Source organism: Acidovorax sacchari (assembly GCF_042847045.1).
Taxonomy (GTDB): domain Bacteria; phylum Pseudomonadota; class Gammaproteobacteria; order Burkholderiales; family Burkholderiaceae_C; genus Paracidovorax; species Paracidovorax sacchari.
On sequence record NZ_AP035783.1, the window covers coordinates 5,157,210 to 5,583,543 of the forward strand.

Consider the following 426,334-nt stretch of genomic DNA (forward strand, 5'->3'; position numbering starts at 1 on the left):
AACTGGAAGAGCAGTTGGCCGCCTTGCTGCGCAACGTGATCACGCCGGAGCGCCGCGCCGCGCGCGTGGCCCGCATCGACGCCGACACCACGAAAGCCAAGGGCGCGCTGGAAGAGCAGCTCGCCCAGGTGCATGCAGGCGAGGTGGACGTGCTGGTGGGCACGCAGATGGTCGCCAAGGGGCATGATTTCCGGCGCATCACGCTGGTGGCGGCAGTGCAGCCGGACGGCGCGCTGTTCTCCAGCGATTTCCGGGCGCCCGAGCGGCTGTTCGCGCTGCTCATGCAGGCGGCGGGCCGCGCCGGCCGGGACGCGGGCTACGTCGCCGCCCAGGGCGGCGCCTGCGAGATGTGGGTGCAGACCTACCACCCCGACCATGCCGTGTACGCGGCGCTGCGCCGGCACGACTACCCGGCCTTCGCCGCGCGGCAGCTCGCCGAGCGCGCCGAGGCCGCCATGCCGCCCTTCGCGTTCCAGGCGCTGGTGCGTGCCGACGCGCGCACGCAGGAGGTGGCGCAGGCCTTCCTGGCCGGATGCGCCGAGGCAGCCCGGCAGGCGGGCCTTCCGGGGCTGGAGCAGGTGACGGTGTTCCCGCCCGTGCCCCTGGCGATCCAGCGCGTGGCCAACGTGGAGCGCGCGCAGATGCTGCTGGAGAGCCCGAGCCGCGCGGCGCTGCAGCGCTTCCTGGCGGCCTGGCAGCCGCTGCTGCACGCCTGCCGCGCGGACCCGGCGCACCGGGGGCTGGTGCGCTGGCTGGTGGACGTGGATCCGCTGGCGATCTGAGCGGGCCGGGCCCAGGGTCAGTCGGCGTGCGGCCGGGGCCCTTCACGCCAGGCGATGAGCGCCTCGCGCTGCTCCAGGTGGCGCACCACGCGCTCCAGGCGGGCCTGCACGTCCAGCAGCCGGGCGCGGTCCACGCCGTGCAGGTGCAGGATGTCGTCGCCGTGCGCGCTGGTCAGCTGGCGCAGGCTGTCCGCGGCCGATGCCACGGCGCCATGCGCGATGATGCCCTGCGGGCTCGCCCGCATCAGGTCCGCCAGGCTCGCCAGCGCCTGCGCCACGTGGTCGCGCACGGCGCCCCCCCCGGTCGCGGGCACCGGGGCGCGGCCCTCCTCTGCACGGCGCAGCGCGGCATCGGAGGACTCCGCGGTGGGCTGGCGTGCGGGCGGCACGAAGGAACGCATCGACGCGCTCAGCAGGGACCCTAGCACCGGGTCCAGCGCGCGCATCTCGCCACGGGCCTCGCGCCAGAGGCGCTCCTGCGTCTGGTCGCGCCGGCGGTCCAGGCGCGACGTCAGCTCGCCGCTGATGTCGCCCATCAGCGCCTTCCAGCCGCTCCAGCCCAGTTCGCTGAAAAAGCTCTGCCCGGCCTGCTGCATCACCCCGCCCAGGGAATTGGGCGGCTCGTCGCCGTCGGGCACGCCATAGCGGCCCCGGACGATCGAGGCGAACTGCAGGCCGGCCGCGGAGGCCACCGCGCCGATCACCACGTTGCCGCCCACGCTGCGCACGAAGAAGTCGCGCGCGGCATGGAACGCGCCGGCGCTCGTGCGGAAAGCCTCGCCCAGCAGCGGCACGGATTCCTGCGCCACGTTCCAGGCAAAGCCGGGCAGGCGCCGGGCATCGCGCCATTGCAGCGGCGCCTGGGTATCGTCGGGCAGCGCCAGCCGGAAGAGGTTGACGCGCTGCGTGCCGCCCACCAGGTCGGACACCGCCACCTGCCCGGTGCGCGGCAGGGCCTTGGTCGTTTCCAGCAGCGCCTTGTTCACCGCCGACGCGGTGCCCGAAGCCACCGCGCCGAAGCCCAGGGCACGCAGGGGCGACGCCAGCGTCTCCTCGCTGCTCAGGCTGCGGCGCGTGGCGTTGGCGCTGGCCGTGAGCACCGGCTTGAGCAGCGCGGCCTCGGCCTTGCCGTCCATGAGCTTCTGGCGCGTCTCCACGAGCTTGCGGTGGTCGAACGCGACGCCGCGCAGGGCATTGCGGGTGGGACGGACCACATCTTCCGTGGTGGACGTGCGGCCCACCTCCGAATCCCGCGCGGGTCGCCAGAAGCGCTTGGCGCCGCCGGCAGTCACTTCCAGCTGCACGGGCGCCGGGTCGGGAACCAGCACCTTCGGGTCCACCGCCTTGAAGCCCGGCATGTTCGCCACGCGCGAACGGCGGTCCATGGCCGGCACCACGATGGACTCGGTGAGGTAGTTCACCATGCCCGCCACCATGCCGCCGTACACGGCCGGCCAGATCTTGGAGGCGGTGTCCCCGTCCTCGTTGTCTCGCAGCGTCGAGATGGCGCCGCCCGACGGCGTGCGCGTGGCCGAGGTCATGAAGCCCTTGAGGCTTTCGTAGGCGATGGCCACGGAGGCACGCTGCCACCCCACGGGCGGCATGTGTTCTCGGAAGTGGTAGCCCCCGGTGGCGCCATAGGCCTTGTGGCGCTCCAGCAGGCGGTCCGCGGCCCACTGGACGTACTCCGCCTCCATCTGGGCCTGCAACTCCGCGCGGTCCTGCACGTCCTCGGCCAGCGGCATGGCGCCGAGGTGGGCCATGACCTGCATGCGCAGGCGGGCAACGGCCGCATCCGTTGCGTCGCCTTCGTCGCCGCTGGCCTCCTGGGCCGCGGCCTCGCGGTCCACGCCGCGCCGCTCCACCGTGTCGATGTCCAGGGACGACCTCGAGTTGCTGCGGGAGAACTCCTCGACGTTCGGCCGCTCGCGCTGCGAGCCCCGCAAATCCACCAGATCCAGGTCCAGGCGCGCGGAATAGAAGCGCGAGCTGCCGCCGGGCTCCGACGGCAGGGTCGTCCGCCGATGGGAGGCCGAGCCGTCGAGGCCGGCCGCGCGGGCCTGTCTTGCGGCGCCGAGTACCGCCAGCTCCCGGGGCGGCACCAGGCTGCGGGACGACGGCACGGTCTCCCGCCCCTGCGCGGGCGCCGAGGATTCCCCGGCATCCTGGAACCGGTCGGACCGGCTTTGCGTGCCGCGCAGCAGCGCCTGCTCGGAACCGCGGATCACGGCGCGGCCCCCTCGGCTGGCGCTGCGGCGGGCCCGGCTCCGGACGGTGCGGAGTCTCCGGGCGGCACCAGGGCATCCAGGGCGGCCCGCGCCAGCAGGTGGCCGCGGTCCATGTCGGCCGCCACGCGGGCGGCGTCGTGGCGCGCCTGCAGCGGCCGCAGGCCCAGAAGCCCCCCGTCTTCCATGAGGCCCAGCAGCCAGCCCTCGCCACCGAGCAGTTGCTCCTGCACGCCCAGCAGCCGCGGCACGTCCATCCCGCCGAGTTCGGCAGCGGCCAGCGGCAGCAGGACTTCCGGATAGGCGGCCCAGCGGTCTTCGTCCCGGCGGACGTGGATGCGGCACAGCAGGCCCGAAGGCCCCACGAAAGGCTCGCCGGACTGCAACGACCCGAGGATGCCGGGCGGCATGCCCAGGTGGGTGCCTATCTGCGAAAGATACGTCCGTGTGGCCACGGAGTCGGGCTGCGCCGGGGCAGCGGAAGGGGTGGTCATGGTGGAGCTCCTGATTCACGAAGGCGCCGCACGGGGCGCCTGCAACGCAGCCAATGTCGTGAAATCACGTAACGTCCCGATGACCGGGCCGAAGCCGGCCACAGGAATGCGAAGCGGTCAGGTCCAGAGGGCGACCGCGGCCGAAAAGCTCAGGAAAGCCAGCACCGTGGAGACCAGGATCACCCGGGCGATGCGCCCCGTGTGCGCGCCGAAGCGCTCCGCCAGCAGCGAGACGTTGCTGGCGCTCGGCAGCGCCGCCGCGAGCACCAGCGCCGTATGCGCCGGGGCGGACAGCGGCGCGCCCGCGGCGATCGCCGCATGGCCCGCACCCCAGACGAGCAGCGGATGCACCACCAGCTTGGCCAGCGCTGCGCCCAGGCCGTCCCAGGGACGCAGGACCTCGCCCGGATGCGCGGCCATGCCCGCTCGCGCGAGCACCGCGCCGATGGTGAACAGGGCCACGGGCGCCGCGGCATCCGCCAGCAGGCCCACGGTGCGGTCCACGGGCCCCGGCAGGACCACCTGCAGCCCCGAGGCCAGCGCGCCCAGCGCGATCGACCAGGGCATGGGGTTGGACGCCATGCCCCGCAGGGCGCGCCCCAGCGCCGCCCGCGCGCCCTCGGCGCCCGGCGCCCCCCCTCCGCCCAGGCGCGACAGGCCGACGCAGACCGCCGTGGTCACCACCATGTCCAGCAGCATCGTGAGAATCACGGGCCCTGCGGCCGCCGGGCCGAGCAGCGCCACCAGCAGCGGCACGCCCATGAAGCCGGTGTTGGGAAAGACCGTCGCCAGGGCGCCGAAGGCCGCGTCGTTCCAGCCCAGCCGGCGGCGCGTGAGCGTGATGGCCGCGGCCACCAGCGCCAGGCCGCAGGCCAGGTACACGCCCGCGGCCGCCGGATCCAGCAGCTCGGCAATGGGCGTGCGCGCGCCGAAGCGGAACAGCATGCACGGCAGCGCGAAGAACAGGACGAAGGCATTCAGCCCGGGGATCGCCGCCAGCGGCAGCCGCCCGGCGCGCGTGGCCAGGTACCCGCACAGCACGAGCGCGAAGAAGGGAAAGGTGACGGCCAGCACGGAGAGCACGCGGCATTCTCGCAGTGCGCGCGTCCTGTAGGACGCCGCCGCATCGGCCCGGCCCGCATTCCCCCGCACAACCCGGCGGCGGACCGCCCCGTTATCATCTGCACCCGCCTGCCGGCCCGGCTGTCCATGCACGGTCCGGCGGCAGCCCTCGCCCCGCTTTCCAGCCCTCCTCCCGTTTCCGCTCGCCGCATGTCCGCCGGTCTCAATCTCGCCCAGCTCCAGGCCGTCCACTACACGGAAGGGCCCTGCCTCGTGCTGGCCGGCGCCGGCTCGGGCAAGACGCGCGTGATCACGATGAAGATCGGCCGCCTCATCGAGACCGGGCTGGAGCCGCGCCGCATCGCGGCCATCACCTTCACGAACAAGGCCGCCGCCGAAATGCGGGAGCGCGCGCAGCACCTGATCGGCCGCGCGGCCAGGGACGTGCTGGTCTGCACCTTCCACGCCCTGGGCGTGCGCATGGTGCGCGAGGACGGGCACGTGCTCGGCCTCAAGCCCCAGTTCAGCATCCTCGACGCCGACGATGTGACCGGCATCATCAAGGACGCGGCCGGCGGCACCACCGACATCGCCACCGCGCGGCAGTGGCAATGGACCATCAGCGCCTGGAAGAACGCCGGCCTGGACAGCGCCGCCGCGCTCGCCCAGGCGAAGGACGACAACGAGCGCAGCATCGCCGTCATCATGCAGCGCTACGAGGAGCGCCTGACGGCCTACCAGAGCGTGGATTTCGACGACCTGATCGGCATGCCGCTGCGCCTGTTGCGCGATTTTCCCGAGGTGCGCGCCAAGTGGCAGCAGTCGCTGGGCCACGTGCTGGTCGATGAATACCAGGACACCAACGCCACGCAGTACGAACTGCTCAAGCTGCTGGTGGGCGAGCGCGGCCGGTTCACCGCGGTGGGCGACGACGACCAGTCGATCTACGGCTGGCGCGGCGCCACGCTGGACAACCTCAAGAAGCTGCCGGTGGACTACCCGCAGCTCAAGGTCATCAAGCTGGAGCAGAACTACCGCTCCACCAGCGCCATCCTGCGCGCGGCCAACAACGTCATCCAGCCCAATCCCAAGCTTTTTCCGAAGACGCTGTTCTCGGAGCTGGGCGAGGGCGAGCCGGTGCGCGTGGTGGACGCCGACAACGAGGAGCACGAGGCCGAGCGCGCCGTGGCCCGCATCCAGAGCCTGCGCGCCACGCTGAACCCGCAGCCGGCCTGGAAGAGCTTCGCCATCCTCTACCGCGCCAACCACCAGGCCAAGCCGTTCGAGAAGGCGCTGCGCAAGGCCAACGTGCCCTACAAGGTCTCGGGCGGCACCAGCTTCTTCGACCGCGCGGAAATCAAGGACCTGTGCGCCTGGTTCCGCCTGTGGATCAACAACGACGACGACCCGGCCTTCCTGCGCGCCATCACCACGCCCAAGCGCGGCATCGGCCACACCACGCTGGCCAAGCTCGGCGAGTTCTCGACGCAGCACAAGGTGAGCATGTTCGGCGCGCTCTTCAACCACATGCTCGAAGCCGTGCTGCCGCGCAAGGCGCACGAGAGCGTGATGGAGTTCGGCCGCTACATCAACTACCTGGAATACAAGGCGCGCCACACCCATGGCGCCGAAGATGCGCGCACCTTCATGACCGATTGGCTGAAGGAGATCGGCTACGAGCAGTACCTCTACGACAGCGAGGACAGCGAGACCGTGGCCGGTGCGCGCTGGACCAACGTGCTCGAGTTCTGCGACTGGATGAGCCAGCGCGCGGGCGGGCAGATCGAGGACACCGCCGGCGCCGTGGTGGCGAAAGAGACCAAGAGCCTGCTGGAGGTGGCGCAGACCATCGCCCTGCTGTCCACCATCAGCGAGCGCGAGAAGGACGAGGACCTCGTCACCCTTTCCACCCTGCACGCCTCCAAGGGCCTGGAGTGGCCGCACGTGATGCTGGTGGGCGTGACCGAGGGCATGCTGCCCTTCAAGCTCGACGACGACGAGGGCCGCCAGCAGAAGGTGAGCGAAGACACGCTGCAGCGCCTGCAGGAAGAGCGCCGCCTGATGTACGTGGGCATCACCCGCGCGCAGCGCAGCCTGGCCGTGAGCTGGACGAAGCGGCGCAAGAAGGGCCGCGAGATGGTCGCCGCCCAGCCCAGCCGCTTCATCGCCGAGATGGGCCTGGACAAGAACACCGCCCGCGAAGACCCGCGCGAGAAGCTGCGCGCCCTGCGCGCCGAGTTCGCGGCGCGCAAGTCCCCCGCCCAGACGTCGCCATGAACCCGCCGGACGCGCCATCCACCCCGGGCCGGCCCCGGGCATGCGGCGGGCGGCAGGCACCAGACCCTCATCATCATCCACGCCACCCGGATGGGCCGGTTGGCGTACGGCAGTTGCGGCAAGGAGATCCGCGGACCATGGACCAACGCATACGACAACCGAAGCCTTCCGTTCGCGCCGCACAGGCAGGCCGGCCCTCCGCTGCCCGCCCGGTGCGGCTGGGCGCCCTGGCGCTCGCGCTCTGCGCACCCGCCGGGGCAGCCCTGGCGCAACAGCCGCCCGCGCCCTCCGGCGCCGCGGGCGAGGCCTGGCGCCGCTGCACGGCCATGGGCAGCGGCGAGGCGCGGCTGGCCTGCTTCGACCAGTGGGCCGGGCAGCAGGCCTGGCAGCAGGCGCCGGCCGTCGCCGCCGCGCCGTCCACGGGCGCGGGCAAATCCGCCGCGGCCCCGGCCGGGGACAATGCGCCGCCCACGCCGGTGGACACCACGCTGCCGGCCACGCGCGTCATCGACGTGGCCCAGGTGGAGGGCTGCCGCGACGAGCAATACAGCACGCTCTCGCGCTTCTGGGAGCTGGAATCGGGCAGCGACTGCGGCACCTTCCGCTTCCGCGGCTACCGGCCGATCTCTGTCTCGGTGGTGGCGTCCGACACCGTGAACCGCCGGCCCACCTCGCCCGCCGCGGACCACACCGCGACTTCGGAGGTCGATTACCGCACCACCGAAACCCGCATCCAGCTCTCGGTGCGCACCAAGATAGCGCAGGGCCTGCTCACGCAGGGCCACCCGACGCTCAAGGATTCGCTCTGGGTCGGCTACACGCAGCAGTCGTACTGGCAGCTCTTCAGCCCTGACATCTCGCGGCCGTTCCGCGCCACCGACCACGAGCCGGAGGTAATGTACGTCTATCCCACCGACGCGAAGCTGCCCTTCGGCTGGCGCTGGCGCTACAGCGGCATCGGGCTGGTGCACCAGTCCAACGGACAGAACCTGCCGCTGTCGCGCAGCTGGAACCGCGTGTACCTGATGACCGGCATGGAACTGGACAACCGCTGGACCGTGAGCGCGCGCGTCTGGAAGCGCCTGAAGGAAAGCGCCGCGGACGACGACAACCCGGACATCATCGACTACATGGGCCGCGGCGAGGTGCAGCTCGGCTGGAACTACGACCGCGACAACACCCTGTCGCTGATGGCGCGCAGCGCCTTCGGCTCCACCGGCCGCGGCGCCGTGCGGCTGGAATGGATGCGCGCGGTGGGCACGGACCTGGGCGGCATCAAGAGCAACCTGCGGTTCCACACCGCGCTCTTCAGCGGCTACGGCGACACCATCACCGACTACAACCGCCGGCGCACCGTCTTCAGCGTGGGCCTGAGCCTCGTGGACTTCTGAGGCAGGGCGCGCGGCCCGGCGGCCCGGCGGCCGCGCGCCTCACAACCCGTTACCCTTTGCCATGGCCAGCGGGTTGAAGCCGCCGGAGCGTGCCGACACAATGGCACGCGCGGCGCACGGCATTCCCAGGCCTTTCGTGTCCCCTCTCCGCCGCAGCCCGAGCCCCCGCGCCGAAGGCCAGTCCGGCCCTCTTCCGCGGCGCGGATAAGAACGGTTTTCCGGCCCTTTTCCGCGCGATTGCCTGTCCGGGGCCGCTCGACAATGCCCGCTCGGAGGTCGTCACCATGGACATGCAATACCAACTCAAGGCCGGCGCGTACTACCTGTACGACATGCGCGAGGCACCCAGCGCCGTCACCGGCGAGCGCCGCTTCAAGCTCAGGACCGATACCGTGGCCATCGCGTTCGACCAGCACACCGGCCAGGTGCACCAGCACGGCACGCCCTCGCGCATCACCTCCTGGGCGAACAACACCCGCCGCCGCCTGCGCGCCGCGGGTGCGCTGCAGGCCGCCAACGACATCGTCGTCGTCTCGGGCCCGCTGCCCGTGGACGAACTCAACAAATGCCTCTGGATCTCCGGCTACTGCCGCCGCATGTTCTCCCGCCTGGCGAGCCTGCCGCACGGCAAGCTGCAGCGCGGTGGCAGCGCGCATTCGGATGGGTTCCGCAAAGCGGCTTGACGGCGGTGCCAGGCGCTCTGCGCCTAGGCACATCCCCAGCAAGCCGTTATTCCTTCTTATTAAGCGCGTCAGGCAAGCCCTTGGCCTGATGAATCCGGGGGTGGCACGATGGCTCCGTCGCTGCCTTTCTTGACCGGTTGCGGACACACCGACCGCAGCCCATCGATATGCTCGTTCAAACCGGGGTGCACGCTACGCCACATCGGGTCCAGCACAAAGTCGATACCTTCCCGCCGCGCCAGCTTGGCGGCTGGAACGAAATCCGCGTCGCCAGCCATCAGAACGATCTGATCCACTTGGCGCTTGAAGGCCAGTGAGGCGATGTCTATGCCGATCCGCATGTCCACACCCTTTTGCCGGATGTTGGGTTGCACGTCCTCACCCGTCAAATCTGCGAATTGACGCTTGCCCTTCAGCAAATCCTCAATGGTCGAAGCAGGAAGCGTCCAGGGAGTGTCACCGGCCAGATGCCCCATGCGCAGCGCCACTTTGCGCTTGCAGCGCAACCTTGCATGCAGTTCGTGACGAAATATGGCTTCCTGCGATTTTGCGAAATCAACCGATTTCTTCGTCAGGGGGTTGTGCAGCTTCTTTTCCAGAGGCGGGCAGTCGTAGAAAAAGATGCGGTAGAGCTCATGCCGCATTGAACCGCCTTTCCCTTCGCGCATATGGGCGAGCGCCCATCGAAAGGCCAGATCTGCAGCCCGCTGTGCGTTGTAGAGATTGTGCGGCTCGATGGCGCGGAAACGCTTCACGAAAAAACCGCCGTCGATCAGCACTGCCGTAGGCACGGTTTCGTCTCCCCCAATGGAAAACGCCCCAGGTTTCGGCTCTTCCAAGATGATCGGAGGCTTACTACCAGGGGCGGGATAGCTATGGATTCTACTCCATCACACCGCGTCGGGCTCGCCACCGTCGCCGGGCAGGTCCGCCGGCTGCGTGGCAACGGTCGTGTCGGGGTGCTTGACAATGGTGACGGGCACGGGGCTCGCGTGCACCAGGGCCTGCGAGACGGAGCCCAGCAGGGCGCTGGCGATGGCACCCTGGCCGCGGGCGCCGATCACGATGAGGTCGCACTGGGTGCGCTCCGCGATGTCTGCCAGCGTGGGGGCGACATCGCCCACGCCCACTTCGGATTCGCAGGGCACGCCGGCCGCATCGACCAGGGCGCGCGCCGGGGCCATCAGGTGCAGTCCGGCCTCCAGGCTCGCGGCGGCGATGAGGTCGGGATCGCGCGAGACCACCATCTCGTAGAGGGTGGCGGGCTCCTGCACGTGCGCGAGCACGACGGAGGCCGCGAGGCCCTGGCGCGTGAGCGCGAGCGTGTGGCGCACGGCATCGAGCGAGAGTTCGGAGCCATCGACGGCGACGAGGATCTTGAGCATGTTCGGGAATGTCCTTTCTTCTGGGGGCCGGCCGGGGGACCGCGGAACGCGGCGCCGCTGCGGACCAGTGTAGTGCCGGCGCGCAGGCGGCCGTCTGGGACAATCGCCCGATCATGCTTCAATTCGAACTTCTCGCGACCGATCCCGCCAGCCACGCGCGGCGCGGCGCGCTCACGCTCAACCACGGGGTGGTGCAGACCCCCATCTTCATGCCGGTGGGCACCTACGGCACCGTCAAGGGCGTGATGCCGCGCAGCCTGCACGAGATGGGCGCGCAGATCATCCTGGGCAACACCTTCCACCTCTGGATGCGGCCGGGCCTGGACGTGATGCAGGGCTTCGGCGGCCTGCACGGCTTCGAGCAGTGGAACAAGCCCATCCTCACCGACTCGGGCGGCTTCCAGGTCTGGTCGCTGGGCGCCATGCGCAAGATCACCGAGGAAGGCGTGCATTTCGCGAGCCCGGTGAACGGCGACAAGCTCTTCATGTCGCCCGAGGTGAGCATGCAGATCCAGACCACGCTCAACTCCGACATCGTCATGCAGCTCGACGAATGCACGCCGTACGAGACCAAGGGCCACAAGACCACGGAGGCCGAGGCGCGCAAGTCGATGGAGATGAGCCTGCGCTGGGCGCGCCGCAGCCAGGACGAATTCCACCGCCTGGGCAACCCCAACGCGCTCTTCGGCATCGTGCAGGGCGGCATGTACAAGAACCTGCGCCAGGAATCGCTGGAGCGGCTGGTGGAGATGGATTTCCCCGGCTACGCCGTGGGCGGCGTGAGCGTGGGCGAGCCCAAGGACGAGATGCTGGACATCATGGCCCACACGCCGCACCGCCTGCCGGCCCACAAGCCGCGCTACCTGATGGGCGTTGGCACCCCCGAAGACCTCGTGCAGGGCGTGGCCGACGGCGTGGACATGTTCGACTGCGTGATGCCCACGCGCAATGCACGCAACGGCACCATCTTCACGCGCCACGGCGACCTGAAGATCCGCAATGCGCGCCACAAGGCAGACCACCAGCCGCTGGACCCGACCTGCGCCTGCCACGCCTGCGCGGGCACCGAGGGCGTGGCCTGGGCCGATGGCGGGCGCGGCGGTTTCAGCCGCGCTTACCTGCACCACCTCGACCGCTGCGGCGAGATGCTGGGCCCCATGCTCACCACCGTGCACAACCTGCACTACTACCTGAACCTCATGCGGGAGATACGCGAATCGCTCGACGCGGGCCGCTTCGGCGAGTTCCGCGCCCGCTTCGCGGCCGACCGCGCGCGGGGCGTTTAGGGCAGCCGGGAAACCGGCCGCGAACCACCGACCGCTGGATCGACCACGGCCTACGCCCTGCGCCACCGGGACGGCCTTACCATGCGCCCATGCTGACCGTCCACCACCTCGAAACCTCCCGCTCCCAGCGCGTGCTCTGGCTTCTGGAAGAGCTGGGCGTGGCCTACGACCTGCGCCGCTACCAGCGCGACCCGCGCACCCGCCTGGCGCCGCCGGAGCTCAAGCGTATCCACCCGCTGGGCAAATCCCCCGTGATCGACGACGGCGGCGAGGTCATCGCCGAGTCGGGCGCGATCATCGAGCACATCGCCGAGCGCTACGGCGCGCAGGCCACGGGCGAGCTGGCGCACCTCGTGCCCCGGCCGGGCACGCCGGAACACCGGCAGTGCCGGTTCTGGATGCACTACGCCGAAGGCTCGCTCATGAACTGGCTCGTGATGAAGCTCGTCTTCAAGACCCTGCCCCTGCAGCCCATGCCGTTCTTCATGCGGCCCGTGGCGCACGCGATCTGCGGCAAGGCGCAGAAGAAGCTGGTGGACCCGAACCTCGCCACGGCGCTCGCCTTCATGGAGGACCACCTCACGCGCAATGCGTGGTTCGCGGGCGATGCGATCAGCATCGCCGACTTCCAGATGAGCTTCGCGGTGGAGGCCGCGATCACGCGCGCCAGCGGCGCGGTCGAATTCAGCGCCGTGAAGGCGTACCGCGACCGCATCAACGCACGCCCGGCGTACCAGCGCGCGATCGCGCAGGGCGGTCCGGTGGTGATGGGGGCCTGATCCCGCAGGCGCCGCCCGGCCGGCGCCGCATCCTGCATGCGGGGTCGGCTCAGGTCGCGAAGGCGCCCAGCTGCAGCGCTATCCGCGACTCGAAACGCGCATGGATGCTTTCGATCTCCGCCTCCAGGGCCGCCAGGAACAGCCCGACGGCCGAGGGCGCGGAATACCCTGAACGCTGGTAGATGCCGCCCTGCAGCCGCGCGCCCGCATCCTCCAGGCCGTTCCAGACGAGCGTTCCCTGCGCCACGTCTTCGGCCACGTTGTCGGGCACCAGGAAGGCCACGGCATCGCTGCCTGCCACCAGCCGCCGCACCATGGCCACCGAAGAGGTTTCCACCCGCGGACGGCCGAGGCGCGCCAGGCGCGGATCGATGCGATCGAGCAGGCTGCGCAGTTCCATGTCCGGCGACACCATGGCGAGCGGGTAGCCCAGGCAGTCACGCAGGCGCAGCCGCTGCGCGGGAGTGCCGAGCGGATGGCCAGGGGCGGTGACCACGCCCAGTTGCTGGGAGAAGCTGCGGATTTCCTCCACCCCCTGCGGTGGCGTGCGCCGCAGGCAGCAGGCGATGTCGATCTCGCCTTGCGCCACCCAGTGCAGCAGGGACTCGCCATTGCCGGTGCGCACGCCGAAAGTGATGCCGGGATGGCTGCGCTGCAGCGCCAGGATGACCTGCGGCAGCACGTACTCGGCGGTGGCGTTCGATACGCCCACGTTCACGTGTCCGCGCCGCAGCGCGCGCAGATCCTCGACCTGGCTCAGCGCGTTGTCGAAGTCGCGCTGGCTGCGCCGCACCGCGGCCAGCATGATCTCCCCGGCCAGATTGAGCCGCATGCCCCGCGGCAGCCGGTCGAACAGCGGTATGCCGACCTGCGCCTCGAAGTTCAGCACCTGCTGGTTGACCGCGGCCGCCGTGAGATGCAGGGTCTCGGCTGCCTTGCGGACAGACCCTCGCCGCGCCACTTCGTCGAAGCAGCGGAAAGCTTGCGAGATGGAGGACATGGCCGGCGAGTGTAAAGAGATTTCTGACACCCCTGCAGAAACTTTCAGCTATTCCTGACGGTGGCACGTGCATAGAGTCGCGTTCGGTACCTGAACGAAAGAGGATTCCCGATGGCCACCACCGTTGACCAGATCACCCAGCGCCGCCGCGGCGTGGGGCTGATCGCCCATGACCCGCATCTCTCCGCCGGGGGCTACACGCTCATCGCCCCGCAGACCGCCGGCGGCCGGGTCTATCTCATCGACATCGGCGGAGCCGTGATCCACGAATGGCAGATGCCCGTGCGCCCGGGGCGCCACGCGGTCATCCTGCCCAACGGCAACCTCGGCTACAACGGAAGCCACGCGCATTCGCCCGACCGCTACCCGCCCTGGTCCATGTGGCATGGCGGCGACTTCTACGAGGTGACTCCGGCCGGCGAGGTGGTATGGCGCTACGAGGACCCGGCCCACCACCACGACGCGCAATGGCTGCCCAACGGCCATCTGCTCTATGCCGCCTGCGAACCGGTCCCCGAGGGCTTCGCGGAACAGGTGCCCGGCGGCACCGCCCACGGCCCGCAGGAGACCATGTACGGCGACGTGATCCGCGAGGTCAACCGTGCAGGCGAACGGGTGTGGGAGTGGAAGGCCTGGGAACACCTCGACCCGGCGGCCTTTCCCATCCACCCCGGTTTCGGCCGCTACCACTGGCCCCTGGTGAACGGCCTGGGCGTGGCGGCCGACGGCACCGTGCTGATGAGCCTGCGCACCACGGCGGGCATCATCGGCGTGGACAAGGCCAGCGGGGCCGTGCGGCTGCACCTGCCGCCGTCGCTGGTGTCGCACCAGCACGCCCCCGTGCCGCTGCCGGGCGGCCACATCCTGGCGTTCGACAACGGCAACTTCCGCGAAGGCGCGCACGTCGCCTTCTCGCGCGTGGTGGAGATCGACCCCGCCGACCAGCGCGTCGTCTGGAGCTACCAGGACGAGATGGTCAACGCCTTCTACACGGCCTTCATGGGCAACGCCCAGCGCCTGTGGAACGGCAATACCCACATCACCGAATCCGCCACGGGCCGCCTCTTCGAGGTGACGCCGGCCGGCGAGGTGGTGTGGGAATACATCCTGCCGTGGTTCGCCGAATACCCGGATGCCGCGGCACGCAAGACCGGCCCCGGACGGCTCAACAGCGTCTTCCAGACCTTCCGCTACCCGGCGGCGTCCCTGCCCTGGCTGGGACTCTGACCGCCCGGCCAGGGCTCTACCCCTTGCACCCCGTCCACCTCCTGCTTCGCGGAGTCCGTCCCATGATCTGCATCCGCCGCCTGAAGACCACCGCGACGACGCTCGCCCTGTCCGCGCTGGCCGCATGCGTACCGCCGGCCCGCGCCGAGAGCCCCTCCGCCTGGCCCGCCCAGCCCATCGTGGCGGTCGTGCCGTTCTCGGCCGGCGGCAGCGTGGATGTCGCCGCGCGGCTGCTGATGCCCAGGCTGGCCGAGCGGCTGAATCAGCCCGTGGTCGTCGAGAACACGGTGGGGGCTTCGGGCACTATCGCCGTCCAGCGGGTGATCAGGGCCAGGCCCGACGGCTACACCCTGCTCTTCGGGGTGGCCAGCCCGGTCACGGTCGCGCCGCTGGTGTCGCCAACGCGCTTTGCCTACGACGGACTCAAGGAACTGCAGCCGGTGGTGCCGGTGGCGTCCTCGGCTTTCGTGCTGATCGGCAGGCCCCACCTGGCGGCGGACACGGCAGAACTGATCCGCCTCGTGCGCAGCCAGCCGGGCCGGATCAACTTCGGCACGGACGGCGTCGGCACCAGCCTGCACATCGCCGCCGAGATGATCAGGCAGCAGGCAGGGCTCGACATCGTCCACATTCCCTACAAATCGGGCCCGCAGGTGCTGACCGAACTGGCCGGGGGCCAGATCGACCTGGCAGTACTGCCCGTGGCGCTGGCCCAGAGCTTCATCCGCGAGGGCAAGGTGCAGGCCTATGGCGTGACGTCCCGGCGGCGCGTCGCCACGCTGCCCCAGGTGCCCAGCCTGTCCGAGACACCGGAATTCCGTTCGCTGGACATCGAGGCCTGGCAGGGCCTGCTGCTGCCCGCCGGCACGCCGCCGGCGATCGCCCGGCGCATCGCGGAGGAGATGCACGCCGTGCTGTCCGACCCGGAGGTGGTCCGCCGGCTGTCCGACGCGGGTTTCCAGCCCATGGAGATGACGCAGGCCCGGTTCGCGGACTATCTGGCCAGGGAGCGGAAGGAACTCGCTGCCGTGGTCCGCGCCGCGGGGATCAGGGTGGATTGAAGCGCGGCGGAACGCTCCGCAGGCTGGGGGAGTTGCCAGCCCTAGAGGATAGGCACGCCGCCCGTCACGGCCACCGTCGCACCCGAGATGAAGCTCGCCTGGTCGGATGCCAGCATCACGTAGGCCGGCGCCACCTCGGCAGGCTGGCCGGGGCGCTGCAGCGGCACCTGCTTGCCGAACTCACGGGCGCGCTCGATCGGCAGGGTGGAGGGAATGAGCGGCGTCCAGATCGGGCCGGGTGCCACGCAGTTCACGCGGATGCCCTTGTCGGCCAGCAGCTGGGCGAGCCCGCCCGTGAAGTTCTGCAGCGCGCCCTTGGTGGAGGCATAGGCCAGCAGCGTCTTGTTGGGCTTGTCCGCGTTCACCGAGACGGTGTTGATGATGGCGCTGCCCGGCGGCATGTGGCGGGCCGCCGCCTTGCTCAGGTAGAACGTGGCATAGACGTTGGTGCGGAAGGTGCGGTCGAATTCCTCGGCCGAGATCTCGTCGATGCTTTCGTGCGCCATCTGGTAGGCGGCGTTGTTGACGAGGATGTCGATGCCGCCCAGTTCCTTCACCGCGCGGTCGATGATGGCGTTGCAGTGCGCCTCCTCGCGGATGTCGCCGGGCACGCCGACCGCGCGGCGGCCTTCGGCGGTGACGAGGTCGAGGGTCTTGCGCGCATCGGCCTCCTCCTCGGGCAGGTGGGCGATGAGCACGTCGGCACCTTCGCGCGCGAAGGCCAGCGCCACCGCACGGCCGATGCCGCTGTCGCCCCCCGTGATGACGGCGCGGCGCCCCTGGAGCCTGCCCGAGCCCTTGTACGACGTGGCCCCGTAGTCGGGCTGCGGATGCATGTCGGTTTCGGCGCCGGGCGGCGTGAGTGGTTGCTGGTCCTTGAAGGGCGGCCGGGGGCCGGCGGTGCGGGGGTCGAGCGGCATGGGTTCTCCTGCGATGCGAACGGTGGGTCCATCGGTGCCCGCCACATGGAGCGGGCTTCGGACCCCAGTCTGAAAAGCATGCAGGCCGCCCGGGTGTAGGAGAAGGCGCCTCCCGCCCCGGCCTGGGTTACAGGGAGAAAACGCTAAGGACCATCGTGGAACGACTGCGCCACGAGCCCCCGCAGCCCCACCTTCCGGCAGGTCAGGGCATCGGCGCCTTTGCCCACGGTCAGCATGCGCCCCAGGCCGCTGCCCCCGCGCCGCGTGGCCCCCGCAAGCGCAGGCGCCTCGTGGCCGATCTCCGCGGTGGCATCGGCCGAGACCAGGGACACCAGGCTGTCCACCAGGAAGCCGCGCAGCCGCTCGCCCTGCCGCACCACCAGCACCCGCGACTGCGCCGTGGGCTCCGCCGCTGCGCTGCCCAGCAGGGTGCGCAGCGAGAAGACCTCCAGCGGCCGGCCCCTGCGCTCCACCAGGCCGCACATGCCGCCGCCGGTGGCATCCAGCCGCACGGCCGGCGTCGCGTAGTCGAGTATTTCCTCCACCTCGGAGAGCGGCGTGGCGCAGTCTCCCCCGGCCCGGTAGACGAGGAACGTGGTGCGCGCGCCGGCACCGCCACGGGCCACGTCCGGCCCGGCCTGCGCGCCCGCGGCGGCGGCTGGCCGGCTGTTCAGGAACGCGGCGACGACCGGATGGTCCAGCAGCCCGTCCACCCGCAGCACGGCGGCGATGCCGTGCGCCGAGGTGCGCATGGCACCGGCATAGCATCCGGGGTTCAGGCTGGCGCCGGCGCCCAGAGGCACCGTGGCGTCGGGCGCCGCTGTCTCCATGCCCAGCACGGCGTCCGTCTGCACACCGATGCGCCGGTCCCCGCGCTGCAGCACCATGAGCAGGGGCTTGGACGCGCCCGGGAGCGGGGCTGGGGCTCCGTCCGGGGCACCGCCCTCCATGCCGAGCAGCCGCTGCAGATCGACCACCGGCACATCGCAGCCGCGCCATGACACGAGTCCGCGCAGCGGGCCGCCCGCGGCGAAGAAAGCGCGCATGGGCGGCATCGGCAGGATGTCGGGCACATCGGCGAAGTCGAAGGCCAGCACCTGGCCCTGCAGGGACGCGAGCGTATGCCGGCGCGTTGCCGCGGCGGCCTGCGCCGGGGACGCGGCGGGCGCTCCGGCGGGCGGATCCACCGCAGGCAGCACGCCCGGCGTGCGCTCCAGCAGGGCCGGCACCTGCAGCACCGGCAAGGCGCGGCTCTCGGGCTCCTGCGTGACCACCCAGTGGCCGAACAGGCTCCCCTCCGCCCCACCCAGGGGGGTGACGGCCGAAGGCGGCACGCGCAGCACGCCGGAGATGGTGTCCACGCCGATGCCCAGGCGCCGGCCGCCGTGCGCGACCACCGCCACCTGCCGCTTCCGGCTTGCCGCAGCGGCGGGACCTGCCTCCGTTCCGTCGCCTGGCGCAGGGGTGGGTGAGCCGGCAGGCGCCATCAGCCGCTGCAGGTCCAGCACCGGCACCAGGCGCCCGCGCAGCAGGAACGTACCGGCCATCAGCGGGGAAGGCTCGGGCAGCGGAAGGAGCCGCTGCGGCATGTCCACCGCCTCGACCAGTTCGCTGGAAGCGATGGCGATGTCCTGCCCCGCAGCGTGGACGATGCCGAAATGCAGCACCGCCGGGCCGGCGGTCATGCGCCCACCCGCGCGGCAGGCTCGGCGCCGCCGGCCGGATCCACGCGGGTGCGCATCGACACCCGGGTCAACTCTTCCAGCAACTGGGCGACGCTGCGCGTGGCGGCGGTCTGCGCCTCGGTCGCGGTGTGGATGCCCGCGATCGACGCGGTCGTCTGGTCCACGCCCTGCACGATGCGCTCGAAGTTCTCCGCCGCCTGCGATGAGATGTCGCCGCCCTGGCGCACGCGCCCCACCGATTCGGCGATCAGCTTGGTGATCTCGCGCGTCGCCTGCGAAGACTTTTCGGCCAGCTTGCGCACTTCGTCGGCCACGACCGAGAAGCCCAGTCCGTGTTCGCCCGCCCGCGCAGCCTCGATGGCCGCGTTGAAGGCCAGCAGGTTGGTCTGGTTGGCGATGTCGCCGATCACCTGCACGATGGCGTTGATGTCGTCCGACGATTCCTGGATGGCCTTGGTGGCTTCCAGCGAACGCTGCAGCGTCTGGCTGCCGCGCCGCGCCTCGGCCTGCGTCACGGCTGCCAGTTCGGTGGAGTGGCGGGTGGTGCGCGCGATCTCGCCGATGGTCTCCGTCAGCTGCTGGATCGAGCGGCCCATCTCGCCCACCCGGCTTTGCACCAGCTGCTCGCGCTCGACCTGGCCGCTCACGTCGATGGCGTACTTGATGATCTTCACGGGATTGCCGTCGGGCCCGATGATGGGGTTGTAGGTCGCCTGGATCCACACCGGGTAGCCGTGCTTGCTGATACGCTTGTACAGGCCCGAATAGAACTCGCCGCGGCTGAGCCTGGCCCAGAAATCGCGGTACTCCGACGAACGCACGAAATCGGGCTCGCAGAACATCTTGTGGTGCTGCCCCACGATCTCCCGCAGGGTGTAGCCCATCGCGTCGAGAAAGTTGGCATTGGCATGCAGCACATTGCCCTCCAGGTCGAACTCGATCACGGCCTGCGCCCGCGCCATGGCATTGACCTTGCCCTCGTACTCGGCGTTGCGCATCTTCTCCGCGGTGACGTCGGTGGCGTACTTGACGACCTTCACCTGCCGGCCCTCGCCGTCGAAGATGGGGTTGTACGATGCCTGCAGCCACACCTCGCGCCCGTCCCTGGCCACGCGGCGGTACACGCCGGCCTCGAACTCGCCGTCGCCCAGCTTGCGCCAGAAATCCCGATAGGCCGGGCTCGCCGCGTGTTCGGGCTGGCAGAAGTTGCGGTGGTGCCGGCCCAGCACCTCCTCCAGCGTGTAGCCCATCGTTTCGAGAAACAGCGGATTGGCCGCCAGCACCGTGCCGTCGAGCGCGAACTCGGCCACTGCCATGGACCGGCCGATGGCTTCCACGCGGCCGGCGTTCTCGGTATTGCGCTGCTTGGCCTCGGTGACGTCGGTGGCGTACTTGACCACCTTCACCGGGCGGCCGTCCTCGTCGAAGATGGGGTTGTAGGACGCCTGGATCCACACGTCCTGCCCGTTCTTGCGGATGCGGCGGTACTCGTTGCTCTGGAATTCGCCGGCGGCCAGGCGCTCCCAGAATTCGCGGTATTCGAGGCTGCGCACATGCTCGGCGTCGCAGAAGATGCGGTGGTGCACTCCCTCGATCTCCTCGGCGCTGTAGCCGAAGGTGTCCAGGAAATTCCGGTTGGCCCTGAGGACGTGGCCCTTCAGGTCGAACTCGATGATGGCCATGGAGCGGTCGATGGCGTTCATGTGGCCCTCGTACTCTCGCAGGGCGGCGCGCTGGTCCGACACATCTTCCAGCAGCAGCACGACCTGCCGCACCGCGGCGTCCTCGCCCCGCAGCACGAAGGCCTGCGTGCGCGTCACGCAGTTCCGCTTCCAGCTACCGAAATGGCGGCCGGTGGCGGTGCGCACCGGCTCGGAGGCATCCGGGGCGAAACAGGCGTCCAGCCACTCCGCCGCACGGGGAAAACAGCTGCGGTAGTGGTGGCCGACCACATCGCCCTCGGCATGCTGGCTCATCTCGAGGAACCCGGGATGGACCGCCGCCACATGGCCCCGTGCGTCCAGTTCGATGGAGGGCTGCGACGCCCGGATGGCTTGGGCGAAGGCGACGAGCATGTCGCTGGAAGGGGAGGCGGGCAGGGGGGCCATGGAAAATCCTGGATGGAACGCAAAAATGATGCAACCGTACACAAATTATTCAAGAAAACATCAATTCCCGCTGAGCACCCTCTTTGAATTCCCCTATTTCAATGTTTATTTTTATCATTTAAGCCAAACACCGTCGCAGAATGCCGCTCCCGTCCTACAGACGTCCGGGCACCTGCCCTGCAGCCTGCGCGCTGCCGGTTCCGCACGCATGGCAGAACCGCGCGAAGGCGCTCTTGCGCGTTCGGCAGTTGCCGCAGCGGTCGAACAGTCCGATGCCGCAGTGCGGACAGAAGTCGATGGTCTCGTTCTTCAGATCGACCGGCCGCTCGCACCCCGGGCACACGCCCTTGCCCAGGCGGGCCAGCGCGACGTCGTAGCTCAGTTCCTCGCGCCGCTGCGCGTCGGGCAGCGCCTCCGCCTGCCGCTGGCGCTCGAGGTAGCGGTTCAGGGCCAGGATGGCGTAGCGCCCCACCAGCACGGTCACCACGATGCCCACGGCATAGCGCACGTATCCGCCGTAGCTGGGCAGGTAGGGAACGAGCTCGACGAAGAACGCGAACAGCGCGAAGAAGATGAAGCCCCAGACGAACGGCCACCACGTGCTCTGCCGCTTCTTCGCGAACAGCCAGCCCGCGATCAGCAGCAGCGGCAGCGTGAGCGCGAGCCGGTAGAGGAACACCCGCAGCTCCACCTTGCGCTGGGCCACGCGCATCCGTTCGTAGCCGGCCGCCTCCATCTGCTCCAGGCGCTGGCGCGCGGCCGCCGCGGCCTGCCGGGCATCCAGCGCGGCCTGCTGCTGCGCCTCCACCGCCCGTTGCGCCTGCCGTTCGCGGACCTTCAGGGCATCCAGCGCCTGCGTGCGCTGCACCACCTCCGGGTTGTGCTCCGACTGCTGCGTGGCGCTGCGCGTGGCGATCCAGTTGTTGAAGCTCTCGTGCGCCGACTGGCTTTCGCTGCGCGCCTTGCTGCGCTGCAGCTGGGCCTGCTCCAGCGCGGCCTGTGCCTGCCGCTCGGCCCCGTCGGACGCGCGCACTTCGTTGCGCAGCGCTTCCGCGGCGGGCCGGTCCAGGAAATCATCGAGCTGCAGCGGCGCTTCCACGCGCGGCAGGTCGCCCACCAGCGTGCCGCCCAGCCCGATGAGGAAGCTGGCGAACACCAGCGACACCAGCCACAGGCCGCGGCGGAACCACTTTTCGGACAGGCGCAGGGATTTGCCCATGTCGGACTCCTTTGTGTTGATCCATACGTTCGAACAGTGCACCGATCATGCGGTGCTCAGGGAGAGCGGTCCAGCGAGAGCGTGGACACCTCCGATCCGAGTCCGGCCCGCGGCATCCACGCCAGCACGGAATCGACGGTGACCGTCGCGATGCGGTCCGCGAAGCGATCCCGGGGCGGGTGGTCGTCGAACGCCACGTTGGCCGCGGTGACGCGCCCGCCCAGCCGCGTGAGCGGCCCGATGCGCAGCACGGCGGGCTCGTACCCCCGGGCGCGCAGCCAGGCCTGCGCCTGGGCACGCGTGCGGACGGCCTCGGGATCCATGGCCAGCGCCAGCATCTCCAGTGCCCACTGGTTCGATTGCTGGTAGCGCGTGCCCCAGGCGTAACTCACCATGCTGTAGGCCGGCTGCTGCATCGCGAGCGTGCGGGGGCGCTCGGCCAGCACCGCGGCCAGCCGCGCCTGCACGTCGGGTGCGGGCACCAGCCACACGGCCTCGTGCCGCCACAGGTCGTCCAGGAAGAATTCGCCCAGGCCCTGGCGGTAGAGGGAGCCCACGGCGGTACCGCATTCATTGAGCTTGTGCGCCACGCGCCACGGCCCCTCGGGCGTGCGGTAGGCCCAGCCCATGTGCGAGTAGTGCACGCCGTATTTCGACAGGTCCTGCCCGGCGCGGGCCAGCAGCACGACGCGCGCGCCGGAGCGCTGGTGCTCCGCATCGAGCGCCCGCGCCGTGCGCTCGGCCAGCAGCATGCCGCGTTCGATGGCCTGCGGCGTGGGCTTGCGCGCCTCGCAGGAGCGGCCGGCGTGCGCGGTGGAACCCATCGCCAGCGCTGCGGCCAGCAGGAGCCCGGCGGCACCCGCGGCGGCAGGGCGCAGGACGGTGCGGGAACGGACCATGGCCGGCACGCTCACAACCGCTCGTTGTGCAGCAGCGCCCGGCCCAGCGCATTCGGCACGAAGGCCAGCACCTCGCCCGCCGCCGACAGCACCACGCCCGTGCCGATGACGCTGCAGGTGACGACGGTGCCCACGCCCGCCGCGATGCCCGAGGCGGTGCGGCCCGCCACCTCCACGCTCACGCGGGCGCCGTCGGAAGCACGTTCCAGCACATAGACCGTGCCGGCTGCCGACGCCTCCACCACGCGCACCGTGAGCACAGCTCCAGCCACCGATAACGCTACAGGCACGGTGGCCACCGCGCCGACTGCCGCGGACCCGACGGACGCGGTCCCCACGACCGACGCCACGGGCAGCATCGACAGCGCGGCGGAAACCTCGCTCTGCGCCCGCACTGGCGGCGCCGATGCGATGGCGGCGCTGGCGAGAACAACCCCCGCCAGCCAGCGCCCGCTCCCCCACCCACGCGGGGAAGTTGTGACCTGAAGTAGCAAGGGCCGGTATGAAAAACGTGACATGGCAGTGGCTCCCGGGTCAGTTCATGGCACGGTCAGGGCGCACTTCGCCAGCGGGAGCCTCCTGCAGGGGAGAAGCCGCGGCCGGCGCCTGCATCGCTTCGCGGCGGCCCTGCAGCCGCGCTTCGGCCAGGTCGGCCTCGTGGCGGTCGCGCAGCATCTTGGCCAGCGTGAATGCCGTCGTCAGCAGGTAGAGCCAGCTCACGCCCAGGAAGGCCTTGTAGGTGGGCGAGATGTCCATGTCCAGCAGGCCCCATCCCGTCAGCCCCACCGCCACGGCGAAGCCGCCCCAGACCACCAGCTTGAAGAGCGGCGTATCGCCCGCTCCGCGCCGCGTGGCGGCCTGGTTGTCGCGCACGAACTTGGCGAGCATGAACACCGCGGAGAGGCAGAAGACATAGCCCATCACCATGAAGATCTGCTCCAGCCGCTCGCCCGGCAGCCAGGCCAGGCCCACGGCGCAGCAGAGCGCGGCGATGCCGAACGACACCCAGACCTGCAACTGCCAGGCGGCCGTATCGCGCTGGACCAGGGAGGTGGAAGACGGCGAAGGGGAGGAGGCGGAAGGACGCGGCATGGAAGCGGGGGCTTGCGGCCCGTGGTGGAACATGGGCGGCATCATGGACAGCGCGCCGGCAGGCGGTCTTCATGAAGCAGTGCAGTGGCGGTGCCTCGGACGGCTGGTATCGCCAGGCGATACTTTTTTTACGGAATCTCCCATCCGCATCCCGTTTGGCACGGGCGCCTGGACCTTGAAGAAGCTGCAGGAGTTAAAGGTGCGGCCGGCGGCCGGGGGCCCGGCCGGCATGGTCAAGCCCGATCCCATCGGTTAGGCTGCAGCCTTCCCACAGGACAAGACCCAAGGAGGAGCCCATGCCCGCACCGAACTTCGCCCGCGCCGCGGGCGTTCTATTGCTCTGCGGCTGCGGATTCGCCGCGCCCGCCCTGGCCGGCGTGGTGGCCGGCACCGGCAGCGCACCGTCGCGCTCCCAGCTGGGCGCGACGGATGCGGTCGCCCTGCAGCCCGCCACCAACCAGCTCGGCCATGTGCTGCTGGTGCCCTACTTCACCGCGCAGCAGGGCCAGATGACCGTGCTGCACCTGGCGAACACGGATCTGTCCAACGGCAAGGCCGTCAAGCTGCGCGTGCGCGGCGCCGCCAACGGCGACAGCCTGCTCACCATGACGCTGCTGCTCTCGCCCGGCGACATGTGGACCGGGGCCATCACGGCCGGGGCCGATGGCCGCGCGCAGATCACCACCGCGGACGGCTCCTGCACGTCGCCGCAGCTCGCGGCCGGGGTGGCCCAGCCGTTCGCCACCGACCGGCTCGACCCTGCCCTGGGCGCGGCCGACCGCGCCAGCCACACGCGCGAGGGCTCCATCGAAGCCATCGTCGCCGCCGACATCCCCTCGGCGTTGGCGTACGGCACGAGCGGCCAGGAGCGCTCGGCGCTCTTCACGGCGATCCGCCAGGTATCGGAAGTGGCGCCATGCACGGGCTCGGCCATCGATGCCGCCCTGCAGCAGGACGCCGGCGACGAGGCCACCGCCGCCGCCCGCGGCTTCGCCACTCCATCGGGCGGCGTGGGGGGCACCTGGTACATCATCGATGTGCCCGGCGCGACCACGTTCTCCTCCCCGATGACCACGCTGCAGGCCGTGAACGCGGCCGGACAGCCGGGTCGCGGCAACTACGTGCTCTTCCCGCCCACCGACCAGGCGATCGCCCAGCCCGAGCGCTTCACGGCAGACCCGCTGCTGGTGTCGGCCGGCTTTGCATCGCGGCAGAAGGACATCGACGGCACATCTACCGTGCCGACCCTGGGCGCGGTGATCCAGGCGCGCGCCTACGACCTGCCCGACCTGTCCACGCCCTACCACCTGCCCGCCTCGGAGGCCAATGCCCGCAGGACGGCCGCCGAGGTCTCGGAGCTGCTCAACGCGCGCGAGGTGCGCAACCAGTACGCGCTCGAATCCTCGATCACCGCGCAGACGGACTGGGTGTTCGCCATGCCCACCAAGCGCTACAGCGTGGCCATGGACTATGCGGCCGGCGCGCGCACGTTCTCGGTGGTGCCGCCGGCCGGCACGGGCGACCAGTTCTTCCACTCCGACAACACCACGGTGTCCGGCAACCAGGTGTGCAGCGCCAACGGCAACTGGTCGTTCCTGGTGTTCTCGCGCGAGGCCACGGTGTCCACCAACGGCGCGGCCATCCCCTCCACGCTGCCCCTGGTGCCGCGCCTGTGCGGCACCGTGTCGGTGGCGGCGTTCAACAACGTCTCGCCGCTGTCCAGCACCGTCGCCCGCGCCCCGCTGCGCAACGGCCTCCAGTCCGGCTGGGCCGCGCTGCAGATCCCCGATCCAGCAGGCCTGCCGGTGACCGGTGCCGCGTTCATCAAGCTCACCAATCCCGGCGTCGCGGCGGGCCTGGCGGGCCGCTACGGCCTGATCTACCCGCACATGGTCCGCCAGCCCTGAGCCGTTCTGGCGGCCCGCGGCCGGCCGCGTCAGATGGCCAGCGGCAGCTCCGTGGTGGACACCACGTTGCGCAGCGCCATGAACGAGCGCACCTGCCGCACGCCCGGCAGGTAGAGCAACTGCTCCGCGTGCAGGCGGTTGAAGCTGTCGCTGTCGCGCGTGCGCACCAGCATGAAGTAGTCGAACTCGCCCGTCACGAGGTGGCATTCCATGCAGCCCGAGATCTGCGCGGCGGCCTTCTCGAACGCCGCGAAGGACTCGGGCGTGGAGCGGTCCAGCACCACGCCGATCATCACCAGCATGCCCGCGCCCACCGCGCGCGGATGCAGCAGCGCGACCGTGCGGTCGATCAGGCCCAGGCGCTTCAGGCGCTCCACGCGGCGCAGGCAGGCCGGCGGGCTCAGGTGCACCTTGGCGGCCAGTGCCACGTTCGACACGGACGCGTCGCGCTGCAGCGCGCGCAGGATGGCGCGGTCCGTGCGGTCGATCTCCGCGGGCGGCGGCGCGGGGGGAGCGGGCGGCGGCTCGGCAGTGCCACTCTGCCTGCGTAATTTTGTTGCGCACATGATTTATTTCCTGGAATTAAAGAAGGCAATCTGCAGCCATCCATGCATTCAACGAATGCTTTTTCCTCTGCATTTGCAACCCTGTTTCCAGCGCATTTTCCTACGATGCAGTCAACGGCGCACGGCCTCGCAGGCCCCGCGCCGGACCTGGGCCCCCGCCCTCCCGCCTTTCCTTTCCGCCCCTGGCACCGCATCCATGAACCTGCAGAAATTCCCCCGCCACGCCCTCACCTTCGGCCCCACGCCCATCCAGCCCCTCAAGCGCCTGTCCGCGCACCTGGGCGGCAAGGTGGAGCTCTACGCCAAGCGCGAGGACTGCAATTCCGGCCTCGCCTTCGGCGGCAACAAGACCCGCAAGCTCGAATACCTGATCCCCGAGGCGATCGAAGGTGGCTACGACACGCTGGTGTCCATCGGCGGCATCCAGTCCAACCAGACGCGGCAGGTGGCCGCGGTGGCGGCCCACCTGGGCATGAAGTGCGTGCTGGTGCAGGAGAACTGGGTGAACTACTCCGACGCGGTGTACGACCGCGTGGGCAACATCGAGATGTCGCGCATCATGGGCGCCGACGTGCGCCTGGACGCCGCGGGCTTCGACATCGGCATCCGCCCGAGCTGGGAGCAGGCCATGGAAGACGTGCGCCGCGCCGGCGGCAAGCCCTTCCCCATCCCCGCGGGCTGCTCCGAGCATCCGCGCGGCGGCCTGGGCTTCGTGGCCTTCGCCGAGGAAGTGCGCCAGCAGGAGAAGGAACTGGGCTTCCAGTTCGACTACATCGTCGTGTGCTCGGTCACCGGCAGCACGCAGGCCGGCATGGTGGTGGGCTTCGCGGCCGACGGCCGCGCGGACCGCGTGATCGGCATCGACGCCTCCGCCAAGCCGGAGCAGACCCGCGAGCAGGTCCTGCGCATCGCGCGCAACACGGCGGAACTCGTGGAACTGGGCCGCGAGATCACCGACGCGGACGTCGTGCTCGACACGCGCTACGGCGGTCCCGAGTACGGACTGCCCAACGAGGGCACGCTGGAAGCGATCCGCCTGTGCGCGCGGCAGGAAGGCATGCTCACCGATCCGGTGTACGAGGGCAAATCCATGCACGGGATGATCGACATGGTGCGCAACGGCGAATTCCCGGAAGGCTCGCGCGTGCTCTACGCCCACCTGGGCGGCGTGCCGGCGCTCAACGCCTACAGCTTCCTGTTCCGCAACGGCTGAAGTCCGACGCGGCCCCGCGCCTGTCCCACCGTTCCCCGCCGGAAGGAGTCCCGATATGACGAAGTACCTGCCGGCGCTGCGGCGCACCGGTGCCGCGCTCCTCATGGCCATCGCGGCATCGGGCCCGGTGCCCGCCGCGCACGCCGAGGGCTACCCTGCCAGGCCCGTCCAGCTCGTGGTGCCCTTCCCTCCCGGCGGGGCCGTGGACATCGTGGGCCGGCTGATCGGCAAGCCGCTGGGCGACGGCCTGGGCCAGCCGGTGGTGGTCGAGAACAAGGCCGGCGCGGGGACGATCGTGGGAGCAGCCTTCGTCGCCAATGCGCCGGCCGACGGCTACACGCTGCTGATCAGTTCGGGGTCGACATTCACCGGCAACCCCGCGCTCAACCCCAAGCTGCCGTACGACCCGGTGCGCAGCTACGAACCCATCGGCATGGTGGCGCGCGTGCCGCTGGTGCTGCTGGCCCACCGCGACGTGCCGGCCCGCAACCTGGCGGAGGTGATCGCCGCGGTGAAGCGCACGCCCGACAGGTTTTCCTATGGGTCGTTCGGCAACGGCACCACGGGCCACTTCGCGGGCGAACTGCTCTGGGCCGCCACCGGCATCCGCCCGATGCACGTGCCCTACCGGGGCAGCGCGCCGGCCATGGCGGACCTGATGGGCGGGCAGATTCCCTTCACCGTCGATACGGTAGCCGCTGCACTGCCGCAGCTGAAGGCGGGCAAGATCAAGGCCATCGCCGTCATGGGCGCCACGCGCGCGACGCAACTGCCCGATGTGCCCACCGTGGCGGAAAGCGGCTTTCCGGGGTTCGCCGCGGATTCCTGGCTGGCCGTCGTCGCGCCGCGCGGACTGCCGGCCGATGCCAGGGCCCGGCTGCAGAAAGCCCTGGGCGAAGCGATGGCGGCGCCCGAAGTCCGCAGCAAGCTCATCGCCAGCGGGCTGGAGCCCGCCTACGAACCCGCCGATGCGGTGGTGTCGCGCATCGAGGATGAACTGCCGCGCATGCGCGCCATCGCACAGCGCGCGAACATCCGCGCTGAATGAACCCTGGCCGAAGGACGGGCACGACACCTTCGCGGCAATGCTGTAAGCAAAATTCGCCTATCTCGCATTTTTCGTCTGGAAATAACACCATTTTCAGCAATTTAATCCCAACTGCATAACAATCCGTTACTCCTCGGCGCCGGATTCCCGGCTCCGCTGCCAACGACCCGCCAGGAAGTAACACCATGACCCTCTTTCGCAACATGAAGCTCGGCACCATGCTCGGCGCCGGCTTCTCCGTCCTGATCCTCCTGGGCCTGGCCCTCGCGTCCTTCGGCAGATTGCAGCTGGGCGACGTGTCCGAAGACGTGGAACTGCTGACGTCCGACCGCGTCGGCAAGATGCTCCAGCTCCAGGAGCTCAAGGACAACGTCAACATCGTGGCCCGCGGCGTGCGCAATCTGGCCCTGCTGGAAGATGCGCAGCAGATGGCGGTGGAAAAGCAGCGGATCGACAAGGCCACGGCACGCAATTCGGAGATCATCGATCAGCTGGGCCGTTCCATCCAGTCCCCGCGGGGCCGCGAACTGCTGCAGAAACTCCTGCAGGCACGCCCCCCCTACACCGCAGCGGTGAACAAGGCCGCCGAGCTGGGGCTGAAAAATGACGCAGCGGCTGCGCGGGATATGCTCCTGAACGAAGTCCGTCCCCTGCAGCGCACCTATTTCCAGGCCATGGAAGACCTGAGTGCCTACCAGCAGCAGCTGATGACCGACAGCGGTACGGAAACCCGGGACCAGGCCGCCAGCGCCGGCCGGCTGATGCTGGTCCTGGCCGCCGTCTCGGCAGCGCTCGGCGGCCTGCTCGCCTGGTCGATCACCCGCAAGGTGAAGAGCCAGCTCGGCGGCGAACCCGCCTACGCCGCGCAGATCGCCCAGGAAGTCGCCCGCGGCAACCTCGCCGTCCACGTCGACCTGCGCCCCGGCGACTCCTCCTCCGTCCTCGCCGCCATGGGCGCCATGCGCTCCAACCTCGCTCAGGTAGTCTCCGAAGTCCGCCACAGCAGCGAATCCATCGCCACCGGCGCCTCCCAGATCGCCACCGGCAACGCCGACCTCAGCCAGCGCACCGAGGAGCAGGCCTCCAACCTCCAGCAAACCGCCGCCTCCATGGAGCAGATGAACTCCACCGTCAAGCAGAACGCCGACACCGTCCGCACCGCCTCCCAGCTCGCATCCTCGGCCTCCGCCACCGCCGCGCGCGGTGGCGAGGTCGTGGGCAACGTCGTGCGCACCATGCAGGACATCACCGACTCCTCCCGCAAAATCGGCGACATCATCGGCGTCATCGACTCCATCGCCTTCCAGACCAACATCCTCGCCCTCAACGCCGCCGTCGAGGCCGCCCGCGCCGGCGAGCAGGGCCGCGGCTTCGCCGTCGTCGCCTCCGAAGTGCGCACCCTCGCTCAACGCTCCGCCCAGGCCGCCAAGGAGATCAAGGCCCTCATCGGCGAGAGCGTCTCCAAGGTCGAGACCGGCTCGCAACTCGTGGGCGAGGCCGGCTCCACCATGGGGGAGATCGTCGAGCAGGCCCGCCGCGTCGCCGACCTCATCGCCGAGATCGGGGCCGCCACCCACGAGCAGGAGCAGGGCATCTCCCAGGTGAGCGACGCCGTCAACCAGCTCGACCAGGTGACCCAGCAGAACGCCGCCCTCGTGGAGGAATCCGCAGCCGCCGCCGACAGCCTCAACTCCCAGGCCGCACGCCTCGTGCAGCTCGTCAGCGTCTTCCAGGTCGATGCCAACGCCTCCCAGGCCGTCATCGCCCAGGCGCAATCCCGCAGCCGCGACACCGCACGCGCCGCATCCGCCGCGCTGCAGCATGCCAAGGCGCCTGCCGCGGCACAGCGCCCCGCGCCCAGCCTCGCGGCCGCCCCGAAGACGCCTGCACCGGCGCAGGCATCGGACGCTACGCGGCCAGCCCTCGCCCCCGCACAGCCGGCCGCCCCGGCCTCCGCCAGGACCAGGCCCGCCAGCTCCAGCAACGACGACTGGGAAACCTTCTGACGCGCGTCCCGGCTCAGGGGCGCAGCCAGACCTGCATGCGCGGATAGGGCTCGCCGCCGAGCGCGGCGGCCTGCACGGGCGACAGCGCCATGCCCGACGCGGCGAGCCCCGCGAGGCCGAGGTACACGCCCATGCCGAAGGTCAGGCGCAGGCTCTGCGCCTGACCGTGGTAGCCGCCATCGTGGAACAGCACGGCGGCATCCAGCCCGAGATGGCACGAGGCAGCCCAGGCCCAGGCCGTGGCCTCGATCTCGCCGCCATGCTCCACGGCCGGCAGGTCCTGCAGTGCATCGTCCATGCCCGCGCGCAGCGCGGCGGGCACCACCGCCAGGTGCCCGGCCTCGTGCAACAGGTCGCCCGGCCACGTCAGCCGCGCACGGTCCACGCAGAGGCCGCCGCGCTCGATGCGCACGCCGGGCAGGAAGGAGCCGTCCGGCAGCGGCGCCTCGCGCACCGGCAGGCCGATGCCGCGCAGGAAGTCCAGGATGCGCTGCGCGAGCACGGCGCTGTCTTCGTACCGCATCACCGGTCCAGCAATTGCGCCACGCGCGCCTGCAGCAGCTCGGGCTGCACCGCCTCCGCCGGCACGGGCGCGCCCACGTTCAGCCCCACGCGGTTGAACAGGCCGCGGCGGAACGGGCGCGCCATGGCATGGCCATCCACCCGGCTGAAGAACGAGCCCCAGAGGTTGGTGAGCGCCATCGGCACCACCGGAGGCCGCACGCCCTCGGCCGCCGCGCGCTCCAGGATCTTCATGATGCCGCCCTTGAACGGCTGCAGCTGACCGTCGCGGGTGATGCCGCCTTCCGGGAAGATGGCCAGCAGGTCGCCTTCGCGCAGCACCTGCGCCGCGCGCTCGAAGGCGGACTCGTAAATGGCGACATCCTCCTTCTGGGGCGCGATGGGGATCGCCTTGGCGAGCCGGAACAGCCAGCCCAGCACGGGCACGCGGAAGATGCGGTGGTCCATCACGAAATAGATCGGGCGGGGGCTCGCGGCCATCAGCAGCACGGCATCGACGAAGCTCACGTGGTTGCAGACCAGCACCGCCGCGCCCTGGGCCGGGATGTGCGCATCGCCCCGCGCGCGGAAGCGGTACACCAGCCGCGACAGCACCCAGGCCACGAAGCGCAGCAGGTATTCGGGCACCATCAGGAAGATGTAGCCGGCCACCAGGGCATTGGCGATGCCGGTGAACAGGAACACCTGCGGCACGCTCCAGCCGGCCGACAGCAGCGCGCCCGCGATGACCGAGCTGCCGATCATGAAGAGCGCGTTCAGGATGTTGTTGGCCGCGATGATGCGCGCGCGGTGCGTGGGCTGGCTGCGCATCTGGATGAGCGCGTACATCGGCACGCTGTAGAGGCCGGCGAACAGCGACAGCAGCAGCAGGTCCGCCATCACGCGCCAGTGCGCGGGCTGCGCCAGGAAGGTGCCCAGGCCCATGGCGGGGGCGGGCGGCAGGCCGCGCGAGGCGAAGTACAGGTCGATGGCGAACACGCTCATGCCGATGGCGCCCAGAGGCACGAGGCCGACCTCCACCTGCCGGCGCGAGAGCACCTCGCACAGCAGCGAACCGATGCCGATGCCCACGGAGAACACGACCAGCAGCAGCGAGGCCACGTGCTCGTCGCCGTGCAGCACCTCCTTGGCGAAGCTGGGGAACTGCGAGAGGAACACGGCCCCGAAGAACCACATCCAGCTGATGCCCAGCAGCGAGCGGAACACCACCGGGTTGCCGTGCGCCAGCTTCAGGTTGCGCCAGGTTTCGCTGACCGGGTTCCAGTTGATGACCAGGCCCGGATCGGTGGCCGGCGCGCTCGGGATGAACTGCGCCACCGCCCGCCCCGCGAGCGCGACGAGCACGCAGGCGGCCGCCACCCAGGCATGGCCCACGCCGGGCACGGCCACCAGCAGCCCGCCGGCGACCTGCCCCAGCAGGATGGCGACGAAGGTGCCCATCTCCACCATGCCGTTGCCCCCCGTGAGCTCGCGCTCGGACAGCACCTGCGGCAGGTAGGCGAACTTCACCGGGCCGAACAGCGTGGAGTGCAGCCCCATGAGGAAGGTGCAGCCCAGCAGCACCACCGGGCTGGCCGCCAGGAAGCCCCAGGCCGCCACCAGCATGATGGCGATCTCCAGGTTCTTCACGACGCGGATCATGCGCGTCTTGTCGATCTTGTCCGTGAGCTGGCCCGACGTGGCGGAAAACAGCAGGAACGGCAGGATGAAGAGCGCGCCGATCACCAGCCCCGCCATGGACGGCGGCATCCACGACACGCTGAGCTGGTAGGTCACCATCACGGTGAACGCGAACTTGAAGAGGTTGTCGTTCGCCGCCCCCGCGAACTGCGTCCAGAAGAACGGCGCGAACCGCCGCTGGCGCAGCAGCGCGAACTGGTTGGGATGGCTCTCGTGCGCGCCACCCGAAGGGGAGGCGGCCTCCGTCGCCGCCATGCGGATCTGTTCCTGGCTCATGCCCTGCTCCTGGGGAGTGTGTGGAAATCGCGTCATTTCACCTTCGCGCCGGCGGGCATTGTGCCTTCGCGGCGCCCGCGCCAGGGCGTGCCGCGCTCGCAGCGCGCGAAATACCGGCCCGGGGCCAGTGCCGCCAGCAGCGGCCAGGCCGCCATCGCCGCGGCCAGGTGCTTGAGGCTGTGGCCGGACACCATCTGCCCCGTGGCGGCGAACACGGCCGCATCGCCGGCCTCCAGCAGCTTCGCCAGGCCGTACCAGCCGATCACCGCGGCCAGGGAGACGCCCAGCCGCCCCGGCAGCGGCACGCGGCCGGCCCGCCGGCACCGCCAGGCATCGGCCGCCAGTGCCAGCAGGAGCAGCATGCCGCCGCCCTGCAGCACGGCCCAGGGCCAGAGGTCGCCGGTGATGCCCCAGGTGCGCAGCGCGGCCGCGCCGCCGGCCAGCACCGTGGCGCCCGCGAGGGCAGCGGCCCGCGCGCCGATGCGCTCGTCCACCGCAAGCGCCAGCATGCCGGCGAACGCCACGAGCATGCCGGCCCGGTCCGCCAGCAGCGTGATGCCATGGGGCTGCCAGTGGTAGAGCGCCGAGCCCCCGGCGGTCAGCAGCAGGCCCGCGAAAAACAGGCCCGCCGCCGCGGCGCCGGCCGCCCGCAGCGCACCTTCCCGCACCCGGGCCGCCAGCCGCGCCAGCCCGAAAAGCCCCAGCAGCGCGAACGGGAGGTTGGTGAGCACGTCCATGGCATGGGGCAGGCCCCAGAGCGTGCGCTGGTCGGCATAGGCATACGCCTGCGGCCCGGGCGGAATGGCAGGGCCTGCCAGGGCCAGCGCCACGCCGGCCAGCAGGGCGGCGCAGAGCACGCCTTCGCGGCGGGACAGCGGCAGGGGCGCGGTGCGGGAGGAGGATGCGAGAGGGTGCATGGAAGGCGCGTGCAGTGGATGTGCCGGGCAGTTTCGTGCCGTGCCCCGGTCTCCAGCATCGCCCAGCGCCACCAGCACTTCCGCCAGCCACCGGCAGTATCCATAATCGATACCCATGAGCACCACTGCCGACCTCGTCGCCGCCCTCAAGAAGGAACTCAAGGCCGCGCACATGACGTATGCCGACCTCGCGCAGGCCCTCGGCATGGCCGAATCCAGCGTCAAGCGCATGCTGGCCCGTGGCGACATGCCGCTGTCGCGCATCGACGCCATCTGCCGCGCACTGCGCCTGGACTTCGCCGACCTGGCGCGCCGCGTGGCCGACAGCCAGCCCCTGCTCGACCAGCTCTCGCTGGAACAGGAGCGCGCCGTGGTGGCGGACAAGAAGCTGCTGCTCATGGCCATCTGCGTGCTGAGCCAGTGGACGCTGGAGCAGATCCTGGGCACCTACCGGCTCTCGGACGCCGAAGGCGTCAAATACCTCGCGCAGCTCGACCGCATCGGCATCATCGAGCTGCGCCCGCTCAACCGCTACCGGCTCAAGCTCGCCAAGACCTTCCGCTGGCGAGCGCACGGCCCGGTGATGCACTACTTCCGCGACCATGCCCTGCTCGATTACTTCTCGGGCGGCTTCGACGGCCCGGGCGAAGGCGTGCTCATGGTGCACGGCGCCATCGGCCGCAGCCTCGCGCCCGCCTTCCAGGAGCGCCTGCAGCGCGTGGCGCACGATTTCGCGCAGCAGCACCTCGCCGACCAGCGCCTGCCCGAGCGCGACCGCGAGGGCTACACCGTGCTGCTGGCGATGCGGCGCTGGGAGTTCGAGGCCTTCACCGCGATGCGGCGCTGAGCGTCAGCGCCGGAATATCTGTCGCAGCGCGCTGCAGATGCAGGCGGCGAGCTCCTCCTGCTGCTCGATGCCCAGCTGCACGGAGCGGTCGAAGTTGCGCGCCCAGGTGATGCGGCGCAGCGAGGAGTCCACCAGCCGTATCGACGCCCGGATGCGTTCCGCGTCGATGCGGACGCTGCCTTCGATCGAATGGCGCGCCACCAGGCGCTGCGCACAGCGCGGCGCCGGCCCTGCCGCAGCCACGGGTGCCAGCGGCGGCCCCGACGCCATGAGCACGTCGCCGAACGACTTGTAGAGCTGCTCCAGCAATTCCTCGTGCAGGCCGTAGGCGAACGCCTGCCCGTCCACCCGCTCCGCGATGCAGTGCAGCGGCTGGAGCATCAGCAGGTGCGCGAACCCGGCATCACGCAGCGCCGCGCCGCGGCGCCGGACCACCGGCATGTAGGTGCCGACGGGAATATGGATCTCGATGCCGTGCGGCGGATCGTTGCCCGCGTAGTACGCGTCGAGCCGCTGCCGCAGGCGCCCCACCTGCACGCGCACGATCGGGTCCTCCGACGGCAGGAAGCTGGCCGGGTCCCGGCCGAATACCTCGATGCCGATGGCGTACTCGCTGGTGTTGCGGCTGTCGCCCGCGATCGCCTGCGTCACGAGAAAGCGCAGCAGCCGCTGCATCCGGTGCGCCTTCGCGAAAGACTCGCTCCGCACGATCGCATCGCATGCGGCGCGGACGTCCTCCTCCCTGATGTCCTCGTTCCCGTCTTTCACAGTCAAGTCCCTCATTCGTCTGTTCGTTCTTGTGCCCCGCGAAAAGCTTCGCACGAATCGAGGGATGGCGGGATGGGCGCGGCCGGCGCCCGTGGCAGCGCTGATACGCGCGGTGCTACGTGGGCGGCGCGCGGCGCCCTGTCCGGTGCCGCTGCGCCGCTCCGGCACGGTTACGGTAACGCGGCGGCGGGTTTAACCGTAACGATACTTCCGGGCCGCTGCACCCAAAAATAAGATGCCATCCAACACGCGGCCACACCGCGGCACACACCACACCACCGGAGGGCTCCATGTCAGATTCGCTTCCATCCGATGTCATACAGGCCATCGCGATATCGAACGCGAAGTCCATCGGCGAACAGCCGGCGATCCTGGCCAACCTCGCGCTGGCGCAGCAGATCTTCAACCAGAACATGCAGCAGCAGATCGCGCTGAGCCAGCAGCAGGCGATGAACCAGGTGCAGATGGCCGCCACCGCCAAGAGCATCGCCATGATCGACAACTGCAAGAACCAGGACACGATCGACCAGCTGACCCGGGACATCGAGAAGCTGATCCGGGACATGGACATGATGCAAAGCCGCCGGGACCCTGCCGGCTGACCGGCCGCGGGGCCCGGACAACGCATGCGTTCGCGCACGGCCCCGGCCGGGCGCAAGCCATCCTCCCCATTCCGGGGCGGCGGTAGGCAAGCCGCCATGTCACATCTCAACAACCTGACCAACGAGGAGAAGAAACCATGGCTTTGAACGAAGAAGTAGTGAGCGCCGTCGCCATCGGCAACCTGAAGGCCATCTCGGAGCAGCCCGCAATGCTGTCCAACCTGGCCTACTCGAACACGGTGGCCAACACCAACCTGTCGCAGCAGAACGCGGTCGCCAACCAGCAGGCCATGAACGAACTGGGCATCTCCATCGTGGCCAAGGCCTCCAACACGGTGAGCAACCTCGGCCCGCTGGAAGCCCGCTCCGCGGTGGACATCCTCACCAACGACGAACTGGCGCAGACCATCGCCGACATGAAGGCCACGCTGCAGGCCTTCAAGGGCTGACGCCCTGCGCCGCAGGGCCTGAAACGGAGGGCAGAACATGCTTGACGAACAAGTGGTGAGCGCGGTGGCGATCGGCAATCTGAAAGCGATTTCGGAGCAGCCGGCGATGCTGTCGAACCTCGCCTATTCCAACGTGGTGAGCACCAGCAACCTGGGGCAGCAGAACGCGGTGTCGAACCAGCGCGCGGTCGGCGAACTCGGGCTGCCGCTGGTGGCCAAGGCCACCAACACCATCGCGAACATCGGCCCCCTGGAGGCACGCTCCGCGGTGGATGTCCTGACGAGCAACGAGCTCGCGCAGACCATCGCCGACCTCAAGAGCGTGCTGCAGGCCTTCACGGGCTCCCCCGGCGGAATCCCGCCCAAGGGCCTGCTGAAGGACCTCAAGGCGATGGTGGACCTGGGCCTGCGCGTGCAGGACGGCATGCTCGTCGTGCCGCCCGGGGCCACGCCGATCCTGATCCCGGGCAACATCGCCAAGGAAGACATCCAGATCGGCATCGAGAAGCCGGGAGTGGTCATCCAGGTGACCCGCATCCGCCGGTAAACCCGGCAGCGCAGGCGGGGCGGCCCCCGGGCCGTCCCGCATTTCCGCGACGAGGGAGGAAACATGGGACGCATTGAAATCAGGGAGATCACCCGCGGCGAAGGCCTGCCCTCCGAGGTGATCGAGGCCGTGGCCCTCTCGGGCATGGCCACCGCCCAGCAGCCGTCGGCGCTGTCGAACCAGGCCTACGCGAACCAGGTCGCGAGCAACCAGCTGAGCGCGCAGAACCAGGTGGCCCGGCAGGACGCCATGAACCGGCTGCACCTTGCCATCCTGGCGCAGGCGGTGAACCAGGTGCAGGACCTGCAGCCCGCCGCCGCACGATCCGGCACGGAGGTGCTCACCGGCGGCGAGGCCGCGCAGGCGCTGGCCGGCCTCCAGGCCGTGCCCGGCGCACGCACCACCCGTTGAGGAGCGTGGAATGGACGAATCCCTTTCCCGGACCCTGGCGCCGATGGAACAGCACAACCGGCTGCTCATGCAGCAGATCGAGGGCCGGCTGCGCAGCGGCTTCAGCGCCGCGCTGGACAGCGGAGACTGCTACGTGATCCGCAACCAGGGCACGGGCGTGCTCTCGGTACTCGCATCCAGCACGATCGAAGACGACCACGAGGTCGTGCACGGCCCGGGCAGCTTCGCGCAATGCATCGGGTTCGTGAATTCCTCCGTGGTCACGCGGATGGCCGAATCCGACGGCTGGAGGCCGGCCCCCGCGCCGGCCGCGGCCGCTCATCCCCAGAACAAGGAACAGACAGCATGAAACCGCAGGAATCCATCGAGGAACTGGGCAAGGCCGTGGAGGACATCGCCGAGTCGATGACCAAGGTGGCCACCAACATCGCCTTGCTGGGCGTGGAGGGTAATGCCGACGAGCAGATGCGCGTCATCACCGAAGAGAACAACAAGGTGCTGGACCGCATCCGCAAGCTCTACAACCTTCCGGCCGCACCGGGCGCCTGACATGGCAGCCACCGGCTCGATCGTCGATGCACCGCTGGCCGCGGCCGCCGCCCGGAACGCCACCGCGCTGCCGGAGGCCGAAGCGGGCTATGCGCTCATGGCGCAGGCCCTGCGGAGCGAGCAGCCCTCGCCGGTGATTTTCGGATCGCTCGCCGTCAGCGCCGCCGCGATCGTCCAGGGCCTGGCGCTCTACGAAGCGACCATGGCGCGGGGCCGCGCCGGCTGACCCGCAACCGAGCTGCCCATGGCGCGCGCAGAACCCGCATGGCGCCCGCTGCCGGAGCAGGTGGTGGTGGTCGCCTTTCCCACGGCATGCTGGCAGGCGGCCGGGCCTGGCACCGGCAGTCCCGCGGGCTTCTTCATCGTGCAGGCCCCGGCCCCGGACATCGACCTGCCGCGCAGCGATTTCGGATGGCTGCAACTGTCCGCGCCCGAGGCCATCTCGCCGGGCTGGAGCCGCGTCGCCTACCAGGCCGAGGACAACACCCTGGGCACGCGCAGCATCCCGGTGCCCGTGGTCGTGCGACGGCGCCGCTATGCCGTCGATTTCCTGCAGCAGCCCGGCCTGCTCGTGCAGACGGAGATGGTGCGCGTGCTGAATTCGCCGCTGAACATCGATGCCCTGATGGCCGTGATGTTCATCGCCAGCCTGATCCGCAAGATCCCCCTGCCGCCCGTCAAGCTGCTCGTCACGGTGCTCGCGCTGCTGGCGCTCGTGGCCCTGGGCATGGCCGTCTCGCTGCTGCGCCACGCCTTCGCCGGGGTGCCCGAGCCCCGCCCGCTGTCCACCGACACGAACGGCGTGCCCATCGAGGTCTTTCCGGGCCTGTCGGTGTCCCGGGGCCTGCCGCTGCCGCAGGTGCCCGCCGAGGACCAGACCATCGCCCTGCAGACCGTCAAGGAAATCTACTGGCTGCTCAAGCAGGCCGCATGAAGCGGCGCAGAGCACGCCGCTCCGGTTTTTCCACCCCCCCAGAGAGAGAGGTTTCACGTGCCCATCACCATCGAAGACATCCTGCCGACCGGCGGCTACACCTCGGTACTGCCGCTGAGCTACATGGTGCCGACGTTCTACCCCACGCCGCCCGGCAGCGTGGACTCCCGCTCGGGTGCCCCGCGCGTCCGGCTGGACGATCCGGACCTGCAGGCGCGCGCCCAGCGCCTCGTCAACGTGCTGTTCTGGACGGCCACCACCTTGCAGAACGTGGAGGGCATGCAGGACGCCCGCACGCTGAAGGTGTTCATCGCTCCGGAGTTCTATTTCCGCAAGGCGTCCCGGGAGGAATCCGCCGGCGACCGCTTCCTGCGGGACACCAGTTTCGGCTCCTATCCCGAAGACGCACGCTATGCGCTGGCCGAGGTGCTCTACGCCGTGATCCAGGGCTCGACGCTGTTCCGCGACTGGGTCGTCGTCGCCGGCACGGTCTGCTCGGTGCTGCCGATGCAGGAAGACCACCGCATGAACCTGCTCAACACCGCGATCATGCTGCGCGGCAGCCGCGCCCGCCTCGATGCCAGCGTGCCCTACATCCTCATGGAGAAGCACTACATCTCCCACATCGACGGTCCGCCCCAGGACTGGCATGCCAACCTCGACCCCACCACCACCTACAGCTTCCAGCTCAATCCGGACCAGAACCTGGACAACCTGGTTTTCTGGGACGAGATGGCTGTGGGCCTGGAGGTCTGCCTGGACCATGCCAAGCAGGTGGTGGCGAACGCCATGAACACGGTGGCGCAGACGCTGGGGCCGCAAGCCAGGGCCCTGGACCTGCAACTGGTCACCTCCTGCGGCATGGCCATCGTCCCGCAGGCCGTGGCGGTGGCCGACGGCGCCCTCGTCATGCTCACCGACGGCATGTCGCACCTCCAGCACCTGCAGGAGCCGATCTTCCAGATCGGCCGCTACGACGCCGCGGCGAACACGACCCGGCTCATGGACCTCGCCGACTTCCAGTTCTCGGAGCTTCCGGCACACGAGGATTACCAGGTGGACTACCTGCGGGGCCTCTACACGAAAAAGCAGTTGCGCCAGGGTGTGTGGACGGCCAGGACCGCCCTGCCGCTGCGCAGCGTCTCCAGCTGACGAGCTGACGGCCCGGCGCCCCGCTGCGGCGGGGCCGCCGCACGCGGTTCACAGCGTCTCGCTGTGCACGTGCACCACCCGCCCGACGAGCCGCGCCGAGGGCGCGGTCAGCTGCTTGCGCGGAAACCGCAGCGCGTTCTCCGCCGCCAGCCACCAGGCGCCGCTGTCGCGCACCACCCGCCGCACCAGGCAGGCGCCCTCGTAGTCCACCACGAACACCTGTCCGTCGGCCGGCGACGGCTCACGGGTATCCACGGCCAACACGTCCCCGGGGTGCAATGAAGGCTGCATGCTGTCGTCGCCCACCGCGACCGCGATCAGGTCGCGTGCCCGCAGGCTGCGACGCTCCAGCCATTCATGGGTGAGCGCGACGGTGCGCATGCCGCCGTCCCCGGTGCAGGCGGGTTCGGCACCCTGCCGCCCGCCGCCCAGGTCCTGCTGGCGCCGCACCTCCAGCACCAGCACGGCGTCCCCCTCCGCACCGGCCTCCGCGTCCGGATAGGCCGGATCGCGCTCGCCCGCCTGCAGGGGCGGCTCCCCGTCCGCCTGAAACCACGCGCGCATGCCGCGCAGCGTCTCGATCGCCCGCACCGTCTTGTCCGACACGGCGCGCGATCCCGACAGCATCTGCCGCACGAAAGCCCCGTCGCGGTACCCCAGCAGGCGCCCGAACGCGGTGACGTTGCCCGCCGTGAGATGGGCAATCGCCTCATCCAGGCGCTGGCGCCGATACAGTTGCAACGCGGTTTCGTCCATGGTGCGGAAAGTAGCACACGCTACGGTTGCTTTTGCTACTTTGCAAAAATAGAATCCAGAGCAATTGCTACTTTCCACGGGGCGGGACATGACGTTGCACGAATACCTCCAACAGCACGGCGCCCTGAGCGTCCGCCAGCTCCGGCTGCGCATGGCGCAATACGGCTCGCCGATCAAGAGCGACGCGCAGATCCGGCAGTGGCAGCACGGCTACGCCCGGCGCATCCCCTCCCCGCTGAACTGCGTGGCCATCGAGCAGGCCACGGGCGGCCAGGTCACGCGCAAGGACCTGCGCCCCCACGACTGGGCCGCCATCTGGCCGGAGCTGGGCGCGGCGCGCTGACACCCCGTGCGGGCGGGGGCGGGAAACACCTGCACACACCGCTTCGCACGGCGGCGACACCGGTGCGACACGGCGTTGACGCGCGGCGGCGAGCATGGGTCCATGGATGACCGGGACCACCGGGGCCGACCGGGCCCGGCACCGGGATTCCGAGCCTTTCAGGAGACTTCCATGAACCACCACCGCCAGGCCCTCTCCCTCTCCGCCGCCTCGCTCGCGCTGGCCGCCGCCATGGGTACGGTGACCATCTCCGCGCAGGCCGCCACCAGCGCCACCGTCATCGTGCAATCCGGCCCGCAGTACGTCGCGCCCGCGCCCGTGGTGCTGGAGCGCTGGTCCGCCCCGCCCCCGCCCCGCCATGAACGGGTGCCTCCGCCGCGCCGCGGCATGGTCTGGGAGCAGGGCCACTGGGAATGGCGCGGCCACGGGCACGTCTGGGTTCCGGGCCACTGGCTGCGCGCGCGGCCGGGCTATGTGTACCGCCAGCCGGGCTGGGTGCAGCAGGGCGGCCGCTGGGAGATGCGCCGCGGCGGCTGGGACCGGGACGGCGACGGCGTGCCCAACCGCTACGACCGCCGGCCCGACGATCCCTACCGGCGCTGATCCCCCGCCGCCCGGCCCGTACCGGAGACCATAACCATATGGGCGGGCAGGCATGAAGCCTTGCCCACAATGGCGCATTCCTTGCTTCCCACCGGACCGCCCCACCCGGGCGGCCCTGTCCGGGCAGGGATCCTGTTCTTTCCTGGGACCCTTCGCATGCGCCGTCTTTCCGATTCCTTCTCCTGGCTGGGTGCCGCCGCGCTCGCCGCCGCGGCCTGGACCGCCTCCTCCCCCGCCCTCGCGGCCGATCCGCACGGCGCCGCCGACTGGCCGCGCCAGCCCGTCACGCTCATCATGGGCTTCCCGGCCGGCTCCGGCGTGGACGTGGTGGCCCGCTCCGTGCAGGAGCCGCTCAGCCAGAAGCTCGGCCAGCCGGTCATCATCGATTACAAGTCCGGCGCCGCAGGCAACATCGCCAGCGAGTACGTCGCCCGCGCGAAGCCGGACGGCTACACGCTGGCCTTCGGCACCGCGGCCACGCACGGCAGCAATGCCGCGCTCTACAAGAAGCTGCCCTTCGACGTGGAGGCCGACTTCGTGCCCGTGGGCACGCTCATCGACGTGTCGAACGTGCTCACCGTGAACCCGAACGTGATCGACGCGAAGACGCTGCAGGAATTCGTCGAGATCGTGAAGGCGAACCCCGGCAAGTACAACTACGCCTCCACCGGCAACGGCGCCGGCACCCACATGGCGTTCGCCGAATTCAACGCGCGCCTGGGCCTGAACATGGTGCATGTGCCCTACAAGGGCGGCCCGGAGGCCATCACGTCCGTGGTGCGCGGCGAGACCTGCTGCATCATGAACCAGGTGCAGACCGTGCTGCCGCACTACAAGGCCGGCAAGGTGCGCCTGCTGGGCGTGACCACCGCGAAGCCCGTGGGCGCGGTGAAGGAAGTGCCCACCATCGCATCGAGCGGGCTGCCCGGCACCCAGGGCTTCGACAGCTCCATCTGGTTCGGCATCTTCGCGCCCAAGGGCACGGACCCGGCCATCGTGCGCAAGCTCAACACCGCGCTGCGCGAAGTGCTGGAGCAGCCCGAGGTGCGCCAGCGCTTCGAATCGCAGGGCAACACGGTGCGCATCGAAACGCCGGAGCAGTTCGCCCAGACCGTGCACAAGGACCGGGCCAAGTGGGCCCAGGTGGTGAAGGACGCGAAAATCAGCGTGGACTAGAGGACAACCCCCTGAGCGGCTTGCGCCGCTCCCCCCTTCTCTCGTGGCGCTGCGCGCCTCGGGAAGGGGGGCACCCCCAGCGGCCTGGCAGAGCCAGTTCCGCGGGGGTCGCTGGCTTTGGGCCGCGCCGGTTTCAGGCGCCGTCACGAAGCCGTCCCGGCATTGCCATCGCGTCCCGTCGCACTACCCGCTCTGCTACTGCATCGATCTTTTCCATGGCTCTTTCTTCTTCTCTGGGCGCGGCCGGGCTGGCCGCGCTGGAACAGCGGCTGCAGCACGACCTGCTGACCCTCAACTGGCGCGCGAAGGCCTGGCTGCCGCAGCGCATGCACGCGGGCCGGCCGGTCATCGACGTGCTCATCATCGGCGCCGGCCAGGCGGGCCTGGCGGCCAGCATGGCGCTCGCGCAGCAGGGCATCCCTGCGGTGCTGCTGGACCGCGCGCCGGAGGACCACGAAGGGCCCTGGGCCACCACGGCGCGCATGGAAACGCTGCGCTCGCCCAAGGAGCTGACGGGCCCGGCGCTGGGCGTGCCTTCGCTCACCTTCCGCGCGTGGTTCGAAGCCCAGTGGGGCGAAGACGCCTGGGCCGCGCTCGACAAGATCCCGCGGCTGCAGTGGATGGACTACCTGCGCTGGTACCGGCGCGTCACCCGGGCCGACGTGCGCAACGGCCATGCGGTCACCGCCGTGCGGCCGCGTGGCGACGGACTGGTGGAGGTGGACGTGCAGGCGCAGGGCCACGCCACGACCTGGTTCGCGCGGCGCGTGGTGCTGGCCACGGGCCGCGACGGCCTGGGCGGTCCGCAGATCCCGGCCTTCATGCAGGGGGTCGGCCGCGGCCGCTGGGCGCATTCGTCCGATGTGCTGGACTACGCCACGCTGCGCGGCCTGCGCGTGGGCGTGGTGGGCGCCGGCTCGTCGGCCATGGACAGCGCCGCCACGGCGCTGGAATGCGGCGCCGCCAGCGTGGACCTGCTGGTGCGCCGCCCCGACCTGCCCCGCATCAACAAGTCCAAGGGCTCGGGCGTGCCCGGCCTCACGCACGGCCACCACGACCTGCCGGATGCCTGGAAATGGCGCATCCGCCACTACATCAACACCACGCAGGTGCCCCCGCCGCACGGCAGCACGCTGCGCGTCTCGCGCCACCCCAATGCCTTCTTCCACCTGGGCTGCCCGGTGCAGGGCGTGCGCGAGAACCCGGCCGACGGCGCGCTGCACGTCGCCACGCCGCATGGCACGTTCGCCTTCGACTTCCTGATCGTCTCGACCGGCTTCGCCATCGACTGGGCGCAGAAGCCCGAGTTCGCGGCCATCGCGCCCCACGTGCGCACCTGGGGCGCACGCTACACGCCGCCGCCGGGCGACGAAGACCAGGAACTGGCCGATTCGCCCGACCTGGGACCCGTGTTCGAGTTCCGCGAGAAGCTGCCCGGCGACTGCCCCGGCCTGGAGCGCGTGCACTGCTTCTGCTACCCCGCGGCCCTCTCGCACGGCACGGTCTCGGGCGACATCCCCGCCATCAGCGACGGCGCGCGCCGGCTGGCCACCGGCCTCGCCAGCCTGTTCTACCGCGAGGACGTGGACCACCACTTCGGCGTGCTGCAGGCCTATGCCGAGCCCGAACTGCTGGGCGACGAATGGACGCCCGCGGACACCGCCCGGCGCGTCCTGCCCGGCTGACCTGCCGCCCCGCCCTCTCTTCCTGCCCACCGCAACGGATTGCCCATGACCGATACCGCCACCATTGCCCCTGCATCCCGCGACACCATCGACCACATCGCCGGCCTCGCGCCCGGGAGCGCGGCCCACGCCGTGCGCCACCAGCGCGACAAGGTCGCCACGGCCACGCAGGGCTGCGAGGACGCCCTCTTCGGCCCCGGCCTGCCCGGCGGCCTCACGCAGGCCGAGCGCCTGGCCGTGGCGCACGACATCGCCCGCGTGAGCGGCCTGCCCGCGCTGGCGGCGCACTACCGCGCGGCCCTCGAGCCCCTGCATCCCCCGCCGGCCGTGCAGGCGCTCGTCGATGCGACCGGCGCCGCGATCCCGGATGCACGCCTGCGGGCCATCGTGCATTTCGCGCGCACGCTCGCCACGCACCCCGCCGAAAGCGACCAGGCCGCCCTGCAGGCGCTGCCCGCCGCGGGCCTCTCGGTGCCGGGCACGGTGCTGCTCGCGCAGCTGATCGGCTTCGTCACCTACCAGCTGCGCGTGGTGGCCGGCGTGGCCGCGCTGGCGCAACTGGGCGAGGCCGGTGCGGCACCTGCCGCTGCGGCAGCGCAGCCGGCGGACGCCGCCCCCTTCGTCCATCCCGCCAATCTGCCCGCGCCCGGCGAGCCGCTGCGCGTGAACGGCTACACCAGCGAGACGCTGGACTGGAAGGCCTGGCTGCCCGTGCTCGATCCCGCCTCGGCCACTCCCGAGCAGAACGCGGTGCTCGACCTCAGCCACCCCAAGGCCCGCACGTCGGACTTCTACCTGCTGCTGGCGCACCAGCCCCGCGTGCTCTCCGAGCGCTCGCAGGCCTTCAACGCCATCATGTACGCCCCGGGCGGCCTCGCCCGCGCCGAGCGCGAAGTCGCCAGCACCGTGGTCTCGCGCGTGAACGGCTGCGTGTACTGCGCTTCCGTGCACGCCCAGCGCTTCGAGCAACTGGCCAAGCGCAACGACGTGATGGCGCAGATCTTCCAGGAGCCCGACACCGCCGGCACCAATGCGCGCGAACGCGCCATCGTGCAGGCCAGTGCCGCGCTCACGCGCACGCCCGGCGCGTTCGGCGCGCAGCACCTGCAGCCGCTGCGCGACGCCGGCCTGTCCGACCTGGAAATCCTGGACGCGCTGCACGCCGCCGCGCTGTTCGCCTGGGCCAACCGGCTCATGCTGAACCTGGGCGAAGCCGTCTTCCCGCAGGCCGGCTGAACCCGCAGCCGCGCCGGGCGCTTTGCGCGGCGCGGTTTCGCTGCTACGATCCGCCCCGCAGGAGAGCGAACGCCAGCGGCACCGCTGGCGTTCCACCGAAGGCGCAAACTCCCATACACGCTCAGGTACCGTACTGCACACCATCGAATGCCGTCTGGAGAGCCGCCACAGCCTGTGGTGCACCGAAGGAGCAAGCCCCGCGCCGTGTTGGCCTCGGGGTGAATCTCTCAGGTACCAAGGACAGGGGGAGCGGCAGCCGGGCCACGCGCCTGCTGCACGCTATTGAATCCATAGCTGCCTGCACGCGCACGCCCGGCGCTTCACCCTCGAAAGGTTTGAAGATGCGCGTGATCGTCCTCGGCGCCGGCTTGCTCGGCACCACCTCGGCCTATTTCCTCCAGCAGCTCGGCCACGAAGTGACCGTGATCGACCGCCAGGCCACGCCCGGCGCGGAAACCAGCTTCGCCAACGGCGGCCAGATCTCGGTGAGCCACGCCGAGCCCTGGGCCAACCCGAGCGCTCCGCTCAAGGTGCTGCAATGGCTGGGCCGGGAAGACGCGCCGCTGCTCTTCCGCCTGCGCGCCGACATGCGCCAGTGGCTCTGGGGCCTGCAGTTCCTGCGCGAATGCACGCCGGCGCGCACGCGCCACAACATCGAGCAGATCGTGCGCCTGGGCACCTACAGCCGCGAAACGCTGCAGCAGCTGCGCCGCGACACCGGCATCCAGTACGACCAGCGCACGCAGGGCATCCTGCACTTCTACACCAGCCGCAAGGAATTCGACGGCGCGCTCGCGCCGGCCGAGCAGATGCGCCAGCTCGGCTGCGAGCGCCGCGTGGTGAGCGCCGACGAGGCCGTGCGCATCGAACCGGCCCTGGCCTCCATCCGCTCCCAGCTGGCGGGCGCCACCTACACCGACGCCGACGAATCCGGAGACGCCAACGCCTTCACGCGCGCGCTGGCGCAACGGGCCGAACAGGCCGGCGTGCGGTTCCGCATGGGCTGCCACATCACGGCGCTGCGCACCGCGGCCGGGGCCATCGACCATGTGGAGATCACCGACGCGGAAGGCCGCTTCGAGCGCGTGCGCGGCGATGCCTACGTGCTGGCCATGGGCTCGTTCAGCCCGCTGCTGGCCGAGCCACTGGGCCTGCGGCTGCCCATCTATCCGGCCAAGGGCTATTCGGTGACGCTGCCCGTGCGCGATGCCTCCGCCGCGTACGAGGTCAGCCTGACGGACGACGAGTACAAGCTGGTCTTCTCGCGATACACCCGCCCGGCCCGGGACGGCCAGCCGGCGCGCGACGTGATGCGCATCGCCGGCACCGCCGAACTCAACGGCTATGGCCGCGACCTCAACCCGGTGCGCTGCGAAGCCATCGTGAAGCGCGTGGAGCAATTGTTCCCGGGCGCGGGCGACACCTCGCAGGCGCAGTTCTGGTCGGGCCTGCGTCCGGCCACGCCGAGCAACGTGCCGCTCATCGGCCGCACGAAGCTGCCCAACCTGTTCCTCAACACCGGCCACGGCACGCTGGGCTGGACGCACGCCTGCGGCTCGGGCCGCGCCATCGCCAGCATCGTGAGCGGGCTCGTGCCCGAGGTGGATTTCGCCTTCGCGGGCATGCCGCGCGGCCGCGCCGCCGTGCCGGCGCTGGCCTGAGAGCGGCTGACACGACCCAGCGAAGCGGTTCTGGCGAGGCGCCGCATCGCAGGCAGTACCGTAGTACGACAAGATGCGGCAACGACGCCAGAAGGGTCGTGTCGGCCGCTCTACGCCTCGCCCGGACCGGCGCAGGTGAACACGGTCAGCACGCCGGTGTAGCCGTAGAGCCGGTGGTGGGCGATCTCCCCGCCCGCGAAGAACCCCACCAGCGGCACGTCGCCCAGGGCGTGCCGCACGATCTGCATCTCGGCGCCGGGCCCGCCGAAGTGCGGCCCGCCCCGGCCCGAACAGCTCACGTAGATGGCCCCCATGATCGTGCGCTCGGGCATGCCCTCGGTGGCATGGTCCAGTGCCCGCATCAGCGCCGCGCGTTCGCCGGCGTGCGACGGCGGCGGGGCGGCCGCGGGCTCCTGCGGCTCCGGCGCCAGTTCCTCGCGGATCTCGGCGCAGATGCGCATCAGGTCGGCGCGCGCCGCCGCCACGTTGCGCTGGCAGAACGCGAGCCGCATGCCCTCCTCCACCTTGTCGGCCAGGGCCACGCCATGCCGCATCGGGTCGAGCCCCACGAGATGCCGCACGCGTACGTCCGTGCCGAAATGGCCCGTGCGCCCCATGGGCTGCGAGCCCTCGTCCACCAGGCCCGCCAGCGTCGCGCGCAGGGCACGCAGCGCGGGCTGCGGATCGCCCTCCAGGGTGATGCCCAGGGTGCCCAGCAGCACGTCCAGCGCGGGCTCGCCATCGAGCGCGAGCACCACGTTGTCCTGCGCCCGCGTGATCTGTGCGAACGGGCCGACCGGCTGGCATCCCTGGGTCACGCGCGAGAGCATGCCCACGCCCCTGCCGAACGCCACGCCCGACAGCCCGCCGCCGAACACGCCCCGCGCCGCGCCCTGGCCCGCGATGTTGCCGTTGCCGCCCACCGCGAACTGCACGCTGCGCCCGCGGCTCGCCGCGATGCCGCCGAACAGGTAGCCCGACTCGGTGCGGTCCGACATCTCCGCGATCAGCTCGGCGAGGTCCGGCGTGTCGCCATCGGCATGCACCAGCGCCGTGTGCGGCACGAAGCCGCCCGCGGAAGCGCCTCCGCGCGACAGCGGCGCCACGCCCGAGAACACGCGGTACTGGTCCTGCGGCAGGTCCAGCAGCATCACCGACAGGGCCGGCTCGTCGAAATACTCGGCATTGTTCGCCGCCACGCCCACCCCCACCGTGCCGCTCCAGTCGGTCACCTCCGGGAGTTCGGCCGCGAGCACGTCGAGCAGGGCCTCCGCGTCTTCTGCGTAGTGGTCCGTGATGTAGAGCACGCCGAGCGTGGGCGCGCTCGCGTAGTGCGGCAGGGCCATCTGCGCGCGCAGCTGCGCCAGCACCAGCGCGGCGGCCATGCGCCATTGCGGGTGGGTGGCATGGCCATTGGGAAAGAGTTTCATGGTCGGAAAAATCGGTGGACCGCGATCGCAGGCGAAGGCTGCGCCCGTCAGGAACGGCCCTTCGGCCCGGGCTTGGGGCTGGCGGCGCGGCGTGCGCCCGCAGGCGGCGCCCCTGCCGGGGCCTTCGCGGAAGAAGCCTTCGTGGAAGTCGCCTTGGCGGCAGCGGCGCGCTGCGCAGGGGCCGCCGCGGAAGGCGGGCGCTTCGCACCGCGCGCCGCCCCGCCGCCGTCCTTGCCCGTGGCGCGCGCGCCCCCGGTGCCGGCCTCCGCGGCCTGGCGCGCGGCGTCCTGCACGCCTTGCATGCCCTGCGCGGCGAGCTGCGTCGCCATGTCGGTGGCCGTCTTGAGCGCCTCCGCCGCCATGCCGCGCGTGGCATCCATCGCAGGCAGCTTCGAGACGTCGCTCATCGCATTGGCCGCGATCTGCTGGAACTGGCCCGTGAGCGCGGACCACCATTGCATCGGGTCCACCACGCCCGGCGCGGCGGCCGGCGGCTCGGTGCCGGTGTCGCCGGCCGCCTCGTGCCCTGATGCCGCCGGGGCCTGCGCGGCCGGCTCCGGAGCGGGTGCCGGCTCGGCCGGCGCGGCACGGGGTGGCCGCGCGAAGGGATCGGGACGCGGCGCGGCCGGCGCGGGCGCGGACTGCGCCGCCTGCGGCGTGAACGCCTTCGCGATGTCGCCCATCGCCACGTTCATGCCCTGCAGCGTGGACAGCGTCATCTTCTGCACTTCCAGCGCCTGCACGGTCGCCGTGAGCGCGCGGGAATTCTGGTCCAGCCAGAACTGCACCGCCTTCAGTTCGCTGATGCGCTTTTCCAGCTCTTCCACGCTGATCGTGGGCGCCACCCAGCCCGAAAGCGGCGGCATCTGCGGCATGCCCGCCGCAGCGCCCTTGGCGAGGTTCTGCAGGAAATCGAAGCCCGGCACGAACCGGCCGAAACCGAAGGGGGATGTATCGCTGCCGGCGGAATTGCTGTCGTTGCTGCTCATGGCCTGGGCTCCTTGCGTGGGGCGGAACATACCGCTGCGTTGCGCCGGGGCACCGGCCCCGTGGATGGCAGCTTAACGCGATTGCGCGGCTCCACCAACGCGGCCAGCCCCTGCATCCACGCAACCATTACAGGCTTTTCGCACCGCTTCGCGCACGCTCCGGAGGCCGCGGATGCGAGGCTGCGCGCACCTTGCAGCCCTAAAAGCGCGTGCAACCCGCGCCACAGGCGGGCAAACGCCATAGAATCCGCCGACCAGCCCGTCTGGAATCCTCAATACGTCAACACGAGAAAACCAACCATGGCAACTGCAAAGAAAGCCGCATCCGCCCCGGCAAAGAAGGCGGCCGCTCCCGCGGTGAAGAAGGCCGCGGCACCTGCGAAGAAGGCTGCTCCCGCGAAGAAGGCCGCTGCTCCCAAGGCAGCACCTGCAGCGAAGGCCGCGCCCGCAGCGCTCAAGCCCCTGAAGGCCACGTTCACCAAGACCTCGCTGATCGCGCACCTGGCCGAGCAGGCCGGCGTGGAGCCGAAGGCCGCCAAGGCCGTGATGGCCGCGCTGGAAGCCACGATCCTGGGCTCGGTGCACAAGAAGGGCTCCGGCGAATTCACGCTGCCCGGCCTGATGAAGATCGGCCTGCAGCAAGTGCCCGCCAAGAAGAAGCGCTTCGGCAAGGACCCGTTCACGGGCGAAGAGCGCTGGTTCCCCGCCAAGCCCGCATCGGTCAAGATCAAGACCCGCGCGCTGAAGAAGCTCAAGGACGCCACGGTCTGAGACCGGGCTCCCCGGGCATGAAGAAAGCCGGCGCATGCCGGCTTTTTTCATGGGGCCGCCGCCGCGCTCAACCGCCCGCCGGGTCCAGGTACATCTGCGCCAGCCGCGCCCGCTCCGCGGGCCCGACGCCCAGGCGCGCTGCCAGGTAACGGTCGAGCCCGCCATGGTCCCGGTCCACCGCGTCCAGCGCGGCATGCAGGAACTCCTCCTGCACGCGCCAGAGCACATTCATCACCTCCGTCGGCGCGGTGCCCGTGAAATGCGCCGGTGGCTGGTAGAGACTGTTGGTGAGCAGGTAATCCTGCATCACCACGTCGCGCGACACGCCCAGCGCGAGCAGGATCAGCGCCGCGGCGAAGCCCGTCCGGTCCTTGCCCGCGGTGCAGTGGAAGACCAGCGGCGCGTCGCTCTGCAGCAGGTGCCCGAACAGCGCGGCGAACTGCGCCGCGTTGTCGGACACGAAGGCGCGGTACGTGTCCTGCATCAGCTCGACGGCGATGGCCGGCGTGATCTGCCGGTTGGCCAGCGCCATGTCCTTGGCGCGCTGCACCACGGTCGGCTCGATCGGCAGCGGATGGTAGGCCACGCCGGGCAGGGCATAGGCCAGCGCCGCGCTTTCCGCCTCGCCGCGGAAGTCGATCGCACGCGCCAGGCCCAGCGGCGCCAGCGTGTCGGCGTCCTGCGCGGTGAGCCATGCCAGGTGGTCGGAGCGGAACATGCGGCGCCAGCGGACCGTGCGCCCGTCCTGGCCGGCATAGCCGCCCAGGTCCCGGAAATTGGTGGCGCCCGCCAGGGGCAGTGATCGCGAGAAAGAAGCCATGCCGGCACTGTAGCGAAAGCGCCCGCGACTTCAAATCACCTGGGCGTCCCCCGCGCGGCGCCCTGCAGCGCCGCCATGTCGCTGCCGCACAGGTCGACCCTGTCGGCGCGCTCCAGCGCGTAGGCCGACAGGCGCTCACTCGGCTCGCGCAGCGCGGGGTGCAGCGCCCCCACCGAATGCAGCGCACGCTGCAGCGCCACGCCCACCTCCACCGACGCCGCCGCGTAGCGCGCCAGCGGCTCGAACACATCCTCCACCATGCCGGCCTCCCGCAGCGCGGGCGCGCTCACGCGATCGCAGGCAGGCACAGGCTCTCCAGCGGCCCCGGCCTCGCGGTCGGCCGCCCGCTGGCCGTGCGCCCAGTGGGCCAGCGTGCGCACGCCCGCGCCCATCACGTCCAGCGCGGTGCCGGGGTCGTTGATGGATGCCGACATGGCCCGCGCCGCCACCTCGCCCATCACCACGAAGCCGTAGCGCGGGTCGTGGTCGAAGCTGCGGCCGGGGCCGATCAGCACCGCTTTCAGGATGGCGTCGCGCGCGGCATCGTCGAGGGGCCTGTCGCTGGTGGCCAGCACGGTGTCGGGCGCGACGAAGGCACCGGGCAGCACGTGCAGGTGGAGCATGCCCTCCAGTGCCTCCGCGCGGGCCTGCAGCAGGTCCATGGCCACGTGCTGCACGAAGCCGGTGGCATCGCTGCGCACGGCATGGGCACCGCGCTCGCCCGGCCGCTGCCGGCGCCCACCCAGGAAGGGCTTCGCCAGGCGCTGGTCGATGGCCTTGCACGTGGCGGCCTCCAGGCGGCGGATGGTCTCGCCCAGCCGCCCCAGCACCGACAGGTAGTCGATCCAGCGCAACAGCACCACGACCACGCCCAGCAGGATCAGCAGCGTGAATCCGAACAGCACCAGCCGTCCGCCGTCGCCATAGAAGTGGACGTGCAGCCCCACCAGCGCGACCACCCCGTAGAGAAAGGCCCCGATGAACACCGCCAGCGTGTTCTGCACGGTGGAGTCCTCGATCAGCAGCTGCGATGCGCGCGGCGTGGCGCTGTTGGCCACGGCCGAGAACGCGGCCACCATGGTGCTGGCCGAGAAGATCGACACCGTGAGCATGCTGGAGGCCAGGATGTTCAGCAGGCTGTCGAGCGCGTCGGAGCCCAGCTTCAGCGCCACGCCGTCGGGAATGTACGGCCCCAGCCAGGCGGCCAGCATCACGGCGGCGAAGGCCGCCAGGGCGAAGAGCGCGCAGCGCAGCCAGGTCTTGCGCACCAGCCTCTGCAGGAAAAAGAGCAGTTTCTCGGACATGGCCCGACTATCCGCAAACCGCGCCCCGGAAGCACGGCGCATCCTGTAGGCCGGCGCCGCATTTGGAGCCTCTTTCAGCGCACGGTCACTTCATCACCAGCCCGCCATCGACGAACAGCACCTGCCCGGTCATGAAGCCGCTCCACTCCGAGGCCAGGAACAGCACCGGCCCCGCCACGTCCTCGGGCCGGGCGATGCGCCGCAGCGGCGTGGCGGCGGTGATCGCATCGCGCAGCGCCTCGGGCGTCGATTGGCTCGCCTGCGTGGGATAGACCAGCCCCGGCGCCACGCAGTTGACGCGGATGCCCACGGGCCCCAGTTCGGCCGCCAGGTTGCGGCTGAAGGCCACCAGCGCGGCCTTGGCCGTGGTGTAGTCGTGGTAGGGCACCACGGGGTGCTCCACCAGGTTGGTGGCGATGTTCACGATGCTGCCCCGCGCGCGCTGGCGCAGGTGCGGCAGCACCGCCTGGCAGACGTTGAAAGCCCCGCCCACGGCGCCGTCGAACTGGGCCTGGTAGTCGCTCCACTCCAGGCCGTCGAACAGCGTGCGGCGGCGTGCATCGAAGGCATAGGGCCGGAAAGCGTTGTTGACCACCACGTCGATGCGGCCGGCCTCCAGCACCACCGCGTCCACCATCGCGCGCACCGCATCGGCATCGCCCACGTCGGCGCGCGCAGCCCAGGCATCGCCGCCGGCGGCGCGGCAGGCTGCCACCGTCTCGGCAGCCGCCGCGTCGTTGGACAAATGGTTCACCACCACCGTGGCGCCCTCCTGCGCGAAAGCCCGCGCGATGGCCGCGCCGATGCCGCGGCTCGCGCCCGTCACCAGCACGACCTGGCCCTTGAACTTCATGGGGTGCTCCTCGCTCCTCAAGTCCGGCGGGTTCACGCGGCGGGCAGCAGGCTGGCGTCCACCACGTCGGCCACGCGGATGCCGTTCTGCACCAGGCCCAGCGCGCGGTAGGCATCGGCCGCCTTCTGCAGCGACGCGAGGTTGAACGCGCCCAGCGGCTGCCCCGGCACCGAAGGCTGCGCGGAGGCGTTGCGCAGGCGGATCACCTCCAGATTGGCGTCCTGCTGCGTGCCGTCGATCGCGACCTTCACGGCCAGCGCGGCGGCTTCCTCGGGCCTGGCCATCATCCATGCGGCGCTATCGCGGTAGCCCTGCAGGAAGGCCCACAGCAGCGCCTTCTTCTGCAGCAGCACCTCGCTGCGCACCACGAAAAGGTCGCTGGAGACATTGAGGTAGTCGCGCACCTGCATCACGTTCACGGCGCCCAGGCCCTTGCGGCGGCCCACCGCCAGGCCCGTGTCGGTGGCTGCCGTGGCATCGACCTGGCCCTGCAGCAGCGGCGCGAAATTGAGCAGGCCGGTGACCACGATGGTCACGTCCGATTCCTTCAGCCCCGCCTGGTGCAGCAGCACCAGCAGGTTCTGCCGCGTGCCGCTGGAGAGGCTGTACACGCCGATGCGCTTGCCCTTCAGGTCGGCCGGCGTGCGGATGCCCGAGGACTGCAGCGACACCACGTTGAACACGTTCTGCGGGTAGATGTCGTAGATGGCGGCGAGCTTCTCGCCCTTGTCCAGCGCCATGAAGAACGAGCCCGGATCGGTGAAGGCCACGTCGCCCTGGCCGCTCAGGATATTGCGCAGCGCATCGCCGCCGCCCGCGCCGGGCAGGTAGCCCAGCTCCACGCCGCGCGCCCTGAAAAAGCCCTTCTCGGGCTCGGCCAGCAGGTTGGTGATCTCGCTGATAGGCTTGCTCCAGCCCGCGACGGTGATCTTGCCCGGGGCCGCCGCGGGCGGCGTGGCGGCACCCGCCCAGCGCGTGGCCGCCAGCCCGGCGGAAGCCGCCAGCAGCGTGCGGCGCGAGAGGAATTCAGGTCGTTGCATGGGGTCGAGAGAGGAAAGGGAAAGAAGGGTCAGGAACGATCGGCATAGGGCCGCAGCAGCCAGCGCTCCAGCCACAGCGTGGCCTGGTAGAGCAGCAGCCCGATGGCCGCGATGAGCACCAGCGCCGCGAACATGAGGGACGTGTCCATCATCCCCTGCGCGGCGATCACCACCGCGCCCAGGCCCCGGCTGGCGCCGATGAACTCGCCCACCACGGCCCCCACCAGCGCCAGCACCACGGCCATGCGCAGTCCTGCCAGAACGGCCGGCAGCGCCAGCGGCAGCTTCAGGCGCAGCAGCGTCTGCCAGCGCGTGGCGCCCAGCATGCGAAAGAGCTGCAGGCGCTGCGCATCGGTCTGCCGCAGCCCGGTGAAGGTGTTCTCCATCAACGGAAAGAAACAGATCAGACCGGTGATGAGCGCGGTGGACGGAATGCCGAAACCGAACCACAGCACGAACAGCGGCGCCAGCGCCAGCTTGGGCACCACCTGGCTGACCACCACGTAGGGCCGCAGCACGCGCTCCAGCAGCGGCGATTCGGCCAGCGCGATACCGATCGCCAGGCCCGCCAGCCCCCCGCCCGCCAGCCCCAGCAGCAGCGCCGCCAGCGTGGCCTGCACATGGGGCACGAAATAACCCGTGCACAGCCCCTGCCAGAGCGATGCCGCGATGGCCGAGGGCGCGGGCAGCACGAGCGCCGAGAGCCCCGAATGCCGGGCCACCCATTCCCACGCGCCCAGCAGCGCCAGCAGCAGCGCGGCGCCCAGGGCGCGGTAAGGCCAGGCAGACGAAGGCACGGCCTGCTCGCGGGATGCACTCATGCGCCCACCCCGTCCAGGCCGGCGCGCACGCGTGCGCACAGGCGGTTGAAGGGCGCGTCGTGCCGCATGGCCTGGGTGCGCGGCGCGGGCAGGTCGATGCGGATGTCGTCCGCCACGCGGCCCGCCTGCAGCACCGCGATGCGGTCGCCCAGGTACACGGCCTCGGTGATGTCGTGCGTCACGAAAAGCACCGTGGTGCCCCGCTGCCGGCAGGTATGCAGCAGGTCGTCCTGCAGCTCGGCGCGGGTGATGGCGTCCAGCGCCGCGAAAGGCTCGTCGAGCAGCAGCAGCGCGGGCTCCAGGACCAGCGCGCGCGCCAGCGCCACGCGGCTTTGCTGGCCGCCCGAAAGCTGGCGCGGATGGTGCCGCGCATGGGCGCCCAGCCCCAGCTGGTCCAGCAGCGCCTGAGCGCGCTCCACGTCGGCCGCCTGCGGCCGGCGCTGCAGCGATACCGGCAGCAGCACGTTGTCGATGGCGCTGCGCCATTCGAGCAGCGTGGGCGCCTGGAACATGAAGCCCAGTTGCGGGCCCGGCGCCACAACGTCCCGGCTCTGCATGCGCACATGGCCCGACTGCGGGCGCAGCAGGCCCGCGGCCAGCTGCAGCAGCGTGGTCTTGCCGCAGCCGCTGCGGCCCACCAGGCAATGCACCTCGCCCGCGCCGATGCGCCAGTTCACGCCATCCACCACCGGGGCGCGACCCGGGTAGGCGAACACGGCCTGCTCGATGTCGAGAAAGGCATCGCCGGGCACCTGCCCGGCGCAGTCCACTGGCGCGGTCTCAGTCGGCATAGGGCGCGAACATCTCTGCGGCGCTTTCGGCGGATTGCTCGATCTCCACCATGCGCACCAGGTCCAGCAGGTTGAAACGGCCGTCGTGGTGCCAGCCGGCCTCGGGCACGCTCATCGCACCGATGGCGCTGATGCGGGTCACGCCCGCCGCCCCCAGCAACGCGGCCAGGTACCGCAGTTCTTCCGGCGTGGCCGCGACGCCCGCGGTCTGCAGCAAGGGCCCGTGGCCGGCGATGGCGTGCGGCACCTCGCCCAGCGCATCCACGGCCACCACCTGCACGCTGCGCTGCAGCGCCGTGGGCGCGAGCGGCTGCAGGGCGTCGCAGTACGCCACGCTCCACGGGTCATCGGGCGTGCCGATGAGTTCGTCGGCAGCGGCGCCGCCGGCCGCCGAGAGGCCCTGCCATTCGAGCGCCTGCCGCCAGCTGGCCACGGCGGCGGATTCCTCCATGTCCAGCGCCCGGCGCGGAAACCGCCGGTGCAACTGCGCCAGCTCGCCCGCCAGGTAGCCCGCGAAGGCGCGCGGCGACACGGCGCCGCCGCGCTGCACGTAGAACACATGCGGCGAGTAGCAGCCCTGCTGGTCGTAGCGCATGACGTCCCACGCGGCCCGGCGCGCCACGGCCGGCGCATCGAGCGCATCCAGCGCGGCGGCCGAAACGATGCCGAAGCCCAGCTTGTGCCCGTGCGGCAGGAAGCGCGTGGTCACGGGCAGGCGGCGCTGGATGGCATGCAGCGCATCGTTGCCGCCATAGGCCAGCACCGTGTCGGCCCGGGCATAGAGCGCCGCGGCATCGTCGCCGTCCGCGCCCTTCCACCACACCACGGCGAAGCAGCCGGCCAGCGGCGGGTGCACCTCGGCCAGCAGCTGCGCGAACCAGCCCGCGAACAGCGGCTCGGCACTGGGCAGCTTGCCGATGCTGCCGGCCTTGACCAGCAGGCCGCACACGAAGCTCCAGAGCGCCAGCGCCGGCACATTGCCCGCCCAGCTGTGCACCAGCAGGCCCGGCCCGAAGGCGCGTACCGCGCCGCCCTTCGGCGCAGGCTGGAAGCCGTCGAGCACCAGCGGATTGGCAAAGTCCTCCGCCACGAAGCGGCGCAGCTGCGGCGCGCGGAAGGTCTTGAAAAAACCCGTGAGTCCCAGCCGCACCATCTCGGCGTCGTAGCCGCTCACGATGGGCAGCAGCGCCTCGGCCTGCTGCCGCGCCGGATCGCTGCGGTCCAGCAGGCGGGCGATGGCACGGTCGATCACATCGATGACCTGCTCCACCGCCATGGGCTGCAGATGGCGGGCGGCCGCCTCGCGCACGCGGCACGCCAGGGCGTCCATCTGCGCGGGCGTGAGCACGGGCACCTCCACTTCCAGCCGGGCGGCGCCCTGGGCGAAGGGCAGCACCTGCCAGGCCACGTCCTGCGCCTCGATGCCGGGCAGATAGCCCGCCCGCACCCGCTGCACCGCGGTGGCCGCCTGGGATGTCATTTCCCGGTGGCCCGCATGAAGTCCTGCACCGCCAGCGAACAGCCCTTGGCCTGCGCGCCTTCGGCCCGGCCCAGCAGCAGGAAGCCGCCCTCGGCCCATTCGCCCACGTCCTCGGTCAGGATGGTGGTCACGGAGTTGTAGTTGGCCAGGTCGCAATGCACGAGGATGCCTCGCTCGCCGGGCGGTACGTCACGTCCCGTGGCCGGGTCCACCAGCCGCGACCGGATCCAGTGCGGCCCGGACTTGACCGAGGGCACCACGGCATTGCCGTCGTCGTAGAACTGCGTGCTCAGCTCCGTCATGCCGTACATGTTGATGCACAGCTCGCGCGGCACGCCCAGCGTGTAAGAGAGCCCGGCGTAGAAATCCTCCGGCGGCACCTCGCGCGACTGGCCCTTGTAGCCGCCCGTGTCCAGCACGCGGCTGCCCGGCGGCAGCTGGAAGCGGCGGCCCTTCTCGTGCAGTGCCTCCATCAAATGGACGAAGCTGTAGCTCGCGCCCAGCAGCGCGTACGGCGTGCCGGTGCGCTCCGCGGCCTCCAGCGCCGCGCACAGGCTCACCACGTGCATGCCGTGCGCGCCCACGAAATGCCGGCTGACCGGGCTGCCGAACACGGACCGCGCCAGCGCCAGGTAGTGCGCCAGCGACGAATTCGGCATCAGGTGCTCGTCGGGGAACAGGATGCCCATCGGCATGGGCCCGGCCCCGCGCATGAAGCGCCGCTGGAAATTGCGCGCCATCGACAGGTCGTACACATCGAGCCGCGGGTGGAAATGCCGCCCCCGCGCCTCTGCGCCCCGGGTCGTGCCGCTGGTCATGAACACGCGCTCGTCCGGCCGCGGCGGCTCGCTGCGCAGCTCCGTCGCCTTGAAGGCGTCGATCGGCACCGCGGGGATGTCGCTCCAGCGCTCCACGCTGCGCAGCGTCGCGCCGCGGCGCTGGCAGAAGGTGCGGTAGGCGGGGTTGGCGGAATACTGGTGGGCGAACAGCCGCAAAGCCAGCGTGTCGAACTGTGCGTCGGTGCAGCCGCCTTCTTCCTCCATCGCGATGAATGCGAGGATGTCCGCGACCAGCGCAGCGACCTTGTCCATGGAGCTTCTTCCTTCGTGACCTGTGAACGATGCTCCGAAGGTCACGCCCGGCCATGCCGTGCACGCCACGCGGCGCGCCTGCGGAGGCTGGAGGATGGTGGTGACAGCTCTTCTTCCGCCGGAATGACCCGGTTCAAGTTCTCGGGTGTGGATCTCAGCACACGCGTGCACCCCGGAGCGTTGCGGGCATCTTAACCCGCCGTCCAAACGCCCTGCTTCCGCTGCGGCTTACGGGCCGCCTATATTCCCGGGCATGGAATCACCGGCGCCCGCCACGACGACACCCGCCCGGCCGGTGCGCGCGATCGTGCTCGTGCTGGGCGACCAGCTCGATCCGGACGCAGCGGCCTTCGACGGCTTCGACCCGCAGCAGGACATGGCGTGGATGGCGGAAGTGGAAGAGGAATCCACGCACGCCTGGTCCTCCCGGCCGCGCATCGCCCTCTTTCTCGCGGCCATGCGGCATTTTGCGCAGGCGCTGCGGGCGCTGGGCCGCCCCCTGGACTACCGGCGCCTGGACGACGACCGCGAGCCCCCCTGCCGCACGCTGGCCGATGCGCTGCGCGCGGCGATCCGCACGCACCGTCCGCAGCGCCTCGTGATGACCGCGCCCGGGGACTGGCGCGTCTGGAAGGCGTTGTCCGCCGTTGCGGCCGGCGCCGGGCTGCCGCTGGAAACCCGGCCCGACCGCCACTTCTTCGCCACCGTGCGCGAATTCGCCGACTTCCGGCGCCAGCTGGCCGGACGGCCGCTGCGCCTGGAAACCTTCTACCGCGCCATGCGCCGCCGCCACAGCATCCTGATGGACGGCCGCCAGCCCGAGGGCGGTGCCTGGAACTACGACAAGGACAACCGGCGCCCCTTCGGTCCGCAGGGGCCGGGCATGGTACCCGGGCGCTGCCGCTTCGAGCCCGACGCCATCACCCGCGAGGTGCTGGAAATGGTCGCCCGGCGCTTCGGCGACCATCCGGGGTCGCTGGAGAGCTTCGCCTGGCCGGTCACCCGCGCACAGGCCCTGCATGCGCTCGCAGACTTCGTGGACCACCGGCTGCCGGCGTTCGGCCCCTTCCAGGACGCCATGTGGCCGGACGAGCCCTGGCTCTACCACTCGCACCTGTCCGCGGCGCTCAACCTTAAGCTGATCCATCCGCGCGAGGTGGTCGCTGCCACCCAGGCCGCCTACCGGAGCGGCCGTGTCCCGCTGCCCAGCGCCGAGGGTTTCATCCGCCAGATCCTGGGCTGGCGCGAATACGTGCGCGGCATCTACTGGACCGAAATGCCGTCCTACCAGGACCGCAACGCGCTCGGTGCCGATGCGCCCCTGCCCGCCTGGTACTGGACCGGAGAAACCCCCTTCGCATGCCTGCGCCAGGCCATCCGGCAGACACTGGACCACGGCTACGCCCACCACATCCAGCGCCTCATGGTGACGGGCCTCTTCGCCCTGCTGCTGGGCGTGCGGCCACAGGCCGTGCATGCGTGGTACCTCGCCGTCTATGTCGATGCCGTCGAATGGGTGGAACTGCCCAACACCCTCGGCATGTCCCAGTACGCCGACGGCGGCCTGATGGCCAGCAAGCCCTACATCGCCACGGGCAAGTACATCCAGCGCATGGGCGGCCCCTGCGCCACCTGCCGCCACGACCCGGATGCCTTCCTGGGCGACACGGCCTGCCCTTTCACCACGCTCTACTGGGACTTCCTGCTGCGGCACCGGGAACTGCTGGCAGGCGTGCCCCGCATGGCCGCACAGCTGGCGCGGCTGGAGACGATGGGGCCGGAAGAGAGGGAGGGAATACGCCGAAGGGCGGAGGAACTGCGGAGGGAGCACGGCGGGGCCGCCTTGCCTGATGGAAGATTCCCGGTGGGGCGCCACTGATGCGCAGCGCGCAATATTGGAAATAGCCAATGCAAGACGGCCAGGCAGCCCCCCCGGGCAAAACCCCGCCCATTGACGACGCGTCGCCATCCGGCCGGAGCGTCACCGTCCGACCCGGGAAGGGCTCATGGTGATGGTGGCGCTCAACGCGCGAACAGGTCGCGGCAGCGCTCCGCGCCGTGCCCGATGACCCGGTCGCGCGGCACACCAAAGCAACTCGGCCCTTCCGTATTTCCCTGGCCGTAGCCCGGAAAAACCACCTTCGTGCAGGTCAACGGCCAGTGGTGCAGTCCCGTCGGCGCCACCTCGGGCACCTACATCTTCCAGCTCCCGCTCGGCGTGATCGCCAACCCCACCCAGGTGGACATGTTCGACTCTGTCGAAAACGAATGGCTGCGCGCACAGATCACCCAGGCGCTGGCCCCGACCTTGCATTTGAAGTACGAAAGCGATGGCGGGCCGTCCGGCGCGACTGGCCTCACGCTGCTAAAACCTGCCGGGCCGGCATCCCGTCGGCCAGACACCCTGGGCATGGTCTCTAAAGTTCGTCATCCGTCCGGGGCGGAGCCGGGTGAGCCATCGGTTTCCGGTGTTCCTCAAAAAAAGATCCACCGGCTGTAACCCGCGACGCTCCTGTCACGAACTTCCATCGCAAACCGGATCGTCCGGTGCGCCGCGCCAGGAGTTCCCATGACAGTCCATGCAACATCGAGACAGATCCATCCACTGTGGACGCGCATCAGCCACTGGCTGAATGCGTTCGCGGTATTGATCCTGATCGCCAGCGGATGGCGCATCTACAACGCCGCGCCCTTCTTCGACTTCATTATCCCGACCGGCCTCACTCTCGGTGGCTGGCTCGGAGGCGCCTTGCAGTGGCACTTCGCCGCGATGTGGCTGCTGGTCGGCAATGGCGTCTTCTATCTCGCGATGAACGTTTTCACCGGCCGCCTGCGCCGCAAGTTCTTCCCACTGTCGTCACGTGCGGTCCTGCATGACGCACTGGCCGCCTTGCGAGGACGCCTGTCGCATGCGGATCCCCGCCACTACAACAGCGTGCAGCGGCTGGCATACCTGTTCGTGATGGTCGACATCCTGGTGATCGTGCTGTCGGGGCTGGTGCTGTGGAAGTCGGTGCAGTTCCACCTGCTGCGAGACCTTCTTGGCGGCTACGAGCTGGCAAGGCGCATCCACTTCGTCGGCATGGCACTGCTGGTCGGTTTTATCGCGGTGCATATGGTCATGGTGGCCCTGGTGCCGCGCACCCTGCTGACCATGCTCAGCGCCCGTGGCGAGGAGGCGGCAGCATGAACATCTTCAAACGCCGGACTCTGCCCCATGTCGACGCCGACGCGGCGCTGGCCGAGGCCCGCCGAATACTCGAGAAACGCATGGCGCCGACAGCCCGCCGCAACTTCCTGCGCGGTTCGCTCACGCTGGGTGGCCTTTCATTGCTGACCGGATGCAGCATCAGCGACAACGATGACGTCGAGGCCGTGCTCAACCGAATCTCCCGCTTCAACGACCAGGCGCAGGGCTGGCTGTTCGATCCGAACCGCCTGGCCCCGACCTATTCCGAGGCCATGATCACCCGGCCCTTTCCCTTCAACGCCTACTACGGCGAAGACGAGGTGCGGGTAGTGAAGGAAGAAGGCTGGAGCCTGGAGGTCACCGGCATGGTCGCCGACAGGCACCGCTGGACCCTGGATGAACTCCGTGCCATGCCGCAGCAGGACCAGATCACGCGCCACATCTGCGTGGAAGGCTGGAGCGCCATCGGTCGCTGGGGCGGCGTGTCCTTCCGCGATTTCCTGCACCGCATCGGCGCCGACACCAGCGCGAAATACATCGGCTTCAAGTGTGCCGACGACTACTACACCAGCATCGACATGGCGACCGCGCTCCACCCGCAGACGCTGCTGACGCTGAGCTACGACGGCGCCCCGCTGCCGCCCAAGTACGGCTTCCCCATGAAGCTGCGCATGCCCACCAAGCTGGGCTACAAGAACCCGAAAAACATCATGGCGATGTTTGTCACCAATACCTACCAGGGCGGCTACTGGGAAGACCAGGGCTACAACTGGTTCGGCGGAAGTTGAGCGCACCCGCACTCGACGCCGCAGACAACGCGACCGTGTCCATTTCGGGCGACGGCGCACTTTTCACCATCCACACCGAAGGACTTTCACCATGAACAAGCTCAACACCGCACTGCTCGCAGCCTGCCTGGCCGCCGCTTCTGTTTCGGCCATGGCTTCCGACGACATGATGAAGAAGGACTCGATGTCCAAGGACGCCATGCACAAGGACGCCATGCACAAGGACACGATGGGCAAAGATGCCATGACGAAAGATGGAATGAAGAAAGATGCCATGGCCAAGGACGGCATGTCCAAGGACACGATGGGCAAGGACACCATGAAAAAAGACGAAATGAAGAAGTAATCGACAGGACTACCGCGGCACGCGGGCAGGGCCCGCGTGTACCCTGCTGCTTCCATGGAACGAATTCCGTCCGCTGCCGATGCGACGCACACCCAGACCGAACAGACGCTGCGCAGCCTGATGCTCGCCGGCCTGGACGGCGATGCGGCGTCGTACCGCCGTTTTCTTCAGCAACTCGGCACACGTCTGCGATCCTTCTATCGCCGGCGCCTGTCGGGCTGGCCCGACGACGTGGAGGACCTCGTGCAAGACACCCTGCTAGCCATTCACAACCAGCGGCACACGTACCGGCGCGACCAGCCGGTGACCGCCTGGGTTCATGCCATCGCCCGCTACAAGGCCATCGACCTGCTGCGTGCCCGCCAGGAGCGCGAAGCCCGCCACGACATGCTGGACGATGACGATACGGCCCTGTTCGACACCACCGGAAGCGACGCAGCCGAAGCGCGGCGCGACCTCTGGCAACTGCTCGCCACCCTGCCCGACCGGCAGCGCCTGCCCATCGAGCAGGTCAAGCTGGAAGGCCGCTCGGTGGCCGAAGTGGCGGTAGAGACCGGCATGTCCGAATCCGCCGTCAAGATCGGCATCCACCGGGGGTTGAAGGCACTGGCTGCCCGTATCGCTTCCACGTCCCGTTCCCTGGCGAAAGCCCCCTCATGAAGACCGACGAACTGATCCATCTGCTTGCCGCCGACACCCTGCCGGTGCAGCGGCATGTCGCGGCCCGCCGGCTCGGCCTGGGCATGCTGGCCGCCTTGCCGGTTTCAATGCTGATGATGCTGGCCGTGCTGGGCCTCAACCCCGCACTGGGCCGCTATGCCACCCTGCCGATGTTCTGGGTGAAGTTCGGTGTCCCGTGCCTGATGGCGCTGGTCGCCTTGCCGCTGGTCGCCCGCCTGGGCCAGCCAGGTGCCGACACCCGCATCGCCTGGACTGCGTGGGCGCTGCCAATCGGGTTCCTGTGGGCGCTTGGGCTGGTGGTGCTGGTGCAGGCCCCGGCGAACGAAGCCGGCACGCTGATTCTGAGCAGTACCTGGCGGGTCTGCGCGGAAAACATCGCTGTGCTTTCGTTGCCGATGTTTCTGGCGGCGATCTGGGCGCTGAAATCGCTGGCGCCGGTGCGACCCGCGCTGGCCGGTGCCGGCGCCGGTGCTCTGGGCGGCGCGTCCGGAGCAGCGGTCTATGCGCTGCACTGCCCCGAACTGGCCGCACCCTTCATTGCCATCTGGTACGTGCTGGGCATGGCGCTGCCGGTGGCGGCCGGTGCACTTGTGGGGCCGAGGCTGCTGCGCTGGTAGACGCCGGGTGTCCTGTCAGATCGGCAGGTCATACCCGATGGTCCCGGAAAAACGCCGGCTGTGTGGGAGCGTTTGCCGGAATCAGGGCCTGAGATGCTCCAAAAAGCTGGAACGCAGCAACACATTCTCGCGATGGAATTCGAGGAATCGCTTCTGCCCGCTTGAAAAGGCACCGACATTCCAAGGCTGCCGGGGATCAAGCCCCATGCGGACCAGCGAATCCTGGTCCGCCACAGGAGAAAAAATCACCTGCCCATCGTCGTCGAACGCAATGAACCCGCGGTCGAACAGATGATCCATGCTTGGGGTAAGCAGCAGACCATTTTCACCATCGAGCCGCTCTTCGTTCGTGGCATCTCGCCAGGGTTTGCAGTGACTGGCGCGGAGGTGCTCTTCCCTTGTCACACCCGTTATCCGGCAGGCTCTCTCTATGGCCATCACGCGCCCCTTGAAGAGGCCTTGGCCTCTACGCGCCAGCACCAAGGCCTGGCGGTCTGTTTCGGGCAAGCTGGCGTCGGTCTGGACCCGTTGAAGCTCGTGCTCTTCCCATTGAACAAGTCCCACCGCAGAGCCGACCATTTCGGATCTGTCTGCGACTCGGAAGCCTTTCACCAAGTCATGGGCTTCAGCACCCAGCAGATCGATCAAGGCCGCCGCCAGACGTTCAGGAAGGCGCGTCAGGTACACGCTCTGCAGTCCCATTCCGTTAGGCCGCAAAGGGGCGTATCGCTCTGGTAGCAGTGGTGCCAGCACCGCCATGTGGGAGGCGGGCCGCACAGGCGCCCGAAGGGGATGGAAATGCACATCCAAGCGCCACCCGATCTGATCCCAGTAGGCACCGGTCTGCCCAAACTCCAACGGCTTTGGGGCCTCGTACGCATGCGATTGTGCGATGCCGATGGCTCGGATCACGGTGTCCGCGAATGAGAAGACCACATCGCCAGGAGCCACCTCGCGCATGAAGTCGTAAAACGGGTTCTTTGCTTGGTTGGCCTTGCGCTTGGGCGACCAAAGATACCCGCCCCGCACCTCATGACGGTATGTTTGGTTTTGATTGACCCACCAGTAACGCATGACAGCCTCCTATCCTCGGTGGTGCCGAGTCACCCAACCCCGCCTCGCACCCCCTCTTCGCTTATTTCGGCAGCCCGTCAGGCCCGGCGTAGGTATAGCCCTCGACCTTCTCTCCCTTGCACAGCGACTGCATGTCCCGCGCCAGAAAAGGCAGCATGTTGTTCAGGCCATAGTTGAGCGTCGTCACGTACTCGCCTTGCGCCCCCCACATATTGGTCTTGTCGCCATGGGCGCGGTAATACTTCTGCTGTAGCACACCGTTGCGATCCGCGAATTCGGCCTTCACTGCCACCATGCTGAAAATCTTCATGCCGACATGCCAGGTGTATGCCCGCGTCAAGGTTGTCCGCACAGTCAGGCCATCTGCTGCAGGAGCGCCGTCCGGCGGAGTGCTCCCGATGGTGTAACCGAAGGATTTGAGTTGCTTGAGTCCCTCGGTCATCCATGGGCTGACGCCTTCCGCCAGAAGCGGGCCGCTGAACGACTGTCCTATGGTTTCCTTGTTTTGCCGGGCATCTGAAGCAGGTGCGATGTGCAGGACACAAGGGCTGGCCTGAAAGGACGACATGGTGCCCGCCTCGCTCTCGCTCGGGTCGTATGTCATTTTCACGGTGAATGCCGCGTCCTTGTCAGGTACCGCAGGCTGCGCCGCAGCGGCCGTGCTGAGCAGAAGAGCGGCCAGGCCGGTGATCCGTTTGGTTCTTTGATGCATGTCGGCTTCCGGAATCATTGCTGCGCTGTCGTCGCGAGGCTGCCGCCGTGCGGCAAGGAATAGAGCTTCATGTCGGAGCCCAGCAGGATGACCCGGCCGTTGCCCGTCTTCAGTACCTGGCCCTTGATCTCCCCTTTACCCATCCCCTGGTTGAACGGGAAAGTCTGGAGATCCTTTTCCTCGGGCGGCTTGGCGGCCACATCGATGTCCAGCATCACCATCCGGACGGTTTCTGCAATGGACTCGCGCATGGCATTGCGGAAAGGAGCCGCCCCCTGCGCCGCCCACAGCGTGAGCGATTCCCTGCCGCCAGGCCCCACGGGCGCCGATTGGTAGCGAATTTGCCCGCGCTGGCTCGGCATCTGGGAATCCGATTCGCCGGGCCGCAGCCAGATGCCGACCATCGACTCCACATCGAACGTGCGGAAGTCCATGCTCAGCGTGTATCTGGGAAGGATGACCAGCAGCGCCTGCCCCGGCTGGAGATCGGAGCGCAACCGGGCGAGTTCGTCCTTCGACACGGCGCGCGACGTCGTCGTAAACCGGCCGATCTTGATCGGATAACCGGAAAGCTCCTGCCGGATCGACTCATTGAATTCCTTGCGGTAATCCACATCCTCGATGGCGGCATAGAAAGGGCCGAGGGCGCTTTGAGACTCCTTCACCCGGTTGTTCGTGATGTGGCTGTCGATCATGGCGCCGATCAGGCCATGGGCCGCTCCGCCCGTGGAGGGTTGCACAGCGGCAATCACTTCGTCCTGCACCACCACCACATGGGCAGTGAGTTCGGTGACCTTGCTGCGTTGCTCGGGGGTCAGGCTCGTCCGCAGGGGCGACGCGCAAGCGCCGAGGAGCAGCGCGATGGAAAGCATCGCGATGAGTCGTAATCGGTACATGAAAACTTTCAACGGTGATGGGAGGGCTCTTATTGGCGCGTCGCTCTACCGCAGCTGCGCCGATTTCCTGCTTCAGAGGGCAATCAGTCATGCCTCACTGATGAGTAATTATATTTTTCAAAAAGTTACGCCAGACAAATAAAGACACAAGCCTCCGCACCAACTCGGCCAGCGACGCAGGTGCGGGCGTGGCAGTCCTACGTGATGTGGCCCGACACGCCTCGATAGTGGGCAGTCCGCAACCGCCGACATATCTTGTTCAGGAGACGCCCCCATGGTCACCGATCCCGCACACCACCCCTTGCACCAGGTCCCCGATGAGTTGCCGCGTCCGCCCGGAGACCTCCCTCCCGCGCCACCCCCTTCACAGCCACCGGCACCACCAACCAGCCCTGCCGCGCTGAAGCCTGCCGGGCGAAAGCCTGATTACAAGTAAATGCGTAACGGGCTTGCCGCGCGCGACGCAGAGCCGCAATTTTCTGTAGAGCACCTGCCGAGCTCGGCATGGCCTCCTACGCCGCCGCCACGGTCCGGCTGACGCATGCGGCCGGACCGCCACGCGCACAGTGGAGCACCGCTTCACCCCGCCGTGGCCCGCATGCGCTTCCATCACGCCCTCTCCCGTTCCGCACGCCGCCTGGCGGCCATTGCCCCGGCCGGGGAGGCGCGATGAACTCCCGTGCCACGCCCCCTGTAGAACCCATCCCGCCCTACCCGCATGCCGCCGGCGGCTGGGGTTCGATGAAAGCCGTGGCCGTCAGCGTCCTCAAGGAGGGCGCACCGCTCACCACGCTCAACGCCCTGCGGCACCAGAACAAGGCCGACGGTTTCGCCTGCACGGGATGCGCCTGGGGCAAGCCGGCCAGGCCGCGTGCTGCGGAGTTCTGCGACAACGGCGCCAAGGCCACCGCATGGGAGCTCACGGACAAGCGCGCGGGCCCGGATTTCTTCGCGCGCCACACGCTGTCCGAACTGCGGCAATGGTCCGGTCTCGACCTTGAAAGCGCGGGCCGCCTGACCGAGCCCCTGCGCTACGACGCCGCGCAGGACCGGTATGTGGCCGTCACCTGGGACGAAGCCTTCGCCGGCATCGGCCATGTGCTGAAGGAACTGCGCGCCGAAGACCCTCAAACTGCCATCTTCTACGCCTCCGGCCGCGCCTCGCTCGAAACCAGCTACATGTACCAGCTGCTGGCCCGGCTGTACGGCAACAACAACCTGCCCGACAGCTCGAACATGTGCCACGAGAGCACGTCGGTCGCGCTGCCGGAAACCATCGGCGTGCCGGTGGGCACCGTGCGGCTGGAAGACTTCGAGCACGCCGAGGCCATCTTCTTCTTCGGCCAGAACGTCGGCACCAACAGCCCGCGCATGCTCCACCCGCTGCAGGAGGCGCGCGAACGCGGCGTGCCCGTGGTGACCTTCAACCCGATCAAGGAGCCGGGGCTCCTGCACTTCGCCAACCCGCAGTCGCCCGTGGACATGCTCACGCCGAAGGACACGGCGATCAGCACCCAGTACCTGCAGGTGCGCAACGGGGGCGACCTCGCCGCCCTCACGGGCCTGTGCAAATGGCTCATCGAGGCCGACGACGAGGCGCAGGCCCACGGTGCCCTCCGGGTGCTGGATGCGGACTTCATCGCGCAGCACACGCAGGGCATCGACGCGTTCGCGGCCGCGATGCGCGCGAGCTGCTGGGACGACATCGAGCGGGACAGCGGCCTTTCGCGCGCCGCGCTCTCGCAGGCCGCGCAGACCTATGCGCAGGCCGGCACGGTGATCGCCGTCTACGGCATGGGCCTGACCCAGCACCGCCACGGCGTCGCCAACGTGCAGATGGTGAGCAACCTGCTGCTGCTGCGCGGCAACATCGGCAAGCCGGGCGCGGGCATCTGCCCGGTGCGCGGCCACTCCAACGTGCAGGGCCAGCGCACCGTGGGCATCACGGAAAAGCCCGAACTCGCCCCGTTGGACCGCCTCGCCGGGCTCTACCGCTTCGAGCCCCCGCGCCACAAGGGCCGCGACACCGTCGCGACCTGCGAGGGCATCATCGACGGATCGGTACGCGCCTTCATCGGCCTGGGCGGCAACTTCGTGCGCGCCGCGCCCGACACACGCCGGCTGGAAGCGGGCTGGAGCCGCCTGCGGCTCGCCGTGCACGTGGCCACGCGCCTCAACCACACCCACGTCCTGCCCGCGCACGACACCTACCTGCTGCCCTGCCTCGGCCGCATCGAGGTGGACACGCAGGCCTCCGGCCCGCAGACCGTGTCGATCGAAGACTCCATGGGCGTGATCCACCCGTCGCACGGCGTCGCCGAACCTGCCGCGCCCACGCTGCGCTCCGAGGCCGCGATCGTCGCGGGCATCGCCCGGGCCACGCTGCCGGAGAACCCGCACGTTCCCTGGGACGCCTGGACGGGCGACTACACGCTCGTGCGCACCGCCATCGAAGCCACCTGGCCGGACGTCTTCCGCGACTTCCACCACCGGCTGCGCGAGCCCGGCGGCCTGCCCAAGCCCAACGCCGCCCGGGAGCGGCACTGGAAGACACCCAGCGGCAAGGCCTGCTTCGTGGTGCCCCCGGCCGGTGCCGGCACGGTGCAGGACGCCGAGGTACTGCACCTCATGACCCTGCGCAGCGAGGACCAGTTCAACACCACCGTCTACAGCCTGGACGACCGCTTCCGCAACATCCACGGCACGCGCAACGTCCTGCTGATGCACCCCGGCGACATGGCCCGCCGCGGCCTCGCGCAGGGCGACGCCGTGCGCGTGACCACCGCCGTCCAGGATGGCCACCAGCGTCAGCTGGAGGGCCTGCAGGCGGTGCCCTTCGACCTGCCTGCCGGCACGGCGGCCGGCTACTTCCCTGAATGCAACCCGCTCGTGCCGCTGGGCCACCACGCGGACAAGAGCCACGTTCCCGCATCCAAATGCATTCCGGTCCGCGTCGAGCGGGCTACGGCAAACGCCCCGGCCTCGCCGGCCCGCGCCTGAGCACTCGGCTCCTTTCCCACACCATCCCGCACTGCCCCATGTCCCACTCCATCCCCACGCCGCCGCTCCAGCCCCTGCCCTACCGCGCGGATTACGAGGTCCCCGAAGAGGACGAGGAACAGACCAACGCGGAACTGCTGGCAGCCATGCGCCGCATCAGCGAGACCGTTGCCAAGGACGAAGGCCGTGCCTACCGCAGCGTGCACGCCAAGTCCCACGGCATCCTGCACGGCACCCTGGAGGTGCTGCCCCTGCTGCCGCCGCTCGCGCAGGGCCTGTTCGCACGGCCCGGCACGCACGACGTCGTGATGCGGCTCTCCAGCACGCCGGGCGACCTGCTGGACGACAGCGTCTCCACGCCCCGGGGCCTGGCGCTCAAGGTGCTGGGCGCGGACGGCCCCCGGCTGGACCCGGCCGACGGCCTCGCCGAGCAGGACTTCCTCATGGTGAACGGGCCCGTCTTCACCGCGGCCACGGCGAAGCAGTTCCTGCGCAGCCTCAAGCTCCTGGCCGCCACCACCGACAAGGCCCCGCAGGCCAAGAAAATCCTCTCGGCCGCGCTGCGCGGGCTCGAGAGCCTCGTCGAGAAAGCCGGCGGCGAGAGCGCGACCCTCAAGGCCATGGGCGGGCACCCGGCCACCCATCCGCTGGGGGAAATGTATTTCACGCAGGTCCCGCTGCTGTTCGGCCCCTACATGGCCAAGTTCTGCCTGGCCCCCGTCTCGCCGGAAATCGCGGCCCTGAAGGAAGCGCCCGTGGACCTCTCCGCCAGCCCCCAGGCCCTGCGCGATGCGGTGTCGGACGCCCTGCGCACCCACGGCGGCACCTGGGAGCTGCGCGTGCAGCTGTGCGTGGACATCGAGAAGATGCCGCTGGAGGACGCCTCCGTGGAATGGCCGCAGGACCTGTCACCCTACGTCGCCCTCGCGCGCATCCATGTGCCCGCCCAGGCCACCTGGGACCCGGAGCACAGCCCCCGGGAAGACGACCGCCTGTCCTTCAGCCCCTGGCGCGGCCTGGCCGCCCACCGCCCCCTGGGCTCGATCATGCGCGTGCGCCGCGCGGCCTATCCGGCAGCGGCACGGTACCGGCAGGCGTTCAACGCGGGGGAGATCCGGGGTGACGAGGAAGGCAAGTCCGCTGCGAAGTGACTGGACAGCCCCTCCACCGGCGTGCCTCTGGAACGGATGGCTCACAGTCCAAAGGTTGTAAAACCGATTTACTGCTTATATTGCGTAAATTCGATGTACAGCCTGAGGTTTATACGGGCGGATTCACGGCACACGGCAGATCAGCTGCCCGTGTGCCTGCACATGTCCACGGCGTGACCGCCCACCGGGCGCGGATTCGCTAGGCTCTGGCCTTTGCTGCCAGCCTGCAGACTTCGCGCAAGCCGGCGAGAATCCCGCCCAAGGAAGCCGGCCCGCTTCCGCCGCCGTTCGCCCAGCCCCCTTCGCCGTGCCCGCCCCCTCCACCCGTTCTGCAGAGCCCGCGGCAGACCCCGCCCCGCCCTCCCGCGCCCTGTGGGCCATGTTCCTGTGCCTGCTGTCGGGCTTCGCTCTGAGCCAGGCCTTCCGCACGGTCACGAGCATCATCGCCACGGGCCTGCAGGCCGACTTCGGCATCTCGCCCGATTCGCTCGGTGCGTTCGCCGGTCTGTTCGGCCTGTCGTTCGGCGTGGCCCAGCTGCTCATGGGCATCGGCATGGACCTGTACGGCCTGCGCCGCACGGTGCTGACGGCGTTTCCGCTGGCGGTGATCGGCGCGGCGGTCTCCGCCGCTGCGCCGGGCTACGGCTGGTTGATGCTGGGGCAGTTGCTGATCGGCGTGGGCTGCTCGCCGGCGTTCCTGGCCTGCACCGTCTTCATTTCCCGGCACTTTCCGGCCCAGCGTTTCGCGTTCTTCTCGGGCGTGGGCATGGGCGTGGGCGGCCTGGGCCTGATCTTCACGGGCACGCCCCTGGCCTGGCTCGTGCAGCATGGCGGCTGGCGCCTGGGCTTCGGGGTGCTGGCGGCGCTCTCGCTGCTGTCGTGGCTGCTGATCTACCTGCGCGTGCATGAACCGGAACTGCCGCAATCCAGCGACAACGGTCGGCCCAGGGAATCCTGGGGGCAGGCGGCCAGCCGTTTCGCAGACCTGTTCCGCATGCCGCACACCTGGGGCATCGTGATCCTCGGCATGTGCTGCTACGCCGCCTTCCTGACGCTGCGCGGCCTGTGGCTGGGGCCGCTGCTGATGGGCCGGTTCGGTTTCTCGCTGGTCGAGAGCGGCAACGTGGCACTGGTGCTGTCGCTGATCGCCCTCTTCGTTCCGGCACTCTTCGGCCGCCTGGACCCGGGGGCGCAGCGCCGCCGCTGGTGGATCACCTTTTTCTCGCTGCTCATGGGCGGCCTGTTCCTGCTGATGGCCTTCCTGCACCATGCCGCGGCCACGGTCGTGCTGATCTTCGCGATGGGCCTGCTGTCGGGCTACAGCGTGCTGCAGTACGCCGACGTGCGCTCGTCCTACCCGGCCGGGATGACGGGCCGTGCGCTCTCGCTCTACACCATGTCGATGTTCCTCGGGGTGGCGCTGATGCAGTGGCTGACCGGGCTGCTGGCCGCCTGGGCGCAGCACCACGGCCATGACCCCTACCGGGCGGTGATGCTCTGCATCGCCGGCATGCTGGCGGTGGCGTCCACGGCATTCAGGCTGTTGCCGCGGTCGCCATTGCTGCCGTAACGTGGCGTTCACGAGAGGTTGAGATGAAGTAGTCTTAGATCTCGCACAAGCGCGAGCGGATAAGACGCGCGACTTCGCGCACCTTGACACTGAGCTCGGCTAGAAAGGGCCTGATAGCTTGATAAGCAAAGACAAGGCATTTCAAAAGGCTCATCCGGCCAAAGCCATCGACTACAGCCGGCGATGGATTGCACTCTGCTCAAAAAAAAGGGCCCCAGAACCGGGGCCCCTCCGTATCACGCTTTAAGCGGGATACGAACGGCAGTGCTCACACACGTTTTCCAAACGTCCGCGGCGAAAGCGGACGTAGGGACGCACATGCACTGCCTTCGGGAACGTGCACGTTTTCATGCGCTACTCCAAAGGTAGGGTTTTTCCTATCCAGGAGTGCACTCGTCTCTCTACCGAGATATGATCCAAGGCTTCCACACCACTGATCTTTCTCGTCGCGATCCGAGTCCCCTGGGATGAAGTGAGCTTCGGTCGATCTTTCAAAGGGCTCCAGTCGAAAGGCTGGGGCCTTTTGTCATTTCCACCGGTGCGAGCCTTGTTATGACTCTCGGCCAGCTCAGCCGATTTCCTCCGTGTGATGAGCGATTCTAGCCCATTTCGGGCGTTTTTTGGCCTGGGCACCAAAAACCCTTGTCTCTCAATTTTTCGGCACTCCTGCGGCCCAAAAACGGCCTTCCTGCCGATCTTTGAACGTACGCAATTCTCAAATTTTGAGCCAGGGTCTGGCGATCGACGCCTCCCATTGACACGCGCCACAAATTTGTGGACAAGTAAGTTATCCACAAAAAAAGTGCCATTTTTGACCCAGAATAGTTCGATGACATCTGAACAAGATTTGGAAGCACTTAAGACGTGGCCGGATGAAAAAATTGCCCTCCTTGTGGCGGATCGCACGCGTCTTCTCAGACAGGAGGCAGGACTAACACAAGAAGCTCTTGCTGCACTTGCTAACGTGCCACTAAGAACTTACAAGCGCTTCGAAGCTGGGGGGCGTGCGAACTTGGAAACGTTCATTCGGATCCTGCGAGCACTGAATCGAGCTCAATACCTTCTTCTGCTGCTGCCCGCCCCCGTGCCACCTGTCGGCTCGTCCTACGAGGAAAAAATCTCCAAAGCGCGCGCACGATGGCAATTTCCCAAGGTTCGGTAGCGGTCAAACGCTGCGATCAGCACCTGAGCAACCGTCTCTCTCGCCAAGTCACCCAATGGAGCATCCAGTCCAAGATGCTGAGTGTGGACCACAGCGGCTTCAACGATTAAGCAACATCGAGCATCAAGTGTCCGCGCGTAGGAGCAACATAGTGCTCAACTGCGAGGTAGCGGCCCAAAGGGTCTGAGAAGGCTAGGGGCTGCCAAGCGAGCCGGTGCACTAGATGCGCATCAAGCTGTCGTGCGTCGCTTCGGCGCAGCAGAGGCAGTGCCGGCGAAATTGGAGTTCCTCAGCGATAACAGCAGACCTACATCGCCCCCGAGACGAGGACGCTGGCACACGCGTTGGGCCTGAAGCCCATCCATGCGCCCGTCGGCAACCCCCAGAGCAATCGCATCGAGATGGTAGTGAACGAATTCAAACGTGACTACTCAGCCCGCATGGATCCGCGTGATGCCCAAAGGTGCTCGCACAGCCACCAGCAGCCTTCGAGCACTCAACGAGGTACATCCGCACTCTTCACTGGAAATGCGCTCGCCTCGGAAGTTGAGGCAGCAGCAGGCCGCCCGGGTGTGACTGGAGCCATCGGTAGACCAGCCGCTTCATTGCGATTGCGACGGCTCAGACTTGCGAAAGAAATCTCTCCTCAAGCAAAAAGCCCCTGACCTCGTGAAAGATCAGGGGCTTTGCGTTCTGGTGGCCTGGGACGGAATCGAACCATCGACACGCGGATTTTCAATCCGCTGCTCTACCAACTGAGCTACCGGGCCTGAGCCTTGAATTATAGCCAGAAAAAACGCCCCTGGAACCCAGGCCGCGAATTTTCTGAAAAATCGTCGCCCGCGCGCCCTGCGTCACTGGCTGCGCTTGCTCCGCCCCAGGTCCACGCCCAGCTGCCGCAGCTTGCGGTACAGGTGGGTGCGCTCCAGCCCGGTCTTCTCGGCCACGCGCGTCATGGAGCCGCCTTCGCGGGCCAGGTGGAACTCGAAGTACGCTTTCTCGAAGCCGTCGCGCGCCTCGCGCAGCGGGCGGTCGAGGTCGAAACCCTGGTGGGAGCTGGGGCCGCTGGCGGCGAGCCCCGGCCCGCCCACGTTGGCCGATGCGGGCGCCTGGGGTCCGTCGGATGCAGGTGCGGCGGCGGCCGAGGCCGGCGTGGCGGAAAGCGCAGGCACCGCGGCGGGTGCAGCCGCCGCAGGCGCGGGCACCGTGCGGGCCAGGCCCTGCTCCACGGCCTTGAGCAGCTTCTGCAGCGTGATGGGCTTCTCGAGGAACGAGAACGCCCCGATGCGCGTGGCCTCCACGGCGGTGTCGATGGTGGCGTGCCCGCTCATCATGATGACGGGCATGGTCAGCGCCCCGGCGGTCGCCCATTCCTTGAGCAGGGAAACGCCGTCGGTATCGGGCATCCAGATATCGAGCAGGACCAGGTCGTAGGTGTTCGCCGACCGGGCGGCCCGGGCCTGGGTGGCGTTCTCGGCCAGGTCCACGCTGTGCCCTTCGTCGTTCAGGATTTCGGACAGCAAGTCGCGGATACCGAGTTCGTCGTCAACCACCAATATGTTTGCCATGGGTACGGATGCTGCTGCGGGGCTGCGTGTAACGTGTTGTTAATAAACCACGGGGGTTTCAGGCGCGAATGATAGCGACACTTGAGCCCCCCGGATCACACCGTCTTCCACGCGATTGGAAAGATCGATGCGCGCCCCATGTTCGTCGGCGATTTTTTTCACGACGGCCAGGCCCAGGCCGGTGCCGCGGGGCTTGGTCGTGACGTAGGGCTCGAAGGCCCTTTGCAGGATGTGTGCCGGAAAACCCGTGCCCGCGTCGCTCACCGTCAGTCGCACCCGGCGCGAGGTCTCGCTCCAGCGCGTGGCGATGCGCACCGGGGCGGGCGCCACGCCCTCTTCACGGGCACGCTGCTCGCTCGCATCCTGTGCGTTCTGCAGCAGGTTGTGGATCACCTGCCGCAGTTGCTGGGCGTCGCCGGCGATCGCCGGGCACCGCGGGTCGAGTTCGGACTCCACCGGCACCGTGGCGGTCTCCGCGCCATACAGGTGCAGGATGTCGCCCACCAGCGCGTTCAGGTCCAGGCGCTGCAGTTCGGCCGCCGGCAGCCGCGCATAGTCGCGGAACTCGTTGACCAGGCGCTTCATGGCATCCACCTGGTCCACGATGGTCTTGACCGATTTGGCCAGCACCGCCTCCTCCGCGGCGCCCAGCTTGCCGGTCAGCTTCATCTCCAGCCGCTCGGCCGACAGTTGGATCGGCGTGAGCGGGTTCTTGATCTCGTGCGCCAGCCGGCGCGCGACCTCGCCCCACGCCTGGGCCCGCTGGGCCGAGACGATCTCGGAGATGTCGTCGAACACCAGCAGCCGCAGCGCGTCGGGCAGTTCCGCCCCCCGGGCCACCAGGCTCGTTCCATTGCCGGCCGGCCCTGCATGGGTGGGGTCCCCTCCCCCCACGTGCAGGTCGAACGGATGCTGCCAGTGGTCCAGCCCGTGCTGCTGCTCGCGGTCGCCCAGGAAGGCGTCGAAATGCGCCTGCACGGCCGCCGCGAACGCAGCCAGCCCCGGCACCTCCGCCAGCGGCCGGCCCTCGAACGCCGCCATGGGTGCGCGCAGGATGCGGGTCGCGCCCGGGTTGGTGGACTGGATGCGGCCCTGCGCGTCCAGCACGATCACGCCGGCCGTCAGGTTGTCCAGGATGGTCTGCAGGCGCGCGCGCGCGGCATCCACCTCGCCCATGCTGTGCTCCACCGCGGAGCGCGCATCGGCCAATTGCTGCGTCATGACCGCGAAGGAACGGGTCAGCCCACCCAGTTCGTCGCCCGTCTGCAGCACCGCCTTGGGGCTCAGGTTGCCCGAAGCCACCTCGCGCACGCCCTCGGCGAGGACCAGCAGCGGCCTTGCCAGCTGCCGGCCCAGCAGAACGGCCAGCAGCACGGCGCCAAACACCGCCAGGAACAGGCTGAGCGTGAGCGTGCCGATGTACATGCGCCGCAGCCCGCCGCGGGCCAGCGCGCGCTCCTGGTATTCACGGTTCGCCTCCTGCACGGCCAGGGCGTTGGCCACCACCACCTGCGGCAGGCGCATCGTGGCCTGCAGGTAGCGCGGCTCCTCCAGCAGGCCCACGCTCGTGGTGCCCACCATCACCAGCGTCTTCACCCGCGCGTTCTGCACGGCCTGCGGGTCGGCGGCTTCGTCCAGCCCCTCGATCTGGAAGGCCGAGCGCTGCTGCCGGGCATTGCGCAGCAGCTGCGGCGCCGGCCGCTCGGGATTGAGATCGAAGCGGGACTGGCCGGCGCTCGCCACCGGCTGCCCCGCCGAATTGAAAAGCACCACATCCGTCGCGCCCAGCTGGTCGCGGATGCGCTCCAGCACCAGCCCCGCGGCGGCATCCGGCACCGGCGCCAGCTGGATGCTGGCCGTGCGCGTCTGCGCGGCCATATCGCTGGCCAGCGTGTCCAGCGTGGCCCGGGCCAGGCTCACGCCGGCCGACAGGGCGCCCTCCACCTTCACATCGAACCAGCTCTCGATGGACCGCGACACGAACTGGTAGGACACCACGTAGATCAGCAGCCCGGGCACCAGCCCCACCAGCCCGAAGATGCCCGCCAGCTTCACCAGCAGCCGGCTGCCGAAGCGGCCCTTGCGCAGCCGCACCACCAGGCGCCCGGCCACCCAGGCCAGCACCGCGAAGAGCAGCAGTGCCACCAGCACGTTCAGCCCGAAGAGCCACGCGTAGTTGCGCTCGTACATCGCCCGGTTGTTCGTCGAGACGGTGAGCAGGAACAGCAGCACCAGGCCGATGGCGCTCATCACGGCGACGGACACGCCCAGCGCCCAGCGCGCGGCGCGGGCCTGCCGGCCGCTGCGGACGGTCACGGGCTCCCGGGGCGGTGCGGGATCGGAAGGGGTGGGGCTCATGGCTGCGGCTCGATGGCCAGGCGTTCGGTGCGCGAAATCGCGAGATCCCAACCGGAGCGCCCCATGGCGCCGATCTGGAAGGGCCTGGGCAGCTGCGACATGTCGAGCCGGAAGCGCAGGTGCACCAGGTGCGCTGCCTGGCGGTCGATGTCGTCGATATCGGCGATCCTCCAGCGCGCGATGCGCTGCATCGCCACCAGTGCCTCCTCCAGCTCGTCATAGCTCTGGCCCAGCGCCACACCCAGCCCGCTCGCCTGGAACGGCGTCGTGGACTGGTTGAGCCGCCAGCGGCGCGTGAGGGGCTGGTAGCTCAGCCGCAGATACCGCGTGGCGCGCGCGACGGTCTTGTCGGACCAGTACCAGCGCTCCCGCAGCACCTCGGCCTCCTCCACGAAATAGAGGGTGATGCCCTTGAGCAGCGCATCCTCCGCCAGGTCCGGCAACTCGAAATGCAGGGCTGCCGACAGGTACAGCCCGGTGTCCGCGGCCTCCAGCTTCAGGTCGGTGATCTCGCCGCTGCCGGCCTGCGCGGCAGCCGGACCGGGCAGGGACAGCCACAGCCCCAGGCACAGCAGCAGCGCCCAGCAGGCGCGGCGTCGGGCCGCGCCCCATGCGGACTGCAGGCGCGCGCGCCAGCCGGGCGCCGCAGCGGCCTCAGGCGGGCTCCCGGCCCAGGAGTGCGTAGAAGAAACCGTCATGTTCACGGGAGGGATTCTCGCGGACGCCGCCGCCATCGCCGGGATCCCGGGGCAGCAAATGTCCGGGCGAAGGCAGCAAACGGGCATCATTGTTGTTCGCAAGAAACGACCGGACCATGTCATCGCCCTCCGCGCGGAACACGGAACAGGTGCAATACAGCATGCGCCCGCCCGGCCTCAGCAGTGGCCAGAGCGTGGCCAGCAGCCGCGCCTGCTGGGCGGCCAGCTGGGCGATGTCCCCGGGGCGCCTGAGCCAGCGCACGTCCGGATGGCGCCGCACGATGCCCGATGCCGTGCAGGGCGCGTCCAGCAGGATGGCATCGAACGGTTCTCCGGCGCAGGCCTGCTGCCACCAGTCCTCCGGGCGTCCGGCATCGGCCACCAGCACCTGCGCCTGCAGGCCCAGCCGCTGGAGCGTCTCGCCGATGCGCGCGCTGCGCAGCGGGTCGATCTCCAGCGCGGTCACGTGGACCGGTGACCCGGCTCCGGCATATTCGAGCAGGTGGGCGGTCTTGCCGCCCGGCGCCGCGCAGGCATCCAGCACCCGCAGCGGCCGGCCCAGGTCCAGGCCGGACAGCAGCAGGGGCGCGGCCTGCTGGGCCGCGAGATCCTGCACCGAAACCCAGCCTTCGGCGAACCCGGGAAGCCGCTGCACGGGCTGTGGAGACTCCAGGACCAGCCCGGTGTCGCTCGCCGGCCAGGCCTTCATGCCTACCGCCTCCAGCGCGGCCAGGTAGCCTGCCATGTCCACCTTGCCCCGGTGGATGCGTAAGGCCATCGGGGCCTGCGCGTTGTTGGCCCGCAGGATCTGCTCCCAATGGCCGGGATGGTCCTTGCGCAGGCGCTCGATCCACCACGCGGGATGGTTCCACCGGGCAACGGGGTCCGTGTCCGTGGCGGCCACCAGCGCATCCCGCTCGCGCAGGAAGCGGCGCAGGCAGGCATTCACGAAGGCGGCCTGCCCGCGCGTGGCCGCATGGCGCTTGGCCGCCTCCACCGCCTGGTTCACGAGCGTGAACGGCTCATAGGGGGCGGCACCGGCCTGCCAGCCCAGGGCCAGGGTGGAACACAGCAGCGCATCCACACGCGGCTTGGGCCGCCGCGGGGCCAGTTGCGCCCGCAGCGCCTCCGCACGGCCCAGCTGGCGCAGCACCGCGAAGAACAGCGCCTGCACCCCGGCGCGCAGCATCGGGTCCACCGCCGCCAGGGCCGCGGTCCCCGACTGGCCGCCGCGCACCGCCATCACGGCATCCACGACCGCGTCGAGTTGCCGCCACAGCGGAATCGCCCCTGCGGGCGAATCCGGGCGGGAAGTGGAAGGATGCGCGGGGGATGCAGGCATGGATGGGAGGGCCCGGAAAAACAAGGGAAGATCGCAAGGCGCCGTCAGAGCGACTGCGCTGCATGGAAGCCGAAAAGCCAGGCCAGCAGCCGGGCGGGGAACTGCCGGATGGCCCCGTTGTAGGAGCCTACGGCATCATTGAACTGCCCGGTGGCCAGGGCCGCCTGGGCCCAGAGCTCCTGCCACCGTGTTTCCCACAGCGCCAGGGCATCCTCGCCCGGGGCCGCCACGGTCGGCGGGAGCGAGCCCGGCCCGCTCGCCTCACCATCGCCGGCCGCGGCAGCGCTCTCGTGCGGTTCACGCGGTTCTCGTGGTTCACGCGCCGCCCGCACCATCGCGGCCCAGGCCGTGCGCAGCACCTCGCGGGCGGCAGCCAGCGCCGCCGCGGCCCCGCCATCGAGCGGACGCGCGCGCGCCACGGCCAGGCAGGCACCGAACTGGGTGGTCGCCGCCCACAGGGCCGTGCGCACCTCCGACTGCGCGGGCAGCGCCGGACTCTGCGCTGCCTCGTACTCGCCGAGCATGCCCGTGATACGCACGAAATGCACGTCCAGGCCGCCGAACGCCTGAATGGCGGCGGAGCGCAACCGGACCAGCCGGTTGTAGGCCCCCACCGCCCAGAATAGCAGCACCGCCAGAAAAATCCAGGTCGTCAGCATCGCAGCAATGGCAAGCGCCCCGCGGACCACCGCGAAGACGCGAAATCAAAAAGAAAGGAAAAAGGGCACGGCCCCCTCAGCCACCGCACCTGAAAAAACGCTCCCGGCCTGCCACGGTCGGCAGAGCGGGAGCGTTGCGGCAGGCCGGTCGGCTTGCAGGCGGGGCCGTGGGTTACTCGGCCGCGCCGCTTTCCACGCCGGAGCCTTCGACTTCCGGAGCTTCGTCAGGGGCCGTGGTGGCCATCTCGGCGGCCTCGGCCTCGGCGATGGCGCGGCGCTCGGCGTCGTCCATGGCTTCCTTGGCCTTGCGTGCCTGGTGGTAGGCCAGGCCGGTACCCGCCGGGATCAGACGGCCCACGATCACGTTCTCCTTCAGGCCGCGCAGCTCGTCGCGCTTGCCCATGATGGCAGCCTCGGTGAGCACGCGGGTCGTTTCCTGGAAGGAAGCGGCCGAGATGAACGAATCGGTGGACAGCGAAGCCTTCGTGATACCCAGCAGCACGTTGCTGTAGGTCGCGGGGATCTTGTCCTCGGACTGCAGCTGTTCGTTGGTGTTGAGGATCTCCGAACGCTCGACCTGCTCGCCGGCGATGTAGCCGGACTCGCCCGGGTTTTCGACCACGACGCGGCGCAGCATCTGGCGAACGATCACCTCGATGTGCTTGTCGTTGATCTTCACACCCTGCAGGCGATAGACGTCCTGCACTTCATCGACGATGTAGCGCGACAGCTCCTCGATGCCCAGCAGGCGCAGGATGTCCTGCGGATCGGCCGGGCCATCGACGATCAGCTCGCCCTTGTTCACCACCTGGCCTTCGTGGACCAGCACGTTCTTTTCCTTGGGCACCAGCTCGTCCCAGACCTTGCCGTCCGGATCGGTGATCTGCAGGCGCACCTTGCCCTTGGTTTCCTTGCCGAAGGACACCGTGCCGGTGATCTCGGCCAGCATGCCCTTGTCCTTGGGCGAACGGGCTTCGAACAGCTCGGCCACGCGCGGCAGACCCCCGGTAATGTCGCGGGTCTTCTGGCCTTCGACCGGAATACGCGCCAGCACCTCGCCGGGGCCCACGTCCTGGCCGTCGCGCACCTGGATCAGCGCGCCCACCTGGAAGCCGATCGTCACCGAGTGGTCGGTGCCGGGGATTTTCACCTCGGCGCCGTTCGCATCGACCAGCTTCACCTGCGGGCGCACCACCTTGGCGGAGCCGCGGCGCTTCGGATCGATCACGACCAGCGTGGACAGGCCGGTCACATCGTCCACCTGCTTGGCGACGGTGAGGCCTTCCTCGATGTTCTCGAACTTCACCTGGCCGGCGAATTCCGTGATGATCGGTCGCGTCAGCGGATCCCAGTTGGCCAGGATCGTGCCGGCCTTGACCTGCTGGTCGGCCTTCACCGTCAGCGTCGCGCCGTACGGCACCTTGTGGCGCTCGCGCTCGCGGCCGTGCTCGTCCTGGATGATGACCTCGCCCGAACGCGCGATCACCACCAGCTCGCCCTTGCTGTTGGTCACGTAGCGCATCGTGGCATTGAAGCCGATCACGCCGTTGGACTTGGCTTCCACGCTCGATGCGATGGCGGCACGCGAAGCGGCACCACCGATGTGGAACGTACGCATCGTCAGCTGCGTGCCGGGTTCGCCGATGGACTGGGCAGCGATCACGCCCACGGCTTCGCCGAGGTTGATCAGGCCGCCACGGCCCAGGTCGCGGCCATAGCACTTGGCGCAGAGGCCGTAGCGCGTCTCGCAGGTCAGCGCGGTGCGCACCTTCACTTCGTCCACGCCGGCGGCTTCCAGCTCCTCGAGGGTGTCCTCGTCCAGCATCTGGCCGGCCGGCACCAGCACGGCGCGGGTTTCGGGGTGCAGCACCTCTTCGGCCGTGGAGCGGCCGAGCACGCGCTCGCGCAGCGACTCGATCACTTCACCGCCTTCGACGATGGCGCGCATCACCGAGCCGTTGCTCGTGCCGCAGTCCTCTTCGGTCACCACGAGATCCTGCGTCACGTCCACCAGGCGGCGGGTGAGGTAGCCGGAGTTCGCGGTCTTCAGCGCCGTATCCGCCAGGCCCTTCCGGGCACCGTGGGTGGAGATGAAGTACTGCAGCACGTTCAGGCCTTCACGGAAGTTCGCCGTGATGGGGGTCTCGATGATGGAGCCGTCCGGCTTGGCCATCAGGCCGCGCATGCCGGCCAGCTGGCGGATCTGCGCGGCGGAACCGCGGGCGCCCGAGTCGGCCATCATGTAGATGGCGTTGAAGGACTCCTGGTTCACTTCCTTGCCGTGGCGGTCGGTGGTCTTCTCGACCTTGAGCTGGTCCATCATCACCTTGGACACGTCGTCGCCGGCCTTGCCCCAGATGTCCACCACCTTGTTGTAGCGCTCGCCGGCGGTCACGAGACCGGAGACGTACTGCTGCTCGATCTCCTTCACCTCGGCTTCGGCGCGGGCGAGGATCTCCGTCTTCTGCGGCGGCACGAGCATGTCGTCGATCGCCACGGAGAAGCCGGCGCGCGTGGCCAGGCGGAAGCCGTTCTGCAGCAGCTTGTCCGCGAACACCACGGTTTCCTTCAGGCCGCACTTGCGGAAGCTCACGTTGATGAGCTTGGAGATTTCCTTCTTCTTCAGCGCCTTGTTGATGTTGCTGAAGGGCAGGCCCTTGGGCAGGATCTCCGACAGCAGCGCGCGGCCCACGGTCGTGTCGACCAGCGAGGTCGAGGGCACGAACTCACCCGTCGCCTTGTCCTTGGTCCACTCGGTCAGGCGCACGCTGATCCTGGCATGCAGCTCGACCTGGCTGGCGTCCAGCGCACGCTGGACTTCGCCCGTGTCGGCGAACACCAGGCCTTCGCCCTTGCCGTTGATCTTGTCGCGGGTCGCGTGGTAGAGACCCAGCACCACGTCCTGCGAAGGCACGATGGAGGGCTCGCCGGAAGCGGGGAACAGCACGTTGTTGGAGGCCAGCATCAGCGTGCGGGCTTCCATCTGCGCTTCCACCGACAGCGGCACGTGGACGGCCATCTGGTCACCGTCGAAGTCGGCGTTGAAGGCCGCGCAGACGAGCGGGTGCAGCTGGATGGCCTTGCCTTCGATCAGGATCGGCTCGAAGGCCTGGATGCCCAGGCGGTGCAGCGTCGGAGCACGGTTCAGCATGACCGGGTGCTCCTTGATGACCTCTTCCAGGATGTCCCAGACCACCGGCGTGCCGGATTCGACTTCCTTCTTCGCGGCCTTGATGGTCGTGGCGATGCCCATCTGCTCGAGGCGCGAGAAGATGAAGGGCTTGAACAGCTCCAGGGCCATCAGCTTCGGCAGGCCGCACTGGTGCAGCTTGAGCGTCGGACCCACGGTGATCACGGAACGGCCGGAGTAGTCCACCCGCTTGCCCAGCAGGTTCTGGCGGAACCGGCCGGACTTGCCCTTGATCATGTCGGCCAGCGACTTCAGCGCGCGCTTGTTCGCGCCCGTCATCGCCTTGCCGCGGCGGCCGTTGTCCAGCAGCGAATCGACGGCTTCCTGCAGCATCCGCTTCTCGTTGCGCGCGATGATCTCCGGAGCCTTCAGCTCCAGCAGGCGGCGCAGGCGCGAGTTGCGGTTGATGACGCGGCGGTACAGGTCGTTCAGGTCGGAGGTCGCGAAGCGGCCGCCGTCCAGCGGCACCAGCGGACGCAGGTCCGGCGGCAGCACGGGCAGCACGTCCAGCACCATCCACTCGGGCTTGATGCCCGACTTCTTGAACGCTTCCAGCACCTTCAGGCGCTTGGCGTTCTTCTTGACCTTGACTTCGGAGCCGGTCAGGTCGCCACGCAGCTTCTCGATCTCCAGATCGATGTCGATGCCTTCGAGCAGGTCCTTGATGCCTTCCGCGCCCATCTTGGCGATGAACTCGTCGCCGTATTCCTTGCGCTTCGCGTCATGGTCGTCCTCGGACATGATGCCGAACTTCTTCAGCGGGGTCATGCCGGGGTCGGTCACCACGTAGGCTTCGAAATACAGCACGCGCTCGATGTCGCGCAGCGTCATGTCGAGCACCAGGCCCAGGCGCGACGGCAGCGACTTCAGGAACCAGATGTGCGCGCAGGGTGCGGCCAGGTCGATGTGGCCCATGCGCTCGCGGCGCACCTTGGTCTGCGTCACTTCCACGCCGCACTTCTCGCAGATCACGCCGCGGTGCTTCAGGCGCTTGTACTTGCCGCACAGGCACTCGTAGTCCTTGATCGGGCCGAAGATCTTGGCGCAGAACAGGCCGTCGCGCTCGGGCTTGAACGTGCGGTAGTTGATCGTCTCGGGCTTCTTCACCTCGCCGAAGGACCAGGAACGGATCTTCTCCGGCGACGCCATGCCGATGCGGATGGCATCGAAATGCTCGTCCGGCGTGAATTGCTTGAACAGGTCGAGTAGAGACTTCATAAACCCTATCTCCTAGTACTTCTTAAGAACGTTCCAGTTCGATGTCCAGGCCCAGGGAACGGATTTCCTTGACCAGCACATTGAACGACTCGGGCATGCCTGCCTCGATCGCGTGTTCGCCCTTGACGATGGACTCGTACACCTTGGTACGGCCCTGCACGTCGTCGGACTTCACGGTGAGCATTTCCTGCAGCACGTAAGAAGCGCCATAGGCTTCCAGCGCCCACACTTCCATCTCCCCGAAACGCTGGCCGCCGAACTGGGCCTTGCCGCCCAGCGGCTGCTGCGTCACGAGCGAGTACGGACCGGTGGAACGGGCGTGCATCTTGTCGTCCACCAGGTGGTGCAGCTTCAGGTAGTGCATGTAGCCGATGGTCGTCGGACGCTCGAAGCGCTCGCCCGTGCGGCCGTCGTACAGGTAGGCCTGCGTGCGGCTGTCGGTCAGGCCCTTGCGCTCCTTGATGTCGTCCGGATAGGCCAGCTTCAGCATGTCCTTGATCTCGGCTTCCGACGCGCCGTCGAACACCGGCGTCGCATACGGAACGCCGTTGGTCAGGTTGCCGGCCATGGCCATCACCTCGTCGTCGCTCAGCATCGACAGGTCTTCCTTGCGGCCGCGCGAGTTGTAGACCTCTTCGAGGAACTTGCGCATCTCGGCCGCCTTGGCCTGGTCGCGCAGCATGTCCCCGATGCGCTGGCCGATGCCCTTGCCGGCCCAGCCCAGGTGGACTTCCAGCACCTGCCCGATGTTCATCCGCGAAGGCACGCCCAGCGGGTTGAGCACGATGTCGGCAGGCGTGCCGTCGGCCATGTAGGGCATGTCCTCGACCGGAACGATCTTGGACACCACACCCTTGTTGCCGTGGCGGCCGGCCATCTTGTCGCCGGGCTGCAGGCGGCGCTTGACGGCCAGGTACACCTTCACCATCTTCAGCACGCCGGCCGGCAGCTCGTCGCCCTGCGTGAGCTTCTTGCGCTTCTCTTCGAAAGCCAGGTCGAAGCTGTGGCGCGTCTGCTCCAGCGCGTTCTTGATGGACTCGAGCTGCGTCGCCACTTCGTCTTCCGCCGGGCGGATGTCGAACCAGTGGAACTTCTCGACGGAAGCCAGGTAGGCCTTGTCGATCTTCGTGCCCTTGGCCAGCTTCTGCGGGCCGCCGTTGGCCACGCGGCCGTTCAGCAGCTTCTCGATACGGTCGAACGCGTCGGCCTCCACGATGCGCAGCTGGTCGTTCAGGTCCAGGCGGAAGCGCTTGAGTTCATCGTCGATGATCTGCTGGGCGCGCTTGTCGCGCTGGATGCCTTCGCGCGTGAACACCTGCACGTCGATCACGGTGCCCGAAGAGCCCTGGTCCACGCGCAGCGAGGTGTCCTTCACGTCGGAGGCCTTCTCGCCAAAGATGGCGCGCAGCAGCTTCTCTTCCGGCGTCAGCGTGGTCTCGCCCTTCGGCGTGACCTTGCCCACCAGCGTGTCGCCGGGCTGCACTTCCGCACCCACGTAGATGATGCCGGACTCGTCCAGGCGGTTCAGCTGCTGTTCCGACAGGTTCGGGATGTCGCGCGTGATTTCCTCGGCGCCCAGCTTCGTGTCGCGGGCCATCACCACCAGTTCCTCGATGTGGATCGAGGTGTAGCGGTCTTCGGCCACCACGCGTTCGGAGATCAGGATCGAATCTTCGAAGTTGTAGCCGTTCCAGGGCATGAACGCGATCAGCATGTTCTGGCCGATGGCGATCTCGCCCAGGTCGGTGGAGGCACCGTCGGCGATCACGTCACCCTTGGCCAGCACGTCGCCCTTCTTCACGATGGGGCGCTGGTGGATGTTCGTGTTCTGGTTGGAACGCTGGTACTTGATCAGGTTGTAGATGTCCACGCCGACTTCACCGGCCACGGCTTCGTCGTCGTTCACGCGCACCACGATGCGGGTGGCATCCACGTAGTCCACGATACCGCCGCGGTTGGCCGTCACCACCGTGCCGGAGTCCACTGCCGCCACGCGCTCGATGCCCGTGCCCACCATGGGCTTTTCCGGACGCAGCACGGGCACGGCCTGGCGCGACATGTTGGCGCCCATCAGTGCGCGGTTCGCATCATCGTGCTCCAGGAAGGGCACCAGCGATGCGGCCACCGACACGATCTGCGCGGGCGACACGTCCATGTACTGCACGCGCTCGGCGGACAGCAGCGTGGATTCCCCCTTCTCGCGGGCCGACACCAGGTCGCCGGTCAGGCGGCCTTCGGCATCCAGCGTGGCGTTGGCCTGGGCGATGACGTACTTGCCTTCCTCGATGGCCGACAGGTAGTCGATCTGGTCGGTCACCTTGCCGTCCACCACGCGGCGGTACGGCGTCTCGATGAAGCCGTACTCGTTCAGGCGGGCGTACAGGGCCAGCGAGTTGATCAGGCCGATGTTCGGGCCTTCAGGCGTTTCGATAGGGCAGACGCGGCCATAGTGCGTGACGTGCACGTCGCGCACTTCGAAGCCGGCACGCTCGCGCGTCAGACCGCCCGGGCCCAGGGCCGAGACGCGGCGCTTGTGCGTGATTTCCGCCAGCGGGTTGGTCTGGTCCATGAACTGCGACAGCTGCGACGCACCGAAGAACTCCTTCAGGGCAGCCGAGATCGGCTTGCTGTTGATCAGGTCGTGCGGCATCAGCGGCTCTTGCTCCGCCTGGCCCAGACGCTCCTTCACAGCCTTCTCGATACGCGCCAGGCCCGTGCGGTACTGGTTCTCGGCCAGCTCGCCCACGCAGCGCACGCGGCGGTTGCCCAGGTGGTCGATGTCATCGACTTCGCCCTTGCCGTTGCGCAGGTCCACCAGGATCTTCACCACGGCCAGGATGTCGTCGTTGGACAGCACCATCGGGCCGGTGGATTCGTCGCGGCCGATCTTGGCGTTGAACTTCATGCGGCCCACGCGCGACAGGTCGTACGTGTCCGGGTTGTAGAACAGGCGCTGGAACAGGGCCTGCACGGCGTCTTCCGTCGGCGGCTCGCCGGGGCGCATCATGCGGTAGATGGCCACGCGGGCGGCGAACTCGTCCACCGTCTCGTCGATGCGCAGCGTCTGCGAGATGTACGCGCCCTGGTCCAGTTCGTTCGTGTAGATGACCTGCAGGTCCTGCACGCCGGCCGAACGCAGCTTCTTCAGCAGCGCTTCCGTGAGCTCCTCGTTGGCCTTGGCCACGATCTCGCCGGTGTCGCCGTCCACGATGTTGCGCGCGACCACGCGGCCGATCAGGAAATCTTCCGGCACGCTGATGTGGGTCGTGCCGGACTGCTCCAGTTCACGGGTGTGGCGGGCAGTGATCCGCTTGTCCTTGGCCACGACGACCTTGCCGGACTTGTCGGTGATGTCGAAGCGCGCCACTTCGCCCTTCAGGCGGTCGGCCACGAACTCCATCTGCGCGCCGCTGTCCATCAGGCGGAAGTTGTCGTTGACGAAGAAGTTCGCCAGGATCGATTCCGGATTCAGGCCGATGGCCTTCAGCAGGATCGTGACCGGCATCTTGCGGCGACGGTCCACGCGGAAGTACAGGATGTCCTTCGGGTCGAATTCGAAGTCCAGCCAGGAACCGCGGTAGGGGATGATGCGGGCGGAGAACAGCAGCTTGCCGGAGCTGTGCGTCTTGCCCTTGTCGTGCTCGAAGAACACGCCGGGCGAACGGTGCAGCTGCGACACGATCACGCGCTCGGTGCCGTTGATGATGAACGAGCCCTTGTCGGTCATCAGGGGCACCTCGCCCATGTAGACCTCCTGCTCCTTCACTTCCTTCACGACCTTGGACTGCGACGTCGAGGACTCGCGGTCGTAGATGATGAGCTGCACCTTGGCACGCACGGCCGAGGCGAAGGTCAGGCCGCGGGTCTGGCACTCGCGCACGTCGAACGCGGGCTTGGCCAGGTTGTATTCCACGAACTTCATCTCGACGAAGCCGTTGTGCGAGACGATCGGGAACGCTGCGTTGAATGCGGCCTGCAGGCCTTCGTTGGTGCGTTTCTGCGGTGCCATGTCCGCTTGGAGGAAAGCGGTGTACGCGTCCTTCTGCATCTGCAGCAGGTACGGCACTTTGAGCACGCTGTCGCGGCTACCGAAACTCTTGCGGATGCGCTTGCGTTCGGTATAGCTGTACGTGGATGTTGGGGCCATGAGATCTCCGGGCAAAGACATGGATGGGGGTCTTCGACGACTACTGCCCCACAAGGAGCGCGGCCTTGCGGGCTTGGCGGTTGGCCACTACCAACCATGGCGGACGGCGATGCGTTGCACATCGCCCGAACCAAGGCGTCTTCTGTTGTCGGGTTGTCAGAAGACACTAGGAAGCAGGAGGTGGATGCCGGGGCCGGCGCCCGCTTCCTGCTTTCTGGTGTGCTCTGCACATGCGCTTCTCAGAAGCGCGGAAAGGCTGGAGGCCCTTTGCGGAGCCTCCAGCCTTGCCAAAGCAGCCGAATTACTTGAGTTCGGCCTTGGCGCCGGCTTCCACCAGCTTCTTGACAGCGGCTTCTGCGTCGGCCTTGGCGATGCCTTCCTTGACGTTCTTGGGAGCGCCGTCCACCAGGTCCTTGGCTTCCTTGAGGCCCAGGCCGGTGATTTCGCGCACGGCCTTGATGACCGCGACCTTGTTGGAACCGGCTTCGGCCAGCACCACGTTGAACTCGGTCTTCTCTTCGGCAGCAGCGCCGCCGGCAGCAGCGCCGCCGCCAGCTGCGGGAGCGGCCATGGCGGCAGCGCTCACGCCGAACTTCTCTTCAATGGCCTTCACCAGGTCATTGAGTTCCATCACGGACATGCTGTCCAGGGCGGTCAAGAATGCGTCTTTATCGAATGCCATAATTTTTCCTAACAATTGGTTTAAAGAGGGAACGACTGCAGCAAAGCCTCAAGCGGCTGCTGCTTCGCCTTCGCCTTTCTTTGCGGCCAGAGCACCCAGCACCACGGCGGTGCGGGAGATCGGCGACATCAGCAAGCCACACAGCTGGGCCAGCAGCACTTCCTTGGAAGGGATGTTGGCCAGTTGCTTCACGCCGTTCACGTCCAGGGCCTTGCCCGCGAAGGCGCCGCCGCGAATCACCAGCTTGTCGTTGGTTTTCGCGAAATCGGCCACCACCTTGGCGGCGGCCACAGCGTCTTCGGAGAAGCCATAGATCAGAGGACCGGTCATCTGGTCGGCCACCACGTCGAACTGGCTGCCAGCCACAGCACGGCGGGCCAGGGTGTTCTTCAGAACACTCAGGCTCACACCCTTGCTGCGGGCGTCAACGCGCAGTTTCGTCATGTCGGCCACCGTGATGCCACGGTATTCCGCGATCACGAGCGTTTGAGCTTTAGCGGCGAGGCTGGTCACTTCATTGATGACCGCTTCTTTCTCACTGCGATTAAGACTCAAGGTCTACTCCTTCATATGCACACTCGGGGAACCCCTCGTGCGCGCTCTTGTTGCAGCGACCAACTGTTTCGGAATCGAATTCCATCTGCAGCGGGATCGCCATCTGCGCTGGCTCCGTGGATTTAAATGCAGCCGGGGCTGCACACCAGCGGTCTTGGATGGCCCGGCGCATCGCTGCGCCGGCCCACCACCGAGGCGCCTTGCGGCACCTCAAGATTTCTTGGCTATCAGGCCGAGATGGATTGCGTATCGACGCGCACGCCGACACCCATGGTCGAGGACACAGCCACCTTGCGCAGGTACAGACCCTTGCTGGTTGCCGGCTTCGCCTTGTTCAGCGCCTCGATCAGCGCCACCAGGTTGCCCTGGAGCTTGTCGTTGTCGAACGAGCGGCGGCCGATCGTGCTGTGGATGATCCCGGCCTTGTCGACACGGAACTGCACCTGGCCGGCCTTGGCGTTCTTCACGGCCGTGGCGACGTCGGGCGTCACCGTACCGACCTTGGGGTTCGGCATCAGGCCGCGCGGGCCGAGGATCTGGCCCAGCGTACCGACGACACGCATGGCATCGGGAGCAGCGATCACCACGTCGAAGGGCATGTCACCGGCCTTCACCTGTGCAGCCAGATCGTCCATGCCCACCACGTCCGCGCCAGCAGCCTTGGCTTCTTCAGCCTTGGCGCCCTGGGCGAACACGGCGACGCGGGTCGTCTTGCCGGTGCCGTTCGGCAGCACCACGGCGCCACGCACCACCTGGTCCGACTTCTTGGCGTCGATGCCCAGCTGCACGGCCACATCGATGGATTCATCGAACTTGGCGGTTGCGGCTTCCTTCACCAGCACCACGGCGTCGGCGAACGCATACAGCTTCGTGCTGTCGACCTTGCCTTGCAGGGCCTTTTGCTTCTTGGTCAGCTTAGCCATTTACAGGCCCTCCACCGTAACGCCCATGGAACGGGCGGAGCCAGCCAGCGTGCGGACGGCAGCGTCCACGTTGGCAGCGTTCATGTCCTTCAGCTTGGTCTTGGCGATCTCTTCGAGCTGTGCGCGGGTGATCTTGCCGACCTTCGTGCTCAGGGCGTTCGCGGAACCCTTTTCCAGCTTGATCGCCTTCTTGATCAGGGTCGTCGCTGGAGGCGTCTTGATGATGAACGTGAAGCTCTTGTCCGCGAAAGCCGTGATGACCACGGGCAGCGGCAGACCCGGCTCGACGCCCTGGGTCTGGGCATTGAACGCCTTGCAGAACTCCATGATGTTCAGGCCACGCTGACCCAGCGCGGGACCGATCGGAGGAGAGGGGTTAGCCTTTCCTGCCGGCACTTGCAGCTTGATAAAGCCGACGATTTTCTTCGCCATTGCGACTCCTTGCGGGTGATAACGCCTTCGCTGAAGGCTCCCCGGGGTTGGTTGACTCCATTTATGTGCGCCGAGTCAGAAAGCGCATGCAATCAGGGAGCCGTCAGGTCTTCTCGACCTGCCCGAACTCCAGTTCCACCGGAGTGGAGCGGCCGAAGATCATCACGGAGACGCGCACACGGCTCTTCTCGTAGTTGACTTCCTCGACCGAGCCGTTGAAGTCCGCGAACGGACCTTCCTTGACCCGCACCAGCTCGCCCACCATGAATTCGATCTTGTGGCGAGGCTTGTCGGTGCCTTCCTGGATCTGGTTGACGATCTTCTGGACTTCGTCCTCCGAGATCGGAGCAGGACGGTTCTTGGCCCCGCCCACGAAACCCGTCACCTTGCTGGTGTGTTTCACCAGGTGCCAGGTGTCGTCGTCCATGACCATTTCGACGAAGACGTAGCCAGGAAAGAGGCGCCGCTCGGTCGTCTTGCGCTGGCCGTTCTTCATTTCCACGACCTCTTCCGTCGGGACGAGAATCCGGCCGAACTTGTCCTGCATGCCCGCACGGTTGATGCGCTCCGTGATATTGCGCTCTACCGCCTTCTCCATCCCGGAGTAGGCATGCACGATGTACCAGCGCAGATCCGGATTGGCAGACGATGCAGGGACCTGGGCAGGCGAGAGGTTTTGATCGACAGCGTCATTCATGTTATTTCCTCCAGCCCAGAATCAGATCGTAGAGCACCCATTCCAGCGTCTTGTCCGTGAACCAGAGGAACAGTGCCATCACCAGAACGAAGGCAAACACGTAGGCCGTCATCTGCAAGGTCTCCTTGCGGGTGGGCCACACGACCTTCTTGACCTCTTTCCAGGCATCCTTGGCGAAACCCGTGAAGCGCCGACCCGACTCGGACACCGCAAAAACAGCTGCGGCTGCGATGATCGCGACGATCAGGACCGCCCACTGGACCACGGCGCCCTGCTTGGACAGAAGGTAGAAACCGGCAATACCCGCAATCAGCAACGCGACGACAGCGGCCAGCTTGGCCTTGTCGGCGCCTGTACTTACGGTTTCAATTTGCTGAGACGCTGCCATTCTTCATTCCGGTTGCAAAAATTGCGCTTTCACAAGACACCGAAGCCCGCCAGGTGTCTGGCGGGCTTTTTATGCCAGGTGACTGGCAGGGGCAGTAGGAATCGAACCTACAACCTTCGGTTTTGGAGACCGACGCTCTGCCAATTGAGCTATACCCCTATGACTCCTGATCAGGCAATGATCTTGGCCACGACGCCGGCGCCGACCGTACGGCCGCCTTCGCGGATGGCGAAGCGCAGGCCTTCTTCCATGGCGATGGGGTTGATCAGCTTGACGGTGATCGACACGTTGTCGCCGGGCATGACCATTTCCTTGTCGGCCGGCAGCTCGATGGCGCCGGTCACGTCGGTCGTGCGGAAGTAGAACTGCGGACGGTAGTTGTTGAAGAAGGGCGTGTGGCGGCCGCCTTCGTCCTTCGACAGCACGTACACCTCAGCCGTGAAGTGGGTGTGCGGCTTGATGGAGCCGGGCTTGCACAGCACCTGGCCGCGCTCGACGTCTTCGCGCTTCGTGCCGCGCAGCAGCAGACCGACGTTGTCGCCGGCCTGGCCCTGGTCCAGCAGCTTGCGGAACATTTCCACGCCCGTGCAGGTGGTCTTCTGCGTGTCGCGGATGCCCACGATTTCGATTTCTTCGCCGACCTTGATGATGCCGCGCTCGACACGACCCGTCACCACGGTACCGCGACCGGAGATGGAGAACACGTCTTCCACGGGCATCAGGAAGGCACCGTCCACGGCGCGCTCGGGCGTCGGGATGTAGGTGTCCAGGGCTTCGGCCAGCTTGTCGATGGCTTGCTCGCCCAGCGGGCCCTTGTCGCCTTCGAGGGCCAGCTTGGCCGAGCCGCGCACGATGGGGGTGTCGTCGCCGGGGAAGTCGTACTTGTCGAGGAGTTCGCGCACTTCCATTTCGACGAGCTCGAGCAACTCTTCGTCATCCACCATGTCGCACTTGTTCAGGAACACGATGATGTAGGGCACGCCCACCTGGCGGGCCAGCAGGATGTGCTCGCGCGTCTGGGGCATCGGGCCGTCGGCGGCCGAGCACACCAGGATGGCGCCGTCCATCTGGGCGGCACCGGTGATCATGTTCTTGACGTAGTCGGCGTGGCCGGGGCAGTCCACGTGGGCGTAGTGGCGGTTGGCCGTCTCGTATTCCACGTGTGCGGTGTTGATGGTGATGCCGCGGGCCTTTTCTTCGGGCGCTGCGTCGATTTCGTCGTACTTCTTGGCTTCGCCGCCGAACTTGGCGGACAGCACCGTGGCGATCGCTGCCGTCAGCGTCGTCTTGCCATGGTCCACGTGGCCGATCGTGCCCACGTTCACGTGGGGCTTGGTACGTTCGAACTTACCTTTTGCCATTTCCTACTCCGGAAAAATCTATACAACACGTCTAGACATTGGCGCAACCCATCGGACGCACCTTGAAACTATGGTGCCCATGGCGGGAATCGGACCCGCGACCTCTCCCTTACCAAGGGAGTGCTCTACCACTGAGCCACATGGGCATGTCGATCTCTCGACAAAAATCTTCAATCAGACATGGAGCGGGAGACGGGAATCGAACCCGCGTCATTAGCTTGGAAGGCTAGGGTTCTACCATTGAACTACTCCCGCATCGACTCGACGTCTTTGCGCGACACCTTCATCACTCACATCTGGTGGAGGGGACTGGATTCGAACCAGTGTAGGCGTAAGCCAACAGATTTACAGTCTGCCCCCTTTAGCCACTCGGGCACCCCTCCGAAGAATTCAGAATTCTACCATACTTTCTTGGCAAAAAGTCAACTTCCCGCATGCACCTGCACCCAACACAACCGTCCTCCAAGCAAAACGCCCTCAGATCTGAGTGGATCTGAGGGCGGTTTGGGCTGTAGGAGCCTGACGATGACCTACTTTCACACGGGAACCCGCACTATCATCGGCGCAAAGTCGTTTCACTGTCCTGTTCGGGATGGGAAGGAGTGGGACCAACTTGCTATGGTCATCAGGCATAAAGGGTTGCTGTCGTGCCTTTGTGGCATGACGGCGAATTCATAGAGTGAATCAGTTTGTGTTTGATTGCGTCACTTGGCATAACAACCTTGACGGTGTTGTCAAAGTTATAGGGTCAAGCCGCACGAGCAATTAGTACTGGTTAGCTTAAGCGCTTGCACGCCTTCCACACCCAGCCTATCAACGTCCTGGTCTTGAACGACTCTTCAGGGGGCTCAAGGCCCCGGCAGATCTCATCTTGAAACGAGTTTCCCGCTTAGATGCTTTCAGCGGTTATCTCTTCCACACTTAGCTACTCGGCAATGCCACTGGCGTGACAACCGATACACCAGAGGTGTGTCCACTCCGGTCCTCTCGTACTAGGAGCAGGCTTCCTCAAATCTGCAGCGCCCACGGAAGATAGGGACCAAACTGTCTCACGACGTTTTAAACCCAGCTCACGTACCTCTTTAAATGGCGAACAGCCATACCCTTGGGACCGGCTACAGCCCCAGGATGAGATGAGCCGACATCGAGGTGCCAAACACCGCCGTCGATATGAACTCTTGGGCGGTATCAGCCTGTTATCCCCAGAGTACCTTTTATCCGTTGAGCGATGGCCCTTCCATACAGAACCACCGGATCACTATGTCCTGCTTTCGCATCTGCTCGACTTGTCAGTCTCGCAGTTAAGCACGCTTATGCCATTGCACTATTAGCACGATGTCCGACCGTACCTAGCGTACCTTCGAACTCCTCCGTTACGCTTTGGGAGGAGACCGCCCCAGTCAAACTGCCTACCATGCACTGTCCCCGATCCCGATAAGGGACCTAGGTTAGAACCTCAAACGCACCAGGGTGGTATTTCAACGTTGGCTCCATGAGAACTAGCGTCCTCACTTCAAAGCCTCCCACCTATCCTACACAGATCCGTTCAAAGTCCAATACAAAGCTACAGTAAAGGTTCATGGGGTCTTTCCGTCTTTCCGCGGGGAGATTGCATCATCACAAACATTTCAACTTCGCTGAGTCTCAGGAGGAGACAGTGTGGCCATCGTTACGCCATTCGTGCAGGTCGGAACTTACCCGACAAGGAATTTCGCTACCTTAGGACCGTTATAGTTACGGCCGCCGTTTACTGGGACTTCAATCAAGAGCTTGCACCCCATCATTTAATCTTCCAGCACCGGGCAGGCGTCACACCCTATACGTCCACTTTCGTGTTTGCAGAGTGCTGTGTTTTTATTAAACAGTCGCAGCCACCGATTTTTTGCAACCGCTTTGGGCTCCCTTTGTACAAGTTCACCTACTTGCGGCATACCTTCTCCCGAAGTTACGGTATCAATTTGCCGAGTTCCTTCTCCTGAGTTCTCTCAAGCGCCTTAGAATACTCATCTCGCGCACCAGTGTCGGTTTGCGGTACGGTCGTGTGTAGCTGAAGCTTAGTGGCTTTTCCTGGAAGCAGGGTATCACTCACTTCGTCTGCAAGCAGACTCGTTATCACCCCTCATCTAAGCCCGGCGGATTTGCCTACCGGGCACGACTACAGGCTTGAACCAACATATCCAACAGTTGGCTGAGCTAACCTTCTCCGTCCCCACATCGCACTACACATCGGTACAGGAATATTGACCTGTTTCCCATCAACTACGCATCTCTGCCTCGCCTTAGGGGCCGACTCACTCTACGCCGATGAACGTTGCGTAGAAAACCTTGCGCTTACGGCGAGGGGGCTTTTCACCCCCTTTAACGCTACTCATGTCAGCATTCGCACTTCTGATACCTCCAGCATCCGTTACCAGACACCTTCACAGGCTTACAGAACGCTCTCCTACCACGCACAGTAAACTGTGCATCCGCAGCTTCGGTAACTGGCTTAGCCCCGTTACATCTTCCGCGCAGGACGACTCGATCAGTGAGCTATTACGCTTTCTTTAAATGATGGCTGCTTCTAAGCCAACATCCTGACTGTTTTAGCCTTCCCACTTCGTTTCCCACTTAGCCAATTTTAGGGACCTTAGCTGGCGGTCTGGGTTGTTTCCCTCTTGAGTCCGGACGTTAGCACCCGGTGCTCTGTCTCCCAAGCTCTACTCTTCGGTATTCGGAGTTTGCCTTGGTTTGGTAAGTCGCCATGACCCCCTAGCCAAAACAGTGCTCTACCCCCGAAGGTAATACTTGAGGCACTACCTAAATAGTTTTCGGAGAGAACCAGCTATTTCCAAGTTTGTTTAGCCTTTCACCCCTATCCACAGCTCATCCGCTAGTTTTGCAACACTAGTCGGTTCGGACCTCCAGTACCTGTTACGGCACCTTCATCCTGGCCATGGATAGATCACTTGGTTTCGGGTCTACACCCAGCGACTGGACGCCCTATTCGGACTCGATTTCTCTACGGCTTCCCTATTCGGTTAACCTTGCCACTGAATGTAAGTCGCTGACCCATTATACAAAAGGTACGCCGTCACCCTTGCGGGCTCCGACTTTTTGTAAGCATGCGGTTTCAGGATCTATTTCACTCCCCTCCCGGGGTTCTTTTCGCCTTTCCCTCACGGTACTTGTTCACTATCGGTCGATGATGAGTATTTAGCCTTGGAGGATGGTCCCCCCATATTCAGACAGGGTTTCTCGTGCCCCGCCCTACTTTTCTCTAGCTCAGTACCACACGTCTGCTTTCACATACAGGGCTATCACCTACTATGGCCGGACTTTCCATTCCGTTTTGTTAACAGTCGTGCTATCACTAGAAGGCTCCTCCGATTTCGCTCGCCACTACTTTCGGAATCTCGGTTGATGTCTTTTCCTCGAGCTACTGAGATGTTTCAGTTCACCCGGTTCGCCTCGCATGACTATGTATTCATCATGCGATACCTCTTGCGAGGTGGGTTTCCCCATTCAGAAATCTCCGGATCAAAGCTTATTTGCCAGCTCCCCGAAGCTTATCGCAGGCTATCACGTCTTTCGTCGCCTATCATCGCCAAGGCATCCACCACATGCTCTTAGTCACTTGACCCTATAACTTTGACATCTCTTGCGAGACATCTCCGCTTTCTTTCAAGGACTTGCGAGGTCTTTCACCTCGCGCGTTATGCCGTAATGTGAATTCTTCTTCGGTATTGCTACCTAGAGAACAATTCGTCATTACTGAATTTCAACAAGCTTTCGCTCAATTGAACATTCGTTTTGACGCAATCAAATTTTTGTCACCGGCGGCACGGTGCAGTTTCCTGCTTTCCGCCGGCAACGCTGATTCGACTCTATGAATTTTTAAAGAACAGCCGATTGACCCGGTCTATACCGGACCAACAACAAAGAGGCCTCTCGCGAAGCCGCTTTGGTGTTAGTTTCTTCACCCTACCGCAGGGCGTATTGGTTGGTGGAGGATGACGGGATCGAACCGACGACCCCCTGCTTGCAAAGCAGGTGCTCTCCCAGCTGAGCTAATCCCCCACTGATCCTCGCATCTTATGTTCGGAAGATTTGGTGGGTCTAGTTGGGCTCGAACCAACGACCCCCGCCTTATCAAGACGGTGCTCTAACCAGCTGAGCTACAGACCCATGTCGGTTAGCACCGACTTCTTCCAACAACCGATAAGTGTGGGCGTTCAATATTGAATGCTGTTTTCCAGAAAGGAGGTGATCCAGCCGCACCTTCCGATACGGCTACCTTGTTACGACTTCACCCCAGTCACGAACCCTGCCGTGGTAAGCGCCCTCCTTACGGTTAGGCTACCTACTTCTGGCAGAACCCGCTCCCATGGTGTGACGGGCGGTGTGTACAAGACCCGGGAACGTATTCACCGCGACATTCTGATCCGCGATTACTAGCGATTCCGACTTCACGCAGTCGAGTTGCAGACTGCGATCCGGACTACGACTGGCTTTATGGGATTAGCTCCCCCTCGCGGGTTGGCAACCCTCTGTACCAGCCATTGTATGACGTGTGTAGCCCCACCTATAAGGGCCATGAGGACTTGACGTCATCCCCACCTTCCTCCGGTTTGTCACCGGCAGTCCCATTAGAGTGCCCTTTCGTAGCAACTAATGGCAAGGGTTGCGCTCGTTGCGGGACTTAACCCAACATCTCACGACACGAGCTGACGACAGCCATGCAGCACCTGTGTTACGGTTCTCTTTCGAGCACTCCTCTATCTCTAAAGGATTCCGTACATGTCAAAGGTGGGTAAGGTTTTTCGCGTTGCATCGAATTAAACCACATCATCCACCGCTTGTGCGGGTCCCCGTCAATTCCTTTGAGTTTCAACCTTGCGGCCGTACTCCCCAGGCGGTCAACTTCACGCGTTAGCTTCGTTACTGAGTCAGTGAAGACCCAACAACCAGTTGACATCGTTTAGGGCGTGGACTACCAGGGTATCTAATCCTGTTTGCTCCCCACGCTTTCGTGCATGAGCGTCAGTACAGGCCCAGGGGATTGCCTTCGCCATCGGTGTTCCTCCGCATATCTACGCATTTCACTGCTACACGCGGAATTCCATCCCCCTCTGCCGTACTCCAGCGATGCAGTCACAAATGCAGTTCCCAGGTTGAGCCCGGGGATTTCACATCTGTCTTACATCACCGCCTGCGCACGCTTTACGCCCAGTAATTCCGATTAACGCTTGCACCCTACGTATTACCGCGGCTGCTGGCACGTAGTTAGCCGGTGCTTATTCTTACGGTACCGTCATGACCTCCCTTTATTAGAAGAAGGCTTTTCGTTCCGTACAAAAGCAGTTTACAACCCGAAGGCCTTCATCCTGCACGCGGCATGGCTGGATCAGGCTTGCGCCCATTGTCCAAAATTCCCCACTGCTGCCTCCCGTAGGAGTCTGGGCCGTGTCTCAGTCCCAGTGTGGCTGGTCGTCCTCTCAGACCAGCTACAGATCGTAGGCTTGGTAAGCCTTTACCCCACCAACTACCTAATCTGCCATCGGCCGCTCCGTTCGCGCAAGGCCTTGCGGTCCCCTGCTTTCATCCATAGATCTTATGCGGTATTAGCAAAGCTTTCGCCTCGTTATCCCCCACGATCGGGCACGTTCCGATGTATTACTCACCCGTTCGCCACTCGTCAGCATCCGAAGACCTGTTACCGTTCGACTTGCATGTGTAAGGCATGCCGCCAGCGTTCAATCTGAGCCAGGATCAAACTCTACAGTTCGATCTTGAAATTTAAAGTCTTTCGACTTCACTCATAAAAACGGAATTGAAGTGAACTTCACTTCTATTCTCATGAGCGTTTGTAGTGCTAAGCACTAGTTCCGAAGAACTTGGCACTCGCCATCAAACGCCCACGCTTATCGGCTGTATATTTTTAAGGAACCAGAAGATCAGATTTCTCTTTTCTTCTTGACTCGCTGCAATCAGCGGAGCCTCGAATTCTAACAGGTTTTTAAAGTCCTGTCAAACTTTGTGGTTATTCGTCTTTCAACTTCCAACCACCCGCCAACCTCAACCACCGCAATCTCTTGCAGCACCTCAGATCAGCGAAGCCTTGAATTCTACACCAGTTTTTTCTACCAGCGCAACTCTCAGCAAAACTTTTCTTCTACCGCCCTCGCCACCTGCTTCCACCACAACCCCATCAGGAATCGCAGCAATCTCAGTAGCGAAGCCCGCTAGTATAGCAACAAAAATCGCCGTCAGCCCAAGTTCAATTGCTTTTCCAGCGCATCGAGGAACAGTGCCGGGACGTCGCACCCCGTCTGGTCGAAGATTTCCTGGAAACAGGTAGGGCTCGTCACATTGATTTCGGTGACGCAGTCGCCGATGACGTCCACTCCTGCCAGCAGCATGCCCCGCTCCAGCAGTACCGGACCGAGCCGGCAACCGATCTCGACATCGCGGGCGGTGAGCGGGCGCGCCACGCCCTTGCCGCCGGCTGCGAGATTGCCACGGACTTCCGATCCCTGGGGAATGCGTGCGAGGCAATAAGGCACAGGCTCGCCGCCGATGATGAGTACCCGCTTGTCTCCCTCGGAGATCTCGGGAAGGAACTTCTGCACCATGACGGTCTGCGCGCCGTCGTGGTTGAGGGTTTCGATGATGCTGCCCAGATTGAGTCCGTCCGCCTTGACCCGGAAGATGCCCATGCCGCCCATCCCGTCCAGCGGCTTGAGAATGATGTCTCCATGTTCCGCGTGGAAGCGCCGGATGTCGCCCGCATTCCGCGTGACGAGCGTGGGTCCGATGAGGTCGGGAAACTCCATGATGGCCAGCTTCTCTGGATGGTCGCGCAGCGCGCGGGGCTTGTTAAAGACCCTCGCCCCTTCCCGCTCCGCCTGCTCGAGGAGATGGGTGGCATAGAAGTACTCGCTATCGAACGGAGGGTCCTTGCGCATGAGCACGGCGCCGAATCCGGAGAGCTCGACCTCTCTCTCTCCTGCCACGGTGAACCAGGCTTGCGCGTCACCCGTCAGGTGGAGGTCTCGTACACGCGCCGTCACCTTGCTTCCCTGCTCCCAGCGGATGTGGGCCGGCTCGCACACGCTCACCAAATGCCCCCGGCGCTGTGCCTCCCGCATCATCGAGAACGTGGTGTCCTTGTAGATCTTGAAGTGTTCGGCCGGATCGGCAACGAAAAGAATGTTCATGATTTCGTCTGGGCTGGGAAGGTGAAGTCAGGCGCCGCGGGGGCGGCGTCCGTACTGTTGCACAAATAGCGTGAGCACGCCGGCGACTACGCCCCAGAAGGCTGAGCCGACACCGGCGATCACGACACCGCTCAAAGTGACAAGGAAGGTGATGAGCGCAGCTTCACGGTGTGCATCGTCGCGCAGCGCGGTGAACAGGCCGGAGCCGATGGTCCCGAGCAGTGCCAGGCCGGCGATGGCAACCACCAGCTCGCGCGGAAATGCGGTCAGCAGCCCGGTCACCACCGCGCCGAACAGACCGATGACGACGTACAGCGCACCGCAGGCCACGGCAGCGGTATAGCGGCGCGACCGGTCCTCGTGCGCCTCCGGCCCCATGCACATGGCGGCGGTGATCGCGCTGAAGTTCAGCGCATAGGCACCGAAAGGCGCCAGCGCCAGAGTGGCCAGCCCGGTCATGGTGAGGAGACGGGACACCGGCAGCGGATAGCCGGAGGCCCGGATGACAGCCACCCCCGGAAGATTCTGCGATGCCATGGTGACCACGAAAAGCGGCAGCGCCAGGCCGATGACCGCAGGCGCGGTGAACTCTGGCACCGTGAAGACCGGGACGGCCCAGGCGAGATGGACGGCGTCCAGGGATATCCGGCCTTGGGCGGCCGTGAACGCTATCGCGGCTGCCAGCGTGAGCACGATGGCATAGCGCGGCAGCAGCCGCCGCGCCAGGAGGTAGCTGAAGAGCATCAGCAGGACGAGCGGCAGTGCGGTCTGGGCTGCCGCGAAGGCCTGCATGCCGAACCGGGCCAGCACACCGGCCAGCAGTGCGGAGGCGATCTCCGCCGGGATACGGTGCATCGCGCGTTCGAACCAGCCGGTAGCCCCCGCGAGCGTGATGAGGACGGCGCACAGCATGAAGGCGCCGACGGCCTCGCCCATGGAAGAACCACCCGCCAGGCCGGCCGACGCCAGCACGGCGGCGCCGGGCGTGGACCAGGCCACCATCACGGGCTGGCGCAGGAGCAGCGAAGGGACCAGGGAGCACAGTCCCATGCCGAGCCCGAGGGCCCACATCCACGACGTGATCTGGGCCGGCGTGGCGCCGAAGGCCTGGGCCGCCTGAAAGACCAGGGTGACCGAACTGGTGAATCCCACCAGGACTGCGACGAATCCCGCAGCGGCGGCGGAGAGGCTGATATCTCTGAGGAAGGAGCGCATGAGGGGCAGGATTCTGTCACCCTGCACAGACGGCCATCCCGCTCCACCAGGATGGCCCGGGCCGTCCGGGGCTGCCTCGTACTTTCAGATCTCGATCTTGGAGCCCAGCTCCACCACGGAATTGCTGGGGAGGTTGAGGAAGCCTGCAGCACCGCTCGCGTTGTGGTGCATCTGTGCGAAGAGCTTTTCCCGCCAGGGAGCCATGCCGCTGCCGATCGTCGGGGTGACCACGTCCCGGGAGAGAAAGTAGCTGGTCGTCATCGATTCCAGTTCACACCCGCGCCCGCGCATGAGTGCCAACGCACCCGGAAGGTCGGGGTCGTTCTTGAAGCCGTAGTGCACCATGACCTGCCAGCAGTCGCCGCCGAGCGCCTCGACCTGCAGGCGCTTGTCGAGACCGATCCAGGGAACTTCATGGTTGCGGACGGTGACGAACAGGTTCTGCTGGTGCAGGACCTTGTTGTGCTTGAGGTTGTGGAGCAGCGCGTTCGGCACCGCGCCCGGCTCAGCCGTCAGGAAGACGGCCGTGCCGTCCACGCGCGTCGGCGGGCTGACGAATACGGCCGTGAGGAAATCCCTCAGGTCGATGGCGTCGGCGCGCAGCTTTTCGTTCAGGAGTTCGCGGCCGCGCTTCCAGGTCATCATGAGCATGAAGACGATGGAGCCGATCATCAGCGGGAACCAGCCGCCCTGCAGCAGCTTGAGCAGGTTGGAGCTGAAGAAGGCCAGATCCACGAGGAAGAAGAAGCCCGTGGCCCCGATGCACAGCGCCAGCGGATATTTCCAGCCATAGCGGATGACGAAGAAGGTGAGCACGGTGGTGATCAACATGTCCAGCGTGACAGCGATGCCGTAGGCGGCCGCGAGGTTGCTGCTGGAGCGGAACATGACCACGGCCAGGACGATGGCGAGGAACAGTGCCCAGTTGACGAACGGGATATAGATCTGGCCGGTATCGCGCACGCTGGTGTGCAGGATGTTCAGCCGCGGCAGATAGCCCAGCTGGATCACCTGCTTGGTCACGCTGAACGCTCCGGTGATCAGGGCCTGGGAGGCGATGACGGTGGCCATGGTGGCCATGATCACGAGCGGGATGAGGGCCCAGTCGGGGGCCATCATGTAGAAGGGGTTCTTGACGGCCTCCGGCTCGGCGAGCAGAAGGGCACCCTGCCCGAAATAGTTGATGGTGAGGGCGGGCATGGCCACGCTGAACCATGCCAGGCGGATCGGCTTCTTCCCGAAGTGTCCGAGATCGGCATAGAGGGCTTCGGCGCCCGTCACGCAGAGGACCACGGCGCCGAGGATGATGAAGCTCGTTCCCGGATTGCGCCAGATGAAGCCGAGCGCGTGGTGCGGGCTCAGGGCCCCCAGGATTTCCGGGTGCCCCATGATGTGTGGCACGCCGAGGGCCGCGATGGAGGTGAACCACACCAGCGTGACCGGCCCGAAATAGCGCCCGATGCCACCGGTGCCGCGCTTTTGCACGGCGAACAGGCAGAAGAGCACGATGAGCGTCAGGGGGATGACCGCCTTGCCGAAGTGCGGGGATACGACCTCCAGGCCTTCCACCGCCGAGAGGACGGAGATCGCGGGCGTGATGACCCCGTCGCCGTAGAACAGGGAGGTTCCGAAGACGCCGATGCCCAGCAGTGCGGAGCGCAGCTTCGGTTTGTCCTTCACGGCCTGGGAGGCCAGTGCCAGCATGGCGATGAGCCCGCCCTCGCCATTGTTGTCCGCCCGCAGGACGAGCACGACGTACTTCAGCGAGACGATGGTGGTGAGCGTCCAGAAGAGGATGGAGAGAACGCCATAGACGTTCTGGGGCGTGAAGGCCACGTGGCCGGAGCCAAAGACTTCCTTGACGGCATACAGCACGCTGGTGCCGATGTCGCCATACACGACGCCGATGGCGCCGAGGGTGAGCGCCGCAAGCGAGGATTTGGAGCGTTGCACTGCAGGGCCCCTCCGGCACCGTGCCGGATGGGGTTCCGGTATTGGGGGACCGCTATTGTGACAAGGAGCGGGGAAAGCACCCCGGCGGGCCGCTCCATGTTGCAGAGCAGCAACTAAGCGCCAGGCGGGGCGGCTGAGGCGCCGCGGAGAGGCTTATTCGTAGATTTCGGCCTCGGGGTTGGTCGCCTCGAGCTCGTAGCTGGCCGCCAGCATGGCCAGCCGGGCGATCACGCCATACATGTAGAAGCGGTTCGGCGCGCTGGCGCCGGGCCGGGCGCCGGGCTGGGGCAGATGGGTGCTTTGCTCGAAGGCGAGCGGCACGAAGCTCGCCCCGGGCGCGTTGAGGTTCTCGTCCACGCCCCGCTCCGCATGCATGCGGTAGAAGCCTCCGACCACGTAGCGGTCCATCATGTACACGACAGGCTCGGCCACGGCCTCGTGCACGCGCTCGCGGGTCAGCACGCCTTCCTGGATGATGACGTCGGTGACCGGCTGGCCGTCCTTGACGATGGCCATCTTGTTGCGTGTCTTGCGGTTGAGCGCGTCGAGATCCTTGGCGTCCCGCACGGTCATGACGCCCATGCCGTAGGTGCCGTTGTCGGCCTTGACGATGACGAACGGCTTTTCGTTGATGCCGTATTCCTTGTACTTGCGCCGGACCTTGGTCAGTTGCGCGTCCACGGCGGAGCGCAGGGCCTCGACGCCGGCGTTTTCGCTGAAATCCAGCCCTTCGCAGTGGCTGAAGAGCGGATGGATGAGCCAGGGATCGATGCCCAGGAGCTTGCCGAAGCGCTTGGACACCTCCTCGTAGCTCTGGAAATGGCGGCTCTTGCGGCGCACGGTCCATCCGGCATGCAGGGGCGGCAGCAGGTACTGCTCGTGCAGCTCCTCCAGGATGCCCGGAGGACCGGCGGACAGGTCGTTGTTGAGCAGGATCGTGCAGGGATCGAAGTTCTTGAGCCCGAGGCGGCCCTTGTCGCGCACCACCGGCTCCAGCGTGACCGAATCGCCGTTGGGCAGCGTGACGGTGGTCGGCTTCTTGATCTCGGGGCTGATGGAACCCACGCGCACATTGAGCCCGGCCATGTTGAAGATGCGCTGCAGCTGGATCACGTTCGCGAGATAGAACGTGTTGCGGCTGTGGTTTTCCGGGACGATGAGGAGGTTGCGCGCCTCGGGGCAGATTTTCTCGATCGCGGCCATGGCCGCCTGCACGGCCAGCGGAAGCATCTCGGCCGTGAGGTTGTTCCAGCCCCCGGGAAAGAGGTTGGTATCCACGGGCGCGAGCTTGAAGCCGGCGTTGCGGATGTCCACCGACGTGTAGAAGGGCGGGGTGTGCTCCATCCACTCGAGCCGGAACCAGCGCTCGATCGCGGGCATGGCATCGAGGATGCGCTGTTCTAGCTCGTTGATCGGCCCCGTGAGGGCGGTGATGAGATGCGGAACCATGGGTACCCTCGGAAATCAGGGAAGACGGCATTGCGCCGAAAGTGGAGTCGATTGTAGGGATTTGGGGGCGCGGGCCGGGTTCGCAAGTTTTTTCCACGGCGAAGTGCCGCGGGATCAGCGCCGCCAGAAAGCGGGCGTGAGCAACGCCATGAAGCTGAGGATCTCCAGCCGGCCGAGCAGCATGGCAAGCGTGCAGACCCAGAGCTGGAAGTCGGTGAGAACGGCGTAATTGGCAGCGGGACCGATCAGACCCAGGCCCGGTCCGGTGCAGTGGACGCTGGCGATCACCGCGCTGAAGGCGGTGACGACGTCCAGGTCGGTGAGCAGCAGGACCATGCTGAGCACGGTGATGGTGGCGCCATAGACCAGCATGTAGGCCAGCACGGCGAAGATCATCCGGTTCTCGACCACGGCGGACCCCAGGCGCACGGGCTGCACCGCGCGCGGATGCACGAGCCGCGTCATCTCGCGGCGCGCCTGCTGCAGAAGGATGAGCACACGGACCATCTTGATGCCCCCGCCCGTGGAGCCGGCGCTGGTCGCCACGCCGGACAGCATGAGCAGGAAGACCGGGGCGAACACCGGCCATCCGAGGTAGTCCGTGGTGGCGAAGCCGGTGGTGGTGGCTACGGACACGGTGTGGAACATGCCGTGCCGCAGCGCATCCAGGGGCCCGTAGATGCCCTTGAACCAGAGCAGCAGGGCCACGAAAAGGCCGCTGCCGAGCAGGGTGCATACGGTGGCGCGCAATTCGGGATCGCGCCAGCAGGTGCGCCAGTGCCCTTTGCGCAGGGCGACGAAGTACAGCGCGAAGTTGCAGCTGGCCAGCACCATGAAGACGATGGCAATCGCTTCCAGCAGGGGCGAGTGGAAGTGGCCGAAGCTGGCATCGTAGGGTGACAGCCCTCCGAGGCTCACCGTGGCGAACATGTGCATCAGCGCATCCGGAACCGCCATGCCACCAGCCCAGAACGCGAGCGCGCAGGCCAGGGAGAACACGACGTACACGCCCCAGAGGCCCTTGGCCGTCTGGGTCATGCGGGGGGTGAGCTTGGTGTCCTTGACGGGGCCCGCGGCTTCGGCCTTGAAAAGCTGGCTGCCGCCCACGCCAAGGAGCGGCAGTACGGCGACGGCGAGGATCAGGATGCCCATGCCGCCGATCCATTGCATGAAGGTGCGCCAGATGTTGACCGAGAGGGGCAGCTTGTCGAGCCCGGACAGCACGGTCGCACCGGTGGTGGTGAGTCCTGAAACGGCCTCGAAGTAGGCGTGGGTGAAACCGATGGGGCGGCCGATGGCATGAAGGGCAGCCAGGAGCGGCAGGGATGCGAACAGCGGCAGCACCAGCCAGACCAGCGACACGAGCATGACCCCGTGGCGGGGCTGCAGCTCCCGCGCATGGCGGCGAAGCCCGAACCACAGCACGGCGCCGCACGCGAGGGAGAAACCCAGGCTGGCGGCATAAACCGGCCACAGGCCCTCCACTGCCCACAAGGATGCACCCAGGGGAACGGCAAGGGCCCAGGAGAACATCGCGAGCAGCGCGCCGAACACGCGCAGCACCGGCAGCAGGTCCGGCAGGGCCTCGGAGAGCGCGGAAGGCACCGGCATCGCGATCAGAAAAACGTCGCGCTCACGCGGAAGGCCTTTTCCACCTCGCGCACCAGCCGCTTGTGCGGCAGGAAGAAAACCACATGGTCGCCGCTTTCGATGACCGTGTGGCTCTGCGGGATGATGACTTCCGGCTCGCCGGCGGGGACGGACATGCCCTCGCCCGCATCGGCCGTGGCGTGCTCGGCAAGGCCGCGCACGATGAGCCCCATGTGTACGTCGTGCGGCAAGTGGATTTCGCCGACGCGGCGGCCTACCACGCGCGAGCTCTTGCGGTCGCCACGGGCGACGATTTCCAGCGCCTCGGCCACGCCGCGGCGCAGGCTGTGGACCGCCTGGACATCGCCGCGGCGCACGTAGGCGAGCAGTTCGCCCAGCATGGCCTGTGCGGGCGAGAGCGCGATGTCGATCTGCGTGCCGTGCATGAGGTCGGCGTAGGAGCGGCGGTTGATGAGCGCGAGCACGCGGCTCGCACCCATGCGCTTGGCGAGCAGGCAGGCCATGATGTTGTCCTCGTCGTCGTCGGTGATGGCGAGGAACAGGTCCACCTCTTCGATGCATTCGTCGCCGAGCAGGTCTTCATCGGTGGCATCCCCGTGCAGCACGAGGACCTCCGCGGGCAGCACCGAGGCCAGTTCCGTGCAGCGATCGGCATTCGATTCCAGGATCTTGATGTGGAAGCCCCCCTGCGCCGCCAACTGGCGCGCGAGCCGCAGCCCCACCCGGCCGCCGCCCGCGATCATGATGCGGCGCACGGGCCGCGGCGGCACGCCGCCGCGCTGGTGCAGCGCCGCGAGCACCCGCGGGACCTGCTCACGGGCAGCGAGCACGAAGACTTCGTCACCGGCCTCGATGCGGGTGGTGCCGTCGCAGGCCACGAAACGGTCGGGCTCCTCCGGAAAGCGGCGGTAGATCGCGACCACGCGCATGGCGACATCGGGAGCACTGGCACGCATGTCGGCGATGCGCATGCCCACGACCGGCGCGCCGGCCCGCGCCCGGACGGAGGCCAGGCAGGCACGGCCGCCCGCGAATTCACGCACCTGCAGGGCCTCGGGGTACTGCACGAGCTTGCCGATGTAGCGCGTGAGGGACTCTTCCGGGCAGATGATGCGGTCCACCGCCAGGCCCTCCTTGCCGAGCAGCGCGCGGCCCCGCTCGTCGCCGGTGCCGAAGCCCGAGGAGCGGACGCGCGCGATGCGCGTGGGCACGTTGAAGAGCAGCTGGGCGATCTTGCAGCAGACCAGGTTGGTCTCGTCGAGCGCGGCGCAGGCGATGAGGAGGTCGGTATCCGCGGCGCCGGCCTCGGCCAGCACTTCAGGGTCGATGCCGCTGCCGACGACCCCGCGCAGGTCGAAGCGCGACTCCAGGTCGCGCAGGCGCCGGGCATCGGTATCGATGACGGTGATGTCGTTCTTCTCGGACACCAGGCTGTCGGCCACGCTCTCGCCCACGCGGCCCGCGCCCAGGATGATGATCTTCATGCGGCAGGAACGGAGGAAGGGAGAGGGAGTCCGCCAGCGGCGGACCGCTCATGCGCGGATGTCGCCCTCGCCGAGGACCACCCACTTGAGCGAGGTGAGGCCCTCGATGCCCACCGGGCCGCGCGCGTGGAACTTGTCGGTGCTGATGCCGATCTCGGCGCCCAGGCCGTACTCGAAGCCGTCGGCGAAGCGGGTACTGGCGTTCACCATCACGCTGGCCGAATCCACTTCGCGCAGGAAGCGCTGGGCATGCATGTGGTCCCGCGTGAGGATGGCGTCGGTGTGGTGGCTGCCGTAGCGGTTGATGTGGGCGATCGCCTCGTCCAGGCCGTCCACCACCTTGATGCTGATGATGGGCGCAAGGTATTCCTCGGACCAGTCCTGTTCGGTGGCTGGCACGAGCACGGCGCCCGGCACGCCGGCCAGCAGGGCCAGGGCCTCCGGGCAGCCGCGCATTTCCACGCCCTTGGCCGCATAGACGGCGCCGATCCGCGGCAGGAATTCAGCGGCCACGCCACGCGCGACGAGCAGCCCTTCGCTGGCATTGCAGGGACTGTACTTCTGCGTCTTGGCGTTGTCGGCCACCTTCACGGCCATGGCGACATCGCAGGGGTCGTCCACGTAGGTGTGGCAGTTGCCGTCCAGGTGCTTGATGACGGGCACCTTGGCATCGCGGCTGATGCGCTCGATCAGGCCCTTGCCGCCGCGCGGAATGATGACGTCCACATATTGCGGCATGGCGATGAGGTGGCCCACGGCCTCGCGGTCGGTGGTCTGCACGAGCTGCACGGCATCGCCGGGCAGGCCGGCTTCCTCGAGCGCCTCCTGCACGAGGCGCGCGAGGGCGCGGTTGGAATCGATGGCCTCGGAACCTCCCCGCAGGATGCAGGCGTTGCCGCTCTTGATGCTCAGCGAGGCCGCCTCGATGGTCACGTTGGGGCGGCTTTCGTAGATCATGCCGAAGACGCCGATCGGCACGCGCATCTGGCCCACGCGGATGCCGCTGGGCTGCTGGCGCATGCCGGAGATCTCGCCGATCACATCGCCCATGGCGGCGAGCTGTTCGCAGCCCAGGGCGCAGGTCTCCAGGACCTTGGGTGTGAGCTTGAGCCGGTCCACCATGGGCTCGGCGAGGCCGGCAGCCCGGGCACGCTCGAGATCGCGGGCGTTGTCCGCCTGCAGGGCGGTGGCGTTGTCGCGCAGGCGTCGGGCCAGCGCCAGCAGCGCACGGTTCTTGACGGCCGATGGCGCCTGGGCCATCAGCGCGGAGGCGGCCTTGGCCTGGGATCCGAGGGCGTGGAGGGTTTCGGCGATGTGCTGCGCGTTCATGGACGTGATTTTGACGCATCGCTGCGCTACCCGCCCGGCGCGGGTTTCCCCGCCGGGCGGTACGTTCCGGTTTTGCTACCCTCGCGCGCCATGACGACCACCCCGACCACACCGTTGCCAGCCGCCCAGCTCACCACCTTCGCCACGGCCCTGGGGGATCTCCGCGCCGCGCGCATGGCGCCGCACGCCTTCAGCGAGGCGGCACGCGCGCAGACGGCGCTGCTGGCAGCACTGCCACCGCGCTACGCCCAGGTGCTGGCGGATCTGCTGGACCGGCTCGAATCCTCGGCGCTGTTCTCGGAGGAAAGCTGCTCGTTCAGCCAGGGCGGCCTGATCGACAGCCTGCAGGCCTGGGTGGACAAGGCACGGGCCCAAATCGGGAGCATGCACTGACATGCTTCACCCGTCCAATGGCCGCGGAGCAGGCCACGCCAGCAGACGCCGCAGAGCCGGCTTCGCCGGGCTGCTGGCGTCGTCCACCTTGAGGGGGAAGGCGCCGCAGGCGATTCAGGGGGTGTTCACTTCACTGCCTTGCACAGCTGCAGCGCGAGGCGGTGCAATGCCTGCCAGCCATCGGCAGGCCAGTCGGGCACCTTGAGGCCCTTGACGATGCCGTCCACGATGTGGGCGGATTGCAGCAGGCGCGAAGCGGCGGCATCGGAAAAACGGGGAACGATGCGCTCGAAGAGCCGCTCTTTCGTCCCCCAGACGCGGTTTTCGCGCAGTGCCATGGGCAGCGGCTTGCCGGCATTCACCGCATCCTTCACACGCTTCAGGGAGCGGATGTCCTCGGCGAGGGTCCAGTGGACCAGTACCTCGGCCTCGCCTTCGGCCTGCAGGCCGTCGAGCATGCGCTGCATGCGCGCCACCTGGCCGGACAGCACGGCCTCCGAGAGCTTGAAGACGTCGTAGCGTGCCACATTGAGCACGGCGGCCTCGACCTGGCCCCAGGAGAGTTCCCCGGGCGGGTGCAGCAGGGCGAGCTTCTGGATTTCCTGGTGGGCGGCCAGCAGGTTGCCCTCCACCCGGTCGGCGAAGAATTGCAGCGTGCGCTGGCCCTCCTCCCCTGCGGCCACGCGCTGGCTCTGCGCCGCCAGGCGCTGCGCGATCCATTGTGGCAGGACACCGCGCTCCACCGGGTCGATCTGCACGCTCACGCCCTCGCGGTCCAGGGCCGAGAACCAAGCACCGGTGCGCGTGGCCTTGTCCAGCCGCGGCAGCATGACGAGCGTCAGGGTGCCCTCGTTGCCTGCGGCGGCAGCGGCGATCTGCTGCAGGGCCGCACCGCCATCCTTCCCCGGCTTGCCCGAGGGAATGCGGATCTCCACCACCTGCTTGTCCGCAAAAAGCGATAGCGAACCGCCCGCCGCCAGTACCGCGCTCCAGTCGAAGTGCGCGCCCGCCACGGTGTGGCTGCTGCGCTCGGTGTAGCCCTGCTCGCGCGCGGCGGCACGGATGGCATCCGCGGCCTCCTGCTGCAGAAGCGGCTCATCGCCGTGGATCACGTAGAGCGGCCGCACCCCCTTCTGGAGATGTGCGGACAGCTGGTTCAGCGCGATCTGCATGGCAATGCACCACCGGCCCCGGGAAGTGGCCAGCCCGCCCTCATTGCGGACGCGCCGCGGCCAGACGCCGCAGCAACTGCTGCACGAGATCGGTCTGCATGTTGCGGTAGAGCAGCGCCTCTTCGGCCTCCTTGGCGAGGGCGATGCTCTCGTTGTAGCTCACGTCGCGCTGCTGCACGAGTTCCGTCGGAGCAATGAGCTCCGTGCCCTGCTGGTTGCGCAGCCGGAAGCGGATGCGCAGGCGCAGCTGCAGTTCGCGCACCTGGCCGGACGCGTTGTAGCCCACCACCACGCGCTCGCGCTGTTCGGACAGCAGCTCGAACACCGCGTCGGCCTTGGGCAGGTCGGCGGGATCGCGCAGCACCGTGAGGTCGCCGCCCGAGCCCTTGAGGGTGCGCTCGAGTTCACGGCCCAGGGCCGAGCCGGCACCTGCCTGGATATAGAGGGTGCGGAACTGGAACTCCGGCGCGCGGCGCAGGTGGAAGCCGCAGGCAGTGAGGCCGGCGGCCAGCGGCGCTGCGGCCAGCAAGGTCAGGAACGAGCGTTTGCGCTGCAGCATGGTGCGGGCTCTCGGGTGCAATGGGTTCAAAACGGGCGGCGAAACGATCAGACGACCACGTTCACCAGCCGGCCCGGCACGACCACGACCTTCTTGGGTGCGGCGCCGGCAGCGTGCTTGTGGAAATCCTCGCTCGCGAGGGCGATGCGCTCGATCTCCGCCTTGTCGGCGCCGGCCGGCACACGGATCGCGCCGCGCAGCTTGCCGTTGATCTGCAGCACCAGTTCGATCTCGTCCTGCACCAGCGCACCGGCGTCCACCTGGGGCCAGGGCGCGTCCAGCAGGTCGCCCAGGGTGCCCGCGTAGCCCAGCGAACTCCAGAGGCCGTGGGCGATGTGGGGCGTGGCGGGATAGAGCACGCGCAGCAGGATGCCGAAGCCTTCGATGAGCGCGACCAGGCCGCCGGGCGCGTCCGTGGACTTGAAGTCCTCCAGCGCGTTGAGCATCTTCATCGCACCGGAGACCACGGTGTTGTACTGCATGCGCTGGTAGTCGTAGTCCACCTGCTTGAGCACGGTGTGGATCTCCAGGCGCAGCGCCTTGGCTTCCTTGCCGAACTGCACATCCTGCAGGCTGTGGGCGCCCTGGATGGCAGCCTCGGTGGCTGCGGCATCGATGCCCGTGAGCTTCACGCCGAAATTCCACACTCGGCGCAGGAAGCGGTAGCTGCCCTCGACGGCGGCATCGTTCCACTCCAGCGTGGCCTCCGGGGGCGCGGTGAACATGGTGTAGAGGCGCGCCGTATCGGCGCCGTACTTCTCGATCAGCTCCTGCGGATCGACGCCATTGTTCTTGGACTTGGACATGGTGCCCACGCCCTCGTAGTCGATGGACGTGCCGGCCGGCAGGCCGCCCACCGCATTTTTCAGGCGGGCGCCGGTGATCTTGCCGGCCTCGTCCAGGACGTGCTCCACATCGTGCGGCCAGAAGTATTCCTTGCCGCCCTTCTCGTTGCGGCGCGAATAGATGTGGTTGAGCACCATGCCTTGCGTGAGCAGCTTGGTGAAGGGTTCGTCCACCTTCACCAGGCCCAGGTCGCGCATGACCTTGGTCCAGAAGCGCGCGTAGAGCAGGTGCAGGATCGCGTGTTCGATGCCGCCGATGTACTGGTCCATGGGCATCCAGTAGTCGGCGCCGCCGGCCACCATGGCATCGGCGTTCTTCGGATCGCAGTAGCGCATGAAGTACCACGACGAATCCACGAACGTGTCCATGGTGTCGGTCTCGCGACGCGCGGCCTTGCCGCAGACGGGGCATTTCACGCCGGCGTGGAAGCCCTCATGCTTGTGCAGCGGATTGCCGGAGCCGTCCGGGATGCAGTCCTGCGGCAGCACCACGGGCAGGTCCTTCTCGGGCACCGGCACCGCGCCATGCTCGTCGCAATGGATGATCGGGATCGGCGTGCCCCAGTAGCGCTGGCGGGAAACACCCCAGTCGCGCAGGCGCCAAGTGGTCTTCTTCTCGCCCAGGCCCTTTTCCTGCAGCGCATGCGCCACCGCGGATACAGCCTCGGGGTACGACAGGCCGCTGAAACTGTCGGAGTTGATGGTGACGCCGTTCTGCTTGTCGGCGTACCAGTCCTGCCAGCGGTGGTAGTCGAAGGTCTCGCCATCGACGAGCACGACCTGCTTGATCTCGATGCCGTACTTGAGCGCAAAGGCGAAGTCGCGCTCGTCGTGCGCGGGCACGCCCATGACGGCGCCGTCGCCGTAGCCCATGAGCACGTAGTTGCCCACCCAGACCTCGACAGGCTCTTCCGTGAGCGGGTGCGTGACGGTCAGGCCCGTGCGCACACCCTTCTTCTCCTGCGTGGCCAGTTCGGCCTCGGTGGTGCCGCCGGTCTTGCATTCCTCGATGAACGCGGCCACTTCGGGCCTGGAGCGCGCGGCATGGGAGGCCAGCGGATGCTCGGGCGCCACGGCGCAGAAAGTGACGCCCATGATGGTGTCGGCACGCGTGGTGAACACGTACATGCGGCCACCGCCGATGGGCTGGCCGTCATCCCCGCGGATGTCGTGCGTGAAGGCGAAGCGCACGCCCTCGCTCTTGCCGATCCAGTTCTCCTGCATCAGCCGCACCTTGTCGGGCCAGCCGGTGAGCGTGGCATTCGGGTTGCCCACCTGCACGTGGTCGAGCAGCTCCTGCGCGTAGTCGGTGATCTTCAGGTAGTAGCCGGGGATCTCGCGCTTTTCCACGGGCGCACCGGTACGCCAGCCCCGGCCGTCGATGACCTGCTCGTTGGCGAGCACGGTCTGGTCCACCGGATCCCAGTTCACGACCTGGGTCTTGCGGTAGGCGATGCCCTTCTCCAGCATCTTGAGGAACAGCCACTGGTTCCACTTGTAGTAATCCGGGTCGCAGGTGGCGACCTCGCGCGACCAGTCGATGGCCAGCCCCATCGCCTGCATCTGCTTCTTCATGTAGGCGATGTTGTCGTAGGTCCACTGCGCGGGCGGCACGCCGTTCTTGAGCGCCGCGTTCTCGGCCGGCAGGCCGAAGGCATCCCAGCCCATGGGCATCAGCACGTTGTGGCCGTTCATGCGCAGGTAGCGCGTGAGCATGTCGTTGATCGTGTAGTTGCGCACGTGCCCCATGTGCAGCTTGCCGCTGGGATAGGGCAGCATGGAGCAGGCATAGAACTTCTTCTTGCCGGCGTCTTCGGTCACGCGGTAGGCATCGCGGGCGGTCCAGTGGCTGTGCGCGGCGCGCTCGACCTCGGCGGGGGTGTATTTGTCTTGCATTGGAAAAAGGGGACCGGGCCGCGCTGGCGGCCGCCGGCGTTTTCGCAGGAGGAGGGGTTCGCCGGATTTTAGGCGCGATGCGGACACTCCCGTCCGGACGCCGCGGCCGGAGGACCGCAGGCGGCTTCAGATGGACTCGCTCTGCTTGAACACCAGGCGGCCGATGGGAATGCAATCCGGCTCGGCCCAGGCCTTGCGCGGATAGCGGGCCTGGTCGGGGTTGTCGCACGAGAGCCACCAGCGCCCGCCATCGCGCTGGACGCGTCGCAGCAGCACTTCGCCGAAGCCGTTGATGGCGAAGACCTGCCCGTCGCGCAGCGTGGTGTCCGACGTGTTCACGACCACGATGTCGCCCGCCTGGATGGAAGGCTCCATGCCGCTGCCGCGCGCGCGGATGGCCAGCAGGCACTGGGGAATGTAGCCACGCCGCTCCAGCCAGTGGCGGTGGAAGGTGATGGGGGCATCCTCGTCGGTCTCGTCGGGCCAGATCGCGTAATCCGCGATGCCGGGCCGCAAATGCAGGGAGACCGGGAAGAGCTCGTACATCTCAGGCCCTGCGTCGAAGTCGTATGCGACGGAGGATTCCCGGATGCCGGCCGGCGCGGGCGGCTGCGAGAACCAAGCATGCATGCCGCGCAGGGACTCGATGTGGCGCACCGTCTTGTCCGACACGGCACGGTTGCCGCAGAGCATCTGGCGCACGAAGGCGCCGCCACGGTAGCCCAGCAGGCGACCGAAAGCTGCCACATTGCCCTCCGACAGACGGCGCACGGCATCGGCGAGTCGTGCCCGCCGCTGCTCCTGAATCCGACGCTCGTCCATCAATCCAAGTTAGCATGCCGGATGGAACCATTTGCTATGATGATTTCATACCAATTGCTGACAATAGTAGCCGATCCGCACGCACGACGGCACGACTCTCGTGGGAGGCGAGCGCAGCATGGAAGACATCGCAAAAATGGAATCTGCTGCCGTGCCAGCGGCACGGCCCCCCGGGAGCGAGGCCCGGCCCCCGCCGTGCCCTGACGCGCCCTGGCCGGCGCTGCTGTGCGGCATGGTCCACGGCGGCTGCGCAGTCTTCGCCCTGGACGCCCGGGGCCGCTTCACCTGCGCCAGCGAGGGGACGGGCCAGTTGCTGGGGCGGCCGGCCGCATCCCTGCCCGGGCAACGCATGGCGGACCTCCTGGCCCGCCCGCCTTCCGACCCCCATCTGCACCGCCTGCTGCTCGGAGGCGCCCTGCCCGTAGCGGCCTCCGGTTACCGCTGTGAAACGCTGCTGCACCCCGCGGGCGGCACGCCGCTGTGGGTCCAGGCGGAGCTTCAGCCGGCGGCCGGGCTGCTCACCGGCATGCTGACCGACATCACGGCCACGAAGGTGCGCGAACGGCTGCAGCACCGGGTGCTCGACGCGATGGCGCGCGACCTGCCCCTGTCCGACATCGCCGCCGGCCTGTGCGAGGACGTCGAAGCCATGCTCCCAGGTGTCGCCGTGTCGATACTCGAGCTGGACAGCCAGCACCGCCTGAGGTGCCTGGCGGCCCCCGCGCTGGAAGACGTGCTGGCCGTGCACGTCGAAGGCCAGCCCGCCGCACGGGAAGGGGATGCCCGCAGCGCGGCCGTCTGGCGTTCAGCCCCTGCCGCCTGTACGGACGTCGCCGCGGACCCGCGCTGGGCCCCGTGGCGGGAGCCGCTGGCGGCGCGGGGCTTCACGGCCTGCTGGTCCGCCCCGATCCTGGATCGCGACGGCCGGCTGCTGGGCTGCTTCACGCTGCATGGCCGGAGCGCACTGGGCTGCGACGGACTGCCCCTGCACGCGCTGGAGGGTGGAGCCCGGATGTGCGCACTGCTGCTGGAGCGGGAGCACACCCAGCAAAGCTTCCGCCGGCTGGCCTACCAGGATGCCGTCACCGGGCTGCCCAACCGGGCGTTCCTGCTGGAAGCCACGGAACGCCTGATCCGCGAGGCGCGCCGGGAAGGCCACTCTCTGGCGATCGCCTTCATCGATCTGGACCGGTTCAAGCAGGTGAACGACCAGCTGGGCCACCGGGCCGGCGACGACCTGCTGCGCGAAGTGGCGCAGCGGCTGCAGGGCGCCTCGCGACGGGCCGACATCGTGGCCCGCATCGGGGGCGACGAATTCGCCGCGGTACTGCCCCATTGCGGCAGCCGCGAGGCAGCCGCGGCCGCGCGCAGGCTGCTGGCGGCCGCGGTGCGCCCGGTGATGCTCCACGGCAGGTGCTGGAGCCTGGGCGCCAGCATCGGCATCGCACAGTACCCCCGCGACGGCACGAACGCCGCCACGCTGCTGCACCATGCGGACCTGGCCATGTATGCCGCCAAGCGGGCAGGCGGCCAGCGCCTGAGCGTCTTCCGGGGCAAGACACCAGGCGCCCCGATGGTGCGAGAGGCCCAGGACGGGTGAACGGCCCCACCGCCGGCGAGGAGCGCCACGGCAGGTGACTCAGCGGCGCGCAGCGGCGGCCGCGTCCGGCGGGGAAGCCCCGGGCTCGGCCACGAATCCGATGCGGTGCAGGCCCGCGGCGTGGGCGGCGCCCATCACCTCGACCACCCGGCCATACGGCACGCCGGCGTCGGCACGCAACTGCACCTCGGCTTGAGGATGCGCCCGTGCCACGCCACGCAGCCGTTCGGCCAGGGCGGCGCCATCCACGGGCACTCCGCCGACGAAGACCTGGCCCGCGGCATCGATCGCGACTTCGACCGAGTCACCGGCGGCACCCTGTGTGGTGCCCTCCGCACGCGGCAGGTCGAGCCGGATGGCACTGGCCAGCAGCGGCGCGGCCAGGATGAAGATGACTACGAGCACCAGCATGACGTCCACCAGGGGCGTCATGTTGATGTCGCTCATCGGCCTGGGGGCGGATGTGCGTTCGAGGCGGCCGAATGCCATGGGTCGCAGCCGGGCTGGAGGCGGCGGATCAGCCGCCGCGGGACGAGGATTCGTCCAGGAGCAGTTCGCGCAGGTCGAGGGCGAAGCCTTCGAGGTCGGCTTCCACGCGGCCGACCCACCGCCCGAACAGGTTGTAGGCCAGCACGGCGGGAATGGCCACGGCCAGGCCCGCCGCCGTCATCACCAGCGCCTCGCCGACCGGACCGGCGACGCGATCGATCGATACCGCCCCGCCACCGGCCAGGGCCGTGAGCGCATGGTAGATGCCCCAGACCGTGCCGAGCAGGCCGACGAACGGCGCCGTGGATCCCACGGTGGCCAGCAGCACCTGCCCGAACTGCAGGCGTGCCAGGACCCGGTGCAGTGCATCGCGCAGGACACGCGTGAGCTGCTGGGAGCGCTGGCCGCTCGCAGCCAGCGAGCCGGCCTGGGCGTTGTCCGCGACACCGGCGGCGGCGTCCACCAGGGGCCTTACCAGGCCGTCCGGATCGGCCGGCACCAGACGCTGGCGCGCCGACTCCAGCGTGGGCGAGCGCCAGAACTCCGCGGTGCTCCGCTCCACACCGGCCACGGCGCGCCGCAGCAGGCGCGCCTTCCAGAGGATGACCACCCAGCTTGCAATGGACATGGCCAGCAGCAGCAGTGCCGAGATGCGGGTGACCATGTCCCCCTGATGCCACCAGTGCCACGCGTTCATGGATATGCCACCAAGAGAAAGGAGAAAGGCTGGGAAAGCGGGCGGACGGACCTGCCGTTACCGGGCCGCGCCGGAAGGCGATCAGCCGTGCAGGCCGAGCACGTCGAACATGTCGAACAGGCCCGTGCGGTGCGCCGCCAGGAAGCGGGCCGCGCGCAGGCTGCCCTGGGCATAACCCGAGCGGCTGGAGGACTTGTGGGAGATCTCGATGCGCTCGCCCGTGCCGGCGAACAGCACCGTATGGTCTCCCACGATGTCGCCACCGCGCACCGCGGCGAAGCCGATGGTGGACGGGTCGCGCTCGCCGGTCAGGCCTTCGCGGCCGTACACGGCGCAGTCCTTGAGGTCGCGGCCCAGCGCCTGGGCGATGACTTCGCCCATCTTGAGCGCCGTGCCGGAAGGGGCGTCCACCTTGTGGCGATGGTGGGCCTCGATGATCTCGATGTCGTAGCCCGTGGACAGCGCCCGGGCTGCCATCTCCAGCAGCTTAAAGGTGACGTTCACGCCCACGCTCATGTTGGGCGCCATGACGATGGCGGTGCGCTGCGCGAAGGCTTCGATCTCGGCCTTCTGGGCGTCGGTGAAGCCGGTGGTGCCGATCACGGCCTTGACGCCGCGTTCCGCGCATGCCGCCAGATGGGCCAGCGTGCCCTCCGGACGGGTGAAATCGATCAGCACGTCACAGCCGGCCAGGCCCTCGTGCAGGTCGGCCGTGATGGCCACGCCGCTGGCATGGCCCAGGAAGGCCGAGGCGTCGGTCCCCAGGGACGGGCTGCCCGGCACGTCCAGCGCGCCCGCGAGGACCAGGTCGGTGCCGCTACCGCGCAGCGCCTCGATCAGCATGCGGCCCATGCGGCCGGATGCACCCGCGATCGCGACACGGATCGGCGCCGGAGTACCGTGGGAAGATGGGGTCGAAGCAGCGGAAACGGTCATTGCGCGCGAGGGAAAGGTTCGAAGGAGGCGGCTTGCGCCGGCCGCTCAGCGGGTGGTGGATTCGAGCGGCGGGTAGCTCGACGGCGGAGGAGGCACCGCGGAGTCGGCCGGCTCCGGCAGCGTGGCGGTGGAGGCCTTGGGGTACTTGGCGAGCTGCTCGGGCGTGGCCTCGAGCTGCGGCACCTTGGGCTTGGCCTTGCGCGACGTGCCGAGCGTGGCGACGAATTCCGCCTCGGTGGGCATCTCGTCGCCCTCGACGCGCTCGAACGCGTCGTTCTTGAAGAACACTGTCAGCTTGCGGGACTGGGCCTCGACGCCGGGGCGCTTGAGGGTGAAGACATATTCCCAGCGGTCGGCATGGAACAGGCTGGTCACCAGGGGCGTGCCGAGGATTTCCTTCACCTGCTGGCGCGACATGCCGGGCTGCAGTGCCTCGACCTGCTCGCGGGAGACGAAATTGCCCTGCACCACCTCGACCTTGTAAGGCGTGATCATGCTCGCGATGCGGTTGCTGGCGCTATCGAAGCTGCCGCAGGCCGAAAGGCCCGTGCCGAGCAACAGGATCAGGCCCATGCGGGCGCTGCGATGGGCGTGGACGGACATGGAAATAGGCATAGACGATATGATCGGACCATTGTAGCGGCTGGTCTTCCAGGCCTTGGCGCGCGCCCCTGGCACACCGAAGGACCCTGTCATGACGAACATCGACGAACTCAAGAGCACCGGGCTCAAGGCCACCCTGCCCCGCCTGAAGATCCTCGAGATCTTCCAGAAGGGCGCCCAGCGCCATATGACGGCCGAGGACGTGTTCCGCGTCCTGCTCGACGAGCGCTCCGACATCGGCCTGGCCACCGTCTACCGCGTGCTCACCCAATTCGAGCAGGCGGGCATCCTGATCCGCAGCAACTTCGAGAGCGGCAAGGCGGTGTACGAGCTGAACGAAGGCCAGCACCACGACCACTTCATCTGCATGGTCTGCGGCAAGGTCGAGGAATTCTTCGACCCCGAGATCGAGAAGCGCCAGCAGCTCGTGGCCAAGGCCAAGGGCTGGGTGGTGCAGGACCACTCCATGGCGCTCTACGGCCAGTGCGCCACCTGCGCGGCGAAGGCCTCGTCCGGCTCCGGCCGCTGACCACACGGCATCGGCCGCCACTGCGCTTCGCCCCGGCCGGGCGGGCGGCCTCCTCAGGATCCGTCCCGCTGCTCCATGGCGCGCCGGTGGCGCTCGACGAATTCCTGGTAGGTATCGATGCCGCGCAGGTTGAGGATGGTGTTGCGCACCGCCGCCTCCACCAGCACCGCTATGTTGCGCCCCGCCACGACCTGGATCACCACCTTGAGCACGGGCACGCCCAGCACGTCCTGGGTGAGGGGTTCGTAGGGCAGGCGTTCGTATTCGCGCTCCAGCGTTTCCTTGCGCACGAGATGCACGATCAGGCGCAGCCGCATCTTCCGGCGCACCGCCGTCTCGCCGAAGATGGCCCGGATGTCCAGCAGGCCGATGCCGCGCACTTCCAGCAGGTTCTGCAGCAGGTCGGGGCACTTGCCCTCGATGGTGGTCTGGTTGATGCGGAAGAAGTCCACCGCGTCGTCCGCGACCAGCCCGTTGCCGCGCGAGATGAGTTCCAGCCCGAGTTCGCTCTTGCCCAGGCCCGACTCGCCCGTGATGAGCACGCCCAGCCCCAGGATGTCCATGAACACGCCGTGCATGGTGATCCGGTCGGCGAAATGCTTGGACAGGTAGGCGCGCAGCACATCGATGACGAAGGCCGACGATTCGTGCGTGGCGAACATCGGGATCTGCGCGCGCTCGCACATGGACAGCAGCGCATCGGGCGCCATCTGGCTGTCGGCCAGCACGAGCACCGGCGGCTCCAGCGTCACGATGCGCGCGATGCGGCGTTTGCAGTCCTCGGGCGTGGCGTTGACGAGGTAGGCGATCTCGCGCTCGCCGAGGATCTGCACCCGGTAGGGGTGGATGTAGTTCAGGTAGCCGACCAGATCCGCACCCGAGCGGGCGGACCGTACGGCGACTTCGTCGAACCGGCGCTCTGAGGCTCCGAGGCCCGCTACCCATTCCCACTTCAATGCGGAGCGGAACGCCTCGAAGAGAACATCGGCGCTGACGACGTTGGGTTTCACGTATTGCGAACCGTTGCAGCGGGGAAGGAACGCATCACGCGGTGGCCTGGGCGGATTGCCAGCCGGCGATGAGCCCGTGGAGTTCGACTGCGTCGGTGGAGGCCTTGATGCGCTCGCGCAGCGGACCGTCGCTCAGCAGCTCCGCGATCTCCGAGAGAATTTCCAGGTGCTTCTGCGTGGCTGCCTCCGGCACGAGCAGGAAGATGAGCAGGCCCACGGGCTGCTCGTCGGGGGCGTCGAAGCCGATGGGATGCGCCAGCTGGAAAACAGCCGCCATGGGCGCCTTCAGTCCCTTGATGCGTCCATGGGGAATCGCGACGCCGTGGCCCAGCCCGGTCGAACCCAGGCGCTCCCGGGCAAAGAGACTGTCGGTGATCAGCGCGCGCGAGAGGCCGTGCTGGCTCTCGAACAACAGCCCCGCCTCCTCGAAAGCACGCTTTTTGCTGGTGGCATCGACGCTCACGAGCACTTGAGCGGCCGGCAATATGGAAGCTAGACGGTTCATGGTGAAGGGTTGCGATTATGCACCCCTTAGCATAAACCCTGAGCCCCCGGAAAGGGGTATGAAAAAGCCGCCTTTCTGGCGGCTTTGCGGGCGATGCCGGGGTGGAAGCCGGTCAATCCCGCTGAGTGGAATCCTTGACGTTCACTTCGGGTTCACGGTCACGCTGGCTGCGCCCGCTTGATGGCGCAGTGGTGGTCCTGCAGGCGGTCCTTGTGGCGCACGACCTGCCGGTCGAGCTTGTCCACCAGCTCGTCCACCGCCGCGTAGAGGTCGGAATGCGAACTCTCCGCGAACAGGTCATTGCCCTTGACATGCACATTGCATTCAGCGCGCTGGCGCTTCTCCTTCTCCTTCTGCTTTTCGACGGTGAGAAGCACCTTCACGTCAACCACCTGGTCGAAGTGCCGGCTGATCCGGTCCAGCTTGCCCGTCACATAGCTGCGCAGAGCGGGGGTGACCTCGAGGTGGTGGCCGCTGATCGTCAGATTCATAAACAAGTCTCCTTGGCACGTTGAAGTAAACGCCGTCGCCTCGGCGACCGAGGCGACGGCCCGACGGATGGGAGCTCATGCATGCGCTGTCGAATCCACTATGCGCGCCACTGCCGGGAAATGCAATCCTGACCGCGGCACGGCCGGGGATACTGCTGTTACAGGTGACCGGGCTGCGGGACGGGCGCACAATGCACAGGCTGTACTGCAGGGCGCGCCCTAGAATCCGGGCAGTCCCGGCGCGCTTCTCGGCACGGGGCCGGATTACCGCTTGCAACCCTTTTCACACCATGACCCTGCCCAGCCCTTCCGCCCTGCACACCTCGTCCCTGGCTTCGCTGCCGCTGCTCGCACGCGGCAAGGTGCGCGACAACTACGCCGTGGGTGACGACCGCATCCTCATGGTGGCGAGCGACCGGATCTCGGCCTTCGACGTCATCATGGGCGAGCCGATCCCGGGCAAGGGCGAGTTGCTGACGAAGATGGCGCTGTTCTGGTTCGACAAGCTCGGCCACCTCTGCCCCAACCACCTGACGGGCGATGCGCCGGAAAGCGTGGTGTCGCCCGAGGAAGCCGCACAGGTGCGCGGCCGCTCCATGCTCGTGCAGCGGCTGCGCCCGATCCCCGTGGAGGCCGTGGTGCGCGGCTATCTCGCGGGCAGCGGCTGGAAGGAGTACCAGGCCACGCGCTCGGTCTGCGGCGTGCAGCTGCCCGAAGGGCTGACGAATGCGTCGCGCCTGCCGCAGCCCATCTACACGCCGGCCGCCAAGGCCGCCGTGGGCGAGCACGACGAGAACATCACGTTCGAGCGCACCGTGGAAATGGTGGGCATCGACCTGGCCACGAAGATCCGCGACACGAGCATCGCGCTGTACGAGGCCGCGGCCGCCATCGCGCTGGAAAAGGGCATGATCATTGCCGACACCAAGTTCGAGTTCGGCCTGGCTCCCGACGGCACCCTGGTGCTGATGGACGAGGTGCTCACCCCCGACAGCTCGCGCTACTGGCCCGTGGAAGGCTACGAGGCGGCCCTGGCCGCCGGAGAGAATCCGCCCAGCTACGACAAGCAGTTCGTGCGCGACTGGCTGGAGCAGGCCCAGGTGAACGGCGCCCCATGGAACAAGTCCGCACCGGCACCGCGCCTGCCCCGCGAAGTCATTGAGAAGACGGCAGCGAAGTACCGCGAAGCCCTGGAGCGCCTCACCGGCGGCCAGTGACCGGTAACCGGGCCGGGGCCCTGCTCCGTCACTTCAGGCGCAGCTCGGGGGCCTCGAAGCGCAGCAGGATCTTTTCCCTGCCCGGCCCATCGGCCCGGGCCAGTACAAGCTGGCGACCCTCGATGCGGTAATGCTCCGCGGCGCGCAGCGCCTCGAGGAACAGCCCTTCGGCCAGCCCGGTATCGAAGCACAGCCGCAACCCCGCGTCGATGGAACCGATGCGCAGGTCGCCCCCGGACATTTCGTAGGTGGCGATGAAGGGATTGCAGCCACCGGATCCCGTGATCCGCCCTTCCTGGGGCTGCACGGCCAGGTGCGCCTGCGGCCGCCCGGCCGGGGCGGGCGGGACCACCATTCCATCCACTTCCGTGAGCTTCCAGTAGGTTTGCGCGAGCGGTACCGCGGCCTGTTCAGTGGCTGCATTGCGCGGCAGCGGCTGCAGCAGCACATCCACATGGCGGTACGCGGGGTCGCGCTGCAGCGGATTCACCCCTTCGCTCGCCATCCAGGCGATGCCGTTCACCGACACCATGGCGCGGACGACGTACCGCCGGTCGGGCACCACCTGCGCAGAGCGGTAAGGGATGCGCAGCGCCACCGGAAGCCGCTCGAACTCTTCCAGGGTCTGGCGTCCGACGATGACAGGCGGCGCATCCGCATCGGTCACGTCCAGGACGACCACCTCGAACGCTCCACCCGACGGGATGAAGAAGCGCTGCCGGGAATAGGCCACGCCCGTCACCACGGCATCGGGTGGCGGGGGCAGGATGCCGCAGCCCGTGGCGCACGTCGCCAGCACGGCCACCGCGAGCCAGCGCACGCGGCGGGAATGCCACCACATTCCGTCGCGGCTGCCCTGTAATGCGCGCGCGGTGCGCGCCATGCCTGTCACATCAACTCAGCACCACGCTGGAGAGGCGGCGCCGGTAGGTGGCCACGACCGGATCTTCCGGGGGGATCTGCCCTTCGGCGACCTTCACGCGGGGGGGCTCGATGATCTCGAGGACGGCAACGTAGGTCTTGCGCGCGGCTTCGTCGTTCCAGGCCTTGTCGCGCATGAGGATTTCGAGCAGCTCGTCCATGGCGTCCGTCCAGCGCTGCCGGGCGATGAGCCGGCGGGCACGCTCGAAGCGCGCATCGAAGTCCCGCTTGTTGGCGCCGATCTTCTGCGCGAAGGCGGCCTCCGCGGCGGCATCGTCCCGGGCGTCCTCGGTGGCGTCGATCGCGTCCATCCACACCTTCAGCGCGCCGAGCCGGCGCGAGCCGGCGGCCTTGGCGATGACGGGCGCGAAGGCGACCTTGGCATCGTCCACGCGTCCGAGCTGCAGCAGCAGCTTCACGTAGTCGAAGCGCGCGTCGTCGTTTGCCGGATCGGTGGCGACGGCATGCTGGAGCTTCTCGAGGGCGGTGTCGGTATCGCCATCCTCCAGCGCCTCCTGGGCAGCCTCCTCCTCGGCCTCGGCCAGCAACTCATCGGCGCTGGGCACGTGCTTGTCGAGGAAGGCGCGGACCTGCCCCTCGGGCTGCGCGCCCATGAAGCCGTCCACGGGCTGGCCGTTCACCATCAGCACGCAGGTGGGAATGCTGCGGATGCCGAACATGCCGGCGATCTGCTGCTCCTGGTCGGAATCGATCTTCACGAGCTTGAAGCGGCCCGCGTACTCGGTTTCCAGCTTCTCGAGGATGGGGCCGAGCGACTTGCAGGGGCCGCACCAGGGGGCCCAGAAGTCCACCAGGACGGGCACTTCCATCGAGGCGGCGATGACCTCGGCTTCGAAATTCTCTACGGTGACGTCGATCATTGTGTGCAGCAGGCGGGGCGCGCCAAAAGTAAAATCCCGGGTTCCACTCAGGCGGGTGCGCGCGGCGCGCAGCCCCATTCCACATGAAACCCATCCAGATCGGCGTGGTCATGGGCTCCAGCAGCGACTGGGAGACCATGCAGCACGCAGTGCAGATTCTCCAGCAATTCGACATCGCCCACGAAGCACGCGTGGTCTCGGCGCACCGGATGCCCGACGACATGTTCGCCTATGCCGAGTCGGCGGCGCAGCGTGGCCTGAAGGCGATCATCGCCGGAGCGGGGGGCGCGGCCCACCTGCCGGGCATGCTGGCGGCCAAGACCACCGTGCCCGTGCTGGGCGTGCCGGTGGCCAGCCGGCACCTGCAGGGCGTCGATTCGCTGCACAGCATCGTGCAGATGCCCAAGGGCATCCCCGTGGCCACCTTCGCGATCGGCACTGCCGGCGCAGCCAATGCGGCCCTGTTCGCCGTCGCCCTGCTGGCGAACGAGAACCCGGCACTTCGCGAACGGCTGGAGGCATTCCGCCGGGAGCAGACCGCGGCGGCCCGCGCGATGGCGCTTCCGGTCGAAGCGGCATGACGATGCCCGGCTCCACGCAGCACCCCATCCTTCCCGGCGCCACCCTCGGTGTGCTGGGCGGCGGCCAGCTGGGCCGCATGTTCGCGCATGCCGCCCAGGCCATGGGCTACTTCACGGCGGTCCTGGACCCCGACGCCGAAAGCCCTGCCGGCCGCATCAGCCACCACCACATCCGGACGGCCTATGAAGATCCGGACGGACTGGCACGCCTGGCAGCCCTGTCGGACGCCGTCACCACGGAGTTCGAGAACGTGCCCGCGCAGGCGCTGCGCATGCTCGGCGCCGAGCGCCCCGTGGCGCCCGCGGCCGACGCCGTGGCGATCGCCCAGGACCGCGCGCGGGAGAAGGCGCATTTCGCGCAGTGCGGCGTGCCGTGCGCGCCCTACGCCGTGATCGAGACGCCGGGGCAGCTGGAGGGCGTGCCGGCCGCGCTGCTGCCGGGCATCCTCAAGACCGCCCGCCTCGGGTATGACGGCAAGGGACAGGCCCGGGTGGCCACCCGCGAGGAACTCGCATCCGCGTGGGAGGCGATGGGCCGCGTGCCCTGCGTGCTGGAAAAACGCCTGCCGCTGGCTTTCGAGTGCTCGGTGATCGTGGCGCGCGGCCATGACGGCGCGTGCGTCCACCTGCCGGTGCAGCGCAACCTGCACCGCGACGGCATCCTGGCGGTGACCGAAGTGCATGCGGACAACGTGCCGGAGCCGGTCGCACGGCAGGCGGTCGCCGCGGCCCGGTCCGTCGCGGAGGGGCTGGGCTACACGGGCGTGCTGTGCGTGGAATTCTTCGTCCTCGAAGACGGCTCCCTGGTGGTCAACGAGATCGCCCCCCGGCCCCACAACAGCGGCCACTACAGCCAGAACGCCTGCGATGTATCGCAGTTCGAACTGCAGGTGCGTGCCATGGCCCGGCTGCCACTGGTGCAGCCGCGCCAGCACAGCGCCGCCGTGATGCTGAACCTGCTGGGCGATCTCTGGTTCGCCCGCGGAGCAGCGGCCAGCACGCCCGACTGGGCCGCCGTGCTGGCCCTGCCAGGCACCCACCTGCACCTGTACGGCAAGGCCGAGGCCAAGCCGGGCCGCAAGATGGGCCACCTGAACGTCACCGCGCCCACCGCGGAGGCCGCGCGCGCCACGGCGCTGCAGGCGGCCGCGCTGCTGGGCATCGCTGCCTTCTGAGGCCCGCCGACATGATCCTCGACGGCCGGCTCCCCTCCTCCATCGATGCGGCAGCCCGGGCGCTGCGGGCCGGCCAACTGCTGGGCCTGCCCACGGAAACCGTGTACGGGCTTGCGGCGGATGCCGCCAGCGACGCCGCCGTGGCGCAGATTTTCGAGGCCAAGGGCCGCCCGAGCGACCACCCGCTGATCGTGCACGTGGCGGGGCCCGAAGGCATACCGCACTTCGCCGCGTCCGTTCCCCCCTTCGCCGAGGTCCTGGTACGGACCTTCTGGCCCGGGCCCCTGACATTGATCCTCCCGCGCCTGCCGGACAGGGCTGCCGCGGCGGCCGGCGGCCAGGACAGCGTGGGCCTGCGCTGCCCGGCGCACCCGGTGGCGCAGGCCGTGCTCAAGGCCTGCGCATCGGATGATCCGGCGCTGGGCGGCCAGCCGGTGCATGGCGTGGCGGCGCCCAGCGCCAACCGCTTCGGCCGGGTGAGCCCCACCACCGCGCAGCATGTGCAGGACGAGTTCGGGGAGGACCTGCTGGTCCTCGACGGAGGGCCGTGCGCGGTGGGCATCGAATCGACCATCATCGACTGCACGCGCGGCGTGCCGGTGCTGCTGCGCCCGGGGGCCATCACCCGCGCCGAGATCGCCGCGGCCTGCGGACTGTCCCCCCTGTCGAAGGAGGAACTGCCGTCACATACGCCTCGGGCATCCGGCACGCTGGAAGCGCACTACGCGCCCAGTGCCAAGGTACGGCTCATGGACGCCAAGGCACTGCGCGCCGGGCTGGAACTGCTGGGCGCCGACGCGCGCCATCTGGCGGTGTACGCGCGCGCCCCTCTTCGTTCGCCCTCGTCCGGCGTGGTGCTGCGCCGCATGCCGGAAGACGCCGCGGCCGCGGCCCAGGAACTTTTCGCGGCCCTGCGGGACTTCGATGACGTCGGTGTGAAACTCATCTGGGTGGAAACACCGCCGGACACACCGGACTGGGAAGGCGTGAGGGACCGCCTGCAACGGGCAGCCGCCGCCTGAACCGCATTCACCGCGACGCCTCGGCGACACGCCCGGTTGCAAAGCCTTACAGCGCCAGTCGTTACACTCTTGCTCAATTTTTCTGGAGAACAACATATGGCAGCAAATTGGATGCGCCGCTCCTTCCTGATCGCCGCCTGTGCATCGGCGGCGCTCGTGGCAGCCTGCGGTTCCAGCACCACGGAGTCGGCGCTTTCGCCCGATCGCATCATCACCTTCGGCGATGCCTTCACCGACGTTGGCCAGAACGGTGCCCTCTATACCGTGAATGACAGCTCCACCAACAACTGGACGCTGCAGATCGCCAACAATTACGGGGGCACGCTCAGGCCCTCCTCGGCGGGCGGCACGGCCTACGCCCAGGGCAATGCCCGGGTGACGGCATCCACCGATGCCGCGGGTGGCTCGGCGCCTTCCATCACCCAGCAGATCACCACGTTCCTGGCATCCAATAAGCTGGGCGACAGCAACCTCGTGCTCATGAACGGCGGCATCAGCGACCTCATCGCCGGCATGTCGGCCGTGACTGCCGGCACGATGACGAACGACCAGTTCCTCTCGGCAGCGGCTACCGCCGGCAGCGATCTCGCCGCCCAGGTGCGCCGCCTGTCGAACGCGGGCGCCAAGCACGTCGTGGTGATCGGTACCTACGACCTCGGCAAGAGCCCCTGGGCCGTGGCGCTGGGCCAGCAGAGCCTGCTGAGCACCGCGAGCACGCGGTTCAACCAGTCCCTGCTCGTGAACATCGAGGACCTGGGCAAGACCGTGCTCTACGTGGACCTGGAGTACTACGGCAACCTGTTCACGGGCTCCCCGAGCGGATACAACTTCACCAACACGGACACCCCCGTGTGCACGTCGGTCGCCTCGGGCAACGACATCGGCATCGGCACGGGCCAGGTGAGCTCCCTGCGCTGCAGTGGGTCCACCCTGGTGAGCGGCGCGGACCAGAACCGCTACGTGTTCGCCGACAGCATCTACATGACGCCTTCCGCCCACCGCCAGTTCGGCACCTACGCCTACGACCGCCTGCGCGCCCGCTGGTGATCGGGGCGCCAAAGAAAAAGCCGACCCGAGGGTCGGCTTTTTCATGCGCCATCGCTTCGCGGTTCAGAACCGGTAGCCGATGCCCACGGCGAAGACGTTGGGGTTCAGGCGGATGTCGATGGTCTGCCCACTGGACAGATGCGTCTTGGTCTTCAGGAAGCTCTTGTAGTAGGACGCATCGACGAACCACTTCTCGTCGATGTTCCAGACGAAGCCGATCTGCGGCGTGATGCCCCACTTGTCATCGATGGAAGCCGTGGTGGGATTGGCAAGCGTGCCGCCCGTCAGGCCGTTCAGCGTGGCGGTGGTCCGCTCCTTGAAGAACTTGGCATAGGTCACGCCCAGCCCCACGTAGGGCCGGAAAGCGGACTTGGCTTCGCCGAAGCGGTACTGCGCGAACACGGTGGCGGGAAGCACCTTGGTCTCGCCGACCTTGCCTACGCCGCCAATCGCCCCGGCGCCCTGGAATTCATGCTTGAACGGCATGCCGAACGGCACGTCCACCGCCCAGTTGTCGGTCACCATGTAATTGATGCCGCCCGTGAATGCGGTATCCGAGCCCACGTCCACCTGGGTGTTGGGGAAGGCCGGAGCGGACAGGTTGCCGCTCTTGACCTGGGGCGAGATGTGCGTGGCACCCAGGCGCACGCTCCAGGTGCCTGCGACCTGCGCCGAGGCACCGGAGCAGGCGAGCAGCGCCAGTGCGCCGGCGGCCAGCGCGGCGGAGGAAGGAAGGGATGAGAGAAATCGAGCCATGGCGAATACTCCTGTCCGCTTCAGAGCCAGCCCGCCTGGGCGAGCGAACGTGCCACCAGCTGACCGATCAGCTGATGACCGTAGGGGGTGGGATGGAAGCTGTCGGCGAAGCCGTAGCTCTTCCACCAGTCGGCACCGCCGGTGGCGCCCGCAGGCGGGGTGGTGGCCGAGAGGGCGGCCGCGGTGCAGGTGGGGAAGTTGTAGGTAGGCAGGCCGTCGCTGTCCGTGCCCGCGACGGGGCAGGCCGGGGTGGTGACATTGGTCAGCTGGTACTGGGCGGGGTTGACGGCCTGGTCCTTGAAGTTGCTGTAGAAGTCCACCACCGCCACGCGGCTGTCCCCGCTCAGCGAGGCGCCGAGCTTGGCGTTGAAGGCCTGCACCCAGCCGTCGAACACGGCCGCAGCCTGGGTGGCCGCGGCGGAGCCATTGGCGGCGGAGATGCCGGCCAGCACGAAGCGGAAGCGCGGCGTGAGCGTCACGCCCGGCGCGTTGAGCACGGCGACCCGCTTGGCGCCCTTGTCCAGGACGTTGGCGCGGACGGTGGCAGCGAACTGCGTGGCCACCGCCTGCATGTACAGGCCGCCCACCTGGGCGAGCCCGGTGGCGCCGCCAGCGAAGGCACTGGAAACGGTGGCCGCATCGAGCTGCGTGAGCAGCAGCGTGCGGTAGGCGGCGCCACCGTCGCGGGACACGCGCAGGTAGGCGCCAATGATGTCCGCGGCATCATTGCCGCCGCCGTCGATCAGGACGAGATCGCCGTCTGAGAACCCGGCCGAGCCGGCATCCTTGATCTGCTGCAGGATCGAAGTGGGCGCATTCGGGCCCGTGGGGTTGTTGATGCGGCTGCCGGCCACCGCATAGTTGGTGCAGCTGGAACTGGCGTTGAAGGAGGTGCCGTTGAAGAGGTAGTGGGCGCACAGCGTCTGTCCGTAGTTGGACGCGACGCGTTCGGGCCAGATCTGCGTGGAACCCGCGCCCGTGGCTGCCGTGCCCTGCACGGTGAACTTGAAGCCGAAGGTGCCGCTGTCGGCCAGGCTGTCGCCCATGACCTTCACGGACGTCACCCGCGCGGCCGGCGTGGTGTCGGAACCGCCGCCGCCGCAGGCCGCGAGCATGCAGGCGGCGGCCACCACGGACCAGGACGCTCTGTTGTAGATGGTTTTAGAGATCACGTTTGCTCCGTATGGAATGAAAAAAGCACGATCGTGCGCTTTACCGGAACCCATCGTAATCCCGCAGACATTCCACGCAGGGCAGGGGAATCACCGATACCCTCCCCGCCGGGTCTGCAAGATAAGTCGTGCGCCCCACTCAACCATTGGGATGCTACCCCGCCTGGTGTCCTGCGTGTTGCGCCCCGGCCTCAGCGCTCCGACGCGGCCCAGTCCACCAGCGCCTCCATGGCCGGGCGGGCCGCCGCGGCGTTGGGGTGGTTGGCCAGCGCCACGACCACGTAGCGGCGCCCCCCCGCCCCGTGCACGATGCCGGCGAGCGCGGAAACGTCGCGCAGCGTGCCGGTCTTGAGGTGCGCGGCACGGGTGGCGCGGCCCATCGCGGAGCGGCGCAGGGTGCCGTCCGTCCCGGCGATGGGCAGGGAGGAAAGCAGTTCCGGCATGACCGGCGAGGCCCAGGCGGTCTGCAGCATGCGCGCGAGCGATGCGGCGCTCACGCGCGCTTCGCGGCTCAGGCCCGCGCCGTTGTCCAGCACGGGCGGCTCGGTCCCCGGCATGCGCTGGCGCCACCACTGCGCCACGGCGTTGCGTGCACCGTCGAAGGTGGCCGTGCCGTTCTTCTGCAGCGCGATGGTCAGGAAGACCTGCTGCGTCATCACGTTGTTGCTGTATTTGTTGATGGCACGCACCGCTTCGGCCAGGGGCGGGGAGGCGACGGTGAACGACGGAGCGAGCCCCGCGGGCACCCGCCCCTCCCGCACGCTGCCGGTGAGCTTGCCGCCCAGTTCGCGCCACATGCCTTCCACCGCGCGGGCCGCGAAGCCCTGCGGGTCGGGCGGCGCCACGGACCAGACGCGCTCGCCACAGGACGCCGGAAACACGCCCTGGAAGGCGACGCTGCCCGCGGCATCGCCTGCCGCGGTCTCGGGCCGCAGCGCCGCGCGCCAGTCGCCGCATTCCGTGCCCGGCGCCGCGAGCGGCACCGTGGACGGCCATGGCGCCCCGGCCATCGGCGGCTCGGCCACCACGCGCGCCAGGCCGGCCGCCACGTCGGGCACGAAGGTCAGCGTGACCGATTTGAAATTGACCAGCAGCGCGTCCGGCGCGGCGTTGTAGGGACGCAGGGGCTCGCCGTCGAACAGCCCGGCGTCATGGGACGGCAGGTCGAAGGCGGAGCGATCGAGCACGATGTCGCCGACGATGACCTGCACGCCCTGTGCCTGCAGGCGCCGCAGCATCAGCCAGAGCCGCTCCATCACCAGCTGCGGGTCGCCCACGCCTTTGATGTACACATTGCCGCGCAGGCTGCCGCCTTGCGGCCTGGCGTCCAGATACACCGGGGTGTCCCAGGTGTAGGCCGGCCCCAGCAGTTCCAGCGCGGCGTAGGTGGTGACGAGCTTCATCACCGATGCCGGGTTCATCGGCTCCTGCGCGCGCCAGGACAGGCGCGGCGGCTGGCGGCCGTCGGCATCGGCCACCACGAAGGCGACGGCATCGGAGGGCACCCTGGCGCGCTGCAGGGCCGCCTCCACCGCGGCCGGCAGGGCGGTGTCGGCAGTACGCACCGCCATTGCGGGGCGCCCGGCGGCGGCCGGAGCGGCTTTCTGCGGCTGGGCGGGCGCCGGGGGCGCGTACAGGACTCCGCAGGCCATGCAGGCCCCCAGGGCCAGCAGATGCCCACGGAGAGCAGCGAAAGGACGACGGGACGGAAGAAGGGTCTTTGCGGGCATGGCCCGGGAGTCTAGCGATGCCCCCGGAGCAACCTGCCCGGGGCGCAGCGCGGATAATCCGTCCTCTCACACCTCTGCCCGCCCGGCACCGCGGCCGCGGGCCCGCCGCCCCCATCGCACCATGCACCTGCTCGCCTTCGACACCAGCACCGACACCCTGTCCATCGCCGTCCAGCGGCCGATGGCGGATGGCGGGCCGGCGCGCCTCTGGCAGCGCAGCGCCCCCGGCGGGGCCCATGCGTCGGCCGGACTGCTGCCGGCGATCCGGGAGCTGCTGTCGGAGGCCGGGCTGTCGTTCGATACGCTGGACGCCATCGTCTTCGGCCGCGGGCCCGGCTCCTTCACCGGCTTGCGCACGGCCTGCGCCGTGGCCCAGGGCCTGGCATTCGGTGCCCGCGGCGGCGCAGGCGTTCCCGTGCTGCCGGTGGACACCCTGCTCGCGGTGGCCGAAGAGGCCCGGGCCGCCCATGGCTGCACGCAGGTGGTGGCAGTGCTCGACGCGCGGATGGACGAGGTCTATGCGGCACGCTACGCATGGCACGCGGAAGGAGGATGGAGGGGCACCAGCGGCGACGATTTCGGCCTCTGCGCCCCGGAAGCCGTCGAGGTGCCGCAAGGCCATGTCGTCGCCGGCAATGCCCGCGCCGCCTACGGAGAACGCCTCGCGCCCGGGGCACCCGCCGCAGCGCACGTGGCGGCATTGCCCACGGCCGCAGCCCTGCTGCGCCTCGCGCCTGCGCTGCTGGCCGCCGGCCAGGCGGTGCCGGCGTCGGGAGCGCTGCCGCGCTACGTCCGCGACAAGGTGGCGCAGACCACGGCCGAACGGGCCGCGGCCCGCGAGGCGGCATCCATTGCCGGCAACCCATCCGGCGCCACGGGCGCTGGCGCATCCCCGCAGCCATGAGTGCCCAGCGCCCCGACCCGGACGAAGTCCGCTTCGAACCGCTCACGCCCGGACGCCTGGACGCATTGCTGGAGATCGAGCGGCAGGCCTATTCGCACCCCTGGACGCGCGGCAATTTCACGGACGCGCTGGCTGCAGGCTACGAAGCGCCGCTGCTGGTGGCCGGCAACGGGGAGCTGATCGGCTATTTCGTGGCCATGCGCGGCGTGGACGAAGTCCACCTGCTCAACCTTACCGTCGCACCCACCCACCAGCGCCAGGGCTGGGCGCGCGTGCTGCTCGACGCGCTCGTGCTCTGGGCGCGTGGCCAGCGGGCGCAGTGGCTCTGGCTGGAAGTGCGCGTGAGCAACCAGCGCGCCCGCGACATTTACCTGGCCCACGGTTTCCGCACCGTGGGGGAACGCAAGCGCTACTACCCCGCGGCCGACGGGGGCCGCGAAGACGCCATCGTGATGAGCCGACCCCTATGAGCCTCGACCTCGACGCCCGCCAGCGCGCCATGCTGGCCGAAATGGGCATCACCGTATGGGCGCCCTCCCCCGTGCCCCCGGCCGCGGCACAGGCGGCCCCGGTACCGCCCGCGCCGCCGGCCGTGCCCGCCCCCGTGCGTGCCTCCACAATCCAGGCCCCGCCGCCTGGAGCCGCAGGCGTGCCGCAGGCGACCACGCCGGCCGCGCCACGGTCCGCCGCTCCCGTGCAGCCCCCTCCGGCAGCGCCCGCCGCCGGGGTACGCACGCCGGAAACCAACGGGCCGGTTCTGCGGCTCCATGCGCCGCAGCCCCTCTATCCGCAGGCCGACCCCGCCGCCACGCCCACCGAGCTCGGCAGCGGCTGGCTAGTGGTCGGCGAAAGCCTGTCGCCGGACGCTCCTTTGTCCGGGGACGCCGGCAAGCTGCTCGACAACATGCTGCGCGCGATGCGGCTGCATCGCCATCCGCGTACGCATTTCTCCGCCGTGGAACGGGCTGCCCCCGGGACGACAGAAGGTCCGGAGGACGCTGCCGGGTCACTGCAGACCGCGATTGCCACGCTGCGGCCGGCGATGGTGCTGGTGCTGGGCCTGCCGGCCGCCCGTGCCGTGCTGGGCAGCCGCGAGCCGCTCGGCCGGCTGCGCGCCACGGCACACCAGTTGCCGGACGGCACGCCCGCCGTCGTCACCTACGACCCGGCCTATCTGCTGCGCGCGCCCGAAGCCAAGGCTGCCGCCTGGGCCGACCTGTGCCGGGCGCTCGCGCACGTGCGGGCGGCATCGGCACCGGGGTCTCCGGCCACCGGGCACTGAGGGCCCGGGGCCGCCGCAGTGCCCGCACGGGCGGCCCGCCCTGACACGCGGCCGTCACATGGCCGCTCTTGCGCAATGCGATAATTCGCAGCTTGCTTTTTGGAGAAAGCTCCGTGGAAACCTACCCCAGTCGGTAGCTTTCAACTCCCGGCATGCCCAGGGCCTTCGGGGGGTTGAAAGCACCTCCCTTATCCCCTTCGCCAACGGCGCTGCGGCGCCAACCCACCGGGAACGAGCCCATGCTCAACATCTTCACGCTCGCCAACGGCCGCCTCGTCCAGGAAGAGATCGAATCCCTGGAAGAACTGGCCCGCTTCCAGCCGATCTGGGTGGACCTGGAATCGCCCACGCTCGAGGAAAAGCGCTGGATCAAGCAGCATTACGGCCTGCAGATCCCCGCGGACGCGATGGACGAGGACATCGAGGAATCCGCCCGCTTCTACGAGGAAGACAACGGCGAGCTGCATATCCGCAGCGACTTCCTGATCGACGACGAGGACAACCCCCGCTCGGTGCGCGTGGCCTTCATCCTCAACCTGGTCAACGACACGCTCAAGAGCAAGGGCGTGCTGTTTTCCATCCACGACGAGGACCTGCCCGTCTTCCGGCTGCTGCGCATGCGCGCGCGCCGGGCGCCGGGCCTGATCGAGGATGCCAAGGAAGTGCTGCTCAAGCTCTTCGACCTGGATGCGGAGTATTCCGCCGACACGCTCGAGGGCATCTACGACGAGCTCAAGGAAGTGAGCACCCAGGTGCTGGCGGGCGACGTGACGGATGCGCGCGCCGGCGAGGTGCTGGCCGCCATCGCGCGCCAGGAGGACCTGAACGGCCGCATCCGCCGCAACGTGATGGACACGCGCCGCGCCGTGAGCTTCATGATGCGCAGCAAGATGCTGAACGCCGAGCAGTTCGAGGACGCGCGGCAGATCCTGCGCGACATCGAGTCGCTGGACAACCACACGGCGTTCCTGTTCGACAAGATCAACTTCCTGATGGACGCCACGGTCGGCTTCATCAACATCAACCAGAACAAGATCATCAAGATCTTCTCGGTGGCGAGCGTCGCGCTACTGCCGCCCACGCTGATCGCGAGCGTGTACGGGATGAACTTCCAGTTCATGCCGGAGCTGCAGTGGAGCTACGGCTACGCCTACGGCATCGCGCTGATGGTGGCGAGCGCGGTCGGGCCGATGTGGTACTTCCGCAAGCGCGGCTGGTTGAAATGAATCCCCCCTGAGCGCTTCGCGCCTTCCCCCCAGGGGAACGATGCCAGTGGCCCGGCGGAGCCGGTTCCACGGCGTCTGCTGGCCTGGGCCGCGCCTTCTGCATGATGCGGGGAAGCATCGAAGGCTGTCGCATCACGCTGTGGGTTGGCAGTCCTCTTGTTTAAAGCATTTGCAGGAAGCGGCGGATGATGCCGTCCGCGTAGCGCGCGGCCACGGTCTCCACGAAGCGGGCGAAGTCCACGTGCGCCGTGTCGTCGGCGCGGTCGGAGATGGTGCGCACGGCGCCGAAAGGGATGCCATAGTCCGCGCAGACCTGGGCGACCGCGGCGCCTTCCATCTCGACGGCCAGCACGTCGTGGTCCGCGGCGCGCAGTGCGTCGCACAGCGCCTTTGCACCGGCCGCGGTGGAGACGAACAGGTCGCCGCTGGCGACGAGGCCGGTGTGGCGGCGGGGGGCACGCGCCGGGCCCTCCGCGCCGCCGGCCGGCGCTCCAGGGTCCAGGTCCTGCAGGCAACCGTCCACCGCCGCAGAGAGCAGGCCGGCCAGATGCGGATCGCACGCCAGCCGGGCGCGGCCGTAGCCGGGCAGTTCCCATCGGGGGAACAGGGGCGATGCGTCCATGTCGTGCTGCAGGTAGTCGTGCGCGACCACCACGTCGCCCACCTGCACGCCGTCCCCCAGGCCACCCGCCACGCCCGTGAACACGATGCGCGTGGCGCCGAAGCGCTCGATGAGTGCCGAGGCGGTGGTGGCCGCCGCCACCTTGCCGATGCCGGAGAGGGCCAGCACCACGTCCTGCCCGTCCAGCGTGCCGCAGAAGAACGTCCTGCCGGCGTGCACGATGCGCTCGCCCGCCTGCAGGGCGGAGGACAGGCCGGCCTGCTCTTCGGGCAGGGCGCTGAGGATGGCTGTTCGGAGCATGGGGTAAAAAAAGCCGGCGGCACTGCGCCGCCGGCCGCTGGGCCAAAGCCCCGGTCAGGCCTTCTTGCTGTCGCGCAGTTCGCGGCGCAGGATCTTGCCCACGGGCGTCTTGGGCAGCGATTCGCGGAACTCGATCAGGCGCGGCTGCTTGTAGCCGGTGAGATTGGACTTGCAGAACTCGCGCACCTGGGCTTCGGTCAGCTCCGGGCTCTTCCTGACGATGACCAGCTTCACGGCTTCGCCGGTCTTCTCGTCGGGCACGCCCACCACCGCGCACTCCATCACGCCCGGCAGCGCTGCCACCACGTCTTCCACTTCATTCGGATAGACGTTGAAGCCGCTGACCAGCACCATGTCCTTCTTGCGGTCCACGATCTTGAAGAAGCCGCGCTCGTCCATGGTGCCGATGTCGCCGGTCTTGAAGTAGCCGTCCTCGGTCATGACCTTGGCCGTCTCGTCGGGGCGTTGCCAGTAGCCGGCCATGACCTGGGGGCCGTGAATGACGATCTCGCCGGCGCGGCCGGGTTCGGTCACCGTGCGGCCCTCGTCGTCGATCAGCTTCATGCGCGTACTGGGCAGGGGCACGCCGATGGTGCCGGTGTATTCCTTCGTGGTGACGGGATTGCAGCTCGCCGAGGGGCTGGTCTCCGACAGGCCGTAGCCCTCGCAGATGGGGCAGCCGGTCTTTTCGAGCCACAGGCGCGCCACCGCGCTCTGCACGGCCATGCCGCCGCCGACGGACACCTTCAGGTTCTTCCAGTCCACCGTGTTGAAGTCCGGATGGTTGGCCAGCCCGTTGAAGAGCGTGTTCACGGCCGGGAAGCTGTGGAAGGTGTGCTTGGAGAGTTCCTTGAGCACCGCGGCGAGGTCGCGCGGGTTGGGGATCAGGATGGTCTTGGCGCCGGTGCGCATGGCCAGCATCATGTTCGCGGTGAACGCGAAGATATGGTAGAGCGGCAGCGCGCAGACGCTCGCGGGCTGCACGCCCGCCGGGATCTTGCGCATCGCGGGCTCGTTCCAGGCCTCCGACTGCAGCACGTTGGCGATCAGGTTGCGGTGCAGCAGCACGGCGCCCTTCGACACCCCGGTGGTGCCGCCCGTGTACTGCAGCAGCGCGACGTCGTCGGGCCGCAGGTCGGGCTTCTGCAGGGTGCCCCGCGCGCCCTTCGCGACCGCATCGTTGAAGCGCACGGCACCCGGCAGCGAGAAGGCCGGCACCATCTTCTTGACCTTGCGCACCACGTAGTTCACGAGCAGGCCCTTGAGCAGGCCCAGCTGGTCGCCCATGGCGCACAGCACCACGTGCTGGACCTGCGTCGCACCGATGCAGGCCTGCAGCGTCGCGGCGAAGTTCTCGATGATGATGATCGCCCGGGCGCCCGAATCCTTGAGCTGGTGCTCGAGCTCGCGCGGCGTGTAGAGCGGGTTCACGTTGACCGCCACCAGGCCCGCGCGCAGGATGGCCGCGATGGCGACCGGGTACTGGGGCACGTTGGGCATCATGACCGCCACGCGGTCGCCGCGGGCGAGGCCCAGGCCCTGCAGGTACGCGGCCAGGTGGCGGCTCTGCACTTCGGTGTCGGCGAAGCTGATGTCCTTGCCCATGAAACTGTAGGCCGTGCGGTCCGCGTGCTGCTGGAAGGCCTCCTCCATCAGGGCGACGAGCGACGGGTACTGCGTCGGGTCGATGTCGGCCGGCACCCCTTCGGGGTACGCGGCAAGCCACGGACGGTCGTTCATGCTGTATGTCTCCAGAACCTGCTGTTACAAAGAAACCCGCATTCTCGGGGTACCGGCCCCGGGCGCGTGTCTGGGCTTACCCTAGCGCCCGGCCTGCTCGGACGGGGCCCAGGACCGCCTGGCCGTCATTGCGCGGGGGGAATGGCGGGAGGAATCGCGGGGGGAATGGGGAACGGCGGAAAGACCATCCGCCCGTCCATCATCGAGACGCTCAGGCGCGCCGCGTCGGCGAGCTTCTCGCTCCAGCGGAACGCGGGCCGCCCGGCCACGAGGAATTCGTCGTTGGAGTGGGTGACGGGCCGCAGCAGGCTCTGGGCCGCGACCACGTCCACCGAGATGAATCCGCCACCATTGTTGGCGTAGCGATACATCACGTGCGAGTAGGGCCCGCCGGGCGCAAGGCGCTGCTCCGCCATCCACCGGGACACCCCGGGGCGGCTGAGCGCGAGGTAGTTGCCCGTATCGGCGCGGCGGCGGTAGCGCAGGCAGTCGGCCCGGGCCGGGCTGCCGCGGGTGCGGTCCTCGACGAACACGCCGTCCTGCTGCGGGCAGGGCAGCGTCCACAGGGTGGTGTCGCGCGGGTAGTTGGTGGCGTTGGTCTGCACGAAGACCAGGGCCAGGAGCGGACGGTCCTTGCCGGGGCCGCGCAGGCCCATGACGGAGGTCTCCATCGGCAGGTCGTCGGCCGTGTCGTCGGGCAGCACGTCCACGACTGTCTGCTTGCCGCGCTGCAGCACCTCCCAGTCGCCCGGGGGCAGTTCGACCTGGGCCCGGCCGACGTGCGGCAGCGACGGCTGCACCGGAGCGCACGCCGCGAGGGTCAGCAGGACGGCCCCGGCGAGGGGAAGGCACAGGCCCGCGCGCGCGGACAGAAACGACAGGGGCGGCTTTTTCACGGAACTGGGCGCCTCGAAAGGAATGCGGAAGAACCCCGCGGACATCCGGACGGGCAGCGGCAGAGGACGCGAGCGGGCCGGAAGGCGGAGTCCGAGCTTAACCCGAACCCGCCGCCCCGCTCCCTGGAGCGTCAGTTCACCACCTGCGCCAGCGCGCCGGAGGCGTACAGCCCGGCCATCTCCTGCAGCGTGCGGCCCTTGATCTTGGGGCCCTGGCCCTCGCAGCCGAACTCGATGTAGCGCTGCTTGCAGATCTGCTTGGCGGCTTCGCGGGCAGGCTTGAGCCACTCGCGGGCGTCGAACTTGTCGGGGTTCTCGGCCAGGAACTTGCGCACGGCACCGGTCATCGCCAGGCGGATGTCGGTGTCGATGTTGATCTTGCGCACGCCGTACTTGATGGCTTCCTGGATTTCCTTCACGGGCACGCCGTAGGTTTCCTTCATCTTGCCGCCGTACTGGTTGATGATGGCCAGCAGTTCCTGCGGCACGGAGGACGAGCCGTGCATCACGAGGTGGGTGTTGGGGATGCGGGCGTGGATTTCCTTGACGCGGCTGATGGCCAGGATGTCCCCCGTGGGCGGGCGGCTGAACTTGTAGGCGCCGTGGCTGGTGCCGATCGCGATGGCCAGCGCGTCGAGCTGGGTGGCCTTCACGAACTGCGCGGCCTCTTCGGGGTCGGTCAGCATCTGGCTGTGGTCCAGCTTGCCCTCGGCGCCGATGCCGTCTTCCTCGCCGGCATCGCCGGTTTCCAGGTTGCCCAGGCAGCCCAGTTCGCCTTCCACCGTCGCGCCGACCTTGTGGGCCATGGCCACGACCTTCTGCGTGACGTCGACGTTGTAGTCGAACGAGGACGGCGTCTTGCCGTCGGACATCAGGGAGCCGTCCATCATCACCGAGCCGAAGCCCAGGTTCAGGGCCCCTTGGCACACCTCCGGGCTGGTGCCGTGGTCCTGGTGCATCACCAGGGGGATGTGGGGGTACATCTCGGCGGCGGCCTGGATGAGGTGCTTGATGAAGGGTTCGCCGGCGTACTTGCGGGCACCGGCGCTGGCCTGGAGGATCACCGGAGCGCCGACCTCGTCGGCCGCCGACATCACCGCCTGCACCTGCTCCAGGTTGTTGACGTTGAAGGCAGGGATGCCGTAGAGGTTTTCAGCGGCATGGTCGAGCATTTCGCGCATCGAGACGAGTGGCATGGGGTGGTTCCATTCAAGGGTGGGGATGGAGCGCCCGGACCGTGCGCGGAGCACGGGCGGGGACGGTGCATTGTCGGCGGCGCCCAGCGGCGGTAACCGCTTCGTAACCGCAACATTTTAGCCGGGGGCCCCCGCCCCCGGGGCCGTCCTCAGTTCCACCCGGTAACACGTGGTGAAAGGCGCGGGCGCACGCTCCTCGCCGAACCGCCCTCCGTGCGCCTCGGCCACCCGGGCGATGATTTCGTGCCCGAGGTGCAGGCTGTCCACCGGCGCCCGCGCGGCCGGCCCCTCCGGCCCGCCCGCCAGCGCGCGCCGGCCGTCATCGCACACCTGCAGCCACGCTCCGCCGCCGCCCGTGGAGCCGGCCTGGATCTCCACCCGCGTCCCGGCGGGGGTGTGGCGCAGCGCGTTCTCCACGAGGTTGCGCAGCGCCATTTCCAGCAGCACGGCATTGCCGCGCACCGCCACGGGGCCATCCGCTGCCACGCCCAGGGCGGATCCGTGCTGCCAGGCCGCCTGGGCGTAATCCGCGGCCACGCTGCGCGCCAGCTCCGCCAGATCGACCTCGGCCTCCAGCTCATGCAGCCGGGTGCGGCTGGCCCGCGCCAGGGCCAGCAGCTGGTTGAGCACGTGGCCTGCGCGCAGCGCATCCTGGCCGATGCGGGCCAGCGCCTCGGCCTGGGCAGGGCCGTCCAGGCCGCCGTCCAGCGCACGGGCCTGCAGCACGATGGACGACAGGGGCGTACGCAACTCGTGCGCCACCTCGTTGGCCAGGCGGCGCTCCCGCACGAGCGCGGCCTGCTGGCGGTCGAGCAGCGTGTTGATGGAGGCCACGACGGATTCGAATTCGCGCAGCGTGCCCCCGGTGGGCAGGCGCCCGGCGCCGGCCACGTCCAGCGCCGCCACGTCCTCCGACAGGGAGTAGAGCGGCCGCAGGCCGCGCCGCACCGCGAAACCCAGCACGAGCATCACCACGGGCAGCAGCCACAGGCCGGGCTGCACCATCTGCGCGGCGATGTCTTCGGCAAGGTCGTCGCGCTCCTCCAGGTCGAGCAGTACGGCCACCTTGCGCGAGCGCGTGCCGTCCCACTGGGAAAAGCTGCGCCACGGAGTGGATTGCCTGCCCAGGTGCAGGGTGGCGAACCCCTCGGGGACGTCGAAAGGCGGCAGCGGGGCATCGCCGCTGTGCGAGAGCAGATTGCCGGAGGCGTCCCACTGCACGACGTTGAGCGACTGCTGGTAGTCATGCGCCCGCAGCCACGGCGTGGGCGCGCGCCGCGTGGCCTCTTCGGGGGTGACCGTCTCGCCGGGCCGCAGGTTGAGCAGCAGGGCCGCCACGCTGGCCAGGTGGCCGTCGGTCAGTTCGTCGGCTTCCTCGATGCCCGTGAGATAGGCCATGCCGACGAAGGTGGCCCACACCACCAGGAGCACGCCCAGCGTCCAGAGCAGCAGGCGCCGGGTGAGCGAGGGAATATGGGCGAAAGCCAGTGTCGCGGCAGCCATGGATGTCGTCACTCCCAGGGTACGAAATAGCCGACGCCGCGCATGGTCTGGATGCGCTCGCTGCCGAGCTTCTTGCGCAGGTGGTGGATGTGGACCTCGATGGCATTGCTTTCCACCCCGCTCTGCCAGTTGTAGAGGCGCTCTTCGATCTGCTGGCGCGACAGCACGCGTCCGCGGGCGTCGAGCAGCACGAGCAGTACGGAGAACTCGCGGGGCGACATCTCCACCGGCTGGCCGGCGCGCCGCACGGTGCGTGCCGCCGGATCCAGTTCGATGTCGTGCACGCGGATCACCGGGGAGGCCCGGCCGGCAGCGCGGCGCAGCAGGGCCCGCAGGCGGGCTTCCAGCTCATCCACGTCGAAGGGCTTGGCCAGGTAGTCGTCCGCGCCCTGGTCCAGGCCCGCGATGCGCTGGTGGACCTGGTCGCGCGCCGTGAGGATCAGCACCGGGGTGGCCGGGTCCGGCAACCGCAGCGGCTGAACGCCCGCCGGCGCTTCGGGAGCGCCCCGCAGGCGGGTGAGCAGTTCCACGCCGTCGCCGTCAGGCAGTCCCAGGTCCAGCAGCACGGCGTCGAACCGCTCTGACCGCAACGCGCTCCAGGCCGCTGCCACGCTGCCGCAGATGTCCACGGCATAGCCCCGCTGCTGCAGATTGTTCCGCAGGCCGGCAGCGATGCCGGCATCGTCTTCGACTACGAGGATTCTCATGCCGCCATTGTGGCGCGCCCGGCATGCCGCGGCCGACCGAAACGCGGGGTTATTAAGACGGCGTTAATGGGCGCCTCCTAACGTCGCGGCCCATGCATCCAACGACTTCTGCCGACTCCCTGCCGGCCATGGCCCCGCAGACCGGCTTCGCCCCGGGCCGGCTCGCGGCCACGCCCCTCTTCTGGACATTCGCCACCCTGTGCCTGCTGGCCGCATGGGACACCACGTCCTTCGACATGGTGCTGGCGCACGTCTTCGGCAATGCCGGAGGATTTCCCCTGCGCGACGACTGGGTCTTCGTCTCGGTCATGCACGAGGGCGCGCGGCGCGCGGGCTGGGTGATCATGGTGCTGCTGGCCGCGACGGTGTGGTGGCCCGTGGGCTGGCTCCGCCGGGTGCCAACCGCCGGCCGGCTGCAGATGGCGGCCAGCGCGCTGCTCGCCCTGGCCGTGATCGCCGTCTTCAAGCGGGCCAGCGCCACCAGCTGCCCCTGGGACCTGGCCGAATTCGGCGGCGTGGCGCGGTATGTCTCGCACTGGTCGCACGGACTCTTCGACGGCGGCAGCGGCCATTGCTTTCCCGCGGGCCATGCCGCGGCCGGCTTTGCCTTCCTGGGCGGTTATTTCGTGCTGCGCCGCCATCTTCCGCGCGCCGCGCGGTGGTGGCTGGCCGCATCGCTCGCCGCGGGCTTCGTGCTGGGTTTCGCGCAGCAGGCGCGAGGCGCGCACTTCATGAGCCACACGCTGTGGACCGGCTGGCTCTGCTGGACCACGGGATGGGCCTGCGATCTGGCCATGGCGGCGCTGCGCCGCATCCATCCGCAGCCCGACAGCCTCCTGCCCACGGAAAGCGATGCGCCCCATGCCCATCTTTGACGTCCCCCTGTTCTTCGCGCTGAATGCGAACGCCGCGACGCCCGAGGCCGTCATTGCCACCGCCCGCTGGCTGTCGCAGGACCTGCCAGTGTTCGCGGGACTGATGCTGCTGCTCGAACTTGCGCGGGGGCTGCCTTCCACGCGGCGGGCTGTCGTGCTGGCATTGCTCTCGATGCTGATCGCCTGGTGCACGGTGCGCGGCTTCCGGGCCCTGGTACCGATTCCCCGCCCTGCCGAACTGGGTCTGGGCATGCAGTGGATCGAGCAGGGCGCGCGCCCGGGCTTTCCCAGCATGCATGCGGCGGCAGCCTTCGCCCTGGCGCGCGGGCTGATGACGGGCCTGGGGCGCGGAACACCCGCTGCCTGGCGGTGGCTGGCCTACGGCGTGGCCGCCGCGGTGGCCTGGAGCCGCATCTGCCTGGGCGTGCACATGCCCTCGGACGTGGTCGCGGGCGCCCTGGCGGGCCTGGCCAGCGCGTGGCTGGCCCGCCAGGTGCTGCGGACCTGGATCAGCCGGCGCGGCAGATCTTCAGCATATTGGTTCCGCCGGGTGCGCCCATCGGCTCTCCGCAGGTGATCACGTAGAGGTCGCCCTGCTGCACGATGTTGCGGCTCTTGAGGTGGCTCTCGGCCTGCTCCAGCGCCGTGTCGCGGTCCACGCTGGTGTCCATGAGCAGGGGCCGCACGTTGCGGTACATGGCCATCTTGCGCTGGGTGGCCACCTTGGGCGTGAGCGCGTAGATCGGGATGTGGATGCGGTGGCGGCTCATCCAGAGCGCCGTGGAGCCGCTGTCCGTCAGCGCCACGAGGGCCTTGGCACCCAGGTGGTGGGCGGTGAAGAGCGCGCCCATGGCGATGGACTGGTCGATGCGGCCCAGCGTCTGGCCCGTGAAATCCGAATCGCGCTCCGGGTCCTCGGCGGCCTCGGCGGCAGCGCAGATCTTGGCCATCTCCTCCACCGTCTCCAGCGGATAACGGCCGGCGGCCGTCTCGGCGCTGAGCATCACGGCATCGGTACCGTCGAGCACCGCGTTGGCCACGTCGCTCACCTCGGCACGCGTGGGCACCGGGTTGGTGATCATGCTCTCCATCATCTGCGTGGCGGTGATGACGACCTTGTCCATGTCGCGTGCCATGCGGATCATCTTCTTCTGCAGCGCAGGCACGGCGGCATTGCCCACTTCCACGGCCAGGTCGCCGCGCGCGACCATGATGCCGTCGGACACGCGCAGGATCTCTTCCAGGCGCGGCACGGCCTCGGCGCGCTCGATCTTCGCGATCAGGCCCGGCTTGTGGCGGAATTCGGCGGCGGCCACGTTGCAGAGCTGGCGCGCCATTTCCATGTCGGTCGCATTCTTGGGGAAGCTGACGGCCACGTAGTCGGCCTGGAAGCTCATGGCGGTCTTGATGTCCTCCATGTCCTTGGCCGTGAGCGCCGGCGCCGTGAGGCCCCCGCCCTGCTTGTTGATGCCCTTGTTGTTCGACAGCTCCCCGCCCACGCGCACGGTGGTGTGGACCTGCTCGCCACGCACCGCGTTCACGTTGAGCACGATGAGCCCGTCGTTGAGCAGCAGGATGTCGCCGGGCTTCACGTCGCGCGGCAGTTCCTTGTAGTCCAGGCCCACGCCGGCCACGTCGCCGGGCTCGGTGCGCGATGCATCGAGCACGAAGGCCGCGCCGGGCTCCAGCCACACCTTGCCCTCGGCGAACTTGCCCACGCGGATCTTGGGACCCTGCAGGTCCGCCATGATCGCGACTTCGCGGCCGGCGCGCTGGGCCGCGGCCCGCACCTTCTCTGCCCGGTCGATATGGTCCTGCGCCGTGCCGTGGCTGAAGTTGAGCCGCACCACGTTCACGCCCATGGCGATCATCCGCTCCAGCAGGACCGGATCGCTCGACGCGGGCCCCAGGGTGGCGACGATCTTGGTGGCTCGGCGGATGCGCATGGGGGTGGTCTCCTGTAGGGATTGGCGAATGGAATGTAATCGGGTTTCAATTTTGCATGAAAACCGGTTACAGCGCGTTGGTGGAGACCCCGTGCCGGGGCCTGATCCATTGCGGCCCGCCCCAGCCAGCAGCCGCCTGCCACGGATGTCCCGATCTTTTGTCGACGTATTGTTGATAATTATTCTCATTCTCATCAAAATCGACGGGTGAGCCAGAGAACCACCCGGCATGGCGCTGCCGCCCGGGGCGACGCGCCGTCGCAGTGCAGGGGTATCCAGCAGACAACCCTTTCGACACGCCCATGGTTCACCGTCTGCATCCTCCGCCCGCCGCACCGGCGGCCACCGCCCCGTCCTCCCGCCCACGGCCCCTGCGGCCCGCCGCGTGGGCCGCCTGCCTCGCCGTGCTGGGCACCTCCTCGTGGGCCCAGGCACCCGCTGCCGGGCAAGCCGCCGAGGCACAGGTCGCGCAGTTGCCGCAGGTGGATGTCGTGGGAGAGGCCGAACACCAGTCCGGCACCGTCACCACGATCGGCAGCGATGCGCTGGAGCGTGCGAACGGCATGAAGGACGTCGTGCGCAACCAGCCCCTGGTCGCCGCGCCCGGCACGGTGGCCGGCACCAGCCGCAACCGCAGCAGCTTCGACCGTTCCGGCACCACGGGCTACAACATCCGCGGCATCGAGGGCAACCGCGTCGGCCTGGATGTGGACGGCGTCGAAATGCCCGACGCCACCACCCGCCCCTATGTGAGCCGCGCGGGCGTCAACACCTTCGGCGCCGGGCGCGACTTCATCGACCCCGAGATGTTCTCGTCCGCCCAGATCCTGTCCGGCACCACGCCGGCACGGCGCACGGCCGGCGGGATCGGCGGCGCGGTGAGCTTCCGCACCAAGGCGGCCAGCGACTACCTGCGGGATGGCAAGCCCTCGTACCTGGGCGCCAGGATGGGCTACGACTCGACCGACCGGTCATGGAACGAGAGCGTCACCGGTGCGTTGCGCCGCGGCGATGCCGACGGGCTCGTCGCCTACTCCCGCCGCGACGGCCACGCCAGCCGCAACAACAGTCCCACGGTGGACAGCTATCCCAACGACTGGCACTCCGATGCGCTGCTGCTCAAGGGCGGGCTGCGCGTGGACGGCAGCAACCGCCTGGAGCTGTCCGCCGACCTGTACCGCCGCAAGAATGACACCTTCTTCCACGGCTGGAACAGCGCCGGAACGGCGCTCACCGAGGCATCCCGCCAGGCCAGCGACACTGAACGCAACACGCTGCAGCTCACGCACCAGTGGGCGCCGCGAGACGCCTGGATCGACCAGGCGGAGACGCGCCTGTTCCACCAGGACACGGCCACCCGGGATGTGACCGACACCACCACGCTGGCCACCGGGGCCACCGGACGCAACCTGTCCGAGAACCGGACGCGCACCTGGGGTTTGTCCACGACGGCCGGCAAGCGCATCGGGCGCCACGAGCTGAGCTTCGGCGCCAACGTTTCCACGCAGGACGTGGACCGCCCATGGAGCGTCACCTATCCGCAGGATTACATGAAGCCCCAGCCCGACACCACCACCGGCCGCTGGGGCGCCTTCGTGCAGGACGAGATCGTCGCCGACGCGGGCGGCAGGCGGCTGGCCGTGATCCCCGCCCTGCGCGTGGACCGCGTGAAGATCAGGACGCGCGATTTGTCCAACTTCGTCGGCGGCGTGCTCACCGAGCAGGATGTCCAGCGGCTCTACGGCAGCCCGCCGGCCACCACCATCGTCAGTCCCAGCCTGGCCGTGACCTACGACCTCGCGCCACGCCTGCGCAGCTATGCGCAGTACAAGCGCGGGGGACGGGCGCCGTCGCCCGGCGAGATCTTTGGCTCCTGGAACATGGCGAGCAACTACGCGACGGGCAACCAGTACGCCCTCGTGGGCAACCGCGACCTGAAGGAAGAGTCGAGCAACGCCTTCGAAGTCGGCGTGACCGGCCAACCCACCCCGGGCGTGGCGCTCCACAGCGCGCTGTTCTACACCCGCTATAGCGACTTCATCGCCTACACGCGCTACACGCGCGCCAGCGCGCCTGGCCTGTTCGCCAACGTGCCGGCCCACATCGGCACCATCTACCGGGCCGACAACCGAGACGAGGCCACGATATACGGCTTCGAGCTGAGCGCCCGGCTGGAACACGGCCAGTGGAACCCCGCCGTCCAGGGCCTGTACACGACCTGGGCGCTGGGACTGAGCCGGGGCACCTCCCGGTCGAACTATGCGGGCGACCGCAAGGTCGGCCTCGACTCCGTGCTGCCGCGCAAGGCCATCCTCGGCGTGGGCTACGACGCGCCCATGCGCCGCTGGGGCGTGAACCTCACAGGCACCTTCGTCGCCGGCAAGCAGGCCGAGGCCACCAACCGCGACAGCTTCACCAACAACCCGGGCGCGACGCTGGCGGACGCCACCACCGCACTCTTCCGCGTGCCCGGCTACGCCACGTTCGACCTGGGCGGCTACTGGCAGGTCAACCCGAGCGTGCGCCTGCAGGCCGGCATCTACAACCTGGGCGACAAGCGCTACTGGGACTACGCCAGCGCCCGCAGCCTGCAGCCCGCGCTGGCCCGCGACCGACGCGACATCGAACTGCTGACGAGCGCCGGCCGCACCGTGGCAGTGTCGATGTCCGTCGCTTTCTGATGCCCTGCGCCGCCGCTTCGCCCCTTCCTTTCCACCCCACCTCGACCGCAAGGACACCTTCCATGCCCCATCCCCACCCCCTGCCTGTCCGCCTGGCACGACTGGCCGCCGCTGCGGGAACTGCCGCACTGCTCGCTGCCTGCGCCGCCTCCTCGCCCGAACGCACGGGCCCGTCACGCCCTGCAGGCGGTCACGGCAACGCCGCCTTCATCGGCGGATACGACGCCGACAACGACGCCCGGGTGACCCGCGCCGAATACGACGCGGTGCGCAAGCAGCGCTATGCGGCGGCCGATACCAATGGCGACGGCTGGCTGAGCGAAGCAGAGTACGTGGCCGAGTTCCAGGGCCGTCTCCAGCGGCAGTACGCCGATGGCAAGCGCCAGCCCGACGACGCCTACGCCAACGCCATCAAGCAGGCGCACGTGCGCTTCGGCATCCTGGACAGGAACAAGGACGGCCGTCTGACCGTGGACGAAGAGCAGGCCATCGCCGACCGCACCTTCAGGAACGCGGACACCAATGGCGACGGCGTGGTGGACGCGGCGGACGCGAAGAAACCTTGAGCCTGCCCTCCCTCGCGCCTGGCGTGCATGCGGGGCCCGGGCGCCCCATGGCCTTCAGCCGCGCATCAGCGCCTCGATCTCGCCCGCCTCCACCGGCACGTCGCGCGTGATCAGCTCGCAGCCGTCCTCGGTCACGATCGCGTCGTCCTCGATGCGAATGCCGATGTGGTGGAACGCCTCGGGCACGCCGGGCGCCGGCCGGATGTAGAGGCCTGGCTCGATGGTCAGCACCATGCCCGGGCGCAGGATGCGGCTGGGGCGGTTGGTGATGGTCTCGCCAGACAGCGGATCCTTGCGCTCGCTGCTGTCGCCCACCTCCGACGGTTCCACGTAGCTGCCGCAGTCGTGCACGTCCATGCCCAGCCAGTGGCCCGTGCGATGCATGTAGAACGGGAAATACGCGCGCTGCTCGATCACGTCCTGCGCGGAGCCGTATTTGCTCTTGTCGAGCAGGCCCAGGTCCAGCAGGCCCTGCGACAGCACGGCCACGGTGGCGTCGTGCGGGTCGTTGAAGCGCGCTCCCGCCTTCGTGGCCGCCACGGCCGCGTGCTGGCTCGCGAGCACGAGGTCGTACACGTCGCGCTGCGGCCCGGTGAAGCGGCCGTCGGCCGGGAAGGTGCGCGTGATGTCGCTGGCATAGCCGTCGAGTTCGCAGCCCGCATCGATCAGCACCAGCTCGCCCGCGCGTACCGGCGCAGCATCGGCGCGGTAGTGCAGCACGCAGGCATTGGCGCCGGCCGCGACGATGGAGTTGTATGCCACGGCCTGCGAGCCATGGCGGCGGAATTCGTGCAGCAATTCGGCATCGAGGTGGTATTCGCGCACGTCCTCGCCGGCGCGCAGCATGCGCGCGCTGCACTGCATGGCACGGATGTGGGCGCCTGCGCTGATGCGGGCAGCCCGGCGCATCACGTCCTGCTCGTGCGCATCCTTCACGAGCCGCATCTCGTCGAGCAGGGTGCAGAGGTCTCCCTGCTGTCCCGGGCACAGCGCGCCGAAACGCACACGGGCGCGCACCTTCTGCAGCCAGCCGTCCACCCGCGCCGCCAGGCCCTCGTGCGTGGCGAACGGGAACCATACCCGCTCGCGGTTCTCCAGCAGGCGCGGCAGCAGCGACTCCAGTTGCGTGGTCGGATGGGCGGCGTCCACGCCCAGCGCCGCCACGGCCGCGTCAGGGCCCAGCCGATAGCCGTCCCAGATCTCGCGCTCCAGATCCTTGGGCTGGCAAAAGAGCGTGGAGCGCCCTTCCGCGGTAAGCACCAGCCAGGCCTGGGGCTCGGTGAATCCGGTCAGGTAGTAGAAGTAGCTGTCGTGACGGTAGAGGTAATCGGTATCCCGGTTGCGCAGATGCTCGGGCGCCGTGGGGACGATGGCGATGCCGCCCTCGCCCAGCAGGGAGGCGAGGTGGGCGCGGCGGCGGGCATGGAGGGAGGAAAGGGCGGTCATCGTTCGGTCTGCCTGGTTCTGGAATGCGGATCGGGAAATGCCGGCGGATGGGGGGCGGCGCCCCGCATGGCCTTCGCACAGATCAGGGTTCTACCACCGACGCGGCCGCCCACACCGCGGCGGGGCCATGCATAGCGCATGCCAGGCGCGCGTCCGGCACTCCGCACAGCGCGCGGTCGTCAGCGGTTCAATGCCGCCAGCCGCTCCGGCGTCCCCACGTCGGTCCACTGCCCGGTATACAGCGACGCCGTGACGCGCCCCTGTGCCATCGCCCGGCGCAGCAGCGGTGCGAGCGGTGCGGCGACGCCGCCGGGATTGCCCGCGGGGATGTCGCACCAGGGCCCGGCGAACAGTTCCGCCCGCAGCAGCGCGAGCGTGCTGTAGGTGTAGCGCGGGACAGGATCGTGCACCGGCAGGTCCAGCGCGCGGCCATCGGGAGAAAGGCCGAAATCGCCGCGCGGATGGTGCGGTGGATTGGGCACGAGCCACAGGTGGGCCAGCGCATCGCCGGCCGTGAAGGCCGCCGCATCCTCTGCCGCGAACCGGAAATCGGGCGCGAACACGTCGCCCGCCGCCAGCCAGAAGACCTCCCCGAGCTGCGGCAGGGCCCGTGCGATGCCGCCGGCCGTCTCGAGCGCGCCGCCGAAGTCGCGGCCCTCGTGCGAATAGGCGACCGCCACGGCCGCGGCGCCACCGGAGCCGTCCGCCGCAGCGAACCGGTCCCCGAACCGCTCGCCGATCTGCGCTCCGAGCCAGGCCGTGTTGACCACGGCCGAGCGCACGCCGGCCGCGGCCAGGGCCTCCAGGTGCCACTGCAGCAGCGGGCGTCCACGCACGGAGAGCAGCGGCTTCGGGGTGGTGTCGGTCAGCGGGCGCATGCGCTCGCCCCGGCCTGCAGCCAGCAGCATGGCGGGGGGCTGCGCAGCCGTGGAGGAGAGGGACGGGGCCGGAGATGGGGTCGATGGGGTCGTCATGCGAAAAAAGGGATCGTCAGGCAGGCGTGCCCTGGCCGCCATCGCCGGCCGCCGCAGGCTCTCCGCGGTGCAGCGCGTGCCGTTGCACGGAGGCAGGCTCGAAAAGCGCCAGCAGCGCATCCATCAGGGCATGCGCCCGCGCGGAATGGTCGCCGCCGAAGTTGCACACGTACACGTCGAGCGTGACCGCCTGGCGTTCCGGCCAGGTATGCAGGCACAGGTGCGACTCCGCCAGCAGCACCGTGGCGGTGACGCCGCCCGGCCCGTGCCGCGTGGCGGGAAAGGCATGGAACAGCCGGCCCACGGCCTGCAGCCCGGCGGCGCGCACCGCATCCAGGCAGGCTTCCCCCAGCGCATCGGCATCGAGCAGCCAGCACGGCGCGCAGCGGCAGCCATGGAGATCGGCGGTGAGGTGCAGGCCTTGCATGGCCCGCACTGTAGTGCAGGGCTCGGACTTCCCGTGGGCAAAGCCGGGGGTGGCCCGGTAAAATGCGCGGTTTTCCCCTCCCCAGCCCCTTCCGGAGCCGCCCCTGATGGCCAATTCTCAACAGATGGCGAATGCGATCCGCGCACTCGCAATGGATGCAGTTCAACAGGCCAATTCCGGCCATCCCGGCGCCCCGATGGGCATGGCCGACATGGCCGTCGCGCTGTGGTCCCGCCACCTGCGGCACAACCCCGCCAACCCGCAGTGGGCCGACCGCGACCGCTTCGTGCTCTCCAACGGCCACGGCTCCATGCTGCTGTACGCGCTGCTGCACCTCACGGGCTACGACCTGCCGATCGAAGAGCTGAAGAACTTCCGCCAGTTGCACAGCAAGACGGCCGGCCACCCCGAATACGGCATCACCCCCGGCGTGGAAACCACCACCGGCCCGCTGGGCCAGGGCATCACCAACGCCGTGGGCTTCGCGCTGGCCGAGAAGCTGCTGGCCCGCGAATTCAACCGCAAGAACGGAGACGTGGACCACACCATCGTGGACCACCACACCTACGTGTTCCTCGGCGACGGCTGCCTCATGGAAGGCATCAGCCAGGAAGCGATCTCGCTGGCCGGCGCCTGGAAGCTGGGCAAGCTGATCGCGCTCTACGACGACAACGGCATCTCGATCGACGGCCAGGTCGCGCCCTGGTTCGTGGACGACACGCCGGGCCGCTTCCGCGCGAGCGGCTGGAACGTGATCGGCCCGGTGGACGGCCATGACGTGGAGGCCGTGGCCGCCGCGGTGCAGAGCGCCAAGACCAGCACCGACAAGCCCACGCTGATCGTCTGCAAGACCGCCATCGGCAAGGGCTCGCCCAACCGCGCCGGCACCTCCAAGGCCCACGGCGAACCGCTGGGGGCCGACGAGATCACCCTGACGCGCAACGCCATCGGCTGGAGCCACGTGCCCTTCGAGATCCCGGCCGAGGTCTATGCCGACTGGAACGCCAAGGAAGCCGGCGCACAGGCGGAGTCCGACTGGCAGCAGCGCTTCGACGCCTACGCCGCGGCCTACCCCGAGCTGGCCGCCGAATTCCAGCGCCGCATGGCGGGCGACCTGCCGAAGCACTTCGCCCAGACCGCCGTGGACACCGTGGTGAACGCCCACACCAAGGCCGAGACCGTGGCGAGCCGCAAGGCCAGCCAGCTCGCGCTGGAAGCCTTCACGGCCGCGCTGCCCGAACTGCTCGGCGGCAGCGCCGACCTGACGGGCTCCAATCTCACCAACACCAAGAGCACGCCCGCGCTGCGCTTCGACGAGCACGGCGACGTGGTGCAGGTGGAAGTGAACACCGGCGGCGCGGAAACCGCCAAGCTGGGTGGCCGCCACATCAACTACGGCGTGCGCGAGTTCGGCATGGCCGCGATCATGAACGGCATCGCGCTGCACGGCGGCTTCATCCCCTACGGCGGCACCTTCCTCACGTTCAGCGACTACAGCCGCAACGCCATCCGTATGGCCGCGCTCATGAAGCTGCGCGTGGTGCACGTGTTCACGCACGACTCCATCGGCCTGGGCGAGGACGGCCCCACCCACCAGTCGATCGAGCACGCCGCCAGCCTGCGACTGATCCCGGGCCTGGATGTCTGGCGCCCCGCCGACACGGCCGAGACCGCCGTGGCCTGGAGCGTGGCCCTGTCCAACCGCAACCGGCCCACCGCCCTGCTGCTGTCGCGCCAGAACCTGGCCTACGCGGCCAAGCGCGACCTGGGCGACATCTCGCGCGGTGCCTACGTGCTCTCCGAGCCGGCCGACGCGGGCATCAAGAAAAAGGCCCAGGCGGTCATCATCGCCACCGGTTCCGAAGTGCAGCTGGCCCTGGCAGCGCAGAAACTGCTGGCCGAGAAGAAGATCGCCGTGCGCGTGGTCTCCATGCCCAGCACCACCACCTTCGACCGCGAGGATGCGAAGTACAAGGCCAGCGTGCTGCCCGCCGGCGTGCCGCGCATTGCCGTGGAAATGGGCGTGACCGACTTCTGGTGGAAGTACGGCTGCGCCGCCGTGGTCGGCATCGACACCTTCGGCGAATCGGCCCCGGCCCCGGTGCTGTTCAAGCATTTCGGCTTCACGCCGGAGAACGTGGCCGACTCCGTGATGGTGGCGATCGGCGCTGCGCGGCTGAAGAAGCAGCCCGCTGCCAAGACGGCCCACTGAAACCCTCTCGCCCGCCGCGCCTGCCCGCAGCGGGCGTGGCGTGGCAGTCCCCAGTTTTCGACTTTGCAACCTTGGAGAGACAAACCATGACCATCAAGATCGGTATCAACGGCTTCGGCCGCATCGGCCGCAACGTGCTGCGCTCGGCCGTGCAGAACTTCAGCGACATCGAAGTCGTGGGCATCAACGACCTGCTGGAGCCCGACTACCTGGCCTACATGCTGCAGTACGACTCGGTGCACGGCCGCTTCGAGGGCACCGTGTCGGTCGAGGGCAACACGCTGGTGGTGAACGGCAAGAAGATCCGCCTGACGCAGGAACGCGACCCGGCCAACCTGAAGTGGGGCGAAATCGGCGCCGAGGTGGTGATCGAGTCCACCGGCCTGTTCCTCGACAAGACGACGGCCCAGAAGCACCTGGACGCGGGCGCGAAGAAGGTCGTGCTGTCGGCGCCTTCCAAGGACGACACGCCGATGTTCGTCTATGGCGTGAACCACGAAACGTACGCCGGCCAGGCCATCATCTCCAACGCCTCGTGCACCACCAACTGCCTGGCCCCCGTGGCCAAGGTGCTCAACGACAAGTGGGGCATCAAGCGCGGCCTGATGACCACGGTGCACGCCGCCACGGCCACGCAGAAGACGGTGGACGGCCCCTCCAACAAGGACTGGCGCGGTGGCCGCGGCATCCTGGAGAACATCATCCCCTCCTCCACCGGCGCAGCCAAGGCCGTGGGCGTGGTGATCCCCGCGCTGAACAAGAAGCTGACCGGCATGTCCTTCCGCGTGCCCACCTCCGACGTGTCGGTGGTGGACCTGACGGTGGAGCTGGAGAAGGCCGCCACGTACGAAGAGATCAAGGCCGAGATGAAGGCCCAGTCCGAAGGCGCCCTGAAGGGCGTGCTGGGCTACACGGAAGACAAGGTGGTGGCCACCGACTTCCGCGGCGACGCCCGCACCTCCATTTTCGACGCGGATGCCGGCATCGCGCTGGACGGCACCTTCGTGAAGGTCGTCTCCTGGTACGACAACGAGTGGGGCTACTCCAACAAGTGCCTGGAAATGGTGCGCGTGGTCGCGGGCAAGTAAGCCGCCCATCCGCATCCCGCCCGCCGGTGGTCTCCACGGGGCGATGACGAAGCCAGGACCGCCTGCCGGTTCTGGCTTTTTTTGCGCGTGCGGCAGCCAGCGACCGCAGCACAGGCGTTGCGCGACATTTCGGGCGCGGCGGGTCGGGCACCATGCCGGCATGACCGAACCCACCGACGCCCCCCTGCCTCCGATCACCTGGGACGACTTTGCCCGGGTGGAGCTGCGCGCCGGCCGCATCGTGGCCGCGGAGCCCTTCCCCCAGGCCCGCAAGCCGGCCTACATCCTGCATGTCGATTTCGGCCCCGCGCTGGGCGTGCGCAAATCGAGCGCCCAGATCACGGCGCTCTACACACCCGAGACACTGGTCGGCCGGCAGGTCGTGGCGGTGCTGAACTTCCCGCCCAAGCAGATCGGCCCGATCCGGTCGGAGTGCCTGGTCACCGGCTTTCCCGATGCCGACGGCCATGTCGTGCTGTGCACGCCCGCACAGGAAGTGCCCCTGGGCGCGCGGCTGTTCTGAACGGGCCGCCGCGGCAGCGCAGCGGGCACTGGGCCGCTCCTACTCGATGCGCACGCCCGCCGCCTGCACGATCCGCCCGGCGGCCGCGGCGTCGTCCCGGAGCAGCTGCTGGAATTCGGCCGCAGTCAGCGTGCCGGCCTCCACGCCCACGCGCGCCAGACGCTCCTGCACCACCGGGTCGGCCAGCACCTTGCGCACGGCGGCGTTGATGCGCTCCACCTCGGCAGGCAGCGTGCCGGCCGGCGCCAGCAGGCCGAGCCAGGAATCGAACGCGTAACCCGGCAGGCCGGACTCGGCCACCGTGGGCAGATCGGGCAGGAAGCGCGAGCGGGCCGTACCGGAATAGGCCAGCAGCTTCACGCGCGGATCGCTGCGCAGGGGCAGCATGCCGATGGTCGCGCCTGTCACCACCTGCACGCGGCCGGCCAGCAGTTCGGTGGTGGCGTCGCCCGTGGACTTGAACGGGATGTGCTGCAGCTGCACGCCCGCCTGCGCCGCCAGCGATGCGGTGGCGAGGTGCGACGCGCTGCCGTTGCCGGCCGATGCGTAGTTCAGTACGCCGGGCTGCGCCCGGGCTTTCGCGATCAGGTCCGCGATGGAGGTGATGCCCGAGGATGCCGGCACCCCCACCACATAGCCAGTGCGGCCCAGGAACGATACGCCCACGAAGTCCTTCACCGGGTCGTAGGGCAGCCGGGCATAGAGATGGCTGGCCAGGTGGTGGCTCGCGGCCGCGAGCACCAGGGTATTGCCGTCCGGCGCGGCGCGGGCGACCTGGGCCGCGCCCACCGTGCCGCCCGCGCCCGCGCGGTTGTCCACGACCACGGTGGCGCCAAGCGCCTGGCCCAGTTCGTTGCTGAAGGTGCGGGCCACGGTGTCCTGCGTGGCGCCGGCGCCGAAGGGCACGACGATGCGGATCACGCGCTCGGCATGCGCGGTGCCAGACAGGGCCGCCAGCACGGCGGTGGCGGCCGCGGCGGCCAGCAGGCAGCGGCGTCGCGAAGGAAAGGAGGAGGAGGAAAAGGCCATGGCTTCAGGTCAGGTCCGGTCGGGGTGGAGCCACCGTTCGGCCAGCCGCACGAAGTAGCGGGCGCCGGTGGCGAGGATGCCGTCGTTGAAATCGAACGATCGGTTGTGGATCAGGCATGGCCCGTCGCCGTGTCCCGGCAGGCGGTGCTCGCCAGGACCGTTGCCGATGAAGGCGTAGCAGCCGGGGCGCACCCGCAGCATGTGGGCGAAGTCCTCGGCGGCGAGCACGGGCGGGAAGGCGTCGTCCACCGCGTCCGGTCCCGCGATCTCGCGCATCACGTCCGCGGCGAAGGCTGCTTCTGCCGGGTGGTTGACGAGCGGCGGCGAGGCGCGCGTGAAGCGCACGTCGGCCGTGCAGCCGTGCGCCAGCGCCGTGTGCTCCGCCTGGCGCCGCAGCGCGGTCTCGATGCGGTCGAGCGCATCGAGAGAAAAGGTGCGCACCGTGCCGCCGACCCAGGCCGTGTCGGGAATGACATTGGGGGCATCGGAACCCTGGATCTGCGTGACCGCGAGCAGCGCCCGGTCGCGGCCGTCCACGTGCCGCGCCACCAGCGTCTGCAATTGCTGCGCGAGGTCGATGGTGGCGGCCACCGGGTCGATGCCGGCGTGCGGCTGGGAGGCATGGGCACCGCGCCCCGCGAGGGTGACACGCCAGGTGTTGCTGGATGCCATGAGCGCGCCGCCGTTGAGCGCGAAGGCGCCCACGCGCTCGAGCGCGAAGTTGTGCAGCGCGAAGACGGCATCGCACGGAAAGCGCTCGAAGAGCCCTTCCTCGATCATGCGGCGCGCGCCGGCCTTGCCCATCTCCTCGGCCGGCTGGAAAATCAGATGCACCGTTCCCGCGAAATCGCGCGTGCGGGCCAGGTGCCAGGCCGCCGCCAGCAGCATGGTGGTGTGGCCGTCGTGTCCGCAGGCATGCATGCGCCCGGCATGCAGCGAGCGATGGGGAAAGCGGTTCTCCTCGTCGAGCGGCAGCGCGTCCATGTCGGCGCGCAGCCCGATGGTGCGCGTGCCCGATTGCCTGCCGCGCAGCACCCCCACCACTCCGGTGCCCGCGATGCCCTCGTGCACTTCGTCGGCACCCCATTCGCGCAGCCGCGCGGCCACGATGGCCGCGGTGCGGTGTTCTTCGAAGCCCAGTTCGGGATGGGCGTGCAAATCGCGCCGCAGGGCCACGAACGGGGCCATGTCGGCAAGGCTTTCATCGAGGGGGGTGGGCAAGGCGGGCGTCTCCGGTCCGCGACACGCGCCATGCGAAGCACCGGCTGCGTGCGTGCGGTGCGCCGGACCGGCAATGCAGGGACGAAGTGTCGTCGGGGAAAAAACCACCGATTCTGGAAAGACACGAGCGTCCGGCCAACTGCGGAGATCGCATAAGCAAAAGCGTTTTCCGATGTCCAGCGGCGGTCGCCACCGTAAGAAACGGCCCACGGCGCCTCCTGCGCTGCACCTACGCGGCCGGCGGGTGCGGCTGCCAACAATCGGAAACCTTCCTTACCGTCGCGCTCATCGCCTCCGGTATTCGCCCCCAATCAAAGGAGTTCCGCCATGCAGACTGCCACCCTTCTTCGCACCGCCACGGCCGTTCTGGCTCTGGGAGCGCTTGCGGCATGCTCGTCCACGCCACCCCCCACCGACCAGATGGCGGTGACCCGCACGACGGTCAACCGCGTTGCCGGCGAGCCGCAGGTCACGGCCAACGCGCCCGTGGAACTGCAGCGGGCCCGCGACAAGCTGGCGGCCGCGGAGAAGGCCATGGCCGACAAGCAGTACGACATGGCCCGCCGCTACGCAGCAGAGGCCGAAGCGGATGCCCGCGTCGCGGAGACCAAGGCCGAAGCCGCCAACAACGCCGCCACGCTGCAGCAGGTGCGCACCAGCATCCAGTCGCTCCAGTCGGAAATCACCCGGCGCGATCCCGCCCCCGCGGTCGCCCCCGGTGCCGCCGTCGTGCCTGCCCCGATGCCCGCGCCCATGCCGGCACCCGCAGTACAGCCCCGGCCGGCCGCCAACCCGACCGCCGTGCCCGGCATGCCGGTGCCCCCCAACCCGGTCCCCGCCCGCTGAGCCCCGACCGAACGAACGAACCCGACAGGGAGAACCACACCATGCGCAATACCCTCCGCCGATCCACCGCCCTCGCCGCTGCGCTCGTTACCGCAGGCCTCCTGGCCGCCTGCGCGACGCGCGCCCCGCTCGATTCGGTCGAAACCGCCCGCATCGCCGTCAACCGCGCGGCCAATGACCCGGCCGTCGTGCAGAACGCCCCGCTGGAACTGAAGGCGGCCACCGACACGCTGGCCCGCGCGGACCGCGTCTGGAGCGACAAGAACGACGCAGCCGAGGCCAACCACCTTGCCTATCTCGCCACGCAGCGCGCCGACATCGCCTCCAACGTGGCCCGCTCGCGGGTACTGGACGCCGACATCAAGAAGGCGGGCACCGATGCCGAGCGCCTGCGCCTGACCAGCGAAGCCGACCGGGCCCGCATGCAGGCCGAGGCGAATGCCCGCAGCGCCCAGCAGGCACAACTGCAGGCCGCCAGCGCCGAACAGCGTGCCGCCGACAATGCCGCCCGCGTCCGTGCGCTGGAAGCGCAACTGCGCGACATCGAGGCGCAGCAGACCGAGCGCGGCCTGCTGGTGACGCTGGGCGACGTGCTGTTCGCCTTCAACAAGGCCGAACTGTCCGCCCAGGCCGGGCCGCGGCTGGACAAGCTGGCGAACTTCCTGCGCCAGTTCCCGGACCGCAAGCTCATCATCGAAGGCCATACCGACAGCGTGGGCGGCGACGCCTACAACCAGAGCCTGTCGGAGCGTCGTGCGCAGGCCGTGCAGAGCGCGCTGGTGCAGCGCGGCGTCGCGCCGGACCGCATCACCGCCCGCGGATACGGCAAGACCTACCCGGTGGCCGACAACAGTTCGCCCGAGGGCCGAGCCATGAACCGGCGCGTGGAAATCGTCATCGCGGACGACAAGGGCAATCTCCGGGGCCGTTGATCCCGGCCCTGTCCAGCCCTCACCGCCCTGTCGGTACGTCCGCGCCGGCAGGGCTTTTTTTCGCGCGGCGCGGCGCTGCCCGATACTGCACCCCATGACCGCCCAAGACGTCCTGCATTTCTGGTTCGAAACCACCACCCCCGAGCAATGGTTCCGCAAGGACGACGCCTTCGATGCGGCCATCCGCGAGCGCTTCGCAACCTTGCACCGCCAGGCGTCGCTGGGCGAGACGTGGGAATGGCGCACGGATGCCGCGGGGCGGCTGGCCGAGGTGATCGTGCTCGACCAGTTCTCGCGCAACCTGCTGCGCGGGCAGGCGGCTTCGTTCGCCCAGGACGGCATGGCCCTGGTGCTCGCGCAGGAGGCCATCGCGCAGGGCCTGGACGCCGAACTGCCACCGCCCCGGCGCGCATTCCTGTACATGCCGTTCATGCACAGCGAGTCGGCGCGCATCCAGGCAGAATCCGTGCGGCTCTTCACCGCGCTGGGGCAGCCGAACAACCTGGACTACGCGCTGCAGCACCAGGCGATCGTGGACCGCTTCGGCCGGTTCCCGCACCGCAATGCAGTGCTGGGCCGCCAGACCACGGCGGAGGAGGCGCTGTTCCTGCAGCAGCCAGGCAGTTCCTTCTGACGCTCCGGCCCCGCGCACCAACGGGACCACCGGGATAAAGGCGTGCCCTCCGCATGGACTTTGGGCATTCCGGGTTGCAGACACTGTAAATTAATACAGTGTCCACCTTATCCAAGCTCGCCATCCTCGCAGACGCCGCCAAATACGACGCATCGTGCGCCTCCAGCGGCACGTCGGCGCGCAACTCCGTGGGCGGCAAGGGCATCGGATCGACCGAGGGCATGGGCATCTGCCACAGCTATGCGCCCGATGGGCGGTGCATCTCGCTGCTCAAGATCCTGCTCACCAATTACTGCCAGTACGACTGCCTCTATTGCGTGAACCGCGTCAGCAGCAACGTGCCCCGCGCCCGCTTCTCGGTGCAGGAGGTGGTGGATCTCACGCTGGACTTCTACCGGCGCAACTGCATCGAAGGGCTGTTCCTCTCCAGCGGCATCATCCAGAACCCCGACTACACCATGGAGCGGGTGGTCGAAGTGGCCCGGGCGCTGCGCGAGGACCACGACTTCCGCGGCTACATCCACCTCAAGACGATTCCGGACGCCGCCCCCGAGCTGCTGGAGCGCGCGGGCCGCTACGCGGACCGGCTGAGCATCAACATCGAGCTGCCCACCGAACAGGGCCTCGCGGCCCTGGCGCCCGAGAAGGACGGCACCGCCATCCAGCGCTCCATGGGCCGGCTCGCGGTGCACATCGACGAAGCCCGGCAGGCACGGGCGCAGCAGCAGGGGCCGCGCGCCGGCACGGAGCGCATCGTCTCCCTGCCCGGCCGCGCCCGGCGGGCCGAGGCGCCGCGCTTCGCGCCGGGCGGGCAGAGCACGCAGATGATCGTGGGCGCGGACGGCGCGGACGACCGTACCATCCTGGCCACGAGCGCACGGCTCTACGGAGGGTTCGGCCTGCGCCGCGTGTACTACTCCGCCTTCAGCCCCATTCCCGACGCCCCGCGCGCCCTGCCCCTGGCCGCGCCGCCGCTGGTGCGCGAGCACCGGCTCTACCAGGCCGACTGGCTCATGCGGTTCTACGGGTTCACCCACGACGAGATCGTCCCGCCCGCGCCGCGCGGCGACGGCACGGACGGCATGCTGTCGCTGGACATGGACCCCAAGCTCGCCTGGGCCGTGGCGCACCCGGAGCATTTCCCCGTGGACCTGAACACCGCGGCGCGCGAGCGGCTGCTGCGCGTGCCCGGCCTGGGCGTGCGCACGGTGGAGCGCCTGCTGGCCGCCCGCCGCGTGCGCCGGCTGGGCCATGCCGACCTGGGCCGGCTGCACGTGCCCCTGTCCCGCGTGCTGCCCTTCGTCTGCGTGGCCGACCACCGCCCGGCAGACCGGCTGCGCGACCCGGCACGCCTGCGCGCCTGGCTGTCGCCGCAGCCGTCGCAAGCCCGCCTGTTCGCATGACCACCGGCAGCACCGCGCACCGCACCGTCGTCCTGCAGCACCCTGGCGACTGGCAGGGCTTCCGGGCGGGCGCGCGCGCCTGCCTGCATGCCGGGATGGCGCCGGAACAGGTGGCCTGGCAGGTCGCCGGTGCGGTGGAAGGCGATCTCTTCGGCGCTGCCGAAGCCCGGCACGCAGCCGGCGGAGCGCATGGCGCCGCGCCACCACCCGGTCCGGAAGGCGCAGGGGGACCGGCCGGCACGCCCGTGCATGTGCCGCGGGCCTTCGTCGCGCTGTGCGAGAGCGCCTGCCTGCACCGCGATCCGGCCCGCTTCGCCCTGCTCTACCGCGCACTCTGGCGCATGTCGCACGAGCCTGCGCTGCGCCACGACCCGCTGGACGCGGACATCGCGCGCGTGCAGCGCATGGCCGCCGCGGTGCGCCGGGACATGCACAAGATGCGGGCCTTCGTGCGCTTCCGCCCGGTGGACGATGGCGGTGCGGGCCCGCTGCACATGGCCTGGTTCGAGCCGGACCATTTCATCGCGCAGGCCAATGCCACCTTCTTCGTGCAGCGCTTCACGCAGATGCGCTGGGCGCTGCTCACGCCCGAGTGCAGCCTGCACTGGGACGGCGCCACGCTGCAGACCGGACCGGGCGCCACGCGCGCGGATGCGCCGCCTCCCGATGCCGGCGAAGCCCTGTGGCTGACCTACTACCGGCACACCTTCAACCCCGCGCGCCTCAAGCTGGACATGATGCGGCGCGAGATGCCGGTGCGCTACTGGAAGAATCTGCCGGAGGCCGCGCTGATCGGCGAACTGGCGCAGGGTGCGGCCGAGCGCAGCGGGCGGATGGTCGAAGCGCCGGGCACGGTGCCGCGCCGGCGCATCGCGCAGGGCCGCGCCAGGCGCGGCGCCTGATACACAGCCACACAGCCGGGGGCCAACGCCCGGGCACAGAGCGCCGGTGGACGTGGCCGGCCCGGCCGGCCTTACTCAGCGACGGTGCGGATGGTTTCGCGGCCGTTCTTGTCCTTCAGCCGGCCCAGGTCGGTATCAATGGCGCGGGCCAGCTTTTCCACGGCCGCCATGAAGGCGTCGGCGACCTTGTCGGCGTCGGCGTTCACGGCGATCGGCTGCCGGCCGGCGAGGCGCGCCTCGGCCACGCAGCGCTTGTCGCCTCCGCCGGACTTGCCGGCATCAAGGTCCGACAGGTGCACTTCCACCCGGGTCAGGTGGTCGCGAAAGCGCGCCAGCCGGCTGGCGGTCTCGGACTGGACCCACTGGACGAGCGACTCGCCGCCCTGGATGTGTTCGTCGTGCTGGACCTGTACTTGCATGGATGCCTCCTCGGTGGGAACGAAAGAAAGTGCTGTTACCCCGAGAGTCGCGGCGGCTGCCGAAAATGCAAGAGCTGACCGCCACGGCTGTGCTTCCAAAGGTGACGGAACACGCAACAGGGCACGAAGGGCTCGAGGCCCTGGCGAGCGGGCGGCGGGTTCCTACAGCAGAGCCGCGCGGGATGGGCTAAAAATTCCCCATGCTTGATGCCCCCCCCTTCCGCGGCACGCCACCCGCGCGGCGTGCCACGGCACTCCCGGCCGCCCAGCGGCTCAAGATCGGGCTGTCGGCCTGCTTCTCGCACGCCGACCCTGCCCGGTCGCTGTTCACCAACAAGACGCTGCAGTACGTCGAACAATCCATCGCGCACTGGATCATGTCGGCCGGCGCGATGGTCGTCATGGTGCCCTGCCCGACGGGCGAAACGGCCCGGGGCGACGTGACCCTGGCCCACTACGCCGAATGGCTGGACGGTGTCGTGATGCATGGCGGCGCCGATGTGTGGCCCGGCAGCTATGGCGAGGTGCCGCTGAAGGATGCCTGGCTCGGCGACCGCATCCGCGACCTGTACGACCTGGCCGTGGTGGAGGCCTTCGAGCAGGCGGGCAAGCCCATCTTCGGCGTGTGCCGGGGGCTGCAGCTCATCAACGTGGCCTTCGGCGGCACGCTCTACCAGGACATCGAGACCCAGCACCCGGGTGCCCAGCAGCACCGCAACGCGGTCACCTACGACCAGCACTTCCACGAGGTGGAGATCGTGCCCGGCACGCGGCTGTCGCAGCTGTATCCGCAGCAGCCGCGCATGGTGGTCAACAGCATCCACCACCAGGGTATCAAGGACCTGGCGCCCGGCTTCGAGATCGAGGCCTGGAGCCATCCCGACGGTGTGCCCGAGGCGATCCGCCGCAACGCCCACTCCGGGCGCGGCTACATCGCCGCGACGCAGTGGCATCCGGAATTCTTCAAGCCGGGCGCTTCGCAGACCATGGACGACGCGCCCATCCTGCATGACTTCCTGGCGGCCTGCATCCGCGCGAAATCGCGGCCTGCGCCCGGTCACAGCCCGTTCCGTATCCGCGACCGCGCGGCCCGGCTGCTGCGCCAGGCCCTGCTGCGACGCTAGCCGCGACCGGGCGGATGCAGCTCGGCCGTAGCGCAGGCCGATGGCTGCGGCCAGCGCTTTCTCTGGAATTCCACCTATACGCAGGCATTCCCATCGCTCTTAACATGTTGTACAACAGCATGACAGAGGTGGCTTGATCCACCCGGGCTTCCCGCAGGAAGCTGCTTTTGAGGGGCAGGGCAAAAACGCCACGGACGGCGGCGAGCGGTACCGACCGCAGCTTCCGCACCGGTTTTTTCTGTGGAGGAGAAAGCGATGAAAGCGACATCCACCCATTCGGCACCACGGCGGGGCCAGGTTGCCGGGCGCAAGGCCCGCACCCTGGCAGCCGCAGGCGTGTTGGCGCTGGCCGCAGGCGCCGCGCCACTCGGTGCCGCCACCCTGTCCGGCGTGCTCGGCGCGCGCATGATGCTCACCTCCGGCTGCGTGATCAACGGCGGTCCGGGAACTGTATCGGGCGCGGATTTCGGCACGCTGGACTTCGGCTCCCGGCCCGCGACCTTCGTGGGCACGGCCACCGCCACGGCCAGTGGCGGCGAAGGCGGCGCGGGCGCCACGCAGATCGTGTGCTCGCCCGAGATCACCGCGTTCAGCATCACCATCGACGGCGGCACGCATGCCGGTCAAGGCGCAGGCATCGGCACGGGCACGCGCGCGATGTCCAACGGCAGTGCCTTCCTTCCGTACGACGTGTACCGCGATCCGGGCCACACGGTGCCCTATACGGCGGCGACGGCCGTCACGGGCATCGCCGTGCCGTCGGCCGGCAATCCGTTCACCCTGCCGATCTATGGCCTGGTGAACAAGACCAATGCGGTGGCGCTCCCGGCGGGCCTTTATACCGACCAGCTGCAGGTCACGCTGACCTTCTGAAACAGAGGATCGCCGGGGCCTCCGGCGGCGAGGGAGATCTTTCGATGCCACATGCCATCCGCGTCGCGGCGTGGTGCGGGCGGGCTGCCGGCCGGCCGGCAGCGCGGCCTTCGGCCGCTCCGCTGCTGTGCCTCGTCACGCTGCTGCCGCTGCCCGCGGTACCCGCCACGATACCGACCACGGCCACCCTGACGGTGAACGCAGCCATCGTGCGCGGCTGCCTGGTATCGGGCGCTCCGGGGCAGGTCACGGGCGTGAATTTCGGCACGATCGACTTCGGCACGCACTCCGCCGTGCGCACCGGCAGCGAGACGCGGCTCGCCGGCTCCGGTGCCGGCGGGCAGGCACTGATCCAGTGCACCCCGGGCACGGCCGTGCAGGTGGCGGCGGACGCCGGGCAGAACGCGCAGGGCAGCCAGCGCAGGCTCTCCAACAATGCGGGCGCCTATGTGCCCTACGCGCTGGCACTGGCCACGGCCCCCGCCACGGCGCTCGTCCCGAACGTGCCCGCCGGCCTCACGCTCGGCAGCAGTGCCGCCGCCCTGCCGCTCCAGGGCACGGCCACGTTCCCCGGATTCGGCCTGCCGGCAGGCGTCTATACCGATACGGTACAGGTGACGCTGTCATGGTAGGTACCGGTCCGCCGTCCCCCCTGCGCGGCCCGGACCGCAGGGCCTGCCTGCGGCTGGCGGCCACGGCGCTGGCTTGGGCACTGCTGCCCGCCTTTCAGGGAACGGCGCACGCGGCGGCCCCGCTGATGATCTGGCCAGTGGATCCCGTCATCGCGGGCGAGCAGCGGGCCGTCGCGCTCTGGGTGGAGAACCGGGGGACCGAGCCGGTGGCCATGCAGGCCAGGGTGTTCGCCTGGCGCCAGGAAGAGGGCGACGACCGCTTCACGCAACAGCAGGCCGTGGTGGCGAGCCCGCCCATCAGCCAGATTCCTCCGGGTGCGCGGCAGATGGTGCGGCTCATCGCGACCCAGCCCGTACCGCCCGGGCAGGAACAGGCCTTCCGGGTGCTGCTCGACGAATTGCCGGCGCCCCCCGCCGGCCCGGGAGCCATGCAGGGCGCCTCGCGGGCTGCGCCTCCCGCCCAGTTCGGCGTGCGGCTGCAGATCCGCTACGCGATCCCGCTGTTCGTCTATGCCCCCGGCACGCTGGGGCCGCGCATGCCCGCCACCCACGCGGACCTGCTGTCCTCCCTGGCCCCCGGCGACACGCTGGAGCCGGCCCTGCGCTGGAGCGTGGACCGGAGCCCGGACGGCAGGCAGCACCTCGTGGTCCACAACACGGGGGCCGGCCATGCGCGGCTCACGGCCGTGCGCTGGCAGGCCCCGGGCCGGGACGGGCCGGTCGTCACGCCAGGTCTGCTCGGCTACGTGCTGCCGCACAGCCAGCGGCGCTGGGTGCTGGACCAGCCACCGCCCGCGAAGCCGGAACTGCTTGCCACCATCAACGGACGCGAGGCGTCCCTTCCCCGTGCCGAGCCATGACACCGCGGGCCACCGCCCTGCCCCGGCGCATGCCCGCAGGCTGGCGGCACTGCTGGCCTGCCTGCCCCAATGGCTGTCTGCAGGCGACCTTCCGCCGCCGCCAGCCGCCACGGGCGCGTCCACGGAGGCCACCGCCCTCTACCTGGAGGTGGAAGTGAACGGCCGGCCCGGGGACGGGCTCGTGGCGGTCCGCCAGCGCGGATCGCATTTCGAGATCGATGCGGCCACGCTGCGGCGCCTGCACGTGCAGACCGACCAGCCCGACGGCATGCCCGTGGCCGTGGACACGCTGCCGGGCGTCTCCGTGGCCTACGACAGCCTCGCGCAGCGCCTGCGCATCGACGTGCCGGCGCAATGGCTGCCGATGCAGCGGCTGGCCGGGGAATCGCCGGAGGATGTGGCCCTCTCCCGGGGCACCGGACTGCTGATGAACTACGAGTTCTACGCCACGCGCACCCAGGGCCGCACGGCCGCCTCGCTGTGGTCGGAGCAGCGCTTTTTCGGCCTGCACGGGGTGGTCTCCCACACGGGCGTGCTGCGCCGCGTGGACGGCGGCAGCGGCAACGGCTACCTGCGCTACGACACCGCCTGGACAGATATCGATGCGGGCAGCGCCACGGCCTGGACGGCGGGGGACCTGATCACCGGCGCGCTGCCCTGGACCACGCCCGTGCGCCTGGGCGGAGTGCAATGGGCGCGCAACTTCGCCGCGCGGCCCGATCTGGTGACGTATCCGATGCCCGAGTTCGCCGGGCAGGCAACCGTGCCGTCGGCGGTGGATGTCTTCGTCAATGGCTTCCGCGCGAGCCGGCACACCGTGCAGCCCGGCCCGTTCACGCTGGGTGAATTGCCGGCCGTGAATGGCGCCGGCATGGCGTCCGTGGTCACCACCGATGCCCTGGGCCGCCAGGTGGTGACGTCCGTGCCGTTCTACGTGAGCAGCCAGCTGCTGCGCCCGGGGTGGACCGACTATTCGGTTTCGGTCGGGGCACTGCGGCGCGGCTACGGCCTGCGCAGCTTCGCCTACGGCCGGCCGCTGGCCGCGGGCGTGCTGCGGCGCGGCGTGACCGACGCGGTCACGGTCGAGGCCCAGGCCCAGGCCGCCCGTGGCCTGGGCGTGCTGGGCGCGGGCGGGCTCGTGCGCTGGGGCACCCTGGGCGTGTTCAACGCCTCGCTCACCTACGGCCGCGCGGTGCCCGGCGACACCGCGCTCCCGGACCGCAGCGGCGGCTGGCAATGGAGTGCGGGCTACCAGTACAACACGCCGCGCGGCGGGATCTCGCTGCTGGAAACGCGGCGCCTGCACGGTTTCGGAGATGCCGCGGACTACGGCGGCAGCCTGCAGCCATCCCGCCTCAGTCGGCAGGTGAATGCGAGCCTGGTGGTCGGTTCCGCGTCGCTGGGCGCGGGATGGGTCGATCTGCGCGACGCGGGCACGGAGCGCAGCCGGCTCGCCTATGCCAGCTACAGCACGCCCCTCGGGCGCGACGCCTTCTTCTCGCTGACGGCGGGCCGCACCGTCGAGACCGGGGAAACCCAGGTCCGCGCCCAGCTGACCTACCTGCTCGACCCGCTGCTGACGGCGCAGGCCGCCGCGGCGCATACCGGCGGGCGGACGCAGGGAGAACTGGGGCTGCAGCGCAGCCTGCCGAGCGACGGCGGCTTCGGCTGGCGCATCGGCCAGACGCGCGGCGGCGGCCCTGCCGGTGGCACGGGCGGCAACTACCGCCTCGCGAGCGCGCAATACCAGGGTCGGTATGGCATGGTGCAGGGCGGCCTCTTCGGCGCGGCCGCAGACACCACGCACTGGGCGGGCGCCTCCGGGTCGCTGGGCGCCATGGATGGCTACGTGTTCGCCGCCAACCGCGTCACGGACGGCTTCGCGCTCGTATCGACGGACGGTGCGCCCGGCGTGCCGATCACGGTCAACCACCAGCCCGCGGGACGCACAGACGGGCAGGGCTACCTGCTGGTTCCCAATGTTCCGGCCTACTATCCCGCGCGCTACGCGATCGATCCGCTGTCGCTTCCGCCGGATGTGCACACGCCCGCACTGGAACGCCGGGTGGCCGTGGCACGGGGCACGGGCACGCTGGTGCGCATGCCGGTGCTGCGCATGCGCACGGCCACCCTGACGCTGGTGGACGCGGATGGCATGCCGTTGCCGCCGGGCAGCGCCGTCGTGCACGAGCAGGGACAGGTGCCCACGGTGGTGGGGTGGGACGGCGTGGTCTATCTGACCGCGCTGCAGACGCGCAACACACTCGCGGCCCGCACGCCCGACGGGCGGGAATGCCGGGCCGCGTTCGATGCCGCGGAGCACGCGGCGCAACGCGACCTGCGCGTGGTCTGCCGCGAGGGCGGAGCACCGCCTTCCGCAGCCAATGCCGCTGGGGAGGCACTGTGACCGGCGCTGCACGCCCGGCACGGCAGCCGCGGGGCACCGCCCTGCCGCTGGCGGCCGCAGGCGTGCTGGCCGCCCTCTGCCGCACGGCATCGGCCGATTGCGTGAACAGCGAAACCGGCGGCAATCTCGGCACGGTGCCCTCGCAGCGCGTGCTCTCCGGCCCCGCCGTCACCACCACGGCGCAGTTCACGCTGGGGTGCGGCGGCATCGTGCTGTCCACGCTGGGCACGCCGACGGTGCAGGCGAAATTCGTCAGCCCCACGACCGGGCTCACGCTCAAGGACGGAGCGAAGCCGGCCATCCCTTACCAGATCACCGACCTTGCGGGCACCAGCTACACGCAGGGCCTGCTGGTGATCAATGCGAACGGCGCGAACCTGGTAGCGCTGCTGAGCAACAACACGGCGTCGCTGCCGCTGCGCATCGCCACCGCGGTGGGCACGAACGTGCCGGCCGGCACCTATACGGACACCGTCACCGTGAACTGGACCTACGCCAACATCTGCGAAGGCCTGCTCGGCGTGGGCGGCCTCTGCGTGGGCACGCCGCGCAATGGCAACGTGAACCGCCTGCTGACCGTGCAGCTGGTGGTCACGAACGACTGCACCCTGTCCGCGCCGAACGTGCAGTTCGGCTCCGCCCCCCTGCCGGCGGCTTTCCCGGCGGTGTCCGGCAATGTCTCGGTGGTCTGCACGCGCGGGCTCTCCGTGACCGTGGGGCTCGGCCCGGGCACCTATCCGTCGGCCGGCCGCAGGCAGATGGCCAGCGGCGCGAACCGGCTGGCCTACGACCTGTTCCGGGCGGACGGCAGCCTCTGGGGCACGGCCGCGGGCACGCGCACGGCCGGAACGGCCATCACGGACGGCACCACGCCCATCGTGCTGCCCTACACGGCGCGCATCTACGGCGACCAGACACCGCCGCCACCCGGGGTGTACCAGGACAACGTGGTGGTGGACGTGGAGTACTGAACCGTCTCAGTGGTGGTGGCCGTGCCCGCCATGCACGTGGCGGTGGGCGACCTCATCGGCCGTGGCGGGCCGCACTTCGGTCACCTTGCAAGAAAAACGCAGGGCCTGGCCCGCCAGGGGATGGTTGCCGTCCAGGTGCACGACCGGGCCCTTGATCTTCACCACATTGAAGAGCTGCGGCTGGCCGTCGTCGCCGACGCCACGCAGCTGGCCGCCCACTTTCACGCCGGGCGGGAATTCGGTTTTGGGGATGGTGCGCACCAGGCTCTCGTCGCGCTCGCCGAAGGCGTCCGCCACCGCCAGCTCGACGGTGGTGACGAAGCCGGGGGCCTGGCCGTCCAGCGCCGCCTCGACCTTCGGGAACAGGTTCTCGTAGCCGCCGTGCAGGTAGGCCACGTGGCCCGAATCCAGCGGCTTGCCCTCGGGGCTGGTGATCTTGTAGCTCAGGGTGACGGCGGTGTCCTTGGAGATATTCATGGCGGCAGGGGCTGGCGGTACGGTGGAGTCGGAAGAAAAAACGTGCGCCGATTGTCCCGCATCGCCGGCCGGCAGCACACGCCGCCGGCCCCGCGCCCGGTGCGGGATCAGGACGCGATCGCCTCGGGCACTTCGTCGGCGGGCTCGCCCGGCCGCCGCGCGAAGCGGCGCGGCTGCGGACCGTGCACGGGCGCGCCATCGCCCCAGGGCCAGCCACCGAACTGCGTGCGGCGGTAGTCCGCCAGCGCCTGGTGGATCTGCGACTCGGAGTTCATCACGAAGGGGCCGTACTGCACCACGGGCTCACCCAGGGGGCGGCCCTGCAGCAGCAGGAATTCAGCGGCCTGTTCAGCGCTGCCGTTCACCAGTTCCACCGCGGCGCCTGCGCGCAACTCCAGCGCGGCATGGCCCACGGCCTCGCCGGCCACGCGCACGCCCTCGCCCGCGAAGTGGTAGAGCATGCGCCGCGTGCCTTCCCCCGCCGCGGCGGGCAGGGTGTAGCGCGCACCGGGCGCGAGCCGCAGCGTCCAGATCGCCACGTCCGAGGCATCGCGCGCGGCCCAGGAATGCGGGGGCGGCGCGAGCGGCTCGGCATCCGCTCCGGGCACCCGCCCGGCGATCACGGTCAGTTCGGTGCGGCGCCCGGCATCGTCGGTGGACACCAGGCGCGGGATGTCTCCAGCCCAGAACATGGTGAAGTGCGGCGGCACCATCTTGTCCGCCGCGGGCAGGTTGAGCCAGATCTGGAACAGTTCGAGCGGGTTGGGCTGCTGCGCGTCCAGCAGCGGGAACATTTCGGAATGCACGATGCCCTGGCCCGCGGTCAGCCACTGCACGTCGCCCTGTCCGAAGCGGGCGGCAGCGCCCAGCGAGTCGGCATGGTCGATGAGGCCGGTGCGCACGATGGTCACGGTCTCGAAGCCGCGGTGCGGATGGGGCGGGAAGCCGGGCACCTCGTCGCCGTGGTACATGCTCCAGCCGTCCTTGCGCGAGAAATCCTGCCCGATCTGGCGGCCCGTGAGCGGCGCGTCGGGCCCCAGCCGGCCATTGCCGCGCGGGTAGGCATCGTCGTGGTGGGCGCAGAAAAGGAACGGATCCAGCGTGGGCCAGAGCGGGCCCAGGGGCTGGCTGCCGAGCAGGGGGGAGGGGGTGGACATGCGTGGATTCTCCAGAAAAGCTCCGGAACACGTGGGGGTGTCCGCGGCAGTCCCAAGGCCCGGTGCGTGCAACGGACCGGCGCATGGATGGAACGATCGTTGCCGCGCCGTCAGTGCAGGCGGCGCCGGACCGCGAAGGGATCCTGCAGCGGAAGCTCCAGTCCGCCCGACACGCCGTCGATATCGCGATGCAGGAAAACCGCCACCGCGGTGTCCTCAGGCCACAGCGCCGTACCCTCTTTCGCCACCGCCGCATCGAACACCGCGCACACCTCCGGATGCGCCAGCGCCTCCGGATGCCGCTGCGTGTCGAAAGCCGCCACCTGCAGGCTGAACAGGCCCTGCATGCCGCTGCGGGCGTCCGATTCGCTGTATAGCAGATGGCGGCCGTATCCGCGCTCGCCCATCGCGGAGGCCGCGTACACGGAGGGGTCGAACCCCTGCCCCTGCAGCAGTGCGGGCAGTTCGCGTGCCAGGGCCGTGCGCAGGTCGCCGCCGTCCACCCGGACCGCGCCGGCGACCTCGCCCGACAGCCATGCTGCCACGGCCGTATCCAGCGCCCGCTGGTGCTGCTGGTGCGCGGCGATGGCGGCCGGGCTGCCCGGCTGCGCATACACCGCCGGCAGCCGCGCTTCGGCCCGGCCGAGCCAGCCCTGGTGCCCGTGCCACGTGCCGCGCGGCACGGCGGCGCCCACCATGGCATCCAGCGACAATCCGCCGTCCGCGGAGCGGCTGGACGTGGCGATGCGGTAGGCCTCGGCCAGCAGCGGATCGGGCGCGTCGCCCGACGCTTCGAGCCGCTGCATGCCGGCCTTCCAGTAGTCGGCGCTCGGCCCTCCGTAGTGCTTGCCATCGCGCACGAACCCGCCCTCGCCCGCGATGAAGAAGGCCAGCCGCCCGGCGGTCAATCCCGCCTCGTCGCCGAACGCGCGCCGCAACGACTTGGCGCCGTCGGGGTTGGTCTCGAACAGCAGTGCATGCACCGTGCTGCCGTCCTGCAGCGTGACGGGCCGCACCGCCGGCTGGTACATGAGGCTGGAGCGGGGCCGGCCCTGCGCATCGGGTGGCGCGCGCAGATCCGCCTCCGCGCCGATCTCGCGCGTCAGCAGCACGGTGAGCAATTCCTCCGCGCGGTCGAAGGGCAGCTTCAAAAGCGTGCCGGGCACCTGCCCGCCAGGGGACGGCGCGATGGACGCCACGGCGCCGGGATGTTGCGGCCGGCCCCGGTACTCCGTGCTCGCCACGAAGTCCATGCCGTAGTCGCCGATGCGCGCGGGGACCGTGTCACGGCCTTCCTGTACCTCGTCCTGGCTGGCCTTGCCCAGCTCCCGGTAGTTGTCGGTGCGCAGCGACCAGTGGCCGAACACGGGAATGAAATCCAGCCCTTCGGCCTCGACGTGGCTGCGCAGTGCATGCACCGCGGCCGCCAGCGTCTCCCGCTCCCGGGCATTCAGCCGCTGGCGCTGCGCGGGCGGCAGCATGGCGATGCGCTCCCAGGCCGCATCGGACAGGGCTGGGCGAGCCCCGGCGGCCGCCTGACCGGCCGCACCGATCACCGACGGCAGTACGGCGGCACGTGGCCGCGGCCCGCCCGATGCCTGCGATGCGGCCCTCGGCACAGACCGCCGTGGTACGCCGGACCCGGGCAGCATGCCGGAGCGGCCGGACGTTGCGGAGGTGCCGGACGACGACGCCCCCCCGTCTCCGGCCGGGACGGTGATGGCACGTGGGGAAGATGGAGGCGTGATGGATGGAGAGGAAACCATGATCGGGGCGAAAAGACGTGAAGATGGAGGAAACTGTGCGGTTCCCTTCCATGGAATCCCGATCACCGGCCGAAGCCAGGACATGCAACCCGAAGCCATGCACGTGCCATGCGCTCCTGAATGTGGCTGACAACTCGAAAAACGGATATGCGGGCGGCCGTCCGCTCAGGCCTCGCATAAGGAGGCATGCGGGTCAGCCCCCGGGCCGCTTCAGTCCGCCAGCGGCTGGATCAGCTCCGTGCGCCACCCGCCCGGATCGCTGCCGGTTTCCGGCCCGGTGAGGTAGCGCTCCCACACATCCTCCGCCGGCCGTACGCCCTGGGCGCCGATCCACCGATGGAACGTCTCCCAGGCCTGGGGCAGGTCTTCGTAACGCCCGCGGTACTCGGTGCGCGCCACGCGCATGGCGGGCCACTCCCCGGGCTGCAGGCCACCATCCGGCCCGGGGCCCACGGGCTTGTCCACGGGCACGCCGAGGTGGAACTCGAAGGTATCCGTGGGGCGTCGCAGGTGGTGGGTGAAGAGCGGCCCGGCGGGAGAGACGCCCTGCGCGGCCAGGGCGTCCATCAGGGCGCGCACGCTCCGGCCCATGACCTGCTGGATTTCCTCGCGCGTGCACGACACGGGCCAGAGCGCGGCCGGCTGCGCCTCCATCTGGACGATGCGGGGGGTTTCGATCATGGGGACACCTCCTGGGAAGAACCGCCGGCCTCCGGGACGTCGGCACGCGCGGGGGGAACCATCTGCACCTGGCGCACGGGCACGCCGAACTGCACGCCCAGCGCACCCAGCTCGCGCAGGATCGCGAGATTGATGGCCTGCTGCACGTCCATGTAGGCGTTGTAGCCCGCATCCAGCACGATATAGACCACCTCGTATTCGAGCGCATTGGCGCCGAAACCCTTGAGGTGTGCGCGGTCGAAGCGCACCTTGTCCTGTGCCTCGATGATGCGCCGCACCGCCTGGGCCACGGCCTCGGCCTGCGCCGCGGTGGTGGCGTAGCTCACGGAGAAGGTGAAGACGATGCGCCGCTCCTGCAGGTAGCGGTAGTTGTTGATGGTCTGCTTGAGCAGGTCGGTGTTGGACATCACGATCTGCTCGCCACCCAGGCTGCGGATGCGCGTGGTCTTCACGCCGATGCGCTGCACCGTGCCCGCCACGCTGCCCACCACGATGAAATCGCCCACCTCGAAGGGCTTGTCCACGGCGATCGCCAGCGAGGCGAAGAGATCGCCCAGCACGTTCTGCACGGCCAGCGCGATGGCGATGCCGCCCACGCCCAGGCTCGCCACGAAGGCCGTGATGTTGACCCCGAGATTGGCGAGCATCGCCAGCACGATGGTGGCCCACAGCAAGGTGCGCAGCCCCCAGGACATCAGCGTTCCCGAGGCGCTCACCTGCACCGACGGCGTCCCCAGGTGCCGCGCCTCGTAGCGCCGGATCGCGATGCCGATGGCGCGCGTTCCCCACAGCGCCATCTGCAGCGCCAGCGCGATGAACCAGAGCTGCCCCACGCGCGCCTGCCAGCGCGGCGCCAGGTCCAGCATGCCCACGCCGACCAGCAGCGCCACCAGCAGGATCAGCAGGTGGCTGGTGCCGCCGAGCACTTCGGCAGCGACGGCTGCCACGCTGCCCGCCCCCTCGCGCCCCTGCGCCGCACGCGCCTCCGCGAGCCGCCGGGTGCGCCGCTGCGCCACGCCCAGCAGCAGCGTGATGCCCAGGTACACGCCCAGCGCCGAGGCAACGGCCAGCGCGATGCTCGACAGCGAGAGGCCCCAGACGGTCTCGTCGCGGAGCCAGGACAGGAGGGAGGCGGTGGAGGGGGTGTCGTTCAGCATGCAACTCCTTGCTCGATGGCCCGCTCCGCCTCCCGCGGTGGGGAGTTGCCGGAGCGGCGTCGGTGGAAGAAAAATGGAAGGAAAAGAAAGGGAATGCGGCAGCGGCCCGCGGCCAGGGCCCGGCCATCCCGCTCAGGATGGCGCCGGCACCCGGAGGTCCGGCCATGCCGGCGCCTCCGCGGCGGGCTCAGACATCGGCCGCGATGGCCGGCTCGCCCTTGCCCAGGGCATCCAGGGTGACGTGGATCTGCGGAGCGTCGATCAGATCGGGCCGCTCGCCGCCCACGTCGGCCAGCGCGGTGAACTGGCCGTCGAGGAGTAGGAAGGTGATCGCACCCACGATGGCGGCCAGCGCATGTTCGGGCGATTCGAAGCCGCCCGCGGCGATCTTCTCGTCGGCATCGAGCTGGTAGGCGTAGCCGGTGCCGTCGCGGTCCAGGCGGCCCAGGTCGATGAGCTTGTCCTTCACATTGCTCGCATAGACGCGGCCGTTGGCCGCATAGAACGTGAAGGGCACGGCGGTGGGCGCGGCAGCGGCAGCGCGGACGCCGGCGGTGGGGGCGGAAGACTTCATGGCATGTGTCCTGTGCTGGTGGTGCCGCGGCGCCGTGGGCGTTCGGGGAAGCAGCCGGAACCGGCATGCGGCGGGGCGGGCCGCGCAGCAGCGGCTGGAGCCATCCTAGGCACGCAGGGCGCCGCTGGCTGTAGGAGGAGGCGCCACACGGCCAACCCACCCTTCGCGCGATCGTCAGTGCGCGCCCGGCCCGGGCACTGCCTGCGCGCCCCGCGCTTCCGCCAGGGCCGCCACTTCGGGTGGAAACCACCGGTAGCCCCTGCTGAGCACGTCGCGGTCGGCCCGATAGCCCTTCCAGTCGATGCGCAGCAGCTGCACCAGCGTATGGCCCGTCCAGTCCGCGCGCAGCGGACGCCGTTCCAGCCCCTGCGGGGCCAGCGGCCCGCGGCCGTTGTGCCACACGATGGCGGGGATGCGGTAGCCCGCGGGCGTGGAGGGGCTGTGCCCGGCCCAGTTGGCGCCATGGCCCACTTCCTGCCCATGGTCGGAGAGGTACATGAAGGCGCGGTAGCCGCCCGGCGTGCCGCCTTCGCGGGTACGCCGCAGGATGGTGGAGACGATGCCGTCGTGGTAGAGCACCGCGGCGTCGTATTCCTCGCGCCGGTCCCGCAGCCAGGCTGGCCTGCCGGCGCGCTCCAGGCTGGCATCCACCGCATCCGGCCGGTCGTCGAAGGGATTGGCACCTTCCGGAAAACGCAGGTCGTAATGCGGGTGCGCGCCCATGAGATGCAGCACGAGCAGCTTGCGCGGCGCGGGATCGGCCAGCGCTTCCTCCAGGCAGTCGAGCACCTCGCTGTCGAGCGAGGCGCCGGATCGGCCGGGCGTGCGGTTGTTCATCTCGGTGATGTCCGCCATGCGCGCGTGCATCTGCTCGATGCCCATGTCGTCGTGGTTGCTCATCCACCAGACCTTGTAGCCGGCCGCGCGCGCGATGGCCAGCGCATGGTGGGGATGTGCCGCATCGGGCTCGCCGAAGCGGAAGAAATTGCGCAGCGCGGGCAGCGTGGTCGCATCGGCCGACCAGGCCTGGCGGAAGGCCGTGAACGCCTCGCCCAGCACCGCCTGCTGCGCCTGCAGCCCCGGCGTGGTGGGCCGGCCATAGCCATAGAGCGACATGTTGTCGCGGTTCACGCTGTCGGAGATCACGAGCACCACGAGCGCGGGCCCGTCTTCCGCCATGAAAGGAGCATCGGCGCGCGCGCGTTCGAGCAGCGCCTGCCGCGCGCCCTGCTGCCCGGCCCAGTCGGCGCGCACGTGCTCCACCTTGTCGCCCCACTGCACCCAGAAAAGCACCGGGTGCAGCCGCCGCCACGGCTTGCTGGCATAGGCCGCGGCACCCGACAGCATCACCGCGCCGCCCAGCCCCCACAGGGCCGCGCGGCGGGCGCGCGACGGCGACCGGGGCCGTGTCCGGGCCGATGGCCCCGGGCTGCGCAGCCCCCGCGACAGGCAGGCAGCCAGGACCGCCGCCACCGCCATCACGCCGCATGCCGCGAGCAGCGCGGCGCGCCAGTGCATGCGCAGGTATTCCGTGCCCTCTCGGGCATTGGTATTGGCCACGGCACCCAGCACCATCGCGCTGTCCGGTGCGGCCTGGTAGGCGTCCAGCAGATAGGCGCGTGCCACGCCGTCGAGCGCGAACGCCATCGCCCAGGTCCACAGCAGCGCGGCCCGCAGGCGATGCACCCAGGCGCGGCGCACGGGCCAGAACAGCCAGGCGAAGGGAGGTGCAGCCAGCGCCACGAGTTGCGCCACGCGCTTGCCGTCGTGGCCCAGCACGATCAGGCCCAGGGCCAGGAGGCAAATCAGTACCAGGGGGAACCATGGACTGCGCAACAGCGCACGCCCACGGGACACGAACCAGGAGAGCGAAAACACCATGGATCCGCAAAAACGCGGCATTGTGCCGCGCGCGCAATGCCCCCTCGCCACGGTCGAGGTATTGGTGGATTGCGGCCGCCCCGTAGCAGCCGGCACGGTCCGAGGGTCAGCGCCGCTGGCGCCCGGCCCACCAGCCGTAGGCGATGCCTGCCACGCCCAGGGCCGCCACCAGCCCCAGCGTGCCGGCGCGGCGCTTGCGGTGTCCGCCGGCCACTGCCGTGCCCTGCGAGGGCGCGAAGAGGTTGCCGTCGCTTTCCGGCTCCGGGTGTGCCCGGGCGAGGCCCCAGTCGGACAGGCAGCGCATCCAGCGCGCCACGGTGTCCGGCGCCACCGCGTGCGCCATCCGGCCGGGCAGCGCCCCGAGGCCCATCCAGGTCACGGAACGGGGGCGCAGGGCCCTCGACAGCCCTACCACGGTGTCGGCCACCCGGTGCGGATCGACCATCGGCAGCGGCGGCCGGATACGCCGGCCTGTGTAGTTGGCACCATGCGAGAGACCTGGCGAATCGACGAAGGTCGGCGCCACGTCGCAGACATGCACGTGCGGCAGGTCGGACACCTCGGCGCGCAGGCTTTCGGACAGGCCGCGCAGGCCGAACTTGCTGGCGGTGTAGGCCGCAGCGTAGGGCGCCGGCACCCAGCCGCCCAGGGAGATGAGGTTGATGAGCCGGCCCGCGCCGCGCTCCCGGAAATGCGGCAGCACAGCGTGCGCGCCATGCAGGTGCCCCAGCAGGTTGGCCTCCAGCACCCGGCGGTGGGCCTCCACGGGCACCTCGTCGAACCGGCCGATGGCCCCCACGCCCACGCCGTTCACCCAGACGTCGATGCGCCCGAAGTGCCGCAGCGCCTTCTGCGCGAGCACGCGCACCGCGGAGGCATCGGTCACGTCGGTGGGCACGCCGATGGCATGGCCGCCGGCCTTGCGGCAGGCCAGCGCCACGGGGGCCAGGGTATCGGGGTTGCGCGATGCCAGCACCAGGCAGGCCCCGCGGCGCGCGAAGGCCAGCGCGGTGGCATGGCCGATGCCGCTGGAGGCACCAGTGATCACTACCACCGGATGTTCGGGCACGTGTGCAGCATCGGCCCGGGCCTGCGTGTCCGCGTCGGCCGTCTCGGAATCGGAGGAAGAGGGATCTTCGCGCAGGGCGCGATCGGGATCGTCGGGAAGGGGCATGGAGATATCCTGCAAAAGCGATGCCCGGCCCTTGTGGCCGGGCTCTTGCCCCGGTTGTAGGCCATGCGGCGGCACGGCCGCGTAGGACGATGCCGGACGCGCCCCTTGCCTCCGGGATCAATAACCGTTGTCCAGCGCTTCCTGCGCGGCCCTGCGTTCGGCATCGTCGGCGGCCCTGCGCTCGGCGGCGGTGGTCGGGGTGCCGTCCATCAGGCCCATGCCGCCCATGCGGCGGATGGCAGCGTCGGCCGCCTCCGCCATGCGGTCGAGCGCGGCATAGTCCTCGAACCCGCGCAGAACCGCCTCCAGCTCGCTGCGTGCAGCAGGTGGCAGGTCGTGCTGCTGCAGGGCCTTGCGGAGCATTTCGGCTTTCGGCGCCAGTTCCTTGAGGGGGCCGAACTCGGCGCGCGCACGGTGCAGGGCGGCCGCATTGCCCTGCAGGGCATGGGCATGCGCGCGCAATTGGCCAGGACTGCGCAGCATTCCGGCATCGACCGGGACCGAACGTGCATGGAACGCTCCCAGCAGGCGCATCTGCCGCGAGCCGGCGCGGTCGGCGCCGCTCAGGATGTTGTTCATCAGGATGATAGGCGCACGCTCCTGCTTGAGCGCCTCGATGGCGTCGTCGGCAGCGTCCGCCGTGTCGTAGTCGCCCTCCTCCTCGGCCGCACCGCTCAGCATGACCAGGTCGTTGATTTTTCTGGACGAAGCATTGAGTCGCTCCTGCAGCGCCTTCGCCGCCTCGGCCACCTCGGCCGCATGCGACTGCTGCGTCCGGCCCGGACTGGCTGCGGATACCGCGTGGCGGTGCAAGGCCGCCTCGCCGTGGCGTTCGGACCGTGCTCCGGATGCGGAGGGCCTCGTACGGGCCGACTGGGGCGTCGCTACCGGCTCCGCCGCCATGGCAGCAACGTGCTGCAGGCCGACCGGCGGCCGGGCGGCCGCCTCGTGCGATACCTGCCCCGGCATGCGCTGCATGCGGGCCGGCGAAGTGCCGGCAGCAGATGCTTTTTGTGGCGCCTGGAAATGCTGCGCCGCCATCGGATGGAGCGACGTGCCGAAGGCATGCGGAGCCGGCCGCGTCGGAGGAGGCGTCGTCCCCTGTGGCCGGGGGGCCGCGCCGTAACGCATGGGCTGCGCGTGGGCCTGCCCCTGGGGGGCGGCGTATCCCGCGGTCCCGGGCCGCGCGGTGTTGCGCGGCGCCATCGGCGCGGATTGCGGGCTGTTGTGGCGGGCACTGAGGCCTTCGGGCTGCGCATGCTGCTTGCCCGAGGAGGGAAGCCTGGTATAGCCGCGGGCCATGGCGGACAGCTGGCTGAACCCGCCCTGGACTTTCTGGGCACCCTGGTTGAACAGGCGTGTGACTGATTTCATCGTTGCGCTCCGGATGCGCGAAGCACGGCGTGGCTGGCGATGCGCCAGCACTCCGCGGTGGATCGCGGTGACATGCCTTCCAGCATGCGCCTCCCGCATTCCCCGGAACCGGCACGCTCCGAAGCCATGCACTGCGGCACGAAAGACCGGGTGCAGCACCGTGCCGTCAGGCCATCCAGACCAGCAGCCCCACGGCCAGCGCTGCCAGCGCCATTGCCCCGACGTCGCGCGCCATCACCGGCAGGCCGAACATCGCTACCGCCGACATGGGCGGGCGGTGCGATGCACGACGGCTCCGCCCCGTCCCGCCGCCCCGTGTGATGGTGTCACGCGGCAAGGGCAGCCGGTGGAGTCAGGACTGCGGCGCCACCACCATCCAGGGCACGCCGAAGCGGTCGGCCACCACGCCGAAGGCCGGCGAGAAGAATGCCGGCCCCAGCGGCACCTGCACTTGTCCTCCCTCGGCCAGGGCGGCAAAGACGCGCCGGGCATCGACCGCATCGGCCGGCGTGAGCGCCAGCGAGATGCCCTCGAAGCGGGGCTGCCCGCCGCACATGCCGTCCGAAGCCATCAAGTGGGTTTCGCCGATGCGGAACTCGGCATGCATCACCTTGTCGGGCGACGGAGCGGGCGCGCCCGGCGCGCCACCGCAGGTGCCTTCCTGCGGTGGATCGGGGTTGTCCTGGAAACGCATCAGCGCCGTGACCTCGGCGCCCAGCGCTTTCCGGTAGAAGGCCAGCGCCTCCTCGCAACGGCCGTTGAAGAACAGGTACGGTTGGGCTTTCATGGGGGGCTCCTCGGCTGGGGGTTCATCCATATGTGAACATCGTCCACAAAAGGTAGCAGAGACAATGGACACTGTCCACATCGCAAACGCCATGTCCGCTTCCGCCCCGCCATCCGCCGCCACCCCGCGCGCCACCTACCGCCATGGCGATCTGCGCCGCGCCCTGCTCGACGCCGGGCTGGAACTGGCGCGCCAGGGCGGGCCGGACGCCGTCGTGCTGCGGGAGGCCACCCGGCGCGCGGGCGTGGCGCCCAACGCGGCCTACCGCCATTTCGCGAGCCGGCAGCACCTGCTGGACGCCGTGCGCTCCGCCGCCGTGGCCGCCATGGCCGTGTTCATGGAGGAAGAGCTCGCCCGGGTGCCCGCGGGCGCCCCGGCCGCCGAGCGGGCCTACGGCAAGGTGCGCGCCGTCGGCCGGGGCTACCTGCGCTTCGCACAGTCGGAGACCGGGCTGTTCCGCATGGCGTTCGGGCAGCCCTTCACGGTGGAGAACGAACCGGATCCCGACAAAGGCGGCGCCAGCGGGCTCAACCCCTTCGAGCACCTGGGCGCGGCCCTCGACGACCTCGTGGCCGCCGGCGCCCTGCCCGCCGAACGCCGGCCCGGCGCGGAATACCTGGCCTGGTCCACCGTGCACGGCATGGCCTTCCTCGCCATCGACGGCCCCCTGCGCAGCGCCCCCGAAGCGCTGCGCGAGGTGCTGGCGCAGCGGCTGCTCGACATGGTGGAGCGGGGGCTGTAGGGGAGCGGACCGGGTGCGGTCGGGCTCAGGCGCGCCAGAACTGCCACCAGCGGCGGGCAGGTGGAGGTGCAGCAGCGGATTCCTGATAAGGCACGGGGTACCGGGCACGCAACTGCGCCACCGCCTCGGCACAGGAAAGCTGCGCGAGCGCCTGCGCGGCCGGGTGGTGTGCCGCGCAGAAATAGGCCAGTCCTTCGGGATGACCCAGGCCGGATGCCTCGGCGCCTGCGTAGTCGATGAACTGCACCCAGGCCCCTCGCGGACCTCCTCGGTCCGCCTCTTCGGCCCCCGAGGGGCCGCACACCGGACAGACTGCAGGGTTCATATGGGCGAATGCGATGCGGTCAAGGCGACGGCTTCTGCACGAAATCCACGCGCAGGCCACGCTCCGTCACCGTGATGGGCCCGGGCTGCATGCCCAGCCCGTCGGCCAGTGCCAGGTCCTGCGGACGCAGGGTGTGCAGCACCACCTCGCCGAGCGATTGCGTGGCCAGTTGCTGCGCGTAGGCGTTCAGCATCTCGGACGCAGACGACCGGAGCCCATCGACACGCAGCGAGTTGACGTGGATCTGCTGCGCGCGCAGCGTGCGGTCCGACGGCTCATAACGCAGCCCGAAATCCACATCGAGCGAGCCGGAGGCATCGCGTGCGCCGTCCGACACCGCCAGCCCTGAAGCGACAACGGGCAGCACCGCGTTGATGCGGTTCTGCGCCGGCAGCAGGCGCAGCGCGGGCACCTGCACCTCCAGGTTCAGCAGTCCGCCAAGCCGGTAGCGGCGCGGCAGCTTTTCGGCCAGGGCGTCCTGGATCTGCGGCGTGGTGATGGTGTAGGAGGGCTGGGCCTGCGCGGGCAGCGTGAACAGCGCCGCGCCCAGGCCCACGGCGCCGGATACCAGTGCGATTGCGCGGCAGAAGGCGCGCCGGGCGGGCTGCACGGGCCCGGTCTGGAAAGAGGATGTCGGCATGCGTGGATTTTCAGCGGCGCCGGCAGGGATGGGGCCGGCGAAGACGTAACACTTGGTTGTCGTCTTCACCCCAAGTCAGGAATGACCGAAATCGAGTTCCATCTGTGCGGCAGGCAATGAAGGATCGACGCAGCGGAGCAGCAGTCTACGCGCGTTGAGAACTCGCAAAGCGTACAGCCCAATGGCATAAGCCCCCAAAACCAGCACCATCGCGATAGACACCAGCCCCACTGTTTGCCGACGTGCATTGCGTTGGACGAAAGCGGCGAATTCTGGGTCTTTCATGACGCCGCACATGATGACAATTTCACGCTCCGAGAAACCAGTACGTGCGGCTTCATCTGCAGTGGGTTTCCCGCAATCTTCAGCTGCAAGAGTTGCGCCTGAAAATGATGGCCAGGCTCTGCGGATCCCCGTTTCTGTGGCGAAGAACCTCTGCCCGGTTGCCTTAATACTCAAGGCGGAAGGCATGCTGATTGCGGCATACACGGCCATCAACGCGAAGTAGAAAACACAAAGGGCAGCGACTCCCACCGCTTTTCCAGCCCAGATCGGAGGAAGCCAGCGCGTTTTCACGCGGCGTGCTTGATGGTCGAAATAGCAGCCGCACAAACGTAGAACACCAAGCTCGACTTCCCTGACGCGGCACCACTCCATGAGCGTATGCGCCTCGGAAAGCGTTCTTACCGGCACGCCGGCGAAGACCTGAAACGCAGCGAGACTGGTCTGATCATTCACATAGGTCCGAATATCCGGATCGGCGATTTCCTCTTTGCCATGCACCAACAGCCAAAGCCGACGGCGCAGCATGTGCCACGACTCCGTACGCCAGAGCACCCAGCCAAACACTCCCACGATCGCTGCAGCGATGAGAAATGGCCCGAGGGCAACGACATCCGAGACAGTGATGGCGGCAATGCCATCCATATGAGCCCTCCTGTTTACTGGTTTTGCGGTGGTGGGCCCCTAAAGAGCCGGCACTACCATCAAGCCGGCACCCCCACCCCATCCAACCGCTGCGCGAACGCCCCCTCCCCGCTCGCGGTGATCACCAGCCGGTGCGTGGCGCGCGTCGCCGCCACGTAGAACAGCCGGGCCTCCTCGCGTTCGTCCTCGCCGTCGGACGGCATGTGCCCCGCGCCCACCAGCGCCACCACCGGGAACTCCAGGCCCTTGCTGGCGTGCATGGTCATCACCTTCACGGTGTCGTCGGCCGGATGGAAGCTGCCGGTGCCCTTGCGCACCTGGTGCGGCAGGCCCTTGTGGCGCAGCGCCGTGGCGCACTCCTCCATCTGCGCGTAGTGGCGGCACAGCACCGCCATGTCGCCCCAGGCATGGCCTTCCTGGTGGGCCGCGGCCAGGCGGTCGGCCACCTGGGCGGCCTCGGCGCGGAACGAGGGCAGGCGCACGACCACCGGCGCCTCGCCGTCGCGGCCGCAGCTCACGGGCTGCAGCAGGGGCACGCCGTCCTCGCCGCTGTCTTCGGGCGCGAGCAGGTCGGCCGCGATCAGGTGGGCGGTCTCCAGGATCTGGCGCGTGTTGCGGTAGTTGATCTTCAGGATGGACGTGCGGCCCTGAGCCTGGATGCCCACGCTGCGGAAGCTGAACTGCTTCTGCCGCGCGCGGGCGTAGATGCTCTGCGCGTCGTCGTAGAGCAGCAGCAGGTTGTTGGTGGCCGGGTCCACCATCCGGGAGACGAGCCGGAGCCACTCCGGCTCGAAATCATGCCCTTCGTCGATCAGCACGGCGGCGTACTGCGCGCTGGGGATGTGGCCCGTGTCCACGCCGCGCACCACGCGGTCCACCATGTCCGCGAAGAAGGCCTCGCGCGGCAGCGACGGCGCCGGCAGGCCCTGCCCATAGGCCACGAGTTGCGCACGCGCCCATTTGTGGAAATGCAGGCAGTGCACGCGGTCGCCCAGCCCCTTGGCTTCCATGGCGCTGGCCAGCTTCACGGCCAGCGGCTCGTTGTAGCAGAGCACCAGCACCGGCTTGGCGCCATCGGGCAGCGCGCCGTGCAGCTTCGCGAGGTGCTCGGCGCGGTAGCCCAGGATCATGGTCTTGCCCGAGCCGGCCACGCCGTGGATCACGCGGTGGCCTTCGCCCAGCGAGCGCGCCAGTTGCTCCTGCTGCAGGTCCATCACGCGCAGCAGGTCCGGCACCTCGTCCACGCCGCCGCACTGCGCAAACAGCCGGCCCTGCACGGGCACCCGCACTTCGGGGAACATGTGCCAGCGCACGCGGTCGGTCTGCCGCGGCGACATCGCGCCGCCAAAGGCATGCGGGAACATGCGCCAGAGCCGCTCCTGGAAAGCCTCGGGCTCCACGTCTTCGAGCATTTCGTCCTGGCAGACCACGTAGTCCGGCGCGATGGCCTCGTCCAGTCCCGCCGCCTCGAATTGCCGGCGCGTGATGCGCGTGAACACCACGCCGTGGCCCCACGGGAACGCCAGCTTGCCCTGGTGCGGCCCCGCAGGCTGCACCAGCTGCGGATCGCGCTCCAGCGCCCGCACCACCTCCAGCGCGCAATGGCGGGCCTGCTCCAGCGGGTTCTTCACGATCTTGGAGGCGCCGCCGTCCGGGGCGATCTCCCAGTACTGCCGCGTGGCCTTGCGCACCGTCTCCAGGTGCCAGTCCTTGGTCTCCAGGATCAGCACCCCGCGCCGCGGATGCATGACCACGAAATCCGGGTAGGTCTGCTTCGGCCCGACCGGCACGTCGTACCAGACGGAGTAATCGCCGTCGAGCTTGCGCTCCAGCCGCTGGGCCAGCCGCCGCTCGCCCGCCGTCATGCGGGTTGTGCAACTGCCGATGGCGGGAATGAAAGTCGCCACGGGAAGCCTCCTTCTCTCTGCTGATTTGTATCTATTTGAAATTTTATGCGATAAACAATTTCTTTCTGCCTGATGGAAAGCACAGTACCGGCGTTTATTCGCCGGCGTATTCGAGTTCGAACAGCGGGACCTCCAGCGAGCGCCGCAGCCACAGCCCCCCGCCCACGGCCCGGAAATGGCGCGACAGCCCCCGCCGGTAGGCCTCGGCGCGGTGGCGGAACAGGGCGGGGTCCGTCAGGTCTTCATCGATGATGTCCTGCTCGTAGTCCTCGCGCGTCACCGCCTCGAGGTAGAGCGCTCCGCGGCACAGGCGCGCCAGGTTGTCGAGCGCGGTCTTCAGGTCCGGCGGGCTCAGGTAGGGCAGCACGCCCTGGCACACCACCAGGTCGGAAGGCTCGCCCGCGGCATAGTCCACCACGGAGCCCTGCTGCCACCCGTAGCGCTCGCACAGGTAGGCGCTGAACTCCACCCCCTGGTAGCGCGCCTCCGGAAAATGGCGCGCCACAATGTCCTTCCACAGGCCGATGCCGCAGCCCACGTCCAGCACGCGCTCCACCGGCACCCGCAGGTACTTGAGGTAGCTGCACACGAACTGGCCCAGGCGCTCCATGTGCTGCGGGTCCACCACGCTGGTCTTCTTGTCGAAATAGAAGCGCTGGTAGTAGGCCTCGTCGAACAGGGTGGCGCTGGCGGATTTCAAAGGGGGGTCCTTGCTGGGCTGGATGAAGAAGAGGATGGGAAAACTTCGGCGGCAGGGAGTATCCCGTATCGCTCCCGCAGCCTGGCACCCCGGTGACGGCCGCACCCCATGGGCCGCCGCACAATGCCGGGCATGAGCGCCCTTCCGCCCGCCCTGCCCGCCGCACTGCCGGAGCCGACCGCGCACGATGCCTGGGTGGACTCGGCCCGCGGCCGGCTGTTCGCCCGCCGCTGGCAGCCTGTGCCGCGCGACGCAGGCCCCGCCATCGCACGGGCCCCCGTCATCCTCTTCCACGACTCGCTGGGCTGCGTGGCACTGTGGCGCGACTTCCCCGCGGCGCTGTGCCAAGCCACCGGCCGCGACGTGATCGCCTACGACCGGCCGGGCTTCGGCCGCGCCGATCCCTGCACGGGCGCACTGCCACCGGATTTCATCGCGGCCGAGGCACGTACCAGCCTGCCCGCGCTGTGCTCGGCATTCGGCATCGGCCGCTACGTGGCACTCGGCCACAGCGTGGGCGGGGCCATGGCCGCCCATTGCGCGGCGGGCGGCAGCGGCACGGGTGATTGCATCGCCCTCGTCACCGTGGCCGCGCAGGCCTGCGTGGAAAAACGCACCCTGGCGGGCATCCGCGAGGCACGCGACCAGTTCCAGCGCAGCCCCGAGGCGCTGCAGCGGCTCGCCCGCCACCACGGCGGCGACGGGCACAAGGCGCAGTGGGTGCTGAACGCCTGGGTCGATACCTGGCTGCACCCGGACTTCGCCGGCTGGTCGCAGGCCGACGTGCTGGCGCGCGTGGCCTGCCCCGTGCTCGCCCTGCACGGCGACCGGGACGAATACGGATCCCTCGAGCAGCCCGCGCACATCGCCCGCTGGGCGGCCGGGCCCGCGCGCGTGGAGATCCTGCCCGGCGCCGCGCATGTGCCGCACCGCGAGCGGCCGCATGAGCTCGCGGAGCGCATCGCGCGCTTCCTCGCGGATCTGCCGTGATCAGGCCTTGGGCGGCCGGTACATCGCGCAGAGCTTGTTGCCGTCTGGATCACGCAGATAGGCCAGGTACAGCGGGCCCACGGGGCCTTCGCGGTAGCCCGGCGGGTCTTCGCAGGTCGTGCCGCCGTTCGCCACGCCAGCCGCATGGAAAGCATCGGCCTGCTCCGGCGACTGCATCGCGAACCCGATGGTGCTGCCGTTGCCGTGCGTGGCAGGCTCGCCATTGATCGGCAGCGTGATGCCGAACAGCCCCCCGGGGCTGCGGTAGAAATAGCGATTCTTGTTGGCCATGCCGGGCGGCACGCCGATGGTGCCGAGCAGGGCGTCGTAGAAGCGTTTGGATTTCTCGAGGTCGGTGACGCCGACGATCACGTGGCTGAACATGCGATGTGTCTCCTGTAATGGCCTTGCCGGCCAGGCCAGGCCAGGCCGGGCCGCTGGCCGGACTGCGGGTAGGGACACGGATCGTAGCGGCCGCCATCGCGGCCGGGCGTCGCGCATGCGCGCGCAGGCCGCGCCTAGTACCGGCCCTTGACGAACAGCACCGCCTCGGACTTGCGCTGCTTCGGCCGCACCACCACCGTGCCCGCCAGCTTGTCGTGCCAGCCCTGCTTGCGCCGGTCGAACGCCACCCACACGAAGCCCAGGCACAGCGGGATCGCCGACACGAAATACGCCAGGTAGCGCCCCACCGCCTGCCCCGGCGTCATGGGCCGGCCGGTTTCCGCATCCACCACGCGGGCGCCGATGTTCATCTTGCCCGGCGTGGCCTGCCGCCAGAACCAGAACAGCAGCACCACCACCGCAGGCAGCACCCAGGAAATCAGGAAATCCGCCGGCCCCGCGACCAGCCGCTCCGTCTGCTTGAAATAGTCCCATCCATAGACGGCCGCCAGCAGCGGCACGGTGACGACGAGCAACAGCACCGTGTCGAGCAGCGTCGCGCCCAGGCGGGCCCAGAAGCCGACGTATTCGAGGTCGGAGGCATCGACGCGGTCGTCCGGGGGAGCATTCGCGGGGAGGGTCATGGCATCGCTCGCTGGATGGCTGGATGGAGGGGCCCACGGTCGGGCCGGGTTCGGTGCCGGATTCTCGCGCAGGATCCTGGAGCGATAGCGGACGGCGCTTCGCGTATGCAGCGTCCGGTTCGGGTGGCCGTGGACCGGGCCGGAGCGTATTCGCCGCAGATTCTGCGGTGAATAAACCCGCTAATCGCCGCATTTCTGCGCTGATGCAATACGCCGCAGGCAGACGCTCCTGTCGTGCCAAGGCACAGATCTGGCCGCGCTGGGCGGATGTGCCCATGAACGCCCGGCAAGCGCTGGTGTTGAACCGTGTGCTGGATGGGATGAAGTCGGCAAATAACTTGGCAAAAAATTTTGCAATTCATCAAAAAATTATTTTATTTCAATGAGTTAGATTTAATTGAATCTTGGCAAAATTGCCTGATGTACACCGACATCCACCAGTTCGAGCCCTTGCTGCCCGCCGATGCCCGGATGGAGCCTCTGCTGGCCAAGGCGCATGACCTGTCCCGGCTGGCCACCACCCTGGCCGGCACGCGGGTGCCGCCGGAGTTGCGCAGCCTGCTGCGCAGCATGAATTCGTACTACACCAACCGCATCGAGGGGCAGCACACGCGACCGCACGAAATCGAGCAGGCCCTGCGGCAAGACTTTTCCCAAGATGCAGTGCTGGCCGCCAGGCAGCGGCTGGCCATCGCGCATATCGAGGCCGAGCAGGTGCTGGAGCAGCGCTATACCAGGCCGGAGGGCGCGGCAAAGCTGTACGCGCCGGAGGCGGTGAAGGACATTCATCATGTGTTGTTTGACAGGCTGCCCGCCACCGATCTGTTCACATCCGAGCAGGAGCCCATCGTTCCGGGTGCGCTGCGCGAGCGCGACGTGCGCGTGGGCCAGCATGTGGCACCCACCCACGCCACCGTCCCTTTGTTTCTGCAGCGCTGGGCCGCCTTCTATGGCGGCGTGCGGCGGGGTGAAGCGGCCTTGGTGGCCCTGGCCTGCGCGCACCAGCGGCTGGGCTGGGTGCATCCTTTCGTGGATGGCAATGGCCGCGTCATGCGGCTTCACACCCACACCTGGCTCACGGCCCAAGGCTACACCGGCGGGCTGTGGTCACCCCTGCGCGGCTTTGCACGCAGCACCGAGCGCTACTACGCGCTGCTGGCCGACGCCGACAGCCCGCGCCGTGGCGACCTGGACGGGCGCGGCAACCTGAGCGAGCAGGCCCTGATCGCATGGGCCCACTACGTGCTGGACACCTGCCTGGACCAGGTCCGTTTCATGGCCGGCCTGCTGGACTTCGAGGCCATCAAGAACCGAATCGAAGCCTGCCTGGCCTACGAAGCCACCGTGCTCAAACAAGGCGTCCGCCAGGAGGCCCTGCGAGGCCTGCACTACCTGTTTTTGAGCGGCGAAGAAATGCCGCGTGGCGAATTCAAAGCCATGCTCGGGATGAGCGACCGGAGTGCCACCGATGCACTGGGTGCGCTGGTCAAACGCGGGCTGCTCAAGTCGGACTCGCCGCAGGGCAAGGTGCGCTTTGGCCTGCCGCAGCACGCACTGCGCTTCATGTTTCCGCAGTTGTGGCCTGAGGCGGAGGCGGATTCGGCGAATGTTTGAGGAGGCGTCTCAAGTTGGTGTTCTCACAACTGCCGCGCTGCCACAAACTATGCGGATTGCAGAAGTACACGCGCACGGCGGAGCGGTTGTTGGCCTCGGATGGGCGCACGTGGATACTGACCATGTCGGGAATCTGCCATCGCCGATCCTGGCCGGCAGAGCGGGGACGGCACCCGCTGCGGCCCTGGCGCAGCAGGGCAAGCAACTGCTTATTCAGTTCCCCGCGGGAGATAGGCGTAGATGGCGTTGTAGATGGTCTCGTGGGACACGCTCTGGCGTGCGTCATCAGGATGCATGCCTTGCAGTGTGCGGGCAATCTGCTGGGACGACCAGCGCCAGAGCAGAAGATCGCAGACGGTATACCGGAGACGACTGTGCGGGTGCCGCCTAGAGGCAAGGCGAGAGCTGCCTTGCGACGGGATTGGCAAGCGGCCTGAGCAGACTGCAAGGCATAACCGTCGCCAGGAGTGCTGTTGCTTGCCAACTCACGGCACACGGTGCTGGACTGCGCCCGAGGAGGTGAGCGATGGATCGCTCGCTCCATCTCTGTTGGACCAGCGAGGCCAGCGTGAGGCGTTCTTCATGCTGCAAGGCGGTTGCAAGTTACCTGAGGTGCGGGTGTTGCACTTCAAGTTTGAGACCGCCTTTACGAATCGCTCTCATTATTTTCAAAAGCTAAAAAATCATTATACCATCTGCTCACCCTAAATATTCTAATCGCCGCCCTCAAGCCCAACCCACTGCTGTAGATCAACAAGAAAAATCCTATCAGCCAAAATAACGGATTAAAAAATTCAGCAAGAGGAGCAATAAAATTCAAAAACTTAGGCGGCGGAAACCAAAGTGATTTACAAACGATCGCATAAATCAGAGTGACTATTTGAAAAAAAACAAACATCAAAAATGCAGCACTAACACTAAGATACTCTGACTTCGCCTGCTCCCTCGAGGAAATAAGAGATTTAAATGTATCACTACCGAAGCCCAAAAATATTGCAAAACCACTTAGCGTAAATCCCAATAAGCTGGGCACTATCGATATAGAAATATCCCACCAATTTGGCCTAACCCATACCGGAAAACAAATTGCCGTCAAGAGAATTGACAACCAAAAGTCCCAGGACGATCTAAGCACCTTGTATCCACCAGTAATCCTCCAGGCCAACTTAATAATTTGCAGATTTGTAAGAGGGCCAGCCCCTACTGACGTAGATTTCTCACCCTCTCGCATTTTGCCTCCTAAGCAATTTCGCTTGCAGCACTGATAAACGCATCTGCATGCGTCATCGCATTTGGATCATACTTGGTCACCTCCTCCATGGGATAGCTTTTGGAGCTTGCCTCCCTAGAGTAGCCAGCTTTGTCTACCCCCTCTTGCTTGTAAACTCCGTTATCGACAGCTACCTTGAAGATATTCTTCATCTCTTGGTCCGGCTCTATTGATTCAGCCGTGGAATCCTTTGTGTATGTATGCTCTTCTCGCTTAAGATTTCTACGCTTCAACCTTTCATAAAAAGATGCATCATCATCAAAATCAGATGGATTGGGTCTCTCGAGTTTTACATATATCTTCCTGATGACAGGCCAAGACAACATTTCTCGTAGAGCATTTTTATCGGTCAGAATCGTAAAATCAATATCACCAAAACTCGATTTAACCCTTTTTGAAGCAGCAATTTTCTCAAACAGCAAATATATCAGGTTAGCGCTGACGCCGCCATCCGTCCCACCTGCCTGAAAGTACAAACGATGAGTTCTTGGATCGAAGTAGTAAGGAAACTCAGTTAAATTTGGCTTCAATTTCTCCGGAATATTAACCTGAGCCACATCTTCAGGGTCAGCTTCTTCATTTTTCTCAATATCGAACCATGGCTCATCAGGGTCTATATCAAGAAACCTGTATATATAGCCAAATATAGGAGAATCTGGTTTATCATTTAAAGGACGCGCGCCACCAAACATTAATGCAACATTACCCCTAATTCTCTTGATTTTCGATCTAACGATCAAACCCCAAAGCCTCACATACTCTGAAGTATGATGCTTGGTATGAACGCGTATATTCAATCCGGATATTCTAATCGTTCTATTTCTCGCCATATAAATTTCTCCCAATTAATCCATCGAAACGCCGTCGCATATAGATATTACTGACTAACCAGTCAATTCTATGAAGCAACTTACGCCGAACAAATCCCCTGATTTTCTCACTGCACTTTTTTATGATTGCTGCCGGCCTCCTCACCTCCCTATTTGCATGTGCCACATCATCTGAACGGGGTTTTCTTGCGATTTATAGCCCCTTGCCACTAAAGCAGCAAAGCACTGATCCACCTTTATATTTCGCCGCAGCTTAGGAATTGCAACATTAGTCGTAGCCGTCTCTCTTTGCATTGCAGGTTTGAGCTTGTCGCCAACCTTCGGCCGGCCGGCGGAAGTAAAAATAGGTCGTCAGAATGGTTGATCAAACCGGCGCCTGGATGCCGACAATCTCCAACCTGCAACTTTTCTGCGTGCAGTAATAAATGCTTTGCGCATTGTCTTAGAGCAGCAGCAAACTTTCGGCGACTGAATCCGCTATATGCGCAACGAATTTGCGCCACTCGCGCGCGCTCCAGTGCTTTGAAGACATTGATTACGCAGCGGCAGACCTGCTGCAGTGGGATCATCACCACCTTGAGCTTGCAGTCAGGCACGATCTCGATGCGTTCGCGCGCTACAGTGCGAATCGTCTCTAGGCGACCGCCCTTCAGCGTGCACCGGCGCAGGTGCAGCACGACGAAGGCAGGGCGCATCTGCTTAGGCCGGATCAGTATGTCCCACCAGAGCAGATAGTCGTCCTCGAGTTTCTGCTCCAGCAGCTCGGCCAGTCTTCGCCCTCCGGGTGCCCTGCGCGCAGCGCATTCGCCCAAGGCCGGGATCCATGTCGCCATGCCCTCTCCATCCCCATAGTTGTTTCATTCCGAAACACCTTATAAGGGCGGATGCTTATCCGTTCCTGACGAAAACCCGAGGTGGATGTTGATAGGGTTGCGTATGCACCGTAACGCAACCGTAGGGCTTAACTGCCGGGGAAATTCACGGCAGCAGTGTCGGCCAAGCCGGCCGGAGGCCGACCGCCTCAGCGCGAGGACTTCACAGCCCCCACACCGGTATCGATGGTCCCGAACACCGTCACACCGCTCTCGCCCGACTGGGCGCCGGTGCCGGTGGCCGGGTCGTTGGCCGGCCGGGAAGGCACCGTATCGCAGCCCGCCAGGGCCGCCGATGCCGCCACCAGCAGGACGGCCGCCGCCCAGACGCGCGTGGGGGCCGAGGCGTGGCCGGGGGTTGCGGTATCGCGCAGGGTCATTCGCTGTCTCCTTGCAGGTGCTTGCCCAGGATGCCAGCCAGCTCGAACATGCCGGCCGATTCCTTGCCGAACACCTCGCGCAGCTTGGCGTCGGCCTTGATGGTGCGCTTGTCCTTGGGGTCCTGCAGATTGTGGGCCTTGATGTATTCCCACATCTTCTTCACTGCCTCGGGCCGGCCGACCGGTTCCGGACCGATCACGGCGGCCAGGGCGGCGCTCGGCGGCTTGCCGGCCGCGGTCTTGCGCGGGGCCTTGGCGGCGGTGCTGGACTTCTTCGCGGCGGCCTTGGCAGCGGGCTTGGCGGCCTTCTTGGCAGCGGCCGCGGTGCCCGCCTTCGCCGCACCGGCTGCCGCGCCGGCCTTGCCGGCGAACTTGCGCGGCGGGAACTTGCTCTCGCGCTGTTCGAACTCGAAGTTCACCTTGCCGGCTTCCTTGTCCCAGGCCAGGAAGGCCTTGAAGTTGCGGCGCGTGCGCATGCTCACGAACTTGTCGAGCAGGTCGGTCTTGCCGGTGGCGAGCAGCTTGGCCATCTGCTCGCGCTCCACGGGCTGCTGCAGGATGACCTTGCCGCTCTTGAAGGTGCAGCTGGGCGTGGGCTGGGCGGGGGTGGGCACGGCCTTGCTGCACACGTAGTTGCTGCCGTGCTCGTGCACGGGCGCGCCGCAGATGGGGCACGGGCCCAGCGGCTCGTCGGTGAACTCGACCAGTTCGCCCGACGCTTCGCCCGCGCGGTCGTCGCCGAAGTCGAACTCCAGCTTGAAGTTGCCGGCCTCCTCGTCGCGCACGATGGCGACCTCGGCCGTGAACGGCCAGCCGGCCTTGGAGCGGAAGCCCTCCAGCGGACCGATGCGGCGATCGCGCAGCAGGGCTTCGGCCTCGGCGGGCTCGAAAGTGCGGCCCGCGGGCGACTTGGTGAACGAGAAGCCGCAGCCGTCGCCGCGCCCGTCGGCGCCCGTGCAGGCGTAGCGCCGGTAGTTCTCCTTGACCACGCCGCCGCAGTTGGGGCACGGGGTGGAGAGCGTGGCGTAGTTGCCGGGGATGGTGTCGCGGTCGTATTCCTTGGCCTTCTTCACCATGCGCTCGGTCATGGCGGCGATCTGCTGCATGAAGGCCTCGCGGCTGAGCTGGCCCTTCTCCATCTGGGCGAGCTTGTATTCCCATTCGCCGGTCAGTTCGGCGCGCGAGAGTTCCTCCACGCCCAGGCCGCGCAGCAGCGTCATGAGCTGGAAGGCCTTGGCCGTGGGGATGAGCTCGCGGCCCTCGCGCAGCATGTACTTCTCGGTGAGCAGGCCTTCGATGATGGCGGCGCGCGTGGCCGGGGTGCCCAGGCCTTTTTCCTGCATGGCCGAGCGCAGTTCCTCGTCTTCCACCTGCTTGCCGGCGCTTTCCATGGCGCCCAGCAGCGTGGCTTCGGAGTAGCGGGCCGGCGGCTTGGTCTTCAGGGCCTTGGCCTCGGCGTATTCGGTGTGCGTCATCTCGCCGGGCTTCACTGGCACCAGCGGCTGGCCCTTGTCGCCGGCCTTGCCGTCCTCGACCTCGTTGGCGGCTTCCTTGCCGTAGATGGCCAGCCAGCCGGGCTTGACCAGCACCTTGCCTTCGGTCTTGAACGAATGGCCCACCACTTGGCTGATGCGGGTGGTGACCAGGTATTCGGCGCTCGGGAAGAACACGGCCATGAAGCGGCGCACCACCAGGTCGTAGAGCTTCTGCTCGGCCTCGGAGAGGCCGCTGGGCGCCTGCGTGGTCGGGATGATGGCGAAGTGATCGCTCACCTTGGCGTTGTCGAAGATGCGCTTGCTCGGGCGCACGTAGTTCTCGTCCAGCGCCTGCCGGGCATAGGGGGCGAGGTGGCGCATGCCGCTGGTGGCGAGCATGCCGAAGGTGTCCTTCGCCACGGGCAGGTAGTCCTCCGGCAGGGCGCGGGAATCGGTACGCGGGTAGGTCAGGGCCTTGTGGCGCTCGTACAGGCTCTGCGCCAGTGCCAGCGTGGTCTTGGCCGAGAAGCCGAACTTGCCGTTGGCCTCGCGCTGCAGGCTGGTCAGGTCAAACAGCAGGGGCGAGGCCTGGGTGGTGGGCTTGCTCTCTTCGGTGACGGTGGCGGCCTTGCCGCGCACGGCGTCGGCGATCTCGCGGGCGCGCTCGAAGCTCCAGACGCGGTCGGCGCGGGCCTCGGGGTCGTCGGCGACCTTCTTCCACTGCGGGTCGAACCACTTGCCGAGGTATTCACCGGCCTCGGCATGGAAGCCGGCATGGATTTCCCAGTAGTCGCGGCTGACGAACTGGCGGATCTTTTCCTCTCGCTCGACGACCAGCGAGAGCGTGGGGGTCTGCACGCGGCCCACGGTGGTGAGGAAGAAGCCGCCGTCGCGCGAGTTGAAGGCCGTCATGGCGCGCGTGCCGTTGATGCCCACGAGCCAGTCGGCCTCGGAGCGGCTGCGCGCGGCGCTGGCCAGGCCCTGCATCTGCTGGTCGGAGCGCAGGTTGCCGAAGCCGTCGCGGATGGCCTGCGGGGTCATGGACTGCAGCCAGAGGCGCCGCACGGGCTTGTTCAGGCCGCCCTTGGCGCCGCCCGCGTACTGCTCGATGAGGCGGAAGATCAGTTCGCCCTCGCGCCCCGCGTCACAGGCGTTGACGAGTTCGGTCACGTCCTTGCGGCGGGCGAGCTTGACCACCGCGTTGAGGCGGCTCTTGGTCTTGTCCACCGGCTTCAGGTCGAAGTACGGGGGGATCACCGGCAGGTGGGCGAAGCTCCACTTGCCGCGCTTGACGTCGAATTCCTCGGGCGCCTGGATCTCGACCAGGTGGCCCACCGCGCTCGTGACGACGTAGCGCTCGTTCTCGAAATGGTCCTCGTGCTTGTCGAACTTGCCGGCCACGGGGGTGAGCGCGCGCACGATGTCCTGCGCCACCGACGGTTTTTCTGCGATTACCAGGGTCTTGGTCATTTTCTGTGGGGTCGGCCCCGGAGGGCGCTTCTACAATTCCGGTCTCTCGCGCGTACACGCGCATGCACACGCGCGCCTGCGCATGTGTGCCTATTCAAACTAACAGAGTTTCGCCATGCCCCGAACCGCCACGCCCGCCGCCGACCCTTCCGCCGCCAGGGGCGGCCGCCGCATCCAGGTGCGGCGCTCGGGTGTGCACGGCAAAGGCGTGTTCGCGGTGCAGGACATCGCCGAAGGCGAAGTGCTGATCGAGTACACGGGCGAGATCATCAGCTGGCAGGAAGCCCAGGACCGCCACCCGCACGATCCGCTGCAGCCGAACCATACCTTTTATTTCCATGTGGATGAAGACCGCGTCATCGATGCCAACCATGGCGGAAACGCATCGCGCTGGATCAACCACAGCTGCGCGCCCAACTGCTACGCCGACGAACGCGACGGCCGCATCTTCATCACCGCGCTGCGCAACATCCATGCGGGCGAGGAACTCAACTACGACTACGGCCTGATCATCGACGAGCGCTACACCCCCAGGCTCAAGGCCGAGTACCCCTGCTTTTGCGGCAGCGCCAACTGCCGCGGCACACTGCTGGCGCCCAAGCGCGGCTGGGCGCCGCCGGGGCCTTCCGCGCCGCCGCCCAAGGCCGGCCGCAAGGGCGCACGCCGATGACCGGCATGGTGCAGCCGCTGCGCTGGCCCGCCGAGGCGGTGTGGGAGGCCGTGGCACCGCTGCTGCCGGGCTTCACTGTCGAAGTGCTGCCGAGCATCGATTCCACCAACACCGAACTCATGCGGCGCGCGCGGGCGGGCCGCTGCGAGCCCACGCTGCTCGTGGCCGAGGTGCAGACCGCCGGGCGCGGGCGCCTGGGCCGCGCCTGGCAGAACGCCGCGGGCGACTCGCTCATGTTCTCGCTGGGCCTGCCGCTGGCGCCGGCGGACTGGTCCGGGCTGTCGCTGGCCGTGGGAGTCTCCATCGCGGAGAGCCTGCAGCCGGTGCCCCGGGCCGGCCAGCCCCGGCTGGGCCTGAAGTGGCCCAACGACCTCTGGCTGGACGATGGCCGCAAGCTGGGGGGCATCCTGGTGGAAACCGCCAGCCTCGTGGGTGCCGCCGGCGCCTGGAGCGGCTCGCACCCGGACCGTACCGCGCGCTACGTGGTGGCCGGGGTCGGCATCAACGTGCGGCCTCCGCCGTCCGAGGGCCTGTCCACGCCGCCCGGCAGCCTGCAGGAGATCGACGCCCGGCTCGACGCCCCCGCGGCGCTGCTGCGCACCGTGCCGCCGCTGGTCGCGATGCTGCAGTCGTTCGAAGCCAACGGCTTCGCGCCGGTGCAGCCGCGCTTCCTGCAGCGCGACGTGCTGCGCGACCGCGAAGTGGTCCTGAGCGACGGCGGCGCCGGCACCGCGCAGGGCGTGGCCCAGGACGGAGCGCTGCTGGTGCGCACGCCACAGGGCCTGCAGGCCGTGACCAGCGCCGAGATCAGCGTGCGGCCGGCCGGGCAGGCGCTGCCCCGGAACTGAAGGAGCCTTCCACCATGCTGCGCGCCGCCGTCCTCGTTCTGCTGCTGGCCAATGCCGGCTACTACGCCTGGGCACAGGGCCTGCTGCGCGACTGGGGCCTCGCACCGGCCGAACAGTCCGAGCCCCAGCGGCTGGAGCAGCAGATCCAGCCCGAGAACCTGCGCATCGGCCGGCCGGTGTCCGGCGATGCGGCATCGGTCCCCGCAGCCCCGCCGCCCGCGGCGCCCTCTTCCGCAGCCACCCCGTCCAGCGAGGCATCCCACCCCGCACCGCCCCCCACTTCAGCAGGGCAGGCGCAGGCCGCGGCGGCCGACAGCACGGCCTGCCTGCAGGCCGGCCCGTTCGACGCACGCCAATCCGAGGCACTGCGTACGGCAGCCGCCGCCCTGCCTGCGAATAGCTGGAGCCTGGAGCCTGTGTCGGTCGCGAGCCGGTGGATGGTGTACATGGGGCGCTTCGCCGACGAAGACGCGCTGGAGAAGAAGCGCGCCGAACTGCGTGCTCGCAAGGTGGCCTACGACCGGCCGGGCCCTGCCCTGGAGCCAGGCCTGTCGCTGGGCCGCTTCTCGACGGAAGAAGCCGCCGAGCGGGCGCTGGCGGCGCTGGGCACGCAGGGCGTGCGCACGGCCCGGGTGGTGCAGGAGCGCTCGGACGCCACCGGCCATGTGCTGCGGCTGCCGGCGGCCACGCCCGCGCTGCGTGCCCAGGCCGAAACGCAGCTGCGCACGGCCCTCGCGGGCCGGCTACTGCGCAACTGCGGCTAGCCGGCGGCAGCCCCGCCCGGGGCTCGCGGGGCTTCCCATTGCGCCAGGCCTTCGGCCACCTGGTGGGCCAGCTCCCGTGCGCCGTCCGGCGACGTTTCGTCCGAGAACATCATGGCGTCGCACAGTTCGTCATCTCCCTCGGGCAGCCGCATGGGCGGCAGCCCCTGCCGCAGCAGTGCCCAATCCATCGCCAGCAAGGCGGCTGGCGCATTGCCGGCGGGCAGGGGGCGCAAGCTGACAAAGGCCCGGTAGAGCATCACGGCGCACTCGACGGCCGCGAGGGGGTCGCCCCGGGAAAGCCGACGCTCCAGCTGCGCGGCGATTTCCTCCATCTGGCCCCGCAACGACTGCACGGAGGGATAGCTGCGGAACGCCGCAACGGCGGGTTCGCCCCGGTGGGCCAGCGCGGCCCCGTCGCCGGCAGGCACGCGCTGGAACTCGTGCGCGCGCAGGCCGGGCCCCGCCGATGGGCGGCCGTTGGCAATCCAGCCCAGTTCGAGCAACGCATCCGTGCTGAAGGCACGCCCCGTCTCCACCCAGGTATCGACCAGGCGCGCGGCCTCCTCCCACGACTGCGGCGTGGCCATGCCGTCTCCTCGCTCCTGCAGAAACAATGCGAGCCGCGGCCCATCGTCAAAAGCCCCACGCATGGCGGTGGCGAAGGATGCCGCCGCACCCAGGCGCTCCGAGAGCGCGTCGCGCTCGGCCCGGGCCCACGCAGGCGCGCGCAACAGCCGGGCCGAGAACCCGGCAGGCGTGCCCTGCAGATGCACCCGGCAGGCAGCCGTCTCGGCGCTGGTGGGCACGGCGTGCAGCCGCCGATTGTGGGACAGGTCCAGCAGTTCCAGCGCCGGCAGCGCGGCCACGGCCGCCGGCAGCGTGGAAAAGCGGCAGTGGGACAGCCGCAACTCCCTCAGCCGGACGGCCTGTTCGATCTCCGGCGGCAGTTCGCACAGCTCGAAATTCGCGGACAGATCCAGCGTTTCCAGATGGGGCAACGCGAACAGCGCAGCAGGAACTTCGGTGACGAAACTGTTGCGGGCGGAGATGGAGCGCAGGCCGGTGCATTGCGCCAGCACCTCGGGCAGCCGGTAGAAGCCGGTATTGTCGGAAAGATCGATCGTTTCCAGATGGGCCAGCCGCCCCAGCCCGGGGGGCAGCTCCGACAGCGCAAGGCCACGGAGGTCCAGCGCGGTGGAGCGCTCCGCATGCGCCCACAGGATGCGTGCCGCGGCTTCTTCCCGCTGCTCGATGAAGCTTCCATGGTGGTCCTGCAGGCCGGATTGCCGCGAAAGGCTGCCGGCCATGCGCGACCAGAATCCGCCCCGGGAAGTCCGATGGGGGTCCGCGGCACACCATTCACGCAGGGACCGCCTCCACTCCACCTGCCCGGCGTTCGGCGGCCCCGCCCATCGGCCCGTGCGCACGGTTTCCGCGCGCTCGCGCGCCGATCCTGTGCGCCGGGGCACCAACCCGACCGGCCCTCCAGCGCTCCGCCCCCTTGGCGCATCGGGCTCGCTGCGCGGGCTCGATCCATCTGCCCGGAACGGCCCGAAAGGATGGGAGCGCATGCGCTGCGATTCGGAAGCGGTCGTGATGCGGGAAGGGCTCATGGACGTTGGAATCGGGAGTGGAAAAACGAAGTGCGCGAGACGGCCGCCGGCACGCGGGCGTCCCGTGCGCTATGCATCTGCGGCACCTGCAAGGTCGTGCTGCACCAGCCGCGCCATGAGCGCGTCCATGTGCCGGACGGTTTCCTGCAGCAGCTCTGCCGCCGCGTCCGCCGCCGCGATGCCCGAAAACCGGAACAGGACCGCCGTGGTCAGGGCCGGGTCATCGGGCAGCAGGACCGGCGGCAGGCCCTGCTGCTGCAGGGCCCAGTCCATGGCCGCCAGGGCCGTGGGCTCGTTGCCCTTGTGCAGCGGGCGGAGGACGACCAGGGCGCGGTAGAGCAGCACGGCGCGCTCCATGGCGGACAGCGGGTCGAGCGCGGCATCGGGAGCATCGCCCGCCGACAGCCAGGACTCGACCGCCGCCAGCAGCGGCGGCAGCGCGCCGGGAGACGGCCGGCCTGCACCGGCGCCCTGCGGGCCGGACAGATCGTCTGCGTATTCCTGCGTGCGCAGCAGGCCCGTGCCGGACGGCCGGAAGTTGATGCGCCAGCCCAGTTCCATCATCCGTGCGGTCGTCAGCGGTTCCCCGTTGTCCAGCCACTCCGCGATGGCCTGGTGCGCGTCCTCGCAGGCTTCCTGCGTGCCCATGCCGTCGGTGCGCACCGCGAGCGACAGCCGGGCACGCAGCAGGCCCACCTGGTCCGAGAGCCGGGGCTCGGCCCGCATCCGGGCCTGCAGCAGGGGCCATGCACGGGCGATGGTGTCCATATGTTCCGCGAGCGTGCCGCGCTGGCGCGGCGTCAGCGGCAGGGGCCGCAGCAGGCCGGCGATGCCCTCCAGGTGCGTTCCTTCGAGCCGCAGGCGCGCGTCGTCCAGCCGCCATCCGGCGGGCAGCGAGCGCAGTTCCGCATTCTCCGAAAGGTCCAGCGCCTCCAGCCGGGGCAGCGAGAGGACCTGTGGAGGCACCTCGGTGATGCCGCAGTGGCGCGCATCGATCGCCCGCAGCCCGCGGCAGCGGGCGAGCCGCTCGGGCAGCGCTCCCAGCCCCGGATTCCAGGAGATATCCAGCCGCTCCAGGGTTTCCAGGGTTTCGAGGCCGGGTGGCAGGTCGGTCAGCCCCAGGCCGTGCAGGTCCAGCGCGGGAGCGCCCTCGGCATGGGCGAGCAGCAGGCGGCCCACGGCGATCTCGCGCAGTTCCAGGCCGTCCTGCGCGGCACCGAATGCAGCGTCTCCACGCTCCAGGATCCGGTCCGCGGCCATGGCGAACTCCCGGCAGCGGCCGGCGAACGCCTCGGCCCGCTCGTCGCGGACGGCGCCCCGGTTCCGCCGCGCCGAGAAAAGCCCCCGCAACACCTCGGAGGCGCCTGCCTGCCATGGCGGCTGCCGGGCCGCATCGGCCTCGCACCAGGCCTGCAGCGCCTCGTACCACGCGTGCAGCAGGGGCATGCCGGAGGCGGCGACGGCCTGGCGTGGCGCAGCGGCCGCCCCCCCGCGTTCCGGGGGCATGAAGGACAGGACGGAGGCGCCGAAAGGCGCCGTGAGCAGGGACGAGGTCATGGCAGCGGGGCGGTGAAGGACAAGGAAAGCGGCTCGCCTCCAATCTAGGGCGCCCCCCTTTCCCTGCCCCGCCCCGGCACGACGCGGTGTCGCGAAATGCGAACCGCCCGCACGACCTGCTGCGATGCGCAGCGCTGCGTCAGCCGCCCGCCGAGCGCCTCGGATCGAGCGTCAGCAGCCACTCCACGAGCGCGCGCAGGTCGGCCTGCAGGCGCGCGAAGCCCTCCGGGTGCAGGGCCAGCGTGTGCTCGTCCATGTAGAGGCGGCGGTTGATCTCCACCTGGATGCTGTGCCGGTCGCGGGCCGGGTCTCCGTAGCGGCGAACGATCTCCACGCCCTTGTAGGGATGGTTGTAGTCCACCCCGTAGCCGCGCCCGCGCAGGAAGGTGCAGAGCGCCTGCGACAGCGCCGGGTCCGCGGTGGTGCCGTCGCGGTCGCCGATGACGAAGTCGGCGTGTACGAGGCCGGGATGCAGCGTGGCATGGCTGGCCGCGACGGAGGGCATCGAATGGCAGTTCAGGTGCAGGCTGTAGCCGTGCCGCGCATGCGCGGCCTCGATGGCCTGCTCCACCGCGGCATGGTAGGGCCGCCAGCAGCGCTCGATGCGCGCGCGCCCTTCGGCCACAGAGAGGGGTCGGTCATAGATGGGCAGGCCCTCGTCGGTGCATTTCCAGATGAGGCCTTTGCCGAGCCGCACCTTCTGCAGCACCGCCGGGTCGGCGGTGACGGGGTCGGGCCACTCGGCATCGAAGAGCGTGGTGTCGATCTCCGTGGTGTCGCGGTTGGCGTCGAGGTAGATCCGCGGGAAATGCGCCTCCACCCACGCGACGCCGAGGGCGGGCGCGAAGGCGTAGAGCTTTTCCACATGGGTGTCTTCCGCACGCCGCAGCACGTCCCGGGCCAGCGCGGCGCCGAAGTCGTCGGGGTAATCCGTGCCGCTGTGCGGCGAATCGAGGACCAGGGGCGTGCGGCCCGGCACCACCGATACGGCGGCCACGGGGCTCAGCGGCTGCGGGGCGGTCATCGTCGGGCTCCGTTCATCGGTTCAGTCGAGGTGGATCTGGGCATAGGCAGCGATTTTCCGCATCTTGGCGATCTCCTGTTCGATCTGCCGGGAGAACTCCGCGGGCGCGGTGCCCGTGGGATAGAGGCCCTGGCCGGCGAGCCGGTCGCGCACCGCCGGCTCCTTCAGGGCGGTGCCCACGGCCTGCTGCACGCGCAGCACCGCCGCCGGCGGCGTGGCAGCGGGGGCCACCAGGCCGAACCAGGACGGCTCGTTGGCCTGCGGATGGCCCAGTTCGCCATAGGTGGGCACTTCGGGCAGCACGTCGGCGAGGCGCTGGGGCCAGGAGACGGCGAGCGCCCGCAGCCGGCCGCTCTTCACGTAGGGCAGCGCGGAGGCGACCTGGTCGAAATACACGGGCACCTGGCCGGCCAGCACGTCGTTCACCGCCGGACCGGCGCCGCGGTAGGGAATATGCACCATGGAGGTGCCCGTGCTGATCTTGAACAGCTCGCCCCACATGTGGCCGATGGTGCCGTTGCCCGGCGACGCATAGGACACCTGGCCGGGCCGCGCCTTGAGGTAGGTCACGAACTCGCCGAAGCTGCGTACCGGCATTTCCCGCGGATTGACCACGAGGATGCCCGGCGCCTTCACGATCTCGGTGACCCCGGCGAAGTCGCGGATGGGATCGTAGGGCAGCCGCGAGAAGACGGCGGGGTTCACGCCATGCGTGGACACGGTCGCCACGCCGAAGGTCAGCCCGTCGCCGGCGGAGCGCGCCACCTCGGCCATGCCGATGGAGCCGCCCGCGCCGGCACGGTTGTCGATCACCACCGGATGGCCCAGCAGGCGCTGCAGCGGCTCCTGCAGCACGCGTCCCGCGATGTCGGTCGCGCCGCCCGGAGGAAAGGGCACGACGATGCGCATCGGCCGGCCCTCCTGCGCCCTTGCGAAGTTGCCGATGAAGGGTGAAGCGGCCAGGGCCGCGAGCCAGGAACGACGCTGCATGGTTTCCTTTGAGGTTATCGATGAGATTAATGGAATAAATGCACGAATGACGCAAAGGGCGTGCCGGTTAGCATTCCGATTCGGCATACCCTCATCGCCGGCCGTATTCCGGAACCCTCTCCCGCCCCCATGCCCCTGCGCCGACTCAACCCCCCTCTGCACCTGCTGCGTACGTTCTGCACGGTGGTCCGCTGCGGCAATGTGTCGGCGGCGGCGGAGCCCCTGGGCCTCACCCAGAGCGCCGTCAGCAAGCAAATCCAGGAACTCGAGCGCTGGGTCGGCGTGCCACTGTTCGAGCGCAGCCGCCAGCGACTGATCCTCACCCCGGCAGGCGAGCGCTACGAACTGGCGGTGCGGTCGCTGCTGGTCCGCCTGGAAGCCGCCACGCTCGAGCTGGTGGCCAGCGGGTACGACGGCGGCGCCCTGCAGGTGGCCGTTCTGCCCAGTTTCTCGGCACAGTGGCTGGTGCCCCGGCTGGCGGATTTCCGGCAGCGGCATCCGCGCATCACGCTGCACCTCACACGGCAGGTCATCAATACCCTGCCAGGTCCGGACACGGACTGCGCCATCCTCTTCGGCGACGGGCACTGGCCCGGCATGCATGCCCACTACATCGCAGGCAACGACGTGGCGCTGATCGCTCCGCCGCCCGGAGCCGGCGGCACGGAGCACCCGGTGCCGGCGCTGCGCACCCCCGCCGACGTCGCGGAACACGCGCTCTTGCGGCACGTGTCGGCACTCGACGCCTGGGAGCACTGGGGCGAGCGCCACGGCGTACAGGGCCTGAGCCGCTCCGACGGCCCCGTGCTCGACCTGTTCGAGAGCGTCATCCGCGGCGTCGCCATGGGCCTGGGACTCGGCCTGGTCCCCCGCTGCCTCGTCCGCGAAGAGATCGCGGCCGGCACTGTCACGGAACCTCTGCCGGCCGCCGGCTTCAACAGCCGGCGGGGCTACTGGCTCTGCCATGAGGGGGGCCGCCCCCAGCCACCCGCGCTGGACCATTTCCGCAACTGGCTGCTGCAGCAGGCCGAATCGCGCCCGGCCCCGGCGGCCTGACCGGCGGAGGTCAGCCTCCGCGCACCTCCGCCACCATGCGTTCGAGCCGCGCCAGGTCGGTCACCACGAAAGCGCGCCCCACCTTTTCCAGCAGCCCCTGCCGCACGAGCACGCCGAGTTCGCGCGTCACCTGCTCGCGGTTGGTGCTGATGCGGCTGGCCACTTCCGCATGCGCCGGCGCCGGATCGATGCGCGCCCGGCCTGCGCCATCCGCGCCGCCCGAGGCCCGGGCCATGCGCAGCAGTTCCGCATGCAGCCGGTTCTGCACGCCCAGCGTGCTGAGATCGATCACGCGTTCCGACAGCTCACGCACCAGCACGCACAGGCCCTCCACCACGCGCTGCGCCACGGCGGGCTCCTCGGCCATCAGCTGGCGGAAGTCCTCCGGTGGCAGGCTCGCCGCCAGGGTAGGCTCCAGGGTGACCACATCGGCCGACCGCGCACCGCCGTCCAGCGCGGCCAGCAGGCCGATGGGCTCCCCCGGGCCACAGTCGCGGAAAGTGACCTGCCGGCCGTTGGCCGAGTAGGTGGTCACGCGCACCTGCCCCGTGAGGATGAAATACACCTCGGCTCCCGCGGCGGCCCGGGAAAACAGGCGCCGCCGCGCCGGCAACTGCTGCCAGCGGCACTGCTGGGCGATACGGTCCAGCCGCTGCACATCGAGCCCCTCGAACAGCGCCACTTCCCGCAACGCGAAACTCGAAGGAACGGGGGCGGCGGGGGAGGAACTGCGTCGGGGGGCGGACACCATGCGAAGACCACGGAAAGGGGAAAGGGCCGGCTGACGGACACCGCCGGCCTCGGGGCATTATGCTCAGCCGCCGCGCCCCCTACCGATGCCCCGCTCCACCCCCGATCCCGCCGACCTTCCCGCCCGCCCGCGCCGCCGGCCCTCGGCGCGCGACCTGCGCTGGGCGAGCGGGCTGACGCTGTGGCTCTACGTGGCGCTGCACCTGGCCACGCATGCCGCGGGCCTGGTATCGCTGCAGGCAGCCGAGGCGCTGCGCCGCGCGGTGCATGCCGCATGGGCCACCACGCCCGGCACGGTGCTGCTGTACGGCGCCTTCGCCGTGCACCTCGCGATGGCCGGCACCGCCCTCTGGCAGCGGCGCAGCTGGCGCATGCCGCCCGTCGAGGCGCTGCGCATCGCCCTGGGATTGCTGCTGCCGCTGCTGCTGGCCACGCACGTGGTGGGCACGCGCTGGCTGGAAAGCAACTGGGGCGTGGAGCCCTCCTACCTGCGCATCGTGCGCGCCATCTGGTCGCCCGAGTCCCTGGCGCGCCAGGCGCTGCTCCTGACACTCGCCTGGCTGCATGGCTGCCTCGGCCTGCACCTGGCCCTGCGGCACCGCGCGGCATGGCGCAGCCACCAGGCCCTGCTGCTGACGGCGGCGGTGCTGTTGCCGGTGCTCGCGCTGCTGGGCACGCTGGCCATGGGCCGGGAAATCGCCTGGACCGCGCAGGCCGTGCGTGCACCCGGACCGCCGCGCCCGGCCGCGGAAGCCGCGCGCGCCCTGGGCGAGGGCCTCCAGCTTGGCTGGCTGATGGCCCTGGCAGCCCTCGTAGCGCTCCGGTTCGCGGCGGGCGCGCTGCGCCGCCTGCGCGGCGAAGGCTGCGTGACGCTGCAATACCCTGGCCGCACCGTGCAGGTGGCCCGGGGCACCAGCGTGCTGGACGCAAGCCGCCTGCACGGCATCCCGCACCTGTCCCTGTGCGGAGGGCGGGCGCGCTGCTCCACCTGCCGCGTGCGCGTGGAAGCGGAAGACGGCAGCCTGCCGCCGCCGGGGCGCGATGAACTGCGCACGCTGCAGCGCGTGAACGCCCCGGAGGGCGTGCGGCTGGCCTGCCAGCTCCGGCCTCAGGGCCGGGTGCGCGTCACGCCGCTCTTCCAGCCCGGCGCCGGCACGGCGGCGGCTCGTCCGGGACGCGAGCGGCAGGTGGCCGTGCTGTTCGTGGACCTGCGCCGCTGGTCGGGGCTGGCGGAACGCCAGTGGCCCTTCGATCTCGCCTGGGTGCTGGACCAGTATTTCGAGCGTGTGGGCAGCGCCGTGCGCGAGGCCGGCGGGCTGCCCAACCAGTTCATCGGCGACAGCGTGATGGCCCTCTTCGGGCTGGACTGCGACCTGCCCACGGCCTGCCGCCAGGCCCTGGCGGCCGCCGCGGCCATCGAGGAACGCATGGAGGCATGGAACGAAGCCTTCCAGGCGCAGTTCGGCCACGCGCTGGACTTCGGCATGGGGCTGCATGCGGGCGCCGTCGCCGTCGGGCAGGTGGGCTTCGAGGAAACGACCACCTTCACGGCCGTGGGCGAAGTGGTGAACACCGCGAGCCGGCTGCAGGACCACTCCAAGGTGGTGGGCGCGCGCCTCGTGCTCTCGGCGGACGTGGCGCGCCTGGCGGGCATGCAGGAGCGGCTCGGCACGCCCGGCGCGATCACCGTGCGGGGACGCTCGCGGCCCCTCGACGTGCTGCACGTGGCGCGGCCCTCGTCCCTGCGCACGCCCTCCGCCGGCTGAGCTCCCGGTCCGGCCATCTGCAGGAAGCTGTGCGCTTTCGCACAGACCTGGACAGGGTCGCAGGAACACACTTGCCTCCATGCCGCAACGCAACACGCAACGCGGCGATGACCCGACCGAAAGGAACCACACCATGACTGCACGCCGTCCCTCCTCTCTCGCCCTCGCGCTGGCCGCACTCGCCTTCGCCGGCGGCGCCTTCGCCGCGCCCTCCTCGCAGGACGACTGGTTCGGCGCCGAGCCCGCCGCACAGGGCAAGCCCCTGTCGCGCGCGGAAGTGGCCGCGGACCTGGCTCTGTGGGATCGCGCAGGCCTGCGCGGCGTGGGCGAGGGCGACCGCAGCGCCCTGGCCGACCCCGCCAACGAGCAGCGCCTGGCCGAGTACCACCGTCTTCGCAGCGGGCCCGAATACCTGGCCGAAGTGCGCCGCCAAGGCGGGGAAGCCCGCTCCGTGGCCGGCCAGTCCACTGCGGCCGGCGGCAACTGACCTGCGCCCGCCGTCGCGTCTGAAACCGCCTGTTATCCCACGGCACCGCACCCCTGGGAGCACAGGCCGGTCGGACACAGACCTACACGAATCCGTGCGTTTTCGCACATGCAGGGGCCGGGATGAGGAGCAAACTTCGTCCCATGCAGAACGCAATCCGGCGCGCTGCACATTGTCCCCCTTGTCGAAGAAAGGACTCATCGCCATGAATCGCAAGCATCTCATCGCCATCGCCACCATCGCCTTCGCAGGCGCCACCGCAGCCTCTGCCGCCCCCCTGTCCCAGGAAGAATGGGCCGGCCCTGCACCGGTGGCCTCGCAATCCACCCAGCAACCGCTGTCGCGCGCCGAAGTGCTCGCCGACGCCAACCTGTGGCGCCGGGCCGGCCTGGACAAGTTCCAGGTGGGCGAACGCTCGCCGGCCAGCGACCCCGTGTACCAGGAACGCCTGGCCGAGTACCAGCGCCTGCGCAGCGGCCCTGAGTACGTCGCTGAAGTCCGCCGCCTGGGCGGCGACGTGAGCGCCGTGGCCAGCATGTACGAGCACGGCACCGTGCCGATGACGAACTGATGACCATGCCCACGTCCATGGTTCCCGCCCCGGGAACCGTGGGCACTGCAAAGCCCGCCCGGCAACGCCCGGCGGGCTTTGTTCCTTTGCCCGCTGTTTTTTGAGACAGAGGCGGACGGCTCACGCCGGCGGCGGATCGTCCCCGGCGGAGAACCGCACCGAAAAACACGCACCCGGTGGATTCATCCCGGGATGGGCATCCTCCAGCCGCACCTGCGCGCCATGCTGGCGCGCGATCTCCAGCACGATGGGCAGGCCCAGGCCCGAACCATCGGCATCGGTGCCCAAGGCCCGGTAGAAGGGGCGGAACACCAGTTCGCGTTCCGCCTCCGGCACGCCGGGGCCGGAATCCTCCACCTGCAGCAAGACGATGCGCCCGAACGGATCGGCCAGCACGCGCGCAGTCACCACCCCGGGCCGGCCGCTGCTGGAAGGCGTGTAGTTGATCGCGTTGTCCAGCAGATTGCGCGCCAGCTCCTTGAGCAGGGTCGGGTTGCCGTCCACCCACACGCCGGGGTCCGCCGGCTGGGCGCCCTCGTAGCCGAGATCGATGGACTTCTCCAGCGCCCGCGGCACGCAGTCCCGCACGGCCTCGCGCACCAGGCGTGCGAGATCCACCGGCTGCCGCGCCAGCACGGCACCGCCCGCTTCCGCGCGCGCGAGCGCCAGCAACTGGTTGACCGTGTGGGTCGCACGCACGCTGGCGCGGCCGATCTGCTGCAGCGAGCGCTTGAGGTCTTCCGTGCTGGTGCCTTCGCGCTGCGCGAGATCGGCCTGCATGCGCAAACCCGCCAGGGGGGTCTTGAGCTGGTGTGCGGCATCCGCCAGGAAACGCTTCTGCGTGGCCAGTGAATCCTGCAGCCGCTGCAGCAGATCGTTCACCGAATCCACCAGTGGAGCCACCTCCATCGGCACCGCCCGGTGGTCCAGCGGGGAGAGGTCGTCCGGATCGCGTGCGCGAATGCGCTCTTCCAGCCGGTGCAGCGGCTGGATGCCGCGTGCCAGCGCGAGCCAGACCAGCAGCACGGCGAGCGGCAGGATGACGAACTGCGGCAGCATCACGCCCTTGATGATCTCGGTGGCGAGCACGCTGCGCTTTTCCCGCGTTTCCGCCACCTGCACCAGCGCGGCAGGAGCCCCCTGCATGGGCAGCCGCACCCAGATGGCCGCCACGCGGATCTCGATGCCGCGCAGTTCCGCGTCGCGCAGCCGCACCTGGCCGGACAGCGGGCGATCGTCATCGGGTGGCGGCGGCCGGGGCAGGTCGCGCTCGCCGGACAGGAATTCCCCCCGGGGGCCCAGCACCTGGTAATAGACGATGTCGGATTCATCCGCGCGCAGGATCTCGCCGGCGGGCTGCGGCAGGTTGAACTGCGCGCGGCCGTCCTGCACCGTGACGAGTTGCGCGAGCGCGTGGGCGTTGTACTCCAGGGCGCGGTCGAAGGGCTTGTTCGCCAGCCCCTGGGCGACGAGCCAGGTCAGCGCCAGGCTCACCGGCCACAGCAGCAGCAGCGGCGTGAGCATCCAGTCGAGGATCTCCCCGAAAAGCGACCGCTGTTCGCGCTGGAAGATCTTCAAGGCACGTCGCTCGCTGCAGGAGGAGGCCGCACTAGGGCCTGTGAACGCTATGCAAGGGGATCGCGTTGCTTCGCAAAGGGGCTGGGTGCAAGGCGCCTGGGCGTAGCAAGGCCGGGGCCTTGCAAGCACGGGCAACGCCGCAAACGGCCCCTTCGCGGAGCAACCCGAAGGGAAGCCCATCACAGCCCGCCCCTCGGCGTTGCCCTCCTTGTACGTGTGGACACACGCACGGCGTCGCGCGCCTTGATGGGCGGGCTGTGATGAGCTTCGCGACCCCTTGCATAGCGTTCACAGGCCCTAAGCGGCGACCTTCTCCAGGCAGTAGCCCAGCCCCCGCACCGTGGCGATGCGGATCGGCCCGCGCTCGATCTTCTTGCGCAGGCGGTGGATGTACACCTCGATGGCGTTGTTGCTCACTTCCTCGCCCCACTCGCAGAGCCGCTCCACCAGTTGCTCCTTGCTCACCAGCCGCCCGGCGCGCTGCAGCAGCACTTCCAGCAGGCCCAGTTCGCGGGCGGACAGTTCCACCAGCTTGCCGTCGATGGTGGCCATGCGCCCGGCCTGGTCATAGACGAGCGGACCATGCCGGATGGTGCTGCTGGTGGCACCCATGCCGCGGCGCGTGAGGGCGCGCACCCGCGCCTCCAGTTCCTGCAGCGAGAAGGGCTTGGCCATGTAGTCGTCGGCGCCGTAGTCCAGGCCCTTCACGCGCTCGTCCACGCTGTCGGCCGCCGTGAGTATCAGCACGGGCAGCGCCGAGCCGCGGCCGCGCAGCCGCTTGAGCACGTCCAGCCCATGCATGCGCGGCAGGCCGAGATCGAGGATCAGCAGGTCGAATTCCTGCGTCGTCGCGAGCACGGTGTCGGCGTCGCTGCCGCTCGCCACATGGTCCACCGCGGCCCCGGACCCCCGCAGCGTGCGCAGCAGTCCATCCGCCAGAACCTGATCGTCTTCGGCAATGAGGATGCGCATGGGCCTGTCTCCAGTGTTCTTGGGAATGCGCCGCAGGCGGTCTGGCCGGCATCCGGGCGCTCCGCCGATTCTAGGGACATCGGCCGGCAGGCGGGACGGGACGGAGGCGGACCCGGATCACGGCTCCACGCCATCGCCTCCCGCATACGCCTCCAGGCCCAGCCGCACGACGGCGGCCACGGCATCGCCCACCTCCGCGCCGAACTCCGCCTCGGCCTGCGCGACCGCGCCGCGGAAGGCCTGCAGCCAGGCCAGGCCCGTGGGGGTGAAGCGCACTTGCCGCGCGCGCGCGTCACGCGGGTCGGGCTCCCGTGCCACGAGGCCCCAGGCTTCGCACTGGTCCACCAGCGCGGCCATCGACTGCTTGGTCATGCCGGCGCGCGCCGCCAGGTCGGTGAGGCGGTCGCCCTGCAGGGACAGGTGGCGCGTGATGTGGATGTGGGCCGCGCTGACCTGGTCGCGGGCGGCCAGGTGCGACAGCGCCAGGGGGACCTGCACGTCGTGCGCCATCAGTTCGAGCACGCGCGCGTCGAAGCGGCGCATGGCATGGCCGAGCAGGCGGCCCAGGTGGGTGAGGCGCCACGCGTCGTCCCGGGTGGCCAGCGTGGCCGACGGTGGCTGCGGAAACGGGGAAAAAGCCATGCACCAATTGTCAGTCAAACTGACCAAAAATTGCATTGTTTGGAAAGTATCTCGCCCCTACACTACTGGTCAAGCATCCAGCCTGTGATTGAAGACAGCCACCCCCTGGTATCGCACTCGCCGGCCTTCCTTTCCACGTTTTCCTCTTTCAGGAGCACTCCATGGACGCACCCGTCAAGAACAACGCCGCCAACAGCGAAAAGGCCAAGGCCCTGCAGGCAGCCCTCGCCCAGATCGAAAAGCAGTTCGGCAAGGGCACCATCATGCGCCTGGGCGAAGGCGAAGCCATCGAAGACATCCAGGTCGTCTCCACCGGCTCGCTGGGCCTGGACGTCGCCCTGGGCGTGGGCGGCCTGCCCCGCGGCCGCGTGATCGAGATCTACGGTCCCGAATCCTCCGGCAAGACCACGCTCACGCTGCAGGTCATCGCCGAGATGCAGAAGCAGAACGGCACCTGTGCCTTCGTCGATGCCGAGCATGCGCTCGACATCCAGTACGCCCAGAAGCTCGGCGTGCACGTGCCCGACCTGCTCATCAGCCAGCCCGACACCGGCGAGCAGGCCCTGGAAATCGTGGACAGCCTCGTGCGCTCCGGAGCCGTGGACCTGATCGTGGTGGACTCGGTCGCCGCACTGACTCCCAAGGCCGAAATCGAAGGCGAGATGGGCGATGCACTGCCCGGCCTGCAGGCCCGCCTGATGAGCCAGGCGCTGCGCAAGCTCACCGCCACGATCAAGAAGACGAACTGCATGGTCATCTTCATCAACCAGATCCGCATGAAGATCGGCGTGATGTTCGGCAGCCCCGAGACCACCACGGGCGGCAACGCGCTGAAGTTCTACGCCTCCGTGCGCCTGGACATCCGCCGCACCGGCACCATCAAGAAGGGCGACGAGGCCATCGGCAACGAGACCAAGGTGAAGGTGGTGAAGAACAAGGTGAGCCCGCCCTTCAAGACGGCCGAGTTCGACATCCTCTTCGGTGAGGGCATCAGCCGCGAGGGCGAGATCATCGACATGGGCGTGAACGCCCGCATCATCGAGAAGAGCGGCGCCTGGTACGCCTACAACGGCGAGAAGATCGGCCAGGGCCGCGACAACGCACGCGAGTTCCTGCGCGAGAACTCCGACCTGGCCCGCGAGATCGAGAACAAGGTGCGCGATGGCCTGGGCGTCTCGCAACTGCCTCCCGTGGCAACTGGCGCCGCTGCCGGCGACGAGGCCTGATCCACAAGGCACCCGAAGCGCCGGCCTGCCGCTTTTTGCGGCGGGCCGGCGCGGCTGCGACTCCCATGGGGCTTTCTTCCCCTCTCTCCCTCAAGGGCCGCGCGCTGCGCCTGCTGGCGCAGCGCGAGCATTCACGCCCCGAGCTCGAGGCCAAGCTCGCCCGCCATGTGCAGGAAGGCGACGACCTGCGCGCGGTGCTGGACGAACTCCAGGCCAAGGATTTCATCAATGCCGGCCGCGTGGCCGAATCCGTGGTGCACCGCCGCGCTGCGCGGCTGGGCACGCAGCGCGTGGTGCAGGAGCTGCGCGCCAAGGGCCTGGACGACGCGCTCGTGCGTGAAACCGCCGAGCGCCTGCGCGGCAGCGAAGCGGCGCGCGCCCTCGCCGTCTGGCGTCAGCGTTTCGGCACGCCCCCGGAAACGCCCCAGGAACGGGCACGCCAGATGCGCTTCCTCGCGGCACGCGGCTTCCCGGGCGATGTGGTGCGGCGCGTGGTCGGCGGCCGCATGGAGGCCGACGACGACCTGCCGGAATGAAGAGGCCACCATGGCGGCCCGCCCGGCTCGCCGGTGGCAGGCAAAAAGGGCGCTACCCCAGCAGCCGCTCCGGGTTCGCGTCGATCTTGGCGAGCGCGTCGCGCGTCGCGCGCATCGTGAGGGCTTCCTCTTCCTGCGGCACCAGAAGGCCTGCCTGCAGGTAGGCGGCCATCCGCCGCAACTGCAGCAGGTAGCTGCTGCCGTCCGGCGCCGCGAAAAGATGCAGCTGCCGGCGCTCGCTGTGCCATGCGTACTGCACCTGCGCCGAGGCCCCGTTGTGGTCCAGCGTGAACCACGCCCCCAGCTGCAGTTCGCGCGCCCAGGCCACCATGGCCTCGTCCACGGGCGTGCCATTGTCCGCCGCCACGTGGATGGACGAAGCATCGATGCCCAGCATCATTTCCAGGTAGTCGGCATCGAGCGGCATGTCGCCCAGCGTGGCATCGCTCATGTAGTCTTCGAGGTGGTCCAGGCGCCGGGCCATCGCATCGATGTGCGCCTGCGGGATGGAAGCCGTCTTGGAGAGGAAGGCGTCGGCGAGCGTATCGGTGAGGATCTTGATGTGCACGTCCTGCGGCGCGCCGGTCACGCCCAGCAGCTCCAGGCCCTGCCGCAGCCGCTGCAGCAGGCCCGGCAGGCTCTGGATGACCTGGGCACGCTCCGCACGCTGGGGCTTGGCGCTGGCCGCCCACACGAGGTCGGTGGCCGCCCGCTTGAACGCGGCCGTGTCCGCATGCTGCGCGCCGCTGCGCACGGCCGACAGCGCCAGCACTTCGGCCCAGGTCTTGAACAGGAAGCTGCGGATCTCGTCGCGCACCGGCATGTCCTTGAGCAGGTTGCGCAGTTCGATGGTGTACTGGATCGCCATCGTCTCCTTCTGCTCCACCTGCTGCGCCACGCTCACGATGCGCGAGGTGGCCTGGGGCGCCGTGAGGAACCTGGAAATGAAGGCCTCGAACTCCGCGAGCACCAGCTGGAACACCCGCTGCCCCGTTTCCGGATACTGCTCGATCACCTGCACCACGCGCCGGATCTCGGCCTCCAGGGCGCTGCCCTGAATCGCCGCGGTGTCGAAACCCAGGACCACGCCGCCCATGCGGTCGATGAGCTGGCGGGCGGGGTGCGCCATGTCGCTGAAGAATTCAGGCTCGGCCAGGGCCACCCGCAGCACGGGAACCTGCAGCCGCGCGAACCACACGCGCACCGCGGGCGGGATGCGGTCTTCGCTCAGGATGCTCTGGAACATCAGCGCGACCACCTCGATGATGGCCTTCTCGCCTGGCGTTTCCGCCTTGGCCTTGAGCTCCGCGCTGCGCTCGCGCGCAGCACCTGCCACCTGCACCACCGCGGCAGGGCTGTGGTAGTCCAGGACCAGGGTGGCGATCTCGCTTTGGTAGAAGCTGTCGGCCATCAGCCGCTGTTCCGCGAGTGCCTGCTGCAGGGCGGCCGAGGCCGGTGCCGCCTGGGCGGGCGCCTCGCCCGCGGCGCCCGCCATGCGCCCGGCACCGGAGGGACTGAACGCCGCGATCGCCGGCTGCACGAGAATGCGGCGCAATTGCCCCATCACGCCCTGCGCGCGCTGGCGGGCCCGGACCAGGGGCGAGCCGTAGGCGGCGGCCTGCGTGCCGGCAAAACCCGAGGCCCCGCCCGGCATGGCCCCCATGGGCCGGGAAGGAGCGCGCAGCCCGCCAGGGGCGGATGGATCGGCGCCCTGCGGCATGGCGCCCATTCCCGAGGCCGGGGCCGGTCCCAGTCCCCCCTGCACCGTCGTGCCTCCTGTGCGGCGCACGCGCGAGCGCAGGTCGTCGTCCGGCCGCACGCCCTGCTCCTCGAAGAAGCGGACCAGGGCCTCGTATTGCGTGAGCACCAGGGCACCCAGGGCGCGCTGCAGCGGCTCGAGCAGGGCCTGCAGGTCCGCGCGCAGCAGGCCGCAGGCCACCCAGGGTTCCACCAGATGCAGGGCGAGGACTTCGGGGCGCAGGAGGTCCCGTTCGCCGGGCTCCTCGCCTTCGAGATGCTGCAGATGCCTGCGCACCGCGTCGAAGGCGGGGCCGGCGCGCTCCGCCACGGACAGGCCGATGCGGGACGCGAGGATCTTGTTTTCCACCACGTCGTCGCTCACCAGCTCGAGGCCTGCGAGCGAAAAGCCCCCGGACAGCGCGGCGCTGCGCGTGCTGGGAAGGGTGGCGAGCGCATCGCGCAGCGCTCGCGCAGCGCCGACGATCCATGCGCCATGGAACTGCTGGTAGCGCATCCACAGGTCGCGGCGCTCCTGCATCACGCGCTGCGTTGCCGTCAGCCCCATGAGGTGGGTGGTGAACTCCTGGAGCTCGGCGTCCAGGGCGGGGAGCCCCGCGCTCAGCCCCTCGATGAAACGCTGGCGCCCCAGGCGGGCCAGGCGCCTCGCATTCGACGGGAAGGTGGACGAAGTCTCCATACGCCGCGGATTATGAGCGCGCCATACGCCTGCCGGCATGCGGGAATCCGCAGAGATCCAACGAGCGATCCGCCCCGCGGAATTTCATTGGCGCAAATGCTAAACGGGCCGCTTCCGGCAGTCCGTCGAGGGTCGAAAAGCCGCGTGGAAGCTCAGACCGCCGCCCCGGCGTTGGGGTCGTTCGGGTCGCCTTCCTTGCGGGCCGGCGCCTTCACCAGGTCTTCGCGCTTGATGCCCAGCCACATGGCGATGGCAGCGGCGACGAACACCGAGGAGTAGATGCCGAACAGGATGCCGATGGTGAGCGCGAGCGCGAAGTAGTGCAGGCTCGGGCCGCCGAAGAAGAACATCGACAGCACCATCGCCTCCGTGGAGGCATGGGTGATGATCGTGCGGCTCATCGTGCTGGTGATGGCGTGGTCGATGACCTCGTGCGTGGTCATCTTGCGGTACTTGCGGAAGGCCTCGCGGATCCGGTCGAAGATCACCACGGATTCATTCACCGAGTAGCCCAGCACCGCGAGCACGCCGGCCAGCACGGCCAGCGAGAATTCCCACTGGAAGAAGGCGAAGAAGCCCAGGATGATGACCACGTCGTGCAGGTTGGCGATGATGGCCGCGACGCCGAACTTCCATTCGAAGCGGAACGCGAGGTACACCACGATGCCGACAACCACCATGGCGAGCGCCATGAGCCCGCCGTGCACGAGTTCCTCGCCCACCTGCGGACCGACGAATTCCGTGCGGCGCAGCGTGACGCCCGGGTCCTGCTCCTTGAGGGCCCCCATCACCTGCTCGCTCTGTTGCGCGGAGGTCGCGCCCTTCTGCACGGGCAGGCGGATCATCACGTCGCGCGAGGTGCCGAAGTTCTGCACGATCACGTCGGAATAGCCCAGCCGCGAGACGGCTTCCCGTACCTTGCCTGTGTCCGCCGCCTGCGTGTAGGCCACCTCCATCACGGTACCGCCCGTGAACTCCACCGACAGGTGCAGCCCGCGCGTGACGAGGAAGAAGACGGCCAGCGCGAAGGTGATGAAGGAAATCGCGTTGAAGACCAACGCGTGCTTCATGAAGGGGATGTCTTTTTTGATGCGGAAGAATTCCATGGCGTCTTCCTTCGGTCAGTTCGTCTTGGCGGGCGTGGAGGGCACCGCCGGGGTGTCGGTACCGGGCTTCCACACCTGGCCGATGGACACGCTCTTGAGCTTCTTCTTGCGGCCGTACCAGAGATTCACCAGGCCGCGCGAGAAGAACACGGCCGAGAACATGCTGGTCAGGATGCCCAGGCAGTGCACCACGGCGAAGCCGCGCACCGGGCCCGAGCCGAAGGCGAGCAGCGCCAGGCCGGCGATGAGCGTGGTCACGTTGGAGTCGAGGATGGTCGCCCAGGCGCGCTCGTAGCCCGCATGGATGGCCGCCTGGGGCACGACGCCCGCGCGCAGTTCCTCGCGGATGCGCTCGTTGATCAGCACGTTCGAGTCGATGGCGACGCCCAGCGCGAGCGCCATGGCGGCGATGCCGGGCAGTGTCAGCGTGGCCTGCAGCATGGACAGCACGGCGATCAGCATGAGCACGTTGACCGACAGCGCGATGGTGGAGAACACGCCGAACAGCGCGTAGTACACGCACATGAACACGGCGATGGCCACCATGCCCCAGACCACGCTGTGGATGCCGCGGCTGATGTTGTCGGCGCCGAGGCTCGGGCCGATGGTGAATTCCTCGATGATCTCCATCGGCGCGGCCAGCGAGCCGGCGCGCAGCAGCAGAGAGGTGTCGTTGGCCTCGGCCGTGGTCATGCGGCCGGAGATCTGCACGCGGCCGCCGCCGATCTCGGAGCGGATCACCGGGGCCGTCACGACCTCGCCCTTGCCCTTCTCGAAGAGCACGATGGCCATGCGCTTGCCGATGTTCTCGCGCGTGATGTCCTTGAAGATGCGCGCACCCTTGGCGTCGAGCGTCAGGTTGACGGTCGGCTCCTGGGTCTGGCCGTCGAAGCCGGGCTGCGCGTCGGTCAGGTTCTCGCCCGTCAGGATGACCTGCTTCTTGACGATGACGAACTGGCCGTTGCGGTCGGGGTAGCGCTCGCTGCCGAACGGCACCGGGCCGGAGCCCCGCTCGGCGCCGCGCGCCTCGGTGCTTTCGTCCACCATGCGCACCTCGAGCGTGGCGGTGCGGCCCAGGATGTCCTTGGCCTTGGCGGTGTCCTGCACGCCGGGCAGCTGCACGACGATGCGGTCCGTGCCCTGCTGCTGGATCACCGGCTCGGCCACGCCGAGCTCGTTGATCCGGTTGTGCAGCGTGGTCATGTTCTGCTTGAGCGCCTGGTCCTGCACCTTGCGCAGGGCTTCGGGCTTGATGGTCGCGCGCACGACCACGCCCTCGCCGTCGGGGCTGGAGGTGGCCACGAGGTCGGGGAACTGGTCGGAGATGAGGTTGCGCGTGGCCGTGGCGGCCGCCTCGTCGCGCAGGCGCACCTCGATGGTCTGGCCGTCGCGGCTGATGCCGCCGTGGCGGATGTTGCGGTCGCGCATGAAGGTGCGCAGGTCGCCCGCGAAGGACTCGGCCTTCTTGGTGAGCGCCGCCTGCATGTCCACCTGCAGCATGAAGTGCACGCCGCCGCGCAGGTCCAGCCCCAGATAGACGGGCTGCGCGTGCAGCGCCGTGAGCCATGCGGGCGAACGGGAGACGAGGTTCAGCGCGACGATGTACTGCGGATCGGCCGCGTCGGGCACCAGGGCCTTCTGGATCACGTCCTTGGCCTTGAGCTGGGTGTCGGGCGTGTCGAAGCGTGCGCGCACCGAATTGCCGTCGAAGCTCACCGCGTCGGGAGTGATGCCGGCGCCCTGCAGCGCCTCCTCGACGCGCCGCTGCAGCGAGGCATCGACCTTGACGGACGCCTTGGCCGAGGACACCTGCACCGCGGGCGCCTCGCCGAACACATTGGGCAGGGAATAGAGGATCCCCACGAGCAGCACGACCACGAGGATCGCGTACTTCCAGACCGGATAACGATTCATGATCGCGCTCTTATCTCAGTTAACCACGGCGTGCGCACCATCGGCGGCGCCTGAAATTGGCGCGGCGCAGGACAGCAGACGCCGCGCAAGGGCCGCTCCGCCGCTCAGGGGGTTGCGCCTCACTTCACCGTGCCTTTGGGCAGGACCTGCGCCACGGCGCTGCGCTGGATCTGCACTTCCACGCCCGAGGCGATCTCGATGTGCAGGAACCCTTCGGACAGGCGCGTGACCCGGCCCAGGATGCCGCCGGCCGTCGCCACCTCGTCGCCCTTGGCGATCGCGTCGATCATGGCGCGGTGCTCCTTCTGGCGCTTCATCTGGGGCCGGATCATGATGAAGTACAGCACCACGAACATCAGCACCAGCGGCAGCATGCTCGTGAGCGAGGACATCATGCCGCCGGCGGGCGCGGCGGCCGGGGCGGTCTGGGCGAAAGCGGAAGAGATAAACACGGCTACAGGCTCCGTTGAAAGGATGGTCGTCCGGCCCGGTCGCCGGGCCGATCGTGCACGCAGCGGCGCATGGGCGCCTGCCGCAGGGCAACAGGGGATTGTATGCGGCGCCTTTCTGCGGCCCGGTGGCATAACCCGTGGGCCGTTGGGTTATGCCCGGGTCGCTCCCCATAGATCGCGATATTAAATATTTTGGTTCTCGCGCATAATATTTCCATAGAAATCCCAAGGAGCATGCCATGGAACAAGCCATTGCCCTAGCTGACCCCGGCCAGGTGCTTGCCAAGGCCACGGCCCGTGCGAGCCGGCTCCTCGGGATGAACGGCGTCATGCTGGCCAAGGCGCTGGGCCTGAGCGAGCCCACGGTGTCGCGGATTCTCAAAGCGGAAAAGCCCATCGATCCGGCGAGCAAGGAAGGCGAACTGGCGTTACTGCTCGTGCGCGTCTACCGCTCCCTGGATGCCCTGGTCGGCACGGACGACGGCAAGCGGCAGGCATGGATGACGGGATTCAACAAGGCCCTGGGCGGTGTGCCGTTGCAGATGGTCCAGCGTGTGGACGGCCTGGTGGCGACCCTGTCGTATCTCGATGCCATGCGTGCGCCCACATGAGCGCATGGGATCCGCGGTGGTTCGACGAAAGCCTGCGGTTGCGCCAGCTTCTGGTATGGCGCGGGGTGGAGTCGCAATACGCAGCAGCGACGGTCAGGCTGGTCGACTCCCTGGACGAGCAGGACTTGCTGGAGCAGATGTTGGAGGCCAGCAAGCCCCCCATCGCGAAAGAACGGCATTACCTGCTGTTCACGCCCTTCCGGTACACGCCACCGCATCCTCACCGGTTTCGCCCGGCCCATGAGCACGGGCAGTGGTATGGCGCGAAGAATCAGGTGGCCGTCTGCGCCGAGATCGCCTACTGGCGCCACCGGTTTCTTCTGGACAGCACGGGCTTGCTGAACGAAGACCTGCTGACGGAACATACGCTGTTTCAGGCGCAGATGCGGGGACTTTCGATCGATCTGATGCAGGAGCCCTGGAACCGCCGCAGGGAGCGATGGACCCATGGCAGCGACTACACCGCCACCCAGGCCTTGGCCGCAGAGGCCCGGCACAGGGGCGTGCTATGGATCAAGTACGAGTCGGTGCGCGCCCCCCATGAAGCCTGCGCCGTTGCATTGGTCCAGGACGCATTGTTCGAACCCGCTCAGGGGATAGACGCGACGCGCCAGCGATGGATCTGCAAAGCGACCCGGAGCAAGGTGATGCTGATCGGCGATGCCGATCGCTTCGAGTGGGATTTCTGAATCCGCGCCTCGCCCTCAGGCGCTCTGCCGCAGCGCCGCCTCGGCAGGCCCCTGGCGCCAGCGCGCCATCAGGCCTTCCCATTGCGCGCGGGCCGTCTCCAGGTGCCGCTCCTTCACGTGGCCGTAGCCGCGGATCTGTTCGGGAATGCGTGCGATCTCCAAGGCCAGCGGCAGGTTCTCCGCCGTGAGCCCGGCCAGCAGTTCTTCGATGCAGGCGCGGTATTCCTGGATCAGCGCGCGCTCGGTGCGGCGCTCCCTGGTGCGGCCGAAGGGGTCGAGCGCCGTGCCGCGCAGGCCCTTCATCTTCGCCAGCACGCCGAAGGCCTTGTGCATCCACGGACCATAGGCCTTCTTCACCAGTTCGCCGCGCTCGTTCTTCTTCGCCGTGAGCGGCGGCGCCAGGTGGTGCACCACGCGGTAGTCGCCCTCGAACATGCCGGCGATCTTCCCGGTGAAGGCACCGTCGGTGTGCAGGCGGGCCACCTCGTATTCATCCTTGTAGGCCATGAGCTTGAAGAGGTAGCGCGCCACGGCCTCGGTGAGGCGGGTGGTGGATCCGAAGCGAGCCTCGGCTTCCTGCACTTTCTGCACGAAGGCCCGGTAGGTGGCCGCGTAGGCCGCGTTCTGGTAGCCCGTGAGGAATTCCTCGCGGCGCGCGATGATCTCGGCGAGCGCGGGCTTCTTCGCGAAATGGATGACCTGCGCCGTCTGGAACAGCCCGCGTACCGCGGCCAGGTCGTGCGCGCAGCGGCGGCCCCATTCGAAGGCAGCCTTGTTGTTGTCGACCTGCACGCCGTTGAGTTCCATGGCGCGCATCAGCGCGGCGCGGGACAGCGGCACGCGGCCCTTCTGCCACGCGTAGCCCAGCATCAGGGGGTTGGTGTAGATGCTGTCGCCCAGCAACTGCACCGCCACCTCTTCGGCATCGAAACTGCCCAGCAGTTCCTCGCCCACGGCCGAGGCGATGGCCGTGTCGCAATGCTGGCCCGGGAACTGCCAGTCGGGGTTGTTCACGAAGGACGCCGTCGGCGAGCCATGGTTGTTCAGCGCCACGAAGGTGCGGCCCGGCTGCATGGCGGCCATGGTGGTCTTGAGCGAGGCGACGATGGAGTCGCAGCCGATGATGAGGTCGGCCTTGGCGGTATCGACCTTGGTCGTGTAGATGGCCTCGGGGCGGTTGGCGATCTGCACGTGGCTCCACGTGGCACCGCCCTTCTGGGCCAGGCCGGCGGCGTCCTGGGTGATGACGCCCTTGCCTTCCAGGTGGGCGGCCATGCCCAGCAGCGAGCCGATGGTGATCACGCCCGTGCCGCCCACGCCGGCGACCACGATGCCCCAGGCGGATTCGGCCGCGGGCAGCACCGGCTCGGGCAGCGGCGGCAGCGCCGACAGGTCGCCCTTCTTCTCCTTCTTCGGCTTCCTGAGCGTGCCGCCCTCGACGGTCACGAAGCTCGGGCAGAAGCCCTTCAGGCAGGAATAGTCCTTGTTGCAGGTGCTCTGGTTGATGCGGCGCTTGCGGCCGAACTCGGTTTCCAGCGGCTCGACCGAGAGGCAGTTGGATTGCACGGAGCAATCCCCGCAGCCCTCGCAGACCAGTTCGTTGATGACCACGGTCTTGTCAGGCGTGGCGAGCGTGCCGCGCTTCCTGCGGCGGCGCTTCTCCGTGGCGCAGGTCTGGTCGTAGATGATGGCCGTGCAGCCAGGGACTTCGCGGAACTCGCGCTGGATGCGGTCCAGCTCGTCGCGGTGGTGCACCGTCACGCCCTCGGCGAGTGGCACGCCCTCGTACTTGGCGGGCTCGTCCGTCACGATGACCAGTTTGGCCACGCCCTCGGCCTTCAGGCTGTTCATGATCTGCAGCACCGAGTGGCCCTCGGGCCGCTCGCCCACCTGCTGGCCGCCGGTCATGGCCACGGCGTCGTTGTAGAGCACCTTGTAGGTGATGTTGGTGCCGGCCGCGATGCTCTGCCGGATCGCGAGCAGGCCGCTGTGGAAGTACGTGCCGTCGCCCAGGTTGGCGAAGACGTGCTTGTCCAGCGAGAACGGCTGCTGCCCCACCCAGGTCACGCCCTCGCCGCCCATCTGGGTGAAGGTGGAGGTATTGCGGCCCGGCATCCAGTTCACCATGTAGTGGCAGCCGATGCCGGCCACGGCGCGCGAGCCCTCGGGCACGCGGGTGCTGGTGTTGTGCGGGCAGCCGCTGCAGAACCACGGCGTGCGGTCGCCCGTGTCGGCCGTGGTCTCGGCGAGCGAGCGCTCGCGCGCATCGATCACCGTGAGGCGCGCGTCCATGCGCGCCACCACGTCGTCAGGCACGCCGAGCTTCTTCAGCCGCCTGGCGATGGCGCGCGCGATGATGGCGGGTGTCAGGTCGGCCTTGGGGCGCAGCAGCCAGTTCTGGCTCGGGTTGGCCATGCTCCATTCGCCGCCGGAGTTGTCTCCCTCCACCTCGTCGAACTTGCCCAGCACATTGGGACGCACGTCGGCGCGCCAGTTGTAGAGCTCTTCCTTGAGCTGGTATTCGATGACTTGGCGCTTCTCCTCCACCACCAGGATCTCCTGCAGGCCCTGGGCGAAATCGCGCGTGATGGTCGCCTCCAGCGGCCAGACCACGTTGACCTTGTGCACGCGGATGCCGAGTTGCCGGCAGGTGTCATCATGAAGGCCCAGGTCGATCAGGGCCTGGCGGGTGTCGTTGTAGGCCTTGCCGCTGGCGATGATGCCGAAGCGGTCCTGCGGTCCTTCGATGACGTTGTAGTTGAGCCGGTTGGCGCGGATGTACGCCAGGGCCGCATACCACTTGTAGTCCATGAGGCGCGCTTCCTGCTCCAGCGGGGCATCGGGCCAGCGGATGTGCAGGCCGCCGGGGGGCATCGCGAAATCCTCGGGCAGCACGATGTTCACGCGGTCCGGATCGACCGAGATGCTGCTGGACGACTCGACCACTTCCTGGATGGTCTTCATGCCCGACCACACGCCCGAGAAGCGGCTCATGGCGAAGGCATGCAGGCCCATGTCCAGGATCTCCTGCACGCTGCTGGGGAAGAACACCGGCAGCCCGCAGGCCTTGAAGATATGGTCGCTCTGGTGCGGCGCGGTGCTGCTCTTGCTGATGTGGTCGTCGCCCGCGATGGCGATCACGCCGCCGTGCTTCGCCGTGCCGGCCATGTTGGCGTGCTTGAACACGTCGGAGCAACGGTCCACCCCCGGGCCCTTGCCGTACCAGATGCCGAAGACGCCGTCGTACTTCTTCTTGTCGGGATAGAGGTCCAGTTGCTGCGTACCCCAGACGGCGGTGGCGCCGAGCTCTTCGTTCACGCCGGGCTGGAAGACGATGTGGTTCTGCGCCAGGTGCTTCCGGGCCGCCCAGAGCGCCTGGTCGTAGCCGCCCAGGGGAGAGCCCCGGTAGCCGCTGATGAAGCCGGCGGTGTTGAGCCCGGCCATGGCGTCACGCTGGCGCTGCAGCATGGGCAGGCGCACGAGGGCCTGGACGCCGCTCATGAAGGCCCGGCCCTCCGGCAGCGTGTATTTGTCGTCGAGCGTGACCGTTTCCAGCGCGCGGCGGATGTGCTCGGGCAGCGGTGCGTTCATGAATGTCTCTCCATCATCGTCGGGGATGCCGCGGCCTCGTGGGCGCGGGCAGGGCGGCGCGCCCGGTGGGGCGGGCTTTGCATGCCAGTGTAGGCAGGACCGCTGGATATGTCCTTTCGTTTTCGTGCCGTGTTTACCCTCGTTTCAGAAAGATCCTTTCTGAAAACAATAAAGGAATGGAAGAACTCGACAAATTCGACATCGCCATCCTCGCGGAACTGCAGGCCGATGCGCGGCTGACGAACGCCGAACTGGCGCAGCGCGTGGGCCTTTCGGCCGCCCCGTGCTGGCGGCGCGTGCGGGCCCTGGAAGAGGCGGGGTTCATCAAGGGCTACCACGCGGAGATCGACCGGCACCGGATAGGCCTGGGCGTGCTGGCCTTCGTGCGGCTGGACGCCGACCGCAGCACCGGCGGCCTCACACGCGAGATGGAAGAGGCCATCGCCAAGATTCCCGAAGTGGTGGCCTGCCACTACATCAGCGGCACCGGCACCTTCGAGCTGCAGGTGGTGGCACGCGACCTGGAGAGCTTTTCGCAGTTCGCACGCGGCGTGCTGCTGAACCTGCCCAACGTGAAGGACATGCATACGAGCTTTTCGCTGGGGGAGGTGAAAGCGGGAGGGGCGTTGCCGCTGGCACATTTGCGGCGATGACGGTGATTCGAATAATTGCCGCAAGCTATGCAACCTTTCTGGAAAGTCCTCTGGACAGCATGCAGTGCGGCCTGCGTAACCGCCAGCGCTACCGGCCACGCTATCGCAGCGCAAAACCTCGGAACTTCTCTCTGTCGTTCGGGAGAAGAACCTGTTTTCGCATGCACCATCAAGCATCAGCGAGCGGTTGCCGTCTGTGCCTCCCAACAGCCGGGCGGCCCGGAGGGTTATTTGCAGTACCGCTTCGGCAAGCCCGGGAACGTGGAAATCAACGTTCCCGAAAAGGTGGACAGCGGCGAGTGGCGAGAGCGGTTCAAAGCCAGGCGGCTCTGGTATCCGGCAGGCGGAGGCAACTATCTGCGCGCCCATCGAGGCGCCTACTCCTATGTGGTCTTCAGTGCCTTCGGCCGCTGGGGCGAAAAAGACGGAGTGATGGTATGGAAGGACGGCGCCATGGTGGCGCACCATGCGTGCGCAGGAGCGGCGCTGTCGAGGCTGGGACCGGATCTGCCATCCCGGTTGGGGATCGCAGAAGACCCCGAGGAACTCGTATTGCCGTGACGGGCTCGCTGGTCCGGCATTGCCAGGCCAGCCTGTGGTCAAAGCGCCGATCTGCTTGCTTTCTATGCCTTCCATCCCGCGCATGTCCAGGAGCGCAGGCGGGAAGAATGCGCCGCCCATGGCGCATTGGCGTTATCTCCCGCAGAATCGGAAGGACATGCCGCCCCAGACGCCCCACGACAGTTCCTTCTCCGCGCCCCCTCCACCCGGCCGCCTGATCGAAGACCCGGCCGCCACGCCTGCCGCCCGCACAGCCGCCACCGCCGAGGCTGCAGCCGCCGCGCAGCTCGGCCAGGATGCCGCGCGGCGTGCCGAGCTCTCTGCCCTCGCCCCGCTCGGGGTGCCGGTGTTCCGCATGCTGTGGCTCACCTGGCTCGCGGCGAATACCTGCATGTGGATGAACGACGTCGCGGCCGCGTGGCTGATGACCACGCTCACCACCTCGCCCGTGCTGGTGGCGCTGGTGCAGACGGCCTCCACGCTGCCCGTCTTCCTGCTGGGGCTGCCCAGCGGCGCGCTGGCGGACATCCTGGACCGGCGGCGCTATTTCATCGCCACGCAGTTCTGGGTGGCCGCGGTGGCGCTGGTGCTGTGCCTGGCGATCCTCGCGGGCGGCATGACGGCGCCGCTGCTGCTGGGCCTGACCTTCGCAAACGGCATCGGCCTGGCCATGCGGTGGCCGGTGTTCGCGGCCATCGTGCCGGAACTGGTCAGCCGCGCGCAGCTGCCCGCGGCACTCGCGCTCAACGGCGTGGCGATGAACGCCTCGCGCATCGTCGGCCCGCTGCTGGCCGGCGCGATCATCGCGAGCGCGGGCAGCGCCTGGGTATTCGTGCTCAATGCCGTGCTGTCGGTGATCGCGGGGTTCACGATCATGCGCTGGAAGCGCACGCATGTGCCCAATCCGCTGGGGCGCGAGCGGCTCGGCAGTGCAATGCGCGTGGGCGTGCAGTTCGTGCGGGAGTCGCCGCGCATGCGCGCCGTGCTCTGGCGCATCTCGATCTTCTTCCTGCACGCCACGGCCTTGCTCGCGCTGCTGCCGCTGGTGGCGCGCGATCTGGAGGGTGGCGGCGCGGGCACCTTCACGCTGCTGCTGGCCTCGATGGGCGCCGGGGCCATCATGGCGGCGATGTTCCTTCCGCGGTTGCGCCAGGCCATGCCGCGCGACACGCTCGTGGGCCGCGGAGCGCTGCTGCAGGCGCTCGCCACGTCGGTGGTCGCGATCGCGCCGAACGTCTATGTGGCCGTGCCGGCGATGATCGTGGGCGGCATGGCCTGGATCACCACGGCGAATTCGCTGAGCGTGTCGGCGCAGCTGGCGCTGCCGAACTGGGTGCGCGCGCGAGGCATGTCGATCTACCAGATGGCGATCATGGGCGCCACGGCGGCCGGCGCGGCCTTCTGGGGGCAGGTGGCGTCCGTCACCAGCGTGCATGTGAGCCTGGCGCTCGCCGCGCTCACCGGCACCGCGGCCATGGCCCTGGTGCAGCGCACCGTGGCGGACCGCTCGATGGAGGAGGACCTCAGCCCCTCGCGCGCCTTCAAGGTGCCCACCGCCCCCACGACACCCGAGCAGGGCCACGTGGTGGTGACCATCGAATACGTGATCGACCCGGCCCGGGCCGCGGAATTCCGCGACACCATGCAGGAGAGCCGCCGCAGCCGCCTGCGCCAGGGCGCGCTCGACTGGCAGCTGCAGCACGACATCGCCGATCCCGCCCGGTATGTGGAGCGCATCGTGGACGAGTCCTGGACGGAACACCTGCGGCGCTTCGATCGCGTCACTGCCTCGGATGTGGCGCTGCGCGACCGCAAGCTGGCATTCCACGTGGCCGATGCGCCTCCGGTGGTGACTCGCTACCTGGTCGAGCTGGAGCGCTGAAGCGGCCGCAGTCCGAACCAACCCCCTTCGGCATCGAACAGCACGTCGTACTGCTGCAGCAGGTTCATGCCGGTGTTCACGAAGGCGGGACGCCCGAACGATGCAGGAGCGCCCCGGGCCACGGTGCTGCCGGCCGCGCAGGCGGAGCCCGCAGCGCCGGAGGGCGGCCGGTTCACGAGCACGGCACGGGGCGCGCCGGCCCCTCCCGCGTTGAACGCATACCGGGCCACCGGCGCCTGCGCATCCGGGAACAGCACCTGCACCGGCGTGCCCTCCTTCAGGCCGTTGCTGGTGTGGCCCGGACGGCTGGGGTTCGGGATCTGCTGCGTCGGCAGCGACGCCGGGTCGGACACCGTGAGGTACATCTGCGCAATGCCGGTGTCCACGAGCACCGATCCCGCCTCGGGCGCCCGGCCGGCCACGGACACGGCCATGGACGCCTGCTGCCAGTCGCGCGGGTCGCTGGATGCCGGCTGCCCGTTGGCCAGCAGGCTTCCCGGCTGCAGCCTGGTGGCCCCGAAGCCCGCGGCATTGGCCGGCGTGAGTCCGGCATGCACGCCGGACTTCGTCACGATGTAGCCGGCATGCACTTCGCCTTCGCGCACGGGCCGGCCGTCGATGGCGACGAGGTTGAGCAATGGGTTCTTGTCCGGCGTGCCCTGCGGCTGGCCATCGTGCTCGCGCCCGAACCCCACGCCCATGTACACGATCCCCTTGGGGCGGACCATGGTCTTCGTGGGCTGCTCGCAGACCGGCTGGTTGGCTTTCTCGTCCCAGCAGGGGCAGATCATTTCCTTCTGGACTGCCAGGACGGGGACGCGCGCCACGACCTCCCCCTCCGCGGCGCGGAACACGAGGTCGCGCACGACCCATCGCCCCACCCACAGCCGCTTGCTGCTCGACAGGAACTCCCAGCCCTCCGGGCCCGCTTCATCGTCGGAATAGCCGGGAAGATCGGCCGCGGAGATCACCACCCCGGTGGAGCCCGTGTCCATCGTGACGGCGAAGCTCCGGGCGGCGGGTTGCGGGCTGCCAGGCGGAGTGCGTACCTCGAACTGCAGTTTCGGTGGCCGCGACGCTTCACCCAGCGGGGCGACGAAGGGGATGAAGCGCCCGGTGGTGTCCGGACGGAGCACGGGCCCCGTGGCGGCTGCGGCGCTGGACGGGTCCTGGGCCCAGGCGGCGCTGCAGGCGAGCAGCGCGGCCATGTGGAGGAACGCTGTGCGGATCGGTGTCATCGGTTCTCCTTCCCTGTGGTGTTTTGGAAGGGGCAGGCTACACGATGTGGTTCGAGCATGACGCCGCGCCGCCCGCCGCGTTGCGTCCCGGCGTCACATGCCCGCGGTCAGTTCCTCGGCCATAGCGCCCACAGCCGGAGCCCCTGCTTGAGCCGCCCCGCCAGGTCGCCTGCCTCCTGGCCCCAGCCAGCGAAGTAGTCGGCCCGCACGGCGCCCAGGATGGCCGAGCCGGTGTCCTGCGCCAGCACCAGGCGCTGCAGCTGCGCGGTGGGGCCGGCAGAGGCCAGCCAGACGGGGGTGCCGTAGGGGATGCTCTGCCGGTCCACGGCGATGGAGCGGCCCGGGGTGAGCGGCACGCCCTGCGCACCGCGGGGGCCGAAAGCGGCGTCCAGCGGCGAAAGCGGCTCCTCGCGGAAGAACACGTAGCGCGGGTTGGCCCAGAGCATCTCCGGCACGCGCTGCGGGTTCTGCAGCGTCCACGCGCGGATGCCGGGCCAGGTCGCGTCGCGCACCAGCCCCTGGTCGAGCAGCCAGCGGCCCACGCTCTGGTAGGGCTGGTCGTTGGTGCCCGCGAAGGCCACGCGCACGAGGCGCACGGATCCATCGGGCTCCTGGATGCGCAGGCGGCCCGAGCCCTGGATGTGAACCACCAGCGCCTCGACCGGGTCGCGCACCCAGGCGATGGCACGGCCCGCCAGGGCGGCCTGGGCCTCGGGCAGGGTGTCGATCTGCTGGCGTGTATACCAGGGCTTGCGCTGGCCGTAGCCTGCCGGCAGGCCGTACAGCGGCACGGTGAACCCGTTGCCCGGCGTGCGGCTGGCGTCGAGGTAGGGCTCGTAATAGCTGGTGAGCATGCCGTCCGGATTGCCGTCCAGCGACTCGATGCGGTAGGGCTGCAGGCGCGACACCATCCATTCGCGCTGTTCCTCCGGCGTGGCGATGGAGAGGCGGCGGATCTCCGGGCACAGCGGCGCGAAGGCCGGCAGCGGCCGCTCGCAGCTGCGCAGCCAGGCGTTCCAGGCCTCGTAGAGCGCGTCGGTGGAGAACCCGGGCAACTCGGACCAGTGCACCGGGATCCAGCGGCTCTTGGGCTGCGCCATCGGAGGGGGCAGCGGCCCGCCCGGCTCCGGCGGCAGCGGTACGCCAGGGCCCGGAGGCAGGGTGATGAGCGGGCCGGAAGGCGTGGTGGCCGGCGGCAGAACGGGCGGCGGTGTGGAGCAGGCGGCCAGCGTTCCTACAATCAGCGCCGTTGTCACCAGGCGCAGGAGACGGAGATTCATGGGGCTGATTTTGCTTGAAGCATTGCTGGCGCTCGCCGTGCTCGTCGCCATTGTGTGGTGGACCATGTTCGCGGGTCGCCGCCGGGGCGAGCTGCCTCCGCCGGACAGCCGGCCGCCAGGCGACGAAAAGTAGGACGGCGCCTGCAAGGGCAGGCGGCCTCCGCCGGGTCACGGACGGGTTCGGGCACGCGAAAAATGCCTGCAGGCGCCAGCGGGCCCATGCGCTTTGCCGCATTGCGGGCCCGGCCACGGCGTCCCACCGAACGACAACAGGAGAATTTCCATGCGCACTTCCCGCACACTCATCGCCGCCACTGCCGCCGTCGTGCTGCTCGCCAGCGGCTGCGCCAACATGACCGATACCCAGCGCCGCACGGCCACCGGCGCGGGCGTGGGCGCCGCCGGCGGTGCCGTCCTGGGCGCCGTGACGGGCGGCAATGCCGGCACCGGCGCGCTGATCGGCGCCGGCGTGGGCGCCCTGGGCACCTACATCTGGTCCCAGCACATGGAGCGCCAGAAGCAGGAAATGCAGCAGGTGACGCAGGGCACCGGCGTGGTGGTCACCCAGACGCAGGACAACCAGCTCAAGCTCGACATTCCCAGCGACATCTCGTTCGCCACCAACCGCTCCGACATCCAGCCCAACTTCGCCCCGGTGCTGGACCGTTTCGCCGAAGGGCTGCGCAACAATCCCAATGCCGAGGTGCGCATCGTCGGCTATACCGACTCCACCGGCAACGATTCCATCAACAATCCGCTGTCGCTCGACCGGGCCACCAGCACGCGCAACTACCTCACCTCCCGCGGCGTGAGCGGGGCGCGCATCCAGGTGGAAGGCCGGGGCGCGCGCGAACCCGTGGCCACCAACGACACGGCCGACGGCCGGGCACGCAACCGCCGCGTGGAGATCTACGTGGGCGAGCGCCCGCGCCAGGGCTGAGGCCTGGCTCCCTGCTGCCGGGTCAGCCGGCCGAGCGCAGCAGGTTCGCCAGTTCCACGGCCGATTTGACCTGCATCTTGTCGAACACGCGCGCACGGTGGACTTCCACCGTGCGCACGCTGATGTCCAGCTGGTCCGCGATCAGCTTGTTGGGCAGTCCTTCCACCACCAGGCGCATCACGTCGCTCTCGCGCTCCGTGAGTTCGGCGAGCCGGTGCTTCAGGTCGTTGCGCTGGTGAGCTTCTTCCAGGTACCGGGCGGATTGCGCCAGGGCCTGCTCGATGCGGTCCACCAGCAGGTTGTCCGAGAAAGGCTTCTCGCAGAAATCGAAGGCACCGCGCTTCACGGTGGCCACCGCCGTGGGCACATCGGCATGGCCGGTGAGGAAGATCACCGGCAGGGCGCCGGTCAGCCCGCGCTCGGCCAGGCGGTCGAACAGCGCCAGCCCGCTCATGCCGGGCATGCGCACGTCCAGCAGCAGGCAGCACGGCTGGCGCAGCACGGGCCGGTCGCCCAGCATGGCCTCGAAGGCCTCCGCACTGTCGAAGGACTCGCTGGGGACGCGACGCGATCGCAACAGCCATGCGAGCGCTTCGCGCACGCCGGCGTCGTCGTCCACGATGTACACGGTGGCGTTGGAGACGGGTTCCATCAGGCGTTCCGGGGTTCGGTGTCGGGTTCGGCGCCAGCATGGGGACAGGCCGGCAGGGTGAAGGTGAATACCGTACCACGCGGTGCATGCGGCGCGTGGCCCAGGAAGCCGCCATGCTGCTCGACCACGGTGCGGCACAGGCTCAGCCCCAGCCCCATGCCTTCCGCGCGGGTGGTGAAGAACGGCGTGAACAGCTTGGCACCCACGTCGTCCGGAATGCCGGGGCCGGCATCGATCACCTGGAACTCCAGCCACGCATTCTGCGCATTGGAGGCCGCGCGCCTCACCCGCAGCTCCAGCAGGCGGTGCGGCGTGCCGGGCTCGTCCATGGCCTGCATGGAGTTCCGCGCGAGGTTGAGCAGCACCTGCTCGACCATGGTGCGGTCGCAGAGCACGCGGGGCAGTTGCGGCTCCACGCCGATGCGGATCTGCACGCGCAGCTTGTGCGCCTGCAGGCGGATCAGGGGCAGCACGGCATCCAGCAGGTCTTCCGCTGCGACGGGTTCGCGTGTCTGGTCGCGGCGGCGCACGAAGTCGTGCACGCTCTTGATGACCCGTCCGGCGCGCTCGGCCTGCTGCGCGATGCGTTGCAGGCCCACGCGCACGTCCGGCAGGAACGACACCGGACCATGGGATCCCGGCGAGGCTTCCGCCGATTCCAGGAGGTTGATCGACCCGGAAGCGTAGCTGGCGATGGCCGCGAGCGGCTGGTTGAGCTCATGGCTCAGCAGCGATGCCATTTCGCCCACGGTGGCCAGGCGCGCGGTGGCCTGCAGGCGCTCCTGGGAAGCCCGCGAGAGCTCCTCGATGCGGCGCTGCTCGCTCACGTCCAGGAACGCGCTCATCCAGCCCGTGTGCAGGCCTTGCGCATTGATCAGCGGCGCTTCGAAGATCAGCACCGGAAAGCGCGTGCCGTCCTTGCGCATGAAGGTGGACTCGTAGCCCTCGCGCGGCGGCGGATGCTGCCCGGACAGCCGCCCCCTCTGGCGCCGCAGGTATTCATCGACGAACTCCGGCGGCCAGTAGGGAGGGCGATCGGCCTGGCCCAGCAACTCCTGCGCGGAGAATCCGACCATCTCGCAGAAGGCGGGGTTCACGTAGGTGATGCGCCCCTGGAGGTCGCGGGCACGCAGCCCGGTGACGAGCGAATCCTCCATGGCCTTGCGGAATGCGAGCGCGTCGCCCAGGTCGCGCTCGGCGCGCAGGCGCCGGCGGTTGTCGCGCACCAGCACCACGAGCACGGTGATCAGCGCGATGGACATGGCCGTGACCAGAGCCGTGAGCACGTTGGGGAACACGCTCGGCGCGCTGTGCCAGCTGTCCATGCGCAGCACGAGGGCCGTGCCGGGCAGGTCGAAGAGCTGCTGCGTGCTGAACATGCGCGTGCCGCGCCGGTTGGCGCCCACCATGGCGAGCCGGGTGCCGTCGGCCTCGGTGAACGACACTTCCTGGCCGCGCTTGAGCCCCGGCACCACCATTTCCACCAGCACGTTCTGCAGCGAGTACGTGGCGACCAGGTAGCCGGTGTTGACCCCCTCGTTCGTCAACGGGATGCACAACTCCATCATTTCCGCGCCCCGGCCCTCGCCCAGCGGCTGGTAGTAGCTGCCCGAATACGAGGGCCCGCCCACGCGCCGGGCATTGCCGCAGGCCAGGGCGGTATTGGAGTGCGTGCCGCTGCGGGTTTCCGCGTCCCACTGCACGGGCCGGTAGGGCGTTTCGGCATGCGCCCGCACGCGCAGGGCGGGGTCCCGCCATTCGATGCGCACCAGTTCGCGGCGGCTGCCCAGGAGCTGGGCGGCGCGCGCCTCCCAGCTGGCGCTGTCGGGGCCGCCCGCCTGCAGCGCCTGGAGGTTCTGCAGGTTGTGGGTGAAGCCCGTGCGGATGTCGGCCACGGCGTCGGCGGCGTCGCGGTCGAGGCGGTTCTGCACTTCGGAGGCTTCGTAGCGCCCCGCCAGCCACACCTGCGTGACCAGCATGCCGGCGACGAGCAGCACGAGCGCGGTCCAGAGCGACCAGCGCCGCCATGCGATGTGCCACCGGCGCCAGGGCCAGCGCGCCAGCGCGCCCGCCGCCGGCGGCAGCGGGGTGGCGGCATCCGCGCCGGTCGCGGGCGTGGGGGCGGTGCTCACGGCGTATTCACAGGACGCGATGGTCCAGCGCAGGCAGCTGGGAGCGCACCTGCCGCAGGCGCTCGCCGTCGAGCGGTGCAGCCACCACGCCAGGGCCTTCGGCCTGCTGCGCCAGCACCTGCCCCCACGGGTCCACCACCATGCTGTGGCCCCAGGTGCGCCGGCCATTCTCGTGCGTGCCCCCCTGTGCCGGCGCGACCACGTAGGCGAGGTTCTCCACCGCGCGGGCGCGCAGCAGCACCTCCCAGTGGGCCTGGCCCGTGGTGTGGGTGAAGGCGCTGGGCACCAGCAGCACGTCCGCGCCGGCCCGGGCGTGGGCGCGGTAGAGCTCGGGAAAGCGCAGGTCATAGCACACCGACAGGCCCACGCGCCATGCGGAGCCGTCGCGGGCCGTCATGGTGAAGCGCGCGGGGGTGCCGCCGGCCTCGATGACGGCGGCCTCGTCGAAGCGCTCGCGCCCGTTGTCGAACCGGAACAGGTGGATCTTGTCGTAGCGCGCCACGCACTCGCCCGCGGGCGAGAACACGAGGGTGGTGTTGCGCACGTGGTGCTCGCTGCCGCAGCGCAGGGGCAGCGTGCCGCCGACGATCCACATTCCCAGCTCCCGCGCGGCCTGCGCGAGGAAATCCTGGATCACCCCTTCGCCGAAGGTCTCGCGCAATGCCAGCTTGTCGGTATCGCGGGCGCCCATGGCGCAGAAATACTCGGGCAGGGCCGCCAGTTCGACGCCCAGGGCAGCGGCATCCTCCAGCAGGCGGCGGGCCTGCCGGAGGTTGTCCTGCACCTGGAGGCCGGAAACCATCTGCAGTGCGGCGGCGTTCATCATGGCTCTTTCTCCTCTGCGCCGCGGGATGCGGGCGCCTTGCGCTGGGAAGCAGTGGAAGCCGGCGCAGGGGCGGCGGCCTCTTCCGGGGATGCGGTGGCGGGCGGCTCCGCCCCCGTGCGGCGCCGCGGCACGCGCACGATGCGCGGGTCGGTCCAGGTACCGTCGATGCGGAACTCCTGCGTCGCCGCCTGGATGAGCGGCCCCCGCAGGAACACCTGCGCCAGGAAGCTTCCGAGCCCCACGACGGGGTTGATGGCCGTCGCCACGAGCGACGCCGTCATGGCGTTGATCTCGGGCACCACCACGACATGGAGGTTCTGGGTTTCATGGTCCAGGTCGGCGCTGCCCTCCATGAGCACCGCGGCGTTCACGCCCTTCATCTGCAGGTTGTTGGTGGTGGCCACGCCCTGCTCGATGCGCACGTCGCCCCGCACGAAGTCGAACGCGAAGCCTTCGCTGAACACGTCGCGGAAGTCGAGCGTCAGGCGCCGCGGCAGCGACTGCAGGCTCAGCACCCCCAGCAGCTTGGCCAGTCCGGGGTCGGCCTTGAGGAACTGGCCCGACTCCACGTTCACATTGATCTGCCCCGACATGGAACGGTAGTCGGGATCGAGGGGCGCCCCCATCCAGGCGACCTGCCCCTCCATGCGGCCCTTGCCGCGGCGCACCACGCCCTCCATGCCGAAGCGGGCCAGCAACTGGCCGGAATCTCGGATGTCGAGCCGGAAATCCATGGAGGTGCGGCGGCGCGCGCCTGCGGCCCCGCCGCCCAGCAGCACCCAGTTGCCGCTGGAGGTGAAGCTGGCCTCCGGCACAGTGAGGTTGAGCTTCGACAAGCGCCATTCCCGCGGAGCGCCTGCGCCACCGCGGTTCTGCGCCTCCACCTCGATGCGGCCGAGCCTGCGGCCGCGCAGCTCGAAGTCCTGCACGATGATGTCCAGCGCGGGCATCGTGGTGCTTTCGGTGCGGCTGTCCAGCAGCGACTCCTCGACCTGCTGGGCCTCGCTCTGGGGCACGGAAAGCCGGGACAGACGGGCGAACACGCGGCCGCCGGACTCGTCGCCCTCGCCGTCCGGGCGGTACTCCACGTATCCACTGAGTTCGCGGGCATCCAGATTGGCCCGCCAGGTGGAGCCCTCGCGGGAACCGCCTGCGACGACATCGTGCAGCGTGCGCCCCTGCAGGACCAGGGTCTTGGCGCGCGCGGCCAGCACGGTGGGCAGGAACTCCTGTGCGCCACCTTCGGGCATGCGCGCGCTGCCGCCCGGAGCAGCCGCAGATGCGGCAGGGGTGGAAGCGCCCGCCTCCGGCGCGGAGGCCGGGGCCGACGCCGGGCCGGCAGCCTGCCGGCCCAGCACATCCTGCCAGGCGTCCAGGTCCAGGAGGTCGGTGTGCACATTGGCCGACACCCCCCGCTCCGGCATGACCGCAGACTCGCCGGGCGCGAGGCCGATGCCGATGGCGCCGCGCAGCACGCGTGGCACCGGGCCGGAATGGTCCAGCACGTAGCTCGCGGAACCGATGCCGCCGATGTCCACCGTCATCTGCTCGCGGACCGGGGGATCGGCGCCGGCATCGGCGGGCACGGCAGACTCCCGGGCGAGCTGCGACTCGTAGCGCACCGGGCGGACCGCATCGGCGGCCTTGCCCAGCGGGGCAGGCAGGTCCAGCGCCATGCCCTGCAGATTGGTCGTCACCAGCACCTCGGGCAGGCCCCGGCGCACGCCCAGGGCCAGCGCATACGCGGCGCTGCCCGTGGCATGGCGGGCCAGCTCGGGCAGCCCGGGCCACTGCACCGCCTCGCGCAGGCCCTCGGCCGTGGCCACGCCCTGGCCCCGCACCTGCACCGAGGACTCCAGCGCATTCGCCCCGGATGCCGCGGACCGCATGCCGCCCTCCAGCCGCAGGTCGCCGCCCAGCGCCCGCCCCTGCACGTTCGCCAGGGTGAAACTGGTGTCGCTGAACTGCACCGCGCCCCGGGTGCGGGTGATGACGGGCACGTCCGGAGTGATGCGCACATCGTTGCCCGCGAACGCCAGGCTGCCCTGCACCTTCGACTGGTCGATATGGCTGATCGGCAGGCTCAGGGACAACTGCAGGCCGGCGTTGCCGGTACCGGTCGCCTGGTCCAGGGCATGCGAGGTGAGACGCGAGAGGGGTGATGCCGCCATGAAGGCCAGCATGTCGGCCAGGGGCCCCTGCGCCTGGGCCTGCACGCCCACCACGCTGTGGGCGAGATCGGGAATGCGGGCCTCGACCCGGTCCACGCGCAGCCGAGGCGTGCCTGCGAAGCTGCCTGTCGCCCCGCGCACCGCCATGCTGGAGCGGTCGAACACCAGTTCGCCCGCCAGCTGCGTGAGCGCCGGCCAGACCGGATCGCCCGCATGCTGCAGGCCCGGCGGCACATAGGCATAGGTCACGTCCCGCAGCCTGGCTGCGATGTGGAACTCTCCCTGGCCGGGATGGTTGAACGGGATGTCGTGCAGGTCACCCTTGACGCGGAACTGCACGCTGGACGCCGTACCGGCCGTCACCGCATCGCGCACGTAGTGCCGGGTTTCGGCGGGAATGGCCAGCGGCAGGTAGCGGTGCACGCGCGTGCCGTCGGCGCGGCGCAGTTCGCCGCTCAGGTCCAGCACGCCCGGGAAGCGGGAACGGCTGGAGGACCGCTTCGGGTCGCCGGTGGTCCAGGCCATGCGGGCCTCGCCCTGGGCGTCGGCGTTCGAGAACTGCAGGTCGGGCACCTGCAGCGCGATGCGCTCGCCCTCCACCTGCCAGCGCACGCTGGCGGACAGCCGCTCCAGCGGCACGGTAGGGTCCTCGAAGACTTCCGGCAGCACCAGGGCGCCGTCCTGGATGGCCACGGACGCCTTGCCGCCCGCCTGGGTGAACTCGAAATCCACCGCGGCGCCCCGCACGCCCGGCATGCCGGAGGTTTTCACCGCCGCGCCGTCGGCCAGCGCCAGGCCTGCCACCCGGCCCCGGGCCTGGTACTGCCGGGGGGCATCCAAAGGGCCTCGCCAGCTCGCCTGGATCTCCTCCACGGCGCCCCGCGGGCCGAACCGGTCGAGCGCCCCGTGCAGCGCGTCGCCCAGTGGCAGGCGGCTGGCGACCTGGGCCAGCGCCGCCAGGTCGAGCCGGTCGGCGCGCAGCTCGCCCTGCTCGCGCTCGGGCACGCGGGGATCCCTGCCGGCCTGCCGGATGGACACATTCCCGCCAGGCCAGCGCAGGCCGTCGCGGGTCAGGAACTGCAGCCCCTCGGTGGACGCCTCGAAGCCGCCTTCCAGCCAGCGCCCGCCCACGCGGCCCGCGACCGAAGCCAGTGCCAGGGGCTCCAGCCCCTTTCCCAGCGTGGCCTCCACGTCGGCCAGCGCCACATCCGCCGTGCCGCCCGCCACCTCGCCACGCCGCACGTCCAGCCAGGCGCGCAGGGCGCCGCGGCCCTGCACCACGTCGATGCCCTCGATGTCCGCATGCTGGCGCAGGCGGGAAACGTCCACCCGCCCGAACTGCGCGAACAGCAGGCCGCTCCATTGCCTCCACGCACCGCCATGGGTGGTGAGCAGCGGCTGCCGGAAGCGGCCCATCAGCGTGAACCGGTCACCCCAGGACGGGGGTGGCGTGGCGTCCAGGCGCATGGCATGCCGCCAGCCCCGGTTGCGCAGCACGATGTCCACGTCGGACAGCTCCAGCGGAGGCGCTCCGCGCATCGCGTCCGTCCAGCGCACCGTACCGCCGCGCAGCGCCACCTCTCCCTGCGAGAACACCCAGTCGGCGGCCGCGCCTCCGTCGCCGGAGCCCGCCCCGCCATGCAGCCGGATGCCGCCCACCACCAGCTGGCCGTCGGCTTCGCGGCGCACATCCAGCTCGGGCCGCTCGATGTACAGCTGCTCGAATCCCAGGCGCAGCGCGGAGCGCGGGGAGAGCGCCGCCACCACCCGCGGCAGGCGCAGGGCTTCGCGGCCCTGCGGGTCGAGCAGGGCCACGTCGGTCAGTTCGATGGCCGGCACCAGGCCCTCGGAGCGCGCCGACAGCGCCCCGATGCGCACGGGTACCCCCAAGGCTTTCGTGGCCTGGGCTTCCAGCGCGGGGCGCCACTCTCCGATTCGCGGCACAATCCAGCCGTGGAGCACCCCCCAGGCCACGGCGACCAGCAGCCAGAAGGCGATCAGCAGTCCCAGTGACCACCGCGCAAGGCCCGCCATGCATCGGAGCAGGCGGGAGGGGTGCGGTGTCGTCTCAATCATGGTGGGCTTGGATGTGGCAGGAATTATGACCCGCGCCCGCTGTGCGGGTTCAGCCCCAAAGGGTGTCGGTATGTACAGTTTCAGTGCCTCTTCCTTGCCATATGTCCACGCCGTTCGCTGAGCCCGGCGGCGCCTCCGCGGAGCATGCCGCCGGGGCCGCCCATTCCCGATTCCACCAGCGGCTGCAGCGCCGCTATGCCGGCGAAACCGCGCTGCTGCCGCCAGGCGCCCCCACCCGCCAGACCATGGCCGAGGCCCTGCAGGCCCTGCGCGCGCGCGGGCACGACACGGGCGCCGCCCTGCGCGTGCTGCGGCAACTGGTCATGGAGCGGCTGATCCGGATGGACTGCGAGGAAGGCGCGCCGCTGTCCGACGTCACCCGGGCCACGACCGAACTCGCGGAACTCGCGCTGGACGAAGCCCTGCGCCACGCACGCCAGGACCTCGATGCCCGCCATGGCCCGCCGCAGGGCCCGGACGGCGCCCCGGTGGCGCTCTGGATCGTCGGCATGGGCAAGCTGGGTGCGCGCGAACTGAACGTGTCCAGCGACATCGACGTGATCTATGTCTATGAGCACGAAGGCGAGACCGCGGGGGTGGACGGCGGCCGCGGCCGCATCTCCCACCAGGAATACTTCGGGCGCGCCGTGAAGGCCATCCACGCCCTGGTGGGAGAAACGACCGAGCACGGCTTCGTCTTCCGCATGGACCTGGCCCTGCGCCCCAACGGCAACTCCGGCCCGCCCGCCGTCTCGCTCGCCGCCCTGGAGGAATACCTGCAGGTGCAGGGCCGCGAATGGGAACGCTTCGCCTGGCTCAAGAGCCGCATCGTGGCGCCGCGCGACGGCCTGGGCCATCCGGCCGTGCAGGGCCTGCGCGCGGTGGTGCTGCCGTTCGTCTTCCGCCGTTACCTCGACTACAGCGTGTTCGATTCGCTGCGCTCGCTGCACCGGCAGATCCGCGACCATGCCGCGAAGCGCAGCGCGGGCCATCCCGAGCGGGCCAACGACGTCAAGCTCTCGCGCGGGGGCATCCGCGAGATCGAATTCACCGTGCAGCTGCTGCAGGTGGTGCGCGGCGGGCAGTTCCCCGAACTGCGCTGCCGCCCCACGCTGGAAGCCCTGCAGCGCCTCGCACGCGCCGGCCTCATGCCCCAGGAGACGGCCGATGCGCTGGCCGAGGCCTATACCTTCCTGCGCCGCGTGGAGCACCGCATCCAGTACCTGGACGACCAGCAGACCCACGTGCTGCCCACGCGCGACGACGACCTTGCCTGGATCGCCAGCACGCTGGGGCTCGGCTGCTGCGCCTTCCTGCACCAGCTCGATGCCCACCGCGAACTGGTGGCGCAGGAGTTCGACACGCTGCTGGGCGGCCCCGGCAAGCGCCAGTGCAGCGGAGGCGGCTGCGGCGGGCCGCGCGCGCAATCGGCTCCGGTGCCCGAGTTCGACACGCTGCTGGAGCAACTGCCCCCGAAGGTGCGCGAACGCGTGGCCGAATGGCGCGACCATCCGCGCGTGGCAGCTCTGCGCGACGAAGCCCGCACGCGGCTGCTGCGGCTGGTGCAGCGCACGGCGCGTTGGCTGGCCGAAGGCCGGGTGAACGAGGATGCCGCGGTGCGGCTCGTGGCCTGGCTGGAGCCGCTGCTGCGCCGGGAGAGCTATCTCGCGCTGCTGCTGGAGCGCCCGTCGGTGCATGAGCACCTGATGCACCTCCTGGGGGCCGCCCAGTGGCCGGCCCGCTACATGCTGCAGCACCCCGGCGTGATCGACGAACTGGCCGGGGACGCGCTGCTGTCCGAGCGTTTCGTTCCGGCGGATTTCGAACACGAAATGGAACTGCGCATCGGCTCGCTGCGCTCCACCGGGGAGGACGACGACGAGGCGTTGCTCAATCTGCTGCGCCGCGCCCAGCATGCGGAAACCTTCCGCACCCTCGCGCGCGACGTGGAGCGGCGCATCACCGTCGAACAGGTGGCCGACGACCTGTCGGCCCTCGCCGACTGCGTTCTGCGCGTGACCGCCGCGTGGTGCTGGGACCGGCTGCGCAACCGACACCGCGACGTGCCGCAGTTCGGCATCATCGGCTACGGCAAGCTCGGCGGCAAGGAGCTGGGCTACGGCAGCGACCTGGACATCGTCTTCGTGTTCGACGACGACGACGACCGCGCACCGGAGATCTATGCCGCCTTCGCGCGCAAGCTCATCAACTGGCTCACGGTGAAGACCGGCGAAGGCGACCTCTACGAGATCGACACCGCCCTGCGGCCCAACGGCAGTTCGGGCCTGCTGGTCACGAGCTTCGAGGCCTATGCCAACTACCAGCAGCGCCGCGGCAGCAACACCGCCTGGACCTGGGAACACCAGGCCATGACGCGCGCGCGCTTCGTGCTCGGCAGCGATGCGCTGCGCGACCGCTTCGATGCCGTGCGCACCGCCGTCATCACGGCCCCGCGCGACGCCGCAGGCCTGCACGCGGAGATCGTCGCCATGCGCGAGCGCGTGCGTGCCGCGCACCCGGTGCCTGCAGGGCAGTTCGACGTGAAGCACAGCGTGGGCGGCATGGTCGATGCGGAATTCGCCGTTCAGTACCTCGTGCTCGCGCACGCGGGCGAGCACCCGGGCCTGTGCGACAACGTCGGCAACATCGCCCTGCTGCAGCGCGCGGAGGGCGCCGGCCTGCTGCCCGCGGGCGTCGGCGCGGCCGCCGCGTCGGCCTACCGGACATTGCGCCAGGTGCAGCACCGCGCGCGGCTCAACGAAGAGCCCACGCGCGTGGCACCCTCGTCGCTCCATGCCGAACGCGAGGCGGTGATGGCGCTGTGGCGGGCGGTATTCGGCGGCACGGCGGCGCCGTGATGCCCTGCGGCGGCGCAAGGCCGCCGCCATTCCCCGCTGCATCTCGGCTCCTTCCCGGAGCAAAGCAGGGGACTTCCCTTATCCCAGCCATAAATCTTGGGACATTGCTGCTCGGCAGTTTTTTGGCAACGATACGCCCAAGCAACAAGAATTTACCCAACAGCGTGCCGATGACCGCTGGAGACGCGGACTCATCGCTGTGAAGAGCCTCTCAAGGGGCCGAAGTCAAGAGGGAGGGCATCCTGCCTGTACACGGTCATTCGGCGCCTGGGGTTGCCCCCTCAGCGCGTCGTGTGCGGCTGTGCCAACGAACCACTCTGCGGGCCCGCGCCCGTGGCAATCGGCTGGTCCGTCTCCCATTCCATCGTTGTCAACGAATCGAACGGAGCCGCCATGCGCGCCAGTCATTCCCCTGTCCATTACCTTCCACTGACCGCAGCCCAGATAGGCATGTGGCTCCTTACACGTTTCGCGCCGCCCGATGCCCACTTCAATATCGCGGAGGCCATCGAGATTCGCGGGAAGTTCGATCCCCAGCTGTTTCTGCAGGCCTTGCGCACCCTGTGCGCGGAGACGGAGTCCCTCCGGCTGCGTGTCGAGGACACGCCCCAGGGCCCCCGGCAGTGGCTGGAGCCCGAGTTCTCGGGCAGCATCTCCCTGCTCGATTTCAGCGGCGACGGCGATCCCCGGGCATCGGCGGAACAATGGATGGTCCAAAACTCTGCCCGCCGCACGGATGTCGAACGGGAGCCCATGTGGTACAGCGCAGTGCTCCGCATCGCTCCGGACCACCACATCTGGTATCAGCGCGGGCACCACTACGCCAACGACGGCTTCGCCGCCGTCATCGTCGCGCGCCGGGCGGCAGACCTGTACACGGCGCTGGTGAACGGCACGGCTGCGCCGGCCGATTCTGAACTGAAACCATTGTCCGTCCTGATCGAGGAGGACCAGGCCTACCGCGACTCCGCGCGCGCCCTGAAAGACCGCGAATACTGGATGGAGCGGATGCGCGACCGCCCCGAGCCGCTGACCCTCGCCGAACGGCGCGGCACCAACATCGGCAGCCTGCTGCGGCAAACGGCGCACTGGCCGGCGGCGCGCGTCGCCGCGCTGCGGGATGCGGCCGCACTGCACGGCGCCACCCTGCCGCAGATACTCATCGCCACGACGGCCACCTATCTCTACCGGATGACGGGCGTGTCCGATCTGGTGATCGGCGTTCCGGTGACGGCGCGCTACAACGACCGCATGCGGCGCGTGCCCGGCATGGTCGCCAACGCAGTGCCCCTGCGCCTGTCCATGCGGCCCGAACTGCCCTTCACGGCCCTGCTGCGCGAGGTCAGCCAGCAGATGCGCAAGATCCTGCGCCACCAGGCCTACCGCTCCGAGCAATTGCGCACGGATCTGGAACTGCAGGCGAAGGACCATCCCCTCTTCACCACCATGGTCAACGTGGAGCCCTTCGACTACGCGCTGCGCTTCGGGGACTGCACCATCGAGACCCGCAACCTCACCAACGGATCCCCCCAGGATCTCGGCATCTTCATGTATGAGCACGGGAATGGCCAGGACCTGCGGATCGACTTCGACGCCCATGCCGATCTCTACACCGCGCCCGAACTGGCAGCGCACCAGGCCCGGCTGCTCGGCGTGCTCGACACCCTGACCGATCTTCCCACGCAGGCCATCGGGTGCGTGGAGGTCATCACCGAAGATGAACGCCAGGCCTTCCTGTCCAGGTGCGGCGGCGCGGTCCGCGCGGAGCCCGCGGCCCACCTGGCCGAATGGCTGGATGCCGGCCTGTCGCGCGACCCCGGCGCGATCGCGCTGCGCTTCGAAGGCCGCTCCATGACCCGCGGCGAACTCGACCGCCAGGCCAGGGAATGGGCCCACCGTCTGGCGGCCATGGGTGCCGGCCCGGACCGCCTCGTCGCGCTGGCGATTCCGCGGTCGCTGGAACTGGTGGCAGCCCTGGTTGCGGTCCTGAGAAGCGGGGCGGCGTACATGCCGATCGACCCGGACTTTCCCGCCGACCGCCTCGCCTTCATGCTGGACGACGCACAGCCCGTGTGCCTCATGACCACGCAGGAGCTCTCCGGGCGCTTCGATGGCGGCATTCCGCGCTTTCTCGTCGATGCCGCACAACCGCAGGCCGGCCTCCAGCAGGATGCGCCTGCAGGCGCCCCTGCGGCCGCAGCGCTGCACCCCTCGCAACCGGCCTACGTCATCTACACGTCGGGGTCCACCGGCAGGCCCAAGGGCGTCGTGGTGCCCCACTCCGCCATCGTCAACCGGCTGCGCTGGATGCAGGCGGAGTACGGGCTGGAGTCCGGCGACCGCGTGCTGCAGAAGACGCCTTCGAGCTTCGACGTTTCGGTATGGGAGTTCTTCTGGCCACTGATCGCGGGCGCCACGCTCGTGATCGCCCGGCCCGGCGGGCACCGCGATCCGCAGTACCTGGCGGACCTCATCGCGCGGGAAGCCGTCACCACCGTCCACTTCGTGCCCTCGATGCTCGAGCTGTTCCTGCAGGAGCCTGCGGCGGCGGCATGCCATACGCTGCGCCGGGTGGTATGCAGCGGCGAGGATCTGTCTGCGCCCCTGGCTGCGCGGTTCCACGGCATGCTGGGGTGGTGCGCACTGCACAACCTCTACGGCCCCACCGAGGCGGCGGTGGACGTCACCGCCTGGGCCTGTACACCCGAGGCATGCGCCGGCCTGGCGCGCCTCCCGATCGGACGCCCCATCTGGAACACCCGGATGTACGTGCTGGACCCGGGCCTGCAACCCTTGCCGGTGGGCGCCATCGGCGAACTGTATATCGCGGGCGACGGCCTGGCGCTGGGCTACCTGAACCGTCCCGCGCTCACCGCGGAGCGCTTCATCGCGGATCCGCATGGGCCGGCAGGCAGCCGCATGTACCGCACCGGCGACCTCGCGCGTTGGCGCGACGACGGCACGCTCGAATTCCTCGGCCGTTCCGACCACCAGGTGAAGATACGGGGCCTGCGCATCGAGCCGGGCGAAATCGAATCGGCTCTGATGCGCCATCCCGGCGTGCAGCAGGCAGCCGTGGTGGTGCGGGAGGACGCCGGCGGAAGCAAGGTGCTGGTGGCGTACTGCGTGCCCGTCGCCGGCGACCGGCTGGACGACTTCTCTCTGAGGGCCCATGTGGCGCAACGCGTGCCCGAATACATGGTCCCTTCCGCCTTCGTCATCCTGGCGGAACTGCCGCTGGGGCCGAGCGGCAAGCTCGATCGCCGGGCGCTTCCTGCTCCCACCGCCTGCACTTCTGGCCCGGGCTATGTCGCTCCGCGCTCCGCGATCGAGAAGAAACTCGCAGGGCTTTGGGCCAGCGCGCTGCATGCGGAGAAGGTGGGCATCCATGACAGCTTCTTCGACCTTGGCGGGCATTCGCTCATGGCCATGCAGCTCGGCATGAAGATCCGCGAACATATGCACCCGGATTTTCCGCCGGCCGAACTCTACAACCGGCACACCATCGCAGAGCTCGCGGTCTGGTTCGACACCAACGGGGGCATGCGCCCCGCCACCGACCTCAGGGCCCAGATCGCGCTGCCCGAGCACATCCGCAAGCCGGACCTGCCCGCGCCACCCGCCATTCCCCAGCGCGTCTTCCTGACCGGCGCGAGCGGCTTCGTGGGCAGCTACCTGCTCGCCACGCTGCTGCGCGAAACGTCCGCCACCATCATCTGCCATGTGCGCGCACCAAACGAGCGCGCGGGACTGCAACGCCTGCAGCACGCGCTGGCGGAGCGCTGCCTCGGCGAGGCGTGGGATGCCTCGCGCGTCGAAATCGCCACCGGCGATCTCGCTGCGGAGCGGCTCGGCATGACCGACGACGCCATCCGGCGCGTGGCCGAATGCGATGCCATCTACCATTGCGCCGCACAGGTGGACTACCTCCATCCCTACGAGACCCTGAAGCCGTCCAACGTGGACAGCGTGGTCACGCTGCTGGAATGGACGGCCCAGGGCCGGCCGAAAGTGCTGCACTACGTCTCCACGCTGGCCGTGATCGGCATGAACCCCGAAACGCCGGTGGTGACCGAGCGGTCCGCCCTGTCCACACCCGACGGACTGGGGAACGGCTACGCGAAGAGCAAGTGGGTGGCCGACCACCTGGCCCGGGCCGCGCAGGCACGGGGCCTGCCCGTGGCGATCTACCGCCTGGGCGCGGTCACGGGAGACAAGGCAAGGGCTGTCTGCAACGACACCGACATGTTCTGGCGCCTGGCCCGGCTGTACGCGGAGCTGGGGATATCGCCCCATCTGGATCTTTCCATCAGCCTGACGCCCGTGGACGAAGTGGCGCAGGCGATCGTGCGGCTCTCGCTCCGGCAGGATTCGTGGGGCGAAGTCTTCCACCTGCTCGGATCCGATCCGCTGCACGTCAACGACATGAGCGTCGTGTTCCAGCAGATCGGCAGGCCGCTGCAGTCCACGGATTTCGCCAACTGGATGCGCCATGCGCAACAGCGTCTGGCCATCACGCAGGACCTCGACCTGGCGGCGCTCCTCACGATCCTGGACGGCTACGACCTCCACAACTCCGTGCCGGCCATCGTCTGCGCCACTGCCACCCAGGAACGGCTGCAAGCCGCGGGGGCGCCGATCCGCTCGGCGGACCGTGAGTTGCTGCGGCGCTACTTCGAGCACCTCGGCATCGGCGACGCTGCCGATGCCGCTGGCGCGCAACCCGCCGTGGCCCTCGGCTGACCCATCGCAGGAGAAACTTAACCCATGGCACGCTATCTGCTCGCCGCCACCGCCCTGCCCGGACATGTGATGCCCGTCCTGGCAGTGGCACGGCACCTCGTCCAGCTCGGCCACGAAGTGCGGATCCACACCGGCGGCATCTTCCGCACCCAGGCCGAAGGCACCGGCGCCAGCTTCGTTCCGCTGCTGCCCGGCATCGGCCAGGACTTTCGCGAATTCGGCCAGCAGCACCCGCAACTGCAACGGCTGCCGCCCGGCCCGCCCCGGCTCGCCTATGGCCTCAAGCATTTCTTCGCCGACGCCATCGCGCTGCAGTACGAAGGCCTGCAGCGCATCCTGGACGGCGGCTTCGACGCCGACGCCATCGTCACGGACACCATGTTCTGCGGCACCATGCCGCTGCTGCTGGGGCCGCGCAGCGACAGGCCGCCCGTGGTCGCGCTGGGCATCAGTGCGCTGGCGCTCTCCAGCGCCGACACGGCCATGTTCGGCTCGGCGCTGCCGCCCCCCGCCAACGCCCAGCAGCGGCAGCAATACCAGGCGCTCCAGGCCATGGTCCGGCGAACCACCTTCGACGACGTGCAGCGCCACTTCGACGGCGTGCTCGCGCAGCTGGAGCGACCGCCGCTTCCCGGGTTCTTCGCCGATGCCATGTTCACCCTGCCGGACCTCTACCTGCAACTCACGGCCGAGGCTTTCGAATATCCTCGCAGCGACCTGCCGGACACGGTCCGCTTCGTGGGGCCGCTGCTCGCGCCGCCCTCGCAGGGTTTCGAACCGCCGCCATGGTGGCACACGCTGGACGATGGCCGCAGCGTGGTGCTGGTCACACAGGGCACGCTGGCCAACGAGGACCCGAACCACCTGATCGTCCCCACGCTCCAGGCGCTGGCCGGCATGCCGCACCTGCACGTGATCGCCACCACGGGCGGGCCCGTGCCGCCCGCGGTCGCGGCAGCGGCTCCCGCGAATGCCCGTGTCCTCGACTTCATCCCGTACGACCGCCTGTTGCCCAAGGTGCATGCGCTGGTGACCAATGGCGGTTATGGCTCGGTCAACCATGCCCTCAGCCTCGGCATCCCCATGGTGGTGGCCGGAAGCACGGAGGAAAAACCCGAAATCGCGGCCCGCGTCGCCTGGACGGGGGCAGGCATCAACCTGAAGACAGGGCAACCCGGCAGCCGCGCGATCGCGGACGCGGTCCACCAGTTGCTCGGCCATGCCTCCTACCGGCAGCGCGCGCAGGCTATGCGGGATGCCTTTGCGGGGTACGACGCCCTGGCAAGCATCGCCCAGGCCCTGGAAGGCCTGACCGGGGCTGCGGAACGCAGCCGGCCACAGCCGGCCCTTGCGTAGCCATGAAGAAAAGAACTGCAACGGAGCTTTCCCATGACCCATCCCCTTGACGACAGCAACGGCCTTTTCCTCGTGCTGCACAACGCCGCAGGCCAGGCGTCCCTGTGGCCGCACTTCCTGGTGGTGCCCGCAGGCTGGACGGCGGTCTTCGGCCCGGAGAGCACCGAACGCTGCCGCGACTTCATCGAGGCCCGCGCTCCCGCCTGAACGGCGACCACGGTCCGGCCGATACGGCGGGACGCGGACAGGCACCCGCGCAATTCAAACAAACGTTTGATTGAATGTGGTGTAATCCGCGGCCATGCCCGCACGACGTCCACGTTCTGCCGAGATTCCCCCTCCGGCATCGTCTCCCACCCTGACGGGAGAGGAGCAGGCATCCCCGCGGGCGCGCCTGCTGTCCGCCGCCCTGCGTTTGTTTTCCGAGCAGGGCTACACCAGGACCTCGGTCCGGGCCATTGCCGCGGCGGCGCAGGCCAACGTGGCGGCCGTGAGCTACTACTTCGGCGACAAGGCATCGCTCTACAGTGCCGTCTTCACCGAGCCCACGTGGGACCACGAGTCGCTGCGCTCCGCCTTCGCCCAACCCGGCATCACGATGGAAGAGGCGCTGCGGCGCTACTTCCACGCGGCGCTCGCCCCCCTGAGCCATGGCGAACTGGCCCGCCAGAGCGTGCGGCTGCACATCCGGGAAATGCTCGAGCCCACGGGCCAATGGGAACGGGCCCTGGACAAGGACGTGCGCCAGCCCCATGACGCGCTCGTGCGACTGCTGTGCCGCCACATGGGGGTCGCCACCGCGGACCTCGCCATCCACCGGCTGGCGCTGACCCTCTCCAGCATGGCGTTCCAGCTGTGGGGCCATCGCGACGACATCGAGGCCATCAAGCCCGAACTGCTGGCCACGACCGGGGCAGTGGAACTCTGGGCCGACCGCATGGTGGACTATGCGCTGGCCATGATCGCAGCCGAGAAAGCCTGGCGTCAAGCCACGCCCGCCGCAGCCCGGGCGTCTGCCAGGGCCTCCGCTCCTCCTCCACCGGCCCGCCGCAAGACGCTGAAACCATGACGCCGTTCCTCCCCACCGGACCCTACCGCCTTCTCTGCGCCGCTGCGCTGCTGGCCCTGTCGGGCTGCGCGGTGACATCGCCCCCGCCACGCACCGAAGCGGCCACGCCCGCCGGCTGGCAGGCCCCGCTGCCGCACCAGGGCCGCATCGAAGATCTCGCCCGCTGGTGGGACCGCCTGGGCGACCCGTTGCTGACGGACCTGATCGGACGGGCACAGGAAGTCTCTCCGGACATCGCCCAGGCACGCTCGCGCGTGCAGCAGGCACGGGCCACCCAGGTCGCTGCGCGCGCCGCGCTGCTGCCGACGCTGGATGCCCAGGGCAATGCCAGCCGGGGCACCAGCCAGCAGGCCGCCGGCCTCGCCACGACCGTCCAGGGCACCGTGCAGGCCGGCTGGGAAGTGGATCTTTTCGGGGGCAACGCCGCGGCCGAGGAGGCCGCACGCCAGCGCTTCGCGGGCGCGCAGGCCCAGTGGCACGAGGCCCGCGTCTCGGTCGCGGCCGAAGTGGCCACGCAATACGATGCATGGCACCAGTGCCTGCGGCTGGCCGAGGTGGCCCAGTCCGATGCCCGCTCCCGCACGGAGAGCGCGCGCCTGACAGAAGCCAGCGAACGTGCGGGCTTCACCGCGCCCGCCACGCTGGCGCTCGCGCAGGCCAGCGGCGCCGAAGGCCGCGTGCGCGCCGAGCAGCAGCGCATGGCCTGTGACATCGACCTGAAGGGACTGGTGGCGCTCACCGGCATGCCGGAAGCGGAACTGCGCACCCGGGCGGCCGAGTCGGCGGCACCGCAGGCCCTTCCGGATGCGCTCTTCGCCATCGATGCCCTGCCGGCCCGTGTCCTGGCCCAGCGGCCCGACGTGTATGCGGCCGAGCGCGAAGTGGCTGCGGCCAGCGCCGATGTCGGCAATGCACGCGCCCAGCGCTTTCCGCGCCTCACCCTGGCCGGGTCGGTCGGCCGGGCATGGGGCAGCACGGGCGGTACCAGCGTCGCCACCAACACCTGGTCGATCGGCCCGGTGGGCCTCAGCCTGCCCCTCTTCGATGCAGGCCGGCGTGCCGCCCAGGTCGATGCCGCCCAGGCACGCTACGAGGAAGCCGCGCAACTCTACCGTGCCAACGTGCGCCGCGCGGTGAGCGAGGTCGAGCAGGCCCTGGTGCGGCTCGCGAGCACGGCCGCGCGCAGCGCCGACGCCGAGCGCGCCGCACAAGGCTACCGAGCCTCCTTCGTCGCTACCGAGGCGCGCTGGCGCGGCGGACTCGCGAGTCTGCTGGAGCTGGAGGAAACACGCCGCACCGCACTCAACTCCGAAACCGCGCTCATCTCGCTGCGGCAGGAGCGCATGGCGGCGTGGATCGGCCTCTACCGCGCTGCGGGAGGCGGCTGGGAGCCGCCTGCCACGCCGGTGGCGGCCCGCTAGTGCGCGGCGGCCCCGGCCCCACATCGACCAGCGCCTTCGGCGCCCCGCCCCGAACCGTTTCAACGACCGCAACTCCCGGACCTTTTCCATGCTGCGCCTGCGTTCACGCCCCTCCCTGCTCCTGGCCCTGTCGGCCGCCTGCCTCGCCGCCTTCGCCGGCGGCGCCCTCGTGCTGGCCACGCCCGGCGCCTCTCACGCCGAAGCCGCCAAGGGCAAGGATGCCGCTGCGCCAGCACCCCGCCCCGCGCTCACCGTGACCACCACCACGCCGCGCCGCGAATCCATCGCTGCCCGGCTGCCGGCCAACGGCAACATCGCCGCCTGGCAGGAGGCGAGCATCGGCACCGAGAGCAACGGCCTGCGGCTGACCGAAGTGCGCGTGAACGTCGGCGACACGGTGCGTGCGGGGCAGGTCCTTGCTGTCTTCTCCGCCGATACGGTCCAGGCCGAGCTGGCCCAGAGCCGCGCCAGCCTGCTGGAAGCCAGGGCAAGCGCCGCCGAGGCGGCCGCCAACGCCGAGCGGGCCCGCACGCTGCAGGCCTCGGGCGCACTGAGCCAGCAGCAGATCCAGCAGTACACCACCGCGAGCGAGACCGCCGCCGCCCGCGTCGAAGCCGCCCAGGCGGCGCTGTCCGCGCAGCAACTGCGCCTGAAGCACACGCAGGTGCTGGCACCCGACAGCGGCGTCATCTCCTCGCGCACTGCCACCGTGGGCTCCGTGGTGGGCGCAGGCACCGAGCTGTTCCGCATGGTGCGCAAGGGCCGGCTCGAATGGCGCGCCGAGGTCACCTCCAGCGAGCTGCCGCGCGTGCGCTCCGGCATCCGCGCGAAGGTCACCGCCGCAAGCGGCGCCGAGGTGGAGGGCACCGTCCGCATGGTGGCGCCCACGGTGGACCCGCAGACGCGCAACGCCCTCGTCTATGTCGATCTGCCCGCCCATCCCGATATCCGGGCCGGCATGTTCGCGCGCGGCGATTTCCTGCTCGCGCAGCGCGAGACCCTCACCATCCCGCAATCGGCGGTGGTCGTGCGCGACGGCTTCAGTGCCGTGTTCGAGGTCGGCGACGGCGGCCGCGTGGCGATGCGCCAGGTGAAGACCGGCCAGCGCACGGGCGACCGGGTGGAGATCCTCACGGGACTGCAGGAGCGCGCCACCCTCGTGGAACGCGGCGGCGCGTTCCTCAACGACGGCGACACCGTGCGCGTCGAGGCATCCGGCACAGCCGCGCCGGCCGCCGCCGTCCCGGCCTCGAAGAGCGCCAGCGCCGCGCGATAGAGAAGAACGAGAGTCCCCGCCCATGCCGCATCCGCATTCCCGCCAGAGCCCCGAGAGCCCGCAGCCATGAACCTTTCCGCCTGGTCCATCCGCAATCCCATCCCGGCCGCGATGCTGTTCGTGCTGCTCACCTTCGCCGGCCTGCTGTCGTTCCGCGCGATGAAGGTGCAGAACTTCCCGGACATGGACCTGCCGGTCGTGATGGTCACCGCCGCCCTGCCCGGCGCAGCGCCGGGGCAGCTCGAGACCGATGTGGCGCGCAAGATAGAGAACGCCATCGCCACCACGCAGGGCCTCAAGCACATCACCACCACCCTGGTGGACGGCACGGCCACGATCGCGGCCGAGTACCGGCTGGAAAAGCCCGTGCAGGAAGCCGTGGACGACGTGCGCTCGGCCGTCTCCCGCGTGCGCGCCGACATGCCCGCCGACCTGCGCGACCCCATCGTCACCAAGCTCGAGCTCTCCTCGCAGCCCATCCTGGCCTTCGCCATCGCGTCCGACCGCATGGACGACCAGGCGCTGTCCTGGTTCGTCGATGACACCCTCACCCGCCGCCTGCTGGCCGTGCCCGGCGTGGGCGCCGTCGGCCGCGTGGGCGGCGTGCAGCGCGAGGTGCGCGTGGCCATCGATCCGCTGCGCCTGCAGGCCCTGGGCGCCACCGCGGCCGACGTCTCGCGACAGCTGCGCCTGGTGCAGACCGAAAGCGCGGGCGGCCGCACCGACCTGGGCGGGACGGAGCAGCCCGTGCGCACCATCGCCACCGTGCGCACGGCCCAGGAGATCGCCGCGCTCGACATTCCGCTTTCGGCCGGCGGACACGTGCGCCTGGACCGCATCGCCACCGTCACCGACACGGTGGCCGAGCCGCGCACCGCCGCGCTGCTGGATGGCAAGCCGGTGATCGGCTTCGAAGTCTCGCGCAGCCGCGGTGCCAGCGAAGTGGAAGTGGGCGCGGGGGTGCAGCGCGCCCTCGATCAGCTGGTGGCGGAACATCCCGACCTCCACCTCACCCGCACGGTGGACTTCGTGGAAATCGCCAGCGACGAATACGACAGCTCCATGCACCTGCTGTACGAGGGCGCCATCCTCGCCGTCGTCGTGGTGTGGCTCTTCCTGCGCAACTGGCGCGCCACCATCGTCTCGGCCGTGGCGCTGCCGCTGTCCGTGCTGCCGGCCTTCATCGGCATGTACCTGCTCGGCTTCTCGATCAACATCATCACGCTGCTGGCCCTCTCGCTCGTGGTCGGCATCCTCGTGGACGACGCCATCGTCGAGGTCGAGAACATCGTGCGCCACCTGCGCATGGGCAAGTCGCCCTACCAGGCGGCGATGGAGGCGGCCGACGAGATCGGCCTCGCGGTGATCGCCACCACCTTCACCCTGATCGCCGTCTTCCTGCCCACGGCCTTCATGAGCGGCATTCCCGGGCGCTTCTTCAAGCAGTTCGGCTGGACGGCCGCGCTCGCCGTGTTCGCCTCGCTGGTCGTGGCCCGGCTGCTCACGCCGATGATGGCGGCCTACATCCTCAAGCCCCTGTCCGGCGAGGAAAAGGAGCTGCGCTGGCTCTCCGGCTACATGCGCGCCTCGGCCTGGGCGCTGCGCCACCGCGTGCTCACGGTGATCGGCGCGCTGCTGTTCTTCGTGGCCTCGATCGCGCTCATCCCGCTACTGCCTTCGGGCTTCATCCCGCCGGACGACAACGCCCAGACCCAGGTGAACCTGGAACTGCCGCCCGGCACCCGCCTCGCAGAAACCCGCGCCGCGGTGGCCCAGGCCACGGAGCGCGTGATGAAGGTGGGCCACGTGCGCAGCATCTACACCGCCATCGGCGGAGGCTCGGCGGGCGCCGACCCCATGGCAGGCGGAGCGAGCGCGGGCGATCCGCGCAAGGCCACCCTCACGCTGCGTTTCGTGGCCCGGGGCGAACGCCCGCTCAAGCAGGCCATCGAGCAGGACCTGCGCGCGGCCATGGCCGACCTGCCCGGCGTGCGCGTGAAGATCGGCCTGGGCGGCTCCAACGACAAGTACGTGCTCGCCCTCGCGAGCGAGGACCCGCAGGCCCTGGCCGATACCGCGCGGGCGGTGGAGCGCGACCTGCGCACCATTCCCGGCATCGGGAACATCGGCTCCAGCGCCAGCCTCGTGCGGCCGGAGATCGTGGTGCGCCCCGACTTCGCCCGTGCCGCGGACCTGGGCGTCACCAGCAGCGCCATCGCCGAGACGCTGCGGGTGGCCACCGTGGGCGACTACGACCAGAACCTGCCCAAGCTCAACCTGCCCCAGCGGCAGGTGCCCATCGTCGTGCGCCTGGACGACGCGGCCCGCGAAGACCTTTCGGTGCTGGAGCGCCTGGCCGTGCTGGGATCGCGCGGGCCGGTGCGCCTGGGCGAGGTCGCCCGGCTCGAGGTCGGCAGCGGCCCCGCCGTCATCAACCGCTACGACCGGGCCCGCAACGTCAACTTCGAGATCGAGCTCGGCACCCAGGGGCTGGGCGAGGTCACCGAGGCCGTGCGGCAGTTGCCCTCCGTGCGCCAGAAGCCGGCCAGCGTGCGCCTGATCGACGTGGGCGACGCCGAGATGATGGGCGAGCTGTTCGCCAGCTTCGGCCTGGCCATGCTCACCGGCGTGGTCTGCATCTACCTCGTGCTGGTGCTGCTCTTCAAGGACTTCCTGCAGCCGGTCACCATCCTCATGGCCCTGCCGCTGTCGCTCGGCGGCGCCTTCGTGGGCCTGCTGATCGCCGGCAAGAGCTTTTCCATGCCCTCGCTCATCGGGCTCATCATGCTCATGGGCATCGCCACCAAGAACTCCATCCTGCTCGTGGAGTACGCCATCGTGGCGCGGCGCGACCAGGGCATGAGCCGCTGGGACGCCCTGCTGGACGCCTGCCACAAGCGCGCGCGGCCCATCATCATGACCACGCTCGCCATGGGCGCGGGCATGCTGCCCATCGCCCTGGCCTGGGGCGGCGCGGACATGAGCTTCCGCTCGCCCATGGCCGTGGCCGTGATCGGCGGGCTGCTCACCTCCACCGTCCTCAGCCTGCTGGTGGTGCCGGCCGTATTCACCTACGTGGACGACTTCGCGCAGTGGTTCCGCCGCCGTGTCCTGCGGCGCGCGCCGCCGCCACCGCCAGCGGCGGGAGCGGCGACCTGATCCGCGTGCTCCGGAGAGGCTGCCGCGGTCCGCGGCATGCCACCTCCGGGAAACGGAGAGAGGCACCCAACGCCCGAATAGAGGCAAAACCCTCCCCCTCCGGCAGGCTTAGCCCCCTGTGGCGGCGCCGATAATGAGCGACCCGCCATGAACCTCGTCGCGCTGAACATCGACACGATCCCCCTCGGGCACCCGCTGCCCTTCGTGCTCCGGGGCGCCAGCGGAGTGCTGCTCGCGCAGCGGGGCTACGTGATCCGCAACCGCGAAGAACTGGACCTGATGGTGGCGCGCGGCCTGAGCCTGTGCGTGGACACCGACGAGTCGGGCGACAGCCACCGCGCCTACCTCGCCCAGCTGCAGAAGATGCTGCTCACGGACACCTCCCTGGGCCAGATCGCCGCGATGAAGATCTCCGCAGGCGCGTCGGCCTCGCGGGAGAAGGCGAGCGCAGCCAACGGTCCGCCGGACTGGCCCGAACTGCAGCTGCGCGCTACCCAGCTGCTGCGGGCACCTCCGCCGGCGGCGGAATTCGGCGAACGCTTCGAGGCGCTGCACGGCGAACTCGCCCGCCACTGCGCTGCCACGCCCGACGCGACCCTGCTCGCGCTCGTCTATCTGTCGGGCCAGGAAATGCAGCAGTACAGCGGCACGCATGCCATGCTGGTGGCCTGCGTGTGCATGGTCGTGGCCGCGGAGCACCTGCGCTGGCCGGTGCCCAAGGTCCTGCAGCTGGGGCGCGCGGCGCTGTCGATGAACATCGCCATGACCACGCTGCAGGACCAGCTCGCCGTCCAGACCCAGCCGCTGACCGCCCCGCAACTGGCCGACATCGAAAACCATGCCGTGCGCTCCGAAGCACTGCTGCGGCAGCTCGGCGTGGACGATCCGGTCTGGCTGGAAGCCGTGCGCGCCCACCACCACCGCGCCCCCGGGCCCCTCGCGGGCAAGAGCGAGGCCCAGCAGATGGCCCGCCTCATCCAGCGGGCCGACATCTTCGGCGCGCGCCTCGCGCCGCGCGCCTCGCGGGCGCCCATGCCCGTCACCGCCGCCATGCAGGCCACCTATTACGACGAGGCCCACCAGGTCGATGAAGCGGGTTCGGCCCTCGTGAAGGCCCTGGGCGTGTATCCGCCCGGCGCCTTCGTGCGCCTGGCCAGCCAGGAGGTCGCCGTGGTGCTGCGCCGCGGCGCCAGTGCCACCACGCCGCGCGTGGCCGTCGTACTCAACCGCAGCGGCATGCCGACGGGCGAGCCGATCCCGCGGGATACGGCCCAGCCGGCCTGGAAGATCACGGGCGCCGTGGCGTTGCGCGACGTGCGGGTGCAACTGCCCCTCGCGCGCCTGCTGGCGCTGGTGTAAGCGCGGCCTCCGCTTGCCACGCGCACGGCTTCTGTACTACCGTCGCGGACGGCCGTGCCGCGGCCTCTCGCCCCCTGCCGACTCCGGGAGAACCTCCATGCCCCGCCTCACCTCCCCGCTGATCCTTGCACTCGCGGCCTATGCCGCAGCCCTGTCGGCTGCCGCGCAAACCCCGCCGGCCGCACCGACAGGGCCCGCCCCGTCGGCCGCGGCCTGCCCTGCCGTCCTGAACCACAGCATGCCCCGCCTGCAGGACGAAGCCCCCCAGGACCTGTGCCAGTACAAGGGCCAGGTGCTGCTCGTAGTCAACACCGCCAGTTACTGCGGATTCACCGGCCAGTACGAGGGCCTGGAGGCGCTGCACGCCCGTTACAAGACGCAAGGTTTCGCAGTGCTGGGCTTTCCGTCGAACGATTTCGCACAGGAAACCGGCAGCAATGCGCAAATTGCCGACTTCTGCAGCAACACATTTGGGGTGCGCTTTCCCATGTTCGCCAAGAGCAGTGTCAAGGGTGGCAGCGCCTCGCCGCTCTACCGCGAACTCGCTGCCCAGGCAGGCGAGGCGCCGCGATGGAACTTCCACAAATACCTGCTCGACCGGAATGGCAAGGTGGTGGCAAGTTTCGGCAGTTCCGTGGCACCGGACGACCCGAAAGTCGTCCGGGCGATCGAGCAGCAACTGAAACTGCTTCGTTAATTTGCGACGTTTCGCAGTGTCATATTCCGATATGCGGAAATCTTACATTTTTTGATGTTTTTGGAGCGCACATCGCTGGAACTTTGCCGATTTGGCACTAATCTATCGTCCGTGGACAAGTTAACTACGCTCGTCCTTCATGTTGAGTTTTCCAGTTTCTCGTTGCGAAGCCTTTCGGACCTGTCCGACTGAAATCCTGAAGCGCTTCTCCTCCCTCCCTCTCTAATTCGTTTCGGGACGCTTCGCAACTTTTTTTATTCCGGCCGCAAAAAAAGCGCGCAACCGCAAGGTGCGCGCTTTTGGCTTTCTGGGGGCTCCTCTGCAGGCTCCTGGCAGCCCGGCAGAGGGTTCAGCGGGGCTGCGTATCAGCGAAGCTGGGCCGCTGCATCAGCTTGTCGAGCAAGCGCCCCAGGTTGGGATGCTCCGTCCGCCAGGCGATCTCGGGGAACCGGAACTCCAGCCAGCCCAGGGCGCATCCCACCGCCACGTCGGACAGGCTCAGGTGGATGCCGCTGCAATACGGCTTCTCGCCCAGCCCCTGGGACATCGCCTTGAGGCCGGCATGCACCTTGCCGAGCTGGCGGTCGATCCACGCCTGGCTGCGCTCCCCGTCGCGGCGGTCCTTCCACGTGGCCTCCAGCCGGGCCAGCACGCCGGCATCCATCACGCCGTCGGCCAGGGCTTCCCAGGTCTTGACCTCCGCGCGCTCGCGGCCCTGGGTGGGGATGAGCCGTCCCACGGGTGACAGGGTGTCCAGGTATTCGACGATGACGCGCGAATCGAACACTGCCTCGCCCCCTTCCATGACGAGGCAGGGCACCTTGCCGAGGGGGTTGGACGTGGCGATCGTAGTGTCGTCGGCCCAGACGTTTTCCTCGATGAAGCGGTAGTCCAGCTTCTTCTCGGCCATCACGATGCGCACCTTGCGCACATAGGGACTGGCAGAGGATCCGATGAGTTTCATGGTGTGTTTCCGGGCGCGGGCAGGACAAGAGAGAACGAACGGGCGGCCGCCGATTCTAGGGGGCTGGCCGCACTCTCGCTGCCAGGACGGGACGCCAGTGCAGCGCCTGCGCCACGGTCGGCACCTACAATCCCGCCCCATGAGCCTGTCCACCATCAACGCCCTCTCTCCGCTCGACGGCCGCTACGCCGCCAAACTGTCCGCCCTGCGCCCCATCATGAGCGAGCACGGCTACATGCACCGCCGGGTGCAGGTGGAAGTCGCATGGTTCATCGCGCTGTCGGACGCCGGCTTCGAGCAATTCAAGCCCCTGACCACCGGCGCGCGCGCCTACCTGCTGAGCCTGGTGAAGAATTTCTCAGAGGCCGACTCGCAGGCGATCAAGGACATCGAGAAGACCACCAACCACGACGTGAAGGCGGTCGAATACTGGATCAAGTCCAAGTTCGAGGCCCGCCCCGAGCTGGAAAAGGCCGCGGAGTTCGTGCACTTCGCCTGCACCAGCGAAGACATCAACAACACCAGCCACGCGCTGCAGCTGCGCTCCGGCCGCGACCAGGTCATCCTGCCCGGCCTGGACCGCATCGTCCTGAAACTGCGCGAAATGGCGCACGCCTACGCCGAAGTCCCCATGCTGAGCCGCACCCACGGCCAGACCGCCAGCCCCACCACCGTGGGCAAGGAACTGGCCAACGTGGTCGTGCGCCTGCAGGCCGCCTGCGACCGCATCGCCGGCGTGAAGATGCTGGGCAAGATGAACGGTGCCGTGGGCAACTACAACGCCCACCTCTCGGCCTGGCCCGACTTCGACTGGGAGGCCTTCAGCAAGAAGGTCGTCGAGACCCCGGAGCCGCTGGGCCTGGGCCTCACCTTCCAGCCCTACTCCATCCAGATCGAGCCGCACGACTACATGGCCGAGCTGTTCGACGCCGTCGCCCGCGCCAACACCATCCTGGTCGACCTGTCGCGCGACATCTGGGGCTACGTGAGCCTGGGCTACTTCAAGCAGCGCCTGAAGGCCGGCGAGATCGGCTCGTCCACCATGCCGCACAAGGTCAACCCCATCGACTTCGAGAACGCCGAAGGCAACCTGGGCCTGGCCAACGCGCTGCTGCGCCACCTCTCCGAGAAGCTGCCCATCAGCCGCTGGCAGCGCGACCTCACCGACAGCACCGTGCTGCGCAACATCGGCGTGGCCATGGGCTATGCCGCCCTTGCCTACTCCTCGCTGATGACCGGCCTGAACAAGCTGGAACTGAACGAGGAAGCCCTGGCCGCCGACCTGGACGCCAGCTGGGAAGTGCTGGCCGAGCCGATCCAGACCGTCATGCGCCGCTACGGCGTGCAGGGCGCCTACGAGAAGCTCAAGGAAGTCACCCGCGGCAAGACCGTGACGGCCGAGGCACTGCACACGCTGATCGCCGGCCTGGAGATCCCCCAGGCCGACAAGGACCGCCTGCTGGCCATGACGCCGGGCAGCTACATCGGCAAGGCCGCCGAACTCGCCCGCCGCGTCTGAGCATGGCCATCAAGTCCACCATCTTCAAGGCGAACCTCGCGATCGCCGACATCGACCACGGCTACTACGCCGACCACGCCCTGACCCTGGCCCGCCACCCCAGCGAGACCGACGAGCGCATGATGGTCCGGCTGGCGGCGCTGGCGCTCAACGCCTGGCAGCTGCAGGCCATGTGCCAGGGGGACGGCACGCTGGCCTTCGGCGCCGGCCTCTCGGATCCGGACGATCCGGACGTGTCCATCACCGACTTCACGGGCCGCAAGCGCCTGTGGATCGAAGTCGGCCAGCCCGAGGACAAGCCGCTGGCCAAGGCCTCCTCCAAGGCGGATGCGGTGCTGGTCTATTGCTTCCACCATGCGGCCGAGGTCTGGTGGAGGGGCATCGAGGGCAAGCTCTCGCGGCAGGACAGGTTGCAGGTCTGGCGCCTGCCCACCGAGGCATCGCAACAGCTGGCGTCCCTGGCCGAGCGCAGCATGCAATTGCAGGCCACGGTGCAGGAAGGTGGCCTCACGCTGAGCAGTGGCCTGGGCAGCGTCCACCTGGAGCCCATCCGCTGGAAATGAGCACGGGCCCCGAGGGCCCCGGCGGCGTTCAGCGCCCGTCGGCCGCGGGCATGAACGCACCGCAGTTCCAGCACTGCTCGAACCCACCCTCGACCCATTCCCCGCAGCCGGCGCAGTGCCAGCGCCGCTGGGGCAGGTCCGCTAGCGCCTGCAGCAGGCGCCGGGCCTGCGGCGCATGCTCTGCGTGCTCCAGCCAGATTTCCGGCAGGCACTGGTCCGGCGGCAGCTGGCCGGCCGCCGCCAGCAGGTGCTGGCGCTGCACCGTGGCCGGCATGCCGCCCTCGCTCAGCAGATCGGCCCAAAGCGTGGCGATGACGATGTTCGGAGCCTGGGTCAAGCGCAGCATGCGGCCAGCTTAGGCGCTTCCGGGGCGCCTGTCACGCGGCGCGCAGCGGCTACCGGGCGGGGCGTGCGGCATCCGGCGCCTGCGGCCCCTCCGCGGCCCGCTCCGCATAGCGGTTGAAGCGCCAGGCCGTGTTCTCGATGGTGATGCGCCGCCACACGACACGCTTTTCGGCCGGTCCCATCGCCAGCCAGTGCTGCACTTCGGCGAAGCTGCGTCCACACCCCTTGCAATGGTCGTCGCCCTGGCTGGTCGAGCAAATGGCGATGCAGGGCGTGTCGGGCGTCGTCTCGTACCACGCCAGCCAGGCCGCCATGGCATCGGCGGGCAGCAAGGCCTCCTCCACCTCGTCCACCCGCGCGTAGACCATGCGGGCATACACCTCCGCGAGCGCCTGGAGTTCGGGTGCCAGCGCCAGCCCCGCGCCCGCCGGCGCACGGGCGCGCCAATGGTTGATGGCGGATTCGATATCGGTGATGTGCAGGGCGGCCATGGACACGCGGAAAAACACGCGGGAAAAAGGCGGCCGATCTTACCCGCGGCGCCCGCTGGCAGCGCCGGCCGGTCGCCATGGGCCCGCGGACTCTCCGGGTTCACCCCAATGCTCATGAAAACATAGCAGACAGATCAATGCCATCCGGTGTCTGCGGCAACTTCCGCTCAAGGCACGCGGCCAGTGGACCGCACATCCGCCTTGCCGCGTTGCGCAGGGCTGTGTTCCAATGCAGGCTTCGAGGGGGAGTAGCTCCCGGTCCCGGCGCGAAGGCACGTCCCGAGCCGCCGGCACTGTCGGTCATGTCGTCAATACGAAGCCGCGAGGCTTCCGGCATTTCCGGGTCCTGGCGGAGCCGCGCGGCGCGCCGACCGAGCAAGACCTTTGAAAGGCCCGTCCACGGGCCGTTCAAGGCCATGCACTCCCCGGCATGGGCGCCCACCGCGGCGCACAGCCCTCCAGCTTCCTTGACGGCCCCGGAGCGGGCCTGAACGTCTGTGGAATCGCCGGCACCGCCCACAGGTGCCGCGCGGCCTATCGCCAAATGACAACGAGGAACCTATGGAATTTTTGACATCGCCCGAGTTCTGGGTCGCGCTGGGGCAGATCATCATCATCGACATCCTGCTGGGTGGCGACAACGCGGTGGTGATCGCCCTGGCCTGCCGCAAGCTGCCGCCCGCGCAGCGCACCAAGGGCATCATCTGGGGCACCGCCGGCGCCATCGTGCTGCGCGTCATCCTCATCGCCTTCGCGATGACGCTGCTGAACCTGCCGTTCCTGAAATTCGTCGGCGCCATCCTGCTGGTGTGGATCGGCATCAAGCTGCTGGCTCCCGACGAGGACGGCCACGGCGACGTGGCCGGCAGCGACAAGCTCTTCGCAGCCATCAAGACCATCATCGTCGCCGACCTGGTGATGAGCGTGGACAACGTGATCGCCATCGCCGGCGCCGCCCAGAACGCGGGCGACCATTCGCTGCTGCTGGTGGTGCTGGGCCTGCTGATCTCGATCCCCATCATCGTCTGGGGCAGCCAGCTGGTCATCAAGCTCATGGAGCGCTTCCCGTTCATCATCGTGGCCGGCGGCATGCTGCTCGGCTGGATCGCCGGGGGCATGCTGGTCACCGACCCGGCCCTGGCCAATCCCGACCGCTGGCAGTGGATGCTCAAGCTGCCGCAAAGCGACATCGTGAAGTATGGTGCCAGCGTGGCCGGCGCCCTGCTCGTGCTGATCGTGGGCAAGGCGATTGCCTCGCGCCGCACGGTGGCCGTCTCCCACGGCTGATTCACCTTGGGGCCCGGTGAACTCCGGGCCCGCCAGCGACTCGACCCTTCCGTCACCAACGCCCCCCACAGGAGAGCCCCATGGACAAAGTCATCGTGTACGTGGACGACGCAGCCTACGCGCAGCAGATCCTCGCCCCCCTGGCCGCCCGCGCCCATGCGCCCGGCACCCACTGGGTGGTCGTGGCCTGCGCCCCGCGCATGACCCACCGCATCAGCAAGTGGGTCAGCCACAGCGCCCGCGAGAACTGGCGCGCCAAGTGGGCCGACAAGCTGTTCGCCCAGGTCCTGCCCTGGCTGCAGGCCGGCGGCGCCACCATCACCACCGTGCTGGCCAAGGGCCCGCTGCCGGAACTCGCGACCGAACTGCAGGCCGAACACGGCAGCGCACAGATCGTCGATGCCCGCCGCCCCAAGCAGGACGCCCCCGCACCCCAGCCCGCCGCCGCACCGGCCGCCCAACCCCTCGTGGTGCGCAAGCCCGTGCCCCGGCGCTGGGCCCTTCCGGGCACGCTGGCCAGCCTGGGAGCGCTGTTCCTGCTGTTCGCCGAGCAGCCCTGAGCCCCGGCGGGCGCCAGGGCGCGCCATCGCCCGCCGGCACGCTTCAGCGCCCGGGGCAGCACCTGGGTGCTATCCTCCTGCGCCATGAAACTCCTCCTGAAATGGCTGCTCAGCGCCGCCGCGCTGCTGTGCGTGACCTACCTCTACGGCGGTGTCGAGGTGCGCAGCTTCGGCTCCGCGATGGTCGCGGCCTTCGTCATCGGGCTGTTCAACGTGGTGCTGCGGCCCGTGCTCGTGGTGCTCACCCTGCCGGTGACCATCGTGACGCTCGGCCTCTTCCTCTTCGTCATCAACGCGCTGATGTTCTGGGCGGCAGCGTCCGTGCTGGGCGACAGCTTCCAGGTGCACGGTTTCGGCGCGGCGCTCATCGGCTCGCTCATCTACACCGTGCTGGGCATGCTCATCGAATCAGCGCTCGGCGGCCTGTTCCTTAAGAAGTGATTCGGTCGCGCGCAGGCGCGTCTCGATGATCGAGGCCTCGATGTACTCCGCGGCATCCCCGCCGCGGCTCCCGGTCTTGCGCGCCATGTCCTGGCCGGCCTTGAAGCGGTCCACCGCCGCCGCATAGTCGTACCGCGCCACGTGCGCCTCCGCCTCCGCCCGCACCGCCCGCAGCGGCTGGCCCTGCTGCTGCCACACCGCGGCGAGCAAGTACCACACCGATGCATCGCGCGGATGGTTCGTCACCCAGGTCTGCAACGTGCCCGTCATGGGCGTCGCACGGGTCTGCCGCAGCAGCGCCTGCGTGCGCAGGATCATCTCGGGGCGACCTGCCCCGCCGGAAGCCGATGCGGATGCCCCCCGGCCCGGGCTGGTCACGGATTCCAGCGTCAGCGCCTCTCCGCTTCCGGACGCCGCCGCCCCTGCCTGCGGGCCGGCGGCGGGAATGAGGGCCAGTTGATCCAGCGCCGCGTCCGCCTGCCCTGCGGCCAGTTCGATTTCCGCGCCCAGCAGATGGGCCTGGCGCGTGCCCGCGGCATCGCCCCGCGCGGCCTCCAATAGCGACCGCTGCGCGGCCCGCGCCGCCGCCATGTCCTGCAACTGCAGCGCACTCAACGAAGCCGCATACCAGGCGCCCACCCGCCGCGGCAGCGGCTGCGCGCCGAACCCACCCGCCTGCGGCTCGTTCACCCACTGCCGCCACACATCGATGCCGGGCCGTGACAGCACCCGCGCCCGGGCGGCCATCATGGCGTGCTCCAGCGTCGGGCCGGGCGCGGGCGACCGGGCCACGGCCGGGGGAATGCGCGCATGCAAATCTGCGATCCGCTGCGTGGTGAGCGGATGGCTGCGCAGATAGGGCCAGCTGCCGTTGTCGTTGATGCGGTTGGCTTGCTGCAGCTTGTCGAACATCGACACGAAACCCTGCGGCGCGAAGCCTGCGGGGGCCATCAGGCCATAGCCCACACGATCGGCTTCCCGCTCCATGTCGCGCGAGAAATTGAGCTGGTTCTGCACGGCCAGAGCCTGCCCGCCGACCAGCATGGCCTGCCCCGCGCTCGGGTTCTTCGTGGCGGCCAGCATGCCCAGCACCATCGCCCCCAGCATCAGCGGCCCCTGCCGGCTCTGTTGCGTGATCAGCCGGGAAATGTGACGCTGCGTGACGTGGCTCAGCTCGTGCGCCATCACCGAAGCCAGTTCGTCACGCGTGGACACCACGCCGATCAGGCCCAGGTGCATCCCGAAATAGCCGCCCGGCAGGGCAAAGGCGTTCACCGTCCGGTCCCGCCCCAGCAGGATCTCCCAGGCGAAGCGCTCGTCCAGTTCGGGCGGCAGTTCGCCCCGCTCGCGCGCCGCCTTCACCAGCGGAAGGAAGATGCCCAGCACGTACTCGTTGAGCACCGCATCGTCGATGTAGTCCGGATCGCGGTAGAGCTCGCGGATGATCCGGTCGCCCAGGCGCCGCTCCTGGCTGGTCGTCATGTCGGAACCGTCGCCGAGCGTGGGCAGGGCGCCTTGGGCCCAGCCCGGCAGCGGCAGGATGCACTGCGTTGCGGCGATGGCCCAGGCTACCGCCGAGCGACGCAGGACAGCAACTGCCGGAAAACCTCGCGATGCGGGTGTGGAACCCATGGGGGCAAACCTCCTTGTGATAGCCCCGTGGCAGGGGCGTTTGGATGCACGCATGGATCGTATGATGCCCCGGCGCGCCGAAGGTGCCACCCCGTTACCTATTCCCGCAAGGGCCTCTTCCGATGACCAACCGTTCGTCCCACCTCACCCATTTCGATGCTGGCGGCCAGGCCCACATGGTGGACGTGGGCGACAAGCCCAATACCCGGCGCATTGCCATCGCGGGCGGGCACATCGCCATGCAACCCTCTACCCTGGCGCTCATCGCCTCCGGCACGGCCGGCAAAGGGGACGTGCTGGGCATTGCCCGCATCGCCGGCATCCAGGCCGCGAAGAAGACCAGCGACCTGATTCCCCTGTGCCACCCGCTCGCGCTCACGCGGGTGGCGGTGGATTTTCAGCTCGATGCCGATGCCTCATGTGTGCGCTGCACTGTGACCGTGGAAACCGTCGGGCCCACTGGTGTGGAAATGGAGGCCCTGACGGCCGTGCAGGTGGCGTTGCTCACGATCTACGACATGTGCAAGGCTGTGGATCGGGGGATGGTGATGGAGGATGTGCGGGTAGTGGAGAAGCACGGGGGGAAGAGTGGGAGTTTTTTATCAAATCAACGGTAAGATTATTCAACGGGGTTTTCTAACAATTTTCACCACGCCAATTTTCATCATTTATCGCTAGGCTGCATATCTTTGCAGGGTTTTATTGGGAATTCAAATCACCCACAGCACCTATATGTGTTCGAATTGCCTTCAATGGGCAACCTAAGGCTTCACACAAAGAAAGCCATTACCATGACATTGCCCATCAAACGGGAAAAATTAATTTCACCAAAATCACATAAATCAAAATGAATCCAAATCCAAATAGCCTATGGGCTGCCCTGTTTGAGCATTTAAAAATACTGTCCACGCAATATTTTTTCTTCCCTGGATAGGCAAATATTTGATTCTTCCAACGTCCATACCCTCTCGCACAGCAGCATCAAATATCTCTTCCTTTCTATCCGGAAATCGATTGAGAAGTTCCTTCAATGATTTTGCTTCTTTCAAAATCTCCGGCAACCCTTGCGAGTAAGAGATCCATAGTCTTGTCTGGGCCGAAACGGCAACTCCATCCAGCGCCTGCATAGTGAAATTAAAACTTTCAAGACTATTCAACGGACGCAACGCAAGCCACGTGACCCCCATCCTAGGTATCGCCACTATATCCTTAGGTGCCAGCGGAATTAATTCCTCAGGAATATCATTAGCGTGGATTACCCTGAAACGATCGTATTCGAAGACCACGTGTATGGGGCGGGCCTCGTATGCAGAGAGCATTCCGTATGCAAGTGCGCAAACCTGAAGGCATGCAACGACTGAGAAATCCAATAATTTTTCTCTTCTATCTTTCCTTGGATTGAATAGAACAAAAGTAAGCAATGGCCCCAACACTATGTCCACAACGACCAGCAACAAAAATAACCCAGCCCCTCCAGAAATAAAAACATAAGGAAAAGGGTAAAGAAATATAACCACGGCGGCAGACATTACTCCGCCGACCACGATCGAGATCATCAAATGAACAAAAAAAGCTCGGATTTTTGAAATGTATAAAATCATAACTCATTTTTCATCACTTTGAAAACATATCTTTTCTAAATTCAATCCGGTAGAAATATTAACTGATATAACAAGATTTTTATAACTACCAGTATCATAAAAAGATTGAAAAGCAGCTAAAGCACGACAGGCAGATTTTTGTTGTCCGGATTTGAAAAGACTCAGCACTAGTCGTCTGTGCGTAGCTCTGCTGGGATAACGCCAAGAAGTATAAATAGCCTCTCTGACGGTCTCATCCGTTTCTGGCCCTATGTGTGTAAGGGTATTGAACAACGCATGTACATCTTGGCCGAACCCGAAGATTTCCTCGGGCGGATTAATTATTTCTTCTTTCCGAAATTTTCGGTCATCAGCCAACGCCATGCGCATCGGCTCTTCGTATGACAATTGAATTCTTGTCAATGCAAACCCAGATGTAGCAAGCAACATCAGCAGAATCAGCAATGCGCCACGAGGAACCTTCAAACTTCTGCATCCAAATCCACCAGAAATAAAACCAATGATTATTCCCAACGGAATCAAAAAATATGAATATTCATAAGGGAACTCTAGCATTGAATGCAAAATCAATGGGGCCAGCATGGCCAACGGATAAAGCACATCTGATCGAAAGCTTTTTCTTAGATTCCAAAACCACTTAGCGCTCATTGCAAGCAGAATCATGGCAGATGGAATTCCAAACCATAAAGCTACATCAAATAAAATATTATGCGCAGATGCAGTCGCACTTGCCCCGAAAAGAGGAGCAATAGTGTCTTGTGCGCGGCCAACTTGAAGCCACCCATATCCGCTCCAAGGCTGCTGCAACAAAGCTTCAGCAAGCTGACGCCATAATATGATTCTCGAAGAACTACTGAAATCGGTAGCATCCCTGCTCGCTGCGACACCTACAAATGTTGCGAAACTAGGCCAGAGGAAACGGGCACAGAACCACAGCCCGACTATCAACGTAAAATAGAGCCACGGAGTTCTATTTTTATTTGAATATGATATCTCGGCAGTCCAGATAGCAAAAATCAAAATCACCGCGAGAAATCCAGTTCGAGACTCAGAACTAAGCACCCCAAAGCAGAGGAATAGTGTGCCACATAGAAAAATCCACTTTTTAAGCTTTCCGAGAAAAAGCAAATAGCCAAGTGATGCAATACCCATCGCCAACAAAGTAGCGTAATGATTTGGTTGCGCAAAATTCGCGTAGGCTCGTCCATCAGACTCAACCATCCAGAGCAGCAATGGTAGGCGCAACCACTGAAATGTTCCGACAATTCCACTAACAACTGCTCCTGCAGTCACCGTCCATAAAAAACCAGTCAATCCTTCAGGATGGTCGCAACACCCAGGAAGACTCTTTCTTGCAGCATCAATTCCTACGACCCCAGAAACAATCCATATTCCACCATATAACAAACCGTAACCAAAGTCCGAATTAAAGAGCAAATCTCCATTTAATCTTTGAAATACCAAAAGGGTTATCATCAACGCGGCAGGGGCTGCAATTGCATAGGGGACAGAAATCTCTCTTTTTTTTATCAAGACATTCAGAGCTAAAAAAAAAGCCCCAGTTGCCGAAATGATCTCGCCATGAAAGGATATCCATGGTTCATAGTGATTGGGGGCGAGCCAACCATTAAGCAAAAGAAAAAAACCGGCAAACGATACTATAGACATAGCAATAAAAAAACCTCCCCTAAGGGAGGTTTCAATGATCAGCGATCTGACTAAATCACGACTTGCAAGAGCCGGGGAGGAACTTGTTGATCGTAGAGGAAGCCAATTGGGTGCCTGCGGCATCACCACCACCGCAAGACCACTCAGAAATTTGCTTGCCTTGATCGTTGCTGGCGGTGCCAACCACGATCGCAGTGCCAGAGATTTTGGGAATCATCACGACATATTTGCCGTCAATGTTAGCATCGTTAAAGTTGCGTGCCTTTGCAGAAATCACGCCGTTGGCAGTGGTTTCGATAGAGGCAACATACTTAGTAGGACCAGATGCAGCATTTCCGCCAACGTTGGCTTCACAGCCCCAACCATTGGCCGTGCCGAGCTTGTCGGACGCCATGCTTTGAACCTGCTCGGTGATAGTGGTGCGGCACTGCGAAGCGGCCAAGACCACTTCCGACATCTTCGCCTTTTTCGTGTAGTCCTGATAAGCCGGCAGGGCCACGGCAGCCAAAATACCAATGATCGCCACGACGATCATCAGTTCGATCAAGGTAAAACCTTGCTGAACGGTACGCTTCATAAATCTCTCCCGGAGGAACAGTTGCAATGTCAACCTGCCGAAGGATTTCGCAGGCTATCTCCTTCAAAGCAGGTTGCATGCCAACAGGGCCTGACCCTTCGCCCCTCCGGCAATGTCTTCGCCTGTGTCCAAGGTGACAATTTCGTCACCCATCTCTGTCAGCAACCGTTGCAGGCACTACGAGACGTACTGACCTCGCCCATCACCGCTGCCGGAACTCCATCTCCGTCCCCGCGAGCCCCAGGCGGTCGCCATCCTTGAGCAGCACCGGCTCGGCAGTGATCGGCTGGCCGTTGAGGCGCGGAGGCTCGGCGCCTTCCACATGGGCCAGGACGAAGCCGTGGTGGCGCTTGGTGATGGAGGCCACGGCCACGCCGGGCTTGCCGATGGTGGTGACGACCTTGACCAGGTCCACCTCGCGGCCGGTGGCGGCGCCGGACATGACGCGGATGGCGGCATTCAGCGGCACGCTGGCCGGGGGCGGCAGCGGGGCGGGCCGCGATGCGGGCACGCGCGGGGGCAGCATGCCGGGGGAGAAGACCATGGTCTTTTCGTAGTTCTCGCCCGCGCCATCACCCAGGAAACGGATCTTGTACTTGCCCACCTCGACCAGGTCGCCGTTGCGCAATGGCTGGCGCTTGACGGGCTGGCCGTTCACATAGGTGCCGTTGGTGCTGCCGATGTCTTCGATCTCCACCGCGTCGCCGGCCATGTGGAGCACGGCGTGCTCGCCGCTGACGGCCAGGTTGTCGATGACGATGTCGTTATAGGGGCGGCGCCCCAGCGTCGTACGCTCCTTGGCGAGCGCCACTTCCTTGATGACCACTCCGTCGATCGACACGATCATTTTGGGCATGAACCGTTCCTCGTCTGTCTGTCTGGGCTAGCTGGCTGGTAGGTGACTGCGCTGGTGTCCGGTCCACGCCGCGCGGGTGGCGGCGAACCGGTATCTCAATCGGTACGTAGCAACAATCGTGACACCAGGCCGCGCTTCTTCTCGCCGGCGCCGGCCCGTACCAGCAGGACGCTGATATTGTCGCGCCCGCCGCGCTCGTTGGCGGCCTCGATCATGCGCGCCGCCCGTTCGGCCAGCGGGTCGGAGGACGCGGCCAGGGCAAGCAGTTCCTCGTCGTCGAGCATGTCCGTGAGCCCGTCGGAGCACAGGATGAAGAGGTCGTCGGGCCGCACCTGGAATTCGTTGACCTCCAGTGCCGCCGTGGATTCGACGCCCATCGCCCGGGTCACGAGGTTGCGAAACCCCGACAGTGCGGCCTCCTCGGGCGTGAGCAGCCCGGCGTCGATCTGCTCCTGCAGCCAGGAATGGTCCCGGGTGATCTGCTGCAGATCGCCGTCGCGCAGGCGGTAGCAGCGCGAGTCGCCGATGTGCCCGAGCACGAGCCGGTCGTCCCGGAAGGCGGCGACCACGACGGTGGTGCCCATGCCGGCGTATTGCGCGTTGGAATGCGACGCGTCGTAGATGGCACGGTTGGCGGAATCCACGCAGGCTTCCATGGCCTGCCGCAGGTCCGCGAGGGAGGCATCGCGTCCGGCGCCGGCCAGCCATTCGGCCATGCCCTGCCGGATCAGTTCGGTGGCCATGCGGCTGGCGACCTCGCCCGCGTTGTAGCCGCCCATGCCGTCGGCCAGCACGGCCACCTGGCCGGCCACATCGACCGTCACGGCATCTTCGTTGTTGGAGCGGACGCGCCCCTGGTCGGTGAGGGCGCAGAACTCGTACGCCAGCGGGGACGATGCACTCATGCCCGGACCACCTCCGGGATGGCCGGCAGCGGGCACGCGCGCCCCTGGCGGCTGGAGCGCACCGGCACCGGCGTCATCCCTTGCGTTGCGGACATATGCATTTCCCCATATCTTTTCCCTATGTACTCCGTGCCGCATCATAGACGAGGCACCGGGGCCGGGAGCGGGCCGGGTCACCCGCCGGGGGCCGGGGTCAGGCGGTGGCGCCGCGCTGGGAACGCAGTTGCATGAACTTGCCCACGCCGACCACAAAGGCCGCGCCCAGGGCGGCGGCGACGTAGTGGAGCGACGGGTGCGCCTCGGCGAAGTCGTGCAGGGAGGCATCGCTGGCAATGGTTTCGCCGCCAACCCAGCCGATCAGGCCCGCGCCCAGCAGCACGATGATGGGGAAGCGCTCCATGAGCTTGATCATGAGGGTGCTGCCGAAGATCACGAGCGGGATGCTGATGGCCAGGCCCAGGATGAGCAGGACCATGTTGCCGTGGGCCGCTGCCGCCACGGCGATGACGTTGTCCAGGCTCATCACCAGGTCGGCGATGAGGATGGTGCGCACCGCCGCCATGAGGCCCGCGTTGGCGCCGCTGGACTCTTCTTCGTCATCGCCGTCGGTCATGAGCTGCAGGCCGATCCACAGCAGCAGGCAGCCGCCGATGATCTGCAGGAAGGACAGCTCGAGCAGCTTGGCGGCCACCACGGTGAGCGCGATCCGCAGCACCACGGCGGCGCCGGAACCCCAGAAAATGGCCTGCTTCTGCTGGTGCGGCGGCAGCGAACGGGCCGCCAGGGCGATGACGACGGCGTTGTCGCCCGAGAGGATGATGTTGATCCAGACGATCTTCACCAGGCCGATCCAGAAGTCGGCGGAATTCAGGAATTCCATTGCGTGTGCTCCACTGTTATGAATGCAAGAAGCGCCCGAAACATGCGTTTCGGGCGCTTCTTTTTTGGGAACTTTCAGTGTAACGGCGAAGCCACGCACTGGCGTGCGTAGTTTTGCTTAGCGCCGGCCCGGTCCGCCGCCCTTCCGGGCAGCGGAACCCGGAGCCATCACTTCAGCTGGGCCTTGAGCAGCTTGCCCAGTTCGGACGGGTTGCGCGTCACGACGAAGCCGCACTCTTCCATGATGGCGAGCTTGGCATCGGCCGTGTCGGCGCCGCCGGAGATCAGCGCGCCGGCGTGGCCCATGCGCTTGCCGGGAGGGGCGGTGACGCCGGCGATGAAGCCGACGATCGGCTTCTTCATGTTGGCCTTGCACCATTGGGCGGCTTCGGCTTCGTCCGGACCGCCGATTTCACCGATCATGATGACGGCGTCGGTGTCGGGATCGTCGTTGAAGGCCTTCATCACGTCGATGTGCTTGAGGCCGTTGATCGGGTCGCCGCCGATGCCCACGGCGCTCGACTGGCCCAGGCCGACTTCGGTCAGCATGGCCACGGCTTCATAGGTCAGCGTGCCGGAGCGCGAGACCACGCCGATGCGGCCCTTGCGGTGGATATGGCCGGGCATGATGCCGATCTTGATCTCGTCTGGCGTGATCAGGCCGGGGCAGTTGGGGCCCAGCAGCAGCGTCTTCTTGCCGCCGGCGGCTTCCTTGGCCTTCATCTTGTTGCGCACTTCGAGCATGTCGCGCACCGGAATGCCTTCGGTGATGCAGATGGCCATGTCCAGGTCGGCCTCGACGGCTTCCCAGATGGCGGCCGCGGCGCCTGCGGGGGGAACGTAGATCACCGACACGGTGGCGCCGGTCTGCTGGGCGGCTTCCTTGACGCTGCCGTAGATCGGGATGTTGAAGATCGATTCGCCGGCCTTCTTCGGGTTCACGCCGGCCACGAAGCAGTTCTTGCCGTTCGCGTATTCCTGGCACTTCTCGGTGTGGAACTGGCCCGTCTTGCCCGTGATGCCTTGGGTGATGACCTTGGTGTCTTTGTTGATGTAGATCGACATGAATGTTCTCCGGGCTTACTTGACGGCGGCAACGATCTTCGTCGCGGCTTCGGCCATGGTGTCTGCGGCGATGATGGGCAGGCCGGATTCGGCCAGCATCTTCTTGCCCAGCTCTTCGTTGGTGCCCTTCATGCGCACGACCAGCGGCACGTTCAGGTTCACGGCCTTGCAGGCGGTGATGACGCCGGTGGCGATGGTGTCGCACTTCATGATGCCGCCGAAGATGTTGACCAGGATGCCTTCGACCTTGGGGTTCTTCAGCATGATCTTGAAGGCTTCGGTGACCTTCTCGGGGGTGGCGCCGCCGCCCACGTCCAGGAAGTTGGCCGGCTCGCCGCCGAACAGCTTGATGGTGTCCATGGTGGCCATGGCCAGACCCGCGCCGTTCACCAGGCAGCCGATGTTGCCGTCCAGGCTGATGTAGGCCAGGTCAAACTTGGAGGCTTCCACTTCGGCCGGATCTTCCTCGTCCAGGTCGCGCAGGGCCACGATCTCGGGGTGGCGGAACAGGGCGTTGGCGTCGAAGTTGAACTTGGCGTCCAGGGCCATCAGGTCGCCCTTGGAGTCGCAGTTCAGGGGGTTGATCTCCACCAGGGACGCGTCGGTGTCCATGTAGCACTTGTAGAGCTTGGCGAAGATGTCCAGCGCCTGGTCCACGGACTTGCCGGACAGGCCGATGGCTTCGGCGACCTTGCGGCCCTGCTCGGGCGTGATGCCGGTCAGCGGGTCGATCATCTCGGTGACGATCTTGTCGGGCGTGGAGTGGGCCACTTCCTCGATGTCCATGCCGCCTTCGCTGGAGGCGATCAGGGCGACCTTCTGCGTGGCGCGGTCGGTGACCAGCGAGACGTAGAGTTCGTTCTTGATGTCGGCGCCGTCCTCGATGTAGAGGCGGCGGACCTTCTGGCCTTCGGGGCCGGTCTGGTGCGTCTTGAGCTGCATGCCCAGGATGTCGCCGGCGAGCTTCTTCACGTCGTCGATGGTCTTGGCAACCTTGACGCCGCCGCCCTTGCCACGGCCGCCGGCGTGGATCTGGGCCTTGACCACCCACACGGGGCCGCCGAGCTTCTGGGCGGCTTCCACGGCTTCCTGCACCGTGAACGCGGGAATGCCGCGGGGAACGGGCACACCGAAACTGCGCAAGATTTCCTTGCCTTGGTATTCGTGAATCTTCATGAGGTCTCTCTCAGGGGAAGGATGGTGGTAACCCGTCTGCCATGACCGGATGTCTGGCCGCGGGCGGGTGACATGGCAGCCGGCGACTGTATCATGCTGCGACGCACCATCCCCTGCGGCAGTCACGTACCCTGCTGGCTTTCCGCGCCTTCCCTTTCCAGGAGACCTCCATGGCCAAGATCTTCATCGACGGCGAAGCCGGCACCACGGGATTGCAGATCCGCGGGCGCCTGCAGGACATGCCGCAGGTGGAGCTGGTGAGCATCGCGCCGGAACTGCGCAAGGATCCCGCGGCCAAGCGGGACCTGATCGCCGGCGTGGACCTCGTGGTGCTGTGCCTGCACGACGATGCGGCGCGCGAGACCGTGGCGCTGGTGGATTCCATCGAGGCTGCCACCGGCCGCACGATCAAGGTGATCGACGCCAGCACGGCCCACCGCACGGCGCCCGGCTGGGTCTTCGGCTTTCCCGAGCTGGCGCAGGGGCAGCGCGACGCCGTGGCGGGCGCCACGCGCGTGGCCAATCCCGGCTGCTATGCGACCGGCGCCATCGCGTTGCTGCGCCCCCTGGTGGATGCCGGCCTGGTGCCGGCCGACTTCCCCGTGGCGCTGCCGTCGGTCAGCGGCTACACCGGCGGCGGGCGCACCATGATCGAGGCCTACGAAAAGGGCGATGCCGCGCCGTTCGAACTCTATGCGCTGGGCCTGTCGCACAAGCACCTGCCCGAGATCATGAAGTACACCGGCCTCACGCGCCGGCCGATCTTCGTGCCGTCGGTGGGGAACTTTGCGCAGGGCATGCTGGTGCAGCTGCCCCTGCACCTGGACCTGCTGCCGGGCGCACCCAAGGGAGCCGACCTGCACGAGGCGCTGGCCGCGCACTACGCCCGCAGCAATACGCCGGAACAGTGGGTGCGGGTCGTGCCGCCATCCGAGGACGGCAAGCTCGAACCGATGGCACTCAACGACACCAATGCGCTGGAGATCCGCGTCTTCGCGAACGAAACGCACCGCCATGCCGTGCTCGTGGCCCGGCTGGACAACCTCGGCAAGGGCGCCAGCGGCGCCGCGGTGCAAAACCTGCGGCTGATGCTGGATCTCTAAGCTGCGAGGCCCGACGCCGGGCCCCGGAGCGATCCGGGGCTGCCTTCAGGCCAGGGCCATGCGCTGGAACAGCCCGCCCGGCAGCCGGGCGACCTGTCCTTCCAGTTCCAGTTCGAGCAGGGCCACCTGCAGCCGGGATGCATCGAGGCCCGTGCGCGCCACCAGGGCATCCAGCCCCATCGGGTCGAATCCGAGCGCTTCCAGCACGTCGGCATGCGGACCGGAGGCGGTACGGTCCGGCGGTTCGCCTCCGACCTGCACCCCGGTACCGGACGCGGCTGGTACAGCTGGCACACGCAACTCTTCCAGCACATCCTGGGCGGATTCCACCAGCTTAGCGCCCTGGCGGATGAGCGCATGGCAGCCACGCGACTGCGGCGCATGGATGGAACCCGGGATGGCGAACACCTCACGTCCCTGCTCCGACGCCAGCCGCGCCGTGACGAGCGAACCGGAGGCCAGCGCGGCCTCCACCACCAGCGTGCCCTGCGAAAGCCCGGCGATGATGCGGTTGCGCCGGGGGAAGTTCGCGGCCAGGGGCGGCGTGCCGAGCGGATACTCGCTGACCACCACGCCCTGGCGGGCGATGCGGTGGGCCAGGTCGCGGTGGCGGGCCGGATAGACACGGTCCAGCCCGGTTCCGACCACGGCGATGGTGCTGGGAGCAGAGGCGCCTCCGTCCGGGGCCGGGCCGGCCTCCAGGGCCCCTTCGTGCGCGGCGGCATCGATGCCGAGCGCCAGCCCGGAGACGATGCACAGGCCCGCGCCGCGCAGCGCCCGCCCGAACTGCCGGGCGTTTTCTGCGCCCTGCGCGGTCGGGTTGCGGCTGCCCACGATGGCCAGGCAGCGCTCCAGCGGCCAACGCGATGGACCCGCCCCGTCCAGCCAGCGCGGGGCGCCGAGCAGGTGCAGCAGCAGCGGGGGGTCTTCGGTGGCGAGCAGGGCCGCGGGGTAGGCCGCATCGCCCAGCGACACGATGCGCCGCACGGGCGCACCCTCATCGCCGGCGGGCTCCGCCGTGTTGAGCCATTGCCAGGTGGCTTCCTCCAGCGTGGCAAGGCCCGGCGGGACGGCGCACAGCGCTTTCGCCTGCGCAGATGTGGCGAGCGCCGCCAGGGCGCCCTCCTGTTGCTGGAAGATCTGCTGCGGCAGGCCGAAGGCGGCCAGCAGCCGCCGCGCCGTGCCCGGGCCCACGCCGGGGGTGAGCATGAGGCGCAGCCATGCGGAGAGTTCGTCGCGTTGCATGCGGCGAGCATAGCGGCGCGACGCCACGGCCGCGTTACTTTGGCCGCCCACCGGGCCGCCAGGGCCCATGCCGGGCCTGGAGCCGTCCTTACTGCGGGTTCACGAGGCGGTCGCCCACGCGCACGCCCTGGCGCACCTGCAGGAGCAGCGCGTACGAGACCCGGTCGAAGGTGCGGAAGACCATGGCCGTCCCATTGGCCTCGCTGGGCAGCTTGATGGTGCTGCGGTCCGGGTCGGTCTTGTCCAGGATGCGCTCGCCCTTGGTGAGCACGGTCAGCACGAGGCCCGGCTGCATGCCGTCACGGGTGCCGCGGTTGATCGCGACCACCTGGTTCTGCGCCGCATAGGCGACGGCCGCGCTGCCGTAGATGGACACCACGCGCGCATCCACGGGGAACTGGGGCGCCTGCGGCGTGTAGCTCGTGTAGCCGCGCTCCGGGGCAGGCAGCAGGCGGTCGCCGAAACGGATCTCTTCCTTCGCACCGGACAGGTCGATGGTGGCGGGGACGGGGTCCGTACGGGTGCCGCCGTCGGGCGAGCGGGTCTCTTCCGTGGCCTCGCCGCGCACCAGGTCCGCCCGGGCGACGTACTGGGCCTCGTAGCCGAGGATTTCGCCGGTCTCGGGGTCCTTCATCGGGACGGCATTGCGGAACACGCGGTACTGGCGCGGCACGCCCGGATCGAGGCGCAGGGGCCGCCCGGCCGGGCCACGCGCATAGGCGCGGTCGCCGTTGGCCATGAGCACGCGCTCGTCCACCGTGGCCACGATGCGCGGGGTCTGGGACAGGGTCAGCTCATCCACGACCAGGGGTTCGACCAGGAAGGGCTCGATGAGGTGTGGAGGCAGCGTGGGCAGAGCCGTGCCGGCAAGGCTGTCCGTGCGGGTGCGGGGCGAGACGCGGACGGTCTCCGGGTCGCCGTCCGTGCCGCCGCGGGCGGTGCGCAGGCGTGCATAGCCGTCCACCTTCTCGAGGTAGAGGGTCTGGCCCGGGAAGATGAGGTGCGGATTGGGGATGGACTGCAGGTTCATGCCCCAGAGCTCGGGCCAGCGCCAGGGACGCAGCAGGTACATGCCGGAGATGCCCCAGAGCGTGTCGCCACGCTTGACGACGTAGGTGTCGGGCGCGTTGGGCGCCAGTTCGGCGAGCGGCACACCGCGCGAGGCCACCTGCTGGGCCGTGGCACGCTGCCCGGCCGTGACGGGATAGTTCTGCGCATGCCCGGCCAGCGGGGCCGCGATGGCCGCGGCGGCGAGCGCGAGCGCGCCCAGGGCCGGTGCCCGCAGGCGGTTGGATGCATTCATGTTCTGGATCCCGTTGCTCTTGCTCTTGTCAGCACACATCGCTAAGCGCCCCTCGCTGGCAGCGGGCCGTCTTGCTGGTGACAAAACTTGCCGGCCGATACGTTACAAATCAACAAGGATTCTGGCCTCAAGCCCTGGATCGGGCAATGATTATTGCCACCGCCCCCAGCGGCGCGACGCGAAAGTGGCGAAAATAGCGACATCTTCGTCCGTTGTCCCATGGCCCTCCTTCCCATCCTCTGCTATCCCGATCCCCGCCTGCACAAGGTGGCCCAGCCCGTCCAGGTAGTGGACGACCGCGTGCGCGCGCTGCTGGACGACATGCTCGAGACCATGTACGACGCGCAGGGCATCGGGCTGGCGGCCACGCAGGTGGACGTCCACGAGCGGATCATCACCATCGACGTGTCCGAGGACCGCGACACGCCCCTGGTGCTGATCAACCCGGAGATCCTCTGGGCCAGCGAGGACAAGCAGGTCGGCGAGGAAGGCTGCCTGTCCGTCCCCGGCATCTACGACGGCGTGGAGCGCTCCACCGCCGTGCGCGTGCAGGCCCTCGACGCGCAGGGGCAGTCCCGCGTCATCGAGGCCGAAGGCCTGCTGGCCATCTGCATCCAGCACGAGATGGACCACCTCCTGGGCAAGGTGTTCGTCGAATACCTCTCCCCCCTCAAGCGCACGCGCATCAAGACCAAGATGCTCAAGCAGCAGCGGGGTGCCCGGGCATGATCGCCCGCACGGCCACGTTCTGGCGCCGCGCCGCGGCGGCCTGCCTGGCCGTGCTGCTGGCCGCCTGCGCGTCGCCCGACTTCCTGCGGCCGGGCGCGCAGCGCAGCGAGGTGCTGCGCGAACTGGGCCAGCCCTACTTTTCCTCGACGCTGCCCGGTGGCGGCGAGCGCATGGTCTATACCACCCAGCCCATGGGGCGGCAGGTCTTCCATCTCGATTTCGACGCCCAGGGCCGCCTCGTGCACCGCGAGCAGGTCCTCACGTTCCAGAACCTCGCCGGCATTCCCGCCGGCACGCCGCTCGAGGAAGTGCGCCGCTTCTTCGGCCCGCCGATGCGCGTGGAGCAGGTGGCCCGTTTCGACGGCGACATCTGGACCTACCGTTTTCTCGACGACATCAACACGCGCCGCTTCGCGCACGTGCACATCGACCGCCAGGGCGTGGTGCGCAAGGTGATGTTCACCGACGAGCCCGATCCGCGCGAGTGGCGCGCTTTCTGACCGACCGGCGTCCCCGCGGGGCGCGCCTTTTTCCGTTGCCATGAAGATCATTTTTGCGGGCACGCCCGAGTTCGCCCGGGTGGCCCTGGAGCGCCTGCTCGCCGCGGGCGCCGAAGTCCCCCTCGTGCTCACCCAGCCCGACCGTCCCGCCGGCCGGGGCATGAAGCTGCAGGCGTCGCCCGTCAAGCAGTGCGCACTGGCCCACGGCATCGCAGTGGCGCAGCCGCGCGGGCTGCGGCTGGACGGCAAATATGCCGAGGACGCCGCCGCGGCGCGCACCGCGCTGGAGGCGGCCGACGCCGACGCCATGGTGGTCGCGGCCTACGGCCTGATCCTGCCGCAGTGGGTGCTGGACCTGCCCCGGCTGGGCTGCCTGAACATCCATGCGAGCCTGCTGCCGCGCTGGCGTGGCGCGGCGCCCATCCACCGCGCCATCGAGGCGGGCGACGCCGAGACGGGCGTGACCATCATGCAGATGGATGCCGGCCTGGACACGGGGGCCATGCTGCTCATTGAAAAAACCGCCATTGCGCCGCGCGAGACCACGGCCACGCTGCATGACCGGCTGGCCGGCCTGGGCGGCCGGCTGATCGTGGAGGCCATGGAACTGGCCGCCTGCGGCGGGCTGGCGGCCACGCCCCAGCCGGCCGAGGGCGTGACCTACGCGCACAAGATCGAGAAGGCCGAGAGCGCGATCGACTGGAAGTTGCCCGCCGCGGCGATCGACCGGCGCGTGCGCGCGTTCGATCCGTTCCCCGGCGCCTCGACGCAGTGCGGCGTCGAGACCATCAAGGTCTGGGGCTGCGAGCCGCTGCAAACGCCGCCGCCGGAGGGCTCGCGGCCCGGGGAGATCCTGCAGGTGGATGATGCCGGCGTGGCCGTGGCCTGCGGAGGGCCGGAAGCGCCCGGCGGCGTGCTGCGCCTCACGGTGCTGCAGCGCGCGGGCGGCAAGCGGCTGCCGGTGGGTGATTTCCTGCGCGGCCATCCGCTGGTGCCGGGCATGGTGCTCGGCGGCGAGGCCGGCGCATGAACATGCCCGGGGACGCGCCCTCCAGCGAACCATCCGGCACCGTGCCGAGGTCGGCGGGGGAGATGGTGCGGCATCCGTTTTTCCGCACCGGGATGACCGACATGATCGGCACCAGCGTGGGCATCGGCGCCTGGGGACTGGTGACCGGGGTGGCGATGGTCAAGAGCGGCATGCCCGTGGGACTGGCGATCTTCATGTCGCTCACCGTCTATGCAGGCAGCGCCCAGCTCACCGTGCTGCCGCTGCTCACCGCGGGGGCGCCGCTGTGGGTGATGTGGCTCGCCGCCTCGTGCGTGAACCTGCGGTTCGTCATCTTCAGCAGCATGTGGCGCAGCTATTTCGCCTGGCTGCCGCGCCGCCAGCGGCTGGCGGTGGGGTATTTCAGCGGCGACGTGATCTTCGTGGCGTTCATGAAGCGCTTTCCGCGGCCCGCGCCGCAGGCCGAGCAGGTGCCCTATTTCTGGGGAGCGGCGGTGCTGAACTGGCTGTCGTGGCAGGTGCCGTCCATCGCAGGCATCCTGCTGGCGAACGTGGTGCCGCTGTCCTGGGGGCTGGGCTTCGCGGGCGTGCTGGCGCTGCTGGGGGTGCTGCTGTCCATGCTCTTCGACCGCGCCACCTGGATCGCCACGGGCGTGGCCATGACGGCGGCGATCGCTGCGTTCTCTCTGCCGCTCAAGCTCAACATCCTGGTCGCGATCGCCGCTGCCGTGGCCGCCGGGCTGCTGATCGAGGCGGCGGACCGCCACCTGCGGCGCAGGCCCGAGGTACGGCTCGTGCCGGCGCACGGCACGCTGCGGCCGGACGAGAAGAAGCACGTGCAGGACGGCGACGTGGTGCCGCTGCGCGAGGAGGACCATCCATGAGCAGCGCATGGCAACGCGCGGGGGAGGCGGCATGGATGCCTCGGTGACGGAGATCGTGGTGGCGACCGTGGGACTGGCGTTGATCACGCTCATCACGCGTGCCTTCTTCATGATTCCCGAGAAGGAAGTCCCCATGCCCGACTGGCTCAAGCGCGGGCTGAAGTACGCCCCGCTCGCGGCGCTGGCGGCCGTGCTGGCGCCGGAGCTTTTCATGGCGGGCGGTGAATTCATCGGTACCCTGCAGGACGCCCGGCTGCCGGCCATGGCCTGCGCAGCGGCCTATTATTTCTGGCGCCGCGGCATCCTGGGCACGATCTGCGTGGGCATGGCGGTCTATCTGCCGCTGCACATCGGCCTGGGCTGGTAGCGCCCGCGCTCTGCGCGCCTACAATCCCTCGCAGTTTTTTCGCACCAGCCGCCCACCCGCCACTCCCGGTGGCCGGCCGGGCTTTTCCATACCCTTCCAGCCCATGCAAATCCTTCGCTTTTCCGACCTCTGCGCCCAAGGCCAGGCCCGCGGCCAGCGCGTGTTCATCCGCGCCGATCTGAACGTGCCCCAGGACGACGACGGCCGCATCACCGAAGACACGCGCATCCGCGCATCCGTGCCGTGCATCCGGATGGCGCTGGACGCAGGCGCCGCGGTGATGGTGACGAGCCACCTCGGCCGTCCCACGGAAGGCACGCTCACGCCCGCGGACTCGCTCGCGCCCGTGGCGGCGCGCCTGTCGGAACTGCTCGGCTGCAAAGTGCCCCTGGTAGCCGACTGGGTGGACGGCGTGCAGGTGCAGCCCGGCCAGGTCGTGCTGCTGGAAAACTGCCGCGTGAACGTGGGCGAAAAGAAGAACAAGCCGGAGCTGGCGCAGAAGATGGCCAAGCTCTGCGACATCTACGTAAATGATGCCTTCGGCACCGCGCACCGTGCCGAGGGCACGACCTACGGCATCGCAGAGTACGCGAAGGTGGCCTGCGCCGGCCCGCTGCTGTCCGCCGAGATCGATGCCATCGGCAAGGCGCTGGCCCAGCCCGCGCGGCCGCTGGCCGCCATCGTGGCGGGCAGCAAGGTGTCCACCAAGCTGACCATCCTCAAGAGCCTGTCCAACAAGGTGGACCAGCTCATCGTGGGCGGGGGCATCGCCAATACCTTCATGCTGGCCGCAGGCCTGTCGATCGGCAAGAGCCTGGCCGAGCCCGACCTGGTGGAAGAGGCCCGGGCCGTGATCGAAGCCATGAAGGCGCGCGGCGCCGAGGTGCCGATTCCCACCGACGTGGTGGTCGCCAAGACCTTCTCGGCCGATGCGCCCGCCACCGTCAAGGCCGCCACCGACGTCGCCGAGGACGACCTGATCCTGGACATCGGCCCGCAGACGGCCGCGAAGCTGGCCGCCCAGCTCAAGGCCGCCGGCACCATCGTCTGGAACGGCCCGGTGGGCGTGTTCGAGTTCGCGGCCTTCGAGAACGGGACCAAGGCCATCGCCCAGGCCATCGCCGAGTCGCCGGCCTTCAGCATCGCCGGCGGCGGAGACACGCTCGCCGCGATCGCGAAATACGGCATCGAGAAGAACGTGGGCTACATCTCCACGGGCGGCGGCGCCTTCCTGGAAGTGCTGGAGGGCAAGACGCTGCCGGCCTTCGAGATCCTGCAGAAGCGCGCCCAGGGCTGATCTGCAGTTTTCAGGCATCAGGACGCAAGCCCGCTGGCGCACTGCCTGCGGGCTTTTGCTTTGGAGCCCTTCAGCGCACCGTGGAAGGCAGGTAGCCGAATCGGCCGCGGAAGCGCTCGGCAAAGCGCGCACGGGACTGGTAGCCGCAGGCCAGCGCGATGCGCGGAATGCTCCAGCCGGTGGTCTGCAGCAGCATCAGCGCGTGCTGCATGCGCACGTCGGCCAGCAGGGCATCGAAGCGTTGCTGCTCGGCCGCCAGGCGCCGGCGCAGGGTGGCTTCGCTCATCGCGAGGGCGTGACCGGCCAGCGCCGCCGTCCAGCGCTGTTCGGGCGCGGCGCCCAGCAGCGCGCGCAGGCGCCGGGTGGTGGCATGGTGAAACGCGGGCCGGAAGGCATGTCCGCGCTCGTGCAGCGCGCACAGCAGGTCCAGCAGACGGTAGTGCAGGCGCTCGTCGCCGATGTGCGCGGCGCCCACGCCGTCCACGGCATGGCCGAGGGTGCGGGCCAGATCGTCGTCCAGCGGCAGCGCCCGGAAAGGCGCCTGCGGCGCGGCGGCCGGCACACCCCCAGCCCGGCCGCGCTGGAACGACTCCAGCAGGCCGGCATCCAGCACGAGCAGCACGGAGCGGAACCGCCGGGCGGTGCCGCACGGCGTCTTGTGCAGGTCTGCACAGGTGCCGGGATCGACCAGCAGCAGCGTGGGGCCACCGGTGACGGACAGGCGCTGCGTGCCGGTCACCAGATCGAGCCGGCCGTCCTGCACCTGCAACAGAGTGGCGTCCTGGAACGCGAATCGCGGCGTGTGCTGCACCGTGGCCAGGGTCGGACGGGCGAGCTGGCACAGACTGCGCCGCAGTACGGGCGCACCGGAGGGCGCTGCCGCGGCAGGTGCCGGCACCACTCCCGTCACGGCAGGGCGACGGCCGGGTTGAGTGTGTACAGGCCGGTCAGGCGGGCCTCGGCCAGCACGGGTGCCCTGGCCAGCGCGGCGCGCACGTTGGCGCCGGTCAGCGGCCCTTCGACCTGCAGCGTGGGGGTGCCGAGCGCGTACACCGTGAAGACGTAGTGGTGCACGATGGCGTCGTTCCAGGGCGGGCAGGGGCCGTCGTAGCCGTAGTAGTCGCCCCGCATGTCCTGGTCGCCCGCGAACCAGCCCGTGTAGTCGTTGATGCCGTGGCGCAGGCCCTCCGGCGCGGCGGGGCCGGGCTTGCCGCGCGGCGTGACGGCGCTGGAATGGGAGCCGGCGGCGATCTCGGTGCGGTCGGCGGGAATGTCGAGCAGCAGCCAGTGGAAGAAATCCACGCGGGGCAGGCTGGCGGGCACGGTGCGGCCCTCCTGGTTCACATCGTCGCCCTGGCTGGGCACGTCCGGGTCATGGCAGACGATGGCGAACGACTGCGTGCCGGCCGGTGCGCCGCTCCAGGCCAGGTGCGGGTTGCGGTTGCCGGACAGCGCGACGTGCGCCGCCGTATCGGGCACGGCGAAGGCGAATTCGCCGGGAATGGCCTGCCCGTCCTGGAAGCTGTGGCTGGTGAGTTGCATGCGTGAAGGCTCCTGTGCGGTGTAGGAACGAGGAAGGAAGTAAGACACGGCCCCGGCAAGCCGGAGGCATGGCCGCATTCTAGGAACCGTGGGCGGCAGCGAACGCATCGCATCCGATCACATCGTGCCTTGATCCCGTCAATCTGGCGGGATCTGTGTCTTCACGCTCTCTTGTCCGGCCACAGCACCGAGGCGATGGCGGCCACCATCAGCGCCACGGCCACCCAGTCCTGCCAGTGCAACCGCTCGCCCAGCCACAACGCGCCGCCGAACACGCCAAGCACGGGGATGAACATCACGGACAGAGTAGAGGCCACGGGCGGCAGAGTGCGTGCCAGGTAGAACCAGGCCGGCTGCGCGAAGCCGAAGGCCAGCACGGCGTTGTAGAGCACGGCACCCCACACGACCGGCGTGGGCATCGCCCAGCGGTCACGCTCGAACACCACCGACAGCACGACCAGCACCGCCAGCGTCTGCACCGTCATCCAGAACGACATCGTGAGCGTGGGCAGGGGGATGGTGCTGCGCCGCAGCAGCTGCGTGCCCAACCCCCAGGCGGCCGCGGCCGAAAGCATCAGCAGCACGCCGTAGGGCCGACCGCCCAGGGCGCTCAGCTCGTGCCACAGCAGCAGCAACACGCCACCGGCCGCCGCCGCGACGCCGCCCCAGGCCCGCGGTGCGAGGCGTTCGCCGAAGCAGGCGGCACCCAGCACCGCCGAGAAGATCGGCATGGTGTAGCCCAGGATGGCCGCCCGTCCGCTCGAGAGCTCGGGGATGGCCAGGATGGCCAGCACGTACCACACCACCATGTTCGCGAGACCCAGGCCCGCGAGGGGCCACCAGTAGGCGCGCGGCACGGCGAAGGGCAGGCGCAGGGCCGCCAGCACCGCGCCGAGCAGCGGCAGGCCCAGGCCGAGCACCAGCACGCGGAAGGTCAGCGGCGGAAATCCCGTCACGCCCAGCTTCATCACCGGCCAGTTCAGCCCCCACACCAGGGTCAGGACAACGAGCACGGCGAGCTGGCGGCAAGTGAGTACGGGCATGGAAGCGGATCGTATCGGGGAGGCGCAACCCGCGCAGTCGTGCGCGGCACCCGGCCCGGCGGCGCGGGGGCGCCTTCTACAATCCCGGCCATGACCTTCATCGACATGCTGCGCGGCGCCACCGCGCGCAACGACTCCCTGCTCTGCGTGGGCCTGGACCCCGAGCCATCGCGCTTTCCCGCCGGCCTGCGCGGCGATGCCGGCCGCATCTACGACTTCTGTGCGGCAATCGTCGATGCCACGGCCGACCTGGCCTGCGCCTTCAAGCCGCAAATCGCATATTTCGCCGCCCATCGCGCGGAAGAGCAGCTCGAACGCCTCATGCGGCACATGCGCGCCACCGCTCCGCACGTGCCCGTGATCCTGGACGCCAAGCGCGGCGACATCGGCTCCACGGCCCAGCAGTACGCGATCGAGGCCTTCGAGCGCTACGGTGCCGACGCGGTGACGCTCTCGCCCTTCATGGGCTTCGACTCCATCGAGCCCTACCTGGCCTACCACGGCAAGGGTGCCTTCCTGCTGTGCCGCACCTCCAACCCGGGCGGCGACGACCTGCAGAGCCAGCGCCTGGCGAGCGTGGACGGACAGCCGCTGCTGTTCGAACACATCGCGCGGCAGGCCCAGGGCCCATGGAACCGCAACGGCCAGTTGGGCCTGGTGGTGGGCGCCACCTACCCGGCCGAGATCGAGCGCGTGCGCGCCCTCGCCCCGACGCTGCCGCTGCTCATCCCCGGCGTGGGCGCCCAGGGCGGTGACGCGGCGGCCACGGTGCGCGCCGGCCTGCGGCCGGACGGCCCGATCGTCGTGAACTCCTCGCGCGCCATCCTGTATGCGAGCGCGGATGAAGGCTTCGCCGCTGCGGCGCGGCAGGCGGCGCAGGCCACGCGCGCTGCGTTGAACGCGGCGCGGGGCTGAGGCCGGGCCAACCAGCCATCACCGCCAACCCATCCACCCTCTGCATGCAGCTCAAATGGGTGGAGGACTTCATCGCGCTGGCGCGCGAGCGCAGCTTCACGCGTGCTGCCGAGCAGCGGCATGTCACGCATCCCGCGTTCGGGCGGCGCATCCGTGCGCTGGAGGCCTGGGCCGGCACGGCCCTGGTAGAACGCGGCAGTCCGGAGGCGGAGCAGGACACGGGCCCGCTCCGTAGCCGCAGCGGTGCGGGTGGACCGGTGCGCCTCACCGCAGCGGGGACGGCCTTTCTCGCGACGGCCGAGCAGTTGGCGCGCGAGCTTTCGCAATCGCAGGAAGAGCTGCGCGCCATCGCCGGCCGGCAGGCGCGGTCGGTCACCATCGCCACGGGCCGCACGCTCGCACGCACGGCGCTGGCAGACGCCCTGCCGCGCCTGCGCGCTGTGCTGCAGTCGGCGGAACTGCGGGTGGTGACGAACGGGCTGGCACAGACGGTGGAGATGCTGGAGCGCGGGGAAGCGGACTTCTGGCTGGGCTACCACCACGCCGCGCTCGAAGTGCGTCTGGACGGGCGCTCGTACGCGCACGCCACGCTCGCGTCCGACCGGCTGGTGCCCGTATCGCGCACGGATGCCCAGGGCCTGCCGCGGCACGCGCTGGCCTCGTCGGGCCCGGCCGTGCCCTACCTCGCCTATGCCGACACGCTGGCGCTCGGCCGCCTGGTGGAAGACCTGCTGGCCCGGCACCCGCTGGCACCACGGCTGCGCCGCATCATCGAATGCGACTCGGCCGATGCGCAGTACGAGTACGTGCACCGCGGGCTGGGCGTGGCCTGGCTGCCGTGGTCCATGGTGCGGGCCGACTGCCAGGCCGGACGGCTCGCGCCGGCCGGCGAGCGCCGCCTGGAGCTGCGGTTCGACGTGCGCCTGGTGCGGCCCAAGCGCCGGCTCACCGATGCCGCCGAGGCGGTCTGGCAGGCCCTCGCACGCGCCTGACAGCCGAGCCCCTGCCGCGTGGCGGTGCCGGATCGGCACGCAATCGTGCCCATTCGGCACCACGCATCGGCACACGGCTCCCACAATCGGCCCACCCTCTGCACATCCCTACCGCCCACGGAGATCGTCCCATGTCCTCATTCCACCCCTTCCAGGCCAGTGACCCTGGCCGCCGCCGCGCGCTCGCCCTGCTCGCCTCGCTGGCGCTGGCCGCCGCCATGGCCGGACCCCAGTCCGCCCTTGCGCAGGACGCCTGGCCCGCGCGGCCGATCACGCTGGTCGTGGGCTATCCGCCCGGCGGCAGCACGGATCTGACGGCCCGCACCCTGGGGCCGGAACTCTCTTCGCGCCTGGGCGTGCCGGTCGTGATCGAGAACCTCGGCGGGGCCGGCGGCGCGATCGGCGCGCAGAAGGTGGCCAGCAGCGCGCCCGACGGCTACACGCTGCTGCTGGGCGCGAGCAACGAGATCGCCATCAACCGGCTCGTCACGAAGAAGGTCAAGTACGACGTCAAGGATTTCACCGCTCTGGCGCTGGTGGCATCGCAGCCGCTGGTGCTGGTGGCGTCCACCGGCTCGGGCGTGAAGAATGCTGCCGAGTTCGTGCAGCGCGTGCGCTCGCAGCCGGGCAAGACCAGCTACGGCAGTTCGGGCGTGGGCACTTCACTGCACCTGGCCGGTGAAATGGTCAAGGAGCAGGGCCAGCTCTTCATGACGCACATTCCCTACCGCGGCGTGGCACCGCTGACCAGCGACCTGATGGGCAACAACATCGAGTTCGGCGTGTTCGTGCTCTCCAGCGCGCTGCCGCACATCCGCAGCGGCAAGGTGGTCGCGCTGGGCACGACCGAAGCGCACCGCTCGGCGATCACGCCCGACATCCCGGCCCTGGCCGAACTGCCGCAGTTCAAGAACGTAGACATCAACGTGTGGTTCGCGCTCATGGGCCCCGCAAACCTGCCGCGTCCGGTCGCGGACAAGCTGCGCAAGGCGACGCGCGAAGCCCTGCAGTCGCCGGAATTCCGCAAGAAGATGGAAGCCGGTGGATCGGTCGTAGCCTCTCCAACCGTGGACCTCGACGCCTATCTGGCCGCCGAAGTGGCCAAGTACCGCAAGATCGTCCAGTTCGCCAAGATCGAAGAGTGATGCCTGTGCCACCCCATACCGCTGATTCCTCCCTGCATTTCGAGCTTCCGAAGCCCGACCTCGGCGCATGGCGCGCCGGCAACACCGGCACCGAAGGCGTCTGGCGCTTCGACTCCGGCGTGCCCGGCCCGGACGTGCTGATCACCGCGCTCGTGCACGGCAACGAGCTGTGCGGTGCCTGGGCGCTGCGCGACCTGCTGGAGGCCGGCATCCGCCCCGGGGCGGGCCGGCTCACCCTGGCGTTCTGCAACCTGGCGGCCTTCGACCGCTTCGACCCGCGGGACCACGACGCTTCGCGCTTCGTGGACCAGGACATGAATCGCCAGTGGAGCGACGACCGCCTGGATGCCGCGGACACGCAGGAGCGCCGCCGCGCCGCCGCGCTGCGCCCGTTCGTGCGCGAGGCCCGCTGGCTGCTCGACCTGCACTCCATGCACGAACCCGGCGCGCCGCTGCTGCTCACCGGCATGCATGCGCGCAACCAGGATCTGGCCCGGCGCATGGGCGCCCCCGAACACGTGGTGGCGGATGCCGGCCACCAGGACGGCGTGCGCATGCGCGACTACGGCCGCTTCGGCCGGCCGGATGCCGAGGAAGCGGGCGCCGACGGCACGCGCTCGCTGCTCATCGAGTGCGGCTTCCATGGCGACCCGGCCAGCCGTACGGTGGCACGCGACCAGTGCGTGCGGTTCCTGGAGGCGGCAGGCTCGCTGGACGCGGCCACGCTGGCGCGGGCGCTGCCCGGCTGGCGGCAGCCCGATGCGCCGCGGCAGTGGGTGCTGGAAGTGACCGGCCCGGTCGTGGCGCGCAGCAACCGCTTCCGCTTCACGCGGCCCGTGGCGGCCCTGGAGGTGATCCCCCGGGCCGGCACGGTGATCGGCGACAACGATGGCGAGCCCGTCGCCACGCCCTACGACGACTGCGTGCTGGTGATGCCCTCCACGCGCCAGGCCCGCGCGGGCGTGACCGTGGTGCGCTTCGCGCGGCGGCGGTCGCTGTAGTCGCTGCGCCGCCTCATACGGGTTTGCAATCCAGGCGAGAACAAGGCGACGCGGTTATCGCTTTGATTGCGAACTCGTATCAATGGCCGGCCGTGCGGGAGAACAGGTTGATCACCAGCACGCCCGCCAGAATCAGCCCCATGCCGGCCAGCGCGGGGCCGTCCAGCCGCTGGCCGTAGGCCAGCCAGCCGATGGTCGAGACGAGCACGATGCCCACGCCGGACCAGATGGCATAGGCGATGCCCGTGGGAATCGCCTGCAGGGTGAGCGACAGGAAGTAGAACGACACGCCGTAGCCGGCCACGGTGACCAGGCTCGGCACGGGCCGGGTGAAGCCGTCCGAGGCCTTGAGGAAGGAGGTCGCGAGGACCTCGGCGCCGATCGCTATCGCAAGGTAGAGGTGGTGGATGCCCATGGCACCGATTGGACACCGGCCCGGTAAGACGCGCGGGCCTGGGGCCTATCGCCGCCGTGCCGCGGCCCAGCGCGGCCCCAGCACCACGCAGGCGAGTGCGGCCACGATCGCCGCGATACCGGCCCACTGCCATGGCGAGACGGTTTCGCCGAGCACGAGCATGCCCGCGGACAGGCCGACCACCGGCACGGCGAGGCTGAACGGCGCCACGCGGTTGGCCGGGTAGCGCGTCAGCAGCCCGGTCCAGAGGCCGTAGCCCAGGATGGTGGCCGCCCAGCCGAGGTAGGCGACAGAGCCCCAGGCCAGCCAGGGCAGCGCGGCCCAGGCATCGGCCTGCATCCAGCGCGGAGCATCGGCATCGAAGACGGCGGACAGCGCCATGAAGGGCAGGATGGGCACGAGGCTGCTCCAGGCCACGAAGGCCAGGGGCCGGTAGCCCGGCGACTCCTGCTGGGCTTTGCGCGCCACGATGTTCGATGCGGCCCAGGACGCGGCGCCGCACAGCGCGAGCCCCACGCCTGCCAGGGTCACGTCGTCCGAGACCACGCCGGGCGCGACGAAATGCATGCCGAAACAGGCCAGGCCCAGCGCGGCCAGGCCCAGCCCGACGAGCAGCGGCCGGCCCGGCCGCTCGTGCAGCAGCAGGAAGGCCCAGAAGGCGGTGAAGAAGACCTGGGTCTGCAATAGCACGCTCGCCAGCGCCGCGGTCAGCCCCACGCGCAAGGCGAGGAAGACCATGCCGAACTGCCCCACCCCCTGGAAAAGCCCGTAGAGCACCACCCAGCGCCAGCGCACGGCGGGCGGCCGCAGGAAGAACACGAGTGGCAGGGCCGCGAACACGTAGCGCATGGCGCCCAGCTGGAAGGGGGTGAAGGAACGCAACCCCCATTTCATGGCGACGAAGTTGACGCCCCAGAGCACGACGACCACGAGCGCCGCCAGCAGATCGCGCGGGGCCAGCGGCGCGGATTGCGGGCCGGCGCTCACCGGCGGCTCCCGCGACCGCCGCCGGCAGTGCGGGCCTTCGCGGACGTGGCGTGGAGCCGCGCCGGAAGCGGTGTGGCGAGGAAAGACGCAGGCAGGAAAGACATGGGAAACCGGGGAAGCATGGGAAGGAGGAAGAGGCACGTACGGCATGGCGGAGAAGTACCCGCCAGGGAGCCCGCGACTGTCGCGTTGCAAGGTCGCCGACCTCAGGGATTATGAAGATGGCGCAGACTTGATGTCGGTCAATTTTTCCATCTCCCGGCATACCATTTGCTTGGGGCGTGTTTCACAATTGCTTACGCACGGTGGCGAATCGCCGGCAACCGCGCGCGGGGGGAGGGGCCGCCGCGCAAGCCCTTTCACCCCCACAGACCGCCAACACATGTCCATGCTGCATCGATTGAGCCTGCTCCACAAATTTCTGATCCTCGGGGTGATCGCATTGCTCATGGGCGCGCTGCCCACCGTGCTGTACGTGGGTGGCGCGCTCCAGCAGATCGGCGCTGCCCGTTTTGAAAGCCAGGGTGCGCCGGCGCTGATCGCGGTGAACAAGGCGGTCCAGCGTCTGCAGGTGCACCGAGGGCTGTCCGCGGCCATGCTGGGTGGCGACGAGGTGCTGGCGGCGCGCCGGCCCGCCGCGCGCGATGCGCTCAACCAGGCTTTCGCGGAGGCCGGAAAGGTTTTCGCCCAGGCCCGGGTGCCACAGGCCCAGATGCAGGCCTGGAGCGCCGCCGCGCAGACGTGGCAGAGCCTGGAGCAGGCCGTCTCCGCACGTTCGCTGCAGCCACCGCAGAGCCTCGCCCGGCACACGCAGCTCGTGGCGACGCTGATGCAGATCGGGGAAGAACTGCTGCACCACTACGGTTTCCAGACCGACCCGGACATGGCCACGCAGGACCTGATCCAGGCCGCCGTGGTGAACTCGCCCCTGCTCGGGGAAAAGCTCGGCCTGCTGCGCGGGCAGGGCTCCGGCTACCTCGCACGCCAGGCCCTGCCGCCGGAAGGCAAGGGCGCGCTGCAGGCGCTGCAGCAGCGCGTGGGCGAGCTGGAGGCGGATACCTTCCGCAACTTCGAGCGCGCGCTGGCGGACGATGACCTGCGCAAGGCCCTGGCCGGCCCGGTGCAGGACGTGCGCACGCGCGTGACGGCATCGCGCCAGCTGGTGGACCGCAGCCTGCTGTCGGCCAGCGAGATCACCATGCCCGCCAAGGACTATTTCGACCAGCTCACCGGCACGCTGGAAGCACTGAACCAGCTCAATACCACCGCCATGGCCAGCCTGGACGCCGCGCTGCAACAGCGCGTGTCCGCCGACCAGCGCAAGCTGGGCGCCGCCTCGGCCGCGTTGCTGCTCGCGCTCGCGCTGGGCGTGGGCCTGGGCGTGGTGTTCATGCGCTCGATCACCCAGCCCCTCGCGCAGGCGGTGCGGCTGGCCAGCGCGGTGGCCGACGGCGACCTGAGCGGCGACGACGTGCCGCACGGCACCAACGAGGTCGGCCGACTCATCGCGGCGCAGCAGCGGATGCGCGCGCGCCTCAAGCCCATGGTGGCCCAGGTGCGCGGCGGTGCCGAGGGCGTGGCCACGGCCAGCGCAGAGATCGCCCAGGGCAACATGGATCTCTCGGCCCGCACGGAAAGCCAGGCCAGCGCCCTCGAGGAAACCGCCGCCTCGATGGAGCAGATGACGGCCACCGTGCGGCAGAACGCGGACAACGCGCGCCAGGCCAACCAGCTCGCCATGAATGCCAGCCTGGTCGCCGCCCAGGGCGGGGAGGTGGTGACGCAGGTGGTGCAGACCATGCAGGGCATCCGCACCGCGTCCGGCAAGATCGCCGACATCATCGGGGTGATCGATTCGATTGCGTTCCAGACCAACATCCTGGCGCTGAACGCGGCCGTGGAAGCCGCTCGCGCCGGCGAGCAGGGCCGGGGTTTCGCCGTGGTGGCAGGCGAGGTGCGGGCCCTGGCGGGCCGCAGCGCCGAGGCCGCCAAGGAAATCAAGGCGCTTATCGGCAACAGCGTGCAGCGCGTGCAGCAGGGCGGCGAACTCGCCGACCAGGCGGGCGCCACCATGGCCGAGGTGGTGCAGGCCATCCAGCGCGTGACGGGCATCATGGGCGAGATCAGCGAAGCCAGCCAGGAACAGAGCCAGGGCGTCGCGCAGGTGGGCGAGGCCGTCACGCAGATGGACCAGGCCACCCAGCAGAACGCGGCGCTGGTCGAGGAGATGGCCGCTGCGGCCAATGGCCTGCGCGCGCAGGCGGACGAACTGGTGCGCGCGGCGGCGGTCTTCCGGCTCGCGGCGGGCGACGAGCCCGGCGCAGGCGGTGCGCTGCACATCGGCCAGGGCCTGACCGCCTGACCGCCACCTGACCAGCCACGCCATGGCAGGCGTGGTGACTCGGCCGCACAACACCACCCAGCCCGCATAACATTTGGTCACGATTTTTCCGCAAACCGGCGTGCATGCTGACAACCGGGAACAGCGCATTGCGTTAGGCACGGGTTCCCGGATCCGGCGGTCCTTGCCGCCTCCGCTGAAACGGAAGCTGACCCATGCACCCCACACCCACGGCCACCGCCGAGGTGCCGCCCGCTGACCTGGCGCGGCCCGGTTCCTCCCCCGGACTGGCGTCCCCGGTCCCGCCCGCCCTGGCGGCCTTCACCACCGCCGGCCTGCTGGCCGCATGCGGCGGGGGCAGCAGCGGCGATCCGGCGGCTTCTGCAGAAGCCACTGCCGTCAACTCCGGCGGCTCGACCTCCGCTGCGCCCTCCACCGATGCGGAAGCGGCGCGCTTCCTGCTCCAGGCCCAGTTCTCCGCCACCGACGAGGACATCGCCGCTGTGCGCACCAAAGGCTACGCCGCATGGCTGGCCGACCAGTTCGCGCAGCCTATCGGCACGACGGGCACCGACTGGCTGGCACAGCGCGGCTATGGCGTGGCGAACGCGGACACGCGCTACCACAACGCCTCCTATCCCGCCGACTACATGCTGTGGAGCCAGCAGTTCACCGAGCGCGATGCCGTGCGCAAGCGCGTGGCGCTGGCGCTCTCGGAGATCATGGTGGTGTCCACCAACGGGCTGAACCAGCCCTGGCCCGCCTTCCTCGCGGCCGGCTACTGGGACGTGCTCAACCGGCATGCCTTCGGCAATTTCCGCGCGCTGCTGGAGGCCGTGACGCTCAACCCCGCCATGGGCGTGTACCTCAACGCCCTGGGCAGCCAGAAGGAGGATGCGCGCACCGGCCGCCAGCCGGACGAGAACTACGCCCGCGAGGTGATGCAGCTCTTCACCCTGGGGCTGTACCGGCTGAACGCCGACGGCACCGAGCAGCGCGACGCGAACGGCAACCGGATGGATACCTACGGGGCTTCCGACGTGAGCAACCTCGCGCGGGTGTTCACCGGCTATGACTACGACCGCAGCCAGAACCAGTCCTTCATCGTGGGCACCAGCACCGTGCCGGGGCCCCAGCAGGCGGGGCGGCCGATGGTGCTGGTCGCCAGCCGGCACTCGGCGCTGGCCGCCACCTTCCTGGGCACGACGATCGCCGCGGGCACCCCGGGCGACGCGGCCCTGAAGACCGCGCTGGACACGCTTTTCAACCACCCCAACGTCGCACCGTTCATCGGCCGGCAGCTCATCCAGCGGCTGGTGACGAGCAACCCCAGTCCCGCCTACGTGGCGCGGGTGGCGGCCGCCTTCGCGGACAACGGCAGCGGCGTGCGCGGCGATCTGCGCGCCGTGGTGGCCGCGATCCTGCTCGACAGCGAGGCACGGGGTGCTGCCGGCCTCTCCAGCGCCTCCTTCGGCCGGCTCCGCGAGCCCATGGTGCGCTTCGTGCAGTGGGGCCGCACGTTCGGCCTGCGGTCGGCCCGGGGCAGCTGGAAACTCGGCGACCTGAGCGATCCGGCCTCGCGGCTGGGACAGAGCCCGCTGCGCTCGCCGTCGGTGTTCAACTTCTTCCGTCCGGGCTACGTGCCGCCCTCCACGGCCATGGCGTCCGCCGGGCAGGTGGCGCCGGAATTCCAGATCGTCACCGAATCCAGCGTGGGCGGCTACCTGAACTTCATGCAGAACGCGATCCGCAACGGCCTCTACGTGAACGCGCCCGACCTGCCGCAGAACAATGCGAGCAACGGCAACAATGGCTTCGACATCACCTGCGACTATGCCGCCCTGCTCCCGCTGGTGACCGATCCGGCCGCGCTGGTGCGCAAGGCGGCGCTGCTGCTGTCGGGGGGGCAGATCTCCGATGTCACGCAGGCGCGCATCGCCAACGCGCTGGCAGCCACGCCGGTCACGGCCTCGAGCAGCGCGGCGGTCAAGCTCAACCGCGTCGCCGCAGCCGTTTTCCTGGTCATGGCCTGCCCGGCCTATCTCGTGCAGAAGTGAGCGGCCCGCGCCGTCCCCCCACCGGAGCCCATTCCATGCCGTTCATCGACCCCGCACGCCACACGCGCCGCGCCTTCCTGCGCCGCTCTGCCCAGCTCGCCGCCACCGGCGCCGCGCTGCCCATGGCGCTCAACCTCGCCGCGATGGGCGAAGCCGCCGCCTTCGATGCGCAGGACTACAAGGCGCTGGTCTGCGTCTTCCTGTTCGGCGGCTGCGACTACGCCAACACCGTCGTGCCGTACGACAGCACCCGCTACGCGCAGTACGCCGCCATCCGCGGCGGCGGCTCCGACGGCGCGGCCGGCGGCATCGCGCTCGGGCGCGCGGCGCTGGGCGCCACGCTGCTGCAGCCTGCCACGCCGCTGTCAGGTGGCCTGCAGTACGCGCTGCATCCGGCCATGACCGGCATGGCCGGCCTTTTCAACGCCGGCCACGCGGCCGTTCAGCTCAACGTGGGCCCGCTGCTGCTGCCGCTCACACGCGCGCAGTACGCGAGCGGCGACCGGCGCAACTATCCGCTGCCGCCCAAGCTCTTCTCGCACAACGACCAGCAATCGGTGTGGCAGTCACAGGGCGCAGAAGGCTCCACCGTGGGTTGGGGCGGCAACCTGGGCGACCTCGCGCTGTCGTCCAACGCCACCTCGCTCTTCACCTGCATTTCGGCCAGCGGCAATGCCGTGTTCCTGGCGGGCGATCAGGCGCTGCAGTACCAGATCAGCCCCAGCGGCGCCGTGCCCATCAACGGCGTGAAGAACAATGTCTATGGCTCCAGCGCGGTACGCAGCGTGCTCGGCGAACTGGTGCAGACCGCCAGCAGCCACGTGCTGGAGGCGGAATACGCGCGCGTCACGCAGCGCTCCATCGGCGCGGAAGGGCAGATTTCCGCGGCTCTGGCCGGCACGAGCCTGTCCACCGCCTTTCCCACGAACAACGCCCTCGCCGACCAGCTCAAGGTGGTGGCACGGCTGATCGCGGCGCGGGGCACGCTCGGCACGAAGCGGCAGGTATTTTTCGTCTCGCTGGGCGGCTTCGACCTGCACGACAACCTCATCGCCACCCAGCAGGTACTGCTGGACAAGGTGAGCAGCGCCATGACCGCCTTCTACAACGCCACGGTGGAACTGGGCGTGGCGGACAAGGTCACGGCCTTCACCGCGTCGGACTTCGGCCGCACGCTCACGTCGAACGGCGACGGCTCCGACCACGGCTGGGGCAGCCACCACTTCGTCGTGGGCGGCGCGGTGCGCGGTGCGGCCTTCTACGGCACGCCCCCGCCCGTCAGCGTGGGCAACGGCAGCGGCAGCGAGGACCAGTGGCACGTGGGCCAGGGGCGCCTGTTGCCCAGCACCGCCGTGGACCAATATGCCGCCACGCTCGCGCGCTGGTTCGGCGTGGCGAGCACCGAGATGGCGGGCGTGCTGCCGCGCATCGGCAATTTCGGAGGGTCGGCGTACCCGGTGAACCTGGGGTTCATGGGCTGAAGCCTTCCGCGCGGAGCGCTACCACGCTGCCGGCCTGGAGGGGGCCTATTCGCGGCCTGGACCGGACGTATCGCTGTGGACAGGCCGCAGGGGCACCATGATGCGCGCCCGCAACCCCTGCCCCGGGCCCCCACGCAGGTCGAGCCGTCCGCCGTGCAGCCGGGCCACGCGGTCGGCGATGGCCAGGCCCAGGCCGGCGCCCGGCGTGCCGGCGCGGGCCGTGCCGCTGCCGCGCGCAAATGGACGGCGCAGGCGCTCCAGATCGGCCGGGTCGATGCCGGCACCGCTGTCGGCCACCTCGATCCAGGCGATGGCGCCGTCCGCATCCTCGCCCGTGCGCAGCACCACGGGAGGCAGGCCATGGCGCCAGGCGTTCTCGACGAGGTTCTCCACCGCGCGGCGCAATGCCTGGGGCTGCACGGCCACGGGCGTGGGCGCGCCGCACTCCAGCACGAGCGTGCGGCCGTGATCGGCCTGGGCCTGCGCCAGGGCCTCGGCCAGCGCATCCAGGGGCGCGGCGTGCGCGGCCTCGCGCACTTCCGTGCCTGCATCCAGCCGCGCGAAATCCATGAACTGCACCACCACGGCATCCATCTCGTCCACGCTGCGCTCCATGCTCGCGACCAGGGCCGGCTCCATGCGGGGGCGGGCGATCTCCGCCGCCAGGCGCAGCTTGGTGAGCGGCGTGCGCAGGTCGTGCGAGATGCCGGCGAGCATCAGCGCGCGCTCGCGGTCGGTCGCCTGCAGAGCATCGGCCATGTGGTTGATGCTGTGCGCGAGCGCGGCGATCTCCTGCGGACCATCCTCTGGCAAGGGCATGTGGTCCTGTCCGCGCGCGATGGCCTGCGCCGCCGCCACCACGCGCCGCAGCGGCCGGTGCAGTTGCCGCTGCAGCCAGGCTGCGCCGGCCAGCGCGAGCAGCCCGCCGGCCAGCGTGGCCGCCAGCCAGGCCCCCGTGAAAGCGCGGAACGTGCCGGTGACCGGCAGCGCGACCCAGGCCGCCGCCGGATCGTCTCCCGCATCCGGCAGCGGCTGCAGGCGCAGCCAGAACACGCCCCGCCCCTCGCGCGACCAGACAGGCGCGGTGCCGGGTGCCAGCCACCCGGTGGCGCCCAGGCGGTCCGACAGGGCCTGCTGGAAGCGGCGCTCCAGCGGCGTCATCGCAGGGCCGCCCTGGGCGGGGGGCGCGCCCGGCCCCTGCACCCGGCCCTGCACGCCGGCCACCTGGCGGTTGAACGCATCCAGGAAGGCCTGCCGCTGCGCGGGCGGCAGGGCCTGCAGGCCGGCACGCAACGCGGCCAGCTGGCGCGCGGCGCCCTCGGCCGCCGTGGCGATGCGCGGCTCCACGATGAGACGGCGCGCGATCCAGGCCGCGCACAGCTGCCCGGCCACGACCAGGGCCACGATCAGCAGCAGATGGCGGCCGAACAGGCTGCGCGGCCAGCCGCGGCCGGAAGGCACGCCGGGCGTCGCATCGCTCACGGCAGCGCTCCCGGCATGCCGGAAGCATCCGGCGCCACGGCCGGCCCGTCGGGCAGGAAGACATACCCCACGCCCCACACGGTGCGCAGGTGGCGCGGGTGCGCGGGATCCGGTTCGATGAGCTTGCGCAGGCGCATGACCTGCACGTCGATGCTGCGGTCGGTGGCCACGTGGCCGGGGCCGTAGGCCAGCGCGATGAGCCTGTCACGCCCCAGCGGCCGGCGCGGCTGGCGTGCGAAGGCCAGCAGCAGCGCGAATTCGGTGCTGGACAGGTCCACCTCCTGGCCCGCCCGCTGCAGCCTGCGGGCGCCGGGCCAGAGAGTGCAATCGCCGAACTCGATGCGCTCGGGCGCGGCGGCAGCGGCCGCGGGCCCGTGGTGCGCGCCCAGCAGGCGCTGGCGCCGCACGAGGGCCTGGATGCGGGCGAGCAGCTCGCGCGGCTGGAACGGCTTGGGCAGGTAGTCGTCGGCCCCCATCTCCAGGCCCACCACGCGGTCCACCGGATCGCCACGCGCAGTCAGCATGAGGATGGGAATGGTCTCGCCCTGTGCACGCAGGCGGCGGCACAGCGAAAGGCCGTCCTCGCCGGGCATCATCACGTCCAGCACCAGCACGTCGAAGCGTTCGCGCGCGAGCAGCCGCTCCAGGGGCGCCGCGCCATCGACGGCGCGCACGGCATATCCCTGGTCGCCCAGGTAGCGCTGCAGCAGGGCGCGCAGGTCGGGCTCGTCGTCGGCCACGAGGATCTTGGCGAGCGGTTCGGTCATGGCGCGATGATGACAGGCGGTGACGGCCCCCGGACGGCCTGTCATGCCTTGTCATGATTTGCCGCGCGCGCTTCATCCGGGCAGCGTCGGGCGGGCGCACCATGCGTGCATTCCCGTTCCGCCACGAAGGAGCCGCCATGTCCCGTCACCGTTCGCTGCCTTCCGCCCTGCCCCCCACGCTGTCCCTGGCGCTGTGCGCCGCCCTGCTGGCCGCGGGCACAGCGCAAGCCGAAAGCGCCCGAGTACTGCGGCGCAATGCCGAAGGTGGCACCACGGCCGCCGCCGGCGTGGCGCGCTCGGGGCCCGGCGGCGGCGAACGCATGCGCGGCCACCGCCTGGTGACCGACGGCGAAGGCAACGCCACCCGCACCCGCCACGCCGCCACCGAAGGGCCGGGCGGCAGAACCATGGAGCGCCAAAGTTCGACCACGCGCCAGGCGGATGGCACGACCGAGAGCACCCGCTCGGCCAGTGCCCAGGGGGCCGCCGGCAGCTCGCAGACCCAGGCCCAGCGCAGTCACGCGGCGGACGGCAGCGTGACGCAGCAGCGCAACACCACGGCCACCAGCGCCGCCACCGGCCAGAGCGTGCAGTCCAGCACCAGCTACAGCAGCGCCACGGGCGCCACGCACACGGTGAACTGCTTCGACGCCAACGGCGCGGCCATGGCCTGCCCCAGCCGCCCATGATCCGATCACAACGCCTGAAGAAGGACCGCTCCATGCCCCGTACCCTCTGGTGGACCGCCTCCACCGCCCTGCTGCTGGCGGGCATCCTCTCCAGCTGCCATGCCCAGCAACGGCTGCGCGACGACGGCAGCCGCGAGTCCCTGCGCAGCCGGTGGGCCGAGCGCGCGCAAGGTGCGACGGCCGCCCTGCCGGCCGGGGTGCGCAAGATCGCGAACCAGCCCTACGGCAACGATGCACGCCAGCGCATGGACGTGTACCTGCCGCCCGCCGGCGTCCTGCCCCCCGGCCTGCGCGCGCCGGTGATCTTCATGGTGCATGGCGGCGCCTGGCGCACCGGCGACAAAGCCATGCCCAAGGTGGTGGAACACAAGGTCGCCCGCTGGGTGCCGCAGGGCTTCGTGCTGGTGTCGATCAACTACCGCATGCTGCCCGACACGCCCGTGGCGCAGCAGGCGCAGGACGTGGCCCTGGCGCTGGCCACCGCCCAGCAGCACGCGGGCGAATGGGGCGCGGACGCGGGGCGGTTCATCCTCATGGGGCACTCGGCCGGGGCGCACCTGGTGGCCCTGCTCAATGCCCGGCCGGACGCAGCGGTGCAATGGGGGGCATGGCCCTGGCTCGGCACGGTCGTTCTCGACAGCGCCGTGCTCGACGTGCCGCGGTTCATGGCCGCGCCGCACCTGCCGCTCTACGACGCGGCCTTCGGCACCGACCCGGCCCTGTGGGCCCAGTTGTCGCCCTACGACCAACTGGTGGCCGGCACGCCGCCCTGGCAGTTCGTCTGCTCCACGGAGCGGCCCGACCAGCCCTGCCTGCAGGCCGAATCCATGGCCCGCAAGGTGCACGCGCGGGGCAGCCGCGCCACGGTGCTGCCGCAGCCCCTGGACCACGGCGAGATCAACGGCGACCTGGGCCTGGACGGCGGCTATACCCAGGCGGTGGAAGACTTCATGGCCTCGCTGGACCCGGTGGTGGCGCGGCTGCTGCGGCGATAGGCCTGCGCTGCCGCCCCGCCGGGGGCCGCCTCACGCCAGATACCGCTGCAGGTAGCGCCCGGTATGGCTCGCCGGGTTCGCCGCCACCTCCTCGGGTGTGCCCTCGGCCACCACGTTGCCGCCGCCCGCCCCGCCTTCGGGCCCCATGTCGATGATCCAGTCGGCCGTCTTGATGACGTCCAGGTTGTGCTCGATCACCACGATGGTGTTGCCGGCGTCGCGCAACTGGTGCAGTACCTTCAGCAGCAGGTCGATGTCCGCGAAGTGCAGGCCGGTGGTGGGCTCGTCCAGGATGTAGAGCGTGCGGCCCGTGTCGCGCTTGGACAGCTCCTGCGCCAGCTTCACGCGCTGGGCCTCGCCGCCCGAGAGCGTGGTGGCGGCCTGCCCCAGGCGGATGTACGACAGGCCCACGTCGAGCAGTGTCTGCAGCTTGCGGGCGATCGCCGGCACATCCTGGAAGAAGGCGTGGGCATCCTCCACCGTCAGGTCCAGGATCTGCGCGATGTTCCGGCCCTTCCACTGCACTTCGAGCGTCTCGCGGTTGTAGCGCTGCCCATGGCAGACGTCGCAGGGCACGTACACATCGGGCAGGAAGTGCATCTCCACCTTCACGACGCCGTCGCCCTGGCAGGCTTCGCAGCGCCCGCCGGCCACGTTGAAGCTGAAGCGCCCCGGGCCGTAGCCGCGCTCGCGGGCGGTGTTGGTCTCGGCCATCAGTTCGCGGATCGGCGTGAACAGGCCCGTGTAGGTGGCCGGATTGCTGCGCGGCGTGCGGCCGATGGGCGACTGATCGACGTTGATGACCTTGTCGAAGTATTCGATGCCCTCGATCGCTTCATGCGGCGCGGGCTCGTCGTGGGACCGGTAGAGCTGGCGTGCCACGGCGGCGTAGAGCGTATCGTTGACCAGCGTGCTCTTGCCCGAGCCGGACACGCCCGTCACGCAGGTGAGCAGCCCCACGGGGAACTCCACGCTCACGTGCTTCAGGCTGTGGCCCGTGGCGCCCACCACGCGCAGCGCCTGCAGGCGCCCCTGGGTGGCGCGGTGCTCGGCCATGCGCTCCGCGCGGCGGCGGCTCGCGTCGGTCTCCGGGAAACGCGACTTGCCCTTCTTCGGAGCCTCGGGCACGGCCTGCGCCTCCAGCACCGGCAGCCAGGGTGTGCGGCGCGCCGGAACGGGAATGGAGCGCGCGCCAGAGAGGTACTGGCCAGTGAGCGATTCGGGGTGGGCGCTCAGCTCGTCGCTCGTGCCCTGGGCCATCACGCGGCCGCCGTGCACGCCCGCACCCGGGCCCATGTCCACGCAGTGGTCGGCGGCGCGGATCATGTCTTCGTCGTGCTCCACCACGATCACGCTGTTGCCGATGTCGCGCAGGTGCTGCAGCGTGGCGATCAACCGGTCGTTGTCGCGCTGGTGCAGGCCGATGCTGGGCTCGTCGAGCACGTACATCACGCCGGTCAGGCCCGAGCCGATCTGGCTGGCCAGGCGGATGCGCTGCGCCTCGCCGCCCGAGAGCGTCTCCGCGCTGCGGTCCAGGCTCAGGTAGTTCAGGCCCACGTCGTTCAGGAAGGTGAGGCGCGTGGCGATCTCGCGCACCACCTTGCCGGCGATCTCGGCCTTGGCGCCGGTCAGCTGCAGCGCCCCGAACCAGGCCCGGGCCTCGGCCAGGGTGGCGCGGCTCACCTCGTAGATGGCGCGGGACTGCTCGCCCTCGCCCACGCGCACGTGGCGCGCTTCCAGCCGCAGGCGCGTGCCGTGGCAGTCGGGGCAGGGCTGGGTGCTGCGCAGGCGGGCGAGGTCTTCGCGCACGACGGTGGAATCGGTCTCGCGGTAGCGCCGCGCCATGTTCGGCAGGATGCCTTCGAACGGGTGCTTCCTGACGACGGCCTTGCCCTTGTTGGCGCCGCTGTCCAGGATATAGCTGAAGGCGATCTCTTCCTCGCCGGAGCCGTACAGCACGGCGCTGCGCACGCGTTCGGGCAGCGACTCGAACGGCGCCTCGACATCGAAGCCGTAGTGCCGGGCCAGGCTCTCGAGCATGGCGAAGTAATAGCCGTTGCGCCGGTCCCAGCCCTTGATGGCGCCGCTGGCCAGGCTTAAAGACGGGAAAGCCACGACCCGCACCGGATCGAACACCTCCTGCTGGCCCAGGCCGTCGCAGGTGGGGCAGGCGCCGATCGGCGAGTTGAACGAGAACAGGCGCGGCTCCAGTTCGGGCAGCGAGAAGCCGCAGACCGGGCAGGCGAACTTGCTGGAAAACAGGTGCTCCCGCTCCGAATCCATCTCCAGCGCCAGCACGCGGCCGTTGCCGTCAGCGCCGGCTGCCTCCTGGCCCACGCGCAGCGCGGCCTCGAAGCTTTCGGCCAGGCGTTGCTGCGCATCGGAACGCACCTTCAGCCGGTCGATCACCACGTCGATGTCGTGCTTCTCGGTCTTCTTGAGCTGGGGGAGGTTCTCCACCTCGTGGATCGTTCCATCGACCCGGAAGCGCACGTAGCCCAGCGCCTGCATCTGCGCGAACAGTTCGGTGAACTCGCCCTTGCGGCCGCGCGCCACCGGGGCCAGCACCATGAGGCGCGTGTCCTCGGGCAGCGCCAGCACGGTGTCCACCATCTGGCTCACCGTCTGCGCGGCCAGCGGCAGGCCGTGCTCGGGGCAGTAGGGCGTGCCGGCGCGGGCGTAGAGCAGGCGCAGGTAGTCGTGGATCTCGGTCACCGTGCCCACGGTGGAGCGCGGGTTGTGGCTGGTGGCTTTCTGCTCGATGGAGATCGCGGGCGACAGGCCCTCGATCAGGTCCACGTCCGGCTTGTCCAGCCGGCCCAGGAACTGCCGCGCATAGGCCGACAGGCTCTCCACGTAGCGCCGCTGGCCCTCCGCATAGAGCGTGTCGAAGGCCAGGCTGGACTTGCCCGAACCCGACAGCCCGGTGATGACCACCAGCTGGTTGCGCGGCAGGTCCAGGTCGATGTTCTTGAGGTTGTGCGTGCGCGCGCCGCGGATGCTGATGCGCTGCTCGCGCAGGGCGGTGCCGAGATACCGCTCCGTCACGGGCTCTTTCGCGTTGGACGAGGCGAGGGAATCAGACGGTGGAAGAGCAGGCGGTGTCTGCACGGTGCGTGCCTGTACAGGTAAACAGGAAATGATAGCTGGTGGCCCGTATGCCTGCTTGCAAGTCTCTTGTGAGGCAGAACGCGACACCTGGATGGCAGGCGTTGCCGACTCGCACACATACGCTTACATTCATGCATTCCATTGTTGAGTTTTATCCAGCAGCCATCAGGAGATTCCGCCGCAAGACGGGCCACCATGAACCACTCGTTCAACATTCATCGGAAACGACAACTTTTATCCGCAGCCTTGCTCTTTTTGAAAAGGCTGGGTATTTCGTTCGCCTCCTTTTTCGTGTTGCTCGGCCTGCCGGGCATCGCAGCCGCGCAAGCCGACTGGTTTCCTACCGCGAGTCTGAACACTGCACGCAGGGATCACACGGCCACATTGCTGCCGGACGGAAGTGTTCTGGTGGCTGGCGGATTCAGTGGTTCTACTACTTTTTCAAGCGCTGAACGCTACACGTCGGAGGGTACATGGAGCGTGGTGCCGCCGATGAGAGATTCTCGCGCCTACCATACCGCGACGGCGCTTCCCAATGGCAAAGTCCTGGTCGTCGGGGGCCTGATCGAGCAACAGGAATTGTCCAGCGCGGAACTTTTCGACCCATCAAGTAATACGTGGACTCCGGCAGCTTCGATGGCCCATACGCGGTCGGACCACACGGCCACCCTGCTGGCAAATGGCAAAGTCCTGGTTGTGGGGGGCGCAGACGGCATTTCGTCTTACGACGCGGAGCTATATGACCCAGCCAGCAATTCCTGGGCTCCAGTTGCCAGCATGAAAAAGTCTCGCAGCCACCATACTGCCACATTGCTGCCTGATGGCAAGGTAATGGTCACAGGAGGAATGAACGGCTCTCTTTATATTCCAGTGGTTTTTGAGATCCACTCGGCCACGGAAATCTACGATCCCGTAAGCAACACCTGGAGCGATGCTGGAAGCATGGCGTCTCCCCGCATGTTTCATACGGCCACTTTGCTGGCGAACGGGAAGGTACTTGTGGCGGGGGGCAAAACCCTGTACGAGCTTTATTCAAGTGCAGAGCTCTACGACCCTAGCACCCGCTCCTGGAGTTCCGCAGGCAATATGACGTCGAGCCGGGTTGGCCACCGTGCCACGCTGCTTTCCAATGGCAAGGTACTGTTGGTCGGAGATTCTGCGTCATCAGTCGGCGCACTGTATGACCCCGTTGGCAACAGCTGGACCGATACCCGCAACATAGTGAATGCTCGTTACAGCCTCACCGCCACGCTGCTGCCCAATGGCCGTTTGCTGGTGGCAGGAGGTGTTGTACAGGGCGCGACCTCAGCGAATGCCGAGCTCTACGCCCCATCGGCGAACACTGTCACGACGAATTCGCTGCCGGGCATGGCCGGCGCGGCCACGGCCACGCTGGCGGGCGGCGGAGCCGGCTGCATCCTTCAACCGGGCACAGGCTTCAGCGCAGCCACCGCCAATCCGAGCGGCAAGCGCCTGCCCCACGGCCAGTTCGTCTTCCAGGCGGTGGGCTGCAATCCTGGGAGTTCCGTGACGCTGACGCTGACCTACCCCCAGCCGCTCGCGGCCGACGTGACGTTCTGGAAATACGGCCCCCCGACCGCTGGCGCCGCCTCCACCTGGTTCCAATGGACGGGCGCCACGCTGAGTTCCGATAGGCGCAGCGTGAGCTATGTGCTCACCGACAACGGGCCTGGCGATTCCGATCCGGCCGCAGGGCGCTTCAGCGACCCGTTTGCGCCCGCAGTGGCGGCCGCGGACCTGGCAGCGGTGCCGGTGAGCATCCCCGTGGATGCGCCGTGGATGCTGGCACTGCTCTCCATGACGCTAGGCGCACTGGCCTGGCGCCAGCGGAACGCATCGTGAGTAAATCGGGAGTTGCCGCCGGCGCCAAGCCAGCCTGCTGCAGACTTCCGATCCATGCAACCCGAAGAGACATCCACCGCCATCACCCGTCAGGACCGCGAACGCCTGCAGGGCCACCCCGCCCGGGCCGTCTGGCTCACGGGTCTTTCGGGCGCGGGCAAGACCACCCTCGCGCACGCGCTGGAGGCCTCGCTGCACCGCGATGGCCTGCGCACTTTCGTGATCGACGGCGACCGCCTGCGTGCCGGGCTCAGCAGCGACCTGGGCTTCACCGACGCGGACCGGGCCGAGAGCATCCGCCGGGCCGCGCAGGTGGCGCGGCTTTTCGTGGACGCGGGGATGATCGCCATCGTCGCGCTGATCTCGCCGTTCCGCGCCGAGCGCGCGGCGGCACAGGCGCTGTTCGCGCCCGGGGATTTCCTCGAGGTGTACGTGAACGTGCCGCTGGCCGTGGCAGAAGAGCGCGATCCCAAGGGCCTGTACCGGCGCGCCCGCAGCGGCGCACTGCCGCGTTTCACGGGGATCGATTCACCCTACGAGCCTCCGGAGGCCCCCGCATTGGAGTTGCGCACCGACGCGCTTTCGGTCGCGCAATGCCTGCAGCGCCTGCGCGCGCAGCTGGGCCTGCCATCGGCATAGGCGCCCGTCTCCCGTTCCAGCCCGACCGTGGGCAACGGAAACTGCGCAGAGCGCACTTCACACGGCAGCGGTGTTCCGTCATGATGCGGAGTTGCGCCTTTGTATCCAAAGGTTACGCCCGTCGTTTTCGCCTTTTGCCGCCGGTGGGCGCGGCCAGGTCCCGTTGCCCCATGACTTCCGGTTTCTCCCACACCTTCCCGCTTCCCGCCCGCCTTTCCCTGCGCCGCGCCTTCGCGCGACTGGCGCTGCTCTGCCTGCTCGCCTTCGGGGCGCAGGGTGCCTGGGCCATGCAGATCTTCGTGAGGCTGATGACCAACGAGACCCTGACGCTGGACGTGGAGCCCAGCGACTCCATCGAGAACGTGAAGGCGCAGATCCAGGACCGGAAGGGCATTCCGCCCGAGCAGCAGCGCCTCATCTTCGCGGGCAGGCAGCTGGAGGACGACCGCACGCTGTCCGACTACAACATCCAGAGAAACTCCACGCTGCACCTCGTGCTGCGCCAGAGCCCGACCACGTTCTCGGCGGCGTCGGCCACCGGCACGGGCACCATCACGGCCACGCTGTCCGGCCCGGCCGTCGCGGGCGGATGCCAGTTCGACACCACGCAGACCGCCTTCGAGATGCCTTCCAACGGCCCGACCGGCGCACAGTTCCCCCACGGCGTGTTCCGCTTCGTCGCCACCAGCTGCACCGGCAGCGTGACGGTGACGCTGAAATACCCCCAGGCCCTGCCCGACGGCACCCGCCTCATCAAGTTCGGCCCCTCCGGTCCCGGCGCGGACCGCTACACCTGGTTCGAGTGGACGGACGCGCAGATCGCGGGCGACACGATCACCTTCACGATCACCGACAACGGCGCGGGCGACACCGACCCCGCCGTGGGCGTGATCGCCGATCCGGCCGGCCCGGCACTGCTGGCCCCCGCGCCGGCACCCGCCCAGGCCACGCCGGTGCCCACGCTCTCCCCCGCCGCGCTGGTGCTGCTGGCCTGCGCAGCGGCCGTGCTCGGCTGGCAGCAGCGCCGCCGCTGACGGCCCGCCGGCGCGGGGCGCGCGCGATGGGCGAGAATCGCCGTCTTTCCATCGCCCGCAACCGATGACCTCTGCCGTGCCGGACCCCCTGCCGCCTACGCCCGCGACCGACATCCCCGCTGCCTCCGCCACCACGATGACGCCGCTGGAGCGGCGCTCCAGCCTGTCGCTGGCGCTCATCTTCGCGCTGCGCATGCTGGGGCTGTTCCTGGTGCTGCCGGTGTTCGCCCTCGAAGCGCGCAAGTACCCCGGCGGCGATGACCCCGCCCTGGTGGGCCTGGCCATGGGCATCTACGGCCTCACCCAGGCCGTGCTGCAACTGCCGTTGGGCATGGCCTCCGACCGTTTCGGGCGCAAGCGCGTCATCGTGCTCGGGCTGCTGGTGTTCGCGGCCGGCAGCCTGCTGGCCGCGCTGGCCGACTCGCTCGGCGGGCTGCTGCTGGGCCGCGCGCTGCAGGGCGCCGGTGCCGTCTCCGCCGCCGTCACCGCCCTGCTGGCCGACCAGACGCGCGACGGCGTGCGCACCAAGGCCATGGCCCTGGTGGGCGGCAGCATCGGGCTGATGTTCGCCGTGGCGCTCGTGGCCGCCCCGCCGCTGGCGGCCCGCTTCGGCCTGCCGGGCATTTTCGGGCTGACCTGCGCGCTGGCGCTGGCCGGCATCGCCGTGGTCCTCTGGGTGGTGCCGCCCGAGCCCGCACGCCATGCCGACGCACCGCGCGGCCGCCTGGCCGACGTGCTGCGCCACCCGGACCTGCTGCGGCTGAACCTCGGCGTGTTCGCCCTGCATACCGTGCAGCTGGCCATGTGGGTGGCCGTGCCCGCCCTGCTGGTGCAGGCCGGCCTGCCCAAGAGCGCGCACTGGCACCTCTACCTGCCCGCCGTGGTGCTGTCCTTCCTGGCCATGGGGGGCCTCTTCGCCCTGGAACGCGCCGGCCGGCTGCGCGGCGCCCTGCTCGGCGCCATCGGCCTCGTGCTGCTGGTGCAGCTCGGGCTCGGCTGGGCGGCATCGGCCGGCACGCCGCCGGGGCTGTGGGCCCTGGGCGGGCTGCTGTTCCTGTTCTTCTGCGGCTTCAACGCACTGGAAGCCAGCCAGCCCAGCCTCGTCTCGCGCACCGCGCCGCCGGCCGTGCGCGGCGCGGCCCTGGGCACCTACAACACGCTGCAGTCGCTGGGCCTGTTCGCGGGCGGCGCCCTGGGTGGCGCGCTGCTGCGCTGGGGCGGCGCGCACGGCCTGTTCGTGGCGACCTCCCTGCTCTGCCTCGCCTGGCTGGCGGCGGCCTGGGGCATGCGGCCGGTGCCGCCGCAGTCCGGGCGCGGGCGGCATTAGGCGGCAGGGGTTCCGGCCCACGCACGGGGCCGAAGGCAGGCCGGCGCCCCGAGGCTGGGTCAGCGGTCCGGCTGCGGGCGGTCCGTCCCGGGCGTGCCGGGGGTTGGCGATGCGTCCGGCCCCTCTTGCGTTTCCGCGGCCGCGCCCGGCGGCGGCTCGGGCAGCCGCGCGGCGCTCAGCATGGAGGCCGCCAGGGTCTCGTAGAGCGGCCGCGCCAGCATGCGCGACACCAGGCTGGCCAGCATCGCGGAGGCCATCAGGCTCAGCACCAGCGCATGCCCGTCCACCATCTCCATCACGATGATGAAGGCCGTGAGCGGCGCCTGCGTCACCGCCGCCAGGAAGGCCGCCATGCCCATGGCGATCAGGGCCGGCGCGATGGCCGGTGCGATGTCCCCGCCGGCCAGCAGCGCCACGTTGTGGCCCACGCCCGCACCGATCGAGAGCGACGGCGCGAAGATCCCGCCCGGCACCCCCACCCAGGCCGACAGCCACGTGGCGATGAACTTGAGCGTGACGTAGAAGGCCGGCACGTCCGCCTGGCCGGCCAGCATGTGCTTGACCGCCTCCGAGCCCGCGCCGAAGGTCGCCCCGCCCGTGACCAGGCCGATCACCGCGATCGCCAGCCCGCCCGCCGCCGCGAAGCGGACCGGCCAGCGCGCGCGCCAGCGGTTGAAGCGGTCCGGCGCACCCGTGAGCGACGCCGCCATCAGCTTGGCGAACAGCCCGCCCAGCACGCCGCAGGCCAGCGAGACGGCCAGGCCCGGCAGCAGCGCCTCCCAGCCCAGCCGCGGCACCTGGATGCGCCCGAAATAGCTCAGGTTGCCGAACGCCGACACCCCCATCAGGCCGGCCAGCACGATGGCCGCGATGATCAGGCCGCTGCTGCGCGACTCGAGCTTGCGCGACAGCTCCTCGATGGCGAACACCACGCCCGCCAGCGGGGCGTTGAAGGCCGCGGCGATGCCCGCCGCCCCGCCGGCCACGAGCAGCGCGTGGGCGGTGATGCCCGACCGCGGCCCGAACCAGCGGCGCGCATGGTGCATCACGCCCGCCGCCACCTGCACCGACGGCCCTTCCCGCCCGATCGACAGGCCCGCCATGAACCCCGCGCTGGCCAGCAGGATCTTCGCCGCCGACAGCCGCAGGGAGACGAAACGGCCCCGCTGGGGCGCCGTGAGGCCGGGCTCCAGCGCCGCGATCACCTGAGGGATGCCCGACCCGGCCGCACCCGGCACCCAGCGCCGCGTGGCCCAGACCACTGCCGCGGTGATCACGGGTGTCCACAGCAGCACGGCCCAGCCGCCACCCCAGTGATGGACGCGCTCGAACACCGCGAAGGCCCACTCTGCCAGCATGGTGAACACCACCACGCTGAGCCCGGCCGCCACGGCATAGGCCAGGACGATGCTGCGCTCCAGCCAGCGCTGGCCGTCGCGCAGTTCCGAGCGCAGGTTGTCCAGGAAGTCGGGTTCTCGTTGCATGGCGGGGCAGTGGGCAGGGGACGGACGCGGGCGGCGGGCGCCGGTCGGTGCGCGGCAGGGCGGAGGGACATTGTGGCACCCTGCCAGGCGGGAGCGGTGCGCGCAGGCATCGGCCGCTTGGGGCACAATCCCCGATCCCTCTTCGCGGCGCCCCCGTGGCCGCCGCGCAGGCCGTAGTGCCTTTCCTCCACCATTCTCTACAGGCCCCTTCACACCATGGCATCCGTCAACAAAGTCATCATCGTCGGCAACCTCGGGCGCGACCCCGAGATGCGCACTTTCCCCAGCGGCGACCAGGTCGCCAACGTCACCATCGCCACCACCGACCGCTGGCGCGACAAGAACACCGGCGAGAACAAGGAAGCCACCGAGTGGCACCGCGTCGTCTTCAACGGCCGCCTGGCCGAGATCGTGGGCCAGTACCTGCGCAAGGGATCCCAGGTCTATGTCGAAGGCAGCCTGCGCACCCGCAAGTGGACCGACCAGTCGGGCCAGGAAAAATTCACGACGGAAATCCGCGCCGACACCATGCAGATGCTCGGCAGCCGCCAGGGCATGGGCGGCGGCCAGGGCGGTGGCGGCGGCTATGACGACGGTGGCTACGGCGGTGGCGACGATGGCTACGGCGGCGGCAACAGCGCACCGGCGCCCGCGCGGCGCCCTGCGCCCCAGGCGGCTGCTCCGCGGCCGGCACCGGCGCCCCGGCCTGCACCGGCACCCGTGGCTCAGGCGCCTCGGGCTGCGTCGGGGTTCGACGACATGGATGACGATATTCCGTTCTGATCCCGCAGCATCACCGGGTCGGCATTGCCGGCCGACAGGACAGCCCCGCGTGCCAGCCGCATGCGGGGCTTTTTTCTTGGCAATTTCTCCTGGCCACGCAGTTATTGCACGGCTTCGGCGCGCAAGGCCGCCTGCACGGCAGGCCGGGCGCTGATCCGCCGCACATATTCCGGCAGCGCGGGCCAGCGGCCGAGGTCGATGGAGAAAAACCTGCACCAGCCCAGCACGGTGAACAGGTAGGCATCGGCCACGCTGAAATCAGCACCCATCAAATAGTCCTGCCGGCCCAGGGTGCCTTGCAGGAAGTCGAATCGCTTGAACAGCTTTGCGCGAAAAAGCTCCTTGGCCTCCCCGGACAGCGCCGCGTTGAACAGGGGGGCCGAACCTGCATGGATCTCGCTGGTGACGAAGTTCAGCCATTCCTGCAGGCGCACCCGCTCCCAGGTGCCCGCAGCCGGAGCCAGCCCGCTCTCCGGCTGGAGGTCGGCCAGGTACTGCACGATGGCCGGGCCCTCGGTCAGGACCTGGCCGCCGTCCAGTTCCAGTACGGCCACATAGCCTTTGGGATTGATGGCCAGGAAGTCGCGGCCGTCGGCGGTCCTCCTGGTCTTGTTGTCCACCTTGACCAGATTGAACGGCAGTCCGAGCTCGCGCAGCACGATATGAGGTGACAGCGAGCAGGTGTAGGGGGCGTAGTACAGCTTCATGGGGGCTCCGGGAAAGGTGAAAACCAGTTGCGTCACGCATGGCTTGGCGCTGCGTGGCAGTCTGCTTGCCGGATATAAAACTGTAAAATTAATGCTCGAATTTCTATGTATTAGCTGATCTACTGGCAGCCATGATGAACCTCTCTCACTGGCGCTTGCTGGTGGCCGTGGCCGATGCGGGCAACATCTCACGCGGTGCAGAACGTGTGGGCATCACGCAGTCGGGGGCGAGCCAGGCCATCGCGCAACTGGAAGCGGCGCTGGGGTTCCAGGTGTTCGCCCGCGCGCAGCGGCATATATGCGTCACGGTTCTGGGCGAGCAGGTGATCGAGCACGCCCGGGCGATGCTGGCGCGTCTGGACGCGATCCGCGTCCTGGCCGATGACAGCCGCGGCCTCAACGGCGGGCGCATCCGGCTGGCCAGCTTTCCATCGGTGATTTCGACGCTGCTGCCCGGCCTGCTGCGCGACTTCCAGCGCCGCCATCCCGGCATCGAGTTGGTGGCACTGGAAGGCACGGATGAGGAAGTGGAAGACTGGCTGGCTGCCGGAACCGTGGAATTGGGTGTCGTGCTGAACCCTGCGCTTGGCCGGGCGGCGGCGGTCCTGGGACGGGACGCCTGGGTCGCGGTACTGCCTGCCAGCCACCCGCTGGGCCGCCGTGCCAGCGAAAGCGGCATCACCCTGCAGGAACTGGCCACGCAGCCCTTCATTCTGGCCACGGGCGGATGCGCCGTGAACGGGCAAAGCCTGATGGCACAGGCGGGCCTGTCATTGCCGGACATCCGGGTCACGGTGCGCGATTGGGCGAGCGCCTGCGTGCTGGTTCGGGAAGGCATGGGCGTGTCACTGGTGCCTGAATCCACCTTGCCCGGCGAACGGCGTGGCCTGCGCGTGATGTCGCTGCGTCCGGCGGTGCATCGGGAGTTCGGGCTGGTGTGCTCGGAGGTGGGGAAGGCGTCACGGCCGGTACAGGCGCTGCTGGAAGGTCTGCGCAAGCACACCGGTGCTACCACCGGATGATGCGGAACGCATCACCCGGTCCGTAGCCCCTCCGCATGCGCCAGCAACCGCTCGCGCATCGCTTGCGCGGCCGGGCTGAGCGACCGGCCCGCCAGACGCAAAATGCCCAGCCGGCGCTCGCGCCGGGGCGCCACGAGCGGCACGAAGGCCAGCCGGTCGGCCAGCATGGCCGGCATGCCGAGGCGGGCCAGCACGGTCACGCCCACGTTGGCATCCAGCAGCGCCAGCATGGTCAGCATGGTGCTGACCTGCATCACCGGCGCCTGCAGCCAGCGGGCCTCTTCCGGCCAGGCGGCCAGTTGGTGGTGGGCGGTCGTGCCCAGCAGGGGCAGGCCCTGCAGTTCGTCCCAGCGCAACTGTCGGCGCCGCGCCAGCGGGTGCCGGCGGCTGCACACGAGGCCGAAGGCATCGTCCACCAGCGGCTCGAATGCGATCTCCGGCGCCTCCGACACGAGGCTGCCCACGCCGAAATCCACCTCGCCGTCGCGCACCATGCGCTCCACGTTGCGCGAGTTGTCGTCCAGCAGGCGCACGGCCACGCCGGGGTGGTCCTGCAAATAGCCCCTGACCAGTTCCGGCAGCCAGTTGCCGGCCACCGCGGCAATGGCCGCCACGGTCAGCGTGCCCCGGTCCTTGCGCACGAAGGCCGACACCGCCGCGGCCGTGCGGTCGTGGTGGAGCACCAACTCGCGCAGGAACGGCAGGCACTGCAGGCCCAGGGGCGTGAGCACCGAGCGCCGGCCCGGCTCCAGCAGCGCGCCGCCCAGGCGCTGCTCCAGCGCCTGGATGGACTTGGTGATGGCCGGCTGCGTGCGGAAGGCCTTGTCCGCTGCTGCCTGGAAGCCGCCGTGCTCGGCCACGAGCAGGAAGTGGCGCACCTGGGTGACCGGCAGGTCGGGCAGCAGCGGGTACGGAGAAGTCATGGCATTCGATTCCTCTTGCTCATCATCAGATGAAAATTATTCCCTATCTGCATCGGCAGCAGCGACCTACGATGGCCGCCATGCCCCCGCTTCCCGCCTCCCGCCCCCACCCCGTCGATGCCCCCGGAGCGCCGCCCCTGCCGCCCGCGGCCATGGATGCGGTGGACTGGCGCGCGCTGCGCGGGCCGCTGCTCGTGGCCCTGCCCGGCGCCGGCTGCTCGCCCGCCGTGTTCGGGCGCCTGCACGCGCCGGGCTGGACGGTGCAGCCCGTGGACTGGGCCGAGCCGCCCCGCAGTCCCCATTCCTGCGAACCGCGCGCAGTGGCGCGGCGCCTGGCCGACGCCCTGCGCCCGCGCGTGCAGGACGGCGATGCCGGGCCGGTGGTCCTGCTGGGCTACTCCGTGGGCGGGGTGCTGGCCCTGCTGACCGCGCTGCAGCCCGGGCTGCCGGTGGCGGGCGTGGTGGCGGGCAATACCGGCGCACACAGCAGCCGCCATGGCGATCCAGGCTTCGCCCGTAGGGTGCGCGAAGGCTGGACCACGGAGGCCCGGCGGGATTTCCTTCGCACCTGCTTCGCCCGCACGCCGCCGGCCATGCTTTTCGCGCAGCTGTGCGCCTATCTGGACAGCCTGGCGCCCGAGGCGCTGCTGCAGAGCGTCGAGGGCCTGCGCGCCGTGGATCTGCGCCCCCTGCTGCCCTCGCTGCACTGCCCGGCACTCGTGTTGCACGGGGAACGGGACATGCGTCGCAGCGTGGCGGATGCCGAGGAACTGGCGGACTGCCTGCCCTCGGCGCAGCTGCAGTTGCTGCCCGGCGGCCACACACCCATGGTGGACTGCCTGCCGCAGTACCTGCAGGCGCTGCACCCCTTCCTGGCCTCGCTCGCCCGCCTGCCGGCACAGGCGTGACGCCACACCGCCCTCCACTTGCCCCATTCCAAGACCAGCCTCCAGGAGACATTCCCATGCGCCGCACCGCCCCTTCCACCCCGCCGCTGCCCCGGCGCCGCGCCCTGCTGCGCGGCCTGGCCTGCCTGTCGCTCGCCCCGCTGTCCCTGCCCGCCGCCCGCGCGGCGGATGCTCCGTGGCCGGGCGGCCGGCCCATCAGCCTCATCGTGCCTTCCGCGGCGGGGGGTGCGGCGGATTTCGTGGCGCGCACCTTCGCCAGCCACGTGCCCCGCACGCTGCCGCAGGCCAACGTGGTGGTGGACAACCGCCCGGGTGCCGCAGGCATCCTGGGCGCGCTGGCCGCCAAGGCCGCGCCACCGGACGGCTATACCTTCCTGCTCACCAGCAACTCCACGCACGCCGCCAATGTCAGCCTCTACCGCAACCTGCGCTATGACCCGCAGAAGGATTTCGTGCAGGTCGGCATGTTCGGCCGCTTCAGCTCCGTGCTGCTGGTGCGCTCCGACGCGCCCTACCGCAGCCTCGAGGAACTGGTGGCGGCGGCGCGCGCCCGCCCCGGCACGCTGAACTACGGCTACTACAGCTCTTCCTCCCAGGTGCCGGCCGAGCTGCTGCGCGTGCTCGCCCATCTGCGCTACCAGGGCGTTTCATACAAATCGGTCACGCAGATCCTGACGGACCTCATCGGCGGCCAGCTGGATTTCGTGTTCATCGACACGCTCTCGGCCGCGCCCGCGCTGCAAAACGACCGGCTGCGCCCGATCGCCGTCACCAGCCCCCGGCCGCTGCCGGCGCTGCCCCAGGTGCCGGCGGCCAGCTCTGTCGTTCCCGGACTGGAACTGCAGGGCTGGTTCGGCCTGGCTGCGCCGGCCGGCACGCCGGCTGCGGCCGTCGAGGGGATGGGCCGCGCGCTGCAGCAGGCCATGGCCGACCCCGCGGTACAGCAGGCCTACGCCGCGCGCGGCTTCGAGAACGCATGGCGCTCCGGGCCCGACCTGCAGCGCTTCATCCAGGAAGACATCCGCCGCTGGGCCCAGTGGGTGGAGATGGCGGGCATCGAGCGCATGTAGGCGAGCACTCCATTTGGTTGTACGATACAACCAAATGGAGTTGCCCATGCCCACCCACCCCGCCCTGGTCGAAGAACTCCGCGCCGCATCCCGCTCCCTGGTGCGCGCCCTCGGTTTCATGGGAGGCGATTTCGCGGGAACCGATCTGTCGCCTTCCGCGGTGCACGCACTGATCGAGATCGGGCAGGACGGCGGACAGCTGACGGCGCGCGACCTGGGCGAGCGCCTGCGGCTGGAAAAGTCGAGCGTGAGCCGCATGCTGCGCAAGCTGGTGGCTTCGGGCGACGTGCGGGAAACGGCTGGCGCGCAGGACGGGCGCGTGAAGCAACTGGCACTGACCGCGCGCGGACAGCGACGGATGGCGGGCATCCATGCGTTCGCGCGGGCGCAGGTGGTCGGCGCCCTCGAACATCTGGGGCCGGGGGAAGACCGCGCCGTGCTCGAAGGCGTGCGCCTGTATGCCGCCGCGCTGGCCCGGATGGACCAGCGCGGGCACGCAGCGCCCCCTCAGCCGCTGCAAGCGCCGCAGCCACGGCCCACGGTAACCCTGTGCTCCGGCTACCGCCCCGGCCTGATCGCCCGCATCACCGAAATGCATGCGCTCTTCTACGCGCGGGAGGCGGGTTTCGGCCAGCGGTTCGAATCCGTGGTGGCGGGCGGCCTGGCGGATTTCTGCGGCCGACTGGGCACCCAGGATCCGTCGCCCAACGCCGTGTGGACGGCCGAGGTGGACGGCCGGATCGCCGGCTCGGTGGCCATCGACGGCGAAGACCTCGGCCCGGACACTGCCCACCTGCGCTGGTTCATCGTGGATGATGGGGTGCGCGGCGGCGGCATCGGCCGCCAGCTGCTGGAGGCTGCCCTCGCATTCGTGGACGCCCGGCCGGCCTTCGCCGAAACGCACCTGTGGACCTTCAGCGGCCTGCACGCCGCCCGCCGCCTGTACGAGGCGCATGGTTTCGCCTGCGAGGAGGAGCGTCCGGGAAGCCAGTGGGGGCGGGAAGTGCTGGAGCAGCGCTTCGTGCGGCGGCGCCCCTGCCCCTAGGCCCCCCGGGCAGCCAGGACGGCATCCTGCAGCCCCAGGGGCCGGGCGAGATAGTAGCCCTGTACGAAGTCCACGCCCAGGCGGCCCAGGGCCTCCAGTTCGGCGGCCTCTTCCACCCCTTCGGCGACGATCTGGCTACCGATCTCGTGCGCGAAGCTGATCAGCCCCTTGGCCAGCGCCCGCCGGTGGATGTCGCGGTCGATGGAATGCGTGATGCTCATGTCGAGCTTGATGATCTCCGGCTGCAGCTGGAGGATGTGGCGCATGCTGCAGTAACCGGCACCCGCATCGTCCACGGCCAGGCGGGCCCCCTGGGCGCGCAGCGGCTGCAGGGCCTCGGCCAGGGCCGCGTAGTCGTTCACGGAGGCATGCTCGGTCACCTCCAGCACCACGCGCGACAGGTCGGTGCCGTCTTCCAGCAGCGACTGCAGCCTGCCCGAGAGGATGAAGTCCGGAGAGCAGTTCACGTTGAACGGGACACCGGCGGGAAAGCATCCCAGCGACGCCAGGGCCCGGCGGATGGCATGCAGTTCCAGTTCCATGCCCAGCCCCACGCTGTGGGCCGCGCTGAACCACTGGTCCGGTGGTCGCAGGGGCTCCACGTCGAACCGGGACAGGCATTCGAAACTGTGGAGGCTGCGCCGCGCCAGGTCATAGACGGGCTGGAACACGATGCGCAGGTGGCCGTCGTGCATCGCCGTGCGGATGACGCGCGCGACGGCCTCCTGCTCCTTCTCACGCCGGGCTGCCGCGTCGAAATAGAAGCCCAGGAACTCGGCGAAAGCGCGCAGCACGTCCATGTCGCGCTCGGCCAGCGACGCGACGGGCGCATGGCTGAAGCAGCACAGCGTACCGAACAGGCGCTTGTCCTCCAGCACGATGGGCGTGCTGAGGTGCGAACCGATGGGAATGGACTTCGTCTCCGGAATCTCCATGGCCGCGGGCACGCGGGACGTGTCGGGAATGTATTCCGGCAATTCGCCCCGGATCACCTTCAGGCAGTACCCGCTGCCGAGCGGGATCACCTGCCCGGGCCGGAGCACGCAGGGGTCGTCGCCATCCACGTAGTCGAGCACGCGGTCGCTTTCCTGGAAGCGGGAGATGAACGCGACGTCCATCGACAGATGCCTGCGGACGACCTGCAGGACGCGCTCGAGCCCGGTGGCGCTGACGGAGTGCTCGAAGAACGGTGCCAGCGGATCGGAGTAGTTGGTCGTTGCCATATACCTCCTTGTTTGCCTGCACAGCCCGTTGCGGCGCTGCCCAGCCCTCTCTCGTGCGTAGTTTACGGGCGAACCCTGTCCGATAGCCATCCTGGATTCATGGAGAGGCAGGGCGACAGGGCGGATTCCTGCCGGCAGGTGCCAGTTCGGCGACCAGGTGGTCGATCAGCGCCCGCAACTTGGGCGCGGTATGGCGGGACGCGGGAAACACCAGGTAGGCAGTGCCCTGGTAATCGCTGTCCACGGTCCAGCCGGGCAGTACGCGCACCACCCGCCCGGCCTGCAGCGCGTCGCGCGCCACGAAATCCGGCACGCAACCCACGCCCAGCCCCGACTCGATCGCCGCGAGGCGCATCTCGCTGTGGTTGACCGTGTAGCGGCCGGCGACCTGCACCTCCACCACGCCATCGCCGTGATGTCCGTCGCCGTCACGGACGAAGCGCCAGCGGCTGTCTCCCGGCTGCTCGCCGAGCGGCAGGCAGCTGTGGCTTGCCAGGTCCTCGGGCCGGCGGACAGGCCCCCGCGCGGCGAGATAGTCCGGGCTGGCGAGCACCCATTGACGCACCGGCATCAGCGCACGGGCCACCATGCCCTGCGGCGGGTCGTCGGTCATGCGGACGACGAGGTCGATGTCCTCGCGCAGGGCATCCACCGGCCGGTCGAGCACCAGCAGGTGCAGGTCCACCTCCGGGTGCAGGCGCAGGAAGGACAGCAGGGGCCCGTGCAGCACATGGCGCGCGAAGGCCTTGGGCGCGCTGAGACGCACCAGCCCCCGGGGCGTGCCGACATGGCCTTCGGCGGCCTGCAGGGTGGCCCGGGCCGCGGCCACCATGGCGCGCCCGCGTTCCAGCACTTCCAGCCCGGCCTCCGTCAGCCGCAGCTGCCGGGTCGTGCGCTGCAGCAGGGAGACGCCCAGGGTCTTTTCCAGGCGCGCCACCTGCCGGCTCACGGCGGACGGGGTCAGCCCGTGCCGGCGCGCGGCCGCGGAGAAGCTGCCGGCCTCCGCCACGCGGACGAAAGCCACGAGTTCCACCATCACCTCCAGGGCGTCATCTGTTCTCACCGGGCACAGCTCCTGTTCTGCCGCGCAGTCTAGTCAATACCCGGCAGCGCGGCGAACAATCCCGGCACACCAGAACCCCAGGAGTACAGGCATGCAGGCACGCGGCATCCGCGTTGGCGGAGACATCGGCACGCGGCGCCTGCCGTCGTTCGGCACCACCGAGGCGCTGCTGCTCCTGGTGGCCGTGATCTGGGGCGGCAGCTACAGCGCAGCCAAGGCCGCCACCGCGCAGGTGCCCGTGCTGCAGTTCCTGGTGCTGCGCTTCGGCCTCACCTTCCTGCTCCTGCTGCCGGCACTGCGCGGGCTCGCCGTGCGGGACTGGCGTGCAGCGCTCGCCGGCGCATCGGTACTGGGACTGAACCTGCTGGCGATTTTCGTGTGCGAGACCTTCGGCGTCTCGCTGACCACGGCGTCGAACGCGGCCTTCCTGATCAGCCTCTGCGTGGCCTTCACGCCGCTGTGCGAATGGTGGCTGCTCAGGGAACGGCCCGGCCGCGCCGTGCTCTCGGCCGCCGCGCTGTCGCTGTTGGGCGCCGGGCTGCTGGCCTTCCAGCACGGCGGGGTGTCCGGCCTGGCCTGGGGAGACGGCCTGATGGTGCTCGCGGCCTTCCTGCGCGGCGCGATGGTCTGCCTCACGCGCCGCCATGGCCGGCGGCACGGCCTGCCTGCACTCACCATGACTGCGGTGCAGATGGGCGTGATGGCCCTGGGCTCGGCGGCCCTGATGCTCGTGGTGCAGGGCCCGGGCTGGCCGCCCCTGCCGCGCACCGCGCCGTTCTGGGGGGCCATGGCGTTCCTGGTGCTGCTGTGCACGCTGTTCGCGTTCTTCGTGCAGAACCACGCGGCATCGCGCACCAGCCCCTCGCGTGTGGCCCTGCTCATGGGCAGCGAGCCGCTGTGGGGCGCTCTCATCGCCATGCTGTGGATGGGCGAGCGCATGACGGCCCAGGGCTGGACCGGCGGGCTGCTGATCGTCGGGTCGGCCTGGTGGGTCACGCGGAGGACCGCTGGCGGGGCCTGCCCTGCACCGGCAACGAAAGCATGACATCGCGGCACAATGGGTCTCCAGGCCAGGAGCACCCTTTTTGCCCCATGCAACGCATTTCGTCCCTGAACATCGTGGACCTGCTGCTCGATGCGGTGTGTATCGTCGAGGCGGACAGCACCATCATCTTCGTCAGCCCGGCCTTCGAGCGCATCTTCGGCTACGCGCCGAAGGAAGTGGCGGGCAAGCGCATGCTCGACATGGTGCACCCCGAAGACCTGCCCGCCACCCAGGACCAGGTGCAGCGCATCACCGGCGGCCAGCTCCAGCTCCACTTCGAGAACCGGTACATCCGCAAGGACGGGCGCATCGCCCACATCCGCTGGACGGCGCGCCTGCTGGAAGAGCACAACGTGCGCCTGGCCGTGGCGCACGACATCACCGAGCGCAAGTCCACCGAGGCACTGCAGGCGGCCATCTACGGCATTTCGGAGGCGACCCACGCCGAGCAGACGCTGGAGTCGCTGTTCAGCTGCATCCACCGGATCATCGGCAGGCTGCTGCCGGCCGCCAACCTTTCCGTGGCGCTATACGACGCTTCGGCGCAAGCACTGAGCTTTCCGTACCACGCCAATGAGCACCATCCCGCCCCGCCCCCCCTGCCGCTGGCCGAAGCGCCGCTGCACGCCGAGGTGATCCGCACCGGCCGCACGCTGCTGCTCGCCCCCGACGCTGCCGAAGCGCACGCACCACACCAGCCCCATTCGTGGCTGGGCGTGCCGCTGCAGACGTCCAACGGCGTCCTGGGCGTACTGGTGCTGCAGGGGTCGCACTACACCGACAAGGACAAGGACCTGCTGCAGTTCGTCTCCACCCAGGTGGCGGCGGCCGTGGAACGCAAGCAGACGCTTGAGCGCCTGCGGCAGATGGCCCAGTACGACCAGCTCACCCAGCTGCCCAACCGCCAGTTGTTCCTGGACCGCCTCAGGACCGCGCTGGCGCGGGCCCGTCGCGACAACCAGCGGCTATCGTTGCTGTTCATCGACCTGGACCGTTTCAAGGAGGTGAACGACACGCTGGGCCATGCCATTGGCGACCTGCTGCTGCAGCGGGTGGCGCAGCGCCTGCTGGCATGCGTGCGCGCATCCGACACGGTGGCCCGGCTGGGTGGAGACGAATTCGTCGTGCTGATCGAAGGCTTCCATTTCGCCGGACATGCCACGAGCGCGGCCGAGAAAATCCTGGCCGCATTCGGCGAGCCATTCGACCTGGAGGGCCATCGCCTGAGCATCCTGCCCAGCATCGGCGTTTCCATTTATCCCGACCACGGCGATGAGGAGCACAGCCTGCTGGTTCACGCCGACGGAGCGATGTACCGGTCGAAGAAAAGCGGCGGCAACCGCATCAGCGTTGCTCCCCCACCGTGAGCCAACCTGGCGACGGGCACGCCTCGCACGACGCCACGGCGGTTCGCCCGTTCGGCGGATACCCCTGAGCCTGCGTGTGAACCCTCAGCAAATGTGGCCAGCCTGGCTCCTGCCGCTTAACTGCCATTCTTCGTCGGCAGCGAGGACTGCCCCACAGAAAAGCGCAATAGAAAGCAGAGGCGATAGCCTCCCGAAGGATCGGATCATCCATGTACCTCGATATGCAGATGGTCGTCGTGTCCCGCGAGGGGGTGGACCGGGCGATGCAATGCGTCAGCGGCGGTGGTACAGCCGCTCCAGCAGTTCGAACAGCGCCATGCCGGCCAGCATGGCCGTCACGAAGACAAACGCTCCGCGCAGGCCCATGCCCATCCCCACCAGGGCCGGGCCCGGGCAGAAGCCCGCCAGGCCCCAGCCCGCACCGAACAGCAGCGCGCCGCCGATCAGCCGCGCATCCAGTCCCCGTGCCGTAGGCCACTGCAGCAGCGCCCCGCCCGGCAGTGTGCGGCCCCTGCGCCGCGCGATGGCGAAAGCCACCAGGCCGACGGCGATGGCGCCGGCCATCACGAAGGCCAGCGAGGGGTTCCACAGGCCCCCCACGTCCAGGAAACCCAGCACGCGCGCCGGATCGGCCATGCCCGAGACGATCAGCCCCAGGCCGAAAACCAGGCCCACGCACAAGGCCGCCAGGATATTCGCCATCATCCGCTCCTTGACCGGTGATTGATAGGATGGATCAGGCCGCCCACGCCGCCCCGTGCCGCAGCACATACACCGTCGCCATGCCCGCGGCCATGAACACCAGGGTGGCCGCCAGCGAGCGGCCCGACAGCCGCGAGAGCCCGCAGACCCCGTGCCCGCTGGTGCACCCCGCGCCGTAGCGCGTGCCCAGTCCCACGAGCAGTCCTGCCACCACCAGGGTGCCGGTACCCGCGTCGATGCGCGGTACCGGCAGCGGGGCGAACAGCGCATGGAGCCAGGGCGAGGCCACCAGGCCCGCCACGAAGGCCACGCGCCACGCCACATCGCCACGCGCCGGGCGCAACAGCCCGCCCAGCACGCCACTGATGCCGGCGATGCGGCCCGACACCAGCATGAAGGCGCCGGCCGCCAGGCCGATGAGCGCGCCGCCGGCCAGGGCCGCGCCCGGCGTGAAGGAAGGCCAGTCGATGGCAGCCATGGGAATCACTCCTTGGGACAGTAGAGGCGGTAGAGCACCGCGAGCACTTCGAGCAGCGCGGCATCGGCCACCCGGTAATGGATGTTCTTGCCCTCGCGCCGCGTGGCCACCACGCCCTGCCGGCGCAGCACGCCGAGCTGTTGCGACAGCGTGGGCTGGCGAATATCCAGGCAGGCCTCCAGCTCGCTCACGCACATCTCCCCCTGGGAGAGCTGGCACAACAGCAGGAGCCGGTCTTCGTTGGCGAGCACCTTGAGCCTGGCGACGGCCTGGACGGCGGCCTGCCGCAGTACCTGGGGATCGAGCGGTGGCTGCGCGGTGGAGGAAAGGGACGGCATGGAGGGGATTTCGGACGGCGTTGACATCAATATATCAAAAAACATAATATTTAAAAGCATACTGATGGACGGAGCCGCCATGACCACCCTTTCCCTGCCCTCTTCCACCGGAGCGACCTCCACGGTGCAGCCGTTCCACGATGGCGCGACAGGAACCGTGTCCTACGTGGTCTGGGACCATGCCACCCGCCAGGCGGCGGTGATCGATCCGGTGCTGGACTACGACCCCGATGCCGGCCGCACGCACGACGCTTCCGCGCGGCGGCTGCTGGACTACCTGCAGGCCGAGCGCCTGGTCGTGGAATGGATCCTGGAAACACATGCCCATGCGGACCACCTCTCCGCCGCCCGCCACATCCAGGCGGCCGCGGGCGGCAAGGTGGCCATCGGGGCCGCCATCCGCACGGTGCAGCGCACTTTTGGCCCGCTGTTCGGTATGGAGCCTGCCGGGGAGGGCGACGACTTTGACCACCTGTTCGAAGACGGCGAGGCGTTCCGCATCGGCGCCACCCGGGCGGAGGCGATCGGCGTGCCGGGCCATACGCCGGCGGACATGGCCTACCGCATCGACGGAGCGGTGTTCGTGGGCGACACGCTGTTCCTGCCCGACGTGGGCACGGCCCGGGCGGACTTCCCCGGCGGTGATGCGGCGGCCCTCTACCGATCCATCCAGCGCCTGCTGGCACTGCCGGGGGACACACGCATGTTCGTGTGCCACGACTATCCGCCCGCGGGCCGGGCCCCGGCCTGCGAGACGACGGTGGAGGCCCAGCGGAGGAACAACATCCACGTGGGCCGGCAGGCCGGCGAGCGCGCTTTCGTGGCGCTGCGCCAGGCGCGCGACGCCACCCTGGCCGTGCCGCGCCTGCTGCTGCCGTCGATCCAGGTGAACGTCCGCGGCGGCCGGCTGCCGGACCCGGGGCCGGAAGGCATCGCATACCTGCGCATACCGCTGAACGTATTCGGCCGTGCGGCTGCCCTGCACGGCGCCCCACCCGCCTCCTGAGGAGGCATGGCAGCTCTCCTACCCGCGTTCAGGCAGGGTGCCCACCGCCTGCGCGCCGCACCTGCGCGAAGCTGCAGGCATCGCGGCCCGGCTTGCCAGCAGGGCCCCTTCCACCCAGGAGACTGCCATGCGCACACCCCCCATCGACGACGAACCCGGCATCGACCCCAGCGACGACCCCACGGCGGATCTGCCCGAGGGCGACGACCTCAACGACCACCTGAACGCGGAGCGTGATGTCTCCGATGGCATCGACGAAATCTCGGCCCAGCCCTTCGACGATCCGCGCGAGGGTGGACCGCTCAACTTCGACGACGGCACCACCATGGGCTATCCGCGCGGCAAGACCGGCCGCGAGGGCGGCACCTGGGAGGCCGAGGGCGGCGACAGCGGCGACCTGGAGCCACCCGCGGAAGTGCTGTCCGACCGCAACGGGCCCAGCGATCCGGACGCCCGCCGCGGCTGATCCGCTCAGGCAGCGTTGCCGGCGCAGGGATGCCCGTCGCCCGCCGGCCGGCTCTCTTCGTGGACGACGACACGGTTGCGCCCCGCGCGCTTGGCCTGGTAGAGGGCCTCGTCCGCGCGGCGCAGCACCTCGCCGACCGTTTCACCGGGGCGCACCAGTGCGACGCCTGCGGAGCAGCTGTAGCGGAACTCCGGCGCCTCGGGCAGCGGCGAGGCCGCATCCAGGCTGGCGCCCAGGCGACGCAGCACGCTGTCGGCGCCCACGGTGCGAGCGCCCTGCAGCACGAGCAGGAACTCCTCTCCGCCGATCCGGGCGACCATGTCGTCGCGGCTGGCGGCCTCCGCCAGTCGCGCCGAGAAATCCTTGAGGACCAGGTCGCCGCCCGCGTGCCCGAAGCGGTCGTTCACCGCCTTGAAATGATCGATGTCGATGACCGCGACGGCCATGGCCTGCGCCTTGTTGGGCCCGAGCTTCTGCTGAAGGAAGTCCATGGCATAGCGGCGGTTGCTCAGGCCGGTCAGCTCGTCGCTGAGGGCGGACTTCATGGCCTTGTCGCGCTCCTGCCGCAGGTCGCGCAGGCCGATGCCCAGTTCGGAGACATCGGTGACCACGCACAGCATCCAGCCCCCGGGCAGCGTGGTTTCCGTGGTCAGCACCCAGCGCCCGTCGTTCAGGCTCGTCTCGATGGTGCGGTAGGGCAGCTTGCCGCGCCGGCTCCTGGCGGAGCGCAGCCAGACCTCGAAATCGCTGGTCTCGACCACCGTGCCGGTGGAAGAACGGTAGCTCTTGCGCATGAGTTCCTCCCAGGGGAGGAATTCGCCCTCGCCCACGCCGAGCGCGGACCGGAAGGCCGCATTGGCGTAGCGCAGGCAGTCGTCGCCGTCGAACAGGGCGTACCCCTGCTGCGAGACCTCCACGAGCGCCATCCACTGCCGCATCAGGGGATCGCCGATGCCGCCGGTGTCCGGGGCGTCGGCCAGGGCCTTGGTGGAGGAGTTGGGCATGGTCCGGTGGCAGGCTGTGGCAGGTCGGCAGTGCCGACGGATGAGCCGGCAGGCCCACAGTATCCACAACCCCGCCCCGGAAAGCCAACCCGCGCGGCGGGATACCCCTGCGCGCGCGAGGGCCCGTCTGGCCCGGAGCCGGCCCTCAGGCGTATTTGCCCGTCAGCCCGCCGTCCACCACCAGTTCCGTGCCGGTGACATAGGCGGCCGCGTCGGAGGCGAGGAAGGCGCAGGCATGCGCCACCTCCCAGGCCGTGCCCATGCGGCCCATCGGCACCTGCCGCGCGCGGGCGGCGCGGGCTTCGTCCAGGCTGCCCTCCGAGAACATCCTGGCCACCGTGGTGGCGATGCGCGGCGTGTCGATCAGGCCGGGCACCACGGTATTGGCGCGGATGCCGTGGGGCGCGTACTGCTGCGCCACCATGCGCGTGAACTGCGTCACCGCGGCCTTGGTGACGCTGTAGGCCAGGTGCGGGTAGCCCACGTAGCGCATGCCGGCCACGGACGATATCGCGATGAGCGATCCGCGCCCACGCTCCACCATGTCCGGCAGCACCTGCCGGCTGCACAGCAGCAGGCTGCGCACGTTCACGGCATGGATGCGGTCCAGGTCGTCGGCGCTCGTGTCCATGGGGCCGCCGGTCTTGCCGATGCCCACGTTGTGGTGCAGCACGTCGATGGCTCCGAACCGCGCCCGGGCCTCGCCGAACAGCCGCTGCACGTCGGCCTCGTCGGCCACGTCTCCCACCAAGGTGGCGGCCGTTCCACCCTCGGCGTGGATGAGTGCGGTCGTTTCTTCGGCCGACGCCGCATCGCGGTCGGCCACGCAGACGGACGCGCCCAGCCGCGCGTAGGTCACGCAGGCGGCGCGGCCGATGCTCCAGCCCGGGCCGGCCGAGCCCCCGCCGGCGACGAAGACCACGCGGCCGGACAGGTCCAGCGGCAGCGCGGGCGGGCGTCTTTCGCCGGGGATGGCGTTGCCGCCGCTCATGCAGGCTCCCCGGCATTGGAAGGCTTGCCGCCCTCGCCGACGTAGGGAATGGCATGCTCCACGGTATCCCAGATGAAGCGGCCCGACGGGCTCTGCTGCTCCTCCACGATGTGGGCCACCAGCCCTGCGGCGCGCGAGATCACGGCGAAGCCGCGCATCACGGCCGTGGGCACGCCGATCTCGCCCAGCAGCGCGGCCACCGCCCCCGTGGCATTGATGGTGACGGGCCGGCCGGCCACCGCGTCCACGGCTTTCGACAGTGTTTCCAGCGCCCGGATGTGCCTGCCGGACAGGTCGGGCTCGGCGCGGGCCAGCTCCAGCAGCTTGTAGGCGCGCGGATCGACGGGCTTGTGCAGGTGGTGGCCGAAGCCGGGCACGGCGCTCTTGTTCGCCTTGCACTCCCGCGCAATGGCCAGCGCCTCGGCATCGGGGTCCTGGGCGGCCATGATGCGGTCGAGCAGGCGCGAGCAGTTCTCCATGGTGCCCACGAAGGAACTGCCCACGGCCAGCAGGCCCGCGCTGACGGCGCCCTGCAGGTTCTCCGGCGCGCTCATGTAGATCAGGCGCGTGGCGATGGCGCTGGGCGTGAGGCCGTGTTCCATCAGGACGATGAGCACCACGTCGGTGATGCGCAGGTCCACCGGGCGCGGCGTGCGGCCCAGGATCTGCATCAGCATCACCTCGGTGAAGGTCTTGCGGCCCATCAGGTCCTCGACCAGGTCGGCGTCGCGGTAGTGCAGGCTGGTAAGGGTGTGCGTGCACAGGCGGGTGACGGGGGCGTCGTTGCGGACGGATGTCATGGAGGTTCTCCGGTTCAGGGGGTGGCGAGCGCTTGCTCGCGCACGGCGTTCTTGAGCACCTTGCCCACGGGCGAGCGCGGCAGGTTGGCGTGGAAGTGGATGCGCTTGGGCGTCTGCACGGGGCCCAGGCGCTCGCGCACGAAAGCGATCAGCTCCGCCTCCCCGGCCTGCTGGCCGGGGCGCAGCTGGACGGCCGCCTGCACGGCCTCGCCCCATTTGTCGTCGGGAATGCCGAACACGGCGCACTCGTGCACCGCCGGGTGCTGGCCCAGGGCGTTCTCCACGTCCACCGGATAGACGTTGAACCCGCCGGTGATGACCATGTCCTTGAGCCGGTCCTTCAGGTAGAGGTAGCCCCGCTCGTCGATCAGGCCACGGTCACCCGTGTGCAGCCAGCCGTCCACCAGGGTCTCGGCCGTCTTCTCGGGCAGGCGCCAGTAGCCAGTCATGAGCAGGTCGCCGCGCGCCACCACTTCGCCGACCTCGCCCGTGGGCAGCAGGCGGCCGTCCGGCGCCATGATGGCCACGTCGCTGAACCAGGTGGTGCGGCCCACCGCGGCCCAGTTGCGCTCGTCCTCGAAATCCTCCGGACGCATCACGGTGAGGATCTGCGGCGCCTCGGTCTGGCCGTAGGTGGTGCCCAGGACGGGGCCGAAGAATGCACGCACCTCGCGGATCTTCTCGGGCGGCATGGGGGCGCCGCCGTAGATCAGCCGGCGCAGGCGGGGAAAGTCCGCGCGGCTGGCGCCGGGCAGGGCCATCAGCATGTACACCAGCGTGGGCGGCATGAAGCACACGGTGCCGCCGCGCTCGCGGAAGGCAGTGCGCACCGCCTCGGCGCCTGCGCCCTGCAGCACCACGTGGCAGCCGCCCTGCGCCAGGATGGGCAGGAGGTAGGTGGACGTGCCGTGCGTGATCGGCGCGGCGACGATGTAGCGTTCGTGCTCGTCGAAGCCCCAGGCGTGGATCTGGTTGGCGATGTTGGCCATCCACGCGCGGTAGGGCTGCATCACGCCCTTGGGCGCGCCCGTGGTGCCGCCCGTGAACTTGATGGCCTGCGTGGCGGAGTCCGGCAGCTCGAACACCGGGCGTGGCGCGCCGGCATGCCGCTGCACCAGTGCCGCCACGCTGGGCACTGCCTCGCCGTGCGGCCCGTGGGCATGGATGCGGTCGCCCGGCACGCCCTCCAGCAGCGGGGCGCAATCGGCGTCCAGCACCAGGATGCTGGGCGTGGTGGCGTCGGTGATGCGGCGGATCTCCGGCGCGGTGCTCTTGGGGTTCAGCGGCACCCAGACCTTGCCGCAGGCCAGCACCGCCAGCAACGCGGCGATGTGGTCGGCGCTGTTGTGCGCGCAGATGCCGACGCGGCTCTGCGGCGCCGGGTCTCGCGCCACCAGCGCCGCCGCCAGGGCGGACACGCGCGCGGCGAGCACGTCGTAGCGGATGGCGCCCTCCGGCGCATCGATGGCGATGCGGTCGGGCCAGCGCGTGGCGGCACGCCAGAAGAAATCGATCGGGAACATGGGCTCGGGAACTCCTGCGAAAAAGGGATCGGTTCAGCGGACCGGAAACCAGCCGCGGCTCACTCGGCCTTCGCGCCGGACGCCTTCACCACCTCTCTCCAGCGCTGGATCTCGGCGGTGGCGAAGCTGCGCATCTGCGCCGGCGTGCCGGGCTCCGGCGTGGCGGCGAGGTCCTGCAGGCGCTGGCGCACATCGGGCATGTTCAGCACCTTGACCAGTTCGGCATTCACGCGCTCGATGACGGGCTTCGGCGTGCCCGCGGGCGCGGCCAGGCCGAACCACGACTGCACGTCGAAGCCCGGGAAGCCCGACTCGGCCACCGTGGGCACGTCAGGCAGCAGCGGCGAGCGCTGCGCGCTGGTGATGGCGATGGCACGCAGGCGGCCCGCCTGCACGTGCGGCAGGGCCGAAGGCGTGTTGTCGAACATCGACTGCACCTGGCCACCCAGCAGGTCGGTCATGGCCGGCGCGCTGCCCTTGTAGGGCACGTGCAGCATGTTCAGCTTCGTCTGCATCTTGAACATCTCGCCCGACAGGTGGATGGACGATCCGCTGCCCGACGACGCGAAGGTGATGCCGTCCTTCGACTCCCGGGCGAAGCGGATGTAGTCGGCCACGCTCCTGATCGGCAGCTGGTTGTTCACCACCAGGATGTTGGGAATCTTGGCGATCAGGCCGATGGGCTCGAAATCCTTCTGCGGGTCGTACCCCAGCCGGCCGTAGAGCGAGGCATTGATGGTGTTGGCGATGGTGAAAACATAGAGCGTGTAGCCGTCCGGCGGCGACTTGGCCACCACCTCGGCGCCCACGTTGCTGTTGGCCCCCGCCCGGTTGTCCACCATCATGGGTTGCCCCAGGCGTTCGCCCAGCTTCACGGCCACGATGCGCGCGATCACGTCGGTCGCGCCGCCCGCCGCATAGCCGACGACGAGCCGGATCGGCCTGGCCGGCCATGTTCCGGAAGATGGTGTCTCCGCACGCGCGGCGGGCGCATGCAGGGCCGCGCAGGCCACGGCGCACAGGGCGGCACCCAGGGCCGCGATGCGGCGGCGCGCGAGGCGATGCGGGAAGGCGCAGGCGCGGGGGCCGGCGGAAAAAACAGGCAGGGGGGCAGCGGTCATGGTCTTGTCTCCTGGGGTGGGCACGGGGCAATCGCGGTCCGGGTCGCGCGGCCTGGGGCACACTGCGCACGGACTTCATCGACACCTGGATTCTTCGCAATGCCCCCACGCACCACGAATCGAAACGTCCGCCAGCCGGACGATCCATCGCGCCATGCCGTGGAGGCGGAAGCGGACGACCCCGGCAGCCGCACGCTGCGCCGCGGCCTGCAGGTGCTCGATGCGGTGCTGGCCGGCGGCCCGGAAGGCGTGCGCGTGGTGGACCTGTGCCGCGGCGTGGCGCTGGAGCGGGCCACGGTGTACCGGCTGCTGTCCACGCTGCTCGAGGCCGGACACGTCGCGCGGCAGGGCCGCTTCCGCTACGTGCCCGGGCCGCGCATGGCGGCGCTCGCGCCGGCCGGCGCGCTGCCCAACCGCGCGGTGCACCTGCAGCCGCTGCTCGCGCGCATCAGCGCCGCGTGCGGCGACGCGGCCTTCGCCATCGTGCGCGAGGGGCCGCAGTCGCACTGCATCGCGCGGCAGGTGGGCACGCACCCGGTGCAGATCCTGGTGATCGAAGTGGGTACGCGACAGCCGCTGGGCGTGGGCGCGGCAGGCCTGGCCCTGCTCGCCGCCCTGCCGGACGCGGAAGTGGAAGCCATCATCGCGGCGAACGCGCCGCGCCTGGCAGCCTACGGCGGCATGACGCCGGAGCGCATGCGCCTGCTGGTGCGCGCCACGCGCGAGCGCGGCTGGTCCGTCATCGGCAACCACGCCACCCGCGGCGTGCTGGCCGTGGGCATGGCGGTGCGCGACGCGCGCGGCCGGCCGGTGGCGGCCGTCAGCGTGGCCACCACCCTGGCGCGCATGCCGCGCGAACGGCAGCAACTGGTCGCGCGCACGATCCGCGATGCGTTGAAGGAGCTGCCACCAGGCTCCATGTGAACCTTTCTAATGAGCGGATGGCACGGCCCAGCGAAGCGGTCCCGGCGAGGCGCTGCATCGCAGGCAGTACGGACAGTACGACAAGATGCAGCAACGACGCCGGAAGGGCCGTGCCGGCCGCTCGCTCAATGCACCACCATCAGCGTGAACGGCCAGACATACGCCTGCATCGTCACGTACAGCCCCACCAGGCAGGCCAGCGCGATGGAGTGGAAGAACACATAGCGCAGGATCTCGCCCTCGCGGTCGAACCAGCGCGTGGCGGTGGAGGCCACCACGATCGACTGCGCGTCGATCATCTTGCCCATCACCCCGCCCGAACTGTTGGCCGCGCCCATCAGGTTGGGCGACAGTCCCAGCTGCTCGGCGGCCACCTTCTGCATGCCGCCGAACAGCACGTTGGAAGCCGTGTCGGACCCCGTGAGCGCCACGCCCAGCCAGCCCATCAGCGTGCCGAAGAACGGGTACAGCACGCCCGTGTTGGCGAAGGCCAGGCCCAGCGTGGTGTCCGTGCCCGAATAGCGGGTGAGCGTGCCCAGCGCCAGCATCAGCACGATGGTGAGCAGCGAGAACTTCACCAGCCAGATCGTCTTGAAGAAGGTGCGCACGATGGCCACCGGGTTGTATTTCATGAACAGCGCGCTGACGATGGCCGACAGCAAAATCGCCGTGCCGGTGGCCGACAGCAGGTTCAGGGTATAGACCGCGCCCTCCTTGGTGGGCACGGGCACCACGGGTGGCACCTTCTCGATCAGGTTGTGCAGCCCCGCCATGGGGAAGGACGGTGCGAACAGGCCGTTGAGCCAGGCCTTGACGGGCGGCAGCCCCCAGATGAACACGAACACCGACAGGATGGCCCAGGGCATCCAGGCCGCCACCAGCTCGGCGCGGGTGTGGCGCGCCACGGGCTGGGGCGGCTTGGCCTCGGCCGCGCTCACGTCGTTGCCGCGCAGCGAGGGCGAGGTCCATACCGACTTCGGCTTCCAGACACGCAGGAAGGCGATCAGGCAGACCATGGACACGATGGCCGCGATGATGTCCACCAGTTCCGGCCCGATGAAGTTGGAGACCAGGAACTGCGGCACCGCGAACGAGACGCCCGTGACCAGGATGGCCGGCCAGATCTCCATCATGCCCTTGCGCCCCGCGAAGGCCCAGATCAGCCAGAACGGCACCAGCAGCGAGAAGAACGGCAACTGCCGGCCCACCATGGCCGTCACCGCCATCACGTCGTAGCCATGCACCTTAGCCAGCGTGAGGATGGGCGTGCCCAGCGCGCCGAAGGCCACCGGAGCCGTGTTGGCGATGAGCGAGAGCCCCGATGCCGCAAGCGGCGAGAAGCCCAGCCCGATGAGGATGGCCGCCGTCACCGCCACCGGCGTGCCGAAGCCCGCCGCCCCTTCGAAGAACGCGCCGAAGCAGAAAGCGATCAGCAGCAGCTGGATGCGCCGGTCCTCCGTGATGCCCGAGAGCGAGTCCTGCAGCACCTTGAAGCTGCCGTTCTGCTCCGTGAGCTGGTGCAGGAAGATGATGTTGAGCACGATCCAGCCGATCGGCAGCAGGCCCGTGAAGCCCCCCAGCAGCGCGGCCCGGCCGGCCATGTCCGCCGGCATGCCGTAGGCGAAGACGGCCACGAGCAGGGCCGCGACGAGCCCCATGCCCGCGGCGATGTGCGCCTTGATGTGGAAGAAGCCGAGGGCCGCCAGCATGACCACCACCGGAACCGCCGCGAGGGCGGTGGAGAGGACCATGCTGCCGAACGGGTCGTAGATTTGCTGCCAGGCCATGCGCTTGTCTCCGTTGGATGAACGATGTTTTCTTTCTCTCGGGCGCAAAGACGGGCGCGTGCAGCGCCCGGCACGGCGCCGGGCGCCGCGGAAAACATGATCAACGCAGTAAGGGATTTTTCAAAGCGCGGCAGCACCGCGGGAAGCGATCTTTCCCGCAAAAGCCCCAGGGACAAACCCTCTGGTCCCGGCCCGGCGTCTTGCGCTAAGCCGCGCCGTTCGCAGGCCCGGCCGCCGTGATCACCCCGCCTCCCAGGCACACTTCGCCGTCGTACAGCACCGCACTCTGCCCCGGCGTCACCGCCCATTGCGCCTCGGGAAATGAGAGCGCGAAATCCCCCCCCTCCGCCTGCGTGACGCTGCAGGCCGCATCCTGCTGGCGGTAGCGCGTCTTGGCCGCACAGGCGCCAGCGGCCGGCGGCCGGCCCGCCACCCAGCTCGCGTCAGTGGCCTGCAGCGTGTGCGAGAGCAGCCAGGGGTGGTCGTGCCCCTGCACCACGCGCAGCACGTTGCGCTCGACCTCCTTGCGCGCGACGAACCAGGGCGCGTGCTCGCCGCCGCCGCGCTGCGCGCCTTTGTCCTTCACGCCGCCGATGCCCAGGCCCTGGCGCTGGCCCAGCGTGTAGAACGAGAGACCCACGTGCTGCCCCAGCCTGCGCCCCCGGTCATCCAGGATCGGGCCCGGCGCGTGCTGGATGTAGCGGTTCAGGAATTCGCGGAACGGCCGCTCGCCGATGAAGCAGATGCCGGTGGAGTCCTTCTTCTTCGCGTTGGGCAGGCCGATCTCTTCCGCGATGCGTCGCACCTCGGTCTTGCGCAGCTCGCCCACGGGAAACAGCGTGCGCGAGAGCTGCGCCTGGTTCAGGCGGTGCAGGAAATAGCTCTGGTCCTTGGCCGGGTCCAGCCCCTTGAGCAACTCGTGCAGGCCCGTGGCAGGGTTGTGGCGCACGCGGGCGTAATGGCCGGTGGCGATCTTTTCCGCGCCCACGCGCATGGCGTGGTCCAGGAAGGCCTTGAACTTGATCTCGGCATTGCAGAGCACGTCGGGGTTGGGCGTGCGGCCGGCCTCGTACTCGCGCAGGAACTCGGCGAACACGCGGTCCTTGTACTCGGCCGCGAAGTTGACGTGCTCGATCTCGATGCCGATCACGTCGGCCACGGCCGCGGCATCGACGAAATCGACGTTGGAGGAACAGTACTCGCTGTCGTCGTCGTCCTCCCAGTTCTTCATGAAGATGCCCACGACTTCGTGGCCCTGCTGCTTCAGGAGGTGGGCGGTCACCGCGGAATCCACGCCGCCGGAGAGTCCGACGACGATGCGCTGCTTGGGGGAGGCTTTCATCCCCGGGATTGTATTTTTCGGGCGGGGGGCCTGCTCGCGGCGCGCGCCAAAGGCCTGCTGCCCGCAGGCCGTCCACGCGACTGCTGCCGCTTCAGCTCCCGCGCAGCACGCTCGCGTCGGTGTGGATCATGTCCACCGGATGCCGCTGCCCGGCGAGGTAGTCCTCGATGCAGCGCATCACCAGCGGGCTGCGGTGGCGGTCGGCGCAGGAGCGCAGTTCATCGGGCGTCATCCACACGGTGCGCACGATGCCGTCGTCGAGCGAGCGCCAGGCGTGGTGCGCGCCCAGCGTGCCCGTGAAGGCGAACCGCAGGTAGGTGATGTCGTCGCCCGTGCGGGTGCGCGTGAAACGGTTGAGGTAGATCCCGACCAGCGCGGTGGCGGTGAAGTCGTAGGCCGTTTCTTCCAGCACCTCGCGCACGCAGGCCTGTTCGGGCGACTCCCCTGGGTCGAGATGCCCGGCGGGATTGTTGAGCCGCAGCCCGTCGGCCGTGTCCTCTTCCACGAGGAGGAAGCGGCCTCCCTGCTCGATGACGGCGGCCACGGTGACGTTGGGTTTCCAGCGGTTGGGCATGGCGCGCATTATGACCATACGGCGGCGGAGCGAGCCAGTCCCGGCACGGCCCCGTCAGGGCCGCGCGGGTGCCGGCCGCAGCACCAGCCAGAGCGCCACCGCGATCAAGGCGCCGCCCGCGGCGTGCGCAACGGTCACGGTTTCGTCCAGCAGCAGCCAGCCCCAGGCCACGCCGAACGCCGGCACCAGGAACGTCACGGAGAGCGCCTTGAGCGGCCCCACGTCCGCGATCAGCCGGAAATACAGCACGTAGGCCCAGGCGGTGCAGAGCAGCCCCATGGCCAGCAGCGCCGCCCAGACCTGCACGGGCGCCGTGGACCACTGGCTTGCAAGGCCCGGCTGGTTCCAGGCCTGCCATGCCGCCCACGGCGCCAGCGCCAGCACGGCGCCCCACTGGCTGCCCAGCGCGACCAGGCGGCTGTCCAGCCCGCCGCGTGCGGTGATCCAGCGGCGCGTCAGGAAGCCCGCGAGGCCGTAGCAGGCCGTGGCCGCCAGGCACGCCGCGATGCCCGCCGCGACCGGCATGGTGAGGGCGACCGGCCCGGCCTGGGCCAGCACCGCCACGCCGGCCATGCCGAGCAGCACGCCCGCGGCGCCCGCGCCGGTGATGCGCTCGCCGAAGGCCGCAGCGCCGATGAGCACACCCATGAGCGGCGTGGTGGCGTTCAGCATCGCGCTGTAGCCGGCGGGCAGCACCCGCGCGGCCAGCGCGAACATGCAGAACGGAATGCCCGAGTTGACCACCCCGAGCACGAGCACCGCCCCCTGGCGCCCCCGGAACGCCAGGCGCTGCCGCGTCAACACCACCAGCGCCATCAGCCCCAGGGCGGCGAGCAGCACGCGCCCGAAAGCCGTGGGCACGGCACCCAGCGCCGGGACGGTGTAACGGGTGAAAAGAAAGCTCCCGCCCCACAGGGCGGCGAGCAGGAAAAGGCGCAGCAGGCTGGCGGAAGACATGGCGGAACGCAATCCTGGCAGGTTGTATGGACAAGGAGTACGGCCGCAGTGCAGCCGCGGGGTCATTCTCGGCAGGAGGTTGCAGTGCAGGCAAACGATTTATCCTCTCGTACCGTTTAGCTGAAGTGAACAGTCATGCGCCTGCCTCCCCTCGTTTCCGTGCGCTTCTTCGAAGCGGCGGCCCGCCACCTGAGCGTGCGCGCCGCCGCCGCGGAACTGCACGTGACACCGGGCGCGGTATCGCAGCAGCTGCGCCGGCTGGAAGGCTTCCTGGGCTGCGCGCTGTTCGAGCGGCTGCCGCGCGGGCTCGCGCTCACCCCGGCGGGACGCGACTACCTTGCGGCCTGCGCCGAGGCGCTGGCACTCGTCGGCCACGCCACGGCACGCCTGCAGGCGCTGGGGCAGCGGCGCGTGGTGCGGCTCAGCTGCACCGCCGGCTTCGCGGTGCAGTGGCTGGTGCCGCGGCTGGAGGATTTCTCGCGCCTGGCACCGGACGTCGATGTGCACGTGAGCACCAGCGACCGCGTGGTCGATCTGGCGTCCGAAGACATCCATTTCGCGGTACGCCATGGCCTGGGCGTGGCACCGGGGCTGCAGGCCGAGGTGCTGGTGGCCGACGACCTGGTGCCGGTCTGCAGCCCGCGCCTGATCGCGCCCCGGCGCGTGCCCCGCGTCACCGACATCACCGGCGCCCGGCTGCTGCACGACGGGCACCGTGGCGACTGGCGGCTCTGGTGCGAGGCGAACGGGGCCTTGGGCGTGGACTGCAACCAGGGCGTGGTGTTCACGCACTCCAACGGCTCGATCGAGGCTGCCCTGGCAGGCCGGGGCTTCGCCCTGGCGCGGCAGGGCTTCGTGGCGCAGGAGATCGCGGCGCGCGCGCTCGTGGCCGTGCGGTCGGCCGCGCTGGCAACGCCGCTGGCCTACCGGCTGGTGCACCGGCCCGAAGTGCTGGTGGACCCGGCGCTGCGCGGCTTTCGCGACTGGATCACCGCACAGGCCACCGCCTCCTGAGCCGGGCGCACCGGCATGTCGGCCCGCCGCCACCGGCTTCGCGCCTGCGGGCACGCATTCGCGCACCTGCTTACAGAAGGTTTTCCGCCCTCCAGACTCCGGTTTATTTTTCCCGATAAATCCAATGTCTGCGATCAACAGTTCCTCCGTTTCCACTGCAGCCGCGCAGCGGCCCGCATCCCCGCCGGACGCAGCCGCGTCCCCGGCCAGTCCGCCGCGTGAATCCTTGCGCGCCCGGTTGCCGGCGGGGATGCCCTCCCCGGCCCAGCGGCCCGGCCGCACCGAAGGCGGCGCCACGCCGCCACGCGCCCCCCTGCCAGTGCCACCCTCGCCATCCGAGGCCTCGGCCGCGTCTGCGGCCGGGAGCCCGGCCCGGCTCGCGGAGATCGCTCCGGAGGACGCGGGCGGCCCCCCGCCCGGCCCCGCCGGGACGCGGCAGCGCCTGGGGCAATTCCTCAAGACCATGGGGAGCATGGTCGACGCCCGAACGGCCGTGATGCGCGGCGACGACGCGGAATTCATGCAGGAGTTCAAGGGCCGCGCAGACCCGGAGCGCGGCGTGCTTCCCGCTGGCAGCACGCTGCCGGAACTGCGGAACGCCGCGCAGGCGCTGCGTACGCAGTTGCTGGCGCGGGACGTCCCCGACGAGCTCCAGACGCGATTCGAGGGGCGGCTCGCGCACCTGGATTCCACGCTGGAGGCGCTGGAGACCGAGCAGCCGCTGGCACGCCGCGCCGCGGTCTATCTCGGCATGAACGCGCTGCTGCCCGTCCTGCCTGTCGCCGTCGCCTTCCGCGGCCACCAGAACCAGTTCGAGGCCGAACTGGCGGGCCTCTACGCCAAGACCGCCCTGATGGCGATCGGCTCGGCACGCTCGCCCACGGGGGCGAACTGGCACAGCGCCATGGACCATTTCATGTCGCGCCACTACATCAACGTGGTGCAGGCGGTGATCTTCGCGTTGCCCACGTTCGTGCCGCAGCTGCAAAAGCTCAACAGTCACCCTGCCTTCAACGTGGGCGCCGGCATGGTGTCCACCGCGGCGCTGTTCCTCGGGTTCCTGGGCAAGGAGACGCGGGAGATCGCCAACCGCATGCGCCACGGCGTGCCGGACCCGGAGCTCGCGGAGGTGGGCACCCGCCTGCAGGAGGCGACCATGTTCCCTGACACGCCCCGGGAGCCGGCCACCGAAGGCTCGGACGAGGCCGTGCAGGCCGCCCGCGAAGCCGCCGTCCAGGCGCGCACCGCCCTCTCGCAGGCGCTGGACCTGGCCCGCGCCGACCAGAGGGCCGTCACCGACGCCAAGGCCAGCTTCCTGGCCCAGGGCGACGGCAAGGAGCTCAGCCCGGTCACCAGCAAGCAGCTGACGCTGGTCGCGGATGCATTCCTGTCCATCGCCACCGACCTGGAGCGCGTGCTGCACCCCGCGGGCCTGCCCGAGCAGGCCGCCTCGGCCGCCAACGAAGCCCAGCAGGAAGCCGAGAAAGCCGAACGCATCGCGAAATACGCCCTGGCGGCCTTCACCGGTGCCGTCTGCGCGACCACGACCGGCCTGATGTACCCCGACCAGATCGGGATGGTGGATCTGGCGTCCGACGCGGCGTTCACCGTGGCCCTGATGGTCGCCAACGCCCGCAATCCCAACGTCACGCGCCGCGATGCGCTCGACGAGTTCAAGTCGTTCGCGGGGCTCAGCCTCGTGATGATCGCGGTGCTGACGGCCAACCACGCCGCGGACGATTTCATCGAGAAGAACACCACCGGCATGCTGGCGGGGGCAGCGGCCATGGCCCTGCTCAACGTTTCCATTCCCGGACCGGTGGGCCACCTGGCCGGCGCGGGCCTGGAAAAGATGTACGCGGGACTGCAGTCGATGCGGCCCGCGGAACTCTCCCAGGCGCTGCGCGGCATCGGGCACAACGCAATGGAGTGGCTGCGGGAGCGGTTCATGGGCGCGGCACCGGCACCGGTACCGGTACCGTCGAGTGTCGAGATCCACGAGATCCACGAGCCGGAGGTTCCGCGCCACGCGCCCGTGACCCCCTGAGCAGGCAGGGGGCATGCCCCCTGCCTACAGCAGGCGCTCCATGTACACCGCCTGCACGCCATAACCCGCCAGATGTTCGTGCGCCTCGGCCGATGCAGGCTCGCGCGCCGCATAGCCCTGGCGCTCCCAGTAGGCACGCGAGCCCTGCACCGAGACGAGGGCGGTGTGCCGCAGCCCGGCAACGCGGGCTTCGTGCCACAGGGTCTCCAGCAGCGCGCGGGCCAGTCCGCGCCCTGCACATTCCGGCAGCACGGCCATGTCGTGCAGGTAGAGCGTGTCGGGCGGTCCGTCCGGGGTCTCGAAATCACCGTGCAGCGCGGTCACCTTGCCCCGCACGGTGCGGTAGGCGGCCAGGTAGGCCTGCACGGAGCCGGGCGCCCCGGCGACCAGCGAACAGTTCACGGGACTGGACAGCCGCCGCGCGAAAACGTCGGCACTTTCGAGGAATCCCTCCCCATAGCAGGCCCGCTGCACTGCGAGCAGGCCGGGCAGGTCCTGCACGCCCAATCGGCGTATGAGCGGCGCGGGAACCGTGGAAGGGGCGGGCGTGGCGGTCGGATCGGCAGGAGAGCGCATGAATCCATGTGTTCCGGTCGGGTTCGGGAGGCAACCCGGCCGTGGAGAGGCACCGTATGTAATAGAGTGCAGACAGTACATCACAACGCGATCAGTGCTCCGGCGGGCGGGTGGGCCCGGGCCGGTGGCGGCCACGTGCCTTCATGTCCCTGAACCATTTCCTGCGCCTCATCGGCATCGTGCTGGCCACCGTGACGGCCCTGCTGGCCGCGCATGCCAGCTGGGGGCAATGGCGCTCGTGGCGCGCGGCAGACGCCGGATCGCGCGCGCTCGCGGACCTCGGCCTGGGCCTGGTGGCGACCGAGCGGGTGTCGCGCGAGCGTGGCCCGACGAACGCACGCCTCGGCGCACCCGATGGAACGCCCGATCCGCAGGCCGTCGCCGCCCTGGCGCAGGCGCGGGAAAACACCGACCAGGCCATGGCGCAGCTGCGCGCCATGCTGGCCGCACGGACGCAGGTGCCGCACATGGACGCCCTGCTGGCCGGAGCGGACGACACCGCACAGGCACTCGCCCGCGCACGGGCGGCGGCCGACAGGGTCATCGCCCTCCCCCATGCCCTGCGCACGCCCGAGGCCGTGCGCGCCAGCGTCTATGGCCTGGTGGCCATCGTGCCGCAGCTCGCGCCGGTCAACAGCGCCCTGATCCAGGCCGTGCGGACGGCCCAGCCTTCCATGGACGGCGACACGCAGGTGCTTCGCATCACGGCGGAGCTGCGCGAGCACGCGGGCCTGCTCGGATCGCACTTCACCGCCGCGCTGGCGAAGCAGCGGCCGTTCACGGCCGAAGAACGCAATGCCATCGAACAGACCCGCGGACGCATCATGGCGCTGCAGTTCCTGCTGGAGCAGCGCCTGGCCCGCCAGGACGCCCCGCCCGACATCGCCCAGGCCTGGGAAGCCGTGGACAGCGGCTACTTCGGCCATGCGGCGCGGGACATCGTCGCGCCCGTGCTGGCGGCCGGCGAGCAGGACGGGCGCTATGGCATCACCACCGCGCAGTTCGCGGAGCGCTATGTGCCCGAACTGGGCAAGGTGGTGGCACTGCGCGACCGGCTGATGGCGCGGCTGCAGGCCGACGCGCTCGCCGCCCGGGAGCGCGCCCTGCACAGCCTCGTGGAGGTGGTGGGCGCATCGGTCCTGCTCTGGGCCATCCTCGCGGGCACGCTGGCCGTGCTGCACGCCCGCGTGCTGCGCCCCCTGGCCCAGACGACCCAGGCCCTGCAGGATCTGGCCCGCAACCGCCTGGACGCCCCGCTGCCCCGGCCCGCGGCCAACGACGAGATCGCCGCGGTGATCGGCGCCGTGCGGGCATTGCAGGAGCACACGCAGGCCCGGCAGGTGCTCGAGCGCGAGCGCGACGGCCTCATCGCGCAGCTGCGCGAGCAATCGCTCACCGATTTCCTCACGGGGCTGCCCAACCGGCGCGCGTTTTTCGCGGCGGCGCGCGAACGCGTCGCGCAGGCTCGGCAGCAGCGCTTCGACGTCGCCCTGATGCTGCTGGACGTGGACCTGTTCAAGAGCTTCAACGACCGCGCGGGGCATGCCGCCGGGGACGAGGCGCTGCGGGCCGTGGCACGCGCGGTGCGCAACACCCTGCGCCCGGGCGACCTCGTGGCACGGTATGGAGGCGAGGAATTCGTGGTGCTGCTCGGCCCCTGCGCGGGCCGCGAGGGCGCAGCCTGCGCCGAGCGCCTGCGCCACGCCATCGAGACGGCGCCGGTCGTCCTGCCCTCGGGTGAGCACTTCCGGCTCACGGCCAGCGTCGGCGTGGCCGTCTCCCAGCGACACGGCCTGGTGCTGGACCACCTGCTTTCGGAAGCGGACACCGCCCTCTACCGGGCCAAGGACCGGGGCCGCAACCGGGTCGAGGAAGCCGCCTGAAGGCGGGCCGGCGGCGCGCCGCGCTTCAGCGCTGCAGGGCGGCCGGAGGGCGCACGAAGTCGTCCAGCGACAGGCCCTTCTCCCGCAGCAGCGCTTCCAGCACCGGGCGCAGCTCGCCGAGGCTTTCCTCCACCGCCTCGCGCACCGTGTCCACCACGACCTGGGTGCTGCGCTCGATCTCCACGTTGAGCGTGTCGCCCGCGCGCAGGTCTTCGAACACCGTGGCACGGCGCGTCTCGGGAATCAGCCAGACCTCGAACCATCCTTCGGCACGGTTCACCTCCGCCACGGTCAGGCTGGCGCCGTGCAGGGCGATGTAGCCCTTGGCGAAGACATAGCGGCGGAACGGGGCCGGCACCGCCACGCGCCACACGCGGTTGTTCTCGGAATCGCGCACGCTCTGCAGGGTGGCCGCGAAATCGATGTGTCCCGACAGCGGATGGCCGCCGATCTCCGCGCCGTCGCGGGCCGCCCGCTCCACGTTCACGCGCCGGCCGGCCGCATAGCCGCCCAGCGTGGTCACGTTCAGGCTCTGCAGCATCACGTCGAAGGCGGCCGACGTGGGCGAGACCAGGCGCGTCACCGTGAGGCACACGCCATCCACCGCGACGCTGGCGCCGATGGCGAGCCCTTCGCAGAAGCCCGGGGGAAACTCGATCACGAAGGTGCGCAGCCCTTCGCGGTCCTGCAGTTCGGCAAGGGTGGCGGTGGCTTGGACGATGCCTGTGAACATGGCGCGGATCTCTGTGGATGAAGGAAGCGGGAAGCGCCGGGCATTGTGCCACCGGGGCCCCGGCCCCGCTCCGGCAGGGGCGCTCAGGAGGAAGGCAGGCCGGAGCCCAGGGAAGCGGCCACGCGTGCCGCGAGCACGTCCAGGTCGAAAGGCTTGGTGAGCACGCCCATGCCGGGGTCCAGGTCGCGCTCGCCGATCACGGCCTGCTCCGCGTAGCCGGTGATGAACAGCACGGGCAGGCCCGGGCGCAGCGCGCGTCCGGCGTCGGCCACCTGGCGGCCGTTCATGCCGCCGGGCAGGCCCACGTCGGTGAGCAGGAGATCGAGCGGCCCGGCCTCGCGCAGCATCTCCAGCGCGGAAGGCCCGTCCTCGGCCTCGAGCACGCGGTATCCCTGTTCGCGCAGCGATTCCGCCACCGTGGAGCGCACGGCAGGCTCGTCATCCACCAGCAGGACCGCCGGCGTGTCGCGGCCCGTCCCTGACACGGACGCCCGTGCCTGCCCGGAAAGCGGCGCGGCGGCGCCCGGGCCGGCTGGCAGTTCTGCATCCGCGCCGGCATGGCGCGGCAGCCAGAGCGTGATCGTCGTTCCCTGCCCGGCCGTCGAAGCGATGCGGGCGGAACCGCCCGACTGCTGGGCGAAACCATAGACCATGGACAGCCCCAGGCCGGTGCCCTGCCCCAGGGGCTTGGTGGTGAAGAAGGGCTCGAAGGCCCGTGCCGCCACGTCCGGCGCCATGCCCTCGCCGGTATCGGCCACCGACAGCGCGACATACTCACCCGGCGGCAGGTCGGTGGCGCGGCGCATGTGCGGCCCGTCGCCGGGCTGGCCGGCGGCATGGTTGGCGGTGGCGATGCGCAGGGTGCCGCCGCGGGGCATCGCATCGCGCGCGTTGATGCACAGGTTCAGCAGGGAATTCTCGATCTGCCCGGCATCGGCCCGCACCGTCCAGAGCCCTGCGGCAGGCTCGAAGCGCACCGCGATGGCGGGCCCCACGGTGCGCTGCACCAGCTCCAGCAGGTCCGCGACGAGCTGGTTCAGGTCCACCACGACGGGTGCCAGGGTCTGGCGGCGGGAAAACGCGAGCAGGCGGTGCGTGAGCGAGGCGGCCCGCTTGGCGGAGCGGTGCGCCGTGTCGATGCAGCGCTCCATGTCGGCCACGCGCCCCTGGGACACGCGCAGCCGCAGCAGGTCCAGGCTCGCCATGATGCCGGCCAGCAGGTTGTTGAAGTCGTGCGCGATGCCGCCGGTAAGCTGCCCCACGGCCTCCATCTTCTGGGCCTGGCGCAATGCCTCCTCGGCGGCCATCAGTTCGCGCGTGCGCTCTTCCACCTTGGTTTCCAGCGTGTCGGCCAGCACGCGCAACTGCTGCTCCGCGGTGCGCCGCTGCACGGCCATGCGCGTGCGGTGGGCCACGCTGCGGATCAGCGCCAGTTCATCCTCGGACCACTCCCGCGGTACCGGGTGGTTCAGGAACAGCATCGCCACGAGCCGCCCGCCCTCGATCAGCGGCAGGTTGACCAGCGCCCCCGCCTGCACCGCCCGCAGGGCGGGCACGTGGCTGGCGGTGCGCTCGTCGGTGGACACATCGTTCACGATGACGATGTGGCCGCGCAGCAGGTCCTCGTAGAACCGGCCGTAGTGGGGAAGATGGTGCCTGCCCACGGCCGTGGACATGCCCAGGGATGTCCAGTCGCGCACGATGGTGACGGTGTTCGTCTCGTCGATGTCCCCGTAGCCCGCGCGCCCCACGCCGAGCGCCTCGCCCAGCAGGCGCGCGGCGGCGTAGGCCATGTCGGCGGGGTCTTCGAGCGAGCGGAAACTGTCGTCGAGCTGCAGCAGCGCCTGGGTGCGGCGCTCGGCGAGCGTCTGTTCGGTGACGTCCTGGGCCGTGCCCGCGATGCGCAGGCTGCGGCCGGCGACGCCGCCCTGCACCTGGGCCAGCACCTTGAGCCAGCGCACCTGGCCGTCCGCGCGCCGGATGCGGTGGTCGAGCGCGTACTCCTGGCGCTGCGCGATGCTGTGCCCGAAGGCGGCCCGCACGCGCGCGGCATCTTCGGGATGCACCGACGCCACCACAGCCCGCCAGCTCAGCGGCTGCTCGGCAGGCAGGCCGAAATGCTCGCGGCACACTTCGGAACTGGTGAGCGCGAAGGTCTCCAGGTCCAGTTCCCACAGGCCGATGCGTCCCGCGATCGCGGCGAAGCGCAGGTGCGCCTCCCGCTCCTCGAGCGCACGCACGCGCTGCCCCGCGACGGCGAGCGGCACCGGGGCATAGCTGCCAGGCACGGGATCGTCATCCCCCCCGGGCGTGGGTGGCTGCGGAGGAACGGGCGACAGGGTCAAAGGACGGAAGCTCCCCAAACGGGCCACCGGGCCGGCCGCGTCGGACGACCGGCACCACGATGGCGCAAACGTGGGAGATTGTGACGCAACTGCGGCCCGGCCTCGTTGCAGGGCGCAACAGCAGGCCCGCCCACCTCCACCCGGGCCGGCCCTCAGCGGGCTCGCAACAGATCTCCGGCCTCGATCAGCACCAGCTCGTTGTCGTCGGCGCGGTCGGGCTCGCGGCTGGAACTGAAAGGCAGGTTGTTGTCGTTGCCCACCACGATGTGCGTGGCATCCACGATGTCCACGTTCTCGATGGTGAAGAACGGGAAGGCGAGCACGCCGCCCGTCAGGGGCTTGCGGGCGATGCGCTTCGGGTCCTGGATGTTCAGCAGGTCGATGTAGCCCACCTTGCGCAGCGGGCCGCCCGCGTTGGCGTCGGTCAGCTCCACCTTGTACACGCGCTTGAACTTCGCCACGTCGTGGAAGCAGTCCATGCGCTTCTGGCCCTCGGGGCAGGCCTTGTCGGGCGTGCCCTCGCCGTTGTCGCGCTCGATGACGAGGCCCATGGCGGGGCCGATCATGTTGAAGTCGCCGATGGCATTCTGGTTGGCTTCCAGCACGTATTTCCAGTGGCGGCCGGTCCATTTCTCCTGCCGCACGTCGAACTCCAGCACGCGCAGGTATTGCCGGCCGCCGTCCACGGATTCATAGGCCTTGGCGGATTCGTCCCACACCGGGCCTTCGAGCAACGCGTACAGCCTGCTGCCGTCGGGGCTCGAAGCCATGCCCTCGAAGCCCTTCGAGCGCTTGATGTCGAAGGCCGGGGCCTTGGCGTCGGGCGCAGCGGCGGTGGTGACGGCGGGATGGTCGGGCGAGCGCACCACGCGGCCGTCCACCTGGGTATCGAACACCGCCAGCACCTTGCCGTCCAGGTCGGCCTTGATGAGGAACGGGCCGAACTCGTCGCCGATCCAGAGCGCGCCGCCGGCGAACTGGAAGCTCTCGGGATCGAAGTCGGCGCCGGTCAGGTAGCGCTCCTTCGTGCCCTCCTCGGCGATGCGGAACGGCACCTTCCTGTCGGGATCATGCAGGAACACGGTCTTCAGGCGCTGGAACTGCCCGGTCTTGAAGTCCACCGCGTAGTGGTTCAGGTAGAGCATGAAGTCCGGCGAATTCGCCTTGGCGCCTGCACCGTTGTCCGTCAGGATCCAGAAGGTGCCGTCGGCCATGCGCTTGATGCCCGAGTGGCCCTGCAGCGGCTGGCCCTGGAACGGCAGCGAGACACCCGTGGGCCGGCCGGCGGACATGCCTTCGACGGTGCCCACGGCATCCACGCGCCGCGGGGTGGTGAATTTGCCGCTGGTGCGCAGGTCCGCCGGTGCGTCCGGTGGCGCGGGGATGAAGGACTGCGCCGGCAGCACGGCGTGGCCGGCGAGCGTGGCGGGATAGGCGGCCGGCTCGGCATGGACGCACGGCAGTGCGGCGAAGGCGAGAGCGGCGGCCAGCGTGGCGGAGCGGAAAGCGGCAGGCATGCGGGATGTCGTGTCGATGGCGGATGAGGCCGCCACGATGCCGCCTTTCAGTGTCAGGCCGGTGACGCGGCCTGCCCGGGCCGCGTCCGGAGCCGCCAGGCCAGGTAGCCCACCACCCCCGCGTTGAACGCGATCACCAGGGCCGCGGCCCACGAAGGCCGGTGCAGCCAATGCCAGAGCTCGAACGGGATGTACAGGCCGCCCGACAGCGCTCCCAGCGCCTCGCCCCAGGCCCGGTCCTTCCACAGGCCGTACGCCTCCGTGAAGCGCAGGGCCGCGTAGGCGGTGACGGCCAGCATCAGCCACCGGAAATCCTCGTGCGCGAGCAGATCTAGCCGGGACAGCAGCATCTCCGGGTAGCGCTCGCCCGGGTTCAGGCCCACATGCCCGATCAGGGACACCGCGGCGTGGTGCAGGTCGTGGTGCAGCAGGCCGAGCAGGCCCAGGCCGGCCATGAGCGCGACCACACCCTTGACGGCTTCCAGCGTGGCGATGGTCCGCAGGGCCCGCTGCCCGGCGACATCGCCGCTGCCGTGGCGGCCCTGCGCGCCCGCGCCGGCAGGCAGGTCGGATGCGGATACGGTCACGTCGTGGGGCTGGGGCATGGAATGCTCGCGAAAGAAGGGCATGGCTGGCACGGCGCAGCCGTGCCCGGCAGTATCGCCCGGCGGGGCGTCCGGCCCTATAGGACGCGCGCCCGACCGTGCGCTTCTTCCGGAGCAGGCCGCGCTGGCGGCGGGCGGTCTTCAGTCGCCGTGCGTCTCGTGCGTGGCCGCGCTGCCCCGGCGCCAGTAGCCCGACGCCTTGATCCATTTCGGATGCACGCCGCGCTCGTCCACCAGATGCGCGCGCAGCGCCTTGGCGGCAGCAGTTTCACAGGCCACCCACGCATGCACGTCGCCCCCCGGCAGGGGCAGCGCGCGCAGGGCCTCCAGGAGCCGCAGGCCTTCACCCGGGGCCGCTCCCAGGCGGTGGACCCAATGGATGCGCGCCGCGGCCTGCGTGGGCAGGGGCTGCTCGTCGGCCGGCCCGTCCACCTCGATGAGTGCGAGGGCGGGCGTGCCCGCGGGTAGTTCGGCCAGGCGGCGGGCGATGGCGGGCAGGGCCGTGTCGTCCCCGACGAGCACGTATCCATCGAAAGCGAGCGGCACGAGCAGCGACCCGCGCGGCCCGCCGATGGCGATGCGCTGGCCGGGCGCTGCCTGCAGCGCCCAGGCCGTGGCGGGGCCCGCATCGTGCAATGCGAAATCGATGGTGAGGGTGCCGGCCTGTGCATCGTGCAGGCGCGGCGTGTAGTCGCGCATCGCCGGGCGCGGCGCACCGGGGATTGGGGCACCCTGGGCATCGAAGGCCGGCAGCACGGGTTGGCCGGTGGAGGGGTCGGGCAGGAACAGCTTCACGTGGTCGTCGAAGCCCGGGCTGTGGAAGCCGGCGAGCTCCTCGCCCTCGAGCGTCACGCGCACGCAGTGGGGCGTGATGCGTTCGGCGCGCTGCACGGTGAGGGTGCGCAGCCGCAGTTCATGGCGCACGCGCTGCAGCGCGCGGGCCTCCAGTTGGGCAGGGGATGGCTGGGGGGACGTGGAAAGGGATGTCTGGCTCATGGCGAATCCTTGGGAAGGCCGGCGTGGCCGGCCGGGGTGGAAAAGGTCTGCAGGTGTCGCATCGGGAGCGCCTCCGGGGCCGCCCAGCGCGCTCTGCGGCGCGTCCGAGGGAATGGCCGGCAGCACGGGCCGTCAGAGCCGTTCGATCCGCCGTGCGGCTTCGTCCAGCAGGTCGGCGATGGCGTGGATCTGCTCCGTATCCAGCGGAGCACCCGCCAGGCGCATGTGCAGGGCCTGGCGCAGGTTGTGCACCGCCCGCTCCACGGGCGCGGGCCGGTGGCCGCGGTGTGCCATGCCGTCGGCCATGCGCGCGAGCAGGGCATTCACCTCGTCGCGGTGGATGTCCAGGTGGGCCAGTCCCTCGGGCGTGGCGGTGTGCAGCTTGCGGCCGCCGCCTTCGGCGCTCACGGTGACGTGGCCCAGCTCCTCCAGCAGAGTGAGCGTGGGATAGACCACGCCCGGGCTCGGGCTGTAGCTGCCGCCCAGTCGCTCCTCTATCGCCTTGATGAGCTCGTAACCGTGGCGCGGCTTGTCCGCGATGAGCTGCAGCAGCACGAGGCGCAGGCCGCCGTGGCCGAAAAAACGGCCGCCGCCGCGCCGCGGACCGGACGGCGCGCCGCGGGATTCGAGCAGGTCGAGGTCTTTCATGGGGACGTACTCCGATAGAACGATTTATCTAAGATATATCGAATTCATATCGAATCACATCTCCCTACCGAAATCCCCTGATCGAGCCAGGGGATTGGCGGCGTCCGCCGCGAAGCCGTTGGGGGATCAGACAGCGGCAGCCATGCCCGCCGCATGCCCGCGCGTGAACGCTTCCTCGAATACCGAGTAGCCGGACCAGTCGGCATGCGCGAAGGCCAGGCGGGCCGTGCCGGGCACGGAAGGCGCGGCGATCCGCTCGCCGTTCGCCAGCACGTAGCGCTGCCGGGGCGCGGGCATGCGGCCGGCCTGGCTCAGGAAGGCCAGCGTTCCCGGCACGGGGATGGACATGGCGTGCCCGTAGCGGGTGATCTCCACGCGCGTCACGCGGGCCCGCAGGTCCGGGTGCGGGCCGGACAGGCTCGCGAGGATGGCGTCGCGCCAGTGGGTCCAGGGCTGTTCGGCGAGCTGTCGCTGGCCGTCGGGCACGTCGCCCAGCGCCCGGTAGTAGGTGAGCACCGTGGGACCGGGACGCGGATCCAGGCGCTGGTGGCCCGCGTCCACGTAGCCCAGGCCGCCCGGCGCCGGATCATCGTAGAGCACGTTGTCCCAGGCGGGTGCCGCGCCCTCGCGGTCCGACAGCGGCGCGTCGATGCGCAGGTTCGCCACCAGCCAGGGGGCCCACTGCAGCCGCTGTGCGGCCTGGGCGAGGAACGCGGGCGGGTTGCGCACCACGCGCGCCGCCACGAAAACGGGCAGCGCCACCACGCAGCGGCGCGCCTGCCAGCGCTCGATGCTGTCGCTCGCATGGTGCAGCACGTCCACCTCCACGCCGCGCCGGTTCTCCTCGATGCGCAGCACGGTGCTGCCGGTGCGCAGCGCCCCGGCGTCGTTCACCGGCGCGGCCAGCCGCTGGGCCAGCCAGCCATTGCCCTCGGGCCAGGTCAGCACGCCTTCGCGCTCCTCGCTGGCGGCGTCGCCGGGTGCATGGAAGCCGTGGCGGCTGGCGAAATAATGGATGCCCGCCCAGGCCGACACCCGCGCCGTGCCGGCGCCGTAGTCGTCGCGGCAGCAATAGTCCAGGTACCAGCGCAGGTGCGCATCCGAGAAGCCCTCCTGCGACAGCCAGGCATCGAACGTGATGGCATCCAGGGACCGCAGCACGGCGGAAACCGGCTGGTCCGGCCGCCACAGCTTGAACGTGGGCATGGCGAAGCGCTCCGCGCGGCCCAGTTCCGCCACGCGCGCGGAGAAGCGCCGGTACTGCTCCAGGGTGTCCGCGCCGACACCGTTCACGGGCAGCAGGCCCTCCTGCCAGGCTCCCCGGAAGAACAGCCGCTCCTGCGGGCTGTGGCACAGGCTGCGCTCGTCGATCTGCCAGCGCCCCGCCACGCGGCGCCGCAGGCCCAATTCTTCCAGCAGGTCCTGCACCTCGCGCGCGCCGTCGCCCGGCACCGGCAGGTAGTGGGCGCCCAGGGGGCAGGCGATGCCGTCCACCTGGCCGGCGCGGCTGTTGCCGCCCGGGGAATCCTCCATTTCCACCAGCATGAAGTCATCGACTCCGGCCAGGCGCAGGGCGCGGGCCGCGGCCAGGCCCGCCACGCCGCCGCCCGCGACCACCACCTGGGTTCGGCGCACGATATCGGGCTCGATCGTGCCGCCCTTCTGCAACCGGTCGCGCAGCGCATGGCCCCGGGCCATGTCGATGCCCGTGAAGCCCCCGGGCAGGTCGCGCGGCGCCGGCCCGCACCCGGCCAGCGCACAGGCGGCGGCCGTGGCCGTGGCGCCCCGCAGCAGGGTACGGCGCTGCAGCGCGGGAAGATCGAGGTAGGAAGCAGGCATGCGGCGTACTCTACGCCACGGCCATGTCAGGCCGGGCCCGGCATCAATGCGCGGCCACCTTGCCCCACTCCTGCTCGTAGGTGTGCACCAGCACCTGGTTCGAAAGGCGGTTCACCTCCGCCGGCACCCGGGCCATGTCCAGCGGGAAGTCGAACAGCAGCGGCAGCGTGGGCACCGACAGGAACCGCAGCCCCCCGGGCAGGTGCTCCGGCAGGCGCCATGGCCGCCGGCTGGCGATGACGAAACCCCATTCGCCGAAGCTCGGCACGTGCACGTGGTACGGCGCCGTGGCCAGGCCCACCGATTCGACGGTCTGCACCACGGTCCAGAAACTCTGGCGCGCCACCAGCGGCGAGGTGGTCTGCACCACCGCATAGCCGCTCGCCGAGAGGCGCTGTTCGAGCAGCGCATAGAAGCTGTTCGTGTAGAGCTTGCCGATCGCGAAGTTGGTGGGGTCGGGGAAGTCCACCACGATCACGTCGAAAGTGGAATCGACTCCGCTCCCCTCCTGCAGCCACTGGAAGGCATCCGTGTTGACGATGTGCACCCGCGGATCGTTGAGCGCTCCGGCGTTGAGCCGCACCAGCGCCGGATCGGAGCGGAAAAGCCGCGTCATGGCCGGATCGAGCTCCACCAGCGTGACCGATTCGACCGATGGGTACTTGAGGATCTCGCGCACCGCCATGCCGTCGCCGCCGCCGAGCACCGCCACGCGTTTCGGGGCCCCGTGGGCGGACATCGCCGGGTGCACCAGCGCCTCGTGGTAGCGGTATTCGTCGCGCTCGGCGAACTGCAGGTTGCCGTTCAGGAACAGCCGGTAGCCCGAGCGGCCGTGCGTGACCACGATGCGCTGGTAGGGCGAGGCGCTGGCGATGACGATGCGGTCCTGGTAGAAATGGTCTTCCGCCAGGCGGGTGATGTGCTCGGCCCCCGCGAAGCCGGCCAGCAGCGCCCCGAGCACGGACGCGCACGCCAGCGCATGCGCCCGGAAACGCCGCAGTTCGCGCCGGAACAGCCACAGCGCCCAGACCGCCACCACCGCGTTGAAGATGCCGAACAGCAACCCCGTGCGCACCAGCCCCAGGTGCGGCACCAGCAGCAGCGGGAAGGCGAGCGACACCGCGAGCGCGCCGAGGTAATCGAAGGTGAGCACCTGCGAGACCAGGTCCTTGAGCGCCACGTTGCGCTTGAGGATGCGCATCACCAGCGGTATCTCCAGCCCCACCAGCATGCCGACCAGCAGCACCATGCCGTAGAGCAGCAGCCGGAACGCACCCGGCACGTAGGCATTCGCCAGGAAGAGCAGCGCGGGCAGCGCCCCGCCGACCACCGCCACCAGCAGCTCGATCCGCAGGAAATGCGCGGGCAGCTGGCGCTCGAAATACCGCGACAGCCACGAACCCACCCCCATCGCGAACAGATAGGTGCCGATGATGGTGGAGAACTGCAGCACCGAATCGCCCAGCACGTACGAGGCGAGCGCGCCCGCGACGAGTTCGTAGAGCAGGCCGCAGGCGGCCACCACGAACACGCTGGCGAGCAGTGCGATGTCGAGAGGCCGGGGGGCGGGCTGCGGAGGGGATGGAAGGGGGGCGGCGGCAGTCAAGCCCGCTATTTTGCGGGATGCGCGCCACCGCACCTTCTCGCCACCGGCCGCACAATGCCCCCACACCGTCACGGGCGCCGGGCCCCTGCACGGCCCTCCGGGAGGCTTCGCATGCATTTCATCGTCATGGGCGCGGGCGCCGTCGGCCTCTACGTGGGCGGGCGCCTGGCCGCGGCCGGGGAAGCGGTGACCCTGGTGGGCCGCCCGCGCATCCTGGACGCGATCGCGCGGGACGGCCTGCGGGTGAGCGATCTGGAGGGGGCCGACGCGCACGTGCCCGCGCGCGCACTGCGGCTGGCCACGGCGCTGGACGGCATGGAATGCCCTGGCGACGCCATCGTCCTGCTGTGCGTGAAGGGTGGCGCCACGGCGCAGGCCGCGCGCGCCCTCGGCGCCGCCTGCCCGCCGGGCACCCCCGCCGTGTCGCTGCAGAACGGCGTGGACAACGTGGCGCGCATCGCCGCCCATGCGCCGGCACTGCGACCCATCGGGGCCATGGTGCCCTACAACGTGGTGCTGCGCGGCACGCACGTGCACCGGGCGACCACCGGAGACATCCACCTGCAGCGCGATCCGGCCGCCACCGCGATGGCCGATGCCTTCAGGGCGGCAGGGCTCGGCACCACGGTCGTGGAGGACATCCGCCCGGTGCAGTGGGGCAAGCTGCTGCTGAACCTCAACAACCCCGTGAATGCGCTCTCGGACCTGCCGCTGCGCGAGGAACTGCAGGACCGCGACTGCCGCACCGTGTTCGCCGCGCTGCAGGCCGAAGCGCTGCGCGCCATGGCGCGCGCCGGCATCCGCCCCGCGAAGGTCGCGCCCGTGCCGCCGGCACTGCTGCCGCACGTGCTGCGGCTGCCCGACGCGCTTTTCACGCGGCTCGCGCGCCGCATGCTGCGCATCGATCCGGCGGCACGCTCATCGATGTGGGACGACCTGGAGGCCGGCCGCCCCACCGAAATCGACGACCTCTGCGGCGCCGTCGTGCGCCTGGCCGCGGCGCATGGCCTGCGCGCCCCCTGCAACGAACGCATGTGCGCGCTACTGGCCGGCCCGCGCCAGCGGCTCACGGGCGCGCAGATGCACGAGGCCCTGGGCCTTTGAACCGCGAAGGGCGTCAGAACTGGTAGCTTGCGCTCACCAGCAGCGAGCGCGGCGCGCCCGGCAGCGCGCTGGTGCCCGGGCGCCAGTACTCCTTGTCGAACAGGTTGGAAACGGCCGCCGTCACCGTCCAGGGCGCGGAGCGCCATCCGACGAGCGCGTCCCAGCGGCTGTAGCCCGCCATGCGCGACGTGTTGGCGTCGTTCGCCCAGCGCGGGCCGGAATGGGTCACGCCGATTTCGCCATACCACGGTCCTGAAGGCGCATAGCGCACGAACAGGCTGCCCGTGCGGCGCGCCACGTCGCGCAGGTCCTTGCCCTCCAGGTCCCGGTTGGCCTTGTTTTCCACCACGGTGGCGTGCGTGATGCCCGCGCCCCCGCGCACGTACCAGCCGGCCGCCACGCGGCCCGACACGGTGAACTCCAGCCCGCGCGAGCGCTCCTGCCCGCGCACCGCCCAGACGTCGGGCTGGTTGGTCGCATCGGGCTGGTAGCGGATGTTGTAGTGGTCGATCTGGTAGGCCGAGAACTGCGTGGAAAGCGCGCCCTGCAGCCAGTCACTCTTGATGCCCGCCTCGAACTGGCGCGAATACTGCGGCTCGTCGTCCTGCGCACCGCTGATGCCCAGCATGCCGCGGCCGCCGAACGGCGAAAAGCTCTTGCTGTAGGAGGCATAGACGCTGTGCTCCCGGCTGGGCTGCCACACCAGGCCCGCGCGCGGGCTCACGGAACTGCCACTCGAATGCCGCCAGGCGCCGGTAAGCCGGTTCAGGCTGTCGAAGTCGTAGTCGTCATAGCGCGCACCCACCAGCAGTTTCCACTGCGGTGCGAGGCTGACGAGATCCTGCGCGTAGAGCGCCCGGGCGCGGGCCAGGTGCAGGTTGTGCTGCGTCGGCGCACCCTGCGCGGGCCGCACGGCATTGAACACCGGGTTGAACGGATCGACGAAGCCGTTGCTCGCCGCGGTGGAAAAAAGCCGCGGCTGGCGTTCCTCGTCGCTGTGCTCCACGCCTACCAGCAGCTCGTGCGCCATGCCGGCCAGCTCGACGCGGCCGGTCAGGTCCACGGTATGGATGGTGGTCTTGTTGTTGGTCTGCTGCCAGGCGTAGCTCTGGCGCAGCAGGCCCGGATTCGTGCACGCGGCGCCCGTCGGCGTGCGGCCGCGGGCATTGCAGTAGGTGCCCAGGAAATAGTGGTCGAAATCCTGCCGCGCCTCGCGCCGGCTGGCCACCCAGCGCACGCTCCACCGCGGATTGAAGTCGTAGCTCAGGTCCGAGCGCAGCACGCGCAGGCGGTCTTCCACGTAATCGCCGGGCTGCGCAAAGCCCTGGCGCGGCGAGACGCCCGCAGGCAGTTGCTCGTAGGCCGGCCCCCGGTCCGGAACGCGCCAGACGTTGTCGTAGGTGTACTGGCCCGTCCAGCGCAGGCCCGTGCGCGTGTCCACGAGGATGCTGGGCGACACCATCTCGTTCCGGTTGCGGATGCCGCTGCGGAAGCTGTGCGCCTGCTCGCGGTCGGCCGTGAGCCGAACGGCCACATTCGGGCTCAGCACGCGGTTGATGTCCAGCGTGCCGCCCACGTTCTCCCACGATCCGCCGCGCAGCGTGGCGCTGCTCTTCGCATCGAAGCGCGCCTGCTTGCTCACCAGGTTGACCACGCCGCCGCCCGCCCCGCGGCCGTAGAGCACCGAGGCCGGGCCCTTGAGGATCTCGATGCGCTCCACGTTCGCGGTGCTGCGGCGCACCTGGCCGCCTTCGCGCACGCCGTCGCGGTAGATGTCGCCCGAACTCACGTCGAAGCCGCGGATCGTCAATCCTTCGCCGCGCATGTCGTAGCTCGCACTCACCCCCGGCTGCCCGTCGAGCATGGTGGCGAGGTCGTTGATGCCGTAACTCTTGTACTTGTTGACCTCCACCGTGTCGATGGTCTGGGGAATGTCGCGCGGCGCGGTGTAGGTCTTGGTGGCCGTCGTCACGCCCTCGGGGCGCACATCGTCAGGGTCGAACTGCGCGCCGGAGACGTGGACAGTGGGCAGCGAGGCCTGCGCGGAGGCCCCCTCCGCAGGTGCCTCGCCCTGCGCCCAGGCTGCTCCAGCCAGGCCCGCCCACAGCATCGCCGCGCGCAGCGGTGCGGATCCGGCTGGGGGCATGATGCGGCACCGCATGCGCCGCGCTTCAGAAAAGATGGGTGTCGCCATATCGCTTTCAAAAATCAGGCCATGCCGTCATGGCTGCGGCCGCGTTACGAAAGCGACAAATTGTAATGAGAGTGATAACGATTCTTAATAATTCAGATACAAATTCCACGGCTGACGTCTTGCTGCCGAGTTAACGTAAAATTTTGTATCAAACTTCGGTCCAGAACCATTCCAACACGACCGCCGCCTGACCGAGCGGCAGGGAGATCCGATTTGCGCCCCCTTCTACTGGCAGCCGCCATCGCTGCTTCGCTGGCCCTTGCTGCCTGCACCACGCCCTACGCCCGCAAGGGCATGGCGGGCGGATACACCGACGAGAAGATCGATGAGACGCACTACCGCGTGAAGTTCGACGGCAACGGCAACACGTCCGCCGACCGCGTCTGGAATTTCTGGCTGTACCGCTGCGCCGAACTCACCAGGGAGAAGGGATATACCCATTTCACGGTGCGCAAGGCGGGCGAGCCTCTGGCCGGCAGCCCGGCGCCGCGACGCGCCATGGCCGGCATACAGCCCGCAGGCCATGCGGACACGGACGCTGAACCACCCCGCATGGTCAAGACCAAGGGCGGCGGCGCGCCCATATTCATCTATACCCCCGGTACCACCGTCACGGTCACCACCTGGCACAACGACGCCGTCATCGCCCTGTACCGCGATCCCCTGCCCGAGGCGGTGATGGTGCTCGAGGCCCGCGTGGTGCTGGAGCAGCTCGCCCCCTATGTCCAGTCCGACGGGAGAGACGCCGCGCCGGCCCGCGACGAACTGCTGCGCAAGGCGGCCTCCATGGTCCGGTCGGAGCGGGGCTATGGATTCGGGGGTGAACTGTGAGCCGCCGATCCATGACCATGTCATCCCTCCTGGCCCTCTGCGGGGCATTGATCTCCACCGCACTGCCGGCGCACGTCGCCGCACAGGGGTACAGCCTCTTTCCGGATACCCGGCAGAACCCGCGCCGCGATGTCCAGTGGCAGCCCACCCTCATTCCGGGGACCTGCGTGCGCCCGGTCTATCCGCTGAACTCCATCCGGCAGAAGGAACAGGGCCAGACGGCCCTCACCCTGACCGTGGGTCCGGACGGCAACGTGCGGAGAACGTCGGTGAGCTACTCCAGCGGATCCGCGCGGCTGGACCTGGCGGCCCAGGACGCCATGTCCACCTGCCGGTTCCGGCCGGCGCACGACTCCACGGGCTCGCCCATGCAGTCGTCCTACAACATGCACTACGACTGGCGCCTGGAAGATGCACCGCCCGACCCGTGGGTGGAACTGAAAGCCCTCGGCGGCGCGGGCTTCCCCGCCACCGGCGACGTTGCGGCCGTGGCCTTCACTGGCGACAGCGTCGCATCGCCCGCGCAGCGCGCGAAAGTGCTGGCCATGGTGAAGGCCAAAGCCACGGAAATGGCGGCTTGCCCGAGCATCGAGACAGGGGCCTCGCGCATCGTGCGCGACATCGGCGCCACGGCTGCCGCGGGCCGCCGCTCGATCGAACTCTGGACGCTGGCCCAGTGCGGCCGGACCATGCGGTATGTCATCCTCGTGGCGTTCCCGCTGGATGCTCCGGCCTTCTTCCATGCCGTGCCCCTCGCAGCGACGGAACCCGACCCGGCCTGACAGCGCCCGCCCCTGCAGCCGGCGCGCAGGGCGGTGCACCACGGCGGATTCACCCCCCGTGGATCGCCGCCGCCACGATGATGCTGATGCCCAGGCACATCGCCGCCACGACCATGGCGAGGGCCTTGTTCTGCTTCTCGACGATCTCGGCCCACAGGTCGTAGGGCGTGATCTTGTCGATGACGATGAAGCTGATCCAGAACACCAGCACGCCGATCAGCGCGAACAGGATGGAGCCGAAGAAGGCGGCGGGGTGCAGCCAGTCGAATGGCATGGTGAACTCCTTCATTCAAACAACGAACCGGAAAAAAACGGGCCCGGCGATCACGGCCGTTACTTGTGCCCGCCGCCGCTGGACCAGCCCCCGAAAGAGCCGCCCGAGGAGCGGTAGCTCGACGAGGTGCAGTTCTCCCGCGCGGGATCGCAGGAGGAACTGCAGCCCCGCGAGAACAACAGCAGCAGAAGGATGAGCACGACCGCCACGATGATCACCGTGCCGCAGCCCACGCTGCCGAGGCTGCCCGCGCTCGCGAGCGGGGCGGCGTCGTCGCGCTTGAACAGGTCCTTCTGCCCTTCGAGCTTGAACGCCTGGGCCACCAGGGCGCTGTCCACCAGGCTGCCCACCGACCATGTGATCTCGCGCGGGGTCTGCTCCATCGACAGCCGGCCCCGGCCGCCCTTGCTGCTGTAGTCGCGGTTCTGGGTGGCCTGCCCCCGCTCCACGGGCCAGTAGAACTCGCCCAGCACATAGGTGGTCTCGGCGCGGTACTGGTAATCCAGCCGGTAGGGATTCTGCAGGTAGGTGGCGGTCTGCCCGTCGGCGGACAGCTTGGGCGCGCCCGTCGCGGGCCGCACCAGGCTCCAGCCATCCGAGGCGTCCACGAGGAAGGCGAACCCGCGCTGGCGGTTGTAGAGCAGGTACTCGTCCCAGCCGAAGCTTTCGTCGTCGTCCGGCTCGCGGCCCATGCGGTGCTGGAAGCCCACCACCTGCCAGACCACGCCTTCGAGCAGGCCGGTTGTGCCCAGCGGAATCAATGGCCGCACCGGCTCGTCCTGCAACGCGTGCCGCAGCTCGCCCCCGATGCCGCCCGAGATGTCGATCAGGCTCGCGCACGACGGGCAGGTCAGGCTCTTGGTGGTGTCGAACGCCACCTGCACCGGTGCGCCGCAATGCGGGCAGCTGAACTGGCGCGCCTTCTCGTCTTTCGCCGACTCCTCCCGCAGGCCCTGCATGCGCAGGTCCTCCAGCCGCACGGCGCGACCGCGCTCCACCCGCGGGGGCGCCTGCGAATAGTCGATGGACAGCACCTCGCCCTGCTCGCTGCGCAGTTCCACCACCGAGAAAGGCTGGCCCAGCGGCGGCAGCTTGGGCAACTCGCCCTGCGCGGACACGAGATGCGCCTGCACGTTCGCCGCCACGCTGTAGGGCACGCCGTTGATCGCCGTGGTGGCGCCCACGCGGAAGCGCTCCGGTGCGGGCAGCTCCCGCCCCGGCTCGATGGGCCGCGTGAACACGTAGCCCCCGTTGTCCTCGCCCAGCGTGGCCGTGGTGCCATCCTCCAGGATCGCATTCCACTCGGTCCACGTGCCCGTGTCGGCCTTGTACTGCAACCGTCCGATCAGCGTGAACGGCTGCTCCCGCCCGTCCAGTACAGCACGGCCGCTCGCCATGAGCTGCAGCGGGCTGTGGTCGTCGAACACCTCCGCCATCTTGCCCACGCGCGACAGCACCTCCCCGCTGCGCACCACGGTGCTCTGGCAGTAGGGACAGACGGCGTGCGTGGACTGCGCGCTGCGGAATTCGACCGGCGCGCCACAGCCCGGGCAGGGTGCGCGGTAGTGGCGCTGAAGTTGGGGGTCGGCCATGTGGGAATCGGTGTTGTCGGCCTCCTGCCGGCATCCGCGCCGGCAGGGAATGTGGACGCCGCAGCGGTGGGCGACCTCGCCACCCGCCGACTGCGCCGCGTCGGGACTCGCCCGCTCAGACCAGCTTCTTGAGCAGCTCCGCCTTCTTGGCGTCGAACTCTTCCTGCGTGAGGATGCCCTTGGCCTTGAGGTCGGCCAGCTTCTCCAGCGTGGCCATCACGTCCTCGGGCCGCACGCCCACGGGTACGGCGCCCGCAGCGGCCGGAGCGGGCACACCGGCGCCGCCCTGCAGGCCCTGCTGCAGGTTCTGCGCCAGCACCTGGCCGAGCGCCACGCCCGCACCCAGGCCCATCGCGTCGCCCGCGACGCCGCCCCCGTTGCCCGCGCCTTCCGCGAACTTCGGGATCGACTGCGCCGTCTGGTACTGCATGAACTTGCCCATGTCGTTGCCGACCATGCCCATGCCGATCTTCTGGTCGAGGATCTTCTGCAGCTCCTCGGGCAGCGACAGGTTCTGCACCGTCATCGCTTCCAGCTGCAGGCCGATCTTCGCGAAGGCCGGCTGCAGTTCCTTCGCGAGCGCATCGGCGAACATGATCTGGTTGGCCGCGAGGTCGAGGAACGGCAGGCCGCTCGACGCGATCGCGTTGCTGATGTTCTGCAGCACCAGCCCGCGCAGCTGGCCGTCGAGCTCGCCCACCGTGTAGGCCGCGCGCGTACCCGAGATCTCGGTGTGGAACAGCTTGGGATCGGCCACGCGGTACGCGTAATTGCCGAAGGCGCGCAGGCGCACCGCCCCGAAATCCTTGTCGCGGATGGTGATGGGCTGCGGCGTGCCCCACTTCTGGTCCACCTGCTGGCGCGTGCTGAAGAAGTACACGTCGCTCTTGAACGGGGACTCGAACAGCTTGTCCCAGTTCTTCAGGTAGGTGAGCACCGGCAGGGTCTGCGTGGTCAGCTTGTAGGTGCCGGGGCCGAACACGTCGGCCACCTTGCCCTCGTTGACGAAGACCGCCATCTGCGACTCGCGCACCACCAGCGTGCCGCCGTTCTGGATTTCCAGGTCGCGCATCGGAAAGCGCCACGCCAGCGTTCCGTCGTCGTCTTCCGTCCACTGGATGATGTCGATGAACTGCTTCTTGATGAAGTCCATGAGGGCCATGCGGTGCTCCGGCTGGGGTGAAGAGAGGAAAGGCTGGGAAAGCGGCGGCGATCCCGTCCGCGCGTGGCCGATCATAGCGGCGCCCGGCCGCGGCGCTATCGGCGGATTCGAGAGGATCAATTGGCGCACGGAGATGAGAATGCCTAGCATTCACCTATCCCCTCGAACACCGCCAGACAGACAGAGAAGCCAAGGAAAGAGAAAGAGAGCCGCCATGGACCGCATCCGCCACGCCACCCGCCAGAACCTGCCCACGCTCATGAAGACGGGCAGCTACTACCTCATCCACATCTGCGTGGCGGCCCTGGTGGCCTATGCGGTCACCGGCAACCTGATCGCCTCGCTCACGCTGAGCCTGCTGGAACCCACCGTGCAGGCCGTGGCATTCTTCTTCCATGAGAAGGCCTGGGAGCGCGCAGGCCGGCGCCGCGCCGCCGCAGCGGCATCGCAGCCCGCCGCTGCAGGCGCCTGAGCGCGACGGGCCGGAGAACCACCATGGAACATGCCTCCACACGCACCGCAGGAGCACATCACCTGCTCGCCATGCAGCCCCGGGCCCTGCCGTTCGCCCACTGGCTGGTCGAGCGCCTGGCCGGCCTCGCCACCGGGCGCTGAACCCCGCCCGACGCCGCTACAGGTCAGGCCCGGGTATCCAGCAGCGAACCGAGCATGCGGTCCTCGGTCTTGACCATTTGCAGGTTGGCCGAGAAGGCATAGGTCGCGGACATCTGGTCCACCGCGTCCGCCTCCGGCGAGGCCCCTTCCTCCGCGGCCCGGCCGACGCGCGCCTCCACTCCGCCCTGGTCCGGCACCGCAGACTGCTCCACCGTCTGGCGGCGGAAACCCTCCGTGTTCATGTTGGCCACGTTGTGCGCCGAAGTGTCCAGTTGCAGTTGCGCGGCACGCAGGCCGGAGGAAGCGATGGAGGAAATGGAGGACATGGCGGGAGGCTCCAGCAGGAGGGGGACGTCGGCGGATTATGAGCGCTTGACGTGGATTTGGCTGCCCATGTGTTGAAACCCTCCAGAGCCCAGGGCTGCGGCACGCCGAACGGAGCATGAAACTGTCGTAAGTCATCCCCTCAAGTCACGTACGCAGAATTTGCACTGGTGGTGCCGCCGCATGCACTGGAATTCATACAATGCCGCTGTAAAAATTTCAAATTGATACAGAGGAAACATGCGGCAATACTCGATGGGATTGGTTTTCTTGCTGGCAGCTTGTGGCGGCGGCGGTGGTGGCGGGGACGCAGCAAGCCCAGCAAGCCCGAATCCTGCGCCTGCGCCTGCGCCTGCGCCTGCGCCTGCGCCTGCGCCTGCGCCTGCGCCTACGCCTACGCCTACGCCTACGCCTACATATAGTTGGATCCAATTCTCGCTGGATATTCAAAATATCCGCCTTCTCCAAGGCCAATCCGAGCAACTGACCATAAAAGGCTACAGTTCCAACAATTCTCTGGCACAACCGAATGTCACACTGGTTTTATCCGACGACTTTGCCGATCCCCAGCAAATACTTTATTCCGACGATAAAGCAGCTTACGTTTTCAATCTAAAGGTGTCGGACAAGGCACCCGTCGGCACTAGAAACGGCAATATTTTGATTTGGCCTTGCCAGGGCGTGGCATACCCCTGCAAAACCATCGGCTCACCCTGGAGCATTCCTTACAGCATATCCATCACCCAAAAGTCCTTTTCCTTAAAAACTCTCTCCGTCCTGCGCGATGCTCCAGCCTGGAAGCAGGCTCGGGGGAACGCAGCACGTACCGGCTACATTCCTACCAGCGAACTTCTGAATCCAGAAGATTTCTCCTTGCGATGGGAAAAGTCGGCAGGATCTGCCGCAGTCGCCATGGATGGATACGTTTATGGAAGCGGGGTTAAGCTGCAATCCCTGAATGAGGCCGATGGATCGGTCAGATGGGAAGCCAATGCCGGGGCGCCCATCAGCAGCAAGGGAAATCTATTCGCCTATGCTACTGACAGTCAGTCATCCAAGCGGCAATTAAGGTCCATCGACGCAAACACCGGAGCGCTGCTGAAAACGTACTCAGACCCCGGTATAGACGACAAAGATGAGTGGCGGGTAGCTGGCGCCGAAGGCATGGTAGTGAGTGATGACTACATCTACATCAATGATACTTCAAAGTATTTATTCGCTGCCAGCACAGGACTTCTTCAATGGAAAAAGCTTGCGGACCCAGGACAAGAATATTACTCAAAGCCGTCCATGGATGATAAAAGGATATATACACTAGACCGCGATTACTTCCGTGCGGCATCCATTAAAGACTCTTCTGACACAATCCTCATCCCGGCAAAAATAGACAGCAACGGCAGCAAAATGAGTTCTACCGTCATAGCTGGACAAGACCAGGTGCTGGGCTCTTACTTTGGCTACAACGGGTGGTACCGCCTGACGAGTTTCTCAGTCTCGCAAAGAAAAAAGACCTGGGAACTGACTTCAGGTTTCCTGAGCGATGTGGCCGTCGCCGATGGAGTCATCTACGTTGTCAATGCTCCAAGCTATGAAAGCATCAAACCAGTACTTGAAGCCCGCAATGCCGCCACCGGTGACCTGCTGTGGTCAACAATCTTGGCCAACCGGGAAATCCCCCCTTACAACAGCTATCAAAATCCTTACAATCTTGTAGTGGTAGGAGATTGGGTTTTTGCATCCCCGCTCAACGAAAAGGCGGCATTAACGTACGCAGTCAACCGAAAGACCCACGCTATCGGTTGGCAGTATCCAGTGACCGGTAAGCTTTCTGTTTCGGACAGAGGGTTGCTCTACATCAATCAAGCTGACGGCAAACTATTTGCCTTCAATCTTCATTGAGCTTGACTGCGCATGCTCCTGGGCATGCGCCCGCACCAGGCACTCCCCGAACGCCTGCGCCGCCCGCGACGGCGCCGGCGACCTGCGCACCAGCCCCACGAACCGGCACTCGTAGCGCAGCAGCTCCGGCCGCACGGCCTGCATGCGCCCGCGGCGCTCGAAGGCCTCGGCATAGTGGTCGGGCAAAAACCCCAGGTAGCGCCCCGACAGGATGAGCGTGGCGATCGATTCCTGGTCGAATCCCGTGGCCGCGCGGGCGAAGCGGGCGCGGTGGCTCAGTTCCATGTTGGGCGAGTGGTAGCCCAGGCCGGCGAAGGGATAGTCCCGCACGGCGTCCCAGTCCAGGCCGGTGTGGTCGGCGCCGAAGAGCGGGTGGCCCGCGCCGCAGTAAAGCAGCATGGTCTCGCCGAACAGGTCGGTGTAGACCAGGCTCTGCGAACTGCGGTGCGCGGGGATGATGCCGACCTGGTAGCTGCCGTCGATCACGCCGCGTTCGATGGCGTTGATCGGGCCCACGTGCAGTTGCAGTTCCACCTCGGGCGCCTGCCGGCCGAAGGCGGCGATGGCTTCGCCGATGCGCGCTGCCGGGTTGGTGGCGGTCTTGTCGAACACCGCCACGGCCAGCTGGCCGCCCATGCGTGCATGGATGTCGTCGATGCCGTCGCGGAAGCTGCGCACCGAGGCCAGCAGGCGCAGCGTTTCCTCATAGACGCGCTGGCCCTCGGGCGTGAGCGCGAAGCCCGCCCGGCCGCGGCGGCAGAGCGTGAGGCCCAGGCGCGTCTCCAGATCCTTCATGTGGCGGCTGACGGTGCTGGTGCCGATGTTGAGCTCCAGCTCGGCCGCGGCCATTCCGCCGCATTCGGCCACGCTCTTGAACACCTGCAGCAGGCGCAGGTCCATGTCGCTGAGCTGGCCCAGCACGGCGCGCTCGCGGGTGGCGGGCCCGGGGCCCGGCAGCGAGGACGGTGGAGATGACGGGGATTTCTTTACTTGCATGAACCGGCAAGTGAACATGGATATTCGACCATTCAAGAAATTATCCATCCCCGGAAGAATCGGTGCTGATGCAGGGGCGACGGGCTGCCAGGAGAGCGCCGCCGCCACTGCCTGCACGTCTCTTTTGCCACACCTTTTCCGAAGGATCGACCATGGGCTTTTCCGTCATCGAACCCGCGCCCGGCGCGGACGCCGCCGCCCCCCGCATGGATGCCGCCTGGCTCGAAGCGCACTGGATGCCCTTCACGGGCAACCGCAACTTCAAGGCCCGCCCGCGCATGATCGTGGGCGCCCAGGGGGCCTATTACACGGATGCCGAAGGCCGCAAGATCTTCGACGGCCTGTCGGGCCTGTGGTGCTCCGGCCTGGGGCACGGCCGCAAGGAGGTGGCCGAGGCCATCGGCCGCGCCGCCGCCACGCTGGACTATTCCCCGGCGTTCCAGTTCGGCCACCCGGCCTCGTTCGCGCTGGCCAACAAGCTCAAGGAACTGACGCCCGCGGGGCTGGACTACGTGTTCTTCACCGGGTCGGGCTCCGAATCTGCCGACACGTCGCTCAAGATGGCGCGCGCCTATTGGCGCGCCAAGGGCCAGGCGAGCAAGACGCGCCTGATCGGCCGCGAGAAGGGCTACCACGGCGTGAACTTCGGGGGCATCTCGGTGGGCGGCATCGTGGGCAACCGCAAGACCTTCGGCCAGGGCGTGGAGGCGGACCACATCCCGCACACGCAGCCGCCCGCGGGCACCTTCCAGCGCGGCATGGCCGAGGACGGCGGCCGCGCGCTGGCCGACCGGCTGCTGGACGTGATCGCCCTGCACGACGCCTCCAACATCGCCGCGGTGATCGTCGAGCCGTTCTCGGGCTCGGCCGGCGTGGTGATCCCGCCCAAGGGCTATCTGGAGCGCATCCGCGAGATCTGCACGCAGAACAACATCCTGCTGATTTTCGACGAGGTCATCACGGGCTTCGGCCGCTGCGGCGCGTGGACGGGGGCCGAGGCCTTCGGCGTGACGCCCGACATCCTGAACTTCGCCAAGCAGGTGACCAACGGCGCGCAGCCGCTGGGCGGCGTGATGGCCACCAAGGAGATCTACGACACCTTCATCGCGCAGGGCGGCCCCGAGTACATGCTCGAATTCCCGCACGGCTACACCTACTCCGCCCACCCCGTCGCATGCGCAGCGGGCAATGCGGTGCTCGATATCCTGCAGAAGGAAGACATGCCCGGCCGCGTGCAGGGGCTGGCGCCGTATTTCGAGAACGCGGTACACGGGCTGAAGGGCGCGAAGCACGTGGCGGACATCCGCAACTACGGCCTGGCCGCAGGCATCACCATCGCGGCCTTGCCGGGGGAGCCCGCGAAGCGCCCCTACGAGATCGCGATGAAGTGCTGGGACAAGGGCTTCTATGTGCGCTACGGCGGCGACACCATCCAGCTCGCGCCGCCCTTCATCAGCACCGAGACGGAAATCGACCGCCTGGTCAGCGCGCTGGGCGACGCCCTGCACGAAGTGGCCTGACACCCATGCGCATCGCCATCCTGACCTTCGATGCCTTCAACGACCTGGATTCGCTGGTCGCGTTCGGCATGCTCAACCGCATCGCGCTGCGGGGGGATGCCGATTGGCAGGTGCGCATCGCCAGCCCGTCGCGCAGGGTGACCTCCATGAACGGGCTGACAATCGATGCCCACGAAGGCCTGGACACGCTGGCCGGGGCCGACGCGGTGCTGGTGGGCAGCGGCATGAAGACGCGCGACGTCGCCGCCGACCCGGCCGTCATGGAGCAGTTGCGCGTGCTGGACCCTGCCCGCCAGTTGCTGGCCGCGCAATGCTCCGGCACCTTCCTGCTCGGCCGCCTGGGGCTGCTCGGCGGCGTGCCGGCCTGCACCGACCTCACCAGCCGGCCCTGGGTGGAAGCCTCGGGCGTGCAGGTGGTGCAGCAGCCGTTCGTGGCGCGCGGCAACGTCGCCACGGCGGGCGGCTGCCTCGCCTCGCAGTACCTGGTGGCCTGGCTGCTGTGCCGGCTCAAGGGGCTGGAAGCCGCCCGCGAGGTGTTGCACTACTTCGCCCCCGTGGGCGAAAAACAGGAGTACGTGGAGCGCGCCCTGGGCCACGTGATCCCCCATCTGGAACCCCAGGCCGCCATGGCCTGACCCCGCTTTTTCCACCGACAAGAACGCCATGCAACACGACAAATCCGTGACCTCCACCGTCGGCCACCTGATCGACGGCCAGATCGTCGCCGACACCGCCCGCACCCAGCCGGTGTTCGATCCCGCCACCGGCCAATCCACCACCAGTGTGGCGCTGGCCGACCAGGCCACCGTCGAGGCGGCCATCGCCTCGGCCGAGAAGGCTTTCCCCGCCTGGCGCAACACGCCGCCGCTCAAGCGCGCGCGCGTGATGTCCAGGCTGAAGGTGCTGCTCGAAGAGAATGCCGACAAAATCGCCGCCCTCATCACCGCCGAACACGGCAAGGTGCTCGCCGATGCGCATGGCGAGCTGCAGCGCGGCATCGAGAACGTGGAATACGCGAGCTACGCGCCCGAGTTGCTCAAGGGCGAGCACAGCCGCAACGTGGGCCCGAACATCGATTCGTGGTCCGAATTCCAGGCGCTGGGCGTCACCGCCGGCATCACGCCCTTCAACTTCCCGGCCATGGTGCCGCTGTGGATGTGGCCCATGGCCGTGGCCTGCGGCAACACCTTCGTGCTCAAGCCCTCCGAGCGCGACCCCAGCAGCGCGCTGCTGATCGCCCAGCTGGCGCTGGAAGCGGGCCTGCCGCCCGGCGTGCTGAACGTGGTGAACGGCGACAAGACGGCGGTGGATACGCTGCTGCGCGATCCGCGCGTGAAGGCCGTGAGCTTCGTCGGTTCCACGCCGATCGCCGAATACATCTACGCGGAAGGCTGCAAACACGGCAAGCGCGTACAGGCCCTGGGCGGCGCGAAGAACCACGCCGTGCTGATGCCCGATGCCGACATCGGCAACGCCGTGAGCGCGCTGATGGGCGCGGCCTACGGCAGCTGCGGCGAGCGCTGCATGGCCATCCCGCTGGTGGTGGCCGTGGGCGACGATACGGCCGATGCAGTGATCGCCGGCCTGAAGGCCGAGATCGCAAAGATGAAGGTCGGCCCCGGCACCGACAACGGCAACGACATGGGCCCGCTGGTGACGAAGCAGCACTTCGAGAAAGTGAAGGCCTATGTGGACAGCGGCGTCGCCGAAGGCGCCACCCTGGTGGTGGACGGCCGCACTGTGAAGGTGGCCGGCCACGAGGAAGGCTACTTCCTGGGCGCCTGCCTGTTCGATCATGTGAAGCCCGGCATGAAGATCTACCAGGAGGAGATCTTCGGTCCCGTGCTCGGCGTGGTGCGCGTGAAGAACCTGCAGGAAGCGATGCAGCTCATCGACGCCCACGAGTACGGCAACGGCACCTGCATCTTCACGCGCGACGGCGAGGCGGCCCGCTACTTCACCGACCACATCCAGGTCGGCATGGTGGGCGTGAACGTGCCCCTGCCCGTGCCGGTGGCCTACCACTCGTTCGGCGGCTGGAAGCGCAGCCTGTTCGGCGACCTGCACGCCTACGGCCCGGATGCCGTGCGCTTCTACACCAAGCGCAAGACCATCACCCAGCGCTGGCCCTCGGCCGGCGTGCGCGAAGGCGCGGTGTTCAGCTTCCCCAGCAGCCGCTGAAAGCGCGGCGGCCCGTGGCGCACGATGTCGCCACGGGCCGCCACGACCGGGATGCGAATCAGCGCGGGAGCACGGTCACCGCATTACGGGCCTGGTCGGTGCTGAACATCACGCGCAGGTTCTGCGCCGGCACGCCGCGCGACACCAGCTCCTTGCGCACGGCCAGCGCGCGGGCCAGGGCGATCTGGCGCGCGTTCTTGGTGACCTTGCGGTCGGCATAGCCCTTGATCTCCCAGCGCTGGCCAGCGGCGGCCTTGTCCGCGGTCAGGGCATCGAGCAGCTCCGCGGTATTGGCAGGCAGTTCGGTCTCCAGGCCGGAGAACTCCGCGACCGTGCCGTCCTCCGGAATGCGCACCGGGGCGGGTGCGGGGGCCGGAGCGGGAGCCGGCTCGGGTGCGGGGGCAGCGGCCGGCGGCGGGGCCTCGGCGGGGGTGCCGGGTGCCTGGCCGGACGCACCGGCGGCGCATCCGCCGAGCACCGCGGCGCAGCAGAGAAGGCTCAAGAGGGCACTGTAGGAACGCATGGAACGCATCGTTTCACCTGTTTTCATGGCTGGATGGGAAAGGGGCACGGCACACCGGCGCCAGGTACTCCCTCCCGGAGCGCCCGGCGCCACGGGATGCCGTGGCAGGCGGATTGTCACTCCATTGCGGGGCCATGCGGCCACCGGCCCGCCCGGAAAGGCCAGGAAAGCGGCAGGAAGACAACACTGCAGCTTTCCGGAAAACTGCCGATAAGGGAAGGATCCACTGTCGAGCAATCCTTCCACGCCTCCTCCACTGCGGGCTTGCCGGGACGTCGTACCGCCTCCGATGCCTTCTTTTCCGAACCCGCCAGCGCCCTCGCCCGCACCCACCGTCCACTGGCTGGTGCGGATGAACCACCGCAACCGCACCTTCTTCTACGCGCTGCTGTTCCTGGCGCTGGGGTCGCATTTCCGGCACACGGGAGCCGGTCCGGCCGCCTGGGCCGTGCTGGCCGTGCAGTTCCTCGCCTATCCGCACCTGGCCTACTGGACAGCCCGCCGCTCGCCGCACCAGGCGAAGGCCGAGTTGCACAACATGCTGGTGGACAACCTCTTCGGCGGGCTCTGGGCGGGCCTGCTGGGCCTGCCGGTCTGGATCACTTTCACGCTGTTCATCGGCAACTGCATCAACGTCGTCGCGTTCCACGGCTATCCCGGGCTGCTGCGGCTCGTGGCCGCCATGGGCGTCGGGCTCCTGGTCGGGCTTGCCCTGTACGGGGACCAGCCCCTGCACCCGGAGATCGACATGGCCACGTCGCTGCTGTGCATCCTGGCACTCACGCTGTTCCTGACGGTGTTCGCCCACACCAGCTACCGGCGGGCAGTGAAGCAGCAGCAGAGCAACGCCCGGCTGCGCGCGCAGTTCGAGGAGATCCGCGCACTGCAGGACCAGTTGCAGGAGCAGGCCATGCGTGACCCGCTCACCGGGCTGTACAACCGGCGCCACCTCGACGCCATCCTCGCGGCCCGGATCGCGCAGTGCGGCGCCCGGGGCCTGCCGCTGTCGCTGCTGATGATCGACATCGACCACTTCAAGCACGTCAACGACACCCACGGCCACGCCGCGGGCGACGCCATGCTGCAGGCCCTGGCGCAACTGATGCAGCGCCACGTGCGCGTGCAGGACATGGCTTGCCGGCACGGCGGCGAGGAATTCGTGCTGCTGCTGCCGGAGACGCCGCCCGCGGTCGCCCGGGAGCGCGCCGAGGCACTGCGCCAGGCCTTCGAGGCCCTGCAGGTGCGCCACGGCCCCGATGCGCTGTCCACCACCCTGTCGTGCGGCGTCGCCGCATTTCCACAGCATGCGGACGCGCCGCGTGCGCTCATGGCCTGCGCGGACGAAGCCCTCTACGCTGCCAAAGTGCAGGGGCGCAACCGCGTGGCGGTGCACGACCCGGCCAGCGGAAGGCCGGTGCCCGCCTGAGCACGCGGGGAGGCGGCGCCGGCCCGCCTGCCGGCCTGCGGTGCGCTATGCCTTCTTGCGCAGGTGGACCGACCGGGGGCCGCGCAGCGTCTCGGCGTCCAGGATCAGGCGGCCCTGGATGCGGCCCTTCATGCGCTGGACGCTGCTGGCCGCGTCCAGCATGTGCCGCGCCATCAATTCGCGCACCAGGGCGGCGTCGCGCGCCCGTGCCGCCTGCACGATCTCGCGGTGAAACCGCGCATTGGTCTCGCCGAAGCGGCGGTGCTCCGACTTCGGAGTGCGGTTGCCATAGACGATGAGCTGGCGCAGCATCTCGTTGATCAGCTCGCAGGTGAAGCGCAGGAAGGGGTTCGGGTTGGCCGCGGCCAGGATGTCGTGGAAGTTCACGTCCTCGCGGCGCTGGGCGAGCAGGTCCTCGCTGCTGGAGTGGGGGTCGCAGCAGGCGATGCTGTGCTCCAGCGCCTCGAAGTCGGCCTCCGTCAGGTGCGGCACGGCGCCAGCGGCCAGTTCGGGCTCCAGGAACTGGCGCACGGCGTAGATATTGTCGATGGTGACGTCCTGGAAGAACAGGTAGTTCTGCATGAACTGCAGCGTGCGGTCCAGCGACACCTCGGCAATGGTGCCGCCGCCCGATGGGCCGGTGGAGATGGTCACCAGGCCCTGCACTTCGAGCGACTTCAGCGCCTCGCGGATGGTGCCCTTGCTCACCTCGAACTGCGCCTGCAGTTCGCTCTCGCGCGGCAGGCGGTCGCCAGGGCTCAGGTTCTTCTCGGTGATGAGCCGCTTGATCTCCTGCGCGACGAGGTCGGAGCGCTTGAGGGGCTTGATCGGCTTGCCGGCGGGCGGTTTCGTGGCCATGGTGCGTTGCGGGTTGAGACGGGTGGAGCGTGGCGCGGTGCAGGACATCCGCCCGTCCGCTCCATGGTGCAGTGTATGCACCATGCGCGTGCAGCGGGGCGGCGGGCAGGGTTTACCTGCAAGGCATTTGTTCTATTTATCACTATAAATAGGAAAAACACATGGCACGCCACGTGCTTTGCAGAAAACCGTGCCCAGGCCGCCAGGCCAGCCGGCCCCACCCCCCACAGGAGCTTTTTCCCATGCAACGTCGTCACCTCTTGCAACTCTCGGCACTGGGCGCGCTGCCCGCATCGCTGGGCCTCGCGCGCGAAGCCTGGGCGCAGTCCACGGGCGCGATCCAGTTCGGCTGCCCCGTGCCCATGTCGGGGGCCTTCGCCGCGAACGGCAAGTTCGCGGACCTGGGCATGAAGCTGGCCATCGAGCAGTACGGCAAGGCCCTGGGCCGCCCGCTGGCCTACACCGTGCTCGATACCGAAGGCAAGCCCGCCACCGCCGTGCGCAAGGTGCAGGAGGCATCGCAGCAGCAGGGCACGCGCTTCTTCGCGGGCGGCATCCTGTCGTCCGAATCGCTGGCCATGGGCAAGGAGGCCGAGAAGGCAGGGGGCATCTTCATCACCACCGCGGGCGCCGACGAGATCACCGGCAAGGATTGCAACGCCGCCACATTCCGCTGGTCGGTGCCCACCTTCGGCGCGATCGAGCAGACCGTGCGCCCGCTGGCCGATGCGCTGCCGAAGGCCAAGCGCTGGTACACCATCACGCCGCAGTATGTGTTCGGCGACGGCCTGCTGTCGGCCGCCAAGAATGTCTTCAAGGAAAAGGGCCTGGAGCACGTGGGCAACAGCTACCACTCGCTCACCGAGAAGGAATTCAGCGGCTACCTCACCAACGCGATGGCCGCCAAGCCCGACGTGCTGCTGCTGCTGAACTTCGGCTCGCAGTCGTCGGACGCGCTGCGCCAGGCGGTGAGCTTCGGCATGCACAAGAACATGACCATCCTGATCGCCTGGGCCTCGGGACTGGAGCAGTTCGAGTCGCTGGGCGCGGACCTGTGCGACGGCATCTACTTCGGCGCGCAGTACTGGCACACCGTGAACGCCCCGCTGAACCTGGAGCTGGTCAAGCGCTGCCAGGACAAGTTCAAGGCCAACCCCAATTACAGCCTGGCGGGCTCGTACATCTGCACCAAGCTGCTGATCGACGGCATCCTCAAGGCCGGCACCGTGGACCAGAAGGCGGTGGTCGCCGCGCTGGAGGGCATGAAATACGCGGGCCTCACGGGCGAGGAAGAAGTCCGCAAAGGCGACCACCAGGTGCTCAAGAACTACTACCTGCTCAAGGGCAAGCCCAAGGCGAAGATGGCCAACAAGGACGACTACGTGGACGTGGTGAGTTCCGGCAAGTCGTTCCTGCCGGTGGACCAGACCGGCTGCAAGCTCGGCTGATCCGCCGCCGCCTTCGCCCCCTCCTGCCCCGCACCTGGTGCCGGGGCCCTCTCTTCCTGCGTCCTGCCCCACTCATGAGCATCTACCTGCTACAGGTCATCAACGGGATCGGCATCGGCATGCTGTATTTCCTGCTGGCGGTCGGCCTGTCCATCGTGTTCGGCCTGCTGCGCTTCGTGAACTTCGCGCACGGCGCGTTCTATCTGCTGGGTGCCTATTTCTGCTACCAGATGGCGCGCTGGGGCATGAGCTTCTGGCTGGCCCTGGCGGTGGTGCCGCTGCTGGTGGGCGCCCTGGGCTGGCTCACCGAAAAGCTCGTGCTGCGCCACGTGTACGCCAAGCCGCACGAGTTCCACATCCTCGTCACCGTGGGCCTGGCGCTCGCCGTCCAGGAGCTGGTGATCCTGCAGTGGGGGCCGCTGGGCGACAGCGTGGCCGTGCCCGATCTGCTGCAGGGCGTGGTCATGTGGGGCAGCTTCGTCTATCCGAAGTACCGGCTCTTCGTGATCGGCTTCACCGCCGTGCTGGCCGTGGGCCTGTGGTGGGTGCTCGAAGGCACGCGCCTGGGCAGCGCGGTGCGCGCCGGCAGCGAATCGACCGAGATGGTGTCGCTGCTGGGCATCAACGTGTTCCGCATCTTCAGCCTGGTGTTCGCGCTCGGAGCGGCCACCGCCGCCATCGCGGGCGTGCTGGCGGCGCCCATCCGCGGCGCCGAGCCCTTCATGGGCATCGAGGCGCTGGGCGTGGCCTTCGTGGTCGTGGTGGTGGGCGGCATGGGCAGCTTCGGCGGCGCGCTGGTCGGCGGCCTCTTGATCGGCATCGTGCAGAGCGTGATGAGCACCGTGTGGCCCGAGGGCGCGCGCCTGATGATCTACGTCGCCATGGCCGCCGTGCTGCTGCTGCGCCCGCATGGCCTGCTGGGCCGCAAAGGATGAACACCGCCATGACGATCTTGCGCAAACATTTCCACCTGCTGCTGGCGCTGGCGTTCGTGCTGGCGATGCCACTCACCATGCAGTCCGGCTCTCTCGCCAGCGAGGTGCTGATCTACGGCCTCGCGGCCATGGGCTGCAACCTGCTGCTGGGGCACACGGGGCTGCTGTCATTCGGCCAGGGCATCTTCTTCGGGCTGGGCAGCTACACCATCGCCCTCACGCTCACGCGCTGGCCCCTGCCCATGCCGCTGGCCCTGGCGCTCGCCGTGGTGGCGGGCGCGGTGGGCGCGGCGCTGGTGGGCTGGGTCGCCATCCGGCAGCGCGGCACCTACTTCGTGATGCTGACGCTCGCCTTCGCGCAGATGTTCTACTTCCTCGCCTACTCGATGCCCGGCCTCACGGGCGGTGACAACGGCCTCATGGACATCCCGCGCCCGTCGCTGGCCGTGGGCGGGTTCACGCTGTGGCCGCTCGCCTCACCCTGGCAGTACTACGGCTTCGTGGCGGTGGTGTTCCTGGTGGCCTTCTGGCTGCTGCAGAAGGTGTCGGCCTCGGTCTTCGGCCGCACCCTGCTGGCGGTGCGCGACAACGAGGAGCGCGCGGGCGCCATCGGCTACGACCTCAAGCTGCTGAAGCTGCAGGCGTTCGTGATCTCGGGTGCCGTCACGGGCCTCGCCGGCGCGCTGCACGCCATGATGACCGGCATCGCTCCCCTGGCGAGCGCCGAATACCACACGAGCGAGATGATCCTCGTGATGACCGTGATCGGCGGCACCGGCAACCTGCTGGCCTCGCTGCTGGGATCGGCCTTCTACCTGATCGTGGGCGACTGGCTCTCCACCCTGTGGCCGCGCTGGCTGCTGCTGCTGGGCGTGGTGCTGATGGTCGTCAGCTTAGGGATGCAGCGCGGCCTCTGGGGCCTGTTCGAATCGGCCTGGGCCCGCCTGCGCGGCGCGAAGGACCACGCGGACGGCACCCCTGCCGGCACGGGAGACAAGGCATGAGCACGGCACCCATCCTGCTGGAAGCCATCGGCGTCGAGAAGCGCTACGACAAGTTCGCCGCGCTCTCGGGCGTGGATCTGAAGGTGCGCGCAAACACCGTGCACTCGGTGATCGGCCCCAACGGCGCGGGCAAGACCACGCTGTTCCACATGCTCACCGGCACCAAGGCGGTGAGCGGCGGGCGCATCGTGTTCGACGGGCACGACGTGACGCGCGAGCCGGACCACCGCCGCGTGCAGCGCGGCATGGCGCGCTCGTTCCAGGTGACCAGCCTGTTCCTCACGCTGCCGGTGCGCGAGAACCTGCGGCTGGCCGCGCAGGGCACGGCGCCCGCGCAGGCCCTCAACTGCTGGAGCGCACCCGTCGGCCCCCGCTCCCGCGCCGACGTGGTGGACCGCGTGCTGGCGCGGCTGGGGCTGGAGCGCCACGCCGACACGCCCGTGGGCAGCCTCTCGCACGGCCAGCAGCGCCGGCTCGAGGTGGGCATGGCGCTGGCCGCGGGCCCGAAAGCCATCTTCCTCGACGAGCCCACATCGGGCATGGGCATCGACGACCTGGACGACATGAAGCGGCTGATCCAGGGCCTCAAGGACGAGCACACGGTGGTCCTCATCGAGCACAACATGAACATCGTGATGGACATTTCCGACACCGTCACCGTCATGCAGCAGGGCCGCGTGCTGGCCGAGGGTCACCCACACGCGATCCGCAGCGACGAACGGGTGCGCAGCGCCTACCTGGGCAACATGATCACCGGAGGGAAGGCATGACAAGCATCCTGCAGATCGAGGGGCTGCACGCCCACTACGGCAAAAGCCACGTGCTGCAGGGCATCGACCTGCACGTGGACGATGGAGAGCTGGTCACGCTGCTCGGCCGCAACGGCGCGGGCAAGACCACCACGCTCAAGAGCATCTGCGGCGTGGTGCCGCCCACGGCGGGGCGCGTGCGCTTCCAGGGCGAGGACGTGCAGGGCCTGCCCCCGCACCGCATCGCGCAGCGCGGTGTCTGCCTGGTGCCAGAGCACCGAGGCATCTTCCGGCTGCTGACGGTGGAAGAGAACCTGCTGCTGGGCCAGCGCAAGCAGTCGCCCTGGCAGCTGGCCGACATCTACCGCATCTTCCCGCGCCTGAAGGAGCGCCGTACCAACGGCGGCGGGCAGCTCTCAGGTGGGGAGCAGCAGATGCTGGCCATCGGCCGCGCGCTGATGAACGCGCCGCGCCTGCTCATGCTCGACGAGCCCGTGGAAGGCCTCGCGCCGGTGATCGTCGAGGAGATCGTGGCCCAGCTGCAGACCATCAAGGCCGCGGGCGTGGCCATCCTGCTCGTGGAGCAGAACCTGGAGGTCTGCACCCAGCTGGCCGACCGCCACTACATCATCGAGCAGGGCGCCATCGTGCACGAGGCCCGCAACGACGCCTTCCTGGCCGACGAGGCCACGAAGGACCGCTACCTAGGCGTAGGCCTGGCCTGACCCCCGAACCCCATTCAGGATCACCGACCGTGGACATGAAGACTTCCCCCCCTGCGCTGAAGGCGCGCGTGAACGGCGCGCGCCTGTGGCAATCGCTGATGGACCTGGCGCGCATCGGCGCCACGCCGAAGGGCGGCGTGTGCCGGCTGGCGCTCACCGCGCTGGATGGCGAGGGCCGCGACCTGTTCGTGCGCTGGGCGCGCGAAGCCGGCTGCAGCGTGCGCATCGACGCCATCGGCAACATCTTCGCGCGCCGCGCCGGGCGCAACGATGCCCTGCCGCCCGTGATGACCGGCAGCCACATCGACACCCAGCCCACCGGCGGCAAGTTCGACGGCAACTACGGCGTGCTGGCCGGCCTGGAGGTGGTGCGCAGCCTGAACGACGCGGGCATCGAGACCGAGGCCCCGATCGAAGTCGCGGTGTGGACCAACGAGGAAGGCTCGCGCTTCGTGCCCGTGATGATGGGCTCGGGCGTGTTCGCCGGCGCCTTCACCCTGGAGCATGCACTCGCCCAGCGCGATAGCCAGGGCACCAGCGTGGCCGATGCCCTGGCCGCCATCGGCTATGCCGGCACGGCGGCGCCCACGCCCGCGGTGGGCGCGTATTTCGAGGCGCACATCGAGCAGGGGCCGGTGCTGGAGGCCAACGGCTGCGTGATCGGCGTGGTGCAGGGCGCCCTCGGGCAGCGCTGGTACGACGTCACCGTGCAGGGCATGGAAGCGCATGCAGGCCCGACGCCCATGGACCTGCGCCGCGACGCGCTGCTCGCGGCCAGCAGCCTGGTGGAAGAGGTGAACCGCATCGCCCTGGCGCATGCCCCGCACGCGCGCGGCACGGTGGGCGTGCTGGAGGTGTTCCCCAGCTCGCGCAACGTGATTCCCGGCAGCGTGCGCATGACCGTGGACCTGCGCGCCGCCGACGACGCGGTGCTGCTGCAGATGGACGCTGCCCTGCGCGCAGCCTGCGAACGCATCGGCACCGCCCGCCGCACGCCGATGGCGGTGGAGCAGGTGGTGTACTTCCCGCCGCAGCCCTTCACACCCGAACTGGTCGAAGGCGTGCGTGCCGATGCGGCCGCCCTGGGCTACACCGCCATGGACGTGGTGAGCGGCGCCGGGCACGACGCCGTGTACCTCGCGCGCCTGGCGCCCACGGCCATGGTCTTCGTGCCGTGCGCGGACGGCATCAGCCACAACGAGATCGAGGACGCAGAACCCGAGCACCTGGAGGCCGGCTGCAACGTGCTGCTGCACGCCATGTTGCGCAGCGCGGGGGTGACGGCATGACGATGAAATTCCTGATCGCGCGTCTCAACCACGAGACCAACACCTTCTCGCCGGTGCCCACGCCGCTGGAGTCCTTCTCGCCCCGCTACGGACAGGAGGCACTGCAGGACAACCTGGGCATGCGCACGGCCATGTCGGCCTTCATCGACCTGGCCCGCAGCCTGGATGCCGAGATGGTGACGCCCGTCTCGGCCATGGCCAACCCCAGCGGCCCGGTGCATGCCGCCGCCTACGACGAGCTCACCCGCCGCATCGTGGAGGCCGCGCCCGGCTGCGACGCCATCCTGCTGGACCTGCACGGCGCCATGGTGGCCGAGAACAGCCCCGACGGCGAAGGCGACCTGCTGGAGCGCGTGCGCGCCGCCGCGCCGGGCGTGCCCGTGGCCGTCGCGCTGGACCTGCACGGCAACATCACGCCCAAGATGGTCGCCCACGCCGACGTGATGGTGGGCTTCAAGACCTACCCGCACATCGACATGTACGAAACCGGCGAACACGCCGGCCGCCTGCTGCTGGACATGCTGCAGGGCCGGGCGCGCTACACCGTGCGCTGGCACCCGCTGCCGATGATGGGCCACACGCTGCGCAGCACCACGCTGCAGGGCGCGATGCTGCGCGCGGTGGACGCGGCCCGCGCGGCCGAGGCCGAAGGCATTCCCGCCGCCACGGTGTTCGCGGGCTTCTCGCTCGCCGACATCGAGGCGCCCTGCATGAGCGTGGTCGTCACCGCCGATGCGGGCGACCCGGCACCGGCCCAAGCCGCCGCCGACCGCATTGCCGCCGCAATCTGGGACGAGCGCGCGGAATTCATCTACGACAGCGAACCGCTGGATGCCTCGTTGCAGCGCGCCCGGGCCCTGGCCGAGGGCGCGGACCGCCCCGTGCTGCTGCTGGACCACAGCGACAACTGCATGTCCGGCGGCACCTGCGATTCGATGGACGTGCTGCAGGCGGCCCTCGCCGAAGGCCTGGAAGACATCGCCGTGGGCCCACTGTGCGACCCCGAGGCCGTCGCCGAACTGATCGCGGCAGGCAGGGGCGCCCGCACCACCGTGCGCCTGGGCAACAAGGTGCCGCTCACCCAGCTCGGCGTGGCCAAGGAGCCGGTCGCGGTCGAGGGCACGGTGGTGGCCATCAGCGACGGCGAATACACCGTCACCGGCCCCATCTACACCGGCCAGCGCTGCGCCATGGGCCGCACCGTGCTGTTCGACACGGGCAAGGCGCGCATCGTGGTGACCGAGCGCACGCACGAACCCTGGGACCTGGGCGTGTTCTCCTGCGTGGGAGTGGACCCGACGGCCCACCGCTTCGTGCTGCTCAAGTCGCGCATGTACTGCCGGCCGGTGTTCGTGCCGCTCTCGCACGCGCTGGTCGAATGCGACAGCCCCACCGGGGTGACGAGTTCCAACTACGCGCTGTTTCCGTTCAGGAACGTGCGACGGCCGGTGTTTCCGCTCGATCCGGCCTGAGAACGTGAGCGCGGCGCAGGCAGGGCCTGCGAACCGTCCCCGGGCCCGCAGGCTACTGCACGAGCTGCCAGAAGGTCACTTGTGCGAACTTGGCATCGCTGGCCCAGGGGTCCCATATGGTCTTGTCGCCCTTGCTGCGGGCGCCGGGCCAGCCACCGAGGGACGTGGACATGGCCAGGGGATAGCTGCCGCGGGTGCGCAATGTTTCCGTCTTGCCGTTACGGGTGTACGCATACCCTCCGGCAGCCTTGTCGGGACCGGGATAGACCACGATGACGTGCCCATGTCCGGGTTCCTTCTTGCCGCCGACGATAAGCGCCCCGCCGCGCGCCAGTTCGCCCACCTGCGACGCAGGAACGGAGCGCCAGTGGCGCTGGCCCTGCACATGGTCCATGAGCGCATTGGCATTCATCCATGGCTGGTCGGGCAGGTACTGCTGGATCACGTACCAGACCGAATGGCTGCAGGAATTGGGATAGAGGGCGGCGGCCTTGTCACAGGCCTGCTGGAGTTTGGCGACCGCTGCGCCGTCTACGGGCATGGGGTGTGGTCCTGTGTCGACGATGCCTCCGCGGTCTTCGCGGGGGAGGCACGGTAGAGGCGGGCGTCGCTGTCCCACCGCAGGGTGGGCAGGCGGTAGTCGCCGCCCTGCGCAGGCGAGCGCACCTGCAGCTGGATCTCCTGGGGAATACCGTCGCGCCAGCGGCCCGGGCGCACCTCGAGGTCTTCGGGCGGGTCCACGGGGAAGAGGTGTGGCAACCGGGCCAGGCAACGGCCCGCCTCGTCCACCAGCAGTGGCAGGGGAAAGCGCTCCCATGGTGCATCGGCCGGCAGGTTGCGGTAATAGGCATCGGTGAAAACCGCCACCAGACGGACTTTGGCCGGCGCCCGGGCCGGAGCCTTGCCCGCCGGGCGTTCGCTCAGGGGACACACGCGCGTCGCGTCGCGGTAGGACGCCCATGCTGCGGGCAGCACCAGGTCGGCGGCAGGCGACTGGCAGTGGGCGGGGTCGATGGCCGGCGGCACCTTGGTCCCGGCCTGGACCGCAGTGGACAGCCCAGCCGCCACCAACCAGCCGGACCATGAAAGAACTGCGTTCATGGGTGCATCAAAAAAATGAATGAATATTTCGGGTGTTTGCAGAGGCCTCGAGCCTCCGGCACGCATATGACTGCGGGCGCGAAGTTTCGCGGCAGATTGCGTCAAATCTCCGCAAAACCCATCAGCTGAAAACCAATTGATTCAAAAATAACGGCAACAGCACAAAAAAGGTCGGCACGACAGAACCGTTGCAGCCCGTGCCTACCCGGCCGGCCAGGTGCCGCGCTTCCAGGTCATGGGTGCTTCGCCCTGGTTAAGCAGAATTCCTTACCAGGGTTTCTACGGCAGGCTGACTACAATCTCACACCCTAAAACGCCGGCCCGTCCTGGAGCGCCCGCTCCCTGGCGAGGTCCGGCAGCCCTTCACAGAGCTGGAGACCCCTTGATGTCCGATACCCCCCCGGTCAACGCCACGCCTGACAAACGCGCCCTGCTGCGCCAAGCGGCCCTCGAATACCACGAGTTTCCGAAGCCGGGGAAGATCGCCATCGCCGCCACCAAGCAGATGGTCAACCAGCACGATCTGGCGCTGGCCTACTCGCCGGGCGTGGCCGCTCCCTGCGAAGAGATCGTCAAGGACCCTGCCGCCGCCTTCCGCTACACCGCGCGCGGCAACCTGGTGGGCGTTATCTCCAACGGCACGGCCGTCCTCGGCCTGGGCGACATCGGTGCGCTGGCCTCCAAGCCCGTCATGGAGGGCAAGGGCGTCCTCTTCAAGAAGTTCGCCGGCGTCGATGTGTTCGACATCGAGATCAACGAGAAGGACCCGGCCAAGCTCGTCGAGGTCATCGCGGCCCTGGAGCCCACCTTCGGCGCCATCAACCTCGAGGACATCAAGGCGCCCGAGTGCTTCTACGTGGAGCGCGAACTGCGCAAGCGCCTGAACATCCCCGTCTTCCACGACGACCAGCACGGCACCGCCATCACGGTGGCGGCGGCCATGCTCAACGCCCTGAAGGTGGTGAACAAGGACATCGGCTCCGTTCGCCTGGTCGCCTCCGGCGCGGGTGCCGCCGCCCTCGCCTGCCTGAACCTGCTGCTGAAGGTGGGCCTCAAGCGCGAGAACGTGTTCGTCACCGACCTGGCCGGCGTGGTCTATGAAGGCCGCACCGAGCTGATGGACGAGGACAAGATCCAGTTCGCCCAGAAGACCGACGCCCGCACCCTGGCCGAAGTCATCGACGGCGCCGACGTGTTCCTGGGCCTGTCGGCCGGCGGCGTGCTCAAGCCCGCCATGGTGGCCAAGATGGCCGCGCGCCCGGTCATCTTCGCGCTGGCCAACCCCAACCCGGAAATCACGCCCGAGGACGCCCACGCGGTGCGCGGCGACGTGGTGATGGCCACCGGCCGCACGGACTACCCGAACCAGGTCAACAACGTCCTGTGCTTCCCCTACATCTTCCGCGGTGCGCTCGACTGCGGCGCCACGACCATCACGCTGGAGATGGAGATCGCCGCGGTGCACGCCATCGCCGAACTGGCCCAGGCCGAGCAGAGCGAAGTGGTGGCCGCGGCCTACGTGGGCGAACCCCTGGCCTTCGGACCCGAATACCTGATCCCCAAGCCGTTCGATCCGCGCCTGATGATCAAGATCGCGCCGGCCGTGGCCCAGGCCGCCGCCGACAGCGGCGTGGCCCAGCGCCCGATCGCCGACATGGACGCCTACCGCGACCACCTGCAGACTTTCGTTTATGCCTCCGGCACGATGATGAAGCCCATCGTCAACGCCGCCAAGCTGGCCGCCAAGAAGCGGGTGGCCTACGCCGAGGGCGAGGAAGAGCGCGTGCTGCGCGCCGCGCAGATCGTGGTGGACGAGAAGATCGCCCGCCCCACGCTGATCGGCCGGCCGGCCATCATCGCCCAGCGCGTCGAGAAGTTCGGCCTGCGCCTGAAGGAAGGCGTGGACTACGACGTGGTGAACGTCGAGAACGACCACCGCTACCGCGACTTCTGGCAGACCTACCACCGGATGACGGAGCGCAAGGGCATCACCGTGCCCATCGCCAAGATCGAGATGCGCCGCCGCCTGGCGCTGATCGCGTCCATGCTGCTGCACAAGGGCGAGGTGGACGGCATGATCTGCGGCACCTGGGGACACACCGCGCACCACCTGAACTACATCGACCAGGTGATCGGCAAGCGCGCCGGCGTGAACACCTACGCCTGCATGAACGGGCTGCTGCTGCCCGACCGCCAGGTCTTCCTGGTGGACACGCACGTCAACTACGACCCGACGGCCGAACAGCTCGCCGAGATCACCGTGATGGCGGCCGAGGAAATGATGCGCTTCGGCATCAAGCCCAAGGCGGCGCTGCTGTCGCACTCCAACTTCGGCTCGAGCAACCAGCCCAGCGCAGTCAAGATGCGCCAGACGCTGGACCTGCTGCGCGTGCAGGCCCCCTGGCTCGAGGTGGACGGCGAGATGCACGGCGACGTGGCCCTGGATGCCGCCCTGCGCACCCAGGTGATGCCGCACAGCACGCTGGCCGGCAGTGCCAATCTGCTGGTGCTGCCCAACATCGATGCCGCCAACATTTCCTACAACCTGCTCAAGACCGCGGCCGGCGGCGGCATCGCCATCGGCCCCGTGCTGCTGGGCGCGGCCGAGCCGGTGCACGTGCTCACCGCCAGCGCGACCGTGCGGCGCATCGTCAATATGACAGCCCTGACGGTGGCCGACGCCAACGCCGCGCGCTGAACGGCCCGGCCATAGCGAGCGCTAACTTTAAGGCGCTCCGAAACCCTTCGGCGCCTGCCCATTTTTTGGGCAGGCGCTTGCTTTTTGGGGGTCTTTACGTCACACTACTGGCTCGAAATTTCGGGTAAACCCGTAGTTTCTGAAAGGTGTAGTTGATGCTGAAGGCCATCGCCATCCGGGCGTACACGGCAGGTATTGCATACGCTCTGGGTGCCGCGTTCGTTCTGGCCCCTCTCTCGGGGGAAGCCCGGAATGCTCCGTCCCCGGGCGGAACCGACACCATCGCATTGGCCGAACTTCCCCCGCAAGGACGCGCCACCTTCAGTCTCATCCGCGAAGGCGGCCCCTTTCCCCACGACAAGGACGGCAGCGTCTTTGGCAACCGGGAACGCCTGTTGCCCCCGCACAAGCGGGGCTACTACCGGGAATACACCGTCAGGACACCGGGAGCGAGCAACCGTGGTGCACGGCGGATCGTATGCGGCGGCCCCCCGCGCACGCCGGACGCCTGCTACTACACCAGCGACCACTACGCGAGCTTTCGGAAGATCGTGGAATGACTTGGCCTCCGAGCCCAGCGGGCAGGAGCCGATGCACTGAACGATCGCAGGCCTGCCGACTCTTTTCCTGAGAAACCGTGCCATCCGGGCGGTTTCCGGCGATATTCCTCATTGGTGACTACATAAAGAAAGAGCAGCGGAGATGGAAATGCCACTTCGTACCGACCAGGACAACCCACTGCGCGGCGTGCGCCCCAACATCGTGCAGTCGATCCGGGCCTTCCGCGTGCAGGATCTGCAGGCCTCCGCCCAGGCGCTGGGCCAGCACTTCCTCTATGCCAACCTCGCGCACGCGCAGACCAAGCAGGACGTCCTGGAACTCATCGCCAGCCAGTTCATGTTCCCGGCGCACTTCGGCAAGAATTTCGATGCGCTGTACGACTGCATGACCGACCCCTTGCATAAATCGGGCCCGCAGCCCGGCTTCATCGTGGTGCTGGAACAGATCCCCACGACCGTGAAGTTCGACAAGGAAGCGCGCGAGCAGCTCCTGGACATCTTCCGTGAAGCCGCGGACTACTGGGGCGACCGCAAGATCGCCTTCCGGTGCTTCTATTCTTTTCTGTAGCCCGTTCTGCATCCAACAGCCAGGCAGAACGGGCGAACGAGGCTAAAGAGGCCGCAGCGGAGCCCATCCAGATCGCTCTCGCCCCAGGCGCCGAGAAGATGCCCACCGACAAGCTCGTGGATGTCTCTCCGCTGGCACTGCGCATGAGCAGCCCGTTCAATGCGGGTTACTGGCTCGCGGCGGCCTGATTCGGTACATCCCCCTGAGGCGCTGCGCACCTCCGCGCCGCCGCCAGAAGCGGCTGCTCTTCGGGCACGTCCCAGCCTGCGCAGGCAGGCTGTGAGCCGCGGCCCTCAGCCCCTTCTCTCAACGCGCTTCGCGCTACGGGAAGGGGGACGACACCAGCGCGGCGGGGCGGTCCTTGCGCGGTGTCTCTGGCCTGGGCCGCGCCGGTTTCCAAGCGCAGTGACGACACCTTGCTGCGGGGTGACTGGAACAGGACTTCAAGCGCAAGCCTGCGCCAGCGCCACGTAGTCGGCCACGGGCACTTCCTCGGCGCGGCGCTGGGTGTCGAAGGTGCCGGTGAACTGGCGGGCTTCGAGCCAGCGGCCGAGGGTGTGGCGCAGCAGCTTGCGGCGCTGGCTGAAGGCCACCTGCACGAGTTCCTCGAGCAGCCGGGGCGCGACCGGCGCGGGAGCGGCATGGGGCACCATGCGCACGACGGCGCTGTCCACGCGCGGGGGCGGGTCGAAGCTCTCGGGCGGCACGAAGAGCACGTCTTCCATGGCGTAGCGCCATTGCAGCATCACCGAGAGGCGGCCGTAGTCGCTGGTGGCGGGTTGGGCCACCATGCGGTCGATGACCTCTTTCTGCAGCATGAAGTGCTGGTCCTCGACGACGCCCACGTGCTCGAGCAGGTGGAAGAGGATCGGGGTGGAGATGTTGTAGGGCAGGTTGCCCACGATCCGGATGCGGGTGGCGCCCAGGTTCGCGGCCACCGCGGAGAAATCCACCTTGAGCACGTCGGACTCGATCACGTCGAGCTGCCCGTGGCTGCGCAGGCGCTGGGCGAGGTCGCGGTCCAGCTCCACCACCGTCAGGCGCCCGAGCCGCTCGACCAGCGGCTGCGTGAGCGCGGCGAGGCCCGGGCCGATCTCCACCATCGGCTGGCCGGGTGCCGGCGCGATGGCACGGACGATGGCGTCGATGATGGCCTGGTCGGCCAGGAAGTGCTGGCCGAAGCGCTTGCGCGGGATGTGCTTCATTGCGGCGCGTCGCGGTATTCCACGTAGGCGCGGGCACGGGCTTCCTGGGCCCAGTTGGTGAACGCTTCCTCGAGCTTTTTCTCGCGCACGGCATCGCGCACCATGTCGCGCTGCTCGCGCTGCGTGAGCTTGGCCTCGCGCCGCTCCAGCAGCTGGATCAGGTGCACGCCGAAGCGCGACACGATGGGCTGGCTGATCTCGTCCGGCTTGAGCGCTTCCACTGCCTCCTCGAACTCCGGCACGTAGCGGCCCGGGCCGGCCCAGCCCAGGTCACCGCCCTGCTTGGCGCTGCCGTCCTGGGAGTGCTCGCGCGCGAGCGTGGCGAAATCGGCCTGGCCCGACAGGATGCGGCGGCGGTACTCCGCCAGCCGCTCCGCGGCTGCGGCCTCGGTCAGCTGCGGCCCGGTGCGCAGCAGGATGTGGCGCACGTGGGTCTGCACGGCCGAGGAGGGAATGCCGGCGCGCGAACGCTCCAGCACCCGCAGCACGTGGAAACCGGCCGGCGAGCGCACCGGGCCGGCGATGCCGCCCACGGGCACCTGCTGGACGGTCCGCAGGAAGAGGTCCGGGTAGCGGTCGGCCGGGCGCAGGCCCAGTTCGCCGCCGATGGGGGCATCGGGGGCATCGGAGAGTTCACGCGCCACCTTGGCGAAATCCTCGCCGCCCCGCACGCGGTCGGCGGCCTGCTGCGCGCGCTGGCGGCGCTGCTCCACCACGTCCGGCGTGGCGTTCTCCGGCACGGAGATGAGGATATTGGCGAGGTTCAGCTCGATCTTGGACGGATCCGATATCGCGGACTGCTGCTGGTCGCGCATGTACTGGTCCACGTCGAGATCGGTCACGCGCACGCGCGACTCCACGTCGCGCTCGCGCAGCCGCTGGATCAGCATCTGGTTGCGCAGTTCGCTGCGGAAGCGCTCCGGACTGATGCCGTCGGCCGCGAGGCGGCGCTGCATTTCCGGGATGCTCACGCTGTTCTGCCGGGCCACGGACTGCTCGGCCTGGGAGACTGCGTAGTCGTCCACCTTGATGCCGCTCTCGATGGCCATCTGCACCTGGATCTTCTCGTTGATCAGGCGCTCGAGCACCTCGCGGGCGAGCACCTGCCGCGGAGGCCGCTCTCCGCCCTGGGCGGCCAGCTGGTGCTCCACGCGCGCCAGGCGGGCCTGCACTTCGTTGTTCGTGATCGGTTCGGTGTTCACCACGGCGACGATGAAGTCGGCCTGGCGGGCCGCCTGGGCGCCACGCGCCGAAGGGCCCGGATCCGGCAGGGTGATCTGGGGCGCGGCGCGCAGCGATGGCGATGCCGACGGTGCCGGCAGCCCCGCGCCGCCGGGCAGGCGCAGCCCCTGCGCACCCGCGGGTGCGACGGAAACGATGGCGGCGGCGAAGCCCGCGAGGCCCAGGATGAATGCTCGATGGTTCATGGAAAAGCGTCGGATGCGGATCGGGGCGATGGGTCTTGGACTGCGGCCGTCAGTCGTAGTTCGTGAACCGGCTCGGCGCAGGCACCGGCTCGCGCAGGTACTGGTAGCGCGGGATGTTCTGCTTGAGCGTCTGGATCGGGTCGGAACCCAGCGAGAGGCGGGAGAAGCCCACGAACTCGATCTGGAAGAGCAGCCGGGTGGTGGCCGTGGTCACGCTGCTCTGCAGGCGCTCGAGCACCACGCGTCCGATCCAGCAGCAACTGTCGTATTCGAAGCCGATGACCGTGTCCACGAGCTTGCGGTCCTGCAGGCTGTAGTTCAGGCGGCCGACGGAGTACCAGCGCCCACCGCCCTGCCCGCGGCCCGGGCCGAGGTTCTGGCCCTTGTCGCCCCAGAGGTCGTTGATGGGCCACTGCCAGCCCACGTCGATCTGCTCGCTGGTGCCCCGCTGGAAGCGGTAGGCCGCGTTGATGACGCGGTAGTCGCTGGGGTTGTAGCGCGCGCCGATGGTGGAACGGATGGAGCGGCCGGTCTTGGGGTTGTACTGCACGGTGGAGTCGAAGCCCCACTGGCGCGTCCAGTTGATACCGGCCCCCAGCAGCACGTCCGAGAGGCGCTCGCTCACGGGCGCCTCGCCCGGCATGACCACGTTCTGGTCGCTGAAGCGCAGGCGCTGGGCAATGCCGAAGCGGGCCGCCTCGCCGCCGTCGTCGGGGTCCAGCAGGCGGGTGGTGACACCCAGCGTGAGCAGGTTGTTGTCGGCGATGCGGTCATTGCCGCTGTAGCCGTTCTCGGTGTAGATGGTGGCGAAGTTGAAGTCGTTCGCCGCCGTGTCGTACACCGGGATCATGCTCTGGTCGCGGTACGGCGTGTAGGTGTAGAAGGCTCGCGGCTCCAGCGTCTGCACGAAGTTGCGGCCGAAGTAGCGCGCGTCGCGCTCGAACACGAGGCCGCTGTCCAGGCTGAAGGTGGGCAGCGCGCGCGATGCCGTGCGCTGCCCCGTCGCCGTGAGGGCGCTGTCGAAGTCGTACTGCGTGGCGTGGAACTGCACGCGCGGCGTGATGAACCCGCCCGGCGCCAGGAACGGCCGGCTGAACTGCGCCATGGCATAGCTGCGGCGGGCATTGGGCTGGCCGGTGAGCGCACGGTCCGCGCGGAAGTCGGTGTAGTCGGCCTCGACGCTGGCGTCGAAGCCGCCGGGCAGCGACGACGGCGTGTAGCCCCAATGGATCTGGGGCATGCGGTCGTACGGCGGCACGATGGGCGCGTTCACGTCCTGCAGGACCTGCCACTTGAGGGTACGCAGGCTCAGCGACATGTCGTAGCCGCCCCAGGACAGGGACGCATCCGCCGGCAGCAGGCGCTGCGTGAGCTGGCTGATGCCGCCGTTGGTCCGGGTGCTGAAGTCGCGCCAGTAGTTGTCGTCGCTCACGCGCGTCGCATCCACGTTCAGGCCGATGCCGCCGATGCCGGTGTCGAAGGTGCCGCGGTGCTTCAGACCCAGTGCCCAGCGGTCGCGGTCGCGCAGCCGGTCCGAGGGCATGTAGTCGCCCCGGATCTCGCCGCTGTAGGTCGGTTCCAGGTAGCGGAATTCTCCGCTGGTGCTGACGCCACGCTTGGACATGACCGTGGGCGTGATGGTGGCATCCCGGTTGGGCGCGATGTTCCAGTAGTAGGGCTGCGAATACACGACGCCGCTCACGCTGTCGATGCCCACGGTGGGCGGCAGCAGGCCGGTCTTGCGCTTGTCCGACAGCGGGAACGTGAAGCTGCCGGGCACCGGCAGGACGGGTACGCCCTGGAACTCCAGCACGCCCCCTTCGGCCGTGCCCACCTGTTCGGCGTTGTCGATCTTGATGCTGCGGGCGCGCACGATCCAGGCCGGCTTCCAGGTGGATTCGTCGTCCTTCTGGCAGGTGGTGTAGGTGGCTTCGTGGACCACGGCGCGGTCGCGGTCGATGAAGTCCACGCGGCGCGCGTCGCCATAGGCGCCATTGGCGAGGAAGCGGTAGCTGGCGTCGTCGAAGAACCCGGAGAACGCATCCACCTGCAACTCGAGCAGCGACCCCTCGTACACGTTGCCGGCGCGGTTGATGCGCACGTTGCCACGCGCCTTGGCGAGGTCGTCGGGCACCGCGTAGTCGAGCCTGTCGGCGTGGATGATGGTGTCGCCGCGCCGCAGCTCGGCATTGCCCTCGACGGTCGCGTTGATGTCGGGCTGGCCGGAGACATGGTCGCCCCGCACGAAGATCGGCAGCTTCGGCCGCACGTCCTCGGGAATCTTCTCCTGCAGCAGCGGGCTGGCCCGCAGGGCGGGAGCGGGCTCGGCCGCAGCGCCGGGGCCGGGTTCGGTCTGCGCGAGCGCTGCCAGCGGCAGCCCGCACACCATCCAGGCGGCCAGGCGGGCAAGCGCCCGCTGCTCGAACCGCGGGGGGTCGGCACGGTTCCGGCGGCGGGCAGGCAGGCGGGAATGCGTCGGTCGGAGGGGATCGGGCAAGGAAGAAAGGTCCATGGATTCAACCGGTCGGCGGCGCGCCCGCTCGGGGCGGGCACCGCAGGCCACCCGGACGGGAGAGACCGGGTTTGTAAAATCGGATTATCCATGAGCCACCCCCGTCCCCCCTCCCCGGCCGCCGATGCCGGAGCCCACGCCGTCGCGTGGCCCGATCCCTCCCGCCGCGCCGCCTTCGATGCATGGCTGGCTCCGCTGGTGGCTGCGCACGGCCTGGTGCCGTCCAGCCTGCGCCCTGCCTCCGCCGACGCGAGCTTCCGCCGCTACCTGCGCATCGATGGCGTGGATGGCGCGAGCCGCATCGTCATGGACGCCCCGCCGGACAAGGAGGACTGCCGCCCCTTCGCGCACGTGCAGCGGCTGATGGCCGAGGCGGGCCTGAACGTGCCGCGGATCCTGGCATGGGACGAAGCCCATGGCTTCATGCTGCTGTCCGACCTGGGCCGCGAAACGGTGATCGAGCGCCTCGACCCGGCGCTCCCGGCCGATGCCCACGCCTGGTACCTGCAGGCCACCGACGTGCTGCTGCAGTGGCAGCAGGCGTCGAAGCCGGACACGCTGCCGCCCTATGACGCCGCGCTGCTGCGGCGCGAACTGGCGCTGTTTCCCGACTGGTACCTGGCGCGCCACCGGGGCGTCGCACTGGACGACGGACAGCAGGCGACGCTGGGGCGCGCGTTCGACGCCATCGTCTCGGCCAACCTCGCCGCGCCGTCGGTCCATGTGCACCGCGACTTCATGATGCGCAACCTGATGGTGCCCGCCGAGGCCGGCGCGCCCCTGGGCGTGCTGGATTTCCAGGATGCCGTGTGGGGCCCCGTCACTTACGACATCGCCAGCCTGCTGCGCGATGCCTTCATCAGCTGGGACGAGGATTTCGTCATCGACATTACCGTACGTTACTGGGAAAAGGCCCGGCGTGCGGGCATTCTCGGCAGCGGCAGCGCTTCCGGCTGGGGCGACGACTTCGGCGAGTTCTACCGCGCCGTCGAATGGATGGGGCTGCAGCGCCACCTGAAGGTGGCCGGCATCTTCGCGCGGCTCACGCTGCGCGACGGCAAGCCCCGCTACCTGGCCGACACGCCCCGCTTCCTCGGCTACATCCGCTCCACGGCAGGCCGCTACCGCGAACTCGTGCCGCTGCTGCGGCTCATCGACGCCGTCGAGGGCACCGAAGCCGTGGCCGGCTACGCCTTCGGCCGGGTCTGACGGGGCCGGCCCGGGCTCCCGGGCCTTGCCCCGGAACACCGGGTGCCACCCACCGCACTCCCCACTCCATCATCCGCAACACCGACGACGCCAGCGTGAACATTCCCCGCTTCCATTGCCCCGAGCCGCTGTCCAGCGGAGCCGCGCTGGCGCTGCCGCCCGCTGCCGCGCGCCATGTGCAGGTCCTGCGCCTGCAGCCCGGCGACGCGATCACGCTGTTCGACGGGCGCGGCGGCGAGTACGCCGCCACGGTGGCGCGCATGGGCCGGTCCGATGTCGAGGTTCTGGTAGGCGCGCACGACCCGGTCGAGCGTGAGGCCGGCCGCAGCGTCCACCTGGTCGTGGGCATGCCGGCCAACGAGCGCATGGACTGGCTCGTGGAGAAGGCCACCGAACTGGGCGTGGCACGCATCCAGCCCGTGGCGGCGGCCCGCAGCGTGCTCAAGCTCTCCGGGGAGCGGGCGCTCAAGCGGCAGGCGCACTGGCAAGCGATCGCCGCGGCGGCCTGCGAACAGTGCGGGCGCAACCGCGTGCCGCAGGTGGAAGCCCCCGTGCCGCTGGCGGACTGGCTGCGGCTGCCCCCCGCGCCCGATGCCGCGCGGCTGGTGCTGTCGCTGCGCGAAGGCAGCCGGCCGTTGCATGACGCCGCAGCGGGCGCCGCCTGCGTGCAGGTTCTGCACGGCCCCGAAGGCGGCCTGGCCCCGCACGAGGAAGACCTCGCGCTGGAGCGCGGTTTCCTGCCCGCCAGCCTCGGCCCGCGCGTGCTGCGCGCCGAGACGGCCTCGGTGGCGGCGCTTTCGCTGCTGGCCTGCGCATGATGGCGGCGCGCATGGAATCTTCCACCCCGGCTCCCGGCACCGAAGCCCCCTGGGCGGACCTGGCGGACGCCGATGCCCTGCTGCCCGGCGGGCCGGACGAGGCGGCGGGCGCCCTGTTCGACTTCTTCCGCGACACGGACGCCGCCACGGACGATCCCCTGCTCTGGCGCATCGCGCGCGAACAGGAGCTGTCGCAGGCGCTGAGCGGGCTGTTCCACGGCCCCGCCGCGCTGGTGCAGTTGCGCCTGTGGGTGTTCCTGCAACTCGCCCGCCAGGGCGAGTCCCAGCTGTCGCGCGAGCGCATCGACGAACTCTTCCACGCGCTGCGGCCCGAGGCGCTGGACACCGTGCTCAAGCGCTTCCGCGACGTGGGCCTGCTGGCCTGGGACGACAGCCTGCGCGCCTACACCCTGCCGCCCCTGGCGCAGCGCGTGGCCGGCCTGCTGGCGCCGCTGGCCAGCGGCGACGCGGCCGTGCAGGACGCCGAAGGCGGCGAACTGGCCGCGCTGCTCGGGCAGGTCGTGGGCGCGAACCAGCTGGGGGCACTCGACGCCGGGCAGCTGCAGATGCTGCAGGCGCAGCTCACCCGGCTGCATGGCGAGTTCGCCGACGCGATCGCGAGCGGTTCGGAGTTCCGGCTGCGCGCGGCGCGCCAGCGCTACGACCGCGCGGCCGTGCTGATCGACCGGGCGTCAGACGCCATCACGGCCATCATCGGCCATGCCCACGGGCACATCGCCATGGAACGCGCGGCCCGTGCGCTGGGCCAGGCGCAATCGCGCCTGCTGGCGATGGCCAGCCAGTTCAACCGCGCGCTGCAGCAGGTGGACCGCCAGCGCGTGACGCTCGGCACCACCGGCATCACCAGCACCGACGTGAAGCGCTGGCTGCAGACGCTGCGCCAGCCCGCCGCGCTGCTCGACACCGCGCTGGCCGTGCCGGCCGGCCTGAGCGCGCTGGCCCCGCACGAACTGCTGGATGTGACCGAGGCCGAGTTCGAGCGCGACCGCCCCACCCAGGGCCCCGCGGAAGACCTGCCCGGCGCCCAGGAAGCCCCGGCCGGAACGCTGGCCGCCGTGGCCCTGCCGCGCGAACTGGGCGATCTGTCCGATCTGCTGGCGGCCTGGACGCTGGAAGCGCCCGCCGGGGAAGCGGCCGGCGCGCCGCGCGACGTGGCCGCCGCGCTGCTCGGCGCCGAGCCGCATTCCGCACGCTATGCCCAGGTGGCGTACAAGGCCCAGCTGCTGCCGCTGCTGGGCGATCCGCAGGCCGGCGTGCTGCCCGGCGCCACCGGGGCGCTCGCGCGCCAGCCCTGGCGCGTGGAATGGGAGGCCGCCATCCAGGCCCTGGACCACCCGCAGGTGGAACTGGTGAGCCGGGGCCGGCTGGTGCCTGCGGACACTCCGCCGGATACCGCCGGCTGAGGCCGCGGCCCGCTGCCTGCCACCGTTTTCGTTTCGTTTTTTCCTGACTGCCTTTTTTCGTTTCCGGATGGACCGCTGCCCATGGACGACGCCGCCCTGCTGATCGCAGAACTCCTCACGCGCCGCTGGCTGCCGCGCAGCCACCCGCGGGTCAAGCGCGCGCTGGTCGATGCCGAACTCTTCGCGCAGGTCGAGCAACGCCTGGCGCAATCCGGGCTGCGCTTCGTGGACAGCATCTACGCCGACCACGTCAGCCTCGCGCTGCTGCAGCCCGCGCAGAATGCCGTGCTCGGCGAAGGTGCGCTCAACGCCAACAACAACCTGGACCTGCCGCGCGATGCGCAGGCCCTGCTGGTGGTGCTCTGGGCGCTCATCGTTTTACCGAAGCGCGAGCGCCAGACCAGCCGCACCGAAGCCGAAGGCGACGGCCAGAACGACTTCTTCCCCGGCGCCAAGCCCCTGCCCTCCGCCCGGCTCGTCAGTCCCGTGCTGTCGTACAAGACGCTGCTGGAGGACTATGGCAACCAGCTCGGCAAGAAGCTGCGCCTGGACGCCAACCTCAAGCTGCTGGAACGCCACGGTTTCATCACGCGGCGCCAGGACGAGATCGGCGAAGGCCCGCTGCTGGACGTGCTGCTCGACTACGACGTGCTCGCGCCGCGCATCCTCGACGGCGCGCTGGCAGACGTGCTCGCGCGCGAACGTGCCGCAGCGCCGCCGACGCCGGACGCGGCGGTTGCCGCCCCCTCTTCCTCCGGGTCCGAGACCCCCACGGCCTGACCGGGCCTCTCCACCCGCCCATGTTCCACCTGCAAACCCTCGAACTCGTCCACTGGGACTACTGCCAGCGCGTCGCGCTGCCGCTGGACGCGTCCATCATCACCATCGCCGGCCCCAACGGCTCGGGCAAGACCACGCTGCTGGACGCCATGCGCACGCTGCTGGGCCTGCGCTGCTCGGCCCCGCGCGACTACCGCACCTATGCCCGCCATGCCGGCGCGCAGACCGCGTGGCTGCGCGCCGTGGTGGACAACCGCCCGCAGGGCCGCCAGACCTCCAGCCGGCCCTTCGCACGGCGGCTGCTGTACGCCGACCAGGTCACGCTCGCCTGCCGCATCGACAAGAACGGCGGCGACTGGCAGCGGCGCTACTGCCTGCTCGATGGCGATGTGTCGATCGAGCAGTTGCGCGACACGCCCGAGAAGGACCTCGGCTTCATGGGCGTGGAAGCCTGGGGCCGCGTGCTCGGTGCGGCCGGACTGTCTCCGGCGATCGCCCGCGTGCTGTCGCTCGAGCAGGGGCAGACCGACCGGCTGTGCGAATTCAGCCCGCGCGAACTGCTGCGGCTCGTGTTCGACGTGTTCGGCGACCAGCAGGTGCTGGATGCCTACGACCAGGCACGCGAGCACCAGCAGCAGCTCTCGCGCGAGATGGTGCAAGCCGAGCGTGAACTTGACCACAGCCGCACGCAGCTGTCCGAATTGCAGAACCGCGTCGCCAGCTACAAGGCCTGGCAGCTCAAGCTGGCCGAGCGCGAGCGCCTGGGCACCGAGGTCCTGCCCGTGCTCGGCTGGCACGGCGAGCGCGAAGGCCTGGCGAAGCAGGCACGCGAACTGCGCCGCCAGAAGACGCAGCACCGCGCGGCGCTCGCCGAACAGGCCGCGCAGAACAAGCGCCTGCTCACGCTGCTGGACGAAAGCACGCGGGCCCAGGCCGATGCCGAGCGCCTGCGCGCCGAACGCGACGAAGCGCGCTCGGCCCTGGACGACGCCACGCGCCACGAGGCACCGCTCGAACAACTGGCCAAACGCGAGGCCGAACTGCTCGCGCTGGTGGACAAGGGCAGCAACGCCGACGAGCTGCAGGCGCACCTGCGCCAGCTGCAGGAGCAGGAGTCCGCCGCGCAGGACGAGCGCTCCGCGCTGCAACAGCGCCGCCGGATCGCGCAGGACGCCCTCAAGGCGCTCGAAGGCCAGGCGCTGCCGCCCCTGCCGCCCGAGGTGCAGCAGTTCCGCAGGCGCCTCACGGCGCAGGGCATCGGCCACCAGTTCGTGGCCGAGGTGATCGAGGTGGCGGACGAGGCCTGGCGCGCCGCCATCGAAGGCGTGCTGCGCGGCCACCGCTGGGTGGTGCTGCTCGACAAGGAAAGCGACCTGGCCGAGGCCTACGACATCGGCGAGCGCGAGCGCTACCGCCATTACCTGGTCGGCCCCGGCGAGAAGCCGTTGCGCGGCGAGCCCGGTACCCTGCTCGCGCATGTGCGCTTCACCGCGCCCGTGCCGCGCTGGCTGGTGCAGCAGCTGCAGCAGTTGCGCTGCGTGGCCGACCCGCGCGAAGGCAAGCGCCTGGGCGGCACCTGGATCACGCCCCAGGCGTACATGCACGACGGACGCGGGGCGCGGTCCATGTGGGTGGAGCCGCGCGACCACCAGTTCGGCGCTGCCGCCGTGCAGGCGCGCCGCGCCGCCGCCGAGCGGGATCTCGCGCAGATCGACGGCCAGCTCGCGCCCGTGCTCGACCGGCTCATGGCCCTGAAGCGGCAGATCACCGATACCCGCCGCGCGCTCGAAGGCCACAGTGCCGCGGAAGAGCTGGCACGCCGCAGCGAGGAATTCGCCCAGGCGCGCGAGGAACTGCCGGCGGCCAGGCAGGCGCGCATCGCCGCAGCCCAGCGCTGGCAGCGCCTGGACACCGAGGCCACGCGTGCGCACGACCGCCACCGGGCCTTCACGGACGAGCACCAGCGGCTGGAGCAACAGCTGCGGCGCTCACGCGGCGATACCGAACGCGCCGCGCAGGAATGGACCGCGCGCCGCCGCGGACACGTGGAAGCCGCAGCGCGCAGCCAGGCGCAGCGGCGCCAGTTCCCCGCCCGCTGGACGGCCGCCGAGACCTTGAGCGCACTCGTGGACGAATACGTGAACGACACCCAGGCAAAGCTGCGGCTCTCCGCCGTCGAGCAGGAGCTGGAACAGGGCACCTGGGAGCAGGACGCCACCGTGGAGGAACGCTACCGCCGCATGGAAGCCACCGTGCGCGAGCAGGCCTCAAGCCTGTCGGACCACCAGGTCAAGAACGCCCAGGCCGGCACGGCCGTGATGAACGCGCGCGAAAGCTATATCGAGGTGCTGCGCAGCACCGTGCGGCGCTACCGCAAGAACATCCAGGAACTAGGCGCCCTGGCGGGCGTGGAGGTGGCGGCCGACCTGCCCCTGCTGGAGAACGACGACACTGTGCTCGCGCAGGCCGGGCTCAAGGTGCATTTCGCGTTCGACGGCAAGGGCAGCATCGGCATGAACGACGGGGAGGCGTCGGGCGGCCAGCAGGTCATCAAGTCGCTGATCCTGCTCGTGGGCCTGCTCAAGGACGAGGAAAGCGGCTCGGGCGGCTTCGTCTTCATCGACGAGCCCTTCGCCCACCTGGACGTGCGCAACATCCAGCTGGTGGGCCACTTCCTGCGCTCCACACAGGCGCAATACGTGCTGACCACCCCCATCACCCACAACCTGGAAGTGTTCGAGCCGGCCGAGATCACGCTCGTGACCAGCAAGAAGCCCCAGGGCTCGCGCTGGGCGCCGCCCATCGCCGTGGCCAAGCGGCGCGGCGTGCCGCAGCTGGCAGCGCTCCAGGGCTGAATGCACCCTGCTGCCTCATGAAGTGGCGGCAATGATGGCATCGGCCTGAAACCAGTCCGCTTTCGCGGACTGGTTTTTACGCGTTGGGTTTGCCGGATTCCTCACGGCGGCGTCCCCGGACCGCCGCAGCGAATGCCGCAAGCATGGAAGACAGGAGCACAAGACCCCATTGCGAGAGTGTGGGGATGGGAGCCGGGGCCGGGGCCGGGGCCGGGGCCGGAGCCGGAGCAGGAGCAGGAGCAGGAGCAGGAGCAGGAGCAGGAGCAGGAGCAGGAGCCGGAGCCGGAGCCGGAGCCGGAGCCGGAGCCGGAGCAGGAGCAGGAGCAGGAGCAGGAGCAGGAGCCGGAGCAGGATCGGGCGCGAAGGAAAAGCTCACGCTGGCCCCCCTGCCTCGGCTGCGGGATGAATCGTCCGAACCTCCAGTACAGCTATCGGCGGCACCGCTGTCGGCCACAGCGACGGTCGTGCAGTTGCGATTGTGCAGCGCGGAGGCGAAGGTCATGAAGGTGGTGATGATGGAGTAGCGACTACCGGCGGCGTGGGGGTTGGAGCCCGTCAGCCAGAGGATCGCTTCCACCGAACCGACGGACGTGATGTTTCCAGAGCCGTCCGTGGAAACCCTGACGGAATTCAGCCGAGCGTTGGCATTGGTGGACGAGATGGTGTCCGGGCCGGAAGACAGGCTGTACGACGTGACGAGGGAACCCACCTCCAGGTTGTTGGCATTCGCCGGCAGCGTGGAGGCGATCCGGAAAGTGCCGGACACATTCTGGCTGGTGGAAAAATTGACGCACAGGCTGGATGCCGTCGCGCACGCGGTGTAGTCGTCGGTGCCGCTGTAGTTGGCGGTACTGGCGATGGTGACATTGACAGGCGCAGCGGACGCGGCGGTCGCAGCGATCGCGATCATTCCGCCTGCATAGACTTTCTTCATCGTACTTGCTCTTTTGATTAAAAACAAAGCTTGTGATTTCATCACATCTCTGACAATTTTTGCGTCACAAATACGTCATTTATCATATTTTCCAGGAATCCTCCGAATTCCCCCGATGGCCTCAAACGCGATCCTCGGTTAAAAGACACAGCCAGCCCGACGCTTGGAAGTGGCCACGCAACACCAGCGCGCTCCCCGCCCAGCGGACTGCCTGGAAGGACTCCCTTGGAATCACGCCTGCTCGACGTCCTGCTCACCACCGAGCCCCGCCAGCGCATCCGGCTCTCCATGGCCGGGCTGGCGGCGCTGCTGATGGCCTGCTGCATCGCGGCGATGCACATCGCGGTGGGCGCTGGACTGGCCCAGCCGGGGCCAGTCCGGATATGGACGGCCCTCTCGGCCGGAGGACTGCTGGTGGTGTATGCCCTGATCCGCAGCGGCATATCGCTGCGCTGGTCGGACCCCTCCCTGACGCTGCCGCAGATCGTCTATGCCATCGCCTGCAATGCCGCGGCCTATGCCATCGGCGGCCAGGCCCGCGGCATCGCCCTGCCGATCCTGGCCGTGATCCTGATGTTCGGCATGTTCGGGCTGTCCACGCGCCAGATGTTCGGCGTGATGCTCTACGCCATGGCCGCGTTCGGCCTGGCCACGGTGTCGGTGGAACTGCGCGACGAGCCGGGCCACTCCTCCGGCCTGTCGGTGGCCTACGGCATCATGACGGCCGTGGTGCTGCTGGGCAGCACCTTCCTCACCACGCGCCTGCAGGCCACGCGCGAGGAACTGCGCCGCCAGAAGCACGACCTGGGGCGCGCACTGGAGCACATCCGGGAACTGGCCACGCACGACGAACTCACCGGCCTGCTCAACCGCCGCCACATGCTGGAGCTGATGCGGCTGGAACAGCGGCGCGCGGTCCGGTCGGGGTTTCCGCTCGTGATCGCTTTGCTGGACGTGGACCATTTCAAGGCCGTCAACGATACCCACGGCCACGCCGCGGGCGACCGCGTGCTGCAGGCTTTCGCCAAGACGGTACGCCGCTGCGTGCGCGACGGAGACGTGATTTCCCGGTGGGGCGGCGAGGAATTCGTGCTCATGCTGTGCAACACGCCGCCCGAGGCCGCCCGTGCGCTGCTGGAGCGGTTGCGGGAGGCCGTGGCCGCACTCGCGGTGCCGGCGGACCGCGGCGACGGCGAGGGAGCCGGCCATCTGCGCATCACCGTGTCCATCGGGTTCGCGCTGCATCGCCCCCGGCACCCCATCGAGGAAACGCTGGAACGCGCCGACCGGGCGCTCTATGCTGCCAAGCAGGGTGGCCGCAACCGGACCGTCGAGGAAGCGCTTGACCCTGACACCATGGAAGCCAGCAAGATCCGGCCATGACCTCCTCCCATCGCCGCCCGCTGGGCCTGCTCGCCCTCTGCCAGGGGCTGTTCCTCACCAACAACGTCGTCTTCATCGCCATCAACGGGCTGGTGGGCCTGCAGCTCGCTCCCCGAGGGTGGATGGCCACCCTGCCGGTGATGGGCTACGTGGTGGGTGGCGCGCTGTCCACCGGCCCAGTGGCCCGTGCCCAGCGGCGCTGGGGACGGCAGGCATCCTTCCAGATCGGGCTGGCCGTGGCGGCGGCGGCGGCACTGCTGTGCGCGCTGGCGGTGTGGATGCACTCTTTCTGGCTGCTGTGCGCGGCCACGGTCATGGCGGGGTACTACAGCGCCAACGGCCAGCTCTACCGCTTCGCAGCGGCCGAAATAGTGCCTGCGCCGCAGCGGGACACGGCCATGTCGCTGGTGATGGCCGGCGGCCTGCTGGGCGCGGTGGCCGGCCCCAACCTGGCCAACCACACGCGCGACCTGGTCTCCGTTCCGTTCACCGGGGCCTACCTGGCGCTGTTCGCGGTGGCCCTGGTGTCCATGGCCTGCATGGCGGGCATCCGCTTTCCGGCCGTTCCACCGGCATCGGCGGCCGCTACTGCCCCGGGCCGCTCGGTGGCGCAGCTGCTGCGCGATCCGGTGTTCGCGGTCGCGATGCTGGGGGCGGCGCTGGGCTACGGGGTGATGAACCTGCTGATGGCGGCCACGCCGCTGGCCATGCAGGTGTGCGGGCACACCTTCGGCAACGCGGCCTTCGTGCTCGAATGGCACGTGATCGGCATGTTCGCGCCGGGCTTTTTCACGGGCCACCTGATCCGGCGCTTCGGCGTGCTGCGCGTCATGGCGGCCGGCGTCGCGCTCAACGCCGCCTGCGTGGCGATCGCGCTCTCCGGGGCGGAACTCGCGCATTTCGTGGCCGCGCTGTTCCTGCTGGGCGTGGGCTGGAACTTCCTCTTCACGGGCAGCACCGCGCTGGCGATGCGCGCCTACCGGCCCGAGGAGAAGGACCGCGCCCAGGCCGCCATCAATTTCGGCGTCTTCGCCACCATGGCGCTGACATCCTTCGCGTCGGGGGCGCTGGTCACCACCCAGGGCTGGACGCTGCTGAACTACGGCTCCCTGCTGCCCATCGGGCTCACCGGCGCGGGGCTCGCGTGGCTGGCGCTGCGGCACCGCCCCCGGCAGGCCGCATGAGTGCGCCCGCAGCGCAGGCCGACCGCCGCGCGGCCTGGGCCCTGGCGGCCTGCGTGGCCGGGGGGGCACTTCCCGCACTGGCGAGCCCACACCTGCCCCTGGCGGCACCGCCCGCTGCCACGGACCCCGGGTTCTCCACACCGGACCGGCGGCAGCTCCCCGGAGTCGCCGTGCTGCAGGCCTTCCTCGCCACCCTGGGCCGGCCGCAGGGCACGCAGCGCTTCTGCTTCGTGGTCGAGCGCATGCCCGCCGACCCGGCCACGCCGGAGCCGCGGCAGGTGCTGCACATGGTGTGGGCTACGGGATCGCGCCTCTACACCCTGCCCTGGCCCCCTCACGCAGAAGATCGGGGCGAGAACCCCGTCTTCGCCGGGCAGGCCCTGGCCTGGACCCGTTCAGCGGATCTCAGGAACGGCGTCGTGGACACCGATGCCGAGCGGTTCGGCAGCAGCTTCCTGGTCACCCGTGCCTGGGCAGACCGCATCACCCGGCAGTGCCGGCGCAGCGGCGTGCCGGTCTGGATCGTGCCGGACCGGCGGCCGGCCCTCAGCCCTGCGCGCCCGGCTCCGGCAGGCTGACCACCACCTGCGCCACGGCGGCCGTGAGCTTCTTGGCGTAGGGCACGTGCAGGAACTCGTTCGGGCCGTGCGCGTTGCTCTTGGGCCCGAGCACCCCGCAGACCATCATCTGCGCCGTGGGAAAACCCTGGCTCAGCATGTTCATGAGCGGGATGGTCCCTCCCTGCCCGATGTAGCCGCAAGGCGCGCCGAAGTGCGCCTGGCTCGCGGCGTTGAGGGCGTTCTCGAACCACGGAGTGATGGCCGGCGCGTTCCAGCCGCTGGCGGCACTGCCGGGCTCAAAGGTCACCCGGGCCTGGTAGGGCGCGTTGTCCTCCAGCAGCGCCTTGAGCTTCTGCACGCTTTCGGCGGCATCCACCACGGGCGGCAGGCGCAGGCTGAGCTTGAAGGCGGTGTAGGGGCGCAGCACGTTGCCAGCGTCCTGCAGCGCAGGCAGTCCTTCAGCGCCGGTGACGCTGAGCGTGGGCGTCCAGGTGCGGTTGATCAGCGCCTGCACCGGGTCGGTGGTGGTCGGCAGCGCGAACGTGGTCGAGCCGCCGCAGTCGTAGTGCGCCCAGGGGAAGCGCCGGGTCACCTCGTCGCCGAGGATCGCGGCCGTGGCGCGCGCCTGCGCCAGGCGCTCGGGCGGCACCTCGCAATGGAAGCTGGCGGGCAGCAGGCGGCCGGTGGCGCTGTCCTCCAGCCGGTCGAGCACCTGTCGCATGATGCGGAACGACGAGGGCACCAGTCCGGAGGCATCGCCCGAATGCACGCCCTCGGTCAGGATCTGTACCTTCAGCGTGCCGCTCACCATGCCGCGCAGGCTGGTGGTGAGCCAGAGCTGGTCGTAGTTGCCCGCGCCGGAGTCCAGGCAGATCACCAGGGCCACGTCGCCCAGGCGCGGGCGCAGCAGGTCGATGTAGGGCAGCAGGTCGCGCGATCCGCTTTCCTCGCAGGTCTCGATCAGCCCCACGATGCGCGGATGCGGCACGCCCTGGCGCTGGATCTCCTGCACGGCGGCGATGCTGGCATAGACGGCATAGCCGTCGTCCGCCCCACCGCGGCCGTAGAGCTTCCCGTCCTCGTATTTCGGGGACCACGGACCCAGGTCCTTGCGCCAGCCGTCGAACTCGGGCTGCTTGTCGAGGTGGCCGTACATCAGCACCGTCTGCTGCGAGGCCGGCCGCGTGGCTTCCACCTCGAAGAACAGCACCGGCGTGCGGCCCGGCATGCGCAGGATCTCCAGGCGCAGGCCGGGGACCTTCTGGGCCTCCACCCACTCGGCGGCATTGCGCAGCACACGGTCCAGCAGGCCCTGCTGCTCCCAGTCCGGAGCGAAGCCGGGCGACTTGGCAGGAATGGCGATGTATTCGTTCAGCTGCCGCAGGATGTCTCCGTCCCAGCGCTGGCTGAGCTGGGACAGGGCCTGGTCGGGCTGGAAGGCGGTGGCGGGTACACGGGCGTTCATGGGGCTCTCCTGCTGCTGCGCGGGACATGCCGCGACGAGCCGATGATTGTGCTACAGGGCCTGCAGGGCGCGCCGGCGCAGGGTTTGCGAAGGCGCCTCCCCGAAAAGGGTCTTGTAGTCCTGGGAGAAATGGCCCATGTGGAAGAAGCCCCAGCGCTCGGCGAGTGCCTGCACCGTCTCGCCCGGCGCGGCCGTGCGCAGCGCGCGGCGGCAGGCGTTCAGGCGCACCGCTTTCAGGAACTCGGCGGGCGACTGGCCCAGCACGGCGTGGAAGTGATTCTGCAGCGTGCGCCGGGTCACGTGAAGATGCCGGCACAGGGCGTCCACGTCCCGGGCGTCGCCGCAGCAAGGCTGGCCGGCCCACGCGCGCGCCGCCATCACCAGCGCGAAACGGCGCTGGGCTGCGCCCTGCGGAGGTGCCGCGACGGACGCCGCTGCGGCGGGATCGCCGCACAGCTGGCGCAGCAGCCGCCGCACCAGCGCCTGGTGCCGGCCGGTGCCCTCCGGCTCCGGAGCCGCCTCGGCGATGCGCAGCAGCGATTCGATGGTGGCGCACAGCGCGGCATGCGCCGCGGCGTCCACCGGCACGGCGTGCGCGGGGCTGGACAGCAGGACGGCCGTGCCGCGCAGGCCCATGGCATCGGCCTCGGCGCGCAGCCATTCCTGGTCCATGACCACACCGTAGATGCCGAAGTCTTCCGGCGTGCTCAGCGTGAAGCCATCGCTGGCCCGGGCGCGCAGCACGAAGCGCTGCGCATCGGTGCGCCGCTCGCTGCCGCAGAAATGCAGGGGCCGGGCGCAGCGGGCGTCGGGCACCCCGAACCACACCGAGCCCCGCCAGGGCGCGCACTGCTGGCTGGTGGGTGGAGAGGTGTGCTCGTGGAAGACCTGCAGGCGCGGGCCGCCCATCCACAACTCGCGCACCCGGCCGGCGAAAAGGCCGCCACGCAACTGGTCGTACTGCTGCGACCAGTCCGAAAGCTGGTCGGCATGCTCGTCCACGTCCTCGCTGGCGCGGACCCGCCAGCGCAGTGCGCCCGCACCCGTGGAAGGCACCAGGGCAGTGCGGGAGGAAAGCGCGGCAACCATGTCGTGGAGCGTTCGGGCGTGGAGTAGGGAATGTGATGCAAGAAAAGCGCCAGACCCTGCGAGAAAACCCGACCCCGCTATCCCGGATCGGAAAAAAAGCGATACGGCCCGGTTTTTCCGAATCCGGATAGACGCCGGCGGCCCGGAATGGGTGCAATGGCGGCACGTCGTCCCTCGGCTTTCCGAACGCAGCAAGGCACTCCATGCACACCTCCGCCCCTTCCGATCCGGCCCACGCACCGCACCTGAAGAAAGTGCTGGGCACCTTCCAGCTCTGGGGCATCGCCGTCGGGCTGGTGATCTCCGGCGAATACTTCGGCTGGAGCTACGGCTGGGCCACCGCCGGCACGCTGGGCTTCCTGGCCGCCACCGTGCTGGTGGCCGCGATGTACACCAGCTTCATCTTCAGCTTCACCGAACTCACCACCGCCATACCGCACGCGGGCGGCCCTTTCGCCTATGCGCGGCGCGCCTTCGGGCCGGCGGGCGGCTTCGTGGCGGGCTACGCCACGCTGGTGGAATTCGTCTTCGCGCCGCCGGCCATCGCGCTGGCCATCGGCGCCTACCTGAACGTGCAGTTCCCGGCGATCAACGCCAAGACCATCGCCCTGGGCGCCTACGTGGTGTTCATCGGGCTGAACTGGGTGGGCGTGGGCATCGCGGCCACGTTCGAGCTGATCGTCACGCTGCTGGCCATCTTCGAGCTGCTGGTGTTCATGGGCGTGGTCAGCCCCGGCTGGTCGTGGGCCAACTTCGCCCACCTGGGCTGGGCCGGCAGCGACACCTTCAGCGGCGCCACCGTGGCGGGCATCTTCGCCTCCATCCCGTTCGCGATCTGGTTCTTCCTGGCGATCGAAGGCGCGGCCATGGCGGCCGAAGAGGCGCGCGACCCGCAGCGCACCATTCCACGCGCCTACATCGCCGGCATCCTGACACTGGTGGCGCTGGCCTTCGGCGTGATGGTCATGGCCGGCGGCGTGACCGACTGGCGGCAGCTCTCCAACATCAACGACCCGCTGCCCCAGGCCATGAAGGCGCTGCTGGGCGCCAACAGCGGCTGGCTGCACATGATGGTGTGGATCGGACTCTTCGGGCTGGTGGCCTCTTTCCACGGGATCATCATGGGCTATTCGCGCCAGATCTTCGCGCTGGCGCGCGCCGGCTACCTGCCCAGCGCCTTCGCCCGGCTCAGCCCGCGCTTCAACACGCCGCACCGCGCCCTGCTGGCGGGCGGCGCCGTGGGCGTGGCCGCGATCTTCAGCGACGAATGGATCCAGTTCGGCGGCCAGACGCTCACGGCCAACATCGTGACCATGGCGGTCTTCGGCGCCATCGTGATGTACATCGTCTCCATGGCCGCGCTGCTGCGCCTGCGCCGCACCGAGCCCGCCATGCACCGGCCCTACCGCGCGCCGCTCTATCCCTTCTTCCCGGTGCTGGCGCTGGCCCTGGGCGTGGTGTGCCTGATCGCCATGGTGTGGTTCAACACCGTGCTGGCAGGGGTGTTTCTCGCACTGATGGCGCTGGCCTGGGTGTATTACGCTGGCACGGCCCGCCAGCGCGCCCAGGCCGCGCCCGACGCGCTGCTGGGTCGCTCGCTCCACTGAAGAGAAACGAAGGGGTTACGCCATGCGCTACCACGCCACCCTGGGCGGCCAGGGCCATGCCTTCGACGACCTGCGGCAGGTGATGGCGCACGCCAGCCCGGCGCGCTCGGGCGACTACCTGGCGGGCGTGGGCGCGGCCACCACACAGCAGCGCATGGCCGCGCGCCACGTGCTGGCCGACCTGCCGCTCAACGTCTTCCTGAACGAGGCGCTGGTGCCCTACGAGGACGACGCCATCACCCGCCTCGTCATCGACGGCCACGATGCCGCCGCCTTCGCGCCCATCCGCCACATGACGGTGGGCGACTGGCGCAACTGGTTGCTGGGCGACGAAGCCACGCCCCAGGCGCTGGCCGCGCTCGCGCCCGGGCTCACGCCCGAGATGGTGTCGGCCGTGAGCAAGATCATGCGCAACCAGGACCTGATCGCCGTGGCGCGCAAGTGCCGGGTGGTCACGCGTTTCCGCAACACGCTGGGCCTGCCCGGCCGCATCGCCGTGCGCCTGCAGCCCAACCATCCCACCGACGACCTGCGCGGCGTGGCCGCCTCGGTGCTGGACGGGCTCATGATGGGCGCGGGCGATGCGGTGATCGGCATCAACCCGGTGTCCGACAGCATGGCCACGCTGGAGGGCCTGTGCCGCATGTTCGACACGCTGATCCAGGGCCTGGAGATTCCCACCCAGGCCTGCGTGCTGACCCACGTCACCAACACGCTGCAGCTCATGAACGCGGGCGTGCCGGTGGACCTGGTGTTCCAGTCCATCGGCGGCACCGAGAAGACCAACAGCGGCTTCGGCGTGAGCATCCCCGTGCTCGACGAGGCCTACGACGCAGCCCTGCAGCTGCGGCGCGGCACCGTGGGGGACAACGTCATGTACTTCGAGACCGGCCAGGGCAGCGCCCTCTCGGCCGGCGGCCACCATGGCGTGGACCAGCAGACCTGCGAGGTGCGCGCCTATGCGCTGGCGCGCCGCTACCACCCGCTGCTGGTGAACACGGTGGTGGGCTTCATCGGTCCCGAATACCTCTACGACGGCAAGCAGATCATCCGCGCCGGCCTGGAGGACCACTTCTGCGGCAAGCTGATGGGCCTGCCCATGGGCTGCGACATCTGCTACACCAACCATGCCGAGGCCGACCAGGACGACATGGACACGCTCCTGGTGCTGCTGGCCACGGCCGGGCTGAACTTCCTCATCGGCGTGCCGGGGGCGGACGACATCATGCTGAATTACCAGAGCACCTCGTTCCACGATGCGCTCTTCCTGCGCGACACGCTGGGCCTGCAGCGCGCGCCCGAATTCGAGGAATGGCTGCAGCGGCAGGGCCTGACCACGGCCGGGGGCCGGCTGCGCGACGGCGCCGCGCCGCTCGCGCTGGCGCACATGCTGGGCACGCAGGCCCACTGAACAAGCCCCACCGCACGAATCGATATGGACACCTCCTCCCGCGACGACGAAGCCGCCGGCGCCACGCCCGCGCCACTGCCGGCGGCCACTGGCTCGCAGCCCGGAGTCACCGCCATGCCCTGGCACCACTGGCGCCAGGCCACGCCAGCGCGCATCGCCCTGGGCCGCGCCGGCGTGGCGGTCCCGACCGACGAGGCACTGCGTTTCGGCTGGGCGCACGCCATGGCCCGCGACGCCATCCATGCGCCGCTGGATGCCGAAGCCCTGGCCGCCGCGCTGCGCGACGCCGGGCACGAGGTGCTGCAGGCCCGCAGCCGCGCCGAAGACCGCGCCACCTACCTGCGCCGTCCCGACCTGGGCCGCCAGCTGCACCCGGAAGACGCCATGGCCCTGCAGGCGCATACCGCGCGGGCCGGGGCACCGAAACCCACGCTGTGCGTGGTGGTGGGCGACGGCCTTTCGTCGCTCGCCGTGCAGCGCCACGCCGTGCCGCTGCTGCAGGCGCTGGCGCCGCTGCTGCCTCCCGATACCGGCATGGCGCCCGTCGTGGTGGTGCGCCAGGCCCGCGTGGCGGTGGCCGACGAGGTGGGCGAGTTGCTGGGCGCCAGCCTGAGCGCGATGCTGATCGGCGAGCGGCCGGGCCTGAGCTCGCCCGACAGCCTGGGCATCTACCTCACGCACGCCCCCCGGCGCGGGCGCAGCGACGCGGAGCGCAACTGCATCTCCAACGTGCGGGCCGAGGGCCTGGGCTACGCCGCCGCCGCCTTCAAGCTGGCCTGGCTGATGCGCCAGGCCCGGAGACTGGGCGCCACGGGCGTGGCGCTCAAGGACGACAGCGATGCCGAGTGGGCCCTGCAGGCACAGCGGGCATCAGCGCGGCTCGCCAGCGGCTGAATCCGCCTGCGGCCCGCCCGCCGCGGGCCGCAGCGCCCCGGCCGTGGCCACCTGGTTGCGTCCCGAGCGCTTGGCGCGGTACATGGCCTCGTCCGCGGCTGCGACCAGCCCGTCCCAGCGATCGCCGGGCTCGAGCATGCCGCCGGCCACGCCGATGCTGAGCGTGACGGGCACGGTGCGGCCCACGAATTCGAAATGCGCCTGCTCCACCGCGGCGCGCAGCTCGCCTGCCAGCACCAGCGCGCCAGCCAGCGGAGTCCGTGGCAGCAGCACCAGGAACTCCTCGCCGCCATAGCGGCCGATGAGGTCCTGCGCTCGAAGCCGCTCGCCCAGCACATCCACGACGCCGCACAGCACCTGGTCCCCCGCCAGGTGGCCCAGGCCGTCGTTGATGCGCTTGAAGTGGTCGATGTCCAGCATCATCACCGACAGCGGCTCGCCCGAGCGCACGGCCTGCGCCACGCAGCGGTCCAGCGCCGCGATGGTCGCCCGGCGGTTGGGCACGTCCGTGAGCGGATCCCGCGCGGCCATGCGCTCGTTGGCGGCATCGGCGCGGTCCCGGGCCATGAAGATGAAACCGAAGGACGAGGCCTGCACCGTGATGAAGGTGGTGAGGAAGGTCGCGTGCTGCCAGAAATTCGCCACCAGCAGGCCGGAAGACGGCATGTGCCCCGTGATCGCCGCCAGCGCCCGCACCACCAGCACGGCGGACTGCAGCCAGATGCCCGCGGCCACCATGCGCGCGCCATAACCTTCGGAAGGGTGCCGTCCGAGCGTCCATAGCACCAGCCCCAGCTGGGCCGGGTAGATGAGGCCCGCAAGCACCAGCCGGGCCGTGTAATCCCCCAGGAACGCCATGAACAGGGCGATCGTCAGGAGCACCGGCGGCACGATGTGCAGCCACGGCACCGGCCGCCGCAGGAACTGGTACACGGCCGCCAGCAGGCTCGCGAACACCCCGGCCAGCAGCCCGTTGGCCACCACGATCGACAGCACGTCGGGGATCCGGCCGCGCAGCGCGAGCAGCACATAGGCCAGCGACTGCATCAGCAGGGCCGCCGCCCACAGGCCCAGGCCCTCGCGGCGGCGGCGGGCCGCCACCAGCAGCAGTCCGGCCGCCATGACCAGCGAACCCACGACGGTCATCACCAGCATGGTCGGCAGGTGCAGCAAGGGCTCGGACATGGCGTGGAACGAAAAAAGAGCGGTCGTGCCGGGCGCCGGACGCGTCAGTCGTGTTCGAAATGGAACACGGCCGTGCCGGCCATGGCGTTGGGCAGCCAGCGCACCTCCCGCCCGTTCTGCAGGCCGAAAGCGTCGAGAACACGCAGGCGGTTCTTGTGCGCGAGCACCTCGAAATCCTTGAAGGTGCCGACGCGGATGTTGGGTGTGTCGTACCACTGGTAGGGCAGCCGCCGCGTGACGGGCATGCGCCCGCGCAGTACCGACAGCCGGTTGGGCCAGTGCGCGAAGTTCGGGAACGCGACGATGCCCGCCCGCCCTACCCGCGCCGTCTCGCGAAGCATCACCTCGGCGTTGCGCAGGTGCTGCAGCGTGTCGATCTGCAGGACCATGTCGAACGAGTTGTCGCCGAACATCGCGAGGCCCTCGTCCAGGTTGAGCTGCACCACGTTCACCCCGCGGCGCACGCAGGCCAGCACGTTCGCGTCGTCGATCTCGACTCCGTAGCCCGTGCAGCCGCGCTCGCGCCGCAGCATGTCGAGCAGCGCGCCGTCGCCGCAGCCCAGGTCGAGCACGCGCGCGCCATGGGGCACGAGGCGCGCGATCGCGTGCATGGTGGATGGATCGCTCATGCGGCGGTCTCCCTGGCAATGCCGTCGAAGTAGGAACGCATCACGCCCATGTAGCGCGCATCGTCGAGCAGGAAGGCATCATGGCCGTGCGGCGCGTCGATTTCCGCGTAGCTCACGTCGCGCCGGTTCTCCAGCAGGGCCTTGACGATCTCCCGGCTGCGCGCGGGCGAGAAGCGCCAGTCGGTGGTGAAGCTCACCAGCAGGAACCTCGCCTGGGCGCGGGCGAGCGCCAGCGTGAGGTTGCCGCCGAAGGCGAGCGCCGGATCGAAGTAATCCAGCGCCCGCGTGATGAGCAGGTAGGTGTTGGCGTCGAAGTAATCGCTGAACTTGTCGCCCTGGTAGCGCAGGTAGCTCTCGATCTGGAATTCGATGTCCTGGGTGCTGTAGCGGGGTGCCAGGCCTTCGCGCAGCTGCCGGCCGAACTTCTCGTTCATCACATCGTCCGACAGGTACGTGATGTGGCCGATCATGCGCGCGATGCGCAGCCCCCGTTTCGGGACGGTGCCGTGGCGGTAGAAGTGCCCGCCGTGGAAGTCCGGGTCGGTGACGATCGCGCGGCGTGCCACCTCGTTGAACGCGATGTTCTCCGCCGTGAGGTTGGGCGCGCTCGCCACCACCACCGCATGGCGCATGCGTTCGGGGTACTGCAGCGCCCACGACAGCGCCTGCATGCCGCCCAGACTGCCGCCCAGCACGGCGGCGAGTTGCTGCACGCCCAGGCGGTCGAGCAGCCGCGCCTGGGCATTCACCCAATCCTCCACCGTCACCACGGGAAAGTCGGCGCCGTACACCTCGCCGGTATCCGGATGCGTGTGCATCGGTCCGGTGGAGCCGAAGCACGAGCCCAGGTTGTTGATGCCGATCACGAAGAAACGGTCGGTGTCCACCGGCTTGCCCGGGCCGATCATGTTGTCCCACCAGCCCTCGCTGCGGGGCTGCCCCTCGTACACGCCCGCCACGTGGTGCGAGGCATTGAGAGCGTGGCACACCAGCACCGCGTTGGAGCGGTCGGCGTTCAGGGTGCCGTAGGTTTCGTAGGCCAGCGTGTAGTCGCGGATCGATGCGCCCCCCTGCAGGGGCAGCGGCTCCGCGAAGTGCATGGATTGCGGTGTGGCGATGAACGACATGGATGAAAAAACCCGGCATCGCTAAAAACGAGGCCGGGTCGTCGCACTGCACCAACGGTCGGGTCTTTAGCTGGATTTATAGAGCGCCCGCAAGCGGTGGCAAATCGGCGCGTGTCCGGCAATTATGCCAAAGGACCGGGTACCGGTGCGAACAGCGCGACGAGCCCCAGCACCACGAAGATGATGGCAGACACCACGTGCACGGCGCGGATCGGCACGCGCCGGGTGATGCGCTCGCCCAGCCAGACCACCGGCGCGTTGGCGAGCATCATGCCCAGCGTCGTGCCCGCCACCACCCAGAAATAGGCGCTGTACTGGGCGGCCAGCATGACGGTGGCGACCTGCGTCTTGTCGCCCATCTCGGCGAGGAAGAACGCCACCAGCGTGGTGCCGAACACGCCGAAGCGCGGGGTGCCCCCCGTCTCGTCGTCGTCCAGCTTGTCGGGAATGAGCATCCACACCGCCATGGCGATGAACGACAGGCCGAGGATCCAGCGCAGCATCTGCGGCCCGATGACGGTGGTCACCCAGGCGCCCACGGCACCGGCGAGCGCGTGGTTGGCGGTAGTGGCCACCAGGATGCCCAGCACGATGGGCCAGGGCTTGCGGAAGCGGGCCGCCAGGACGAGAGAGAGGAGTTGGGTCTTGTCGCCCATCTCCGCGAGCGCGACGATGGACGTGGATACGAGGAAGGCTTCCATGGGGTGGGGTTATCCGGCCGGATGTGTGGACAGCATTGACTGCGCCCCGACTCCGGCCTTGGGATCGGTGCACAGTCAATGGTCTCGCCCAGTCCGGCTGAACCGCGTGCGCCATAGACCGCGAAGGCCCAAGTTTGTTGACGCATGCCCCCGTGCGCGCAAGGCGCCGGGCGGGCTACTCCCCAGAGACTGCGGCAATTGTAGTGCAACCCGCGAAGCCGCTCCGCCATGCACGCAGCCCGTCGGTGGGCGCAAAATTCGGGTAAACACCCATCATGAACGTTGCAAGCGCGCCAATTTCCGCGTGTCGGGCCAGAGCAATTGGTTGATAATGGTTCGGCCTTTCTGCTTGCAGGAATGCAAATTGCGGTGTTTGGTCGGTTTCGCGTCTCTGAAATTCGTCACAGGTTTGCTGGTTGCGTCGGGCTCCATCGCGTTTTCATGTTTCTTTTAGGAGTCCTTCATGGGCAAAAAACTGTACGTGGGCAACCTGCCCTATTCCTTCCGCGACGACGAACTGCAACAGACGTTCAGCCAGTACGGCACCGTCGTGAGCGCCAAGGTCATGATGGAGCGTGACACCGGCCGTTCCAAGGGCTTCGGCTTCGTCGAGATGGACAGCGATGCCGAGGCGCAAGCCGCCATCGAGGGCGCGCACGGCCAGAACTTCGGCGGCCGCGACCTCGTGGTCAACGAAGCCCGTCCGATGGAACCCCGTCCCCCCCGCAGCGGTGGCTTCGGTGGCGGCAATGGCGGCGGCTTCGGCGGTGGCCGCAGCGGCGGCGGCTACGGTGGTGGCAATGGCGGTGGCTACGGCGGCGGCCGCGGCTACTGATGCGCCAGCAACCCTCGGGTTGCAAACGGATACAAAAAAGGGCCTCTACAGGCCCTTTTTTTATTGATGCGCAGGCGTAGCACAGGTGTGGTACGGCTTGATCTTTTCGAGGCTTTATGGCCCATAATGCTTCGGCGAAAAATGTTTTTTCGCGTTGCATTGCGGGGATCCGTCAGTTTCGCGCGTAGGGGCTCTTTGTGACCGACCGGCTGCGTTTTCGGGACTCCATCGCTTTTTACATGTGTTTTTGAGGAGTCCCGTGATGGGCAACAAACTGTACGTCGGCAACCTGCCGTACTCCGTGCGCGACAACGATCTCGAGCAGGCATTCAGCCAGTTCGGCGTCGTGACCAGCGCGAAGGTCATGATGGAGCGCGACACCGGCCGCTCCAAGGGCTTCGGCTTCGTGGAGATGGGCAGTGATGCCGAAGCGCAGGCCGCCATCAATGGCATGAACGGCCAGGCCCTGGGCGGCCGCAGCATCGTGGTGAACGAAGCGCGCCCCATGGAGCCGCGCCCGCCCCGTAGCGGTGGCGGCTTCGGCGGCGGTGGTGGTGGCGGTTACGGCGGTGGCCGCAGCGGCGGTGGCGGCGGCTATGGCGGTGGCCGCGGCGACGGTGGCGGTGGTGGTGGTGGTTACGGCGGTGGCCGCGGTGACGGCGGCGGCGGTTATGGTGGTGGTCGCGGTGATGGTGGCGGCGGTGGCTACGGCGGCCGCGGCGACGGCGGCTTCCGCAGCCCGTACGGTTCGGGTGCGCGCAATGGCGGCGGCGGCGGTGGCCGCGGCGGTTACGGCGGCGGCAACAACGGCGGCTATTGAGCCCCTTGCCGGCACGCACCTCCCGCGGGTCCGTGCCAGCCAGCCACTCCAAGGTTTTCAGGCCCCTGTCCCAGGGGCCTTTTTCTTTTCCAGATCAGGAGGCGGGGCCGCGCCCGCCGCGCCGGTGCTTGCGTGGGCGTCCGGCCAGCAGCCGGTCGAACAGGCTGCCGGGCAGCAGGCGCAGCAGCTTGGCCACCACGCCCATCTGCCAGGGGATCACACGGTAGCGCGCACCTGCCGCGATGGCCGCGTACGCCTTGTCCGCGAAGTCCCCGGGCTGCATGAGGAACGGCATGGCGTAGCGGTTCTGCCGGGTGAGCGGCGTGTCGATGTACCCGGGACAGAGGGTGACCACCCGCACACCGCTGGCCCGCAACTCCCCCCGCAGGCTCTCGCAATAGCTGATCACGGCGGCCTTGCTGGAACAGTAGGCGCCGTGCCCGGGCAGCCCGCGGATGCCCGCCACGCTGCCGATGCCCACCAGCGTGCCGCTGCCGCGCTCCACCATGCCGGTCACGAACGGATGGAAGGTGGCCGCCATGCCGAGGTTGTTGGTCGCGAAGGTCTGCGCCATGACATCGAGGTCCTCGCGCTCCGCGGTGTCCATGCCCACGCTGATACCGGCATTCGCGATCACCACGTCGGGCAGCCCCAGTTCCACGATGCAGGCCTTGCCGGCCGCGATGATGCTGTCGGCCTGCGCCACGTCGGCGCCGTACACGCGGAAGTCGTCGGGCCCGAGCCCGTTGGCGGCCGCCCAGGCCTGGATGTCCGCGGTGCGCCGCGCGACCAGCGCCAGGCGGAAACCGGCCTGCCGGTAACGCAGGGCCAGCGCTTGCCCGATGCCGCTGGAAGCGCCGGTGATGAAGGCCAGGGGACGAGGATGCATGGTGGCCTCTCGGGGTCGATGGTATGCCCGGATCTCAGCGTGCCGGCGGGGGAATGAGCACCCCGCGCACCCGGCCGCGCAGCTGCATGATCTGGTCCAGGTTGTCGTAGTCCATGTGGTCCGCGGTGAACTGGTCCTTGCCGCGCGTCAGCGTGACCGGCTGGTTGGAGCTCACGCGCTCGCTGTTGAGCCAGGCGTGCAGGAACTCTCCGCGGAACTGCAGCCGCGGCAGCGGCTCGCGGCCTGGCCGGTTGAGCGGTTCGCGCGTGACGACGGCATTGCCGAAGAGCTGCACTTCGGAAGCATCGGCGTTGGTGAGCGCCCGCTTCGCCGTGGCCACCGTCACGCGACCGTCCAGGGCCACGGAGCGCATGTGGGCGTTGTCGATCTCCAGCGTGTCGGTGTCCGGGTAGTGCCGCGCGACATCGCCGCGGATCTCGCTCTGCAGCCGGCCGTTCGCATCGAAGTTCTTGACCGAGAAGCCGCGCATGAAATAGTCGGGCTCGTGCGTGGGCGCCACTTCCTGCGCGGGACGCACCGGCTTGGGGGCGTTGCGCACCAGCCACCAGGTGCCCAGTGCCATCAGGCCCATGAGCACCACGGGCAGGTAGAGGGATATGCGGTCCCATGCCTGTCGCAGGCGGCCCATCATGCGGCGTGCGCCTCCAGCAGCGCCGCATAGCGGCCGACGGCCACCAGCAGCAGGTCGCAGAACTCGCGCGCCGCGCCACCGCCGCCAGGGGCTGCGGTGACATGGTGGGCCACGGCACGCGCTTCGGCGTGGGCGTGGAACGGCGCGCAGGCCAGCGCGCAGCGCCGCATCACGGGCAGGTCGGGCCAGTCATCGCCGATCGCCGCGGCCTGGTGCCAGCCCAGCCCCAGCTCGGCCAGGATGGCTTCGGCGGCAGGGCGCTTGTCCTCGGTGCCGAAGCGGGCATGCACCACGCCCAGCGCCTGCAGCCGCAGGCGCAGCGCGGGCGAATCCCGCCCGGTCACCACGGCCGGCACGATGCCGGCCTTCTGCAGCAGCTTGAGGCCGTGCCCGTCCAGGGTATGGAAGCGCTTGAGGGTCTCGCCCGCTTCGGAGATGTAGAGCCCGCCATCGGTAAGCACGCCATCGACGTCGAAAAAGGCGACGCGCACATCCTGCGCGCGCAGCAGCAGGGCAGGGTCGAACTGCAGCACGGGCCGCAGGGCCGGCAGCGCGGCCGTGTCCGGCGCGGGGCCGCCCGCCAGGGGCGTGGGAGCGTTCCGGCTGTCCATCAGATGACCTTCGCCCGCATGAGGTCGCCGATATGGACCACGCCCGCCAGGACGCCGTCTTCCGAGGCGACGAGCACGCTGGTGATGGCGTGGCGCTCCATCATTTCGGCCGCATCCGCCGCGAGCGCATCGGGGGCGATGGTGCGCGGCCCGGCATGCATTACCTCGCCGGCCGTGACGCTGCGCAGGTCCGCGCCGGCCTCGATGCGGCGGCGCAGGTCGCCGTCGGTGAAGATGCCCAGGATGCGGCCCTGCGGGTCCGTGATGGCCGACGCACCGAGCCGCTTGGCGCTCATCTCGCGCATCAGTTCGCTGAACGAAGCCTCCGGCAGCACGCGCGGCACGTCAGCGCCCGAGCGCATCACATCGCTCACATGCGTGAGCAGCTTGCGGCCCAGCGCGCCGCCGGGATGGGAGCGCGCGAAATCCTCCGAGCGAAAGCCCCGGGCGTCCAGCAGCGCCACCGCCAGGGCGTCGCCCATGGCCAGCTGGGCCGTGGTGCTGGTCGTGGGGGCCAGGTTGAGCGGGCAGGCTTCGCGCTCCACGCCGCAATCGAGCACCAGGTCGGCATGGCGGGCCAGGGTGGATTCCAGTCCGCCCGTCATCGCCACCAGCGGCACGCCCAGGCGCCGGAGCACTGGCAGCAGCACGGTCAATTCGCCGCTCTCGCCGCTGTTGGAGATGGCCAGCACCAGGTCGCCGGGCGTCACCATGCCGAGGTCGCCATGGCTGGCCTCTGCCGGGTGCACGAAGAAGGCCGGCGTACCGGTGGAGGCCAGCGTCGCCGCGATCTTGCGGCCCACGTGGCCGCTCTTGCCCATGCCCATGACCACCACGCGGCCGGAAGTGGCCAGCACGCGGTGCACCACGTCCGCGAAGGCCGTGCCCACGCGGGCGGCGAGCGCCGAGAGGGCGGCTGCCTCGGTATCGAAGGTTTCGCGGGCCAGGCGCACGGCCCGTTCGGCGGAGAAAGGCGCGGGCGGCAGGGCCGGCCCCTGCGCGGGGGGGGCGGAAAGCATCCGCGGATTCTATGCGGCGGCCCCGCGCCCGTGAGCCCGCCGGGCCGAAAGCCCCACGGGGCCCGCATCACGGTGCCGCAGGGGCGTCCTGCAGGAAAACACGCGAAAAGCCGCACGGGCTCGGCTAGCATCGGGCATGTCTTCCCTCGCCCTGACGCTGCTCTACCTGCTGGCCGCCGTGCTGGGCGTGGTGGCCTGCCGCAGCCTCAAGCTGCCGCCGATGCTCGGCTACCTGGCCGCGGGCATCCTGATCGGCCCCCACGCGCTGGCGCTCACCCAGAATTCCGAAGGGGTGCGCCACCTGGGTGAATTCGGCGTGGTGTTCCTGATGTTCTCCATCGGCCTGGAGTTCAGCCTGTCGAAACTCCGCGCCATGCGCCAGTTCGTGTTCGGGCTGGGGCTGCTGCAGGTGGCGCTCACCCTCACCGCCGGCATGGTGGGCATGCTGCTGCTGTCGCACTTCGTGGGCGGGCTGTGGCGCATGGGCTGGCAGACCGCGCTGGCCCTGGGCGGCACCCTGGTCATGAGCAGCACGGCCATCGTGGTCAAGCTGATGAGCGAGCGTGCCGAACTGGAGAGCGAACACGGCCGCCGCGTGCTGGGCGTGCTGCTGTTCCAGGATCTGGCCGTGGTGCCGCTGCTGGTGCTCATCCCCGCCCTGGGCTCCTCTCCCGAGCGGCTGCTGGTGGCGCTCGGGCTCGCCCTGCTGAAGGCCACGGTGCTCGTGGGCGTCCTGCTGGTGGGCGGACAGCGCGTGATGCGCTGGTGGCTCACCCTGGTGGCGCGGCGCAAGAGCGACGAGTTGTTCATGCTGAACCTGCTGCTCATCACACTGGGCCTCGCCTGGCTGACCGAGGCGGCCGGGCTGTCCCTGGCGCTGGGTGCCTTCATCGCGGGCGTACTGGTGTCCGAGACGGAGTACCGGCACCAGGTGGGCACGGACATCCGTCCCTTCCACGACGTGCTCCTCGGGCTCTTCTTCATCACCGTGGGCATGATGCTCGACTGGCACATCCTGCTGGAGCGCTGGGCGCTGGTCTTCGTGCTGCTGACCGTGCCGCTGCTGCTCAAGGCCGGCGTCATCCTGCTGCTGGCGCGCGGCATGGGCGCCACCACCGGCGTGTCGCTGCGCACCGGCCTCTACCTCGCGCAGGCGGGCGAGTTCGGCTTCGTGCTGCTGTCGCTCACGCAGGAGCACGGCCTGGTCGAGCCCGCGCTCATGAACCCGGTACTGGCCGCGATGGTGCTGTCCATGCTGGCCACGCCTTTCCTGATCCAGTACAGCAACCCGATCGTCATGAAGCTCGTGGCCAGCGACTGGCTGCAGCAGTCGCTGCAGATGACCTCCATCGCGCGCAAGTCGATCAACACCAGCGGCCACGTGCTCATCTGCGGCTACGGCCGCTGCGGCCAGAACCTGGCCCGCATGCTGGAGCGCGAGAACATCCCCTACATGGCGCTGGACCTCGACCCCGACCGCGTCCGGCAGGCCGCCGCCGCGGGCGACTCCGTGGTCTATGGCGACGCCACGCGGCTGCAGGCGCTGATGGCCGCCGGCCTGGTGCGGGCCAGTGCCGTGGCGGTGACCTACCTCGACATTCCCGCCACCCTCAAGGTGCTGGCCAACACCCGCTCGCACGCGCCCCAGGTGCCGGTCGTGGTCCGCACGCAGGACGACCTGCACCTCGACAAGCTGCAGGCGGCCGGCGCCACCGAAGTCGTGCCCGAGGCCATCGAAGGCTCGCTCATGCTCGCGGGCCATGCGCTGGCTCTGGTGGGCGTGCCCATGCGGCGGGTGCTGCGGCTGGTGCAGGACCAGCGCGAAGCCCGCTACAACCTGCTGCGCGGCTATTTCCACGGTGCCGACGACGACACGGCCTCCGAACGCGACCAGGAGCGCCTCGCCACGGTGACCCTGCCGCCCGGCGCGGGCACCGTGGGCCGGCCCCTGTCGGAACTGCCGCTGCACGCCATGGGCGTGCGGGCGGTCAACCTGCGCCACAAGGATGGGCGCAGCTCCACCCCCACCGACGACAGCGTGCTCTCCGAAGGCGATACGCTGGTGATCTCCGGCCACCCCACGGCCCTGGCGCTGGCGGAAGACGCGCTGCTGCGCGGCTGAAGGCTCCGGTGCGGCCGGGAACGCCCGGCGCAGCGGCAGGCTCTAAACTGCCGCCCTTTTCCCGCCGCGCGCGCCGCGGCCCATCCCCTCCTCCCCGGCCCCGCCATGCAAGACCTCAGCGTCAACGAATACCTCCGCCAGTACATCCGCACCGTGCCCGACTGGCCCGCGGCGGGCGTGCAGTTCCGCGACATCACCCCGCTGCTGCAGGACCCCAAGGTGTTCCGCGTGCTCATCGACGCCTTCGTGCACCGCTACATGGACCGGGCCCTGCGCCCCGACGTGGTCGCGGGCCTGGATGCACGCGGATTCATCCTCGGCGCCGTCGTCGCCTACGAATTGAATGTCGGCTTCGTGCCCATCCGCAAAAAGGGCAAGCTGCCCTTCACCACGGTCGAGGAAACCTACGAACTGGAATACGGCAGTGCCACGGTCGAGCTGCATGCCGATGCGGTGAAGCCCGGGGACCGGGTGCTGCTGATCGACGACCTCATCGCCACGGGCGGCACCATGATGGCCGGCCGCAGGCTGCTGGAGCGGCTCGGCGCCTCGGTGACCGAAGGCGCCGCCATCGTCGATCTCCCCGAACTGGGTGGCTCCTCGCGGCTGCGCGAATCCGGACTGCCGCTCTACACACTGGTGGACTTCGCAGGGCACTGAGGCGGCTTGCGCCGGGCGGCCCAGGAGGGCCCTGCACGCCCCGGCGATAGAATGACAATCATTCTCATGACAACGGCCTGGCGGAGTTCTCCGCCGGGCCGGCCGTGCTTTCCGCCCTCCATCCCATGGCCCTCGATCCCGCGCATCCACAGGCAGCGCCCATCCGCATGCCCTCCCCCGCCCCGGCCGCGCCGGGCCATCGACGCAGGGCTTTCGCGTGGCCCGGACTGCGGACCGCCATCTTCCAGCTGCACTGGTTCGTCGGCATCACGGCCGGCACCCTGCTCGTGGTCATCGGCCTGTCGGGCGCGCTGCTGGCCTTCCGCGATGAAATCCTCGACCTGATCAATCCGGGCGTGCGGCACGTCGCCCCCCAGGCGGGACCGGCACTGGCGCCGCCCCAGCTGCTGGAAGCCCTGGCCCGCGACGGCGCAGCCGGACGCCGCGTGAATGTGCTCACCGTGCAATCCACGCCCGGCGTGGCCGCACGGGTCGGATTCGCTGCCTTGCCCGGCGAGCGCCGCGGCGAAACGGAATACCTGCATCCCTACACCGGCGGCGCCCAGCCCGCCCTGCGCGGGGACGACTTCTTCGAATGGGTCGAAGCCCTGCACCGCTGGCTGCTGCTGCCGCGCGAGCCGGGCCGCATGGCCTCCGGAGTGCTGGCCCTGTGCCTGCTGGGCCTGTCGCTGTCCGGGCTGTACCTGCGCTGGCCCCGCCACCCGCTGCGCTGGCGCGCCTGGCTCGCGCTCGACACGCACCGCAAGGGCCGCCCCTTCCTCTGGAGCCTGCACGCCGTGGCCGGCACCTGGGTCCTGGCCGTCTATGCAGGGCTCACCGCCACCGGGCTGTACTGGGCCTTCGATACCGTTCGCGACACCGTGGACGCATGGGCCGGACAGGCGCGCCCGCCCCGCCAGGCCATGGCCGCTCCACCGCGCGCCGCCAAGGCACCGGCCCAGGCAGATCCGGCCCGCCCCATGGATCTGACCGCTGCCTGGCGAGCGTTCTCGCAGCGGGCCCCGGACTGGCAGACGGCCGTGCTGCGGATGCCCCAGCGCGCGGACCAGCCCCTGCAGATCCTCTGGCTGGACCGCAACGCACCGCACGACCGGGCCCGCCACCGCATGGTGATCGACACGGCGACCGGCGTGGTCGCCACGGATGACCGCTACGGCCAGCGCAGCGCCGCGGTGCGCGCGCTGTCCACCTTCTACCCGCTGCACATGGGCACGTACTTCGGCCTGCCCGGCCGCATCGCGGTCACCGCCGCCGCCCTGGCCCTGCCGCTTTTCGCCGTGACGGGCTGGATGCTCTACCTCGGCCGGCGCCGCCAGCGCAAGGAGGCCGAGGCCGCCCGGCAGGCCGTGGCGGTGCCCGCCGGGCCCCTCACCGCCAGCGGCTCCGCGAACGCAGCGGACACTGTCCTGGTGGCCTACGCCAGCCAGTCGGGAACGGCCGAGCGCATCGCCCAGCAGACGGCAGCGGCCCTGCACCAGTCCGGCCTGACTTCGCAGGTCAGCGCGCTGCAGCAGCTTGCGCCGGAAGACCTCGCGGGCCATGCGCGCATCCTGGTCGTGGCCAGCAGCTTCGGCGAGGGCGAACCTCCGGACACGGCGCGGCGCTTCATGCGCCTCCTGCAGCGCGGACCGGCGCAGGGCTCCCTTCCGCTCGCATCCGTGCGCTATGCGCTGCTGGCGCTCGGCGACCGGCACTACGCGCACTTCTGCGGCTTCGGCCATGCCCTGGACGGGGAGTTGCGCCGCTGGGGAGCGCAGCCCCTGTTCCCACTGATCGAGGTGGACGGCGGCGATGCCGGCGCCCTGGCCCGCTGGCGCGAAGCGCTCACGGCACTGGAGGGCGCGCGCGCCTGGGCAACCGATGCCCCCGCCCTGCAGGCCCTGCCCCCTTCTGCGGACCTCGAATCCTGGCGGCTCGAAAGCCGGGAGACGCTCAACCCCGGCAGCCTGGGCAACCCCCTGGTGGAGATCACGCTCAAGCCCGCGTTGGCCGGCGCCCCGCTCCACTGGCCGGCCGGGGCGCTCGTGGACCTGCTGCCTCGACAGCCCGCGGATGCGGTCGGGCGCTGGCTGCGCGAGGCAGGCCTCGATGGCCAGCCCCCCGTGCAGGCCGATGGAGCGCCCGAGCCGCTGGCCGACGTGCTGGCGCGCAGCGTGCTGCCCGCCCTGCCGCTACCGGAACGTCTTACTCCACAGGCCTGTGCGGATGCGCTCGTTCCCCTCGCGCCGCGTACCTACTCCATCGCTTCCCTGCCCGAAGACGGGGCGCTGCAGTTGCTGGTGCGCCAGGAGCGGCATGCGCAGGGCCTGGGCATCGCATCCGGCTGGCTGACCGCCCATGCCCCGCTGGGCAGCATCCAGACGCTGCGCTTCGTCGAAAACCCGTGCTTCGGTCTCGAAGGCACCGAAGGCCGCCCCTGCCTCTTCATCGGCAACGGCTCCGGGCTCGCGGGCCTGCGGTCGCTGCTGCGTGCCCGCGTGCGCGACGGAGAGTTGCGCAACTGGCTGCTCTTCGGCGAGCGGCAGCGCGCGGCCGACAGCCTGTGTGCCGAAGAAATCGCGCGCTGGCAGGACCAGGGCTTCCTGCCGCGCCTGGACCGGGTGTTCTCCCGCGACGCCGACGCCCCGCACCGCTATGTGCAGGATGCCCTGCGGGCGGCCATGCCGGAACTGCGCCGGTGGCTGGACGATGGGGCCGTGGTGTTCGTGTGCGGCAGCGCCGAGGGCATGGGCTCCGGCGTGGACCATGTGCTTTCCGACGCGCTGGGCGCCGAAGGCATGGATGCGCTCATCGATGCCGGCCGCTACCGGCGGGATGTCTACTGACGGACGGCAGCGCGTGCCCTGGCTGGCAGCCGCCGCAGCTCAGCGCAACTCGCCGTATTGCGTGTTGCTCAGGTCCGAAGCCGCCCGGTCGTGGCCGGGCATTTCCGTATCCTCGAAGCCGGCCGCCGGGGGCGCGGGCGGCAGCAGCGGCCCGGACCGCACCGTGGTGCCCGGCACGCTGGCTGCGGGCTGCGCGCGGCCGGCAGCGGCGGCGCTGCCCAGCGCGCGCCGGAAGGCCGCGACCTCGTCCGCATCGATCGGCTCGTAGCCCTTGCCGGGCGCTGCGGCGGGCCGGGCGCCTTCTGCCGGTACGGACGGCGCCAGCGCAGGAGGAATTTCGCGCGGCGCCAGCAGCGACACCGGTTCGGCGACCGCCGGCGCAGAGACCGTGGCGGGCCCAGGCGTGGCGCGGGGCGGCAGCAGGGGCGCCGGTGCCGAAGCCGGCCCCTGCCTCGGGTGCGCATGCCCCAGGGCGTGGCCGGCGTGCGCCGGTGCGAGCGAGGGATGCGGCGCGCTCCGTCCCGGCACACCCACCGCCACATGGTCGTTGATGCGCCAATAGACGGCCGTGACGAGGATGTCGAAGCGCGACTTCGCCGTCTGCGCGATCAGGGCCTCGATCTCGCTCAGGCGCGCGGTCTCTCCGCCGTACTCGCGCCCCAGGTCGATCATCACCAGGAACTGCCGGCCCCGCTGGTCGAGCGACAGCACCTTGAACTTGTAGCCCGCCGACAGCACGCTCGCGCGCACCATGGCGTCGCGCACCACCGTGTAGAGCAATTCGCGCCGCTCCATGCGCTCGTTCTTGCGGTTGGCGGCATGGTCGGCCGGTGCGGGAGGCACGGCGGGACGGCCATTGCGGCCCGGCATGAGCGGCACGGTGGCATCCGCATTCAGCAACCCGGCCGGCTCCACCGCAGGGCGTGGCCGGGACGAGGGCTTTTTGCGGGAGAACCAGCTGAACAGCGACATGCGGAGGGCCTTCTTGTCAGGATGCGGGCGGATGGCGCGAGTGTAGCTGCGGCTCTCCAGCGTGCCAGGCCTCCGGGCGGGAACCTGTCGGCGGCGTCATCCTCCCGGCGCCCGGGTGTCAGGTTGCCGCAACACGGCGGCGCCGGTTGCCCAGGCGCCGGGCCAGCACCGAGCCCGCCGCCATCGCGAGCGCCAGGGCCACGGCCGGCTGCCGGTTCGACAGCTCGGAAAACCGCAGCGCGGTGAGCGTCCACAGCTTGCTGGGCGAACCCGCCTGCACCGTCGCGCTGCGCGGCCGGTGCGAGAAGAAAGCCCCCTCGCCCACCACGGATCCCGCGCCCACGATCGCCAGGCGCAGCCGGCCCTTCTCGTCCTCGTAGTGCACGCTGCAGTTGCCGCTTTCGATGAAATACAGCGTCCGGTCCTGCACCCCCTGGGTGAAGAGCGTGTGGCCCGCTTCCACCTGCATGGGCAGCAGGTAGCCGGCCAGCAGGTCCCATTGCTCCGGCGTGAACGGGTTGTGCAGCCCATCTTCCGCCGTGGACTGGGACACGGCCTGCACGAGGCCGCCGAGATCGGTCTGGAGTACGGTCGAGGAAGCGGGAGGGGTGGAGGGCAGCACGGCATTCATGGTGGCGGGACGGTATCCCCGCGCGCCCCGGCACACAAGGCACGATTACGTCTTTTTACACACGCCGATCCGCCCTGCGGAAACCGGCCACCGCGCCCTACTTCCCGATGCAGAAGCTCGAGAAGATCACCCCCAGCAGATCGTCGGACGTGAACTCCCCGGTGATGGCATTGAGCGCCTGCTGCGCCAGCCGCAGTTCCTCGGCCAGCAGGTCGAGCGCGGGACCGTCGGACTCCAGCTGCGCCGCCGCTTCCATCAGGTGCGCATCCACCGCCTGCAGCGCTTCCAGGTGGCGGGCGCGGGCGGTGTAGATGCCCTCCGGAGCGGACTGCCAGCCGGCGATGTCCAGCAGCACGCGCCGCAGCCCGTCCAGTCCCTCGCCCGTGCGCGCGGACAGGCGCACGGCGGCAGCCCTGCCGGGAACGAGCGCCGAGGCGACCCCGCCCTGCCCGGCTGCTGCGGGGCCCTCCGCGCGATCGCTCTTGTTCCACACATCGACCACGGGCACCTGGGCCGGCGCCATGCCGGCGAGACGGGCCGCGATCTCCGCATCCGCCGCTTCGTAATCCGGCTGGCCCGCGCGCGTGAGGTCGTGCAGGAACAGCACCGCGTCGGCCGCCGCGATCTCCTGCCAGGCGCGCTCGATACCGATCCGCTCCACCTCGTCCTCGCTCTCGCGCAGGCCCGCCGTGTCGATCACGTGCAGCGGCACGCCCTCGATCTGGATGGTCTGCTGCACCTTGTCGCGCGTGGTGCCGGCGATCGGCGTCACGATGGCCAGTTCGGCACCCGCGAGCGCGTTCAGCAGCGAACTCTTGCCCGCGTTGGGCTGGCCCGCGATCACCACCTTGATGCCCTCGCGCAGCAGCGCGCCCTGCCGCGTGCGGCCCATCACCTCCGCCAGCGTGCGCTGCAGCGCCGCCAGCTGGCCATGGGCGTCCGCCTTGCGCAGGAAGTCGATCTCCTCCTCGGGGAAGTCGAGCGTGGCCTCCACCAGCATGCGCAGGTGCACCAAGGCATCACGCAGCCGATGGATCTCGTCGGAGAATGCGCCCGCCAGCGAGCGGCTCGCGCTGCGCGCCGCGGCTTCGGTGCTGGCGTCGATCAGGTCGGCGATCGCCTCGGCCTGAGCGAGGTCGATCTTGTCGTTCAGGAAGGCACGTTCGGTGAACTCACCGGGCCGCGCCAGCCGCAGGCCGGGCAGGCGCGGCCGGCCTGCGGCCGCGTCCGCCTCGGCGGCGGCCTGCAGGCAGCGGGCCAGCAGCAGTTGCAGCACCACGGGACCGCCGTGCGCCTGCAGTTCCAGCACGTCCTCGCCGGTGTAGCTGTGGGGCGCGGGAAAGTACAGGGCCAGCCCCTGGTCGATGGCGTGGCCCGCAGCGTCTCGGAACGGCAGGTAGGTGGCCTCGCGCGGGCGCAGCGCGCGCCCGCAGAGCGCCTCCACCAGCGGGCCGATTCCGCGGCCCGACACGCGCACGATGCCCACGGCGCCCCGCCCCGGTGCGGTGGCGATGGCGGCGATGGGATCGGTGTGGCGGGGCAGCATGGGCAGGACGGCCGCGGGCGGCGACAGGGGATGAGGGAAGGCGCGCATGATAAGCCCGCCCCCTGCCTCGGTTGCCTGTCGCCTCCCCCAAGCTGGGCCAAGGCCCGGAGTTGGGGGCCCGGTCCGCCGGCCCGGCTTACTTGATGGTGGTCCAGGCCGGCATCGGGCGGTCGTCCGCGCGGTGCAGCGTGTCCATGCCCTTGCGCATCGCCCAGGGCCGGATCTGGTGGTGCAGCGGCAGGTAGTAGTACTCGTCCTTGACCAGCTTCAGGGCATCGGCGATCAGCGCATCGCGCTTGGCCGGGTCCATCTCCACCTTGATCTGGCCGATCATGCCGTCGAGCTTGGCATCGCTGAAGCGGCCGCCGTTATAGACCCCCGCCGCGGTCTTGCCGTCCTTCGTGGACATCAGCGAATCCAGTGAATAGAGCGCGTCGAACGTGGCCACGCCCCAGCCGAACAGGTAGGCATTCACGTCGTTGTTCATCACGCGCGTGACGAACTGCGACATCGGCGCCGTCTGCAGCGTGGTCTTCACGCCGATGCGCGTCCACATGGCCGTCACGGCCTGGCAGATCGCCTCGTCGTTCACGTAGCGGTCGTTCGGACAGTCGAGCTTGATCGCGAAGCCGTTGGGATAGCCGGCATCGGCCAGCAGCTTCTTCGCGGCCTCGACGTCGTACTTGGAGGCACGCTCTTCCAGGCTCTTGCTCCAGCCGTGCACCATCGGCGCCACCATGGTGCCCGTGGGCACCGACAGGTTGCGCATGGTGCGGCTGTGGATGGTCGCCGAATCGATCGCCTGGTAGAGCGCCTGGCGCACGCGCTTGTCCTTGAGCGGGTTCTTGCCCGGGGTGCCCGCGCCGGGCAGTTCGTCACGGAACTGGTCCAGGCCCAGGTAGATGGTGCGGTTCTCCGCGCCTTCGATCAGCTTGATGTCGGGGCTGGACTTCATGCGCGCCAGATCCTGCGGCGGCGGATCGGGCACGAAGTCCACCTGGCCCGAGATGAGCGCGGCCGAGCGCGTGGCCGCCGACTTGATGGGCGTGAACACCACCTCGTCGATGTTGCCCGTCGGCTTGTCCCACCAGTTCGGGTTCTTCTTGAGCGTGACCTTCACGTCGGGCTGCCAGCCCACCATGATGAAAGGACCGGTCCCGTTGGCGTTGCGCGAAGCGTAGTTCTCTTCCTTGCCCGCGTAGTCCTGGGCCTTCACCGAGTTGTTCTTCTCGGCCCAGGCCTTGTTCATGATGCGCGCCTCGGTCAGCTCGCGCAGCAGCACCGGGCTCGGTCCCTTGAGGATCAGGTCCACGGTGAAGTCGTCCACCTTCTTCACTTCCTTCACGCTCTGCACCGACGACTGCATGTTGGACGGCGGCGTCATCGCCCGCGTGAGCGAGAACACCACGTCGTCCGCCGTGAACGGGGCGCCGTCGTGGAACTTGACCCCCTTGCGCAGTTCGAAGCGCACCTGCGTGGGAGAGACCTGCGTCCATTTCGTGGCCAGCGCAGGCTCGATCTGGTAGTTCTTGTCATAGCGCACGAGGCTCTCGTACACCTGCTGCAGGAAGGCATGCGTGGTCTGGTGGTTCTGCGCGTGCGGGTCCACGGTCAGGATGTCGTTCGCGCCGGCCCAGCGCAGGGTGGCCGCATGGGCGGCACCGGCGCCGAGGAGCGCGGCGAGGGCGATCGTTCCGAGGGATAAATTCAAACGCTGCTTCATCTGCAAGCCTCCGGGAAAAGGGGGGTCGATGGAAAGACCACTAGCCTAGCAATCCTCGTACCCAAAAGACAACGGCCACACGCAGGTGGCCGTTGGGGATTGCCCGGATGGCGCGCCGAAAAACGGCGTCCGGGTCACGCAGCGAAGCGGATCAGTTCACGTCAGCGGAACTTCGGCAGGTTGAACTGCGGCGGCACGCCCATGCGCTTGTTGATGATCCACTGCTGGGCGATCGACAGGATGTTGTTCGTCAGCCAGTACATCACGAGGCCGGCCGGGAAGAAGAAGAACATCACGCTGAAGATCAGCGGCATGAACCACATCATCTTGGCCTGCATCGGGTCCGGCGGCGCGGGGTTGAGCGCGGTCTGCAGCAGCGAGCTGGCCGTCATCAGCAGGGGCAGGATGAAGTACGGGTCGGGCGAGGACAGGTCGTGGATCCAGCCGATCCAGGGCGCGTTGCGCATTTCCACGCTCGACAGCAGCACCCAGTACAGGGCGATGAACACCGGGATCTGGATCACGATGGGGAAGCAGCCGCCCATCGGGTTGACCTTTTCCTCGCGGTAGATGCGCATCATCTCCTGCTGCATCTGCTGCGGCTTGTCCTTCAGGCGCTCGCGCATCTCCATGATCTTCGGGTTGATGGCCTTCATCTTGGCCATGGAGGCGTACGCCTTGGCGTTGAGCCAGTAGAACGCGATCTTGAGCAGCAGCACCAGGCCCACGATGGACCAGCCCCAGTTGTTCAGGATCTTGTGCAGCTGCTCCAGCAGCCAGTAGAGCGGCTTGGCCAGGATCGTGAGCCAGCCGTAGTCCTTCACCAGCTCCAGGCCGGGCGACAGCTTCTCCAGCATGGTCTCGATCTGCGGGCCGGCGAACAGGCGCGCGTCCAGCGTCTTCGACTGGCCCGGGGCGATCTCGCCCACCGAGGTGATCATGCCCACCGAATAGAGGTTGGTATCCACCTTGCGCACGAACAGGTCGCGCTGGATGCCGTCGGCCAGCAGCCAGGCGGTCGCGAAATAGTGCTGCACCATGGCCACGTAGCCGTTGGTGGACGACTTGTCGATCTCGGCCTTGCCGCTCTCGATGTCCTTGAACTCGACCTTGTGGTACTTCTTGGCCTCGGTATAGACGGCCGGGCCGGTGAAGGTGGAGTAGAACGACGACTCTCCCGGCGGCTTGTTGCCGTCGCGCACCAGTTGCATGTACAGCTGTGGAGACACCGGCGCCGTGCCCGTGTTGACCACCTCGTGCTTCACGGCGATGTCATAAGCGCCGCGCTTCATCGTCCAGGTCTTGACCAGCTTCACGCCGCCCAGGTCGGGCGACTCGAAGCGGATGCTGATGTCGTTCTGCCCGTCCTGCAGGGTGCGGTTGCCCGGCACCACGGACATGGGCGTCTTGTGCGTGGGATAGCCAGCCCCCCCGATCAGGCCGGTCTGCGCCACATAGACGCGCTGGGCGCTGTCGTCCAGCAGCGTGAACGGGCGGGACTTGTCCGCCATGTCGGGATAGGCCAGCAGTTCGCCGTGCGTGAGGGTGCCGCCTTCGCTGTCGAAGGTCAGGCGCAGCACATCCGTGGTGACGGTGACGCGCTCGCGCGGCGCGGCAGGTGCCGCGGCCGCCGTGCCACCCGGCACCTGCTGCGCGCCCGCCGCGGGCGCGGCGCTCGGCGTGGGCACGCTGCCCGGGGCACTGGCTCCGCCGCCGGCCGGCGCGGACGCCACCTGGGCCGGCACGGGCTCCGGGAAGAACGTGGCCTTGTGGCCGTTGTGTACTTGCCACTTGTCCCACAGCAGAACCATGGAAAAGCCAAATATCACCCACAGGATGGTACGGCGAATGTCGTTCATGAAGACTTCTTTGGAGAGGAAGGGGTGGGGGTCGCGGCCGCGGGGGCCGTTGCCGGCCGCTCGGTCAGCCGGGAAAACAGGCGCGTCGCGCGCGGCGCTTCGGCAGGCACCGGGTCATGGCCGCCATCGCACCACGGATGGCAGCGCGCGAGGCGTCGCAGGGTGAGGTAGGAGCCCGCGCCGGCGCCGTGCCGCTCCAGCGCCTGCAGCGCATAGGCGGAACAGGTCGGCTCGAACCGGCACGCCGACCCGAGCCACGGGCTCAGGAAGAAACGGTAGCCGCGCACCAGCGCCATGAGCAGCGAGCGCATCATGGCCGCGCGGCCTCCGGCACGGGCACGGGAGACGGCACGGCAGCCGGTGCCGGTGGCCGTGCCGACGGAGCGGGCTTGCCGCCGCGCTGCGGGCGGACGGCCTGCCCGAAGAGCTGCAACAGCTCCTCGCGCACGGCACGCCGCAGAGCGTCGGAGGTCGCGCTCGGGAACTGCTTGCGGTCGAACCCGGCGCGCAGGCGCACCACGTGCGCGGCATGGCCCAGCTGCGGCGCGAAGTCCGGCGCCACGGCGTAGATCTGCCGCTTGATGGTGTTGCGCGTCACCGCGCGCCGCGCCCAGCGCTTGGGCACCATCGCGCCCAGCCACGGTCCTGTGGCGTCGGCCACGGCAAACAGGGCCTGCGGAGCCTGCCGTTGCGGCAGGGCTCCGGGCCCTGGATGGGAATCGGAAAGGGTGGCAGAGCCCGCGTTGAGGCGCAGGCGGTGCAGGGCGAAGTGCGCCGTCCGGGAAATGGTTCCCCCGGCCATGGCGGCCTGGAACTGCGGACGGGTCTTGAGCCGGTGCATGGAACCATCCTCGCCCGCGTTACGGGCGGGACGCCGTGGCGGCCTCATACGGATCGGCAATCAGGGAAGCGAACGGAACGCGCGGCGGCGAGCGGTGCGGCAGCACGGCCAGGCGGAGCAACGCGGCGGCCTCCCTGAGCGCGAAACCGTATCAGACGGCCAGGCGCTTGCGGCCCTTGGCGCGGCGTGCGTTGATGACGGCACGGCCGCCGCGCGTCTTCATGCGCACGAGGAAACCGTGGGTGCGCGCGCGGCGCGTCTTGGAAGGCTGGTAGGTACGTTTCATGATCGATTCCTCGAAGGTTCTTGGGTTTGCAGGCCCGGCTTCGATCGGCCGGACCCGTTGCGCGGACTACTCATAAAGTGCCGTGCGAGCCGCACGCGCCGCCTGCCTCGAAACCGCTGCATCGCAAAGCAAAGCAGCAAGGCAGGAAGCCGCCCGGGCTTCATCGCCCTGAACGCATTCAGGGAAACCGGCGATTATCACAGGCTTGGCAGCAAGTGGCAATGCTCGGGCTGCGAATGGCTGGTAGCTGCGCGGTTATAGC

The 426,334-nt window shown here is 69.0% G+C and carries 376 protein-coding genes, 7 tRNA genes, 3 rRNA genes, 1 pseudogene and 2 riboswitches (1 of these 389 running past the window's edge); of the genes and pseudogenes, 175 read left to right on the forward strand and 212 right to left on the reverse strand.

Annotated elements, in window-relative coordinates; translation table 11 throughout:
• Positions 1 to 782 carry the 3' portion of a replication restart helicase PriA gene (gene priA / locus ACGHC0_RS22845; RefSeq protein ID WP_368355690.1) on the forward strand. 1,348 nt of this gene lie to the left of the window's left edge, so 782 of the gene's 2,130 nt are visible here — the last part of the coding sequence; its start codon lies off the left edge, out of view; the stop codon is at positions 780 to 782.
• Positions 783 to 799: 17 nt separating this feature from the next.
• Here the strand turns inward: priA and xopF2 are convergent, their stop codons facing one another.
• The 3 genes from xopF2 to ACGHC0_RS22860 form a co-directional block, all read right to left on the reverse strand.
• Positions 800 to 3,010, reverse strand: a complete 2,211-nt coding sequence (xopF2, locus tag ACGHC0_RS22850; RefSeq protein ID WP_415266853.1) for a type III secretion system effector XopF2 — start codon at positions 3,008 to 3,010, stop codon at positions 800 to 802.
• Positions 3,007 to 3,501 (reverse strand): hypothetical protein, encoded by a 495-nt coding sequence (locus tag ACGHC0_RS22855; protein ID WP_415266854.1) that lies wholly within the window; start codon positions 3,499 to 3,501, stop codon positions 3,007 to 3,009. The genes xopF2 and ACGHC0_RS22855 overlap by 4 nt, the downstream gene beginning before the upstream one ends.
• A gap of 117 nt (positions 3,502 to 3,618) precedes the next feature.
• Entirely contained in the window at positions 3,619 to 4,584 is a 966-nt protein-coding gene (locus ACGHC0_RS22860; RefSeq protein WP_415266855.1) for an AEC family transporter, read from the reverse strand.
• Positions 4,585 to 4,773: 189 nt separating this feature from the next.
• Here ACGHC0_RS22860 and ACGHC0_RS22865 point away from each other — a divergent pair, with 189 nt between their 5' ends.
• From ACGHC0_RS22865 to ACGHC0_RS22875, 3 genes are all read left to right on the forward strand, one after another.
• Positions 4,774 to 6,840 carry an ATP-dependent helicase gene (locus tag ACGHC0_RS22865; RefSeq protein ID WP_415266856.1) on the forward strand — a complete coding sequence of 689 codons (2,067 nt, stop codon included), beginning with the start codon at positions 4,774 to 4,776 and terminating at the stop codon, positions 6,838 to 6,840.
• Positions 6,841 to 6,977: 137 nt separating this feature from the next.
• Positions 6,978 to 8,231 (forward strand): phospholipase A, encoded by a 1,254-nt coding sequence (locus ACGHC0_RS22870; RefSeq protein ID WP_368353116.1) that lies wholly within the window; start codon positions 6,978 to 6,980, stop codon positions 8,229 to 8,231.
• A 284-nt stretch (positions 8,232 to 8,515) separates the two neighbouring features.
• Positions 8,516 to 8,914, forward strand: coding sequence for a hypothetical protein (locus ACGHC0_RS22875; protein ID WP_368353117.1), 399 nt, complete (start codon positions 8,516 to 8,518; stop codon positions 8,912 to 8,914).
• Between the two features lie 68 nt (positions 8,915 to 8,982).
• Here the strand turns inward: ACGHC0_RS22875 and ACGHC0_RS22880 are convergent, their stop codons facing one another.
• Positions 8,983 to 9,705, reverse strand: a complete 723-nt coding sequence (locus tag ACGHC0_RS22880; protein ID WP_368353118.1) for an NYN domain-containing protein — start codon at positions 9,703 to 9,705, stop codon at positions 8,983 to 8,985.
• A 99-nt stretch (positions 9,706 to 9,804) separates the two neighbouring features.
• The gene (locus ACGHC0_RS22885) at positions 9,805 to 10,299 is read right to left on the reverse strand and encodes a universal stress protein (protein ID WP_415266857.1); all 495 of its coding nucleotides are present in this window, start codon (positions 10,297 to 10,299) and stop codon (positions 9,805 to 9,807) included.
• A gap of 113 nt (positions 10,300 to 10,412) precedes the next feature.
• On the opposite strand from ACGHC0_RS22885, the gene tgt reads away from it, so the two are divergent.
• Both tgt and ACGHC0_RS22895 read left to right on the forward strand, forming a co-directional pair.
• Positions 10,413 to 11,585: a tRNA guanosine(34) transglycosylase Tgt gene (gene tgt, locus ACGHC0_RS22890; protein WP_415266858.1), complete on the forward strand. Its 1,173-nt coding sequence runs from the start codon at positions 10,413 to 10,415 to the stop codon at positions 11,583 to 11,585.
• Between the two features lie 89 nt (positions 11,586 to 11,674).
• Positions 11,675 to 12,364, forward strand: a complete 690-nt coding sequence (locus ACGHC0_RS22895) for a glutathione S-transferase family protein (RefSeq protein ID WP_368353121.1) — start codon at positions 11,675 to 11,677, stop codon at positions 12,362 to 12,364.
• A 49-nt stretch (positions 12,365 to 12,413) separates the two neighbouring features.
• On the opposite strand, the gene ACGHC0_RS22900 is transcribed toward ACGHC0_RS22895, so the two are convergent.
• On the reverse strand, positions 12,414 to 13,364 hold the full coding sequence (locus ACGHC0_RS22900) for a LysR family transcriptional regulator (protein WP_415266859.1): 951 nt from the start codon (positions 13,362 to 13,364) through the stop codon (positions 12,414 to 12,416).
• Positions 13,365 to 13,475: 111 nt separating this feature from the next.
• Between ACGHC0_RS22900 and ACGHC0_RS22905 the strand changes: the two genes are divergently transcribed.
• Positions 13,476 to 14,591, forward strand: coding sequence for an aryl-sulfate sulfotransferase (locus ACGHC0_RS22905; protein WP_415266860.1), 1,116 nt, complete (start codon positions 13,476 to 13,478; stop codon positions 14,589 to 14,591).
• A gap of 65 nt (positions 14,592 to 14,656) precedes the next feature.
• Complete coding sequence (locus ACGHC0_RS22910) at positions 14,657 to 15,652, forward strand: Bug family tripartite tricarboxylate transporter substrate binding protein (protein WP_415268449.1); 996 nt, start codon at positions 14,657 to 14,659, stop codon at positions 15,650 to 15,652.
• A 41-nt stretch (positions 15,653 to 15,693) separates the two neighbouring features.
• On the opposite strand, the gene ACGHC0_RS22915 is transcribed toward ACGHC0_RS22910, so the two are convergent.
• The 7 genes from ACGHC0_RS22915 to ACGHC0_RS22945 form a co-directional block, all read right to left on the reverse strand.
• On the reverse strand, positions 15,694 to 16,572 hold the full coding sequence (locus ACGHC0_RS22915; RefSeq protein WP_368353125.1) for an SDR family oxidoreductase: 879 nt from the start codon (positions 16,570 to 16,572) through the stop codon (positions 15,694 to 15,696).
• Positions 16,573 to 16,715: 143 nt separating this feature from the next.
• Positions 16,716 to 18,257, reverse strand: coding sequence for a chemotaxis protein CheW (locus ACGHC0_RS22920; protein ID WP_415266861.1), 1,542 nt, complete (start codon positions 18,255 to 18,257; stop codon positions 16,716 to 16,718).
• Positions 18,254 to 20,365, reverse strand: coding sequence for a PAS domain-containing protein (locus ACGHC0_RS22925; protein ID WP_415266862.1), 2,112 nt, complete (start codon positions 20,363 to 20,365; stop codon positions 18,254 to 18,256). Before ACGHC0_RS22925 ends, ACGHC0_RS22920 begins: the two co-directional genes overlap by 4 nt.
• A gap of 154 nt (positions 20,366 to 20,519) precedes the next feature.
• Positions 20,520 to 21,584 carry a serine endopeptidase gene (locus tag ACGHC0_RS22930; protein ID WP_368353128.1) on the reverse strand — a complete coding sequence of 355 codons (1,065 nt, stop codon included), beginning with the start codon at positions 21,582 to 21,584 and terminating at the stop codon, positions 20,520 to 20,522.
• A 56-nt stretch (positions 21,585 to 21,640) separates the two neighbouring features.
• Entirely contained in the window at positions 21,641 to 22,483 is an 843-nt protein-coding gene (locus tag ACGHC0_RS22935) for a DUF2145 domain-containing protein (protein WP_415266863.1), read from the reverse strand.
• Positions 22,484 to 22,494: 11 nt separating this feature from the next.
• Positions 22,495 to 23,001 (reverse strand): hypothetical protein, encoded by a 507-nt coding sequence (locus ACGHC0_RS22940; protein ID WP_415266864.1) that lies wholly within the window; start codon positions 22,999 to 23,001, stop codon positions 22,495 to 22,497.
• A 16-nt stretch (positions 23,002 to 23,017) separates the two neighbouring features.
• The gene (locus tag ACGHC0_RS22945) at positions 23,018 to 23,575 is read right to left on the reverse strand and encodes a YiaA/YiaB family inner membrane protein (protein WP_415266865.1); all 558 of its coding nucleotides are present in this window, start codon (positions 23,573 to 23,575) and stop codon (positions 23,018 to 23,020) included.
• 296 nt (positions 23,576 to 23,871) lie between these two features.
• Between ACGHC0_RS22945 and ACGHC0_RS22950 the strand changes: the two genes are divergently transcribed.
• Positions 23,872 to 25,482, forward strand: a complete 1,611-nt coding sequence (locus ACGHC0_RS22950) for a surface layer protein NpdA (RefSeq protein ID WP_415266866.1) — start codon at positions 23,872 to 23,874, stop codon at positions 25,480 to 25,482.
• Between the two features lie 29 nt (positions 25,483 to 25,511).
• On the opposite strand, the gene ACGHC0_RS22955 is transcribed toward ACGHC0_RS22950, so the two are convergent.
• Complete coding sequence (locus ACGHC0_RS22955) at positions 25,512 to 26,048, reverse strand: Lrp/AsnC family transcriptional regulator (protein WP_368353133.1); 537 nt, start codon at positions 26,046 to 26,048, stop codon at positions 25,512 to 25,514.
• Between the two features lie 196 nt (positions 26,049 to 26,244).
• Between ACGHC0_RS22955 and ACGHC0_RS22960 the strand changes: the two genes are divergently transcribed.
• From ACGHC0_RS22960 to ACGHC0_RS22970, 3 genes are all read left to right on the forward strand, one after another.
• Positions 26,245 to 27,261 carry a 1-aminocyclopropane-1-carboxylate deaminase gene (locus ACGHC0_RS22960; RefSeq protein ID WP_368353134.1) on the forward strand — a complete coding sequence of 339 codons (1,017 nt, stop codon included), beginning with the start codon at positions 26,245 to 26,247 and terminating at the stop codon, positions 27,259 to 27,261.
• Between the two features lie 55 nt (positions 27,262 to 27,316).
• On the forward strand, positions 27,317 to 28,309 hold the full coding sequence (locus tag ACGHC0_RS22965; protein ID WP_368353135.1) for a Bug family tripartite tricarboxylate transporter substrate binding protein: 993 nt from the start codon (positions 27,317 to 27,319) through the stop codon (positions 28,307 to 28,309).
• A gap of 185 nt (positions 28,310 to 28,494) precedes the next feature.
• Positions 28,495 to 30,315 (forward strand): methyl-accepting chemotaxis protein, encoded by a 1,821-nt coding sequence (locus ACGHC0_RS22970; protein WP_368353136.1) that lies wholly within the window; start codon positions 28,495 to 28,497, stop codon positions 30,313 to 30,315.
• A gap of 13 nt (positions 30,316 to 30,328) precedes the next feature.
• On the opposite strand, the gene ACGHC0_RS22975 is transcribed toward ACGHC0_RS22970, so the two are convergent.
• From ACGHC0_RS22975 to ACGHC0_RS22985, 3 genes are read right to left on the reverse strand one after another with little or no spacing between them, the layout of a single operon-like run.
• Positions 30,329 to 30,838: a hypothetical protein gene (locus ACGHC0_RS22975; protein ID WP_368353137.1), complete on the reverse strand. Its 510-nt coding sequence runs from the start codon at positions 30,836 to 30,838 to the stop codon at positions 30,329 to 30,331.
• Positions 30,838 to 32,772 (reverse strand): MFS transporter, encoded by a 1,935-nt coding sequence (locus tag ACGHC0_RS22980; RefSeq protein ID WP_415268450.1) that lies wholly within the window; start codon positions 32,770 to 32,772, stop codon positions 30,838 to 30,840. The genes ACGHC0_RS22975 and ACGHC0_RS22980 overlap by 1 nt, the downstream gene beginning before the upstream one ends.
• 53 nt (positions 32,773 to 32,825) lie before the next feature.
• On the reverse strand, positions 32,826 to 33,710 hold the full coding sequence (locus ACGHC0_RS22985; protein ID WP_415266867.1) for a hypothetical protein: 885 nt from the start codon (positions 33,708 to 33,710) through the stop codon (positions 32,826 to 32,828).
• Between the two features lie 115 nt (positions 33,711 to 33,825).
• Here ACGHC0_RS22985 and ACGHC0_RS22990 point away from each other — a divergent pair, with 115 nt between their 5' ends.
• A complete protein-coding gene (locus tag ACGHC0_RS22990) occupies positions 33,826 to 34,557 on the forward strand; it encodes a helix-turn-helix domain-containing protein (RefSeq protein ID WP_011797506.1) in 732 nt (243 codons plus the stop codon).
• A 3-nt stretch (positions 34,558 to 34,560) separates the two neighbouring features.
• On the opposite strand, the gene ACGHC0_RS22995 is transcribed toward ACGHC0_RS22990, so the two are convergent.
• Entirely contained in the window at positions 34,561 to 35,325 is a 765-nt protein-coding gene (locus ACGHC0_RS22995) for a hypothetical protein (RefSeq protein WP_368353140.1), read from the reverse strand.
• 290 nt (positions 35,326 to 35,615) lie between these two features.
• Here ACGHC0_RS22995 and ACGHC0_RS23000 point away from each other — a divergent pair, with 290 nt between their 5' ends.
• The 9 genes from ACGHC0_RS23000 (at position 35,616) to ACGHC0_RS23040 (ending at position 39,969) form a co-directional block, all read left to right on the forward strand.
• Complete coding sequence (locus ACGHC0_RS23000) at positions 35,616 to 35,927, forward strand: FAD-binding monooxygenase (protein WP_415266868.1); 312 nt, start codon at positions 35,616 to 35,618, stop codon at positions 35,925 to 35,927.
• Positions 35,928 to 36,064: 137 nt separating this feature from the next.
• Complete coding sequence (locus ACGHC0_RS23005) at positions 36,065 to 36,376, forward strand: hypothetical protein (RefSeq protein WP_013596746.1); 312 nt, start codon at positions 36,065 to 36,067, stop codon at positions 36,374 to 36,376.
• Positions 36,377 to 36,413: 37 nt separating this feature from the next.
• A complete protein-coding gene (locus ACGHC0_RS23010) occupies positions 36,414 to 36,923 on the forward strand; it encodes a hypothetical protein (protein WP_368353141.1) in 510 nt (169 codons plus the stop codon).
• A 63-nt stretch (positions 36,924 to 36,986) separates the two neighbouring features.
• Entirely contained in the window at positions 36,987 to 37,334 is a 348-nt protein-coding gene (locus ACGHC0_RS23015; protein ID WP_415266869.1) for a hypothetical protein, read from the forward strand.
• A 10-nt stretch (positions 37,335 to 37,344) separates the two neighbouring features.
• Positions 37,345 to 37,683 carry a hypothetical protein gene (locus ACGHC0_RS23020; RefSeq protein ID WP_415266870.1) on the forward strand — a complete coding sequence of 113 codons (339 nt, stop codon included), beginning with the start codon at positions 37,345 to 37,347 and terminating at the stop codon, positions 37,681 to 37,683.
• Positions 37,680 to 37,883, forward strand: a complete 204-nt coding sequence (locus tag ACGHC0_RS23025; protein ID WP_107133828.1) for a Ras family protein — start codon at positions 37,680 to 37,682, stop codon at positions 37,881 to 37,883. The genes ACGHC0_RS23020 and ACGHC0_RS23025 overlap by 4 nt, the downstream gene beginning before the upstream one ends.
• A 1-nt stretch (position 37,884) precedes the next feature.
• On the forward strand, positions 37,885 to 38,109 hold the full coding sequence (locus tag ACGHC0_RS23030; RefSeq protein WP_368353144.1) for a hypothetical protein: 225 nt from the start codon (positions 37,885 to 37,887) through the stop codon (positions 38,107 to 38,109).
• An 18-nt stretch (positions 38,110 to 38,127) separates the two neighbouring features.
• Positions 38,128 to 38,817 (forward strand): hypothetical protein, encoded by a 690-nt coding sequence (locus tag ACGHC0_RS23035; RefSeq protein WP_415266871.1) that lies wholly within the window; start codon positions 38,128 to 38,130, stop codon positions 38,815 to 38,817.
• Between the two features lie 57 nt (positions 38,818 to 38,874).
• Positions 38,875 to 39,969: a hypothetical protein gene (locus tag ACGHC0_RS23040; RefSeq protein WP_415266872.1), complete on the forward strand. Its 1,095-nt coding sequence runs from the start codon at positions 38,875 to 38,877 to the stop codon at positions 39,967 to 39,969.
• 48 nt (positions 39,970 to 40,017) lie between these two features.
• Here the strand turns inward: ACGHC0_RS23040 and ACGHC0_RS23045 are convergent, their stop codons facing one another.
• Complete coding sequence (locus tag ACGHC0_RS23045; protein ID WP_368353147.1) at positions 40,018 to 40,725, reverse strand: S24 family peptidase; 708 nt, start codon at positions 40,723 to 40,725, stop codon at positions 40,018 to 40,020.
• An 88-nt stretch (positions 40,726 to 40,813) separates the two neighbouring features.
• Here ACGHC0_RS23045 and ACGHC0_RS23050 point away from each other — a divergent pair, with 88 nt between their 5' ends.
• The 6 genes from ACGHC0_RS23050 to ACGHC0_RS23075 all read left to right on the forward strand — a co-directional run bounded on the left by ACGHC0_RS23050 (position 40,814) and on the right by ACGHC0_RS23075 (position 47,429).
• Entirely contained in the window at positions 40,814 to 41,068 is a 255-nt protein-coding gene (locus tag ACGHC0_RS23050) for a transcriptional regulator (protein ID WP_013596755.1), read from the forward strand.
• A 171-nt stretch (positions 41,069 to 41,239) separates the two neighbouring features.
• Positions 41,240 to 41,671: a YXWGXW repeat-containing protein gene (locus tag ACGHC0_RS23055; RefSeq protein ID WP_107130589.1), complete on the forward strand. Its 432-nt coding sequence runs from the start codon at positions 41,240 to 41,242 to the stop codon at positions 41,669 to 41,671.
• Positions 41,672 to 41,827: 156 nt separating this feature from the next.
• Positions 41,828 to 42,847 (forward strand): Bug family tripartite tricarboxylate transporter substrate binding protein, encoded by a 1,020-nt coding sequence (locus ACGHC0_RS23060; RefSeq protein WP_415266873.1) that lies wholly within the window; start codon positions 41,828 to 41,830, stop codon positions 42,845 to 42,847.
• Positions 42,848 to 43,062: 215 nt separating this feature from the next.
• Positions 43,063 to 44,532, forward strand: coding sequence for a SidA/IucD/PvdA family monooxygenase (locus ACGHC0_RS23065; RefSeq protein WP_415266874.1), 1,470 nt, complete (start codon positions 43,063 to 43,065; stop codon positions 44,530 to 44,532).
• 45 nt (positions 44,533 to 44,577) lie between these two features.
• Complete coding sequence (locus ACGHC0_RS23070; protein ID WP_415266875.1) at positions 44,578 to 45,768, forward strand: CMD domain-containing protein; 1,191 nt, start codon at positions 44,578 to 44,580, stop codon at positions 45,766 to 45,768.
• A 144-nt stretch (positions 45,769 to 45,912) separates the two neighbouring features.
• A riboswitch (glycine riboswitch) is annotated at positions 45,913 to 46,022 on the forward strand.
• 87 nt (positions 46,023 to 46,109) lie between these two features.
• On the forward strand, positions 46,110 to 47,429 hold the full coding sequence (locus ACGHC0_RS23075; protein ID WP_415266876.1) for a D-amino acid dehydrogenase: 1,320 nt from the start codon (positions 46,110 to 46,112) through the stop codon (positions 47,427 to 47,429).
• Positions 47,430 to 47,539: 110 nt separating this feature from the next.
• Here ACGHC0_RS23075 and ACGHC0_RS23080 read toward each other — a convergent pair whose 3' ends face one another.
• Together ACGHC0_RS23080 and ACGHC0_RS23085 are read right to left on the reverse strand one after the other, a co-directional pair.
• Positions 47,540 to 48,859: an FIST signal transduction protein gene (locus ACGHC0_RS23080; protein WP_368353152.1), complete on the reverse strand. Its 1,320-nt coding sequence runs from the start codon at positions 48,857 to 48,859 to the stop codon at positions 47,540 to 47,542.
• A gap of 47 nt (positions 48,860 to 48,906) precedes the next feature.
• Positions 48,907 to 49,848, reverse strand: coding sequence for a PhaM family polyhydroxyalkanoate granule multifunctional regulatory protein (locus tag ACGHC0_RS23085; RefSeq protein WP_415266877.1), 942 nt, complete (start codon positions 49,846 to 49,848; stop codon positions 48,907 to 48,909).
• Positions 49,849 to 50,148: 300 nt separating this feature from the next.
• Between ACGHC0_RS23085 and ACGHC0_RS23090 the strand changes: the two genes are divergently transcribed.
• A complete protein-coding gene (locus tag ACGHC0_RS23090; RefSeq protein WP_013596763.1) occupies positions 50,149 to 50,619 on the forward strand; it encodes an HU family DNA-binding protein in 471 nt (156 codons plus the stop codon).
• Between the two features lie 67 nt (positions 50,620 to 50,686).
• Here ACGHC0_RS23090 and ACGHC0_RS23095 read toward each other — a convergent pair whose 3' ends face one another.
• From ACGHC0_RS23095 to ACGHC0_RS23130, 8 genes are all read right to left on the reverse strand, one after another.
• Positions 50,687 to 51,439 carry a tyrosine-protein phosphatase gene (locus ACGHC0_RS23095; protein ID WP_415266878.1) on the reverse strand — a complete coding sequence of 251 codons (753 nt, stop codon included), beginning with the start codon at positions 51,437 to 51,439 and terminating at the stop codon, positions 50,687 to 50,689.
• A 35-nt stretch (positions 51,440 to 51,474) separates the two neighbouring features.
• A complete protein-coding gene (locus ACGHC0_RS23100; RefSeq protein ID WP_415266879.1) occupies positions 51,475 to 52,743 on the reverse strand; it encodes a DUF2254 domain-containing protein in 1,269 nt (422 codons plus the stop codon).
• 85 nt (positions 52,744 to 52,828) lie between these two features.
• A complete protein-coding gene (locus tag ACGHC0_RS23105) occupies positions 52,829 to 53,596 on the reverse strand; it encodes a 3-oxoacyl-ACP reductase (protein ID WP_415266880.1) in 768 nt (255 codons plus the stop codon).
• A gap of 32 nt (positions 53,597 to 53,628) precedes the next feature.
• Positions 53,629 to 54,636, reverse strand: coding sequence for an ABC transporter substrate-binding protein (locus tag ACGHC0_RS23110; protein ID WP_415266881.1), 1,008 nt, complete (start codon positions 54,634 to 54,636; stop codon positions 53,629 to 53,631).
• Between the two features lie 29 nt (positions 54,637 to 54,665).
• The gene (locus ACGHC0_RS23115) at positions 54,666 to 55,457 is read right to left on the reverse strand and encodes an ABC transporter permease (protein WP_415266882.1); all 792 of its coding nucleotides are present in this window, start codon (positions 55,455 to 55,457) and stop codon (positions 54,666 to 54,668) included.
• Positions 55,454 to 56,248, reverse strand: coding sequence for an ABC transporter ATP-binding protein (locus tag ACGHC0_RS23120; protein WP_415266883.1), 795 nt, complete (start codon positions 56,246 to 56,248; stop codon positions 55,454 to 55,456). Before ACGHC0_RS23120 ends, ACGHC0_RS23115 begins: the two co-directional genes overlap by 4 nt.
• Positions 56,238 to 57,728, reverse strand: coding sequence for an acyl-CoA reductase (locus tag ACGHC0_RS23125; RefSeq protein ID WP_415266884.1), 1,491 nt, complete (start codon positions 57,726 to 57,728; stop codon positions 56,238 to 56,240). Before ACGHC0_RS23125 ends, ACGHC0_RS23120 begins: the two co-directional genes overlap by 11 nt.
• Positions 57,725 to 58,819: a long-chain fatty acid--CoA ligase gene (locus ACGHC0_RS23130; protein ID WP_368353162.1), complete on the reverse strand. Its 1,095-nt coding sequence runs from the start codon at positions 58,817 to 58,819 to the stop codon at positions 57,725 to 57,727. Before ACGHC0_RS23130 ends, ACGHC0_RS23125 begins: the two co-directional genes overlap by 4 nt.
• A 93-nt stretch (positions 58,820 to 58,912) precedes the next feature.
• A riboswitch (TPP riboswitch) is annotated at positions 58,913 to 59,004 on the reverse strand.
• Between the two features lie 68 nt (positions 59,005 to 59,072).
• Here ACGHC0_RS23130 and ACGHC0_RS23135 point away from each other — a divergent pair.
• The 7 genes from ACGHC0_RS23135 (at position 59,073) to ACGHC0_RS23165 (ending at position 64,441) form a co-directional block, all read left to right on the forward strand.
• Entirely contained in the window at positions 59,073 to 60,698 is a 1,626-nt protein-coding gene (locus tag ACGHC0_RS23135) for a cryptochrome/photolyase family protein (RefSeq protein WP_415266885.1), read from the forward strand.
• Between the two features lie 264 nt (positions 60,699 to 60,962).
• The gene (locus ACGHC0_RS23140) at positions 60,963 to 61,319 is read left to right on the forward strand and encodes a hypothetical protein (protein WP_415266886.1); all 357 of its coding nucleotides are present in this window, start codon (positions 60,963 to 60,965) and stop codon (positions 61,317 to 61,319) included.
• Between the two features lie 69 nt (positions 61,320 to 61,388).
• The gene (locus tag ACGHC0_RS23145; protein WP_415266887.1) at positions 61,389 to 62,009 is read left to right on the forward strand and encodes a cytochrome b/b6 domain-containing protein; all 621 of its coding nucleotides are present in this window, start codon (positions 61,389 to 61,391) and stop codon (positions 62,007 to 62,009) included.
• Entirely contained in the window at positions 62,006 to 62,797 is a 792-nt protein-coding gene (locus ACGHC0_RS23150) for a molybdopterin-dependent oxidoreductase (protein WP_415266888.1), read from the forward strand. Before ACGHC0_RS23145 ends, ACGHC0_RS23150 begins: the two co-directional genes overlap by 4 nt.
• Positions 62,798 to 62,888: 91 nt before the next feature.
• Positions 62,889 to 63,143: a pentapeptide MXKDX repeat protein gene (locus ACGHC0_RS23155; protein ID WP_415266889.1), complete on the forward strand. Its 255-nt coding sequence runs from the start codon at positions 62,889 to 62,891 to the stop codon at positions 63,141 to 63,143.
• 54 nt (positions 63,144 to 63,197) lie between these two features.
• Positions 63,198 to 63,803 carry a sigma-70 family RNA polymerase sigma factor gene (locus ACGHC0_RS23160; RefSeq protein WP_415266890.1) on the forward strand — a complete coding sequence of 202 codons (606 nt, stop codon included), beginning with the start codon at positions 63,198 to 63,200 and terminating at the stop codon, positions 63,801 to 63,803.
• Positions 63,800 to 64,441, forward strand: a complete 642-nt coding sequence (locus ACGHC0_RS23165) for an NrsF family protein (RefSeq protein WP_415266891.1) — start codon at positions 63,800 to 63,802, stop codon at positions 64,439 to 64,441. Before ACGHC0_RS23160 ends, ACGHC0_RS23165 begins: the two co-directional genes overlap by 4 nt.
• Before the next feature lie 81 nt (positions 64,442 to 64,522).
• On the opposite strand, the gene ACGHC0_RS23170 is transcribed toward ACGHC0_RS23165, so the two are convergent.
• From ACGHC0_RS23170 to ACGHC0_RS23180, 3 genes are all read right to left on the reverse strand, one after another.
• Entirely contained in the window at positions 64,523 to 65,515 is a 993-nt protein-coding gene (locus ACGHC0_RS23170; protein ID WP_415266892.1) for an HNH endonuclease, read from the reverse strand.
• Between the two features lie 61 nt (positions 65,516 to 65,576).
• Positions 65,577 to 66,245 (reverse strand): hypothetical protein, encoded by a 669-nt coding sequence (locus ACGHC0_RS23175; protein ID WP_415266893.1) that lies wholly within the window; start codon positions 66,243 to 66,245, stop codon positions 65,577 to 65,579.
• Complete coding sequence (locus ACGHC0_RS23180) at positions 66,242 to 67,099, reverse strand: hypothetical protein (protein WP_415266894.1); 858 nt, start codon at positions 67,097 to 67,099, stop codon at positions 66,242 to 66,244. The genes ACGHC0_RS23175 and ACGHC0_RS23180 overlap by 4 nt, the downstream gene beginning before the upstream one ends.
• A gap of 693 nt (positions 67,100 to 67,792) precedes the next feature.
• On the opposite strand from ACGHC0_RS23180, the gene ACGHC0_RS23185 reads away from it, so the two are divergent.
• The 5 genes and pseudogenes from ACGHC0_RS23185 to ACGHC0_RS23205 all read left to right on the forward strand — a co-directional run.
• Positions 67,793 to 70,123 (forward strand): FdhF/YdeP family oxidoreductase, encoded by a 2,331-nt coding sequence (locus ACGHC0_RS23185; RefSeq protein ID WP_415266895.1) that lies wholly within the window; start codon positions 67,793 to 67,795, stop codon positions 70,121 to 70,123.
• A gap of 38 nt (positions 70,124 to 70,161) precedes the next feature.
• Positions 70,162 to 71,274 (forward strand): catalase family protein, encoded by a 1,113-nt coding sequence (locus ACGHC0_RS23190; protein ID WP_415266896.1) that lies wholly within the window; start codon positions 70,162 to 70,164, stop codon positions 71,272 to 71,274.
• A gap of 379 nt (positions 71,275 to 71,653) precedes the next feature.
• Positions 71,654 to 72,844, forward strand: a complete 1,191-nt coding sequence (locus ACGHC0_RS23195) for an MFS transporter (RefSeq protein ID WP_415268451.1) — start codon at positions 71,654 to 71,656, stop codon at positions 72,842 to 72,844.
• An 829-nt stretch (positions 72,845 to 73,673) separates the two neighbouring features.
• A complete protein-coding gene (locus tag ACGHC0_RS23200; RefSeq protein ID WP_415266897.1) occupies positions 73,674 to 74,006 on the forward strand; it encodes a helix-turn-helix domain-containing protein in 333 nt (110 codons plus the stop codon).
• A 196-nt stretch (positions 74,007 to 74,202) separates the two neighbouring features.
• Positions 74,203 to 74,582 (forward strand): annotated as a pseudogene (locus tag ACGHC0_RS23205) (IS3 family transposase); the annotation flags it as partial.
• 118 nt (positions 74,583 to 74,700) lie between these two features.
• On the opposite strand, the gene ACGHC0_RS23210 reads toward ACGHC0_RS23205, so the two are convergent.
• The 31 genes from ACGHC0_RS23210 to ACGHC0_RS23360 form a co-directional block, all read right to left on the reverse strand.
• A tRNA-Phe gene (locus ACGHC0_RS23210) sits at positions 74,701 to 74,776 on the reverse strand.
• Positions 74,777 to 74,860: 84 nt separating this feature from the next.
• Positions 74,861 to 75,574 carry a response regulator gene (locus ACGHC0_RS23215; RefSeq protein WP_415266898.1) on the reverse strand — a complete coding sequence of 238 codons (714 nt, stop codon included), beginning with the start codon at positions 75,572 to 75,574 and terminating at the stop codon, positions 74,861 to 74,863.
• Positions 75,575 to 75,613: 39 nt separating this feature from the next.
• Positions 75,614 to 77,932 carry a sensor histidine kinase gene (locus ACGHC0_RS23220; protein ID WP_368353175.1) on the reverse strand — a complete coding sequence of 773 codons (2,319 nt, stop codon included), beginning with the start codon at positions 77,930 to 77,932 and terminating at the stop codon, positions 75,614 to 75,616.
• On the reverse strand, positions 77,929 to 78,630 hold the full coding sequence (locus ACGHC0_RS23225) for a DUF4390 domain-containing protein (RefSeq protein ID WP_368353176.1): 702 nt from the start codon (positions 78,628 to 78,630) through the stop codon (positions 77,929 to 77,931). The genes ACGHC0_RS23220 and ACGHC0_RS23225 overlap by 4 nt, the downstream gene beginning before the upstream one ends.
• Complete coding sequence (gene rsmB, locus ACGHC0_RS23230; protein ID WP_415266899.1) at positions 78,587 to 79,972, reverse strand: 16S rRNA (cytosine(967)-C(5))-methyltransferase RsmB; 1,386 nt, start codon at positions 79,970 to 79,972, stop codon at positions 78,587 to 78,589. Before rsmB ends, ACGHC0_RS23225 begins: the two co-directional genes overlap by 44 nt.
• Positions 79,973 to 80,016: 44 nt before the next feature.
• A complete protein-coding gene (locus ACGHC0_RS23235; RefSeq protein WP_415266900.1) occupies positions 80,017 to 80,631 on the reverse strand; it encodes a LemA family protein in 615 nt (204 codons plus the stop codon).
• A 172-nt stretch (positions 80,632 to 80,803) separates the two neighbouring features.
• A complete protein-coding gene (gene rpoC / locus ACGHC0_RS23240; RefSeq protein ID WP_415266901.1) occupies positions 80,804 to 85,039 on the reverse strand; it encodes a DNA-directed RNA polymerase subunit beta' in 4,236 nt (1,411 codons plus the stop codon).
• 22 nt (positions 85,040 to 85,061) lie between these two features.
• Positions 85,062 to 89,186 (reverse strand): DNA-directed RNA polymerase subunit beta, encoded by a 4,125-nt coding sequence (gene rpoB / locus ACGHC0_RS23245; RefSeq protein WP_368353180.1) that lies wholly within the window; start codon positions 89,184 to 89,186, stop codon positions 85,062 to 85,064.
• A gap of 301 nt (positions 89,187 to 89,487) precedes the next feature.
• Positions 89,488 to 89,868, reverse strand: coding sequence for a 50S ribosomal protein L7/L12 (gene rplL, locus ACGHC0_RS23250; RefSeq protein WP_011797538.1), 381 nt, complete (start codon positions 89,866 to 89,868; stop codon positions 89,488 to 89,490).
• Between the two features lie 48 nt (positions 89,869 to 89,916).
• Positions 89,917 to 90,423, reverse strand: a complete 507-nt coding sequence (rplJ, locus tag ACGHC0_RS23255; protein ID WP_011797539.1) for a 50S ribosomal protein L10 — start codon at positions 90,421 to 90,423, stop codon at positions 89,917 to 89,919.
• Positions 90,424 to 90,650: 227 nt separating this feature from the next.
• Positions 90,651 to 91,346, reverse strand: a complete 696-nt coding sequence (rplA, locus tag ACGHC0_RS23260) for a 50S ribosomal protein L1 (protein ID WP_011797540.1) — start codon at positions 91,344 to 91,346, stop codon at positions 90,651 to 90,653.
• Complete coding sequence (gene rplK / locus ACGHC0_RS23265; RefSeq protein WP_013596801.1) at positions 91,347 to 91,778, reverse strand: 50S ribosomal protein L11; 432 nt, start codon at positions 91,776 to 91,778, stop codon at positions 91,347 to 91,349.
• A gap of 103 nt (positions 91,779 to 91,881) precedes the next feature.
• The gene (nusG, locus tag ACGHC0_RS23270) at positions 91,882 to 92,475 is read right to left on the reverse strand and encodes a transcription termination/antitermination protein NusG (protein ID WP_013596802.1); all 594 of its coding nucleotides are present in this window, start codon (positions 92,473 to 92,475) and stop codon (positions 91,882 to 91,884) included.
• 1 nt (position 92,476) lies between these two features.
• Positions 92,477 to 92,863: a preprotein translocase subunit SecE gene (gene secE, locus ACGHC0_RS23275; protein ID WP_368353181.1), complete on the reverse strand. Its 387-nt coding sequence runs from the start codon at positions 92,861 to 92,863 to the stop codon at positions 92,477 to 92,479.
• A gap of 83 nt (positions 92,864 to 92,946) precedes the next feature.
• Positions 92,947 to 93,022 (reverse strand) — tRNA-Trp (locus ACGHC0_RS23280).
• 11 nt (positions 93,023 to 93,033) lie between these two features.
• Positions 93,034 to 94,224: an elongation factor Tu gene (gene tuf / locus ACGHC0_RS23285; RefSeq protein ID WP_011793521.1), complete on the reverse strand. Its 1,191-nt coding sequence runs from the start codon at positions 94,222 to 94,224 to the stop codon at positions 93,034 to 93,036.
• Positions 94,225 to 94,295: 71 nt separating this feature from the next.
• Positions 94,296 to 94,370, reverse strand: a tRNA-Thr gene (locus tag ACGHC0_RS23290).
• Between the two features lie 35 nt (positions 94,371 to 94,405).
• Positions 94,406 to 94,479: transfer RNA gene (locus ACGHC0_RS23295), tRNA-Gly, on the reverse strand.
• 42 nt (positions 94,480 to 94,521) lie between these two features.
• A tRNA-Tyr gene (locus ACGHC0_RS23300) sits at positions 94,522 to 94,607 on the reverse strand.
• Positions 94,608 to 94,741: 134 nt separating this feature from the next.
• Positions 94,742 to 94,854 (reverse strand): 5S ribosomal RNA (rrf, locus tag ACGHC0_RS23305).
• A 114-nt stretch (positions 94,855 to 94,968) separates the two neighbouring features.
• A 23S ribosomal RNA gene (locus ACGHC0_RS23310) occupies positions 94,969 to 97,846 on the reverse strand.
• A 361-nt stretch (positions 97,847 to 98,207) separates the two neighbouring features.
• Positions 98,208 to 98,283: transfer RNA gene (locus tag ACGHC0_RS23315), tRNA-Ala, on the reverse strand.
• Between the two features lie 31 nt (positions 98,284 to 98,314).
• Positions 98,315 to 98,391, reverse strand: a tRNA-Ile gene (locus tag ACGHC0_RS23320).
• Positions 98,392 to 98,462: 71 nt separating this feature from the next.
• A 16S ribosomal RNA gene (locus ACGHC0_RS23325) occupies positions 98,463 to 99,991 on the reverse strand.
• The 16S, 23S and 5S rRNA genes sit together here with 5 tRNA genes alongside, the layout of an rRNA operon.
• 481 nt (positions 99,992 to 100,472) lie before the next feature.
• The gene (gene gshB / locus ACGHC0_RS23330) at positions 100,473 to 101,423 is read right to left on the reverse strand and encodes a glutathione synthase (protein ID WP_415266902.1); all 951 of its coding nucleotides are present in this window, start codon (positions 101,421 to 101,423) and stop codon (positions 100,473 to 100,475) included.
• Positions 101,424 to 101,450: 27 nt separating this feature from the next.
• Complete coding sequence (locus tag ACGHC0_RS23335; RefSeq protein ID WP_415266903.1) at positions 101,451 to 102,638, reverse strand: benzoate/H(+) symporter BenE family transporter; 1,188 nt, start codon at positions 102,636 to 102,638, stop codon at positions 101,451 to 101,453.
• An 84-nt stretch (positions 102,639 to 102,722) separates the two neighbouring features.
• The gene (locus ACGHC0_RS23340; protein WP_415266904.1) at positions 102,723 to 104,591 is read right to left on the reverse strand and encodes a potassium transporter Kup; all 1,869 of its coding nucleotides are present in this window, start codon (positions 104,589 to 104,591) and stop codon (positions 102,723 to 102,725) included.
• Between the two features lie 153 nt (positions 104,592 to 104,744).
• Complete coding sequence (gene gshA / locus ACGHC0_RS23345; RefSeq protein WP_368353185.1) at positions 104,745 to 106,040, reverse strand: glutamate--cysteine ligase; 1,296 nt, start codon at positions 106,038 to 106,040, stop codon at positions 104,745 to 104,747.
• A gap of 114 nt (positions 106,041 to 106,154) precedes the next feature.
• A complete protein-coding gene (locus tag ACGHC0_RS23350) occupies positions 106,155 to 107,621 on the reverse strand; it encodes a TrkH family potassium uptake protein (RefSeq protein WP_415268452.1) in 1,467 nt (488 codons plus the stop codon).
• 35 nt (positions 107,622 to 107,656) lie between these two features.
• Positions 107,657 to 109,135 carry a Trk system potassium transporter TrkA gene (gene trkA, locus ACGHC0_RS23355; RefSeq protein ID WP_368353186.1) on the reverse strand — a complete coding sequence of 493 codons (1,479 nt, stop codon included), beginning with the start codon at positions 109,133 to 109,135 and terminating at the stop codon, positions 107,657 to 107,659.
• A gap of 48 nt (positions 109,136 to 109,183) precedes the next feature.
• Complete coding sequence (locus ACGHC0_RS23360) at positions 109,184 to 110,464, reverse strand: glutamate-5-semialdehyde dehydrogenase (RefSeq protein ID WP_415266905.1); 1,281 nt, start codon at positions 110,462 to 110,464, stop codon at positions 109,184 to 109,186.
• 90 nt (positions 110,465 to 110,554) lie between these two features.
• On the opposite strand from ACGHC0_RS23360, the gene ACGHC0_RS23365 reads away from it, so the two are divergent.
• Entirely contained in the window at positions 110,555 to 110,857 is a 303-nt protein-coding gene (locus ACGHC0_RS23365; RefSeq protein WP_368353188.1) for a hypothetical protein, read from the forward strand.
• Positions 110,858 to 110,982: 125 nt separating this feature from the next.
• Here the strand turns inward: ACGHC0_RS23365 and holA are convergent, their stop codons facing one another.
• From holA to ACGHC0_RS23385, 4 genes are all read right to left on the reverse strand, one after another.
• A complete protein-coding gene (gene holA, locus ACGHC0_RS23370; RefSeq protein WP_368353189.1) occupies positions 110,983 to 112,029 on the reverse strand; it encodes a DNA polymerase III subunit delta in 1,047 nt (348 codons plus the stop codon).
• Between the two features lie 40 nt (positions 112,030 to 112,069).
• Positions 112,070 to 112,588 carry an LPS assembly lipoprotein LptE gene (gene lptE, locus ACGHC0_RS23375; RefSeq protein WP_368353190.1) on the reverse strand — a complete coding sequence of 173 codons (519 nt, stop codon included), beginning with the start codon at positions 112,586 to 112,588 and terminating at the stop codon, positions 112,070 to 112,072.
• A gap of 47 nt (positions 112,589 to 112,635) precedes the next feature.
• Positions 112,636 to 115,329: a leucine--tRNA ligase gene (leuS, locus tag ACGHC0_RS23380; RefSeq protein ID WP_368353191.1), complete on the reverse strand. Its 2,694-nt coding sequence runs from the start codon at positions 115,327 to 115,329 to the stop codon at positions 112,636 to 112,638.
• 126 nt (positions 115,330 to 115,455) lie between these two features.
• Positions 115,456 to 116,076, reverse strand: a complete 621-nt coding sequence (locus ACGHC0_RS23385; protein ID WP_415266906.1) for a helix-turn-helix transcriptional regulator — start codon at positions 116,074 to 116,076, stop codon at positions 115,456 to 115,458.
• Between the two features lie 211 nt (positions 116,077 to 116,287).
• Between ACGHC0_RS23385 and ACGHC0_RS23390 the strand changes: the two genes are divergently transcribed.
• Positions 116,288 to 117,751, forward strand: coding sequence for a diguanylate cyclase domain-containing protein (locus ACGHC0_RS23390; RefSeq protein WP_415266907.1), 1,464 nt, complete (start codon positions 116,288 to 116,290; stop codon positions 117,749 to 117,751).
• A gap of 39 nt (positions 117,752 to 117,790) precedes the next feature.
• On the opposite strand, the gene ACGHC0_RS23395 is transcribed toward ACGHC0_RS23390, so the two are convergent.
• From ACGHC0_RS23395 to ACGHC0_RS23410, 4 genes are all read right to left on the reverse strand, one after another.
• Positions 117,791 to 118,240 carry an ExbD/TolR family protein gene (locus ACGHC0_RS23395; protein WP_368353194.1) on the reverse strand — a complete coding sequence of 150 codons (450 nt, stop codon included), beginning with the start codon at positions 118,238 to 118,240 and terminating at the stop codon, positions 117,791 to 117,793.
• 28 nt (positions 118,241 to 118,268) lie between these two features.
• A complete protein-coding gene (locus tag ACGHC0_RS23400) occupies positions 118,269 to 118,937 on the reverse strand; it encodes a MotA/TolQ/ExbB proton channel family protein (protein ID WP_415266908.1) in 669 nt (222 codons plus the stop codon).
• Positions 118,938 to 119,018: 81 nt separating this feature from the next.
• Entirely contained in the window at positions 119,019 to 119,873 is an 855-nt protein-coding gene (gene dapB, locus ACGHC0_RS23405) for a 4-hydroxy-tetrahydrodipicolinate reductase (protein ID WP_415266909.1), read from the reverse strand.
• Positions 119,874 to 119,918: 45 nt separating this feature from the next.
• On the reverse strand, positions 119,919 to 120,476 hold the full coding sequence (locus tag ACGHC0_RS23410) for an outer membrane protein assembly factor BamE (RefSeq protein WP_368353197.1): 558 nt from the start codon (positions 120,474 to 120,476) through the stop codon (positions 119,919 to 119,921).
• A gap of 91 nt (positions 120,477 to 120,567) precedes the next feature.
• On the opposite strand from ACGHC0_RS23410, the gene fur reads away from it, so the two are divergent.
• Positions 120,568 to 121,005 carry a ferric iron uptake transcriptional regulator gene (gene fur, locus ACGHC0_RS23415; protein WP_013596823.1) on the forward strand — a complete coding sequence of 146 codons (438 nt, stop codon included), beginning with the start codon at positions 120,568 to 120,570 and terminating at the stop codon, positions 121,003 to 121,005.
• Positions 121,006 to 121,058: 53 nt separating this feature from the next.
• Here the strand turns inward: fur and hprK are convergent, their stop codons facing one another.
• From hprK to hpf, 3 genes are all read right to left on the reverse strand, one after another.
• Complete coding sequence (hprK, locus tag ACGHC0_RS23420) at positions 121,059 to 122,015, reverse strand: HPr(Ser) kinase/phosphatase (RefSeq protein ID WP_013596824.1); 957 nt, start codon at positions 122,013 to 122,015, stop codon at positions 121,059 to 121,061.
• Between the two features lie 34 nt (positions 122,016 to 122,049).
• Positions 122,050 to 122,520: a PTS sugar transporter subunit IIA gene (locus tag ACGHC0_RS23425; RefSeq protein WP_368353198.1), complete on the reverse strand. Its 471-nt coding sequence runs from the start codon at positions 122,518 to 122,520 to the stop codon at positions 122,050 to 122,052.
• A gap of 158 nt (positions 122,521 to 122,678) precedes the next feature.
• Positions 122,679 to 123,011 (reverse strand): ribosome hibernation-promoting factor, HPF/YfiA family, encoded by a 333-nt coding sequence (gene hpf / locus ACGHC0_RS23430; protein ID WP_013596826.1) that lies wholly within the window; start codon positions 123,009 to 123,011, stop codon positions 122,679 to 122,681.
• A 290-nt stretch (positions 123,012 to 123,301) separates the two neighbouring features.
• Here hpf and ACGHC0_RS23435 point away from each other — a divergent pair, with 290 nt between their 5' ends.
• Positions 123,302 to 124,228, forward strand: a complete 927-nt coding sequence (locus tag ACGHC0_RS23435) for a phosphoribosylaminoimidazolesuccinocarboxamide synthase (protein ID WP_208941890.1) — start codon at positions 123,302 to 123,304, stop codon at positions 124,226 to 124,228.
• Between the two features lie 28 nt (positions 124,229 to 124,256).
• On the opposite strand, the gene ACGHC0_RS23440 is transcribed toward ACGHC0_RS23435, so the two are convergent.
• Positions 124,257 to 125,069: an META domain-containing protein gene (locus ACGHC0_RS23440; RefSeq protein WP_368353199.1), complete on the reverse strand. Its 813-nt coding sequence runs from the start codon at positions 125,067 to 125,069 to the stop codon at positions 124,257 to 124,259.
• A gap of 52 nt (positions 125,070 to 125,121) precedes the next feature.
• Complete coding sequence (gene trxA, locus ACGHC0_RS23445; protein ID WP_368353200.1) at positions 125,122 to 126,030, reverse strand: thioredoxin; 909 nt, start codon at positions 126,028 to 126,030, stop codon at positions 125,122 to 125,124.
• A gap of 83 nt (positions 126,031 to 126,113) precedes the next feature.
• Between trxA and purE the strand changes: the two genes are divergently transcribed.
• The 4 genes from purE (at position 126,114) to ACGHC0_RS23465 (ending at position 129,855) form a co-directional block, all read left to right on the forward strand.
• A complete protein-coding gene (gene purE, locus ACGHC0_RS23450) occupies positions 126,114 to 126,611 on the forward strand; it encodes a 5-(carboxyamino)imidazole ribonucleotide mutase (protein WP_368353201.1) in 498 nt (165 codons plus the stop codon).
• Complete coding sequence (locus ACGHC0_RS23455) at positions 126,608 to 127,786, forward strand: 5-(carboxyamino)imidazole ribonucleotide synthase (protein ID WP_415266910.1); 1,179 nt, start codon at positions 126,608 to 126,610, stop codon at positions 127,784 to 127,786. The genes purE and ACGHC0_RS23455 overlap by 4 nt, the downstream gene beginning before the upstream one ends.
• 11 nt (positions 127,787 to 127,797) lie before the next feature.
• Positions 127,798 to 128,808, forward strand: a complete 1,011-nt coding sequence (locus ACGHC0_RS23460; protein ID WP_415266911.1) for an L-threonylcarbamoyladenylate synthase — start codon at positions 127,798 to 127,800, stop codon at positions 128,806 to 128,808.
• 96 nt (positions 128,809 to 128,904) lie between these two features.
• Positions 128,905 to 129,855, forward strand: a complete 951-nt coding sequence (locus tag ACGHC0_RS23465) for an SGNH/GDSL hydrolase family protein (RefSeq protein ID WP_415266912.1) — start codon at positions 128,905 to 128,907, stop codon at positions 129,853 to 129,855.
• Positions 129,856 to 129,918: 63 nt separating this feature from the next.
• On the opposite strand, the gene ACGHC0_RS23470 is transcribed toward ACGHC0_RS23465, so the two are convergent.
• The 3 genes from ACGHC0_RS23470 to dacB form a co-directional block, all read right to left on the reverse strand.
• The gene (locus ACGHC0_RS23470) at positions 129,919 to 130,611 is read right to left on the reverse strand and encodes an OmpW/AlkL family protein (RefSeq protein WP_415266913.1); all 693 of its coding nucleotides are present in this window, start codon (positions 130,609 to 130,611) and stop codon (positions 129,919 to 129,921) included.
• Positions 130,612 to 130,631: 20 nt separating this feature from the next.
• The gene (locus tag ACGHC0_RS23475; RefSeq protein WP_405045374.1) at positions 130,632 to 131,726 is read right to left on the reverse strand and encodes an SGNH/GDSL hydrolase family protein; all 1,095 of its coding nucleotides are present in this window, start codon (positions 131,724 to 131,726) and stop codon (positions 130,632 to 130,634) included.
• 248 nt (positions 131,727 to 131,974) lie between these two features.
• Positions 131,975 to 133,435 (reverse strand): D-alanyl-D-alanine carboxypeptidase/D-alanyl-D-alanine-endopeptidase, encoded by a 1,461-nt coding sequence (gene dacB / locus ACGHC0_RS23480; RefSeq protein WP_415268453.1) that lies wholly within the window; start codon positions 133,433 to 133,435, stop codon positions 131,975 to 131,977.
• Between the two features lie 199 nt (positions 133,436 to 133,634).
• On the opposite strand from dacB, the gene tsaB reads away from it, so the two are divergent.
• From tsaB to corA, 4 genes are all read left to right on the forward strand, one after another.
• Positions 133,635 to 134,417: a tRNA (adenosine(37)-N6)-threonylcarbamoyltransferase complex dimerization subunit type 1 TsaB gene (tsaB, locus tag ACGHC0_RS23485; protein ID WP_368353208.1), complete on the forward strand. Its 783-nt coding sequence runs from the start codon at positions 133,635 to 133,637 to the stop codon at positions 134,415 to 134,417.
• On the forward strand, positions 134,414 to 134,887 hold the full coding sequence (rimI, locus tag ACGHC0_RS23490) for a ribosomal protein S18-alanine N-acetyltransferase (protein WP_415266914.1): 474 nt from the start codon (positions 134,414 to 134,416) through the stop codon (positions 134,885 to 134,887). The genes tsaB and rimI overlap by 4 nt, the downstream gene beginning before the upstream one ends.
• The gene (locus ACGHC0_RS23495) at positions 134,884 to 135,699 is read left to right on the forward strand and encodes a uracil-DNA glycosylase family protein (RefSeq protein WP_368353210.1); all 816 of its coding nucleotides are present in this window, start codon (positions 134,884 to 134,886) and stop codon (positions 135,697 to 135,699) included. Before rimI ends, ACGHC0_RS23495 begins: the two co-directional genes overlap by 4 nt.
• Before the next feature lie 239 nt (positions 135,700 to 135,938).
• The gene (gene corA / locus ACGHC0_RS23500) at positions 135,939 to 136,925 is read left to right on the forward strand and encodes a magnesium/cobalt transporter CorA (protein WP_053842832.1); all 987 of its coding nucleotides are present in this window, start codon (positions 135,939 to 135,941) and stop codon (positions 136,923 to 136,925) included.
• Between the two features lie 160 nt (positions 136,926 to 137,085).
• Here the strand turns inward: corA and ACGHC0_RS23505 are convergent, their stop codons facing one another.
• The 6 genes from ACGHC0_RS23505 to ACGHC0_RS23530 all read right to left on the reverse strand — a co-directional run bounded on the left by ACGHC0_RS23505 (position 137,086) and on the right by ACGHC0_RS23530 (position 143,889).
• Entirely contained in the window at positions 137,086 to 137,847 is a 762-nt protein-coding gene (locus ACGHC0_RS23505; RefSeq protein ID WP_415266915.1) for a 5'-methylthioadenosine/adenosylhomocysteine nucleosidase, read from the reverse strand.
• Between the two features lie 54 nt (positions 137,848 to 137,901).
• Positions 137,902 to 139,587, reverse strand: coding sequence for a long-chain-fatty-acid--CoA ligase (locus ACGHC0_RS23510; protein WP_415266916.1), 1,686 nt, complete (start codon positions 139,585 to 139,587; stop codon positions 137,902 to 137,904).
• Between the two features lie 125 nt (positions 139,588 to 139,712).
• The gene (locus ACGHC0_RS23515; RefSeq protein ID WP_368353213.1) at positions 139,713 to 140,483 is read right to left on the reverse strand and encodes a hypothetical protein; all 771 of its coding nucleotides are present in this window, start codon (positions 140,481 to 140,483) and stop codon (positions 139,713 to 139,715) included.
• Positions 140,484 to 140,614: 131 nt separating this feature from the next.
• Entirely contained in the window at positions 140,615 to 141,679 is a 1,065-nt protein-coding gene (fba, locus tag ACGHC0_RS23520) for a class II fructose-bisphosphate aldolase (RefSeq protein ID WP_415266917.1), read from the reverse strand.
• 117 nt (positions 141,680 to 141,796) lie between these two features.
• Complete coding sequence (locus tag ACGHC0_RS23525; RefSeq protein WP_415266918.1) at positions 141,797 to 143,182, reverse strand: histidine kinase dimerization/phospho-acceptor domain-containing protein; 1,386 nt, start codon at positions 143,180 to 143,182, stop codon at positions 141,797 to 141,799.
• An 8-nt stretch (positions 143,183 to 143,190) separates the two neighbouring features.
• On the reverse strand, positions 143,191 to 143,889 hold the full coding sequence (locus ACGHC0_RS23530; RefSeq protein WP_368353216.1) for a response regulator: 699 nt from the start codon (positions 143,887 to 143,889) through the stop codon (positions 143,191 to 143,193).
• Between the two features lie 128 nt (positions 143,890 to 144,017).
• Here ACGHC0_RS23530 and ACGHC0_RS23535 point away from each other — a divergent pair, with 128 nt between their 5' ends.
• Positions 144,018 to 144,764 carry a phosphatase PAP2 family protein gene (locus ACGHC0_RS23535; protein WP_368353217.1) on the forward strand — a complete coding sequence of 249 codons (747 nt, stop codon included), beginning with the start codon at positions 144,018 to 144,020 and terminating at the stop codon, positions 144,762 to 144,764.
• A complete protein-coding gene (locus ACGHC0_RS23540; protein ID WP_415266919.1) occupies positions 144,751 to 145,341 on the forward strand; it encodes a phosphatase PAP2 family protein in 591 nt (196 codons plus the stop codon). The genes ACGHC0_RS23535 and ACGHC0_RS23540 overlap by 14 nt, the downstream gene beginning before the upstream one ends.
• Here the strand turns inward: ACGHC0_RS23540 and pyk are convergent.
• Entirely contained in the window at positions 145,274 to 146,710 is a 1,437-nt protein-coding gene (gene pyk / locus ACGHC0_RS23545) for a pyruvate kinase (RefSeq protein ID WP_368353219.1), read from the reverse strand. The genes ACGHC0_RS23540 and pyk overlap by 68 nt on opposite strands.
• A 302-nt stretch (positions 146,711 to 147,012) precedes the next feature.
• Here pyk and ACGHC0_RS23550 point away from each other — a divergent pair, with 302 nt between their 5' ends.
• Together ACGHC0_RS23550 and ACGHC0_RS23555 are read left to right on the forward strand one after the other, a co-directional pair.
• Positions 147,013 to 149,391: a TonB-dependent hemoglobin/transferrin/lactoferrin family receptor gene (locus ACGHC0_RS23550; protein WP_415266920.1), complete on the forward strand. Its 2,379-nt coding sequence runs from the start codon at positions 147,013 to 147,015 to the stop codon at positions 149,389 to 149,391.
• Between the two features lie 62 nt (positions 149,392 to 149,453).
• Entirely contained in the window at positions 149,454 to 149,957 is a 504-nt protein-coding gene (locus ACGHC0_RS23555) for an EF-hand domain-containing protein (RefSeq protein WP_368353221.1), read from the forward strand.
• A 54-nt stretch (positions 149,958 to 150,011) separates the two neighbouring features.
• On the opposite strand, the gene ACGHC0_RS23560 is transcribed toward ACGHC0_RS23555, so the two are convergent.
• The 3 genes from ACGHC0_RS23560 to ACGHC0_RS23570 form a co-directional block, all read right to left on the reverse strand.
• Positions 150,012 to 151,403 (reverse strand): aminopeptidase P N-terminal domain-containing protein, encoded by a 1,392-nt coding sequence (locus ACGHC0_RS23560; protein WP_368353222.1) that lies wholly within the window; start codon positions 151,401 to 151,403, stop codon positions 150,012 to 150,014.
• Between the two features lie 179 nt (positions 151,404 to 151,582).
• On the reverse strand, positions 151,583 to 152,377 hold the full coding sequence (locus tag ACGHC0_RS23565; protein ID WP_415266921.1) for a nucleotidyltransferase family protein: 795 nt from the start codon (positions 152,375 to 152,377) through the stop codon (positions 151,583 to 151,585).
• Between the two features lie 16 nt (positions 152,378 to 152,393).
• On the reverse strand, positions 152,394 to 152,804 hold the full coding sequence (locus tag ACGHC0_RS23570) for an S-adenosylmethionine decarboxylase family protein (RefSeq protein WP_415266922.1): 411 nt from the start codon (positions 152,802 to 152,804) through the stop codon (positions 152,394 to 152,396).
• 106 nt (positions 152,805 to 152,910) lie between these two features.
• Here ACGHC0_RS23570 and tkt point away from each other — a divergent pair, with 106 nt between their 5' ends.
• The 3 genes from tkt to ACGHC0_RS23585 all read left to right on the forward strand — a co-directional run bounded on the left by tkt (position 152,911) and on the right by ACGHC0_RS23585 (position 156,627).
• Positions 152,911 to 155,016: a transketolase gene (tkt, locus tag ACGHC0_RS23575; protein ID WP_415266923.1), complete on the forward strand. Its 2,106-nt coding sequence runs from the start codon at positions 152,911 to 152,913 to the stop codon at positions 155,014 to 155,016.
• Positions 155,017 to 155,102: 86 nt separating this feature from the next.
• Positions 155,103 to 156,104, forward strand: a complete 1,002-nt coding sequence (gene gap, locus ACGHC0_RS23580; RefSeq protein WP_415266924.1) for a type I glyceraldehyde-3-phosphate dehydrogenase — start codon at positions 155,103 to 155,105, stop codon at positions 156,102 to 156,104.
• 160 nt (positions 156,105 to 156,264) lie between these two features.
• The gene (locus tag ACGHC0_RS23585; protein ID WP_415266925.1) at positions 156,265 to 156,627 is read left to right on the forward strand and encodes a tRNA-binding protein; all 363 of its coding nucleotides are present in this window, start codon (positions 156,265 to 156,267) and stop codon (positions 156,625 to 156,627) included.
• 39 nt (positions 156,628 to 156,666) lie between these two features.
• Here the strand turns inward: ACGHC0_RS23585 and ACGHC0_RS23590 are convergent, their stop codons facing one another.
• Together ACGHC0_RS23590 and ACGHC0_RS23595 are read right to left on the reverse strand one after the other, a co-directional pair.
• Entirely contained in the window at positions 156,667 to 157,656 is a 990-nt protein-coding gene (locus ACGHC0_RS23590) for a tripartite tricarboxylate transporter substrate-binding protein (protein WP_415266926.1), read from the reverse strand.
• 9 nt (positions 157,657 to 157,665) lie between these two features.
• Positions 157,666 to 158,844, reverse strand: coding sequence for a M20 aminoacylase family protein (locus tag ACGHC0_RS23595; RefSeq protein ID WP_415268454.1), 1,179 nt, complete (start codon positions 158,842 to 158,844; stop codon positions 157,666 to 157,668).
• Between the two features lie 360 nt (positions 158,845 to 159,204).
• Between ACGHC0_RS23595 and ACGHC0_RS23600 the strand changes: the two genes are divergently transcribed.
• The 5 genes from ACGHC0_RS23600 to ACGHC0_RS23620 all read left to right on the forward strand — a co-directional run bounded on the left by ACGHC0_RS23600 (position 159,205) and on the right by ACGHC0_RS23620 (position 163,594).
• On the forward strand, positions 159,205 to 159,723 hold the full coding sequence (locus ACGHC0_RS23600) for a DUF4398 domain-containing protein (RefSeq protein WP_415266927.1): 519 nt from the start codon (positions 159,205 to 159,207) through the stop codon (positions 159,721 to 159,723).
• A gap of 41 nt (positions 159,724 to 159,764) precedes the next feature.
• On the forward strand, positions 159,765 to 160,655 hold the full coding sequence (locus ACGHC0_RS23605) for an OmpA family protein (protein WP_415266928.1): 891 nt from the start codon (positions 159,765 to 159,767) through the stop codon (positions 160,653 to 160,655).
• Positions 160,656 to 160,749: 94 nt separating this feature from the next.
• Positions 160,750 to 161,289 (forward strand): DUF924 family protein, encoded by a 540-nt coding sequence (locus ACGHC0_RS23610; protein WP_415266929.1) that lies wholly within the window; start codon positions 160,750 to 160,752, stop codon positions 161,287 to 161,289.
• 98 nt (positions 161,290 to 161,387) lie between these two features.
• Positions 161,388 to 162,692, forward strand: a complete 1,305-nt coding sequence (locus tag ACGHC0_RS23615) for a putative DNA modification/repair radical SAM protein (protein WP_415266930.1) — start codon at positions 161,388 to 161,390, stop codon at positions 162,690 to 162,692.
• Positions 162,689 to 163,594, forward strand: coding sequence for a TIGR03915 family putative DNA repair protein (locus ACGHC0_RS23620; protein WP_415266931.1), 906 nt, complete (start codon positions 162,689 to 162,691; stop codon positions 163,592 to 163,594). The genes ACGHC0_RS23615 and ACGHC0_RS23620 overlap by 4 nt, the downstream gene beginning before the upstream one ends.
• A 71-nt stretch (positions 163,595 to 163,665) precedes the next feature.
• Here ACGHC0_RS23620 and ACGHC0_RS23625 read toward each other — a convergent pair whose 3' ends face one another.
• The gene (locus ACGHC0_RS23625; protein WP_415266932.1) at positions 163,666 to 164,013 is read right to left on the reverse strand and encodes an HPF/RaiA family ribosome-associated protein; all 348 of its coding nucleotides are present in this window, start codon (positions 164,011 to 164,013) and stop codon (positions 163,666 to 163,668) included.
• 200 nt (positions 164,014 to 164,213) lie between these two features.
• On the opposite strand from ACGHC0_RS23625, the gene ACGHC0_RS23630 reads away from it, so the two are divergent.
• The 6 genes from ACGHC0_RS23630 (at position 164,214) to ACGHC0_RS23655 (ending at position 170,880) form a co-directional block, all read left to right on the forward strand.
• Positions 164,214 to 165,137: a gamma-glutamyl-gamma-aminobutyrate hydrolase family protein gene (locus ACGHC0_RS23630; protein WP_415266933.1), complete on the forward strand. Its 924-nt coding sequence runs from the start codon at positions 164,214 to 164,216 to the stop codon at positions 165,135 to 165,137.
• 255 nt (positions 165,138 to 165,392) lie between these two features.
• The gene (locus tag ACGHC0_RS23635) at positions 165,393 to 166,010 is read left to right on the forward strand and encodes a spore coat U domain-containing protein (RefSeq protein ID WP_368353237.1); all 618 of its coding nucleotides are present in this window, start codon (positions 165,393 to 165,395) and stop codon (positions 166,008 to 166,010) included.
• A gap of 44 nt (positions 166,011 to 166,054) precedes the next feature.
• Positions 166,055 to 166,642, forward strand: a complete 588-nt coding sequence (locus ACGHC0_RS23640; protein ID WP_415266934.1) for a spore coat protein U domain-containing protein — start codon at positions 166,055 to 166,057, stop codon at positions 166,640 to 166,642.
• Positions 166,636 to 167,502, forward strand: coding sequence for a molecular chaperone (locus ACGHC0_RS23645; protein ID WP_415266935.1), 867 nt, complete (start codon positions 166,636 to 166,638; stop codon positions 167,500 to 167,502). The genes ACGHC0_RS23640 and ACGHC0_RS23645 overlap by 7 nt, the downstream gene beginning before the upstream one ends.
• The gene (locus ACGHC0_RS23650) at positions 167,489 to 169,909 is read left to right on the forward strand and encodes a fimbria/pilus outer membrane usher protein (protein ID WP_415266936.1); all 2,421 of its coding nucleotides are present in this window, start codon (positions 167,489 to 167,491) and stop codon (positions 169,907 to 169,909) included. Before ACGHC0_RS23645 ends, ACGHC0_RS23650 begins: the two co-directional genes overlap by 14 nt.
• Entirely contained in the window at positions 169,906 to 170,880 is a 975-nt protein-coding gene (locus tag ACGHC0_RS23655; protein ID WP_415266937.1) for a spore coat U domain-containing protein, read from the forward strand. The genes ACGHC0_RS23650 and ACGHC0_RS23655 overlap by 4 nt, the downstream gene beginning before the upstream one ends.
• A gap of 6 nt (positions 170,881 to 170,886) precedes the next feature.
• Here the strand turns inward: ACGHC0_RS23655 and ACGHC0_RS23660 are convergent, their stop codons facing one another.
• The 10 genes from ACGHC0_RS23660 to ACGHC0_RS23705 form a co-directional block, all read right to left on the reverse strand.
• On the reverse strand, positions 170,887 to 171,357 hold the full coding sequence (locus tag ACGHC0_RS23660) for an FKBP-type peptidyl-prolyl cis-trans isomerase (protein ID WP_368353242.1): 471 nt from the start codon (positions 171,355 to 171,357) through the stop codon (positions 170,887 to 170,889).
• Positions 171,358 to 171,464: 107 nt separating this feature from the next.
• Positions 171,465 to 172,514, reverse strand: coding sequence for a pirin family protein (locus ACGHC0_RS23665; protein ID WP_368353243.1), 1,050 nt, complete (start codon positions 172,512 to 172,514; stop codon positions 171,465 to 171,467).
• A gap of 110 nt (positions 172,515 to 172,624) precedes the next feature.
• Positions 172,625 to 173,995, reverse strand: a complete 1,371-nt coding sequence (locus ACGHC0_RS23670; protein ID WP_415266938.1) for a calcium transporter ChaC — start codon at positions 173,993 to 173,995, stop codon at positions 172,625 to 172,627.
• A 495-nt stretch (positions 173,996 to 174,490) separates the two neighbouring features.
• Complete coding sequence (locus tag ACGHC0_RS23675; RefSeq protein WP_011797611.1) at positions 174,491 to 174,961, reverse strand: GyrI-like domain-containing protein; 471 nt, start codon at positions 174,959 to 174,961, stop codon at positions 174,491 to 174,493.
• Positions 174,958 to 176,118: a mechanosensitive ion channel family protein gene (locus ACGHC0_RS23680; RefSeq protein ID WP_368353245.1), complete on the reverse strand. Its 1,161-nt coding sequence runs from the start codon at positions 176,116 to 176,118 to the stop codon at positions 174,958 to 174,960. Before ACGHC0_RS23680 ends, ACGHC0_RS23675 begins: the two co-directional genes overlap by 4 nt.
• Positions 176,119 to 176,305: 187 nt before the next feature.
• Positions 176,306 to 176,692 carry a hypothetical protein gene (locus ACGHC0_RS23685; RefSeq protein ID WP_415266939.1) on the reverse strand — a complete coding sequence of 129 codons (387 nt, stop codon included), beginning with the start codon at positions 176,690 to 176,692 and terminating at the stop codon, positions 176,306 to 176,308.
• Between the two features lie 174 nt (positions 176,693 to 176,866).
• Entirely contained in the window at positions 176,867 to 178,573 is a 1,707-nt protein-coding gene (locus ACGHC0_RS23690; protein ID WP_415266940.1) for a phosphoethanolamine transferase, read from the reverse strand.
• A 106-nt stretch (positions 178,574 to 178,679) separates the two neighbouring features.
• Positions 178,680 to 179,747, reverse strand: coding sequence for an SDR family oxidoreductase (locus ACGHC0_RS23695; protein WP_415266941.1), 1,068 nt, complete (start codon positions 179,745 to 179,747; stop codon positions 178,680 to 178,682).
• Between the two features lie 117 nt (positions 179,748 to 179,864).
• The gene (locus ACGHC0_RS23700) at positions 179,865 to 181,121 is read right to left on the reverse strand and encodes a hypothetical protein (RefSeq protein ID WP_415266942.1); all 1,257 of its coding nucleotides are present in this window, start codon (positions 181,119 to 181,121) and stop codon (positions 179,865 to 179,867) included.
• A gap of 352 nt (positions 181,122 to 181,473) precedes the next feature.
• The gene (locus ACGHC0_RS23705; protein WP_415266943.1) at positions 181,474 to 181,908 is read right to left on the reverse strand and encodes a VOC family protein; all 435 of its coding nucleotides are present in this window, start codon (positions 181,906 to 181,908) and stop codon (positions 181,474 to 181,476) included.
• 91 nt (positions 181,909 to 181,999) lie between these two features.
• On the opposite strand from ACGHC0_RS23705, the gene ACGHC0_RS23710 reads away from it, so the two are divergent.
• The gene (locus tag ACGHC0_RS23710; RefSeq protein WP_368353251.1) at positions 182,000 to 182,650 is read left to right on the forward strand and encodes a TetR/AcrR family transcriptional regulator; all 651 of its coding nucleotides are present in this window, start codon (positions 182,000 to 182,002) and stop codon (positions 182,648 to 182,650) included.
• A 25-nt stretch (positions 182,651 to 182,675) separates the two neighbouring features.
• On the opposite strand, the gene ACGHC0_RS23715 is transcribed toward ACGHC0_RS23710, so the two are convergent.
• The 5 genes from ACGHC0_RS23715 to ACGHC0_RS23735 form a co-directional block, all read right to left on the reverse strand.
• On the reverse strand, positions 182,676 to 182,975 hold the full coding sequence (locus ACGHC0_RS23715) for a hypothetical protein (protein ID WP_415266944.1): 300 nt from the start codon (positions 182,973 to 182,975) through the stop codon (positions 182,676 to 182,678).
• A 19-nt stretch (positions 182,976 to 182,994) separates the two neighbouring features.
• A complete protein-coding gene (locus ACGHC0_RS23720; protein WP_415266945.1) occupies positions 182,995 to 183,615 on the reverse strand; it encodes a DUF1439 domain-containing protein in 621 nt (206 codons plus the stop codon).
• 75 nt (positions 183,616 to 183,690) lie between these two features.
• Positions 183,691 to 184,542 carry a DUF6216 family protein gene (locus tag ACGHC0_RS23725; protein ID WP_415266946.1) on the reverse strand — a complete coding sequence of 284 codons (852 nt, stop codon included), beginning with the start codon at positions 184,540 to 184,542 and terminating at the stop codon, positions 183,691 to 183,693.
• A 59-nt stretch (positions 184,543 to 184,601) separates the two neighbouring features.
• Positions 184,602 to 186,449: a DEAD/DEAH box helicase gene (locus ACGHC0_RS23730; protein WP_415266947.1), complete on the reverse strand. Its 1,848-nt coding sequence runs from the start codon at positions 186,447 to 186,449 to the stop codon at positions 184,602 to 184,604.
• Between the two features lie 94 nt (positions 186,450 to 186,543).
• The gene (locus tag ACGHC0_RS23735; RefSeq protein WP_415266948.1) at positions 186,544 to 187,149 is read right to left on the reverse strand and encodes a class I SAM-dependent methyltransferase; all 606 of its coding nucleotides are present in this window, start codon (positions 187,147 to 187,149) and stop codon (positions 186,544 to 186,546) included.
• Positions 187,150 to 187,281: 132 nt separating this feature from the next.
• Between ACGHC0_RS23735 and ACGHC0_RS23740 the strand changes: the two genes are divergently transcribed.
• A complete protein-coding gene (locus tag ACGHC0_RS23740; protein ID WP_415266949.1) occupies positions 187,282 to 188,139 on the forward strand; it encodes an alpha/beta fold hydrolase in 858 nt (285 codons plus the stop codon).
• Here the strand turns inward: ACGHC0_RS23740 and ACGHC0_RS23745 are convergent, their stop codons facing one another.
• Positions 188,140 to 188,523: a VOC family protein gene (locus ACGHC0_RS23745; protein ID WP_019702365.1), complete on the reverse strand. Its 384-nt coding sequence runs from the start codon at positions 188,521 to 188,523 to the stop codon at positions 188,140 to 188,142. It lies immediately after the preceding gene.
• Positions 188,524 to 188,657: 134 nt separating this feature from the next.
• A complete protein-coding gene (locus tag ACGHC0_RS23750) occupies positions 188,658 to 189,167 on the reverse strand; it encodes an RDD family protein (protein WP_415266950.1) in 510 nt (169 codons plus the stop codon).
• 167 nt (positions 189,168 to 189,334) lie between these two features.
• Here ACGHC0_RS23750 and ACGHC0_RS23755 point away from each other — a divergent pair, with 167 nt between their 5' ends.
• Positions 189,335 to 189,553 (forward strand): hypothetical protein, encoded by a 219-nt coding sequence (locus ACGHC0_RS23755; protein ID WP_415266951.1) that lies wholly within the window; start codon positions 189,335 to 189,337, stop codon positions 189,551 to 189,553.
• A gap of 34 nt (positions 189,554 to 189,587) precedes the next feature.
• Positions 189,588 to 190,781 carry a Fic family protein gene (locus ACGHC0_RS23760; protein WP_415268455.1) on the forward strand — a complete coding sequence of 398 codons (1,194 nt, stop codon included), beginning with the start codon at positions 189,588 to 189,590 and terminating at the stop codon, positions 190,779 to 190,781.
• Positions 190,782 to 192,020: 1,239 nt separating this feature from the next.
• Here the strand turns inward: ACGHC0_RS23760 and ACGHC0_RS23765 are convergent.
• From ACGHC0_RS23765 to ACGHC0_RS23780, 4 genes are all read right to left on the reverse strand, one after another.
• Positions 192,021 to 192,848 (reverse strand): DUF4747 family protein, encoded by an 828-nt coding sequence (locus ACGHC0_RS23765; RefSeq protein WP_415266952.1) that lies wholly within the window; start codon positions 192,846 to 192,848, stop codon positions 192,021 to 192,023.
• 269 nt (positions 192,849 to 193,117) lie between these two features.
• A complete protein-coding gene (locus ACGHC0_RS23770) occupies positions 193,118 to 193,714 on the reverse strand; it encodes a hypothetical protein (protein ID WP_415266953.1) in 597 nt (198 codons plus the stop codon).
• Between the two features lie 188 nt (positions 193,715 to 193,902).
• Positions 193,903 to 194,133 (reverse strand): hypothetical protein, encoded by a 231-nt coding sequence (locus tag ACGHC0_RS23775; RefSeq protein WP_415266954.1) that lies wholly within the window; start codon positions 194,131 to 194,133, stop codon positions 193,903 to 193,905.
• Positions 194,130 to 197,078, reverse strand: a complete 2,949-nt coding sequence (locus ACGHC0_RS23780; RefSeq protein WP_415266955.1) for a DNA topoisomerase III — start codon at positions 197,076 to 197,078, stop codon at positions 194,130 to 194,132. The genes ACGHC0_RS23775 and ACGHC0_RS23780 overlap by 4 nt, the downstream gene beginning before the upstream one ends.
• 115 nt (positions 197,079 to 197,193) lie before the next feature.
• Here ACGHC0_RS23780 and ACGHC0_RS23785 point away from each other — a divergent pair, with 115 nt between their 5' ends.
• Genes ACGHC0_RS23785 through ACGHC0_RS23795 form a run of 3 tightly spaced genes read left to right on the forward strand, consistent with a single transcriptional unit; the run spans position 197,194 to position 199,360 of the window.
• On the forward strand, positions 197,194 to 197,748 hold the full coding sequence (locus ACGHC0_RS23785; protein WP_046060632.1) for an SET domain-containing protein: 555 nt from the start codon (positions 197,194 to 197,196) through the stop codon (positions 197,746 to 197,748).
• Entirely contained in the window at positions 197,745 to 198,596 is an 852-nt protein-coding gene (locus tag ACGHC0_RS23790; protein WP_415266956.1) for a biotin--[acetyl-CoA-carboxylase] ligase, read from the forward strand. The genes ACGHC0_RS23785 and ACGHC0_RS23790 overlap by 4 nt, the downstream gene beginning before the upstream one ends.
• A 14-nt stretch (positions 198,597 to 198,610) precedes the next feature.
• The gene (locus tag ACGHC0_RS23795) at positions 198,611 to 199,360 is read left to right on the forward strand and encodes an SPOR domain-containing protein (RefSeq protein ID WP_415266957.1); all 750 of its coding nucleotides are present in this window, start codon (positions 198,611 to 198,613) and stop codon (positions 199,358 to 199,360) included.
• Here ACGHC0_RS23795 and ACGHC0_RS23800 read toward each other — a convergent pair.
• From ACGHC0_RS23800 to ACGHC0_RS23815, 4 genes are all read right to left on the reverse strand, one after another.
• A complete protein-coding gene (locus tag ACGHC0_RS23800) occupies positions 199,357 to 200,667 on the reverse strand; it encodes a hypothetical protein (RefSeq protein ID WP_415266958.1) in 1,311 nt (436 codons plus the stop codon). The genes ACGHC0_RS23795 and ACGHC0_RS23800 overlap by 4 nt on opposite strands.
• A 375-nt stretch (positions 200,668 to 201,042) precedes the next feature.
• On the reverse strand, positions 201,043 to 202,530 hold the full coding sequence (locus ACGHC0_RS23805) for a leucine-rich repeat domain-containing protein (RefSeq protein WP_368353267.1): 1,488 nt from the start codon (positions 202,528 to 202,530) through the stop codon (positions 201,043 to 201,045).
• Positions 202,531 to 202,669: 139 nt separating this feature from the next.
• Complete coding sequence (locus tag ACGHC0_RS23810; RefSeq protein ID WP_368353268.1) at positions 202,670 to 203,554, reverse strand: N-formylglutamate amidohydrolase; 885 nt, start codon at positions 203,552 to 203,554, stop codon at positions 202,670 to 202,672.
• A 21-nt stretch (positions 203,555 to 203,575) separates the two neighbouring features.
• Complete coding sequence (locus ACGHC0_RS23815; RefSeq protein ID WP_368353269.1) at positions 203,576 to 204,544, reverse strand: tripartite tricarboxylate transporter substrate-binding protein; 969 nt, start codon at positions 204,542 to 204,544, stop codon at positions 203,576 to 203,578.
• A gap of 129 nt (positions 204,545 to 204,673) precedes the next feature.
• Between ACGHC0_RS23815 and ACGHC0_RS23820 the strand changes: the two genes are divergently transcribed.
• Positions 204,674 to 205,600 (forward strand): LysR substrate-binding domain-containing protein, encoded by a 927-nt coding sequence (locus ACGHC0_RS23820; RefSeq protein ID WP_415266959.1) that lies wholly within the window; start codon positions 204,674 to 204,676, stop codon positions 205,598 to 205,600.
• Positions 205,601 to 205,610: 10 nt separating this feature from the next.
• Here the strand turns inward: ACGHC0_RS23820 and ACGHC0_RS23825 are convergent, their stop codons facing one another.
• Positions 205,611 to 206,351, reverse strand: a complete 741-nt coding sequence (locus ACGHC0_RS23825; RefSeq protein ID WP_415266960.1) for a Crp/Fnr family transcriptional regulator — start codon at positions 206,349 to 206,351, stop codon at positions 205,611 to 205,613.
• Between the two features lie 85 nt (positions 206,352 to 206,436).
• Here ACGHC0_RS23825 and ACGHC0_RS23830 point away from each other — a divergent pair, with 85 nt between their 5' ends.
• The 3 genes from ACGHC0_RS23830 (at position 206,437) to ACGHC0_RS23840 (ending at position 209,174) form a co-directional block, all read left to right on the forward strand.
• Complete coding sequence (locus tag ACGHC0_RS23830) at positions 206,437 to 208,116, forward strand: adenylate/guanylate cyclase domain-containing protein (RefSeq protein ID WP_415266961.1); 1,680 nt, start codon at positions 206,437 to 206,439, stop codon at positions 208,114 to 208,116.
• Positions 208,117 to 208,249: 133 nt separating this feature from the next.
• The gene (locus ACGHC0_RS23835; RefSeq protein ID WP_368353273.1) at positions 208,250 to 208,603 is read left to right on the forward strand and encodes a DUF4148 domain-containing protein; all 354 of its coding nucleotides are present in this window, start codon (positions 208,250 to 208,252) and stop codon (positions 208,601 to 208,603) included.
• Between the two features lie 205 nt (positions 208,604 to 208,808).
• Positions 208,809 to 209,174 (forward strand): DUF4148 domain-containing protein, encoded by a 366-nt coding sequence (locus ACGHC0_RS23840; protein ID WP_092833107.1) that lies wholly within the window; start codon positions 208,809 to 208,811, stop codon positions 209,172 to 209,174.
• Between the two features lie 120 nt (positions 209,175 to 209,294).
• On the opposite strand, the gene ACGHC0_RS23845 is transcribed toward ACGHC0_RS23840, so the two are convergent.
• The 3 genes from ACGHC0_RS23845 to ACGHC0_RS23855 form a co-directional block, all read right to left on the reverse strand.
• Positions 209,295 to 210,752, reverse strand: coding sequence for a sensor histidine kinase (locus ACGHC0_RS23845; protein WP_368353274.1), 1,458 nt, complete (start codon positions 210,750 to 210,752; stop codon positions 209,295 to 209,297).
• Positions 210,753 to 211,049: 297 nt separating this feature from the next.
• Positions 211,050 to 211,724: a response regulator transcription factor gene (locus tag ACGHC0_RS23850; protein WP_011797639.1), complete on the reverse strand. Its 675-nt coding sequence runs from the start codon at positions 211,722 to 211,724 to the stop codon at positions 211,050 to 211,052.
• A 117-nt stretch (positions 211,725 to 211,841) separates the two neighbouring features.
• A complete protein-coding gene (locus ACGHC0_RS23855; RefSeq protein ID WP_415266962.1) occupies positions 211,842 to 212,366 on the reverse strand; it encodes a MarR family winged helix-turn-helix transcriptional regulator in 525 nt (174 codons plus the stop codon).
• Positions 212,367 to 212,527: 161 nt separating this feature from the next.
• Between ACGHC0_RS23855 and recA the strand changes: the two genes are divergently transcribed.
• Positions 212,528 to 213,592: a recombinase RecA gene (gene recA, locus ACGHC0_RS23860; RefSeq protein WP_415266963.1), complete on the forward strand. Its 1,065-nt coding sequence runs from the start codon at positions 212,528 to 212,530 to the stop codon at positions 213,590 to 213,592.
• A gap of 65 nt (positions 213,593 to 213,657) precedes the next feature.
• On the forward strand, positions 213,658 to 214,128 hold the full coding sequence (gene recX, locus ACGHC0_RS23865; protein ID WP_415266964.1) for a recombination regulator RecX: 471 nt from the start codon (positions 213,658 to 213,660) through the stop codon (positions 214,126 to 214,128).
• 52 nt (positions 214,129 to 214,180) lie between these two features.
• On the opposite strand, the gene ACGHC0_RS23870 is transcribed toward recX, so the two are convergent.
• The 4 genes from ACGHC0_RS23870 to yajC form a co-directional block, all read right to left on the reverse strand.
• Positions 214,181 to 216,565 carry a DUF1631 family protein gene (locus tag ACGHC0_RS23870; protein ID WP_415266965.1) on the reverse strand — a complete coding sequence of 795 codons (2,385 nt, stop codon included), beginning with the start codon at positions 216,563 to 216,565 and terminating at the stop codon, positions 214,181 to 214,183.
• Between the two features lie 152 nt (positions 216,566 to 216,717).
• A complete protein-coding gene (secF, locus tag ACGHC0_RS23875; RefSeq protein ID WP_092832994.1) occupies positions 216,718 to 217,671 on the reverse strand; it encodes a protein translocase subunit SecF in 954 nt (317 codons plus the stop codon).
• Positions 217,672 to 217,686: 15 nt separating this feature from the next.
• Entirely contained in the window at positions 217,687 to 219,585 is a 1,899-nt protein-coding gene (gene secD, locus ACGHC0_RS23880; RefSeq protein ID WP_415266966.1) for a protein translocase subunit SecD, read from the reverse strand.
• A 119-nt stretch (positions 219,586 to 219,704) separates the two neighbouring features.
• On the reverse strand, positions 219,705 to 220,037 hold the full coding sequence (gene yajC, locus ACGHC0_RS23885; protein ID WP_368353280.1) for a preprotein translocase subunit YajC: 333 nt from the start codon (positions 220,035 to 220,037) through the stop codon (positions 219,705 to 219,707).
• A gap of 239 nt (positions 220,038 to 220,276) precedes the next feature.
• Between yajC and ACGHC0_RS23890 the strand changes: the two genes are divergently transcribed.
• A complete protein-coding gene (locus tag ACGHC0_RS23890) occupies positions 220,277 to 220,648 on the forward strand; it encodes an MbcA/ParS/Xre antitoxin family protein (protein ID WP_368353281.1) in 372 nt (123 codons plus the stop codon).
• The gene (locus ACGHC0_RS23895; RefSeq protein WP_368353282.1) at positions 220,645 to 221,337 is read left to right on the forward strand and encodes an RES family NAD+ phosphorylase; all 693 of its coding nucleotides are present in this window, start codon (positions 220,645 to 220,647) and stop codon (positions 221,335 to 221,337) included. The genes ACGHC0_RS23890 and ACGHC0_RS23895 overlap by 4 nt, the downstream gene beginning before the upstream one ends.
• Positions 221,338 to 221,352: 15 nt before the next feature.
• Here ACGHC0_RS23895 and ACGHC0_RS23900 read toward each other — a convergent pair whose 3' ends face one another.
• Entirely contained in the window at positions 221,353 to 224,928 is a 3,576-nt protein-coding gene (locus tag ACGHC0_RS23900; protein WP_368353283.1) for an indolepyruvate ferredoxin oxidoreductase family protein, read from the reverse strand.
• 176 nt (positions 224,929 to 225,104) lie between these two features.
• On the opposite strand from ACGHC0_RS23900, the gene ACGHC0_RS23905 reads away from it, so the two are divergent.
• The 3 genes from ACGHC0_RS23905 to ACGHC0_RS23915 all read left to right on the forward strand — a co-directional run bounded on the left by ACGHC0_RS23905 (position 225,105) and on the right by ACGHC0_RS23915 (position 228,024).
• Positions 225,105 to 225,581: an Lrp/AsnC family transcriptional regulator gene (locus ACGHC0_RS23905; protein WP_013596925.1), complete on the forward strand. Its 477-nt coding sequence runs from the start codon at positions 225,105 to 225,107 to the stop codon at positions 225,579 to 225,581.
• A gap of 231 nt (positions 225,582 to 225,812) precedes the next feature.
• Positions 225,813 to 226,142 carry a hypothetical protein gene (locus ACGHC0_RS23910; protein WP_368353284.1) on the forward strand — a complete coding sequence of 110 codons (330 nt, stop codon included), beginning with the start codon at positions 225,813 to 225,815 and terminating at the stop codon, positions 226,140 to 226,142.
• 157 nt (positions 226,143 to 226,299) lie between these two features.
• The gene (locus ACGHC0_RS23915) at positions 226,300 to 228,024 is read left to right on the forward strand and encodes an MFS transporter (RefSeq protein ID WP_415266967.1); all 1,725 of its coding nucleotides are present in this window, start codon (positions 226,300 to 226,302) and stop codon (positions 228,022 to 228,024) included.
• Here ACGHC0_RS23915 and ACGHC0_RS23920 read toward each other — a convergent pair.
• Positions 228,000 to 229,262, reverse strand: coding sequence for a hypothetical protein (locus tag ACGHC0_RS23920; protein ID WP_415266968.1), 1,263 nt, complete (start codon positions 229,260 to 229,262; stop codon positions 228,000 to 228,002). The genes ACGHC0_RS23915 and ACGHC0_RS23920 overlap by 25 nt on opposite strands.
• A 107-nt stretch (positions 229,263 to 229,369) precedes the next feature.
• Complete coding sequence (locus ACGHC0_RS23925; RefSeq protein WP_368353287.1) at positions 229,370 to 230,542, reverse strand: murein transglycosylase A; 1,173 nt, start codon at positions 230,540 to 230,542, stop codon at positions 229,370 to 229,372.
• Here ACGHC0_RS23925 and ACGHC0_RS23930 point away from each other — a divergent pair.
• Positions 230,541 to 230,675 carry a hypothetical protein gene (locus ACGHC0_RS23930; RefSeq protein ID WP_368353288.1) on the forward strand — a complete coding sequence of 45 codons (135 nt, stop codon included), beginning with the start codon at positions 230,541 to 230,543 and terminating at the stop codon, positions 230,673 to 230,675. The genes ACGHC0_RS23925 and ACGHC0_RS23930 overlap by 2 nt on opposite strands.
• Before the next feature lie 150 nt (positions 230,676 to 230,825).
• Entirely contained in the window at positions 230,826 to 231,482 is a 657-nt protein-coding gene (locus ACGHC0_RS23935; protein ID WP_368353289.1) for an OmpA family protein, read from the forward strand.
• A 22-nt stretch (positions 231,483 to 231,504) separates the two neighbouring features.
• Here ACGHC0_RS23935 and ACGHC0_RS23940 read toward each other — a convergent pair whose 3' ends face one another.
• From ACGHC0_RS23940 to ACGHC0_RS23955, 4 genes are read right to left on the reverse strand one after another with little or no spacing between them, the layout of a single operon-like run.
• Positions 231,505 to 232,134 carry a response regulator transcription factor gene (locus tag ACGHC0_RS23940; protein ID WP_368353290.1) on the reverse strand — a complete coding sequence of 210 codons (630 nt, stop codon included), beginning with the start codon at positions 232,132 to 232,134 and terminating at the stop codon, positions 231,505 to 231,507.
• Entirely contained in the window at positions 232,134 to 234,266 is a 2,133-nt protein-coding gene (locus tag ACGHC0_RS23945; RefSeq protein ID WP_415266969.1) for a nitrogen regulation protein NR(II), read from the reverse strand. The genes ACGHC0_RS23940 and ACGHC0_RS23945 overlap by 1 nt, the downstream gene beginning before the upstream one ends.
• Positions 234,267 to 234,273: 7 nt before the next feature.
• Complete coding sequence (locus ACGHC0_RS23950) at positions 234,274 to 235,089, reverse strand: carbon-nitrogen hydrolase family protein (RefSeq protein WP_415268456.1); 816 nt, start codon at positions 235,087 to 235,089, stop codon at positions 234,274 to 234,276.
• A complete protein-coding gene (locus tag ACGHC0_RS23955; RefSeq protein WP_415266970.1) occupies positions 235,089 to 239,339 on the reverse strand; it encodes a YhdP family protein in 4,251 nt (1,416 codons plus the stop codon). Before ACGHC0_RS23955 ends, ACGHC0_RS23950 begins: the two co-directional genes overlap by 1 nt.
• Positions 239,340 to 239,440: 101 nt before the next feature.
• On the opposite strand from ACGHC0_RS23955, the gene glnE reads away from it, so the two are divergent.
• From glnE to ACGHC0_RS24005, 10 genes are all read left to right on the forward strand, one after another.
• Positions 239,441 to 242,197, forward strand: coding sequence for a bifunctional [glutamate--ammonia ligase]-adenylyl-L-tyrosine phosphorylase/[glutamate--ammonia-ligase] adenylyltransferase (gene glnE / locus ACGHC0_RS23960; protein ID WP_368353292.1), 2,757 nt, complete (start codon positions 239,441 to 239,443; stop codon positions 242,195 to 242,197).
• 393 nt (positions 242,198 to 242,590) lie between these two features.
• On the forward strand, positions 242,591 to 246,940 hold the full coding sequence (locus ACGHC0_RS23965) for an amino acid adenylation domain-containing protein (protein WP_415266971.1): 4,350 nt from the start codon (positions 242,591 to 242,593) through the stop codon (positions 246,938 to 246,940).
• Between the two features lie 24 nt (positions 246,941 to 246,964).
• A complete protein-coding gene (locus tag ACGHC0_RS23970; protein ID WP_415266972.1) occupies positions 246,965 to 248,296 on the forward strand; it encodes a glycosyltransferase in 1,332 nt (443 codons plus the stop codon).
• Between the two features lie 33 nt (positions 248,297 to 248,329).
• Positions 248,330 to 248,503, forward strand: coding sequence for an MbtH family protein (locus ACGHC0_RS23975; RefSeq protein ID WP_368353295.1), 174 nt, complete (start codon positions 248,330 to 248,332; stop codon positions 248,501 to 248,503).
• 94 nt (positions 248,504 to 248,597) lie between these two features.
• A complete protein-coding gene (locus ACGHC0_RS23980; RefSeq protein ID WP_368353296.1) occupies positions 248,598 to 249,365 on the forward strand; it encodes a CerR family C-terminal domain-containing protein in 768 nt (255 codons plus the stop codon).
• Positions 249,362 to 250,786 (forward strand): efflux transporter outer membrane subunit, encoded by a 1,425-nt coding sequence (locus ACGHC0_RS23985; RefSeq protein WP_415266973.1) that lies wholly within the window; start codon positions 249,362 to 249,364, stop codon positions 250,784 to 250,786. Before ACGHC0_RS23980 ends, ACGHC0_RS23985 begins: the two co-directional genes overlap by 4 nt.
• Positions 250,787 to 250,874: 88 nt before the next feature.
• A complete protein-coding gene (locus tag ACGHC0_RS23990) occupies positions 250,875 to 252,062 on the forward strand; it encodes an efflux RND transporter periplasmic adaptor subunit (protein WP_415266974.1) in 1,188 nt (395 codons plus the stop codon).
• A gap of 66 nt (positions 252,063 to 252,128) precedes the next feature.
• The gene (locus ACGHC0_RS23995) at positions 252,129 to 255,221 is read left to right on the forward strand and encodes an efflux RND transporter permease subunit (RefSeq protein ID WP_415266975.1); all 3,093 of its coding nucleotides are present in this window, start codon (positions 252,129 to 252,131) and stop codon (positions 255,219 to 255,221) included.
• Between the two features lie 147 nt (positions 255,222 to 255,368).
• Positions 255,369 to 256,580 carry an HD-GYP domain-containing protein gene (locus ACGHC0_RS24000; protein ID WP_107133929.1) on the forward strand — a complete coding sequence of 404 codons (1,212 nt, stop codon included), beginning with the start codon at positions 255,369 to 255,371 and terminating at the stop codon, positions 256,578 to 256,580.
• A gap of 97 nt (positions 256,581 to 256,677) precedes the next feature.
• Positions 256,678 to 257,277: a glutathione peroxidase gene (locus ACGHC0_RS24005; protein WP_415266976.1), complete on the forward strand. Its 600-nt coding sequence runs from the start codon at positions 256,678 to 256,680 to the stop codon at positions 257,275 to 257,277.
• A gap of 349 nt (positions 257,278 to 257,626) precedes the next feature.
• Here the strand turns inward: ACGHC0_RS24005 and ACGHC0_RS24010 are convergent, their stop codons facing one another.
• Complete coding sequence (locus ACGHC0_RS24010; RefSeq protein ID WP_107133931.1) at positions 257,627 to 258,241, reverse strand: glutathione S-transferase N-terminal domain-containing protein; 615 nt, start codon at positions 258,239 to 258,241, stop codon at positions 257,627 to 257,629.
• A 139-nt stretch (positions 258,242 to 258,380) separates the two neighbouring features.
• Between ACGHC0_RS24010 and purB the strand changes: the two genes are divergently transcribed.
• Positions 258,381 to 259,760 (forward strand): adenylosuccinate lyase, encoded by a 1,380-nt coding sequence (gene purB / locus ACGHC0_RS24015; RefSeq protein ID WP_368353303.1) that lies wholly within the window; start codon positions 258,381 to 258,383, stop codon positions 259,758 to 259,760.
• 2 nt (positions 259,761 to 259,762) lie between these two features.
• Positions 259,763 to 260,323: a YaeQ family protein gene (locus ACGHC0_RS24020; protein WP_368353304.1), complete on the forward strand. Its 561-nt coding sequence runs from the start codon at positions 259,763 to 259,765 to the stop codon at positions 260,321 to 260,323.
• Positions 260,324 to 260,351: 28 nt separating this feature from the next.
• Here ACGHC0_RS24020 and ACGHC0_RS24025 read toward each other — a convergent pair whose 3' ends face one another.
• Positions 260,352 to 260,669, reverse strand: coding sequence for a DUF2007 domain-containing protein (locus ACGHC0_RS24025; protein ID WP_368353305.1), 318 nt, complete (start codon positions 260,667 to 260,669; stop codon positions 260,352 to 260,354).
• Positions 260,670 to 260,718: 49 nt separating this feature from the next.
• A complete protein-coding gene (locus ACGHC0_RS24030) occupies positions 260,719 to 261,159 on the reverse strand; it encodes a DUF3717 domain-containing protein (RefSeq protein ID WP_368355696.1) in 441 nt (146 codons plus the stop codon).
• A gap of 561 nt (positions 261,160 to 261,720) precedes the next feature.
• Here ACGHC0_RS24030 and ACGHC0_RS24035 point away from each other — a divergent pair.
• From ACGHC0_RS24035 to ACGHC0_RS24045, 3 genes are all read left to right on the forward strand, one after another.
• The gene (locus ACGHC0_RS24035; RefSeq protein WP_368353306.1) at positions 261,721 to 262,446 is read left to right on the forward strand and encodes a TerC family protein; all 726 of its coding nucleotides are present in this window, start codon (positions 261,721 to 261,723) and stop codon (positions 262,444 to 262,446) included.
• Positions 262,447 to 262,526: 80 nt separating this feature from the next.
• The gene (locus ACGHC0_RS24040) at positions 262,527 to 263,006 is read left to right on the forward strand and encodes a hypothetical protein (RefSeq protein WP_368353307.1); all 480 of its coding nucleotides are present in this window, start codon (positions 262,527 to 262,529) and stop codon (positions 263,004 to 263,006) included.
• 84 nt (positions 263,007 to 263,090) lie between these two features.
• On the forward strand, positions 263,091 to 263,447 hold the full coding sequence (locus ACGHC0_RS24045) for a phage holin family protein (RefSeq protein WP_013596954.1): 357 nt from the start codon (positions 263,091 to 263,093) through the stop codon (positions 263,445 to 263,447).
• Here ACGHC0_RS24045 and ACGHC0_RS24050 read toward each other — a convergent pair.
• Entirely contained in the window at positions 263,415 to 265,079 is a 1,665-nt protein-coding gene (locus ACGHC0_RS24050) for a M48 family metalloprotease (protein ID WP_415266977.1), read from the reverse strand. The two genes, ACGHC0_RS24045 and ACGHC0_RS24050, sit on opposite strands and share 33 nt — an antisense overlap.
• 122 nt (positions 265,080 to 265,201) lie before the next feature.
• On the opposite strand from ACGHC0_RS24050, the gene moaC reads away from it, so the two are divergent.
• Positions 265,202 to 265,696, forward strand: coding sequence for a cyclic pyranopterin monophosphate synthase MoaC (gene moaC, locus ACGHC0_RS24055; protein WP_415266978.1), 495 nt, complete (start codon positions 265,202 to 265,204; stop codon positions 265,694 to 265,696).
• Positions 265,697 to 265,921: 225 nt separating this feature from the next.
• Here moaC and ACGHC0_RS24060 read toward each other — a convergent pair whose 3' ends face one another.
• The 8 genes from ACGHC0_RS24060 to sucC all read right to left on the reverse strand — a co-directional run bounded on the left by ACGHC0_RS24060 (position 265,922) and on the right by sucC (position 273,806).
• The gene (locus ACGHC0_RS24060; RefSeq protein ID WP_415266979.1) at positions 265,922 to 266,680 is read right to left on the reverse strand and encodes a pilus assembly protein; all 759 of its coding nucleotides are present in this window, start codon (positions 266,678 to 266,680) and stop codon (positions 265,922 to 265,924) included.
• A gap of 3 nt (positions 266,681 to 266,683) precedes the next feature.
• Positions 266,684 to 268,348 (reverse strand): O-antigen ligase family protein, encoded by a 1,665-nt coding sequence (locus ACGHC0_RS24065; RefSeq protein WP_415266980.1) that lies wholly within the window; start codon positions 268,346 to 268,348, stop codon positions 266,684 to 266,686.
• 55 nt (positions 268,349 to 268,403) lie between these two features.
• Positions 268,404 to 268,925 (reverse strand): pilin, encoded by a 522-nt coding sequence (locus tag ACGHC0_RS24070; RefSeq protein ID WP_415266981.1) that lies wholly within the window; start codon positions 268,923 to 268,925, stop codon positions 268,404 to 268,406.
• Positions 268,926 to 269,127: 202 nt separating this feature from the next.
• Entirely contained in the window at positions 269,128 to 269,781 is a 654-nt protein-coding gene (locus tag ACGHC0_RS24075) for an FHA domain-containing protein (RefSeq protein ID WP_368353315.1), read from the reverse strand.
• Between the two features lie 95 nt (positions 269,782 to 269,876).
• Positions 269,877 to 270,686 carry a Stp1/IreP family PP2C-type Ser/Thr phosphatase gene (locus ACGHC0_RS24080; RefSeq protein WP_415266982.1) on the reverse strand — a complete coding sequence of 270 codons (810 nt, stop codon included), beginning with the start codon at positions 270,684 to 270,686 and terminating at the stop codon, positions 269,877 to 269,879.
• Between the two features lie 193 nt (positions 270,687 to 270,879).
• The gene (locus tag ACGHC0_RS24085; RefSeq protein ID WP_415266983.1) at positions 270,880 to 271,566 is read right to left on the reverse strand and encodes a TerC family protein; all 687 of its coding nucleotides are present in this window, start codon (positions 271,564 to 271,566) and stop codon (positions 270,880 to 270,882) included.
• Positions 271,567 to 271,733: 167 nt separating this feature from the next.
• Positions 271,734 to 272,630, reverse strand: coding sequence for a succinate--CoA ligase subunit alpha (gene sucD, locus ACGHC0_RS24090; RefSeq protein WP_011797684.1), 897 nt, complete (start codon positions 272,628 to 272,630; stop codon positions 271,734 to 271,736).
• A 15-nt stretch (positions 272,631 to 272,645) separates the two neighbouring features.
• Positions 272,646 to 273,806 carry an ADP-forming succinate--CoA ligase subunit beta gene (gene sucC / locus ACGHC0_RS24095; RefSeq protein ID WP_368353318.1) on the reverse strand — a complete coding sequence of 387 codons (1,161 nt, stop codon included), beginning with the start codon at positions 273,804 to 273,806 and terminating at the stop codon, positions 272,646 to 272,648.
• Positions 273,807 to 273,976: 170 nt separating this feature from the next.
• On the opposite strand from sucC, the gene argC reads away from it, so the two are divergent.
• The gene (argC, locus tag ACGHC0_RS24100; RefSeq protein WP_415266984.1) at positions 273,977 to 274,909 is read left to right on the forward strand and encodes an N-acetyl-gamma-glutamyl-phosphate reductase; all 933 of its coding nucleotides are present in this window, start codon (positions 273,977 to 273,979) and stop codon (positions 274,907 to 274,909) included.
• Between the two features lie 45 nt (positions 274,910 to 274,954).
• Here argC and dprA read toward each other — a convergent pair whose 3' ends face one another.
• Positions 274,955 to 276,154, reverse strand: coding sequence for a DNA-processing protein DprA (gene dprA, locus ACGHC0_RS24105; protein WP_415266985.1), 1,200 nt, complete (start codon positions 276,152 to 276,154; stop codon positions 274,955 to 274,957).
• A gap of 88 nt (positions 276,155 to 276,242) precedes the next feature.
• Positions 276,243 to 277,457, reverse strand: a complete 1,215-nt coding sequence (locus ACGHC0_RS24110; RefSeq protein ID WP_415926595.1) for a LysM peptidoglycan-binding domain-containing protein — start codon at positions 277,455 to 277,457, stop codon at positions 276,243 to 276,245.
• 219 nt (positions 277,458 to 277,676) lie between these two features.
• On the opposite strand from ACGHC0_RS24110, the gene def reads away from it, so the two are divergent.
• From def to ACGHC0_RS24140, 6 genes are all read left to right on the forward strand, one after another.
• Positions 277,677 to 278,186 carry a peptide deformylase gene (def, locus tag ACGHC0_RS24115; RefSeq protein WP_011797689.1) on the forward strand — a complete coding sequence of 170 codons (510 nt, stop codon included), beginning with the start codon at positions 277,677 to 277,679 and terminating at the stop codon, positions 278,184 to 278,186.
• Positions 278,183 to 278,686, forward strand: a complete 504-nt coding sequence (locus tag ACGHC0_RS24120) for a hypothetical protein (protein ID WP_107130631.1) — start codon at positions 278,183 to 278,185, stop codon at positions 278,684 to 278,686. The genes def and ACGHC0_RS24120 overlap by 4 nt, the downstream gene beginning before the upstream one ends.
• Positions 278,687 to 278,726: 40 nt before the next feature.
• The gene (gene fmt / locus ACGHC0_RS24125; protein ID WP_415266987.1) at positions 278,727 to 279,716 is read left to right on the forward strand and encodes a methionyl-tRNA formyltransferase; all 990 of its coding nucleotides are present in this window, start codon (positions 278,727 to 278,729) and stop codon (positions 279,714 to 279,716) included.
• Between the two features lie 62 nt (positions 279,717 to 279,778).
• Positions 279,779 to 280,579, forward strand: a complete 801-nt coding sequence (locus tag ACGHC0_RS24130) for an AzlC family ABC transporter permease (RefSeq protein WP_405045376.1) — start codon at positions 279,779 to 279,781, stop codon at positions 280,577 to 280,579.
• A gap of 31 nt (positions 280,580 to 280,610) precedes the next feature.
• The gene (locus ACGHC0_RS24135; protein WP_368355699.1) at positions 280,611 to 280,946 is read left to right on the forward strand and encodes an AzlD domain-containing protein; all 336 of its coding nucleotides are present in this window, start codon (positions 280,611 to 280,613) and stop codon (positions 280,944 to 280,946) included.
• A 103-nt stretch (positions 280,947 to 281,049) separates the two neighbouring features.
• Positions 281,050 to 282,243 (forward strand): phosphoglycerate kinase, encoded by a 1,194-nt coding sequence (locus tag ACGHC0_RS24140; protein ID WP_415266988.1) that lies wholly within the window; start codon positions 281,050 to 281,052, stop codon positions 282,241 to 282,243.
• A 70-nt stretch (positions 282,244 to 282,313) separates the two neighbouring features.
• Here ACGHC0_RS24140 and ACGHC0_RS24145 read toward each other — a convergent pair whose 3' ends face one another.
• From ACGHC0_RS24145 to ACGHC0_RS24155, 3 genes are all read right to left on the reverse strand, one after another.
• On the reverse strand, positions 282,314 to 283,153 hold the full coding sequence (locus ACGHC0_RS24145) for an AraC family transcriptional regulator (protein ID WP_415266989.1): 840 nt from the start codon (positions 283,151 to 283,153) through the stop codon (positions 282,314 to 282,316).
• On the reverse strand, positions 283,150 to 283,785 hold the full coding sequence (locus tag ACGHC0_RS24150) for a YbhB/YbcL family Raf kinase inhibitor-like protein (protein WP_415266990.1): 636 nt from the start codon (positions 283,783 to 283,785) through the stop codon (positions 283,150 to 283,152). Before ACGHC0_RS24150 ends, ACGHC0_RS24145 begins: the two co-directional genes overlap by 4 nt.
• 161 nt (positions 283,786 to 283,946) lie before the next feature.
• A complete protein-coding gene (locus ACGHC0_RS24155) occupies positions 283,947 to 284,828 on the reverse strand; it encodes a DMT family transporter (RefSeq protein WP_415266991.1) in 882 nt (293 codons plus the stop codon).
• A gap of 90 nt (positions 284,829 to 284,918) precedes the next feature.
• Between ACGHC0_RS24155 and pyrF the strand changes: the two genes are divergently transcribed.
• The 4 genes from pyrF (at position 284,919) to ACGHC0_RS24175 (ending at position 288,881) form a co-directional block, all read left to right on the forward strand.
• Positions 284,919 to 285,743: an orotidine-5'-phosphate decarboxylase gene (pyrF, locus tag ACGHC0_RS24160; protein ID WP_415266992.1), complete on the forward strand. Its 825-nt coding sequence runs from the start codon at positions 284,919 to 284,921 to the stop codon at positions 285,741 to 285,743.
• A 44-nt stretch (positions 285,744 to 285,787) separates the two neighbouring features.
• Positions 285,788 to 286,735, forward strand: coding sequence for a LysR family transcriptional regulator (locus ACGHC0_RS24165; protein WP_415266993.1), 948 nt, complete (start codon positions 285,788 to 285,790; stop codon positions 286,733 to 286,735).
• A 131-nt stretch (positions 286,736 to 286,866) separates the two neighbouring features.
• Positions 286,867 to 287,880, forward strand: a complete 1,014-nt coding sequence (locus tag ACGHC0_RS24170; RefSeq protein ID WP_415266994.1) for a Bug family tripartite tricarboxylate transporter substrate binding protein — start codon at positions 286,867 to 286,869, stop codon at positions 287,878 to 287,880.
• On the forward strand, positions 287,880 to 288,881 hold the full coding sequence (locus ACGHC0_RS24175; RefSeq protein WP_415266995.1) for a succinylglutamate desuccinylase/aspartoacylase domain-containing protein: 1,002 nt from the start codon (positions 287,880 to 287,882) through the stop codon (positions 288,879 to 288,881). The genes ACGHC0_RS24170 and ACGHC0_RS24175 overlap by 1 nt, the downstream gene beginning before the upstream one ends.
• Before the next feature lie 79 nt (positions 288,882 to 288,960).
• Here ACGHC0_RS24175 and ACGHC0_RS24180 read toward each other — a convergent pair whose 3' ends face one another.
• Both ACGHC0_RS24180 and ACGHC0_RS24185 read right to left on the reverse strand, forming a co-directional pair.
• Positions 288,961 to 289,296 (reverse strand): SMR family transporter, encoded by a 336-nt coding sequence (locus ACGHC0_RS24180; protein ID WP_368353333.1) that lies wholly within the window; start codon positions 289,294 to 289,296, stop codon positions 288,961 to 288,963.
• A 45-nt stretch (positions 289,297 to 289,341) separates the two neighbouring features.
• Positions 289,342 to 290,283 carry an EamA family transporter gene (locus ACGHC0_RS24185; protein WP_368353334.1) on the reverse strand — a complete coding sequence of 314 codons (942 nt, stop codon included), beginning with the start codon at positions 290,281 to 290,283 and terminating at the stop codon, positions 289,342 to 289,344.
• Positions 290,284 to 290,665: 382 nt separating this feature from the next.
• Here ACGHC0_RS24185 and ACGHC0_RS24190 point away from each other — a divergent pair, with 382 nt between their 5' ends.
• From ACGHC0_RS24190 to ACGHC0_RS24200, 3 genes are all read left to right on the forward strand, one after another.
• Positions 290,666 to 292,645, forward strand: a complete 1,980-nt coding sequence (locus ACGHC0_RS24190; protein ID WP_415266996.1) for a methyl-accepting chemotaxis protein — start codon at positions 290,666 to 290,668, stop codon at positions 292,643 to 292,645.
• Between the two features lie 194 nt (positions 292,646 to 292,839).
• Positions 292,840 to 294,681: a DUF1800 domain-containing protein gene (locus ACGHC0_RS24195; RefSeq protein ID WP_415266997.1), complete on the forward strand. Its 1,842-nt coding sequence runs from the start codon at positions 292,840 to 292,842 to the stop codon at positions 294,679 to 294,681.
• A 35-nt stretch (positions 294,682 to 294,716) separates the two neighbouring features.
• On the forward strand, positions 294,717 to 296,162 hold the full coding sequence (locus ACGHC0_RS24200) for a DUF1501 domain-containing protein (protein WP_415266998.1): 1,446 nt from the start codon (positions 294,717 to 294,719) through the stop codon (positions 296,160 to 296,162).
• A 45-nt stretch (positions 296,163 to 296,207) separates the two neighbouring features.
• Here the strand turns inward: ACGHC0_RS24200 and ACGHC0_RS24205 are convergent, their stop codons facing one another.
• Both ACGHC0_RS24205 and ACGHC0_RS24210 read right to left on the reverse strand, forming a co-directional pair.
• Entirely contained in the window at positions 296,208 to 297,644 is a 1,437-nt protein-coding gene (locus ACGHC0_RS24205; protein ID WP_415266999.1) for an ATP-binding protein, read from the reverse strand.
• Positions 297,641 to 298,411: a response regulator gene (locus tag ACGHC0_RS24210; RefSeq protein ID WP_415267000.1), complete on the reverse strand. Its 771-nt coding sequence runs from the start codon at positions 298,409 to 298,411 to the stop codon at positions 297,641 to 297,643. Before ACGHC0_RS24210 ends, ACGHC0_RS24205 begins: the two co-directional genes overlap by 4 nt.
• Before the next feature lie 137 nt (positions 298,412 to 298,548).
• Between ACGHC0_RS24210 and ACGHC0_RS24215 the strand changes: the two genes are divergently transcribed.
• Positions 298,549 to 299,100: a hypothetical protein gene (locus tag ACGHC0_RS24215; protein WP_415267001.1), complete on the forward strand. Its 552-nt coding sequence runs from the start codon at positions 298,549 to 298,551 to the stop codon at positions 299,098 to 299,100.
• A gap of 32 nt (positions 299,101 to 299,132) precedes the next feature.
• Entirely contained in the window at positions 299,133 to 300,095 is a 963-nt protein-coding gene (locus ACGHC0_RS24220; RefSeq protein ID WP_415267002.1) for an alpha/beta hydrolase, read from the forward strand.
• Positions 300,096 to 300,125: 30 nt separating this feature from the next.
• Here the strand turns inward: ACGHC0_RS24220 and uvrA are convergent, their stop codons facing one another.
• Positions 300,126 to 303,143, reverse strand: a complete 3,018-nt coding sequence (gene uvrA, locus ACGHC0_RS24225; RefSeq protein WP_415268457.1) for an excinuclease ABC subunit UvrA — start codon at positions 303,141 to 303,143, stop codon at positions 300,126 to 300,128.
• A gap of 258 nt (positions 303,144 to 303,401) precedes the next feature.
• Between uvrA and ACGHC0_RS24230 the strand changes: the two genes are divergently transcribed.
• From ACGHC0_RS24230 to ACGHC0_RS24245, 4 genes are all read left to right on the forward strand, one after another.
• Positions 303,402 to 305,069 carry a Kelch repeat-containing protein gene (locus tag ACGHC0_RS24230; RefSeq protein WP_415267003.1) on the forward strand — a complete coding sequence of 556 codons (1,668 nt, stop codon included), beginning with the start codon at positions 303,402 to 303,404 and terminating at the stop codon, positions 305,067 to 305,069.
• Positions 305,070 to 305,123: 54 nt separating this feature from the next.
• Positions 305,124 to 305,708 (forward strand): adenylyl-sulfate kinase, encoded by a 585-nt coding sequence (gene cysC / locus ACGHC0_RS24235; protein ID WP_415267004.1) that lies wholly within the window; start codon positions 305,124 to 305,126, stop codon positions 305,706 to 305,708.
• Between the two features lie 170 nt (positions 305,709 to 305,878).
• Positions 305,879 to 306,742 carry an IPTL-CTERM sorting domain-containing protein gene (locus ACGHC0_RS24240; protein WP_415267005.1) on the forward strand — a complete coding sequence of 288 codons (864 nt, stop codon included), beginning with the start codon at positions 305,879 to 305,881 and terminating at the stop codon, positions 306,740 to 306,742.
• Positions 306,743 to 306,878: 136 nt separating this feature from the next.
• Positions 306,879 to 308,069, forward strand: a complete 1,191-nt coding sequence (locus ACGHC0_RS24245; RefSeq protein ID WP_415268458.1) for an MFS transporter — start codon at positions 306,879 to 306,881, stop codon at positions 308,067 to 308,069.
• A 59-nt stretch (positions 308,070 to 308,128) separates the two neighbouring features.
• Here the strand turns inward: ACGHC0_RS24245 and ACGHC0_RS24250 are convergent, their stop codons facing one another.
• Positions 308,129 to 309,553: a chloride channel protein gene (locus ACGHC0_RS24250; RefSeq protein WP_415267006.1), complete on the reverse strand. Its 1,425-nt coding sequence runs from the start codon at positions 309,551 to 309,553 to the stop codon at positions 308,129 to 308,131.
• Between the two features lie 216 nt (positions 309,554 to 309,769).
• Here ACGHC0_RS24250 and ssb point away from each other — a divergent pair, with 216 nt between their 5' ends.
• A complete protein-coding gene (ssb, locus tag ACGHC0_RS24255; RefSeq protein WP_019702067.1) occupies positions 309,770 to 310,336 on the forward strand; it encodes a single-stranded DNA-binding protein in 567 nt (188 codons plus the stop codon).
• Between the two features lie 101 nt (positions 310,337 to 310,437).
• Here ssb and gstA read toward each other — a convergent pair whose 3' ends face one another.
• Positions 310,438 to 311,043, reverse strand: a complete 606-nt coding sequence (gene gstA / locus ACGHC0_RS24260) for a glutathione transferase GstA (RefSeq protein ID WP_415267007.1) — start codon at positions 311,041 to 311,043, stop codon at positions 310,438 to 310,440.
• A 131-nt stretch (positions 311,044 to 311,174) separates the two neighbouring features.
• Between gstA and ACGHC0_RS24265 the strand changes: the two genes are divergently transcribed.
• Positions 311,175 to 312,065, forward strand: coding sequence for a LysR family transcriptional regulator (locus tag ACGHC0_RS24265; protein WP_415267008.1), 891 nt, complete (start codon positions 311,175 to 311,177; stop codon positions 312,063 to 312,065).
• Positions 312,066 to 312,076: 11 nt separating this feature from the next.
• Here ACGHC0_RS24265 and ACGHC0_RS24270 read toward each other — a convergent pair whose 3' ends face one another.
• Positions 312,077 to 312,988 (reverse strand): LysR family transcriptional regulator, encoded by a 912-nt coding sequence (locus ACGHC0_RS24270; RefSeq protein ID WP_415267009.1) that lies wholly within the window; start codon positions 312,986 to 312,988, stop codon positions 312,077 to 312,079.
• A gap of 80 nt (positions 312,989 to 313,068) precedes the next feature.
• Between ACGHC0_RS24270 and ACGHC0_RS24275 the strand changes: the two genes are divergently transcribed.
• The 3 genes from ACGHC0_RS24275 to ACGHC0_RS24285 are packed head-to-tail and all read left to right on the forward strand — an operon-like array spanning position 313,069 to position 316,011.
• Positions 313,069 to 313,896, forward strand: a complete 828-nt coding sequence (locus ACGHC0_RS24275; protein WP_415267010.1) for an alpha/beta fold hydrolase — start codon at positions 313,069 to 313,071, stop codon at positions 313,894 to 313,896.
• Positions 313,897 to 313,952: 56 nt separating this feature from the next.
• A complete protein-coding gene (locus tag ACGHC0_RS24280; protein WP_415267011.1) occupies positions 313,953 to 314,966 on the forward strand; it encodes a Bug family tripartite tricarboxylate transporter substrate binding protein in 1,014 nt (337 codons plus the stop codon).
• Between the two features lie 46 nt (positions 314,967 to 315,012).
• Positions 315,013 to 316,011, forward strand: a complete 999-nt coding sequence (locus tag ACGHC0_RS24285; RefSeq protein WP_415267012.1) for a bifunctional helix-turn-helix transcriptional regulator/GNAT family N-acetyltransferase — start codon at positions 315,013 to 315,015, stop codon at positions 316,009 to 316,011.
• On the opposite strand, the gene ACGHC0_RS24290 is transcribed toward ACGHC0_RS24285, so the two are convergent.
• Complete coding sequence (locus ACGHC0_RS24290) at positions 316,008 to 317,234, reverse strand: EAL domain-containing protein (protein ID WP_415267013.1); 1,227 nt, start codon at positions 317,232 to 317,234, stop codon at positions 316,008 to 316,010. The two genes, ACGHC0_RS24285 and ACGHC0_RS24290, sit on opposite strands and share 4 nt — an antisense overlap.
• Positions 317,235 to 317,331: 97 nt before the next feature.
• The gene (locus ACGHC0_RS24295; RefSeq protein ID WP_415267014.1) at positions 317,332 to 318,297 is read right to left on the reverse strand and encodes a LysR family transcriptional regulator; all 966 of its coding nucleotides are present in this window, start codon (positions 318,295 to 318,297) and stop codon (positions 317,332 to 317,334) included.
• 91 nt (positions 318,298 to 318,388) lie between these two features.
• Here ACGHC0_RS24295 and ACGHC0_RS24300 point away from each other — a divergent pair, with 91 nt between their 5' ends.
• Both ACGHC0_RS24300 and ACGHC0_RS24305 read left to right on the forward strand, forming a co-directional pair.
• Positions 318,389 to 319,342, forward strand: a complete 954-nt coding sequence (locus tag ACGHC0_RS24300) for a DMT family transporter (RefSeq protein WP_415267015.1) — start codon at positions 318,389 to 318,391, stop codon at positions 319,340 to 319,342.
• A gap of 47 nt (positions 319,343 to 319,389) precedes the next feature.
• Positions 319,390 to 320,709: a diguanylate cyclase domain-containing protein gene (locus ACGHC0_RS24305; RefSeq protein ID WP_415267016.1), complete on the forward strand. Its 1,320-nt coding sequence runs from the start codon at positions 319,390 to 319,392 to the stop codon at positions 320,707 to 320,709.
• Positions 320,710 to 320,982: 273 nt separating this feature from the next.
• On the opposite strand, the gene ACGHC0_RS24310 is transcribed toward ACGHC0_RS24305, so the two are convergent.
• The 3 genes from ACGHC0_RS24310 to ACGHC0_RS24320 are packed head-to-tail and all read right to left on the reverse strand — an operon-like array spanning position 320,983 to position 322,227.
• On the reverse strand, positions 320,983 to 321,411 hold the full coding sequence (locus tag ACGHC0_RS24310; RefSeq protein ID WP_415267017.1) for a DUF6691 family protein: 429 nt from the start codon (positions 321,409 to 321,411) through the stop codon (positions 320,983 to 320,985).
• Positions 321,412 to 321,445: 34 nt separating this feature from the next.
• A complete protein-coding gene (locus ACGHC0_RS24315; protein WP_415267018.1) occupies positions 321,446 to 321,889 on the reverse strand; it encodes a YeeE/YedE family protein in 444 nt (147 codons plus the stop codon).
• 5 nt (positions 321,890 to 321,894) lie between these two features.
• The gene (locus ACGHC0_RS24320) at positions 321,895 to 322,227 is read right to left on the reverse strand and encodes an ArsR/SmtB family transcription factor (RefSeq protein ID WP_415267019.1); all 333 of its coding nucleotides are present in this window, start codon (positions 322,225 to 322,227) and stop codon (positions 321,895 to 321,897) included.
• A gap of 79 nt (positions 322,228 to 322,306) precedes the next feature.
• Here ACGHC0_RS24320 and ACGHC0_RS24325 point away from each other — a divergent pair, with 79 nt between their 5' ends.
• Both ACGHC0_RS24325 and ACGHC0_RS24330 read left to right on the forward strand, forming a co-directional pair.
• Positions 322,307 to 323,233, forward strand: a complete 927-nt coding sequence (locus ACGHC0_RS24325) for an MBL fold metallo-hydrolase (protein ID WP_415267020.1) — start codon at positions 322,307 to 322,309, stop codon at positions 323,231 to 323,233.
• Between the two features lie 127 nt (positions 323,234 to 323,360).
• Positions 323,361 to 323,699, forward strand: a complete 339-nt coding sequence (locus tag ACGHC0_RS24330; protein WP_368353359.1) for a serine/threonine protein kinase — start codon at positions 323,361 to 323,363, stop codon at positions 323,697 to 323,699.
• Between the two features lie 5 nt (positions 323,700 to 323,704).
• Here the strand turns inward: ACGHC0_RS24330 and ACGHC0_RS24335 are convergent, their stop codons facing one another.
• From ACGHC0_RS24335 to ACGHC0_RS24355, 5 genes are all read right to left on the reverse strand, one after another.
• Positions 323,705 to 324,703 (reverse strand): diguanylate cyclase domain-containing protein, encoded by a 999-nt coding sequence (locus ACGHC0_RS24335; protein ID WP_368353360.1) that lies wholly within the window; start codon positions 324,701 to 324,703, stop codon positions 323,705 to 323,707.
• Positions 324,704 to 324,848: 145 nt separating this feature from the next.
• Complete coding sequence (locus ACGHC0_RS24340) at positions 324,849 to 325,694, reverse strand: SDR family NAD(P)-dependent oxidoreductase (RefSeq protein WP_368353361.1); 846 nt, start codon at positions 325,692 to 325,694, stop codon at positions 324,849 to 324,851.
• Positions 325,691 to 326,494, reverse strand: a complete 804-nt coding sequence (locus ACGHC0_RS24345) for a citryl-CoA lyase (RefSeq protein ID WP_368353362.1) — start codon at positions 326,492 to 326,494, stop codon at positions 325,691 to 325,693. The genes ACGHC0_RS24340 and ACGHC0_RS24345 overlap by 4 nt, the downstream gene beginning before the upstream one ends.
• Positions 326,495 to 326,508: 14 nt before the next feature.
• Positions 326,509 to 328,017, reverse strand: coding sequence for a class I adenylate-forming enzyme family protein (locus ACGHC0_RS24350; RefSeq protein WP_368353363.1), 1,509 nt, complete (start codon positions 328,015 to 328,017; stop codon positions 326,509 to 326,511).
• Between the two features lie 59 nt (positions 328,018 to 328,076).
• Positions 328,077 to 329,138 carry a tripartite tricarboxylate transporter substrate binding protein gene (locus ACGHC0_RS24355; RefSeq protein WP_415267021.1) on the reverse strand — a complete coding sequence of 354 codons (1,062 nt, stop codon included), beginning with the start codon at positions 329,136 to 329,138 and terminating at the stop codon, positions 328,077 to 328,079.
• Between the two features lie 99 nt (positions 329,139 to 329,237).
• Here ACGHC0_RS24355 and ACGHC0_RS24360 point away from each other — a divergent pair, with 99 nt between their 5' ends.
• Positions 329,238 to 330,062, forward strand: coding sequence for an IclR family transcriptional regulator (locus ACGHC0_RS24360; RefSeq protein WP_368353365.1), 825 nt, complete (start codon positions 329,238 to 329,240; stop codon positions 330,060 to 330,062).
• Between the two features lie 125 nt (positions 330,063 to 330,187).
• On the opposite strand, the gene ACGHC0_RS24365 is transcribed toward ACGHC0_RS24360, so the two are convergent.
• From ACGHC0_RS24365 to ACGHC0_RS24380, 4 genes are all read right to left on the reverse strand, one after another.
• Positions 330,188 to 331,849: an L-lactate permease gene (locus ACGHC0_RS24365; RefSeq protein ID WP_368353366.1), complete on the reverse strand. Its 1,662-nt coding sequence runs from the start codon at positions 331,847 to 331,849 to the stop codon at positions 330,188 to 330,190.
• Between the two features lie 205 nt (positions 331,850 to 332,054).
• Positions 332,055 to 333,191, reverse strand: coding sequence for a tRNA 2-thiouridine(34) synthase MnmA (gene mnmA / locus ACGHC0_RS24370; protein WP_415267022.1), 1,137 nt, complete (start codon positions 333,189 to 333,191; stop codon positions 332,055 to 332,057).
• Positions 333,192 to 333,282: 91 nt separating this feature from the next.
• Positions 333,283 to 333,765, reverse strand: a complete 483-nt coding sequence (locus tag ACGHC0_RS24375) for an NUDIX hydrolase (protein WP_041828331.1) — start codon at positions 333,763 to 333,765, stop codon at positions 333,283 to 333,285.
• A 54-nt stretch (positions 333,766 to 333,819) separates the two neighbouring features.
• Positions 333,820 to 334,722: a DMT family transporter gene (locus ACGHC0_RS24380; protein WP_368353368.1), complete on the reverse strand. Its 903-nt coding sequence runs from the start codon at positions 334,720 to 334,722 to the stop codon at positions 333,820 to 333,822.
• Positions 334,723 to 334,857: 135 nt separating this feature from the next.
• Between ACGHC0_RS24380 and ACGHC0_RS24385 the strand changes: the two genes are divergently transcribed.
• Positions 334,858 to 335,736 (forward strand): LysR substrate-binding domain-containing protein, encoded by an 879-nt coding sequence (locus ACGHC0_RS24385; protein WP_368353369.1) that lies wholly within the window; start codon positions 334,858 to 334,860, stop codon positions 335,734 to 335,736.
• 472 nt (positions 335,737 to 336,208) lie between these two features.
• Positions 336,209 to 337,783 carry a hypothetical protein gene (locus ACGHC0_RS24390; protein ID WP_415267023.1) on the forward strand — a complete coding sequence of 525 codons (1,575 nt, stop codon included), beginning with the start codon at positions 336,209 to 336,211 and terminating at the stop codon, positions 337,781 to 337,783.
• 24 nt (positions 337,784 to 337,807) lie between these two features.
• On the opposite strand, the gene ACGHC0_RS24395 is transcribed toward ACGHC0_RS24390, so the two are convergent.
• Positions 337,808 to 338,359, reverse strand: coding sequence for a GNAT family N-acetyltransferase (locus ACGHC0_RS24395; protein ID WP_415267024.1), 552 nt, complete (start codon positions 338,357 to 338,359; stop codon positions 337,808 to 337,810).
• Between the two features lie 143 nt (positions 338,360 to 338,502).
• Here ACGHC0_RS24395 and ACGHC0_RS24400 point away from each other — a divergent pair, with 143 nt between their 5' ends.
• A complete protein-coding gene (locus tag ACGHC0_RS24400; protein WP_368353372.1) occupies positions 338,503 to 340,242 on the forward strand; it encodes a sensor domain-containing diguanylate cyclase in 1,740 nt (579 codons plus the stop codon).
• Positions 340,243 to 340,267: 25 nt separating this feature from the next.
• Here ACGHC0_RS24400 and ACGHC0_RS24405 read toward each other — a convergent pair whose 3' ends face one another.
• The 8 genes from ACGHC0_RS24405 to ACGHC0_RS24440 form a co-directional block, all read right to left on the reverse strand.
• Positions 340,268 to 340,975, reverse strand: a complete 708-nt coding sequence (locus ACGHC0_RS24405) for a riboflavin synthase subunit alpha (protein ID WP_368353373.1) — start codon at positions 340,973 to 340,975, stop codon at positions 340,268 to 340,270.
• Between the two features lie 83 nt (positions 340,976 to 341,058).
• Positions 341,059 to 343,320 (reverse strand): response regulator, encoded by a 2,262-nt coding sequence (locus tag ACGHC0_RS24410; RefSeq protein WP_415267025.1) that lies wholly within the window; start codon positions 343,318 to 343,320, stop codon positions 341,059 to 341,061.
• A gap of 152 nt (positions 343,321 to 343,472) precedes the next feature.
• Entirely contained in the window at positions 343,473 to 344,837 is a 1,365-nt protein-coding gene (locus tag ACGHC0_RS24415) for an esterase-like activity of phytase family protein (protein ID WP_415267026.1), read from the reverse strand.
• A gap of 53 nt (positions 344,838 to 344,890) precedes the next feature.
• Positions 344,891 to 345,442, reverse strand: coding sequence for a DUF2127 domain-containing protein (locus tag ACGHC0_RS24420; RefSeq protein WP_368353376.1), 552 nt, complete (start codon positions 345,440 to 345,442; stop codon positions 344,891 to 344,893).
• Positions 345,443 to 345,583: 141 nt separating this feature from the next.
• Positions 345,584 to 346,438 (reverse strand): siderophore-interacting protein, encoded by an 855-nt coding sequence (locus ACGHC0_RS24425; RefSeq protein WP_368353377.1) that lies wholly within the window; start codon positions 346,436 to 346,438, stop codon positions 345,584 to 345,586.
• Positions 346,439 to 346,570: 132 nt separating this feature from the next.
• Positions 346,571 to 347,086, reverse strand: a complete 516-nt coding sequence (locus tag ACGHC0_RS24430; RefSeq protein WP_368353378.1) for a PadR family transcriptional regulator — start codon at positions 347,084 to 347,086, stop codon at positions 346,571 to 346,573.
• Positions 347,087 to 347,212: 126 nt separating this feature from the next.
• Positions 347,213 to 348,925: an FAD-dependent oxidoreductase gene (locus tag ACGHC0_RS24435; RefSeq protein WP_368353379.1), complete on the reverse strand. Its 1,713-nt coding sequence runs from the start codon at positions 348,923 to 348,925 to the stop codon at positions 347,213 to 347,215.
• Positions 348,926 to 348,968: 43 nt separating this feature from the next.
• A complete protein-coding gene (locus ACGHC0_RS24440) occupies positions 348,969 to 350,531 on the reverse strand; it encodes a polyamine aminopropyltransferase (protein WP_368353380.1) in 1,563 nt (520 codons plus the stop codon).
• A 111-nt stretch (positions 350,532 to 350,642) separates the two neighbouring features.
• Here ACGHC0_RS24440 and ACGHC0_RS24445 point away from each other — a divergent pair, with 111 nt between their 5' ends.
• Positions 350,643 to 351,635 carry a 2-dehydropantoate 2-reductase gene (locus tag ACGHC0_RS24445; RefSeq protein ID WP_415267027.1) on the forward strand — a complete coding sequence of 331 codons (993 nt, stop codon included), beginning with the start codon at positions 350,643 to 350,645 and terminating at the stop codon, positions 351,633 to 351,635.
• 13 nt (positions 351,636 to 351,648) lie between these two features.
• On the opposite strand, the gene ACGHC0_RS24450 is transcribed toward ACGHC0_RS24445, so the two are convergent.
• The gene (locus tag ACGHC0_RS24450) at positions 351,649 to 353,781 is read right to left on the reverse strand and encodes a TonB-dependent receptor (protein WP_368353382.1); all 2,133 of its coding nucleotides are present in this window, start codon (positions 353,779 to 353,781) and stop codon (positions 351,649 to 351,651) included.
• Between the two features lie 261 nt (positions 353,782 to 354,042).
• Here ACGHC0_RS24450 and ACGHC0_RS24455 point away from each other — a divergent pair, with 261 nt between their 5' ends.
• Positions 354,043 to 354,660 (forward strand): CC0125/CC1285 family lipoprotein, encoded by a 618-nt coding sequence (locus ACGHC0_RS24455; RefSeq protein WP_368353383.1) that lies wholly within the window; start codon positions 354,043 to 354,045, stop codon positions 354,658 to 354,660.
• An 11-nt stretch (positions 354,661 to 354,671) separates the two neighbouring features.
• Positions 354,672 to 355,442 (forward strand): energy transducer TonB, encoded by a 771-nt coding sequence (locus ACGHC0_RS24460; RefSeq protein ID WP_368353384.1) that lies wholly within the window; start codon positions 354,672 to 354,674, stop codon positions 355,440 to 355,442.
• Between the two features lie 49 nt (positions 355,443 to 355,491).
• Here ACGHC0_RS24460 and ACGHC0_RS24465 read toward each other — a convergent pair whose 3' ends face one another.
• The 3 genes from ACGHC0_RS24465 to ACGHC0_RS24475 form a co-directional block, all read right to left on the reverse strand.
• Positions 355,492 to 355,716, reverse strand: a complete 225-nt coding sequence (locus ACGHC0_RS24465; protein WP_013597062.1) for a DUF350 domain-containing protein — start codon at positions 355,714 to 355,716, stop codon at positions 355,492 to 355,494.
• 59 nt (positions 355,717 to 355,775) lie between these two features.
• Entirely contained in the window at positions 355,776 to 357,308 is a 1,533-nt protein-coding gene (locus tag ACGHC0_RS24470; RefSeq protein ID WP_415267028.1) for a DUF4178 domain-containing protein, read from the reverse strand.
• A gap of 115 nt (positions 357,309 to 357,423) precedes the next feature.
• Entirely contained in the window at positions 357,424 to 358,470 is a 1,047-nt protein-coding gene (locus ACGHC0_RS24475; protein WP_415267029.1) for an SPFH domain-containing protein, read from the reverse strand.
• A gap of 214 nt (positions 358,471 to 358,684) precedes the next feature.
• Between ACGHC0_RS24475 and ACGHC0_RS24480 the strand changes: the two genes are divergently transcribed.
• Entirely contained in the window at positions 358,685 to 358,942 is a 258-nt protein-coding gene (locus ACGHC0_RS24480; RefSeq protein WP_013597065.1) for a DUF2061 domain-containing protein, read from the forward strand.
• A 166-nt stretch (positions 358,943 to 359,108) separates the two neighbouring features.
• On the opposite strand, the gene ACGHC0_RS24485 is transcribed toward ACGHC0_RS24480, so the two are convergent.
• Positions 359,109 to 359,411 (reverse strand): flagellar basal body protein, encoded by a 303-nt coding sequence (locus ACGHC0_RS24485; RefSeq protein WP_368353388.1) that lies wholly within the window; start codon positions 359,409 to 359,411, stop codon positions 359,109 to 359,111.
• A gap of 253 nt (positions 359,412 to 359,664) precedes the next feature.
• Between ACGHC0_RS24485 and ACGHC0_RS24490 the strand changes: the two genes are divergently transcribed.
• Positions 359,665 to 361,308: a hypothetical protein gene (locus ACGHC0_RS24490; RefSeq protein ID WP_415267030.1), complete on the forward strand. Its 1,644-nt coding sequence runs from the start codon at positions 359,665 to 359,667 to the stop codon at positions 361,306 to 361,308.
• Here ACGHC0_RS24490 and ACGHC0_RS24495 read toward each other — a convergent pair.
• Positions 361,285 to 362,304, reverse strand: a complete 1,020-nt coding sequence (locus ACGHC0_RS24495) for a LysR family transcriptional regulator (RefSeq protein WP_415267031.1) — start codon at positions 362,302 to 362,304, stop codon at positions 361,285 to 361,287. The two genes, ACGHC0_RS24490 and ACGHC0_RS24495, sit on opposite strands and share 24 nt — an antisense overlap.
• A gap of 152 nt (positions 362,305 to 362,456) precedes the next feature.
• Here ACGHC0_RS24495 and ACGHC0_RS24500 point away from each other — a divergent pair, with 152 nt between their 5' ends.
• Genes ACGHC0_RS24500 through ACGHC0_RS24510 form a run of 3 tightly spaced genes read left to right on the forward strand, consistent with a single transcriptional unit; the run spans position 362,457 to position 366,005 of the window.
• Complete coding sequence (locus ACGHC0_RS24500) at positions 362,457 to 363,824, forward strand: aspartate aminotransferase family protein (RefSeq protein ID WP_415267032.1); 1,368 nt, start codon at positions 362,457 to 362,459, stop codon at positions 363,822 to 363,824.
• Between the two features lie 5 nt (positions 363,825 to 363,829).
• Complete coding sequence (locus tag ACGHC0_RS24505) at positions 363,830 to 364,459, forward strand: DJ-1/PfpI family protein (RefSeq protein ID WP_415267033.1); 630 nt, start codon at positions 363,830 to 363,832, stop codon at positions 364,457 to 364,459.
• A 28-nt stretch (positions 364,460 to 364,487) separates the two neighbouring features.
• The gene (locus tag ACGHC0_RS24510; protein ID WP_415267034.1) at positions 364,488 to 366,005 is read left to right on the forward strand and encodes a CoA-acylating methylmalonate-semialdehyde dehydrogenase; all 1,518 of its coding nucleotides are present in this window, start codon (positions 364,488 to 364,490) and stop codon (positions 366,003 to 366,005) included.
• 58 nt (positions 366,006 to 366,063) lie between these two features.
• Here ACGHC0_RS24510 and ACGHC0_RS24515 read toward each other — a convergent pair whose 3' ends face one another.
• The gene (locus tag ACGHC0_RS24515; RefSeq protein ID WP_415267035.1) at positions 366,064 to 366,507 is read right to left on the reverse strand and encodes an OmpA family protein; all 444 of its coding nucleotides are present in this window, start codon (positions 366,505 to 366,507) and stop codon (positions 366,064 to 366,066) included.
• Between the two features lie 310 nt (positions 366,508 to 366,817).
• On the opposite strand from ACGHC0_RS24515, the gene ACGHC0_RS24520 reads away from it, so the two are divergent.
• The gene (locus tag ACGHC0_RS24520) at positions 366,818 to 367,954 is read left to right on the forward strand and encodes a diguanylate cyclase (protein WP_368353400.1); all 1,137 of its coding nucleotides are present in this window, start codon (positions 366,818 to 366,820) and stop codon (positions 367,952 to 367,954) included.
• Between the two features lie 45 nt (positions 367,955 to 367,999).
• Here the strand turns inward: ACGHC0_RS24520 and ACGHC0_RS24525 are convergent, their stop codons facing one another.
• Positions 368,000 to 368,812, reverse strand: a complete 813-nt coding sequence (locus ACGHC0_RS24525; protein ID WP_368353401.1) for a FadR/GntR family transcriptional regulator — start codon at positions 368,810 to 368,812, stop codon at positions 368,000 to 368,002.
• A 242-nt stretch (positions 368,813 to 369,054) separates the two neighbouring features.
• Here ACGHC0_RS24525 and ACGHC0_RS24530 point away from each other — a divergent pair, with 242 nt between their 5' ends.
• From ACGHC0_RS24530 to ACGHC0_RS24560, 7 genes are all read left to right on the forward strand, one after another.
• A complete protein-coding gene (locus ACGHC0_RS24530; protein ID WP_368353402.1) occupies positions 369,055 to 370,260 on the forward strand; it encodes an ABC transporter substrate-binding protein in 1,206 nt (401 codons plus the stop codon).
• Positions 370,261 to 370,334: 74 nt separating this feature from the next.
• A complete protein-coding gene (locus ACGHC0_RS24535) occupies positions 370,335 to 371,195 on the forward strand; it encodes a branched-chain amino acid ABC transporter permease (RefSeq protein ID WP_368353403.1) in 861 nt (286 codons plus the stop codon).
• Between the two features lie 8 nt (positions 371,196 to 371,203).
• Positions 371,204 to 372,199 carry a branched-chain amino acid ABC transporter permease gene (locus tag ACGHC0_RS24540; RefSeq protein ID WP_368353404.1) on the forward strand — a complete coding sequence of 332 codons (996 nt, stop codon included), beginning with the start codon at positions 371,204 to 371,206 and terminating at the stop codon, positions 372,197 to 372,199.
• Positions 372,196 to 372,969: an ABC transporter ATP-binding protein gene (locus tag ACGHC0_RS24545; RefSeq protein ID WP_368353405.1), complete on the forward strand. Its 774-nt coding sequence runs from the start codon at positions 372,196 to 372,198 to the stop codon at positions 372,967 to 372,969. The genes ACGHC0_RS24540 and ACGHC0_RS24545 overlap by 4 nt, the downstream gene beginning before the upstream one ends.
• Complete coding sequence (locus tag ACGHC0_RS24550; protein ID WP_415267036.1) at positions 372,966 to 373,673, forward strand: ABC transporter ATP-binding protein; 708 nt, start codon at positions 372,966 to 372,968, stop codon at positions 373,671 to 373,673. The genes ACGHC0_RS24545 and ACGHC0_RS24550 overlap by 4 nt, the downstream gene beginning before the upstream one ends.
• A gap of 35 nt (positions 373,674 to 373,708) precedes the next feature.
• Positions 373,709 to 374,962 carry a Zn-dependent hydrolase gene (locus ACGHC0_RS24555; protein WP_415267037.1) on the forward strand — a complete coding sequence of 418 codons (1,254 nt, stop codon included), beginning with the start codon at positions 373,709 to 373,711 and terminating at the stop codon, positions 374,960 to 374,962.
• A gap of 2 nt (positions 374,963 to 374,964) precedes the next feature.
• Positions 374,965 to 376,434 carry a M81 family metallopeptidase gene (locus ACGHC0_RS24560; protein WP_415268459.1) on the forward strand — a complete coding sequence of 490 codons (1,470 nt, stop codon included), beginning with the start codon at positions 374,965 to 374,967 and terminating at the stop codon, positions 376,432 to 376,434.
• A gap of 52 nt (positions 376,435 to 376,486) precedes the next feature.
• Here ACGHC0_RS24560 and ACGHC0_RS24565 read toward each other — a convergent pair whose 3' ends face one another.
• Both ACGHC0_RS24565 and ACGHC0_RS24570 read right to left on the reverse strand, forming a co-directional pair.
• Positions 376,487 to 376,975 (reverse strand): hypothetical protein, encoded by a 489-nt coding sequence (locus ACGHC0_RS24565; protein WP_415267038.1) that lies wholly within the window; start codon positions 376,973 to 376,975, stop codon positions 376,487 to 376,489.
• Positions 376,966 to 377,535 carry a hypothetical protein gene (locus ACGHC0_RS24570; RefSeq protein WP_368353409.1) on the reverse strand — a complete coding sequence of 190 codons (570 nt, stop codon included), beginning with the start codon at positions 377,533 to 377,535 and terminating at the stop codon, positions 376,966 to 376,968. The genes ACGHC0_RS24565 and ACGHC0_RS24570 overlap by 10 nt, the downstream gene beginning before the upstream one ends.
• 385 nt (positions 377,536 to 377,920) lie before the next feature.
• On the opposite strand from ACGHC0_RS24570, the gene ACGHC0_RS24575 reads away from it, so the two are divergent.
• The 3 genes from ACGHC0_RS24575 to ACGHC0_RS24585 all read left to right on the forward strand — a co-directional run bounded on the left by ACGHC0_RS24575 (position 377,921) and on the right by ACGHC0_RS24585 (position 381,361).
• The gene (locus tag ACGHC0_RS24575; protein WP_019703940.1) at positions 377,921 to 380,233 is read left to right on the forward strand and encodes an NADP-dependent malic enzyme; all 2,313 of its coding nucleotides are present in this window, start codon (positions 377,921 to 377,923) and stop codon (positions 380,231 to 380,233) included.
• Between the two features lie 155 nt (positions 380,234 to 380,388).
• On the forward strand, positions 380,389 to 380,793 hold the full coding sequence (locus ACGHC0_RS24580; protein WP_013597088.1) for a ribonuclease domain-containing protein: 405 nt from the start codon (positions 380,389 to 380,391) through the stop codon (positions 380,791 to 380,793).
• A gap of 142 nt (positions 380,794 to 380,935) precedes the next feature.
• Positions 380,936 to 381,361 carry a barstar family protein gene (locus tag ACGHC0_RS24585; RefSeq protein ID WP_019703941.1) on the forward strand — a complete coding sequence of 142 codons (426 nt, stop codon included), beginning with the start codon at positions 380,936 to 380,938 and terminating at the stop codon, positions 381,359 to 381,361.
• 443 nt (positions 381,362 to 381,804) lie between these two features.
• Here ACGHC0_RS24585 and rsmA read toward each other — a convergent pair whose 3' ends face one another.
• The 3 genes from rsmA to ACGHC0_RS24600 are packed head-to-tail and all read right to left on the reverse strand — an operon-like array spanning position 381,805 to position 386,505.
• The gene (rsmA, locus tag ACGHC0_RS24590) at positions 381,805 to 382,566 is read right to left on the reverse strand and encodes a 16S rRNA (adenine(1518)-N(6)/adenine(1519)-N(6))-dimethyltransferase RsmA (protein WP_415267039.1); all 762 of its coding nucleotides are present in this window, start codon (positions 382,564 to 382,566) and stop codon (positions 381,805 to 381,807) included.
• Complete coding sequence (locus ACGHC0_RS24595) at positions 382,563 to 383,993, reverse strand: peptidylprolyl isomerase (protein WP_368353412.1); 1,431 nt, start codon at positions 383,991 to 383,993, stop codon at positions 382,563 to 382,565. The genes rsmA and ACGHC0_RS24595 overlap by 4 nt, the downstream gene beginning before the upstream one ends.
• 49 nt (positions 383,994 to 384,042) lie before the next feature.
• A complete protein-coding gene (locus tag ACGHC0_RS24600; RefSeq protein ID WP_415267040.1) occupies positions 384,043 to 386,505 on the reverse strand; it encodes an LPS-assembly protein LptD in 2,463 nt (820 codons plus the stop codon).
• Between the two features lie 90 nt (positions 386,506 to 386,595).
• On the opposite strand from ACGHC0_RS24600, the gene ACGHC0_RS24605 reads away from it, so the two are divergent.
• From ACGHC0_RS24605 to ACGHC0_RS24625, 5 genes are all read left to right on the forward strand, one after another.
• Positions 386,596 to 387,714 (forward strand): aminoglycoside phosphotransferase family protein, encoded by a 1,119-nt coding sequence (locus tag ACGHC0_RS24605; protein WP_415267041.1) that lies wholly within the window; start codon positions 386,596 to 386,598, stop codon positions 387,712 to 387,714.
• Positions 387,715 to 387,815: 101 nt separating this feature from the next.
• Positions 387,816 to 388,532, forward strand: a complete 717-nt coding sequence (locus ACGHC0_RS24610) for a 16S rRNA (uracil(1498)-N(3))-methyltransferase (RefSeq protein ID WP_368355702.1) — start codon at positions 387,816 to 387,818, stop codon at positions 388,530 to 388,532.
• Positions 388,529 to 389,956, forward strand: a complete 1,428-nt coding sequence (locus tag ACGHC0_RS24615) for a hypothetical protein (protein WP_415267042.1) — start codon at positions 388,529 to 388,531, stop codon at positions 389,954 to 389,956. The genes ACGHC0_RS24610 and ACGHC0_RS24615 overlap by 4 nt, the downstream gene beginning before the upstream one ends.
• A gap of 81 nt (positions 389,957 to 390,037) precedes the next feature.
• The gene (locus ACGHC0_RS24620; protein WP_107161797.1) at positions 390,038 to 390,736 is read left to right on the forward strand and encodes a hypothetical protein; all 699 of its coding nucleotides are present in this window, start codon (positions 390,038 to 390,040) and stop codon (positions 390,734 to 390,736) included.
• 20 nt (positions 390,737 to 390,756) lie between these two features.
• Positions 390,757 to 393,591, forward strand: coding sequence for an ATP-binding protein (locus ACGHC0_RS24625; protein WP_368353416.1), 2,835 nt, complete (start codon positions 390,757 to 390,759; stop codon positions 393,589 to 393,591).
• Between the two features lie 76 nt (positions 393,592 to 393,667).
• Here ACGHC0_RS24625 and ACGHC0_RS24630 read toward each other — a convergent pair whose 3' ends face one another.
• Entirely contained in the window at positions 393,668 to 394,525 is an 858-nt protein-coding gene (locus tag ACGHC0_RS24630) for an IPTL-CTERM sorting domain-containing protein (RefSeq protein ID WP_415267043.1), read from the reverse strand.
• 288 nt (positions 394,526 to 394,813) lie between these two features.
• Here ACGHC0_RS24630 and ACGHC0_RS24635 point away from each other — a divergent pair, with 288 nt between their 5' ends.
• The 3 genes from ACGHC0_RS24635 to ACGHC0_RS24645 are packed head-to-tail and all read left to right on the forward strand — an operon-like array spanning position 394,814 to position 397,670.
• Entirely contained in the window at positions 394,814 to 395,908 is a 1,095-nt protein-coding gene (locus ACGHC0_RS24635; protein WP_405045377.1) for a diguanylate cyclase, read from the forward strand.
• Positions 395,905 to 397,092 (forward strand): MFS transporter, encoded by a 1,188-nt coding sequence (locus tag ACGHC0_RS24640; RefSeq protein ID WP_415267044.1) that lies wholly within the window; start codon positions 395,905 to 395,907, stop codon positions 397,090 to 397,092. Before ACGHC0_RS24635 ends, ACGHC0_RS24640 begins: the two co-directional genes overlap by 4 nt.
• Positions 397,089 to 397,670, forward strand: coding sequence for a hypothetical protein (locus ACGHC0_RS24645; RefSeq protein ID WP_415267045.1), 582 nt, complete (start codon positions 397,089 to 397,091; stop codon positions 397,668 to 397,670). The genes ACGHC0_RS24640 and ACGHC0_RS24645 overlap by 4 nt, the downstream gene beginning before the upstream one ends.
• Here ACGHC0_RS24645 and ACGHC0_RS24650 read toward each other — a convergent pair.
• Together ACGHC0_RS24650 and ACGHC0_RS24655 are read right to left on the reverse strand one after the other, a co-directional pair.
• Positions 397,639 to 399,117 (reverse strand): M20 family metallopeptidase, encoded by a 1,479-nt coding sequence (locus ACGHC0_RS24650; RefSeq protein WP_368353421.1) that lies wholly within the window; start codon positions 399,115 to 399,117, stop codon positions 397,639 to 397,641. The two genes, ACGHC0_RS24645 and ACGHC0_RS24650, sit on opposite strands and share 32 nt — an antisense overlap.
• Before the next feature lie 51 nt (positions 399,118 to 399,168).
• Entirely contained in the window at positions 399,169 to 400,206 is a 1,038-nt protein-coding gene (locus ACGHC0_RS24655; RefSeq protein WP_415267046.1) for a helix-turn-helix domain-containing protein, read from the reverse strand.
• Between the two features lie 203 nt (positions 400,207 to 400,409).
• On the opposite strand from ACGHC0_RS24655, the gene eat reads away from it, so the two are divergent.
• The 3 genes from eat to eutC are packed head-to-tail and all read left to right on the forward strand — an operon-like array spanning position 400,410 to position 404,118.
• Complete coding sequence (gene eat, locus ACGHC0_RS24660) at positions 400,410 to 401,813, forward strand: ethanolamine permease (RefSeq protein WP_368353423.1); 1,404 nt, start codon at positions 400,410 to 400,412, stop codon at positions 401,811 to 401,813.
• Positions 401,814 to 401,835: 22 nt separating this feature from the next.
• Positions 401,836 to 403,224 (forward strand): ethanolamine ammonia-lyase subunit EutB, encoded by a 1,389-nt coding sequence (locus ACGHC0_RS24665; RefSeq protein ID WP_415267047.1) that lies wholly within the window; start codon positions 401,836 to 401,838, stop codon positions 403,222 to 403,224.
• 24 nt (positions 403,225 to 403,248) lie between these two features.
• Positions 403,249 to 404,118 carry an ethanolamine ammonia-lyase subunit EutC gene (gene eutC / locus ACGHC0_RS24670; protein WP_368353425.1) on the forward strand — a complete coding sequence of 290 codons (870 nt, stop codon included), beginning with the start codon at positions 403,249 to 403,251 and terminating at the stop codon, positions 404,116 to 404,118.
• On the opposite strand, the gene ACGHC0_RS24675 is transcribed toward eutC, so the two are convergent.
• The 4 genes from ACGHC0_RS24675 to ACGHC0_RS24690 form a co-directional block, all read right to left on the reverse strand.
• Entirely contained in the window at positions 404,095 to 405,303 is a 1,209-nt protein-coding gene (locus ACGHC0_RS24675; RefSeq protein ID WP_415267048.1) for a GGDEF domain-containing protein, read from the reverse strand. The two genes, eutC and ACGHC0_RS24675, sit on opposite strands and share 24 nt — an antisense overlap.
• A 44-nt stretch (positions 405,304 to 405,347) precedes the next feature.
• Entirely contained in the window at positions 405,348 to 405,932 is a 585-nt protein-coding gene (gene metW, locus ACGHC0_RS24680) for a methionine biosynthesis protein MetW (protein WP_019703960.1), read from the reverse strand.
• Positions 405,929 to 407,059, reverse strand: coding sequence for a homoserine O-succinyltransferase MetX (gene metX, locus ACGHC0_RS24685; RefSeq protein ID WP_368353427.1), 1,131 nt, complete (start codon positions 407,057 to 407,059; stop codon positions 405,929 to 405,931). Before metX ends, metW begins: the two co-directional genes overlap by 4 nt.
• Before the next feature lie 122 nt (positions 407,060 to 407,181).
• The gene (locus ACGHC0_RS24690; RefSeq protein ID WP_368353428.1) at positions 407,182 to 407,760 is read right to left on the reverse strand and encodes a TMEM165/GDT1 family protein; all 579 of its coding nucleotides are present in this window, start codon (positions 407,758 to 407,760) and stop codon (positions 407,182 to 407,184) included.
• 463 nt (positions 407,761 to 408,223) lie between these two features.
• On the opposite strand from ACGHC0_RS24690, the gene ACGHC0_RS24695 reads away from it, so the two are divergent.
• Both ACGHC0_RS24695 and ACGHC0_RS24700 read left to right on the forward strand, forming a co-directional pair.
• Positions 408,224 to 408,595, forward strand: coding sequence for an RNA recognition motif domain-containing protein (locus ACGHC0_RS24695; RefSeq protein ID WP_368353429.1), 372 nt, complete (start codon positions 408,224 to 408,226; stop codon positions 408,593 to 408,595).
• Positions 408,596 to 408,857: 262 nt separating this feature from the next.
• Complete coding sequence (locus ACGHC0_RS24700) at positions 408,858 to 409,415, forward strand: RNA recognition motif domain-containing protein (protein ID WP_415267049.1); 558 nt, start codon at positions 408,858 to 408,860, stop codon at positions 409,413 to 409,415.
• A 94-nt stretch (positions 409,416 to 409,509) separates the two neighbouring features.
• On the opposite strand, the gene ACGHC0_RS24705 is transcribed toward ACGHC0_RS24700, so the two are convergent.
• From ACGHC0_RS24705 to ACGHC0_RS24720, 4 genes are read right to left on the reverse strand one after another with little or no spacing between them, the layout of a single operon-like run.
• Positions 409,510 to 410,304, reverse strand: coding sequence for an SDR family oxidoreductase (locus ACGHC0_RS24705; RefSeq protein ID WP_415267050.1), 795 nt, complete (start codon positions 410,302 to 410,304; stop codon positions 409,510 to 409,512).
• Positions 410,305 to 410,338: 34 nt separating this feature from the next.
• On the reverse strand, positions 410,339 to 410,956 hold the full coding sequence (gene lptC, locus ACGHC0_RS24710; RefSeq protein WP_368353432.1) for an LPS export ABC transporter periplasmic protein LptC: 618 nt from the start codon (positions 410,954 to 410,956) through the stop codon (positions 410,339 to 410,341).
• The gene (locus tag ACGHC0_RS24715; protein ID WP_415267051.1) at positions 410,953 to 411,567 is read right to left on the reverse strand and encodes a KdsC family phosphatase; all 615 of its coding nucleotides are present in this window, start codon (positions 411,565 to 411,567) and stop codon (positions 410,953 to 410,955) included. The genes lptC and ACGHC0_RS24715 overlap by 4 nt, the downstream gene beginning before the upstream one ends.
• Positions 411,567 to 412,586: a KpsF/GutQ family sugar-phosphate isomerase gene (locus tag ACGHC0_RS24720; RefSeq protein ID WP_368353434.1), complete on the reverse strand. Its 1,020-nt coding sequence runs from the start codon at positions 412,584 to 412,586 to the stop codon at positions 411,567 to 411,569. Before ACGHC0_RS24720 ends, ACGHC0_RS24715 begins: the two co-directional genes overlap by 1 nt.
• 136 nt (positions 412,587 to 412,722) lie before the next feature.
• Between ACGHC0_RS24720 and ACGHC0_RS24725 the strand changes: the two genes are divergently transcribed.
• The 3 genes from ACGHC0_RS24725 to ACGHC0_RS24735 all read left to right on the forward strand — a co-directional run bounded on the left by ACGHC0_RS24725 (position 412,723) and on the right by ACGHC0_RS24735 (position 418,214).
• On the forward strand, positions 412,723 to 414,708 hold the full coding sequence (locus tag ACGHC0_RS24725; protein WP_415267052.1) for a monovalent cation:proton antiporter-2 (CPA2) family protein: 1,986 nt from the start codon (positions 412,723 to 412,725) through the stop codon (positions 414,706 to 414,708).
• Between the two features lie 105 nt (positions 414,709 to 414,813).
• Entirely contained in the window at positions 414,814 to 415,368 is a 555-nt protein-coding gene (locus tag ACGHC0_RS24730; protein ID WP_415267053.1) for an adenine phosphoribosyltransferase, read from the forward strand.
• Positions 415,369 to 415,493: 125 nt separating this feature from the next.
• Complete coding sequence (locus ACGHC0_RS24735; protein ID WP_415267054.1) at positions 415,494 to 418,214, forward strand: PepSY domain-containing protein; 2,721 nt, start codon at positions 415,494 to 415,496, stop codon at positions 418,212 to 418,214.
• Positions 418,215 to 418,253: 39 nt separating this feature from the next.
• Here the strand turns inward: ACGHC0_RS24735 and ACGHC0_RS24740 are convergent, their stop codons facing one another.
• From ACGHC0_RS24740 to rpmH, 8 genes are all read right to left on the reverse strand, one after another.
• Positions 418,254 to 419,186 carry a hypothetical protein gene (locus tag ACGHC0_RS24740; protein WP_415267055.1) on the reverse strand — a complete coding sequence of 311 codons (933 nt, stop codon included), beginning with the start codon at positions 419,184 to 419,186 and terminating at the stop codon, positions 418,254 to 418,256.
• 118 nt (positions 419,187 to 419,304) lie between these two features.
• Complete coding sequence (locus ACGHC0_RS24745) at positions 419,305 to 419,817, reverse strand: Crp/Fnr family transcriptional regulator (protein ID WP_368353438.1); 513 nt, start codon at positions 419,815 to 419,817, stop codon at positions 419,305 to 419,307.
• A gap of 97 nt (positions 419,818 to 419,914) precedes the next feature.
• Entirely contained in the window at positions 419,915 to 421,363 is a 1,449-nt protein-coding gene (gene mnmE / locus ACGHC0_RS24750) for a tRNA uridine-5-carboxymethylaminomethyl(34) synthesis GTPase MnmE (RefSeq protein WP_415268460.1), read from the reverse strand.
• Between the two features lie 136 nt (positions 421,364 to 421,499).
• Positions 421,500 to 423,086, reverse strand: coding sequence for an ABC transporter substrate-binding protein (locus tag ACGHC0_RS24755; protein WP_368353439.1), 1,587 nt, complete (start codon positions 423,084 to 423,086; stop codon positions 421,500 to 421,502).
• Between the two features lie 161 nt (positions 423,087 to 423,247).
• Positions 423,248 to 424,945, reverse strand: a complete 1,698-nt coding sequence (gene yidC / locus ACGHC0_RS24760) for a membrane protein insertase YidC (RefSeq protein ID WP_415267056.1) — start codon at positions 424,943 to 424,945, stop codon at positions 423,248 to 423,250.
• Positions 424,942 to 425,259: a membrane protein insertion efficiency factor YidD gene (gene yidD / locus ACGHC0_RS24765; RefSeq protein WP_415267057.1), complete on the reverse strand. Its 318-nt coding sequence runs from the start codon at positions 425,257 to 425,259 to the stop codon at positions 424,942 to 424,944. Before yidD ends, yidC begins: the two co-directional genes overlap by 4 nt.
• Positions 425,256 to 425,786: a ribonuclease P protein component gene (locus ACGHC0_RS24770; RefSeq protein WP_415267058.1), complete on the reverse strand. Its 531-nt coding sequence runs from the start codon at positions 425,784 to 425,786 to the stop codon at positions 425,256 to 425,258. Before ACGHC0_RS24770 ends, yidD begins: the two co-directional genes overlap by 4 nt.
• Positions 425,787 to 425,937: 151 nt before the next feature.
• Positions 425,938 to 426,072: a 50S ribosomal protein L34 gene (gene rpmH / locus ACGHC0_RS24775; RefSeq protein ID WP_005798102.1), complete on the reverse strand. Its 135-nt coding sequence runs from the start codon at positions 426,070 to 426,072 to the stop codon at positions 425,938 to 425,940.
• Positions 426,073 to 426,334 lie beyond the last annotated feature (262 nt).

Excerpts from the sequence above, each read along its gene's own strand:
- ACGHC0_RS23400 (WP_415266908.1), bottom strand. The coding sequence starts at position 118,937 with ATGAACGCGTGGCACTGGTGGCATCAGGGGGACATGGTCACCCGCATC.
- holA (WP_368353189.1), bottom strand. The coding sequence starts at position 112,029 with ATGCAGATCGCGCTGAACCAGCTGTCCGCACATCTCCAGAAGGGGGTG.
- ACGHC0_RS23595 (WP_415268454.1), bottom strand. The coding sequence starts at position 158,844 with ATGGCCCCGTTCGTGGCCCTGCGGCGCGATTTGCACGCCCATCCCGAA.
- ACGHC0_RS23465 (WP_415266912.1), top strand. The coding sequence starts at position 128,905 with ATGGCAGCAAATTGGATGCGCCGCTCCTTCCTGATCGCCGCCTGTGCA.
- ACGHC0_RS24365 (WP_368353366.1), bottom strand. The coding sequence starts at position 331,849 with ATGGCCTGGCAGCAAATCTACGACCCGTTCGGCAGCATGGTCCTCTCC.
- ACGHC0_RS24505 (WP_415267033.1), top strand. The coding sequence starts at position 363,830 with ATGCGCATCGCCATCCTGACCTTCGATGCCTTCAACGACCTGGATTCG.
- ACGHC0_RS24395 (WP_415267024.1), bottom strand. The coding sequence starts at position 338,359 with ATGCGCTCTCCTGCCGATCCGACCGCCACGCCCGCCCCTTCCACGGTT.
- ACGHC0_RS24010 (WP_107133931.1), bottom strand. The coding sequence starts at position 258,241 with ATGAAACTCATCGGATCCTCTGCCAGTCCCTATGTGCGCAAGGTGCGC.
- ACGHC0_RS24510 (WP_415267034.1), top strand. The coding sequence starts at position 364,488 with ATGCAACACGACAAATCCGTGACCTCCACCGTCGGCCACCTGATCGAC.
- ACGHC0_RS24360 (WP_368353365.1), top strand. The coding sequence starts at position 329,238 with ATGCCCCCACGCACCACGAATCGAAACGTCCGCCAGCCGGACGATCCA.
- ACGHC0_RS24655 (WP_415267046.1), bottom strand. The coding sequence starts at position 400,206 with ATGGTTGCCGCGCTTTCCTCCCGCACTGCCCTGGTGCCTTCCACGGGT.
- ACGHC0_RS23525 (WP_415266918.1), bottom strand. The coding sequence starts at position 143,182 with ATGGCTGCCGCGACACTGGCTTTCGCCCATATTCCCTCGCTCACCCGG.
- ACGHC0_RS24570 (WP_368353409.1), bottom strand. The coding sequence starts at position 377,535 with ATGAACGCAGTTCTTTCATGGTCCGGCTGGTTGGTGGCGGCTGGGCTG.
- ACGHC0_RS24620 (WP_107161797.1), top strand. The coding sequence starts at position 390,038 with ATGGACGACGCCGCCCTGCTGATCGCAGAACTCCTCACGCGCCGCTGG.
- ACGHC0_RS23470 (WP_415266913.1), bottom strand. The coding sequence starts at position 130,611 with ATGGCTCGATTTCTCTCATCCCTTCCTTCCTCCGCCGCGCTGGCCGCC.
- ACGHC0_RS24580 (WP_013597088.1), top strand. The coding sequence starts at position 380,389 with ATGCTGAAGGCCATCGCCATCCGGGCGTACACGGCAGGTATTGCATAC.
- corA (WP_053842832.1), top strand. The coding sequence starts at position 135,939 with ATGCTCAACATCTTCACGCTCGCCAACGGCCGCCTCGTCCAGGAAGAG.
- ACGHC0_RS23600 (WP_415266927.1), top strand. The coding sequence starts at position 159,205 with ATGCAGACTGCCACCCTTCTTCGCACCGCCACGGCCGTTCTGGCTCTG.
- ACGHC0_RS23800 (WP_415266958.1), bottom strand. The coding sequence starts at position 200,667 with ATGGCCGGCAGCCTTTCGCGGCAATCCGGCCTGCAGGACCACCATGGA.
- ACGHC0_RS24340 (WP_368353361.1), bottom strand. The coding sequence starts at position 325,694 with ATGAGCGGCGGCAACGCCATCCCCGGCGAAAGACGCCCGCCCGCGCTG.
- ACGHC0_RS24290 (WP_415267013.1), bottom strand. The coding sequence starts at position 317,234 with ATGGCAACGACCAACTACTCCGATCCGCTGGCACCGTTCTTCGAGCAC.
- ACGHC0_RS23535 (WP_368353217.1), top strand. The coding sequence starts at position 144,018 with ATGGCCCCGCAGACCGGCTTCGCCCCGGGCCGGCTCGCGGCCACGCCC.
- ACGHC0_RS23685 (WP_415266939.1), bottom strand. The coding sequence starts at position 176,692 with ATGAAGTCTTCCGCCCCCACCGCCGGCGTCCGCGCTGCCGCTGCCGCG.
- ACGHC0_RS23690 (WP_415266940.1), bottom strand. The coding sequence starts at position 178,573 with ATGGTGTTTTCGCTCTCCTGGTTCGTGTCCCGTGGGCGTGCGCTGTTG.
- ACGHC0_RS24060 (WP_415266979.1), bottom strand. The coding sequence starts at position 266,680 with ATGATTTTATACATTTCAAAAATCCGAGCTTTTTTTGTTCATTTGATG.
- tuf (WP_011793521.1), bottom strand. The coding sequence starts at position 94,224 with ATGGCAAAAGGTAAGTTCGAACGTACCAAGCCCCACGTGAACGTGGGC.
- ACGHC0_RS23160 (WP_415266890.1), top strand. The coding sequence starts at position 63,198 with ATGGAACGAATTCCGTCCGCTGCCGATGCGACGCACACCCAGACCGAA.
- ACGHC0_RS24665 (WP_415267047.1), top strand. The coding sequence starts at position 401,836 with ATGCGCTACCACGCCACCCTGGGCGGCCAGGGCCATGCCTTCGACGAC.
- ACGHC0_RS23070 (WP_415266875.1), top strand. The coding sequence starts at position 44,578 with ATGACCGATACCGCCACCATTGCCCCTGCATCCCGCGACACCATCGAC.
- recX (WP_415266964.1), top strand. The coding sequence starts at position 213,658 with ATGGGGCTTTCTTCCCCTCTCTCCCTCAAGGGCCGCGCGCTGCGCCTG.
- ACGHC0_RS22900 (WP_415266859.1), bottom strand. The coding sequence starts at position 13,364 with ATGTCCTCCATCTCGCAAGCTTTCCGCTGCTTCGACGAAGTGGCGCGG.
- fba (WP_415266917.1), bottom strand. The coding sequence starts at position 141,679 with ATGCCACTCGTCTCGATGCGCGAAATGCTCGACCATGCCGCTGAAAAC.
- ACGHC0_RS23570 (WP_415266922.1), bottom strand. The coding sequence starts at position 152,804 with ATGCAAGGCCTGCACCTCACCGCCGATCTCCATGGCTGCCGCTGCGCG.
- ACGHC0_RS24135 (WP_368355699.1), top strand. The coding sequence starts at position 280,611 with ATGGATGCCTCGGTGACGGAGATCGTGGTGGCGACCGTGGGACTGGCG.
- secE (WP_368353181.1), bottom strand. The coding sequence starts at position 92,863 with ATGGCAGCGTCTCAGCAAATTGAAACCGTAAGTACAGGCGCCGACAAG.
- ACGHC0_RS23105 (WP_415266880.1), bottom strand. The coding sequence starts at position 53,596 with ATGAAGTTCAAGGGCCAGGTCGTGCTGGTGACGGGCGCGAGCCGCGGC.
- ACGHC0_RS23590 (WP_415266926.1), bottom strand. The coding sequence starts at position 157,656 with ATGGCCTTTTCCTCCTCCTCCTTTCCTTCGCGACGCCGCTGCCTGCTG.
- ACGHC0_RS24165 (WP_415266993.1), top strand. The coding sequence starts at position 285,788 with ATGCAGCTCAAATGGGTGGAGGACTTCATCGCGCTGGCGCGCGAGCGC.
- ACGHC0_RS24335 (WP_368353360.1), bottom strand. The coding sequence starts at position 324,703 with ATGCCCAACTCCTCCACCAAGGCCCTGGCCGACGCCCCGGACACCGGC.
- dapB (WP_415266909.1), bottom strand. The coding sequence starts at position 119,873 with ATGACCGTTTCCGCTGCTTCGACCCCATCTTCCCACGGTACTCCGGCG.
- ACGHC0_RS23395 (WP_368353194.1), bottom strand. The coding sequence starts at position 118,240 with ATGGCATTCGGCCGCCTCGAACGCACATCCGCCCCCAGGCCGATGAGC.
- ACGHC0_RS23425 (WP_368353198.1), bottom strand. The coding sequence starts at position 122,520 with ATGAACCGTCTAGCTTCCATATTGCCGGCCGCTCAAGTGCTCGTGAGC.
- ACGHC0_RS24630 (WP_415267043.1), bottom strand. The coding sequence starts at position 394,525 with ATGAAGAAAGTCTATGCAGGCGGAATGATCGCGATCGCTGCGACCGCC.
- ACGHC0_RS23025 (WP_107133828.1), top strand. The coding sequence starts at position 37,680 with ATGAAACCGCAGGAATCCATCGAGGAACTGGGCAAGGCCGTGGAGGAC.
- ACGHC0_RS23695 (WP_415266941.1), bottom strand. The coding sequence starts at position 179,747 with ATGCCCCTTCCCGACGATCCCGATCGCGCCCTGCGCGAAGATCCCTCT.
- ACGHC0_RS23080 (WP_368353152.1), bottom strand. The coding sequence starts at position 48,859 with ATGAAACTCTTTCCCAATGGCCATGCCACCCACCCGCAATGGCGCATG.
- ACGHC0_RS24020 (WP_368353304.1), top strand. The coding sequence starts at position 259,763 with ATGGCCATCAAGTCCACCATCTTCAAGGCGAACCTCGCGATCGCCGAC.
- ACGHC0_RS24350 (WP_368353363.1), bottom strand. The coding sequence starts at position 328,017 with ATGTTCCCGATCGATTTCTTCTGGCGTGCCGCCACGCGCTGGCCCGAC.
- ACGHC0_RS23175 (WP_415266893.1), bottom strand. The coding sequence starts at position 66,245 with ATGATTCCGGAAGCCGACATGCATCAAAGAACCAAACGGATCACCGGC.
- ACGHC0_RS24770 (WP_415267058.1), bottom strand. The coding sequence starts at position 425,786 with ATGCACCGGCTCAAGACCCGTCCGCAGTTCCAGGCCGCCATGGCCGGG.
- ACGHC0_RS24200 (WP_415266998.1), top strand. The coding sequence starts at position 294,717 with ATGCCGTTCATCGACCCCGCACGCCACACGCGCCGCGCCTTCCTGCGC.
- ACGHC0_RS24285 (WP_415267012.1), top strand. The coding sequence starts at position 315,013 with ATGCCCACCCACCCCGCCCTGGTCGAAGAACTCCGCGCCGCATCCCGC.
- ACGHC0_RS23920 (WP_415266968.1), bottom strand. The coding sequence starts at position 229,262 with ATGACACCGATCCGCACAGCGTTCCTCCACATGGCCGCGCTGCTCGCC.
- ACGHC0_RS24520 (WP_368353400.1), top strand. The coding sequence starts at position 366,818 with ATGCCTTCTTTTCCGAACCCGCCAGCGCCCTCGCCCGCACCCACCGTC.
- ACGHC0_RS23950 (WP_415268456.1), bottom strand. The coding sequence starts at position 235,089 with ATGAACGCCGCCGCACTGCAGATGGTTTCCGGCCTCCAGGTGCAGGAC.
- ACGHC0_RS23915 (WP_415266967.1), top strand. The coding sequence starts at position 226,300 with ATGCCGCCCCAGACGCCCCACGACAGTTCCTTCTCCGCGCCCCCTCCA.
- ACGHC0_RS22930 (WP_368353128.1), bottom strand. The coding sequence starts at position 21,584 with ATGGGCAAATCCCTGCGCCTGTCCGAAAAGTGGTTCCGCCGCGGCCTG.
- ACGHC0_RS23540 (WP_415266919.1), top strand. The coding sequence starts at position 144,751 with ATGCCCATCTTTGACGTCCCCCTGTTCTTCGCGCTGAATGCGAACGCC.
- ACGHC0_RS23955 (WP_415266970.1), bottom strand. The coding sequence starts at position 239,339 with ATGATTGAGACGACACCGCACCCCTCCCGCCTGCTCCGATGCATGGCG.
- ACGHC0_RS24535 (WP_368353403.1), top strand. The coding sequence starts at position 370,335 with ATGAGCATCTACCTGCTACAGGTCATCAACGGGATCGGCATCGGCATG.
- ACGHC0_RS23890 (WP_368353281.1), top strand. The coding sequence starts at position 220,277 with ATGGAACAAGCCATTGCCCTAGCTGACCCCGGCCAGGTGCTTGCCAAG.
- ACGHC0_RS23045 (WP_368353147.1), bottom strand. The coding sequence starts at position 40,725 with ATGGACGAAACCGCGTTGCAACTGTATCGGCGCCAGCGCCTGGATGAG.
- ACGHC0_RS24625 (WP_368353416.1), top strand. The coding sequence starts at position 390,757 with ATGTTCCACCTGCAAACCCTCGAACTCGTCCACTGGGACTACTGCCAG.
- ACGHC0_RS22950 (WP_415266866.1), top strand. The coding sequence starts at position 23,872 with ATGCCCGCACCGAACTTCGCCCGCGCCGCGGGCGTTCTATTGCTCTGC.
- ACGHC0_RS23925 (WP_368353287.1), bottom strand. The coding sequence starts at position 230,542 with ATGAATCTCCGTCTCCTGCGCCTGGTGACAACGGCGCTGATTGTAGGA.
- ACGHC0_RS23460 (WP_415266911.1), top strand. The coding sequence starts at position 127,798 with ATGATCCTCGACGGCCGGCTCCCCTCCTCCATCGATGCGGCAGCCCGG.
- ACGHC0_RS24615 (WP_415267042.1), top strand. The coding sequence starts at position 388,529 with ATGATGGCGGCGCGCATGGAATCTTCCACCCCGGCTCCCGGCACCGAA.
- pyk (WP_368353219.1), bottom strand. The coding sequence starts at position 146,710 with ATGCGCATCCGCCGAGCCACCAAGATCGTCGCCACCCTGGGGCCCGCG.
- ACGHC0_RS24405 (WP_368353373.1), bottom strand. The coding sequence starts at position 340,975 with ATGTTCACAGGCATCGTCCAAGCCACCGCCACCCTTGCCGAACTGCAG.
- purE (WP_368353201.1), top strand. The coding sequence starts at position 126,114 with ATGAAACCCATCCAGATCGGCGTGGTCATGGGCTCCAGCAGCGACTGG.
- ACGHC0_RS24245 (WP_415268458.1), top strand. The coding sequence starts at position 306,879 with ATGACGCCGCTGGAGCGGCGCTCCAGCCTGTCGCTGGCGCTCATCTTC.
- ACGHC0_RS22855 (WP_415266854.1), bottom strand. The coding sequence starts at position 3,501 with ATGACCACCCCTTCCGCTGCCCCGGCGCAGCCCGACTCCGTGGCCACA.
- dacB (WP_415268453.1), bottom strand. The coding sequence starts at position 133,435 with ATGGCCTGCGGAGTCCTGTACGCGCCCCCGGCGCCCGCCCAGCCGCAG.
- ACGHC0_RS24005 (WP_415266976.1), top strand. The coding sequence starts at position 256,678 with ATGCCCCGCCTCACCTCCCCGCTGATCCTTGCACTCGCGGCCTATGCC.
- sucD (WP_011797684.1), bottom strand. The coding sequence starts at position 272,630 with ATGTCGATCTACATCAACAAAGACACCAAGGTCATCACCCAAGGCATC.
- ACGHC0_RS23770 (WP_415266953.1), bottom strand. The coding sequence starts at position 193,714 with ATGGCGACATGGATCCCGGCCTTGGGCGAATGCGCTGCGCGCAGGGCA.
- ACGHC0_RS24065 (WP_415266980.1), bottom strand. The coding sequence starts at position 268,348 with ATGTCTATAGTATCGTTTGCCGGTTTTTTTCTTTTGCTTAATGGTTGG.
- ACGHC0_RS23805 (WP_368353267.1), bottom strand. The coding sequence starts at position 202,530 with ATGACCTCGTCCCTGCTCACGGCGCCTTTCGGCGCCTCCGTCCTGTCC.
- ACGHC0_RS23550 (WP_415266920.1), top strand. The coding sequence starts at position 147,013 with ATGGTTCACCGTCTGCATCCTCCGCCCGCCGCACCGGCGGCCACCGCC.
- rpmH (WP_005798102.1), bottom strand. The coding sequence starts at position 426,072 with ATGAAACGTACCTACCAGCCTTCCAAGACGCGCCGCGCGCGCACCCAC.
- ACGHC0_RS24175 (WP_415266995.1), top strand. The coding sequence starts at position 287,880 with ATGCCTGTGCCACCCCATACCGCTGATTCCTCCCTGCATTTCGAGCTT.
- ACGHC0_RS23855 (WP_415266962.1), bottom strand. The coding sequence starts at position 212,366 with ATGGCTTTTTCCCCGTTTCCGCAGCCACCGTCGGCCACGCTGGCCACC.
- ACGHC0_RS24120 (WP_107130631.1), top strand. The coding sequence starts at position 278,183 with ATGATCGCCCGCACGGCCACGTTCTGGCGCCGCGCCGCGGCGGCCTGC.
- ACGHC0_RS24240 (WP_415267005.1), top strand. The coding sequence starts at position 305,879 with ATGACTTCCGGTTTCTCCCACACCTTCCCGCTTCCCGCCCGCCTTTCC.
- ACGHC0_RS24270 (WP_415267009.1), bottom strand. The coding sequence starts at position 312,988 with ATGACTTCTCCGTACCCGCTGCTGCCCGACCTGCCGGTCACCCAGGTG.
- ACGHC0_RS24605 (WP_415267041.1), top strand. The coding sequence starts at position 386,596 with ATGAGCCACCCCCGTCCCCCCTCCCCGGCCGCCGATGCCGGAGCCCAC.
- hpf (WP_013596826.1), bottom strand. The coding sequence starts at position 123,011 with ATGAATCTGACGATCAGCGGCCACCACCTCGAGGTCACCCCCGCTCTG.
- ACGHC0_RS23440 (WP_368353199.1), bottom strand. The coding sequence starts at position 125,069 with ATGTGGTGGCATTCCCGCCGCGTGCGCTGGCTCGCGGTGGCCGTGCTG.
- secD (WP_415266966.1), bottom strand. The coding sequence starts at position 219,585 with ATGAATCGTTATCCGGTCTGGAAGTACGCGATCCTCGTGGTCGTGCTG.
- ACGHC0_RS23785 (WP_046060632.1), top strand. The coding sequence starts at position 197,194 with ATGCCCCGAACCGCCACGCCCGCCGCCGACCCTTCCGCCGCCAGGGGC.
- gap (WP_415266924.1), top strand. The coding sequence starts at position 155,103 with ATGACCATCAAGATCGGTATCAACGGCTTCGGCCGCATCGGCCGCAAC.
- ACGHC0_RS23665 (WP_368353243.1), bottom strand. The coding sequence starts at position 172,514 with ATGTCCACCCCCTCCCCCCTGCTCGGCAGCCAGCCCCTGGGCCCGCTC.
- ACGHC0_RS23605 (WP_415266928.1), top strand. The coding sequence starts at position 159,765 with ATGCGCAATACCCTCCGCCGATCCACCGCCCTCGCCGCTGCGCTCGTT.
- ACGHC0_RS24500 (WP_415267032.1), top strand. The coding sequence starts at position 362,457 with ATGGGCTTTTCCGTCATCGAACCCGCGCCCGGCGCGGACGCCGCCGCC.
- moaC (WP_415266978.1), top strand. The coding sequence starts at position 265,202 with ATGACCAACCGTTCGTCCCACCTCACCCATTTCGATGCTGGCGGCCAG.
- ACGHC0_RS24050 (WP_415266977.1), bottom strand. The coding sequence starts at position 265,079 with ATGGGTTCCACACCCGCATCGCGAGGTTTTCCGGCAGTTGCTGTCCTG.
- metX (WP_368353427.1), bottom strand. The coding sequence starts at position 407,059 with ATGTCGTTCATCGCCACACCGCAATCCATGCACTTCGCGGAGCCGCTG.
- ACGHC0_RS23870 (WP_415266965.1), bottom strand. The coding sequence starts at position 216,565 with ATGGAGACTTCGTCCACCTTCCCGTCGAATGCGAGGCGCCTGGCCCGC.
- ACGHC0_RS23985 (WP_415266973.1), top strand. The coding sequence starts at position 249,362 with ATGACGCCGTTCCTCCCCACCGGACCCTACCGCCTTCTCTGCGCCGCT.
- trxA (WP_368353200.1), bottom strand. The coding sequence starts at position 126,030 with ATGATCGACGTCACCGTAGAGAATTTCGAAGCCGAGGTCATCGCCGCC.
- lptC (WP_368353432.1), bottom strand. The coding sequence starts at position 410,956 with ATGATGGGCCGCCTGCGACAGGCATGGGACCGCATATCCCTCTACCTG.
- ACGHC0_RS24650 (WP_368353421.1), bottom strand. The coding sequence starts at position 399,117 with ATGAACGCCCGTGTACCCGCCACCGCCTTCCAGCCCGACCAGGCCCTG.
- ACGHC0_RS24555 (WP_415267037.1), top strand. The coding sequence starts at position 373,709 with ATGAAGACTTCCCCCCCTGCGCTGAAGGCGCGCGTGAACGGCGCGCGC.
- nusG (WP_013596802.1), bottom strand. The coding sequence starts at position 92,475 with ATGAATGACGCTGTCGATCAAAACCTCTCGCCTGCCCAGGTCCCTGCA.
- ACGHC0_RS23610 (WP_415266929.1), top strand. The coding sequence starts at position 160,750 with ATGACCGCCCAAGACGTCCTGCATTTCTGGTTCGAAACCACCACCCCC.
- ACGHC0_RS23020 (WP_415266870.1), top strand. The coding sequence starts at position 37,345 with ATGGACGAATCCCTTTCCCGGACCCTGGCGCCGATGGAACAGCACAAC.
- ACGHC0_RS23900 (WP_368353283.1), bottom strand. The coding sequence starts at position 224,928 with ATGAACGCACCGCTGCCCGAGCACATCCGCCGCGCGCTGGAAACGGTC.
- ACGHC0_RS24390 (WP_415267023.1), top strand. The coding sequence starts at position 336,209 with ATGGTCGACGCCCGAACGGCCGTGATGCGCGGCGACGACGCGGAATTC.
- ACGHC0_RS23700 (WP_415266942.1), bottom strand. The coding sequence starts at position 181,121 with ATGAAATCAGTCACACGCCTGTTCAACCAGGGTGCCCAGAAAGTCCAG.
- ACGHC0_RS23745 (WP_019702365.1), bottom strand. The coding sequence starts at position 188,523 with ATGTTCAGCCACGTGATCGTCGGCGTCACCGACCTCGAGAAATCCAAA.
- ACGHC0_RS23835 (WP_368353273.1), top strand. The coding sequence starts at position 208,250 with ATGACTGCACGCCGTCCCTCCTCTCTCGCCCTCGCGCTGGCCGCACTC.
- dprA (WP_415266985.1), bottom strand. The coding sequence starts at position 276,154 with ATGCAACGCGACGAACTCTCCGCATGGCTGCGCCTCATGCTCACCCCC.
- ACGHC0_RS23825 (WP_415266960.1), bottom strand. The coding sequence starts at position 206,351 with ATGGTGTCCGCCCCCCGACGCAGTTCCTCCCCCGCCGCCCCCGTTCCT.
- ACGHC0_RS24155 (WP_415266991.1), bottom strand. The coding sequence starts at position 284,828 with ATGCCCGTACTCACTTGCCGCCAGCTCGCCGTGCTCGTTGTCCTGACC.
- ACGHC0_RS23585 (WP_415266925.1), top strand. The coding sequence starts at position 156,265 with ATGACCGAACCCACCGACGCCCCCCTGCCTCCGATCACCTGGGACGAC.
- ACGHC0_RS24110 (WP_415926595.1), bottom strand. The coding sequence starts at position 277,457 with ATGAATGCATCCAACCGCCTGCGGGCACCGGCCCTGGGCGCGCTCGCG.
- ACGHC0_RS24325 (WP_415267020.1), top strand. The coding sequence starts at position 322,307 with ATGACCACCCTTTCCCTGCCCTCTTCCACCGGAGCGACCTCCACGGTG.
- ACGHC0_RS24355 (WP_415267021.1), bottom strand. The coding sequence starts at position 329,138 with ATGACCGCTGCCCCCCTGCCTGTTTTTTCCGCCGGCCCCCGCGCCTGC.
- ACGHC0_RS23015 (WP_415266869.1), top strand. The coding sequence starts at position 36,987 with ATGGGACGCATTGAAATCAGGGAGATCACCCGCGGCGAAGGCCTGCCC.
- cysC (WP_415267004.1), top strand. The coding sequence starts at position 305,124 with ATGCAACCCGAAGAGACATCCACCGCCATCACCCGTCAGGACCGCGAA.
- ACGHC0_RS23475 (WP_405045374.1), bottom strand. The coding sequence starts at position 131,726 with ATGCTCGCGGCCTGCGGCGGCGGCGGTTCCGACACCACGCCGGCCGCG.
- ACGHC0_RS22935 (WP_415266863.1), bottom strand. The coding sequence starts at position 22,483 with ATGGTCCGTTCCCGCACCGTCCTGCGCCCTGCCGCCGCGGGTGCCGCC.
- ACGHC0_RS24140 (WP_415266988.1), top strand. The coding sequence starts at position 281,050 with ATGCAAATCCTTCGCTTTTCCGACCTCTGCGCCCAAGGCCAGGCCCGC.
- ACGHC0_RS24585 (WP_019703941.1), top strand. The coding sequence starts at position 380,936 with ATGGAAATGCCACTTCGTACCGACCAGGACAACCCACTGCGCGGCGTG.
- ACGHC0_RS24045 (WP_013596954.1), top strand. The coding sequence starts at position 263,091 with ATGAAACTCCTCCTGAAATGGCTGCTCAGCGCCGCCGCGCTGCTGTGC.
- rpoC (WP_415266901.1), bottom strand. The coding sequence starts at position 85,039 with ATGAAGTCTCTACTCGACCTGTTCAAGCAATTCACGCCGGACGAGCAT.
- ACGHC0_RS23555 (WP_368353221.1), top strand. The coding sequence starts at position 149,454 with ATGCCCCATCCCCACCCCCTGCCTGTCCGCCTGGCACGACTGGCCGCC.
- ACGHC0_RS23195 (WP_415268451.1), top strand. The coding sequence starts at position 71,654 with ATGTTCCTGTGCCTGCTGTCGGGCTTCGCTCTGAGCCAGGCCTTCCGC.
- ACGHC0_RS23150 (WP_415266888.1), top strand. The coding sequence starts at position 62,006 with ATGAACATCTTCAAACGCCGGACTCTGCCCCATGTCGACGCCGACGCG.
- ACGHC0_RS22975 (WP_368353137.1), bottom strand. The coding sequence starts at position 30,838 with ATGCGGTACGAAGACAGCGCCGTGCTCGCGCAGCGCATCCTGGACTTC.
- ACGHC0_RS24300 (WP_415267015.1), top strand. The coding sequence starts at position 318,389 with ATGCAGGCACGCGGCATCCGCGTTGGCGGAGACATCGGCACGCGGCGC.
- rplK (WP_013596801.1), bottom strand. The coding sequence starts at position 91,778 with ATGGCGAAGAAAATCGTCGGCTTTATCAAGCTGCAAGTGCCGGCAGGA.
- ACGHC0_RS22885 (WP_415266857.1), bottom strand. The coding sequence starts at position 10,299 with ATGCTCAAGATCCTCGTCGCCGTCGATGGCTCCGAACTCTCGCTCGAT.
- ACGHC0_RS23840 (WP_092833107.1), top strand. The coding sequence starts at position 208,809 with ATGAATCGCAAGCATCTCATCGCCATCGCCACCATCGCCTTCGCAGGC.
- ACGHC0_RS23010 (WP_368353141.1), top strand. The coding sequence starts at position 36,414 with ATGCTTGACGAACAAGTGGTGAGCGCGGTGGCGATCGGCAATCTGAAA.
- ACGHC0_RS23100 (WP_415266879.1), bottom strand. The coding sequence starts at position 52,743 with ATGTCCGAGAAACTGCTCTTTTTCCTGCAGAGGCTGGTGCGCAAGACC.
- ACGHC0_RS24600 (WP_415267040.1), bottom strand. The coding sequence starts at position 386,505 with ATGGACCTTTCTTCCTTGCCCGATCCCCTCCGACCGACGCATTCCCGC.
- ACGHC0_RS24675 (WP_415267048.1), bottom strand. The coding sequence starts at position 405,303 with ATGTCCGAGCCCTTGCTGCACCTGCCGACCATGCTGGTGATGACCGTC.
- ACGHC0_RS23675 (WP_011797611.1), bottom strand. The coding sequence starts at position 174,961 with ATGATCGAAACCCCCCGCATCGTCCAGATGGAGGCGCAGCCGGCCGCG.
- ACGHC0_RS23640 (WP_415266934.1), top strand. The coding sequence starts at position 166,055 with ATGCCACATGCCATCCGCGTCGCGGCGTGGTGCGGGCGGGCTGCCGGC.
- argC (WP_415266984.1), top strand. The coding sequence starts at position 273,977 with ATGGCCAAGATCTTCATCGACGGCGAAGCCGGCACCACGGGATTGCAG.
- ACGHC0_RS24640 (WP_415267044.1), top strand. The coding sequence starts at position 395,905 with ATGACCTCCTCCCATCGCCGCCCGCTGGGCCTGCTCGCCCTCTGCCAG.
- ACGHC0_RS23200 (WP_415266897.1), top strand. The coding sequence starts at position 73,674 with ATGACATCTGAACAAGATTTGGAAGCACTTAAGACGTGGCCGGATGAA.
- ACGHC0_RS24755 (WP_368353439.1), bottom strand. The coding sequence starts at position 423,086 with ATGAAGCAGCGTTTGAATTTATCCCTCGGAACGATCGCCCTCGCCGCG.
- gshB (WP_415266902.1), bottom strand. The coding sequence starts at position 101,423 with ATGAACATTCTTTTCGTTGCCGATCCGGCCGAACACTTCAAGATCTAC.
- ACGHC0_RS23220 (WP_368353175.1), bottom strand. The coding sequence starts at position 77,932 with ATGAGCCCCACCCCTTCCGATCCCGCACCGCCCCGGGAGCCCGTGACC.
- ACGHC0_RS23980 (WP_368353296.1), top strand. The coding sequence starts at position 248,598 with ATGCCCGCACGACGTCCACGTTCTGCCGAGATTCCCCCTCCGGCATCG.
- purB (WP_368353303.1), top strand. The coding sequence starts at position 258,381 with ATGAGCCTGTCCACCATCAACGCCCTCTCTCCGCTCGACGGCCGCTAC.
- ACGHC0_RS22940 (WP_415266864.1), bottom strand. The coding sequence starts at position 23,001 with ATGTCACGTTTTTCATACCGGCCCTTGCTACTTCAGGTCACAACTTCC.
- tgt (WP_415266858.1), top strand. The coding sequence starts at position 10,413 with ATGCTTCAATTCGAACTTCTCGCGACCGATCCCGCCAGCCACGCGCGG.
- ACGHC0_RS23790 (WP_415266956.1), top strand. The coding sequence starts at position 197,745 with ATGACCGGCATGGTGCAGCCGCTGCGCTGGCCCGCCGAGGCGGTGTGG.
- ACGHC0_RS24545 (WP_368353405.1), top strand. The coding sequence starts at position 372,196 with ATGAGCACGGCACCCATCCTGCTGGAAGCCATCGGCGTCGAGAAGCGC.
- ACGHC0_RS24445 (WP_415267027.1), top strand. The coding sequence starts at position 350,643 with ATGCATTTCATCGTCATGGGCGCGGGCGCCGTCGGCCTCTACGTGGGC.
- ACGHC0_RS24705 (WP_415267050.1), bottom strand. The coding sequence starts at position 410,304 with ATGCATCCTCGTCCCCTGGCCTTCATCACCGGCGCTTCCAGCGGCATC.
- ACGHC0_RS24210 (WP_415267000.1), bottom strand. The coding sequence starts at position 298,411 with ATGACCGAACCGCTCGCCAAGATCCTCGTGGCCGACGACGAGCCCGAC.
- ACGHC0_RS23085 (WP_415266877.1), bottom strand. The coding sequence starts at position 49,848 with ATGAGCAGCAACGACAGCAATTCCGCCGGCAGCGATACATCCCCCTTC.
- ACGHC0_RS23005 (WP_013596746.1), top strand. The coding sequence starts at position 36,065 with ATGGCTTTGAACGAAGAAGTAGTGAGCGCCGTCGCCATCGGCAACCTG.
- ACGHC0_RS22865 (WP_415266856.1), top strand. The coding sequence starts at position 4,774 with ATGTCCGCCGGTCTCAATCTCGCCCAGCTCCAGGCCGTCCACTACACG.
- ACGHC0_RS23120 (WP_415266883.1), bottom strand. The coding sequence starts at position 56,248 with ATGCCGACTGAGACCGCGCCAGTGGACTGCGCCGGGCAGGTGCCCGGC.
- ACGHC0_RS23995 (WP_415266975.1), top strand. The coding sequence starts at position 252,129 with ATGAACCTTTCCGCCTGGTCCATCCGCAATCCCATCCCGGCCGCGATG.
- glnE (WP_368353292.1), top strand. The coding sequence starts at position 239,441 with ATGTCCACGCCGTTCGCTGAGCCCGGCGGCGCCTCCGCGGAGCATGCC.
- ACGHC0_RS23095 (WP_415266878.1), bottom strand. The coding sequence starts at position 51,439 with ATGGCTTCTTTCTCGCGATCACTGCCCCTGGCGGGCGCCACCAATTTC.
- ACGHC0_RS23935 (WP_368353289.1), top strand. The coding sequence starts at position 230,826 with ATGCGCACTTCCCGCACACTCATCGCCGCCACTGCCGCCGTCGTGCTG.
- ACGHC0_RS23940 (WP_368353290.1), bottom strand. The coding sequence starts at position 232,134 with ATGGAACCCGTCTCCAACGCCACCGTGTACATCGTGGACGACGACGCC.
- trkA (WP_368353186.1), bottom strand. The coding sequence starts at position 109,135 with ATGAAGATCATCATCCTGGGCGCGGGCCGCGTGGGCGAGAGCGTGGCC.
- ACGHC0_RS23660 (WP_368353242.1), bottom strand. The coding sequence starts at position 171,357 with ATGAATATCTCCAAGGACACCGCCGTCACCCTGAGCTACAAGATCACC.
- ACGHC0_RS23670 (WP_415266938.1), bottom strand. The coding sequence starts at position 173,995 with ATGCTGCCGCCCGCGCAGCGCCAGCGGCTGAATGCCCGGGAGCGGGAG.
- ACGHC0_RS24695 (WP_368353429.1), top strand. The coding sequence starts at position 408,224 with ATGGGCAAAAAACTGTACGTGGGCAACCTGCCCTATTCCTTCCGCGAC.
- ACGHC0_RS24195 (WP_415266997.1), top strand. The coding sequence starts at position 292,840 with ATGCACCCCACACCCACGGCCACCGCCGAGGTGCCGCCCGCTGACCTG.
- ACGHC0_RS24470 (WP_415267028.1), bottom strand. The coding sequence starts at position 357,308 with ATGGCCGACCCCCAACTTCAGCGCCACTACCGCGCACCCTGCCCGGGC.
- fur (WP_013596823.1), top strand. The coding sequence starts at position 120,568 with ATGACGAACATCGACGAACTCAAGAGCACCGGGCTCAAGGCCACCCTG.
- ACGHC0_RS23055 (WP_107130589.1), top strand. The coding sequence starts at position 41,240 with ATGAACCACCACCGCCAGGCCCTCTCCCTCTCCGCCGCCTCGCTCGCG.
- ACGHC0_RS24215 (WP_415267001.1), top strand. The coding sequence starts at position 298,549 with ATGTCCCGTCACCGTTCGCTGCCTTCCGCCCTGCCCCCCACGCTGTCC.
- ACGHC0_RS23000 (WP_415266868.1), top strand. The coding sequence starts at position 35,616 with ATGTCAGATTCGCTTCCATCCGATGTCATACAGGCCATCGCGATATCG.
- eat (WP_368353423.1), top strand. The coding sequence starts at position 400,410 with ATGCACACCTCCGCCCCTTCCGATCCGGCCCACGCACCGCACCTGAAG.
- ACGHC0_RS23435 (WP_208941890.1), top strand. The coding sequence starts at position 123,302 with ATGACCCTGCCCAGCCCTTCCGCCCTGCACACCTCGTCCCTGGCTTCG.
- ACGHC0_RS24460 (WP_368353384.1), top strand. The coding sequence starts at position 354,672 with ATGACCATGTCATCCCTCCTGGCCCTCTGCGGGGCATTGATCTCCACC.
- mnmE (WP_415268460.1), bottom strand. The coding sequence starts at position 421,363 with ATGCTGCCCCGCCACACCGATCCCATCGCCGCCATCGCCACCGCACCG.
- ACGHC0_RS24465 (WP_013597062.1), bottom strand. The coding sequence starts at position 355,716 with ATGCCATTCGACTGGCTGCACCCCGCCGCCTTCTTCGGCTCCATCCTG.
- ACGHC0_RS23155 (WP_415266889.1), top strand. The coding sequence starts at position 62,889 with ATGAACAAGCTCAACACCGCACTGCTCGCAGCCTGCCTGGCCGCCGCT.
- ACGHC0_RS24025 (WP_368353305.1), bottom strand. The coding sequence starts at position 260,669 with ATGCTGCGCTTGACCCAGGCTCCGAACATCGTCATCGCCACGCTTTGG.
- rsmB (WP_415266899.1), bottom strand. The coding sequence starts at position 79,972 with ATGCCTGCATCCCCCGCGCATCCTTCCACTTCCCGCCCGGATTCGCCC.
- ACGHC0_RS24730 (WP_415267053.1), top strand. The coding sequence starts at position 414,814 with ATGCAAGACCTCAGCGTCAACGAATACCTCCGCCAGTACATCCGCACC.
- ACGHC0_RS24745 (WP_368353438.1), bottom strand. The coding sequence starts at position 419,817 with ATGAATGCCGTGCTGCCCTCCACCCCTCCCGCTTCCTCGACCGTACTC.
- ACGHC0_RS23225 (WP_368353176.1), bottom strand. The coding sequence starts at position 78,630 with ATGACGGTTTCTTCTACGCACTCCTGGGCCGGGAGCCCGCCTGAGGCC.
- ACGHC0_RS23795 (WP_415266957.1), top strand. The coding sequence starts at position 198,611 with ATGCTGCGCGCCGCCGTCCTCGTTCTGCTGCTGGCCAATGCCGGCTAC.
- ACGHC0_RS24080 (WP_415266982.1), bottom strand. The coding sequence starts at position 270,686 with ATGAGTGCATCGTCCCCGCTGGCGTACGAGTTCTGCGCCCTCACCGAC.
- ACGHC0_RS24595 (WP_368353412.1), bottom strand. The coding sequence starts at position 383,993 with ATGAACCATCGAGCATTCATCCTGGGCCTCGCGGGCTTCGCCGCCGCC.
- ACGHC0_RS23990 (WP_415266974.1), top strand. The coding sequence starts at position 250,875 with ATGCTGCGCCTGCGTTCACGCCCCTCCCTGCTCCTGGCCCTGTCGGCC.
- ACGHC0_RS24475 (WP_415267029.1), bottom strand. The coding sequence starts at position 358,470 with ATGGCCCTCATGGACTTCATCAAGAAGCAGTTCATCGACATCATCCAG.
- ACGHC0_RS24415 (WP_415267026.1), bottom strand. The coding sequence starts at position 344,837 with ATGCCTGCCGCTTTCCGCTCCGCCACGCTGGCCGCCGCTCTCGCCTTC.
- ACGHC0_RS24725 (WP_415267052.1), top strand. The coding sequence starts at position 412,723 with ATGTCTTCCCTCGCCCTGACGCTGCTCTACCTGCTGGCCGCCGTGCTG.
- ACGHC0_RS22970 (WP_368353136.1), top strand. The coding sequence starts at position 28,495 with ATGACCCTCTTTCGCAACATGAAGCTCGGCACCATGCTCGGCGCCGGC.
- ACGHC0_RS24720 (WP_368353434.1), bottom strand. The coding sequence starts at position 412,586 with ATGCTTTCCGCCCCCCCCGCGCAGGGGCCGGCCCTGCCGCCCGCGCCT.
- ACGHC0_RS24150 (WP_415266990.1), bottom strand. The coding sequence starts at position 283,785 with ATGCAACTCACCAGCCACAGCTTCCAGGACGGGCAGGCCATTCCCGGC.
- ACGHC0_RS23030 (WP_368353144.1), top strand. The coding sequence starts at position 37,885 with ATGGCAGCCACCGGCTCGATCGTCGATGCACCGCTGGCCGCGGCCGCC.
- ACGHC0_RS24735 (WP_415267054.1), top strand. The coding sequence starts at position 415,494 with ATGGCCCTCGATCCCGCGCATCCACAGGCAGCGCCCATCCGCATGCCC.
- ACGHC0_RS23075 (WP_415266876.1), top strand. The coding sequence starts at position 46,110 with ATGCGCGTGATCGTCCTCGGCGCCGGCTTGCTCGGCACCACCTCGGCC.
- ACGHC0_RS23810 (WP_368353268.1), bottom strand. The coding sequence starts at position 203,554 with ATGACCGCCCCGCAGCCGCTGAGCCCCGTGGCCGCCGTATCGGTGGTG.
- ACGHC0_RS24275 (WP_415267010.1), top strand. The coding sequence starts at position 313,069 with ATGCCCCCGCTTCCCGCCTCCCGCCCCCACCCCGTCGATGCCCCCGGA.
- ACGHC0_RS24740 (WP_415267055.1), bottom strand. The coding sequence starts at position 419,186 with ATGTCGCTGTTCAGCTGGTTCTCCCGCAAAAAGCCCTCGTCCCGGCCA.
- ACGHC0_RS23065 (WP_415266874.1), top strand. The coding sequence starts at position 43,063 with ATGGCTCTTTCTTCTTCTCTGGGCGCGGCCGGGCTGGCCGCGCTGGAA.
- ACGHC0_RS23505 (WP_415266915.1), bottom strand. The coding sequence starts at position 137,847 with ATGCTCCGAACAGCCATCCTCAGCGCCCTGCCCGAAGAGCAGGCCGGC.
- ACGHC0_RS22955 (WP_368353133.1), bottom strand. The coding sequence starts at position 26,048 with ATGTGCGCAACAAAATTACGCAGGCAGAGTGGCACTGCCGAGCCGCCG.
- ACGHC0_RS24490 (WP_415267030.1), top strand. The coding sequence starts at position 359,665 with ATGGGATTGGTTTTCTTGCTGGCAGCTTGTGGCGGCGGCGGTGGTGGC.
- ACGHC0_RS24450 (WP_368353382.1), bottom strand. The coding sequence starts at position 353,781 with ATGCCCCCAGCCGGATCCGCACCGCTGCGCGCGGCGATGCTGTGGGCG.
- ACGHC0_RS23135 (WP_415266885.1), top strand. The coding sequence starts at position 59,073 with ATGGAATCACCGGCGCCCGCCACGACGACACCCGCCCGGCCGGTGCGC.
- ACGHC0_RS23565 (WP_415266921.1), bottom strand. The coding sequence starts at position 152,377 with ATGACGACCCCATCGACCCCATCTCCGGCCCCGTCCCTCTCCTCCACG.
- ACGHC0_RS23970 (WP_415266972.1), top strand. The coding sequence starts at position 246,965 with ATGGCACGCTATCTGCTCGCCGCCACCGCCCTGCCCGGACATGTGATG.
- ACGHC0_RS23680 (WP_368353245.1), bottom strand. The coding sequence starts at position 176,118 with ATGCTGAACGACACCCCCTCCACCGCCTCCCTCCTGTCCTGGCTCCGC.
- ACGHC0_RS23635 (WP_368353237.1), top strand. The coding sequence starts at position 165,393 with ATGAAAGCGACATCCACCCATTCGGCACCACGGCGGGGCCAGGTTGCC.
- mnmA (WP_415267022.1), bottom strand. The coding sequence starts at position 333,191 with ATGAAAGCCTCCCCCAAGCAGCGCATCGTCGTCGGACTCTCCGGCGGC.
- ACGHC0_RS23530 (WP_368353216.1), bottom strand. The coding sequence starts at position 143,889 with ATGAGAATCCTCGTAGTCGAAGACGATGCCGGCATCGCTGCCGGCCTG.
- ACGHC0_RS23750 (WP_415266950.1), bottom strand. The coding sequence starts at position 189,167 with ATGACCCTCCCCGCGAATGCTCCCCCGGACGACCGCGTCGATGCCTCC.
- ACGHC0_RS24040 (WP_368353307.1), top strand. The coding sequence starts at position 262,527 with ATGGACAAAGTCATCGTGTACGTGGACGACGCAGCCTACGCGCAGCAG.
- ACGHC0_RS24000 (WP_107133929.1), top strand. The coding sequence starts at position 255,369 with ATGAACCTCGTCGCGCTGAACATCGACACGATCCCCCTCGGGCACCCG.
- ACGHC0_RS23130 (WP_368353162.1), bottom strand. The coding sequence starts at position 58,819 with ATGGACAAGGTCGCTGCGCTGGTCGCGGACATCCTCGCATTCATCGCG.
- ACGHC0_RS23930 (WP_368353288.1), top strand. The coding sequence starts at position 230,541 with ATGGGGCTGATTTTGCTTGAAGCATTGCTGGCGCTCGCCGTGCTCGTC.
- gstA (WP_415267007.1), bottom strand. The coding sequence starts at position 311,043 with ATGAAGCTGTACTACGCCCCCTACACCTGCTCGCTGTCACCTCATATC.
- ACGHC0_RS23760 (WP_415268455.1), top strand. The coding sequence starts at position 189,588 with ATGTACACCGACATCCACCAGTTCGAGCCCTTGCTGCCCGCCGATGCC.
- ACGHC0_RS22965 (WP_368353135.1), top strand. The coding sequence starts at position 27,317 with ATGACGAAGTACCTGCCGGCGCTGCGGCGCACCGGTGCCGCGCTCCTC.
- leuS (WP_368353191.1), bottom strand. The coding sequence starts at position 115,329 with ATGCAAGACAAATACACCCCCGCCGAGGTCGAGCGCGCCGCGCACAGC.
- ACGHC0_RS22895 (WP_368353121.1), top strand. The coding sequence starts at position 11,675 with ATGCTGACCGTCCACCACCTCGAAACCTCCCGCTCCCAGCGCGTGCTC.
- ACGHC0_RS22905 (WP_415266860.1), top strand. The coding sequence starts at position 13,476 with ATGGCCACCACCGTTGACCAGATCACCCAGCGCCGCCGCGGCGTGGGG.
- rimI (WP_415266914.1), top strand. The coding sequence starts at position 134,414 with ATGAGTGCCCAGCGCCCCGACCCGGACGAAGTCCGCTTCGAACCGCTC.
- ACGHC0_RS24280 (WP_415267011.1), top strand. The coding sequence starts at position 313,953 with ATGCGCCGCACCGCCCCTTCCACCCCGCCGCTGCCCCGGCGCCGCGCC.
- fmt (WP_415266987.1), top strand. The coding sequence starts at position 278,727 with ATGAAGATCATTTTTGCGGGCACGCCCGAGTTCGCCCGGGTGGCCCTG.
- ACGHC0_RS23390 (WP_415266907.1), top strand. The coding sequence starts at position 116,288 with ATGGAATCTGCTGCCGTGCCAGCGGCACGGCCCCCCGGGAGCGAGGCC.
- ACGHC0_RS23050 (WP_013596755.1), top strand. The coding sequence starts at position 40,814 with ATGACGTTGCACGAATACCTCCAACAGCACGGCGCCCTGAGCGTCCGC.
- ACGHC0_RS23895 (WP_368353282.1), top strand. The coding sequence starts at position 220,645 with ATGAGCGCATGGGATCCGCGGTGGTTCGACGAAAGCCTGCGGTTGCGC.
- ACGHC0_RS23560 (WP_368353222.1), bottom strand. The coding sequence starts at position 151,403 with ATGACCGCCCTTTCCTCCCTCCATGCCCGCCGCCGCGCCCACCTCGCC.
- ACGHC0_RS24075 (WP_368353315.1), bottom strand. The coding sequence starts at position 269,781 with ATGCCCAAAATGATCGTGTCGATCGACGGAGTGGTCATCAAGGAAGTG.
- lptE (WP_368353190.1), bottom strand. The coding sequence starts at position 112,588 with ATGCTGCAGCGCAAACGCTCGTTCCTGACCTTGCTGGCCGCAGCGCCG.
- ACGHC0_RS24170 (WP_415266994.1), top strand. The coding sequence starts at position 286,867 with ATGTCCTCATTCCACCCCTTCCAGGCCAGTGACCCTGGCCGCCGCCGC.
- ACGHC0_RS24085 (WP_415266983.1), bottom strand. The coding sequence starts at position 271,566 with ATGGAATTCCTGAATTCCGCCGACTTCTGGATCGGCCTGGTGAAGATC.
- ACGHC0_RS23820 (WP_415266959.1), top strand. The coding sequence starts at position 204,674 with ATGCCCCTGCGCCGACTCAACCCCCCTCTGCACCTGCTGCGTACGTTC.
- ACGHC0_RS24375 (WP_041828331.1), bottom strand. The coding sequence starts at position 333,765 with ATGCCCAACCGCTGGAAACCCAACGTCACCGTGGCCGCCGTCATCGAG.
- ACGHC0_RS24265 (WP_415267008.1), top strand. The coding sequence starts at position 311,175 with ATGATGAACCTCTCTCACTGGCGCTTGCTGGTGGCCGTGGCCGATGCG.
- ACGHC0_RS24070 (WP_415266981.1), bottom strand. The coding sequence starts at position 268,925 with ATGAAGCGTACCGTTCAGCAAGGTTTTACCTTGATCGAACTGATGATC.
- ACGHC0_RS22920 (WP_415266861.1), bottom strand. The coding sequence starts at position 18,257 with ATGACCGCCGGCCCGGCGGTGCTGCATTTCGGCATCGTCCACGCTGCG.
- ACGHC0_RS23965 (WP_415266971.1), top strand. The coding sequence starts at position 242,591 with ATGCGCGCCAGTCATTCCCCTGTCCATTACCTTCCACTGACCGCAGCC.
- ACGHC0_RS23110 (WP_415266881.1), bottom strand. The coding sequence starts at position 54,636 with ATGCAACGACCTGAATTCCTCTCGCGCCGCACGCTGCTGGCGGCTTCC.
- ACGHC0_RS24635 (WP_405045377.1), top strand. The coding sequence starts at position 394,814 with ATGGCCGGGCTGGCGGCGCTGCTGATGGCCTGCTGCATCGCGGCGATG.
- ACGHC0_RS24330 (WP_368353359.1), top strand. The coding sequence starts at position 323,361 with ATGCGCACACCCCCCATCGACGACGAACCCGGCATCGACCCCAGCGAC.
- ACGHC0_RS23170 (WP_415266892.1), bottom strand. The coding sequence starts at position 65,515 with ATGCGTTACTGGTGGGTCAATCAAAACCAAACATACCGTCATGAGGTG.
- ACGHC0_RS24380 (WP_368353368.1), bottom strand. The coding sequence starts at position 334,722 with ATGTCTTCCGCCAGCCTGCTGCGCCTTTTCCTGCTCGCCGCCCTGTGG.
- ACGHC0_RS24690 (WP_368353428.1), bottom strand. The coding sequence starts at position 407,760 with ATGGAAGCCTTCCTCGTATCCACGTCCATCGTCGCGCTCGCGGAGATG.
- ACGHC0_RS23830 (WP_415266961.1), top strand. The coding sequence starts at position 206,437 with ATGCCCCGCTCCACCCCCGATCCCGCCGACCTTCCCGCCCGCCCGCGC.
- ACGHC0_RS23410 (WP_368353197.1), bottom strand. The coding sequence starts at position 120,476 with ATGTCCGTCCACGCCCATCGCAGCGCCCGCATGGGCCTGATCCTGTTG.
- ACGHC0_RS23115 (WP_415266882.1), bottom strand. The coding sequence starts at position 55,457 with ATGAGTGCATCCCGCGAGCAGGCCGTGCCTTCGTCTGCCTGGCCTTAC.
- ACGHC0_RS24480 (WP_013597065.1), top strand. The coding sequence starts at position 358,685 with ATGGACCGCATCCGCCACGCCACCCGCCAGAACCTGCCCACGCTCATG.
- ACGHC0_RS24310 (WP_415267017.1), bottom strand. The coding sequence starts at position 321,411 with ATGGCGAATATCCTGGCGGCCTTGTGCGTGGGCCTGGTTTTCGGCCTG.
- ACGHC0_RS23815 (WP_368353269.1), bottom strand. The coding sequence starts at position 204,544 with ATGCAGCGTCGTTCCTGGCTCGCGGCCCTGGCCGCTTCACCCTTCATC.
- ACGHC0_RS24525 (WP_368353401.1), bottom strand. The coding sequence starts at position 368,812 with ATGGCCACGAAACCGCCCGCCGGCAAGCCGATCAAGCCCCTCAAGCGC.
- ACGHC0_RS23145 (WP_415266887.1), top strand. The coding sequence starts at position 61,389 with ATGACAGTCCATGCAACATCGAGACAGATCCATCCACTGTGGACGCGC.
- ACGHC0_RS24700 (WP_415267049.1), top strand. The coding sequence starts at position 408,858 with ATGGGCAACAAACTGTACGTCGGCAACCTGCCGTACTCCGTGCGCGAC.
- ACGHC0_RS24035 (WP_368353306.1), top strand. The coding sequence starts at position 261,721 with ATGGAATTTTTGACATCGCCCGAGTTCTGGGTCGCGCTGGGGCAGATC.
- ACGHC0_RS24575 (WP_019703940.1), top strand. The coding sequence starts at position 377,921 with ATGTCCGATACCCCCCCGGTCAACGCCACGCCTGACAAACGCGCCCTG.
- ACGHC0_RS23060 (WP_415266873.1), top strand. The coding sequence starts at position 41,828 with ATGCGCCGTCTTTCCGATTCCTTCTCCTGGCTGGGTGCCGCCGCGCTC.
- recA (WP_415266963.1), top strand. The coding sequence starts at position 212,528 with ATGGACGCACCCGTCAAGAACAACGCCGCCAACAGCGAAAAGGCCAAG.
- tkt (WP_415266923.1), top strand. The coding sequence starts at position 152,911 with ATGGCCAATTCTCAACAGATGGCGAATGCGATCCGCGCACTCGCAATG.
- ACGHC0_RS24190 (WP_415266996.1), top strand. The coding sequence starts at position 290,666 with ATGTCCATGCTGCATCGATTGAGCCTGCTCCACAAATTTCTGATCCTC.
- ACGHC0_RS23495 (WP_368353210.1), top strand. The coding sequence starts at position 134,884 with ATGAGCCTCGACCTCGACGCCCGCCAGCGCGCCATGCTGGCCGAAATG.
- ACGHC0_RS23035 (WP_415266871.1), top strand. The coding sequence starts at position 38,128 with ATGGCGCGCGCAGAACCCGCATGGCGCCCGCTGCCGGAGCAGGTGGTG.
- ACGHC0_RS23510 (WP_415266916.1), bottom strand. The coding sequence starts at position 139,587 with ATGAACGACCGTCCGTGGCTTGCCGCGTACCCCGAAGGGGTGCCGGCC.
- ACGHC0_RS24430 (WP_368353378.1), bottom strand. The coding sequence starts at position 347,086 with ATGAAAGACCTCGACCTGCTCGAATCCCGCGGCGCGCCGTCCGGTCCG.
- ACGHC0_RS24495 (WP_415267031.1), bottom strand. The coding sequence starts at position 362,304 with ATGCAAGTAAAGAAATCCCCGTCATCTCCACCGTCCTCGCTGCCGGGC.
- secF (WP_092832994.1), bottom strand. The coding sequence starts at position 217,671 with ATGGAATTCTTCCGCATCAAAAAAGACATCCCCTTCATGAAGCACGCG.
- ACGHC0_RS24400 (WP_368353372.1), top strand. The coding sequence starts at position 338,503 with ATGTCCCTGAACCATTTCCTGCGCCTCATCGGCATCGTGCTGGCCACC.
- ACGHC0_RS24540 (WP_368353404.1), top strand. The coding sequence starts at position 371,204 with ATGACGATCTTGCGCAAACATTTCCACCTGCTGCTGGCGCTGGCGTTC.
- ACGHC0_RS24250 (WP_415267006.1), bottom strand. The coding sequence starts at position 309,553 with ATGCAACGAGAACCCGACTTCCTGGACAACCTGCGCTCGGAACTGCGC.
- ACGHC0_RS24485 (WP_368353388.1), bottom strand. The coding sequence starts at position 359,411 with ATGTCCTCCATTTCCTCCATCGCTTCCTCCGGCCTGCGTGCCGCGCAA.
- ACGHC0_RS23625 (WP_415266932.1), bottom strand. The coding sequence starts at position 164,013 with ATGCAAGTACAGGTCCAGCACGACGAACACATCCAGGGCGGCGAGTCG.
- ACGHC0_RS22985 (WP_415266867.1), bottom strand. The coding sequence starts at position 33,710 with ATGCACCCTCTCGCATCCTCCTCCCGCACCGCGCCCCTGCCGCTGTCC.
- ACGHC0_RS22990 (WP_011797506.1), top strand. The coding sequence starts at position 33,826 with ATGAGCACCACTGCCGACCTCGTCGCCGCCCTCAAGAAGGAACTCAAG.
- ACGHC0_RS22945 (WP_415266865.1), bottom strand. The coding sequence starts at position 23,575 with ATGCCGCGTCCTTCCGCCTCCTCCCCTTCGCCGTCTTCCACCTCCCTG.
- ACGHC0_RS23850 (WP_011797639.1), bottom strand. The coding sequence starts at position 211,724 with ATGCGCATCCTCATTGCCGAAGACGATCAGGTTCTGGCGGATGGACTG.
- ACGHC0_RS24305 (WP_415267016.1), top strand. The coding sequence starts at position 319,390 with ATGCAACGCATTTCGTCCCTGAACATCGTGGACCTGCTGCTCGATGCG.
- ACGHC0_RS23360 (WP_415266905.1), bottom strand. The coding sequence starts at position 110,464 with ATGAACGCGCAGCACATCGCCGAAACCCTCCACGCCCTCGGATCCCAG.
- ACGHC0_RS24420 (WP_368353376.1), bottom strand. The coding sequence starts at position 345,442 with ATGCCCCAGCCCCACGACGTGACCGTATCCGCATCCGACCTGCCTGCC.
- ACGHC0_RS24180 (WP_368353333.1), bottom strand. The coding sequence starts at position 289,296 with ATGGGCATCCACCACCTCTACCTTGCGATAGCGATCGGCGCCGAGGTC.
- ACGHC0_RS24345 (WP_368353362.1), bottom strand. The coding sequence starts at position 326,494 with ATGACATCCGTCCGCAACGACGCCCCCGTCACCCGCCTGTGCACGCAC.
- rplL (WP_011797538.1), bottom strand. The coding sequence starts at position 89,868 with ATGGCATTCGATAAAGACGCATTCTTGACCGCCCTGGACAGCATGTCC.
- ACGHC0_RS23710 (WP_368353251.1), top strand. The coding sequence starts at position 182,000 with ATGTCCGCTTCCGCCCCGCCATCCGCCGCCACCCCGCGCGCCACCTAC.
- eutC (WP_368353425.1), top strand. The coding sequence starts at position 403,249 with ATGGACACCTCCTCCCGCGACGACGAAGCCGCCGGCGCCACGCCCGCG.
- ACGHC0_RS23165 (WP_415266891.1), top strand. The coding sequence starts at position 63,800 with ATGAAGACCGACGAACTGATCCATCTGCTTGCCGCCGACACCCTGCCG.
- ACGHC0_RS23905 (WP_013596925.1), top strand. The coding sequence starts at position 225,105 with ATGGAAGAACTCGACAAATTCGACATCGCCATCCTCGCGGAACTGCAG.
- ACGHC0_RS23715 (WP_415266944.1), bottom strand. The coding sequence starts at position 182,975 with ATGAACCCTGCAGTCTGTCCGGTGTGCGGCCCCTCGGGGGCCGAAGAG.
- ACGHC0_RS23975 (WP_368353295.1), top strand. The coding sequence starts at position 248,330 with ATGACCCATCCCCTTGACGACAGCAACGGCCTTTTCCTCGTGCTGCAC.
- ACGHC0_RS22870 (WP_368353116.1), top strand. The coding sequence starts at position 6,978 with ATGGACCAACGCATACGACAACCGAAGCCTTCCGTTCGCGCCGCACAG.
- ACGHC0_RS24715 (WP_415267051.1), bottom strand. The coding sequence starts at position 411,567 with ATGGACAGCCGGAACGCTCCCACGCCCCTGGCGGGCGGCCCCGCGCCG.
- ACGHC0_RS24560 (WP_415268459.1), top strand. The coding sequence starts at position 374,965 with ATGAAATTCCTGATCGCGCGTCTCAACCACGAGACCAACACCTTCTCG.
- ACGHC0_RS23720 (WP_415266945.1), bottom strand. The coding sequence starts at position 183,615 with ATGCCGACATCCTCTTTCCAGACCGGGCCCGTGCAGCCCGCCCGGCGC.
- ACGHC0_RS23090 (WP_013596763.1), top strand. The coding sequence starts at position 50,149 with ATGGCAACTGCAAAGAAAGCCGCATCCGCCCCGGCAAAGAAGGCGGCC.
- ACGHC0_RS24530 (WP_368353402.1), top strand. The coding sequence starts at position 369,055 with ATGCAACGTCGTCACCTCTTGCAACTCTCGGCACTGGGCGCGCTGCCC.
- ACGHC0_RS24320 (WP_415267019.1), bottom strand. The coding sequence starts at position 322,227 with ATGCCGTCCCTTTCCTCCACCGCGCAGCCACCGCTCGATCCCCAGGTA.
- ACGHC0_RS24315 (WP_415267018.1), bottom strand. The coding sequence starts at position 321,889 with ATGGCTGCCATCGACTGGCCTTCCTTCACGCCGGGCGCGGCCCTGGCC.
- rplA (WP_011797540.1), bottom strand. The coding sequence starts at position 91,346 with ATGGCTAAGCTGACCAAGAAGCAAAAGGCCCTGCAAGGCAAGGTCGAC.
- ACGHC0_RS24030 (WP_368355696.1), bottom strand. The coding sequence starts at position 261,159 with ATGGCCGCCCTGCACATCACCGATATCGAATCCGCCATCAACCATTGG.
- ACGHC0_RS24425 (WP_368353377.1), bottom strand. The coding sequence starts at position 346,438 with ATGAGCCAGACATCCCTTTCCACGTCCCCCCAGCCATCCCCTGCCCAA.
- ACGHC0_RS24550 (WP_415267036.1), top strand. The coding sequence starts at position 372,966 with ATGACAAGCATCCTGCAGATCGAGGGGCTGCACGCCCACTACGGCAAA.
- def (WP_011797689.1), top strand. The coding sequence starts at position 277,677 with ATGGCCCTCCTTCCCATCCTCTGCTATCCCGATCCCCGCCTGCACAAG.
- ACGHC0_RS23215 (WP_415266898.1), bottom strand. The coding sequence starts at position 75,574 with ATGGCAAACATATTGGTGGTTGACGACGAACTCGGTATCCGCGACTTG.
- tsaB (WP_368353208.1), top strand. The coding sequence starts at position 133,635 with ATGCACCTGCTCGCCTTCGACACCAGCACCGACACCCTGTCCATCGCC.
- ACGHC0_RS23235 (WP_415266900.1), bottom strand. The coding sequence starts at position 80,631 with ATGCTGACGACCTGGATTTTTCTGGCGGTGCTGCTATTCTGGGCGGTG.
- ACGHC0_RS24435 (WP_368353379.1), bottom strand. The coding sequence starts at position 348,925 with ATGCCTGCTTCCTACCTCGATCTTCCCGCGCTGCAGCGCCGTACCCTG.
- ACGHC0_RS24565 (WP_415267038.1), bottom strand. The coding sequence starts at position 376,975 with ATGCCCGTAGACGGCGCAGCGGTCGCCAAACTCCAGCAGGCCTGTGAC.
- rsmA (WP_415267039.1), bottom strand. The coding sequence starts at position 382,566 with ATGAAGCACATCCCGCGCAAGCGCTTCGGCCAGCACTTCCTGGCCGAC.
- ACGHC0_RS23705 (WP_415266943.1), bottom strand. The coding sequence starts at position 181,908 with ATGAAAGCCCAACCGTACCTGTTCTTCAACGGCCGTTGCGAGGAGGCG.
- ACGHC0_RS23725 (WP_415266946.1), bottom strand. The coding sequence starts at position 184,542 with ATGGATGGCATTGCCGCCATCACTGTCTCGGATGTCGTTGCCCTCGGG.
- ACGHC0_RS23740 (WP_415266949.1), top strand. The coding sequence starts at position 187,282 with ATGAGCGCCCTTCCGCCCGCCCTGCCCGCCGCACTGCCGGAGCCGACC.
- ssb (WP_019702067.1), top strand. The coding sequence starts at position 309,770 with ATGGCATCCGTCAACAAAGTCATCATCGTCGGCAACCTCGGGCGCGAC.
- yidD (WP_415267057.1), bottom strand. The coding sequence starts at position 425,259 with ATGATGCGCTCGCTGCTCATGGCGCTGGTGCGCGGCTACCGTTTCTTC.
- pyrF (WP_415266992.1), top strand. The coding sequence starts at position 284,919 with ATGACCTTCATCGACATGCTGCGCGGCGCCACCGCGCGCAACGACTCC.
- ACGHC0_RS23620 (WP_415266931.1), top strand. The coding sequence starts at position 162,689 with ATGACCACCGGCAGCACCGCGCACCGCACCGTCGTCCTGCAGCACCCT.
- ACGHC0_RS23180 (WP_415266894.1), bottom strand. The coding sequence starts at position 67,099 with ATGCTTTCCATCGCGCTGCTCCTCGGCGCTTGCGCGTCGCCCCTGCGG.
- ACGHC0_RS23125 (WP_415266884.1), bottom strand. The coding sequence starts at position 57,728 with ATGACATCCCAGGCGGCCACCGCGGTGCAGCGGGTGCGGGCGGGCTAT.
- ACGHC0_RS22875 (WP_368353117.1), top strand. The coding sequence starts at position 8,516 with ATGGACATGCAATACCAACTCAAGGCCGGCGCGTACTACCTGTACGAC.
- ACGHC0_RS24230 (WP_415267003.1), top strand. The coding sequence starts at position 303,402 with ATGAACCACTCGTTCAACATTCATCGGAAACGACAACTTTTATCCGCA.
- ACGHC0_RS23190 (WP_415266896.1), top strand. The coding sequence starts at position 70,162 with ATGTCCCACTCCATCCCCACGCCGCCGCTCCAGCCCCTGCCCTACCGC.
- gshA (WP_368353185.1), bottom strand. The coding sequence starts at position 106,040 with ATGGTTCCGCATCTCATCACCGCCCTCACGGGGCCGATCAACGAGCTA.
- ACGHC0_RS23365 (WP_368353188.1), top strand. The coding sequence starts at position 110,555 with ATGACGACCACCCCGACCACACCGTTGCCAGCCGCCCAGCTCACCACC.
- ACGHC0_RS23630 (WP_415266933.1), top strand. The coding sequence starts at position 164,214 with ATGCTTGATGCCCCCCCCTTCCGCGGCACGCCACCCGCGCGGCGTGCC.
- ACGHC0_RS22915 (WP_368353125.1), bottom strand. The coding sequence starts at position 16,572 with ATGCCGCTCGACCCCCGCACCGCCGGCCCCCGGCCGCCCTTCAAGGAC.
- ACGHC0_RS24645 (WP_415267045.1), top strand. The coding sequence starts at position 397,089 with ATGAGTGCGCCCGCAGCGCAGGCCGACCGCCGCGCGGCCTGGGCCCTG.
- ACGHC0_RS22925 (WP_415266862.1), bottom strand. The coding sequence starts at position 20,365 with ATGGCCCCCCTGCCCGCCTCCCCTTCCAGCGACATGCTCGTCGCCTTC.
- ACGHC0_RS24130 (WP_405045376.1), top strand. The coding sequence starts at position 279,779 with ATGGTGCGGCATCCGTTTTTCCGCACCGGGATGACCGACATGATCGGC.
- ACGHC0_RS24220 (WP_415267002.1), top strand. The coding sequence starts at position 299,133 with ATGCCCCGTACCCTCTGGTGGACCGCCTCCACCGCCCTGCTGCTGGCG.
- ACGHC0_RS23780 (WP_415266955.1), bottom strand. The coding sequence starts at position 197,078 with ATGACCAAGACCCTGGTAATCGCAGAAAAACCGTCGGTGGCGCAGGAC.
- yidC (WP_415267056.1), bottom strand. The coding sequence starts at position 424,945 with ATGAACGACATTCGCCGTACCATCCTGTGGGTGATATTTGGCTTTTCC.
- ACGHC0_RS24385 (WP_368353369.1), top strand. The coding sequence starts at position 334,858 with ATGCGCCTGCCTCCCCTCGTTTCCGTGCGCTTCTTCGAAGCGGCGGCC.
- ACGHC0_RS23645 (WP_415266935.1), top strand. The coding sequence starts at position 166,636 with ATGGTAGGTACCGGTCCGCCGTCCCCCCTGCGCGGCCCGGACCGCAGG.
- sucC (WP_368353318.1), bottom strand. The coding sequence starts at position 273,806 with ATGAAGATTCACGAATACCAAGGCAAGGAAATCTTGCGCAGTTTCGGT.
- metW (WP_019703960.1), bottom strand. The coding sequence starts at position 405,932 with ATGAGCGATCCATCCACCATGCACGCGATCGCGCGCCTCGTGCCCCAT.
- ACGHC0_RS23185 (WP_415266895.1), top strand. The coding sequence starts at position 67,793 with ATGAACTCCCGTGCCACGCCCCCTGTAGAACCCATCCCGCCCTACCCG.
- ACGHC0_RS23335 (WP_415266903.1), bottom strand. The coding sequence starts at position 102,638 with ATGCGCTCCTTCCTCAGAGATATCAGCCTCTCCGCCGCCGCTGCGGGA.
- ACGHC0_RS22980 (WP_415268450.1), bottom strand. The coding sequence starts at position 32,772 with ATGGCGGCGACGGAGGCCGCCTCCCCTTCGGGTGGCGCGCACGAGAGC.
- rpoB (WP_368353180.1), bottom strand. The coding sequence starts at position 89,186 with ATGGCCCCAACATCCACGTACAGCTATACCGAACGCAAGCGCATCCGC.
- ACGHC0_RS23455 (WP_415266910.1), top strand. The coding sequence starts at position 126,608 with ATGACGATGCCCGGCTCCACGCAGCACCCCATCCTTCCCGGCGCCACC.
- ACGHC0_RS22960 (WP_368353134.1), top strand. The coding sequence starts at position 26,245 with ATGAACCTGCAGAAATTCCCCCGCCACGCCCTCACCTTCGGCCCCACG.
- ACGHC0_RS23775 (WP_415266954.1), bottom strand. The coding sequence starts at position 194,133 with ATGACCCTGCGCGATACCGCAACCCCCGGCCACGCCTCGGCCCCCACG.